Origin of the sequence: Haloarchaeobius pelagicus (assembly GCF_051207375.1) — an archaeon.
In the GTDB taxonomy this organism is placed as follows: domain Archaea; phylum Halobacteriota; class Halobacteria; order Halobacteriales; family Natrialbaceae; genus Haloarchaeobius.
In genome coordinates this window covers 1,379,900-1,815,652 of the sequence record NZ_JBPJZD010000001.1, presented here as the reverse complement: position 1 = coordinate 1,815,652, position 435,753 = coordinate 1,379,900, and the positions used below count along the sequence as shown (strand labels likewise).

At 65.7% G+C, this 435,753-nt stretch carries 462 protein-coding genes, 8 tRNA genes and 3 pseudogenes (2 of these 473 only partly in view); 219 read left to right on the top strand and 254 right to left on the bottom strand.

Annotated features, from left to right (window positions below; all coding sequences use genetic code 11):
• The 3 genes in view from ACSC1S_RS09600 to glpA are tightly spaced (each overlapping or abutting the next) and all read right to left on the bottom strand, a layout consistent with a single transcriptional unit that may run on beyond the window.
• Positions 1–1,101: the 5' portion of an anaerobic glycerol-3-phosphate dehydrogenase subunit C gene (locus ACSC1S_RS09600; protein ID WP_435364112.1), read on the bottom strand. 207 nt of this gene lie to the left of the window's left edge; 1,101 of the gene's 1,308 nt are visible here — the first part of the coding sequence; its start codon is at positions 1,099–1,101; its stop codon lies off the left edge, out of view.
• Complete coding sequence (glpB, locus tag ACSC1S_RS09595) at positions 1,098–2,351, bottom strand: glycerol-3-phosphate dehydrogenase subunit GlpB (RefSeq protein WP_435364111.1); 1,254 nt, start codon at positions 2,349–2,351, stop codon at positions 1,098–1,100. Before glpB ends, ACSC1S_RS09600 begins: the two co-directional genes overlap by 4 nt.
• Positions 2,348–4,015 carry an anaerobic glycerol-3-phosphate dehydrogenase subunit GlpA gene (glpA, locus tag ACSC1S_RS09590; protein WP_435364110.1) on the bottom strand — a complete coding sequence of 556 codons (1,668 nt, stop codon included), beginning with the start codon at positions 4,013–4,015 and terminating at the stop codon, positions 2,348–2,350. Before glpA ends, glpB begins: the two co-directional genes overlap by 4 nt.
• Positions 4,016–4,251: 236 nt before the next feature.
• Here glpA and glpK point away from each other — a divergent pair, with 236 nt between their 5' ends.
• From glpK to ACSC1S_RS09570, 4 genes are all read left to right on the top strand, one after another.
• Positions 4,252–5,793, top strand: a complete 1,542-nt coding sequence (glpK, locus tag ACSC1S_RS09585) for a glycerol kinase GlpK (protein WP_435364109.1) — start codon at positions 4,252–4,254, stop codon at positions 5,791–5,793.
• A 2-nt stretch (positions 5,794–5,795) separates the two neighbouring features.
• Complete coding sequence (locus tag ACSC1S_RS09580) at positions 5,796–6,878, top strand: DUF7973 family transport facilitator (protein ID WP_435364108.1); 1,083 nt, start codon at positions 5,796–5,798, stop codon at positions 6,876–6,878.
• Between the two features lie 80 nt (positions 6,879–6,958).
• Positions 6,959–8,137 (top strand): Cdc6/Cdc18 family protein, encoded by a 1,179-nt coding sequence (locus ACSC1S_RS09575; protein WP_435364107.1) that lies wholly within the window; start codon positions 6,959–6,961, stop codon positions 8,135–8,137.
• A gap of 69 nt (positions 8,138–8,206) precedes the next feature.
• Positions 8,207–8,884 carry a phosphoglycolate phosphatase gene (locus ACSC1S_RS09570; protein WP_435364106.1) on the top strand — a complete coding sequence of 226 codons (678 nt, stop codon included), beginning with the start codon at positions 8,207–8,209 and terminating at the stop codon, positions 8,882–8,884.
• 70 nt (positions 8,885–8,954) lie between these two features.
• On the opposite strand, the gene ACSC1S_RS09565 is transcribed toward ACSC1S_RS09570, so the two are convergent.
• Positions 8,955–9,155: a VNG_1110C family protein gene (locus ACSC1S_RS09565; RefSeq protein WP_435318638.1), complete on the bottom strand. Its 201-nt coding sequence runs from the start codon at positions 9,153–9,155 to the stop codon at positions 8,955–8,957.
• 137 nt (positions 9,156–9,292) lie between these two features.
• Here ACSC1S_RS09565 and ACSC1S_RS09560 point away from each other — a divergent pair, with 137 nt between their 5' ends.
• From ACSC1S_RS09560 to ACSC1S_RS09535, 6 genes are all read left to right on the top strand, one after another.
• Entirely contained in the window at positions 9,293–10,405 is a 1,113-nt protein-coding gene (locus ACSC1S_RS09560) for an OBG GTPase family GTP-binding protein (protein WP_261651609.1), read from the top strand.
• A 2-nt stretch (positions 10,406–10,407) separates the two neighbouring features.
• Positions 10,408–10,872 carry a TIGR04206 family protein gene (locus ACSC1S_RS09555; protein ID WP_435364105.1) on the top strand — a complete coding sequence of 155 codons (465 nt, stop codon included), beginning with the start codon at positions 10,408–10,410 and terminating at the stop codon, positions 10,870–10,872.
• A 102-nt stretch (positions 10,873–10,974) separates the two neighbouring features.
• On the top strand, positions 10,975–11,733 hold the full coding sequence (locus ACSC1S_RS09550; RefSeq protein WP_435364104.1) for a VOC family protein: 759 nt from the start codon (positions 10,975–10,977) through the stop codon (positions 11,731–11,733).
• Positions 11,734–12,064: 331 nt separating this feature from the next.
• Positions 12,065–14,368, top strand: coding sequence for a DUF7827 domain-containing protein (locus ACSC1S_RS09545; RefSeq protein WP_435364103.1), 2,304 nt, complete (start codon positions 12,065–12,067; stop codon positions 14,366–14,368).
• Positions 14,369–14,691: 323 nt separating this feature from the next.
• Positions 14,692–17,049 (top strand): BGTF surface domain-containing protein, encoded by a 2,358-nt coding sequence (locus tag ACSC1S_RS09540; protein WP_435364102.1) that lies wholly within the window; start codon positions 14,692–14,694, stop codon positions 17,047–17,049.
• A 198-nt stretch (positions 17,050–17,247) separates the two neighbouring features.
• The gene (locus ACSC1S_RS09535; protein ID WP_435364101.1) at positions 17,248–17,973 is read left to right on the top strand and encodes a class I SAM-dependent methyltransferase; all 726 of its coding nucleotides are present in this window, start codon (positions 17,248–17,250) and stop codon (positions 17,971–17,973) included.
• Positions 17,974–17,981: 8 nt separating this feature from the next.
• Here ACSC1S_RS09535 and dph5 read toward each other — a convergent pair whose 3' ends face one another.
• Positions 17,982–18,782 (bottom strand): diphthine synthase, encoded by an 801-nt coding sequence (gene dph5 / locus ACSC1S_RS09530; protein WP_435364100.1) that lies wholly within the window; start codon positions 18,780–18,782, stop codon positions 17,982–17,984.
• 105 nt (positions 18,783–18,887) lie between these two features.
• Between dph5 and ACSC1S_RS09525 the strand changes: the two genes are divergently transcribed.
• The 4 genes from ACSC1S_RS09525 (at position 18,888) to ACSC1S_RS09510 (ending at position 22,635) form a co-directional block, all read left to right on the top strand.
• Entirely contained in the window at positions 18,888–19,871 is a 984-nt protein-coding gene (locus ACSC1S_RS09525) for a class I SAM-dependent methyltransferase (RefSeq protein WP_261651603.1), read from the top strand.
• 95 nt (positions 19,872–19,966) lie between these two features.
• Positions 19,967–20,041, top strand: a tRNA-Thr gene (locus tag ACSC1S_RS09520).
• Between the two features lie 272 nt (positions 20,042–20,313).
• Positions 20,314–21,474, top strand: a complete 1,161-nt coding sequence (locus ACSC1S_RS09515; protein ID WP_435364099.1) for a hypothetical protein — start codon at positions 20,314–20,316, stop codon at positions 21,472–21,474.
• Between the two features lie 312 nt (positions 21,475–21,786).
• Positions 21,787–22,635 (top strand): CBS domain-containing protein, encoded by an 849-nt coding sequence (locus tag ACSC1S_RS09510; RefSeq protein WP_435364098.1) that lies wholly within the window; start codon positions 21,787–21,789, stop codon positions 22,633–22,635.
• A gap of 36 nt (positions 22,636–22,671) precedes the next feature.
• Here the strand turns inward: ACSC1S_RS09510 and ACSC1S_RS09505 are convergent, their stop codons facing one another.
• Complete coding sequence (locus ACSC1S_RS09505; RefSeq protein WP_435364097.1) at positions 22,672–23,097, bottom strand: universal stress protein; 426 nt, start codon at positions 23,095–23,097, stop codon at positions 22,672–22,674.
• A gap of 81 nt (positions 23,098–23,178) precedes the next feature.
• Between ACSC1S_RS09505 and ACSC1S_RS09500 the strand changes: the two genes are divergently transcribed.
• Positions 23,179–23,712, top strand: coding sequence for a VIT1/CCC1 transporter family protein (locus tag ACSC1S_RS09500; protein ID WP_435364096.1), 534 nt, complete (start codon positions 23,179–23,181; stop codon positions 23,710–23,712).
• Positions 23,713–23,788: 76 nt separating this feature from the next.
• Here ACSC1S_RS09500 and ACSC1S_RS09495 read toward each other — a convergent pair whose 3' ends face one another.
• Both ACSC1S_RS09495 and udk read right to left on the bottom strand, forming a co-directional pair.
• A complete protein-coding gene (locus tag ACSC1S_RS09495; protein WP_435318625.1) occupies positions 23,789–24,073 on the bottom strand; it encodes a hypothetical protein in 285 nt (94 codons plus the stop codon).
• Positions 24,074–24,123: 50 nt separating this feature from the next.
• The gene (gene udk, locus ACSC1S_RS09490) at positions 24,124–24,855 is read right to left on the bottom strand and encodes a uridine kinase (protein WP_435364095.1); all 732 of its coding nucleotides are present in this window, start codon (positions 24,853–24,855) and stop codon (positions 24,124–24,126) included.
• A 213-nt stretch (positions 24,856–25,068) separates the two neighbouring features.
• Between udk and ACSC1S_RS09485 the strand changes: the two genes are divergently transcribed.
• From ACSC1S_RS09485 to ACSC1S_RS09475, 3 genes are all read left to right on the top strand, one after another.
• Positions 25,069–26,436, top strand: a complete 1,368-nt coding sequence (locus tag ACSC1S_RS09485; protein ID WP_435364094.1) for a hypothetical protein — start codon at positions 25,069–25,071, stop codon at positions 26,434–26,436.
• Positions 26,437–26,571: 135 nt separating this feature from the next.
• A complete protein-coding gene (locus ACSC1S_RS09480) occupies positions 26,572–27,483 on the top strand; it encodes a hypothetical protein (protein ID WP_435364093.1) in 912 nt (303 codons plus the stop codon).
• An 80-nt stretch (positions 27,484–27,563) separates the two neighbouring features.
• On the top strand, positions 27,564–28,202 hold the full coding sequence (locus tag ACSC1S_RS09475; protein WP_435364092.1) for a DUF6663 family protein: 639 nt from the start codon (positions 27,564–27,566) through the stop codon (positions 28,200–28,202).
• Positions 28,203–28,214: 12 nt separating this feature from the next.
• On the opposite strand, the gene ACSC1S_RS09470 is transcribed toward ACSC1S_RS09475, so the two are convergent.
• Both ACSC1S_RS09470 and ACSC1S_RS09465 read right to left on the bottom strand, forming a co-directional pair.
• Positions 28,215–29,192, bottom strand: coding sequence for a hypothetical protein (locus tag ACSC1S_RS09470; RefSeq protein WP_435364091.1), 978 nt, complete (start codon positions 29,190–29,192; stop codon positions 28,215–28,217).
• A gap of 63 nt (positions 29,193–29,255) precedes the next feature.
• Complete coding sequence (locus ACSC1S_RS09465) at positions 29,256–30,482, bottom strand: outer membrane protein assembly factor BamB family protein (protein ID WP_435364090.1); 1,227 nt, start codon at positions 30,480–30,482, stop codon at positions 29,256–29,258.
• Between the two features lie 104 nt (positions 30,483–30,586).
• Here ACSC1S_RS09465 and ACSC1S_RS09460 point away from each other — a divergent pair, with 104 nt between their 5' ends.
• The 3 genes from ACSC1S_RS09460 (at position 30,587) to ACSC1S_RS09450 (ending at position 34,163) form a co-directional block, all read left to right on the top strand.
• Complete coding sequence (locus ACSC1S_RS09460; protein ID WP_435364089.1) at positions 30,587–31,966, top strand: hypothetical protein; 1,380 nt, start codon at positions 30,587–30,589, stop codon at positions 31,964–31,966.
• A gap of 90 nt (positions 31,967–32,056) precedes the next feature.
• Positions 32,057–33,139 carry a DUF7350 domain-containing protein gene (locus tag ACSC1S_RS09455; RefSeq protein ID WP_435364088.1) on the top strand — a complete coding sequence of 361 codons (1,083 nt, stop codon included), beginning with the start codon at positions 32,057–32,059 and terminating at the stop codon, positions 33,137–33,139.
• 37 nt (positions 33,140–33,176) lie between these two features.
• Entirely contained in the window at positions 33,177–34,163 is a 987-nt protein-coding gene (locus tag ACSC1S_RS09450; protein ID WP_435364087.1) for a DUF7282 domain-containing protein, read from the top strand.
• Positions 34,164–34,201: 38 nt separating this feature from the next.
• Here the strand turns inward: ACSC1S_RS09450 and ACSC1S_RS09445 are convergent, their stop codons facing one another.
• A complete protein-coding gene (locus ACSC1S_RS09445; protein ID WP_435364086.1) occupies positions 34,202–34,381 on the bottom strand; it encodes a hypothetical protein in 180 nt (59 codons plus the stop codon).
• A 194-nt stretch (positions 34,382–34,575) separates the two neighbouring features.
• Here ACSC1S_RS09445 and ACSC1S_RS09440 point away from each other — a divergent pair, with 194 nt between their 5' ends.
• Positions 34,576–34,704: a hypothetical protein gene (locus ACSC1S_RS09440; protein ID WP_261651583.1), complete on the top strand. Its 129-nt coding sequence runs from the start codon at positions 34,576–34,578 to the stop codon at positions 34,702–34,704.
• Between the two features lie 114 nt (positions 34,705–34,818).
• Positions 34,819–36,258, top strand: coding sequence for an FAD-binding oxidoreductase (locus ACSC1S_RS09435; RefSeq protein WP_435364085.1), 1,440 nt, complete (start codon positions 34,819–34,821; stop codon positions 36,256–36,258).
• 93 nt (positions 36,259–36,351) lie between these two features.
• On the opposite strand, the gene fer is transcribed toward ACSC1S_RS09435, so the two are convergent.
• Entirely contained in the window at positions 36,352–36,999 is a 648-nt protein-coding gene (gene fer, locus ACSC1S_RS09430; RefSeq protein WP_435364084.1) for a ferredoxin Fer, read from the bottom strand.
• Between the two features lie 135 nt (positions 37,000–37,134).
• Here fer and ACSC1S_RS09425 point away from each other — a divergent pair, with 135 nt between their 5' ends.
• From ACSC1S_RS09425 to ACSC1S_RS09415, 3 genes are all read left to right on the top strand, one after another.
• A complete protein-coding gene (locus tag ACSC1S_RS09425; RefSeq protein WP_435364083.1) occupies positions 37,135–37,815 on the top strand; it encodes a carbonic anhydrase in 681 nt (226 codons plus the stop codon).
• An 84-nt stretch (positions 37,816–37,899) separates the two neighbouring features.
• Entirely contained in the window at positions 37,900–38,544 is a 645-nt protein-coding gene (gene hisH, locus ACSC1S_RS09420; RefSeq protein WP_435364082.1) for an imidazole glycerol phosphate synthase subunit HisH, read from the top strand.
• Positions 38,545–38,567: 23 nt separating this feature from the next.
• Positions 38,568–39,203 carry a GNAT family N-acetyltransferase gene (locus ACSC1S_RS09415; RefSeq protein ID WP_435364601.1) on the top strand — a complete coding sequence of 212 codons (636 nt, stop codon included), beginning with the start codon at positions 38,568–38,570 and terminating at the stop codon, positions 39,201–39,203.
• A gap of 3 nt (positions 39,204–39,206) precedes the next feature.
• On the opposite strand, the gene ACSC1S_RS09410 is transcribed toward ACSC1S_RS09415, so the two are convergent.
• Together ACSC1S_RS09410 and ACSC1S_RS09405 are read right to left on the bottom strand one after the other, a co-directional pair.
• Positions 39,207–40,073 carry an alpha/beta fold hydrolase gene (locus tag ACSC1S_RS09410; RefSeq protein ID WP_435364081.1) on the bottom strand — a complete coding sequence of 289 codons (867 nt, stop codon included), beginning with the start codon at positions 40,071–40,073 and terminating at the stop codon, positions 39,207–39,209.
• A gap of 62 nt (positions 40,074–40,135) precedes the next feature.
• The gene (locus ACSC1S_RS09405) at positions 40,136–40,603 is read right to left on the bottom strand and encodes a GNAT family N-acetyltransferase (RefSeq protein ID WP_435364080.1); all 468 of its coding nucleotides are present in this window, start codon (positions 40,601–40,603) and stop codon (positions 40,136–40,138) included.
• A 239-nt stretch (positions 40,604–40,842) separates the two neighbouring features.
• On the opposite strand from ACSC1S_RS09405, the gene ACSC1S_RS09400 reads away from it, so the two are divergent.
• Entirely contained in the window at positions 40,843–41,829 is a 987-nt protein-coding gene (locus ACSC1S_RS09400) for a calcium/sodium antiporter (RefSeq protein ID WP_435364079.1), read from the top strand.
• 180 nt (positions 41,830–42,009) lie between these two features.
• Here the strand turns inward: ACSC1S_RS09400 and ACSC1S_RS09395 are convergent, their stop codons facing one another.
• The 5 genes from ACSC1S_RS09395 to ACSC1S_RS09375 form a co-directional block, all read right to left on the bottom strand.
• On the bottom strand, positions 42,010–42,990 hold the full coding sequence (locus ACSC1S_RS09395) for a hypothetical protein (protein WP_435364078.1): 981 nt from the start codon (positions 42,988–42,990) through the stop codon (positions 42,010–42,012).
• A gap of 831 nt (positions 42,991–43,821) precedes the next feature.
• On the bottom strand, positions 43,822–44,136 hold the full coding sequence (locus ACSC1S_RS09390) for a chorismate mutase (protein ID WP_435364077.1): 315 nt from the start codon (positions 44,134–44,136) through the stop codon (positions 43,822–43,824).
• Complete coding sequence (locus ACSC1S_RS09385; RefSeq protein WP_435364076.1) at positions 44,094–44,954, bottom strand: shikimate kinase; 861 nt, start codon at positions 44,952–44,954, stop codon at positions 44,094–44,096. The genes ACSC1S_RS09390 and ACSC1S_RS09385 overlap by 43 nt, the downstream gene beginning before the upstream one ends.
• A 76-nt stretch (positions 44,955–45,030) precedes the next feature.
• A complete protein-coding gene (locus tag ACSC1S_RS09380) occupies positions 45,031–46,011 on the bottom strand; it encodes an NAD-dependent epimerase/dehydratase family protein (protein WP_435364075.1) in 981 nt (326 codons plus the stop codon).
• 48 nt (positions 46,012–46,059) lie between these two features.
• Entirely contained in the window at positions 46,060–46,995 is a 936-nt protein-coding gene (locus tag ACSC1S_RS09375) for a DNA-3-methyladenine glycosylase family protein (protein ID WP_435364074.1), read from the bottom strand.
• A 132-nt stretch (positions 46,996–47,127) separates the two neighbouring features.
• Here ACSC1S_RS09375 and ACSC1S_RS09370 point away from each other — a divergent pair, with 132 nt between their 5' ends.
• The gene (locus ACSC1S_RS09370) at positions 47,128–47,622 is read left to right on the top strand and encodes a DUF555 domain-containing protein (RefSeq protein ID WP_435364073.1); all 495 of its coding nucleotides are present in this window, start codon (positions 47,128–47,130) and stop codon (positions 47,620–47,622) included.
• An 83-nt stretch (positions 47,623–47,705) separates the two neighbouring features.
• Here the strand turns inward: ACSC1S_RS09370 and ACSC1S_RS09365 are convergent, their stop codons facing one another.
• The gene (locus tag ACSC1S_RS09365; protein ID WP_261651549.1) at positions 47,706–47,945 is read right to left on the bottom strand and encodes a UPF0058 family protein; all 240 of its coding nucleotides are present in this window, start codon (positions 47,943–47,945) and stop codon (positions 47,706–47,708) included.
• Between the two features lie 201 nt (positions 47,946–48,146).
• On the opposite strand from ACSC1S_RS09365, the gene ACSC1S_RS09360 reads away from it, so the two are divergent.
• On the top strand, positions 48,147–48,554 hold the full coding sequence (locus tag ACSC1S_RS09360) for a translation initiation factor IF-2 subunit beta (protein ID WP_435364072.1): 408 nt from the start codon (positions 48,147–48,149) through the stop codon (positions 48,552–48,554).
• A 4-nt stretch (positions 48,555–48,558) separates the two neighbouring features.
• On the opposite strand, the gene ACSC1S_RS09355 is transcribed toward ACSC1S_RS09360, so the two are convergent.
• The 6 genes from ACSC1S_RS09355 to ACSC1S_RS09330 all read right to left on the bottom strand — a co-directional run bounded on the left by ACSC1S_RS09355 (position 48,559) and on the right by ACSC1S_RS09330 (position 53,264).
• Positions 48,559–48,738 carry a DUF7836 family putative zinc-binding protein gene (locus tag ACSC1S_RS09355; RefSeq protein ID WP_435364071.1) on the bottom strand — a complete coding sequence of 60 codons (180 nt, stop codon included), beginning with the start codon at positions 48,736–48,738 and terminating at the stop codon, positions 48,559–48,561.
• Between the two features lie 87 nt (positions 48,739–48,825).
• The gene (locus ACSC1S_RS09350) at positions 48,826–49,791 is read right to left on the bottom strand and encodes a transcription initiation factor IIB (RefSeq protein WP_435318600.1); all 966 of its coding nucleotides are present in this window, start codon (positions 49,789–49,791) and stop codon (positions 48,826–48,828) included.
• Positions 49,792–50,023: 232 nt separating this feature from the next.
• Positions 50,024–52,042 carry a DUF7282 domain-containing protein gene (locus tag ACSC1S_RS09345; RefSeq protein WP_435364070.1) on the bottom strand — a complete coding sequence of 673 codons (2,019 nt, stop codon included), beginning with the start codon at positions 52,040–52,042 and terminating at the stop codon, positions 50,024–50,026.
• A 196-nt stretch (positions 52,043–52,238) separates the two neighbouring features.
• Positions 52,239–52,550, bottom strand: a complete 312-nt coding sequence (locus ACSC1S_RS09340) for a DUF8036 family membrane protein (RefSeq protein WP_435318598.1) — start codon at positions 52,548–52,550, stop codon at positions 52,239–52,241.
• A 55-nt stretch (positions 52,551–52,605) separates the two neighbouring features.
• Positions 52,606–52,881 carry an ArsR/SmtB family transcription factor gene (locus ACSC1S_RS09335; RefSeq protein WP_261651543.1) on the bottom strand — a complete coding sequence of 92 codons (276 nt, stop codon included), beginning with the start codon at positions 52,879–52,881 and terminating at the stop codon, positions 52,606–52,608.
• Between the two features lie 98 nt (positions 52,882–52,979).
• Complete coding sequence (locus ACSC1S_RS09330; protein ID WP_435318597.1) at positions 52,980–53,264, bottom strand: DUF357 domain-containing protein; 285 nt, start codon at positions 53,262–53,264, stop codon at positions 52,980–52,982.
• Positions 53,265–53,414: 150 nt separating this feature from the next.
• Between ACSC1S_RS09330 and ACSC1S_RS09325 the strand changes: the two genes are divergently transcribed.
• The 4 genes from ACSC1S_RS09325 to ACSC1S_RS09310 all read left to right on the top strand — a co-directional run bounded on the left by ACSC1S_RS09325 (position 53,415) and on the right by ACSC1S_RS09310 (position 57,608).
• Positions 53,415–54,737, top strand: a complete 1,323-nt coding sequence (locus tag ACSC1S_RS09325) for an FAD-dependent oxidoreductase (protein WP_435364069.1) — start codon at positions 53,415–53,417, stop codon at positions 54,735–54,737.
• A gap of 110 nt (positions 54,738–54,847) precedes the next feature.
• Positions 54,848–56,287 (top strand): sensor histidine kinase, encoded by a 1,440-nt coding sequence (locus tag ACSC1S_RS09320; protein WP_435364068.1) that lies wholly within the window; start codon positions 54,848–54,850, stop codon positions 56,285–56,287.
• A gap of 74 nt (positions 56,288–56,361) precedes the next feature.
• Entirely contained in the window at positions 56,362–56,649 is a 288-nt protein-coding gene (locus ACSC1S_RS09315; protein WP_261651538.1) for a DUF7545 family protein, read from the top strand.
• A gap of 62 nt (positions 56,650–56,711) precedes the next feature.
• The gene (locus ACSC1S_RS09310; RefSeq protein ID WP_435364067.1) at positions 56,712–57,608 is read left to right on the top strand and encodes a nucleotidyltransferase domain-containing protein; all 897 of its coding nucleotides are present in this window, start codon (positions 56,712–56,714) and stop codon (positions 57,606–57,608) included.
• Positions 57,609–57,625: 17 nt separating this feature from the next.
• Here ACSC1S_RS09310 and ACSC1S_RS09305 read toward each other — a convergent pair whose 3' ends face one another.
• Complete coding sequence (locus ACSC1S_RS09305) at positions 57,626–57,832, bottom strand: hypothetical protein (protein WP_435364066.1); 207 nt, start codon at positions 57,830–57,832, stop codon at positions 57,626–57,628.
• A gap of 99 nt (positions 57,833–57,931) precedes the next feature.
• On the bottom strand, positions 57,932–58,594 hold the full coding sequence (locus ACSC1S_RS09300; RefSeq protein ID WP_435364065.1) for a 2,5-diamino-6-(ribosylamino)-4(3H)-pyrimidinone 5'-phosphate reductase: 663 nt from the start codon (positions 58,592–58,594) through the stop codon (positions 57,932–57,934).
• 415 nt (positions 58,595–59,009) lie between these two features.
• Between ACSC1S_RS09300 and ACSC1S_RS09295 the strand changes: the two genes are divergently transcribed.
• Genes ACSC1S_RS09295 through ACSC1S_RS09285 form a run of 3 tightly spaced genes read left to right on the top strand, consistent with a single transcriptional unit; the run spans position 59,010 to position 62,772 of the window.
• On the top strand, positions 59,010–60,284 hold the full coding sequence (locus tag ACSC1S_RS09295; RefSeq protein WP_435364064.1) for a Single-stranded DNA binding protein: 1,275 nt from the start codon (positions 59,010–59,012) through the stop codon (positions 60,282–60,284).
• Complete coding sequence (locus ACSC1S_RS09290; protein WP_435364063.1) at positions 60,281–62,029, top strand: RPA family protein; 1,749 nt, start codon at positions 60,281–60,283, stop codon at positions 62,027–62,029. The genes ACSC1S_RS09295 and ACSC1S_RS09290 overlap by 4 nt, the downstream gene beginning before the upstream one ends.
• The gene (locus ACSC1S_RS09285) at positions 62,029–62,772 is read left to right on the top strand and encodes a metallophosphoesterase (RefSeq protein ID WP_435364062.1); all 744 of its coding nucleotides are present in this window, start codon (positions 62,029–62,031) and stop codon (positions 62,770–62,772) included. Before ACSC1S_RS09290 ends, ACSC1S_RS09285 begins: the two co-directional genes overlap by 1 nt.
• Here ACSC1S_RS09285 and ACSC1S_RS09280 read toward each other — a convergent pair.
• Positions 62,760–64,373: a hypothetical protein gene (locus tag ACSC1S_RS09280; protein ID WP_435364061.1), complete on the bottom strand. Its 1,614-nt coding sequence runs from the start codon at positions 64,371–64,373 to the stop codon at positions 62,760–62,762. The genes ACSC1S_RS09285 and ACSC1S_RS09280 overlap by 13 nt on opposite strands.
• A gap of 127 nt (positions 64,374–64,500) precedes the next feature.
• Between ACSC1S_RS09280 and ACSC1S_RS09275 the strand changes: the two genes are divergently transcribed.
• The 4 genes from ACSC1S_RS09275 (at position 64,501) to ACSC1S_RS09260 (ending at position 70,474) form a co-directional block, all read left to right on the top strand.
• A complete protein-coding gene (locus ACSC1S_RS09275; RefSeq protein WP_435364060.1) occupies positions 64,501–67,317 on the top strand; it encodes a DEAD/DEAH box helicase in 2,817 nt (938 codons plus the stop codon).
• A 337-nt stretch (positions 67,318–67,654) separates the two neighbouring features.
• The gene (locus tag ACSC1S_RS09270) at positions 67,655–68,260 is read left to right on the top strand and encodes a protein sorting system archaetidylserine decarboxylase (protein WP_435364059.1); all 606 of its coding nucleotides are present in this window, start codon (positions 67,655–67,657) and stop codon (positions 68,258–68,260) included.
• Between the two features lie 36 nt (positions 68,261–68,296).
• A complete protein-coding gene (locus ACSC1S_RS09265) occupies positions 68,297–69,442 on the top strand; it encodes a hypothetical protein (protein WP_435364058.1) in 1,146 nt (381 codons plus the stop codon).
• 66 nt (positions 69,443–69,508) lie between these two features.
• Positions 69,509–70,474 (top strand): metal-dependent hydrolase, encoded by a 966-nt coding sequence (locus ACSC1S_RS09260; RefSeq protein ID WP_435364057.1) that lies wholly within the window; start codon positions 69,509–69,511, stop codon positions 70,472–70,474.
• A gap of 12 nt (positions 70,475–70,486) precedes the next feature.
• Here ACSC1S_RS09260 and ACSC1S_RS09255 read toward each other — a convergent pair whose 3' ends face one another.
• On the bottom strand, positions 70,487–71,383 hold the full coding sequence (locus tag ACSC1S_RS09255) for a winged helix-turn-helix domain-containing protein (RefSeq protein ID WP_435364056.1): 897 nt from the start codon (positions 71,381–71,383) through the stop codon (positions 70,487–70,489).
• A gap of 53 nt (positions 71,384–71,436) precedes the next feature.
• Positions 71,437–73,620: an AAA family ATPase gene (locus tag ACSC1S_RS09250; protein ID WP_435364055.1), complete on the bottom strand. Its 2,184-nt coding sequence runs from the start codon at positions 73,618–73,620 to the stop codon at positions 71,437–71,439.
• Between the two features lie 117 nt (positions 73,621–73,737).
• Between ACSC1S_RS09250 and ACSC1S_RS09245 the strand changes: the two genes are divergently transcribed.
• The 3 genes from ACSC1S_RS09245 (at position 73,738) to ACSC1S_RS09235 (ending at position 75,969) form a co-directional block, all read left to right on the top strand.
• Positions 73,738–73,872: a DUF7128 family protein gene (locus ACSC1S_RS09245; RefSeq protein WP_435364054.1), complete on the top strand. Its 135-nt coding sequence runs from the start codon at positions 73,738–73,740 to the stop codon at positions 73,870–73,872.
• A 244-nt stretch (positions 73,873–74,116) separates the two neighbouring features.
• A complete protein-coding gene (locus ACSC1S_RS09240) occupies positions 74,117–75,730 on the top strand; it encodes a sugar-transfer associated ATP-grasp domain-containing protein (protein ID WP_435364053.1) in 1,614 nt (537 codons plus the stop codon).
• The gene (locus ACSC1S_RS09235; protein WP_435364052.1) at positions 75,727–75,969 is read left to right on the top strand and encodes a hypothetical protein; all 243 of its coding nucleotides are present in this window, start codon (positions 75,727–75,729) and stop codon (positions 75,967–75,969) included. The genes ACSC1S_RS09240 and ACSC1S_RS09235 overlap by 4 nt, the downstream gene beginning before the upstream one ends.
• A 115-nt stretch (positions 75,970–76,084) precedes the next feature.
• On the opposite strand, the gene ACSC1S_RS09230 is transcribed toward ACSC1S_RS09235, so the two are convergent.
• Complete coding sequence (locus ACSC1S_RS09230) at positions 76,085–76,327, bottom strand: DUF7508 domain-containing protein (protein WP_435364051.1); 243 nt, start codon at positions 76,325–76,327, stop codon at positions 76,085–76,087.
• A complete protein-coding gene (locus ACSC1S_RS09225) occupies positions 76,327–76,749 on the bottom strand; it encodes a DUF5796 family protein (protein ID WP_435318574.1) in 423 nt (140 codons plus the stop codon). Before ACSC1S_RS09225 ends, ACSC1S_RS09230 begins: the two co-directional genes overlap by 1 nt.
• Before the next feature lie 75 nt (positions 76,750–76,824).
• Between ACSC1S_RS09225 and ACSC1S_RS09220 the strand changes: the two genes are divergently transcribed.
• Both ACSC1S_RS09220 and ACSC1S_RS09215 read left to right on the top strand, forming a co-directional pair.
• Positions 76,825–77,286 carry a hypothetical protein gene (locus tag ACSC1S_RS09220; RefSeq protein ID WP_435364050.1) on the top strand — a complete coding sequence of 154 codons (462 nt, stop codon included), beginning with the start codon at positions 76,825–76,827 and terminating at the stop codon, positions 77,284–77,286.
• Positions 77,287–77,322: 36 nt separating this feature from the next.
• A complete protein-coding gene (locus tag ACSC1S_RS09215) occupies positions 77,323–77,607 on the top strand; it encodes an acylphosphatase (RefSeq protein WP_435364049.1) in 285 nt (94 codons plus the stop codon).
• Between the two features lie 9 nt (positions 77,608–77,616).
• Here the strand turns inward: ACSC1S_RS09215 and ACSC1S_RS09210 are convergent, their stop codons facing one another.
• The gene (locus ACSC1S_RS09210; RefSeq protein WP_435364048.1) at positions 77,617–78,381 is read right to left on the bottom strand and encodes an aldo/keto reductase; all 765 of its coding nucleotides are present in this window, start codon (positions 78,379–78,381) and stop codon (positions 77,617–77,619) included.
• 389 nt (positions 78,382–78,770) lie between these two features.
• On the opposite strand from ACSC1S_RS09210, the gene ACSC1S_RS09205 reads away from it, so the two are divergent.
• The 3 genes from ACSC1S_RS09205 to ACSC1S_RS09195 all read left to right on the top strand — a co-directional run bounded on the left by ACSC1S_RS09205 (position 78,771) and on the right by ACSC1S_RS09195 (position 81,192).
• Complete coding sequence (locus ACSC1S_RS09205; RefSeq protein WP_435364047.1) at positions 78,771–80,213, top strand: NAD(P)H-hydrate dehydratase; 1,443 nt, start codon at positions 78,771–78,773, stop codon at positions 80,211–80,213.
• Positions 80,206–80,682, top strand: a complete 477-nt coding sequence (gene moaC / locus ACSC1S_RS09200; RefSeq protein WP_435318569.1) for a cyclic pyranopterin monophosphate synthase MoaC — start codon at positions 80,206–80,208, stop codon at positions 80,680–80,682. The genes ACSC1S_RS09205 and moaC overlap by 8 nt, the downstream gene beginning before the upstream one ends.
• Positions 80,683–80,754: 72 nt before the next feature.
• Positions 80,755–81,192: a hypothetical protein gene (locus tag ACSC1S_RS09195; RefSeq protein WP_435364046.1), complete on the top strand. Its 438-nt coding sequence runs from the start codon at positions 80,755–80,757 to the stop codon at positions 81,190–81,192.
• 19 nt (positions 81,193–81,211) lie between these two features.
• Here the strand turns inward: ACSC1S_RS09195 and ACSC1S_RS09190 are convergent, their stop codons facing one another.
• On the bottom strand, positions 81,212–81,955 hold the full coding sequence (locus tag ACSC1S_RS09190; protein ID WP_435364045.1) for an Lrp/AsnC family transcriptional regulator: 744 nt from the start codon (positions 81,953–81,955) through the stop codon (positions 81,212–81,214).
• A 175-nt stretch (positions 81,956–82,130) separates the two neighbouring features.
• Between ACSC1S_RS09190 and ACSC1S_RS09185 the strand changes: the two genes are divergently transcribed.
• The gene (locus ACSC1S_RS09185) at positions 82,131–82,907 is read left to right on the top strand and encodes a universal stress protein (protein WP_435364044.1); all 777 of its coding nucleotides are present in this window, start codon (positions 82,131–82,133) and stop codon (positions 82,905–82,907) included.
• On the top strand, positions 82,907–83,605 hold the full coding sequence (locus ACSC1S_RS09180; RefSeq protein ID WP_435364043.1) for a potassium channel family protein: 699 nt from the start codon (positions 82,907–82,909) through the stop codon (positions 83,603–83,605). The genes ACSC1S_RS09185 and ACSC1S_RS09180 overlap by 1 nt, the downstream gene beginning before the upstream one ends.
• Here the strand turns inward: ACSC1S_RS09180 and hflX are convergent.
• Complete coding sequence (gene hflX, locus ACSC1S_RS09175) at positions 83,597–84,889, bottom strand: GTPase HflX (protein ID WP_435364042.1); 1,293 nt, start codon at positions 84,887–84,889, stop codon at positions 83,597–83,599. The genes ACSC1S_RS09180 and hflX overlap by 9 nt on opposite strands.
• 285 nt (positions 84,890–85,174) lie before the next feature.
• Between hflX and ACSC1S_RS09170 the strand changes: the two genes are divergently transcribed.
• Entirely contained in the window at positions 85,175–85,495 is a 321-nt protein-coding gene (locus ACSC1S_RS09170) for an FUN14 domain-containing protein (RefSeq protein WP_435318567.1), read from the top strand.
• 55 nt (positions 85,496–85,550) lie between these two features.
• Here ACSC1S_RS09170 and ACSC1S_RS09165 read toward each other — a convergent pair whose 3' ends face one another.
• The 8 genes from ACSC1S_RS09165 to ACSC1S_RS09130 form a co-directional block, all read right to left on the bottom strand.
• Complete coding sequence (locus ACSC1S_RS09165) at positions 85,551–86,276, bottom strand: ribosome assembly factor SBDS (RefSeq protein ID WP_435364041.1); 726 nt, start codon at positions 86,274–86,276, stop codon at positions 85,551–85,553.
• A 60-nt stretch (positions 86,277–86,336) separates the two neighbouring features.
• Positions 86,337–87,137, bottom strand: a complete 801-nt coding sequence (psmA, locus tag ACSC1S_RS09160; RefSeq protein WP_435364040.1) for an archaeal proteasome endopeptidase complex subunit alpha — start codon at positions 87,135–87,137, stop codon at positions 86,337–86,339.
• Between the two features lie 6 nt (positions 87,138–87,143).
• Entirely contained in the window at positions 87,144–87,623 is a 480-nt protein-coding gene (locus ACSC1S_RS09155) for an Rpp14/Pop5 family protein (protein WP_435364039.1), read from the bottom strand.
• Positions 87,624–87,636: 13 nt separating this feature from the next.
• Positions 87,637–88,263 carry a class I SAM-dependent methyltransferase gene (locus ACSC1S_RS09150; protein WP_435364038.1) on the bottom strand — a complete coding sequence of 209 codons (627 nt, stop codon included), beginning with the start codon at positions 88,261–88,263 and terminating at the stop codon, positions 87,637–87,639.
• Positions 88,247–88,951, bottom strand: a complete 705-nt coding sequence (locus ACSC1S_RS09145) for an RNase P subunit p30 family protein (protein WP_435364037.1) — start codon at positions 88,949–88,951, stop codon at positions 88,247–88,249. The genes ACSC1S_RS09150 and ACSC1S_RS09145 overlap by 17 nt, the downstream gene beginning before the upstream one ends.
• Before the next feature lie 82 nt (positions 88,952–89,033).
• Entirely contained in the window at positions 89,034–89,468 is a 435-nt protein-coding gene (locus tag ACSC1S_RS09140) for an RNA-binding protein (protein ID WP_435364036.1), read from the bottom strand.
• A 12-nt stretch (positions 89,469–89,480) separates the two neighbouring features.
• Entirely contained in the window at positions 89,481–89,684 is a 204-nt protein-coding gene (locus ACSC1S_RS09135) for a DUF1918 domain-containing protein (protein WP_261651507.1), read from the bottom strand.
• Positions 89,685–89,756: 72 nt separating this feature from the next.
• The gene (locus ACSC1S_RS09130) at positions 89,757–90,449 is read right to left on the bottom strand and encodes a type 1 glutamine amidotransferase domain-containing protein (protein WP_435364035.1); all 693 of its coding nucleotides are present in this window, start codon (positions 90,447–90,449) and stop codon (positions 89,757–89,759) included.
• 190 nt (positions 90,450–90,639) lie between these two features.
• Here ACSC1S_RS09130 and ACSC1S_RS09125 point away from each other — a divergent pair, with 190 nt between their 5' ends.
• Positions 90,640–91,197 carry an NUDIX hydrolase gene (locus tag ACSC1S_RS09125; protein WP_435364034.1) on the top strand — a complete coding sequence of 186 codons (558 nt, stop codon included), beginning with the start codon at positions 90,640–90,642 and terminating at the stop codon, positions 91,195–91,197.
• 33 nt (positions 91,198–91,230) lie between these two features.
• Here the strand turns inward: ACSC1S_RS09125 and ACSC1S_RS09120 are convergent, their stop codons facing one another.
• On the bottom strand, positions 91,231–92,280 hold the full coding sequence (locus tag ACSC1S_RS09120; RefSeq protein WP_435364033.1) for a hypothetical protein: 1,050 nt from the start codon (positions 92,278–92,280) through the stop codon (positions 91,231–91,233).
• A 256-nt stretch (positions 92,281–92,536) separates the two neighbouring features.
• Here ACSC1S_RS09120 and ACSC1S_RS09115 point away from each other — a divergent pair, with 256 nt between their 5' ends.
• Positions 92,537–93,004, top strand: coding sequence for a GNAT family N-acetyltransferase (locus tag ACSC1S_RS09115; protein ID WP_435364032.1), 468 nt, complete (start codon positions 92,537–92,539; stop codon positions 93,002–93,004).
• A gap of 15 nt (positions 93,005–93,019) precedes the next feature.
• Here the strand turns inward: ACSC1S_RS09115 and ACSC1S_RS09110 are convergent, their stop codons facing one another.
• The 3 genes from ACSC1S_RS09110 to pyrB form a co-directional block, all read right to left on the bottom strand.
• Positions 93,020–93,850 carry a hypothetical protein gene (locus tag ACSC1S_RS09110; protein ID WP_435318556.1) on the bottom strand — a complete coding sequence of 277 codons (831 nt, stop codon included), beginning with the start codon at positions 93,848–93,850 and terminating at the stop codon, positions 93,020–93,022.
• Between the two features lie 280 nt (positions 93,851–94,130).
• Positions 94,131–94,598 carry an aspartate carbamoyltransferase regulatory subunit gene (pyrI, locus tag ACSC1S_RS09105; RefSeq protein WP_435318555.1) on the bottom strand — a complete coding sequence of 156 codons (468 nt, stop codon included), beginning with the start codon at positions 94,596–94,598 and terminating at the stop codon, positions 94,131–94,133.
• Positions 94,595–95,512, bottom strand: coding sequence for an aspartate carbamoyltransferase (gene pyrB / locus ACSC1S_RS09100; protein ID WP_435318554.1), 918 nt, complete (start codon positions 95,510–95,512; stop codon positions 94,595–94,597). The genes pyrI and pyrB overlap by 4 nt, the downstream gene beginning before the upstream one ends.
• A gap of 113 nt (positions 95,513–95,625) precedes the next feature.
• Between pyrB and ACSC1S_RS09095 the strand changes: the two genes are divergently transcribed.
• The 3 genes from ACSC1S_RS09095 to ACSC1S_RS09085 all read left to right on the top strand — a co-directional run bounded on the left by ACSC1S_RS09095 (position 95,626) and on the right by ACSC1S_RS09085 (position 98,342).
• Positions 95,626–96,267: a MinD/ParA family ATP-binding protein gene (locus ACSC1S_RS09095; protein WP_435364031.1), complete on the top strand. Its 642-nt coding sequence runs from the start codon at positions 95,626–95,628 to the stop codon at positions 96,265–96,267.
• A gap of 25 nt (positions 96,268–96,292) precedes the next feature.
• Positions 96,293–96,919 (top strand): RAD55 family ATPase, encoded by a 627-nt coding sequence (locus ACSC1S_RS09090; RefSeq protein WP_261651498.1) that lies wholly within the window; start codon positions 96,293–96,295, stop codon positions 96,917–96,919.
• A gap of 190 nt (positions 96,920–97,109) precedes the next feature.
• Entirely contained in the window at positions 97,110–98,342 is a 1,233-nt protein-coding gene (locus ACSC1S_RS09085) for a digeranylgeranylglycerophospholipid reductase (protein ID WP_435364030.1), read from the top strand.
• Between the two features lie 184 nt (positions 98,343–98,526).
• On the opposite strand, the gene ACSC1S_RS09080 is transcribed toward ACSC1S_RS09085, so the two are convergent.
• On the bottom strand, positions 98,527–99,495 hold the full coding sequence (locus tag ACSC1S_RS09080) for an FKBP-type peptidyl-prolyl cis-trans isomerase (RefSeq protein WP_435364029.1): 969 nt from the start codon (positions 99,493–99,495) through the stop codon (positions 98,527–98,529).
• An 87-nt stretch (positions 99,496–99,582) separates the two neighbouring features.
• On the opposite strand from ACSC1S_RS09080, the gene cyaB reads away from it, so the two are divergent.
• Entirely contained in the window at positions 99,583–100,185 is a 603-nt protein-coding gene (cyaB, locus tag ACSC1S_RS09075; protein WP_435364028.1) for a class IV adenylate cyclase, read from the top strand.
• A 161-nt stretch (positions 100,186–100,346) separates the two neighbouring features.
• The gene (locus tag ACSC1S_RS09070; protein WP_435364027.1) at positions 100,347–101,567 is read left to right on the top strand and encodes a methionine adenosyltransferase; all 1,221 of its coding nucleotides are present in this window, start codon (positions 100,347–100,349) and stop codon (positions 101,565–101,567) included.
• 12 nt (positions 101,568–101,579) lie between these two features.
• On the opposite strand, the gene ACSC1S_RS09065 is transcribed toward ACSC1S_RS09070, so the two are convergent.
• The gene (locus tag ACSC1S_RS09065) at positions 101,580–102,737 is read right to left on the bottom strand and encodes a PAS domain-containing response regulator (RefSeq protein ID WP_435364026.1); all 1,158 of its coding nucleotides are present in this window, start codon (positions 102,735–102,737) and stop codon (positions 101,580–101,582) included.
• A gap of 131 nt (positions 102,738–102,868) precedes the next feature.
• On the opposite strand from ACSC1S_RS09065, the gene ACSC1S_RS09060 reads away from it, so the two are divergent.
• Genes ACSC1S_RS09060 through ACSC1S_RS09050 form a run of 3 tightly spaced genes read left to right on the top strand, consistent with a single transcriptional unit; the run spans position 102,869 to position 105,422 of the window.
• A complete protein-coding gene (locus ACSC1S_RS09060) occupies positions 102,869–104,047 on the top strand; it encodes a tRNA sulfurtransferase (protein ID WP_435364025.1) in 1,179 nt (392 codons plus the stop codon).
• Positions 104,048–104,085: 38 nt separating this feature from the next.
• Positions 104,086–104,556 carry a DUF5804 family protein gene (locus ACSC1S_RS09055; RefSeq protein WP_261651492.1) on the top strand — a complete coding sequence of 157 codons (471 nt, stop codon included), beginning with the start codon at positions 104,086–104,088 and terminating at the stop codon, positions 104,554–104,556.
• Complete coding sequence (locus ACSC1S_RS09050; protein ID WP_435364024.1) at positions 104,553–105,422, top strand: alpha/beta fold hydrolase; 870 nt, start codon at positions 104,553–104,555, stop codon at positions 105,420–105,422. The genes ACSC1S_RS09055 and ACSC1S_RS09050 overlap by 4 nt, the downstream gene beginning before the upstream one ends.
• Positions 105,423–105,433: 11 nt before the next feature.
• Here ACSC1S_RS09050 and ACSC1S_RS09045 read toward each other — a convergent pair whose 3' ends face one another.
• A complete protein-coding gene (locus ACSC1S_RS09045) occupies positions 105,434–106,414 on the bottom strand; it encodes a PLP-dependent cysteine synthase family protein (protein ID WP_435364023.1) in 981 nt (326 codons plus the stop codon).
• Between the two features lie 68 nt (positions 106,415–106,482).
• Positions 106,483–107,307, bottom strand: coding sequence for an ATP-grasp domain-containing protein (locus tag ACSC1S_RS09040; protein ID WP_435364022.1), 825 nt, complete (start codon positions 107,305–107,307; stop codon positions 106,483–106,485).
• 82 nt (positions 107,308–107,389) lie between these two features.
• On the opposite strand from ACSC1S_RS09040, the gene ACSC1S_RS09035 reads away from it, so the two are divergent.
• Complete coding sequence (locus ACSC1S_RS09035; protein WP_435364021.1) at positions 107,390–108,502, top strand: metallophosphoesterase family protein; 1,113 nt, start codon at positions 107,390–107,392, stop codon at positions 108,500–108,502.
• A 37-nt stretch (positions 108,503–108,539) separates the two neighbouring features.
• Positions 108,540–108,920 carry a TlpA family protein disulfide reductase gene (locus tag ACSC1S_RS09030; protein ID WP_435364020.1) on the top strand — a complete coding sequence of 127 codons (381 nt, stop codon included), beginning with the start codon at positions 108,540–108,542 and terminating at the stop codon, positions 108,918–108,920.
• 24 nt (positions 108,921–108,944) lie between these two features.
• Here ACSC1S_RS09030 and ACSC1S_RS09025 read toward each other — a convergent pair whose 3' ends face one another.
• Positions 108,945–111,074: a thioredoxin domain-containing protein gene (locus ACSC1S_RS09025; protein WP_435364019.1), complete on the bottom strand. Its 2,130-nt coding sequence runs from the start codon at positions 111,072–111,074 to the stop codon at positions 108,945–108,947.
• Between the two features lie 166 nt (positions 111,075–111,240).
• On the opposite strand from ACSC1S_RS09025, the gene ACSC1S_RS09020 reads away from it, so the two are divergent.
• Positions 111,241–111,636: an Ig-like domain-containing protein gene (locus ACSC1S_RS09020; protein ID WP_435364018.1), complete on the top strand. Its 396-nt coding sequence runs from the start codon at positions 111,241–111,243 to the stop codon at positions 111,634–111,636.
• 112 nt (positions 111,637–111,748) lie between these two features.
• A complete protein-coding gene (purD, locus tag ACSC1S_RS09015) occupies positions 111,749–113,053 on the top strand; it encodes a phosphoribosylamine--glycine ligase (protein WP_435364017.1) in 1,305 nt (434 codons plus the stop codon).
• A 5-nt stretch (positions 113,054–113,058) separates the two neighbouring features.
• Here the strand turns inward: purD and ACSC1S_RS09010 are convergent, their stop codons facing one another.
• Positions 113,059–113,511, bottom strand: coding sequence for a luciferase domain-containing protein (locus ACSC1S_RS09010; protein ID WP_435364016.1), 453 nt, complete (start codon positions 113,509–113,511; stop codon positions 113,059–113,061).
• 86 nt (positions 113,512–113,597) lie between these two features.
• Here ACSC1S_RS09010 and ACSC1S_RS09005 point away from each other — a divergent pair, with 86 nt between their 5' ends.
• Entirely contained in the window at positions 113,598–114,155 is a 558-nt protein-coding gene (locus ACSC1S_RS09005) for an acyltransferase (RefSeq protein WP_435364015.1), read from the top strand.
• 1 nt (position 114,156) lies between these two features.
• Here the strand turns inward: ACSC1S_RS09005 and ACSC1S_RS09000 are convergent, their stop codons facing one another.
• The 5 genes from ACSC1S_RS09000 to ACSC1S_RS08980 all read right to left on the bottom strand — a co-directional run bounded on the left by ACSC1S_RS09000 (position 114,157) and on the right by ACSC1S_RS08980 (position 117,245).
• Entirely contained in the window at positions 114,157–114,921 is a 765-nt protein-coding gene (locus tag ACSC1S_RS09000) for a mechanosensitive ion channel domain-containing protein (protein ID WP_435364600.1), read from the bottom strand.
• Between the two features lie 83 nt (positions 114,922–115,004).
• Positions 115,005–115,817, bottom strand: a complete 813-nt coding sequence (gene dacZ, locus ACSC1S_RS08995) for a diadenylate cyclase DacZ (protein ID WP_261651480.1) — start codon at positions 115,815–115,817, stop codon at positions 115,005–115,007.
• A gap of 63 nt (positions 115,818–115,880) precedes the next feature.
• The gene (locus tag ACSC1S_RS08990) at positions 115,881–116,399 is read right to left on the bottom strand and encodes a type IV pilin N-terminal domain-containing protein (protein WP_435364014.1); all 519 of its coding nucleotides are present in this window, start codon (positions 116,397–116,399) and stop codon (positions 115,881–115,883) included.
• 147 nt (positions 116,400–116,546) lie between these two features.
• Positions 116,547–116,795 (bottom strand): hypothetical protein, encoded by a 249-nt coding sequence (locus ACSC1S_RS08985; RefSeq protein ID WP_435364013.1) that lies wholly within the window; start codon positions 116,793–116,795, stop codon positions 116,547–116,549.
• Between the two features lie 366 nt (positions 116,796–117,161).
• Positions 117,162–117,245 (bottom strand) — tRNA-Leu (locus ACSC1S_RS08980).
• A gap of 95 nt (positions 117,246–117,340) precedes the next feature.
• Between ACSC1S_RS08980 and ACSC1S_RS08975 the strand changes: the two genes are divergently transcribed.
• Complete coding sequence (locus ACSC1S_RS08975) at positions 117,341–117,649, top strand: transcription initiation factor IIB family protein (protein WP_261651477.1); 309 nt, start codon at positions 117,341–117,343, stop codon at positions 117,647–117,649.
• A 9-nt stretch (positions 117,650–117,658) separates the two neighbouring features.
• On the opposite strand, the gene ACSC1S_RS08970 is transcribed toward ACSC1S_RS08975, so the two are convergent.
• From ACSC1S_RS08970 to ACSC1S_RS08945, 6 genes are all read right to left on the bottom strand, one after another.
• Positions 117,659–118,147, bottom strand: a complete 489-nt coding sequence (locus ACSC1S_RS08970) for a phosphopantetheine adenylyltransferase (protein ID WP_435318532.1) — start codon at positions 118,145–118,147, stop codon at positions 117,659–117,661.
• Between the two features lie 48 nt (positions 118,148–118,195).
• On the bottom strand, positions 118,196–118,786 hold the full coding sequence (locus ACSC1S_RS08965; protein ID WP_435364012.1) for a helix-turn-helix domain-containing protein: 591 nt from the start codon (positions 118,784–118,786) through the stop codon (positions 118,196–118,198).
• A 91-nt stretch (positions 118,787–118,877) separates the two neighbouring features.
• Positions 118,878–119,957 carry a glutamate--cysteine ligase gene (locus tag ACSC1S_RS08960; RefSeq protein WP_435364011.1) on the bottom strand — a complete coding sequence of 360 codons (1,080 nt, stop codon included), beginning with the start codon at positions 119,955–119,957 and terminating at the stop codon, positions 118,878–118,880.
• 51 nt (positions 119,958–120,008) lie between these two features.
• Positions 120,009–120,638 carry a fibrillarin-like rRNA/tRNA 2'-O-methyltransferase gene (locus ACSC1S_RS08955; protein WP_435364010.1) on the bottom strand — a complete coding sequence of 210 codons (630 nt, stop codon included), beginning with the start codon at positions 120,636–120,638 and terminating at the stop codon, positions 120,009–120,011.
• On the bottom strand, positions 120,635–121,513 hold the full coding sequence (locus ACSC1S_RS08950; RefSeq protein WP_435364009.1) for an NOP5/NOP56 family protein: 879 nt from the start codon (positions 121,511–121,513) through the stop codon (positions 120,635–120,637). The genes ACSC1S_RS08955 and ACSC1S_RS08950 overlap by 4 nt, the downstream gene beginning before the upstream one ends.
• Before the next feature lie 90 nt (positions 121,514–121,603).
• The gene (locus ACSC1S_RS08945; protein WP_435364008.1) at positions 121,604–122,032 is read right to left on the bottom strand and encodes a hypothetical protein; all 429 of its coding nucleotides are present in this window, start codon (positions 122,030–122,032) and stop codon (positions 121,604–121,606) included.
• 625 nt (positions 122,033–122,657) lie between these two features.
• Here ACSC1S_RS08945 and ACSC1S_RS08940 point away from each other — a divergent pair.
• The gene (locus tag ACSC1S_RS08940) at positions 122,658–122,819 is read left to right on the top strand and encodes a hypothetical protein (RefSeq protein ID WP_261651470.1); all 162 of its coding nucleotides are present in this window, start codon (positions 122,658–122,660) and stop codon (positions 122,817–122,819) included.
• 13 nt (positions 122,820–122,832) lie between these two features.
• On the opposite strand, the gene ACSC1S_RS08935 is transcribed toward ACSC1S_RS08940, so the two are convergent.
• Genes ACSC1S_RS08935 through paaA form a run of 6 tightly spaced genes read right to left on the bottom strand, consistent with a single transcriptional unit; the run spans position 122,833 to position 126,492 of the window.
• The gene (locus tag ACSC1S_RS08935) at positions 122,833–123,660 is read right to left on the bottom strand and encodes a hypothetical protein (protein ID WP_435364007.1); all 828 of its coding nucleotides are present in this window, start codon (positions 123,658–123,660) and stop codon (positions 122,833–122,835) included.
• 47 nt (positions 123,661–123,707) lie between these two features.
• On the bottom strand, positions 123,708–123,875 hold the full coding sequence (paaE, locus tag ACSC1S_RS08930; RefSeq protein ID WP_261651468.1) for a 1,2-phenylacetyl-CoA epoxidase subunit PaaE: 168 nt from the start codon (positions 123,873–123,875) through the stop codon (positions 123,708–123,710).
• A complete protein-coding gene (gene paaD / locus ACSC1S_RS08925) occupies positions 123,872–124,342 on the bottom strand; it encodes a 1,2-phenylacetyl-CoA epoxidase subunit PaaD (protein WP_435364006.1) in 471 nt (156 codons plus the stop codon). The genes paaE and paaD overlap by 4 nt, the downstream gene beginning before the upstream one ends.
• Entirely contained in the window at positions 124,335–125,207 is an 873-nt protein-coding gene (gene paaC / locus ACSC1S_RS08920; RefSeq protein ID WP_435364005.1) for a 1,2-phenylacetyl-CoA epoxidase subunit PaaC, read from the bottom strand. The genes paaD and paaC overlap by 8 nt, the downstream gene beginning before the upstream one ends.
• Positions 125,207–125,542: a 1,2-phenylacetyl-CoA epoxidase subunit PaaB gene (gene paaB / locus ACSC1S_RS08915; protein ID WP_261651465.1), complete on the bottom strand. Its 336-nt coding sequence runs from the start codon at positions 125,540–125,542 to the stop codon at positions 125,207–125,209. Before paaB ends, paaC begins: the two co-directional genes overlap by 1 nt.
• A 5-nt stretch (positions 125,543–125,547) precedes the next feature.
• A complete protein-coding gene (paaA, locus tag ACSC1S_RS08910) occupies positions 125,548–126,492 on the bottom strand; it encodes a 1,2-phenylacetyl-CoA epoxidase subunit PaaA (protein WP_261651464.1) in 945 nt (314 codons plus the stop codon).
• A 91-nt stretch (positions 126,493–126,583) separates the two neighbouring features.
• Between paaA and ACSC1S_RS08905 the strand changes: the two genes are divergently transcribed.
• A complete protein-coding gene (locus ACSC1S_RS08905; protein ID WP_435364004.1) occupies positions 126,584–127,222 on the top strand; it encodes a helix-turn-helix domain-containing protein in 639 nt (212 codons plus the stop codon).
• 1 nt (position 127,223) lies between these two features.
• Here ACSC1S_RS08905 and ACSC1S_RS08900 read toward each other — a convergent pair whose 3' ends face one another.
• Together ACSC1S_RS08900 and ACSC1S_RS08895 are read right to left on the bottom strand one after the other, a co-directional pair.
• The gene (locus tag ACSC1S_RS08900; protein WP_435364003.1) at positions 127,224–127,733 is read right to left on the bottom strand and encodes a hypothetical protein; all 510 of its coding nucleotides are present in this window, start codon (positions 127,731–127,733) and stop codon (positions 127,224–127,226) included.
• A gap of 5 nt (positions 127,734–127,738) precedes the next feature.
• Positions 127,739–128,125: a PaaI family thioesterase gene (locus ACSC1S_RS08895; protein WP_267639693.1), complete on the bottom strand. Its 387-nt coding sequence runs from the start codon at positions 128,123–128,125 to the stop codon at positions 127,739–127,741.
• A 417-nt stretch (positions 128,126–128,542) separates the two neighbouring features.
• On the opposite strand from ACSC1S_RS08895, the gene ACSC1S_RS08890 reads away from it, so the two are divergent.
• Positions 128,543–129,307, top strand: coding sequence for an enoyl-CoA hydratase/isomerase family protein (locus ACSC1S_RS08890; RefSeq protein WP_435364002.1), 765 nt, complete (start codon positions 128,543–128,545; stop codon positions 129,305–129,307).
• Between the two features lie 13 nt (positions 129,308–129,320).
• Here ACSC1S_RS08890 and ACSC1S_RS08885 read toward each other — a convergent pair whose 3' ends face one another.
• Genes ACSC1S_RS08885 through ACSC1S_RS08870 form a run of 4 tightly spaced genes read right to left on the bottom strand, consistent with a single transcriptional unit; the run spans position 129,321 to position 132,470 of the window.
• On the bottom strand, positions 129,321–129,803 hold the full coding sequence (locus ACSC1S_RS08885; protein ID WP_435364001.1) for an RDD family protein: 483 nt from the start codon (positions 129,801–129,803) through the stop codon (positions 129,321–129,323).
• A gap of 45 nt (positions 129,804–129,848) precedes the next feature.
• Positions 129,849–130,658, bottom strand: a complete 810-nt coding sequence (locus ACSC1S_RS08880; RefSeq protein WP_435364000.1) for an alpha/beta fold hydrolase — start codon at positions 130,656–130,658, stop codon at positions 129,849–129,851.
• Between the two features lie 46 nt (positions 130,659–130,704).
• Positions 130,705–131,535, bottom strand: a complete 831-nt coding sequence (locus ACSC1S_RS08875) for a VOC family protein (protein ID WP_435363999.1) — start codon at positions 131,533–131,535, stop codon at positions 130,705–130,707.
• Positions 131,536–131,591: 56 nt separating this feature from the next.
• Entirely contained in the window at positions 131,592–132,470 is an 879-nt protein-coding gene (locus ACSC1S_RS08870; RefSeq protein ID WP_435318519.1) for an amidohydrolase family protein, read from the bottom strand.
• A gap of 148 nt (positions 132,471–132,618) precedes the next feature.
• Here ACSC1S_RS08870 and ACSC1S_RS08865 point away from each other — a divergent pair, with 148 nt between their 5' ends.
• Positions 132,619–133,206, top strand: a complete 588-nt coding sequence (locus ACSC1S_RS08865; RefSeq protein ID WP_435363998.1) for an HdeD family acid-resistance protein — start codon at positions 132,619–132,621, stop codon at positions 133,204–133,206.
• The gene (locus ACSC1S_RS08860) at positions 133,203–134,888 is read left to right on the top strand and encodes an MFS transporter (RefSeq protein ID WP_435363997.1); all 1,686 of its coding nucleotides are present in this window, start codon (positions 133,203–133,205) and stop codon (positions 134,886–134,888) included. Before ACSC1S_RS08865 ends, ACSC1S_RS08860 begins: the two co-directional genes overlap by 4 nt.
• Here the strand turns inward: ACSC1S_RS08860 and ACSC1S_RS08855 are convergent.
• The gene (locus ACSC1S_RS08855; RefSeq protein ID WP_435363996.1) at positions 134,848–136,206 is read right to left on the bottom strand and encodes a metallophosphoesterase; all 1,359 of its coding nucleotides are present in this window, start codon (positions 136,204–136,206) and stop codon (positions 134,848–134,850) included. The two genes, ACSC1S_RS08860 and ACSC1S_RS08855, sit on opposite strands and share 41 nt — an antisense overlap.
• 253 nt (positions 136,207–136,459) lie before the next feature.
• Between ACSC1S_RS08855 and ACSC1S_RS08850 the strand changes: the two genes are divergently transcribed.
• Positions 136,460–137,179 carry an HdeD family acid-resistance protein gene (locus tag ACSC1S_RS08850; protein WP_435363995.1) on the top strand — a complete coding sequence of 240 codons (720 nt, stop codon included), beginning with the start codon at positions 136,460–136,462 and terminating at the stop codon, positions 137,177–137,179.
• 28 nt (positions 137,180–137,207) lie between these two features.
• Positions 137,208–137,822, top strand: a complete 615-nt coding sequence (locus tag ACSC1S_RS08845; RefSeq protein WP_435363994.1) for an HdeD family acid-resistance protein — start codon at positions 137,208–137,210, stop codon at positions 137,820–137,822.
• A 19-nt stretch (positions 137,823–137,841) separates the two neighbouring features.
• Here the strand turns inward: ACSC1S_RS08845 and ACSC1S_RS08840 are convergent, their stop codons facing one another.
• Both ACSC1S_RS08840 and ACSC1S_RS08835 read right to left on the bottom strand, forming a co-directional pair.
• Positions 137,842–138,330, bottom strand: coding sequence for a MaoC/PaaZ C-terminal domain-containing protein (locus ACSC1S_RS08840; RefSeq protein WP_435363993.1), 489 nt, complete (start codon positions 138,328–138,330; stop codon positions 137,842–137,844).
• A gap of 75 nt (positions 138,331–138,405) precedes the next feature.
• Positions 138,406–138,864: a DUF5518 domain-containing protein gene (locus ACSC1S_RS08835; RefSeq protein ID WP_435318512.1), complete on the bottom strand. Its 459-nt coding sequence runs from the start codon at positions 138,862–138,864 to the stop codon at positions 138,406–138,408.
• Between the two features lie 122 nt (positions 138,865–138,986).
• Between ACSC1S_RS08835 and ACSC1S_RS08830 the strand changes: the two genes are divergently transcribed.
• Positions 138,987–140,186 (top strand): thiolase domain-containing protein, encoded by a 1,200-nt coding sequence (locus tag ACSC1S_RS08830; RefSeq protein WP_435363992.1) that lies wholly within the window; start codon positions 138,987–138,989, stop codon positions 140,184–140,186.
• Complete coding sequence (locus ACSC1S_RS08825) at positions 140,186–141,607, top strand: zinc ribbon domain-containing protein (protein ID WP_435363991.1); 1,422 nt, start codon at positions 140,186–140,188, stop codon at positions 141,605–141,607. Before ACSC1S_RS08830 ends, ACSC1S_RS08825 begins: the two co-directional genes overlap by 1 nt.
• Positions 141,608–141,714: 107 nt before the next feature.
• Here the strand turns inward: ACSC1S_RS08825 and ACSC1S_RS08820 are convergent, their stop codons facing one another.
• The gene (locus tag ACSC1S_RS08820; RefSeq protein WP_435363990.1) at positions 141,715–142,170 is read right to left on the bottom strand and encodes a DUF6069 family protein; all 456 of its coding nucleotides are present in this window, start codon (positions 142,168–142,170) and stop codon (positions 141,715–141,717) included.
• A 163-nt stretch (positions 142,171–142,333) separates the two neighbouring features.
• On the opposite strand from ACSC1S_RS08820, the gene ACSC1S_RS08815 reads away from it, so the two are divergent.
• From ACSC1S_RS08815 to ACSC1S_RS08790, 6 genes are all read left to right on the top strand, one after another.
• The gene (locus ACSC1S_RS08815) at positions 142,334–143,929 is read left to right on the top strand and encodes an alkaline phosphatase PhoX (RefSeq protein ID WP_435363989.1); all 1,596 of its coding nucleotides are present in this window, start codon (positions 142,334–142,336) and stop codon (positions 143,927–143,929) included.
• A gap of 75 nt (positions 143,930–144,004) precedes the next feature.
• Positions 144,005–144,889, top strand: coding sequence for a 3-hydroxyacyl-CoA dehydrogenase family protein (locus ACSC1S_RS08810; protein WP_435363988.1), 885 nt, complete (start codon positions 144,005–144,007; stop codon positions 144,887–144,889).
• The gene (locus ACSC1S_RS08805; protein WP_435363987.1) at positions 144,889–145,731 is read left to right on the top strand and encodes an enoyl-CoA hydratase/isomerase family protein; all 843 of its coding nucleotides are present in this window, start codon (positions 144,889–144,891) and stop codon (positions 145,729–145,731) included. Before ACSC1S_RS08810 ends, ACSC1S_RS08805 begins: the two co-directional genes overlap by 1 nt.
• Positions 145,732–145,952: 221 nt before the next feature.
• Positions 145,953–147,620, top strand: a complete 1,668-nt coding sequence (locus ACSC1S_RS08800) for a DUF7289 family protein (protein WP_435363986.1) — start codon at positions 145,953–145,955, stop codon at positions 147,618–147,620.
• 369 nt (positions 147,621–147,989) lie between these two features.
• Entirely contained in the window at positions 147,990–149,648 is a 1,659-nt protein-coding gene (locus ACSC1S_RS08795) for a DUF7289 family protein (RefSeq protein ID WP_435363985.1), read from the top strand.
• Between the two features lie 357 nt (positions 149,649–150,005).
• On the top strand, positions 150,006–151,667 hold the full coding sequence (locus tag ACSC1S_RS08790) for a DUF7289 family protein (RefSeq protein WP_435363984.1): 1,662 nt from the start codon (positions 150,006–150,008) through the stop codon (positions 151,665–151,667).
• A gap of 39 nt (positions 151,668–151,706) precedes the next feature.
• Here ACSC1S_RS08790 and ACSC1S_RS08785 read toward each other — a convergent pair whose 3' ends face one another.
• From ACSC1S_RS08785 to ACSC1S_RS08750, 8 genes are all read right to left on the bottom strand, one after another.
• Positions 151,707–152,354 (bottom strand): DUF6517 family protein, encoded by a 648-nt coding sequence (locus ACSC1S_RS08785; protein ID WP_435363983.1) that lies wholly within the window; start codon positions 152,352–152,354, stop codon positions 151,707–151,709.
• A gap of 83 nt (positions 152,355–152,437) precedes the next feature.
• Positions 152,438–153,925 (bottom strand): cysteine--tRNA ligase, encoded by a 1,488-nt coding sequence (cysS, locus tag ACSC1S_RS08780; RefSeq protein WP_435363982.1) that lies wholly within the window; start codon positions 153,923–153,925, stop codon positions 152,438–152,440.
• Positions 153,926–153,971: 46 nt separating this feature from the next.
• A complete protein-coding gene (locus ACSC1S_RS08775; RefSeq protein ID WP_435363981.1) occupies positions 153,972–154,484 on the bottom strand; it encodes a DUF7523 family protein in 513 nt (170 codons plus the stop codon).
• Positions 154,485–154,544: 60 nt separating this feature from the next.
• The gene (locus tag ACSC1S_RS08770; protein ID WP_435363980.1) at positions 154,545–155,366 is read right to left on the bottom strand and encodes an extracellular solute-binding protein; all 822 of its coding nucleotides are present in this window, start codon (positions 155,364–155,366) and stop codon (positions 154,545–154,547) included.
• A 150-nt stretch (positions 155,367–155,516) separates the two neighbouring features.
• Complete coding sequence (locus ACSC1S_RS08765; protein WP_435363979.1) at positions 155,517–156,077, bottom strand: hypothetical protein; 561 nt, start codon at positions 156,075–156,077, stop codon at positions 155,517–155,519.
• Between the two features lie 134 nt (positions 156,078–156,211).
• Positions 156,212–156,391 (bottom strand) — tRNA-Trp (locus tag ACSC1S_RS08760).
• Positions 156,392–156,455: 64 nt separating this feature from the next.
• On the bottom strand, positions 156,456–156,683 hold the full coding sequence (locus ACSC1S_RS08755) for a DUF5795 family protein (protein ID WP_435363978.1): 228 nt from the start codon (positions 156,681–156,683) through the stop codon (positions 156,456–156,458).
• Positions 156,684–156,737: 54 nt separating this feature from the next.
• Positions 156,738–157,517 (bottom strand): DUF5794 domain-containing protein, encoded by a 780-nt coding sequence (locus tag ACSC1S_RS08750; protein WP_435363977.1) that lies wholly within the window; start codon positions 157,515–157,517, stop codon positions 156,738–156,740.
• 414 nt (positions 157,518–157,931) lie between these two features.
• Here ACSC1S_RS08750 and guaB point away from each other — a divergent pair, with 414 nt between their 5' ends.
• On the top strand, positions 157,932–159,419 hold the full coding sequence (gene guaB / locus ACSC1S_RS08745; RefSeq protein WP_435363976.1) for an IMP dehydrogenase: 1,488 nt from the start codon (positions 157,932–157,934) through the stop codon (positions 159,417–159,419).
• A 186-nt stretch (positions 159,420–159,605) separates the two neighbouring features.
• Here the strand turns inward: guaB and ACSC1S_RS08740 are convergent, their stop codons facing one another.
• Complete coding sequence (locus ACSC1S_RS08740) at positions 159,606–159,935, bottom strand: hypothetical protein (protein ID WP_435363975.1); 330 nt, start codon at positions 159,933–159,935, stop codon at positions 159,606–159,608.
• A 118-nt stretch (positions 159,936–160,053) separates the two neighbouring features.
• Entirely contained in the window at positions 160,054–160,998 is a 945-nt protein-coding gene (locus ACSC1S_RS08735; RefSeq protein WP_435363974.1) for an ArsR/SmtB family transcription factor, read from the bottom strand.
• A gap of 96 nt (positions 160,999–161,094) precedes the next feature.
• On the opposite strand from ACSC1S_RS08735, the gene ACSC1S_RS08730 reads away from it, so the two are divergent.
• Entirely contained in the window at positions 161,095–161,256 is a 162-nt protein-coding gene (locus ACSC1S_RS08730) for a hypothetical protein (RefSeq protein ID WP_435363973.1), read from the top strand.
• A gap of 412 nt (positions 161,257–161,668) precedes the next feature.
• Here the strand turns inward: ACSC1S_RS08730 and ACSC1S_RS08725 are convergent, their stop codons facing one another.
• Together ACSC1S_RS08725 and ACSC1S_RS08720 are read right to left on the bottom strand one after the other, a co-directional pair.
• Entirely contained in the window at positions 161,669–162,823 is a 1,155-nt protein-coding gene (locus ACSC1S_RS08725) for a hypothetical protein (protein ID WP_435363972.1), read from the bottom strand.
• A 396-nt stretch (positions 162,824–163,219) separates the two neighbouring features.
• Positions 163,220–163,293 (bottom strand) — tRNA-Lys (locus ACSC1S_RS08720).
• Between the two features lie 229 nt (positions 163,294–163,522).
• Between ACSC1S_RS08720 and ACSC1S_RS08715 the strand changes: the two genes are divergently transcribed.
• Positions 163,523–164,974 (top strand): DHH family phosphoesterase, encoded by a 1,452-nt coding sequence (locus ACSC1S_RS08715; protein WP_435318453.1) that lies wholly within the window; start codon positions 163,523–163,525, stop codon positions 164,972–164,974.
• On the opposite strand, the gene ACSC1S_RS08710 is transcribed toward ACSC1S_RS08715, so the two are convergent.
• Entirely contained in the window at positions 164,971–165,261 is a 291-nt protein-coding gene (locus ACSC1S_RS08710) for a PRC-barrel domain-containing protein (RefSeq protein ID WP_261651424.1), read from the bottom strand. The genes ACSC1S_RS08715 and ACSC1S_RS08710 overlap by 4 nt on opposite strands.
• 44 nt (positions 165,262–165,305) lie before the next feature.
• The gene (locus tag ACSC1S_RS08705; protein WP_435363971.1) at positions 165,306–166,415 is read right to left on the bottom strand and encodes a pyridoxal phosphate-dependent aminotransferase; all 1,110 of its coding nucleotides are present in this window, start codon (positions 166,413–166,415) and stop codon (positions 165,306–165,308) included.
• A 362-nt stretch (positions 166,416–166,777) separates the two neighbouring features.
• Here ACSC1S_RS08705 and ACSC1S_RS08700 point away from each other — a divergent pair, with 362 nt between their 5' ends.
• Complete coding sequence (locus tag ACSC1S_RS08700; RefSeq protein ID WP_435363970.1) at positions 166,778–167,854, top strand: CNNM domain-containing protein; 1,077 nt, start codon at positions 166,778–166,780, stop codon at positions 167,852–167,854.
• Between the two features lie 15 nt (positions 167,855–167,869).
• Here the strand turns inward: ACSC1S_RS08700 and ACSC1S_RS08695 are convergent, their stop codons facing one another.
• The 8 genes from ACSC1S_RS08695 to ACSC1S_RS08660 form a co-directional block, all read right to left on the bottom strand.
• Complete coding sequence (locus ACSC1S_RS08695) at positions 167,870–168,409, bottom strand: DUF7504 family protein (protein ID WP_435363969.1); 540 nt, start codon at positions 168,407–168,409, stop codon at positions 167,870–167,872.
• Entirely contained in the window at positions 168,393–168,785 is a 393-nt protein-coding gene (locus ACSC1S_RS08690) for a hypothetical protein (RefSeq protein WP_435363968.1), read from the bottom strand. The genes ACSC1S_RS08695 and ACSC1S_RS08690 overlap by 17 nt, the downstream gene beginning before the upstream one ends.
• A complete protein-coding gene (locus tag ACSC1S_RS08685) occupies positions 168,785–169,102 on the bottom strand; it encodes a hypothetical protein (RefSeq protein WP_435318449.1) in 318 nt (105 codons plus the stop codon). Before ACSC1S_RS08685 ends, ACSC1S_RS08690 begins: the two co-directional genes overlap by 1 nt.
• 115 nt (positions 169,103–169,217) lie before the next feature.
• Positions 169,218–169,346 (bottom strand): hypothetical protein, encoded by a 129-nt coding sequence (locus tag ACSC1S_RS08680; protein WP_435363967.1) that lies wholly within the window; start codon positions 169,344–169,346, stop codon positions 169,218–169,220.
• A 97-nt stretch (positions 169,347–169,443) separates the two neighbouring features.
• On the bottom strand, positions 169,444–170,496 hold the full coding sequence (locus ACSC1S_RS08675; RefSeq protein ID WP_435363966.1) for a phosphotransacetylase family protein: 1,053 nt from the start codon (positions 170,494–170,496) through the stop codon (positions 169,444–169,446).
• Positions 170,493–172,589 (bottom strand): acetate--CoA ligase alpha subunit, encoded by a 2,097-nt coding sequence (gene acs / locus ACSC1S_RS08670; protein ID WP_435363965.1) that lies wholly within the window; start codon positions 172,587–172,589, stop codon positions 170,493–170,495. Before acs ends, ACSC1S_RS08675 begins: the two co-directional genes overlap by 4 nt.
• Positions 172,590–172,735: 146 nt before the next feature.
• Positions 172,736–173,206, bottom strand: coding sequence for a YbaK/EbsC family protein (locus ACSC1S_RS08665; RefSeq protein WP_435363964.1), 471 nt, complete (start codon positions 173,204–173,206; stop codon positions 172,736–172,738).
• Positions 173,207–173,261: 55 nt separating this feature from the next.
• Positions 173,262–173,696 carry a DUF7988 family protein gene (locus ACSC1S_RS08660; RefSeq protein ID WP_435363963.1) on the bottom strand — a complete coding sequence of 145 codons (435 nt, stop codon included), beginning with the start codon at positions 173,694–173,696 and terminating at the stop codon, positions 173,262–173,264.
• Positions 173,697–173,807: 111 nt separating this feature from the next.
• Between ACSC1S_RS08660 and ACSC1S_RS08655 the strand changes: the two genes are divergently transcribed.
• Both ACSC1S_RS08655 and ACSC1S_RS08650 read left to right on the top strand, forming a co-directional pair.
• Positions 173,808–174,986 carry a hypothetical protein gene (locus ACSC1S_RS08655; RefSeq protein WP_435363962.1) on the top strand — a complete coding sequence of 393 codons (1,179 nt, stop codon included), beginning with the start codon at positions 173,808–173,810 and terminating at the stop codon, positions 174,984–174,986.
• A gap of 103 nt (positions 174,987–175,089) precedes the next feature.
• Positions 175,090–176,382 carry a type IV pilin N-terminal domain-containing protein gene (locus ACSC1S_RS08650; RefSeq protein WP_435363961.1) on the top strand — a complete coding sequence of 431 codons (1,293 nt, stop codon included), beginning with the start codon at positions 175,090–175,092 and terminating at the stop codon, positions 176,380–176,382.
• A gap of 75 nt (positions 176,383–176,457) precedes the next feature.
• Here the strand turns inward: ACSC1S_RS08650 and ACSC1S_RS08645 are convergent, their stop codons facing one another.
• Entirely contained in the window at positions 176,458–177,885 is a 1,428-nt protein-coding gene (locus ACSC1S_RS08645; RefSeq protein ID WP_435318441.1) for an aldehyde dehydrogenase family protein, read from the bottom strand.
• Between the two features lie 204 nt (positions 177,886–178,089).
• On the opposite strand from ACSC1S_RS08645, the gene dpsA reads away from it, so the two are divergent.
• The gene (gene dpsA, locus ACSC1S_RS08640; RefSeq protein ID WP_435363960.1) at positions 178,090–178,620 is read left to right on the top strand and encodes a DNA starvation/stationary phase protection protein DpsA; all 531 of its coding nucleotides are present in this window, start codon (positions 178,090–178,092) and stop codon (positions 178,618–178,620) included.
• Between the two features lie 27 nt (positions 178,621–178,647).
• Here the strand turns inward: dpsA and ACSC1S_RS08635 are convergent, their stop codons facing one another.
• Positions 178,648–178,791 (bottom strand): hypothetical protein, encoded by a 144-nt coding sequence (locus tag ACSC1S_RS08635; protein ID WP_435318439.1) that lies wholly within the window; start codon positions 178,789–178,791, stop codon positions 178,648–178,650.
• Positions 178,792–178,910: 119 nt separating this feature from the next.
• Here ACSC1S_RS08635 and ACSC1S_RS08630 point away from each other — a divergent pair, with 119 nt between their 5' ends.
• Together ACSC1S_RS08630 and ACSC1S_RS08625 are read left to right on the top strand one after the other, a co-directional pair.
• Positions 178,911–179,414 carry a macro domain-containing protein gene (locus tag ACSC1S_RS08630; RefSeq protein WP_435363959.1) on the top strand — a complete coding sequence of 168 codons (504 nt, stop codon included), beginning with the start codon at positions 178,911–178,913 and terminating at the stop codon, positions 179,412–179,414.
• A gap of 38 nt (positions 179,415–179,452) precedes the next feature.
• On the top strand, positions 179,453–179,650 hold the full coding sequence (locus ACSC1S_RS08625; RefSeq protein ID WP_435363958.1) for a DUF8145 family protein: 198 nt from the start codon (positions 179,453–179,455) through the stop codon (positions 179,648–179,650).
• Positions 179,651–179,662: 12 nt separating this feature from the next.
• Here ACSC1S_RS08625 and ACSC1S_RS08620 read toward each other — a convergent pair whose 3' ends face one another.
• Positions 179,663–180,637, bottom strand: coding sequence for an aldo/keto reductase (locus ACSC1S_RS08620; protein ID WP_435363957.1), 975 nt, complete (start codon positions 180,635–180,637; stop codon positions 179,663–179,665).
• Positions 180,638–180,710: 73 nt separating this feature from the next.
• On the opposite strand from ACSC1S_RS08620, the gene ACSC1S_RS08615 reads away from it, so the two are divergent.
• On the top strand, positions 180,711–181,187 hold the full coding sequence (locus ACSC1S_RS08615) for a PKD domain-containing protein (protein WP_435363956.1): 477 nt from the start codon (positions 180,711–180,713) through the stop codon (positions 181,185–181,187).
• Here ACSC1S_RS08615 and ACSC1S_RS08610 read toward each other — a convergent pair whose 3' ends face one another.
• From ACSC1S_RS08610 to ACSC1S_RS08595, 4 genes are all read right to left on the bottom strand, one after another.
• Entirely contained in the window at positions 181,188–181,589 is a 402-nt protein-coding gene (locus ACSC1S_RS08610; protein ID WP_435363955.1) for a VOC family protein, read from the bottom strand.
• 38 nt (positions 181,590–181,627) lie between these two features.
• Positions 181,628–182,659 carry an ABC transporter permease gene (locus ACSC1S_RS08605; protein ID WP_435364599.1) on the bottom strand — a complete coding sequence of 344 codons (1,032 nt, stop codon included), beginning with the start codon at positions 182,657–182,659 and terminating at the stop codon, positions 181,628–181,630.
• A gap of 85 nt (positions 182,660–182,744) precedes the next feature.
• The gene (locus ACSC1S_RS08600) at positions 182,745–184,559 is read right to left on the bottom strand and encodes an ABC transporter permease (RefSeq protein WP_435363954.1); all 1,815 of its coding nucleotides are present in this window, start codon (positions 184,557–184,559) and stop codon (positions 182,745–182,747) included.
• A complete protein-coding gene (locus tag ACSC1S_RS08595) occupies positions 184,556–185,479 on the bottom strand; it encodes an ABC transporter ATP-binding protein (RefSeq protein ID WP_435363953.1) in 924 nt (307 codons plus the stop codon). Before ACSC1S_RS08595 ends, ACSC1S_RS08600 begins: the two co-directional genes overlap by 4 nt.
• A gap of 116 nt (positions 185,480–185,595) precedes the next feature.
• Here ACSC1S_RS08595 and ACSC1S_RS08590 point away from each other — a divergent pair, with 116 nt between their 5' ends.
• Positions 185,596–186,018, top strand: a complete 423-nt coding sequence (locus ACSC1S_RS08590) for an SRPBCC family protein (RefSeq protein WP_435363952.1) — start codon at positions 185,596–185,598, stop codon at positions 186,016–186,018.
• A gap of 18 nt (positions 186,019–186,036) precedes the next feature.
• Here ACSC1S_RS08590 and ACSC1S_RS08585 read toward each other — a convergent pair whose 3' ends face one another.
• Positions 186,037–186,624: a flavin reductase family protein gene (locus ACSC1S_RS08585; RefSeq protein WP_435318430.1), complete on the bottom strand. Its 588-nt coding sequence runs from the start codon at positions 186,622–186,624 to the stop codon at positions 186,037–186,039.
• Position 186,625: 1 nt separating this feature from the next.
• Positions 186,626–187,048 carry a DoxX family protein gene (locus ACSC1S_RS08580; RefSeq protein WP_435363951.1) on the bottom strand — a complete coding sequence of 141 codons (423 nt, stop codon included), beginning with the start codon at positions 187,046–187,048 and terminating at the stop codon, positions 186,626–186,628.
• A gap of 274 nt (positions 187,049–187,322) precedes the next feature.
• Here ACSC1S_RS08580 and ACSC1S_RS08575 point away from each other — a divergent pair, with 274 nt between their 5' ends.
• The 3 genes from ACSC1S_RS08575 (at position 187,323) to ACSC1S_RS08565 (ending at position 189,679) form a co-directional block, all read left to right on the top strand.
• Positions 187,323–187,523: a YMGG-like glycine zipper-containing protein gene (locus ACSC1S_RS08575; RefSeq protein WP_435318428.1), complete on the top strand. Its 201-nt coding sequence runs from the start codon at positions 187,323–187,325 to the stop codon at positions 187,521–187,523.
• Between the two features lie 75 nt (positions 187,524–187,598).
• A complete protein-coding gene (locus tag ACSC1S_RS08570; protein ID WP_435363950.1) occupies positions 187,599–188,597 on the top strand; it encodes a tyrosine--tRNA ligase in 999 nt (332 codons plus the stop codon).
• Between the two features lie 92 nt (positions 188,598–188,689).
• Positions 188,690–189,679: a biotin--[acetyl-CoA-carboxylase] ligase gene (locus tag ACSC1S_RS08565; protein ID WP_435363949.1), complete on the top strand. Its 990-nt coding sequence runs from the start codon at positions 188,690–188,692 to the stop codon at positions 189,677–189,679.
• A gap of 29 nt (positions 189,680–189,708) precedes the next feature.
• Here the strand turns inward: ACSC1S_RS08565 and ACSC1S_RS08560 are convergent, their stop codons facing one another.
• The 8 genes from ACSC1S_RS08560 to ACSC1S_RS08525 form a co-directional block, all read right to left on the bottom strand.
• The gene (locus tag ACSC1S_RS08560; RefSeq protein ID WP_435363948.1) at positions 189,709–189,849 is read right to left on the bottom strand and encodes a hypothetical protein; all 141 of its coding nucleotides are present in this window, start codon (positions 189,847–189,849) and stop codon (positions 189,709–189,711) included.
• Between the two features lie 63 nt (positions 189,850–189,912).
• Positions 189,913–190,353, bottom strand: coding sequence for a universal stress protein (locus ACSC1S_RS08555; RefSeq protein ID WP_435363947.1), 441 nt, complete (start codon positions 190,351–190,353; stop codon positions 189,913–189,915).
• 62 nt (positions 190,354–190,415) lie between these two features.
• Positions 190,416–191,435, bottom strand: coding sequence for an amidohydrolase family protein (locus tag ACSC1S_RS08550; protein WP_435363946.1), 1,020 nt, complete (start codon positions 191,433–191,435; stop codon positions 190,416–190,418).
• The gene (locus ACSC1S_RS08545) at positions 191,432–192,661 is read right to left on the bottom strand and encodes an HD domain-containing protein (RefSeq protein WP_435363945.1); all 1,230 of its coding nucleotides are present in this window, start codon (positions 192,659–192,661) and stop codon (positions 191,432–191,434) included. The genes ACSC1S_RS08550 and ACSC1S_RS08545 overlap by 4 nt, the downstream gene beginning before the upstream one ends.
• 113 nt (positions 192,662–192,774) lie before the next feature.
• Positions 192,775–194,484, bottom strand: coding sequence for a hypothetical protein (locus ACSC1S_RS08540; protein WP_435363944.1), 1,710 nt, complete (start codon positions 194,482–194,484; stop codon positions 192,775–192,777).
• A gap of 467 nt (positions 194,485–194,951) precedes the next feature.
• A complete protein-coding gene (locus tag ACSC1S_RS08535; RefSeq protein ID WP_435363943.1) occupies positions 194,952–197,393 on the bottom strand; it encodes a laminin B domain-containing protein in 2,442 nt (813 codons plus the stop codon).
• Between the two features lie 281 nt (positions 197,394–197,674).
• Complete coding sequence (gene psmB, locus ACSC1S_RS08530; RefSeq protein WP_435363942.1) at positions 197,675–198,403, bottom strand: archaeal proteasome endopeptidase complex subunit beta; 729 nt, start codon at positions 198,401–198,403, stop codon at positions 197,675–197,677.
• A 91-nt stretch (positions 198,404–198,494) separates the two neighbouring features.
• Positions 198,495–198,668 carry a hypothetical protein gene (locus tag ACSC1S_RS08525; RefSeq protein ID WP_435318419.1) on the bottom strand — a complete coding sequence of 58 codons (174 nt, stop codon included), beginning with the start codon at positions 198,666–198,668 and terminating at the stop codon, positions 198,495–198,497.
• A gap of 314 nt (positions 198,669–198,982) precedes the next feature.
• Between ACSC1S_RS08525 and ACSC1S_RS08520 the strand changes: the two genes are divergently transcribed.
• From ACSC1S_RS08520 to ACSC1S_RS08505, 4 genes are all read left to right on the top strand, one after another.
• Entirely contained in the window at positions 198,983–199,345 is a 363-nt protein-coding gene (locus tag ACSC1S_RS08520) for a DUF555 domain-containing protein (protein ID WP_261651384.1), read from the top strand.
• 54 nt (positions 199,346–199,399) lie between these two features.
• Positions 199,400–199,948 carry a CBS domain-containing protein gene (locus tag ACSC1S_RS08515; protein WP_435363941.1) on the top strand — a complete coding sequence of 183 codons (549 nt, stop codon included), beginning with the start codon at positions 199,400–199,402 and terminating at the stop codon, positions 199,946–199,948.
• 111 nt (positions 199,949–200,059) lie between these two features.
• A complete protein-coding gene (locus ACSC1S_RS08510) occupies positions 200,060–200,254 on the top strand; it encodes a hypothetical protein (RefSeq protein WP_435318418.1) in 195 nt (64 codons plus the stop codon).
• Positions 200,255–200,609: 355 nt separating this feature from the next.
• A complete protein-coding gene (locus ACSC1S_RS08505; protein WP_261651381.1) occupies positions 200,610–200,825 on the top strand; it encodes a hypothetical protein in 216 nt (71 codons plus the stop codon).
• Here ACSC1S_RS08505 and purM read toward each other — a convergent pair.
• On the bottom strand, positions 200,822–201,802 hold the full coding sequence (gene purM / locus ACSC1S_RS08500) for a phosphoribosylformylglycinamidine cyclo-ligase (RefSeq protein ID WP_435363940.1): 981 nt from the start codon (positions 201,800–201,802) through the stop codon (positions 200,822–200,824). The two genes, ACSC1S_RS08505 and purM, sit on opposite strands and share 4 nt — an antisense overlap.
• A 123-nt stretch (positions 201,803–201,925) precedes the next feature.
• Here purM and ACSC1S_RS08495 point away from each other — a divergent pair, with 123 nt between their 5' ends.
• From ACSC1S_RS08495 to ACSC1S_RS08485, 3 genes are all read left to right on the top strand, one after another.
• Positions 201,926–203,431, top strand: coding sequence for a molybdopterin-dependent oxidoreductase (locus tag ACSC1S_RS08495; RefSeq protein WP_435363939.1), 1,506 nt, complete (start codon positions 201,926–201,928; stop codon positions 203,429–203,431).
• A 100-nt stretch (positions 203,432–203,531) separates the two neighbouring features.
• Positions 203,532–203,807, top strand: coding sequence for a winged helix-turn-helix domain-containing protein (locus tag ACSC1S_RS08490; RefSeq protein WP_435363938.1), 276 nt, complete (start codon positions 203,532–203,534; stop codon positions 203,805–203,807).
• Between the two features lie 2 nt (positions 203,808–203,809).
• Entirely contained in the window at positions 203,810–204,106 is a 297-nt protein-coding gene (locus ACSC1S_RS08485) for a DUF8036 family membrane protein (protein ID WP_261651377.1), read from the top strand.
• Positions 204,107–204,112: 6 nt separating this feature from the next.
• Here ACSC1S_RS08485 and ACSC1S_RS08480 read toward each other — a convergent pair whose 3' ends face one another.
• The 3 genes from ACSC1S_RS08480 to ACSC1S_RS08470 all read right to left on the bottom strand — a co-directional run bounded on the left by ACSC1S_RS08480 (position 204,113) and on the right by ACSC1S_RS08470 (position 207,879).
• Complete coding sequence (locus tag ACSC1S_RS08480) at positions 204,113–205,453, bottom strand: hypothetical protein (protein WP_435363937.1); 1,341 nt, start codon at positions 205,451–205,453, stop codon at positions 204,113–204,115.
• Between the two features lie 102 nt (positions 205,454–205,555).
• Positions 205,556–206,167 (bottom strand): zinc metalloprotease, encoded by a 612-nt coding sequence (locus tag ACSC1S_RS08475; RefSeq protein WP_435363936.1) that lies wholly within the window; start codon positions 206,165–206,167, stop codon positions 205,556–205,558.
• Positions 206,167–207,879, bottom strand: coding sequence for a TraB/GumN family protein (locus tag ACSC1S_RS08470; protein ID WP_435363935.1), 1,713 nt, complete (start codon positions 207,877–207,879; stop codon positions 206,167–206,169). The genes ACSC1S_RS08475 and ACSC1S_RS08470 overlap by 1 nt, the downstream gene beginning before the upstream one ends.
• 100 nt (positions 207,880–207,979) lie before the next feature.
• Here ACSC1S_RS08470 and ACSC1S_RS08465 point away from each other — a divergent pair, with 100 nt between their 5' ends.
• On the top strand, positions 207,980–208,420 hold the full coding sequence (locus ACSC1S_RS08465; RefSeq protein ID WP_435363934.1) for an acyl-CoA thioesterase: 441 nt from the start codon (positions 207,980–207,982) through the stop codon (positions 208,418–208,420).
• On the opposite strand, the gene ACSC1S_RS08460 is transcribed toward ACSC1S_RS08465, so the two are convergent.
• From ACSC1S_RS08460 to ACSC1S_RS08445, 4 genes are all read right to left on the bottom strand, one after another.
• Positions 208,417–208,662 (bottom strand): hypothetical protein, encoded by a 246-nt coding sequence (locus ACSC1S_RS08460; protein WP_435363933.1) that lies wholly within the window; start codon positions 208,660–208,662, stop codon positions 208,417–208,419. The genes ACSC1S_RS08465 and ACSC1S_RS08460 overlap by 4 nt on opposite strands.
• Positions 208,663–208,741: 79 nt before the next feature.
• Complete coding sequence (locus ACSC1S_RS08455) at positions 208,742–209,800, bottom strand: S66 family peptidase (RefSeq protein ID WP_435363932.1); 1,059 nt, start codon at positions 209,798–209,800, stop codon at positions 208,742–208,744.
• Between the two features lie 75 nt (positions 209,801–209,875).
• A complete protein-coding gene (locus ACSC1S_RS08450) occupies positions 209,876–210,718 on the bottom strand; it encodes an ABC transporter permease (RefSeq protein ID WP_435363931.1) in 843 nt (280 codons plus the stop codon).
• A gap of 55 nt (positions 210,719–210,773) precedes the next feature.
• On the bottom strand, positions 210,774–211,739 hold the full coding sequence (locus ACSC1S_RS08445) for an ABC transporter ATP-binding protein (RefSeq protein WP_435363930.1): 966 nt from the start codon (positions 211,737–211,739) through the stop codon (positions 210,774–210,776).
• Positions 211,740–211,914: 175 nt separating this feature from the next.
• On the opposite strand from ACSC1S_RS08445, the gene ACSC1S_RS08440 reads away from it, so the two are divergent.
• On the top strand, positions 211,915–213,420 hold the full coding sequence (locus tag ACSC1S_RS08440) for a cryptochrome/photolyase family protein (RefSeq protein ID WP_435363929.1): 1,506 nt from the start codon (positions 211,915–211,917) through the stop codon (positions 213,418–213,420).
• A gap of 46 nt (positions 213,421–213,466) precedes the next feature.
• On the top strand, positions 213,467–213,922 hold the full coding sequence (locus tag ACSC1S_RS08435; protein WP_435363928.1) for a DUF7992 family protein: 456 nt from the start codon (positions 213,467–213,469) through the stop codon (positions 213,920–213,922).
• Between the two features lie 84 nt (positions 213,923–214,006).
• Here ACSC1S_RS08435 and ACSC1S_RS08430 read toward each other — a convergent pair whose 3' ends face one another.
• Both ACSC1S_RS08430 and ACSC1S_RS08425 read right to left on the bottom strand, forming a co-directional pair.
• Entirely contained in the window at positions 214,007–214,150 is a 144-nt protein-coding gene (locus ACSC1S_RS08430) for a rubrerythrin-like domain-containing protein (RefSeq protein WP_261651367.1), read from the bottom strand.
• Between the two features lie 160 nt (positions 214,151–214,310).
• Positions 214,311–214,868 (bottom strand): class I SAM-dependent methyltransferase, encoded by a 558-nt coding sequence (locus ACSC1S_RS08425; RefSeq protein ID WP_435363927.1) that lies wholly within the window; start codon positions 214,866–214,868, stop codon positions 214,311–214,313.
• Between the two features lie 153 nt (positions 214,869–215,021).
• Between ACSC1S_RS08425 and ACSC1S_RS08420 the strand changes: the two genes are divergently transcribed.
• Entirely contained in the window at positions 215,022–215,558 is a 537-nt protein-coding gene (locus ACSC1S_RS08420; RefSeq protein ID WP_435318400.1) for a GNAT family N-acetyltransferase, read from the top strand.
• 10 nt (positions 215,559–215,568) lie between these two features.
• On the opposite strand, the gene ACSC1S_RS08415 is transcribed toward ACSC1S_RS08420, so the two are convergent.
• On the bottom strand, positions 215,569–216,576 hold the full coding sequence (locus tag ACSC1S_RS08415) for an LLM class flavin-dependent oxidoreductase (protein ID WP_435363926.1): 1,008 nt from the start codon (positions 216,574–216,576) through the stop codon (positions 215,569–215,571).
• Positions 216,577–216,644: 68 nt separating this feature from the next.
• Positions 216,645–217,001, bottom strand: coding sequence for a hypothetical protein (locus tag ACSC1S_RS08410; RefSeq protein WP_435363925.1), 357 nt, complete (start codon positions 216,999–217,001; stop codon positions 216,645–216,647).
• A 177-nt stretch (positions 217,002–217,178) separates the two neighbouring features.
• Between ACSC1S_RS08410 and ACSC1S_RS08405 the strand changes: the two genes are divergently transcribed.
• Positions 217,179–218,288, top strand: a complete 1,110-nt coding sequence (locus ACSC1S_RS08405; RefSeq protein ID WP_435363924.1) for a M24 family metallopeptidase — start codon at positions 217,179–217,181, stop codon at positions 218,286–218,288.
• A 111-nt stretch (positions 218,289–218,399) separates the two neighbouring features.
• Positions 218,400–219,146: a helix-turn-helix domain-containing protein gene (locus ACSC1S_RS08400; protein ID WP_435363923.1), complete on the top strand. Its 747-nt coding sequence runs from the start codon at positions 218,400–218,402 to the stop codon at positions 219,144–219,146.
• Positions 219,147–219,175: 29 nt separating this feature from the next.
• Here ACSC1S_RS08400 and ACSC1S_RS08395 read toward each other — a convergent pair whose 3' ends face one another.
• Positions 219,176–220,015, bottom strand: coding sequence for a proline dehydrogenase family protein (locus ACSC1S_RS08395; protein ID WP_435363922.1), 840 nt, complete (start codon positions 220,013–220,015; stop codon positions 219,176–219,178).
• 165 nt (positions 220,016–220,180) lie between these two features.
• On the opposite strand from ACSC1S_RS08395, the gene ACSC1S_RS08390 reads away from it, so the two are divergent.
• From ACSC1S_RS08390 to ACSC1S_RS08355, 8 genes are all read left to right on the top strand, one after another.
• Positions 220,181–221,488 (top strand): ABC transporter substrate-binding protein, encoded by a 1,308-nt coding sequence (locus ACSC1S_RS08390; protein ID WP_435364598.1) that lies wholly within the window; start codon positions 220,181–220,183, stop codon positions 221,486–221,488.
• A gap of 54 nt (positions 221,489–221,542) precedes the next feature.
• Positions 221,543–222,499 carry a branched-chain amino acid ABC transporter permease gene (locus ACSC1S_RS08385; RefSeq protein WP_435363921.1) on the top strand — a complete coding sequence of 319 codons (957 nt, stop codon included), beginning with the start codon at positions 221,543–221,545 and terminating at the stop codon, positions 222,497–222,499.
• A gap of 13 nt (positions 222,500–222,512) precedes the next feature.
• Positions 222,513–223,619 carry a branched-chain amino acid ABC transporter permease gene (locus ACSC1S_RS08380; RefSeq protein WP_435363920.1) on the top strand — a complete coding sequence of 369 codons (1,107 nt, stop codon included), beginning with the start codon at positions 222,513–222,515 and terminating at the stop codon, positions 223,617–223,619.
• 53 nt (positions 223,620–223,672) lie between these two features.
• Entirely contained in the window at positions 223,673–224,425 is a 753-nt protein-coding gene (locus ACSC1S_RS08375) for an ABC transporter ATP-binding protein (protein WP_435364597.1), read from the top strand.
• On the top strand, positions 224,422–225,132 hold the full coding sequence (locus ACSC1S_RS08370) for an ABC transporter ATP-binding protein (RefSeq protein WP_435363919.1): 711 nt from the start codon (positions 224,422–224,424) through the stop codon (positions 225,130–225,132). Before ACSC1S_RS08375 ends, ACSC1S_RS08370 begins: the two co-directional genes overlap by 4 nt.
• On the top strand, positions 225,133–226,020 hold the full coding sequence (locus tag ACSC1S_RS08365) for a DMT family transporter (protein WP_435363918.1): 888 nt from the start codon (positions 225,133–225,135) through the stop codon (positions 226,018–226,020).
• A gap of 55 nt (positions 226,021–226,075) precedes the next feature.
• On the top strand, positions 226,076–226,606 hold the full coding sequence (locus ACSC1S_RS08360; protein WP_435363917.1) for a hypothetical protein: 531 nt from the start codon (positions 226,076–226,078) through the stop codon (positions 226,604–226,606).
• Positions 226,607–226,670: 64 nt separating this feature from the next.
• Positions 226,671–227,156 (top strand): GNAT family N-acetyltransferase, encoded by a 486-nt coding sequence (locus ACSC1S_RS08355; protein WP_435363916.1) that lies wholly within the window; start codon positions 226,671–226,673, stop codon positions 227,154–227,156.
• Here ACSC1S_RS08355 and ACSC1S_RS08350 read toward each other — a convergent pair.
• Positions 227,138–227,338, bottom strand: coding sequence for a hypothetical protein (locus tag ACSC1S_RS08350; protein ID WP_435318388.1), 201 nt, complete (start codon positions 227,336–227,338; stop codon positions 227,138–227,140). The genes ACSC1S_RS08355 and ACSC1S_RS08350 overlap by 19 nt on opposite strands.
• Before the next feature lie 159 nt (positions 227,339–227,497).
• Between ACSC1S_RS08350 and ACSC1S_RS08345 the strand changes: the two genes are divergently transcribed.
• Positions 227,498–228,481, top strand: coding sequence for a twin-arginine translocation signal domain-containing protein (locus ACSC1S_RS08345; protein WP_435363915.1), 984 nt, complete (start codon positions 227,498–227,500; stop codon positions 228,479–228,481).
• A gap of 17 nt (positions 228,482–228,498) precedes the next feature.
• Here ACSC1S_RS08345 and ACSC1S_RS08340 read toward each other — a convergent pair whose 3' ends face one another.
• The 3 genes from ACSC1S_RS08340 to ACSC1S_RS08330 are packed head-to-tail and all read right to left on the bottom strand — an operon-like array spanning position 228,499 to position 230,728.
• The gene (locus tag ACSC1S_RS08340; protein ID WP_435363914.1) at positions 228,499–228,873 is read right to left on the bottom strand and encodes a CBS domain-containing protein; all 375 of its coding nucleotides are present in this window, start codon (positions 228,871–228,873) and stop codon (positions 228,499–228,501) included.
• 57 nt (positions 228,874–228,930) lie between these two features.
• Positions 228,931–230,019 carry a phosphotransferase family protein gene (locus ACSC1S_RS08335; protein WP_435363913.1) on the bottom strand — a complete coding sequence of 363 codons (1,089 nt, stop codon included), beginning with the start codon at positions 230,017–230,019 and terminating at the stop codon, positions 228,931–228,933.
• A gap of 19 nt (positions 230,020–230,038) precedes the next feature.
• Positions 230,039–230,728, bottom strand: a complete 690-nt coding sequence (locus tag ACSC1S_RS08330) for a class I SAM-dependent methyltransferase (protein WP_435363912.1) — start codon at positions 230,726–230,728, stop codon at positions 230,039–230,041.
• A 153-nt stretch (positions 230,729–230,881) separates the two neighbouring features.
• Here ACSC1S_RS08330 and ACSC1S_RS08325 point away from each other — a divergent pair, with 153 nt between their 5' ends.
• Positions 230,882–232,195, top strand: a complete 1,314-nt coding sequence (locus ACSC1S_RS08325) for an MFS transporter (protein ID WP_435363911.1) — start codon at positions 230,882–230,884, stop codon at positions 232,193–232,195.
• A 14-nt stretch (positions 232,196–232,209) separates the two neighbouring features.
• Here the strand turns inward: ACSC1S_RS08325 and ACSC1S_RS08320 are convergent, their stop codons facing one another.
• Positions 232,210–233,478, bottom strand: a complete 1,269-nt coding sequence (locus ACSC1S_RS08320; RefSeq protein WP_435363910.1) for a M24 family metallopeptidase — start codon at positions 233,476–233,478, stop codon at positions 232,210–232,212.
• Positions 233,479–233,595: 117 nt separating this feature from the next.
• On the opposite strand from ACSC1S_RS08320, the gene ACSC1S_RS08315 reads away from it, so the two are divergent.
• The 4 genes from ACSC1S_RS08315 (at position 233,596) to paaI (ending at position 236,083) form a co-directional block, all read left to right on the top strand.
• Complete coding sequence (locus ACSC1S_RS08315) at positions 233,596–234,324, top strand: sporulation protein (RefSeq protein WP_435363909.1); 729 nt, start codon at positions 233,596–233,598, stop codon at positions 234,322–234,324.
• 77 nt (positions 234,325–234,401) lie between these two features.
• A complete protein-coding gene (locus ACSC1S_RS08310) occupies positions 234,402–235,127 on the top strand; it encodes a sporulation protein (protein WP_435363908.1) in 726 nt (241 codons plus the stop codon).
• 75 nt (positions 235,128–235,202) lie between these two features.
• Positions 235,203–235,685 (top strand): VOC family protein, encoded by a 483-nt coding sequence (locus tag ACSC1S_RS08305; protein WP_435318380.1) that lies wholly within the window; start codon positions 235,203–235,205, stop codon positions 235,683–235,685.
• Positions 235,682–236,083 carry a hydroxyphenylacetyl-CoA thioesterase PaaI gene (gene paaI / locus ACSC1S_RS08300; protein ID WP_435363907.1) on the top strand — a complete coding sequence of 134 codons (402 nt, stop codon included), beginning with the start codon at positions 235,682–235,684 and terminating at the stop codon, positions 236,081–236,083. Before ACSC1S_RS08305 ends, paaI begins: the two co-directional genes overlap by 4 nt.
• Before the next feature lie 10 nt (positions 236,084–236,093).
• On the opposite strand, the gene ACSC1S_RS08295 is transcribed toward paaI, so the two are convergent.
• From ACSC1S_RS08295 to ACSC1S_RS08270, 6 genes are all read right to left on the bottom strand, one after another.
• Entirely contained in the window at positions 236,094–236,753 is a 660-nt protein-coding gene (locus ACSC1S_RS08295; RefSeq protein ID WP_435363906.1) for a DUF1028 domain-containing protein, read from the bottom strand.
• Positions 236,754–236,937: 184 nt separating this feature from the next.
• Positions 236,938–238,230, bottom strand: a complete 1,293-nt coding sequence (gene paaK / locus ACSC1S_RS08290; protein ID WP_435363905.1) for a phenylacetate--CoA ligase PaaK — start codon at positions 238,228–238,230, stop codon at positions 236,938–236,940.
• A gap of 57 nt (positions 238,231–238,287) precedes the next feature.
• Entirely contained in the window at positions 238,288–239,007 is a 720-nt protein-coding gene (locus ACSC1S_RS08285) for an ABC transporter ATP-binding protein (RefSeq protein WP_435363904.1), read from the bottom strand.
• A complete protein-coding gene (locus ACSC1S_RS08280; RefSeq protein ID WP_435363903.1) occupies positions 239,004–239,801 on the bottom strand; it encodes an ABC transporter ATP-binding protein in 798 nt (265 codons plus the stop codon). Before ACSC1S_RS08280 ends, ACSC1S_RS08285 begins: the two co-directional genes overlap by 4 nt.
• Positions 239,801–241,840, bottom strand: coding sequence for an ABC transporter permease (locus tag ACSC1S_RS08275; protein ID WP_435363902.1), 2,040 nt, complete (start codon positions 241,838–241,840; stop codon positions 239,801–239,803). Before ACSC1S_RS08275 ends, ACSC1S_RS08280 begins: the two co-directional genes overlap by 1 nt.
• Position 241,841: 1 nt before the next feature.
• Positions 241,842–243,098: an ABC transporter substrate-binding protein gene (locus ACSC1S_RS08270; protein ID WP_435364596.1), complete on the bottom strand. Its 1,257-nt coding sequence runs from the start codon at positions 243,096–243,098 to the stop codon at positions 241,842–241,844.
• A 290-nt stretch (positions 243,099–243,388) separates the two neighbouring features.
• Here ACSC1S_RS08270 and ACSC1S_RS08265 point away from each other — a divergent pair, with 290 nt between their 5' ends.
• The 3 genes from ACSC1S_RS08265 to ACSC1S_RS08255 all read left to right on the top strand — a co-directional run bounded on the left by ACSC1S_RS08265 (position 243,389) and on the right by ACSC1S_RS08255 (position 244,952).
• Positions 243,389–244,123, top strand: a complete 735-nt coding sequence (locus ACSC1S_RS08265; RefSeq protein WP_435363901.1) for an EthD domain-containing protein — start codon at positions 243,389–243,391, stop codon at positions 244,121–244,123.
• On the top strand, positions 244,124–244,723 hold the full coding sequence (locus tag ACSC1S_RS08260; protein ID WP_435363900.1) for an HD domain-containing protein: 600 nt from the start codon (positions 244,124–244,126) through the stop codon (positions 244,721–244,723).
• Positions 244,724–244,832: 109 nt separating this feature from the next.
• Positions 244,833–244,952, top strand: a complete 120-nt coding sequence (locus ACSC1S_RS08255; RefSeq protein ID WP_435363899.1) for a rubrerythrin-like domain-containing protein — start codon at positions 244,833–244,835, stop codon at positions 244,950–244,952.
• Positions 244,953–244,967: 15 nt separating this feature from the next.
• On the opposite strand, the gene ACSC1S_RS08250 is transcribed toward ACSC1S_RS08255, so the two are convergent.
• Together ACSC1S_RS08250 and ACSC1S_RS08245 are read right to left on the bottom strand one after the other, a co-directional pair.
• Complete coding sequence (locus tag ACSC1S_RS08250) at positions 244,968–248,480, bottom strand: disk-shape morphogenesis protein volactin (RefSeq protein WP_435363898.1); 3,513 nt, start codon at positions 248,478–248,480, stop codon at positions 244,968–244,970.
• Positions 248,481–248,745: 265 nt separating this feature from the next.
• On the bottom strand, positions 248,746–249,717 hold the full coding sequence (locus ACSC1S_RS08245; protein WP_435363897.1) for an NAD-dependent epimerase/dehydratase family protein: 972 nt from the start codon (positions 249,715–249,717) through the stop codon (positions 248,746–248,748).
• A gap of 108 nt (positions 249,718–249,825) precedes the next feature.
• Between ACSC1S_RS08245 and ACSC1S_RS08240 the strand changes: the two genes are divergently transcribed.
• Together ACSC1S_RS08240 and ACSC1S_RS08235 are read left to right on the top strand one after the other, a co-directional pair.
• On the top strand, positions 249,826–250,101 hold the full coding sequence (locus ACSC1S_RS08240; protein ID WP_435363896.1) for a hypothetical protein: 276 nt from the start codon (positions 249,826–249,828) through the stop codon (positions 250,099–250,101).
• Positions 250,102–250,477: 376 nt separating this feature from the next.
• Positions 250,478–253,066: a cation-translocating P-type ATPase gene (locus tag ACSC1S_RS08235; RefSeq protein ID WP_435363895.1), complete on the top strand. Its 2,589-nt coding sequence runs from the start codon at positions 250,478–250,480 to the stop codon at positions 253,064–253,066.
• Between the two features lie 17 nt (positions 253,067–253,083).
• On the opposite strand, the gene ACSC1S_RS08230 is transcribed toward ACSC1S_RS08235, so the two are convergent.
• From ACSC1S_RS08230 to ACSC1S_RS08210, 5 genes are all read right to left on the bottom strand, one after another.
• Positions 253,084–255,702: a penicillin acylase family protein gene (locus ACSC1S_RS08230; RefSeq protein ID WP_435363894.1), complete on the bottom strand. Its 2,619-nt coding sequence runs from the start codon at positions 255,700–255,702 to the stop codon at positions 253,084–253,086.
• Positions 255,703–255,843: 141 nt separating this feature from the next.
• Positions 255,844–256,089, bottom strand: a complete 246-nt coding sequence (locus tag ACSC1S_RS08225; protein WP_435363893.1) for a hypothetical protein — start codon at positions 256,087–256,089, stop codon at positions 255,844–255,846.
• 47 nt (positions 256,090–256,136) lie between these two features.
• The gene (locus ACSC1S_RS08220) at positions 256,137–257,822 is read right to left on the bottom strand and encodes a thiamine pyrophosphate-binding protein (RefSeq protein WP_435363892.1); all 1,686 of its coding nucleotides are present in this window, start codon (positions 257,820–257,822) and stop codon (positions 256,137–256,139) included.
• Positions 257,819–258,142, bottom strand: a complete 324-nt coding sequence (locus ACSC1S_RS08215) for an EthD family reductase (RefSeq protein ID WP_435363891.1) — start codon at positions 258,140–258,142, stop codon at positions 257,819–257,821. Before ACSC1S_RS08215 ends, ACSC1S_RS08220 begins: the two co-directional genes overlap by 4 nt.
• An 86-nt stretch (positions 258,143–258,228) precedes the next feature.
• Complete coding sequence (locus tag ACSC1S_RS08210) at positions 258,229–258,720, bottom strand: YbhB/YbcL family Raf kinase inhibitor-like protein (protein WP_435363890.1); 492 nt, start codon at positions 258,718–258,720, stop codon at positions 258,229–258,231.
• Between the two features lie 205 nt (positions 258,721–258,925).
• On the opposite strand from ACSC1S_RS08210, the gene ACSC1S_RS08205 reads away from it, so the two are divergent.
• Both ACSC1S_RS08205 and cutA read left to right on the top strand, forming a co-directional pair.
• Positions 258,926–259,093, top strand: a complete 168-nt coding sequence (locus ACSC1S_RS08205; protein WP_435318360.1) for an HEWD family protein — start codon at positions 258,926–258,928, stop codon at positions 259,091–259,093.
• Positions 259,094–259,298: 205 nt separating this feature from the next.
• Complete coding sequence (gene cutA / locus ACSC1S_RS08200) at positions 259,299–259,607, top strand: divalent-cation tolerance protein CutA (protein ID WP_435318359.1); 309 nt, start codon at positions 259,299–259,301, stop codon at positions 259,605–259,607.
• Positions 259,608–259,609: 2 nt separating this feature from the next.
• On the opposite strand, the gene ACSC1S_RS08195 is transcribed toward cutA, so the two are convergent.
• Positions 259,610–260,197 (bottom strand): hypothetical protein, encoded by a 588-nt coding sequence (locus tag ACSC1S_RS08195; RefSeq protein ID WP_435363889.1) that lies wholly within the window; start codon positions 260,195–260,197, stop codon positions 259,610–259,612.
• A 158-nt stretch (positions 260,198–260,355) separates the two neighbouring features.
• Here ACSC1S_RS08195 and ACSC1S_RS08190 point away from each other — a divergent pair, with 158 nt between their 5' ends.
• Complete coding sequence (locus tag ACSC1S_RS08190) at positions 260,356–260,835, top strand: 50S ribosomal protein L11 (protein ID WP_435363888.1); 480 nt, start codon at positions 260,356–260,358, stop codon at positions 260,833–260,835.
• 66 nt (positions 260,836–260,901) lie between these two features.
• On the opposite strand, the gene ACSC1S_RS08185 is transcribed toward ACSC1S_RS08190, so the two are convergent.
• Complete coding sequence (locus ACSC1S_RS08185; RefSeq protein ID WP_435363887.1) at positions 260,902–261,381, bottom strand: hypothetical protein; 480 nt, start codon at positions 261,379–261,381, stop codon at positions 260,902–260,904.
• 321 nt (positions 261,382–261,702) lie between these two features.
• On the opposite strand from ACSC1S_RS08185, the gene ACSC1S_RS08180 reads away from it, so the two are divergent.
• From ACSC1S_RS08180 to ACSC1S_RS08150, 7 genes are all read left to right on the top strand, one after another.
• Positions 261,703–262,449 (top strand): bacteriorhodopsin, encoded by a 747-nt coding sequence (locus ACSC1S_RS08180; RefSeq protein WP_435363886.1) that lies wholly within the window; start codon positions 261,703–261,705, stop codon positions 262,447–262,449.
• Between the two features lie 221 nt (positions 262,450–262,670).
• Positions 262,671–263,312 (top strand): 50S ribosomal protein L1, encoded by a 642-nt coding sequence (locus ACSC1S_RS08175; protein ID WP_435318354.1) that lies wholly within the window; start codon positions 262,671–262,673, stop codon positions 263,310–263,312.
• The gene (locus ACSC1S_RS08170; RefSeq protein WP_435363885.1) at positions 263,312–264,364 is read left to right on the top strand and encodes a 50S ribosomal protein L10; all 1,053 of its coding nucleotides are present in this window, start codon (positions 263,312–263,314) and stop codon (positions 264,362–264,364) included. Before ACSC1S_RS08175 ends, ACSC1S_RS08170 begins: the two co-directional genes overlap by 1 nt.
• 5 nt (positions 264,365–264,369) lie before the next feature.
• On the top strand, positions 264,370–264,717 hold the full coding sequence (gene rpl12p / locus ACSC1S_RS08165; protein ID WP_435363884.1) for a 50S ribosomal protein P1: 348 nt from the start codon (positions 264,370–264,372) through the stop codon (positions 264,715–264,717).
• Positions 264,718–264,845: 128 nt separating this feature from the next.
• Entirely contained in the window at positions 264,846–266,054 is a 1,209-nt protein-coding gene (locus ACSC1S_RS08160) for a tripartite tricarboxylate transporter permease (protein ID WP_435363883.1), read from the top strand.
• Between the two features lie 44 nt (positions 266,055–266,098).
• Positions 266,099–266,278, top strand: coding sequence for an HVO_2753 family zinc finger protein (locus tag ACSC1S_RS08155; protein WP_261651309.1), 180 nt, complete (start codon positions 266,099–266,101; stop codon positions 266,276–266,278).
• A 2-nt stretch (positions 266,279–266,280) separates the two neighbouring features.
• Positions 266,281–266,547: an elongation factor 1-beta gene (locus ACSC1S_RS08150; protein WP_261651308.1), complete on the top strand. Its 267-nt coding sequence runs from the start codon at positions 266,281–266,283 to the stop codon at positions 266,545–266,547.
• Positions 266,548–266,580: 33 nt separating this feature from the next.
• Here the strand turns inward: ACSC1S_RS08150 and ACSC1S_RS08145 are convergent, their stop codons facing one another.
• From ACSC1S_RS08145 to ACSC1S_RS08130, 4 genes are all read right to left on the bottom strand, one after another.
• A complete protein-coding gene (locus ACSC1S_RS08145; RefSeq protein WP_435363882.1) occupies positions 266,581–267,264 on the bottom strand; it encodes an MBL fold metallo-hydrolase in 684 nt (227 codons plus the stop codon).
• Positions 267,265–267,318: 54 nt separating this feature from the next.
• Positions 267,319–268,482, bottom strand: a complete 1,164-nt coding sequence (locus ACSC1S_RS08140; RefSeq protein ID WP_435363881.1) for a cystathionine gamma-synthase — start codon at positions 268,480–268,482, stop codon at positions 267,319–267,321.
• A 63-nt stretch (positions 268,483–268,545) separates the two neighbouring features.
• A complete protein-coding gene (locus ACSC1S_RS08135) occupies positions 268,546–269,319 on the bottom strand; it encodes a potassium channel family protein (RefSeq protein WP_435363880.1) in 774 nt (257 codons plus the stop codon).
• Positions 269,320–269,337: 18 nt separating this feature from the next.
• Positions 269,338–269,853 (bottom strand): GNAT family N-acetyltransferase, encoded by a 516-nt coding sequence (locus ACSC1S_RS08130; protein ID WP_435363879.1) that lies wholly within the window; start codon positions 269,851–269,853, stop codon positions 269,338–269,340.
• 305 nt (positions 269,854–270,158) lie between these two features.
• Between ACSC1S_RS08130 and ACSC1S_RS08125 the strand changes: the two genes are divergently transcribed.
• From ACSC1S_RS08125 to ACSC1S_RS08090, 8 genes are all read left to right on the top strand, one after another.
• Positions 270,159–270,449 (top strand): 50S ribosomal protein L21e, encoded by a 291-nt coding sequence (locus ACSC1S_RS08125; protein ID WP_261651303.1) that lies wholly within the window; start codon positions 270,159–270,161, stop codon positions 270,447–270,449.
• A gap of 5 nt (positions 270,450–270,454) precedes the next feature.
• Positions 270,455–270,811, top strand: a complete 357-nt coding sequence (locus ACSC1S_RS08120; protein WP_261651302.1) for an RNA polymerase Rpb4 family protein — start codon at positions 270,455–270,457, stop codon at positions 270,809–270,811.
• Positions 270,812–270,958: 147 nt separating this feature from the next.
• Positions 270,959–271,537, top strand: coding sequence for a DUF655 domain-containing protein (locus ACSC1S_RS08115; RefSeq protein WP_435363878.1), 579 nt, complete (start codon positions 270,959–270,961; stop codon positions 271,535–271,537).
• A 40-nt stretch (positions 271,538–271,577) separates the two neighbouring features.
• Positions 271,578–272,417: a 16S ribosomal RNA methyltransferase A gene (locus tag ACSC1S_RS08110; RefSeq protein ID WP_435318345.1), complete on the top strand. Its 840-nt coding sequence runs from the start codon at positions 271,578–271,580 to the stop codon at positions 272,415–272,417.
• Complete coding sequence (locus ACSC1S_RS08105) at positions 272,410–273,588, top strand: mechanosensitive ion channel family protein (RefSeq protein WP_435363877.1); 1,179 nt, start codon at positions 272,410–272,412, stop codon at positions 273,586–273,588. The genes ACSC1S_RS08110 and ACSC1S_RS08105 overlap by 8 nt, the downstream gene beginning before the upstream one ends.
• Positions 273,589–274,173 (top strand): HemK2/MTQ2 family protein methyltransferase, encoded by a 585-nt coding sequence (locus tag ACSC1S_RS08100; RefSeq protein WP_435363876.1) that lies wholly within the window; start codon positions 273,589–273,591, stop codon positions 274,171–274,173. It abuts the gene before it with no gap.
• Between the two features lie 62 nt (positions 274,174–274,235).
• The gene (locus ACSC1S_RS08095; protein WP_435318342.1) at positions 274,236–275,240 is read left to right on the top strand and encodes a 5-methyltetrahydropteroyltriglutamate--homocysteine methyltransferase; all 1,005 of its coding nucleotides are present in this window, start codon (positions 274,236–274,238) and stop codon (positions 275,238–275,240) included.
• The gene (locus tag ACSC1S_RS08090; RefSeq protein WP_435363875.1) at positions 275,237–276,316 is read left to right on the top strand and encodes a methionine synthase; all 1,080 of its coding nucleotides are present in this window, start codon (positions 275,237–275,239) and stop codon (positions 276,314–276,316) included. The genes ACSC1S_RS08095 and ACSC1S_RS08090 overlap by 4 nt, the downstream gene beginning before the upstream one ends.
• A 12-nt stretch (positions 276,317–276,328) precedes the next feature.
• Here the strand turns inward: ACSC1S_RS08090 and ACSC1S_RS08085 are convergent, their stop codons facing one another.
• The 9 genes from ACSC1S_RS08085 to ACSC1S_RS08045 form a co-directional block, all read right to left on the bottom strand.
• On the bottom strand, positions 276,329–277,138 hold the full coding sequence (locus tag ACSC1S_RS08085; protein ID WP_435363874.1) for a class I SAM-dependent methyltransferase: 810 nt from the start codon (positions 277,136–277,138) through the stop codon (positions 276,329–276,331).
• Between the two features lie 57 nt (positions 277,139–277,195).
• On the bottom strand, positions 277,196–278,875 hold the full coding sequence (locus ACSC1S_RS08080) for a histidine kinase N-terminal 7TM domain-containing protein (RefSeq protein ID WP_435363873.1): 1,680 nt from the start codon (positions 278,873–278,875) through the stop codon (positions 277,196–277,198).
• A gap of 75 nt (positions 278,876–278,950) precedes the next feature.
• On the bottom strand, positions 278,951–279,289 hold the full coding sequence (locus ACSC1S_RS08075; RefSeq protein WP_435363872.1) for a hypothetical protein: 339 nt from the start codon (positions 279,287–279,289) through the stop codon (positions 278,951–278,953).
• Complete coding sequence (locus ACSC1S_RS08070; protein ID WP_435363871.1) at positions 279,286–281,694, bottom strand: penicillin acylase family protein; 2,409 nt, start codon at positions 281,692–281,694, stop codon at positions 279,286–279,288. Before ACSC1S_RS08070 ends, ACSC1S_RS08075 begins: the two co-directional genes overlap by 4 nt.
• A 106-nt stretch (positions 281,695–281,800) precedes the next feature.
• On the bottom strand, positions 281,801–282,268 hold the full coding sequence (gene ndk, locus ACSC1S_RS08065; RefSeq protein WP_261651291.1) for a nucleoside-diphosphate kinase: 468 nt from the start codon (positions 282,266–282,268) through the stop codon (positions 281,801–281,803).
• Positions 282,265–282,474, bottom strand: a complete 210-nt coding sequence (locus ACSC1S_RS08060; RefSeq protein WP_261651290.1) for a 50S ribosomal protein L24e — start codon at positions 282,472–282,474, stop codon at positions 282,265–282,267. Before ACSC1S_RS08060 ends, ndk begins: the two co-directional genes overlap by 4 nt.
• Complete coding sequence (locus ACSC1S_RS08055) at positions 282,474–282,698, bottom strand: 30S ribosomal protein S28e (protein WP_261651289.1); 225 nt, start codon at positions 282,696–282,698, stop codon at positions 282,474–282,476. Before ACSC1S_RS08055 ends, ACSC1S_RS08060 begins: the two co-directional genes overlap by 1 nt.
• 9 nt (positions 282,699–282,707) lie before the next feature.
• The gene (gene rpl7ae / locus ACSC1S_RS08050; protein WP_261651288.1) at positions 282,708–283,067 is read right to left on the bottom strand and encodes a 50S ribosomal protein L7Ae; all 360 of its coding nucleotides are present in this window, start codon (positions 283,065–283,067) and stop codon (positions 282,708–282,710) included.
• A 296-nt stretch (positions 283,068–283,363) separates the two neighbouring features.
• Positions 283,364–283,837: an ester cyclase gene (locus ACSC1S_RS08045; RefSeq protein WP_435363870.1), complete on the bottom strand. Its 474-nt coding sequence runs from the start codon at positions 283,835–283,837 to the stop codon at positions 283,364–283,366.
• 115 nt (positions 283,838–283,952) lie between these two features.
• Between ACSC1S_RS08045 and tmcA the strand changes: the two genes are divergently transcribed.
• The 4 genes from tmcA to ACSC1S_RS08025 all read left to right on the top strand — a co-directional run bounded on the left by tmcA (position 283,953) and on the right by ACSC1S_RS08025 (position 289,554).
• A complete protein-coding gene (tmcA, locus tag ACSC1S_RS08040) occupies positions 283,953–286,196 on the top strand; it encodes a tRNA(Met) cytidine acetyltransferase TmcA (RefSeq protein WP_435363869.1) in 2,244 nt (747 codons plus the stop codon).
• 149 nt (positions 286,197–286,345) lie between these two features.
• Positions 286,346–287,281: an ABC transporter substrate-binding protein gene (locus ACSC1S_RS08035; RefSeq protein ID WP_435363868.1), complete on the top strand. Its 936-nt coding sequence runs from the start codon at positions 286,346–286,348 to the stop codon at positions 287,279–287,281.
• Complete coding sequence (locus ACSC1S_RS08030; protein WP_435363867.1) at positions 287,278–289,362, top strand: cache domain-containing protein; 2,085 nt, start codon at positions 287,278–287,280, stop codon at positions 289,360–289,362. Before ACSC1S_RS08035 ends, ACSC1S_RS08030 begins: the two co-directional genes overlap by 4 nt.
• Positions 289,363–289,392: 30 nt before the next feature.
• Entirely contained in the window at positions 289,393–289,554 is a 162-nt protein-coding gene (locus ACSC1S_RS08025) for a DUF8014 family protein (protein WP_435363866.1), read from the top strand.
• A gap of 13 nt (positions 289,555–289,567) precedes the next feature.
• Here ACSC1S_RS08025 and ACSC1S_RS08020 read toward each other — a convergent pair whose 3' ends face one another.
• The 8 genes from ACSC1S_RS08020 to ACSC1S_RS07985 all read right to left on the bottom strand — a co-directional run bounded on the left by ACSC1S_RS08020 (position 289,568) and on the right by ACSC1S_RS07985 (position 296,468).
• Positions 289,568–290,302 (bottom strand): GNAT family N-acetyltransferase, encoded by a 735-nt coding sequence (locus tag ACSC1S_RS08020; protein ID WP_435363865.1) that lies wholly within the window; start codon positions 290,300–290,302, stop codon positions 289,568–289,570.
• Between the two features lie 321 nt (positions 290,303–290,623).
• Positions 290,624–291,019 carry a hypothetical protein gene (locus ACSC1S_RS08015; RefSeq protein ID WP_435363864.1) on the bottom strand — a complete coding sequence of 132 codons (396 nt, stop codon included), beginning with the start codon at positions 291,017–291,019 and terminating at the stop codon, positions 290,624–290,626.
• A gap of 62 nt (positions 291,020–291,081) precedes the next feature.
• The gene (locus ACSC1S_RS08010; protein ID WP_435363863.1) at positions 291,082–291,495 is read right to left on the bottom strand and encodes a hypothetical protein; all 414 of its coding nucleotides are present in this window, start codon (positions 291,493–291,495) and stop codon (positions 291,082–291,084) included.
• A 66-nt stretch (positions 291,496–291,561) separates the two neighbouring features.
• Positions 291,562–291,930, bottom strand: coding sequence for a DUF8055 family protein (locus ACSC1S_RS08005; RefSeq protein WP_435363862.1), 369 nt, complete (start codon positions 291,928–291,930; stop codon positions 291,562–291,564).
• Positions 291,927–293,594, bottom strand: a complete 1,668-nt coding sequence (locus tag ACSC1S_RS08000; protein WP_435363861.1) for an FAD-dependent monooxygenase — start codon at positions 293,592–293,594, stop codon at positions 291,927–291,929. Before ACSC1S_RS08000 ends, ACSC1S_RS08005 begins: the two co-directional genes overlap by 4 nt.
• A complete protein-coding gene (locus tag ACSC1S_RS07995) occupies positions 293,587–295,269 on the bottom strand; it encodes an electron transfer flavoprotein subunit alpha/FixB family protein (RefSeq protein ID WP_435363860.1) in 1,683 nt (560 codons plus the stop codon). The genes ACSC1S_RS08000 and ACSC1S_RS07995 overlap by 8 nt, the downstream gene beginning before the upstream one ends.
• A 2-nt stretch (positions 295,270–295,271) precedes the next feature.
• Entirely contained in the window at positions 295,272–296,111 is an 840-nt protein-coding gene (locus ACSC1S_RS07990) for an electron transfer flavoprotein subunit beta/FixA family protein (RefSeq protein WP_435364595.1), read from the bottom strand.
• A gap of 27 nt (positions 296,112–296,138) precedes the next feature.
• Entirely contained in the window at positions 296,139–296,468 is a 330-nt protein-coding gene (locus ACSC1S_RS07985; protein WP_261651277.1) for a 4Fe-4S dicluster domain-containing protein, read from the bottom strand.
• Positions 296,469–296,695: 227 nt separating this feature from the next.
• Between ACSC1S_RS07985 and ACSC1S_RS07980 the strand changes: the two genes are divergently transcribed.
• From ACSC1S_RS07980 to ACSC1S_RS07970, 3 genes are all read left to right on the top strand, one after another.
• Positions 296,696–297,196, top strand: a complete 501-nt coding sequence (locus tag ACSC1S_RS07980) for a DUF456 family protein (protein ID WP_435363859.1) — start codon at positions 296,696–296,698, stop codon at positions 297,194–297,196.
• 87 nt (positions 297,197–297,283) lie between these two features.
• Entirely contained in the window at positions 297,284–299,239 is a 1,956-nt protein-coding gene (locus ACSC1S_RS07975) for a hypothetical protein (protein ID WP_435363858.1), read from the top strand.
• Between the two features lie 127 nt (positions 299,240–299,366).
• Positions 299,367–301,868: a PAS domain S-box protein gene (locus ACSC1S_RS07970; RefSeq protein WP_435363857.1), complete on the top strand. Its 2,502-nt coding sequence runs from the start codon at positions 299,367–299,369 to the stop codon at positions 301,866–301,868.
• Positions 301,869–301,874: 6 nt separating this feature from the next.
• On the opposite strand, the gene ACSC1S_RS07965 is transcribed toward ACSC1S_RS07970, so the two are convergent.
• The 4 genes from ACSC1S_RS07965 to ACSC1S_RS07950 form a co-directional block, all read right to left on the bottom strand.
• Positions 301,875–303,593 (bottom strand): glutamate--tRNA ligase, encoded by a 1,719-nt coding sequence (locus ACSC1S_RS07965; RefSeq protein WP_435363856.1) that lies wholly within the window; start codon positions 303,591–303,593, stop codon positions 301,875–301,877.
• A gap of 185 nt (positions 303,594–303,778) precedes the next feature.
• On the bottom strand, positions 303,779–304,267 hold the full coding sequence (locus ACSC1S_RS07960) for a DUF8159 domain-containing protein (protein ID WP_261651272.1): 489 nt from the start codon (positions 304,265–304,267) through the stop codon (positions 303,779–303,781).
• A 114-nt stretch (positions 304,268–304,381) separates the two neighbouring features.
• On the bottom strand, positions 304,382–305,431 hold the full coding sequence (idsA3, locus tag ACSC1S_RS07955; RefSeq protein ID WP_435320241.1) for a geranylfarnesyl diphosphate synthase: 1,050 nt from the start codon (positions 305,429–305,431) through the stop codon (positions 304,382–304,384).
• Positions 305,431–306,783 (bottom strand): RNase J family beta-CASP ribonuclease, encoded by a 1,353-nt coding sequence (locus tag ACSC1S_RS07950; protein ID WP_435363855.1) that lies wholly within the window; start codon positions 306,781–306,783, stop codon positions 305,431–305,433. Before ACSC1S_RS07950 ends, idsA3 begins: the two co-directional genes overlap by 1 nt.
• 339 nt (positions 306,784–307,122) lie before the next feature.
• On the opposite strand from ACSC1S_RS07950, the gene ACSC1S_RS07945 reads away from it, so the two are divergent.
• On the top strand, positions 307,123–307,386 hold the full coding sequence (locus tag ACSC1S_RS07945) for an AN1-type zinc finger domain-containing protein (RefSeq protein WP_435363854.1): 264 nt from the start codon (positions 307,123–307,125) through the stop codon (positions 307,384–307,386).
• Between the two features lie 53 nt (positions 307,387–307,439).
• A complete protein-coding gene (locus ACSC1S_RS07940) occupies positions 307,440–308,090 on the top strand; it encodes a CAP domain-containing protein (RefSeq protein WP_435363853.1) in 651 nt (216 codons plus the stop codon).
• Here ACSC1S_RS07940 and ACSC1S_RS07935 read toward each other — a convergent pair whose 3' ends face one another.
• The 18 genes from ACSC1S_RS07935 to ACSC1S_RS07850 all read right to left on the bottom strand — a co-directional run bounded on the left by ACSC1S_RS07935 (position 308,091) and on the right by ACSC1S_RS07850 (position 320,399).
• A complete protein-coding gene (locus ACSC1S_RS07935; protein WP_435363852.1) occupies positions 308,091–308,825 on the bottom strand; it encodes an isopentenyl phosphate kinase in 735 nt (244 codons plus the stop codon). It abuts the gene before it with no gap.
• Positions 308,822–309,823, bottom strand: coding sequence for a mevalonate kinase (gene mvk, locus ACSC1S_RS07930; RefSeq protein ID WP_435363851.1), 1,002 nt, complete (start codon positions 309,821–309,823; stop codon positions 308,822–308,824). Before mvk ends, ACSC1S_RS07935 begins: the two co-directional genes overlap by 4 nt.
• 65 nt (positions 309,824–309,888) lie before the next feature.
• The gene (locus tag ACSC1S_RS07925) at positions 309,889–310,740 is read right to left on the bottom strand and encodes a hypothetical protein (protein ID WP_435363850.1); all 852 of its coding nucleotides are present in this window, start codon (positions 310,738–310,740) and stop codon (positions 309,889–309,891) included.
• Positions 310,741–310,878: 138 nt separating this feature from the next.
• Positions 310,879–311,655 carry a 30S ribosomal protein S2 gene (gene rpsB, locus ACSC1S_RS07920; protein ID WP_435363849.1) on the bottom strand — a complete coding sequence of 259 codons (777 nt, stop codon included), beginning with the start codon at positions 311,653–311,655 and terminating at the stop codon, positions 310,879–310,881.
• Positions 311,652–312,857 (bottom strand): phosphopyruvate hydratase, encoded by a 1,206-nt coding sequence (gene eno / locus ACSC1S_RS07915; protein WP_435363848.1) that lies wholly within the window; start codon positions 312,855–312,857, stop codon positions 311,652–311,654. Before eno ends, rpsB begins: the two co-directional genes overlap by 4 nt.
• Entirely contained in the window at positions 312,854–313,039 is a 186-nt protein-coding gene (locus tag ACSC1S_RS07910; RefSeq protein WP_261651262.1) for a DNA-directed RNA polymerase subunit K, read from the bottom strand. Before ACSC1S_RS07910 ends, eno begins: the two co-directional genes overlap by 4 nt.
• Entirely contained in the window at positions 313,039–313,233 is a 195-nt protein-coding gene (locus tag ACSC1S_RS07905) for a DNA-directed RNA polymerase subunit N (protein ID WP_261651261.1), read from the bottom strand. The genes ACSC1S_RS07910 and ACSC1S_RS07905 overlap by 1 nt, the downstream gene beginning before the upstream one ends.
• 12 nt (positions 313,234–313,245) lie before the next feature.
• Positions 313,246–313,641: a 30S ribosomal protein S9 gene (locus ACSC1S_RS07900; protein WP_435318311.1), complete on the bottom strand. Its 396-nt coding sequence runs from the start codon at positions 313,639–313,641 to the stop codon at positions 313,246–313,248.
• Positions 313,635–314,075 (bottom strand): 50S ribosomal protein L13, encoded by a 441-nt coding sequence (locus ACSC1S_RS07895; RefSeq protein WP_435318310.1) that lies wholly within the window; start codon positions 314,073–314,075, stop codon positions 313,635–313,637. The genes ACSC1S_RS07900 and ACSC1S_RS07895 overlap by 7 nt, the downstream gene beginning before the upstream one ends.
• Positions 314,072–314,437, bottom strand: coding sequence for a 50S ribosomal protein L18e (locus ACSC1S_RS07890; protein ID WP_369684440.1), 366 nt, complete (start codon positions 314,435–314,437; stop codon positions 314,072–314,074). The genes ACSC1S_RS07895 and ACSC1S_RS07890 overlap by 4 nt, the downstream gene beginning before the upstream one ends.
• A 17-nt stretch (positions 314,438–314,454) precedes the next feature.
• A tRNA-Leu gene (locus ACSC1S_RS07885) sits at positions 314,455–314,539 on the bottom strand.
• A 173-nt stretch (positions 314,540–314,712) separates the two neighbouring features.
• The gene (locus tag ACSC1S_RS07880; RefSeq protein WP_435363847.1) at positions 314,713–315,459 is read right to left on the bottom strand and encodes a DNA-directed RNA polymerase subunit D; all 747 of its coding nucleotides are present in this window, start codon (positions 315,457–315,459) and stop codon (positions 314,713–314,715) included.
• A gap of 3 nt (positions 315,460–315,462) precedes the next feature.
• Positions 315,463–315,855: a 30S ribosomal protein S11 gene (locus ACSC1S_RS07875; RefSeq protein WP_435318308.1), complete on the bottom strand. Its 393-nt coding sequence runs from the start codon at positions 315,853–315,855 to the stop codon at positions 315,463–315,465.
• Complete coding sequence (locus ACSC1S_RS07870; protein WP_435363846.1) at positions 315,856–316,377, bottom strand: 30S ribosomal protein S4; 522 nt, start codon at positions 316,375–316,377, stop codon at positions 315,856–315,858.
• Complete coding sequence (locus ACSC1S_RS07865; RefSeq protein WP_435363845.1) at positions 316,377–316,892, bottom strand: 30S ribosomal protein S13; 516 nt, start codon at positions 316,890–316,892, stop codon at positions 316,377–316,379. The genes ACSC1S_RS07870 and ACSC1S_RS07865 overlap by 1 nt, the downstream gene beginning before the upstream one ends.
• An 87-nt stretch (positions 316,893–316,979) precedes the next feature.
• Positions 316,980–317,064: transfer RNA gene (locus ACSC1S_RS07860), tRNA-Ser, on the bottom strand.
• A 354-nt stretch (positions 317,065–317,418) separates the two neighbouring features.
• A complete protein-coding gene (gene moaA, locus ACSC1S_RS07855; protein ID WP_435318305.1) occupies positions 317,419–318,417 on the bottom strand; it encodes a GTP 3',8-cyclase MoaA in 999 nt (332 codons plus the stop codon).
• Between the two features lie 95 nt (positions 318,418–318,512).
• Positions 318,513–320,399 carry an ABC transporter ATP-binding protein gene (locus ACSC1S_RS07850; RefSeq protein ID WP_435363844.1) on the bottom strand — a complete coding sequence of 629 codons (1,887 nt, stop codon included), beginning with the start codon at positions 320,397–320,399 and terminating at the stop codon, positions 318,513–318,515.
• Between the two features lie 338 nt (positions 320,400–320,737).
• Between ACSC1S_RS07850 and ACSC1S_RS07845 the strand changes: the two genes are divergently transcribed.
• Complete coding sequence (locus ACSC1S_RS07845) at positions 320,738–321,781, top strand: Mrp/NBP35 family ATP-binding protein (RefSeq protein WP_435363843.1); 1,044 nt, start codon at positions 320,738–320,740, stop codon at positions 321,779–321,781.
• Entirely contained in the window at positions 321,778–322,029 is a 252-nt protein-coding gene (locus tag ACSC1S_RS07840; protein WP_435363842.1) for a DUF7976 family protein, read from the top strand. The genes ACSC1S_RS07845 and ACSC1S_RS07840 overlap by 4 nt, the downstream gene beginning before the upstream one ends.
• A 10-nt stretch (positions 322,030–322,039) precedes the next feature.
• Here the strand turns inward: ACSC1S_RS07840 and ACSC1S_RS07835 are convergent, their stop codons facing one another.
• Positions 322,040–323,035: a M48 family metalloprotease gene (locus ACSC1S_RS07835; protein WP_435363841.1), complete on the bottom strand. Its 996-nt coding sequence runs from the start codon at positions 323,033–323,035 to the stop codon at positions 322,040–322,042.
• Between the two features lie 191 nt (positions 323,036–323,226).
• Here ACSC1S_RS07835 and ACSC1S_RS07830 point away from each other — a divergent pair, with 191 nt between their 5' ends.
• Positions 323,227–323,847 carry a uracil-DNA glycosylase gene (locus ACSC1S_RS07830; RefSeq protein WP_435363840.1) on the top strand — a complete coding sequence of 207 codons (621 nt, stop codon included), beginning with the start codon at positions 323,227–323,229 and terminating at the stop codon, positions 323,845–323,847.
• 24 nt (positions 323,848–323,871) lie between these two features.
• Here the strand turns inward: ACSC1S_RS07830 and ACSC1S_RS07825 are convergent, their stop codons facing one another.
• The gene (locus tag ACSC1S_RS07825; RefSeq protein WP_435318296.1) at positions 323,872–324,090 is read right to left on the bottom strand and encodes a hypothetical protein; all 219 of its coding nucleotides are present in this window, start codon (positions 324,088–324,090) and stop codon (positions 323,872–323,874) included.
• Positions 324,091–324,203: 113 nt separating this feature from the next.
• Here ACSC1S_RS07825 and ACSC1S_RS07820 point away from each other — a divergent pair, with 113 nt between their 5' ends.
• The 4 genes from ACSC1S_RS07820 (at position 324,204) to ACSC1S_RS07805 (ending at position 328,301) form a co-directional block, all read left to right on the top strand.
• Complete coding sequence (locus ACSC1S_RS07820; protein WP_435363839.1) at positions 324,204–324,962, top strand: hypothetical protein; 759 nt, start codon at positions 324,204–324,206, stop codon at positions 324,960–324,962.
• 41 nt (positions 324,963–325,003) lie between these two features.
• Positions 325,004–325,086, top strand: a tRNA-Ser gene (locus ACSC1S_RS07815).
• Positions 325,087–325,642: 556 nt separating this feature from the next.
• A complete protein-coding gene (locus ACSC1S_RS07810; RefSeq protein ID WP_435363838.1) occupies positions 325,643–327,895 on the top strand; it encodes a PAS domain S-box protein in 2,253 nt (750 codons plus the stop codon).
• Positions 327,896–327,956: 61 nt separating this feature from the next.
• A complete protein-coding gene (locus ACSC1S_RS07805) occupies positions 327,957–328,301 on the top strand; it encodes a DUF4112 domain-containing protein (RefSeq protein WP_435318291.1) in 345 nt (114 codons plus the stop codon).
• A 13-nt stretch (positions 328,302–328,314) separates the two neighbouring features.
• On the opposite strand, the pseudogene ACSC1S_RS07800 reads toward ACSC1S_RS07805, so the two are convergent.
• A pseudogene (locus ACSC1S_RS07800) lies at positions 328,315–328,590 on the bottom strand (L-malyl-CoA/beta-methylmalyl-CoA lyase); the annotation flags it as partial.
• A gap of 145 nt (positions 328,591–328,735) precedes the next feature.
• Between ACSC1S_RS07800 and ACSC1S_RS07795 the strand changes: the two are divergent.
• Positions 328,736–329,143 carry a hypothetical protein gene (locus ACSC1S_RS07795; RefSeq protein WP_435363837.1) on the top strand — a complete coding sequence of 136 codons (408 nt, stop codon included), beginning with the start codon at positions 328,736–328,738 and terminating at the stop codon, positions 329,141–329,143.
• A gap of 393 nt (positions 329,144–329,536) precedes the next feature.
• Positions 329,537–329,815, top strand: coding sequence for a hypothetical protein (locus tag ACSC1S_RS07790; RefSeq protein WP_435363836.1), 279 nt, complete (start codon positions 329,537–329,539; stop codon positions 329,813–329,815).
• A 56-nt stretch (positions 329,816–329,871) separates the two neighbouring features.
• Here the strand turns inward: ACSC1S_RS07790 and ACSC1S_RS07785 are convergent, their stop codons facing one another.
• The gene (locus ACSC1S_RS07785) at positions 329,872–330,798 is read right to left on the bottom strand and encodes an alpha/beta fold hydrolase (RefSeq protein WP_435363835.1); all 927 of its coding nucleotides are present in this window, start codon (positions 330,796–330,798) and stop codon (positions 329,872–329,874) included.
• 1 nt (position 330,799) lies between these two features.
• Positions 330,800–331,231, bottom strand: a complete 432-nt coding sequence (locus ACSC1S_RS07780; protein WP_435363834.1) for a hypothetical protein — start codon at positions 331,229–331,231, stop codon at positions 330,800–330,802.
• 231 nt (positions 331,232–331,462) lie between these two features.
• On the opposite strand from ACSC1S_RS07780, the gene ACSC1S_RS07775 reads away from it, so the two are divergent.
• Positions 331,463–332,347: an IS1595 family transposase gene (locus ACSC1S_RS07775; RefSeq protein WP_435363833.1), complete on the top strand. Its 885-nt coding sequence runs from the start codon at positions 331,463–331,465 to the stop codon at positions 332,345–332,347.
• A gap of 388 nt (positions 332,348–332,735) precedes the next feature.
• Here the strand turns inward: ACSC1S_RS07775 and citE are convergent, their stop codons facing one another.
• Genes citE through glmS form a run of 5 tightly spaced genes read right to left on the bottom strand, consistent with a single transcriptional unit; the run spans position 332,736 to position 338,061 of the window.
• On the bottom strand, positions 332,736–333,776 hold the full coding sequence (citE, locus tag ACSC1S_RS07770) for an L-malyl-CoA/beta-methylmalyl-CoA lyase (RefSeq protein WP_435363832.1): 1,041 nt from the start codon (positions 333,774–333,776) through the stop codon (positions 332,736–332,738).
• A gap of 2 nt (positions 333,777–333,778) precedes the next feature.
• A complete protein-coding gene (mch, locus tag ACSC1S_RS07765) occupies positions 333,779–334,846 on the bottom strand; it encodes a 2-methylfumaryl-CoA hydratase (protein ID WP_435363831.1) in 1,068 nt (355 codons plus the stop codon).
• A 32-nt stretch (positions 334,847–334,878) separates the two neighbouring features.
• Complete coding sequence (locus ACSC1S_RS07760) at positions 334,879–336,147, bottom strand: methylaspartate ammonia-lyase (protein WP_435363830.1); 1,269 nt, start codon at positions 336,145–336,147, stop codon at positions 334,879–334,881.
• Complete coding sequence (locus tag ACSC1S_RS07755; protein WP_435363829.1) at positions 336,137–337,615, bottom strand: methylaspartate mutase subunit E; 1,479 nt, start codon at positions 337,613–337,615, stop codon at positions 336,137–336,139. The genes ACSC1S_RS07760 and ACSC1S_RS07755 overlap by 11 nt, the downstream gene beginning before the upstream one ends.
• A 5-nt stretch (positions 337,616–337,620) precedes the next feature.
• Positions 337,621–338,061 carry a methylaspartate mutase subunit S gene (glmS, locus tag ACSC1S_RS07750; RefSeq protein WP_435320240.1) on the bottom strand — a complete coding sequence of 147 codons (441 nt, stop codon included), beginning with the start codon at positions 338,059–338,061 and terminating at the stop codon, positions 337,621–337,623.
• A 152-nt stretch (positions 338,062–338,213) separates the two neighbouring features.
• On the opposite strand from glmS, the gene mct reads away from it, so the two are divergent.
• From mct to ACSC1S_RS07725, 5 genes are all read left to right on the top strand, one after another.
• Positions 338,214–339,386: a succinyl-CoA:mesaconate CoA-transferase gene (gene mct, locus ACSC1S_RS07745; RefSeq protein ID WP_435363828.1), complete on the top strand. Its 1,173-nt coding sequence runs from the start codon at positions 338,214–338,216 to the stop codon at positions 339,384–339,386.
• A 44-nt stretch (positions 339,387–339,430) separates the two neighbouring features.
• Positions 339,431–339,757 (top strand): DUF5785 family protein, encoded by a 327-nt coding sequence (locus ACSC1S_RS07740; RefSeq protein ID WP_435363827.1) that lies wholly within the window; start codon positions 339,431–339,433, stop codon positions 339,755–339,757.
• Between the two features lie 83 nt (positions 339,758–339,840).
• Positions 339,841–340,599: a GTP cyclohydrolase III gene (locus ACSC1S_RS07735; RefSeq protein ID WP_435363826.1), complete on the top strand. Its 759-nt coding sequence runs from the start codon at positions 339,841–339,843 to the stop codon at positions 340,597–340,599.
• Between the two features lie 75 nt (positions 340,600–340,674).
• The gene (locus ACSC1S_RS07730) at positions 340,675–341,238 is read left to right on the top strand and encodes a CBS domain-containing protein (protein WP_435318279.1); all 564 of its coding nucleotides are present in this window, start codon (positions 340,675–340,677) and stop codon (positions 341,236–341,238) included.
• An 89-nt stretch (positions 341,239–341,327) separates the two neighbouring features.
• Positions 341,328–342,584, top strand: coding sequence for an ABC transporter substrate-binding protein (locus ACSC1S_RS07725; RefSeq protein WP_435363825.1), 1,257 nt, complete (start codon positions 341,328–341,330; stop codon positions 342,582–342,584).
• A 189-nt stretch (positions 342,585–342,773) separates the two neighbouring features.
• On the opposite strand, the gene ACSC1S_RS07720 is transcribed toward ACSC1S_RS07725, so the two are convergent.
• From ACSC1S_RS07720 to ACSC1S_RS07705, 4 genes are read right to left on the bottom strand one after another with little or no spacing between them, the layout of a single operon-like run.
• Entirely contained in the window at positions 342,774–343,481 is a 708-nt protein-coding gene (locus ACSC1S_RS07720) for an ABC transporter ATP-binding protein (protein ID WP_435363824.1), read from the bottom strand.
• Positions 343,481–344,314 carry an ABC transporter ATP-binding protein gene (locus tag ACSC1S_RS07715; RefSeq protein WP_435363823.1) on the bottom strand — a complete coding sequence of 278 codons (834 nt, stop codon included), beginning with the start codon at positions 344,312–344,314 and terminating at the stop codon, positions 343,481–343,483. Before ACSC1S_RS07715 ends, ACSC1S_RS07720 begins: the two co-directional genes overlap by 1 nt.
• Positions 344,307–345,713 carry a branched-chain amino acid ABC transporter permease gene (locus ACSC1S_RS07710; protein ID WP_435363822.1) on the bottom strand — a complete coding sequence of 469 codons (1,407 nt, stop codon included), beginning with the start codon at positions 345,711–345,713 and terminating at the stop codon, positions 344,307–344,309. Before ACSC1S_RS07710 ends, ACSC1S_RS07715 begins: the two co-directional genes overlap by 8 nt.
• The gene (locus ACSC1S_RS07705; protein WP_435318274.1) at positions 345,710–346,834 is read right to left on the bottom strand and encodes a branched-chain amino acid ABC transporter permease; all 1,125 of its coding nucleotides are present in this window, start codon (positions 346,832–346,834) and stop codon (positions 345,710–345,712) included. Before ACSC1S_RS07705 ends, ACSC1S_RS07710 begins: the two co-directional genes overlap by 4 nt.
• Positions 346,835–347,054: 220 nt before the next feature.
• On the opposite strand from ACSC1S_RS07705, the gene ACSC1S_RS07700 reads away from it, so the two are divergent.
• The 7 genes and pseudogenes from ACSC1S_RS07700 to ACSC1S_RS07670 all read left to right on the top strand — a co-directional run bounded on the left by ACSC1S_RS07700 (position 347,055) and on the right by ACSC1S_RS07670 (position 351,725).
• Complete coding sequence (locus ACSC1S_RS07700) at positions 347,055–348,266, top strand: phosphoglycerate kinase (protein WP_435363821.1); 1,212 nt, start codon at positions 347,055–347,057, stop codon at positions 348,264–348,266.
• On the top strand, positions 348,256–348,744 hold the full coding sequence (locus ACSC1S_RS07695) for a GNAT family N-acetyltransferase (protein WP_435363820.1): 489 nt from the start codon (positions 348,256–348,258) through the stop codon (positions 348,742–348,744). The genes ACSC1S_RS07700 and ACSC1S_RS07695 overlap by 11 nt, the downstream gene beginning before the upstream one ends.
• Before the next feature lie 14 nt (positions 348,745–348,758).
• Positions 348,759–348,832: transfer RNA gene (locus ACSC1S_RS07690), tRNA-Thr, on the top strand.
• A 206-nt stretch (positions 348,833–349,038) separates the two neighbouring features.
• Entirely contained in the window at positions 349,039–350,043 is a 1,005-nt protein-coding gene (locus tag ACSC1S_RS07685; protein ID WP_435363819.1) for a PrsW family intramembrane metalloprotease, read from the top strand.
• A gap of 68 nt (positions 350,044–350,111) precedes the next feature.
• Positions 350,112–350,852: pseudogene (locus ACSC1S_RS07680) on the top strand (outer membrane protein assembly factor BamB family protein); the annotation flags it as partial.
• A gap of 39 nt (positions 350,853–350,891) precedes the next feature.
• Positions 350,892–351,425 carry a PQQ-binding-like beta-propeller repeat protein gene (locus ACSC1S_RS07675; RefSeq protein WP_435320239.1) on the top strand — a complete coding sequence of 178 codons (534 nt, stop codon included), beginning with the start codon at positions 350,892–350,894 and terminating at the stop codon, positions 351,423–351,425.
• A 72-nt stretch (positions 351,426–351,497) separates the two neighbouring features.
• Complete coding sequence (locus ACSC1S_RS07670) at positions 351,498–351,725, top strand: hypothetical protein (protein WP_435363818.1); 228 nt, start codon at positions 351,498–351,500, stop codon at positions 351,723–351,725.
• A gap of 29 nt (positions 351,726–351,754) precedes the next feature.
• Here ACSC1S_RS07670 and ACSC1S_RS07665 read toward each other — a convergent pair whose 3' ends face one another.
• Entirely contained in the window at positions 351,755–353,008 is a 1,254-nt protein-coding gene (locus ACSC1S_RS07665; protein WP_435363817.1) for a M20 family metallopeptidase, read from the bottom strand.
• A 189-nt stretch (positions 353,009–353,197) separates the two neighbouring features.
• Here ACSC1S_RS07665 and ACSC1S_RS07660 point away from each other — a divergent pair, with 189 nt between their 5' ends.
• Positions 353,198–353,596 (top strand): thioredoxin family protein, encoded by a 399-nt coding sequence (locus tag ACSC1S_RS07660; protein WP_435318268.1) that lies wholly within the window; start codon positions 353,198–353,200, stop codon positions 353,594–353,596.
• A gap of 80 nt (positions 353,597–353,676) precedes the next feature.
• On the opposite strand, the gene ACSC1S_RS07655 is transcribed toward ACSC1S_RS07660, so the two are convergent.
• The gene (locus tag ACSC1S_RS07655) at positions 353,677–354,576 is read right to left on the bottom strand and encodes a DUF7847 domain-containing protein (protein WP_435363816.1); all 900 of its coding nucleotides are present in this window, start codon (positions 354,574–354,576) and stop codon (positions 353,677–353,679) included.
• 324 nt (positions 354,577–354,900) lie between these two features.
• Here ACSC1S_RS07655 and ACSC1S_RS07650 point away from each other — a divergent pair, with 324 nt between their 5' ends.
• Entirely contained in the window at positions 354,901–355,353 is a 453-nt protein-coding gene (locus ACSC1S_RS07650) for a winged helix-turn-helix transcriptional regulator (protein ID WP_435363815.1), read from the top strand.
• A gap of 32 nt (positions 355,354–355,385) precedes the next feature.
• The gene (locus tag ACSC1S_RS07645; protein WP_435363814.1) at positions 355,386–355,826 is read left to right on the top strand and encodes a TIGR00725 family protein; all 441 of its coding nucleotides are present in this window, start codon (positions 355,386–355,388) and stop codon (positions 355,824–355,826) included.
• Between the two features lie 10 nt (positions 355,827–355,836).
• Here the strand turns inward: ACSC1S_RS07645 and ACSC1S_RS07640 are convergent, their stop codons facing one another.
• The 3 genes from ACSC1S_RS07640 to ACSC1S_RS07630 all read right to left on the bottom strand — a co-directional run bounded on the left by ACSC1S_RS07640 (position 355,837) and on the right by ACSC1S_RS07630 (position 359,178).
• On the bottom strand, positions 355,837–356,580 hold the full coding sequence (locus tag ACSC1S_RS07640) for a ribonuclease H-like domain-containing protein (protein ID WP_435363813.1): 744 nt from the start codon (positions 356,578–356,580) through the stop codon (positions 355,837–355,839).
• 71 nt (positions 356,581–356,651) lie between these two features.
• Positions 356,652–357,050: an acyl-CoA thioesterase gene (locus tag ACSC1S_RS07635; RefSeq protein WP_435363812.1), complete on the bottom strand. Its 399-nt coding sequence runs from the start codon at positions 357,048–357,050 to the stop codon at positions 356,652–356,654.
• Positions 357,051–357,111: 61 nt separating this feature from the next.
• A complete protein-coding gene (locus tag ACSC1S_RS07630; protein ID WP_435363811.1) occupies positions 357,112–359,178 on the bottom strand; it encodes a hypothetical protein in 2,067 nt (688 codons plus the stop codon).
• A 153-nt stretch (positions 359,179–359,331) separates the two neighbouring features.
• On the opposite strand from ACSC1S_RS07630, the gene trxA reads away from it, so the two are divergent.
• Positions 359,332–359,718, top strand: coding sequence for a thioredoxin (gene trxA, locus ACSC1S_RS07625; RefSeq protein ID WP_435363810.1), 387 nt, complete (start codon positions 359,332–359,334; stop codon positions 359,716–359,718).
• Positions 359,719–359,751: 33 nt separating this feature from the next.
• On the opposite strand, the gene ACSC1S_RS07620 is transcribed toward trxA, so the two are convergent.
• Complete coding sequence (locus tag ACSC1S_RS07620; RefSeq protein ID WP_435363809.1) at positions 359,752–360,432, bottom strand: DUF7504 family protein; 681 nt, start codon at positions 360,430–360,432, stop codon at positions 359,752–359,754.
• 252 nt (positions 360,433–360,684) lie between these two features.
• Between ACSC1S_RS07620 and ACSC1S_RS07615 the strand changes: the two genes are divergently transcribed.
• Positions 360,685–361,569 carry a DUF7547 family protein gene (locus ACSC1S_RS07615; protein ID WP_435363808.1) on the top strand — a complete coding sequence of 295 codons (885 nt, stop codon included), beginning with the start codon at positions 360,685–360,687 and terminating at the stop codon, positions 361,567–361,569.
• Between the two features lie 288 nt (positions 361,570–361,857).
• The gene (locus ACSC1S_RS07610; RefSeq protein ID WP_435363807.1) at positions 361,858–362,580 is read left to right on the top strand and encodes an SDR family oxidoreductase; all 723 of its coding nucleotides are present in this window, start codon (positions 361,858–361,860) and stop codon (positions 362,578–362,580) included.
• A gap of 89 nt (positions 362,581–362,669) precedes the next feature.
• On the opposite strand, the gene ACSC1S_RS07605 is transcribed toward ACSC1S_RS07610, so the two are convergent.
• Together ACSC1S_RS07605 and ACSC1S_RS07600 are read right to left on the bottom strand one after the other, a co-directional pair.
• Entirely contained in the window at positions 362,670–363,029 is a 360-nt protein-coding gene (locus ACSC1S_RS07605; protein ID WP_435318256.1) for a PhlB family protein, read from the bottom strand.
• A complete protein-coding gene (locus ACSC1S_RS07600) occupies positions 363,026–364,183 on the bottom strand; it encodes a thiolase family protein (RefSeq protein ID WP_435363806.1) in 1,158 nt (385 codons plus the stop codon). The genes ACSC1S_RS07605 and ACSC1S_RS07600 overlap by 4 nt, the downstream gene beginning before the upstream one ends.
• A gap of 1,299 nt (positions 364,184–365,482) precedes the next feature.
• Here ACSC1S_RS07600 and ACSC1S_RS07595 point away from each other — a divergent pair.
• Both ACSC1S_RS07595 and ACSC1S_RS07590 read left to right on the top strand, forming a co-directional pair.
• Positions 365,483–366,709, top strand: coding sequence for an orc1/cdc6 family replication initiation protein (locus tag ACSC1S_RS07595; RefSeq protein ID WP_261651208.1), 1,227 nt, complete (start codon positions 365,483–365,485; stop codon positions 366,707–366,709).
• 160 nt (positions 366,710–366,869) lie between these two features.
• Positions 366,870–368,033, top strand: coding sequence for a hypothetical protein (locus tag ACSC1S_RS07590; RefSeq protein WP_435363805.1), 1,164 nt, complete (start codon positions 366,870–366,872; stop codon positions 368,031–368,033).
• A gap of 66 nt (positions 368,034–368,099) precedes the next feature.
• Here the strand turns inward: ACSC1S_RS07590 and fabG are convergent, their stop codons facing one another.
• The 5 genes from fabG to ACSC1S_RS07565 form a co-directional block, all read right to left on the bottom strand.
• The gene (gene fabG / locus ACSC1S_RS07585) at positions 368,100–368,843 is read right to left on the bottom strand and encodes a 3-oxoacyl-ACP reductase FabG (RefSeq protein ID WP_435363804.1); all 744 of its coding nucleotides are present in this window, start codon (positions 368,841–368,843) and stop codon (positions 368,100–368,102) included.
• 229 nt (positions 368,844–369,072) lie between these two features.
• Positions 369,073–370,455, bottom strand: a complete 1,383-nt coding sequence (gene phaC / locus ACSC1S_RS07580) for a class III poly(R)-hydroxyalkanoic acid synthase subunit PhaC (protein WP_435363803.1) — start codon at positions 370,453–370,455, stop codon at positions 369,073–369,075.
• Position 370,456: 1 nt separating this feature from the next.
• The gene (locus ACSC1S_RS07575; protein ID WP_435363802.1) at positions 370,457–371,011 is read right to left on the bottom strand and encodes a poly(R)-hydroxyalkanoic acid synthase subunit; all 555 of its coding nucleotides are present in this window, start codon (positions 371,009–371,011) and stop codon (positions 370,457–370,459) included.
• A 44-nt stretch (positions 371,012–371,055) separates the two neighbouring features.
• The gene (locus tag ACSC1S_RS07570) at positions 371,056–371,526 is read right to left on the bottom strand and encodes a hypothetical protein (protein ID WP_435363801.1); all 471 of its coding nucleotides are present in this window, start codon (positions 371,524–371,526) and stop codon (positions 371,056–371,058) included.
• On the bottom strand, positions 371,519–371,845 hold the full coding sequence (locus ACSC1S_RS07565; protein WP_261651202.1) for an AbrB/MazE/SpoVT family DNA-binding domain-containing protein: 327 nt from the start codon (positions 371,843–371,845) through the stop codon (positions 371,519–371,521). The genes ACSC1S_RS07570 and ACSC1S_RS07565 overlap by 8 nt, the downstream gene beginning before the upstream one ends.
• Positions 371,846–372,036: 191 nt before the next feature.
• Between ACSC1S_RS07565 and ACSC1S_RS07560 the strand changes: the two genes are divergently transcribed.
• The 8 genes from ACSC1S_RS07560 to ACSC1S_RS07525 all read left to right on the top strand — a co-directional run bounded on the left by ACSC1S_RS07560 (position 372,037) and on the right by ACSC1S_RS07525 (position 381,336).
• Positions 372,037–372,687 carry a MaoC family dehydratase gene (locus tag ACSC1S_RS07560; RefSeq protein ID WP_435318249.1) on the top strand — a complete coding sequence of 217 codons (651 nt, stop codon included), beginning with the start codon at positions 372,037–372,039 and terminating at the stop codon, positions 372,685–372,687.
• Positions 372,688–372,831: 144 nt separating this feature from the next.
• Complete coding sequence (locus ACSC1S_RS07555) at positions 372,832–373,719, top strand: DUF726 domain-containing protein (protein ID WP_435363800.1); 888 nt, start codon at positions 372,832–372,834, stop codon at positions 373,717–373,719.
• Positions 373,720–373,860: 141 nt separating this feature from the next.
• Positions 373,861–375,021: an alpha-1 4-glucan-protein synthase gene (locus ACSC1S_RS07550; RefSeq protein ID WP_435363799.1), complete on the top strand. Its 1,161-nt coding sequence runs from the start codon at positions 373,861–373,863 to the stop codon at positions 375,019–375,021.
• A gap of 69 nt (positions 375,022–375,090) precedes the next feature.
• A complete protein-coding gene (locus tag ACSC1S_RS07545; RefSeq protein WP_435363798.1) occupies positions 375,091–376,278 on the top strand; it encodes an extracellular solute-binding protein in 1,188 nt (395 codons plus the stop codon).
• A gap of 14 nt (positions 376,279–376,292) precedes the next feature.
• On the top strand, positions 376,293–377,903 hold the full coding sequence (locus ACSC1S_RS07540; RefSeq protein ID WP_435363797.1) for an ABC transporter permease: 1,611 nt from the start codon (positions 376,293–376,295) through the stop codon (positions 377,901–377,903).
• Positions 377,893–379,053 (top strand): ABC transporter ATP-binding protein, encoded by a 1,161-nt coding sequence (locus ACSC1S_RS07535; protein WP_435363796.1) that lies wholly within the window; start codon positions 377,893–377,895, stop codon positions 379,051–379,053. Before ACSC1S_RS07540 ends, ACSC1S_RS07535 begins: the two co-directional genes overlap by 11 nt.
• A gap of 4 nt (positions 379,054–379,057) precedes the next feature.
• A complete protein-coding gene (locus ACSC1S_RS07530) occupies positions 379,058–381,211 on the top strand; it encodes an ArnT family glycosyltransferase (protein WP_435363795.1) in 2,154 nt (717 codons plus the stop codon).
• The gene (locus ACSC1S_RS07525) at positions 381,169–381,336 is read left to right on the top strand and encodes a hypothetical protein (RefSeq protein ID WP_435363794.1); all 168 of its coding nucleotides are present in this window, start codon (positions 381,169–381,171) and stop codon (positions 381,334–381,336) included. The genes ACSC1S_RS07530 and ACSC1S_RS07525 overlap by 43 nt, the downstream gene beginning before the upstream one ends.
• Positions 381,337–381,354: 18 nt before the next feature.
• On the opposite strand, the gene ACSC1S_RS07520 is transcribed toward ACSC1S_RS07525, so the two are convergent.
• On the bottom strand, positions 381,355–382,071 hold the full coding sequence (locus tag ACSC1S_RS07520) for a dolichyl-phosphate hexose transferase (RefSeq protein ID WP_435363793.1): 717 nt from the start codon (positions 382,069–382,071) through the stop codon (positions 381,355–381,357).
• Between the two features lie 265 nt (positions 382,072–382,336).
• On the opposite strand from ACSC1S_RS07520, the gene ACSC1S_RS07515 reads away from it, so the two are divergent.
• Positions 382,337–383,794 (top strand): sensor histidine kinase, encoded by a 1,458-nt coding sequence (locus ACSC1S_RS07515; protein WP_435363792.1) that lies wholly within the window; start codon positions 382,337–382,339, stop codon positions 383,792–383,794.
• A 9-nt stretch (positions 383,795–383,803) separates the two neighbouring features.
• On the opposite strand, the gene ACSC1S_RS07510 is transcribed toward ACSC1S_RS07515, so the two are convergent.
• Entirely contained in the window at positions 383,804–384,154 is a 351-nt protein-coding gene (locus tag ACSC1S_RS07510; protein WP_435318240.1) for a VOC family protein, read from the bottom strand.
• A gap of 90 nt (positions 384,155–384,244) precedes the next feature.
• Between ACSC1S_RS07510 and ACSC1S_RS07505 the strand changes: the two genes are divergently transcribed.
• Positions 384,245–384,937 carry a DUF998 domain-containing protein gene (locus ACSC1S_RS07505; RefSeq protein WP_435363791.1) on the top strand — a complete coding sequence of 231 codons (693 nt, stop codon included), beginning with the start codon at positions 384,245–384,247 and terminating at the stop codon, positions 384,935–384,937.
• 7 nt (positions 384,938–384,944) lie between these two features.
• Here ACSC1S_RS07505 and ACSC1S_RS07500 read toward each other — a convergent pair whose 3' ends face one another.
• Both ACSC1S_RS07500 and ACSC1S_RS07495 read right to left on the bottom strand, forming a co-directional pair.
• Positions 384,945–386,618, bottom strand: a complete 1,674-nt coding sequence (locus ACSC1S_RS07500) for a potassium channel family protein (protein ID WP_435363790.1) — start codon at positions 386,616–386,618, stop codon at positions 384,945–384,947.
• Positions 386,619–386,698: 80 nt separating this feature from the next.
• A complete protein-coding gene (locus ACSC1S_RS07495) occupies positions 386,699–387,586 on the bottom strand; it encodes a hypothetical protein (protein WP_435363789.1) in 888 nt (295 codons plus the stop codon).
• 148 nt (positions 387,587–387,734) lie between these two features.
• On the opposite strand from ACSC1S_RS07495, the gene ACSC1S_RS07490 reads away from it, so the two are divergent.
• Positions 387,735–388,013: a UPF0058 family protein gene (locus tag ACSC1S_RS07490; protein ID WP_261651187.1), complete on the top strand. Its 279-nt coding sequence runs from the start codon at positions 387,735–387,737 to the stop codon at positions 388,011–388,013.
• 77 nt (positions 388,014–388,090) lie between these two features.
• Complete coding sequence (locus tag ACSC1S_RS07485) at positions 388,091–390,412, top strand: DUF7527 domain-containing protein (RefSeq protein WP_435363788.1); 2,322 nt, start codon at positions 388,091–388,093, stop codon at positions 390,410–390,412.
• Here ACSC1S_RS07485 and ACSC1S_RS07480 read toward each other — a convergent pair.
• Positions 390,409–390,714: a hypothetical protein gene (locus ACSC1S_RS07480; protein ID WP_435318235.1), complete on the bottom strand. Its 306-nt coding sequence runs from the start codon at positions 390,712–390,714 to the stop codon at positions 390,409–390,411. The two genes, ACSC1S_RS07485 and ACSC1S_RS07480, sit on opposite strands and share 4 nt — an antisense overlap.
• A gap of 209 nt (positions 390,715–390,923) precedes the next feature.
• On the opposite strand from ACSC1S_RS07480, the gene ACSC1S_RS07475 reads away from it, so the two are divergent.
• The 3 genes from ACSC1S_RS07475 to ACSC1S_RS07465 all read left to right on the top strand — a co-directional run bounded on the left by ACSC1S_RS07475 (position 390,924) and on the right by ACSC1S_RS07465 (position 393,461).
• On the top strand, positions 390,924–392,282 hold the full coding sequence (locus tag ACSC1S_RS07475) for an adenylosuccinate synthase (RefSeq protein WP_435363787.1): 1,359 nt from the start codon (positions 390,924–390,926) through the stop codon (positions 392,280–392,282).
• A 387-nt stretch (positions 392,283–392,669) separates the two neighbouring features.
• Positions 392,670–392,867, top strand: a complete 198-nt coding sequence (locus ACSC1S_RS07470) for a methytransferase partner Trm112 (RefSeq protein ID WP_435318233.1) — start codon at positions 392,670–392,672, stop codon at positions 392,865–392,867.
• A 39-nt stretch (positions 392,868–392,906) separates the two neighbouring features.
• Positions 392,907–393,461, top strand: coding sequence for a DUF7524 family protein (locus ACSC1S_RS07465; protein WP_435363786.1), 555 nt, complete (start codon positions 392,907–392,909; stop codon positions 393,459–393,461).
• Between the two features lie 41 nt (positions 393,462–393,502).
• On the opposite strand, the gene ACSC1S_RS07460 is transcribed toward ACSC1S_RS07465, so the two are convergent.
• The 5 genes from ACSC1S_RS07460 to ACSC1S_RS21825 form a co-directional block, all read right to left on the bottom strand.
• The gene (locus ACSC1S_RS07460; protein ID WP_435363785.1) at positions 393,503–394,636 is read right to left on the bottom strand and encodes a DR2241 family protein; all 1,134 of its coding nucleotides are present in this window, start codon (positions 394,634–394,636) and stop codon (positions 393,503–393,505) included.
• 2 nt (positions 394,637–394,638) lie between these two features.
• Positions 394,639–395,514: a CbiX/SirB N-terminal domain-containing protein gene (locus ACSC1S_RS07455; protein ID WP_435318230.1), complete on the bottom strand. Its 876-nt coding sequence runs from the start codon at positions 395,512–395,514 to the stop codon at positions 394,639–394,641.
• Positions 395,515–395,636: 122 nt separating this feature from the next.
• Positions 395,637–395,843, bottom strand: a complete 207-nt coding sequence (locus ACSC1S_RS07450) for a hypothetical protein (protein WP_435363784.1) — start codon at positions 395,841–395,843, stop codon at positions 395,637–395,639.
• A 2-nt stretch (positions 395,844–395,845) separates the two neighbouring features.
• Positions 395,846–396,352, bottom strand: a complete 507-nt coding sequence (locus ACSC1S_RS07445) for an HTH domain-containing protein (protein ID WP_435318228.1) — start codon at positions 396,350–396,352, stop codon at positions 395,846–395,848.
• Between the two features lie 136 nt (positions 396,353–396,488).
• Positions 396,489–396,746 (bottom strand): DUF7989 family protein, encoded by a 258-nt coding sequence (locus ACSC1S_RS21825; RefSeq protein WP_492766632.1) that lies wholly within the window; start codon positions 396,744–396,746, stop codon positions 396,489–396,491.
• Positions 396,747–396,794: 48 nt separating this feature from the next.
• On the opposite strand from ACSC1S_RS21825, the gene ACSC1S_RS07440 reads away from it, so the two are divergent.
• The gene (locus ACSC1S_RS07440; protein WP_435363783.1) at positions 396,795–397,613 is read left to right on the top strand and encodes an aldo/keto reductase; all 819 of its coding nucleotides are present in this window, start codon (positions 396,795–396,797) and stop codon (positions 397,611–397,613) included.
• A gap of 3 nt (positions 397,614–397,616) precedes the next feature.
• On the opposite strand, the gene ACSC1S_RS07435 is transcribed toward ACSC1S_RS07440, so the two are convergent.
• Positions 397,617–398,048, bottom strand: a complete 432-nt coding sequence (locus tag ACSC1S_RS07435) for a hypothetical protein (RefSeq protein ID WP_435363782.1) — start codon at positions 398,046–398,048, stop codon at positions 397,617–397,619.
• 123 nt (positions 398,049–398,171) lie between these two features.
• Between ACSC1S_RS07435 and dinB the strand changes: the two genes are divergently transcribed.
• Together dinB and ACSC1S_RS07425 are read left to right on the top strand one after the other, a co-directional pair.
• A complete protein-coding gene (dinB, locus tag ACSC1S_RS07430) occupies positions 398,172–399,503 on the top strand; it encodes a DNA polymerase IV (protein ID WP_435363781.1) in 1,332 nt (443 codons plus the stop codon).
• Positions 399,504–399,576: 73 nt separating this feature from the next.
• Positions 399,577–399,768 (top strand): annotated as a pseudogene (locus ACSC1S_RS07425) (DnaJ domain-containing protein); the annotation flags it as partial.
• Positions 399,769–399,797: 29 nt separating this feature from the next.
• Here ACSC1S_RS07425 and ACSC1S_RS07420 read toward each other — a convergent pair.
• On the bottom strand, positions 399,798–400,241 hold the full coding sequence (locus tag ACSC1S_RS07420; protein WP_435364614.1) for a hypothetical protein: 444 nt from the start codon (positions 400,239–400,241) through the stop codon (positions 399,798–399,800).
• 88 nt (positions 400,242–400,329) lie between these two features.
• Here ACSC1S_RS07420 and ACSC1S_RS07415 point away from each other — a divergent pair, with 88 nt between their 5' ends.
• On the top strand, positions 400,330–400,965 hold the full coding sequence (locus tag ACSC1S_RS07415; RefSeq protein ID WP_435364613.1) for a hypothetical protein: 636 nt from the start codon (positions 400,330–400,332) through the stop codon (positions 400,963–400,965).
• Between the two features lie 4 nt (positions 400,966–400,969).
• Here the strand turns inward: ACSC1S_RS07415 and ACSC1S_RS07410 are convergent, their stop codons facing one another.
• Together ACSC1S_RS07410 and ACSC1S_RS07405 are read right to left on the bottom strand one after the other, a co-directional pair.
• Positions 400,970–401,614 (bottom strand): uracil-DNA glycosylase family protein, encoded by a 645-nt coding sequence (locus tag ACSC1S_RS07410; protein WP_435363780.1) that lies wholly within the window; start codon positions 401,612–401,614, stop codon positions 400,970–400,972.
• A gap of 37 nt (positions 401,615–401,651) precedes the next feature.
• Positions 401,652–402,134 (bottom strand): plastocyanin/azurin family copper-binding protein, encoded by a 483-nt coding sequence (locus tag ACSC1S_RS07405; protein ID WP_435363779.1) that lies wholly within the window; start codon positions 402,132–402,134, stop codon positions 401,652–401,654.
• Positions 402,135–402,221: 87 nt separating this feature from the next.
• Between ACSC1S_RS07405 and ACSC1S_RS07400 the strand changes: the two genes are divergently transcribed.
• The 4 genes from ACSC1S_RS07400 to ACSC1S_RS07385 all read left to right on the top strand — a co-directional run bounded on the left by ACSC1S_RS07400 (position 402,222) and on the right by ACSC1S_RS07385 (position 404,242).
• A complete protein-coding gene (locus ACSC1S_RS07400) occupies positions 402,222–402,794 on the top strand; it encodes a peroxidase-related enzyme (RefSeq protein ID WP_435363778.1) in 573 nt (190 codons plus the stop codon).
• A gap of 222 nt (positions 402,795–403,016) precedes the next feature.
• Entirely contained in the window at positions 403,017–403,502 is a 486-nt protein-coding gene (locus ACSC1S_RS07395) for an Lrp/AsnC family transcriptional regulator (protein WP_435363777.1), read from the top strand.
• 52 nt (positions 403,503–403,554) lie between these two features.
• Entirely contained in the window at positions 403,555–403,758 is a 204-nt protein-coding gene (locus ACSC1S_RS07390; protein ID WP_435363776.1) for a heavy-metal-associated domain-containing protein, read from the top strand.
• Positions 403,759–403,828: 70 nt separating this feature from the next.
• Positions 403,829–404,242: a plastocyanin/azurin family copper-binding protein gene (locus ACSC1S_RS07385; RefSeq protein ID WP_435363775.1), complete on the top strand. Its 414-nt coding sequence runs from the start codon at positions 403,829–403,831 to the stop codon at positions 404,240–404,242.
• Here the strand turns inward: ACSC1S_RS07385 and ACSC1S_RS07380 are convergent, their stop codons facing one another.
• Together ACSC1S_RS07380 and ACSC1S_RS07375 are read right to left on the bottom strand one after the other, a co-directional pair.
• Entirely contained in the window at positions 404,243–404,365 is a 123-nt protein-coding gene (locus ACSC1S_RS07380; RefSeq protein ID WP_261651166.1) for a hypothetical protein, read from the bottom strand. It abuts the gene before it with no gap.
• Positions 404,366–404,396: 31 nt separating this feature from the next.
• Entirely contained in the window at positions 404,397–405,557 is a 1,161-nt protein-coding gene (locus ACSC1S_RS07375) for a mechanosensitive ion channel family protein (RefSeq protein WP_435320238.1), read from the bottom strand.
• 110 nt (positions 405,558–405,667) lie between these two features.
• Between ACSC1S_RS07375 and ACSC1S_RS07370 the strand changes: the two genes are divergently transcribed.
• The 3 genes from ACSC1S_RS07370 to ACSC1S_RS07360 all read left to right on the top strand — a co-directional run bounded on the left by ACSC1S_RS07370 (position 405,668) and on the right by ACSC1S_RS07360 (position 408,735).
• On the top strand, positions 405,668–406,156 hold the full coding sequence (locus ACSC1S_RS07370; RefSeq protein ID WP_435363774.1) for a metal-dependent hydrolase: 489 nt from the start codon (positions 405,668–405,670) through the stop codon (positions 406,154–406,156).
• Between the two features lie 87 nt (positions 406,157–406,243).
• A complete protein-coding gene (locus ACSC1S_RS07365; protein ID WP_435363773.1) occupies positions 406,244–408,001 on the top strand; it encodes an acyl-CoA dehydrogenase family protein in 1,758 nt (585 codons plus the stop codon).
• A gap of 116 nt (positions 408,002–408,117) precedes the next feature.
• Entirely contained in the window at positions 408,118–408,735 is a 618-nt protein-coding gene (locus tag ACSC1S_RS07360) for a class I SAM-dependent methyltransferase (RefSeq protein ID WP_435363772.1), read from the top strand.
• Positions 408,736–408,744: 9 nt separating this feature from the next.
• Here ACSC1S_RS07360 and ACSC1S_RS07355 read toward each other — a convergent pair whose 3' ends face one another.
• Complete coding sequence (locus ACSC1S_RS07355) at positions 408,745–408,918, bottom strand: hypothetical protein (RefSeq protein WP_435363771.1); 174 nt, start codon at positions 408,916–408,918, stop codon at positions 408,745–408,747.
• Positions 408,919–409,044: 126 nt separating this feature from the next.
• Between ACSC1S_RS07355 and ACSC1S_RS07350 the strand changes: the two genes are divergently transcribed.
• A complete protein-coding gene (locus tag ACSC1S_RS07350; protein ID WP_435363770.1) occupies positions 409,045–409,770 on the top strand; it encodes a preprotein translocase subunit SecD family protein in 726 nt (241 codons plus the stop codon).
• On the opposite strand, the gene rbcL is transcribed toward ACSC1S_RS07350, so the two are convergent.
• The 3 genes from rbcL to ACSC1S_RS07335 form a co-directional block, all read right to left on the bottom strand.
• Complete coding sequence (gene rbcL / locus ACSC1S_RS07345; protein ID WP_435363769.1) at positions 409,771–411,030, bottom strand: type III ribulose-bisphosphate carboxylase; 1,260 nt, start codon at positions 411,028–411,030, stop codon at positions 409,771–409,773.
• 107 nt (positions 411,031–411,137) lie between these two features.
• Positions 411,138–411,920, bottom strand: coding sequence for an HAD-IIA family hydrolase (locus ACSC1S_RS07340; RefSeq protein WP_435363768.1), 783 nt, complete (start codon positions 411,918–411,920; stop codon positions 411,138–411,140).
• 32 nt (positions 411,921–411,952) lie between these two features.
• Positions 411,953–412,927, bottom strand: coding sequence for a Gfo/Idh/MocA family protein (locus ACSC1S_RS07335; RefSeq protein WP_435363767.1), 975 nt, complete (start codon positions 412,925–412,927; stop codon positions 411,953–411,955).
• 131 nt (positions 412,928–413,058) lie between these two features.
• Between ACSC1S_RS07335 and ACSC1S_RS07330 the strand changes: the two genes are divergently transcribed.
• Entirely contained in the window at positions 413,059–413,874 is an 816-nt protein-coding gene (locus ACSC1S_RS07330; RefSeq protein WP_435363766.1) for a putative sodium/potassium/calcium exchanger, read from the top strand.
• Positions 413,875–413,995: 121 nt separating this feature from the next.
• The gene (locus ACSC1S_RS07325; protein WP_435363765.1) at positions 413,996–415,885 is read left to right on the top strand and encodes a hypothetical protein; all 1,890 of its coding nucleotides are present in this window, start codon (positions 413,996–413,998) and stop codon (positions 415,883–415,885) included.
• Here the strand turns inward: ACSC1S_RS07325 and ACSC1S_RS07320 are convergent.
• Positions 415,882–416,118 carry a CDGSH iron-sulfur domain-containing protein gene (locus tag ACSC1S_RS07320; protein ID WP_435318208.1) on the bottom strand — a complete coding sequence of 79 codons (237 nt, stop codon included), beginning with the start codon at positions 416,116–416,118 and terminating at the stop codon, positions 415,882–415,884. The genes ACSC1S_RS07325 and ACSC1S_RS07320 overlap by 4 nt on opposite strands.
• A gap of 108 nt (positions 416,119–416,226) precedes the next feature.
• Here ACSC1S_RS07320 and ACSC1S_RS07315 point away from each other — a divergent pair, with 108 nt between their 5' ends.
• The gene (locus ACSC1S_RS07315) at positions 416,227–417,849 is read left to right on the top strand and encodes a hypothetical protein (protein ID WP_435363764.1); all 1,623 of its coding nucleotides are present in this window, start codon (positions 416,227–416,229) and stop codon (positions 417,847–417,849) included.
• A 55-nt stretch (positions 417,850–417,904) separates the two neighbouring features.
• Here the strand turns inward: ACSC1S_RS07315 and sucD are convergent, their stop codons facing one another.
• Together sucD and sucC are read right to left on the bottom strand one after the other, a co-directional pair.
• Entirely contained in the window at positions 417,905–418,774 is an 870-nt protein-coding gene (gene sucD, locus ACSC1S_RS07310) for a succinate--CoA ligase subunit alpha (RefSeq protein ID WP_435318206.1), read from the bottom strand.
• The gene (sucC, locus tag ACSC1S_RS07305; protein ID WP_435363763.1) at positions 418,774–419,925 is read right to left on the bottom strand and encodes an ADP-forming succinate--CoA ligase subunit beta; all 1,152 of its coding nucleotides are present in this window, start codon (positions 419,923–419,925) and stop codon (positions 418,774–418,776) included. The genes sucD and sucC overlap by 1 nt, the downstream gene beginning before the upstream one ends.
• Positions 419,926–420,090: 165 nt before the next feature.
• On the opposite strand from sucC, the gene ACSC1S_RS07300 reads away from it, so the two are divergent.
• Positions 420,091–422,208, top strand: a complete 2,118-nt coding sequence (locus ACSC1S_RS07300; protein WP_435363762.1) for a histidine kinase N-terminal 7TM domain-containing protein — start codon at positions 420,091–420,093, stop codon at positions 422,206–422,208.
• 218 nt (positions 422,209–422,426) lie between these two features.
• On the opposite strand, the gene ACSC1S_RS07295 is transcribed toward ACSC1S_RS07300, so the two are convergent.
• The 5 genes from ACSC1S_RS07295 to ACSC1S_RS07275 form a co-directional block, all read right to left on the bottom strand.
• Entirely contained in the window at positions 422,427–423,551 is a 1,125-nt protein-coding gene (locus tag ACSC1S_RS07295; RefSeq protein ID WP_435363761.1) for a hypothetical protein, read from the bottom strand.
• Entirely contained in the window at positions 423,544–424,569 is a 1,026-nt protein-coding gene (locus ACSC1S_RS07290) for a signal peptidase I (RefSeq protein WP_435363760.1), read from the bottom strand. The genes ACSC1S_RS07295 and ACSC1S_RS07290 overlap by 8 nt, the downstream gene beginning before the upstream one ends.
• Before the next feature lie 141 nt (positions 424,570–424,710).
• A complete protein-coding gene (locus tag ACSC1S_RS07285; protein WP_435363759.1) occupies positions 424,711–425,940 on the bottom strand; it encodes a hypothetical protein in 1,230 nt (409 codons plus the stop codon).
• A 672-nt stretch (positions 425,941–426,612) separates the two neighbouring features.
• Complete coding sequence (locus ACSC1S_RS07280; RefSeq protein WP_435318200.1) at positions 426,613–427,878, bottom strand: hypothetical protein; 1,266 nt, start codon at positions 427,876–427,878, stop codon at positions 426,613–426,615.
• 176 nt (positions 427,879–428,054) lie between these two features.
• Positions 428,055–429,692, bottom strand: coding sequence for a hypothetical protein (locus tag ACSC1S_RS07275; protein WP_435363758.1), 1,638 nt, complete (start codon positions 429,690–429,692; stop codon positions 428,055–428,057).
• A 478-nt stretch (positions 429,693–430,170) separates the two neighbouring features.
• On the opposite strand from ACSC1S_RS07275, the gene ACSC1S_RS07270 reads away from it, so the two are divergent.
• The gene (locus ACSC1S_RS07270; protein WP_435318198.1) at positions 430,171–430,707 is read left to right on the top strand and encodes a DUF7344 domain-containing protein; all 537 of its coding nucleotides are present in this window, start codon (positions 430,171–430,173) and stop codon (positions 430,705–430,707) included.
• Positions 430,708–431,425: 718 nt separating this feature from the next.
• Here ACSC1S_RS07270 and ACSC1S_RS07265 read toward each other — a convergent pair.
• On the bottom strand, positions 431,426–432,268 hold the full coding sequence (locus tag ACSC1S_RS07265) for a DUF8054 domain-containing protein (RefSeq protein WP_435363757.1): 843 nt from the start codon (positions 432,266–432,268) through the stop codon (positions 431,426–431,428).
• Between the two features lie 246 nt (positions 432,269–432,514).
• On the opposite strand from ACSC1S_RS07265, the gene ACSC1S_RS07260 reads away from it, so the two are divergent.
• The gene (locus tag ACSC1S_RS07260; RefSeq protein WP_435363756.1) at positions 432,515–433,159 is read left to right on the top strand and encodes a DUF7344 domain-containing protein; all 645 of its coding nucleotides are present in this window, start codon (positions 432,515–432,517) and stop codon (positions 433,157–433,159) included.
• On the opposite strand, the gene ACSC1S_RS07255 is transcribed toward ACSC1S_RS07260, so the two are convergent.
• Positions 433,149–433,679 (bottom strand): 50S ribosomal protein L16, encoded by a 531-nt coding sequence (locus tag ACSC1S_RS07255; RefSeq protein ID WP_435316885.1) that lies wholly within the window; start codon positions 433,677–433,679, stop codon positions 433,149–433,151. The two genes, ACSC1S_RS07260 and ACSC1S_RS07255, sit on opposite strands and share 11 nt — an antisense overlap.
• Positions 433,680–433,773: 94 nt before the next feature.
• A complete protein-coding gene (locus tag ACSC1S_RS07250) occupies positions 433,774–435,303 on the bottom strand; it encodes a uracil-xanthine permease family protein (protein ID WP_435363755.1) in 1,530 nt (509 codons plus the stop codon).
• A gap of 149 nt (positions 435,304–435,452) precedes the next feature.
• Here ACSC1S_RS07250 and ACSC1S_RS07245 point away from each other — a divergent pair, with 149 nt between their 5' ends.
• Positions 435,453–435,753 carry the 5' portion of a hypothetical protein gene (locus ACSC1S_RS07245; protein WP_435363754.1) on the top strand. Its footprint extends 101 nt past the window's final position, so 301 of the gene's 402 nt are visible here — the first part of the coding sequence; its start codon is at positions 435,453–435,455; its stop codon lies off the right edge, out of view.

Below are 435,753 nucleotides of genomic sequence, written 5' to 3'. Positions count from 1 at the left end.
GGAGCAGGACTCGCCGACGTCGTGGGCGTCGACGCCGTCGACGTTCCCGAGGACTTCGACGGCCTGCCCGTCGAGGCCCTGGTTGCGGGCGTGACAGGGGGCGTGGTAGGCCAGCTCGTCGAACTCGCCGTCGTAGTCCTCGCTGGTGGCGAGTTCGCCTTCGAGGTCTTCGAAGGTGCGCAGGTACTCGACGGCGTCGTAGGTATGGGAAGCGACGCGCTCGGTGTCCTCGAAGTCGAAGAGCTCGGGGTACTCCTGGCGGAGTGCCATCGAGCAGGAGGTGCACGAGCAGATGACGTCGTAGCCCTCGTCGACGAGGTCGGCGAAGGTCTCGACGTTGAACTTGGCGGCGCGGTGGGCGTCGTCGAGCATCCCGTTGGCGAACATCGGAGTGCCGGAGCAACGTTGCTCGGGAACGGCGACCTCGTAGCCGAAGTGTTCGAAGGTCTCGACCAGGGCCTTCCCGACCTCGGGCGTGTTGTAGTTCGCGTAGTCGCCGTGGAAGTACGCGATGCGCTTCTCCTCGCTCTGGACCTGTGCGCCACCGCGCTTTTCGAACCACTCGCGGAAGGTCTCGGTCGCGAACTCGGGGAAGTCGCGCTCGGCGGTGATGCCGAGTACCTTCTCGTTCACCTTCTGGACCAGCGAGTTCCCCATCACGAAGTTGGTGAGACGCGGGAACATCGAGCCGAGCTTGCCGAGGCGGCCGTAGTTCGCGAGGATCTTGTTTCGGACGTACTCCCGCGAGAAGGTGTCCAAGTGTTCGTCGACGTACTCGGCGCGGGCCGTGTTGTGCATCTGGCTGAGGGGCACGTCGGCCGGGCAGGCACCGTCACAGCGCATGCAGTTCGAGCACTTCATCACCGACTTGTCGATGTCGGTGTCCTCCTTCTGCTTGAGCCGCCACTGCTCGGGGCCCTGGAACTTCGGGCCGGGGAACTCGTCGTCCACCTCGGCGACCGGGCACGAGGTGTCGCAGGTCGAGCATTTGTAGCAGCTGTCCGCGCCGGGGCGGAGGTCGGCCTCGCCTTCGGGGAACACCTGTATCGGTTCGAACTCGTCGTCGCTGTTGGTCGTGGTAGTCGTCTCGTCAGTACTCATAGATTGTCTCCTGCTCGCGTGCCGGCGAGCCAGCCGGTCGCGAGCGAGATGCCGCTGCCGGAGAGTTCCGTCGCGAAGTCCGCCCCGCCGACGACGCTGCCGGCTGCGCGGAGGTTCTCGTAGGCCGCCGTCCCAGATTCGTCGAGCGGGCGGCCGTCGTCGTCGATTCGCACGCCGAACCGCGCGAACGCGTGGTCGCCGAAGGCGGCCTCGGCTGACCAGTCGTACCGGTCCTCGGGGTGGGGAACGTGCAGGTCGAACAGGGGTTCGCGCACCGACTCGCGGTCGGTGTCGATACCGCCGCCGACCAGGCCGCCGGTGGCGAGGACCACCTGGTCCGGGTAGTGGGGGATGGTCGCCCCGTTGCGGTCCATCTCCAGCACGTCGATGCTGCCATCCTCGGCCTCGAAGTCGACCATCGGGCAGCCGGTCGTGACGGCCACGCCCGCGTCGAGCAGGGCGGACCGCATCCGGTCGCGCAGGCGCATCCCCGGCAGACTCGGCGGCCCGGTCGGCACCTCGAACACCGGAACGCCGAGGGCCCTCGAGAGGGAGTCGATGACCGGCCCGGGTTTCTCGCCGAGGACGGCCGGGAAGCCGACCCGCTCGGCCTCTGCGTCCGCCAGATGCGGCTCCACGGCGCGTGCGAGGTCGCCCCGGACACCGCCGTCCTCCTGCAGGAGCTTGGCGATTCTGGTGGGTTTCACGTCGTCGCGGAGGTCGACCGGGAACGAGAGTTCGACCCCAGTCACGTCACCGGGAACCGTCTCGTCCAGCTGGTTTGCGGCGAGTGGGGCGTCGAAGTCCGGGTCCGATTCGAAGCTCACGAGGAGGGTCGCGCGACCATCGCCCGCGAGGCCGGCTTCCATGCTCTTCGGGTACCGGAACGTGGGTTTGACCGTGCCCTGCGTGGTCGGCACGAGGACGTTCCGGTCGTCTTCTCCCGCAGCTTCCGCGTAGGCGTCACCCGTCACCTCGTCGAAGAGCGCGAATCCCTCGCGGATGGCCTCCTCACCGGTGATTCGGTAGGGATGGTTCTCGGGCAGGTCGTCGATGGCGGAGAAGGGGTCGGCCAGCAGGTCGCCATCCGGACCGACGTATCCGAGACAGTCTGCGAGCCCGGACGCCTGGCGCATCGTGCTCTCTTTCGCGGAGACGAGCCGCACGTCCGCCCCGGTCTTGGCGGCGGCGAGGGCAGCGGTCGAGCCGGCGAGTCCACCACCGACGACGAGCACGTCGTCTTCTATCATCGGTCGGCACCTCCGAACTCGCTCCAGTCGATGTCGTCGGACGCGTGTTCGTGCCCGCGGTTCCAGGTGGTCGCGTGCATCGCGTGGTTGAGCATCGCCTGTTCGAGCTGCTCGCCCCAGAGCGCGTGGCGCTCGCCCTTCCAGCGCTCCTGCCAGAGTTCGTCGAGGGAATCTCCCGCCTTTTCGGAATCGTACTCGGGGTGGAGTTCGTTCGCGAGCCGGTGACAGCACATCCCGCCCTGGCAGTTGCCCATCGAGGCGCGAGTCCGGATTCGGACCGCGTTGAGGTCCGTGCCGGACTGGTCGATGGCGTCCTGCACCTCGGCGCGGGTGACGGCCTCGCACTCGCACAGCACCGGGTTCGGGCTGGTCGAGGAGAGCACGTCGTCGGCCCGGGAGCCGAGGCGCTCCTTGCTCCGGCGGGCGACCGGGGAGCGCAGGCCGTAGGCGTTCATCCCCTTGTCGAGGCGTTCGGGGTTCTCGCTGCCGGGGAGGGGGACGTCGGCAGTCTGGCACGAGGCGGTGACGCCGAGGACGTCGCAGACGTGGTCGGCCACGTCCTCCGCCATCATGCGGTAGGTGGTGAACTTCCCGCCGACGACGCTGGTGAGGCCATCGAGACCGTCGCGCTCCTCGTGGTCGAGCAGGAAGAAGTCCCGCGTGATGTCGGTCGGGTCCGTCGTGCCGGTGTCCGGCGGTTCGTACAGCGGGCGGACGCCCCAGAACGACCGGACCGTTCTCGCGTCCTGCAGGATGGGGACGAGCTGGGACAGCTCGTCTATCATCCTGTCGACCTCCCAGCCCTCCTCGGGGTAGTTCTCGGGGTCTGAAACCTCCTCGTCGGTCGTGCCGAGGATGGCCGTCGTCTCGTGCGGGACCACGATGTCGGCGTCCCCCTTGGGCTTGCAGCGGTTGATGACCGTGTCGACCTGCCTGACGTTCATCACGACCATGACGCCCTTGGAGGGGCGGACCTCCACGTCCACGCCGGCCATCTCGCCGATACGGCCGGCCCACGCTCCCGTGGCGTTGACGACGTAGTCGGCGTGGATGTCCTCCTCCTGTCCGGGCAGCCCGTGCTCACGCTTGCCCGGCCCGGATTCGTGTTTCACGCGTGCGCCCGTCACGCGGTCGCCGTCGGTCAACAGGTCGATGACCTTCGCGTGGGTCTCGACGCGCCCGCCGTGCTGCTCGGCGGAGATGGCGTTCGCGACGCAGAGCCGGAACGGGTCGACCGCGCCGTCGGGGACCTTGATTGCCTTGTCGACGTCTTTCGCGAGGTAGGGTTCGACCTCGCGGGCTTCCTCCCGCGAGAGGACCTCGGCGGGGATGCCACAGTCGGCACAGCCCTGCAGCTTCTCCTCGAAGTATTCCTCGGTGTCCTCGGGTCGTTTCACGAACAGGCCACCGGTCATCTCGACGCAGTGACTCGCGATGTCCCGGAGGACGCGGTTCTCCTCGATGCACTCCGTCGCACTCGCCTGGTCGGAGACGGCGTACCGGCCGCCGCTGTGGAGCAGGCCGTGCATCCGGCCCGTCGTCCCGTGGGTCAGGTTGCCCTGCTCGACGAGTGTCACGTCGAGTCCACGCATCGCGAGGTCGCGGGCGATACCGGTACCCGTCGAGCCCCCGCCGATGACCAGGACGTCTGTTCTCGATGCCATCCAGTCATCTCAACTCCGTGGCGTAGCTACTTTATTTTTTATCCTGTGGGGGGAGACCCCCAGTAACTTCTGCGGTCGCTCCTGTATTACTCGGTACCCCTCGCCGATTCCGGGCGGAATCTGGGGTATATTGTCGGTTTTTTGATTGGATTCACAGGGTTTTATCATGATGGACCATACACTTTACCCTCAGTGGCCGGCCCTCGGTAAAGTAAGGTCGGCCGCCCGGACTAACCATGGCACGAAACAGCTACGTCGGTGCGATCGACCAGGGAACGACAGGGACACGGTTCATGGTGTTCGACCACAGCGGACAGGTGGTCGCCAACGCCTACGAGAAGCATGAACAGATCTACCCGGAGCCGGGCTGGGTCGAGCACGACCCCATGGAGATCTGGGAGAACACGAAGGAGGTGGTGACGCGAGCGCTGGCCGAGGCCGGTGTCGAGGCCGAGCAGCTCGAGGCGCTCGGGATCACGAACCAGCGCGAGACGACGCTCATCTGGGACCCTGAAACGGGCAAGCCCATCCACAACGCGCTGGTCTGGCAGGACCGCCGGACGACCGACCGCGTCGAGGTTCTCCAGGAGGAGGACAAGGTCGAATGGATCCGCGAGAAGACCGGCCTCGAGGCCGACGCGTACTTCTCGGCGACGAAGGCTGAATGGCTGCTCGACAACGCAGACCCCATCAAGATGGAACGGTCGCGTCCACAGGACATCCGCGACCGTGCAGAGGAGGGAGAACTCCGCATGGGGACCATCGACTCGTGGCTCATCTACAAGCTCACGGGCAACCACATCACGGACGTCACGAACGCCTCCCGGACCATGCTCTACAACATCCGGGAGATGGAGTGGGACGACGAACTCCTCGAGGAGTTCAACGTGCCCGAGAGTCTGCTCCCCGAGGTTCGACCGTCGAGCGACGAGAGTACCTACGGGACGACCGACGCCGAGGGCTTCCTGGGCGCGGAGGTCCCCGTCGCCGGCGCATTGGGTGACCAGCAGGCCGCCCTGTTCGGGCAGACCTGCTTCGACGAGGGTGACGCCAAGAACACCTACGGGACGGGGTCGTTCTTCCTGATGAACACCGGCGAGGAGGCCGTCACGTCCGACCACGGCCTGCTCACGACCATCGGCTTCCAGCGCTCTGGCGAGCCCGTCCAGTACGCGCTCGAGGGCTCCATCTTCATCACTGGCGCGGCAATCGAGTGGTTGGAAGACGTCGACCTCATCGACGACCCGGCCGAGACCGCAGAGCTCGCCCGCAGCGTCGAGTCGACCGATGGCGTCTACGTCGTCCCGGCGTTCACCGGGCTCGGTGCCCCGCACTGGGACGGCCGCGCCCGCGGGACCATCGTCGGCATGACGCGGGGTACCCGCCGCGAGCACATCGTGCGGGCGACCCTCGAATCCATCGCCTACCAGACCCGCGACGTCGCGGAGGCGATGGAAGCCGACTCCGGTATCGAGATGAACCGCCTGCGCGTCGACGGCGGGGCCGTCAAGAACAACTTCCTCTGCCAGCTCCAGTCCGACATCATCGACACGGAGATCGCCCGGCCGGAGGTCGACGAGACGACCGCCCTCGGCTCGGCGTACGCGGCTGGCCTCGCCGTGGGCTACTGGGACACCATCGACGAGCTGCGCGACAACTGGAAGGTCGACCGCCAGTTCAGCCCGGACGCCGACGAGGCGGAGATGGACCGCAAGTTCGGTCGCTGGCACGATGCCGTCGAGCGCTCCCTCGACTGGGCCCAGGACGGAGGTGAATGAAGATGGGAGTCCAGGCTGTCATCGATGCGCTGGCCCAGCCTGAACTCTGGATTGCCGCGTTCGCTGGCGGCGCGTTCGGGGCCGCCCTCGGGGCGCTCCCGGCGTTCATCTTCACCGGGTTCATGGTGCTGATCGGTGAGTCCGCCAACATCCTCAAGGCGGAACTCGCCGGTGCCGGGGTCATCGGGTCGGACGCGTTCACCGTCGGTATCACGGGGAGCATCGCGTTCGGGCCGGTGTTCGGCCCGCACATCTCCTTCGCCGGCGGGGCCGCCGCGGCCGCCTACGCCGCGCGGAAGGGGTACATGGACACCGGGTTCGACTACCACGAAGCGAAGAACATCGCCCACGCGCTCGGCACCAAGCCGGACGTCCTCGTCGTCGGGGGCCTGTTCGGCATGCTGGGCATGATCATCCGACAGGTCTCGTTCGGCTTCGCGATGCCGTGGGACCCCATCGCCATGGGTGTCGTGCTCTCTGCGGTCTTCCACCGGCTCATCCTGGGGTACTCCATCATCGGGACGGTCCGCGGAAGGAGTATCTTCGACATGGACCCGTTCGAGACCGAGGAGATGCGCCAGACCGCCGAGGGCGGTGAGGTCGTCGCCGACGGTGGCGTCGTCCAGAAGGAACGGCTCAAGGTCGAACCGTGGCTCCCCCACCAGTACAAGTGGAGTGGCGTCGCGATGATCGGCCTCACGGTCGGCATCCTCGCGGCCTACGTCGCCGTCACCACGGGGAGCTACTTCCTCGCGTTCGGTATCAGCGCGACGAGTCTGCTGTTCCTGAACTGTGGGGTCGAACAGATTCCGGTCACCCACCACATCTCTCTCCCTTCCAGCACGGCCGCACTCGCGATCGTGCCTGCAGCAGAGGCGGTGCCGATGGTCCCTGCACTCCTCATCGGTGCCGCCTTCGGCATCAGCGGAGCGCTGACTGGCGAGGTCATCCAGCGCATCTTCTACGCGCATTCGGACACGCACTTCGACCCGCCCGCGGCCGCCATCGTGGTCAACACGTTCTTCATCGCCGTGCTCGCGATGGCGGGTGTCCTGCCCCAGGCCGGGTGGGTCCCGCTGCCGTGATCGCCTACTGCCAGCAGGCTTTTATTTAACGCCGCCATACGACCGTCCCGATTTCGATACAGCCGCCCGCGACACCCACTATGGACCTCAAGACACGAATACGCCGCCGCCAGCGAAACGGTGCAGACGCGCCGATAATCCTTGAGTACGACGCCATCAGCCCGGTCGTCCACGTCGAGGAGCCCACCGGCCGCGGGCCGGTGCTCGAACGGTTGCTCGACTACCTCGACCCGGTGTTCGACCAGCGTCTGCCCCCGAACGCCTACGTCTGGGGGCCGCCGGGGGCGGGCAAGTCGGCGGTGCTGACCACCCTCTGTTCGCACCTCGACAGACTGCTCTCTCACGGCGGGTCTGCCATCCACACGACCACCCGTGCACAGACCGGCACCGCGCCGGTGTTCGTCTACATCGACGCCCGGCGTGCGAACAACGAGCTCGGCCTCTATCATGCGGTCCTCGACGGGCTGCTCGATGAATCGGTCCCGAAGCAGGGTGTCGGCAGTGACGACCTCCGCGACCGGCTTGTCGCACACCTCGACACGCCGGCCGGCGATGCGGTCGTCACCGTCGACCACGTCGAAGAGGCGGACACGGTCTCGCTGGAACTCCTCACCGAGTGCTTCGACCCCGTCTCCGACTCACTCTCGTGGGTCGCCGTCGGACGCGAGGACCCGGACAGCTTCGACGACGCGGTCCGGCCGCCGGAACGCATCGAGGTTCCAGCCTACGAACGACACACCCTCGTCGACGTGCTGACGGCCCGTGCCTCGGACGGGTTGGCCAGACAGGCCATCGAACACGAGCAGGTTCGCCGCCTCGCCGACTGGGCGCAGGGTGACGCCCACGACGCACTCGCCGGCCTCTTCGGCGCGGCCGACGTCGCTAGCGATGCCGGCCACGACCGCATCCGGGAACGGGACCTCGAAGCCGGGATGGGTGCAGTGCCACGCCCGTCGGTATCGCTGGGGCGTGTGCTGACGCTCCCGGCGAACCGCCAGCACGTCCTGCGAAAGTTGGTCGACCTCGACGAGGACGCCGCCGAATCCGTCGGCTCGGCGACCGAGGCCATCGCCGCCTCGCCCGACGTGGACCTCTCCGCAGCGACCGTCAAACGCTTCCTCTACGAACTCGCCGAGGCGGGTATCACCGAGCGCGTGACCAGCGAACATGCTGGAGGCGCTGGTCGGCCACCGAGCCGGCTGGAACCGCGATTTCCGACCCTCGTCTTCCGGCGGCTGTACGACCTGCGGGCGGACTGATTCTGACCGGCCGAAACTCGTCGCACCGGAGAGCGTGACCGATTTACTTCACCCGCCCCGAGGACAGGTATGACCGACCTCCCCCCGCTCGTCCTCGACATCGACGGGACGCTCACGCGCCCCGACCACGGCGTCGACCCGCGCGTGTTCGACCCCATCCGCGACTGGCCCGAACCGGTCGTCATCGCCACCGGGAAAGCGTTCCCCTACCCGGTAGCGCTCTGCCAGTTCATCGGCATCGAAGAGCGCGTCATCGCGGAGAACGGCGGTATCGGCTTCGTCGACGACGAGGTGCTGGTCCACGGTGACGGCGAATCCGCGACCGCTGCGGTCCGGGCGTTCACCGAGAACGGCGGCGACCTCGGCTGGGGGCGCTCCGACCTCGTGAACCGCTGGCGTGAGACCGAGGTCGCGCTCCGGCGCGACGCCGACGAGGAACTCCTCCGGCGCATCGCGACCGAGCACGGCGTCGAGGTCGTCGACACCGGGTACGCCTACCACGTCAAACAGGGCGACATGTCGAAGGGCCGCCTGCTGGAGGAGGTCGCACCGCGCCTCGGCTACGAACCGGGCGACTTCGTCGCGATCGGGGACTCGGAGAACGACGTGTCCACCTTCGAACGCGTCGGCCGAAGTTACGCGACCGCGAACGCGGACGACGCCGCGAAAGCAGCTGCTGACGTGGTCCTCGACGGTGCACACGCGACGGGAACGCTCGCTGCGCTCGCCGAGCTTCGAGAGTCGTAGCGACCTCGCGGCCGTCGTGACAGTATCGCTCGAAAAACGGGGAGTAGTAGAGAGGCGATACGAACCGGGTTCAGGGCATCGAAACGCCGCGGCGGGCGAGGTACTTGCTCGCCCGTTTTATCTCGACTGGACTGCCGACGAGGCGGTAGTACCCACCCTCCTCGAGGATGGTGAGCATGAACTCCTCGTCCAGGTCCTGTCGCACCTCTGTCAGGGCGTCGTCGGGAACCACGATCTGGGTGCTATCTCGGAGCTGCGCCGGGTCTGGCATTCCTCGTATCGGCCGTCACGGCCGTTAGATATTAATGCACCGAAGTATCTTACCGCTGGCAAAGGGGAGGCCACGGGCGGGTGGGCGACGAAGCGAGTGGACAGGTTTTTCGGTACCGACGGCGGACCTAGCACCAAATGGGGCTGAAAGAGGAGATCGAGGCGATCGAGGAGGAGATATCCAACACGCCCTACAACAAGTCGACGGAGGCCCACATCGGCCGGCTGAAGTCGAAGCTCGCACAGAAGAAAGAGAAGCTGGAGAAACAGCAGTCGGGCAGCGGCGGCGGCCAGGGCTACGCCGTCGAGAAGCACGGTGACGCCTCGGTCGCGCTCGTCGGGTTCCCGAGTGTGGGGAAGTCGACGCTCATCAACGCGATGACCAACGCCGACTCCGAGACCGGCGAGTACGAGTTCACCACGCTCACGGTGAACCCCGGGATGGCCGACATCAAGGGTGCGAATATCCAGCTTCTGGACGTGCCAGGGCTCATCGAAGGTGCCGCCGAAGGTCGTGGTGGCGGGAAAGAGGTGCTCTCTGTCGTCCGGAGCGCCGACCTCCTCGTGTTCGTCCTCTCCGTATTCGAGATAGAGCAGTACGACCGCCTGCGCGAGGAGCTGTACAAGAACAAGGTCCGTATCGACCAGACCCCACCCCGGGTGACCATCCGCAAGAAGATCAAAGACGGCATCAAGGTCACCTCCACGGTCGACCAGCCGATGGACGACGACACGATCAAACAGGTCCTGCGCGAACACGGCTACGTCAACGCGGACATCAATCTCGGCGAGGAACTCGACATCGACCGGCTCATCGACGGCATCATGGACAACCGCGTGTACACACCCTCCATCGTCGCCGTCAACAAGGCCGACCTCATCGACCCCGAGTACAAGGAACACGTCGACGAGGAACTCCGAAAGCGCGACCTCAACCCGGACAAGGCGACGTTCATCTCCGCACAGGAGGAGAAGGGCCTCGATGCCCTCAAAGAGCGTATCTGGGACCACCTCGGCCTCATCCGCGTCTACATGGATAAACCCGGCCGCGGCATCGACTGGGAGGAACCCCTGGTCGTCCCCGAAGGGTCGACCATCGGCGAATCCCTGCCCAAGCTCGGCGGCGACATCGAGAAGCGATTCCGCTTCGCCCGCATCCGCGGTCCGAGTGCGAAACACGACGGGCAGCAGGTCGGTGAAGACCACGTCCTCCAGGACGAGGACATCCTGAAGCTCATCCTCCGCAAGTGAGCGTGGGAGCCACTGCAGACAGCCGCGCGGCTCTGCGCCGAATCGGTGCCATCCTCCTCGTCGTCCTCACCCCGTGGACTGCAGTCCTCGCGAGCGGCGAGTTCACGCTGGTGTTCCCCTGGGCGCTGGTCGATCCGGAACCACTCCATGTGACGTTCCTCCACGACTACCTCTTTCGTTTCACCGGCGGGTTCGCCAGTCTGCCACCGTTCCTGCAGGCCTGGCCGCTGGCCACGCTCGCCCTCGGTGCGGCGCTCGCGGCAGCACTGGTCGCGGCGGCGACCGGTCACGAGGACCCGCGCCTGACCGGTGGCCTGCTCGCGCTCTCTGGCATCACGAGCTTCAGGCTCGCCTTCGGGTTCCTTGCGCGCCCGAACCAGACCGCGATTCCGGTCGGCGGACTGGTTGCCATCGTCCTCGCGTGGTGGGTGTACTGGCCGCTGGTTCGACGCGAAGCCGATAAATAACTCATCGCGCACGCGTGGAATCCAGAAGCCAGTCCTCGTCTTCCACCCACGCAGACTTCCCGTTCCGGTATCCCTATCAGGCTTCTCGGCATATCGCCGCCCATGTCAGCGACGCTCGACCACACGATGCTGCGAGTCGAAGACCTGGAGGCCTCGCTCGAATGGTACCAGACACACTTGGACTACGAGGAGAAGGGTCGCTGGGAGGCCGACACCTTCACCAACGTCTACCTCGGACCCGAGGACATGCACGACGAGGGCGCGATGCTCGAACTCACCTACAACCACGACGACCGCACGTACGAGATGGGCGACGCGTGGGGCCACATCGCGGTCCGCGTCGAGGACGTGTACGACGCCTACGACGAACTCATGACCCAGGGCGTCGAGGACTACCGCGACCCTGACTCCTGTGGCGGCTCCTACGCCTTCGTGAAGGACCCCGACGGCCACGAGGTCGAGATCGTCGAGCGCGACCACGGCGCGAAGTGGAGCCTCGACCACACCATGGTCCGCGTCGAGGACGCCGACGCTGCCATCGGCTGGTGGACCCGCAAGCTCGACTACGATCTCGTCCGGCGCTCCGAACTCGACACGTTCGCGCTCTACTTCATGAAGCCCGAGGACGCCCCCGAGGAAGCGATGTCGATGGAGCTGACCTACAACTACGACGGTCGCTCCTACGACCAGGGCGACTCCTGGGGCCACGTCTGCGTGCGCGTCGACGACCTGGACGACGCCTGGGACGACCTCGTCTTGCGCGACGCCGAGGACTACCGCGACCCCGCGAGCTGTGACGACATGTACGCGTTCACCCGGACCAACGACGGCCACGAGGTCGAACTCCTCGAACGCGAGTGATAACTCGACACTGAGTCAATCGGCCGATAACGGCCGTATACTGCCGTTCTCTCCGGCATCTGTGAGGCCGAACCCCGGATTACTTTAAGTACTTTCTGCTGGCGGCTACGATTTCATCGCGGCACCGGAAAACCTCCAGAATACGGGGTAGTGGGGGTGTGAGACGTGTTCGCACCACGGGTGCTTCACCACAAAGCATTTATAACAATGGTCCGTGCGTTTCTGTTGTACCCCTACCCATGGTGACAGTACCGAGTACACCTGGTCGCCCCCCACAGGCATCAGGCGTGAAAGGTGATGTCGCCGCCGAAACGAACCTACAATACAACCTATGACAGGAAACAAAGACAAGGCACGCGGCATTCTGCTGGCGGCGCTGATGGTCACGTCCGTATTCGCGGGCGTCATCGCGTTCTCCGGCAGCGCGGCTGCGAGTCCCCTCAATGATGGCGACCGCTTCTGGGCGGGCCAGACCATCGAGGCGGACAACACGGCATTCGCGGCGGATAGTACGATCGAACTGCAGGAAGCTGACGGCACATTCGTGAGTGAAGTTGTCACGAACAGCACGTCCGGCTTCACCATCGACACGACGGACCTGTCGACCGGTGACTACCGCGTCACGGACGGCTCGACCACGATTAACTTCAGCGTCTCCGAGCAGAGCTTCTCTGCCTCGGCCGCTTCCAGCTCCGTCAAGACTGGCAACAACCTGAACTTCACCGTCGAGTCCAACCGTGCGAACTACAACTACACGGTCAGTGCGGACGGCCTGAGCGACTCCGAGGTTTCCAACATCTTCAACGGAACCGAGCTCAAAGGCTCCACTTCCTCGACCGTGACGGCTAACTTCAGCAACGTCGACGCTGGTAACTACACGTTCGACTTCGAAGTCGTCGACACCGGCGAGACGGCTTCCGTCGACGTGACGGTCAACCCCGAGGAGACCGGCCAGGCTGACCTCCCGAACACCATCATCTCCGATGAGCTCGGCGACGTCGCCTCCATCACCATCGACCTGACCGCAACCAGCTCCGCCGCAGTCTCCGTCGGTTCGTCCGACGCTGGCTACACGGCGAACGGTACGGTCACCGACGGTGACGGTGACGGCGAAGTCACGCTCCTCATCAACACCTACCAGATGGGTAACGCTACGGTCGACGCGTACGACGTCGCCGGCAGCGAGGACAGCATCACCTGGAACAACGAGACCAACCTCGAGGGTAACCTCATCGACGAGGGCCAGTACGAGGTCACCGTCGCAGCAGGTTCCAGCACCAGCGCTGACGCGCAGGACGTCGCAACGCTCAGCATCACCGAGCGTAGCACGAACGACCTGAGCACCTGGACGGCCCCGAAGGGCACCAGCGTGTCCAGCGTCTCTGACATCCTCGCCGGCGTCGAGTCCGGTGCAGTCACGCAGGACTCCCGGATCGCCGCAGAGGACGTGCTCGTTCACGAGCTCGACGCCTCCGGTCTGGAAGGTTACATCGCGAACCAGAGTGGCGCAGACACCACCGCGAAGTTCTTCAACGCGCTCGGTAGCAAGGTCACTCTGAAGGTCGAGCAGACCAACCCGTCGCAGAACCGCCAGGCGAAGGTTCTCGGAATCAACGCCTCGAACACGGACGTCATCGCTGACGCCGACAACGACACCTACTACCTCGTCACCGACACCGCGAACGTCGCGGGTCAGCGCGGTGGCTCCGGCGACTACGTCGCAGCCAGCGCTGGTGACAAGTACAAGGCTACGTTCACGGTCGACGCTGACGCGACCCCCAAGGCGCTCGCCTCGAGCGACGAGAGTGTCAATGCGAACTGGGAGCTCTCCCAGCGCACGGTCACCATCGACGCTGACGCGAACGGCGACGTCACTGTCGAGTCCGCCGAGAACAGTAGCATCTCCGGTACGAGCACGCTCGCACCGGGCTCCAAGCTCAACGTCCGCGTCAACAGCGAGGACACCGCCACGCCGTTCCTGAAGACCGGCTCCGCAACGGTCATGGAGGACGGCACGTGGTCCACGTCCCTCGACTTCAGTGACGTCCCGCAGGGCACGAACTTCTCCGTGTCCGTCCGCGACGTCCAGGACGGTAGCGCGCAGATCGCCTCCGCAGACGGCCAGGTCACTGGCGCTGCTTCCCTGAGCATCGCGTCCCTCGACGCGCCGAGCTCGGTCGAGCAGGGCGAGACTGTCACCGTCACCGCGGAGATCTCGAACTCCGGTGGCGCATCCGGCACGGCGACCGTCGAATTCCGCTTCGACGGTGACACCGTGGCCTCCGAAGAGGTCACCGTCGCTGCTGGCGCAACCGAGTCCGTTGAGTTCAGCCTCCCGGCTGACGTCGAACCCGGCACGTACACGCACGGCGTGTACGTCGGTGACATGAACTCCACCGCGGAGCTCGAGGTCACTGCCCCGGCAACGGACACCGCAACCGCAACGGCGACGGCAACCGCGACCGCGACGGCAACCCCGACCGCGACCGCGACGGCCACCGCCACCCCGACGGAAACTGACGCACCCGACACCACGGCTGAGCCTGACAGTGACGGCCAGCCCGGCTTCGGCATCGGCGTCGCGCTCGTCGCGCTCGTCGCTGCGGCACTGCTCGCAGTCCGCCGTCAGAACTAAACGCTAACTAACCGGACTTCGTCCGGTCCTTGACTTCGCTTTCTTTCGGACGCTACGAGACACAGTGGCTACGCCGGGTCCCGTGCTGATTCTGTCCCGCCAGGCATCGTACAGCTGCGTTTACTCGTTGGTCCGCTCCCCGGTCGAGGCAACGGGATGGCTGTTGAGGACTAACAAACTAAATATCAAATTTTAGTTACCACAAGAAGTTTATTATACACGTCCGATAGTTTTCGCTGTGCCCCTACCCATGGTGGCAGCGCCGAGTAGGCCCTCCAGCTGACGTGCCCAAAAGGAGTTGCCGCCGCCCTACTCCACCAAGTATGACAGGAAACATAGACAAGGTTCGCAGCATCCTGCTGGCGACGCTGCTGGTCACGTCCGTCTTCGCGGGTGTCGTCGCGTTCTCCGGCAGTGCTGTGGCCGCCGATGACCTCGAGGACGGCCAGCGATACTGGGCCGGCCAGGTCCTCGTCAACGATACGGTCTTCGCATCGTCGGACACCGTCGAGTTGCATCGCCAGACGGACAACGGCTGGAAATTCGAGACCCAGATCGTGACGGACGCGGACGGAAGCATCTCCGTCGACACGTCGGGACTCCAGACCGACACCTACCGCGTCGTCGCGGTCGGGGACTACTCGAAGAACATCACGTTCGAGATATCGAACCAGACGTACAGCGCGGAATCTGACGCGGTGACCGTCGAGAACGACGGTGACGCCGCCCAGACGTCGTTCACCCTCGACTCGAACCGCGTCGGCTACGACTACACGGTCTCTGCGTCCGGCCTCACCGCGTCGCAGGTCCAGAGCGTCCTCGGAGGCACGGGGACGCTCGTCGACACGGACGACGACCCCGAGAACGACGCCGTGAAGTTCACCAACGGTACCACGGAGAACGTGCTCGCGGCGGACTTCGACGGTATCGACCCCGGGAACTACACGTTCACGTTCACCGTCGTGGACACCGGCGACACGGCCTCCGTAGACGTGAGCGTCGTCCAGGCTGCCGCGGGGAACGTGCAGGTCGTCGACACCGTCATCATCGAACAGCGCGGTGACGTGGCAGCGGTCGAGCTCGACGTCGTCGGAACGAGCCAGGGAATCGTGCAGGTCGGCAGCCCGGACGCGGGCTACACGGCCAACGTCAGCGTCACCGACGGTGACGACGACGGCACCGTGACGCTCCTCGTGAACACGTACGCGATGGGGAACGCCACTGGCCACGGCGACGCGGCCTACAGCGCGCTGGACAGCGAGGACTCGGCTTCCATCGTCGCCGGGGAGAACCAGACCCAGCTCCCGTCGCTCATCGACACCGGCGATTACACCATCACCTCGCACGCCGGGACCGACCCGGCAGGCAACGCCCAGGACGTCGGGACGCTCACCATCCGACAGCGCGATACGAACGCCCTGAACGTCTGGACCGCGCCGCAGGGGACCACCCTGCAGTCGGCGTCGGACGTCCGGGACGCGGTCGCCGAGGGCACGCTGACCCGTGACGATACCATCGCCTCGGGTGACGTGCTGGTCCACGAGCTCGACGCCGAGGGTCTCGATGGTGCCATCGCGGTCCAGAACGGTGGCTCCGTCACCGAGCGGTTCTTCGCCCTCACCGGTGGCGAACTATCGCTCACGGTCACCCAGACGAACCCGGACAAGAACCGCATGCGCAAGCAGATCGACCTCGGTCCGGACAACACGACGGTCGTCGCCGACGGGGCGAACGACACGTACTACCTCGTCACGCCCACGGAGAGCCTCGAGGCGAACCGGTCGGGCAACTGGGTCGCGACCGAGGCCGGTGACCGCTTCGAGGCCAACGTCACGGTCCTCGAAAGCGGGACCCTGGCGTCCGCGGACCAGTCGGTCACCGCGGAGTTCGAGCTCGCGAACCGCGAGGTCAGCTTCGACACCGATGCGAACCGCGAACTCAGTGTGGCCGCTGCCGCGAACCAGACCATCTCCGGGACGAGCACGCTCGCACCCGGGTCCACGGTGCAGGTCCGCGTGAACAGCGACGACCCGCTCGAGCCGTTCCTGGAGACGGGGAAGGCGACCGTCGGCCCCAACGGGACGTGGTCCCTTGACCTCGACTTCAGCGACGTGCCCGCGGGCACCAACTTCACCGCGACAGCCCACAACAGCGCGAAACAGCTCGACAGCGTCGAGGGCCAGACCGTTGGCGTCGCCGACATTGGCGTCTCGTCGTTCGACGCACCGAGCACGGTCACACAGGGTGAGAACCTCACCGTCGCCGCGACCGTCTCGAACACCGGTGGCACCGAAGGCACCGCGACCGTCGAGTTCCGCTTCGACGGTGACGTGGTCGAATCCAGGCAGGTGACCGTCGCGGCCGGCGACACGCAGACCGTCGAGTTCGAGGTCACCGCGGATGCCGAGCCCGGCACCTACACGCACGGCGTGTACGTCGGTGACTCGAACGCGACCGGCGAGCTGGAGATCATCGAACCGGATACGACGACTACGACGACGCCACCGACCACGACGCAGCCGCCCACCACCACGACCACGCCGCCGACCACGACGCAGCCGCCCACCACCACGACGGCCGAGCCGGACTCGCCCCAGAGCGGACAGCCCGGCTTCGGCATCGGCGTCGCGCTGGTCGCGCTCGTCGCTGCGGCACTGCTCGCGGTCCGCCGCCAGAACTGAACGCTACCTACCCGGACTTCGTCCGGTCCCTGACTTCGCTTTCTTTCGGACGCGACACCACCCAGCGACAGCGCTGTGACTCACAGCTCGTATCGAGAACTGAGTCCAGCCGAGCAACTATCGTCCGAGTCGGTGTACCGTGGTTCGTGTTCCGATGTCCATTCGAAAATTTGATTCCAGTACGAGGTCGGTTCGTCGATGAGTAGTAGTGCCGTGCCCATCGACGTGGGTGAGCGCATTCGGAACCCAACGCAAACGATGGGCCTCCTGTGGAAGTGGTGTCGAAGCCATTACGACCGGGCGCAGTCCGAGGATTATACCGATTATTACCTGCGCCACACGAAGCGAGGGCGAGACCCACGGTCGCTGGTCGGGCCACTCGAAACGTGGGAGCAAACACTCGAATGGCAGACCACGCAACTGTTCGACCGAATCGGTGTGCAGCCCGAAGACACCGTGCTGGACGTCGGATGTGGTGTCTTCCGGGCAGGACTTCCACTGTTGGAGTATCTCGAGCCCGGAAACTACTACGGTTGCGACATCTCTGAACGGGCATTGAACGCAGGGCGGGCGCGGCTCGAACAGAACGGTATCGACCCGGAACGCGCAGGTCGTATCTGGCGGAACGACGGCCTCAGCTTCCGGGATACCAGCGAGGTAGACCTCCTCTGGAGTCAGAGCGTGCTGACGCACCTGCCACGGGAACAGGCGAAGGAGTTCCTCGGCAGTCTCGACCGGGTGCTCGCCTCGGATGGCGAAGCCTGGATCACGTACTACCGGGGAACCAATTACAAGCCGAAGTTCCAGACCGTGAATTTCCGATACACGGTCGATGAACTTGACGAGATGGCTGGACCACGAACGGTCGAAGACGTCGACCCGGCGGGTCACCCAAACGGGCTGGATCTGCTGGTCGTCCGATAAGGCCGTCTCTACGCTGTCTCGAGTAACTCTTCTGGAGCACCCGCGAGGTCGCGCAACGCGTCGGCTTCGATGAGGTGCAGGTCGCCGGGAATCACGAGGAGGTGGAGTGGGTCGCCGAACTCGCGGTCGGCCAGCGCGGAGAGGCTGTCCGCGGCGACGAGTGGCTCGGGGCTGCCGGCGCGGGCGACGACCACGCCGAGGGTGTCGGGGTAGTACTCGGCGAGGAGGTTCGCGGCGTAGTCGGCGGTCATGTACTCCTCGTGGTCGGGGTCGTCGCCGTCGGGGCCGCGGCCGACCTTGATGTCGAGGTAGACCACGGTGTGCAGGCCCTGCTCGCGGTTGGTGTCGATGGTGCGGCGGACGCTCTCGGGCACGTCGTCGCCGCCGTGGGCGTACTCGAAGGGGAGCGTGGTCGCCTTCCCGAAACGGTAGTTCTGCAGGCCGGTGAGCGAGCTGGTGGCGGTCTGGGCGGTCGTTCCGTGGATGATTCGGGTGTCGATGCCGCGCTCCTGGGCGCGCAGCCGGAGGTCGACGTGGGTCGTGGATATCATCGTGTCCCCGGCGGTCAGGAACGCCACGTCTCCGGACTCGGCGGCATCGAGGATGTCGTCGGGGTGCTGTTCGACGCCCGGGCGGTCTCGAACCTCGATGTCGATATCGTGGTAGGCTTCGAGGTCTTCGACTTCCGCGCCGATGAGATTGCTCGTGTAGAACTCCGCGAAGGCACGGTCGGCGGCCTGGAGCCGCTCGGCTCCCTCGACAGTGATGGAGCGCTCGTCGTACAGGCCGAGGCCGATGAAGGTGAGCATACCGTCCGTAGCGCCATCACGGGCTATAACGTTTCGACCTCGCGCGCGAGGCGAGAACCGGTCCGAAGCGTCAGCGTTAGGACGCCTGCACGGTTCGCACACGATATGAACGTCCCCTGCGTGCGAGTGGAGCGATCCGCCGGCGAGGAGACGCGCCAGGCACTCGCCGAGGCGGGCCTCCTCTCGGAGGAGTACGAGATATCGGCGGGCGACGACTGGGTGTACATTCCGGTGGTGGACCGGGAGTCGGTCCCGCCGGAGTACGACGTCGTCGACCACGACACCTCGACTCGGCGGACGCCGACGACCCCTGCGGACATCCTCGGTTTCGACCCGAGTCTCGAACGGCTCGGCGACATCGCCATCATCGACGAGGACGACCCCGAGCGAGCGATGGAGATCGCAGACGCAATCGTCGCGTCGGACCTTCCGCTCTCGACGGTGGTGAACCGCGCCTCCGAGATCAAGGGCGAGCTGCGGGTGCGAGACTGGGACGTGCTCGTCGGCGACGACACGGAGACCGTCCACCGCGAGTACGGCTGTGGCTTCGCGCTGGACATCGCCGACGTGTACTTCTCGCCCCGGCTGGCCACCGAGCGCCACCGCGTCGTCGAGCAGGTCCAGCCCGGCGAGCACGTCTTCGACATGTTCGCGGGCGTCGGCCCGTTCGCCATCCCGGCCGCCAAGCGCGGGGCCGATGTGGTCGCGGTCGACCTGAACGAGCGCGCCGTCGAGTACCTGCGCGAGAACGCCGAGCGAAACGGCGTCACGGACCGCGTCACTGCGGTCCACGGGGACGTGCGCGACGTGGCTGCGGACTACGAGGGCTGGGCCGACCGCGTCCTGATGAACCTCCCCCACAGCGCGAACGAGTTCGTCGACACCGCGGTCGCGCTCGCCGGCGACGACTGCGTCCTCCACTTCTACGACATCCAGCACGAGGATGACCGCTTCGGGCCGGGCGAGCGCGCCATCCGCGAGGCCGCAGAGCCCGAGTACGAGGTCACCGTCGAGACCCGCCAGACCGTCCGGTCGTATGCGCCACACGAGGACAACGTCTGTCTGGACGTTCGCCTGACGCGGGCCTGATTGTCGAACCGATTCGCAACCCTTATTGGTATCATCGCAGTACGTGAAGATGCGTTCGAGCGCCGGAGGACGGTGCCGGACGAGTGCAAGCCTGCGCCGGTGTAGCTCAGACTGGCTAGAGCGATTCCTTCGTAAGGAATAGGTCGAGGGTTCAAATCCCTCCACCGGCTCTTTCTGTCGAACGAAGTGAGACTGAAGAGCCTCGCGAGGGATTTGAATCAGGGAACGAAGTGACCGTGGTTCACACTCCCTCCACCGGCTTACTTTTCCCGCGAACTATCCCGCCGAGCACCTTGTGTGCTCGGCACTCGTGAGCGGGTAAATCACTGACTGGGCGCTCTGAATCTGTTTCCGACGGCTGTCTCGCGACGTCTGCAGGTCGGTTGCGCGCCCATCCAGTCGGCGAAATGATTTATTAGAGACCGACCGGTTGGTCGACACGATGAAACGCAGAGGTGTGATCTCCCTGCTTGGCGGCTCTCTATTTTCGGTCTCTGGCTGTCTTCGGCTGAGCGAAGGCGGTGGGACGGGAACCGGACAGCAGACCGCCACCGGCGGGGCGACGACAACGGCGACAGGAAGCGAGACGGCGACCGAGACGCAAGCGGAGTCCACGACGGCCGACTCAGCGCAGGCGGCCTATCCGATGGGGCTCTCCGAGGACGGCGCGACACCGCTGCTGTTCTCCGGGCACGTCCGGACCCTCCTGCAATCGAGTTTCCGGGCGGCGTGGACCAAGTTCGATGTCACGAACACCGAGGTCATGTGGCAAAAGGAGTACGACGTGGACAGTGGGTCGGCCCTCGGCCGGTGGACCCGGCGCGGGGGCAGCGGTGAGGTGACCATCTACCGCGACGGCTCCGAGGCGTTCTGGCGCGAGGACATGGACGACCGGGTGACCTACGGCGAGGACGCCGAGGGCTTCGACATCGCCAACGTCACCTGGGCGGTCGAGGTGAAGGCGCTCCTCGAGGTGTTCTCGTGGGGCGCGCCCGAACTCGTCGCCGACTCGCCGGCTGTGTGGCGGGTAGCGGCGACCGGCTTCGAGGAGGGTGCGACCTCGCCCGGGCACCTCGACGGGGAGCTCCTCGGACTCGATTCGGCCTGGCTGGAGGTCACCGAGGACGGCGTGATACGGGCGCTGGAGGCGACCTACCAGGCGAGCGAGCCGACCGGCGACGAACTGCGCGTCACGAGCGAGTACACCGTGGAGGGGGTCGGCGAGACCTCCGTCCCGGACCCGTCCTGGCTGGCGGACGCGAGGGAGAACGCGCCGGTCGTCTCCGCGTCGTTGACCGACGACAGGCGCTTTTGCCGGCTGGAGATCGAGTCCGGGAACCGCATCGAGGCGGCGTCGCGTCTCAAACTCACGAACGTGGACACACACGACCGGACCGTCGTCCCGCTCGAACGGCCTGTCGAGCCGGGCACGCCGGTCTACATCTACAAGGACCGGGAGGAGTTCGACGGCTTCTACATGGGCGGCATCTCGCGCGGCAGTGTGCCAGCAGACGTCTCCCCCGAACCGTTCGACGGTTCGTACGAGGTCTCCGCGGTCCGGAAGACGACGACGTACAACCAGAACCGCGTTCAGATACCGTAACGCCTCGGCTGGCACAGGCTCCCTGATGGGCGTCGAAAGAATGTGTGCTTGGGCGCGTGACGAGCACGTCTGGCGTCGAGGCGGGGTGCGACCGGTGGTGCCATAGCGAGTGAAGGCAGCCTGATTTCGGGGGCTGCCCGTTGCACGGTATCCTGACAGGATGTCGCTAGTGGGGCGACCCGCCTCTGTTCGAACGTTTCGAGTCGGCCATCATCGTTGGTAACCATGAGTGGTAATGGGTGGCCTGGACGGGCTAGGTCCGGTGGTTATCCGGTCGGCAGAACTATCATCTTACCGAGAGTAAACTCGCGTATGCGTATCAAGACCCTGGTCAGGGACGTGATGCAACAGACCGTCGAGTCCATCTCGTCGGAGGCGACCGTGCGGGCATGTGCGGCGCGACTCAGGGACGCTGGCGTTGGTTCGCTGGTGGTGACGAGCGGGGGCGACCCGGTTGGCATCGTCACGAAGAGCGACGTGGTTGCCCTCGTCGCGTCGGACACGGACACCACGACGAAGACCGCGGCGGACATCATGTCGTCGCCGGTGGTCACGGTCCCCGCATCGCGGTCGGTCGAGTACGCCGCGGACCTGCTTCGTGAGGAAGGCATCGACCAGCTGGTCGTCACGGAGGGCGAAGCGCTCGTGGGCGTGCTCTCCGTGACGGAGCTATCGTACTACCTGCCGCGCTTCCAGTACGAACCGGTCGTCGAGGTGGAGGAGGACTGGTCGACGAGCTATGAGGACCGGGACGACCAGGGCCTGAGCGTCGGCGACGTGGTGCGGTTCTCCCAGATCCTGACCGAGACGGAGGTCGAGGAGTTCGCCGCGCTGAGTGGCGATACGAACCCACTGCATCTGGACGACGAGTACGCGGCCAGGACCCGCTTCGGTGGTCGAATCGTCCACGGCGCGCTCGCCTCGAGCGTCATCAGTGCGGCCCTCGCGCGCCTGCCCGGGCTGGTCATCTACCTGAGCCAGAACCTGACGTTCCGCGGGCCGGTCGAACTCGGCGACCGCGTGACCGCGGTGTGTGAGGTCATCGACCGGGTGGGCGAGGACCGCTATCGCCTCCGGACGGACGTGTTCGACACCGACGAGGAGCTTGTCATCACGGGTGAAGCAGTCGTCCTCGTGGACGACGCCCCGAGCACGGACTGAGTACACCGGGCCACGACCGGGCGCGGCACTCCAGCCTCAACGGACGACCGTCACGGGGACCGGCGACCGTCTCAGCACCGTCTCCGCGACGCTTCCCAGGAACACTCGCGAGAGACCGGAGCGGCCGTGACTGCCCATGACGATCGCGTCCACGTCGTTGGCCTCGACGGAGCGCAGTATCTCGCGCGCGGGGTTCCCGGTTTCGAGCGCGATGGTCACCTCGATGCCCCGGTCTGCCGCGAGCGCGCGGGCCCTGGCACACAGTTCTTCACCGTGTTCCCTGGCGGCCTGGACGTACGAGCGACCCTCACTGGGACCTTTCGCCTCGGCGACGTACACCGCCTCGACGGGGTCGACCACGTGGAGGACCGTGATGGCCACGTCGGGGTAGCGGTCGAGCGCGTATTCGAGCGCACGGTCTGCCAACGGCGACCCGTCGATGGCGACGAGAACGGATTCCATGCTCGAACAGAGGTGCGCATCTGCGATAGCAGAGTCGCCAGCTGCTGCATCTTATGGTCACCGCAGGAGTAGTAGCCGAGGATGCTTCGGGAACTGCTGGGGGACGAGGTCGAAGATTCAGGCCAGTACATCGCTGAGGTCATCTACGGGGCCAACGACGGTATCGTGACGACGTTCGCAGTCGTCTCTGGCGTCGCAGGCGCTGCCCTCGACCCCGGTATCGTTCTCATCCTCGGGATGGCGAACCTGTTCGCCGACGGGTTCTCGATGGGCATGAGCAACTTCCTGAGTCGGCGCTCGGAACTCGACTACGCGGAGGCGTCCGGGACGGAGCACGTCGAGGACGGGAAGACCCCGGGCCGGACCGCGCTGACGACGTTCCTCGCGTTCGTCGTCGCCGGGTGGACCCCACTCCTTCCCTACATCCTCGACACAGGGCTGCTGTTCGAGCTCTCCATCCTCGTGACGGCGGTTGCGTTCTTCGTCGTCGGGGCAAGTCGGAGTCTCGTCACCAACCGGTCCTGGCTGGTCAACGGCTCGGAGATGCTGGTGGTCGGGATGCTCGCCGCCTCGGTCGCGTACGGTGTCGGGAACCTGCTGGCTGGGCTGGCGTGACGAGACGCGTGGTCGCGAGCGACGGTCGTCGCGACGCTGGAATGGGAATCGGAGAAATCAGGGCGGTTGCGTGGCGTTACTGTTCGGTGACGTACCGGTACGCACTGATAATCAGCACGATGACGGCGGCGGTGAGTGCCAGGACGAACAGGGACAGGATCATCCCGAAGATCGCCTGACTGAAGCCGCCTCGCATCCACGAGAACATGTCGTTCGCGATGTCGAGCAGGAGCAGCATGACCAGGAATATCACTTCGACGAGGGCGAAGGGCTTGAGCCACGAGTTCCGGGCGAGGAAGCCGTCTTCGACCTCCTCGGGACGCCGAAGTTCGGTGGCGTCAGCTTCGTTTCCAGTGCTCATGTGAACAATGTACGGCCCCCCACGCGTATAAAAATTGCCTGTTTCTCCCGTCAACGCGTCGACCGGGAATCGGCGTCCTCGACCGGCTGTTCCGTCGGTTCGACGGTGGTACGGTCGTCGTGGACTGCCCGTTCCCACGACCGACCGTTTTCGGGGTCGGCGGCAGCCGTATCGGTCTCGGCTTCGACCTTCTCGGTCAGCAGGTCGACGGCCATCTGGTTCGCGCCCTCGGGGATGATGACGTCCGCATTCTTCTTGGTCGGCTCGACGAACTGCTCGTGCATCGGTTTGACCGTCGAGAGGTACTGGTCGATGACGCCGGCGAGTTCGCGCTCGCGCTCGATGACGTCGCGACGGATGCGCCGGAGGATGCGCACGTCGGCGTCGGTTTCGACGTACACCCGAAGGTCGCACATGTCGGTGATGGCGTCGTCGTAGAGCGCGAAGATTCCCTCGACGACGATGACGGTGGATGGCTCGACGGTCACCGTCTCGTCCTTGCGGTTGTGGATCGAGAAATCGTACTGGGGCATCTCGATGGGTTGGCCCATCAACAGCGAGTCGAGCTGTTCGATGAGCAGTTCCCACTCGAACGCGTCGGGATGGTCGTAGTTGAGCGCCTCTCGCTCGGCCATCTCGAGGTCGGAGTTGTCCTGGTAGTAGTTGTCGAGTGGGATTCGTGTCACGGCCTCGCCTACCGTGTCGGCGACTTCGCGGGCGACAGTCGTCTTGCCTGCCCCCGTCCCGCCCGCGATGCCGATTACGAACGTCGGGATGGTCATCGTCGAAACAACGGTGGAACAGGTTTTCAAAGAACCGATTCCGTCGGAGTGGCCCTGACGCACCGGTTACTCCCTGCGCGTAAGTGTCGGGGAGTCTATATTATAACCGATGCTGGCCTAGACGCACTCGACCCTGAAACAGCCCCGCGAGACGTGTAGTCAACTCGATACGATGGCGGCGTGGGGGCGCGGGGAGACTGGGACGACGATACCATGAGAAGACAGCATCTGACACGGCGACAACTGCTCCGGCTGGTGGGTGGTGGCCTCGCAGTCGGCACACTGGGTGGCACCGGCCAGGCGGCTCCTGTCGCCCACGACGGCGAAGCACCGGGGACCAACCTCATCGCGGGGCTCGAAGCACCCGAGGAGGAAGATAGCGGGGAGTTCCGGTTGCTCGTCGCCTGGGAGGAGCGGTTCAACGGCCGCGTCGTCGACGCCTATCCAGCCGACCGGACGGGAAAGCAGGCTCCCCTGTGGTCTCGGGCACAGTACCGTGACCGGTTCCCGATGTTCTCTGCACGAACCCTGGACACCGCCTTCCGTGAGCAGTTCCTCGACATCGACGCGCTCTACGGTGCCAGCGGGAACCAGCCCCTGATGGACCTGACGGGTATCCAGCCCGGGGACGAGGGCCAGCTGGACCTGTTCGTCCAGCCGGTCCGGAGAGACGGCATCGTCGGCGTGACCGGCAGGCTCCTCTCGGACGGCGCGCAACAGCCCCAGGCGACTGCTGGGAACGAAACGGGGGAACCCACACCCACGGCGACGCCGGCAGCGACCACGGCGATGGCCGACGCCGTCACCGCGATGCTGGTCCAGACCGGCCACACCGGCGTCGGAGAGATGACGACGGTCGTCCTCGCCGAGGGCACGCTCCGCGAGGTGCTGGCCGCGGTCGGGGACCGACCGGTTCCCCTCGATGGTGACCTCTCGACGGACACGCTGGACTGCACGAACGACGCCGCGGTCCCACACGTCCGGCTCACGTGGCGACTGCCCGAGACCGCCTCGGTGGCGGCCGGCGATGGGGTGCGCTTCGACCTCCGGTTCACGGCCGTCCCCTGCCCCACCGCGACCAGACCGGCGCTCTCGGTGACGACGCGCTCGTACATGATGAGCTCGAACCGGCTGGTCTACATCGTCCGCGTCCGGAACGACGGGCCCGCGACGGCACGGAACGTCCGGGTCGTCCCGAAACGCGAGGTCGGACCGGCGAGCCAGCGGACCACCATCGCCGGCTACGGGAACTGCCTGCTCGACCCCTACGACTGGCTCGACGTGGAGGCGATCCGCGTTCGGAAAGGGCCCACGACGTCGATGCTCAACGACTTCTCGAAGGGCGATGCCGGCGGCGGCCTGACCTACGACCAGACGTACGACCCCCGGACCGGTATCTGGCACCTCGGGACCGTCGAACCGAAGCAGACCTGGGAGCTGCTGGTGACCCTGAACACCAGTCCCTGTGCGGCGGGCCAGACCTTCCGCAACACCGTCGAGGTCCGCACCGACGACTGGTGGACGAACCGACTCCACGACCCGGCGGCGTGGACCGCGACCACCGAAACGGCACTCGACTGAGCCGCGACCCGTGCTGACGGGTCGGCAGCTCACGATTTCGTGTTAGACCCTCGTATCGTCCCGGTGAGGGACATGGCCCTCTGCTAAGAGCGAGCATGGCGTATGTCAGCATGTCCTGGGGAGAGGGGACAGATCATGACCACGTACCAACGACGGCGACGGCAGGTACTCGGGCTCCTCGGTGCCGGCATCGGCATCGGAGTGGCGAGCGGTTCTGCCAGCGCCAGCGCGCAACCGGGGGAGTACAGTCGAGCACCGACGGTGCACGCCGCGGAGCCATCGCTTCGAATCGCCTGGCAGGCGACCTACAACGGGGTCGGGGTCGACGCCCACCCCGGCAGCGCTGAGCACGGACAGCAGGGGGACATCCTGACCCGCGAGGAGCTCGACGCGGCGACGCCGGGCCTCGGCGCGACCGCGGTCGAGACGTGTTTCGAGGCACAGTTCGCACCCGCGAGCGAGGCGTTCGGCTGTGGGGGTGCCGGCCCGGTCGTCGACCTGACCGACGCCGCGCCAGGCGACGAGGGGTCGGTGGCGTTCGACCTGTTGCTCACCGGCGAACCCGGACTGGCGGTCATGCGAGGCCGACCGTGCGGGCAGTCGACGCTCGATGCCGAGAGCGAGGGCGTGGCGGTCCCAATCGACATCTCGGTCGTCCCGCTCCAGACCGACTTCGGCATCGCCCGCCCGCCGCCGGGCCAGTTCCCGCTGGCTGGGCGGGGCGACCCCGACGGAGCCGAGACGACTGCGATGCTCGACGCTGCCCAGGCGGCGGTCGTTCACACCGGGGCGCTCGACGCCGACGGCCCGACCGAGACCGTCCTGGTCGAGGGGACGCTCGGTGAGGTCCTGACCGCCGTCGCCGCGGGCACGGTCCGCGTCGGCGGCGACCCGGCCGTGGAAGGGTCGTGCATGGCAGCTGACAGCGTCCAGACCGTCCGCTTCGACTGGTCGGTTCCCGACTCGGCGACGGTCGACGCCGACGAGGACTCGCCGACTGCAGTGGCACTGGGGTTCGAGGCGGTAGCCTGCGACGCCGAGGAGTGACCGGTCACCAGCACCGACCTCTGCATCTTCGCCGCACTCGAACGCGACGCTTACCCGTCGTGACACACAACGAATCGCGTATGTCCACCACACGCGGCCGCTTCCGGGTGCTCGCCAACCCGCGGGACGAGGACGTCTGGACCTTCGTCTCGCTCCCCGACGACCCGGCCGAGCCGACCGAGGAGGCGTACGAACTTGTCGACGTGGCCCACACCGGCCACGGCGACCTCGACGAGACCGTCTCGGGGCTGCGCCCTGGCTACGTCGTCGAAGCCGAGCTTTCGTGGGCCACCGAGGACCCCACCGTGGAATCACTCGCCGTCGAGAAGCGCACGCTCTACGCCAGTGCTGACGGCGTGACGAACCTGTTCGAGGCCGCCCAGGACGCCTGGGAGAACGCCCGGGCACAGGGCGAGGCGATGGCCTCGCAGGTCACCCGCGACACCGACGGCGCGGTCAACGGCGTGCTCTACGTGTTCGGCGAGCCACAGGGTGCGGGCGACCTGTACGACGAGTTCGTCTCGGGCCGGCGGCCAATCGAGCCCCTCGTAGAGCGGGTGAACGAGAACGAGGAACCGGGCGACCGTGAGGTCTTCGTCCTGCGGCCTGCCGGCGGCGAGTTCGTGGTCATCTACATCGCGCTGGCGAAAGACGGACTGCTCGCGGAGACGGTTCGGGACACCTACGACCTCCCGCGGCCCGACGAACCACTGGCCTGAGCAGCGCTGCGTTCACTCACTCGTCGAGTCACTCGCCGCCTCGAGTGCGTCGGGTGCAATTCCGAGCCTCGTCCAGTAGACCGTGCCATCGTACCTGACGAGGTAGTCCCCGTTCAGGCCGTCCTCGGGCGTCTCGTCGAGTGCGCGGACCTGTTCACGACCACGGAACTCGTCTGTGAGTTCACGGAACGCCGACGGGAGTTCGTCGTCTGGCTCTACGAGGTACGCTCCATCTTCGATAGCCGTCTCCACGATATCGCGCTGGCCCGCCGGCAGCTCGCCGAGTTCGAACGCGAACCGGTCCCGGAGCTTGCTGGCGTACGCATCCACCGTGTCGACGTGTTCGGCGGTGTATCGATAGGTGTAGATGGTCGTGTCACTCGCGCGGTCGACCACCCACTCGGCCTCGTTGCCGTTCTCCCAGACGATGTACGAATACGCCGGGTCGGGGACCAGGACCGACTCCTCGCGCTCGGCGTGTGTATAGAGGAACCCGGTTCCAATGCCGACGGTTTCACCGTTTGCCAGTCCGTGCTGACGGAACATATCGCGGTCAACCGCCGGAAGCTCCGCGAATCGAATCGCCTCGTTCTCGGTCACCGACCCCTGGACGATGTCGACCTTCACGGAGAACCGGGTGGCGGGTGTCTCTTCGACGACCTCGTGGGAGAGAACGTACACGTCGTCATCGTACAGGATGTGCCGGTCTTCCCGTAGTGGTGGTCCTATAGCTCGCGTCTGCGCGCCCCCGTCGAGAATCCGGTCGAACAGCTGGGCTTCCTCGTTGGAGTCCCCGGCCGATTCTACCCAGGGAAGGGTTCGCCGGACCATCCGGACCTCGTCCAGTGCCGTCATCGTGAGTTCGGCCGTCGGCATCTCTGACGGCTCGAAGGCCAGGGAACCCGAGCTCCCGCCGGAAAGTTCGGTACAGCCGGCCAGTGTCGCGGGAACGAGCGCGGCAGTCGCTGTGAGGAGGGCTCGTCGTCGCATACCCGAACGTATCAGTACTATTGTAAACCGTTTGTGGTGTGCCTACCCCATCCCCGGGATGGCTTACGACTCGAAATCCAGTCGCTGCACCCGCCCGTCGGTGTAGATGACGTATATCTCCGCACTCCCGTCCCCGTCGGTATCCGACAGTACCGGGTGTGCGAGCACGTCCACGTCGCGCTCGTGGGTCGCCAGCACTTCGCCTGTATCGGGGGCGACAACCGAGACGGTGCCGTCGTTGCTCGCAATCACGAGCTCGTCCTCGCCATCGCCGTCCACGTCGCCGAGCACCGGCGGCGGCATCATCTGGACCGCCTCCGTGGTTATGGCGCTCTCCCAGCGGACCGAGCCGTCCCGGCCGTCGAGGGCGACCGTCGAGCCGTCGCCGGCAGTAGCGAACACGGTCGGGACGCCATCGACCGTGCCGACGGCTTCGACCGCCGAGAGGAGTTTCGTGTCGTGTTGCCACTCGTATTCGCCGGTTCGGCCGTCGAAGGCCGCCACGGGGCCCTCCTGCGTGCCAACGACGAGTTCGACCGCCGGGTCCGAGTCGAGCTGCCCGGTCGTCATCCAGGTGACCGCGTAGCCCGCCTTCGTTTCCCACTCGGCGGAGCCGTCGGCACCGTAGGCGGCCAGGATGCCATCACGACCGGCGATGGCGACCTCGGTCTGGCCGTCGCCGTCGAGGTCGGCGACGGCGGGGGTCGCCCAGACGTAGGTCGAGCGGTTCACGGACCACACCGGTTCGCCCGCCTGCGAGAGCGCCTGGACGTAGCCGCGCACGTCGGCGACGAGCGTCTCCGTGGCAGGCCCACCGGTGACGTTCGCAACGATGGGCTTCGAGTAGCCGTAGGCCGACAGCGGGTAGCGGTCCTCGACCGCGCCGGTGTGGGGGTCGAAGGCCACCACCTCGCGCTCGGTCGTCGTCGCGAGCACCGACCGAGAGCCGTCACCGTCGTGGTCGGCGACGCTCGGGTCCGCGACCGAGTGGGTCGTGCAGTTCGCGCGGGGCACCTCGTAGCGCCACTGCTCGTCGCCGGAGTCTGCATCGAGCGCGACGAGTGCACAGTTCCCGAACTGCTTCGTCGAACTGACCGGGGCGAACACCATGGGGTCGCCGTCGACGACCGCAACGGCCGGTTCATGGTGGTTGCTGCCCCCCTCGACCGCGGTGTCGCTCGTCCACGCGACCGTGAGCTCGCCGCCCTGGCCATCGGAGAGGCCGACGTAGGCGACGCCGACCAGTCCGGCGACGATGACGAGCAGGGCGACGAGCGTCCGGGGGCGCATCGCGTGATGCTTGGAGAGTCGGAGGAAAAACGTTGCCCGTCCCCGCGCGAGTTTCGACGGGTGAACCAACGGTTCTTTGAGGGGAGCGAGACGAGTCGCTGCCAATGAGTCGGCTCTCGCGCCTGCTGACGGCCGTGTTGCTCGCGCCGGTGGTACTGGCAACCCCCGCCAGCGCCCACGGGAACACGTCGGCCGCGCCCCCGATTCCGGCCTGGTTGCTGTTCCTCGGGGCCGGTGGCGCGGTCGCCGTGACGGCGGTCGTCGTGTCCCAGATCGACGCAGCACCGACCGCGGTCGACGACGTGCTGTTCCGGGTGCCGGCCCGGGCTGGCGACGCGGTCCGGTGGGTGGCTCGCACCGTCTTCCTCGTGGGCTTCCTCGCGGCCATCTACACCGGACTGACCGGCCCACAGACCCCGGAGGAGTTCGCGACGGTGTTCGTCTGGCCCGTCTGGTTCAAGGGGCTGCTCGTGGTCTCCGCCGTGGTCGGCAGCCCGTGGCGTTCGCTCTCGCCCTGGGAGACGCTGTACGACCTGCTCGCACGGCTTGAAGGCGAGGACCCCTCGCTCTGGTCGTATCCCGGGGAGCTCGGCACCTGGCCCGCGGCCTTCGGCTTCCTCGTGCTCATCGGGTTCGCCGAGAACCTGAGCACGGTGCCAACCAGTCCGCGGCTGACCGCGGTGACCATCGCCCTGTACGCGACCGTGATGCTCGTTGGCGGGGTCGTCTGGGGCCGCGACTGGTTCGCCAACGCGGACCCGCTCGCAGCGTTCTACCGCCTCGTGGGGCGGGTCGCGCCACTCTCGATTCGGCGTGGTGAGGGAGGCGAAGGAACCGACGGCGGCGACTTCCAGATCGTCCAGACCTCGCCGTGGAAAGCCTGCAGCGAGGCACTCCCGGACCGGGGTGCGGCCGCACTCGCCGTGGCCGCGGTCTACACCGTCAGTTTCGACGGGCTCGAGGCGACCCCCGAGTACCAGAACCTCCATGTCTGGGCCGTGGAGTCGGTCGGACTCGGGGTCTACGCGAAACTCCTGCTCTACGTCGCGGGCTTCCTCGCCTTCCTGGCGGTCTTCTGGCTCGTGGTTCGCCTCGCGGCCGCGCTCGGCGAGGGTGACGCTCACCGGGCAACCCTGGCGTTCGGTGCGACCCTGCTCCCCATCGCGGTCGGCTACGACCTCGCACACAACTACCCCTACGTCCTCCGGAGCCTGCTCGCGTTCGTCGAGGTGACGACCCAGCAGCCGGTCGTGGCGACGCCGCTGGCCATCGTCCCGCCGCAGGCTATCTGGGGGACCGAGGTGCTGCTCGTCGTCGTCGGCCACGTCGCGGCCGTCCTCGCGGCCCACACCGTCTCGCTCCGGGTGTTCGGGTCGCTCGACCTGGCCCGCCGCGGCCACGCACCGATGGTCGTCCTCATGCTCGGCTACACCGTGCTCTCGCTGTGGGTGTTCTCCCGGCCGGTCGTGTCGACGGTCGGCTGAACCGGACGATATCGACCGTCTCCACGCGGCTCACGGCGGTTCGACGCCCGAACCACAACGGTTTTTTACAGCATCTCACTAGACGACACCATGCGACGACGCCGCCTCCTCCGCGCCCTCCCCGCGGCCGCCATCCCCGCAGTGGCCGGCTGTCTCGGTGGCGGTAGCGACGGAACCGCCACACCCCCGCCCGAACCGACCAGTCAATCGACCCCGCCGACCACGTCCGAACCTGCTGGTCCCACGGGCGTGTACGTCCAGTCCTACCGCGAGGGGATGGCCATGTTCGGCCCCGTGACGAGCGGCGACTACACCTTCGGGCTCATGCTCGCGGTCCCGCACGACTTCTGGACCATCACCGGCACCGAGCGCGAAGCCAAGAAGAAGACGGACCAGCACGCGGTCCACCTGATGGCGCAGGTGTGGCACGAGGAGAGCGGGCAGGTCCTCGCGGACACCAGCCTCTCCGTCGAGATTCTGCAGGACGGCGAGCTGGTCAGCGAGGAGGTCATCTACCCGATGCTGTCCCAGCGCATGGGCTTTCACTACGGCGGCAACTTCACGCTCGCGGGCGACGGCAGCTACACGGCGAAACTCTCGGTGGCGGGCCTCCAGATCGGTCGCATGGGGTCCTTCGCGGACAAGTTCGGCGAGCCCACGACCGCCGAGGTCGACTTCGAGTTCACCCAGCAGGTCCGGGACAAGCTCACCATCCAGGAACTCGATGCCGCGGGCCAGAAGGGAGCCATCCGGCCGATGCAGATGGGTGACATGCCCGTCGGCCTCGCGCCGAAGCCGGAGGCGCTCCCCGGGACGACCATCGGGACCGAGCGCGTCGACGACGCCGACCTGGTCGCGAAGTACGTCGACGGCGGCCGATTCGCGGGTTCGGGGGAGTCCTACCTGTACGTCTCCGCGCGGACCCCCTACAACGACCTGCTGTTGCCGATGATGGGCCTCGACGCGCTCGTGCGTGACGGCCAGACCAAGTTCGACGGCCAGCTCTCCCGGGCCGTCGACCCCGACCTCAGTTACCACTACGGGGCGACGGTGCCGTCGCTCCAGTCGGGCGACGAGGTCGAGATAGGAGTGGTCGTTCCCCCGCAGGTCGCCCGCCACGAGGGGTACGAGCGGGCATTCCTCCAGATGGATGGCGCGACGTACGTCATCTAGCGACAGGCCTTTTTTCGTCCGGTCCACACGTGGTATCATGCGCCGCCCCCTCCCCCTCCTCGTCGGCGTCCTCGTGGTCGCCGCGGCGGTCGTCGTGGTGACACCGGCCACGGCCCACGGGAACCACCTGAGCGTCGATGCGCAGGTCTCCAGCGACGGCACCATCGTCGTCGAATCCATGTTCATGACCAACCCCGGCCACCTCGTCGTCCACCAGAACCAGGGTGGCGAGATCGGCCCGCCGCTTGGCAACGCGTACGTCCAGCAGGGCTTTCACAGCGACTTCGCGGTCGCCATCGGCGACCAGTACTGGGCCGACCAGGACGGCACGCGTTCGTACTGGCTGGTCCTGCACCGCGACGACGGTGACGGCGAGTTCGAACCCGGCACCGACACGCCGATCCAGGGTATCGCCGGGAACTACGCCGGCCAGCAGGTCACGGTCGGGAAGAGTGCCGACGGCGCGGTCAGGGTCGTCACCGGCGGGTTCACCACCCAGCGCGTCGACGCCGGTGCCGTGACCGTCCGAAGGGTCGACCTCGACCGCCCGGGCTACGTCGTCCTCCGGAACGTCACCGACGACGGAAGCACCGGCGAGATAGTCGGGACGACGGCACTCGATGCCGGCTCGCACGGGAACGTGACCGTCCCGCTGTCGGAGTCCTTCTTCGACTCGCTCTCGGTGAACAAGTCGACGGAACTCGAAGCCGTGTTGTACGCCGGCGACGGCGACGGGAGTTTCGCTGCGGACTCGGACGACCCCATCCAGGTCGGGGACGAGACCGTCAGCTCGCGCTTCGACATCCGCAAGGTCGAGAACGCGCAGGCGACCACACAGCCGCTCATCAACACGCCAGAACCGACGACGACGGCTGCAGCCACCGAGACGGACTCTGCGACGGTTCCCGGGACACAGTCCGGGAGCGAGTCCGGCGACCAGCAGAGCGCAGTGCCGGGCTTCACCGGGGCCACTGGAGTACTCGCGCTCGTGGCTGGCCTCGCGCTCTTGCTGCGACGAGCGTAAGGAGAGTGGGAGCCTGCCGGGCCTGCCTGCTCGTGCGGTCAGAGTTCCTGCGTCGCGGAGAACAGCCGGTCACGAGCCACAGCTTCGTCCAGGTCGTCGACTCCTGTGAGACAGCCAACCGAACAGAATCGCTCGATGGCGTCGGTGTCTGGGGCTCGCCGTTCGTACCGGACGTCCGCTGTCTCGATGTCGTCGCCGCAGTTCGTACAGTGATGCATCGGTCTTCGGAGATATGATACACATCGATGCTAATAAAACCATCTGCTGTTCGAGCTGAACTCATCTTACGCAGGGGCCCGGTGGTGGGGCCCTGGAGTGACTGTTGCCTGGCACTCCGACAATAATACTCATTAATATTGTTCGAGTCCAGTAATAGGAAGGTTTACCTACCTTCTCCGACTCCGACCCGATAATGGCTGTCCGGAACCCACCAAGTGAACCAGTGTTCGACTGTCCCGCCTGCGCGGGCAGCGTCAGTACCGTCGACAACTACCTGAAGTGCGAATCCTGCGGCTACGCGCCCCGCCACGCCGCGGATTGATCGCGCCATCGGGCCGCCTGCTTTTGCCGCCCCCGTCTTCGAGACTGCTTTCTGTCCTTTCGGGAGACGAGATAAGGGCAGACCCTGATTCGCCGTCGCATCCTAGCGAGTAGCATGCCCGTCCAACGACGCACACCCGAACCCGACACGGAGCCGACCGTCTCCCTCGCGGAACCCCTGGAGTCGCTCCAGGCGACGTTCCGCGGGACGGTACTGACCCCCACCGACGAGGGATACGACGAGGCGCGCCAGCTCTGGAACGGGATGATAGACAGACACCCTGCGGTCATCGCCCGGTGCTCGGGCGTCGCCGACGTGGTGCAGGCCGTGACCTTCGCCCGCGACCAGGGGCTGTCACTGGCGGTCCGCGGCGGCGGCCACAACGTCGCCGGCACCGCCGTCTGTGACGATGGGCTCGTCGTCGACCTCTCGGAGATGAACGGTGTCCACGTCGACCGCGCGGCGATGACGGTCCGTGCCGAAGGGGGCGCGACCCTCGGCGACGTCGACCGCGAGACCCAGCTGTTCGGGCTGGCGACGCCCCTCGGCGTCGTCAGCAAGACGGGAATCGCCGGCCTGACGCTCAACGGCGGGGTCGGCCACCTGCGCCGGAAGTACGGCCTCGCGTGTGACAACCTCCGCTCGGTCGAACTCGTCACCGCCGCCGGCGAGGTGGTGACCGCCAGCGCGGACGAGCACCCGGACCTCTTCTGGGCGGTCCAGGGCGGTGGCGGCAACTTCGGCGTCGTCACCTCGTTCGAGTACACGCTCTACGAGGTCGGTCCAGAAGTGTTCGGCATGTTCGTCGTCCACGACAGTGCGCACGCGGCCGAGGCGCTCCGGCTGACCCGCGAGTTCGCCGCCGACGCACCTCGGGAGGCGAGCGTCCTGCCCATCCTCGGGTTCGTCCCCGAGATGGCGGAGTTCCCGACCGAGCGGTGGGGCGACCCGATGGTCGCGATTCTCGGGTGCCACCTCGACCCGACCGAGGCGGGCGAGGCGACGCTCGCACCGTTCCGCGAACTCGGGACGCCCATCGGTGACTTCAGCGGCCCGATGCCCTTCACCGACCTGCAGTGTCTGCTCGACGAGGAGTTCCCCGACGGGCTCAACTACTACTGGAAAGCGACGTACCTCACCGACCTCGACGACGACCTCGTCGACGTACTAATCCGGCGCTGGGAGGCGTGTCCGTCGAAACTCTCGACGGTGGACGTGTGGCAACTCGGCGGGGCCATCGCGGACCGGCCACAGGACGCGAGCGCGTTCTGGCACCGCGACAAGGCGTACATGCTCACCTTCGAGGCGAACTGGGAGGACCCGGCCGACACCGACGCGAACGTCGCGTGGGTGCGCGAGAGCATCGACGAGGTCCGGGAACTGCCCGGCGTCGTCGGCGGCTACGGGAACTTCCCCGGGTTCCACGAGGACCCGTCGCAGGCGCTCTTCGGCGAGAATATCGACAAGCTGGTCGCGGTCAAGACGAAGTACGACCCGGAGAACCTGTTCCGGCTGAACCAGAACGTCGAACCGCGCGTGACCGAGGAAGCCTGAGGTGGGGGGTCAGGTGGCCTGCGGTGGGGAGTCAGGTGGCCTGCGGTGGGGAGCCAGAATGCTTGAGGACGAGATTGGGTCGTCCAGGCCGCCCTAGTTCGGCCGCGGCGGCAACCAGAGGTCCTCCAGCTCGGGCAGGTGTTTGACGTTGCAGACGACCTTCATCGTCTCGGTGGTCGGGGTACCGATACAGGAGAGCACGATACCTTTCTCGGACAGCTCGGGTGGGATGACGTGGTCGACGAACACCTCCATCTCGCCTTCGACCACGGCGACGGCGCAGTTCGCACACGCCCCACCGCGACAGGAGAAGGGCCACGACTGCCCGGCGTCCTCGGCGGCTTCGAGGAGGGAGTCGTCCCCCGTGACGACGAAGTGACCGTGGTCGGCCTCGTCGAGGCCGGCACGTCGAGCCTTCTCGAACAGGTCGTCGTCGTCGAGCGACCAGCCGTAGTCGTCGAGCACCTGGTACTCGAGGTACTCGACCTCGGTCTGGAACGCCTCGGGTTCGGCCGGCTCGGGCTCGGGCCGCGGCCGGGGGCGTGGCCCACCGCGGCGCTCCTCCCACTCGTCGAGTTCATCCTCAGATATCGTCTCGTAGGCCGCTTTCACCCGCTGGAACTCCCGCTTCGACCCGCCCTGGTCGGGGTGCGTCTCCTTCGCTCGGCGGCGGTACGCCTGACGTACCTCGTCCTCGTCGGCGTCCGGGCTCACACCGAGAATCTCGAACGGAGACTCCACAGCATCAGTAACGACAACAGCCTCTTAAATCGCTCTCACTCGGAACCTCTTGCAGGATGACGTCCCGGGGTCCACGGCTGGCCACGCATTACGCCAAAGAGAGAGAATAAACCAGATGCCTGTGTTGACACAAATATGAACCCTGCGTTCGTCCAGCTTCTGAAGAACAACCTCGAACACGCCAGCGAGTTCGAGCGGCGCTTCGACGAGGTCCAGGACGCCCAGCATCCTGACGTCGTCACCGTCTGCTGTTCGGACTCGCGGGTCCTCCAGGACCACATCTGGGGCAACGACCAGCCCGGTCGCATCTTCACCTGTGGCAACATCGGGAACCGCGTGATGCAACAGACCGACGCCGGCGAGGTCGTCTCCGGCGACGTGCTCTACCCGGTCGAACACACCGGCACCGACACCATCGTCGTCGTGGGACACACCGGGTGTGGGGCCGTCACGGCGACGTACGACTTCCTGACCGTCGGCGGCTCCGAGCCAGCCGGTATCGAACACTGCATCGACCTGCTGAAGCCCCACCTCGAAGGTGGCGTCGACGCACTTCCCCCGGACCTCGACCGGGCCGCGGCCGTCAACCGGCTCGTCGAGTACAACGTCGACCAGCAGGTCGAGTTCCTTCGCGGCAGCGAGGAGATTCCGGCGGCGGCCGACGTCATCGGCGTCGTCTACGACTTCCAGGACGTCTACGGCGGCAAGCGCGGCGAGGTCCACGTCATCAACGTGAACGGTGAGCGAACCGTCGCGGCGCTCCGCGAGGCCGAGCCGGACATCGACGCGCGCATCGACCGGCTCTGGGAGTACTGACGCACCTGTGCCCGGCCGCCCCATCCTCTCGGCGACATTCGGTGGGACACCAATCGATAAGCCGCGGGCTCGCGAACGGACGGTGTGCAAGTCACCATCATCGACTACGGTGTCGGGAACCTCCGGAGCCTCCAGCGCGGCCTGGAACGCGCGGACGCGACGGTGACCATCTCCGACGACCCCGACGAGATCGCCGCCGCGGACGCGCTCGTGCTCCCGGGTGTGGGCGCGTTCGGCGAATGCGTACGGAACTCGAAGCCCTTCCACGACGTGCTCGTCGAGGCCGCCGAAGACACGCCTATTCTCGGTATCTGTGTGGGCCTGCAACTCCTGTTCACCGAGAGTACCGAGGGTGCACCCGAGGGCGAGACCATCGACGGGCTGGACCTGATTCCGGGTCGAGTCGAGCGCCTCCCGAGCGACGACGTGAAGGTCCCGCACATGGGCTGGAACCAGCTCACCATCGAGCGCGAGCACCCACTGGTGGCCGAAATCGACGAGGGCGATTTCGCGTACTTCGTCCACTCCTACGGTTCGGCAGTCGCCGACCACACCGTCGCCTCCTGCGACTACGGGTTCGACTTCGCCGCCGTGGCCGCCAACGAGGCGGGCAACGTGATGGGGACGCAGTTCCACCCGGAGAAGAGCGGCGAGACGGGGTTGAAGATTCTCCAGAACTTCGTCGAGTTCGCCCGGGCCTACACCGAGGAGACGGTCGCGGCGGAGTGACGGACTGACTGCGTTTGCAACCGATGTTCCCCGAGACCATCTCGACCGACCGGCTTCGATTCGAACGCCTCTGTCACGAGACAGTCGACGCTATCGAGTACCATCAGGTCTGCTCGCGCCACGAGCCCGGCATCGACGAGGTCACACGCTATCTCCCCTGGGACACCCACGAGACGGTCGCCGAGACGGCCGAGTACCTCGACTCACTGGAGGCGCAGTGGGCTGACCGGACCAGAGCCGAGTACCTCATCCGGCCGAAGTCGGGCGAAGCTGGGAGCGAAGAGGAGGGAGCGGGTGACATCGCCGGCTCGGGCGGGCTCATCGTCGACTGGGAGACACGGACTGGAAAACCGGCAATCTGGCTTCGCAAACGTTTCTGGGGCCGTGGGTACTCCGCAGAGCGCGCACTGGCGATGCTCGCGCTGGCGTTCGACCGGCTCGACCTCGACCTCGTCGCGATTCCGGTGCAGGACGGCAACGACCGGTCGCGGCGGGCCGTGGAGAAATACGTCGAACGCTTTGGTGGCCAGTACGACGGGCGGATTCGGAACTCGACGGTACGCCCGGATGGGACCGTCATCGATCATCACCGGTACACGATTACAGCAGAACAGTACCGGGCGAACGTCGACGACCCGCTGGTCACGTTCGAAGAGTAGGCCTCACTTCGTGGTGGTCTCGCCGTCCCTCTCTGCTGTGGTCTCGCCCATCTCAGGGAAGACACGGTTCGCGAACCCCCGGACAGCAGCCGAGAAGTACTCGGGGTTATCGAGATTCGAAGCGTGCCCGCCACCGGGAACCTCGTCCATCCCACAGTCCGGGAGCGTCTCGGACAGCTCTCTCGCGTGGTGTTTGATGAACCCCATCTCGTTCTCGCCGTAGACGACGAGCGTCGGGACCGCGATGCTGGCGAGGTCCAGCGGGTGCTCGTGGGCCCGCGTCATCGACCGGATGACCTTCGTGAACTCGGGCGTCGTAATCGTCGGGCCGTCCTCGCGGAGTTTCTCGACTTCGGAATACTCGCCACTTGCGCCCCTGGAGACCCGCTCGGAAACCCAGACGTTCAGTCGTTCCAGGCGCTCGATCCCCAGCACTCGGACCAGCGGGACGAAGGCGTTCATCGCGACCCGCCGCAGGAACCACTCACCGCGAGTGAGAATGGGCGGGGTGAAGGTGTCCGCGAGTATCAGCCCAGACAGCTGGTCCGGGTACGCGACGGCGTAGGCCTGCGCCACGAGCCCGCCCATCGAGTGCCCGCAGATGACCGGTCGGTCGAGGTCGAGCAACGTGAGGAGTTCGTGGAGGTCCTCGGCGTACAGGGCCATGTCGTACTTGTCCCGGCTCGACCCGCCGGTCCGGCCGTGCCCGCGCACGTCGTAGACCACGGTGGTGAACTCCTCGGAGAGCGCGTCGACCTGTGCCTCCCACATCCCTGAATCGACGATGGACCCGTGGACGAAGACGATGGCAGGGCCGTCCCCGCGTCGGTCGTAGTAGGTCGCGATGTCGTTCGTCCGTACTGTCGGCATGATAGATAGAGAGGCGGTCTGGGCGTATCAACGTGTGCGAGTTTCTCACACGGGGAGAACGACTAGTCGAGGTCCTGCACGAACGTCACCTGCTTCTCCTCGAAACCGGTGTCGCGATAGAAGCGTCGCGCGCCCTGATTGTGCCATTCACAGGAGACCTTGAGGTGGTCACACCCTGCCTCGCGGGCGAGTTCTTTCACCCGCGAGACGACCGCGGCCCCGTACCCCTCGTTCCGGTACGCCTCCCTGATGAGCAGGTTGACGATTTTGGTGTAGCTCGTGTACTCCCGTGACGGGTGCTCGCCCTCCTGGAGCGTCACCCAGCCGATCGTCTCGCCGTCTTCCTCGACCAGATAGTTGCTCACGTTTTCGCTTTCGAGGAGGCGTCTGAACCCGTCCTCGGGGACCTCGCCGGCGCTCTCGTAGACGAGTTCGTTGAATTCGGAGTAGTCCGCCATCCCCGACGCGAGGGTGTACCACGAGTCGATGAGCGTGTCGATGTCCTCTGCAGTTGCTTCGATGAGTTGCATGGCGACTGATGCTCGTGCGGAGAGAGTCACGCCTGTGCTACTTATCAGTCCCCGTCACTTGCGCAGTGGTGACAGATGACAGCTCTTCCAGGACGCGATGTCGGCAACCGCTTGCTACAGTGTTCGACCGTGTTCAGGTAGCTGGAACGGCCGAGACGGACCGGTCGAGAGAACTTTCGCCACCGATGGAGAGAATTCGTGCCCAACATTGATTGACCGACCGACAGTAGGCACGGACGATGGTACAAGGCGGCCCGATCGTCCAGATTGGTGTGATTCTGCTCTCCATACTGGGACTGTGGATTGGGGCACAGCTCCTGGTCGACGCAGTCGTGCGGCTGGCTCGCCGGTTCGGCCTCTCGGACCTCACCATCGGGCTGACGATCGTCGCGATGGGGACGTCGACACCTGAACTGGCAGTTTCGGTCGACGCTGCCCTCAAAGGGACCGGTGATATCGCGGTCGCCAACGTCCTCGGCTCGAACATCTACAACCTGGCGTTCGTCCTGGGCGTGATGTCGCTGTTGAAGGTGATACCCATCGCAGAATCACTCGTCCATCGTAACGGCGCTGCGCTCCTGGGGAGTACGCTCGTCGGTGGAATCGTCATTTCCGACCTCACGATTACGCGGCTGGAAGGGACACTCCTGGCAGGCGTCTTCGTCGCCTATACGGTCTATCTGCTCCGCGCCACCCAGACGGACTCGGCGACACCCACCGGTCAGGTATCCGGAGACGGCGGCGTGGTCAGCGCAGCGACCGAACGTGTGACATTCCGCGGGCGCGATGTCGGACTCCTGCTTGGTGGACTGGCGCTGGTGCTGGTGAGTGGTGATTACATGGTGGTCGCCGCTTCGGAGCTGGCCCGCGGCGTCGGTATCTCCGAGTGGGTCATCGGCGGGACCATCGTCGCAGCAGGGACGTCAACACCCGAGTTCGCCGTCTCGCTGATCGCAATCCAGCGGGGGAGCCTCGGCGTCTCGGTCGGAAACGTGCTCGGCAGCAATATCTACAATCTCACGGGGATCCTGGGCGTTGCGGCGGTCGTTCGTCCACTCGCCGTGAGCGGCCTGGCACTGGAAACGTTCGCATGGTTGGCTGGAATCTCTCTCCTTATCGTCGCTGCCCTCTGGACGGATCGAGTCCTGTCCCGGTTGGAAGGTGCCCTGTTGGCTACCTCTGAGATCGTTCGGTGGGCTCTCGGTATGCTTGGAATTGTCGGATAGAACTCCCGGGACCCCCGATTTCGGCTACCTGTTCTGTCGCTGTTCGACCTTGTTCAAGTTGGAGAATTGTACGGTAGTACGACAATATAGTAGGGTATATTACGGAGGGTTTTTGATTGAGTTGGGAACAGTCGAATTTACTTAGCTACGAATCACTGATGCCAGTCCATCTCTTGGACTCTAATTCCGCTCATCATAACATATCTCGTGAATAACTAGCATCGCCTCGATGATTGTAGAGAAACAGTCTTTCATATCCTGAACGCTAATCTTAGCCGCTCTATCCTTCGGGTCTACGTGGACGATTCGATCGTTACGCTCCTCCCGGTAATCGTCAATTTTTGTATATGTGCTGTTGTCGTAATCCTCAAATCGGTACCCTGTCACATCATCAAGGGCATCATTAAAACGACCATACATATTCGTATGCTTATCTTCGAGATAATTTTCAATGTATTGCTGCGACTTTCCTTGTGAATGGAGCGTTCGTGCTAATTCTCTACCAAGAAAGTTTTCAAATGCAGAGAAAACTAATGGATATTCAGCAATTCCTCGCCCCCGATAGAAGACAGCGGCGGCCTCTTCTAAGAGTTCCGCCCAGGGTGGTTGTTCTACACCAGAATACCGGGACTGGATATTGTACGCAATTGTAACTGTGTTCTGGTTGGTCTGAGTTCGTTGTGAAGTAATAAACCCAACCTCTGAATCGCTTATTGATACTGAGTCTACAACAACTGCGTCATCAATCAGGAGATGGCCGTCATGCCACTTGATTTTCGCACCGTCTAAATCATCAATACCTAACCCTGGCTGCTTGTCTGTCTCTCCTTGCAGAGCTAAACTGACTTTGAAGTCAGAGTTAGTTTCAATGTTCTCTTCAGTTGTCTCTCCAATTGGAAGTTCTATTGTGCCAATATTGGTACAGCCACCTACAGTCAAAGGATGTCCAATAACCTGATTGGACGAAACCTTATCGAAATATTCTAGTGTTCCATCTTCAGGATGAAAATCACTGGAGCAACTAGGACAAGAGATAGTTTGGGTAAGATTGGCGAAGGAAGACGGGTTGGCGGACACCAACTCACTTTTTTCAAACTGCAATCCACATTTTGGGCAGATAATATTCGGATGTTCCATCCCAGGCGGATTGAAAACTGGCATGAGAAACAAATACAACTCATTGTACTTATTTGATTTCAAACCTCTGTGAGAAAGAGAACTTCCAAGATTGGTAAACAGACTTCCCCAACTCGTTTAGGATTCGCCAATAGCTCACGAGTCGGAAGATTCTGGAGTATCTAGACGAGGACCCTGGTGCTGACTTGCACGATGTCGTCCGACGAATTGAGAGTACAATAGCGTCCCGAGTCGCGAATCTACTTGCTGAGATGGCTGGCGAAGAAGTCGTCATTGACGACTGGCGGTATTACCGACGAGACCAATGATGCAGGCAGATTACGACCCCACGACCGAGTACCACTGTGGGCCACCCGTCGTACAAGATGCACTCGCCAACCTCGTGTCTTCAGGACCATCGAAGATGTGCCATACCGGTACCGACTTCAGAACTTTGAGGAAGCCTTCGATTCCGAGACTCTCTGGGAATTGTTCGTGGAAGAACACGGCACTGATTGGAGCGAACACTCACGAAGGTACGTCTACGGAAAGGCGTGGCAAGAGTGGACCCGATTCTGTGAGGAACACGGGGTCAACCCTGCTTTACCCTATCCGTCAGACATATAACAGCACATTGCAATCCAATGTGGAAAAAGTCAACACTGAACCGGTGATTTGGACACTGAGTCTGTCAGCTCATCCGACTACTCGGAGGCGGAAGCCAAAGGGTTGAGAGTTGAACCAGCCTCGGTGCACAGCCCTCAATTACTTACAACTGGTTGTAAGACGGTAAGGCAGCGTCCGGAAGTGAAACTTCACACGCGATAATAAACCCTATTTAAACGGTAGTCTGGCTAAAGCGCCAAGTCCACGCCATCACTCGAATTCCCTATTATGTCTTTGCTCCACCTTGTTCAACTCGATGAGCAGCCGGAAGATGGCCTTCACGAGGTTCGCCTCGACCTCGAAGCGCTCGGCGTTCTCCCCCGCCCTGTCCATCACCGCCTGCTCCTGGGCTTCGTCGGTGGTCGGCAGGCCCTGTTCTTCCTTGACCTGCGCGATGGTGTCGGCGACGTACGTCCGTCTCGCGATGAGTTCGACGATGTCGCGGTCTATCTCCTCGATCTCCTCGCGGAGTTCGTCAAGGTTCATGTCGTCTGGCAGCCGTTGGGTCGTGTCGTCGTGAGCCATGTCTCTCCGTGTCGTTGGTTCCAGGTGTCTGCGAGCGATTCGAGCGTGTCGCGGTCGCCCACCGCGACGTAGCTGGGGCCGGTGCCCGACAGGGAGACGCCGTCCACGTCGGGCAGGGCCTCGAGCATCGGGTCGGTCGGGAAACCGAGCGCGCCACAGAAGGCGAAGCCGTTGACCGTCATCGCCTCGCCGTAGCGCCCGTTGAGGGCGAGTTCGGCGACGAGGTCGGCCATCGGGGCGACGCGCTTGCAGCGGTCGACGTCGGCGTCGGCGCTGAAGGCCTGCTGGTCGGGCCACCAGACCAGCACGTCCCAGTCGACCTCCTCGCGGGCGAGCAGTTCGTCCTGCGTGTTGTCGGTGACGGTGACGCCGCCGAGCATGCTGGCGCTGGCGTCGTCGAACGCGCCGGTGACCGTGACGCCGGTGTCGCGGGCGGCCTGCACGCCAACGCGACAGGCGTCGGTCGGGTCCGGTTCCACGCCGAGCGCGTCGCAGGTGGCAACGACGGTGGCGTTGGCGGCGGCACTCGAGGATTTGAGGCCGGCAGCCATCGGCACCTCGCTCTCCGTGGTGACCTGTGCGCCGGTCGTCTCGGCGTCGTCGCCCCAGCGCTCCACCGCGAGTTCGGCGCAGCGCTCGATGAGGCGGGTGTCCGCGTCGGCGGCCTCGGCGACCTCGCCGCGGAAGGTACCGGAATCGTCGAGCGTCACCTCGGCGGTCGTCTCGAGGTCTATCGCGAAGGCGCAGCCTCGTCCGTTCGCGAGCGCGTTGAGCACCGTGCCCGCGGCGGGGGCAGTGGCGCGACCGTGACCGTCCATGTCACACCGGACTACGGTCGAGAACTTGGGGGTTGCGGTGGGAGCGAATTCGGCCAGTGCCTGCGGCGGGCCAGTCTCACTCCAGCCCGAGCTGTGCCTGTTCGTGTTCCAGGACCTCCCTGAGGCCGTCCTGGAAGGGTCGGTGCTGCAGCCCGAGTTCGCGCTTGGCCTTCGCGTTGTCACCCAGGTACGTCGTGCCGCCGAGTACGCGCAGGGCTTCGGAACTGTAGGTCTCGGGGAGCGAGACGAACCGTTCCGCGACGCCCACCAGCATCGCCATCCCCCGGAACCAGCGCGGCGAGATGGGCCGCGGCGTCTCCTTGCCGACGATGTTGCTCGCGATCGCCATGGCCTCGACCAGCGTGTAGGGCTCGCCCGCGATGATGTAGTCCTCGCCCGGCTCCCCCTGTTCCATCGCGGCGACGTGGGCGTCGACGACGTCGTCGACGTGCGACCAGCAGTAGGCGGTCTCGCGGGGGATGACGGGAAGGTCGTCCTGCAGCCAGTCGACCCAGAGGCCGCGCAGTTGGCTGGTGTCGCCGGGACCGTAGATGACGCCGGGCATCACGGTCACGATGGGGACGCCGTCCTCGGCCATCGGGTCCGCGACCTCGTAGTGCGCGCGCCACTTCGTCTCGTCGTAGATGGAGAGGTGCTCGCCGTCGAAGCGGTAGTCCTCGTCGACGCGCGCGCCGTGGGTGTCGGAGTTGACGGCGAGCGTGCTGGTGTACACCGCCTTCGGGATGTCGAGTTTGTCGACGAGTTCGAGGACGTTCCGGGTGCCCTCGACGTTGACCTGCTCGGCCAGCGCCGGGTCGTCGACGCCGAGACGGTACCACGCGGCGAGGTGGAACACGCCGTCGGTGCCCGCCATCGCCTCGCGCATGCTCGACCCGTCGGTGATGTCACCGGCGACGAGTTCGACGCCGTACTCCTCGAGGTCGGTCGCCTTCCCGGGCGACCGGACGAGCGCCGTCACCTCGTGGCCGTCGTCGACCAGCCGTCGGGCGAGTCTGCCCCCGACGAACCCGGTCGCGCCGGTGAGAAAATAGTGCATACCGGGTCGTCTGCTGCCTGCCACATCAAGCTTTCACTCGTCGCGTGCTCAGTCCTCGCGCGTTCTGAGCAGGTGGAACACGTACGTCTGGACGTAGCCCGCGTACTCGCCGCCGAAGGTCTCGCGAAGCGCGCGGGAGGTCTCGGCGTAGTTGCCGCGGTCGCACTCGGGGTAGTAGTCCGAGACGACGGTCTGCATCCATGTGTCGAGTGGGATGGCTTCGAGGTAGCCCAGCGAGAACAGCAGGATGCAGTCGGCCACCTTGTCGCCGACGCCGACGAACGTCGTCATGGCGTCGCGAGCGTCCTCGTACGCCATGTCGAAGAAGTCGGCGGGGTGGGCCTCACCCGAGGCGACCATCTCGGCGGTCCGCTGGACGTAGGGCGCGCGATAGCCCAGGCCGAGGTCGCGCAGGTCCTGCTCGGTGGTCGCGGCGAGCTGTTCCGGGCGGGGGAACGCGTGGTAGGTACGCCCGTCGAATTGGACCTCGTCACCGTAGGCGCGCGCGAGCGAGGAGACCATCTCGTGGATGCGCTCGACGCGCATCTGGGCCGAACAGATGAACGAAACGAGACAGCCGAAAGGCGGGTCGCGCACGAGCCGGAGCCCGCGATGGGCGTCGTAGGCCTCGTGCACGAGGTCGCGGTCGGGCGCGTCGGCGATGATGCGGTCGAGGTCGTCGTCGAGGCGCAGGAGGTGTGTCACGAGGTCGGTCGCGTCGCAGGAGGCCTCCCACTCGACGGCCTCGTCGGTCACGCGGACGCGGACCACGGTCGGTTCCGCTTCGTCAGCGGGAACCGGTGTCACCTCGTGGTCCTTCTCGTCCAGGTCGAGGACCGTGTAGTACCAGGGCGAGCCCTCGTCAGCACCCTCGTACATCCGGCCGTCCTCGCGTCGCCAGAGGTAGGACTGGCCGCTTTCGAGTGTCACGTGTGCGTCGAAGCCGCCGGAGAGCGTAGACAGCGGTATCGTCCCGGATTCCATCACCGGGTCGTTGGCGTGTGGACGTTTCTGGGTTTCGGGTCGCCCTCGTCGAGATGCGGCCGGCGGCGATGACCGCTGGCGCCGTGTCAGGGCCAACCTTGATACTACTCGGCTGGGAATGAAAGAACGATTATGAACTGCAGAGTGGTCGTCGAGGCTGCAGTGCCGGTTTACGACGTGGAAACAGAGGACGAGGCGATTCGCATCGCCATCTCGAAGACGGGAGAGATGCTGAATCCCGACCTCAACTACGTCGAGATCAACATGGGCTCTCGCACCTCACCGGGGGGTGAGGAGCTCCAGCCCGCCTTCATCGCGGCCGACGAAGCACTCGTGGCACTCGAACTGGAGATGACCGTGTTCAACGTCGAGCGCGAGGAACACGCCTCCCGCATCGCGCGCAAGGAGATCGGCCAGCGACTGACGAACATCCCGCTGGAGGTTCTGGAAGTCGAGGTCATCGAAGAAGACGACGACGAGGATGAGGACGAGGAAGAGGCCGAAGCCGAGTCAGCGGAGCTCGAGAGCGAAGCAGAGGTGAGCAGCACGGATGGCGGCGAGGTCGCCGAGCAGGAACCGGACGAGGACGACGACGTGCTCCCCGAGTTCGAGGACCTCATCGAATAAGCTGGCGCGCGCGAACGAGTCCGGTCGGTATCGACGGTTCTTTCCGGGATGGTAATTGGCTGCGTAGAACTGAGTCTGCCGTTTCAGTCTGCGGAGACGGCGACGGTCTCTTCGGTCTGCTCCTCGTGCATGTCCGAAGTGATTCCGGTCGCCAGCGCAAAGACTGCTGCTTTGTGATCGGTTTTCGACTTGTGGATAGAAGTCGGGCGAATCCCCAGGGATTCGTATTCATCCAGAGAGAGGTCGTCCTCTGTCCGTGTGTCGTAGTGATTGCTTACCTCTGCGAGCAGGCCGTGAAGGTGAATGAGCTCCTGCTTCTTCATAACCAAAGTTGTCTACCGGCTCAAGGGTTATATTATTATCCTGAGTCGCGTTAACACGGCGCGTCAGTAGATTGACGCTCTCAATGGGTAGAGAACCGGAAGAATACATGTTTTTCGTTGAATTAAGCAATATCTCCGCAGACAGAATCCAGATGACTGGAGTATCAAGATATTTTACTCGGTCAGGCCGAACTGACTCGTATGGGCTACGAAGACCACCTGGATCGTGCAATCGAGGAGTCCTCGGACGTCGAGTCCACAGGTGACCGCTTCGAGGTCCCCGACCCGACGGTCCGTCAGGAGGGGAAGATGAGCGTCTACGAGAACTTCGCAGACACCGTCGACGTGCTCAATCGCGATGCCGGCCACGTCATGAAGTTCCTCCAGAACGAGCTGGGAACCAGCGGCCACATCGACGAGAGCGGACGCGCCCGGCTCACGGGCTCGTTCAAGGAGTCCCGGGTCGCCGACGCCCTGGACGCGTACGTCGCCGGGTACGTCACGTGCGGCGAGTGCGGCTCACCCGACACGCATCTGCAGGAACGGCAAGGGACGACCGTGCTGAAATGCGACGCCTGCGGGGCACTGTCGTCGGTCAACCAGGGCTGAACTGTTACTGGAGCTGTTTGAGCGCGTCGAGGTCGTGTTCTGTCCGCATGAACTCGGCCGTGCGCCGCGTCGCGTGGCAGTTCGGACAACTGAAGTTCTTCCGCGGTCCGGGCAACGAGCCGGGTGCTGACTCCCAGTCTTTCCGGCATTCCGGACACAGGAGGCGGACGTAGGTTTCCACCATGAGGAGAAGTAACACAGGAGAGTGTGAAAAACTTTGTCGCGGTATCCAGTACCGTTGGTCAGTCGGCCATCATCGACGAAAGACCGTTCAGAGGGTCGTGAGCGACGCGTCCGAGGCGTCCAGCAGCTCCTTGTAGCGGTTCCGGATGGTAACCTCGGAGATGTTCGCCACGTCCGAGACCTGGTTCTGCGTGACCTTCTCGTTCGTCAGCAGGGCGGCCGCGTACACGGCGGCGGCTGCGAGACCGACCGGCGACTTCCCGGAGTGGATGCCAGCCTGGCGCGCGTTCTCCAGCAGGAGGCGCGCACGGCGCTCGGACTCGTCCGAGAGGCCGAGTTCGCTCGCGAACCGGGGCACGTAGTTCTCGGGGTCGGCGGGCTTGATCTCGAGTTTGAGTTCGCGGACGATGTAGCGGTACGTCCGGGTCAGCTCCATCTTGTCGACGCGGCTGACCATCGCCATCTCGTCGAGCGACCGGGGCGTGCCGGCCTGGCGCGCAGACGCGTACAGGGCGGCGGTAGCGACGCCCTCGATGGAGCGGCCCGGGAGCAGGTCCTCGTTGAGCGCGCGGCGGTAGATGACCGAGGCGGTCTCGCGGACGTTGGCCGGGAGGCCGAGCGAGGACGCCATCCGGTCGATCTCGCCGAGTGCCTGCTTCAGGTTGCGCTCTTTCGAGTCGCGGGTGCGGAAGCGCTCGTTCCAGGTGCGGAGGCGCTGCATCTTCTGGCGCTGGCGTGCGGTCAGGGCCCGTCCGTAGGCGTCCTTGTCCTGCCAGCCGATGTTGGTCGAGAGGCCGTCGTCGTGCATCATCTTCGTCGTCGGGGCACCGACGCGGGATTTCTCGTCCTTCTCTTTCGAGTCGAACGCACGCCATTCGGGCCCGTGGTCGATGTTCACCTCCTCGACCACGAGACCACATTCGCCACAGACGATCTCACCGTGTTCGCTGTCCTGCACCAGTGCACCACTGCACTCGGGGCAGATAGTCCGCTCTTCCTGCTGCAGTCGCTTCTCTGTCTCGCCAGTGTTGGTCCGGGTTGTTGTATCGCTCATGATATGTATCCCTCGTGATGGCCGCGGATAGGAGCCTGAATGGGTGGAAAAAATTCACGCCCAGACGGGAACCCGTCCTCACTCTAAGTAAGACCGCAAAGTACTTAAGTCTATTGGTGAGTTTAAATACTCTTGAGTTCAAAGCTTATCATGCCATCGGTAATCGAAAAAAGGTTGATATCAATTTCGACTACGCAAAGAATATAACCCTAACGGCTGCTGGGGAATACCGTCAGTTCGTGCGGCGGAGCCCCAGTGCCAACGTGCCGACCAGTGCCAGTGCGACCGCGACGATGCCGAAGCCGGGCGAACCGCCACTGCTGGCCTCACCGGAGTCGGAGTCGTCGTCCATCATCGTCGTGGACTCGTCCATCGCGGTCGTGGTCGTCGTCGCCGTCATCGACTCGCCCGTGAAGGTCACGGACGCCCCGGAGACGACCGCACCATTCGCGACGTACGGCCCGTCGTTCGCCCCGTCACTCTCGACGAAGGAGTACAGCTGGTCGCCGTTCGAGTCCGTGTGCGGCATCGCGATGAGCGTCGAGTCCTCCTGGACCGGCGCGTCGAGCGTGATCTCGACGTTCTCGTGCGTGCCGGGTGCGAGGTATTCCGACGTGCCACGGACGCTGTCGAAGACAGCACCCTCGCTCAGGCTCCCGTCGTGGATGGTGACGAAGCCACCGTTGGAGAGGGTGACGGAGTCGACGACGACCGTCTCACCCATCGTCTCCTGGGCCTGGAACGTCACGGTCGCGCCGACCTGGGCGCGGGCCGTGTCGACCACGGCACCGCCGTCGTAGACGTAGGGGCCGTCAGCGCCGCCCTCGTCCTCCACGAAGGAGTACGTCTGGTCGTCGTTGCTGTCCATGTGGGCCATCGGGACGAGCGTCTGCGTGGAGCGCAGCGTGCTGTCGAGCGTGATGGTGACGTTCTCGTGGTGACCCGCTTCGAGGAATTGGGACGTGCCGACGACGCTGTCGAGGGTCGCTCCCGCGAACAGCGAGCTGTCGTGGATCGTCACGAAGCCGCCCTCGGCGAGGTCGACGTCCTGCACGACGACCGTGTGGCCATCGGAGGGCTGATCGGCCATCGAGACGCTCGCGGAGATGGTGACGTTCCCGGCGTCGACCACGGCGCCGCCGTCAGCGGTGTACGGGCCGTCGTCGCCGCCCTCGCTGTCGACGAAGTCGTACGTCATGTCACCGTCGCTGTCCATGTGCGGCATCGCGACGAGCGACCCGTCCTCGGTCATCGGCTGCTCGAGGACGACCTCGACGTTCTCGTGGTAGCCCGGGGCCAGGTACGCCGACGTCCCACGGACGCTGTCGAACACGTCGCCCTCACTCAGGCTGCTGTCGTGCATCGTCACGAAGCCGCCCTCGGGGAGGAAGACGGAGTCGACCACGACGCGGTGGCCGCCGGAGGCCTGGGCGTCGAAGGTCGCGGTCGCCTCGTCGGCGAGCGTCACGGCGGCCGTGTCGACGACCGCGCTGCCGTCAGCGGTGTAGGGACCGTCGTTCTCACCCTCGGACGTGTCGAAGGTGTAGCTCTGGTCATCGTCGGTGTCCATGTGGGCCATCGGGACCAGCGTCGTGTTCTCGGTCAGGGGGTCCTCGAGCGTGATGCGCACGTTTTCGTGCACGCCGGCACTGAGGTACTGGGAGGTACCGCGGATGCTCTCGAAGACGGCACCCTCGGTGACGGTCGCGTCGTGGACCGTCACGAAGCCGCCCTGGGAGAGCTCGACGCGGTCGACGACGACCGTGTCGTCAGCGACCGGGCCGTCGGCCATCGAGACCGTCGCGGAGACCGTCACGTCGGCGGACTGCATCACGATGTCACCGCCGGCCGTGTACGGACCATCCGTCGAGCCACCGTCGGCGACGAAGGAGTAGATCCGGTCACCGTCGGTGTCCTGGTGTGCCATCGCGAACAGCGTGGCGTCCGCCGAGAGCGTGTCGTCGAGGTGGATGGTGACGTCCTCGTGCGTGCCCGCTTCGAGGTACTCGGAGGTGCCCCGGACGCTCTCCAGCGTCTTGCCGTCACCCAGTGTCGCATCGTGGATGGTGACGAAGCCACCCTCGGGCAGGGTCACCTCGTCGACCACGACCGTGGAACCGCCGGAAGTCTGTCCAGTGAACTGTACTGCTGCGTCCGCCGCATTCGTGCCTTGGCCAGCAGCCGCCACGCCCGCCAGCCCGGAGCTGACGAGTATCGCGACGACCACCAGCGTGGTGATGCGTTTCCGCATACTCCGACCGTCGAACAGGGTATTAAAACCGATTTGCCGAACTGCGACCCCAAGCTCACCCAATTCTCACCACAGTGTGGCCGCTATATTGCGGTTTCGGGGCGTCGAATAGGTATGACGAGAATTGGAGAGGATAGCAGAGATGGTATAAAAGTCCGGGTCGGGGAAAACGGCGGCAGACCGGGGCTGGGCCGTCTCAGTCCCAGCTGACCCAGGCCAGAAAGCCGAGGCCGAACGTCTGCATCACGTGAAGCAGCATCTGGGCCTGCCACACCGGGCTGGGAACCATGCTGTCGTTGTGCCACCACGCCGACAGCGTCGGGTCGAGCAGGTAGTAGTACAGCACCAGCAGGTTCTCCGCCAGCAGGAACGCCGCGAAGATCAGCAGGCCCATCGTGTGCTTCGACCGGAACGTCAGGAAGTTCCGGCCCCACACGTACCCGAGGGCGAGCAACAGCGCGACGTTGGCCACGGTCGCGGCCTTCGCCAGGTCGACCCAGATGCTCATCTATTCCTCCGTTTGCCGCAACAGTGGTTATACTCTTTCCCAATTTCGGCCATACTCACTCCACCTTTGCCATGATGTCCTCGACGGTGTCCCAGTGGTGGCGGGCCTGGTCGGTCGGCAGGTAGATGGCCCCGTAGTCGTCACCGCTGTCTTTCACGATGTCGTTGTCGCTGAGCACGTCGAGGTGATGTCGAACCGTCTTGTAGTCGAGGTCCAGGTCCTCGGCGAGCTGGTTGGCGTTCCGTGGTCGTTCGTCGAGGGCACGCAGGATTCGGACACGGTTCTCACCACCGCGCGTCCCGGTCAACACGTACCACAGGACCGCCTCCATCGTCTACCTCCCACTCACCCCCCTTACGTAATACCATCGCCAACGGGCGGCGAGATTCGCGGAGAGCGGTGCCGAAACTGCGGATTCTCGCGACCGGTTCACACGGTGAACAGGTGGCCCTCTCGCGGCACGTCGAACAGCCCGATTCTCGCGCCGGCGTCCAGCCACGCGTGCCCGTAGGAGAACGCCGCCAGCGCGTTCACCCAGTCGTCGTGCTCGCGGAAGTGCTCGCCGTCGTCGAGGTAGGACTGCGCCATCTCCAGGCACTCCAGGGCGGCCTGGCCCATCGGCGTGTCCGTCTGCGGCGCGACCTCTGCCACGTCGAGGGCCTCTTCGAGGAGGTCGTGGTACCGGTTCGTCTTCTCGTGCAGGTCCGCGGCCATGGCGGGTCGTGCGGGCGCGAGGGGCCTGAGTGTGTCGTCTCGGGATGGCCGGAAAGCCGGCCCAGTCTTGCCATGCTAACACAAGACAGGTTGGCGCAATCCATGCAGAACAACGCAACTATAAAAGCCGTACAGGCGGTAGGAACAGGCATGACAGACTCGCCGCACGTGGAGATATACACGAAGGAGAACTGCCCGTACTGCGACAAGGCGAAGGACCTCTTCGACGAGAAAGGCGTCGAGTACGTCACGTACAACGTGACCGGTGACGACGAGCTGTTCGAGGAGATGGTCGAGCGCGCAGACGGGCGAAAAACCGCCCCCGAGGTGTTCATCGACGACGAACTCATCGGTGGCTGGGACGACACCAGCGCCCTCAACGAGACCGGCGAACTCGACGAGAAGCTCGGTCTGGCCCGTCCCGACGGCGGCGACGTGGCCGAACACCGCAAGATGATCATCGCGGGAACCGGCATCGCCGGCCTGACGGCGGCCATCTACGCGGCTCGCTCGAACAACGAGCCGCTCGTTATCGAGGGCGACGAGCCCGGTGGCCAGCTCACCCTGACGACGGACGTGGAGAACTACCCGGGCTTCCCCGAGGGCATCTCCGGGCCGGAGCTCATCAACAACATGAAAGCGCAGGCCAAGAAGTTCGGTGCCGACACGAAAAACGGCATCATCACGGACGTCGACGCCTCCTCGCGCCCGTTCCGCGTCGAGCTCAAGGACGGCTCCGTCTACACCGCGGACTCGTTCATCGCGGCGTCCGGTGCGTCCGCCCGCACGCTCGACATCCCCGGGCAGGACGAGCTGATGGGCTACGGGCTCTCCACGTGTGCGACCTGTGACGGCGCGTTCTTCCGCGACGAGGACATGCTCGTCGTCGGTGGCGGGGACGCCGCGATGGAGGAGGCCTCCTTCCTCACCAAGTTCGCGAACAAGGTGTACATCGCCCACCGTCGCGACGAGTTCCGTGCCGAGGACGTCTGGATCGACCGTGTGATGGACAAGGTCGACGCCGGCGAGATAGAGGTCCTCTGGAACACCGAAGCCACCGAACTCCACGGCTCCCAGGAGGAGGGCGTCGACCACGTGACGCTGGTCGAACACCCCGAGGGCCACCCGACGGCCAAGCTCGACGACCCCGAGACCGAGGAGTACGACCTGGACGTCGGCGCGGTGTTCTACGCCATCGGCCACACGCCGAACACGGAGTACCTCGAAGGCACGGGCGTCGAGATGGACGAGGATGGCTACCTGAAGACGAAGGGCGGCTTCGGTGGCGGCCAGACCGAGACCCACGTCGAGGGCATCTTCGGCGCTGGCGACGTCGTCGACTACCACTACCAGCAGGCGGTCACCGCGGCCGGCATGGGTTGTAAGGCCGCAATCGACGCGGACGAGTACCTCGAGAGCCAGGCGGCGGCCGCCGCGAAGGGAGCCGAATCCGCGGCGGAAGCCGACGACTAGCCTGAATACTCCACTAGCTGTTTTTTACCGGTTCCTGTGGTTTGTCCCTCTATAGCATGGGTGTCGCTGACGCGAGAACGCGTCCGAGGGTAGACGAATGCGCCGTTGGGGTGGCGGCGCTCGACCCGGAGGGCCGGTTCGTCTTCGCCAACGGGACCTACGGCGGGATGTACGGCTACGACGACCCGGTAGCGCTGCTCGACGAGCACTGGACGGACTGCCTCCCGACCATCGAGCACGGGGTCGTCCGAGAGGGAATCGAGGCGGTCGGCCGGACGGGACGCTGGTTCGGACGGACGCGCGTGCAGTCGGGAGACGACACTGGCAGGAGCGACGGGGACATCGACGAGCCGACCGGCAGACGACTGACCATCGTGCGCGCGTCGAGCGGCGAGACCATCCTCGTCGTTCGCAGTGGCAGGGGCCCACTCGCCTACGAGGACCAGCTCGCCGCGCTGTCCGAGGCGACGCGCGACCTGTTCGCGGTCGAGGACCCCCACGTCATCGCCAAGACGACGGTGAACGTGGCACAGAACGTGTTCGACCAGTCGTTCGTGGCGGTCTGGCACCAGGAGGGTGACAGCGGGCCGCTGCGACCGCTCGCCGGGAGCGACGCCGTGCGGGTCCTCACCGGCCACGAATCGCTGACACTGCCGGAGATCCAGGACGGGACGTTCGAGATGGCCGTCTTCGAGCGCAACGAACGCGTCCTCGTCGAGGAGTTCGAGTCGACGCCGGACCGGGCCCATCCGGACCTGCCGCTCTCGGTGGTCTTGCTGGTGCCACTCGGTGACCAGGGCTTGCTCTTGGCGGGGATACCCCACGCCGGCCAGTTCGGCGACCCGACCGTCGAGTTACTCACCATCCTCGGGCGGAACGCCGGTGCCGCCTTCGAACAGGCGGCACAGCGCCGGGAACTCCGGGAGCGGAACGAACGCCTCGACGAGTTCACCAGCATCGTGAGCCACGACCTGCGGAGCCCGCTGTCGGTCATCATGGCGAACGCCGACCTCGCCCGGGAGACCGGTGACCTGTCGTACCTCGACGACGTCACGGCGGCCGCGACCCGGATGGACCGGCTCATCGACGAATTGCTGACGCTCTCCAGGCAGGGGCGGGACATCGGCTCGGCCGAACCGGTGTCGCTTGGGACCGTTGCTCACCTCGCATGGAGTTCGATCCCTGCCCCCGACGCGACCGTCTCTGTCACCGCAACCTGCACGGTGGAGGCGGACCCCGAGCGCCTGCAGACCGTCTTCGAGAACCTGTTCCGGAACGCCATCGACCACGGTCGCGAGGACGTGACAATCACGGTCGGCGTCGAGGGTGACTGCTTCTTCGTGGCCGACGATGGTCCCGGGATCCCGCCGGACCGGCGAGACACCATCTTCGAGCGCGGGTACACGACAGACGGCGACGGGACGGGGTTCGGCCTCGCCATCGTCGAACGAATCGCCGAGGCCCACGGCTGGCGCATCGACGTCACCGAGAGCGACTCGGGTGGGGTGCGGTTCGAGTTCCACGGTGCCTGCGACGACGAGACCGACTGACGGCGGGCACGCTCGTGCGTCGGGCAGGCACGGAACCCACAGAGGCTTTACGTCCCAGGGACGACTGCTGCGGTATGGCAGACGACATCGAGACGGTCACGTTCAGCATCGAGTCCGAGGACGACAGCGACGAGGTCACACTCCCGAAGGACCTGCTCTCGCTACTCGCCGAGGGCGACCAGAGCCCCGCCGAGGTCGTCGGCGACATCGCGATGCTCTCGTTCGCCTCCCGCGCCCACCACATCGCCCACCACGGCGAGGAGGATAGCGAGGAGCTCGACGCCGTCGAGCAGTCCGCGATGGACCTCTTCGAGGAGCGCTTCGGCGTCAGCTTCGGTGAGGCGACCGGCCACCAGCACTAGCCGACAGGACTGCGAACACGACTCACACAGACCCAGATACCGGGTCCACACAGATTCTTCGTATGCCGACCGACCCGCCCAGTCTCGCGACCGCCCTCGACGCCCTGGAAGCGAGCCACGACTGTACCGTCCTCGCGGCCCGCGACGTGGGGAGCCGCGCCTGGGGACTCGACAGCGAGCGAAGCGACTACGACGTGGCGGTCCTCTTCCGGCAGCCTCTCGTGAGATACGCGACGCTCGACGAGTACGTCCCGAGCATCGAAACCGAACACGGTCCCGACCTCGAGCTGACCGGCTGGAACGTCAGACGGTTCGCCGAGCTGCTCGTCGATTCGAACCCGTCGGTCCTCGAATTCCTGCACTCGCCCCTGCGGTACCGCGAGCACGACGCGCTTGCCAGTCTGGAAGCCGACGTGGCCGGCGACTTCGAGCCGATCCGGCTGTACCACCACTACCGGTCGCTCGCCGAGCACCAGTACCGCAAGTACCTCGAACGCCGGGTGCTGGAGAACGGCGAGCCAGCGCTCGTCGTCACCGACGAGACCGAGACGCAGTGGGTCGGTGAGCCGGTCGAGCCCCAGAACCCGTCGAGACTGCCCAAGACAGACGACCGCTACACCGAGGGGGCGTGTGACCAGACGGTCGCGCGGAACCTGTACGTCATCCGGGCGGTCCTCTCCGCCCGGCACGTCCGTGACACCCACACGTTCCCGAACCTGCACTTCCCGTCGTTCCTCGACGAGTGCGAGGCGTCCGGGCGGGTCGACGCCTCGCTGCTCGACCGGGTACGCGACCTCGTGGCGCGCAAACAGGCAGGCGAGGGCGATGCGGTCGTCGGGCAGGTGTTCACACCCGAGGAGGTCGCCCTCCCAGAACAGATCTCGCCGGAAGAACACGCCGTGGGTGGGATAGCCACGGCTCGCGTCAATCGGTTCGTCGAAGAAACGTTCGGGATGTGAGTGTCGGCAACCGGTGGTCAGTCGTCGTCGGCTCGAACCTCTGCTTCGGTTTCGAGTTCGACGTCGATGTCGATGACCTCCTCCTCCTCTTCCGCTTCGATGCGCGGCGGTTCTTCCGTGACTTCGCCCGTCTGCACCTTCTTGGCGTACTCCAGGTCCTCTTCGATGATCTGGGTTTCCTTGCCGAGGTGCTTACGTTCTCGTCCGCGCTTCGTGTCTCCCATGACAATCGGTACCTAGGACCACTGTCGTCTTAACTGGTTCGGCGGTTCCTCGCCAGTTTCTGATAGACGGACCTGACAGAGAGAAGGGGTGGCCCGGGGTCAGGCGACCTGCCACTCGAGCAACACGCCGTCGTCGACGCGCTCGACCCCGGTCAGATCCAGTTCGGGAAAATCGGCCGTGAAGCCGTCACCGTCGGCCAGTGTCGGCGATTCGCGCCCACCGACGACCATCGAACCGACGTACACCGTCAGTTCGTCCACGAGCGCGTCCGCGAAGAGCGAGTAGATGAGTTCGCCGCCCCCCTCGACCATCAGGCGCTCGACCCCTCGCGATTCGAGCGCGTCGAGGGCCGCCCCGAGGTCGACCCGGTCCTCGCCCGCGACGACGATTTCCGCACCCGCGTCTTCCAGTTCGATGACCCGGTCGTCCGGCGCGGCCTCGCTCACGCAGAGGTACGTCGTCGCGGTGTCGTCGAGGATTCTCGCGTCGGTCGGAGTGCGTGCCTTCGAGTCGGCCACGACCCGCACCGGGTGCGGACTGCGCCCCGTGGATTCGCGCTTTGCGATGCGTTCTGCGTCGTCCAGCGTCAGCGACGGGTCGTCGGCCAGCACCGTCCCGACGCCGACCATCACGCCGTCGTTCTGCGCCCGAACGTGGTCGACGCGCTCGAAGTCCTGCGGGCCGCTGATGCGTAACTGCTCGCGTGTACGCGAGGCGAGCTTGCCGTCGGCGCTCATCGCCGCGTTGACGTGGACGTACATAGTCGGGAGTTCGGTGGAGATGTGAAACGGGTTTCGGTGCTGGGAGTTCGGATTGGTTGTGTCGGGGGTGTCGAGAGAGGTCCTGGTTCAGGAGTTGTCGGCCGTCTTGGTGACGACGAGCAGCTCGCTCGCGCCGATGGAAATGGAAACCGCCACTGGACCGCCCCGCAGCCACACCCTCCCCAGCCGACTCCCGCCGTTCCGCAGGCTCCACTCCGGTCGTCCCTCGCGCGCTTCCGGCTCGCGGCTTCACTGGCTCACGGGTCGTTCCTCCCCGTTCGCCTCGCGGTTCTCGCGTTGCTTCGAACCGCGCTATTCAGCACCCTCACCAGCGCGCGCCAGAGTGATCTCCGAGCCTCGCGTCGCGCCCGCACGCCCACGAATCCTTTTAAACGATGCCGCCGAACGAACTGCCATGAGTCTCGACGACCGCGCCGAGGAGCTCGCCTCCGACCTCGGTGTTGACAAAGAGGAGGTCAAATCCGACCTTGAGAACCTGGTGTCGTACAGTGTCCCGATGGACGAGGCCGTCCAGAGTCTTCGCCGGAAGTACGGCGATGACTCGGGCGGCGGCAGTTCCGCGCCATCCGAGAAGACCATCGGGGACGTAACACCCGAGGATAGCAGCGTGAGCGTCACGGCCCGCGTCCTGACGGTGGGCAAGCGCTCCATCCAGACGCAGGGCGAACAGCAGGTCATCTTCGAGGGCGAACTCGCCGACGAGACGGGCAAGCTCTCCTACACCGCCTGGACCGACTTCGGCCTCTCGGCCGGAGACACCATCCAGGTCGGCAACGCCGGGGTGCGCGAGTGGGACGGCCGCCCGGAACTCAACCTCGGCGAGAGCACGTCGCTCTCGTTCCTCGACGAGGGACTGGAGGTCCCCTACGACATCGGCGGGGAGGCCAGCCTCCGCGACCTCAAATCGGGCGACCGCGGCGTCACCGTCGAGGTCGCCGTCGAGGAGGTCGAACGCCGGACCATCGACGGCCGGAACGGCGAGACCGACATCCTCAGCGGCGTGTTCGGCGACGAATCCGGTCGCCTCCCCTTCACGTGCTGGGAGCCGGACCCGGCCATCGAGAACGGCGGGACGGTCCGCATCGAGAACGCCTACGTCCGCGAGTACCGCGGCGTCCCGGAGGTGAACGTCTCCGAGTTCTCGACCGTGACGGGCCTCGACCACGACGTGGAGGTCGGCTCCGCGGCCAGCGAGATGTCCATCGCCGAGGCGGTCGCGTCCGGCGGCATCTACGACGTCGCGCTGGTTGGCAACATCATCGCCGTCAGGGAAGGCTCCGGCCTCATCGAGCGCTGCCCCGAGTGCAACCGCGTCGTCCAGAACGGCCAGTGTCGCGCCCACGGGAACGTCGACGGCGACGACGACCTGCGCGTGAAGGCCATCCTCGACGACGGGACCGGGACCGCGACGGTGGTCCTCGACCGCGACATCACCGAGGTGGTGTACGACGGGACCCTCGAGGACGCCAAAGCGCAGGCCCGCGAGGCCATGGACAAGGAGGTCGTCGCGGACAGCATCCGTGACGCCATCGTCGGGCCCGAGTTCCGGGTCCGCGGCCACTTCTCGGTCGACGACTACGGGGCGAACCTCGACGCGACCGAGTTCGGTCGCACGGAGGACGACCCGGCCGAGCGTGCGAAGGCCCTGCTGAGCGAGGTGGACGCATGAGCGGCATCCAGCGCCGGGAGGTGGCCTACCGCCTCTTCGCGAGCGAGTTCGACGACGCGACCCTCTCGCATCAGGAATCGGACGAGGAGCGCGCCCCGAACTACGTCATCACGCCCTCGGGTGCCCGCGTCAACCGGCTGTTCGTGGTGGGCGTCCTGACCGAGGTCGAATCCGTCAACGAGGAGGTCCTGCGGGGCCGCATCGTCGACCCGACGGGGGCGTTCGTCGTCTACGCCGGGCAGTACCAGCCCGACGAGATGGCCGCGCTCGAACAGGCCCAGCCGCCGCAGTTCGTCGCCGTGACGGGCAAGGCGCGAACCTTCTCGCCGGACGACTCCGACCGCATCTACACCTCCATCCGGCCGGAGAGCATCAACGTGGTCGACGCAGAGACCCGAGACCGCTGGGTCGTCGGCACCGTCGAACAGACCCTCCAGCGCGTCGCGACCTACGCCGAGGCTGCCGCGATGGACGAACACGGCGAGGCGCTGACGGCCGCGCTCGAAGCCGAGGGCGTCCCGGCCGGGCTCGCCAACGGCATCCCGCTCGCGATGCAGCACTACGAGACCACGCCAGCGTACCTCGATGGGCTCCGGCAGACCGCCATCGAGGCTGCCCGTGTCGTCTCGGGCGACCAGGACGAGGTCTCCGGGAACGCCCTGTCGCCCGGCGACGCCGGCGACGGAACCGTCACCTGGGGCGACCTGCGTGACACCGAGCGTGCCGCCTTCGGCATGATGCCGGGTTCGCCCGGCTCGACCGTGGAACAGCCCGAGGTGGCCGAATCCGACACCGGGTCGGAAGCAGCCGAGACGACCGAGGCTGCCGCCGAGGACGAGTCGGAGCCGGCCAGCACCGACTCCGAGACGGCGACCGAAGCCGCAGTCGAGTCGACGCCCGACGCGTCGGCAACGAGCGAGGCCGACCCCGAGCCCGCCGCGACCGACGAGTCCGCGGCGGTGGCCGACACCGGTGAAGAGGCCGAGGCCGCATCCGAAACGGCCGTCGACGGTGATGCCGGCGCAGAGTCGGAACCGGAAGCCACGGACGAACCCGAACCGGAACCGGCAGCCACGGACGAACCCGAACCGGCTACCAGCGACGAGCCCGACCCCGAGCCGTCCACCGACCTCGACGAGTCGGACGACGACATCGGAGACTTCGAGCCCGGCAATCTCGGTGGCGAAGCAGACGCGGCCGACGAGCCGGAACCGGAACCGGAACCGGCCACCGAGGAGACCGCGGCTGCGAGTGCCACGCCGGAGGGCATGTACCAGATGGACGACGAGGAACGCGAGGAGATCGAAGAGGAGTTCGGCGCGGAGTTCAGTTCCGGCACCGACGTGCCGGAACCGGGAGAATCCGACATCGAGACCCCGGAACCGGAGCCGGAGGCGGAGGCTGGAGCCGAGGCGGACGAACCTGCCCCAGCAGGGGAGGACGAACCCGCTGAATCGCCCGACGAACCGGTCGAGACGGACGTCGATGCCGACGAGCCTGCCCCGGATGCTGCCGACGACGACGACGACGACGACGAACCCGCCGAGGACGTCGACCTCGACGACTACGTCATGGAGGTCATGAAGGAGCTCGACGACGGCGATGGTGCGGACCGCGCCGAACTCGTCTCGCAGGTCGTCGCGGACACCCAGTCCGCCGAGGCCGACGTCGAAGACGCCATCCAGAACGCCCTCATCGGGGGGCAGTGCTACGAGCCCGACGACGACACGCTCAAGCCGATCTGATGGCCGCGGTCGAACCGATACCGAACAGCCCGGCCGCCGTGGTCGAGACGGGCGAGGAACGGCTCCTCGTCCTCGCGGACCTCCACGCCGGCATCGAAGACGCGCTCCGTTTCGAGCGCGGTGTTCACGTCCGGAGCCACGCGTCCGACCGCCGCGAGCAGGTACTGGACCTCGCGGCCCGGACCGACCCCGACCGGTTCGTCGTCCTGGGCGACATCATGCACTCCATCGGGGGGCCCGGCGGCGCAGAACGGGGCGAGATAGAGGTCTTGCTGGAGGAACTCGGCCTCCCGACGACCGTGGTCAAGGGGAATCACGACGGCGACATCGAGTCGTGGATCGACTCGACCGTCACCGACGGGAGCGGCGTCCGACTCGGCGACGTGGGGTTCACCCACGGCCACACCTGGCCCTCGGCCGAGGTCCTCGGCGCTGACGTGGTCTGCATGGGGCACGAACACCCCTGCGTCCGGTTGACCGACGAGGTCGGTGGGCGACGAATCGAACGGGTGTGGCTTCGCGGTGGTCTCGCCCGGGAGCCGTTCGAGAATCGAGAAGAGGCGCTCGTCACCGACTGGCGGGACCCAGAGCTCGTCGTGTTCCCGGCGTTCAACGACCTCTGTGGTGGCACGTGGGTCAACACGAAGAACGACTTTCTCTCCCCGTTCCTCCCGGCGGGCCTCCGGAACGGGCAGGCGTACCTGCTCGATGGAACTCGACTGGGCGCGTATCAGCGCGTCTGACGACCGGTCTCTGGTGTCTGGCCCGCCCGCGCTGCTTCCAGTTCCGCCTCCAGTTCCGCGATTCGGTCGGTGAGCCGCGATATCTCCTCCTGGAGTACCTCGATGTCCTCGGCCGGTTCGTCGGGGTGGCCAGGGGGAGTCTCTCCGTTCAGGTCCTCGGTGAATGGTTCGAACGTGGACCCCCACGCAGGCGGCCCTTCGGTCGGTTCGGAGTTGGGCTGGGCTGGCTCGCTGGCGTCGACCGACCCGCCATCGCCGGGTTCGGCCGTGCTCTCGTCGACCCAGACCATCCCATCGGCCTCGTTCGTCGGAGCCGTGGCTCCATCTGCCGCGGCAGCCGCCACTGTCGCGTCGGCGTCGGTCGCGCCCGCGGATTCACCAGCGGCGGCCGCTTCCACGGCGGTGTCGTCCTCGTGACCGACGACCGCCCCGGCCTCTGGGACCACCGGTTCGTCTCTCTGCTCGTCGTCCGTCACTTGCTCGTCGTCGGACTCGACGGACGCGACCAGGTCGTCGATGCTCATCTGGTCGTCCCCCTCACCCAGCCCGGGGAAGGAGATGGCGTCGAGCTCCGCTTCGAGTTCTGCGGCGTCGACGGGGTCGAACTCGGACTGCATCGCCTCGAACTCGGCCGTGGTGTCCGGTTCGGCCGATTCGTGCCCGTCAGGGGCCGGGAGCGGCTGGGGTGCGTCCGACTCGAACAGTGGCGACACCAGCACGTCGGAGACCTGCGGTCGGTCGGCGAGCGCGGAGACGATTCGGTCGGTCGGATGATCGGTCCTGACCACGGCCTCGACGATGTCGACGTTGCCCTCGCCGGCGAGCCGGCGGCCGCGGATGTCGAACGCGTTCGCCAGTTCCTGGACGACCACGACGGCTCCACCGCCGTGGTACGTGTCGGTCGTCTCGACGCGGACGAGGTGGTCACCCGGCCCGCCCGACCCGTCGGCGAGGTCCTCGATGTCGTCGGTCGTCGGCAGGTCCAGTTCGCCCGCGCCGGTACGGTGGACCGGGTGGGGCCACTCGGTGGTCCCGTGGTCGACCTGTACCTCGATTCCGGACGACGACTCGTCGGTCCCTGACTTCGGCTGTGCTGGGCTCACGGGTGTTGCCAGCGACGCCTCCACGTCGTCGAGGACGCTGGTGAACCGGTCGGCGCGGGTGAACCCGGCGTCGACGCTGCGGACGTCGGTCTCGACGCCAACCGGGCGCAGCGACGGTGCGTTCGGGTCCGACGTGACCCGGAGGTACGGTTCCGTGAGGAACCGGTACACGTGTTCGGGTCGCTGCAGCCACACCATGTAGAGCGTGACCATGGTCTCGCCGGGTGGGACCGACCCGGTGTAGACCAGCCGTCCGTCCTCGAAGGCGGTCCAGTTCACGCCGTCGTGGTCGGTGTGGACGGCGACGTGGTCGAAGGACACGCCTTCCGGGAGTTGTTCGGTCAACCGGACGCCCACGGGTGCCTCACGCGCCGACTCGAAGACGAACTTGATGGCCGGCAGCGGTAACGTTTCCAGATCGAGCCCCTTTCGCACCGTTACGCCGTCCCTGGCGGCGTCGATGGTGTATCCCCCATACCATCCACCGGATACACTCATTTCGTATTTGAGAGAGCGAGACACGAGGAGATAGTCGCTTTGCTCAACTCGCTAACTGGAAGGTATGAAATAAAGGTACCGGCCGTCGTCCGAGAGGATTAACCCCCTCGCCTGACTAGTGCTGCCGATGACAGCGGACGCAGCCGCGTTCACGGTCCTCGGTGACGCGGTCCGGGGGGCGCTCTCCGAGCGGGGATTCAAGACCCCGACCGAGACGCAGGCGCGGGCAATCCCGGCCATCGCCGAGGGCAGACACACCCTCGTGGTCGCACCCACCGGGACGGGCAAGACCGAGACGGCGATGTTGCCCGTGTTCGACGCGCTCGTCCGCGAGGAGCGCTTCGGCATCGGCGCGCTGTACGTGACCCCGCTGCGGGCGCTGAATCGCGACATGCGCGAGCGGCTGGACTGGTGGGGCGAGGAGTTAGGGCTCGATATCGACGTGCGTCATGGCGACACCACCGACTACCAGCGCAGCAAGCAGGCGAACGACCCGCCGGACGTGCTGGTGACGACGCCCGAGACGGTACAGGCGATGCTGACGGGCTCGAAACTCCGGGTGGCGCTGGAGGACGTCGAGCACATCGTTATCGACGAGGTGCACGAACTCGCCGCCTCGAAGCGCGGCGCGCAGTTGACCATCGCGATGGAGCGCCTGCGCGAACTCGCGGGGGACTTCCAGCGCATCGGGCTCTCCGCGACGGTGGGTGACCCCCAAGAGGTCGGCGCGTTCCTCACGGGCGGGGAGGACTGTGCCATCCGGCAGGTCGACGTCGGGAGCAACCTCGACCTGCGTGTGCTGAACCCCGAGGTGACCGACGAGGACGGGACCCTCGCCAGCGAGTTGATGACGGACGCCTCCGTCGCGAGTCACGTCCGCACCATCCGGGACATCGTCGCGGCGAACGAGTCCACCCTCATCTTCGTGAACACCCGCCAGACCGCCGAGGCACTGGGTTCCCGGTTCAAGGAACTCGACCTGCCCATCGGCGTCCACCACGGGTCCCTGTCGAAGGCGGCCCGCATCGAGGTCGAGGACGCGTTCAAGGCGGGCGACATCGACGCCCTGCTGTGTACCTCCTCGATGGAACTCGGTATCGACGTGGGTCGTATCGACCACGTCGTCCAGTACCAGAGCCCGCGGCAGGTCGCACGACTGCTCCAGCGCGTCGGGAGAGCGGGTCACCGCCGGGACGAGGTCTCGGCCGGGACCATCGTCACGACTCGCGCCGACGATACCTTCGAGGCGATGGCCATCACCCGGCAGGCCAGGGAAGGCGAGGTCGAACCGGCCGGCATCCACGAGGGGAGCCTGGACGTGGTCGCGAACCAGATTCCCGGGCTGGCGATGGACTTCGGCGAGATATCTGGCCGGAAGGCGTACGACCTCGTCACCCGCGCCTACCCGTTTAGAAACCTGTCCGAGGAGGACTTCCGGAACGTGGTCCGGGAACTCCACGGGAATCGTGTGGTCTGGCTCGACGAGGCCGAAGACACCATCGAGAAGACCGGCGGCACCTGGCAGTACGTCTACGCGAACCTCTCGATGATACCCGACGAGGAGACGTACGAGGTGTACGACATGGCCGCCGGCCAGCAGGTCGGGACGCTGGACGAGCGCTTCGTCACCACCTTCGCCGACCCGGGCGAGGTGTTCATCCAGCGCGGCGAGATGTGGCGCATCGTCGAGGTCGACGACGAGAAATCGAAGGTGAAGGTGTCGCCCATCGAGGACCCCGCGGGCGAAGTCCCGACGTGGATCGGCCAGGAGATTCCAGTGCCGGAATCCGTGGCCAGGGAGGTCGGCGAGATGCGGGCCGTGGCGGAACCGCAGTTCCAGCGCGGTGCGCCCCGGACCGCGGTCGCACGGGAGTTCTGTTCCCGATATCCGACCGACGAGAGGACAGCGAGTTCTGCGCTGGAACAGTTCGAGCGCCAGGTCGAGGCCGAGGCTCCGATGCCGTCGGCGGACCGCATCGTCGTGGAGGGTCGCGCGAACACCTTCGTCGTGAACGCGCCGTTCGGCCACACGGTGAACGCGACGCTGGGACGCCTGCTCTCTGCGCTGTTGGGCCAGCGAACCGGCTCGACTGTCGGGCTGGATTCGGACCCCTATCGGATAGAGCTGGAGGTTCCCTCGGGCGTCTCCCTCGGCGAGGTCGAGGAGGTTCTGAAAACGACCGACCCCGACCACGTCGAACCGCTCATCGAGCTCAGCCTGAAGAACTCGGACTCGCTCAAGTTCCGGCTGTCACAGGTCGCCGCGAAGTTCGGCGCGCTCAAACGCTGGGAGGGCTCGGGCATCTCCGGCGACCGACTCCTGGCGGCCCTGCAGGACACGCCGATATACGACGAAGCAGTCAGAGAGGTGTTCCACGAGGATTTAGCGGTCGATGCCACCAGTTCGGTCCTTCGGGCGATCCAGGACGGCGACATCGAGGTGGCCCTGCACGGCGACCTGAGCCCAATCGGGACCGATGGTCACTCCGCTGGCAAGGAGTTGCTCGCGCCCGAGAACGCCGACGCAAGCGTCATCGAGACGGTCAAGGAGCGCATCCAGAACGACCGCGTCATCCTGTTCTGCCTCCACTGCCAGGAGTACGAACGGAAGAAGAAGGTCAGCCGGGTCCGCGACCAGCCCGAATGCCCCAAATGCGGCTCGACCCAGATAGCGGCCCTGAACCCGTGGGCCGACGAGGTCGTGACGGCGGTCCGTGCGACCGAGAAGGACGAGGAACAGGAGAAACAGACCCAGCGCGCCTACCAGGCGGCGAGTCTCGTCCAGAGTCACGGGAAACAGGCCGTCATCGCGCTCGCGGCCCGGGGCGTCGGCCCGCACAACGCGGCCCGAATCATCAACAAGCTCCGTGAGGACGAGCTGGACTTCTACCGGGATATTCTCTCACAGGAGCGGCAGTACGCCCGGACGCAGAGCTTCTGGTAGCGCAGTCGGTCACGTAAAATCGAGGTCGATGCCCCGTCGAATGGGGAGTTGGGGAGTTCGAGTCGACGGGGCGGGGGAGTATGCAGACTCAGAACGCCCGGTCACAGGTCGGACAGTAGAAATCCGATGCTGGCCCCGAGAGGGGAGTCGATTGGGTGTTCATCGTGCCACAGTAGGGGCAGTTGGGGGAGTACTGCATACCAGTAGTATCACCGTTCCATGAGATAACCGTACGCTCTAATCTGTATGTGTCGCCCCGGTGGAGACTCTTACCAATTAGAGGAATCGCGCCCCGAAACGCACAAAGCCATCGCCATCGGCTACTGAAACGACACCAATGCGCTTCGTTCCACAGGGCCGTCGGTTCGCTGCCGTGCCGTTCGCGCTCGCCCCCGTCGCCAGCGTCGTGGGAACGCCCATCGCTGGCCTCATCTGCGTGCTGCTCGGGGCGGCGACGTTACACTTCTTCCGTGACCCACCGCGTTCTCCACCCGCCTCTGGCGTGGTCTCCCCGGCCGACGGGCGCGTCTCGGTCGTCCGCGAGGAAGACGACGGCCGACTCCGGGTCGGCGTGTTCATGAACGTCACCGACGTGCACGTGAACCGGGCACCCGTCGCCGGCACCGTCGAGTCGGTCGAACACTCACCGGGGCTGCACCGTCCGGCGTTCTCGAAGGATTCGGACCGGAACGAGAAGGTCCACATCCGTCTGGACACCGACGACGGCCCGACCGAGGTCACCCTCATCGCGGGGGCGTTCGCCCGCCGCATCCACCCCTGGGTCGACGGTGGGGAGCACCTGGAGCGCGGGGAACGCCTCGGGCACATCGCGTTCGGAAGCCGGGCGGACGTGCTGTTCCCGCCCGAGGTGGAAGCTGACGACCTGCAGGTCGCGAAAGGCGACACCGTCCGGGCCGGCGAGACCGTGCTCGTCGACCGGTGACACAAGGTTTACCCTCGCGGCCGTGAAGCGTTTTCTGTGAACTGGGAGGCGGTCCGCCGACGGTTGCCGACGCCCAGCGACGCCAGTGACGACCGCACGGAGTCGGCGGGCGACGCGGCCGCGGACGACGATACCGACCCGTCTCCGGCTCTCTCCCGCCGCCGTCTGCTGGCTGGGGTGGGCGGCCTCGGAGCCCTCGGCGCGGGCAAGGCCGTCGACAACATCTTCCTGGGGTACGGCATCCTCATGGGCACCAACCTGCTGACGCAGGACACCGCCCGTCTCGCGGGTGAGCGCCTCGGGCCGACTCCGTTCGAGACCACGGTCGCCGACCACATCCTCGCCGTCGACCGCGGCCAGGTGCACGTCGGTGGCGCTGACGCCAGTGCAGACCCGGAACCCGTCATCTCGCTCGCGGGGTCACCCACCGACGCCGCCGAGGTCGATGACGAGTACGGGCTCCCCGGAGTCACGACGGAACTCGTCCGGGACGACCCGCCGCTGGCAGCGGCGCTCGGCGACGTGAACGCGACCGAGGTCGACGGCCTGCGGTTCGAGTTCCACCAGTACGAGGCGTTCTTCGAGCGGGTGCAGGAGGCGGATTCGCGCCCCTTCAGTGTGATGCGGCTCCGTGGCGACCGGTACCGCCCCATCGGGACCGAGACGATTCGCGCCTTCACCGATGCCGACCCGTCCGACCCGAAGGCCGTCATCGAGGGACTCGTCGGTGGCTTCCGCGAGTACTCCGGCTACGATCTCCCGCGGTACGCAGCCGGCTCGCTGGAGGACAACGTCCTCATGGGCCACGGGGACCTCCGCGACCACTTCGAGTCGCCGACCACCTACGACGCCCTGCTCTCGGGCCGCAACACCGGCCTGTTCTGCTACGAGTTCGTCCACCGGTCCATCGAGGCCCTGCACGCGGTCCCCGCCCACGAGCAGACCGCGCCCGTGTTCGCCGGGGTCGTCACCGACGAGCGCCACAAGCACGCCTACACCGCGGTCGGGAGCGTCATCCGGGAGGACGGCGAGCTGGTGGTTCCGGTGACGTTCGTCGACTACACGCACTCGACGCTGTACGACGACCTGCTGGCCACCGGCGTGCTCGGGCGTGGCCTGCGGGCCTACGACGACCGGCACCGGGCGAGCGACATCTACTGGAACGCCTACGCCCGGGTCTGAGAACCTATCAGCGCGATTTTCCGGAAATCCATCGGCTTTTTGGTGGGGCCCTCCCGATAGTTGGCCGTGTACATCGGGCACGGGCTGCTCGCATTCGCGCTCGGCGGCGCACTCGGGATGCGACTCGACACGAGTCGGTCACGAGCCCTGGCGCTGGCGTTCGTCGCGGGTGCCTTCGGGATGGTCCCGGACGTGGACCTCGCCTACACCGTCTACGTCGTGCTCAAGGCCGGCCCCCAGAACGTCTTCCCGACGACCGAGTTCGTCTGGGCTGAAGCCGGCTCGTGGGCCGTGCATCGCAAGCTGACCCACTCGCTCGTCGTCGGCGTCCTCGGCGTGGGCGTCGTCGCCTCCCTGGCGGCCGCGCTCCGTGACGACTGGCATCCGGGAGTGGCCTTCGGCGGCCTCGGCGCGACGCTCGCGGCGCTGTTCGCCATCGTCCTCTCCTCGCACGAACTCATCGGGCTGATGACGCTCTCGCTGTACGTACTCGCCGCGGCCGGGCTCACCTTCGCGGCCGTCCGGCGTGGGCTCCCGACCCGACTGGTCGCCGCGGCGGCCGCCATCGGCCTGCTCTCGCACCCCTTCGGCGACGTGTTCATGGGCAGTCCGCCGGCGTTCCTCTACCCGCTCGCCGCGGTCGGCCCCACGGAGAAACTCGCCCTCTCGCCGGACCCGACGGTCAACCTCGTCACACTGTTCGCACTGGAGGTCGGGCTCGCGTGGGCGGCCATCTGGACGGCCATGCAGCTCACTGAGCGTCGGCTCCGGAGCTACGTCACTGCTCGCGCGGTCCTCGGGGCCAGCTTCGCGATGGCGGCACTCGTCATCCAGCCGCCGACGCTCGACATCGCCTACCACTTCGCGCTGGGGACCATCGGGCTCGGGGTCGCGGTCGGCGCGATGCCGTCGCTCGTCGTCGCGCGGGGCTACGACCGCGAGACGGTGCTGCAGGGCCTCGGGACGAGTCTCGCGACGGTGACGTTCGCCATCACGGGTTACCTTCTCGCGTACGTCGCGCTGACGCCGTAATCGGCGGGTAGCTCAGACCGGTTCGCGTCGCTCCTCGACCACAGTCAGCTCCCGGTCCAGCAGGAGCACGAGTCGCTCGTCGTCCAGTGTGAACGAGAGTTCGACCCGGAGCGGGTCCTCCTGCTCGATGCTCGCCGTTTTCACCGCCAGCCAGTCGTAGTCCCACAGGGGCCGCTCCCGGACGTCGATATCGTGGTCGTGGAGGAAGGAGACGATGGCTGGATGGGCAAGCAGCCCCGCGCCGAGGTCACTGTGCGTCCGTTTCCCACAGCGTCCGCACTCGTTGCGGACCGCGACCGCCCAGTCGTCACTGTCGACCAGCCACTCGGGTGCGTCGGGGTCCGTCCTGGCGAGGACCTGCCGCGAGAGCGGCCCGTCACAGGTCGCACAGAAGCCGAACTCGCTGATGTGGATGTGGCGTTTGAGCCAGCGGTCGACGACCGCCGGTGCCTCCCCGCGCGACCGCCCGTCCATCACGCCTGCCGGGACCTCGATGTTGGTGAACTGCTCACCACAGTCGGGGCAGTCGATACGGATGCGGTCGACCTCGAAGGCGAGTTGCATCGGCTCGCCACAGAACAGGCACTCGCCGTCGACCGGGACCGGCTCCGCGTCCATGGTCTTCGTCAGGCCACCGGAGAGCACCCCGCCGACGACCCGTGTCCCGGCTGGCGTCAACTGGTAGCGCCCATCGCCGTCTTCGACCTTCCGGACGAACCGGTCGGTCAGCTTGCCGAGGTGGTAGTTGAACTGGCCGGTGTCGCGCGTCCCGACGCGCTCGCGGAGCCGGGCGAAGGGGAGGGGTTCGTCGGCCTCGTTGAGGGCTTCGAGGATGCGAAATCGCGTCTCGTGGGAGACCAGTGCAAACGCTTCGTCAGGGGGCAGTTGGTCGACGACGACGTCGCTCATGCGCGAGGTGTTCACCGGCAGAACCCAAGGGATTTCGGGTGCTGTCAGACGACCTACAGTCGCTTCTTCGCGGCCTCGAAGTGGCGTGCCTCGATGATGAGTTCGTCCGTCTTCGCGTTCGCTTCTTCGGGCGAGAGCCCGTCGGCGAGTTCGCGGATGGCACGCATCGAGGCGTCTCTGACGAGCGCCTCCACGTCGGCGCCGGTGTAGCCCGCCGTCTCGCTGGCGAGTTCGTCGAGGTCCACGTCCTCCCCGAGGGGCTTGCCCTCGGTCTTGACCTCGAGTATCTTCCGGCGACCCGCCTCGTCCGGTTCGGGCACCTCGATGTGGGTGTCGAGACGGCCGGGACGGAGCAGGGCGCGGTCGATGAACTCGCGGCGGTTCGTCGCCGCCAGGACGACGAGGTTCGGGTTCTCCGCGAGCCCGTCGAGTTCGGTCAGGAGCTGGGAGACGACGCGCTCGGTCACCTCGTTGCTGTCCTCGTCGCGCTCGCCCGCGATGGCGTCGAGTTCGTCGAGGAAGATGATGGAGGGGGCGGACTGGCGGGCGCGCTCGAACACCTTTCTGACGGCTTTCTCGGACTCCCCGACGTAGCGGTCGAGCAGTTCGGGGCCGTCGACCCGGATGAAGTTCACGCCAGATTCCCCGGCGAGAGCCCGCGCGAGCAGCGTCTTCCCGGTACCGGGCGGCCCGTAGAGGAGGACGCCGGAGGGCGGGCTGGTGTTCGCCGCCTCGAACAGCGGCCCGTAGCTCAGCGGCCACTCGATAGCCTCGCGAAGCGTCTGCTTCGCGTCGTCGAGGCCACCCACGTCGGAGAAGTCGACGTTGGGCTGCTCGGCGATGTACTCCCGCATCGCGGAGGGTTCGACCGACGCGAGTGCCGCCTCGAAGTCGCTTCTGGAGACCGACGGGTTCTGGTTCCACGCCGCGCGTTCTTCGTCCTCGGCGGGGCGGTTACGGATGGCGACCATCGCCGCCTCGCTCACCACGCTGTCGAGGTCGGCCCCGACGAACCCGTGGGTTCGGCTGGCGATCTTGTCGAGGTTCACGTCGTCCGCGAGTGGCATCCCGCGGGTGTGGACGTCGAGGATCTCCCGGCGGCCTCCCTCGTCGGGGACGCCGATCTCGATCTCGCGGTCGAACCGCCCGCCACGGCGGAGTGCCGGGTCCAGCGAGTCCACGCGGTTGGTCGCGCCGATGACGACCACGTCGCCGCGGGATTCGAGGCCGTCCATCAGCGAGAGCAGCTGGGCGACGACGCGGTTCTCCACGTCGCTCTCGTCGTCGCGCTTGCCCGCGATGGAGTCTATCTCGTCGAAGAAGACGATGGCGGGGGATTCCTTGCGGGCGCGCTCGAACGTCTCGCGTATCTTCTCCTCGGATTCGCCCTTGTACTTCGACATCACCTCCGGGCCGGAGATGTTGATGAACGAGGCGTTGACCTCGTTCGCGACCGCTTTCGCGATGAGCGTCTTCCCGGTGCCCGGCGGGCCGTAGAGGAGAACCCCGCGGGGCGGGTCGATGTTGAGCTTCTGGAACAGCTCGGGTTCGGAGAGCGGGAGTTCGACCATCTCCCGGACGAGCTCCAGTTCGTTGTCGAGGCCGCCGATGTCCTCGTAGCTGACGCCGCTCGGTTTCTCCGGCGGGGGCGACTGCGGCCCTGAGCCGGAACCGGAGCTCCCCGTCTGCTGGCCGTCGGTGCCTGCTGGGGCCCGGGTCGCTGGGTCGTAGGACTCGCCCTCGACGACGATCTCGGTGTCGCTCGTGATGCGGACGGGGGAGTCAGGGGTGGTCGAGACGATACGGAACGGGGTGGAGGAGATGCGTTCGAGCCTGATGCGCTCGTTGACGCTGACGGGGCGGCCGTCGAGGTCTCTGGTGATGGCGCGCTGGATGATACCAGTCGGGACGCGCTTGAGCGTCTCCGGTGGGGCGAGGTGGATGACCTCGGCGTCTTCGACCTCGCGGGCGGAGACGGTGACGCTCTCGCCGACCTTCGCGCCGGCGTTCGCCCGTGTATCGGCGTCGATCTGGACCACGCCATCCGGAACGTCCGGGCCGGCAGGCCAGACCTTCGCGACGCTCCGACGCGACCCCTCGATGACGACGGTGTCGCCGCTCAGCACCCCGAGAGCCTTGCGGGCCGATTCGGGGATGCGTGCGACGCCGCGACCGGCGTCGCGCTTCTCGGCGGCTCGAACCGTCATGACCAGGTCGGTCCCTGCCTGGGAACTCATACCCGATTATTTTCATCGAGCTGACTTGAGAATTGCCCTCTGGCGCTGGGTCGACGGTCGGGGCTGCCTCGAAACTCCGGGTGAGATTCAAAGGGACTGGGCGGGTATCACTCGCACATGGTCGCGAAACGAGAGCGCGACGGGGAGACGTGGTACGAGTGCGAGGACTGCGGCCTCATGTTCGACGACCGGACCGACGCGAAAGCGCACGAATCGGCCTGCACGGGGGAGGAACCGGCGTACCTGCAGTAGCGGGCGGAATCGGAGTCGTCTCGCCGTCACGGTCACGGCTCACGTACTCGGGGTAACTCCGAGCAGCCGGACGTGGCGAGACAAAGGTACGGCTATCTCATCAGTCTACCAAAGAGTATTTCCGCTTTACTACACGCAGTTACGTATGATTAATCGGGAGAATTTTACAGATAGGGGTCGGTACGGCCCTTCAGTACTGTTAATTGCCGGACTATTCGGTGTTGCTCTGTATCTTCGAACCAATATGGAAGCAGTCGTTCCGATTGCTGAATCGCTCACATTCGCGTTTCAATTGATGCTCGCGGGGACTGTGATCGCCATCTTACGAAACGAAGCCGGAGTCTCTACGTTCGGCGTATTCGGGCCAGTCATACTCGCGTTCGCCTGGTTAGAGGTGGGGGCAGGGTGGGGGTTCCTCCTTCTCGCATACGTATTTATCGTCACTGCGACCGCTCGTTCGGCGTTGAGCGGATTAGATATCGGCACGCCACATCGCGTCGCCTCACTACTGGTTATCGCGAGCGTTGCAGTGTTCGTCCTGCAGACGGTCGGGCAGCTACAGAGCATCCCGCCGTTTCACACCGTGCTTCTGTTCCCAATCATCCTCAGCACCTGGTATGCCGAACGGTTTATCGGGAGCGTCGCTGAGACCGGGTGGGCACCGGCAACCCGACGGCTCTCGTTCACCTTGCTGGCGATCGTCGTCGCGTTTCTCGTCGCGGGATACGATCCGCTCGTTCAGGCCGTTGTTCGAACGCCAGAAGCGTGGGCCGGACTGGTCGCAGTGAACGTCTTCCTTGGTGCCGGGACGGATATTCGAGTAGGCGAGTACGTCCGGTTTCGCGTCCTCAGAGACACCCTCGCTGAAAAGCGTGGAGACGTCCTCACGATGCGCGTCCGGAATCGAGATTTTATCAGCCGGTACAATCCCGGTGCGCTCATGGACTCCTACGACAAGGCACGCATGAAGCAATTCCTCCATGGGCTCGACATTCCGACACCGGAGACGTTCCTCATCGTGGATGGGCCGTCGACGGTAGCGGACCTGCGGGACCTGCTCGAAGAACAATCTCACTTCGTCATCAAACCGATCGACGGGAGCGGTGGGAAGAACGTGCTGGTCGTTCGAGGACGGAACGAAACCGACGGCCGATTCGTCACGAACCGTGGCTCGTTGACGGCGGACGAGATCGTTTCGCATGCACGGGCCATCTGTAACGGAGGCACGGCGGACTATGGCGCAAAAAGTAAGGCGCTCGTCGAAGCGCTCGTCACGCCTGAAGGGCTGTTAGGTGACCGTGTGAACAGTGGGGTCCCCGATCTGCGAGTAATCACACTCCACGGCTATCCGGTAATGGCGATGGTTCGACTTCCGACCGAAGAGTCGAAGGGAACAGCGAATATCCACACCGGCGCAGTTGCTGTCGCCGTTCACATCGCATCCGGTGAGGCCTCCGGCGGGTACCAGCAGACGCGGGATACGTTCGTCACCGAGCATCCGGATACGGGGGCATCACTCTCGTTTTCGATCCCCGAGTGGGAACGCGTCCTCACGACCGCTTCGCGGGCAGCGATCGCATCTGGCTTCGGGTACACCGGCGTGGACATCGTCTTCGATGCCGCCAACGGCCCGATGGTTCTGGAAGTGAACCGTCGGCCTGGTCTCGGTATCCAGAACGCGAACATGGCTGGACTGGTCGGCCGCCTCCGGTTCGTCGAGGCACAGGGCGAGATATCCCAGTTCACCAGTGCAAGTGAGCGGGTACGGAATGCGATTACCTGGTCGAAGAACGGGTGGGAGTCGGGGGCGGTCTCGGCACCACCGCTTGCCCAGCCCCCGATGGAGGTGCAGCAATGAGAGTCACTCGCTGGCAGGGCCGCATGATCGAAGCAGTGGTGACGGTGGTGCTCCTGTTCGTTCCCCTCGTGCTGGCACTGTACCCGCACTTCGCGCGGAATGGCTTCCCTGGACCCTTCACTCGGACGGACGCTATCTTGCTCTTTTTCGTTGCAGTACCGGTCCTGTTTACGGGACTGGCGACGTACCGTGTCGCGCAGTATTACGGTGTGGTCGGTGGCGAGGAAGACCGACTGTAACCGAACAACACCGCCACACTCTCACTGTGCTTTTCACACCCCGTCGAGACGGGAGTCTGTCCGGGAGTACCCCACGCCACAGTGCGGAAAAACAGGAACGCGACTGACGAGTGGCTCAGAGACGGTCGCGGTGCGTCACCGCCAGCTCGGCCGCCTGTTCGCGGGTCTGGGCGACTTCCCAGCGGACCTTGGCCGCATCGCGGTACGAGAGTGCAGACTTCAGTTCGTCGCGCAGGACGCCGTGGCCGACCTCGACCACGGTCCCGTCCTCGTCGCCGAGTTCGTACATCCCGAGACGGTCCGGAACCGTTCCAAGAACCGACCGGTCGAAGTCGTGCCAGCGCTTGGCCAGTGGCATCAGACGATCTCGTAGGAGTGCTCGCTGATCTCGTCCTCGGCGAAGACGAAGACACGCCCGCGGGCTTCCTCGGGGTCGGCCTCGACGGTCACGCGGACGCCGCCGCGCTTGACGACCACGCCAGGGAACAGCTCCTCTTCCTCGCCGGTGTCCAGCAGGAGGCGGCCGACGCCGGTCGATTCGAGGATGTCGTCGTCGGTCTTGCGGTCGTTGACGTAGACGAGCACTCCTTCGGTCTCGGTCGGGTCCGTGACGAGCACCTGGACGTGCTTCCCCGGCGGGCACTCGACGCTCCCCTCCTTCTTGTCGGGGACGCCGTAGTAGAACACCGACCGGCCGTCCGTGTACTCGACCGACACGCCACCGTCCTGTAACTCGACGCCCAGGGTGCTGGGCGCGATGTTGCTGCGGTGCTGGGACATGGGCAGGGGTTGGGTGTCGGGTGGGAAAAGCGCGCCGAAGAAAGCTTATGCCGAAAGTTTCCAACCTCCGACATGATGTCCCGCCCTGTCCTCCTCCTCGGGCTCGCGGTCTGTCTCGTGTCCACCGGTTGTCTGGGTCCTGCACTCGGGTCCGACACGACGACGGGACCAACGGGCGAACCGACTACCGTGACGACTTCGCAGGCAACCACGACACCTGGTGAGGCGAACAGCGATGGCGAGACCACGACGCCCTGCATGTGCGTCGAGGACCCGCTGAAACTCTCGAATCGCTACGATGGAACGGTCACGGTCGTGGCCACGAATCCCGACGGTGGCAGCGGCTTCGAAGAACGACTCACCGAGGTCGGGACGTACGGGTTCGACGACCGATTCGAACCCACGGCCGACTATCGCGTCGAGATTCGTGTCGACGGTGAGGTCGCATGGACGAAGACTGTCGAGGACTACGAGTACTACCATCTTCGTGTGAACAGCAGTGGCGGCGTCGAGGTCGTCTCCTCCCACGTCGTCTGACCGGGATTTTTCATCGCCGAGACCGAATCTCGACCCATGTCAGCAGCCGACCGAACCCGCGCACACGTCTTCGTCTCGGGCCGCGTCCAGGGCGTCTACTTCCGGGCGAACACCCGCGATACGGCACAGGAGAAGGGAATCGACGGCTGGGTCCAGAACCTCCGTGACGGCCGCGTCGAGGCGGTCTTCGAAGGGCCAGAGGACGCAGTCGAGTCGATGGTCGAGTGGTGCTACAAGGGCAGTCCGGCCGCGAACGTCGAGTCTGTCGAGGTCGAGTACGAAGAGCCAGAGGGCGAAGACGGGTTCCGGATTCGGCGGTAGCGCCGATTCTTATTCCGGGAACAGCTCCTCGCCGCGGTCGAGGTCGTCGATACGGGCGCACTCCTCGTCTGTGAGGCCGATGTCGGCAGCCGCCAGGTTCCCCTCCTGATGTTCGCGGCTTCCTGCTTTGGGAATCGTCACGACGCCTTCCTTCTGGCAGAGCCACGCGATGGCGACGTCTGCGGGGGTCGCGTCGTGGGCCTCGGCGATATCCTGGAGAACTGGGTCGTCGAACACCTTCCCCTGCGCCAGTGGCGAGTACGCGACCACGGTCTCGTCGTGGTCGCGGTTGTCGGCCAGCAGGTCCGGCGTCTGGAAGAACGGGTGGTACTCTATCTGGTGGGCGAAGATGGGCGCGTCGAGGTGCTCGCGGGCGGTGGCGAGTTCCTCTTGCGTGAAGTTCGAGACGCCGACGTGTTTCGTGAGTCCGTCCTCGACCAGTTCGTCGAAGGCTGCGAGGGTGGTCTCCGGGTCGTACGCCTCGATGGGGCGGTGGACGTAGAGCAGGTCCACGGAATCGACGCCGAGGCGGTCGAGGCTCGCCTCGGTGCTCTCGCGGACGTCCTCCGGCGCGAGGTTCGTGGCCCAGACCTTCGTCGCGAGGAAGACCTCGTCCCGGGGCACGTCGCTCTTCGCGAGTCCCTCGCCGACGACGGCTTCGTTCTCGTAGATCTGTGCGGTGTCGAGGTGGCGATAGCCCGCATCCAGGGCGCTGGCGATAGCGTCCGGGTCGTCGATGCCCATGGTGCCGAGGCCGACTTCGGGGAGTGTCATAGATGAGAACTCGGCTCCGAGTACGAAATTCTTCTGTGTACTGGGTCGGCTATCAGTGACGGGAATACTCGGTGCAGGTGTCGGTGCCACCAGTGTTGCAGGTATCAGTGCTGCCGGTGTCTCCGAGAACCAGTTCACGACTGCGGATGGCGATGGAGACCGCCACCGCCCCGAACCGCCCCGCACCGCAACCACTGCCTCCCCAGCCGACTCCCTTCGTTCCACTCCACTGCGTTCCGTTCCACTCCGGTCGTCCCTCGCACGATATCGACTCGCGGCTTCCAGCACGCGAGTCAGCGTGCGCCGCCCGGCTGTCCCGATAGCAAGAACACCACCCAAACCACCCAGCCGACGCCAGTCTTTACCTGTCACCGCCCGAACGTCCGCCCATGATTACGAGCGACCGGATGGCGCAGGTCGACCGGAACGCCGAGGCCCTCGGCGTCCCCCGGAAGCAGCTCATGGAGTCGAGCGGGAACGCGGTCGCCCGGGTGGTCCGCGAGCACGCCGAGCCTGGCGACGAGGTCGTCATCGTCGCGGGGCGCGGGAACAACGGCGGCGACGCCTTCGTCGCGGCCCGGTTCCTCGACGAGTTCGCGGTCGAGACCATCCTGCTCGGGCGGGCCGAGACCATCACCACGGACATCGCCCGGGAGAACTGGGATGCCCTCCAGCAGGGCGCGTACGAGACACGCGAGGTCCGCGACTCGGCTGACTTCTCGCTCCCCGACTGCGACCTCGTGGTGGACGCGATGCTCGGGACTGGCGTGACCGGGGCGCTCCGCGAGCCGGAGGCGACAGCGGCCGAGGCAATCAACCAGTCGTCGGCCTACGTCGTCTCGGTCGACGTGCCCTCGGGGGTCGACGCGGACACTGGCGAGTCCCATGGAACCGCGGTCAAGGCCGACCACGTCGTCACCTTCCATGACGACAAGCCCGGGCTGGAGGCGGTCGACGCGCCCATCATCACGGTCGCGGACATCGGTATCCCGGCAGCCGCAGAGCTGTTCGTCGAACAGGGTGACCTGCTCGCTCTCTCCAGAGACCCCCACGCCCACAAGGGCGATTTCGGTGAGGTCCTGGTGGTGGGCGGCGGGCCCTACACCGGCGCGCCAGCACTCGCCGGGCAGGCCGCGATGCGGGCCGGAGCCGACCTCGTCCACATCGCCTGCCCCGAGACCGTCGCCCGCGATGTCCAGGGCTTCGAGGAGGGACTCATCGTCCACGAACTCTCCGGTGGCCTGCTCCAGCCCAAGCACGTCGACGAGTTGCTCGACCGCGCCCTCGACGCGAACTGCGTGATTCTCGGACCGGGATTGGGTCGGGCCAGCGGGACGCTCGACGCGGTCCGTGAGTTCCTCGAAGCCTACGACGGCCGAGCCGTGGTCGATGCCGACGCGCTCCGGGCGGTGCCAGACACCGAGACGGATGCCGACCTGCTGTGTACGCCCCACCAGGGCGAACTCGTCGCGATGGGTGGGGAGACAGCCGAAGACTGGCAGGAGCGAACAGCAGTCGTGGAATCGTTCGCTGCAGACCTCGGCCACACACTCCTCGTGAAGGGGGCCTACGACGTGATCTCGGACGGCGAGACGACACGGGTCAACAGGACAGGAAACCCGGGCATGACCGTCGGCGGGACCGGTGACGTGCTCGCGGGCATCTGCGGCGCGCTCGCGAGCACCCACGACCCGGTCGAAGCGGGCGGAATCGCGGCCTACGTGAACGGAACCGCAGGTGATTCCGTGGTCGACGAACAAGGCTACGGCATGTTTGCGTCCGACCTGCTGCCCGAGATTCCCCACGCCATGTGGGGTGGTCGCGATGAGTGACGAGTTGACCCACACCGACGATGCAGGTGAAGCCCAGATGGTCGACGTGGGCGACAAACCCGATACGTCCCGGAGAGCTGTCGCCGAGGGGACCATCCACCTCCAGCCCTCGACCATCGAGGCGATTCGGGGCAACGAGGTGAAGAAAGGTGACGTGCTGGCGACCGCCCGAATCGGCGCGATTCAGGCCGTCAAGCACACCTGGGAGACCATCCCGATGTGCCACCAGATTCCCGTGACGAACGTCGACACCGACTTCGACGTCGCGGACGACCACGTCACCCTGCAGGTCGGCGTCGAGACGACGGGCAAGACCGGCTGCGAGATGGAGGCGCTGGAAGGCGTGACGACCGGGCTGAACGTCGTCTGGGACATGGTGAAGGCCGCCGAGAAGGATTCGGATGGCCAGTACCCCGACACGCGAATCGAGGGCGTGCGGGTGGTGTCGAAGGAGAAGCGGGAGCTGTAGGGGACCGACTCGCCGGTCGCTGAGCCAGCGCCCACCCGTGGAACTACCTGTTTTCAGACAGAACTTGTGACCATGCGAAGACGTGCCCTCCTCTGCAGCCTTGGCGCGACGGCCACAGCCGCCCTCGCTGGCTGTTCGACGTCTGACAGTGACGCCGCCGCGACTCTGGACCGAATCCTCCTGCGGTCGGACACCGGACAGGCCGAACAGGTGTCCCTGACCCTCGTGTACGCGCCGCGGGACGGCTCCACCGAGCGCCCCATCTGGGGGACGTTCGAGGCACCGGCAGCCGGGGACCCCCGACCCATCGACGACTTCGAGGGTGCCCCTGGCTTCTACAGCCTGACCGCCACGTCGGAGAGACATCACAATCAGGCGGTCGTCTCGTTCAACTCCCACGGCGGGGCCGTCGGTACCGGCCCGCTTCAGTTCGAGGTGGTCGTCCAGGAGAGCGGGGACGGGTGGGCGAACCTGAACGAGGCGGGTGAGGACATCTCGATACCGGGATAGAAACGGGCGCGATGGCCACTCACTCCCCGGTGAACGTCTCCAGCACCGCCTGTGAGGCACCCGACCGGGAGAACACCGTCACCAGGTCGCCCGGTTCGACCGTCACGTCGCCCTTCGGCGTGATGACCGCGCCGTCGCGCTCGATAGCCACCACCAGCACGTCATCTCCGATGTGGCCCTCGTCGGCCGCCTCGGTCAGCGTGAGACCGGCGAGCGGGGCGTCGTCCGAGACCGAGACCTCCACGACCTCCGCGCCCCCAGCGAGTTGCATCATGTCCGCGAGGGCGCTCCGTCTCGCGTCCTCCTCGGGTCCGAACGGTTCGTACGGTCGCGTCCGCTCCTTCTGGACGAGCTGTTCGTCCTCGATGTCGACGCCGAGCGCGGCGAGAGCGCGCGCGATGCGGGTCACGTCGGCCATGTCGCGCCCGACCGCGACGACGTGGAGGTTGGCTCCCCCGGTCATCAGCTGCCGGATGTTGACGACGCCCGGAATCTGGAGCGCCTTCTCGGCGATAGCCTCCCGCTCTGGGACCGGAGCACGACAGATGAAGAGGTTCGTCAGCGGCGCGCCCGTGCGCTCGAAGTCGACGCTGGCGTGGTAGCCCTGGATGACCCCGCGTTCTTCGAGCTGGGCGATACGGTTCCGGATGGTGCCCGCGGAGACGTTCATCTCCTCGGCGATCATCGGTGCCGAGACGTTCCGGGCATCCCCCATGAGGCGGTAGATGATCCGACGGTCTATCTCGTCGATACGGTCGCTCATACCCTCCCTGGTGGGCGCGACGACCTACAATCTTCCTGCCTGCAGTTGAATTACTGCTCCAGCAATTTCAGCACCTCTTTTTTACTGATTGAGAAATTGAGTCGGTGCGTTTATGTTCGTGGGCCGGTTCGGTCACGGATAGTACCACCGAACCATCGCGTTCGGGAGTGAGTCGATGTCGCACGAACACCACGCACTGGTCGTCAGAACGGACGGGAAGATCGCCGACGGAATCGTCGAACTGGCAGTCGAACTCTCCGGGCACGGGCTTCCGGACGGGTTCGCGCCGACCATCGAGGTCGTCGCGAGCGCCAGACAGGAGACGTTCCCCGGCGAGGCGGCCCGACACACGGCCTCGACGGCACTCCACGTCCGGGAACTCGTCGAGGGGTCGGTGACAGTCGAGTGGCACACCGTCGACGCCGAGACACCGGGCGAGGCGCTCGAGACCGCCGCGACCGACGAGGAGCCGGGCATCGTCGTCGCCTCCGACGACCTCGACCCGGCGGTGGCGGAACGGGTGTTCGACGCGACCGGTGCGACCGTCGTGCTCGCGCCGAACGACTGGCGTCTCGACGGCGTCGAAACCGTCGTGGGTGCGGTTGGGACCGGGCCGTACACCGGTCGCGTCGCCGACACCGTCGGCGCACTCGCCCGCGCCTCGAACGCCAGCGCGACGCTCGTCCACGTCGGCGACGACCGGGCCGTCCTCGACGCCGCCGCCGGGCGGGTCGAGGACGTACCAGTCGAGACGGAGTTGCTGTCCGGCGACGTCCACGAAGTCCTCCCCGACGTGGCCGCCGATTCGGACGCCCTCGTCATCGGCGGCCCGAGCCACAGTCGGCTACGGCAGCTCGCCTTCGGGTCGACCAGCCAGCGCCTGCGCGAGGAGACGGACACGCTCACGCTGACCGTCTGGACCGACGACGACCCGCTCGGGGGTGACCACTGATGTACGTCATCGTCGTCGGTGCGGGCGACATCGGCTGGCCCCTCGTCGATATGGTGACCGAGAGCGGGCACGAAGTCGTGGTCGTCGATTCGGACGAGGACACCGCCGAGGCGGTCTCGCGCTCGTTCGACTGTCTGGCGATTCACGCCGACGCGACCGAGGCCGAAACGCTCGAAGACGCCGGCGCGGGCCGTGCCGACGCCATCATCTCGACGGCGGAGTCCGACGCGACCAACGTCATGGTGATGCTCCTCGCCGAGGAGTTCGAGATCCCCTCACGGGTGTCCGTCGTCCACAACCCCGAGCACATGTCGCTGTTCCGTCGCTCCGGCGCGAACGTCGTGGAGAACCCACAGAAGCTCATCTCCGAGCACCTCTTCCGGGCCGTCCAGCGCCCGTCGGTCGTCGACTGGATGCACCTCGCCGACGACGCGGAGGTGTTCGAGGTGACGGTCGACGGTGATGCCCCCATCGCCGGCCGTCAGCTCTCGCAGGCCGACGAGTCCGGGTTGCTCGCAGAGGACGTCTTGGTCGTGGCCATCGAACGCGACGGCTCGGTCATCACGCCCAGGGGTGACACCGCCGTCGAACCCGGCGACTACGTGGCCGTGTTCTCGGAACGTGGCTTCGCCTCCGACGTGCTGGAGACGTTCGGCGCAGAAGAGGGTCCCGCCACCGGTTCGCCCGGGCTACTGTAGCGGCGTGGAGAGCTCGGCTGCCCGCGACCGCGCCTTCTCGACGACGGCGGGCCGTGCCTCGAAATCGACGAGTACGTCCTCGTCGCCGTAATTCACCTCCTCGACGTTCGCGTTGTCGTGGATCCACGAGACCACACTCATCGTGTCGTCGGTCATCGGGAGGACCAGTCGCTCGCGCTCCCAGTCCGGGAGTTCGGTGACGATGCGCTCTCTGAGTTCGTCGATGTTGAGGGCCTCCTGCCCGGACACCGCGACCGGGTTCGGGGCGAGCGCGGAGAGTGCCTCGCGCTTCTCCGCGAGTTCCGCCTCGTCGACCTTGTCTATCTTGTTCAGCACCGTGACAATCGGGGCCTCGTTTCGCTCGTACAGCGTATCGTGGCTCGTCACGAGTTTCTCGCGGATCTCGTCGATGGGTTCGGAGACGTCCACGACGAGGAGGACGAGGTCGGCGCGGTAGACGGAGTCAAGGGTGGACTTGAACGACTCGACCAGCCAGTGCGGCAGGTTCGAGATGAACCCGACGGTGTCGGTCAGCAACACGTCGCGGGTGTCGAGGTCCATCCGGCGCGTGGTCGTCCCGAGCGTGGTGAACAGCCGGTCCTCGGACTCGGCGGTCGCGTCGAGGTCCGGGTGGAGGTCCTCGTTCTCGTCCACGTCGAGGTCCGCCGCCATCTGGCGCATCAGCGTGGACTTCCCGGCGTTGGTGTAGCCCGCCAGTGCGACGAGGTCGAAGCCCGCCTCGTGGCGGCGCTCGCGGCGCTTCTCCTCGGTCTGCTCGATGCGCTTGAGCTCGTCCCGGATGCGGCTTATCTGGTCCTTGATGTCCTGCTCGCGGCTCTCGTCGTACTCTCCCAGCCCCATGAAGCCGGGGTGTTCGTCGCGCTTGGCGAGGCTGGTCTTGGCCTCGGCGCGCGGGAGTTCGTACCTGAGTTCCGCGAGTTCGACCTGGAGCTGTGCCTTCCGGGTCTGGGCACGCTGGCCGAAGATCTCCAGGATGAGCGTGAAGCGGTCCATGACCTCACACCCCTCGGGGAGCTTCTGGCCGAGATTGTACGTCTGGTACGGGCCCAGCCGGTTGTCGAAGATGACGACCGCGGCGTCCTTTCGATGGGCCAGTGCCGCCAGTTCGTCCGCCTTCCCCTCACCGAACTGGAGACCGGGGTCGGCCTTCCGTGACTGGGTCAGTTCACCGACGACCTCGTAGCCGGCGGCGCGTGCGAGCTCTCGTATCTCGCTGACGTCTGCGATTCCTGAATCGACGCGTTTGGCGATGAGTGCCTTCATGAGAAATATCCGGCGTTGTAACTGCTGTCCCTCCGGCTTCCGGTCGCTCCGACCGGGACGACGCCCGGTCGGCGGGCGATGTCAACCCCGCCGGTCCTGCACCTCTGTCAGTCGGTTCGTTAGCATACTCCCCTATACCCGCCCGGCCCTCTTGAATCTCTTGCCACGCGTTCTAGCTTTTCGAGGGTACTTCCCGCGTGTCGCTGGCAAAACCCCCTGCAGTGACGGGGAATCGAGGAATTTATCGCCAAAAGACTTATCCGAAAGTAGACTGGCCTTACGTGTATGCTACCCCTGGAGTTGAATCCGCAGCAACTCGGCCTCGAGTTCGGGTCGGGTGCCGTCATCGGTGCGCTCATCGGATTCGCTGCGAAGAAGATCGCGAAGATCATCGCCATTCTGGTCGGGATCGAGATGGCGCTGTTCAAATTCCTCGAATCGAAGGGCTACATCACGGTCAAGTGGGACGAACTGTCCGGCGGGATTCTCAGTGCAGCGCAGGACACCCAGGAGATCCAGGCCGGCTGGATCGAACCGATCCTCTCGACCCTGTCGGTCGGTGCGGGCTTCACCGGCGGCTTCCTCGTCGGTTTCAAGAAAGGATAATTCGGCTATTCCCACTGTTTCTGTTCCGACCTCGACCGGCCAGTGAGGACGCCAGCTACCGCGTGCTGATGTCGTCCTCGTCCTTGATGATGCGCGTCTCTGCCTCCCCGCTGGTCATGTCGTTGACCATGTCGTAGAAGTCGTTCTGCATCCCGGCCGGGAAGGTGACGACGCCGACCCACGAGCCGTCGTTCTGCCACTCCTCGCGCTCGAGGTCGCCGTAGTTGCGGACCTTGGCCTGGGTGCTACCGGCATAGTCGGCGGGGACGTGGACCGCGATGGTCACCTCGTCGAACCGGATGGGGATGACCGGGCGCAGGGCGTCCAGCGCGTCGTCGACCTGGCTCTCTACCGGCTCCATGGGGTCGACCTGGAAGCCCGCCTGCTCCAGCGCCGACTCGATTCGGTCCGGCGGATGGGGCGCGTTGTCCATCTGCGGGTTGACCGCGTTGCGGGCGATCTTCTGGACCAGCTGTTTGCGCTTCTGTTCTTGCATCTCGCGGCGCTGCTCGGCCGTGATCTGGATCTCCCCACGCTTGATGACCTCGGGGATGATGGCCATCGGGTCTGTGGTCCCGAACACCTTCTCCAGGTCGCTCTCGGCGGGGCGGTCGCCGCGCGAGGCGTCCTCGAACACGTCCTCGGCCGCGATGACGTCCGCAAGCTCACCCTCGAACTCGTCACGCTTGATGGCCAGCGCGGCGTCAGGGTCCACGAGGACCTCGAAGCGCGCACCGTGGCTCTCGAGTCGCGCCGTCACCGCTTCGTCAAGTGAAATCATACGCGAAACTTACGCGGTGTGGTTAAAAAGGTGTTTCCCGAACAGGGAGCCTTGCGACGACTATTCCTCGGTCGTCTCGTCGGCGTCTTCGGCGGCGTCGTCGTCGGCGTCTTCGGCCTCGTCTTCCTCGGGCGCGAGGAGCTCGAGGTCGGTGAGGTACTCCTCGACCTCGTCGTCGGTGAGCGAGACGAACGTCTCGGATTCGACGTCGACCGTCGCCATCCCGATGCTCTCGGGGCGCAGCCCGTCCTCGTTCACCTCGCCGAGCGCGCGCAGGGCGAGTTCGATGCCGCCGCCGAGGTCGGCGTCGTCGTCGTAGTTCGTTTCGAGGTACTCCTGGATATCGCCGCGGTCCGCGCCGACGGCGAGGGCCTTCCACTCGTAGGGCGTCCCGGAGGGGTCGGTCTCGAACAGGCGCGGTTCGCCGTTCTGGATGCCGCCGATGATGAGGGCGACACCGAACGGGCGGGCACCACCGACCTGGGTGTACTGCTGGATGTGGTCCGTGACGTCCTTCGTCAGCGTCTCGACGCCGATTGGCTCGCCGTATCGCAGCTGGTTGACCTGCGAATCACGGCGCGCGAAGTCGATGAGCTGGCGGGCGTCGGCGACGTGGCCGGCGCTCGCGATACCCACGTGGTCGTCGGCCTTGTGGATCTTCTCGACGCTGCTGCGCTCCATCAGCGGCGAGCGGATGCGCTTGTCCACGCAGAGGACGACCCCCTCGTTCGTTCGAACCCCGATACTGGCGGTGCCTCGCTTGACGGCCTCGCGGGCGTACTCGACCTGGTAGAGGCGACCGTCCGGGGAGAAGATGGTGATACCCCGGTCGTACGCCTGCTGTGACGCTTGTCCCTGCATTGTAGATCACTGGAAATCGAGGTTCGTCGCGCCGATGTACTCGCCGTTGACGCGCACATCGAGAACGGAATCTCGCTCGATAGCGGCCCGGTCGTCGTGCTCGAACGCGACGGTTCTCTGTCTCGGACCTTCCGACGGGCGTCCTAAATACTTTTCTTCACAGCCGCGTATCGTGCCAGAGATTCCACGGACGTGAAGGCCACAGTCCGCGCCGTTGATGCTCGCGATACAGGCGAGTGACGCCCGCGCCGTCTCGGTGTGACCGTGGCGGGCCCGGACGATGGCCTCGCCGGTCCCGTCCTCGAAGTGGAACTGGATGACGGTGAGGTCGGCGTCGGCGCTCCCCACGTCACCGACGAGGTTCTGGGCGGCGTACCACAGCTCGCGCTGGAAGTCGCCACGACCGAACGAGGCCTCCGGGGTAGATTCGATGCCGACGGCGAGGTACCGGCGCTTCGGTCTGAGGGCCTTCGGAAGGTGTTTCATCGGTCCTCGAACCTCACCGGTCCACGTCGACTCGCTCGCCCACGAGGACGCCGACCTGGTCGTGGACCGGTTCGACCGCGGTCAGCACGAACCCGGCGTCGGTGAAGACGTCGGCGAGGTGACCGACCGTCGAGGGGTCGTCGACCTCGGGGGAGTAGAACGGCTCGTCGGGGTTGGGTTCGCCGAAGAACATCACGTCCCCGAGGACGAACTTGCGCGGGCCGAGGTCGGCGATGACCTGGATGGCCTCGCGCTTCTCCTCGTCGGAGAGGTGGTGCATGGCGAAGTTCGAGACCACGACGTCGACCTGTCCGTCGTAGTTCGGTTCGCGGAAGGTCCCCTGGCCGAACTCGACGTTCTCCAGTCCAGCTTCGTCGGCCTTCTCGCGAGCCTGCTCGAGCATCCCCTCGCTGATGTCGCGGCCGACGACGGTCTTCGCGTACTCGGCGAGCGAGAGGCCGATGGCCCCCGTGCCACAGCCCAGGTCGAGCACGGTGTCCTCGGTCGTCAGGTCCTCTTTCGCGTGGTCGAGGACGAACGAGACGCAGGCCTTGTACTCGTCTGTCTGGTTGACTTCGTCGTCGTACCGGCCGGCCATCTCGTCGAAGCGGGCGGCGTGGTCCTCAATCGGTCTCTTCATACCGGCCTCTACGCACCCCGGGTTCGATGAAAGCGTCGGACTCGCGCTCGCGGTTCCGGGTCGCGAGTCGCCCCCACTCGCACAGCCCGTCGGCCAGTTGCTCCCGGTCGAAGCCGATCGCCTCGCCGAGCGCGACGAGTTCCCGGGCGGCCCGCAGCTCCAGGTGCGAGCGGGGGTCACCACTCACGACGTAGGGGGCGTCGTACTTCTCGACCAGTTCCCGCAGTTTCCGCAGCGACTGGAGGCTCTGGACGCGCTGGCCGCCGGTCTTCCTGAGCACGTCGCGGAGGTTGAACTCGACGCGAACCCCGTTCTCGGCAGCGGCCTTGGCGAGGACGTGGTTGAAGTCGCCCCGGTCGCGCATCGGGTGACAGAGCACGTCGATGCGGTCCTGTTCGACGGCGAACCGGTTCAGGGGCTTCGACCCGCCGTGCATGAGCAAGAGCGTGTACTGGCGGCGGTAGTTCCCGATGTAGCCCGACGCCTGGTTCTGGTCGTCGGCACGGATCTCGAGGCCGGGGACCACGTCGATGTCGTACGCCTCGGCGATGCGCTCGGCATCGTAGTCGGCGCGAGCGTCACCGTGGTTGCGGACGACGATGCCGTCGTACCCGTACTCGGCGGCGGTGTGGGCGAACCGGGCGACTGTCGTCTCACCGTCTGGGTGGGCGTGGACGGCCTCGTACATGGAAAATCCTCCCGCCAGCAGGCACCTTACGCTTCCGATTCGGGCAGCGGGTCCGACTCGGGTAGCGACCCCGGGACGGCGATCACTGCTCGCGCAGCGACGCCAGCGTCTCGCGGGCGTTCTTCACGGCTGCTTCCTTCTTTGCGGGGTAGGCCTCGACCTTCGCCCGGAAGGTGATACCCCCACCGAGGTCGGTCTCGCCGGAGAAGGCGGCCTGCTTGTCGAGTCGCAAGAACAGCTCGCAGTTGTCGGTCACGCGGTCGTCGAGTTCACCGATGACCGACTCGATGTCGTCCAGTTCCGCCACTCGCGCGAGGACGTGACGGACGTCGTCGGCGTTCTCGACCCGCGCGGAGAGCACGACGATGCGGTCGCCGTGGTGTCCTTCGTTGACCATGCGCTCGACCTCGAACTCCTCCGGGAGGTAGTAGCGCAGGGCGTCCTCGACGCGCTTCTCGTCTTCGGTGGCGTAACAGAACGCACGCAGGTCGACGTAGTGGAACGGAACCTTCGGCATCTGAAAATCCGCTTATTCTTCGTCGTCTTCGTCGTCGTCCGCGGCGGCCTCGAGCTGGTCCTCCGGGATGCCCTGCTCCTGGCCGTCCTCGAACGCGATGGTGTACGTGGCGTCACCGAACATGGTCTCCATGACCTGGGTGATCTTGCCGGTCTGGCCGTCGTACTCGCTGTGCTTGTCGTGCAGGACGACGCGGTCGTCTTCCTCGAAGCTCATACCTCGGCGTACCCACGGACCGATTAAAAAGGGACTGATTCGTGTCCGGTCGGGCGACCGGCAGCTTCGACCTCAGGCCGGCGTCTCGATACTGAGCTCTTCGAGCAGCGTCCGTGCCGCCTCCGACGAGGACCCGGGACCGCGAGCCGTCACGAGGTCGCCGTCGACCGTGACGCTCGTCTCGCTCTCGAGTTCGGCGTCCCAGTTCCCACCGGCGGCGACGACCTCGTCCTCCACCCAGTACGGGAGCTTGCGGCCGTCGTGCAGGCGGTCGTACTCGTCGACGATGTCCTGTTCCCAGGCGTTCGGGAAGCCGGTCACGTCGCGGCCCGCCACGAGGAACTCGCCCGACTCCTCACGGGTGAACGCGAGCAGCCCGACTGCGTGACAGACCACGAGGGCGACCCCGTCCGCATCGGCCACCGCGTCACGGAGGAGCCGCCGCGCGTCACTGTCCTGGTTCACGTCCCACACGGTGCCGTGGCCGCCGGGGAAGACGACCGCGTCGTAGTCCGGGGCGTCCTCGCCCGCGACCGGGACCGGGTCGTTCAGGCGCTCGTCGGTCTCGTCTATCTCTCGATAGCGTTCGACCTGCTCCTCGCCCACGTCGTCGGGGTCGAGCGAAACCTCGTCGACGACCGGCGGCTCGCCGGTCGGTGTCGCGACCGTCACGTCGACGCCCGCCTCGTCGAGCGTCGTGAGCGGTTCGATGCATTCCTCGGCCCAGTAGCCTTCCTCGCTGACGACGAACAGTGCAGAAGTCATTACACCCGCTGGTAGCACCGTCCCGCGGGTAAACCCCGTGGCGGGAGTCGGCTGTGCCGCGTCCGAAGGGTTCTCCCGTGTCGAAGCGATTTTGCTCCTCGATACGATACATCATCGCAATGATTCACGTCGCTATCCAGTCTCTCTCTCGTATCGTCACCGACCGACCGCCCTCGACTGGGTCGGCGTGATGCCCGTCGACGACCTCTGGTATCTGGCCCACGAAGCCGACCAACACGGCCAACAGATGTACCACGAGCTCCGCGAGCGCCACGACGACCCGATGGAAGTCACTCGAACGCGGTACGTCTCCCGGCGGCGGTTCCGCACCCTGGCCGAGCGAACCAACGAGACCGGCGCGCCATACGGGGCTCACACCATCGTCTACCGCCCCGACGGGGCCATCCTGCTGGTCCGGCACGAAGGCGTCGACCTCTGGGTCCTGCCCGGCGGCGGCGTCGACGACGCTGAGAACTACCGCGAGGCGGCCGAACGCGAACTCACCGAGGAGGCCGGTGTCGAGGCCAGCTACGAGGGGCTCGCCATCCTCACCCGGCTCCGACTCGTCTCCGGCGAGCAGTCGATGTGTGCCGTCCTGCCGGTGTACGCCGCCCAGGCCGAGACGACGGAGACAGAAATCGCGGACCCCGACGACGAGATATCGAAAGCCAGGTGGTTCCACCACCTGCCCGAGGACACCCGCGACCGCGGGGACCTCCTGACGTGGCGGAGACAGCAGTTCTCCTGACGACGACGGGCCGGCCTGGTGACCCGCCGACTGTCACTCGACCGCCTCGCGCACACTGATTATGTAGAGGTCGCCCTGGTAGCGGACGTAAACAGCCCCACCTCGCGGCGGCTGTTCACGAATCCAGAGGGCCGCAGCATACAGTCCGTTCGGCACTGCCTCCCTGTTGACGTCGACGTGTACGTATCCGTCCTCGATGACCGAGAAGAGGAACTCCCGGGTTTCGGGCGCGGTCGGTGTGCTGTCGTTCAGTGGCACCACGAGGTGGTCGAGGTGGTCGTCGGCGAACGCCTCGTGCGAGTCGGCGACCGGCACGAGGTCGTAGCGGACGTCGAAGACGCTGACGCGGAGCGCTTCCTCCTGGCGGACCAGATAGAGGTCACCGTCGTAGCGGACGTAGTTGACGGACCCGTCGACGAGTTGCGACTGCTCGGAGGCGTTCGACCGTGGTGCACGCCATGTGCCCACCCCAATCGAGGTGCCATGCCGCCGTCTTCGTTCGTCGGGGAGGACCTGCACGAAGAGGGTCTGGTCGTACGACGACAGGTTGGCGAAGTCGATGGCCTCCTCAGTCGCCGTCTCGTACTGTTCGTCGTCGCTGTCGTTCTGCAGCGGGCCCTCGGTGTACATCCGGTACCCGTCCGTCTCCTGCTCCGCGGTCGTCGTCCGGTCGATACGGTAGTACGTGCCATTCTCGCGGATGTACGTCCCATCGTCGAGGGTTCTGTCCCGGGCACCGTCGTCGACGGTGGAACCTGCGGGGACGACGGTCACGGTGCTGGCGTTCCCGTCGGCGAACAGCTCGTCCACCAGTTGCGTCTCGTAGCCGGGGATGTCTCTACTCGGGACGTGTTCACGGGCGAGGGCCCCACTGTCGACCGTCTCGGCGGTGAACTGGAAGCCGTGGTAGTAGCCATCGTCGGTCGTTCGGCTCGCGGTATCGGTCGTCGCCGTCGAGTCGGTGGGTCCGTCCGTCGTCTCGACAGCCAGCGGGTCACGCGTCGACTGGACGTCGGCGAAGCCGCTACATCCCGAGAGGAGCAGGATGAACACGACGAGCAACGACCGAAACCGGAGGGACATGGTCGAGAAAGACATTCCGCGGTGCTGGTAAATGCTTTCTCCCGGACCGGTTCCCCGGGCACGATGCAGCCGAATCGATGGGAGTCGCTCACAAACTGGAGATACGCTTTTGTATTCATCCACCAGATATGACGACAGGATGACCCTCTTCTGAGCGAGTGACCGGGCACCACATCCCCCGTCACTCTGTCGTCTCGCACCACTCGCCAGCCACGTCGCTGTCGACCTCGACAGCGCCTGCCGACCACGACCACAGATGCAACTCCGACAGGCAACACCAGCCGACCAGCCACGAATCGCCCGCGACCTCCTCGTTCCGGCCTACGAAGCCGCCGAGGACCGAGAACCGGCGTACAGCAATCTCACCGAACAGGCCCGGACCGACCCCGACATCAGCTACTGGCTCGACGACGAGGACCGGGTCCTGTTCGTCGCCGAGACCGACGACGGGGACCTCGTCGGGAACGTCTCCGGTGCGGTCTCCCCGACACCACCCATCTACGACCGGCCGCCCGTGGTCTACTGCGACGGACTCTACGTGAAACCCGAGTACCGACGCGATGGCGTCGCCACCGCCCTGCTCGATCGACTCGTCGACTGGGGCCGCGACCGCGACTGCGCGTTCTTCTCGCTCTCGGTCCACGTCGACAACGAGGGAGCCCGGCAGTTCTTCGAGGACTACGGGATGCGCCAGCAGTACCACTCGATGCGGATGCCGGTCTGAAAGAGAAAGAAGGCGCTACTCGAAGTCGCCGAACGACTTCCCATCCTGCGAATCCGCCTTCATCCGGCGGATGGCCGCGCTCGCCTGGCTCGCGTCGTAGCCGAAGTACACGTCCTCGGCGTAGGCGTCGGCGACCTCGGTCGCGTGGATGAGGTTGTCGAGGTCCACATCGACAGCATAGAGTTCGATGGAGAACGGCTTCGAGAGGGCGTCCTGGAACCCCGACGCGATGACCTCCAGCCAGTACGTGGTCGAGTACGCCATGTCGTAGAGGGGAACGACGAACTCGTCGACGTACTCGGCGAGCGCATCGAGGTCCAGCCCGGCGCGCTCGTACAGGTGGCCCGGGTACGGGTCGGGGTAGAGCGTGAAGTAGGTTTTGCCCGGGATGCGCTCCGTGGCCTCGGCGACGAACTCGGTGATGACGCTCGCGCGCCAGTCGAAGCGGTCCTCGTACTCGCTTTCGCTGAAGGCCTCGTTGCAGTGCTCGCAGTAGCAGTACTCCTGTCGCGGGAACCCCACGTCGTCGAGACGCACGTCCCCGTTGACCGCGGCGCAGTCTTCGATCATCTCCAGCAAGCCCTCCCGGTAGCGCTCGCGAGAGGGGCAGATGTAGCCCCAGTCGAAGTACGTCTGCTCTCGCGTTGCTTTCTCACCCTCGTCGCTCACCGGGACGAGGTCGGGTTTGGCCTCGCCGGCGGCGGTGTCGCCGAAACAGGAGACCATGTTCACGGCCTCGGCGACCGGTTCGACCGCGCGCCCGGTCACGTCCTTCACCTCGTAGAATGCCCGGTCGAACTCCGACCAGTCGAGCTCCGGTTCGTTCCGCGTGACGACGCCGTACATACCAGTCGCTGGGGAACGGGCAGGGGTACGTGTTTCGAAAAACGGAGGGGCTGTTCGAGTGGCTACTCTTCGACGTCGTAGTCGACTTCGACGGCGGTGCCGGACCCACCGGCGACCATCTTGTAGACGAGGACAGCTGCGACCAGGGCGAGTACGAGTTTGAACTTCTTCGACATGGTAATTAGTTCGTCCGGTGACTATTTAGTCCTTTCTGGCGAGCGTTGCTTTCGTGGCATAGTTTGCCGTACCGAAAGGGGCCCAGAAGTCCTGCCGAACCGTGTCAGTTGGTGTGGATGTGCGAGGCGATATCTTCGCGGACGATGGTCTCGCAGTAGTCACAGCGAACGCCGTCGCGCAGCACCTCGAATTCGGTGTCGACCGGCTCCTTCGCGTTCGTGATGCAGTTGTGGTTCGGACACGAGAGCACGCCCGAGACGGACTCGGGGCGCGAGACGCGGTGCTTCTCGACGACCTCGTAGTCCCGGACGATGTTGATGGTCGCGTCGGGCGCGATGAGCGAGAGCACGTCCACCTCGTCCTGGCTGAGCTCGCGGCCTTCGACCTTCACGACGTCCTTCGTCGCCAGCGTCCCCGAGGGGACGTTCATCCCGATGGAGACCTGCTCGCCACTGGTCCCCTTGATACCGAGGATGGCCAGCACGTTGAGTGCCTGGCCGCCGCGGACGTGATCGATGACGGTACCGTTGCGGATCTTCGAGACGCGGAGTTCTTTCTCGGTGTCGCTCATCGGTCTTCCTCCTCCAGCAGCAGGTCGAGCAGTGCCATGCGGACGGGCACCCCGTTGTGAGCCTGTTCGAAGTAGTTCGCATAGCGCGTGCCGTCGATGTCCGGCGCGATCTCGTCGACGCGGGGCAGCGGGTGCATCACGGAGAGGTCGTCCGACGCCGCCTCCAGCGTCTCGGCGTCGATCTGGTACTCCCCGGCCACCTTGTGGTACTCGTTCTCGTCGGGGAAGCGCTCGCGCTGGATGCGCGTGACGTAGAGCACGTCGAGTTCGGGGAGGATGGCGTCGAGTTCCGTGTGTTCGCGGACGTTCGCACCCGCCTCGTGCAGGTCGAAGCGGACCGAGCGCGGCAACTTGAGGGATTCGGGCGCGATGAAGTGCTGGTTCGCGTCGAAGCTCGTCAGCGCGTTCGCCAGCGAGTGGACGGTGCGTCCGTACTTCAGGTCGCCCATGATGCCGATGGTCAGGTCGTCAAGCCCGGCGTTCTCGCGGATGGTGTAGAGGTCAAGCAGTGTCTGTGTCGGGTGGTGGCCCGCGCCGTCGCCCGCGTTCACCAGCGGGACGTCGACGAACTCGCTCGCCATCTTCGCCGCCCCCATCAGCGGGTGTCGGAGCACGAGCGCGTCGGCGTACCCCTCGACCACGCGCATCGTGTCCGCCAGCGACTCCCCTTTCTTGACCGACGACGACTCGACGGGGCCCATGTCGACCACGTCGCCGCCGAGTCGTTTCATCGCCGCCTCGAAGCTCATCTTCGTCCGGGTGCTCGGCTCGAAGAAGCACAACCCGAGGAGCTTCCCGGTGTGACGCTCGCCGTACGCGGCCGGGTTCTCGTCGACCTCGGCTGCGTGGTCGAGCACCGTCTCGATGTCCTCCCGCGTGAGCTGTTTCGCGGTGAGCAGGTGGTCGTGACGCATTAGATTGATGACCTCGGCCACGCACCTTGAACCTCACTGTTCGTCGTCGGTTGTGGCGACACTGGTCGCCCGACGACCGACGGTTCAAGTACGAGACCGCGGCCAGACACTGCATGCTCGCAATCGCTGGCGGCAAGGGCGGCGTCGGGAAGACCACGACGACGCTCGCGTTAGCCGCCACCCTGGGGACCGAACGCCGGCCGGTCCGCGTCGTCGACGTGGACTGTGACATGCCCGACCTGCATACACTGGCCGGCTGCGACCGGGAACCGACGCTGGCCGCGGTCCGCGATGATGGCCCACCGCCGGACCAGGCGGTCCAGTCCTATCCGGGTGTCCGGGTCGTTGGCGCACCACCACCGGCCGTGGTTCGCGGGAGCCGCGACATCGTCGCCGCCCTCCGAACCCTCGACGACGGCGACCGGCTCACCACGCTCGTCGACACCCCCGGCGGTGCCGGTCCACCCGCCGTCGACCCACTCCGGGCAGCCGAAGCGACGGTCCTGGTCAGCGACAGCACTCAGCAGTCACTGCTCGACGCCGCCAAGACCGCGGCGATGGCACGCCAACTCGACACGAGCGTCGTTGGTGTGGTCCTCACCCGGACCCAGGACGCACCGTCTGGCGTGGCCGACCTCCTCGACACACCGGTGCTGACGACCGTCCCGTCGGCCCGCTCTCCCCTGAACTCGACGGCCGTCTGGTCAGCCTACGACACAGCGGCTCAGCGCCTGAGCACGCAAACAATTATTTAGGTGGCGGCTGCTAACCGAGGTGTAGATGGCCGGACGGCTTGAGACTGGTATCGACGTGCTCGACCGGAAGCTCAACGGCGGGTTACCTCCGGGGGCTATCGTGGCGTTCACCGTGGATCCTGCGAGCCAATCCGAGCTACTGCTGTACGAGCTTACGGCCGCCCGCGGCACGCTGTACCTGACCACCGAGCGCTCGGACCAGGCGGTCCGGGACGCCATCGAGAACACCAACGCGCCCGTCGGAAGCCCGACGGTGCGCGACATCTCGGGGTCGGAGCCGCTCGACCAGGCCAACCGCCTCATCCGGGCGCTCCCGGAGGGGGCGAACCTCATCATCGACACGGCCGACGTGCTCGAACGCGGGGACCGGAACCGCTACCGGAGCTTCATGACCGAACTCCAGACCCACATGGTCAACACCGGCTCCATCGCGTTCCTGCACTGCCTGAACGGCCACCACATCCCGACGAACCGGGACACGACGAAACACATGGCCGACGTGGTGTTCGACCTCACCACACAGGTTCGCGGGACCGAACTGGAGAACCGCCTCTCCGTGCCGAAGTTCCGCGGCGGCCAGGCGCTCACCGAGACGGTCAAACTCGAACTCGCGGACCAGGTCGCCATCGACACCTCGCGCGACATCGCGTGAGCTGTCGACAGCCTCGCTCGAACCCGTCTTCTACGCGCGGTTTCCCGCCTTCCATCCGGTGAACGACGGTGACATTCCTGCAGGAGGGCCTCCCAGAAACACCAGTAGTCCAAATCAGAACAAATTACATGGTTGATTCAGAAAGGGTGGGTAACGCGCAATCGTCCCTCGCGATGATGCCTACTCTACCATGACTGAAACATACGATGTGGTTATCGCCGGTGCGGGCCCTGCTGGAGGGCAGGCGGCACGAGACCTCGCCTCCCGAGGATACGACGTAGTCGTACTCGAGACGGAGGAGGAGGACGAGTTCCCGAGCAGAAGCAACAAATCGACCGCCGGGACCTTCCCGTCCACCATGGCCTCGTTCGGCATCCCCGACGATGTCGTGATGAACTTCACCGACGACGTGGTTCTGGAATCGCCGAGCCACCACTACCGCCGGCACCAGCCCGGTGCCGTCCTCGAGTTCGCCGACTTCAAGAACTGGCTGGTCGACGAGGCCGAAGGCGACGGGGCCGAGTACTGGTTCGACGCACGCGTCTCCAAACCCATCACCGAGGGCGGCGAGATCGTCGGCGTCCAGTACAACGGCGACGAGAAGGTGTACGGTGACATCATCATCGACGCGACCGGGCCGAGCGCCCCGCTCGCGAAGGCGCTCGACGTCTGCAACCTCAGGCGCGGGAAGCAGGCCATCGGTATCGAGTTCGAGTACGAGGGCATGAACATCGACGCCGACGGCTACGCCGACCTGACGGACGCGATGATGCTCCGCCTCGACCACGACATCGCCCCCGGCGGCTACTCGTGGATATTCCACACCGGCGAGGACACCGCGAAGGTCGGCGTCTGTTACCTCCAGAACGAGAGCCACCGCCAGAACTCGAAGTCCGGGTACACCATCGACGACTACCTCCAGTACTGGGTCGATATGGACCCGCGATTCGAGAACGCGACCCGCAAGGAGGGTATCCAGCACCGGGGCTCCGCGCACATCCAGCTCCCCGACCGCATGAGTACGGACAACTTCATGGCCATCGGCGACACCGTCCCGACCGTCGACCCGCTCTGGGGCGAGGGCATCGACAAGTGCATGCGCTCGGGTCGCGCCGCCGCGGCGACGGCCGACCGGGTGCTCACCCACAGCGAGCGCGACACGTCCGCGTCCGCACTCGCCGTCTACGACCAGCTCTGGCACGAACGCGTCGCGCCGAAGGTGAAGACCCGGCTGTTCATGACCGAGATGCTGTACCGCGTCTCCAACGACCGCTACGACGAACTGATGCGGGACATTCTCGCCCTGTCCGAGGACCGACTGGAGTCGGTGAACAAGGGTGACCTGGGGGCGATAATCCGTATGATGAAGCTCGAAGACGTCACCACCCTCGCACGGACCGCGAAGGACTGGTTCCGGAACTGAGCGACCGGCCCGCACGGTCCCCAGTGTCGCTCTCTCTCTCCTGCTGCCGTACTGTCTGCATCATGGAGCGGTTAGCGACCCGAACGGTCGTCGTCACGGGGGCGAATCGACGGAAAGGCAGCCCCGGTACCGCGGAAGACACCTGCGGCTCTCGGGCGTAAAAAATCGAAGAACTGTCGCCAGCTTACTCTTCGTCGAGGTCGGCTTCGATGTCCTCGGCGTCGATGTCGGCTTCCTCGAGGGCTGCCTCGATGTCGGCTGCGTCGGCACCGCCTGCGCCGCCTGCGCCGCCCATCATGCCACCCATGCCGCCCATCATACCGCCCATGCCACCGTCGATGGTCTCCTGGACGATGACGCGGTCGATGTCGAGGTGCTGCATGAGCTGCTGTGCGACCTGCTGCTTGCCGAACATCCACTGCTGGTTCATCTGCAGCTGCGGGTCGGACTCGATGTAGAGCGTCTCCTTCTCGACCGTCTCGGTCTCGAACTCGGGCTCTGCGTCCTCGTCGTCGGACTCGACGGGGACCTCTTCTTCGACCTCGTCGGTCTCGAACCACATGTCGAGGTCGACGTCGAAGAACATGTGCATCAGGCCCTGGGCCTTCTCGACGCGGTCATCGACGACCTCGGCGATCTCGTAGTCGTACTCGAGGTCCTCGCCAGCGAGCGGGTGGTTGAAGTCGACGCGGGCGCGGCCACCGATGATGGTGTTGATGTAGCCCTGCTCGCCGTCGACCTGGACCTGTGCGCCGGGGCGGCGGGAGTCCTCGGGGATCTTCTCCGCGCTGACGGTGCGGACCTGGGAGTCGTCGTACTCGCCGAAGGCTTCTGCGGCGGGGATGGTGACGTGACCGGAGTCACCGACCTCCTTGCCGCGAATCTCGTCCTCGACGGCCGCGAACATGTGGCCCTCGCCGAGCACGATGACGCGGGGCTCGAAGGGACGACCCTCGTCGTCGACACCCTCTTCCTCGGCGACTTCCGGGTCGGTCGTGTCGACCAGCTGGTCGCTCTCGGCGGTTCGGGCGGTGTAGTTGAGCTTGACGAAGTCTCCGTCCTGGAGTCCTGTCGCCTCTTCTTCCTCTGTCGCTTCTTCCTCACTCACTTCTTCCTCAGCGTCGGCCAGTTCGGCCTCTTGATCATCGGTCATACGTTATCCGTCTCACGGTCAGCATTTAAGAACCACGTTTCTGACCCAACGGCCACGCTTTTGTCCACCCTGATTCTCGGTACGGCCATGTACGAGGTGGAAGTGAAGGTTCGGGCCGACCACGGTCCGGTCCGGGAGCGACTGGCCGAGCACGAGGCCGTCCCGGTCGATGCGGTCGTCCAGGAGGACGTGTACTACGACGCGCCGCATCGCGACTTCGCGGCGACCGACGAGGCCCTTCGCATCCGGCGCGAGGCGAGCATCGACCCCGACGCGACAGAATCGGTCGCGGCCGCCGTCGACAGCGTTGCGTCGGCCGAGTTCGACGCCCACGTGACCTACAAGGGCCCGCTCGTCGAGGCAGAGTCGAAGACCAGAGAGGAGTTCGAGACGCTGGTCGCGGCGGGCGAGACGATGGACGAGATACTCTCACGGCTCGGCTTCGAGCCGGCTGCGACCGTCCGCAAGCGCCGCGAACGCTTCGCCCTCGAAGGGTACACCGTCACGCTGGACGCGGTCGAGGGCCTCGGCGAGTACGTCGAGTGCGAGGTCGAGACCGACGAGGATTCGGTCGAGGACGCCCGTGAGGGCGCGTTCGACGTACTCCGGTCGCTCGGGCTGGACCCCGACGACCAGATTCGGACGTCGTATCTGGGCCTGTTGCTCGCTGGCGAGGCGACGTCGGAGTGAGTCTCGTGGAAACGAAAGGATTCGGGGCGTCGAGTCGTGGAGATTGTGTGTCGACGCGCCGGTGAGTGTCGAAAACACAACCAGAGATATTACTTCGAGACATATTTTGTCGGGTGCCTGTTTTCGCAAGTTATAGAACCCGTCATGGTCAACTCCGGGTAATGACAGAGCGCAATATTCGCGTCGAGCCCATCGAGAGGCTCGCGGTCGAAGACCAGGAGGTCGAGATCGTCGAGCGAAAAGGCATCGGCCACCCCGACTCTATCTGTGACGGTATCGCGGAAGCGGTCTCGCAGTCACTCGCCCAGATATACCTCGACCGCGTCGGCCGGGTCCTCCACTACAACACCGACGAGACGCAACTCGTCGCCGGCACCGCCGCACCCGCCTTCGGCGGCGGCGAAGTCATCGAGCCGATCTATCTCCTCATCGTCGGTCGCGCCACCAAGCACTACGTGGACGAAGAGGGCACCGAGTACAACATCCCGGCCGAGACCGTCGCCCTCAAAGCGGCTCGCCGGTACCTCAACGAGCACTTCCCGGAACTGGAGTTCGGCACCGACATCGTCGTCGACGTGAAGCTCGGCGAGGGCTCGGGCGACCTCCAGACCGTCTTCGGCGAGGACGGCGCGGCCGTCCCGATGGCCAACGACACCTCCTTCGGCGTCGGCCACGCCCCGAACACGGAGACCGAGCAGATCGTCCTCGACGCCGAGCACCGCCTCAACGGCGAGTACCACGACGAGAACCCCGCCATCGGGCAGGACGTGAAGATCATGGGCAAGCGCGAGGGCGACCACATCGACATCACGGTCGCCGCCGCGATGGTCGACAAGTACGTCGAGGACCTCGACGACTACATCGACCAGGTCGAGTCCATCCGTGACTACGTCACCGAGGTCGCCGCCGAACACACCGACCGCGAGGTCGACGTGCACGTCAACACCGCCGACAACTACGACGAGGGTGCCATCTACCTCACGACGACCGGCACCTCCGCGGAGCAGGGTGACGACGGGTCGGTCGGCCGCGGCAACCGCGCGAACGGTCTCATCACGCCGAACCGGTCCATGTCCATGGAGGCGACCTCCGGCAAGAACCCGGTCAACCACATCGGGAAGATCTACAACCTCCTCAGCACGGAGATCGCCGAGAGCGTCGTGAGCGAGGTCGACGGCATCCGCGACCTGCGCATCCGCCTGCTCTCCCAGATCGGCCGCCCCATCGACCAGCCCCACGTCGCCGACGCCCACGTCGTCACCGAGGACGGCGTCGAACTCGGCGACATCGAGGACGAGGTGACGGCCATCATCGACCGCGAACTCGCCAACGTGACCGACATCACCCGTCGCGTCATCGACGGCGAACTGACGACGTTCTGAAAACGAAACGACCTACGCGCGGTACGCGAGTACCGCGACGATATCCTTCTCAGGCTCGACTACTTCGACGCGACACTCGACCGCCGTAGTCGTCCCCGATTCGGCCCTGAGCGTCACGGCCCCGTTCTGGGTGTGACCGGTCTCTCGGGCTCGGTCCACGAGGGCGACGAGTTCGTCGCCGAGCGCCGAGAGCGGGAGGGAAAGCAGCGTCTCCCGCGAGTGCCGGACGAGCATCAGGAACTCGTTGTTCGCACCGGTTATCGCATCGCCCTCGGCGAGCATCGCGCCCATCCCGTGGGCCTGGAGGACCCGCTCGGCGACGGTCTCCTCGCTGACGGTGACGTAGTCGGTCATGTCACTGATGACGCAGACGTGGCCGCCGCCGGCCATGTGGGCCATCGAGAGGTCTTTCGGGAAGCGAGAGCCGTCGCGGCGGATGCCGGTCACGCTCCCGCGCCAGTCGCCGGATTCCGCGAGCTGGGGCATGATCTCGGTGGTGAACACCTCGACCTCCTCGTCGGTCGAGAGCACCTCCCACGTCTCCCCGATGAGGTCGGGCACGTCGTATCCGTGCATGACGGCGTACGCCTCGTTCATGTAGATGTACCTGCCGTCGTCGTCGAGGACCGCGATGCCCTCGCGGGCGGCCTCGATGGCCTGGACACGGAGCTGGAGCGCCGCCTCCGTCTGTCGCTTGTCGACTAGGGTCTGGACGCGGGTAGCCAGCAGCGCGAACTGGTCGGGACCGCCCTTCTGGAGGTAGTCACTCACGCCCTCTGAGATGGCCGTGCTGGCGATCTCCTCGCTGCCTTTCCCCGTGAACAGGACGAAGGGCAGCGAGTCGTCCCGCTGGCGGACGGCTGCCAGGAACCTGAGGCCGTCCATCTCCGGCATGTCGAAGTCGCTCACGATGCAGTGGACCTCGCGGCTATCGACGACGGCGAGGCCGTCGCTCGCGCTCGTGGCTGTGACAGTCACGATCTCGTCGGCCTCCTTCTCGAGGAAGGCCGCCGTCGCGTCGACCAGCTCCGGGTCGTCGTCGACGATGAGGACAGTCGCTGGGCCGGCGTCGTCACCAGGGATGACTGTCGACCTCACATCGAGTCCCGGGGTGTGGCCTCCCTCCCGGTCGGTCCTGGAGACCTCTTCGACGGGGTCCTGCGGGGACATCTGTCACTGTTCCCTTAGCACCCATGGGGCATGACCTTTGTCGAGACGTGACAGCAAGGTTTCCGGTCGGGGCCGAATGGCACGACCGACGCTCCGACGCGCGTTTAAACCTCGATGTGGTAGTCGCGCCCATGCATCCACCCGGGGCCGGGACGGTCGTCGTGCGCCACGGCGACATCAACGTGAAGAGCACGGGCGTCCAGCGCCGCATGGAGCGCCGGCTCGTCGCGAACGTCGAAGCCTTGCTCGCCGACGCAGGCGTCGACGGGACCGTCGAGCAGCCGTGGTCGCGCATCCTCATCCGGACCGACGAGGAGGACATCGAGGCGGCGACCGCGGCCGCCGCGAGGGCCTTCGGCGTCGTCTCCGCGAGTCCGGCCCTGTCGGTCCCCTCCGAACGCGACGCCATCACCGAGGCTCTCGCCGAGACCGCCCGTGAACACTACACGGGCGGGGCGTTCGCGGTGAACGCCCGGCGGGCCGAGAAGTCGCTCCCGTTCGACAGCGAGGACGCCCAGCGATGGGGTGGCCAGGCCATCTGGGAGGCCGTCGAGGACGAGTTCGAGCCCGAGGTCGACCTCGACGACCCCGACCTCACCTTCCACGTCGAGATTCGCCGTGAGGAGACGTTCATCTTCCTCGAACACGTCGACGGCCCCGGTGGCCTCCCGCTCGGAACGCAGGAACCGATGGTCGCACTCGTCAGCGGCGGTATCGACTCACCCGTCGCAGCCTACGAACTCATGCGCCGGGGCAGTCCCGTGATTCCGGTGTACGTCGACCTGGGCGATTATGGTGGCCCTGACCACGAGGCCCGGGCCATCGAGACGGTCCGGCGGCTCACCGACTACGCGCCGAACTTCGACCTCACCGTGTGGAAGATACCGGCAGGCGACGTGGTCTCCGACCTCGTTCGCAGTGTCGACACCGGCCGCATGCTCGTGTTCCGGCGGTTCCTCTACATGGTCGGCGAAGTGGTCGCCGGAGAAGCCGGGGCCGCCGGTGTGGTGACGGGCGAGGCCCTCGGGCAGAAGTCCAGCCAGACCGGCCAGAACTTCGCCGTCACCTCCCAGGCCATCGACCTCCCGGTTCACCGACCCCTCCTGACGTGGGACAAGGCGGATATCGTCGAACGCGCCCGTGAAATCGGGACGTTCCACGATTCGACGATTCCGGCGGGCTGCAACCGCATGGTCCCGAACCAGCCAGAAACGCGCGGCTCGCTTCCCTCGGTCGAGGCGGCCGAACCCGACGACCTGCGCCAGCGCGCCCGCGAGGTCGTCGAACGGGCCGACCGCATCGGCATCTGAGCGAAATCCACAAACCCCCCGCCCTCCAATGCCCGGCAGTGACCGACGTCTGTCTCATCGGCTCGGACGATTCCGTCCTCCGGTACGAGTTGCTCTCGCGTGAGACGGCCCGCGAGGCCCTCTCGACGTACGACCTCTGGGAACCGTTCGAGAACGCCATCGCCTGCCGGACGGTGAGCGTCGGGGCAGCCGTCTCCCTCTGTAACGACCTCAACTGGTACCTCGTCCGGTTCGTCGACGACGTGCTCGTCCGGGAGCCCTCCATCGTCGAGGACGAGTGGCTCTCGCGGGACCTGGCGACCCAGGTCCGAAACGATGCAGTCAAGCCCGCCGAGACCGGGCAGTACTGCAAGATGTACGGTGTCCTCGAGAACGACGACGGCCCTCCATCGCTCGTCGAACCGCTGTTCGTGCAACGCACCGACGACGGGCTCCCGGCGTACGACCTGCACCCGGACGTAGACGAGACGGTGGTCGTCCGTGTCAGTGCGGAGGAGTTCGGCGCATGACCGGGGGCCACGGGGTCGCCCGGCTGGACGGGCGACGCATCCACTACCGACGTGCGGGCGTCGATGGCCCGCCCGTGGTCCTGCTCCACGGTGGCGGCGTCGACGACGCGGAACTCTCCTGGAAGCTCACCATCGAGGAACTCGCCGACGCGGGCTACCAGGTGTACGCACCGGACTGGCCGGGCTACGGCGAGAGCGACCCGCACCCCGAGCCCTCCATCGCGACCTACGTGGAGATCCTCGACGAGTTCCTCGACGCGCTCGCCCTCGACACCGTGTCGCTCGTCGGTATCTCGATGGGTGGGGCGGCCGCTCTCGGCTACACGCTCGACCACTCGGAGCGAGTGGAGAAGCTCACGCTCGTGGACAGTTACGGGCTCGGCTCGACCGTCCCTGCCGGGTCGCTCTGGTACACCCTCGCACACATCCCGGGGGCCAACGCGGCCGGCTGGTCGATGATGGGCACCTCGAGAGAAGCGACCGCCCTCGGCCTCGGGAACGTCGTCCACGACCCCAACGCGGTCCCGGGGACGTTCGTCTCGGACGTTCGCGAACGTGCGAGCGAGACGGGCGCTGGCCGGGCGTTCACCCGGTTCCAGCGCAACGAGATCGGTCCCGGCGGGCGGGTGAAGACCAACTACGCGTCTCGCCTGGACGAACTCGACATTCCAGTCCTCCTCGTCCACGGCGAGGGTGACCCCCTGTTCCCGGTTCACTGGGCCCGCCGTGCCCACGAGGTCATCGCGGACTCGGCGCTGGTGGTCTTCGAGCACTGCGGGCACTGGTCACCCAGAGAGAAACCACTCCGGTTCAACACGAACCTTGTCGAGTTCCTGCGGATGGGCACCGAGTTCGACCCGAACTGAGGCGACTTTTCTCAGTCGAACAGGCCGAGCGACATGTAGCGCTCGCCGGAGTCCCAGAACACCGTGACGACGAGCGGGCAGTCGTCGTAGTCGCCGCCGTCGGTCTCGACGGCCTCCTCTCCGACCTCGCGGAGTTCGGCCGGACCGGGCGGACACTCCGCGGTCGGCTCCGCGATGCGGTCTGCGACCCGGTTCGCGACGACGCTCATCGCCCCGGATGACTGCCCGACGAGGATACCCTCCTCGCGGGCGAGCCGACGACACTCGTTCTCGGCCTCCTCGAGTTCGACCGTCTCTATCTCGTCGATGAGCGACGTGTCGAGGTTGTCGCTGACGAAGCCGGGCCCCATCCCCTGGAAGTCGTCCTGACCGGCTTCACCGGTCGAGAGGACCGCGTTGGTCGCAGGTTCGACCGCGACCGCGGTCATCTCCGGGAACTCCTCTTTCAGGCGCTTCACGTTGCCCGAGAAGGTGCCGCCCGTGCCGACGCCGGCGACGAAGGCGTCGATCTCGCGGTCGCCGATCTGTTCGAGAATCTCCTCGGCGGTGGTCCGGTAGTGCGCCCGCGGGTTCGCCGGGTTCTCGAACTGTCGAAGCTGGACTGCGCCTTCTTCCTCCTCTATCTCGTCGGCACGTTCCCGCGCCGTCGTCATATCGCCCGTGACGAGTTCGATGTCGGCCCCGTACGCCTCCATTATCTCGCGGCGCTCTTTCGACATGTCGTCGGGCATCACGATGGTGATGTCGTAGCCCTTCGCGGCGGCGACCATGCAGAGGCCGATACCGGTGTTCCCGCTCGTCGGTTCGACGAGTCGGTCACCCGGCGAGAGGTCGCCAGCCTGCTCGGCAGCCCGGACCATCTCGCGGGCCGGCCGGTCCTTGGCCGACCCGCCCGGGTTGAAGGATTCGACCTTCGCGGCGATTGTCGCGCCCGCTGGCGAGGAGACCTGGACGAGTGGAGAGCCGATGGCGTCCAGAATACTCTGATACATGCACGATTATTGTACAGCCACGAATAAACCACCCCCGGACACCGGCAGGACGTGCCCCAGCCGTCAGGTCACGTCCCCGGGGACTCGGGCGGAACCTCGATGCCGACGAGCCCGCCCAGGAACGTCTGGTACACCGAGACGGCGTCGGGGACGCCCGCGAGGCTGACGACCGGGTTCACGTCCACGACGACCCACTCCGCCGTCGACTCGCCAGTCCAGCTCAGCACGGTCTCGTCCGGGCCGTCTTCGGAACCGATGTGGACCGCATCGACCTCGAACACCCGGAGGCCGAACAGGTGTCGGACCCGGCGGACGATGGGTTCGAGCGAGGGGTCGAGCGGAACCGGCTCCAACCCGGTTGGCGACTCGTGGACAGCCCGAACAGTGTCGCCGAGGACGTGGACCTTCACGCTGGTCGCGTGCGGGACGTACGCCTCGACCAGTCGGTCCCCGTCGTAGTCGAGGTCGCCCGACGCGACGAACCCGTGGTCGTGGCTCCGCAGGACGCCTTCTTCGCGGCACTTCACGAGAACCGGTGGTGTGAGCGAGACTGCGGTCGCGGCTCCGAACTCGGCCATCGGAACCGGCACCCCGGCGTGGACGAGCGCCTGGTGGCGGGCGACGCGGTCGCTCGTCACCTGGACCGCGGCCGGTGGGTTGACCGTCTGGACACCGGCGGCCGCCACGCGGTCCAGGTCCGCGAGCGATTCCGGCCGTCGCTTGGCCGCGTGGAACAGGTCGAGGCCGAGCGCGTCGAGGTCGTGGTGGCTGCGCTCCGGGTCCAGCCAGACCACCTCGACGTGGTCGCTGAGCGATTCGAAGGCCTGGCGCTTCCGCGGGTTGCCACGGTCGCGCCAGTACGAGATGCCGATGCGAGGGCGAGCGGACTGCAAAACTACCGGAAAGAGGGGCCGAACCGTGATAAGCAGTCTCGCGGTATCGTTATACTTCCTCAGACCTAGCAACACTCGACTGATGGACGCCGACGATGGAACGGCGACGGGAGCCGGCCGGAACCCCGGGTTCAGGGCCGCCGCGGCGACCGACTGGCTCGCGGGTGACGGGGGCGGCCCGACTGGCTTCGCCACCGGACCAGATTTCGAGGACGTACCGCTCCGTGCGGACGGCGCGTCGTTGCTCGCTCGCTTTACCGAACCCAGCACGACCGAGCCAGCGAGCATCGCCGTCGTCTCCGACGTACACCTCTCGACCCGCGAGGTCGGCGGGTGGAAGGTGTTCCACCGGACCGAGGCGTTGCTCCGCCGGGCTGTCGCCGACCTGAACGACCACGACCTCGACCTCGTGGTGTTCTCCGGCGACCTCACCGAGAACGGGGCGTTGTGCGACTTCGAGCTCGTGAGCGACATCCTCGCCGGTCTCGACCACGAGTTCGTCGCGGTTCCCGGCAACCACGACGTGCCGAAGACGTTCGACGAGCACGAGGTGCCGCCCCTCTCGCGGTTCGAGCGGGAGTACACCCCCGGCGGCTTCCCCTTCCACGTCGACGCTGGCGGCGTCTCCGTGCTCGGACTCAACACCGCCCACGCGCCCGACGGCTCGCTGGACGACACGCACGAGGGGACCGTCTCACCAGACCAGCGCGAGTGGCTGGCAGACGAGCTGCCCAGACACGACGCGCCACTCGTCGTCGGCCACCACAACCTCCCGGGACTGCTCGGCGCGACCGGCGGCAACTCCTGGCGCGGGTCGTTCCCGATGCGCGACCCCGACCCCTTCGCGGACGTGCTCGCCGCGGGTGACGCACCGCTGTACCTCTCCGGGCACCTCCACGTCCCCGCTGTGGCCGAGACCGCGGGCGTCCGCGAACTCGTCGCCCCGGCTATCTGCTCGTTCCCCCAGGCGTACCTCGTCCTCGACATCGGCCCCGCGGGAACCAGCGTCTGGCACGTCCCCGTCGCGACCGACGAGGACGCCACCGAGGCGCTGGATCTCGCCCACGAGTACAGCGAGCGCAGCCGGATGGTCGCCGGCATCGTCCGCCGCCAGACCGGCGCGTACCCCCTCGTGGACGAGTTACCGCCCGAGGACCAGCCCGCCTCCCCGGCGGCCACGTCGGAATGTGACTAACGTCTATTTTTTACTGCTCGATAGCGAATCGAGGCGCATGGAACTCGAGACGATGCGCCCGACCCCGACGTGGGACGGCGCAGGCTACGAGGACAGCCTCGACGTATGGAGCGCACTCGCCGACGACATCGTCGTGAAGGTGTGGGGCGGCGACTGGTGCAAGGACTGCCGCAGCCAGCTTCCGGACTTCGGCGCGGCGCTCGAACAGGCCGAGGTCGACGACGTCGAACACTACCCGGTCGAGAAGGAGGACGACGGCTCGAAGGTCGGTCCCGGCGTCGAGGAGTACGGCATCGAGTACATCCCGACGGTCGTCGTCGAGGACGCCGAGACGGGCGAGGAACTCGCTCGCTTCGTCGAGGAGGAGGACCGGCCCATCGCGGTGTGGCTGGCCGACCAGCTGGAACAGTACGTCTGAACGCGGTCCAGGTCGTCTTCTCTCTCAGTTGCCCGTTTCGTCCCCCAGCCAGTCCAGCGCCTCGGCGATGTCGTGGGTCGGTGGCGAACACGAGAAGTCCCGGCAGGCGTAGACCGTGGGCTCACCGTCGGTCGCGTCGCGGTCGGCCCAGATGGGCGGTGCGGTGTCGAAATCGAGGTCGCCGAGCCACGCGTCCAGCCCGTCGGCGGTCGGCGGCCGCAGGGCGAGCACCCGCGCCGGGAGGTAGGTGTCCCCGATGGCCGCGCGCCAGTCCTCCGGTAACTCGTCGGCCGCGACGGTCAGTTCGCGGTCACCCGTGTTCCAGCGGTCAGCAGCCAAGACCAGCGACGGGTACTCAAGCGGGCTGGACTCGATTCGGCCGCCGTGGGTCGCCAGGACGGACTCGACGACCGTCTCGAACTCGTCGTCCGGGCTGAAGTGCGACAGCGAGAGGAACACGTCGAGGGTGACGCCGAGCGAGGACGGCGTGGACTGGTCGCGCAGCTCCTGCGGGCGGGCGACGAGGTCCTCGCCACCTGCGGGCGTGAAGAAGACGGTCTCTTCCTCGCTGTCCCAGAACTCGTTCTCGATGGTCCGCGCGAGGTCGAGCGCGAATTGCAGGGATTCGTGGTCGCCGGTCGCCTGGTACAGGTCGAACGCGCCGCGGGCGAGGAAGGCGTAGTCTTCCAGGTAGCCCTCTCCCTTCACGTCGCCGTCGGCGAACCGCCGGGTGAGTCGCCCTGCATCCGCGTCCCAGAGGTGCTCGCGGACGAAGTCGAGTGCTTCCTCGGCAGGTGCTGCGTAGCCTTCATCGAGGACGATGGCAGCCTCGGCGAACGCGGAGATCATGAGGCCGTTCCACCCCGCGAGGACCTTGTCGTCGCGACGGGGGCGCGGGCGCTCCTCGCGAGCCTCGAAGACGGACTGCTTCGCGTCTGCGAGCCGCGCCTCGACCTCGGCCTCGGCCAGGTCGTGCTCCTCGGCGAGGTCCGCGATGCTCGCCGAGATGGTCAGCACGGTCTGGCCGTTCTCGAAGTTGCCCTTGCTCGTGACGCCGTAGCGCTCACAGAACAGCTCCGAATCCTCGTCGTCCAGCACTGCCTGAACCTGCTCCGGCGTCCAGACGTAGAACGCGCCCTCTTCCTGCTCGCCCTCCTCGTTTGCGGACTGGGCGTCCAGCGTCGAGAAGAACCCGCCGCCGTCGTGCTGGAGTTCCCGGGTGACGAAGTCGAGGGTCTCCTCGACCCGGTCTCTGTACGTCTCCTCGCCCGTGGCCTGGTAGCCCGCGAGGAAGATCCGGGACAACTCGGCGTTGTCGTACAGCATCTTCTCGAAGTGGGGCACCGTCCAGTCGCGGTCGGTGCAGTAGCGGTGGAAGCCGCCGCCGACGTGGTCGTAGAGGCCGCCGTCGCCCATCGCGTCGAGGTTCTGGGCGACTGCCTCGCGGAAGCCGTCTCGGCCGGAGCGGTCGTAGGAACGCAGGAGGACGTGCAGACGGGCCTCCTGCGGGAACTTCGGGCCGGAGTTGCCGAAGCCGCCGTACTCGCGGTCGACGCTGCGCATCAGCGAGGTGGCGGCGTCCGAGAGCACGTCCTCACCGGGGGCCTCCTCGCCCGGTGATTCCACGTCTTCGAGCTGGTCTTTGGCCACCCGCGTCCACTGGTCGGCCCGGTTCGCCATCTCTTTGCGCTGCTCGGGGTCCTGCCAGGACTCGGCGACGTTCTCCAGCAGGCTCAGGAAGCCGGGCATGTTGCGCCGCGGCTCGCGCGGGAAGTACGTCCCCACGTAGAAGGGCTTGCCCTCGGGTGTGAGCCACACCGAGAGGGGCCAGCCGCCGCGGCCGCTGACGGCCTGACAGACGGTCTGGTAGATGGAGTCGAGGTCCGGGCGCTCCTCGCGGTCGACCTTGATGGGCACGAAGTGCTCGTTCAGCACCTCGGCCACGTCGTCGTCCTCGAAGCTCTCGTCCTCCATGACGTGACACCAGTGACAGGCCGAGTAGCCCACCGAGAGGAAGATGGGCTTGTCCTCCTCGCGGGCCGCAGAGAGGGCTGCGTCGTCCCACGGCTGCCAGTTGACGGGGTTGTCCGCGTGCTGTCGGAGGTACGGCGATGCCTCCTCGTCGAGCCGGTTTCGCGCGGTGGGGTCGCTCATGGCTGTCCCTTGGACCGAGGGCGGGTAAAAGCGTCCGACTCCGGCGGCCGATGCGGCTTCTCGGTCACGACGCCGTCTCAGGGCGGGCCCGGCAGTCCACTCTGCAAACTGAAAGAACCGTATTACCATTCAGAAAATATATTCAGGCCGTTGGCATACTGCCCTCATGCACAGACGAGCGTTCCTCGGGGCCACGACAGCGGTCGGTGCGGCCCTCCTGTCGGGCTGTGCGGCCACGGATTCGTCGACCAACGAAGCGGACCCCGACCATTCGGTCGAGGTCGACAACAACCACGCCGACACCCACACACTCTCGGTAACCGTCACGCGGGAGTCCGGGGAGGTCGTCCACGACGAGACCCACGAGGTCGAACCGGGCGCGACCAGAGAGATATACAACCTGCAGGACGCGGCTCCCGACGGCATCGAATCGTTCACCATCGAGGCGACGATGGACGACCAGCAGACGTCGGTCACCATCAAATCCAGTGCCTGCTACGGGGGAGCGATCATCTACATCACCGAGGACGGAGCGCTCGAGTCGACGTACGCCATCTGCTGACGAACTCGTCGGTGGCGCCAGTCAGTGGAAGCCTGCCTGGTGGCCATGTTCGTGTATACTTCCACCTGCGGGAAGGGCAACCTTTACACTCTCGTGCGTACCGCTATCGCGTATGTCCGATACCCTCTTGCTCGTCGGTGGCGGCGGGCGCGAGCACGCCATCGCCCGGGCGCTCGACGAGTCACCCGACCGAGACGAGTTCGAGCTGTACGCCTGCGCAGGGAACCGAAACCCCGGCATCGCCCGCATCGCCGCGGGCTTCGAGACACTGGATACGGCTGACCCCGAGGCCGTGGTCGCCTACGCCGAGGAAGTCGACGCGACGCTGGCCGTCATCGGGCCGGAGAAACCCCTCGCAGAGGGCGTCGTCGACGCGCTCGAAGACGCCGGTGTGTACGCCTTCGGGCCGAAGCAGGCCGACGCCCGCATCGAGGTCGACAAGTCGTTCCAGCGCGAGTTCATGGCCGAGAACGACGTGCCGGGCTGCCCGGACTACGCCGTCTTCACCGACATGGACGCTGCCTGCGAGTACATCGACGAGTACGACGGCGACCTCGCCGTCAAGCCCGCCGGCCTGACCGGCGGCAAGGGCGTCCGCGTCACCGGCGACCAGATCACCAAGGAGGAGGCCAAGGAGTACCTGCAGGAGTCCGACTACGAGAAGGTCGTCCTCGAAGAGCGCCTCGTCGGCGAGGAGTTCACCATCCAGGCTATCGTCGCCGGCGACGACGTGCTCATCACCCCCGCCGTGCAGGACCACAAGCGCGCCTACGAGGGCGACGAGGGGCCGAACACGGGCGGTATGGGCAGCTACACCGATTCGAGCTTCCAGCTCCCGTTCATGACCGAGGCCGACAGCGTCGAGGCGCTCCAGATCATGCGCACGACAGTCGAGAACCTCGACGACTACCGCGGCATCCTCTACGGCCAGTTCATGCTCACCGCCGAGGGCGTCAAGGTCGTGGAGTTCAACGCCCGGTTCGGCGACCCCGAGGCGATGAACACCCTGCCGGTCCTCGAGACCGACTTCTACGAGATTCTCACGAAGGCCCGCGACGGCGAACCCCTCCCCGAGCTCGACTTCGCCGGGAAGGCGACCGTCTGCAAGTACGCCACCCCTGCCGGCTACCCGACGAACCCCGAGGCTGGGACGAAGATCGAAGTCGACGAGGACAGCGCTGGCGACGCCTTGCTGTACTACGCCTCCGTCGACGAGCGCGACGACGGTATCTACACGACGACCTCCCGCGCCTTCGCGGTCGTCGGCGTCGCCGACACCATCGCCGAGGCCGAAGAACAGGCCGAAGCCGCGTTCGCAGTCGCCGGCGAGGATGGCCTTCACATCCGCCACGACATCGGTAAGGCCGACCTCGTCCAGCGCCGTATCGACCACGTCACCGAACTCCGCGGCGAATAGGGAACTCAGGCCGCTTTTCTGCTGTCCCGCCGCTCGAACGCCGCCCGGATCTCCTCGCTCACGTCCAGCCCCGCCAGCTCCGCGTCGACGTCCACGTCGTCGAACTCGCGCTCGCCGCGCTGCTGGAGCACCCGGACGTGGTACAGGTACGAGAGCCGCATGAGCCAGCGCGCGTGCTCGAAGTCGTCCGACGACTCGATGTCGTACGTGGTCCACCCCGAGTTCGTGAGCAGGTGGTGTTCCCCCGTCTCGCCCGCCTCGACGAGCCGGTTCCGAAGCGCCTTCAGGTACGGGATGTCGAGCATTCCCGACGCATGGACGTGGCCGATTTCCTGCGAGCCGACGAGGAACGCGGTCCCGCCGTAGCGGTGTTCCTCCTGCCGGACGTGGGGCCAGTCGCTCACGGTCTCGACGAGCGCCTCGACGACCTCCCCGACGAGTCTGGACGAGTCTGCCATGCGAGAGGTAGGCCCCGTGGTGGAATCAACGTCTCGCTGGCCTTGGCCGAACGCGGCCCGAACCCGACAACTGGACCGTGGTGTTCATGCCCACGGCCCCCGAAGCCGACGCCGTGAGCGACGACGAGTCCCGTCACGACCGCGTGACCGCGTATTCGACGCCCGGCCCGTTGAACTCCCTGCAGCACTGGCCCGACGCCAAGTCACCACTCAAAGTGGCGTTCAACTACGTCGTCGTCTGGCTCATCCGCACCTCGCCCTCGCTTCGCCTGAAGAACTGGCTCCTCGGCCTCCTCGGTGTCACCGTCGGTGAGGGCGTCTCCTGGGGCCTCGAAGCGACGCCCGACGTGTTCTGGCCCGAGCACATCACGCTGGGCGACCACGTCATCATCGGCTACGACTCCACCCTCCTCTGCCACGAGTTCCTGCAGGACGAGTACCGCGTCGGTGACGTGGTCGTCGGCGACCGTGCGATGATCGGTGCCGGTGCCATCGTCCTCCCCGGCGTCGAGATCGGCGAGGGCGCACAGGTCGCGGCGAACTCGCTCGTGACCGAGGACGTGCCGGCAGGAGAGACGGTCGCCGGGGTCCCGGCCCGGCCGATGAGCGAGTGGGCGATGCGGGACTCCGACGGCGACGACTGACCTACTCCCTGATTCTGACGACACCGTTCTCGAACACGCGGTTGTTCGGCACGATGTACTCTGCCCCGTCCGCCTCTATCTGCGTGACGAACAGGTCCACCTCCTGGACGACGCCCTGCTTGTCGTCGACCTCCACCTGGTCACCGATACCGTAGGGCTGGCGCAAGAGCAGGTACATCCCGGCCGCACTGGCCCGCAGGAAATCACGGAACGCCAGGCCACCGAGGAAGATGAGCGCGAAGAGATACGCGGCGAGCAGGACGACCAGTGCGAGCATGTTCACGCCGACCTGACTCAGCGCGACGAGGAAGGCGATGTAGATGACGCTGTACTTCACGAGCCGCGGGAGGAGATTCACCTCCGGCAGCTTGACGCCGCGCAGGCGTTCGCTCGTGAGCAACTCGGCCTTGTCGGCCGCGACGAACCCGACGATGAGGACGAAGATGGCGATGAACAGGTCGGGGACGAACCAGACGATACTGAGCCAGAACTGGTCCGTCCGGATGATGTTCGCGACGTGGACCGCCGCGAGCACCGCGATGCCGTAGATGAACCACGAACTCAGCCGGGCGACGATGTCGACCGTCGACGTGCCGAGGCTGCGCGCGCTCGACTCGAACGGCGTCCCCTCGACCATGTCGGGCAGCCCGGCCGCCTCCATCAGGCGCTTGTTCAGCTTCCCGACCAGCAACCCGATGACGACACCGGCCACGATGACGCCGAAGGCCAGAACCAGCGGCTCCTGCAACAGCGCACTCACGTCGATGTTCCCGCCGTCGCCCTGGAGGGGGAGGCGATTCCGCCCCAGCACGTCCGCTCGAAGCTGCTGTGCCAGCCACGCGGCCATCGTCAGTAGTCCTCCGGGTCGATCTCCAGCAGCAACTCACCGTTCTTGAACGCGCGGACCAGCCCGTCACTCTCCGAGAGGACGATGGCGGTTGCGTTCGTGTCGCGCGTCACCGCACCGGCTGCCATGTGGCGCGCGCCAAGCCCCTTCGGGATGTCGACGCCCTCCGCCGACGGCTCGAGGTACCGGTACGCGCTGACGATCTTCCCCGAATCGGAGATGACGAACGCGCCGTCGAGCCGCGAGAACTCCTTCAGCATCACGTTCACGATGGGGTCACCCACGTGCACGTGGCTCTTCTCGAACGGGTTGTACGACAGCGGTCGCGACTTGTTCATCACCTTCCCGGCGTCGCCGACCACGAACAGCGCGCCGACCGGCTTGCCCTTCTGGCCCTTCTTTCCGAGTTCGACGGCCAGTTCGAGCACGTTCTTGATGACGTTCGGTTCCGCGCGCGAGTTCGCGAACAGGTCGTACACGCCGGACTGCTTCGACGCGTCCGCGCGCACCCGAGAAATCGTATCGATACCACTGTCGAAGACGCTCGTCGCACAGAGCAACACGTCACCGTCGTCGAGCAGCCCCGCATCCAGGGCACCCTCGAGGCCGAAGCGGACCCGCTCCGCGACGTTCTCGAACTCCAGCGGGAGCTCGACGAACGATTCGGCGTCCACCGTGTTCTCCGTCCCGATGACGACCACCTCCGGCTCTTCTAGCTCCGAGAAGCGCTCGAAATACGAGCCACTCGGTGAGAAGAGCACTATCGCGTCCACGTCCGCGAGTATTTCGCCGAATAGCTCGCCCAAATTCGCCATTGGGCGTAAGAACTAACCCGGAGTGAAAAAGGTTTGTGGGGTCGGCACGGGATTCCCGTTTCTTCAGACGGTCGCGTTCGTGCTCTCCTGCCAGATGACACTGTTCGTCGGGACGTGGACGACCAGTATCGTCACCCGGTCGCCCTGATTCAGGTTCGGCAGGTCGACTGCGATGTGCTCCCCGGCCGCCCAGATGCCGTCGGTCGTCGATGGGCCAGCGATGAACTCGCCGGTGGGACTCGTCTCGTTCACCATGCTCTCGGTCCCCTCCAGATTGCTCGACGCGAACGACGACCCCGACGCCTGCAGGTCAACGATCCTGACCTGACTGTCGTTGTTCTGGTTCCGAATCACCACTTCCAGGTTCTTCATCTCGAGCTTCTCGCCTCCGTTCGCCGTCACCATCACCTCCCCGTCGCCGGCCGACACCATCTCCAGGTTCGCGTGCATCTGTGGCGACGGCTCTCGCTTCTCCTCCGTGAAGTTCAGCGCATAGACGCTCACGGTCACCGCCATTATCATCACGAGCCCCACGATGAGTACGGTGCTCACCACCGACGACACACCCCTCCTCGATTTCATGGTCGAAGACTCGTCGTTTCGGTATTTGTTTCTGATGGCCGTTCTGCGTGTTAGAAGCTGTCTAGGGGCCTCTAATCGGATTCTACCGGACTTATATTGATTAACTAATTGCTGATGTCGGTGATATAGTGTTCGAGAACCTGTAGTTCAGCGGTGTTGGCCTCGGACAACCAGCCAACCCAAAGCACTCAACAATAGGCTACTGCCACCAATGAACCAGTCCAGATTTTTGACTACAAAGGAAATTTGCCCCCTTTGTGCCCCGTAGAACTTTTCCCCAGGCTCTAATGCCAGTGATGAATTTACCATGTTTGAAAATATGGCCACCGCAACAAACGCGATACCTGTGACGGCGACGAGTACGATTATCGCGTTGATGAACTTTAGACCCTCCATCTCACCACCTACTTTCAGATAGAATATCCCAAGCAACACGTCCTGGTCCGATGACGATTCCCGCGATAGCGAAGGCGACCACAGCTTTAATTGGCAACCTCAACTCCGAAAATGGACCAATAGATGGCATCATCGGCCAAATTGCGGTGAGAATGAGAATAGTACAGAAAGCGATGATGACGCTTTCGCCCAACTCTTGTCAACTCACCATTACCATCCCTAAACGGTAGGTAAAGTTAAATTCTCTGCCAATAGTTTGGACGAGATTCCGGGACCGGATTTGAACCTCACTCGCTCACTCCGTTCGCTCGCTGGTTCAGAATCCGGACCGTCCGCTGTTCGTCCTCACTTCGTTCGGACAGAACATGCGTGGGACCGGATTTGAACCGGCGGACCTCTATAGGACAGCGTCCTAAGCGCTGCGCCGTTTCCTGGCTTGGCTACCCACGCGCGCTTCCGACTTTTTCCGAGACCAGTAAGAACCTGTCGGGTTCGGTCGACGCGCCGCCCGGTGGTTTAAGTCTCCGAAGGCAGTACGGCGGTGTATGTACAGTGCACGGGACCGGGTGGACAACGAGGAGTGGCTGGCCGAACTCCAGACCGCTGCCGACCGGCTCGACCTGGACGCTGATGCGCGGTCGTATGCGGTGGACCTGTTTCTCTCGTCGGTTCCGGAATCAGAGCGGTCGAAGAAGCCGGCGATGGCGGCGAGTCTGTATGCGGGCGCACTCATCGCGAGCGACGGGCGGTCACAGACCGAGGTCGCCGACGCTGCGGGCGTCTCGCGCTTGTCGATTCAGCAACGCTGGAAGGACGTGCTCGAATCGGCGGGCCTGGAACCACCGTCGTGGTAAGGAAAACGGTCAGCGAGTCGCTTCACGCCCCGTCCGCTTGGGGGTCAGGTTACCGTGTTCGTCGATCTCGCCGTTGACGATTCTGGTACTGGAGATGATGTCGCCATCCTCGGCGAGGACGTGGTCGACGACCTCGATTTCGAGTGGCTCGTGGCCGCGTTCCTCGCGGATTTCGTTGACCCGCTCTGCGCCGTCGATGGTCTCGGGTGAGACGACCAGATAGTCGAACTGGGGCTCGGTCGCGATACCCGTCGGCTCGGTGAGTTCGCGGACCTCGAACTCCTTGCCCGTCCCGTCTGCGAGGGCGGCGAGGTCTGCTTCCAGGTCGCGCTTTCGCTCGTCGAACGACCGGACGTACCGGTCGACGTTCCGTGTCTTGGGGGCGAGGGTATCACTCGTCAGGCCGACGGTCACGTCTCCGAGTTCGAACGCTCGTTCGAACAGCGCACGGTGGCCGTCGTGCACGGGGTCGAACGTCCCGCCCAGCGCAACCTTCATGGACGGAGCAATGCCTGCCCTCGCAATAAAAGAGTCGGAAACCGCAGTTCACTTGGTCGTCGTGGAGCCGTCGTCACCGGTTTCCGGGTCGTCGGCGTCCGCGTCGGCCGCCCCGGAATCCTCGTCGCCGTCGTCGACTTCTTCGACGGTGATGGTGACGGGTTCGCTGGTCTCCCCGTCGTCACCCGCCTCGCGGTCGAGCATCTTGTCGAGGTTGAAGACCGTGTTGAGCTCGTTCTGGACCTGTCCGACGATGCCACTGACGAGTTCGCTCGGCGGGATGGCCGTGTACTCGTAGGGGTTGTTCCCCGCACCCTTGCTCTCGCGTTTCTCGCGGTGGACGACCTCCTCCTCGTGGAGGGCGGCGAGTGCCTCGCGGACCGTGCTCGGGTAGAGCCCGGTGCCCTGTGCGATCTCCTCGCTGGTGCTCCCGGGGCGCTTCTGGAGGAAGACGTAGATCTTCGCGCGCGTCTCGGTGTCGAGCACCCACGAGAGCAGGTCGACGAGGCCCTGGTCGAACCCTTCGACGGCGCGGTCGCGACCCTCCTCGATTCGCTCGCGGGGCGTTCGCTCGTCTCCCGGTTCTCCGTCGGTGTCTGTCCCCTCGTCGTCGGGTTGGGTGGTATCGTCCGCAGACATGTCCTCTCAAGAAGGACAAAAGGAACCTGGCAGTAAAAACCCATTGCTCGGGCGGTCGGCACGACAACGGCAGGCAGGTGAGAGTCCTCGTTCAGAGGACGAGAGACTCACAGACGGCGTCGAGTCCCTCCTCCTCGTGGAGACGCCGTTGGCGGCTCGCCCCGCTTTCGGCGTCGTAGATGTCCCGGATGCCCGAGACCCCGAGACGCTCGCACTCGCTGTCGACGACCTCGCCGAGGGAGACGGTTCCGGAGGCGTCGGGTGCGACGAACGAGGCGTCGTGGCCGTGGCGAATCGCGCGCCACTTGTTCTCGTCCAGCACCTCGCGGCGGAGGCCATCCGCGCTTCCACTCTCGCCGTCCTCGTAGCGCGCCGAGAGGTCCTCGACCAGCGCCTGGGTGTACTCGACGAACGCGAGGACGACGTCGGGGTCGGCGTTCCCGTCGGGCGCGCGGACCTCGACGGTCCCATGGGCCGAGTGCGGGCGAACGTCGTACCACAGTTCGCCCCGGTCGTTTATCGAGTCCGTGTCGATGAGGAGGTTCTCGAACCGCTGGTACGACTCGAAGTCCTCGAAGGCGGTTGGCATCCCCGTGTTGGGGAGGTTCTCGAATATCTTCGCGCGCGCCGACGAGAGCCCGGTGTCGAAGCCGTTCCAGTACGGCGAATTCGCCGACAGTGCGAGCATCACCGGCAGGTACCAGCGAAGCTCGTTCGAGACCCACACCGCCTTGTCGGCGTCGTCGACGCCGACGTGGACGTGCAGCCCTGCCGTGGTGTTCCGGTGCTGCGGGTACTGGATGCGGTCGAGCTGGGCTCGATAGCGCGGTTTCTGGGCGTGTTCGAGTTCGCGCCACTTCGCGGCCGGGTGCAGTCCCGCCGCCGCGATGCGGTAGCCGTGCTCGGCCGCGTACTCGGTCAGGGCGTCCCGGACCGCGTGCAGCTGCTCGGTCGCGTCGGCGAGCGACTCGCACTTCGGGGTCTGTGTCTCGATGACCGTCTTGAACAACTCGTGGTCGAGGCGACCGTCGAGAATCTCGGGTGGGTCGCCCTCGTAGACCAGCGCGTCGCTTCCCGAGACCGGGCGGCCACGCTCGTCGACGACGAAGAACTCCTCCTCGATTCCGAGTGTTCCCTGCTCGGCGAACACATCAGGCGACCCTCGCTCCATCGGACCGTGGTTCGCGGCCACGGCTAAAAAGCCGTTTGGAGTCGGGCGTTCCTACCGCGGTTGCGCCACGACGCCGAGATGGTCGTCGTGCAGGGGGTCGAGGCGCTCGGTGGCCAGAATCTCGTATTCCTCCTCGATATCGGCCAGGACGGCGTCGAACACGTCACTGGGGTCACCGGTCACGTCCTCGCTGCGGGCCTTGATGGCGGCCACGAGCCGCCCGTCGTCGGCCAGGAACTGCCGGTTGCGACACGCGACCTCGCCCTGGCCGCGGGTCGCGACGTCCTGGATGATGGCGTCACACTCGCGCTCGACCACGTGGGCGTAGGTGTCCGGCTTCCGGGCGTCCTTGAGCAGCGGGAACAGGTTCGGCCGGTCCTCGGCGACTCCGACGAGCTGCCGGGTCGGGCGCGCCGCGAACTCGACGGCGTAGGTCGGCCCCGAGAAGTCGGCGACGTGGCTCACCGTCGTCCCGCTCGCCGCACCGAGATAGAGCACGGTGTCCCCGCCCGAGAGGCCGGTGTCGACCTCACGGGCGAACAGCGCGCCGAGCTTCGAGCGCCCGGGGTCCCACGCGCGCCACTCGCCGTCCGTCGGCTCGCCGTAGACAGGGGACCCTTTCGTCGCGAGTCGCTCGTCACCGGCGATGGTCCGGTGTTCCACCCCTTCAGGAAGCGTCATTCGCCGTCACCTCCGCTCTCGCCGCCGTTCCCGTCTTCGGCACGCGCCTGTATCGTCGCGATGCGCGCGTCCAGTTCCTCGTCGAGTTCGGGCTTCCGGTCGCCGGAGTAGTGGTCGACACGGGCCGCGATACTCAGCTTCCCGGCGAGCGCACGGGCGGCCGAGCCGCGGTCCTGCGGGCGCGTCCCGCGGACGTACTCGTGCGTGAAGATGACGCCGTGCTTCGGCGAGGAAGCGTGGCCGCGCAGGTGCGCGAACAGCGCATCCTCGGCCCCCAGCACCTGGACGGTCCCGCTTGGCTTCTTCGCGAGCGACTCCAGCCCGCCCGCGAGCGAGATGAGCCGCGCCGCGAGCACCGGCCCGGCCATCGCCGCGAGGTTCGGGGCTATCTCCGGCGCGCGCGTCTCGACGTATTCCTCCAGCTCGTCGGCCTCGTCGGCGAGGTCGGCGACGCGCCCGGCGAGGGAGACGACCTGTACCTCGTCGGGGTGGTCTGGTTCCCGGTCGGCCAGGTCACGAGCATATGGGATGCCCGCGCGGTCGTCGTCGAACAGCGCGTTCGCCCACTCGCTGACGCGCTCTGCCAGTTCGTTGGCCGTCCGGAGACAGTCGTCCATCGCGCGAACCGCGTGGACGAGTTGCTGGTCGCCGGCGCGTTCGCGTTCGGTCGCGGCGGCGCGCGCAGCGGCGACCGTCGCCTCGTGAAGTACCGCGTAGTACTCGTCCTCGTCCTCCGCGAACCCGGAATCGACGGCCATCGCTGGCCAGTCGGCCGGCTCCGGTGCCGACCCCGTCCGGATCGCCGTGACGGCGGCGGCTGTGTCGTCGCGGTCGAGGGTAGCGAACCAGCCCGACCCCGTAGCGTCCTCGCTCATGTCCCGGCGTATACGCCCGGTCTGTAAATGCGTCCCGATACCGCGGGTCGGTTGGGTGTGAGGGACTCGAGCCAACATGTGACGAACTCGCTACAGGTACGTCCAGATGGCACCGATGGCGACGATGGGGACCGCGACACGGAACCCGTGTTTGAGCAGTCGTCTCCACAGGTGCCGTCTGAGTCCGTCGAAGCCCTGGTCCGAGAGGACGAACGGCAGTCCATCACCCCCGCGCACGACGCGTTCGCCGTCTTCGACGCCGAGTCGTCCGAACACCGCTATCGTGTCGCCGTCTCGTACGGGGACCGAATCGAGTTCGTGGTCCTCGAGTCCTTCGGTATCGACGTTCTCGAACAGACCAACCAACTGATCGAGCGTTCGTGTCGTCTCGTCGGCGGTCATGTGGACCACGGGAGCGTTCCAGAGGCAGTGCCTGAACCGTATCCAGACGTTCTTGCCCGACTGGATCGCTGCAAGCCGGCTCGTGTCGTACTGTTCCTGGAGCCACGACGGATCCACGCGGACTCGGTCTGTCCCGGTACGGATACTGAAACGCCCGTGTTCCAGTCCACTATCTCGGGTACTCCGTGCCGCCCGGACGGTCCACGAGTCGAAATCGATCGTGTTCCCGTCTCTGGACGGCGAAGTGGTGCGCCAGAGGTAAGCCCCAACGGGACGGCCCGCCTGCCCGACGACACGCCTGGCTTCCACGCGGGCTCGTCGACGACGACCGTTCCCTCGACCGCCACCGGCTCGCCCTCGGTCGCGGTTCCGGGGTCGGCGGGCGTCCGGACGGACACTGCCCAGACAACGATAGCAGTGTCGAGGAGACGGCCGGCGCTGTTGAGCAGATGCGGGACGAAGAAGGCTGACAGGACGAGCGGGAACAGATCGATCATGGGTCGAGGTATCTGTGGTGCTGTAGGTAGTGGCTACGAACCCTGGCTGGTTTCTAGTCGTCGCTTATCGACAGCACCGACAGGAGGTTCGTGGCTGGCGAACAGAAACACCGTCAGCACTCACCATCCGAACCTATATCGAGATAATATTCTCTATATCGGCCCCTTCAGTCACCCCGGAAGGCTTATTATTTTGCGGTCAACGGTATCAAATAGCACAGTCGCGGGGAACCGCGCAACAAACCATGAACAGCACGAACAGCGATTCCGAACCGAGCCCGCCCGACATCAACAACCGCTACAGAGCACGTGACACCGGCGACGGACACGTAGAGATCTACGACTCGAAGAAAGAGGACGCGTGGATCCGCTCCGACTACACACTCGATCTCGCGCGACCCAACTGAGGCGGGCCGCTTTCTACCAGACCTTCGGCAACACGACGTAGCGAAGCGTGTACGCCGGGCGTTCCTGGACGACGACCAGCGGTTCGGCCGGCCCGGTCTGGACCGTCAGCTCGCCCGAGACCGCGTCGAACAGCGCCGCGAACGCTTCCCCGTACTCGTTCTCCACGTCCGGTCCCTCGACCGTCGCGTCGAGCGTCCCCGTCGCCCGCGTGTACTGCCTGTTGCGCAGGACGACCCTGAGCTGGCCGTCCTCGACGACGAACGGATACGTCGACAGGTTCGGGTCGAGATCGATTCCGTTGGCGATTCGCCTGACCGTCTCGGCTGTCGTCTCGACGACCGTCGGGGCGAGCGACCCGTCTTCCAGGCGGAAGCGCTCCTCGTCGGTGAAGCGGTCCGGAAGCTCCATGGTTATCTGCTCGAACAGTTCGGGGTCGCGGTAACAGTCGATGCGGGCCGTGATGTCCGGGGTCGATACGCGCAGGTCCGAGGCGATACCCGAGTCCGGGTCGCCGATGAACTCGACGGTCAGTTCCTCGCTCGGGGCCGTGGCGACCCAGGCGAACCACCGCAGGGTCTCCTGGATGTCGAAGATGGCGGTGACCGGCTGGCCGCAGTCGATGGTGACGTCCGAGAGCACGTCCGTCGAGACCGTCCCGTACGTCGCCAGCGAGGACCCGATACTGCCTGCGGGCGTCTCGATACGGTCCTCGTGGATCTGGACGAACATCTCGTCGTAGTACGATTCGGCGTCCTGGTTCGGCTGCACGCCCGCCATCGCGACCATCCGACGGAGTACCTCGTGTGGGGCCTGCAGCCGCGCCAGCGTCCGCTGCTCCATGTTCGTCGACCACGCACCCCCACTACAAAAGGTCTGCCAGGGGGCGGCTACTCCATCTTCTCGAACGGCTGGTCGCAGGCGTTGCAGTAGTGCATCGACCGGCAGAGCGACGGGCCCTTCGGATGGTCACGGACGGTGTTCTCCGAGCCACAGTACGGGCACTCGGCACCCTCGCTCTCGCCGCTGGTCGTGACGGATGGGTCGGGTCGTCTCATATGCTCAGTCCGAACTCACGGAGGTCTTCTTTGCCCTGTTCGGTCACCATCTCCAGGTTCCACTCGGGCGACCAGACGAGCCGGAGGTCGACGTCGGAGACGCCCTCCACGCCTGCCACGGCCTCACGCATCTGGTCCTGCAGCATCGTCCGGGCGGGACAGCCGGAGTACGTCAGGGTCATGTCGACGGTGACCTCGCCAGTGTCTTCGTCTGCCACAACGCCGTAGATGAGTCCGAGGTCCACGATGGAGATGGGCATCTCTGGGTCCTCGATCTCGTACAGTACGTCCCAGACGGCGCGTTCGAGGCCCTCGCTGCCCTCGCGGGTCGCGGGTACCTCGTCGCTGGCTTCGCCCTGGACGTACTCCGTGTACGCGCAGGCACTGCTGCCGACGGGGTCGACGCAGTCGTCGTCTTCGGGGTCGACCGAGTTCGGCACGTCGTCCGGGTCGTACACGTCACTCATCGTCTGGGTCCTTCATGATGCGGTTGGCGCTCTCGCGGCCCAACTCGCTGTAGGTGTGGGTGAAGTCGTCGTACAGGTCGAACCAGTCGTCGGTGTGGCTCTGGTCGCGGCCGACCTCGGCCGGGAGGTCGAACGCGGAGTGGTGCAGGTCGTACTGCTCGGGCAGCTCGGCGTCGTCGACGCTGAGGTCGAGCGATTCGAGGTATGGGACGACCTCGTCGAGCCACTCCTCGCGCATGGTCACGAGGGGCTCCGAGCGGATACCGAGCTCGACGATGCGGTCGTCGACCTCCTCGTCGGTCGGGGAGAACAGCGTCAGCGCGTACGGGAACAGGCGGTCGAGGGCGTCCTGCACGCGGGCACGGCTGTCGTCCTCCTCGCAGAGCCGTTCGAGCCAGTTCTGGGCGTGCTCGCGGTGGTAGTCCTCCTCGCCGAGGATCTTACCGACGCGGTCGCGGATGCGCGGGTACGAGGAGTCCGCAAGCGCCTGCAGGCGGATGTCCTCGGCCACGTCGTAGAGGTACGAGCGGACGATGGCGTCGGCCCAGTCACCCTCGGCGAACTCGAGTTCGCAGAGGCTGGAGTGCCGCCACTCGTCGGCTGGCCGCTCCCAGATGAGGTCGGACTCGGTCGCGCCCCAGTCCTGGAGCAGGTCGTACCAGAGACGGGCGTGCCCGTACTCGTCCTGGGCGATGTTCGCCAGGGCGAGGTCGGACTCGAGCGTCGGGGCACGGACCTGCCACTCGGTGTAGCGCTCGGCGATGACGAACTCGTCGTCGGCCAGCCGATAGAGCTGGTGTTCGATCGCCTCGCGTTCCTCGTCGGACAGTTCCTGCGGTTCGGGGAGTGTCTCTGCTGCTGCCATCAGTTACCACCTGCCTTCTCGACCTGTGCGCGGCGTTCGCGCTCGGCCGTCTCCTGTTCGCTCGTGGACTCTTCGACCTCCGAGGCGGCGGCCTCGAAGTTGTACGTCATGGCCCAGCGGTAGGCCTTGTCGGTCGTGCCGCCGAACTTCGCGTCCTCGGTGTCGACCTCGCCGATCTCCTTCTGGGGGACGACCCAGAGGCTGTTCGTCGGCTTGCGTCGTGCGTGCTGTACCTCGGCGAACATGAGCGCCATCTCGCGGTCCGGCGCGTGCACGTTGCCACAGTGGGTGTGGTACCCACCCGATTTCTCCTGTCGGAAGACTTCCCAGATCATGGTTCTTAGTCGGCCGCCTGCGGTTGCGAGCCACCGTAGACGCGGCTCTCGTGCTTGTCCATCGATTCACGGACCCATTCGACGGCCTCCTGGGCCTTCTGGCGGCCGTTGATCTGCTCGTGGCTGCCGTCGTAGTCGTTCTTCGCGATGGTGAAGAACTCGTCCCAGTCGAGGTCCTCCTCGACGACCTCGTAGCTGCCGTCGTCGAGCTTGTTGATGCGCGGCTCGTCCGGAATCTCGAGGCCGTACTTCTCGGCCTTCGGGATGTACGCGTTGAGGAACGCGGTCCGGAGCTCGTCGTTGGACATCTGCTTCAGGCCGACCTCGCTCGCGAACCCGTGGTGGGTCGACTTGTCGTTGGTGGGGCCGAAGAACTGGATGATGCGGGGCCACCACAGCTCGAAGGCCTCCTGGGTCAGCTCCTGTTCCTTCTTCGAGCCGGTCATCAGCTCGTAGAGGATGGCCTCACCGTGCTTGACGTGGAAGCCCTCCTCGAAGCAGACCTTGTCCATCGCGTGGGCGTAGGGCTCCCACGAGGTGGACTTCAGGGTTGCCTGGCGGCGCATGGCGGCACCGTCGACGAAGAACGCGATCATCGGCGTCTCGACCCACGACTCCATCGGGTAGTGGAAGCAGTTCAGGAACTTCCCCTTGCCCTCTGCGAGTTCGTCGAGCATCTCGTCGCGCGTCTTGATGCCGAGGGACTCGGCAGCGCGGTAGAGCAGCTGGCCGTGACCGATCTCGTCTTGCACCTTCGCGCTGCAGGCGAGCTTGCGGTCCAGGCTCGGTGCCTGGCGGATGAACGGGCGCTCCAGGTAGGCACCCATGATCTCCGAGTTCGCGTGGAACTGGATCATCCGTGTGGCAGCTTTCCGATACTCCTCTGGCATGTCGTCCTTGGGGCTGAACTCCCGGGGTCCGGCCCGTGCTTTGACCTCCTCGATGTCCATGGTCGTTCATCCAGAATTAACGACCCCAGTAACAAACCGGTTCACCCGCCCATACACGGGACTTAAGTATTGGTGGGCCCATCTGATACGTGTGATAGACGAGTGTCTCGTCGTCGAGTTCAGGGTCACCGGCGACGACTGTCCCCTGGCTGACGCCACCCGTGAGACCGGGTGCGTCGTCGACGCGCGGCCCCCACAGCGCCGCAGCGACGGGAACGCCCTGTTGCGGTTCTCGGCGGGTGACGACCCAGCCCTCGCCGAGGCGCTCGATGCAGACGATCGAATCCGCTACCTGCACGCCTCGCACACCGAGGACCGGGTGAACCTGCGGTGTCTCTCGAAACACCCGTGCGTGGTCCACACACTCTGTGACGCCGGGTTCATGGCCGAATCGCTGCGATACCGGGACGGGGTCGAGACCTACACCGGTGCCGTCGTCGGGTACGACGTCCTCGAAGGGGTGCTGGAAGCCGCCGGTGAGACCGTCGGTGTCACCCTCGAACGCATCTACCCGCTCGGGAGCGAGGACGACGAGGTGGTCGCCCGGCGCTGGGGGTTCACCCCCGCACAGGAGGAGGCGCTCCGGGCCGCCAACGAGATGGGCTATTTCGAGGTCCCTCGCGATGTGACCGCCAGCGAGGTCGCCGACGCGATCGGTATCAGCAAGTCCGCGTTCCTCGAACGCCTGCGCCGGGGACAGTCGGCGCTGTTCGCGCAGGTGTTCGAGTAACTCACTGCCCCGGCCGGAGCCAGTCGGCAGTCGCGCGTTGCGCGATTCGCACCAGTATACCCAGTCCCGCGGCAACTGCACAGATGACCGAGGCGTACAGGATGAGGGTCGAGAGCCCACTCACGTACAGCGCGGTCCACTGCTCGGCGAACGTCCTGACGATCGGAACCCCGTCGAGTCCCGGGTCTCGAATCGCCATGGCGAGTCCCATCGTGACGAGGACGTTCCCCACCAGAATTGCCACCGGGAACACGAACACCCACTGGACCGAGTTACGGAGGAACTGGCCGATTGACGCCTCGGGTGCGACGATCGCATCGAGCCGGTAGGTCATCCGGAACGAGACGACCAGTCCGTACACCCAGGGGACGAGGGCGAGGCGGTCGACGGTGAACTCACCAGCGACCACGGCAGTCCAGAAGAGCACCACGTAGGCCGTCGAGTGGAATCCGACCACAAGCAGCTGGCGGGCGACGTCACTCGTGTCGATGTGGTCCCACCAGCGAACCATCCCACTCAGCCCGTCTTGTACACGCCTCTCGCGTCAGCGATCAGCGTGTCGTCGTCCGCGGCGTACACGTCCACGTCGACGGTCCCGACGTTCTTGCCGCACCGGACCACGTCGGCCTCGGCGTAGAGGTCGCCCGTCCCGGCCGCGAGGTAGTCGATACGCATGTCGATGGTCGGGACCGGCTGGTCGACCAGCGAGACCAGTGCGGCACCGCCGACGGTGTCCGCGAGTGTGAACGTCACGCCGCCGTGGGCCATCAGCTGGTCGGCGTTCCACGACAGGTCCTCGCGCATCTCCAGGCGTCCCTCCGCGTGTCCGTCCTCGGCCTCGGTCACATCGACGCCGAGCAGGTCGGCGAACGGCATCGTCTCGAAGAACTCCTCGATATCCATGTCCGGGTCTGCTCGGGGCATCCCCTTAACCGTTCGTGACCCATGCAACGCGCGCCGCTGACCTTGTGCCCTCAGGGCATGGCACCGAATCCCACGATTTTGACTCTAATATATTAGAGTGTGGTTCTCGGAGGTACATACAGATTAGAATCAACGGTTACACCCTTTCCCGACATACGATTAGATGGCGATTTCACAGCGAACCGCTGTCGCCACCCCCATACTCCCCCCAACCCCCTTCCTGACGCACCAACACCCACGAGGTGTGGCTGTGTGTCCCGACCGTTCTATTCCCGCGGAGACGGCACTCTACAGCGTCGCGGCCGACCACCGAGCTGGTGGGCCGTAGACTTCACCAGTCACGGCCACAGCCCGGCTATGACCAACAATTAAGCACCCCGGGAAAGTTCAACAACTATGCGCATCGAGGACGAGGACGGCGTACGTACCATCACCTTCGACCGACCGAACGTCATGAACGCGATGAACCTGGAGGTCGCCCAGGAACTCGCGGAGGCCGTCGCCGAGGCCGACCCCGTCGAACACGACGCGGTGGTCATCACGGGCGACGACCCGGCCTTCTCCGCGGGTGGGGACATCATGGCGATGAAAGAGCGTGAGGAGGGCCCGCGCGAGGCCTACGAGCGCGTCGCGGAGACGTTCAACCGCGCGGCCGCGGAGATGCTGAACTGCGACGTCCCCATCGTCGCGAAGGTCAACGGCGACTGCGTGGGCGCGGGCCTGGCCCTCGTCGCGGCCGCGGACTTCGCGTACACGGTCCCCGACGCGACGTTCTCCTGTGCGTTCATCCGCGTCGGCCTCATTCCGGACACGGCCGCGACGTTCACCCTGCCGCGACTGGTGGGTCTGCGAACCGCGAAGCGACTGACATTCACCGGCGAGTTCTTCGACGGTGAGGAAGCAGCAGAGATGGACCTCGTGAACGAGGCCGTCCCCGAGGAGGACCTCGACGAGGCCGTCGACGAGATGGTCGGCAAGCTCTCGCGCCGGCCCACCCGGACCATCGGGATGACCAAGCAGGCGATGCACGAGAACCTCGACAACGACTGGCGGAAGGCGCTGGACTACGAGAACATGATGCAGGTGCAGGCGTACATGTCGGACGAACACGAGGAGGGCGTCGACGCGTTCCTCGAAGGCCGGGACGCGGAGTGGGACTGAGCCGGAAACCGGGTCACTCCTCTGGAATCACGTACTCGACGCCCTCGGGTTCCTCGGCCGGGATCGAGATGACGATGGTGTTCGAGATGCGGTTCGTGAGTCGAAGTTTCTGCCCCTCCATCGCCAGCCAGCCGACGAGACAGTCGATGGGCAGGAAGAACGCCTTCCCGAACGCCTGGACCGCGGCCGCGAGGAAGTCCGGGTGGTTCCCACGCCGGTCGGTCACCCTGAGGTTCAACACCGTCTTCCCGGCGGACTGCCCCCAGATGCCCTCCGAGAGCGTCCAGTAGACGAACAGGGCCAAGCCGTTGGTACCGGCGAACATGCCGAAGCTGCCGATGGTTCCGAACTCGACGGAGAGGAGCGACGGGAAGCCGACGAGGAACTCGTCGAACACGCTCAAGACGACGCTCACGAGGACCACGTCGATGAGCCACGCGCCCAGTCTCGTCTCCCACTTCGCGAGGTGCAGCGTCTTCTCGATAGTTTCAGTCATTCCTGTTGATACGATAAGTGAGATAATAAATTCGACTGGTGGGTTTCAGGCCGAGAGAAATCGCCTGATGCTCCCGTCGAACTCGCCCGGATGCTCGATGACCGACTCGTGGCCCGCCCCACGGAGCATCACCAGCGTTCCGTCGGGGAGCGCCGCAGCCGTCTCGCGGTAGTCTTCGGCGGTAAAGAACACATCCTCGTCGCCTCCGACGACCAGGGTCGGGCAGTCCATCTGGGCGAGGGAGGCAGTCCCATCGAAGTCGAGGCAGGCATCGGCGGAGACGAGGAAGTCAGCCGGATTCTCGGGGTCGAACAGCAGGTCGTACCCCGCGGAGCCGGCCTGCAGGCACCGGGCGAGCAGTCCATCCGCGACGATGGCGTACGCCTCGCGGTAGATGGGGCCCCACTGCCCACGCTCGCCCCATGCCCGCCACCGCTGGACGATGTCGCGGCCGTTCTCGCTCAACGTCGCCGCCGAGAGCCCGAGCACCGCCCGGTCGACCCGGTCGTCTGCGGCGGCGAGTGCCTGCACGAGGAAGCCGCCCATCGACAGGCCCAGAACGTCCACGGGGGTCGACTCGGCGTCGAGTTCGTCGAGGACGGCTTCGTACCCGCGAGCCATCGACGCCACCGTCGCATCCGCCGGAATGCCGTGCGGGCGACTGACCATGTAGACGGTGTGGGTATCGGCGTATCTCTGAAGATAGAGCGCCATCAGTCGCGGGAACCACCACGAGTCGCCGACCGTGTGCAGCGGGTCATTGAGCCCGGGAATCACGAGGAGTATGCGGGGACCGTCACCAGTGCTGACGGCGGGGTGGTTCGCGAGGGTTCCTGTCTCGACCGGGGGAAACACGGGTTGGCCTTGGAACCGGGTCGCGAAAAACGGTCGGACTCCGGACTCAGTGTGCGTATTCGACGACGCCCAGCCGTCGCTCCAGTCGCGGATGGTCGAACCACGCAACCCGGTCGTCACCCCACCGGACCGGATCTGCGAGCGAGAACGCGTCCTGGGCGTGGTCGAGGTCGTCCGTCTCGACGAGGACGGCACATGGAGCCGGACCGAAGTCGCCGAGCCGCCCGCCGAGGCGGTTCCCCTCGGGTTCTGCGAGTGCGACCGCCGCGCCGGGGAACCGGTGAAGGGTCGCCCCGAAGCCGTCGGCGTCGACGGTCTCGGGCTGGGCCAGTCGGAACGCCCGGTCGAAGTCCTGCGCCAGTGCCGCGGCATCCTTCGTCAGGACGACGACCTCCGAGATCCCCAGGAGCGGGCCATCAGCGAGTTCCGGGTCCGGCGTGATGCGGTACCGGCGTGGCGTCCGGTCCTCGATGAGGAATGGGAGCGTGTGCCCGAGCGTGTCCCCGAGTATCGCGGTCTCCCACTCGACATGGAGCCCATCGGGACGTCCGCGACCGTCTCGGTCCGGCCCAGCGACGCGTAACCCCGCATCCAGCGACCGGCGCAGCGACTCGCGGATGTCGTCGGTCTCGATACACCACGCACAGGGACCGGCGTCGCCCGCGATGAACTCGGGCCAGCGGCTCGGCGTCGCCTCGCCGGTGTTCGTGATGAGTTCGAGATAGCTCCCGTCGGGGAAGCCGACGATACTCATGTCGGTCGTGCCATCGGCGTGTTCGCCGCCGTACGTGGTCGGGAGGCCGACGGCTCGACAGGCAGCTTCACCCTCGTCGCGGTCGGTCCACGCGGTCGCGACGTGGTCGATTCGCATGTCCATGGGCTATGCGAGTGCCCCAGCGAGAAAAGCGATTGGTGCGGTTAGGAGGCAGCGACTCAGTTCAGGTCGAGGAACTCCTCCGCGTTCTCCCAGAGGATTTTGCGCTGGACCTCCTCGGGGAAGTCGAGTTCGGCGAACTGGTGAAGCCACTTCTGGGGGTCGAGCATCGGGTAGTCGGTCCCGAACATGACCTTGTCCTTGAGCAGGGTCTTCGCGTAGTGCAGCACCTGGTCGTCGATGTACGCCGGCATCCAGCCCGAGAGGTCCATGTACACGTTGCCCTTCTGCTGGCAGATGGCGAGTTGCTCCTTCTCCCACGGGAACGCGGGGTGGGCGATGAGAATCTGGAGGTCGGGGTGCTCGGCCGCCACGTCGTCGATGAGCATCGGGTCGCCGTACTTGATCTTCAGGCCGCGCCCACCGGGGGCGCAGGCACCCAACGTGGAGTTCCCGCCGTGGAAGACGACGGGGACGCCGAGGTCCTCGATGGTGTCCCAGAGTTCGTCGTGCTCGGGGTCGCTCGGGTCGAAGCCCTGTGCGATCTGCTGGAACTTGAAGCCGACGAGGTCCAGGTCCTCCACACAGCGCCGGGCCTCCTCGACGCAGTCGTCCTTCAGCGGGTCGACGCTACCGAAGCCGACGAAGAAGTCGTCGTACTCGTCGCGGACCTCCGCGACGTACTCGTTCGGGACCGGCGGGTTCCCGGTGTTGGTCTCGGCGTCCCAGCCCAGCAGGACGGCCTTGCCGATGCCGACCTCGTGGTACGCCTCGATCATCTCCTCGTAGGAGTTCGGTACCATCTCCTTGCCGAAGCGCTTCGCGGCGTCCTGCATCATCTCGCCCCCGGCGGTGAAGAGGAACTCCTCTGTCGGCTGGTGGGCGTGCGTGTCGATGATTCGCGGGTCGTCGGTGTCGACGACGCTCGGGAGACTCATGGCAAAACCTGCGACCGGGAGCGTGAAAAACGTCCCTGTTGTGCCCCCGGTGCTCGCGCGGGCTGGCTCGCCCCAGCAGCGTGAGTTATCGGAAAACCCTGCAAACGCCCCTATTGGCGTCTGGTGCGTATCTCTGGCGGAGAATACTATGGCTCTCACTACTGCAGCTGCACCGGAGCCGGCGTCGGAGACGAGCGAGGACCGCCGGCTCCGACTCGCGTTCGGCATCATCGTCGTCGGTCTCGGCGTGTTCGTGGCGACGATGCCGACGCTCGCGGGCGGACTCATCCGCCTCTGGCTCGGCGTGGTGCTCGTCGCCGCCGGCATCGCCCTGGTCGCCGACGCGAAGGTCGCGGACTCGCTCCGTACCGGGCTCACCACGCTCGGTGAGGCAATCGGCTACATGCTCGTGGGCATCGCGCTCTTGCTGGTGCCCCTCGGCCAGACTCGGCTCGCGACCATGTTCGCCATCCTGTACGCGGCGACCGGGCTCCTCCGCGTCGCGGGTGCAGTGTCGAAACCGGCGGCGGCCCGTCGCGAGTCCCTGCTGACCGGGTTCCTGTTACTGTTCGTCGCGACGCTGCTGGTCGTCGAGTGGCCGAGTGGAGCGGTCTGGGCGCTCGGGTTGCTGTACGGGGCCGGTATCACGGTCGTCGGCCTGTCGATGGTCGTCTCCGCACTGCGCGAGACGCCGACCCGGGAACCGGGCGAGATACCGAGTGAGAAGCACGCATGACGGGCGAAGAACCGACCGGGACCCGCCGTGAGCGCATCGAACACTGGACACCACTCGCGGTCGTCTGCTCGGCGATGATAATCACGGTCATCGACACGACGATGATGACCGTCGCCATCTCGGCCATCGTCGCCGACCTCGACACCAGCGTCACGGCGGTCCAGGGAGCCATCTCGCTGTACGCGCTCGTCATGGCCGCGTTCATGATGCTCGGCGCGAAGCTGGGGAACGTCTACGGCGTCCGCCGGATGTTCCGAATCGGACTGGTCATCTACGGCGTGGGCACGGTTCTCGCTGCAGTGAGCTGGAACATCTACGCCCTCCTGTTCGGGTGGTCAGTGCTGGAGGGGTTGGGCGCAGCCATCCTGCTCCCGCTCGCGTACGCGATGTTGCCCATCCTCTACACCGACCCGAAAGAGCGCGCCCTCGCGTTCGGCGTTCTCACGGGGGTGCTGGCCGGGGCAGCCGCGGTTGGCCCGATTCTCGGGGGCACGCTCACGACCTACTTCACCTGGCGGCTCGGGTTCGCGCTGGAGGCCGTTATCGCCGTGCCGACGTTCTTCTTCGCGGCGCGACTCGCCGAGTACCGGCCCGAGGAAGGGGCAGAAATCGACGTCGTCGGGACTGCACTGTCGGTCCTCGGTCTCGGCACGCTCGTCGTCGGCGTCCTCTTCAGCGGCCGCTACGGCTGGTGGGCCGCGCTTCGCCCGGTCTCGGTCGCTGGCGTGGAACTGGGCCTGCTCGGACTCTCGCCGACCCCGATACTCGTCGCGGCGGGACTCTCGCTGCTGGTCGGGTTCCTCCACTGGCAGCGCGCCCGCGAGCGGCGCGGTGAGACTCCACTCGTCAAGACGAGCATCTTCGAGAACGGGGGATACCTCGCCGGACTCTCGACGTACTTCGTCTCGTGGATCGCCCTCGGCGGCATCCTGTTCGTCCTCCCGGTGTTCCTCCAGGGGGCCCTCGGGTACACCGCCTTCGACACGGGGGTCGCGCTCCTCCCGTTCTCGCTCGCCGTGTTCGTCGTGTCCATCGGCACGGCGAAGTTCACCCAGTCCGTCGGCGGGAAGCGGTTGATTCAACTCGGCGTGGGGGTCCTCGCGCTTGGCCTGGCCGCGCTGTTCGTGGTGACCAGCATGGCGATGACCACCGTGGAACTGGTCGTCCCGTTGCTCCTGGTCGGTGTGGGTATCGGGCTGGTGCTCGCCAACATCGTCAATCTCACCCTCTCGACGGTCGAGGCCGAGGAGACGATGGAGGCCTCGGGCGTCAGCATGGCGGTGAACTGGCTGGGGACCTCGGTCGGCACGGCCGTCGTCGGGTCGTTCCTCCTCACCGCGACGTATGGCAGCGTCGTCGAACAGATTCTCTCCAGCGCCGGGCTCGGCGTCGGGACGGCCCGTCGCCGAGAATTCGTGGTCCTGCTGCAGGATGCGACCGAGTTCCTGACCGAGGCAGAGCGACAGGCCCTCCTCGCACAACTCCCGATCGAGGTGCAGCAGGCACTGGACGGTATCGTCGAGCAGGCCATGGTACAGGGGTTCCGGAACACCGTCCTGCTCGTCGGCGTGTTCGTCATCCTGCTCGGGCTGACCTCCACGTTCCTGCCCACCGGAAAATCGCAGGTGCAACCGGCCGAGCCTACGCCTCCGGACGTCGTCCCGGACCGGGCTGACGACTGACCGGGGGTGTCTCTTCTGCGAGCGTCCGGGGTTCCTCCGGTTCGAGGACGGTCCGCGGGGGAACCGCTCGCTCGGGGTGTTTCCACCGGACGAGGAACCGCTGGAGCGGCGTGAGTTCGCTCGGGGCTTCCTTCTCGATGACGTCGTAGTCGACGACGATTCGATTCTCGTCCGCGGTGATGCGGAAGTAGTTCAGGCAGTACGACGGCCGGTACACCGGTGGCAGAACGCCGAACCGGGTCGAGATGCGCGTGAACTGCTTCAGCCATGTCCCCGTGTTGATGACGGCCCGATTCCCCAGCCGCTTCAACGACGGCCGGTGGGTGTGCCCGTAGATGAACGCCACGACGTCGGGGTTCGACGCGAACACGTCGAGAGCCGCGTCGCGGTAGTGCTCGTCTTCCTCCCTGGCCGCTCGCTCGGTGCTGAGGAGGCCGAACCGCCGGAGCGTCTGCTTGACGTCACGTCCCAGGAAGAACGCCGGGATGGCGAGCGCGATGAGCAGGCCCATGACGACGAGGTTGATGAGGACGACGACGTAGAACACGTCGCCGACGATACCGAACTCCCGGAACACGTCGAGGTTGGTGAAGACGTTCGTGTTCAGGATACCGACGCGCTCCAGCGTGGCACCGGCCAGCCAGAGCAGTGTGACGTTGAACAGCAACAGGAACGGCACCGAGGCGTACCGGAGGAACGGGCTCATCTCGCGGTAGTAGTAGTTCGATATCATCCAGTACGGGATGTCGGCCATCGGCGTCACCGACTGGATGTCCCGGAGCCAGTTGTACCGGCCGCGCCGGGAGAGCTGCCCCGCCTTCCCCGTGATGTGCCGGTTGACGAAGTACCCCAGCGGGTTCGCGAACGGGTTCCCGAACTGTGGGAGCCGGTTGTTCGGGTCCTCCTGCATGCCGTGTTCGATCCAGAGCTTCTTCGAGCCCACTGGCCGGACCAGGCGCAACTCGTTCTGGAGGTCGATGTTGTACTCGGCGAGGCGCTCGACGTACTCGGGGTAGCCCGCGAGTTCGGCGTCGTGGTTGCCCGGGATGAGCGTGATAGGAACGTGCTCCCCCGTCCGTCGGAACTGCTCGAAGAGGTCCCCGTGATGGGCCTCCAGCGAATCGAGCTTGGCCATCCCCTGGAGCTCGGTGAACTCCCACAGCCCGAACAGGTCCCCGTTGATGATGAGTTCGGCGTCCTCGTCTGTGGCTTCGAGTGTCTGGAGGAACTCGATGAGTTCGGGCTCGAACGCACACTCCTGCAGTTCCTCGTCGCCCCCGATGTGGAGGTCGCTGATGAAGTAATACACCTCGGCCATCGTGCGAAAGGTACGGGGCCCGTAGACATAGCGAATACTGGATGTCTTCCCGACTATCTGCTCGGCCGAGGAGACTAACGAGACACAGGACCCGCGAGTCTCCGATGAACGGGGCACTCGGGATGGACGCCGTCACCACCTGTCGAGCGGCCTCGCTCACTACTCTTGCACGACCTGCCAGCGAACGTGACCACTTCGGCGAATCCGAAGATTAGCTAAACGACCCGATGCCGTAACGAGAGGCGACTAAATCATGAGTGCAGACGATATTCCCGAAGACCGTCCGGACGAGGAGACGACGTCCGAGGCCGAGACCCCCGAGATGGCGACGGAGTCGGCACCGATGGAATCTGACCCGGCAGCGATGGACTTCGACCAGTCCGAGCAGCTGACGCCGGAAGCGGCCGGTATCGCGTCCTCCTACTCGACCATGATAGCCGTCGGTGCCGTGCTGGCGATACTGGGGTTCCTCGCTATCGTGTTCCCGATCTTCACGAGCCTCTCCCTCTCGGTGGTGTTCGGTGCGGCGCTCGTCGTCGGTGCGTTCGTCCAGATCGCCCACGCCTTCTCCGCGAAGAAGTGGACGGGCTTCCTGTGGCAGACCATCCTCGCGCTGGTCTACGGGGTCGCCGGAATCATGGTCCTCGCGAACCCGGTCCTCGGCCTCGCCTCGCTCACCTTCCTGCTCATCGGGTACTTCTTCGCGAGCGGCGTGGTCCAGCTCGTGATGGGCCTGCAGACCCGCGGACAGCCGAACTGGGGCTGGCTACTGTTCAGTGGGGGCCTCGGCATCCTCGTCGGGGTCATGCTGTTCCTCGGCCTGCCCTCGACCGCCGCGTGGGCCGTGGGACTCCTCTTCGGAGCCAACCTCCTGGCCTCTGGCCTCTCGATGATAATGCTCGCTGTCGGGGCGAAGGAGGCGGCCGAGGCTGGGGAAGTCACGCCGCCCACCGCGAAGCCGGGTGGCGTCTGAGCGAGCAAACCGGCACCACCAGCCACCCATGTCGACTGCTGCACCAACCGAGCCCGCCACGGACGCCGACCACCCCGAGCTGGCCGAGAGCCGGCGGACGCTGTGGCTCGTCGGGAGCCTGCTCGTCCTGTTCGGGCTGGTCGCCATCGTCTTCCCCCACGTGAGCAGCGTGTCGCTCGCACTCCTGCTGGGGACCATCCTCGTCGCCGGGGGCGTCCTCCAGGTCGCCCACGCGTTCTCGGCGACGAACTGGCGGGGCTTCGTCTGGCAGGGCCTCGTCGCGGTCCTGTTCACCGGACTCGGTATCCTCGTCCTCGTGAACCCGACCATCAGGTTCCTGTCGCTGTGGCTCCTGCTCGTCGGCCTGTTCCTCGCCGTCGGGCTGGCGCAACTCGTCCTCGGCCTCGCCATCCGCGGCGACCCGAACTGGCAGTGGCCCATCCTCGCCGGATGCGTCTCCATACTCGCGGCGGTCCTGTTGTGGCTGGGGCTCCCGGCGACCGAACCCTGGGCCATCGGCCTCGTCTTCGGTATCGCCCTCTCCGTAACCGGGCTCTCGCTGGTCATGCTAGCGCTCGGCGCGAGGCCCCCGGCGGGCTTCCAGGAGGAGACGGCAGCGGCTGCTCGGCCGGGTGAGAGATAAGAATCGAAATCGGTCCTGCTCAGGGGTGACCGGGCTTGTCGCCGTAGAAGTCCCGGCGCTTGAACATGAACTTCATGTCGCCCTGCAGCAGTATCTCGCCGTCCTGGTTCGTCGTCTCGGCATCGATGACGACGAGACCGGCGTCGTCGCGGGACTCGAACTCCTTGGTCTCGGTGACCTCGAACTCGGCCTGGATGGTGTCGTCGATGAACATCGGGTTGGGGACGTCCATGTAGTTCATGCCGAGGAACGCGATGACGGTGCGCTCGACGAAGCCACAGCGCTGGACCATCCCGGTCGTCAGGATGAACGTCATGGGGCCGTGGCCGATGCGCTCGCCGAAGGGGCCGTCCTCGGAGTACTCCGCGTTGGTGTGGAGTTCGGTCCAGTCGTCGGCGAACATCGAGTGGAAGACGAAGTCGGACTCTGTGACGGTCCGGCCGGCGCTCTTGAACGTCATTCCCTCTTCCATGTCCTCGAAGTAATGCGGTTCGTAACTGTAGACCATGACCGACTGGTTCACCCGGTGCCCGTATAAATGGTACCCCGTCTACACGCGGGCGTTCTGTGCGCTACCGCCAGTTCAGTGCTGGGTCTCGTAGGCCATGTCGTCGTAGCCGGCCTGGCTGCCGCGGCCGCGAGCGCGCTCGAAGTCGTCCTCCCAGAGGACGTGGGCGAGGAAGCCGCCGGCAGCGCCGAGACCGATGGTGTAGAGTGCGCCGATGACGGCGAAGATGGCGACGATGAACAGCATGAATACGACGCCCATCGCCGCATCGGCCCCGCCGAGGGCACCGAGGAAGCCGAACCCGACGAAGAACACGCCGAGGAACAGCATCGGGATGAGCGAGATGACCCCGGCCGCGGCCCCGATCTTGATGTTTCCGCCGCGTTGGGTGTCCTTCTCGAGGTAGCCGGAGATGAGACCACCCAGGACCGGCGAGAAGGGAACGAACGACAGTACGATAGCGGCGATTCCCCCGATTGCCGCGTTGATCCAGAACCCGTTCTCCGAACTGCGCTCGTCGAAATTGAGAGCCATATCGTTCATATCTCCCCCTCGAAATATAAAGATACGTACTAGTCACATGTTGGCACAGAGGGTGAGCACCCCCGCGTGTAGACGGGGGTGGCTATTTTACGTGGGCGGGTGAACGCAACCGTATGCGAGATGCGTACGTCGTCGGGGCGGGCCAGTCAGAGTACGGTTCGTTTCCCGACGAGAGCTACCGGTCGCTGTTCGAGACCGCCTTCGAGGCGGCGGTCGAGAGCGTCGACCACGGTATCAACGCGGACGACTTCGACGAGGCGGTCGTCGGGACACTGGGCGTCGGCGGCCGCCAGCTCGGCCTCGCCGGGCCGGCGGTCACCGAACACGTCGGGCTCCACGGCGTGCCCACGACGCGGGTCGAGAACGCCTGCGCGGCCTCGGGCTACGCGGTCCGGCAGGCGGTCCAGGCCGTCAAGTCCGGGATGGCCGACGTGGTGCTGGCGAGCGGCGTCGAGATAATGACCGACATGTCCGGCGACGCCACGAAGTACTGGCTGGGTGTGTCGGGCGAGACCGAGTGGGAACGCCTCTCGGGGACGACCTTCGCGGGCGTGTACGCCCAGATGGCCAGCGCACACATGGCAGAACACGGGACGACGAAGGAGCAGCTCTCCCACGTCGCGGTGAAGAACCACAGCCACGGCGCGATGAACCCGCACGCCCAGCTCGGCTTCGAGTGTTCGCTGGAGGACGCGATGAACGCGCCGACCATCGCGGACCCGCTGAACCTGTACCACTGCTGTCCGACGACCGACGGGGCGGCCTGTGCCATCGTCGTCAGCGAGGACGTCGTCGACCAGTTCACCGACGAGCGCGTCCGGGTCGCGGGTGTCGGCGCGGCCTCCGACCGCGTCGGGCTGTTCCAGCGCGACACCTACACCAGCGTCCCGGCGTCGAAGATGGCGGCCGAGACCGCCTACGAGATGGCCGGGATGGGACCGGAGGACATGGATTTCGCGGAGGTCCACGACTGCTTCGCCATCGCGGAGCTGATGGCCTACGAGGACCTCGGCTTCTGCGAACCCGGCGAGTCCGGCAAGCTCGTCGCCTCCGGCGCGACCGATTACGGCGGCGACGTGGTCGTCAACACCTCCGGCGGTCTCAAGTCCAAGGGTCACCCCATCGGGGCGACCGGCGCAGGACAGGTCGTCGAGGCGTTCAAGCAACTCACCAACCGCGCCGGCGACCGGCAGGTCGAGGGCGCGACCCGCGGCCTGACCCACAACGTCGGCGGGAGCGGCGGGGCCGCCGTCGTCCACCTGTTCGAGCGCGAGACCCCTGACGCCGCCGCGGGCGAGGAGGTGAGCGCGTGATGGCGAACGGAATTCGTGCGGTCGCGGGCTACGCACCTCGCTTCCGCATCACGGCCGACGAGTTCGCCGAGGCGTGGGGTCGCTTCGAGGCTGGCGGCATCGAGGAGAAGGCCGTCGCGGGCGCGGACGAGGACGCGCTCACGATGGCCGCCGAGGTCGCCCGCGACGCCCTGCACGCCGACGGCACCCACGGTGAGGCGGTCTCGTATCTCGCGTTCGCGAGTTCGACGCCCCCGCTCGCCGAGGAGGACCTGACCGCCCGGCTGGGTGCGATGCTCGGCGTCTCCGAGACCGCAGCGAGGCGCTCCTACTCGGGGAGCACCCGCGCCGGTACACAGGCACTCCTCGACGCCATCGACTCGGACGTCGGCGACGGTATCGGTCTCGTCGTCGTCGCGGACTGCCCGCGCGGGCACCTGGACGGCGCGGTCGACCACGCCGCCGGGGCCGGGGCGGCGGCGTTCGTCGTGGTCGACGAGGGCCTGGCGCATGTCACCGACCGCGCCGAGTACGCGACGCCCTACCCGGGCACCCGGTTCCGGGAGACCGGCAGCGACCGCATCGAGGGGCTGGACGTGACGAACTACGACCGGAAGGCGTTCCGCGAGGTCGTCACCGGCGCGGCCGACCAGCTCGGGCAGGTCGCCCCGGATGCTGCAGCTGTCCAGTCACCCGACGGCCGGCTCCCGTACCGCGTCGCGGGTGGCCTCGGCGTCGACACCGACACCATCGCGGCCTGTGCCACGGTCCACGACCTCGGCGACACCGGCGCAGCCAGCGTCCCGCTCGGCATCGTGAAGGCGCTCGCGGCCGACGACCAGCAGACGATTCTGGGCGTCAGCTTCGGCAGCGGTGCCGGCTCGGACGCCTTCGTCGTCGAGTGCGAGTCCGGCCTGCCGAGTTCGCTCCGGCTCGACGGCGACCAGCCCATCAGCTACGCCGAGTACCTGCGTCAGCGCGGCGAGGTCACCTCGGGCCCGCCCTCGGGCGGCGGTGCCTACGTCTCGGTCCCAACCTGGAAGCGCTCCATCCCGCAGCGCTACCGCCTCGAGGCCGGGCGCTGCCCCGAGTGCGGGGCGCTCAACTTCCCGCCGGAGGGAGCCTGCAACGCCTGCAACACCCGGACCGACTACGACCCGGTCGAACTGGCCGGGACGGGGACGGTCGAGGCCCTGACGACCATCTCGCAGGGCGGTGCCCCCCCGGAGTTCGCGGAGCAGCAGGGGAAAGCCGGTGACTTCGGGGTCGCCGTCGTCGCACTCGATGGGCCCAAGGACGGGTCGGTGAGTGCCCCTGCGCAGGTGACCGACGCGGCTCCCGACGCGCTCTCTGTGGGGGACACCATCGAGACGGTGATTCGGCGCATCTACACGCAGGAGGGCGTGACGAGGTACGGATTCAAAATCAGACCACAGGGATGATTTTGAATCGCGGTTCACCTCGTGAACCGCAGTTTCAAGATTAGACCGCAGAAAGACTGACTCGGACCGCGTTCCGTTCCGTTCTGTTCCTCTTGCGTCCTTCTCGCTTACTCGGCAGCCGCCTCAGCCTCGGGCTCGACCACTACCTGCTGGGCCGGGAACAGTGCCACACAGGCCACCGCGACGACCACGTGCATCGCCATCAGGACGACGACGCCAGCAGGGGTCGCGTTGGGGTCCTCGATGAGCAGGGCGAAGTCGGGGATGAACGACAGCGCGAGGACGGCGACGACGATGCGGGTGAACGTTCGCTCGGGGTCCTCGACGCGCCGGGTGAGCCCCCAGTAGACCACGGCGGCCCCTGCGCCACCGACCGCGGTCAGGAACAGGACCGGCGGGTACGCCAGTGGCTGGAAGCCGGGGGCGACCGATAGCGACTGGGCGATGGCGAGCAGGATGGCGTTGCCGACCATCGCCAACACGAGGACGAGGGCGACGCGGACCGGGAACCCGTAGACGGCGACTGACCGGCGGACGGCGGTAAGTGCGAAGTCGAGGCGCATACGACACATACGCGGGCTGGCGAGATAACGTGACGTCTCAGGGGAGCCGCGAACTCCGTGGATACTCCCTTCCCCGAAGTTTCCCGGTAGGCAGCACGTTCCCGGGTGGTCACGGGGTCGCCGAGAGGTAATCACCCCTGCGTGCCTACGTCACTCAGAGACTATGGGCCGCGAACTCACGCGCCGACAGAGCCTCGGCCTGTTCGGGGCGAGTGCGGTCGCCCTCGGCATCGGCGGTGGTGTGCTCGGCGACAGCCTGACGCGCCGAGACTGTGCTACCGGGTCGGTGACGCGAGTGGCGACGACGGTCATCGGCGCGGAGTTCACCGGCCTGTTCGCCACCGGGGACGGGACCCTCTTTTGCAACGTCGCCCATCCCGATTCGACGAACGAGAAACCGTACGACTGCGGTGGGGTCGGCGTGTTCGAGGGCGTCGACGTGACGGCGCTCCCCGACGAGGTCGACGCGCTCACCTACCCCTGGACCCGGCACGGGAAGCGGACGTTCCGGTCCTGCCTCGGAACCCATCGCGTACTGGTCAACGGGGGAGACAAGACCGCGTCAGGGGAGGGCCTCGGCATCACGTACGCGACGGACGGCACGAAATTGACCGACGCGAGCCAGCCCGATTTCAACGGGTTCGTGCCGTTCCCCGGGGACCGGAACCAGGGCTACCTCTACACCGCGTGGGAGCAGATTCCGGCGGCAGTCAGTCGACTACATCTCCAGAACACCGCCGAGGGGTGGACGGTCCGCGGCGGCGAGAACCTCGACCTCCGCCCGGTCGAGGGCCTGTGGAACACCTGTTTCGGGACCGTCTCGCCGTGGGGCACCCCGCTGCTCTCGGAGGAGTACGAACCGCCGGCTGCGAACTGGTACGCGGGCGCGACCTGGCGCGACGCCCACGAGTCGGTCGAGCGCTACCTCGGCCGGCCCGGGAACCCGTACCGGTACGGCTGGATCGTCGAGGTGACGGACCCGCTCGCCCGGACGCCTGGTATCGAGAAGCGCTTCGCTCTCGGCCGGTTCTCCCACGAGAACGCGGTCGTCATGCCCGACCAGCGCACCGTCTACCTGAGCGACGACGCGGCCGGCGGCGTGCTGTTCAAGTTCGTCGCCGATAGCCCGGGGGACCTCTCCGCCGGAACCCTGTTCGCCGCCCGGCTCACGCAGGACTCGGGCAGCGACCCCGGGCAGGTGGGCTTCGACATCGAGTGGCTGCGGCTGGCCCACGGGACCGAGGCCGAGATCGCGTCGTGGGTCGCCGAGTACGACGGGCAGGGGCCCGGCGGCCGGTACATCACCCGCAAGGACGTCCAGGAATGGGCAGCAGGCAACCGCCGCGACGACCGCGCGGCGTTCCTCGAATCCCGCCGCGCAGCCGTCGCGAAGGGGGCGACCGCCGAGTGGAACAAGATGGAGGGCATCAACGTCCGGCCGGCTGCGATACCCGGTGACTTCCTCTACATCGCCGTGTCGTCGGTACAGGGTACGATGCTGTCGAACGAAGTGAGTGAGGCGAACGCGCGCCCTCGCGACGAGATCTCCCTGAACCGGCTCCCCTACGGCGTGCTGTACTGTGCACAGCTCGACGGCGACTTCGACATCTCGCGAGTCGAGCCGGCGGCGGTCGGCTCGCGGACGACCTTCTGGGGGCCGGACAACATCGTCGTCCTCCCCGATGGCCGGGTCCTCATCGGTGAAGACGGCCCCCACGCGCCGAACCAGCTCTGGCTGTTCGACCCAGACAATAGTTAGCACGCACCACACCGATACACACGCTGTGCTGCCGAAGCGGCAACGCTTACGACGCTCGACCGAGCGGTATCAGTCATGAACGTCTGTGTACTCGGCGCAGGGACGATGGGACATGGAATCACACAGGTCTGTGCCATGGCCGGGCACGAGGTCACGATGCGCGACATCGAAGAAGAGTACGTCGAGAACGGCCTCGACGGCATCCGGGGGAACCTCCAGGGTGGCGTCGACCGCGGGAAGGTCACCGAGGCCGAGATGGCGGAGACACTCGACCGCATCGACACCGCGGTCGACCTGGCGGACGCGGTCCCCGGGGCCGACATCGTCATCGAGGCGGTCCCGGAGCGGATGGACCTGAAGAAACAGACCTTCGAGGACGTCGAGGCCCTCGCGGGCGACGATACCGTCATCGCTTCGAACACGTCCTCGCTCTCGATTACCGAGATAGCCAGTGCGCTCGAGCGCGACGAGCGCGCCGTCGGACTCCACTTCTTCAACCCGGTCCACATCATGCAACTGGTCGAGATCGTGGTGCCGGAGCAGGCCAGCGAGGAGACGGTCGCGTTCGCCGAGTCGTTCGTCGACGGCATCGACCGCGAGCCAGTGACGGTGCGGGACTCCGCGGGCTTTGCGTCCTCGCGTCTCGGCGTCTCCCTCGGGGTGGAGGCCATCCGGATGCTGGAGGAGGGCGTCGCCTCGCCCCAGGACATCGACGCCGCGATGGAACTCGGCTACAACCACCCGATGGGCCCCATCGAACTCGGTGACGTGGTCGGGCTCGACGTGCGCCTGGACATCCTCGAGTACCTGCGCGAGGAACTCGGCGAGCGCTTCCGGCCGCCACAACTGCTCAAGCAGAAGGTCCGCGCCGGCAAGCTCGGCAAGAAGACCGGCGAGGGCTTCTACGTCTGGGAAGACGGCGAGATAGTGGGCACGAGCGGCAACTGGGGTGACGACTGATGGGTGAGGAGTCGACCGACACAGGGACCGACGACGTACTCGCCGCGGCCGAGGACTGTGAACTCGTGTCCGTCACGGTCGGCGACCACGCCGAAGGCGTCGCGACCATCGTTCTCGACCGACCCGATTCCCGCAACGCCCTGAACGCCCAGCTCCGCCGGGAACTCAAGGCGGTCCTCGACGCGGTCGAATCCGACGCCGCGGTCCGGGTCGTGGTCCTCACCGGCTCGGACGAGTCGAGTTCGTTCGTCGCGGGCGCGGACGTGACGGAACTGCGCGAGCGCGACGCCATCGAGCAGCGCGACGCCTCGAAACGCCCCCGCGTGTACGAGTACGTCGACGACCTGGAGAAGCCGGTCATCGCCCGTATCAACGGCCATTGCCTCGGCGGCGGGTCGGAGCTCGCACTCGGCTGTGACGTGCGCATCGCCCAGGAGGGGTCGAAGCTCGGCCAGCCCGAGATCAACCTCGGCATCATGCCCGGCGGCGGTGCGACCCAGCGTCTGCCCCGGCTCGTGGGCGAGGGGCAGGCGATGCGACTCATCCTCTCGGGTGAACTCATCGACGCCACGGAGGCGAAAGACATCGGCCTCGTCGACGAGGTGTACCCCGAGGACGACCTCGACGAGCGCGTGTACGATCTTGCGGGCAAGATGGCGTCGAAGTCCCCGCTCGCCCTGGAGATCGCCAAGAAGGCAGTGAAGGCGGGTTCCCGGATGGGGCTGGAGGAGGGCATCGAGTACGAGGCCGAGCTGTTCGCGTTGCTGTTCGCTAACGAGGACAAGAACGAAGGTATCGACGCGTTCTTCGAAGACCGCGAGCCCGAGTGGCAGCCACGCTGACGTCGGAAGCGGAACACCACGTTATCTGGTACCTCATCACACGATTCGTGTGAGCCAGTTGAATCGTTCAGTGCTGCTCGAGACCGTTCAAAAGCGATTCTAAACATTCCTTTCTGCGCACGTCGCGTGAAAGCACGGGTGCGCCCACGCCCACGTGAACGGCGAAAACGGTCCATAACCGTAATCCCCCTATATGTTAACGGACTGCAATGCAGTGAACGATGAGAGGAGCTTCCCTGACAGACGGTCTCCCTGCTGGGGCCAGGAGACTCGATGGCAGCCGTGGTGCGACTCACCGGGCAGAGCGAGGGCAGTCGGCCGTCATGGCCGTCATCCTCCTCGTCGGCATCGTGGCCATCGGGACGGTCTCGATCGTCGTCCTCGGCGGCGTGGCACTCCAGGAATCGCAAGACGACGCCGAAGACCAGCGCATCGAGCAGGTCTTCGTCCAGCTCGACGAAGGCGTCGACACCGTCGCCCTGGGCGGTGGGTCGACCCGCGAGATCGACTTCGACATCAGAACGAAGGAAGGCGCCGTGTTCCGCAAGAACACCGGTCGCATCACCGTCTTCGCCAACGGGAGCGAGATAGCCAACGAGTCCTTCGGTTCCATCGAGTACCGGCGTGACGACAGCACCTACGCCTACCAGGCCGGTGGCGTCTGGCGTGGCACCGGTGCCGACGCGACGATGGTCGCGGCCCCACAGTTCCACTACCGCGACGGGACGCTCAACCTCCCCATCCCGACGGTGACCGGCGAGGAGGAACTCTCCTCCGGCGTCGTCGAGATATCGAAGAACCAGACGAAGGCCCCGGTGAACAACGTCGGCTACGTCGAAGGGAAGCTCGTCACGGTCGAGATCGAGAGCAAGTACTACAACGGCTGGGCCCAGTACCTCCGTGACCGGACCAACGACGTGGCGGTGAAGGTCGACGAAGCGAACGAGACGGTCATCGTCAAGCTGGGCCGACCGGTCGCCGACACCAACTTCAGCTCGGGAGTGTACGCCACCGGCGGTGGTGGCGGGACCGTGGCCGCCAACCACTCGAACGCACAGATCGACGGTCCGGTCCGGGCAGAGGGCGACATCTCGAACGGGTCGGACATCACCGGTGCCACCGAGGAGAACGTCGACTCGGGTCTCACTGCTATCGACACCGTGATCTACACCAAAGTCAGGACGGCCCGGAACGACACGTCCATCCAGACGGTCAACCCCCTGAACACGACGCTCGACGGCGGCGAGACCTACTACGTCGATTCTGATATCACGACTGGTGGCTCGGATGTAGACGTGGACCTCAGCGGTGGCAACGTCACCCTCATCCTGAACGGTAGTCTGTACATGGAGGGCGACGAACTCGATATCGACAATCCGTCCGGAAACGCCTCGTTCAAGGTTTACATGACGGGTCACTACGGTCAATCGGGTGGCTCGGTCGGGTACGAAAACGAGTCCAGGCGACTCCAGCTCTACGGGACGTCGGACAGTACGGTCTACATCACTGGTGGGAACGGAACTGAATTCTTCGGCACCTTCTACGCCCCACGTGACGATTCCGCGGTCAACTCTAGCGAACCGAACACTGCCTACGACCACTTCAAGAACGGGAACACCTGCGACGGCTGGGACGTCTGCCTCAGCTCGGGGCACGCAGATATCGTCGGGGCGATCGTCGGTGGCTCCACCAAGCTCAACACGAACACGGAGATGACCTACGACACGAGTCTCTCCACGCTCGATCCCGACCTGCAGCTTCAGGACGGCGTGTTCCCCCCGCCGATCACGTTCCTCCACGTCTCCGTCCACGAGGTCGAACTCGACGACGGTGAGGACGACGAACGTATCCTCATTGCCGACAGTGCAGTGGTCTCGGCAACGAGCTGAGCCTCTACGAGCGCCCTCACTGACGAACCCCGTCTCTTTTCGAACGGCCTGAACCACTTCGTTCCGACAGGCGTGACGCAGTCCGTCGGACGAAATGTTATCGCGCTGAGTAGTTGAAATCGTGAGGACGAGCACCGACGAACTGTTCGGACGTCAGTCACGAACGACGTCGTGAGACAAAAGTACCTTGTGGCCGAACGAGGGCCTTCGGAGGAATCCCTCCAGATGGGTCTATCGCCACGAGAGGTGCTGTAGCGCATTTATACTACAAGATTCGGAATCAATTAATAACATTTCAAGGTGTTCTTGCGTTCGAGTAGGGTAAAAAAATCGATTTCTATTTACGTGTCGGGTGCATTTCCTGTTACGATGATACGTCCCACCACGTCGGGGGGGAAACCACGAGGGGGACGTCGAACCGGTTCATCGCCACACACGGACCGCAGCCAGACGGCCGTGGTAGCGATGGTGCTTTTGATCGGGCTCGTCACCATCGGTGTCGTGTCCATCCTGGTGGTCGGTGGGCTCACACTCGAGCAACAGCAATCCGAGACCGAGACGAAACGAATCGAGTACGCGTTCCTGGAGCTCGGCCGGACGGTCGACTCGGTGGCGTTGAGCGACGACGGCTCCGGTCAGGTCGACTTCGCCCTGCGGACCAAAGAGGGAGCTGTCCACCGCAAGAACACCGGGCGAATCACCGTGACCGCCAACGGCACCGAGATCGCGAACCAGACCTTCGGGTCTATCGAGTACCGCAAGGACGAGACGGTGTACGCCTATCAGGCGGGCGGCGTCTGGCGGGGTACCGGTGACGAGGCGATGATGGTCGCTGCCCCACAGTTCCACTACCGCGACGGCACACTCAACCTCCCGATTCCGACCGTCTCCGGCGATGACCGCCTCGCTGGTGGGAAGATCACGCTCCGGAAGAACGGGACGCGCTCGCCGATCAACCGCGTCGGCTACGTCGAAGGCAAGCTCGTCACGGTCGAGATACAGAGCGAGTACTACGCCGGCTGGGCACAGTACCTCCGGGAGCGGACGAACGATGTGGCCGTCTCGGTCGACGAGGCAAACCAGACGGTCGTCGTCAAACTGGGTCGACCGCTCATCGACGGCGACTTCGCCCAGGGCGTGTACGCCACCGGTGGTGCCGACGGTGACGTGAAGGTCGACGCCAACGGGAACGCGGGGGGAATCACGGGCCCGGTGAAGGCCGAAGGAGACATCGACAAGAAGAAGAACAACTCGATAAACGGCTCGGAGGAGTCGAACGTGAACGCAGATCTGACGGAGATCGACCCCGCGATCGACCGGATGGTCGAGAGCGCGAAGCAGAACGGGTCGAAGCCGCGGCCCAACCCACTGACCGAGGAACTGGACGAGGGCAAAACCTACTACGTCGATTCCGACATCGTCTCGAGCGGTAACGACATCGAGGTCGACCTCGCGGACGGGAACGTGACCCTCATCGTCAACGGGAGCATCGCCCTCGAGGACGGCGGCATCGAGATACACAACGCGAGCCCGGGGACCGCCTTCCGCGTGTACAGTACCGGCCACTTCGGCCTGAAGAACGGTCAGGCCGGTCTCACCGGGCAGGCGCAGTACCTCCAGATATACGGCACCTCGGACATGCAGGTCGGCTTCACCGGCGGGAGCACCGCGTTCTACGGGACCATCTACGCACCGCGGGACGATCCGGCGCTCGACCCGGGCGAGACCAACGTCGCGACCATCGACACGAAGAGCAAGTGCGACGGCTGGGACGTCTGCATCGCAACGGGGAACAGCGCCATCGAGGGTGCCATCGTCGCCGGGCCGACGTACGTGGGGTCGAGTACCGGGTTGACCCACGACCCGAGCCTCGTGAGCACGGAACCCTCCCTCCAGCTCGAAGACGGCCTGTTCCCGCCGCCGATCACGTTCCTCCACGTCTCCGTCCACGACGTCAAACTGGACGACGACGACGACGAGCGCATCGTGCTCGCACCGGCGGCACATCGCCCGCCACTGCAGCGATAGGCTACCCGAGTTGGGGACCGGGTTCGAGCTGTTCTCCGGACGCCATTCGGACCACTACTTCACCGGCTGGGCCTTTCCCGAAGACTACTGCGATGAGTGTCCATTGACCGCATAGTGGCCACAACGTTCATACGCGAACTGGATAGCGAGATATGATTATACTATTGAAACTTACGGCCGATTAAGCATCACCCATCACCAATGGTCTCTGAGGCTTTAAAACATCTCTACACGATTCTGAGCTATTGTTTCTTAAAAAAATACACCTATGTTATATTTTCAAGAGCATAGTTTTACTCCACACCTAAGGCAGACCTTACAATTCTTATTTATATTCTGGTGACTACTCGAAACTGTATGAGACGTCTCTCCGCGAGGGGGGGAGACGACACGTCGTCCGGGGGGACACACGAACCGAACGAACGAGGGCAGAGCGCACTGTTAGCGGTGGTGTTGCTCATCGGACTGGTGAGCATCGGTGCAGTGTCTATCATCGTCATCGGTGGGCTCACGCTCGAAGAAACCAAAGAGGACACCGAATCACAGCGTATCGAGCAGGTGTTCATCGAACTCAAGAAGAACGTCGGGTCGGTCGCGCTCGGCGAGGGCGCGAACGAGGTGACCGACTTCGACATCCGGACGCGCGAAGGCGCGATCCACCGGAAGGACACTGGGCGTATCGAGGTGTACACCCAGAACATCGACATCGCGAACGAATCCTTCGGGTCCATCGAATACCGCCGCGGCGACACCGTCTATGCCTACCAGGCGGGCGGCGTCTGGCGCGGTACCGGTGCCGACGCGAGGATGGTCTCCTCACCGTCGTTCTACTACCGCGATGGCACGCTCAACCTCCCGATTCCGATCGTCTCGGGCGAGAAACGCATCAGCTCCGGCGTGGTCGAGATCCGGAAGAACCGGACGATGTCGCCGATCAACCGCGTCGGCTACGTCGAGGGTGAAATGGTCACCGTCAAGATCCACAGCGAGTACTATGCCGGCTGGGCGGAGTACCTCCGTGACCACACAAGCGAACGGGCCGTGACCGTGTACCACTCGAACCAGACGGTGACCGTGGAACTCGGGCGGCCGATCCTCAACGGAGACTTCGGACAGGGCGTCTACGCCACCGGCGGCGACGAAGGTGACGTCATGGTCCAGAACGGGGACGCGACCATCCAGGGGCCCGTGCGCGCGGAAGGTGACATCAACGTGAACGGGGCCGGTGAGATCATCGGGTCGACGATGCCCAACATCGAATCCGGGCTCTACGAGCTCGACCCGGCCATCGAACTCAAGATCGAGGGGGCACGGAACAACAGTTCGGTCATCACCCCCAACAATCCCGGTAACAACATCACGATGGAAGGTGGCAACACGTACTACCTGGACGGGGATATCGACCTCTCCAGCAACGACGTCCGGGCCGACCTCGAGGACGGTGACATCAGTCTCGTTATCAACGGGAGTATCTCCCTCGACAGCGCCGACCTCGAACTCGAGAACCCGACGGACGACCACGTTCTGCGGATATACATGAACGGGGACTTCGGACTTCGAAACGGCCAGGCAGGAATCGCGAACGAGTCCGAGCGGCTGCAGATCTACGGCACCTCCGATATGCAGGTCGCGATCACCGGTGGTGGCGGCTCTTCGACGCAGTTCTACGGAACTATCTACGCACCCCGTGACGCACCCGCGGTGAACGAAACCGAGACGAACGCAGCCGCGCTCTCCAGCGAGACCAAGTGTGAGGGGTGGGACGTGTGTATCGTCGGTGGGAGCGCCCACGTCGAAGGAGCCATCATCGGCGGGCCGACCAACATCGAACAGGACGCAGACCTGATCTACGACCCGGATCTCAAGGACGTCGAACCCTCACTCCAGATCGAGGACCAGCTGTTCCCGCCGCCGATCACGTTCCTCCACGTCTCGCTCCACGAGGTCGAACTCGACGACGGTGAAGACGACGAGCGTATCGTGCTCGCACCCTCGTCGGTCCACGCCGCTGACGCCTGATCGGGTATCGCGGTAGTCGAATCGAACGGAGAAACGCGCTTATTCTGCCGCGGGATGCACGAGATTCCGCATGAGCTTCGTGACGTTGGCCTGTTCGTCGATCTCCTGCGGGTAGATGCCCATCGGGACGACGAAGTCGGACTCGTGGCCGACCGCGCCCGTGAGGAGGAGGTACACGTCGACCTCGTTCCCGCTGAGGGTCGCGGTCCCCTCGAACTTCGTCACGGTCTTCGCGGAGCCGAGTATCTGGACGGCGAACTCGTCGACCTGCTGGCCCACCGAGAAGCCCTCGTACTGCGACTGGATCTGCTTCGCCAGCTTCCGCTCGTCCCAGTCCTTGATGGGGTTGAACGACTGCCCGGCGACTTCGACCTTCGGTGAGGAGATGAGCGCGAACACGCCCGCCTTCTGGCTCGACGCGATGGGCAGGTCGAGCGTCTTGTAGTACTGGGTGACCCAGTTCGTCACCTTCACCGTCTTCTCCTGGCCCGCCGCGGAGAACGTCTTCTCGATGGTCTGTTCTTTCGGCTCCTGCTTGACGTAGTTCGTGTCGCTGGCGACCTGCTCGTCGACGGCGGCCTGGTCGGCCGCGAACTCGCTCGTTCCAGAGAGGATGCCGAGACATCCGGCTGTCGCCGCGATTCCTGCACTGGCACTGCCCAGCAACGTCCGTCGGGTCAGCTTCATACCCGTCGGTCACTCTGCAGGGGATAAAAGTCTGTCCGCCTATCATGCTCGGGGTCGACCCTCGGCGACCCCTCGCGCTGCCCTCAGTAGTGGAACGAAGTGCCGTCGTCGGTGTCTTCGACAGTGACACCCATCGCTTCGAGTTCGTCCCGGAGCTCGTCGGCACGGTCGTAGTTGCCAGCTTCGCGCTCGGCCTCGCGCACGTCGAGGACCAGCTGGATGACCTCGTCGGCAACACTCGCCTCGCCGCCGGTCTCGGCACCGAACTGGAAGCCGAGAACGCCCCCACCGAGTTCCTCGAACGTGTCGATGGCATCGTGCAGGGCGCGGTAGTCGTACTCGTCGCGGTCGGCGAGGTGCCTGTTCACCGCGGTTGCGAGTTCGAGCAGGGCCGTCGTCGCCTCGCGAGTGTTGAAGTCGTCGTTCATCCCCTCCGCGAACTCGCGGCGGGTGCGCTCGACCGCGGACTTCAGGTCGCGGTCGTCGACCTTCGTCCGGGCCGCGGTGGAATCGCAGGCCTCGACCGCGGCGCGGTAGCCGCGTTCGAGCCGTTCCCAGCGTTCTCTGGCCTCGGTGAGCGTCTCGTCGCTGAAGACCGCCTTGTTGTGGTACGCCGTCGAGACGAGGAGCATCCGGACCACGTTCGGTCCCTCCTCGCGCAGCAGGTCGGCGACGGTGGTGAAGTTACCCAGGCTGGAGGACATCTTCTCGGCCTTCGTCTCCAGCAGGCGGACGTGCAGCCAGTAGTTCGAGAACTGCTGGCCGGTCGCGGCCTCGCTCTGGGCGACCTCGTTCTCGTGGTGGGGGAAGACGAGGTCCATCCCGCCGACGTGGATGTCGATGGTCGAGTCGAGGTGGGTCATCGACATCGCCGAGCACTCGATGTGCCAGCCGGGCCGGCCCTCACCCCACGGCGAGTCCCACGTCTGGCCGCTCGGGCACTCGTCCTCGCCCAGCGGATGGCCTTCCTTGCGGTGCTCGCGGACCGCCTCGGGCTTGACGCCGTCGGCCTTCCACAGTGCGAAGTCCGCGGGGTGGCGCTTCTCGGCAAGTTCGTCGGGGTCGCCCTGCTCCTCTATCTCCTCGACCTTCTGCCCGGAGAGTTTGCCGTAGTCCTCGAAGGTGGTGACGTCGAAGTACACCGACCCGTTGGACTCGTACGCGTGTTCCTGGTCGATGAGCGTCTGGATGAGGTTGATGATCTCCGGGATGTGCTCGGTGACGCGGGGGTACACCTCGGCGCGCTTGAGGTTCAGCCCGCGCATGTCGTCGAGCACGTCCTGGATGTAGTGCTCTGCGACCTCGGCTTCGTCTTCGCCGAGTTCGGGGTCGCCCGCGCGGGCGACAATCTTCTCGTTCACGTCGGTGAAGTTCTCGACGTGCTGGACGCCGTAGCCCAGGTGCTCCAGCCAGCGGTGCATCACGTCCACGTGTACCCAGCCGCGGGCGTGGCCGAGATGGGCGGGGTCGGAGACGGTGAGGCCACAGTAGTAGAGCAGCACATCCTCGGGGTCCTGTGGCTCGAACGCCTCCTTCTCGCCCGTCAACGTGTTCGACACGTACAGGGTCATTACCCTGTTTTTCCCCGGCAGTCCTTTTAATGCATACGGTGACTGGTCACGGCGTGTCACTCGCTGGCTCCCGGACGGCCTCGGCAGCCGCCTCGACGGCCCGGAGCGCGTTGGCGGCCTCCCGCCGGCCGACGAGTACGACGAGTGCGCCCCCGTCGAACCCGAGCGCGGCGACGCCCACGTCGTCGGTCTCCAGCTGCCCGAGCGCCTGCTGGCAGAACGCCGCGTCGACCGCTCCCGTCGCCAGGATGGCGGTGGACTCACCACCGGCTGTCTTCCCGTACCCCTGCTCGCTCACCCGAAGCAACGGCTCGGCATCGGCCTCCTCCGGGACCGGGCCGATACCGCTCTGCATGGTGACACGGACGTCCCGGCTGCCGGTCTCGAACGCTGGCAGGGCATCTGCGTAGCGTCGCAGTGCCGTCGCCACCGCCTCTGCCTCCCCGTCGACCGACAGAAACCGGGCGGCCGCAGAATAGTTCACCACACCCGCTCGCAGGGCTGAAAGCAGGAACGGATGTTCGTCGGCCGCGTCGCGTGTCTCCCTCGCCAGCGTCATACCCCACAACGAGACTGCGGGCGGGATAAACGACGCGGTCGCCGGGCCGCAGTCGTTCGGTTACGGCCGTCCCAGCTTGGGATAGCTCCGCGGAATCGTGAACCCGGCCCGTTCGAGGCGGCGCTCTTCGCCGACGAGGGTCTGGACCCACGACTCGCCGGCCGGCGTGAGCGCCGCGACCCCGTACCGGATGGGTGCGCCCTGCACGGTCTGTTCCGACAGCTCGTAACTGACGCTCGCGTAGGTCTCGCGCCGCATCGGGTCAGAGAAGTCGATGCGGTCGGGGAGGCCGACGTATGGGAGGCCGCGCTCGACCGCCATGTTCCGGTAGGTGAACGCCGCGTCGATGCCACCGGCTTCGAGCGCGTTCAGGAGGCCGGTCTCCGCGAAGATGCGGGACTCGTCGAGCACCGTGTCGGTGTCGAGTCCCTCGGCGAGTTGCAGCGCCATCACGGTCCGGTAGCCCAGCGGGTCGAGTTTCGGGTCGGTCCGCCCGAGTTTGATTTCGGGATTACGAACTGCCTCGCGCCAGTCCTCCTGGACCGACTCTGCGTGGTCGGATTTCGGGTCGTAGGTCAGCACCAGCGCGTTCGTCGCGAACAGCGTGAACTCCCTGGTGATTCCCCGGAAGAGCGCCGGGTCTGCGAGTGCGATTGCGTCCGGGTGTCGGAGGTCGTCGCGGACGAGCTGGGCGACGGTGGCCGAGCCGTGGGCCTCGATGCTCGCGCCGGGGGTGTTGGAAGCGACCGTGAGGAGGGAGCCCGCGACCAGGGCTGTGGGTGCGTCGTCGGAGGCCGAGAGCTGGCTGTAGGCTGCGCTTCCGAGGATACCCGTGGCCCCGGCCGCGGCGAGTGCCTGGAGGGTCCTGCGACGCGTCGGCATGTAACTGTCTATGCGAACCTTCCGGTGGTAGCGTAATGAATACTGGTTTCTATTCTCGGAAGATTGGAATCGGCTGCATGAGTCGACACTGGTCCGATAACAGTACAGGCTACCGGCCGTCTCGCCGGAGAATCGGGTGGTGTTCTGCCTTCAGCGGCGTCCCGTTTCCGCCCCTGCCGCTCCTGAGTCCTTTGGGACGACCTCGTACCGACTCTGGAACGGGAAGTTGACGCTTCGCTCGCCCTGCTCGTACTGGATGTCCCGGATGGGGTCGTAGTACGCGTCGGTGTAGACGACGTCCCAGGTCACCTCGAAGCGCTCGCCCACCCCCTTCGGCGTATCGGTGTGCGTGAACAGGAACAGGTCCTCGGTCCCCTCGACCGCGTACTCCTCCCACTCCTCGTAACTGTCGAGGACGAAGCGCTGTCCGTCGAACCTGAACGTCTGTCGGGTCTTCTCGAAGAACTCGCGGATCTTCTCGTCGGAGAGGTCGAAGAACACCCACCCGTTCTCCAGCCGCAGGAACTGACCGGCCTCGACCGTTCGCTCCCCCGATGGGAACGCGGACACCTGTTGCACGGGTGCGTTCTCGTTCGGCAGCGTCCCCCCGACGGGTTGCTTTCCACCCTCGTTAGCTGCCCCTGCCGATGCGACGAGTGGTATGCTCGCGAGCGATGCCCCCACGGATTGCAGGACCGTTCGTCTCTGCATATCCACGACCAGTCGTTGAAAACCAATTAATATCTGGGACTGTTTACTCAGTTTATACTATCGGATGCGCCTGCCGGCTCCGAGTTCGGGGCAGCAGCAGCAGCCGTCGCTGACTCGGTGTTGATTCGAGAAAATGGGGACGGAGGGATTTGAACCCCCGATCGACTGATATCTCCGGTGTGTGCGCCTCGGAACTCCAGAGGGTCGTCGTCGCGAACCGATGATCAGTCGGCCGCTCGGTATATCAGCTGGAGTTTCGTCCCGGGCGCGTGGCCTCTGGAGTCAGTCGCCATGCCTGGCTTGGCCACGTCCCCTTCGCTCTCTCGTTTGGCGGTTCGCACTAAAGGGGTTTCGATTCAAACTGATTCGAACGACTGCTCAGTCGCGGTCGTCGTCGGCCCACGAACACTCCTGGCACTTGTAGCCGGTGACGAGTTCGGTGACGCTCGGCATGTAGACGACCGAGAGCACGTCGCCGCCGCAGTCGGGACACTCCCGGTCGGCGTCTTCGATGTTCTCGGCTTCCATGACGGACTCTCCCTCGACGAGTTCGGCGAGGCTCTTGGGGGTGACCATGCGACCCTCCACGACGCGGTTGCCTGTCATGGTGGAAACGGAACGCCGGAAAGCCGTAAGCCCTCCGGTCAGTCAGCGGAGCGCTCAGTCGGCCGCGTCGGCGTGCTCGGTGGGGGTGTCGACCGGCTGCCCGTCGCCGGCGCTGGGGTCCAGCGCGAGGATGGCCGAGACGGCCATGACGGCGAGCGGGGCGGAGTTCACCTCGATGATGCCGACGATGGAGAGCGCCAGCAGGCCGAGGGCGACCGCGCTCCCGAAGCGGAAGCGGTCGACGTCCATGCGCTGGCGGAGCTGCGGGCCCGCGATGGCGACCAGCAGGGCGAAGATCGCGCCGACGCCGGCCGCGGCGGCGGCCCTGGCGACGAGGGACAGGTCGGTCGCCAGCGCGAGCTGGGGGTTCGAGAGGTCGAGGCTGACCAGCAGGCCGATGCCGACGACCACTGCGGGCCGGGGGAGGTACTCGCCCACGCGGGCGGACGCGGTCTTTGCGGCGACGGCGGCGATGACGATTGCAGCGGCGCGCTCGAACCTGTGCGGGTTGAGGATGCTCTCGATGGTGGGGGCGATGGCGGCCTCGATGGCGGCGAGGACGACCACGCCGACGCCGACGAGGGCGACGCTGGCGATTATCTGGCGGTGGGTGCCGTCCATCTCGGCGAGGATGACCGCGACGGTGGCGCTGCCGCCGAAGACGAGCAGGCCGACCTGGACGATTCCGATAGTGGTATCGAGCGCCCCTGCGAGGACGAGTGCGGGGAAGATACCGTCGACGAGCGAGAGGCCCATGACGGTCGCGAGGAGTCGCGTCTTTCCGCCGACGATACCCTCCAGTTGAAGCGCGACGGGATGGCGTGACGTACTCATCGATCAGCTGGTGGTTGGGCCTGACCCGTGGCCCCGGGGTGGGAACGGTGGCGACGCGATGCGGGGGCGTCGGCGAACCGTTTGGTGGGCCGAAGGAGTGTAAATGTCTCCGCCAGGGAACGTGCGGTGTCGTCTCGAACCTGAGCGAACGTTCGCGTGGTGAAATCCGTGGCGGAGTTCATACTCACATCACAGACCCCTGAATTGATAAGGATTGTGTGAGACGAGTGGCCAAACGCCAACGATATACTGGGACCTTTTTAAACCCGCGCTACGCTCCGTAGCCGATGTGCATATTTACCCGAGAGAGCCTATCTTTGTCCACTGCTCTTGTCGGGGTCTAGAGGTGTGAAAGGGAACGGCACGGAGCGACTGTCTCGGAACGCTTTAGTGGCACTCGTGCGGACCACTTATATGGCGAAGGACGCTCACGAGGACGGCAGATTCTCCGAGAAACTCCGCGTACCAGAGGCATTGACCTTCGACGATGTGCTACTCCGACCGAAAGAGAGCCGCGTCGAACCCGACGAAGCCGACCTGACATCTCGCGTGTCGAAGAACGTCGAGCTTCCAGTTCCCGTTCTCTCGGCCGCGATGGACACCGTCACCGAGGCAGACATGGGCATCGCGATGGCTCGTAACGGCGGGCTCGGCGTCATCCACCGCAATCTCGACGTCGACGAGATGACGGCCCACATCGAGCGCGTCAAGCGCGCCGACGAACTCATCATCCGCGACGTCGTCACGGCGAACCCCGACCAGACGGTCGAGGAGGTCGACGCGATGATGGCACGCGAAGGCGTCAACGGTGCCCCCGTCGTCGACGATGACGACAGGGTTCTCGGCATCATCTCCGGGACGGACATCCGTCCGTACCTCGAGGTCGGTGAGCAAGACCGCGTCAGCGAGGCCATGACCGAGGAGGTCATCACTGGTCCGAAGGGGCTGAACGCACGCGAAGGTCTCGAACTGATGTACGAGCACAAGATCGAGCGCGTCCCCATCGTCGACGAGGACAATCGACTCATCGGGCTCGTCACGATGCAGGGTATCCTCCAGCGCCGCGAGTACGACAACGCGGCCCGCGACGACGACGGGCGTCTCATCGCCGGTGCGGCCGTCGGCCCGTTCGAGGTCGACCGTGCAATCGCGGCCGACGAGGCCGGCGCGGACGTCCTGTTCATCGACTGCGCGCACGCGCACAACCTCAACGTCATCGACAGCGCTCGCGAGATCAAGGAGAACGTCGAGGCCGACGTGGTCGTCGGGAACATCGGGACCCGGGAGGCCGCCGAGGACCTCATCGACTTCGCGGACGGGCTCAAGGTCGGCATCGGCCCGGGCTCCATCTGTACGACCCGCATCGTCTCCGGCTCTGGCATGCCCCAGATCACCGCCGTCTCCGAGGTCGCGGACGTGGCGACCCGCCACGACGTGCCCGTCATCGCAGACGGTGGTATCCGGTACTCCGGTGACGCCATCAAGGCCATCGCGGCCGGGGCGGACGCCGTGATGCTCGGTTCGTACTTCGCGGGGACCGACGAGGCCCCCGGCAGGGTCGTCAAGATGCAGGGCAAGAAGTACAAGCAGTACCGCGGCATGGGCAGCGTCGGCGCGATGCAGTCCGGTGACGGCCAGCGCTATCTCAAGGACGACGATGAGGACGAGGACTACGTCCCCGAGGGCGTCGAGGCCGCGACCCCGTACAAGGGGCCGCTGAGCAAGGAACTCCACCAGCTCGTCGGTGGGATGCAGTCCGGCATGGGCTACGTCGGTGCCGAAACCATCCCCGAATTCAAAGAGCGCTCGGAGTTCGTTCGCGTCTCCGCGGCAGGCCAGACCGAGAGCCACGCCCACGACGTGATGATCACCGACGAAGCACCGAACTACCAGCCCGACTGAAACCAGTCTTCACAAACCAGTCTTCGCGGTCCTTCCCGCCCGCCTCACAGGGGGCGAACACTACTCTGTTTCTGCGGCGGTCGCACCCGTTTCTGCCTCGAATCAATGGGACGCGTTGCACAGGTGATGGCGTCGAAATCGGCCACAGTGGTCTGACAGCCAGCCAGAAACAACGAGAAAAACGGCCTACAGACTGTCGCCAGCGATACGAACCGCGACGTAGGGGACGACCAGCAGCAGCGAGACGACGAACCCGAACGCCACCACGATTCCCAGCGCGGGCGTGACGAACCACGCCAGCCAGAGGAACTCGAGGGCGAGCAGCATGGCCAGGACGACACGGCCGACGGAGAGGCTGTCGACGAGTGCCGCGAGGTCGGTCTGCCACGACGGTTCCTGGATGTCCGGGACGGCGGACGGCGTTGGCTCCGGGGCGGGTTCTGGGTCGGCGATCGGGTCGAGTTCGACGACGGGATCGGCCTCGGCCGGCAGGATATCGAGGGTCTCGTTGCTCACGTGTGTTCACCACTACCACGTACCACACCTGCGGCAAAAAGTGTATTCTGAAGAACATTTCAGACAGAACGGCAACTGAAATTCTCTTCACAGCCGATGTATCAGCCCGGGACCTGACTCAGGCCGCCCGGGTCCGCTCCGCCTCAACCACCGAGAGCGATTCGTCCACCGTCACGTAGAGGGTCTCTTCGCCGAGAGTCACGGCGACGCCGAACTCGTAGGGGTCGCTCGACAGGGTCGTCACCGCGTCGCGGTCGACGCAGAACGCCAGCTCCCAGGACGGAACTGCGCTCACGTCGACGCCGTGGTCGTAGTAGAACGCCACGACCGGGGCTTTGCCGAGCAGCGTCTCGCCCACGCTCGTGCGGAGTTCGCCGGAACAGCGGTCACAGCGGTAGTGGACGAGGTTGTCGCAGTGTGGGACCGCCTTCGGTCGTGCCGGGGTGTCGTCCGACTGCGTCGTGTCCTCCTCCACGTGTTCCTCGGTCCAGTCCCGCTCGACGAATTCGTGGCCCATCTCGCCACCACAGTACGGGCAGATGCCCGAGACGGCCGAGGTGATCATCGACCGGGTCTGGTGGTCGAAGGTCTGCAACAGGCCAGCGTCGGACTTTCCCTCCGCCCCGCCCGGGAGGAACGGGACGTGGTGGACGAAGTGCCGACAGTCCGGGCAGGAGATGGTGAGCATGTCGTCGCAGTAGTGCGCCTCCAGCAAGCCATCACAGGCCGGGCAGGGGCTCTCGGTCTCGATGGTCCACGGCTCGTTCTCTCCCAGCGCCGTCCCCGCGAGCAGCGCCTGGTAGAGCGCGACCGCGGAGTACCGGAGCCGATACCCGTCGTCGGTCTGCGTGACGAACTGTCCCTGCAACTGGCGGAGGTGGTAGCTGAACTGGCCACTGTCCTTGATGCCCGATGCCCGCTGGAGGTCCGAGTACGACAGCGTCTTGCCGGGTGACCCGATGAGCGCCCTGACGATACGCAGGCGAACGTCGCTCGCGAGCGGTCGGAGCACGTCCTCCACCCTGGTCGTCTCCCCCTCGAACGCGTTCCGCTGTTCGACCATGCTCCACTGGACGTCGGTGCGCAGCAAAGGCGTATCGCAGCCCATGTGGAGCGGTAACAGTTATCATGGATGGCTGCGAATTCGAACCGGACCTGCATGAGTGTCATCGATTCGCTAAAGAACGCGTTCCGAACCGACAGCCCCGAGCCGACGCCCGAATTCCGGTGCCAGTTCTGTGAGAACGAGTACGAGACGGCGTACAGTATCTGCCCCAGGTGCGGCAGCGAACGGATCGAACCCATCGGCCAGGACGACTGAAACCCACCCATCTTTCCGCGACCCAGAACCAGTGAGCCATCGGGCCGCCGTGCCAATCCACTGTGGCAGAAAACTCATTACGATGGCCCGGCGACTTCGAATTGCAATGCATCCCCGCATTGCGCGTCGGCCGGCCCTCCGTCAGTCGTCGCCCCCCACGGCCGCCGACGTTACCGGGTCGCGCGTCCTGCCCACCGCGTGACCCGTCCCCTCATCGCCATCCCATCTTCGTGGGCCGAACCGGGTTCCCAACCCCACCCGGGTCGGCCCCGCTTTTCGACCAGACGAGTACTGACTCGTGGGTATCCAGCCACCCCACGGCGAAGTGACAGTTGCAACACTCACACCGGGAGTGCAGCCGATGGACGACCGTCGACCACGAGGCCAGGCTGTGAGGGTGAATCGAGGGCAGTCACCGCAGCCCGTTGATTCGGTGGAAGTAGAAGTTCCCGTGGCGTCGTGCGTAGAAGGAGTAGGAGTGTTCGAGGAGTGCCGGATTCGCGTCCGTCGGTCGAGACCCGTGTGAGAGACGCCCGACCGCACCCGACGCTGGTTCGTCCGATGGTCTGTACAGATACACGGGGGTGTTCGGTTCGATTGGTGCGTCGAGACGCAGGTGAAAGCCGGGGTCTCCGTTCTCGACGTCGACGACCATCCTGGTGCCGGGTTCGAGCCGGTTCCCGGATTCGAGTTCGAACCGAATGAATCGCGTATCGTCGGTGAGCGTGGCTGTAACCGCCGGTACCTCCTCCTTGGCCGTCGCAAACCACGATGGCTCCTGTACCGAAACCGCTCCGACTCTGTCGATGGTGTACAGCGAATCGTATTCGAACTCACCGCTTCCTTCGTCCAGAATGCGGTAGCTCGCCTCCAGCTTTCGAATCACGCCCCGTTCGTCGACGTGCATCTCCGCGGACGGAATCGACAGTACCTCGCCCGGTTGCCCGTGGCTCCTGCCCGGGAGCACGGATTCGTCCCCCACCGTCTCCGTCGTGACTTTCCAGATGGCTGGTCGCGTCTCGTTGACACGGGTCGGGGAACTCCAGTCACCGGCGGTAATCAACGGCTGCACCTCCTCTCCCCAGAGAGCCGGGTCACTGTCCTCCATATCGTTGCCGAACGTCACCCTGTCTCCGAGGTCCTCCCGCCAGTAGTTACCCTGCTCGGTCCGGTACATCTGGACCGGGTTGCCGTCGTGGTTTTGCCAGGTTCCGAGCGACTCTCCGTGGTCGCCCAGGTACTGCTTCTGCCATTTCACCGTCGAATTGCGACGGTCGCGTTTTATCCACTGAGCCTCGTAGCTGGTCTGATACAGCGCCTGTCGGTGCGTCGGATACAGGAAAGCGGAGACACCGTCCTCGGAGAGACCGGTCGGGAAGGTGGGTTCAGCAGGTTCCTGTGTGGTCGTCTCCTCGGCCGTAGACGCTGGCTCGCGGGTGGTCGTCGTGGTACTGTCGGTCTGCGTGGCTGTCCCGGTGCGTTCGCCGGTCGCACCACCGTCCTGCAAACGCAAACAACCAGCCGTCGAGGCCACACCAACTCCCATGAGGAATGTCCGGCGGCGCATCGCACTGAGAGTGCGCCCCAAATGACATAATTCTAACGCAATCCGTGAGCACAGCCCACACCCTCCTGCACACCAGAACCGCAGTGCGTACTGGGGCAGAACACGGTGTGTGGGCAACTCACCACCCGAAAACACTGTAATCGACTCTCGATTCGAGTGCAAGTACTCGTGGACGCGTGCCAGAAGACACGCAACGCTCGAACGTGTTTCGAGTGTTGAAGAAGCGGGCCGGGCGCGATTTGAACACTCACTCGCAGCAAGCTGCTCACGGCTCCGCCGTTCGCATCGCGGTTCTCGTATCCTCGAACCGCGCACTGCTCGCTGCGTTCAAATCTCTAGTCTCCCGTTTCGGGATGCTGAACGCTCGCTTCGCTCGCGTTGTTGTATCCTGAAAAGCGGGCCGGGCGCGATTTGAACACGCGACCGTCTGATTAAGAGTCAGACGCTCTGCCTAACTGAGCTACCGGCCCAACTGCATTCCATGCTTGCTGGTGGTAGTTAAAAAGGGTTATCATTCGACCCTGCTTCGTGAGTGTGTTCCATCCACATGCAGGCGGCGGGACGCCAGGCACGAGCCGAGGTGGTTCCGCGGGGCAGGTGGGGCTGTTTCGGCCTCGCACCCCGCCACAGTCCCCGGAATCGCGGTCAGCCGGTGGGTTCGGGAGCGTTAAGTGCCCCGGGCGAAAGGTGTTGGACAACATGAGTACCGGGGTCAGCATCTCCTCGATGTCGAAGTACGCCATCCTCGGGTGTGGGAGCGTCGGCCACGCCGTCGCCGAGGAACTGGTCGAGCAGGGAAAGGACGTGCTGATTGTCGACCGAGACGAGGGGCGCGTCGAGGCGCTACGCGACCAGGACCTCAACGCACAGACGGCGGACATCCGTGACGAGGCTGTCGCCGAGGACATCGCTGACTGCGACGTGGTCCTCATCATGGCCTCCGACGTCGAGTCGAACAAGGCGGCGGTCCAGAACATCCGGGAGCAAGGCGGCGAACAGTTCGTCGTCGTGCGCGCGTCGGACCCGGTCTCCGGGGACGAACTCACCGAGATGGGCGCGGACGTGGTCATCAACCCGTCGTCGGTCATCGCCGACGCGGCGATGCGCTCGCTCGAATCCGGCGAACTGGAGTACAAGGCGAACCAGCTCGCGGAGGTCCTCACCGACACCAAAGAGCGCGTCGCCATCCTCACCCACGACAGCCCCGACCCCGACTCCATCGCCTCTGCAGCCGCACTCCAGGCCATCGCCGAGCATCTCGGCGTGGAGGCCGACATCTGCTATCTCGGCGATATCGGACACCAGGAGAACCGAGCGTTCGTCAACCTGCTCGGTATCGAGTTGTTGAACTGGGCCGACGTCGAGGAGAAGGGGGTGTACGACACGATGGCGCTCGTCGACCACGCCAAGAGCGGCGATTCGGTCGACGTGGACGTCGACGTCATCATCGACCACTACGAGCCTGACGAGGACCTCGACGCGGCGTTCCTCGACGTGCGCCCGAACATGTCCTCGACGTCGACCATCATGACGAAGTACATCCAGGAGTTCGACATGAAGGTCGACGAGGCCGTCGCGACGGCGCTGCTCTACGGTATCCGGGAGGAGACGCTGGACTTCAAGCGCGACACCACGCCGGCGGACCTCACCGCCGCGGCGTACCTCTACCCCTTCGCGAACCACGACCTGCTCGAACAGGTCGAGTCGCCGTCGATGAGCCCCGAGACGCTGGACGTGCTCGCCGAGGCCATCCAGAATCGCGAGGTACAGGGCAGCCATCTCGTCTCGAACGCGGGGTTCATCCGCGACCGCGAGGCACTCGCACAGGCGGCCCAGCACCTCCTCAATCTGGAGGGTATCACCACGACCGCGGTGTTCGGCATCGCCGACGACACCATCTTCCTCGCGGCGCGCTCGAAGGACATCCGGATGAACATCGGCAAGGTGCTCGCCGACGCCTACGGCGATATCGGCGAGGCCGCCGGGCACTCCACCCAGGCGAGCGCGGAGATCTCACTCGGTATCTTCACGGGTATCGAGACGAACGACGAGAATCGCGATACGCTGTTGCAGCTCACCGAAGAGGCGGTGAAGCGAAAACTGTTCCAGGCGATGGGCGTCGAGAGCGGCGAGTCAGGAAACGGCAGTTAGACCGCGACTTCGTCCTCCTGTTCGGGTTTCTTGAGCCGTTCGATGACGTCGTTGATGAGTACCACGTCCCCGACCGCGCGCACCCACCGATAGGGGATGAGGACGCCTCGCTCACCGCTGAGGCGACCGTTGAACAGTTCCGGGTTGAGTTCGGTCAGTGCGAGACCGGTGACGACCCTGTTCTGGATGTTGAGACGGACGTCCTCGACTTCACCCACGAAGACGCCGTTGTTCGAATAGACCTCGCGGCCGACGAGGTTCGTTATCTCTTGCGGTGTCCCGTCCATACCCACCCTGAGGGAGAGACGGGTCTTAATTCTTGGTCAGACTCTCACGACAGCGTGTCGAGCAGTTCGGCGAGGACGGCGAGTGCGTCCTCACAGTGGGCAGTGGCGCGACCGAGGCTCAGGCGGACCGCACCCGGGCGGTCGAAGAAGCGGCCCGGCACGACCAGCAGGTCGTACTCCTCCCACGCTCTGGCGGCGATCTCGTCGCCATCGACGGACTCGTGCTCGACGAAGCCGTACAGCGAGCCCGGTGGAATCGCCCCCGTGAGGTCCTCGCGCTCGTCGACGAACGAGGCGAGTAGCTCGTGGTTCGCGCGCAACAGGTCACGCTGGACCGGGATGAGCTCGGCCCGGTGTTCGAGTGCCCGACCGGCGAGGGCGACGCTGGGTTCGGCCAGCGCGGGGAGGTGCCAGGCGACGGACTGGGCCTGTGAGATGAACTCCTCATCGGCGACGAGCCAGCCGACCCGAAGCCCGCCCAGCCCCATGAACTTGGTCAGTGACCCCGTGACGACGGTGTTCTCGATGCCAGCCGCGGTCGGCGCGCCGAAGGCTCCCTCCGACGTGGGCTCGGTGACGTAGGGCGCGTACACCTCGTCGACGAGGAGCCGGGCCCCTTCGTCCCCGGCGAGCTGTGCCGTCTCGGCGAGCGTCTCGATGGGAGTGAACGTCCCGGAGGGATTGTGCCGGTTGGTCGTGATGACGAGGTTCGCGTCCTCGGTCAGTGCGGCCTCGACCCGGTGCGGGTCGAGCGGGTACCCGTCTTCTGGCGGTCGGAGGAAGCGGTCGACCCGGCCGCCGAGCCCCTGCGGGGTCGCACGAAGCGGTTCGTACCCGGGTTTCTCGACGAGTACCTGGGGCCGTGGCTCCTCAGCCGCCGGCCCGGTGTGTTGGAGGGCGGTGGCGATCGCGACGAAGTTCGCGGTGGTCGCTCCCGCGGTCACGAGGACGTTCGCTTCGTCCACCTCGTAGAGGTCGGCGAGTTGCGTCTCGACCCCCCGGTCCGGCGGTGGGTCCTCCAGCCCGGCCAGCCGGCCAGGGACCGGCCCGCGCTGGTGCTGGAAGGTCCCACGGAGGTCGCTCGACCCGAGGTCGTGGGTCGCGGCGTCGGGTCTCCCCGCGATCCACTCGAGGTACTCGATGGTGGGGAACATATCAGCGGGTCACACGGCCGAGTAGTTGAGTGTTCGGCTCCGGCGCGGTCGGCAGTATATAAATACACAAAACTTTTTTATACTAGTATTCGACACTCGGCCATCTCCCGAGTGCATGAGGATAAATCTGTCACTCCATTTTGTGTGAGTGCCGGGGTGCCTCTGACAATCCGGCCCTCGACGACCGGCCCTGCCCGAGTCGGTCGTTGATTGGGGGGTTCTCCCCCACCGTTTTTGACCCACCGAGTGTCCACGCCGCCGACCGAGGAGCCACAGGAATCGACTGATTCCGGGGTTCGACCGTTCCAGCCTAGCGAGAATAGACCCCATACCTAAGTGACCGGAACCACCACGGTCTGGCGATGAGCGAGTTGCTTACTGCCGCCAGACTCCTCGGTGGTTTCGCCCTCCTGCTCGCGAACGGGTTCTTCGTCGCGACCGAGTTCGCGATGACGCGCATCAGGCAGTTCCCCCGGTCCGAGTTCACCGGTCACCGGGGACTCGAACGGGCGTGGGAGATGACCGAAGAGCTCGAGATCTATCTCTCGGGCTGCCAGGTCGGTATCACCGTCTGTTCGATCGGTCTCGGTGTCGTCGCCGAACCCGCGCTGTCGGCCGCCATCAACCCGCTGTTCGTCCTGGTCGGTCTCGCCCAGCCGGGGTCGCACACCGCCATCGCGGCCATCACCGCGTTCGGCCTGATGAACTTCATGCACGTCGTCATCGGCGAACAGGCCCCGACCTACTTCGGTGTCGAGCGCACCAAGACGGCCGCGAAGTACGGCTCCCGGCCGCTCTCGCTCTGGACGAAGCTCATGTCCCCGTTCATCCGCCTCGCGGACCGCATCGCGAAGGCCATCCTCGGCCTGTTCGGTGTCGAGATGACCCGGTCGTGGGCGGAAGAAGAACTGGAGGAGGGCGAGGAGACCCTCTCCTCCCGTGCCGAGCTGCGGACCCGGATGGGCGACGTGCTTGGCAAGTCCGACCTGCCCCAGGAACGCCGACAGGAGGTCCTGGCCGCGTTCGAGATCGACGAGAAACCCATCGAGGACATCATGGTCCCCATCGACGAGGCGGTGACCCTGCACGTCGGCGACGACGTGGAGACGAACCTCGACCGGATGCGCGACAACCCGCACACCCGGTTCCCGCTGGTGGGTGACACCCTCGACGACTACCGCGGTGCGGTGTACGCCCCGGCAGTCCTCCGGGACTTCGAGGGGCTCCGCTCGGGCGAGACTGACCTGACCGACTGTGCCGGCTCGCCGATGACGCTCCCGGCGGAGACCTCGGTGTCGGACGCCATCGACGAGTTCCAGGCCGCTGGCGAGGAGCTCGCACTCGTCGAACGCGGTGGCGAGGTCGTCGGACTGCTCACCCCGACCGACGCCTGGGAGGTCATCACCGGCGAGCAGACCGACCCGCTCGACGCGTCGTAGAACCAGTACTCCTTCTCACGGCTCGCGCTGGTCGAGTTCGGTGTCGAACAGCCCCCTGAACCGCTCGTAGGTGGAGTCGGCGACCGCGTCGCGGACCAGTGCGAACGCGCCGCTGGCCCGCCGGTCCCGGGTCTGGGTGGCGACGGACTCGACGAGCTGGTAGACGCCCGACGGCTCCGCGTACATCAGCAGGACGTTCACGTTGTCGAAGACCACCCAGCCCTCGCCGGGCTTGACGTAGTTCATCCCGGTCGAGAACTGCTGGTGGATGCCGCTCAGGTCGTTCGGATGGACGACCGACCCGGTCCACATCGGCCCGTCGTAGTCCACGGGCGACCCGGAGACCGGGACGACACCGACCTTGTTCGGGTCGCCGCCGCGGTCCCGGACGAGCTGTTCTATCTTCGTCGGCGAGCGCGTGGTCGACACCACGAGCAGGTTCTCGAAGGCGGATTCGGGAATCAGCGAGAGCGGCGACCGGAGCGACGAGATGAGCACGAGCGCCTGCGTGCCCGCGTCGACCGCCACCGGGTCTCGTTCAATCGTCGTCCGCATCTTCGAACCCTCCGGTGGTGTCTGTGTGCGTCTCGGCCTCGAACGACGACTGGCCGGTGTCGATGAACTGTCTCGCGAAGTAGTAGATACCGATGGTGGCGCAGGTCGAGGCCCCGAGGTTCAGGATGCTCGTGACCAGGAAGGAGCTGTAGAGGTCGGGCAGGATGATGTCGTACTCGATGAGCAACCCGAGGACGTTCGCGACGGTCACGAGGAACAGGCCGACCGAGAGCCCGACGATACCCTCGGTGTAGGCGACGTTCTGGGCGTACGCGATGGCGGGGTAGAGCAACAACAGCGAGGCCGCGAGGAACAGGGCGATGTGTATCGCCGTGACGACCTGGAACGGGTTCTCCAGGAGCAGGTCGAGCACCATCAGAGGTCCCTCCGTTCGGTCAGGAGGTAGACCGCCTGCAGGGCGGCGACCACCGCGGCGAGGACGGCCACCGTGAACACGATGCTGAACAGCACCCGGTAGTAGGGGAGTTCGAAGAGGTAGAACGCGGCGACCGGCGCGTTCGTGAGGATGAACGCCCCGAAGACGACCGGCATCGGCTTCAGCATCCGGTTGATGGGTGCCCCGCTGAACCCACGGACCGCGATGAGCGACAGCACGAAGCCGATGCTCAGCACGACGATGTTGGCGACCGTCACGGCCTGGACGAGGAGCCAGTAGGTCTCCTCGGATATCACTCGCGACCACCACGGTCGCCGAGGCCGTTCGTCTGCATCACTTTCTGCTCATCTGTGACCGGTGCTAAAAAAGGCTTTGGCAGCGGGTTCGGCCGGACCGGTCGGGCGAGCCGGTTCAGATGCCGAAGCCGTACCGAAGCACCGCGCCGACGAGTGCAGTCAGGACACCGAGCACGGACGTGACCGGCTCGGGAATGACGAACATGATCGCGCCAGCGACGACGAACCACGATGAGAGTTCCATATCCGACGCGAGCAGCGCCGGATGGAAATGAGTCGGGCCTAATCGGGGTCCCGGTCCACTCCCATCGGGACCAGCCACCGGTTCGGTCGGCCCGTCCTCAGAGCAGGGCGTCGATGTCCGCGTGGTTGCGGAGCAACTCGACCATCGTCTCGACGGTCTGTTCGTCGCGGGTGCGGCCCACGCGAACCACGTCCTCGGCGCGTTCGACGGTCGTGATGGTGTTGGCCTGGACGACCATGATGGGCACGCCCTTCTCGGCGGCCTTGCCCAGCACGGCACCCGATGGCCGGTGGCCACCGGTGAGGATGAGACACTTCACGCCCGGGGCTTCGAGCGCGGCCGACTGGATGTCGGCGCGGTCCCCACCCGTGATGACGGCGGCGTCTTTCGTCCGGCGGAACCCGCGCAGGGCCGCGTCGGCACCCATCGCGCCGACGCTGAAGCGTTCGACGAACCCGTCCATGGCCACGTCCGTGAGGACATCGGCACCGAGTTCGTCGGCGAGTTCCTGCACCGTCACGCCCGCGAGGTGCTTATCACGCGGGACGATTCCCACGATCGGGACGCCGCGCTTCTCGAGGAACGGCACCACGTCGTCGTCGAGTTCCTCGTACACGCCGTCGGGGACGCGGTTGAACACGACGCCGCGGAGCCGGTCGCGTCCGATGTCGTCGACGGCCGCGAGCACCTCGTCCACGTCGTTGATGCGGTCGTACGAGCAGACCAGTAGCACCTCTGCATCGACGAGTTCGGCGATGTCGCCGTCGGCGATGTCGATGATGTTCCCCGTGCTGAGGCCGCCGCCTTCGAGGAACATCTGGTCATGGTCGGCCGCGAGCGAGTCGAACGCCTCGGAGATCCGCTTGCGAACCTCGTCGGCGTCCTCTCGCCCACGAACCACCTGCTGGATGAACGTCGGCGAGTAGACGACGGGTTCGAGTTCGTGCATCTCGGCGTCGAGACCGAGCAGTTCCTTCGCCAGCATCGGGTCCTCGTCGAGCGTCTTTCCGACGTTCGACTGCAGGCGCGTGCCCTTCGGTTTCATGTAGCCCACGCTGCCGTTTCGCTCCTGTGCGATGCTGGCGAGGGCGAGGGTGATGGCTGTCTTGCCGGTGCTTTCTGCGTTCGCGGTGACGAGTAACGATTTCATAGGTCCTCCGTGTCCACGGTGAGTCTGATGTCGACCGCCTGAACCCCGTCGGGGCCGGCGACCAGTGGGTTGATGTCCAGTTCCAGTATCTGCGGGAAGTCGGTCACGAGCTGTGAGAGCCGCTGGATGGTCTCGACGATGCTATCCACGTCGGCCGGGGTTCGGCCGCGGGCTCCGCGCAGCAGCGGGGCCGCCTGGATGTCGTCGATCATGTCCCGGGCCTCCGGTTCGGAGACGGGTGCGACCCGCAGGGTCGTGTCCTCCAGCACCTCGACGAAGATGCCGCCCAGTCCAAAGAGGACGAGTGGGCCGAACTGCGGGTCGCGGTTGACGCCGACGATGGTCTCGGTCCCCTCCTCGAGGTCGACCATCTCCTGGACCTGCACGCCCAGGATGTTCGCGTCGGGCTGGTAGTTCCGGGCCCGGGTGATGAGGTCCTCGAAGGCGTCGTACACGTCGTCGGTCTCGACGCCGACCTTCACCCCGCCGATGTCGGACTTGTGCAGGATGTCCGGGCTGACGATCTTCATCACGACCGGGCCCTCGATGTCGGCCGCGGTCTGGACCGCCTCGCCCGGCGAGTCGACGACCTCGCCGTCGGGCGTCGGGATACCGTAGGCGTCGAGCAGGCCCATCGCCTCCACGCCGAGGCGGTTGTCGTCCCTGACCTTCGCCTGTTCCAGCACCTCGCGGGCAGCCTCGCGGTCCACGTCGAACTCGGTCGCGGGCTGGTAGTCGGTGTCCCGGATGCGGCGGTACCGGGCCAGCGCGTCGATGCTGTCGACGGCGCGGGCCGGGTCGAAGTAGTTCGGGATGCCGGCCTCACGCAGGGTCTCGGCGGCCGGGCCGGTGCGCTCTCCGCCCATCAGGCAGGTGAGCGTCGGTTTCTCGTACGCGGCCTGTTTCTCGACGACCACCTCGGCGAGGTCGGCGTAGTCGAGCACCGCGGTCGGGGCGCTCACGACGACCGCGGCCGCGACGTTCGGGTCGTCGAGCACGATGTCGATGGCCGTCTCGAACCGGTCGATGTCGGCGTCCCCGATGGCGTCCACCGGGTTGTAGACGTTCGCCTCGTCGGGCATCTCTTCCTTGAGTCGGTCGAGGGTGTCCTCGGTGAAGGAGGCCAGCGAGAGCGAACTGTCCCCGATGGCGTCGGTCGCCATCACGCCGGGGCCGCCCGCGTTCGTGATGACCGCGACCTCGTCGGTCTCGGGCAAGGGCTGCCCGGAGAGCGCGCGGGCCGAGTCGAACAGCTCCTGGACCGACTCCGCCCGGAGCACGCCAGCCTGTTCGAGACCGGCCTCGTAGGCGGCCTCGCTGCCGGCGATGGCCCCGGTGTGGCTCGATGCGGCCTTCGCCCCGGCGTCGGTGCGCCCGGACTTGACCGCGACGACCGGCGTGTCCGACGTGGTGTCGCGCGCCGCCTCGATGAACTCGCGGCCGTCCTGGATGGATTCGAGGTACCCGAGCACCACGTCGGTGTCGGGGTCGTCCCCCCAGGCGCGGACGAAGTCGGTCTCGTCGAGGACGGCCTTGTTGCCGAGCGAGACCACGTCCTTGAAGCCGATGTTCTGGTCGTTCGCCCAGTCCAGCACCGCCGTGATGAACGCGCCGGACTGGCTCATGAAGGAGATGTTTCCCGGCAGGGCCATCTCCGGGCCGAACGTCGCGTTCATGTTGACCCCGGTGTTCATCACGCCGAGGCAGTTCGGGCCGACGAGGTTCAGGTCGTACTCCTCGGCGGCCGCCTTCAATTCCTGTTCCCGGCTCGCGCCCTCCCCGCCGGTCTCACCGAAGCCGGCGGTGATGACGACGACGTTCTGGACGCCGGCCTCGCCAGCGTCGCGGACGACGTCGACGGCGAATCTCACCGGGACGACGACCACCGCGAGGTCGACGGGGTCGGGGACGCCCTGTAAGTCGTCGTAACACGCCTGCCCGAGCACTTCGTCCCGGCTCGGGTTGACGGCCACGACGTCCCCGTCGAAGCTGCGGAGGTTCTCCAGTATCGCACGCCCGACCGAGCCCTCACGGTCGGTCGCCCCGACCACGGCGACCCGCTCTGGCGCGAACAAGCCTGTCAACGTTCCCATCAACTAGAACGTCTCGCCGACCCGGGATAAAGGTGCGCGACGGTTACCATTTCGCGGGTATCGTCCCGACGCCGTGCGCCAGAGTTTCACTCGCAATGGTGGTGTGCTTCGGGGGGAGACTGCAGCGTCGTGCCCCCGCCGACCCACTACTCCGCCACGTCGGCCACCGTCGCCCCCGAGTACTCGAGCAACTCATCGGGCGCGATGGGGAAGACGGTCGTCGGCGTCCCCGCAGCGACCCACACCGTCTCGAACGCCGTCAGCGTCTCGTCGAGGTACACCGGCAGGTCGGTCGCGTGACAAAAGGGCGGGACCCCGCCGATGCTCCACCCGGTCGCTTCCTTCACCTCGTCGGCGTTCGCCATCCGGGCTGATTCGGCACCCACCAGCCCGGCCAGCTTGTCGGTGTCGACCCGGTTCGCGCCGGAGGTGACGCTCACGACGACCTCACCGTCGGCGACGAGGACGATGCTGCTGCCGATCTGGGCCACGTCACAGCCGATGGCGTCGGCCGCGTCGGCGGCGGTCTTCGTCCCCTCGGGGAACTCCATCACGTCCGGGTCGAACCCGTAGCGGTCGCTGGCTTCGGCGACGAACTCGGCGGCGCTCTCGTGCATGGTCGGCGTGATACCGCCGGAGAACAAAAAGCTACGTTCGCCGGTACGGCTTGCGCTACCGCGACTGGACGAAGGTCACAGACAGTGCGTCTTCGGGTGCCCCGTCGCGCCTGACGTACCGGGGCTTCCCACCGGCCTCGTCGGGAACCAGCTCGAAGCACTCGACCCGGACCACGAGCCGGCCGTCGGCAACCGTCGCCCGCAGAACCGGCCCGGTACTCGTGACGACGACGTACGGCGGTGCCGGGACCGGGTCTGCCCGGAGGTCGTAGCCTGCTGCGTCGACTGCCGTCGCGAGCACCTCGGGGAGCTGCGCGAGGATGCCGCGCTGGCGGAACAGGGCGGTCAGCGGGTCGACCACCTGCCGGCGGTCGGTCGCCGGGCCGTCCCAGGCCGCAGCGACCTCGTCGGCACAGTCGGCGACCGCGACGAGGAGGTCGCTGTGGGTATCGAGTAGCGCGGCGCGGGCGGCAGCATCGGGGTCGGTCACGGCGACGGGTTCGCGTGCGGGGGTGAAAAAGCCGCCGTCGGCACCGGGAATGCAGAACAGCCCCGCCGGACGTGACGGTGGATTTATATAAAATGGCGAGAGGTGTCAGCCATGCACGATAGACGGACCATCCTCTCCGGTCTCGGCTCGACGCTCGCACTCGGTTCTCTCGCTGGCTGTCTCGACTCTGTCCCCGGGATGGGTGGCAGTGGTGGTGCTTCGCGCTCTGCACTCACGAACTACCTGCCTGCGTCCGCCTACGGCGACGATGGCAGCCGGCGAATCAACGTCCTCTATACCGACGCCCCGCGGCTGGAGACGATGGTCGACGACCTCTCGGCTGACGTTGGGAGTCAACTCGCGTCGGCGTACGACCCCGGCGAGATACACCTCCCGTTCCCGGCCTCCTCGGTCGATGCGACGGTCCAGGCCAGCGCGATAAGTGTCGTCGCCCTCTCCAGCGGCGACGCCGACTCGAAACTGGCCGAAGGTGACTACACCGAATCGGGGTCACACCGCGACGCGACCCTCTACAAGGGGCACGAACAGATCGTCGCCGTCGACGGAAAGACCCTCGTGGTCGGCACCAACGACGATGACATTCGGAGCGCTCTCGACGCGAGCGCCGGGGAGGCGGAACGCCTGAAAGCCGTGTCTGACCCGTACACCGACCTCGCCGAGGTGGTCTCCGGCGGTTCGCTGGAGCTGTTCAGCGGGTCGGAAACGCCGGGCGACAGCGGAACGACTGTGACCGCCTTCTCGTGGACTTTCGGGGAGGAGACGGCTGAACTCACGCTCGCCATCGCCTTCGCGGACGCAGACAGCACCGACCAGAGCACCCTCTCGGACATGACCTCGATGACCAGGGGCATGGAGGACTACGAGTGGGGCGAGCCGTCGACCGACGGCCGGGTGGTCTCACAGGTTGGTACCCAGCCCCTGGCGGACTTCGACCTGTTGCAGGAGGGTACGCCCGGCGAGGGCGGCTCCGGGACGACCACACGGTCCGCCCCGAACGCGGCGTTCTCGTTCTCCTGCGAGGCGGGCTCGGGAGAAGTGACGGTGACCGTCGAAGAGGGTGAGCCAGTACACGTGGAACACCTCGTACCGAGGGTCAACGGGGAGACGAGGGCGATAGCCGCGCCCAGCGAGACGCTGGAAGCGGGTGATTCGGCCACGGTCGACGTGAGCGACGTGACGGCGGAGACGATTCAGCTGGAACTGTACTGGGACTACGGTGACGGAAGCGAGTCGCTCATCGCGGAAGCGACGCTCCAGAACTGCAACTGACCCAGGTGTCCCCGGCCAGCGGTGGCGATTCGGCCCCTGCGACCCAGTGTCACGCCTCGAACCAGACACAGCAGTTATCTATCCGATTTCAGTACAGTCGGGTATGCCTTCGCCCTCCCGCCGTCGATTGTTACAGGTCGGACTCACGAGTACAGCGTCACTGGTCGGTCTCGCCGGCTGTCTCGACGAGTCGACCGGTGGCGGCGACACGACCACGTCGTCACAGCCCGATACCGGGACCGAGACCGGAAGCGAGACCGGGACGCCGACCGAGACCTCGACCGGGTCGGAATCCACGGAATTGCTCTCGTGGGTTCCCGCCCCCGATGCCTTCCCGGGCGCCGACCGCGATTTCGAACTCGTCACTGCCGACGCCGCCGCCATTTACGAGCTCCGCGACGCCTTCGGCGGCGAGACCAACGCCTACCCGACCTTCCGGAAGACCGTCCTCGGCCCCGTCTCGCTACTGGAGCCCGAACCAGGGACCGTCGAGTCCGTCGTCCATGCCCAGTCCGGTCAGCTCATCCTCGCGGCGACGAGCAAGGCCGACACCGACCTGGAGACCGCGTTCACGGATGCGGGCCTCACGGCGGACGGGACGGTGTCGGGACAGACGACGTACACTGGCTCTGTGGAGGGCACGCAACTGGCCTGCGTGGCGGTCGACGGGACCATCGTGCTCACGCGAAACAGCGAGTCCCCAACAGAAATCATCGCGGCCGCGCTGGGCGCGAAGAACGGGGAAGAACCGCGCTACGTCGAGACCAGCGACGACCTCACGACCATCCGGAATGCACTCCCGGCCGGCCACTTCGGTGTCGTGACGGCGCGGGACGTGAACGGGAGCGGGGTCGTCGGGTCAGGGACCGGCTCCGGCTACGCCTGGACATTCGGCGCCCAGGAGACGACGGTCGCGGTCGCGGTCGCCTACCCCGAGGGAGAGGTTCCGGCCGAGAGCGACCTCTCGTCCTACCTCGCGGACCGGCGCGGCTTCCGGGACTACGGCGAGTTCACCGCCGAGACGCAGGGGCGCGTCCTGCTCGCGACGGGGACCATCCCGACCGAGAAGTTCGACCTGCTCTCCGACGGCGACCCCGGCGAGCGGACGACCCGTCCGGCCCGGCCACCCCAGATAAACTTCGGCTTCGAGTACGACGCCGAGGCGGGCGAGGTCCGCCTCAGACACGAGGGCGGCGACACCGCCACGGCCGAGAACCTCACCGTCACCCTCGACGGCGAGGAGACCGCCGCACAGTGGGCTCAGAACTACGAGTCTGTCCAAGCTGGTGACGCCCTCACTGTCGACGTGAGCGAGGCCGAATCTGGTGCAGCGATTCAGATTACGTGGACAAAGGACGGTGTTAGCTCTGTGCTTGCGCGGTTCACGCTGCCCTGAACGGTCCCTGAAACGGAGACGAGAACGAAGAGAGAAAAGTCGAAGACGGAATCGAGGATTCAGCGCCGTCCCGGCTTACAGGACGATGCTCTTCTTGCGGAGGAAGGCGTGGATGGAGGCGTCGAGGCCCTCACGCCCGATACCGGAGTCCTTGTTGCCGCCGAACGGGATGTCGCCGAGCCCGTGGCTCGGGGCGCCGTTGATGCGGACCGCACCGGCGTCGATGACGTTCGCGAGCTTCATCGCGCGGTCGTAGTCCGCGGTGAAGACGGCGGCGTCGAGCGCGAGGTCGCCCTCGTTCGCCAGCGCGACGGCCTCGTCTTCGTCGGCGACCTTCGTGACGGCACAGACCGGGCCGAACTGCTCCTCGTGGACGATGCGGGCGTCGTGGGGGACGTCCGCGAGCAGGGTCGGCTCGAAGTCGCGGCCGTCGCGTTCGCCACCGGTGACGAGCGTCGCGCCCTTGTCGAGAGCGTCCTCGACGAGTCCTTCGACCCATTCCGCCTGGTCCTCGGAGATGAGGGGGCCGAGGTCGGTGTCCTCGTCGAAGAGGTCGCCCTTGATCCAGTCGCCCATCTTCTCCTCGATGGTCTCGACCAGTTCGTCGTGGATGTCCTCGTGTGCGAGGACGCGGGAGACGGCGGAACAGCGCTGGCCGGCGTACTTGAGCGAGCCCTTCGCGGCGGCCGCGGCGGCCTCGTCGAGGTCGGCGTCCGGGAAGACGACGGCCGGGGCGTTCCCGCCGAGTTCCATGTGGAGGTTGACCATGCCGGACTCCTTGGCGACGTGCTTGCCCGCGCCCGAGGAGCCGGTCATCGCGACCGCGTTGATGCGGTCGTCGCCGGCGAGGATGTCACCGATCTCGGACCCTTTGCCGGTGACGAAGTTGAGCGTCCCGTCGGGGACGACCTCGTTCACGACCTCCGCGAGGATGGCCCCACTGACGGGCGTCTTCGTCGCGGGCTTGAGGACGACGCTGTTCCCGGCAGCGAGCGCGGGAGCGACCTGGAGCGCCGTGGTCGCGAGGGGGTAGTTGTACGGGGTGATGCAGAGCACGGTCCCGACGGGCTCGTGCTTCACGATGGCTTCCCAGCCCTCGTGGCCCGCGGTGGTGCCCTCGCGGAACTGGCCCTTGATGTGGCGGATCTCCTCGGCGGCGCGCCGGAAGCGCTCGGCCGCGCTGCCGACCTCGCCACGGGCCGAGGAGATGGGCTTGCCCGCCTCGCGGACGATGACCTCCGCGAGTTCCTCCTCGCGTGCCTCGAGCTTGTCTGCGATCTCGAGCATCCACTCGGCGCGCTCGACGAGCGTCGTCTCTCGCAGGGTCTCCTTCATCGCGTGTGCCGATGCGAGCGCGTCTTCTGCCTGTTCCGGGGAGGCAGCCACGACCTCCGCGAAGTGCCCACCGTCGGCCAGGTCGGTTACCGGGAGCGTCGATTCGCTGTCGACCCACTCGCCGCCGACGAGTAGCCGCTCTTTCCGCTGTGCCGTCTTCGTAGCCATACCAGTACGTAGGAGCGCCAGAACTAAAAATTTACTCATGAGCGAATTAACGGACGGCGGTTGATTTCCGGCAAAACACACGAGAACAATCATTATCGCACAGGGTAGGGGTTCGTGGCGGTACCTGAAGGCTGCACGAGAGACGCAGACCAGACAATAGCACGCAGACATACGCTTAAGCTGTCAGTCAACGTATGTAGGACGATGAGTACCCAGAAGTCGGTCCGCCAGCAGGCCAACACAGTCAAATCGAACCCGCTCCGTCTCGACGAGAAGAAGGCCAAGCAGGTCATCGACGCGCTCAACACAGACCTCGCGGCGACGTACACACTGTACCACCAGGTTCGCAAGCACCACTGGAACGTCGAGGGGGCCGAGTTCCGCGATATCCACCTCTTCCTCGGTGAGTTCGCGCACGAACTCGAGGAGGCCGCCGACGCGCAGGCAGAGCGCCTCCAGGCGCTCGGTGGGGCACCGCACGGCAGCATGCAGGCCCTTGCCGACGCCTCGCCCGTTGCGCCCGAGGACGAGCACGTCTACGACATCCGCACCTCGCTGCACAACGACATGGAGATGGGCGGCGACATCATCGAGACCATGCGCGAGCACATCGAGGTCGCCACGAACCTCGGCGACCACGCCACCGCCCACATGCTCCGCGAGCAGCTCCTCGAACTGGAGGAGTTCATCCACTCCATCCACCACTACCTCGAGGACGACACGCTCGTCCAGTAAGAGATCGGTCGGGCTGTTTTCCGGTTTTTATGGGTCGGCGTCGACAGTGAGGTCCGTCGCGATCCAGCCGTCGGAGTTGTCGTGTTCGCAGAAGACGACGCGGCCGGGGCTGGTCTCGTTCGCACGGACCGGCGGCAGCGACTCCAGTTCGTCCATCCGTCCGTCGCTCATAGCAGCCCTTTAGGCAAACCTAAATCTAAGTGTTGCGGTTCGACAGCCCCCGCCGAAACCGTGACACACTGTACCACTACGGCCCCAGTTTTATCCCCGTCTCGCGAGCACGGTCGGCCATGCAGTTCACCGTCGTCCAGGGGGACATCGCACGACAGTCCGCAGACGCACTGGTGAACGCGGCCGGGACTAGCCTCCGGATGGGGAGCGGGGTCGCGGGCGCGCTCCGCCGCGGTGCGGGCGAGGGACTCAACGAGGCCGCGATGGCCAAGGGACCCGTCGACCTCGGCGCGGTCGCGGTGACCGACGCCTTCGACCTCGACGCCGAGTACGTCATCCACGCCGCGGCGATGCCCCACTACGGCGACGGGAAGGCCACGGTCCAGAGCATCCGCGACGCGACCCGGAACGCGCTGGCTGCAGCCGACGAACGCGGCTGCGAGTCGCTCGTGATACCGGCGCTCGGGTGTGGCGTCGCCGGCTTCGACACGAGCGAGGGGGCGCGACTCATCTGCGAGGAGATTTCGACCTACGAACCCACGACGCTCACCGACGTTCGGTTCATCGCCTACTCGGACGAGGAGTTCGAGACGATTCGCGAGATCGCGAGCGAGTTCCAGTAGGCGAGCGGGCTTTCTCGGTCCGGTCCTGAGCAGGGAGCATGGACGTCCCTGCGGACGCCCCCGAGGCGTGCCCGGTCTGTGCGCAAGCGTACGACTCCGTCTCGGACCACGAGCGCGGGCTCATGATAAACCTGCTCGACAACGAGCGCTACCGCCGGGTCTGTGTCGAGCCGATCGATGGGCCACGAATCAGGTTCTATCACCACACCCACGCGCAGGCAGCGGTCGAAGAATGAAGAGCGGACGGCTCAGTCGTGCCCAGACACGCGAACCGGCTCGTACGGTTCTTCGAGCCACTCCACGTCGGACTCGGAGAGGTCGATATCCAGTGCTTCGACCGCGGCTTCGAGGTGTTCGATGCTCGTCGTGCCCACGATAGGCGCGTCGACGGTATCCTTCGAGAACAGCCACGCGAGGCCGATCTGGGCCATCGAGACGCCTTCCTGCTCGGCGAGTTCCTGCACCCGTTCGTTCACCTCGCGGCCGCCGCCCTCGAAGTACGGGTGGGACCTCGCGTAGTCGTCGCTTTTCCCGCGGATGGTCGCGTCGAACTCCTCGTGCGGGCGGGCGAGGTACCCACGGGCAAGTGGCGACCACGGGATGACGCCGACCCCTTCTTTCTCACAGAGGGACAGCATCTCGCGTTCCTCCTCGCGGTAGAGGAGGTTGTAGTGGTTCTGCATCGTCATGAAGCGGTCGAGCCCGAGGCGGTCGCTGCTGTGCAGCGCCTCGGCGAACTGGTGGGCCCACATCGAGGACGCGCCGAGGTACCGGACCTTCCCGCGGCGGACCGCATCGTCGAGCGCGCGCATGGTCTGCTGGATGGGTGTGTCGTAATCCCAGCGGTGAATCTGGTAGAGGTCGATGGTGTCCATGCCCAACCGGTCCAGCGACCCCTCCAGCGCCTGTTCGATGGCCTTCCGGGAGAGTCCACCCGAGTTCGGGTCGTCCTCGTCCATCTGGAAGTAGCACTTGGTGGCGACGACGGCCTCGTCGCGCTGACCCTCCAGGGCCTTCCCGAGGACGCGCTCGGACTCGCCGTCCGAGTACATGTTCGCGGTGTCGAAGAAGTTGATACCGAGGTCGAGTGCCCGGTTCACGAGTTCGATGCCCTCCTCCTCGTCGAGGACCCAGTCGCGCCAGTCCGAGGTCCCGAAGCTCATGCACCCGAGACAGATTCGGCTGACCTCCATACCGGTGTCACCCAGTGTCGTGTACTCCATGGACGGGGCGACGGCCCCCGGGGTGAAAAACATCGCCAGATTGATTAAGTATCCGACGTGATTTGGGTGAAATATGCGTGCCCTCCACCTCGCAGTCGCGGTCGTCGCCCTGGTCTGCCTCCTGTTCGCCGCCCCCGCGGCGGCCGAATCTGGGTCGGTCAGTCTCCAGGAGAACGAGTCCGGGTCGCCCGACGTCGTCGTCCACGGCCCCGAGACGGCCGTCTACAACTACAGCGAGAACTTCAGCGTGAGTGTCGCCGGTGCCGATATCGAGTCGGTCACATGGCAGTTCCCCGATGGGTCCACCGCCACCGGAACCGAGGCCAACTACCGGTTCATGCAGGAGGGGAACCGGACCATCACGGTCGTCGTCGAGACGACCGATGGCGAGACCCTCCGCGAGAGCGTGACCTACGACGTGTTCCGGTACCACGACGATGGGTGGGATCCGCTCCCGTCGTTACAGTTCTGGGGACTGTACGCGTTCTACGCCCTGGTCATCATCGGGATGGGGACGCTGGGCGTCCCGCTAGTGATGCGGTCGCTGTAGTCACATCCCATCGAGTACCGGTGACGCCACCTCCCAGAGGTGCCCATCCAGGTCGGCGAAGTATCCCGAGTACCCACCCCAGAACGTGTCCTGTGCGGGTTTGACGAGGTCCGCACCGGCCGCCACCGCCTCGCTCAGTACCGCGTCGACCTCGGCAGAGTCTGGAACGTTGTGGGCGAGGGTCACGCCCGAGAACCCGTCCCCCTCAGCCGGGACCGTCGCGTCCTCGGCCAGCGCGTCCCACGGGTACAGCGCGAGCCAGGTTCCGTCGAGCGTGAAGAAGGCGATGTCGTCGTCCGGGTTCCGGTCTCGAATCGGGAAACCGAGGCCGTCACGATAGAACTCGATGGCGGCGTCGAGGTCGTCGACCCCGAGCGTCACGATGGTCATGCGTGGGTCCATGGCTGCAGCACGCTGCGTCGCAGCAAGAATCCACCCGGTCAGACCGACTCGGCGTTCACGTACCGCATCCCGACGCGCATCCCGAGATAGGTCACCACCCCGAGCAGGACGTACCCCACCGCGAAGCCCCAGGTGAACGGCCCAGCACTGCCGATGGCGAGCCTGGCGATGGTGTTCGCCGGGTGTTCCGGCAACAGGCCGGTGACCGTGATCGCCCCCAGCACCCCCGTCGAGTAGAGGAACTGGGCCTGCCGGCGGTCGGAGGAAAGCAGTGCGATGGTCAGCCCGACCGTGACGACGGTGAACGACAGCCCGGCGACCATCGCCACCAGCATCGGCCAGTTCGCGATGTTCGTCCCATTGACCCACAGCAACAAGAGCCAGACCGCGGCCTGCAGGGGTGCGAGCACCGCGGTCGCGAGCAGTTTGGCATCGACGATGTCGGCCAGCGAGACGGGTGCCACGCGGAGGAGTTCGAGGGTCCCGCGTTGCATCTCCTCGGTCAGCGAGTCGACCGCGATGGAGCCGCTGATGAACACGGGGAGGAACATCAGCAGGGGTACCAGCACGGTGTAGGTGAACCCGAAGTACGGACTGGAGCCGCGTTTCTGGGGCACTTCGAGCACGGTGTGTTCGAGCGACCCGCGGTAGTCCCGCCGGAGGTTCTCCTCCATCGACTCCAGCGTGTCCCGGACCTGGACGACGATGATGGTCGTCCGCAGGTTCTCCTTCGGGACGCTGGTCGTGACGTACACCGTCCCGTCCTCACCCTGTGTGGCGACCATCACCGCGTCGACCCGCCGGTCCTGGAAATCCGCCCGGGCGTCCGCGGCCGTGGCGTATCTGGTCGGGGAGATACCGCTCTGCTGGCGGACCGCCTGCATGACCTCGTCGGAGGCGTTGCCGGTCACGGCCATGTCGAGTTCGTACCCCTCGACCGACCCGGGGTCGTACAGCGACACCAGCCCGACGACGAGGAACGAGGAGAACGTCGCCACGAACAGCTGGATGAGCAACGCGAGGACGATGGTCTTCTCGCTCCGGAGCGAGCCGATCTCCCGGCGCGCGATGGTGAGTCGGGCGCGCCACGAGGCACCGCTCCGGGACTCACTCTCGCGCTCGGCCGCCGAGGTCCCGTGTTCGGGACGGGGTGGCTCACGGGACAAGCTGGGTCACCCCCATGTTGTACGCCACGTGGACCACGACCGCCAGCAGGAAGGCGGCCGCGTACGTGCGCTTCGAGCGCTGCGCGCCGAGCGCGGAGATGGTCGCGGTGACGGTGTGGAGCCCCAGCGGGAGCAAGAGCAGGCCGAGGACGACGACGGGGTCGGTCGCCGCGGCCTCTGGGTACGCCCGCTGGCCGAGCGTAAGCTCTTGTAACTGGACCAGCTGGACCAGCAGGGTGAGCTTCTCCGCGACGAAGAAGGCAGCCCCGCTCACCAGCCCGAGCACGACCGCGGTCTTCGGCGAGCGCTCGAAGCGCGCGTACTCGAACCCGGCGTAGACGTGGATGCTCTTCGCGGTCTCCTCGATGAGGGCGATGGCGGCGAACAGCACCGGCACCGAGAGGGCCTCCGGGACGATGAACAGCACCGCGATGGCGAGCAACTCGGCGACGAAGACGAACGGGAGGAACAGCGCGGTGACGAGCGCGACCGTCCGCTTGTTCCGGACCCGGGTCGCGATGGCGTCGAGCGCCTTCTGGTGGACCGGGCGCTGGCTGAACATGTCCTCTTCGCGGTAGGTGCCCGCACCGAAGGTGAACAGGGCGAGCGCGGTCAGGTAGAACGGGAGCGTCGAGAAGGCGTACTCTCCGAGCGTCACCGCCTCGTTCTGCAGGTCCATCACGACCAGCGTCAGCGGCGAGATGAGCGCGATGGGCGTCACGTCCGTGAAGATGGCCGGCACGAACACGTACGAGGTCATGAACACGGAGACGCTGATGGTGACGAAGGTGAGTTCCTTGAACGACCGCGCGAACATCCCGCCGACGAACGTCGCCGACAGGAACAGGAGCGCGATGGGCAGGACAGCTGCCACCGACACCGCGGTCCCGCCGATGAGGATGGCGATGGCGACCGTGATGACGAGCAGCGCCGCGAGGTAGGGCAGGGTCTTGCCCGCGATGATGTCCCGGCGCGAGACCGGGGAGACCAGCATCAACTCGCCGCGACGGTTGATGCGCTCGTTGATGATGGTGCTGCCGTACGCCTGGATGATGAAGTTCATCGGGACGATGAACAGGAACGCGAGCACCAGCGAGGCGAACGGAAACGGCGGGCTGATGTTGCTCGGCGAGCCCGAGGTCGAGCCACTGACGATGGCCGAGCCGCCGAGCTGCGGAGCTCGGACCTGCCCGTCGTCGCCGCCCGCTGCCTGGCCGCCGTCGCTTCCGCCACCTGCTGCACTCCCGGTGCCGCCGTCGCCACCGGTTCCGCCGCCATCGCCCGTTCTGTCACCGCCCCCGGTACCGCCGGTGAGGGCGCTGCCGGCGCGGCTCTCGTACTGGAGCGAGACGTCGACCGGGAACGCGGCGCTCTGGTTCGACTCGGTGCCCATCAGCCGGTCGTTGTACTCCTGGACCGCCGTCCGGAACTCCGCATAGGCGGCCTGGCCCTTCCGGGTCGGTCTGGGGATGGGCTCACCCCGTTCGGGAATCAGGATGTCTATCTCGCCCGATTTCAGGGCGGCCGCGCTGGCGTCGTCCGGTCTGGCCACGAACTGGCTGGTGTTCGTGACCACGTCGTGGTAGGGCGAGTCCTCCTCGACGCCGACCCGGTAGATACCGTCGTCGAGGCCCGGGCCCTGTGCGACGACGGTCGGCCCGACGATTGCGCCGACGGCCACCAGAACGAGCGCGAGCGCGACCGTCTGGCGGTCGAGGCTGCCGGCGCTACGGGCGACCTCCCAGCGAGCGATGCGCAGGGTCTTGCGGAGCGAGAGGACGCGGTCGAGGCCGCGCCTGCTCACGTCTCGGCCTCCCCGAGGGTCCGGTCCTGCTCCGCCTCACGGGCCTCCTCGGGCGTCTCGCCGGCGATGTCGAGGAAGATGTCCTCCAGGCTCGGGTTCTTCGTCTGTAAGTCGACGATGGAGCCACCCCGGCTCGTCGCCTGCGATCGGAGCCGTTCGACGGCGTCCATGTCCGAGACGACCGTCTCGAACCGGCCGTCACCGACGCGCTCGCCGTCGCCGACACGAACGTCGGTGAACACGTGGTACGCGGTCCGGCCGTGCTCCTGGCGGATCTCTTCGAGGCTGCCGCGGGCGATGATGTCGCCGTGGTTCATCACGATGACGCGGTCGCAGATGCTCTCGACGTGGTAGAGGTTGTGCGCGGAGAAGACGATGGTCTTGCCCTGGGCGGCGAGCTGTTCGGTGAACTCGATGATGTAGTTCGTCGTGAGGGGGTCGAGTCCCGATGCGGGCTCGTCGTAGATGAGCACGTCCGGGTCGTTGACGAGGGACCGGGCGATGGCGACCTTGCGCTTCATCCCCTTGGACATGTCGCCGATGCGCCGGTCGCGGTGTTCGAGGTCGAGGCGGTCCAGCGCGGTCGTGATGCGCTCTGTTGCCACGTCGCTGGGGACGTCGTAGAGGTCGGCGAAGAACTCGAGATAGGAGTGTGCCGTCATCTCCTCGTAGAGCGGCGACTCTTCGGGGAGGAAGCCGAGATTCCGACGCATGTCGGTGTCGCCGGCGGGGTGGCCGGCGATCGAGATGTGGCCGCTCGTCGGCTCGATGAGGCCGGCGAGCATCTTCAACGTCGTCGTCTTTCCCGCACCGTTCGGCCCGACGACGCCGAAGACCTCGCCCCGGTCGATGGTGAAGGAACTGCCGTCGACGGCCACGAACCCGTCGTACGATTTGCGGAGGTCCTCGACGGTTATCATTCGTTGTCCTGAGCCAAGAACGCGGCCTAGTTGAATATACCGGCCCCGTACGTCAACCGGGTGACGCGAAATCACCCGACGGTAGCCTTAATCCGAAGTGTGACAAATATTGTCACATGCAGTCACAGCCACAGGTCCGACTCGCCCAGACCCCGGACGGTCGGCGGCTGGAGGTCGGCCGGGACCTGCCGGTGGACCGGATGCTCGCGTGGGAACTGCTCACGGATACGTGGCGCTGGCCCGACTGGGGGCCGACCGTCACCGACGTCGAGGCACCGGACCGGTTCATCGGGGCCGGCGACGAGGGGAAGGTGCGAATCGTCGGCAGCTTCTGGGTCCCCTTCGAGGTGACCTTCTCCGACGGCGAGCGCTGGACCTGGGACGTGGCGGGCATCCCGGCGACCGGCCACCGGGTGGAGTACCTGGGGGAGGAGCGCTGTCGGGTCGTCTTCGAGGTGCCACTGCTGGCGGCGGGGTACGTGCCTGTCTGCCAGCGAGCGCTCTCGAACATCCAGGACATCCTGCTCGGGCCGGAGTGAGGGTTCGAAAACAGGGAACTACGGCGGTCGCTCCAGCGAGAACCGGTCGTCGGTGCTCGCGTACCACGAGCCCGCCATGCGACCTACGGCGTCCAGCTTCTCCACGTCGACCTTCCCGTCGGTCGTCACCGCGTCGGCGACGTGGACGTAGACGACCTCCGCGAGTATCAGGCTCGAACTCCCCACGTCCTGCAGGTCGTACAGTTCGCACTCGAACGCGATGGGTGACTCCGCCACTCGCGGGGGCGAGACGCGCGTCGATTCGGCACGGGTCGCGCCCGACTGGTCGAACTCGCTCTCGTCGGCGGGCAGGGTCGCGGCCGTCTGGTTCATCGCCTCGACGGTGTCGTCGGTCACGATGTTGACCACGAGTTCCCCGGTGTCGCGGACGTTCCGCGGGGTGTCCTTCAGGCCGTCGGGCCCGTCGACCGGCGCGAACACCAGGATGGGCGGGTCGATAGCCGCGACCGTGAAGAAGGAGAACGGCGCGAGGTTGTCGACGCCGTCCTCACTGGTCGTGCTGACCCAGGCGATGGGCCGGGGGACCACGGACCCGGAGAGTGTCCGGTAGAGCGAGCCATCCACCTCGGCGGGGTCGATCTCCATCTTACAGGCCCACCCCGACGGCGTACGGCCACTGGGTCCCGGCGAGCACCAGGAACGCGAGGACCGCGCCCAGCAGGCCGACGTTCTTCAGGAAGTTGATCATCTCGCTCTGTTGCTGTTCGGGGTCGTCCATCGTCCAGAAGTCGTGCATCATCGGCGTCGTCACCAGCAGGAACAGCGCCAGTGCGCCCGCCCCGATGGCGGCGTACGCGCCGAGGACGATGCTCAGGCCGCCGAAGACGAGCATCCCGCCCGATACCGTGACCGCGAGCGTCGGTGCTGGCACGCCCTTCATCTGTGCATACCCGGCCATGTCTTCGGTTTGCATGAAGTGGTTGAGCCCCATAAAGGCGAGCACGCCACCCACGAGGACGCGGGCGGCGAGCAGGGCGAGACCTGCCGAGCCGGTGAGTTCGAGCGCCATCTCAGGCCACCTCCCGGTGGACGCGGTCGGTTGCTGCATCGGTCGAGCCGTCGGTCGAAACCGTTCTGAGTTTCATCACGTAACCTAGTACGATGCCGAACCGACTTATAATTCAGCGGACATGAATGCAACCAGATGGCATCGATTACAACCTGCTAACACCGATGTAACTCGGCGGGGTGACACGACGCCGGTGAGCACTCGACGAGAGACCCAGCGGGACCGGGGCGGGTTCGGATTTTTATGAGTGGCCGTCCTACCGCGAGATGACACGATGAATCCACTCAAGCCTCCCTGCATGCGCAAGAACACGCACGCCAAAGAGGGCGCGAAGAAGGGTGCAGAGATCGGTGCGACCATCGGAAGCCCGCTCGGCCCGGTGGGGTCCGGCATCGGCGCGGGGTTCGGCGCGGCGAGCGGTCACATCGCCGGGTCGGTCCGTGACTCGGTCGAGAACGTCTTCAAACCGTTCTGAGTCGGTTACCACCCCGTTCTGAAGCGGTGACACAGGTAGAAAACCTTCAAAGCCTCCGGGCGAAATTCTCTCCGTATGGACACCTACGAGTTGATCACTCGGAACACCGAGGAGGTCATCACGGAGGAGGAGGTTCGCGAACTGGCCGAGGACCCCACAGACAAGCGGGTCTACGTCGGCTACGAACCCTCCGGCGTGCTCCACGTCGGGCACCTCCTCACCGCGAACAAGCTCATCGACCTCCAGGACGCCGGATTCGAGGTCGTCATCCTGCTCGCGGACGTGCACGCCTACCTCAACGGGAAGGGCACCTTCGAGGAGATTCGTGACACCGCCGAGCAAATGCGCGCGCAGTTCCTCGCGTACGGCCTCGACGAGGAACAGACCGAGTTCGTCTACGGCAGCGAGTTCCAGCTCGACGAGGACTACGTGCTGGACCTCCACGAGCTCGAGCTCAGCACGAGCCTGAACCGCGCCCAGCGTGCGATGGCCGAACTGCAGTCGGGCGAGACCGCGAAGGTCAGCCACGTCGTCTACCCGCTGATGCAGGCGCTCGACATCGAGTACCTCGACCTCGACCTCGCCGTCGGCGGGCTGGACCAGCGCAAGGTCCACATGCTCCACCGCGAGGAGATGCCGAATCTCGTGTACGACACCCGCCCGTGCCTGCACACGCCCATCCTCGCCGACCTCGAGACTGGCGTCGGCAAGATGTCCTCCTCGAAGGGCGTCACCATCTCCATGGAGGACTCCTCCGAGGACCTCAAGGACAAGGTCAACTCCGCGTACTGCCCGCCGACCGCGGAGCCCGAACCGGACGACGACGGGAACGAGCGCTACAACCCGGTGCTCGAACTGTTCCGGTACCACGTCTTCCCGCGCTTCGAGTCCGTCACGGTCGAGCGCCCCGAGAAGTACGGCGGCGACCTCGTCTACGACGACTACGACTCCCTCGAAGCCGATCTCGAATCGGGCGAGTTGCACCCGGCGGACGCCAAGAACACGCTCGCGGAGTACCTCGACGAACTCATCGCGGACGGCCGTGAGAAGCTCCGCGAGATCCGCGGGAACTGACCCGGTCTTCGTTTTTCACTGACGGCGACACTCGACAGCGCTCGGAATCGCCTTCGAACGGTTTCAAGACGGCGGCCGGCCTACCACCGGGCATGAACGAGACGAGACGTGCGGTGCTCGACGCGCTCGCGGACGGCCCTATCTCCGGGCCGGCGCTCGCGGAAGAACTCGGTGTCTCCCGCGCGGCGGTCTGGAAGCACGTCGAAGCCCTCCGCGAGGCCGGGTTCGACGTCGAGAGTGGTGACGGCGGGTACGCCCTCACCGGGGTGCCGGAGTACGGCGGGCTGGCCATCGAGTACGGCCTCGACGCCCCCTACGAGATAGAGTACCACGACAGCATCGACTCGACAAACCGGCGCGCCCGCGAACTCGCCGGTGAGGGCGAGTCCAACGTCGTGGTCGTCGCCGACGAGCAGACCGGCGGGCGCGGCCGACTCGACCGGGAGTGGAGCGCCCCCAGCGGCGGCGTCTGGGCGTCGGTCGTCCTCCGCCCGGAGATTCCCCCGGCGCAGGTCCCGATTCTCACGCTCGCCGCCGCGGTCGCAGTCACCCGTGCTGCACGTGAAGCCGGCGTCGATGCGGGCATCAAGTGGCCGAACGACGTCCTCGTGAGCGTAGCGAACGAGGGCTCGTCGGACTCGTCCGACGGTGTGCTCGCGAACGTCGAAGCGAACGGTACCCAGAAGAAACTCTCGGGTATCCTCACCGAGATGGAGGGCGAGGCCGACCGCGTCTCCTGGGTCGTCGTCGGTATCGGCGTCAACGTCAACGTCGCCGCGGCGGACCTCCCCGAGACCGCGACGACGGTTCGCGACCTCGTCGGTGACGTGGACCGACGCAACTTCCTCCAGCGCGTGCTCGAATCGTTCCACGACCTCGTGGGCGACACCGACGCTATCCTGCCGGCGTGGCGCGATGCCTCGCTGACGCTCGGTCAGCGGGTGCGAGTCGAGACCCCGGGTGGCGAGGTAATCGGCGACGCGGTCGACGTGGCGTTCCCGGGGACGCTCCTCGTCGACACCGGCGACGACATCACTCGCGTCAGTGCGGGCGACTGTGAACACCTGCGACCGGCCGAATAGACTGGTCGACCGAGCGCACCCACTCGTCCCTACCGGAAGATGATGGCCGCCACTAGCGGGAGCGAGACGATGGCCGCGAACATGGCCATCCACGGGATGACCAGTGCGAACATCGCGTTGATGAAAGCGATGGCGGCCAGTGCGACCACCTTGTCGCCGATGTCCATCATTGCACTACCCTCGCGGTGTGCGAGTATGGGCCTTGCGGCGTCGGCACGAACGGGACATGCGAGTCACTCCTGTTCGCCGACCTGTACCGTCAGCACCGGCACGGCCGACGACCGGACGACGCGCTCGGCGACGCTCCCCAGGAGCAATCGGTCGATTCCCCCGCGGCCGTGGGTGCCCATCACGACGAGGTCGCAGTCGTTCTCCTCGGCGTAGCGGACCACCTCCTTGCTCGGGGAGCCTTCGAGGATGGTCCCGACGACGGGTATCTCCGCGGGTTCGGCGAGGGTTCGCACCCGCTCGATGGCGTGCTCGCCCTCCTGCTGGAGCATGTCGTGCAGGCCCTCCCACGATGTCTCGATGGGGACCCCGCCGTAGCTCGCGGAGTTCAGGACGTACACAGCGTGGAGTGTCGAACCGTGGGCGGCCGCGAGGTCTATCGCGTGCCGGATGGCACGCTCGACCCCCTGTGAGCCGTCGGTCGGGACGAGGATACGGTCGTACATGCGGTATGCTACCACGTAGGCTGGGCGGGGGCTTTAGTTGTACCCCCCAGAACGGGTACTGTTCAGAGCACGACCCGGGCCACGTCGCTGGTCTCTGCACGCCGGACGACCGCCCGGACGGGGTCGCGAACACCTGCCAGGTTGTCGGAGTCGCCGTCGAGGACGAGCAGCTTCGCCTCCCGCCCGGGCTCGATGCAGCCGTAGTTCAGCCCGGCCAGTTCGGCCCCCGAGAGCGTGGCCATCCGCAGTACCTCCGTCGCGGTCACGTCGCACAGCTTCGCGGTGAACTCCATCTCGCGGAACATCGACGGCGAGTTGAGCATCACGTTGTCGGTGCCGAGCGCAACTGTGGTGCGGTCGAGCCACTCCCTGATGGGCGGGAGCCCCACATCGGTGACGAGGTTCGAGCGCGGGCAGACCGCGATGGGCGTGCCCGCCTCGGCGACGCGGTCGAGGTGGCGCGGCTCTGGATGGCACATGTGAACGAGGAAGTCCGGGTCGAGGTCCATCGCCGGGTCGATGTCGGAGGGGTCGGCCTCGCCGGCGTGGATACCGAACAGCTTGCCTTCCTCGGCCGTCGCCGCCCGTTCCTCGCCGAACTCGGCGTCGTTCGCGCCCGAGGCCCCGAAGCCATCGGCGTCGTCGAGTCGCATCGCATCGATGGTCTCCCGCCCGAGCACGACCGGGTCGATGTCGAGCCCATCCGCAGCCTCGCGGATGGCCCGGACGCCCTCGACGCCGCCCTCGCGGAACTCCACGCAGGTCGCGGTTCCACCCGACTGCATGAACTGGAGCGACCGGCGCATCGCCGCGACCTTCTCCTCGTAGCTCGTCTGTCTGAGGAGCCGGTGTTTGAGCCCGTCCGGTGGCGCGACGAGTTCTTCGAGCGAGAGACCGCCGCCGGCCTCCTTCGCGATGGAGTCCCCGATGTGAGTGTGGGCGTTGACGAACGCCGGAAGGACGATATCGTCGCTCTCGACCGGCGCTTCTTCGACGGCCTGTACCTCGCCGTCTTCGACGACGACGCGGCCCTCGACCGGCTCGAACTCGTCCCCCGCGAGGATGGTCCCTTCCAGAATCATGGTTCCTCCGCGAACTGGTCGAGCGTCGCGTGCAGTCCCGCCCCGACCTCCGAGACGAGCGCGCTCTCTTCGATATCGAGCGTCCTGACGACCGCACTTCGGACCTGGTCGGTCGCCTCCTCTGGCGCGTACACACCGAGTCGCCACTGGGCCTTCTGGGCGGACTGGAGCGCCTGCACCAGGGGTGACTGCTCGTCGAGCCGCCGGGCCTCGCCGTTGACGAGGACCCTGGTCGAAGACTCCGTCATCGAGGGCTCACCGGGCACGTCGAGGATGACCTGTCCCGCCGGGAGGCCGGCCCTGTCCGCGAGTTCGAGTTCCCAGCCCCGGATGTCCTCGTGGGTGGCCGCGAGCAGCGACTCCGGCACGTCCTCGTACTCGGCCCACACCGCGCGCTTGAACAGGTCGCGGTGGTCGAACCGCCGGGCGAGTTCGGCGGTACTCTCCGTGTTACGCAGCGTGTAGAGCAGGTCGTGGTCGTCCATGCGTCGAAGTTCCTCGGCAGTCGTCTCCGTGGTCTCCAGCAGTCGCTCGCCCGCTTGCCGGAGCATCGCCTTCGAGATACGCGCGACGTGGTGGCCGTACACCGTCGGCGTCATCAGGGCCCGCGCGACGAGCAGGCTCTCGGCGGTCTGGACGTTCCCCTCGTCGAGCACCAGCTCGCCGTCGGCGAAGGTGAGTTCGCGCAGCAGGCGTGCGTGGTCGATGGTCCCGTAGGGAACACCCGTGTGATGAGCATCACGCACCAGGTAGTCCATCCGGTCCACGTCGAGTTCGCCGGAGACGATCTGCCCGTACTTCCCGTCACCGGCGACGAGGTCGGCGATTTCGTGGGGGGCGATGTCGTGCTCGCGAAGGACCTCCCCGACGGCCCCGCGTTCGAACAGCTCGTGGACGTCGTCGTGGTACTTCCCGGTCCGGCGCTGGGTCAGCGGCTCCAGGTTGTGGGAGAACGGGCCGTGGCCCACGTCGTGGAGGATTGCGGCCGCACGGATCTTCTCCGCGTTCTCCCCCTCGATACCGAGGTGGTCCAGCGCCTCGCAGGCGTTGTGGTACACCCCCAGCGAGTGCTCGAAGCGTGTGTGGTTCGCCGACGGGTAGACCAGCGAGGCGGTGCCGAGCTGCGTGATGTGCCGGAGTCGCTGCATCTCCGGCGTATCGAGCAGCGCCCGCGCCACACCGTCCACCTCGATGTGGTCGTGGACGCTGTCCTTGATGGTCTTCATTGCCGTGGATTTCGGCGGGTTCGTATAAAAAAGGGCGGACAGAACAGCGAGGTGGACGGCGTGTCCACCCGACTACCGGTCCAGGGTGAGGGACGTCTCGACGCGAAACGTGCTCACTCGATGTCGATCGGTTCGACCGGGACCTCTTCTTCGTCGACGGGCCGCGTGTTGTGGCGGCACTGGACCGCTTCGAACTCGATGGTGAAGTGGCACGAGTCGGTCTGCGTGACGTTCACGTCGATGGTCGCGTCGCCGTCGACGAAGCCGCGCTGGCGCAGTTCGTCGTTGAAGCTCAGGCGGCTCTCGCCGGCCTGGCCGTCGGTGTCCATGTCCTGCTCTTCGATGGGGTTACCGTCCTGGTCGATGGCGTTGTACACCGGCAGGTCGGTGAAGCCCAGCCGGTCCGGGTCGTTCTCCTTGCACGGGAGGTACCACTCCATCGCGTAGCAGTGCGCGCCCGGGACGAAGCAGTCGCCGGGGTCGGGTTCGCCCTCCGGGTCCGGGTCGAACTCGTCTTCGAAGCACTCGAAGAACGTGGCGTTGCTGATTTCACCGAACTGGTTCGGATTCAGCTCAGGGTCGACCAGACAGATCTCGGTCGTACCCTCGTCCACCTCCGCGAGGTAGCAGCCGATGCCGGCCTTGAGCACGACGTGGGTCGTTCCCTCGGGTATCTCGCCGTCGTAACAGAACCCGCTGAGTCCGGAGACCAATCCGGTGAGCTCTGCGTCCTCACAGTCCTCGGGGAGGTGGCTGATACACTGGTTGAGCTGGCCGCCCGGCCCGCCGGTGAAGTCACCCTGGTAGATGGCCTCGACGGTGGAGCCGTTCGCCGGCTGGATGACCGGAGTGACCATGCCTGGTTGCATGCCGTTGGTGCCCACGCCACCTGCGCCCGAGGGCGGGAGTTCGTAGCCCGCCTCGAGGAGTTGCTTCCAGCCCGCGAGCGAGCCGGCGTAGAGGATGTTCTCGTCGACGATGTCGAAGTCGGGGTCGAGACTGATGCCGTTCTCGAAGTTCAGGTCGTCCTCGTCGGGTGCCCCGAAGATGGTGTTCGCGGTCAGGTTGTCACAGTCGGAGTCGGTCGAGACGACGACGTACAGGTAGTCGCCGAGTTCGCCGCCGTTCCAGATGGCTTCCTCGTCCTCGGAGCGGTCACCGGCCGCGGGTTCACCGGCTTCGAGCTCGGGCTCGATGGGGTTCTCCGTCCCATCTTCGTCCTCGAGGTCGAGCATATCGGCCAGCGAGGCGGTGATGTACGACGGGTTGCCACAGAGGTGGAGACTGAACGTCGTCTCGCCCTCGTCGTAGGGCTTGATGTCGTCGAGCATGACGAACATGCCCGTCGGGCCATCGACGTAGCCCGGATAGTACACGCCCGGTTCTTCGAGGGTGCCGCTGTTCTCGGTCTCGAAGCCCTCCGGGAGGTACTGCGAGATGTCCCGTGCGTCGTCCGGGACACAGGCGGCTGGAACGTCGGTCTGTCCCGAGACGAGTCTCCCCCACTGCTCGTGGGTGGGTGCCTCGCCCGTGTCGACGTTACGGATCGCCGGTGCGGCGGCTATCTCGTACGCCATACCGTCGGTACCCGCGACGATGGGTGGGCGCGCTTCGAGCGGCACGTTGTGCAGGTCGTAGCGCTCCCACGGCTTGTACGTGGAGCGGTAGTCGAGTCTGAGGTCGACCCGGCCGGCCTCGAGCCAGCCTTCGAGTGCTTCTCTGTCGCTGTAGAATGCGGTCGTGCCGAGTCCGGCACCTGCGCTCGCGACGCCGATCGTTCCGAGCCCTGCCAGCACCTGCCGGCGGGAAAGGTTAGTTTTCATGATGTCAGGTGACCCCCATACCCCACGGGGTGTCTGGATTTCTATTGGCCGTATGAGGGGTTACCTAAGCGTAGCCCCGACAGCACAGAAGTGAATCTTAATCGATATCGGGTGAAAGAAAACCCTCGTTAGCTGACGGGAGAGGGGACGGCAGGTGAGGGTGGCTCCGCCCGCTCATTTTCGGGGCTTGTCGAACGTTAGGAACCCAGAGTTGTCAGGGTGAACGATATATACTGATGTCCCAGCATCGCGCACTCTGTCCCGGCCGCTCACAAGGGCAGCCTGTCTTTTACACTCTCCAGAACAGCATTCGAAAAAGGTGGTCGTGGTCGTTCGACCCCGCGCTTCGACCGAGCGGGGTGTCGGTTCCTGTGCGACGGGTAGCCGGGACGATTCCAGCTCACCCAACAGGCCGAAATCCGGTCAGGGTCGGCCGTCGTCGCGTGCTGATAGACGCCGCCAGCACCTCACCCGTTGGTGGGGAGGTTCAGGCAGACGTTGTCCAGGCAGCACTTCGGGACAGACGGCGTCTGGATGCTGACCTCTTCGTTCTCCTTCATGTGGAGCAACTCGAAGACCGAGCAGAGCCGGATGTTCAGTGCCGTCACGTCGCTGAGCACGTCGACGAATTGCTGCATGGTCGCTGGGGACCCGGTCGTCAGCGCGTGGGGTCCAGCCGGGTGGAACGACCAGTTCTCGGGGATCAGGTCCACCGTGTGGGTGGTCCACTCGGTGGGTAACGTGAACCCGCTGTAGAACAGGCTTCCTGCACTGCCCTCGATGATGACGTCGTACTCCTGGACCTCGTTGTTCGCGGTGAATCCGGGTTCCATGCCGTTGAAGTCGGTCCGCTGGAGGTCGTACGCCAGCGTCCCGCCGACGAACGCGCTCTTGTCGCCGAGGAAGCACGACTCTGGGTCGTTCTGGACGGCCCAGATAGCGCCGTCGATGGGGGCGAGGTTCTCGGTCTGTATCGGTACCTCGTCACCCCAGACGAGGCAGTCGAACGGGTTCACGAAGACGTAGCCGCCGGGGTTCCCGCCGGTCTCGATGTGGTGGAGCAACCCGTTGGAGTTGAACGACGCTTTCGCGTCGTGGTCATCGAACGGACACGATGCGGTCCAGTCGTCCGCGTCGGTCTCGAAGTCGCTCTTGCACTCGCCTTCGATGTCGATGTCGGTGTCCGTGTTGTGGCGGCACTGTTCCGCCTCGAACACGATGGTGAAGTGGCACGAGTCGGTCTGCGTGACGTTCACATCGATGGTGTTGCCGTTCTGGACGAAGCCGCGCTGGCGCAGTTCGTCGTTGAAGCTCAGACGGCTCTCGTCGTCCTGCCCGTCGGTGTCGCCGTCCTGTTCCATGATGGGACCGCCGTCCTGGTCGATGGCGTTGTACACCGGCAGGTCGGTGAAGCCCAGCCGGTCCGGGTCGTTCTCCTTGCACGGGAGGTACCACTCCATCACGTAGCAGTGTGCCCCGGGCTTGGGGCACTCTCCGCCGGGTCCACCCGCTGGCGGCGGTGCGGGACCATTCCCGTCTTCACACTTGAAGAACGTGGCGTTGCTGATCTCCCCGAATTCGTTGGGTTCGTGCATATCGGGTTCGACGAGACAGATTTCGGTCGTGGTCTCGTCGACCTCTGCGAGGTAGCAGCCGATACCCGCCTTCAACACGACGTGGGTGGTCCCCTCGGGGATGGGTCCGTCGTAGCAGAATCCAGAGAGCCCGTCCAACAGCGGGGACAGAACCTCGAGATCTTCTTCATCACACTCTTCGAGCACGAACTCGATACACTGGTTGACCTGACCGCCAGCTTGACCGGTGAAGTTCCCCTTGTAGATGGCGTCTGCCGTGGTACCATTGCTGGTAGGCGTGATCAAGGTGCTGTTGGTTCCGTTCACTTCCTCGGAGCCAACGCCGCCGGGGCCTGATGGCGGGAGTTCGAACCCGTCCTCGAGGAGGTCCTTCCAACCCGCGAGCGACCCTGCGTAGAGGACGTTCTCGTTGATGACCGCGAAGTCTTCGTCGACGCTGAGGCCGTTCTGCGCGTCGTCCACGTCGGGATCAGACAGGATACTGTTCGCGGTCCGGTTGTCGCAGTCGTTGTCAACAGAGACGATGACGTACAGGTAGTCGGCCAGTTCGCCACCGTTCCAGATGCTGTCGTCCGGTCGGCCCGCTGCGACGGGTTCGCCTGCTTCGAGTTCCGGTTCGATGGGGTTCTCCGTCCCGTCTTCGTCCTCGAGGTCAAGCATATCGCCAAGGCGTGCCGAGAGGAACGACGGGTTGCCACAAAGGTGGAGACTGAACGTGGTCTCACCCTCGTCGTAGGGTTTGATGTCGTCGAGGTCGATGAACATCACCGGCTCGTTATCACCGTTGTCCTGCCCGTCAACGTAGCCGGGCATGTCGGGGTCCACGAAGACAGTGTCCTGACCTTCGCTCTGGATTACCGCGAATTCCTCGATGATCTCTTTCATGTCCGTCGCATCCTCGACCTTGCACGGATCGACGGTGAAGTCGGTCTCTTCGAACGTAAAGTCGGCCCAGCGACCCTTCTGGGTGACCAGTGCTGCCCAGTCGTCGTGCGTGAGAGACTCACCGTCCTCGTCGTACCGGACCGACGGACAGGCGGAGAGCTCGTAGGTCATTCCATCAGTGTCACGCACGATGGGCGGTCGCTCGTCCTGGGGAACCATGTGGAGGTCGTAGCGCTCCCACGGCTTGTACGTGGAGCGGTAATCCAGGATAAGATCGACACGGCCGGCCTCGAGCCAGCCTTCGAGTGATTCGCGGTCGCTGTAGAACGCGGTCGTACCGAGACCCGCGCCTGCGCTTGCGACACCGATTGTTCCGAGTCCCGCAAGCACCTGCCGGCGGGTAAATCGTGGTTTGTTTTGTTGCGTCATACGTACCCCACCCCCTTCTGAGGGTGATGCTCAATTGTAAGTTGGAAGAGGGGTTACCTATGGGCAACTTCAACGTGTCAGAAACATCGATTACTCGAGAACGGTTTCGTGGAAGTTACCGACATACTTCCAGGAATCGGCGGTTACACAGCGGTAGGGAGGCCGTACAATACCGGTAGGGACACCGGAATCACCCGGTAGTGGGTATCGAACCTGACCTCGTGGACGATTACGAACGGTTCCTCTGGGGCGTGAACCGTGAAAGTGACAGCTAGCTGCCGTCAGCAGACCTCGTCGAAGTCCTTGTGTCCACGAATGTCGACGCCCTCACCGGTCACCTCGGCGAGGAACACGCCGTTGCCGGAGCCGGTGTCGCGTTCGGCGGCCGACCGGACCGCACGCGCCGCGACGGTTTTGGCCTCCTCGTTCGACAGCCCGGACTCGTACTCCTGTTCGAGCAGCCCGTGGGCGACCATCATCCCGGAGCCGGTGACGGTGTACTCGTCACGCATGACGCCGCCGGCCGGGTCGATGGAGTAGACGTGGTGGCCGTCGTCGTCGACCCCACCGAGGATGGGGTTGATGGCGAAGAACGGGCCGCCGCGGGCGAAGTTCCCGGCGAGCGTCGAGAGCGCCTGCATCGACATCTCCTCGCCGCGGCGGGCCTCGTAGAGGTTCACCTCGGCGCGAAGCGACCGGATGAACGACTGGGCACCGCCGACGCTGCCGACCAGGGTGAGCGCGGCCGTCGGGTGGATCTGCTCGACCTTCTGGACGTCCTTGTTCGCGACGAACATCCCGCCAAGGGAGGCACGCATGTCGGTCGCGATGACGACGCCCTCGTCGGTGGTGAGGCCGACGGTGGTCGTCCCGGTCTTGGTGACGTTCTCCATCTGCTCCGTGCTGTACTCGCTCTGGGGGAGCGACCCGACCTGTGGTGCGTAGGGGTCTACCGGTTCGAGGGAGAGTGCGTCCGGAATCTGGGGGTCGTCGGCGCGTGGGGTTCGCATTGGTCGGCACTAACACGCGCCCCGGTATAAAATGGCGGCGTTGCCGACGGCTAGCGCTCGGCGAGTGGGGGGCACGAGAAGTGGTGTTCGTCTATCTGCTCCCGATCTGTTCGTACGCGCCGCCGAACGTCTCGACGACCCTGTGCACTGGCAGCGACACGCCGAACCGGCGCATCGCGAGGGCGAGCGGCATCAGGAGGATGCCGACCGCGATACTCAGTTGGTACAGTGCGAACAGGGCGGCTTGGGTGGCCCGGTTGATCATCTGACTTCGGTTGAGTCCAGCGCGCAGGTGGTATATAAGTATTACTCCCCAGCGGGGGCGTGCTATCCGGAGACACCCCGATGCAGTCTTGCGATTCAACTCGACTTTGTTTCTATCCAACTGGAAGTGGGAATCTCGGCTGGATTTCGGTCTCTCATCGCTCAGGCACGCCCGGGATTCTCGTAACTTATACGAATAATACGCCGGGGGGTGTTGGCCGGTCCGCGCCTGTCCGGGCCGCTCATCGCCCGGGGTCACCAGCGACTGTAGGACAAACCACAAAGCAAGCCTTGCTGGGACCCATGGTTCGGGGTATGAGCAATTATCTGGTTGCGATGGAAGCAGCCTGGTTGGTACGCGACGTGAGCAATATCGACGACGCAATCGGTGTCGCGGTGAGCGAGGCCGGCAAGCGCCTCAACAGCGAGGGGAAGGACTACGTCGAGGTCAACGTCGGCCTCACCGGTTGTCCCGCCTGTGGCGAGGGCTTCGACTCCGCCTACATCGCAGCTGATACGGCGCTCGTCGGGCTCGTCCTGGAGATGGAGGTGTTCAACGCCGACAGCGAGGAACACGCAAAGCGCATCGCAAAGAGCGAGGTCGGCGGCGCGCTTCGGGACGTCCCCCTGAAGGTCGTCGACACCATCAAGCGCGACGAAGAAGACGAAGACGAGTAACGCGAGCAGCGACGCCCCGAAAGCTTATTTTATAACCCGGGGTTATCGGGTTGTATGGAACTTCCCACCCCGACTGACCTCCGTGAACGACGGAAAGGGCTGGACCTCACGCAGAGCGAACTCGCCGACGCGGCGGACGTCTCACAGCCGCTCATCGCCCGAATCGAGGGTGGCGACGTCGACCCCCGGCTCTCGACGTTGCGACGCATCGTCGAGGCGCTGAACGAGGCCGAGGGCGAGATCAAGCGCGCCGAGGACGTGATGCACGAGGAACTGGAGTTCGTCCGCATGGACGACAGCGTCGGGCGCGCCATCGACATCATGGGCGAGCAGGGCTACTCCCAGCTCCCCGTCGTCGACGAGCGCGGCACCCCCGTCGGTCTCATCTCGAACAGCGACATCCGGCTCCACCGCGAGGACCGCGACATCGAGGAACTCCCCGTCGCCGAGGTCATGAACGAGAGCTACAGTACGGTCGGGCGGGACGCGACCCTCGACAGCATCGACAACCTGCTCGAACTCCACGACGCCGTCATCGTCAAGGAGGAGGGCGAGATGGTCGGCATCATCACCGAGGCCGACATCGCGACGCATCTGGGCTGACAGCGAGGCCCCCCTGATACTGAAAGTACTCCGCGCTGTCCGCTGGTTTCCGGGCGCTTCGGGGTTCGTTTCCGCTGAGAAGTTTTTATTCGTGGCGTGCTAACGTCCTGCATGAGTCATTATTGCCCGGACTGCGACGTGGGACTCGTGGAGACCGAGTACGGGACCAGCGAAGGTGCAGAGGACATCCGCGTCGAGGCCGGCGGCGGCCTGATGGGCGCGTTGAGCATGGAGGGCAACCCGGTCGTCGCGCACGTCTGCCCGGAGTGTCGGCTGGTGCGATTCTACGCCGAATCCGTGATGTAGGGGGTCGTTTCTGGGTCTGGACCGGATTTCGTCGTCGGAGATTCGGCTGACGGAACGGGCCGAGTGGACGGTGAGAGCGGCTTTCGAGGCGACTGCTCGTGAGACAGCACGACTTCTCGCACGATGGAACTGGGACCGCAACCGCACCGCTCGACAACCTCACCCTCCCCAGCCGATTCCGTTCCTCGCTACGCTTCGCTCCGGTACTCATCCCTCGCGCGAGCGTCTCGCTGGCCTGCCTCACTGCCGTTCGGATGCCAGCGGAGCCGCACGCCAGGAGGAACAGACAGTCCACCATCGCTCCCGGCCCCGTCCCGTCACCAAACCCTTTGTATTTCCAATGGTTATTCGGAATATGGTCTCAGAGAACCGCATCCGCGACGCGGCCGGCATCACCATCATCGGGGGCGCGTTCGTCCTGCTCTACGCCCTGGCTGCCATGGGTGACCTGACGCCGACGCTGGTCGGCGCGGTCCTGCCACTGTTCGGGCTCGGAGCCGCACTGGTCGTCGGGGGTGGGGCCGTCATGGCCTACCTGAAGCGGGCCTTCCCCGGCGATTCGAAGAACTAGTCCAGCGAGAGGCCGCGGATCTCGACGCTCGCACCTTCGGTGACCTCGCCGATGACCTTTCCGTCCTCGGTCGCGTCCGCCAGCGCCTCGGCCTCGTCTGCGGGAACCGCCGCCACGAACCCGGTGCCCATGTTGAAGGTCCGGTACATCTCCTCGGGCGAGACGTTGCCGAGGTCCTGCACGAGCCCGAAGATGGCCTGCGCGCCGAAGGGGTCCTCGATATCGTACTCGAACTCGCCCATGCGCAGGAGATTCGTCCAGCCGCCGCCGGTGACGTGGGCGGCCGCGTGGACGCCGTGTTCGTGCATCGGCTCCAGCAGGTCCGTGTAGATGCGGGTCGGCTCCAGCAGCTCCTCGCCGATGGTGCGGTCCTCGTTTGCGGGGAACGGGTCCTCGTAGTCGTACTCGCGCTGGACCGCCTTGCGCGCGAGGGTGAGCCCGTTCGAGTGAATCCCCGAGGAGGGCCACGCGACGAGCTTGTCGCCGGCCTGTGCCTCGCCGTCGAAGACGGCACCCTTCTTCGCCAGTCCCGCGCAGGTGCCCGCGAGGTCGAGCCCGGAGACGACTTCGGGCATGACTGCGGTCTCGCCACCAAGCAGGGCAACGCCGGCGCGCTCTGCGGCCTCGGCGAGGCCCTCACCGACCTGTTCGGCGAACTCTTCGGTGGGTTCGTCGACCGCGAGGTAGTCAACGAACGCGACCGGCTTGACGCCCGCGGCGACGAGGTCGTTCGCGTTCATCGCCATGCAGTCGATTCCCACGGTGGAGTAGTCGCCCAGCGCTTCGGCGACGAGCAGCTTCGTCCCGACCCCGTCGGTCGCCAGCCCCAGGTACTGGTCGCCGATGTCCAGCAGGCCCGCGTACTCGGTGTCGACGACGTTGCCGACCGCGTTCAGTAGCGCGGCCGTCGCCGCCTCGCTCTCCTCGATGTCCACGCCGGCGTCGGCGTAGGTGAGTTCGTCCTCGTCCTCGGTCATACGAGTTCGCGCCACGGGGAAGCGCAAAAGCCCACCGGTGTCCGTCCGGGACGAATTCTAGAAGGATTCTGGTGACAGTTCGAAAAACCCCTTTCTACACCTGTTGCCTCCCATCAGGTGGAGATGCGAGACCGAACATCGAAGCCGAGTCGAACCGACCTGGCCCTCGCGGCGCTGGCCGGCGTGGCCGCCGTCGTGGGGTCCTACGCCCTCGCGGGCTGGTCGCGACAGTCGTTCATCGTCGCCCCGATAGACGCCGCGGTCGTGAACGCGACCCCGGACATCGTCGTCAGGTACGCCATCCTGTGGCTCGGCTCGGCCGGGCACGTCCTGCACATCGCGCTGGCTATCGCCATCGCAGTCGCCGGCCTCGCAGTTCCGTCCCTGCTGGCGCTCGCCCTCGCACGCCGATTCGACAGCCCCCTGCTGGCACCGGCCCTCACGTCGGTCCTCGTCGCGGCACTCCTCCTCGCGACGACCGGCGCGCCTGGCCCATCGACGGCCGGCGCGCTCTCCGCCGCCGCCGTAATCGGTGCGGGCACCCTCGGCCTCCCCGCCTCCTCTGGCGACTCCACGCACCCCGACGCGCGGGCCGACCCGGCGCGCCGACGACTGGTCGGCGTGTTCCTCGGCACCACCGCCTACGCCGCCGTCGGCTCGGTACTCGGCGGCAGCGCCCCGCGGACGGGCGAGGCGACCGAGGAACTGGCCTCGAAGGTCGAGACGGACACGTTGCTGAACGACGCCGAGGCACAGTCACTCCCGGTGGCCAACCTCGGCGGCCTCGTCACGCCCATCGGCGAGTTCTACGAGACGGACATCAACTCGTTCGATCCCTCGCCGGACCCCGAGCGCTGGACGCTCTCGGTGACCGGTGCGGTCGACCAGGAGGTAACGCTCGACTACGACGAACTGACCGGGCGCGAGCCCGAACATCGGTTCGTCACGTTGCGCTGCGTCGGCGAGAGCCTGAACGGACACAAGATGGACAACGCGCTCTGGACGGGCATCCCCATCGCCGACCTCATCGAGGAAGCAGGGGTTTCGAGCGACTGCGGCTGTGTGATGGCTCGCGCGGCCGACGGCTACTTCGTCCAGTTCCCCTACGCAGCCCTCCAGAAGGGCTTCCTCGCCTACGGGATGAACGGGATGGGGCTGCCGAGACAGCACGGCCGGCCCGTCCGGTTGCTCGTCCCCGGGCACTGGGGCGAGGTGAACGTGAAGTGGATCACCGAACTGGAGTTCCTCGACGAGGCGGTCGACGGCTACTGGGAGAAGCGGGGCTGGCACGGGACCGGCCCCGTGAACACGGTCGCGAAGCTCCACGCCACCAACGAACTCGACGACGGCTCCATCGAGGTCGCGGGGCACGCCTACGCGGGCACCCGCGGCGTCGACCGCGTCGAGGTGTCGACCGACGGCGGCGACACCTGGACCGACGCGGAGCTGTCGGCCCCGCTCCCCGGCGAGGACGTCTGGCGCATGTGGCGCTACGCGTTCACGCCCGATGGCGAGACCGAGGTCGTCGTCCGGGCGGTCGACGGGACCGGCGCGGTCCAATCGAAGGAATACTCACAATCGTACCCCAGCGGCGCGAGCGGCTGGGTCAGAAAGCGCGTCGGGGGATGACCGACGAGCAAGACGGTCGGGTGGTGAGTCGACGGCTGCACCGAGGGCGCGTAACGGTGTCACTAAGTACGCTGGTGTTGCAGGCAACAGACAGGAATAGATGGAGAAGGCGCTGTGGTACCTGCTGGTTGGCACGCGCGGCGGCACGAACCGCGTCCGTATCATCCGGGCGCTCTCGGAGCGGCCGCGAAACGCCAACCAGCTCTCCGAGCACCTCGAGGTGGACTACAACACGATTCGACACCACCTCGACATGCTGCTCGACCACAGCGTCGTGGAGAAAGGCGGCGACAACTACGGCGCGCTGTACTTCCTCACGGACCAGTTCGAACACCACCGTGAGGCGTTCGAGGAGATAATCCAACACATGGACTAACTATGGCAATGGGACAGACACTCGCAATCGCGAGCGCGTTCGCGGGCATCAACGTGGTACTACTGGCAGTGCTGACGGCGGTCTGGGTGAAGAACTACCGGACGTTCAAGACCTCGCTGACGCTCGGGCTCATCGCGTTCGCCGTCGTACTGCTGCTGGAGAACGCCACCGCACTGTACTTCTTCTTCAGTATGGAGATGTTCTACGGTGAATCGGCCGCCGTCCAGCAGTCCGTCGCGGTCCTGCGCGGCCTGCAGTTCGTCGCACTGGTGTTCCTGACCTGGGTCACGCTGAAGTAGGAGTACTCAGGCCCTCTCGCTCTCCGCCGCCGCTTCTTCCTCGTCGTCGTCCGTCGGGTCGTACTGTCCGATGATGATGGGGACGTTCCCGCCGTACCAGATGACCTGGAGCGGTTCGTCGAAGCTGACCCCGTTCTTCGTGGTGTACTTGTCGCCGACGACCACGTCGCCCTTCTTCTTCTTCCAGTCCTCGGTCACCCGCTCGCCGAAGCTGGTGTAGACGACCTTCACGTCCTGGAAGGCGTCACCCGCCTCGTGGGTGATGGTTACCCTTGCGTCGTCGCGGTACCGGTACGAGAACCCGACGTTGGGCGCCGCGGAGGTGTCGATGTCGGTCAGGTCCGTCGCGAGACCGAGGAACGGCCCGACCACCAGCGACCAGAGCGACTCCGTCTCGGTCCCGAAGGTGACCGCGACCGCCGAGTCGCTGTTCGTGACCTTGGTGTTCCAGGCCCCGACGAGTGGTGCCGGGAGGTTCGGGTCGTCACTGGCCATCCGGGTGAACAGCGCGTCGACCGCGCTGAGCCCCGCCGCCACGTCGTTCGGTGTGTCGTAGAGGAAGAGAGTTTCCACGTTCGTGCCGCCGCCGTTCACGTAGAAGGCGAAGCCGGCCGCACGCGCCCCCCGGAACAGGTCCCTGACGCCCGCGTCGAGCGACGGGAACATGTCGTCGACGGCCTTGTCGTCGAGTTCGACGACGAAGTAGCCCGTCGGCGGCGTCTCCCGCGAGGTGTACCGGTTGACGAGCGCCCGCGCACCCGAACTCTCGTCCAGCCGGCGGGTTGCCTTCCCACTGCCGGCGTCGATCATGGTCGTCACGGCGTCGACCGCCGGGACGGCCGGGGAGCCGACCCCGTAGACGATGGCGTTGCCCGCGACCGCGGTCGCGATGTCGATGCCGCCCGTCACGTCCGCCCGGTAGATGTCGTATCCGGCGTGGCCACCCGCATCACGGAGCCCCTTGCGGACGAGGTCGGTTGCCACTGCGCCCGAGTCGACCGACCCGCGGGCCATCAGGGTCCCGCCGGCCTGCTGTTTCGAGCCGGTCTTCACGTAGCCGACCGCGAGGAGTTCGTCGACCGACCCGACCGCGTCGACCGAGTCCTCGATCTTCTCCTCTGTCTCCTGTGGGACACGAGTCGTGCCCAGCGCCGAGCCGTCGAGCTGCATGAAAAAGGACAGGTTCCCCTCCAGCAGGTCGCCGTGGTCGTACACGAAGTTGGTCGTCGGTCCAGAAACGGTGGGACTGCCGCCGCCCCCGAAAGCGAACCCTTCGAGGCAGCCGGCCAGCGAGAGCACCGTCGCGATGCCACCCCCTCGTAGCACGGTACGTCTACTGACACTCATGGGAGAATAGAAGGGGCTGAGAGTAGAAATACTGACTACTCACCCGACAGAAACCTCACTACGGAGGGGGTACGACTCCTGTCAGAATTAAAAATAAACGGGTCAGAACGGCGTCGGGAGCAGCCCGAAGAAGGCCGCGAACCCGAGGCCACCACAGAGCAGGAACGTCAGGGCGAACGCCGGCTTGCTCCAGTTGAGCACCTTCCGTCCGTCGAGGGGGCCATAGGGGATCATGTTGAACCCGGCGAGGAAGGCGTTGATGAAGACGCCGAACGCGCCGACCCGTCCCAGCGTGCCCCCGAACGCCAGCAGTGGGAAGAACACGAGCACGAGTGCGACGTTCGTGAGCGGGCCGGCGACGGCGATGAGACCACTCTCCTTCTTGCTCGTCCGCGGGTGGTACACCGCGCCGGGTGCCGCGAAGAGGAAGCCGACCATCGCGCTGAACACGGCGAGCAGCAACATGTTGTAGTCGGCGCGGAACTCGGCGGGGTAGCCGAAGTGCATCGCGGTGAACTTGTGTGCGAGTTCGTGGAGCAGGAAGCCGATACCGGCGGTGAACGCGGCGAACCCGAGCAGCCGGAACGCAGCAGTCGGGTCGATTCGGGTGATGGCGCTCGGGCCGATGATGAGGATGCCGAACGCGACCGACAGCGCCACCCACGCGATGCCGAGGTCTTTCAACTCGCCGTCTGCGAAGCGGAACTGGACCATCAGAGCACCCCCGTGATGATGTCAACGCTGTTCTGTGCCCCGCGCAGGAGCAGGTCCATCAGCTGTTCGACGTTCTCGATGCGCCCCTGGGCGAGCCAGGGCAACACCGCCACCGGGAACAGCACGCTGGCGATGGTGCTGCCGATGTTCGTCGCCGCGACGACCATGATGAGTCGGAACAGCGGCACGTCGAACATCCGGCGGACCACGTCCAGCAGCGGGCTCTCCTCGTCCGAAAGTATCTGGTTGAGCGTGTTGATGTCGCCGACGTTGACCGGGTCGTGGCGCAACTCCATGTAGCCCGCGAACCATCCGGGCGCCAGCAGCGGGTTGAGGCTGGTGAGCCACGCGATGGCGCCGCCGACGGCCGCCGACGACCAGCGCGCCCCGACGAGCTTCGCCAGTGTGAACGCGATGACGCCGTTGAACAGGAACCACGCGGCGAACAGCTTCAGCAGGAACAGGTTCCCGACGCCGGCCATCACGAGCAGGAAGAAGAACGCGATGTAGCCGATGGCGAGCAGGTACGCGAACGCCTTCAGGACGGAGAATCGGCGCGACCGGTCGGTGCCGGAGATGGAGTCGAGTGAGGGGAGTTCGGACGGGTTCTCCAGGTAGTTCTCGATGCCGGCACGGTGGCCCGCACCGACGACCGCCACCACGGAATAGCCCTGTTCGCGCAGCGCGAGCAGCTTGTGGGCGATGTAGGCGTCACGCTCGTCGATGAGTGCCTGTGCGCCACCGGGGGAGAACTGGCGGAACTCCTCCATCATCGCCGTCACCACGTCGGCGTCGGTCATGCGCTCGATATCGAACTCCTCGTAGTCCTCCTCGGGCGCGGCGTCGTAGCCGAGCGCGAGCATGAAGACGCCCAGAACGCCACCGAAGCCGATGCCGGCGACGACACCGCCGACGAGGCCACCGACGAGCGAGAGCCCGAGGCCGGTGCCGAGGAGGCGTCCGACGAACGGGTTCGCGATGCCCGAGATGGCGACCGCACCACCGATGGCGACCGCACCACCAGCGCCGAGTGCGATGGCCTGGTCGTCCGTGAGACTCCGAAGGCCGAACTCCCAGAGCAGGTAGCCCGCGAGGAGTCCGATGACCCCACCGCCGGCGATGCCCTGCATCGTGGCCGCCTCGACGCCGAAGAGGGGGCCCGAGGCGAGCCCGAACAGTGGCCCGAGGAAGAACCCGGCCATGAGACCGATGGTGACGCCGACGACCAGCGCGTCGGCGACCCCGAAGATGAGGCCGGCCATCATCTGTATCTTCTCTTTGCTGGACATCCGCCGCCAGAAGCGCTGGATGGTCACCTGGATGTCGCGGTCGACCAGTGCGACGCCCAGTTCGTGCTCCTCGGCGGCCTCGATGGCCGCGAGCATGTCCGCACCCGGCTGGATGTCGAACTGCTCGCCGAGGCGCGTCTGGACGTACGACAGCATCCAGTACGCGATGAACTGGAAGACGGTGTTGCCCTTCAGCAGGTCGCGGGGCTCGATGTCCTCCGGCGTCTCCCCGCGCAGCTGGTTGTACCGTCCCTCGTCGAGTTCGACCGCAACGACGTCCGGCTGCTCGGCCGCGATGGTCTCACGTACGTCCTCGACGGACTGTTCCGAGACGTGGGCCGTCCCGAGCACGGTGACGGACCCGTCGCCGTCGCCCGGCGGTCCCAGTGGGTCCGGTGCCGGCGGGTCGGCAGATTCGCTCATTGCACGTCGCTTCTTTCTCACACCGTAAACGGTTGTCGGAGGAAAGTGGCAGTCAGGCGAACCCGGTAGGCTATTCCGCTTCCGCCGGGAACTCGCCTGCATGCCGAGCCTGATGGACACCTACATCGAGAACCGGTCCCTCGTCAACCCGAACGACGCGAACATCCTCGGGTCGGCCCACGGTGGCAACGTGATGAAGTGGATGGACGAGGTGGGTGCGATGTCCGCGATGCGCTTCGCCGGCGAGACCTGCGTCACGGCCCGGATGGACCAGACCAACTTCCGCCGGCCGATTCCCCAGGGCGACGCAGCCCTCGTCCGTGCCTACGTGTACGACTCGGGGCGGACCAGCGTGAAGGTCCGCGTTCGGGTGTACCGTGAGGACATCCGGTCGAACGAGACGCAGCTCACGACGGAGTCGTACATGGTGTTCGTCGCCATCGACGAGAACCGCGATCCGGTCGAGGTGCCGGAGCTGACCATCGAGTCCGACCGCGGACACGAGCTGTACGACGCGGCCGTCAACGCGAAAGAGGACTAGGAGCCACCACCGTTCGGGCCGAGCGGCGGTTCGGCCGGCTCGCCCCGGTCGACGAAGTACTGCCCGTAGAGCAACAGCAGCCCGACGGCGAGCAGTCCCATGACCGCGAACGCGACGACGACACCGACGTAGCCGCCGAGACCAATTTCCGTGACGAGGGTGAGGGCGACCAGCCCCGTCAGGCAGAACGTCGCATAGACGGTGATTTTGCTCTGGAGGGGTGCCGTCCCACCGGGTGTCATGGGGGAGTGAACGCGCCGAGACCACAAAAATCGATTCGCAGAACCGAGAGATGACAGCTGACGAACTGTTCTGGCCGGGTCACCGCAGTGCTATCGTCTCGCTCCCGGGGTCGAGTTCAGCCACGCCGCCGATGGGGAGTGGGCAGGTCGGGTAGGTGTGTCCGAACTCACAGTCCAGGACGATCGGCGCGTCGGGGTTGTACCGCGGAATCACGGTCTCGAACGCCTCACGCTGTTGCTCGCGGTACGCCTCGCGCTCGTGGGCGGGGTTGTCGCCCGCCTCGGTGTGGTTCCGGGCGCAGGCCCGCCCGACGAGGAAGCCGTCGAAGACCTCGAGGTAGCCGGCTTCACCCAGTCCCCGCAGCCAGCCGGTGACGAGGCCAGGGTCGGGGACCTCCTCGCTGGTCTCGAGGGCGAGGATGGTGCCCTCGAGTTCCGCGGGTGCGGGCAGCCACTCGTCGTGGATGAACCACTGGTCGAGTATCTCGAAGCAGCCGCCCCAGATGCGACCCTCGGCGGCCTTCTCGCCGCCGACCCAGGTCCGGCCGTCCGCGGGTTCGATGTCCCGGTGGTACTGCAGCGAGCGCGGCTCCCCCCAGTCGCCGGGCTGGTCGGTGAAACAGTCGGCTTCCTCCCACTCGCCGATGTGCTCGTCGAACAGCGCCCGACCGAGGTACTCGACGGTGTACTCGAACATCTCGGCGTCCATCGCGTACTCGGTGAGCGTCGAGCCGCCGTAGTACGAGACGATGCCCTGGTTCCAGAGGAACAGGGCCAGGTTCGTGTTGTCTGACCAGCCGTAGAACCGGGTCGGGTTCTCTCGCAACACGTCGGGGTCGAGGTGCTTCAGGATGCGGAGCTGGTCGTTGCCGCCGATGGTGGCGATGACTGCGGAGATATCGGGGTCCTCGAAGGCGTCCATCACGTCCTGGGCGCGGGCCTCGGGGTTCTCCAGCAACCAGTCGGGGTCCGCGGTCGCGGTGGGGTACTCGACGGGGTCGAGGTCGAACACCTCGCGCATCCGGGAGAGGCCCAGGTCGTAGACGTGGGAGAACTCTTCGGCGACGTTGGAGGCCGGTGCGACGACGGCGACCGAATCACCGCGTTCGACCGGCGGGGGCGTGACGAAGTCGGGCATGTACGAACCGACTCGTGTCAGGTACTTAATGCTCTTGCCGGTGTGTGACTGCGACCCAAAAAAGCGAGACCGGCCCTACCCGAGGTCGGCGCGCTCGAACCGCCAGTAGCCAAGCGCGAGGGGGACGACGGCCCAGAGCGCGAGGATGACGAGCATGAACCAGGGCTCGAGGAACCAGTCGGTGAAATGCGGACGGTCAACCATCCCCTTCCCGGTCGCCGGGTTCACCTGGAAGACCATGTCGAGCGCGACGAAGTAGGCGTACGACGGGCTGAGCGCGGTGATGAAATGCAGGACCGAATCGGAGATGTCGAGGCCGAGCTTGTCCGCGACGAAGTTGATGATATCGCTGGGCGTGACCGGGAAGGAGTTCCAGAAGACGTTGAGGACGAACCACGTCCCGATGGCGGAACCCATGGCGCGCGACCGGGAACTGGTCGCCGCGGAGATACCGACCGCGATGCTCACGTAGACGAGCGCGAACAGCAGCGTCAGACCCACGAAGCCGAAGTACGTGCCGAGGTCGACGCTGTCGAAGTAGTAGAAGCCGAGCCCGAGGCCGACGACGAACGCGAACAGGACGGACGCGCCGACGACCGCCGACCGGGCGATGAGCTTGCCGAGGACCACGTCGAGCCGGTTGTTCGGGTACGAGAGCAGGAACTTCAGGCTGCCCGATTCGCGTTCGCCCGCGACCGAGAGGTAGGCCGCAACGAGCGCGACGAGCGGGATGACGAGCACGGCGATTCCGGCCATCGAGAACAGCTGGCTGGAGAGTTCGCCGGCACTCTCGCTGGTCGACCCGGTCCCGTAGAAGAACAGGACGGTAAAGAGCGTGTACAGGAGGCCGACGCCCCAGATGAGCTTGGCGCGGCGGACGTCCAGGATGTCCTTCTTGACGACGCCCTGGAGACTCATGCCGGTGCCTCCGTACCTGCGGTCCGGCGTACTCGCAGGAGCGAACCGCGTTCGCTCATGCGACCACCTCCATCTTCTCGGCAGTCTCACCGCGCTCCTCCACGCGGCCGTCGCGGCCACCGCCGGTGTACTGGTTGAACAGTTCCTCCAGGGAGGTTTCGGTGGCGACCACGTCGGTGACGGTCGCAGCGTCGTCGACCGCCCGGATGGCAGCCATCTTCGCCGTTCCGGAGTTGCAGTAGGCCGTGACCTCGTCGTCCTCGATGCGGACGTTCGTGACGCCCTCGAGCCGTTCGAGTTCCCCGCGGAGGCCCTCGGGGACGACCTCGACGGTGAGTTCGACCTCGCCCGAATCGCCCGATTGCGAGCGCAGGTTGTCGATGGTGTCGACCGTGACGAGTTCGCCCTCGGACATGATGCCGACGCGGTCACACACCGCCTCGACCTCCGAGAGGATGTGACTGGAGAAGAAGACGGTCGTCCCGTTCGCAGCCTCCTCGCGGAGGATCTCGCGCATATGCTGGATGCCGTTCGGGTCCAGCCCGGAGGAGGGCTCGTCGAGGATGACGAGTTGGGGGTCGCCGACGAGGGCCATCCCGAGCGCGAGGCGCTGTTGCATCCCCTTCGAGAAGCCGCCGACCTTGCGGTCTTTGGCGTCGTCGAGGCCGACGCGGTGGAGGACCTCGTCGGGGTCGTCGTCCGCGTTCTTCATGTCGACACAGAGGTTCAGGTGCTCTCTGGCGGTGAGCCGGTCGTACAGTTCCAGCCCCTCGGCGAGGACGCCGACGCGCCGGCGGATCTCGTCGATCTCGTCCTGTGCATCGAAGCCGAGGACGCGGGCCGACCCGGAGGTTGGTCGGTGGAAGTCGAGGAGCATGTTGATGGTCGTCGACTTCCCGGCACCGTTGGGGCCGAGGAAGCCGAATATCTCCCCCTCCTCCACGCGGAGGTCGAGGGAGTCGACGGCGACGACGTCGTCGCCGAAGCGTTTCGTCAGGGCGGACGTTTCGATGGCGGGCATGTCCGTTTGGGCCGTCAATTCGACACATAATAAAATTAGTGTGATAGGTTCTGGGGTAGAAAATTATCTCGCCGATGGTGAATCGAACGGGCGCGGACCGGTTCGTGAGTCCTCCCGGGTCTCCGACTGCCTCGTTCGGCCCCGTGTTTTTGCCCATGCCGACCCCATCTCCGGTATGACCATCTGGGTGCTCGGCGACCAGCTCACCACCGCGGTCGGGCCGCTCGCGACGACAGACCCGGGCGAGGACTCCGTGCTCATGATAGAGGCACACGGGTTCGCCCGGCGCATGCCCTATCACGCGCAGAAGCTGACGCTGGTGTTCAGCGCGATGCGGCACTTCCGCGACCGGCTCCGAGCGCAGGGATACGAGGTCGACTACCGGCAGGTGGAGACGTTCGGCGAGGGCCTGGCCGAACACTTCGAAGAGTACCCCGACGACGACCTCGTCCTGCTGGAGCCCGCGAGCCACGGCGCGGCCGACCGCTTCAGAGAACTCGTCGCCGAGGCTGGCGGCGACCTCGAAATCGTCGAGAACGAGCTGTTCCTCTGTTCGAAAGCCCGGTTCGACGACTGGGCGGGCGACCGCGAGTCGTTCAAACACGAGGATTTCTACCGGCTGCTGCGCCGCGAGACCGGGTACCTCATGGACGGCGACGACCCCGAGGGCGGCGAGTGGAACTACGACGACGAGAACCGCGAGTTCCCCCGGCCCGAGGTCCGGTTCCCGGACCCGCCCAAGTTCGACCTCGACGAGACCACCCGCGAGGTGCAGGCGTGGGTCGCCGACGAGTTCGAGACGTGGGGTGACGGCGAGGGGTTCGCGTGGCCGGTCACGAGAGCGCAGGCGCTCGATGCCCGCGACGACTTCATCGAGAACCGCCTCCCGCAGTTCGGCCCGTACCAGGACGCGATGCTCCGGCGGTCGTGGTCGCTGAATCACGCGCTGCTCGCGCCCGCCCTCAACCTCGGGCTGCTCACGCCCCGGGAACTGGTCGAGCCTGCCATCGAGGCGTACGAGGCTGACGAGGCACCCCTCCCGAGTGTCGAAGGCTTCGTTCGGCAGGTCATCGGCTGGCGCGAGTTCGTCCGGCACGTCTATCGCAGAACGATGCCCGACCTCGCCGCGGCCAACCAGCTCGGCCACGAGCACGACCTGCCCGAGGCGTACTACACGGGCGAGACCGACATGCGCTGTCTCTCGGCGTGCGTCGGCCACGTCTGGGACCACGCCTACGCCCACCACATCGAGCGCCTGATGGTGCTCTCGAACTTCGCGACCCTGTACGGTGCCGACCCGCACGAACTCAACCGCTGGTTCCACTTCGGCTTCGCCGACGCCTACCACTGGGTGACGACGCCCAACGTCGTCGGGATGGGCAGCTTCGCGACCGACGTGCTCTCGACCAAACCGTACGTCTCCTCGGCGAACTACGTCGACAAGATGTCGGACTACTGTGCGGACTGTCCCTACGACGAGGACGCTACAACGGGAGAAGATGCCTGTCCCTTCAACTCCCTCTACTGGGAGTTCCTCGACCGTCACGAGGACACGCTCCGGTCGAACCACCGGATGGGCCTGCAGTACTCCCACGTCGACCGCAAGTCCGCGGACGAACTCGCGGCCATCCGCGAACGCGCCGCCGAGGTCCGCGAGATGGGTGCCGACGGGACCCTCTAGCTCGCAGTCGTGTACCCTTATCCTCGCCCGGTTCGTATCAAGTGGTATGGGATTATCAGTCGAGACACCGGCCCCGCCGGAGCTGGAGTTCGTCGACCCGAACGAGTACGAGGACGCGACGGTCGCCGCCGACGCGGACTACCGCCGGGAGGAGCTGGAAGCGTTCCTCCGCGAGGGCGCGTGGGAGCGGTCCTGGAACGAGTGGGCCGAGCACACCGACCTCACCGAGCAGGAGTTCGAGATCGCGGCCGACCTGAACCTCTTCGAGCGCTTCGACTTCTTCTGGGACGATTTCGCCGACCGGGTCGGCTACCACGCCCCCGGCATCCCCGAGGACTGGAAGGAACGGAACTACCACCCGGACCTGCAGTCCTGGGGGACCGTCTCGGGTATCAACGCCGCCCTGACCGAACTCGGGCAGGTCGTCTGTGACGTGCTCAAGAACGAGTACATCGACTGGGAGGCGGAGTACGAGCCACCGGAGGACCTGCCTGACTTCTAGCGACGAGGGCGCGGAAAACGGATAGAATCGAGGTGTGCGACCCGACTGGAGTCGCGTGGTGGGTTCTGTTTCGCCGGTCGGTCGTTACTCCCGCGAGACGGCGACGTTTCGCAGTTCGCCGTCACAGAGCGGGTGATTGCACGTTGCGCTCGGGGACTCGACGCGCGAGCCACAGCGGACGCACTCGTACTCGGATCGGGTCGGTGTGTAAGGGTCGGTTCGTACCATCGTACTCGATTGTGAACCGTTCGCACCATTAAGGATTATCCTGTAACAAGGGTATACTGATAGAACCCATCATAGGTCATTATACACATACTAACACGAGAAGTGGACGATTGGTCACACCGCTCGAAACCCGGGGCGGGCGGTTAGTCGTGGCAGGCGGTCAGTCGAGGCGGGCAGCCAGCAGGAACGTCTCGGGTCGCTCGCTGGCCACGTCGACGCTGAACCCGGCTGCCTCGTGGTGCGCGACGGCCTCCTCCAGCGTGAAGCGCTCGTCCGTCGGCGGCCCGGTCTCGCCGTCACCGTTGCCCGACCAGTCGACCGTCACGAGGCGTCCACCGGAACCGAGGACGCGGGCGAGCTCGGCGAGGGCAGCATCGTCGGCGTACTCGTGGTACGTCATCGTCGAGAAGGCGGCGTCGAGTTCGCCGTCACCGAACGGGAGGTCACCGATGCTCGCCGTGACGAGTTCGACACGCTCCGGAAGCCCCTTCTCGCGGTAGATGTCGTGCATCTCGCTCTGGACGTCGACGGCGTAGGTCTTGCCCGCGAAGGGGGCCACGTCGTCGGTGTAGAACCCGGTGCCACTCCCGAGGTCGGCCACCGTCTCCGCCCCCGAGAGCGAGAGCGCGGCGACGAGCTCCTCGCGGGAACAGTAGCGATACCGCGATTCGTCTTCCAGTTTCTCGGCGCGGTCGACCGGGAACGTGTGGAATCCCATGGCGGGAGTTCGCGGGGCGGCGGAAAGAACCTCCCGGTCGTCGTGGGGCGACCCACCGGGCACCCACCACCGTCGCAAGTGAAGCTGACAGCCCGGTCGCAGGGACGAGATGGACTCCGACGCCTCTTTCTCGCCAGCACGCCATCACTACCCATGACCGAACACGCCTTCCTCTCCGACGGGCGGGTGTCGCTCCGTCCCATCGAGACCGAGGACCTGCCAGCGCTCCGGGCCGCCTGGAACGACCCCGACGTCTGGCGGATGCTCGATACGGTCGAACCCCAGCCGGAAGGCCCGTTCGAGGAGCTGGTCCAGGGGTGGCACGACGACGACCGACACGTCCCGTTCGCCATCGACGCCGACGGGCTGGTCGGCCTCTTGCAGGTCAAGCGGATCCACTGGCAATCCCGCATCTGTGACTTCTCGTACTTCGTGCTCCCCGGCGAGGGTGGCAACGGCTACGCCACGGCGGCGGTCGAACTCGGGCTCGAGTACGCCTTCGACTCGCTGGGACTGCACCGCGTGCAGGCGAAGACGGTCGGCCAGAACGCGGCGTCACAGCAGGTCCTTGAAAAGGCGGGCTTCGAGCACGAAGGGACCGCCCGGAAGACCGCGTTCGTCGATGGGCGCTATCACGACCTCCTGAGCTGGGGGCTGCTGGAGGCGGAGTGGCGCGAGAAGACCGAGTGAGACGCCTGTCCTACCGCAGTTCCGGGGCGACCTCGCTCCCGAGGCGCTCGATGCACTCTTTCATCGTCTCCGTCCCGATACCGGGGTGGTAGGTGCGGAAGATGACGTGGACGTCGTCGCCCAGCGCGTCCCGGTACTTCTCCAGACGGTCGACGACCTGCTCGGGCGTCCCGTAGATGGCCTGTTTCTTCAGCTCTTCCTTGCGTTCCTCGGGGAGTTCGTCGACTGCGTCGCCGGAGAACAGTTCGGCGTAGCGACGCTGGATGTAGAAGTAGCCCGGCTTCATCGCTTCCCACGCCTCCTCCTTCGAGTCGGCGACGAACCCGTGCTTGATGATGTAGACCTCGAAGTCGCCGTCGACGTCCTCCTCGTCGCGGACGTTCCGGATGTCCTCGACGCGCTTCTTCAGGCCGCCGATGGAGAGCTTCGAGGGCGCACACCACGCGTCGGCCTCCCGTGCCGCCCGGCGAACCGCGGGCTTCGCCGCCCCGCCGAGCATGATGGGCACGTCGTTGTCGACCGGTTTCGGCGTGACGGTCACGGAGGGGTCGATGTCGTGGAACTCGGAATCGTAGTCGAGCGGTCCCTCGGACCACGCCGCCCGCAGGAGCTTCACCTGGTCGGCCAGCCGGTCGGCGCGCTCCTCGATGGGGACGCCGAACGCCTCGAACTCGCTCGGGTTCGAGCCGATGGCCAGCCCGAGGGTCAACCGGTCGTGCGAGACGTGGTCGACCGTCGCCGCGTCCTCGGCGAGGCGAACCCCGTCGTACAGGGGTGCGAGCGCGATGCAGGTCCCCAGCTCGACGTTCTCGGTCTGAGCGGCGAGCGCCGACAGCGAGGGCATCGTCCCCGGGAGGTACTCGTCCTCGGTGAAGTGGTGCTCGGACACCCACATGCTGTCGAGGCCAGCCTCGTCGATAGTCCGGCCGAGTTCGAGCATCTCGTCGTAGATCTCCGTCGTGGTCCGGTCGTCGTCCGGACGTCGCTGGCAGGTGAACAGTCCCGTACCGAGTTTCATACTCGTGAAATTTGCCGGGATACCTGAAAGTCGTTCCCCCATCGGCAGAGAGGCGTACGTTTCGGTGGTCAGTCTTCGCGGTCGCTCGGGCCGTCCGAGCCCTTCGAGTCGGGCGGGTCGACGAGGTCCTGTATGCGGCCCATCCAGTGTCCTTCGATTCGGCCAGTCTCCTCGTTGTAGTGAGTGTTGAAGCGCGCGAAGGTTCCGTACCGGAACCCGACGACGACAGAGAGGAGACAGAGTGCGATTCCGCCGAAGAACAGGACGCCTTTGACCTTCGGTGGGATCAGCCCCTGCCCGCCCCGTCTCCGTGGTGCGCCCGCTGCGAACGTGAACACACCGACGAAGAACCCGATAGCGGCGAACTGGCCTACTATCTCCGCTCTCGGTAGCTTCTCGCTGGGGTCTCTCGAACGGCGTCGCATCGACTGGATGATGCAGGTTCAGTTACATCAAACCGAGGGGAGTCGAGGAGTGCACTGCGTTCTCGTCGCACATCACAGATTCGTGGACACCCGGGCCACCGACCCCACACCACGACATCACATCGGAGAAACCGGTACACGGGAACTACTTCACGTTGCCGGACCAACTAGACCGACATGAACGATTTCGAGCGACGGGCCCGCGCCTGTCAAGAGCGACTCGAAGCCGTCGACGCGGACGCCGTGGTGCTGTTCCCCAGTCCGAACCTGTACTACGCGAGTGGCTTCCACGAGGAGCCAGCCGAGCGCCACCTGTTCCTGTTCGTGCCCGACACCGGCGAGCCGGTCTTCCTCGTCCCGAAACTGTACGCCTCCCAGATTCGCGACGAGTCGTGGGTCACGGACGTCCGGACGTGGGCCGACGGCGACGACCCCGTCGAGGCTGTGAAGACCATCGCGGGCGACCTCGACCTCGCCGGGGGCCACCTCCTCGTCGACGACACGATGTGGGCCAGGTTCACGCAGGACCTCGAAGCCGCGCTCCCCGACGCGACCTTCGGGCTCGCCAGCGAGGTGTTCGACGACCTGCGACTGCGCAAGGACGAGACCGAACTCGATGCACTCCGGCGGGCGGCCGAGGTGACCGACCAGGCCAGCGAAGAGGTCCGCAAGCTGGGCGGCGCGGCGGTCGGCCTGACCGAGCGCGAACTCGCGGAGGAGATCGAGTCCACCCTGGCGGGCGCGGGCGGCGACGGCCTGGCCTTCGACGTCATCGTCGGTTCGGGCCCCAACGGGGCGAAACCGCACCACAGCCACGGCGACAGGGAGATTGGACGTGGCGACCCCGTGGTCCTCGACTTCGGGGCGTTCGTTGACCATTATCCCGGTGACCAGACCCGGACCGTGGTGTTCGCAGGGGACCCGCCCGAAGGGTTCGAGGAGGTCCACCGGGTCGTCCTGGAGGCGCTGGAAGCCGGCGTCGCTGCCGTCGAGCCCGGGGTCGAGGCACAGGCAGTCGACCGGGCCGCCCGGCAGGTCATCGAGGACGCTGGCTACGGCGACGAGTTCATCCACCGGACCGGCCACGGTGTGGGCCTCGACGTCCACGAGCCACCGTACATCGTCGAGGGGAACGACCAGGTGCTCGAACCCGGGATGGTGTTCTCGGTCGAACCCGGCATCTACCTCGACGGCCGGTTCGGCGTCCGTATCGAGGACCTCGTGGTCGTCACCGACGACGGCTGCGAGCGCCTGAACCACTCGCCGCGGACCTGGGAATCGCTCTGAGGCGGCGCAAGCGGCGGCGAACGTACCGAACAGAGTTCTTGTCAGTCCATTTATTAAAGTATGGGAATTGTTGGCACTAGCTTCATATAGCTTGACGCAAGTTACTCCCCCATGACAGGCGCATCGCAGACGAACGAGGGTGGGCGGTTTATGGGAACGCGGCTGACGCTCGACCTGTGGCACCCGAACTGCTGGGCATGTGAATCGACGGACGATGTGGACGGAGGCGTCATCGCACACGCCATCTACGACGGCCCGAATGGGTCGGTCGACCAGACCGTCCGCGGACTGTTCACGGCGTATGGGGAGACGACAGACGAAGTTGAGGACCTGCTCGCGATCATCCAGGACTCCAGACTGACAGGGGAGGTCAAGGAGTTACAGGAACGCTTCGACTACGCCGGGCAGTCGACGACACCGGGGAACGTCGCCCGTGAGTTCTTCCTGGACTACGACCCGGGTGATATGGTGTGTCCCACACTGCTCTCGCACGGGTTCGTCCACAACGCCCCGTGTCGCATCGAGGGCGGGCGAGAGTCCTGGCAGGTGGTGTTCTCGGGAACCCGCGACCAGGTCGAACCCGAACTCGACGCCGTCCGTGAGGAGGCGGGCGCGGACATCGAGGTGGCGAGCATCACCTCCTTCGACACGCCGCTGAACGACAAGCGGTGGCGGATGGACTCGCTGACAGACACCCAGCGTGAAGTGTTCGAGCACGCCCGCGAGCGCGGCTACTACCAGTGGCCCCGCGGCGTCTCGACCCGCGAACTCGCCTCGGAGCTCGAGGTCTCGAAGACCACGCTGCTCGAACACCTGCGGAAGGCAGAATCGAAACTGCTGGACCCCGAATCGAACTGATTTTCTCCCCGATTCGGCGCTGAATCGCGCTATCCGGTCAGCACGGCGCGCAGCGCGAACAGCGCGTTCGACTTGCGCTCGCGGACCCGCCGGTAGAAGTACTGGAACCACTTGTCGCCGTAGGGGACGTACTGCCAGACCTCCACGTCCTCGCTGGCGAGGTCGAACTGCGCGCTCTCGCGCACGCCCATGAGCATCTGTATCTCGTATGGCGTCCCGTACTCCGCGTGCAGGTCGCGGGCGTGGGCGATCATCTCGGGGTCGTGGCTGCCGACCGCGATGCCGTCGTCGAACTCCTGGAACATGTATTCGAGCAGCTGGCGGTACTGCTCGTCGACGCGGGCCTTCTTCTTGTAGGCGACCTCCTTCGGTTCGTCGTAGGCTCCCTTGACGAGGCGGACCTTCCCCGGGACCGCTGCGAGCCGTTCGAGGTCGTCGGGGGTCCGTTTGAGGTTCGCCTGCACGCAGACGCCGACGTTCCCGTCGGTCGCGCGTCCCAGTTCTTCGACCGCGTCGAGCGTCGCGTCCGTGGTCGTGTGGTCCTCCATGTCCACCCAGACGAACACGTCGTGCTCGGTGGCGGCGGTCACGATGCGTTCGAGGTTCTCCGCGAACACGTCGTCGCCGAGGTCGAGCCCGATCTGGGAGGGCTTGACCGAGATGCACGCCGTTGCGGGGCTGTCGGCGATGGCCTCGACGACCTCGATGTACTCGTCCGCGTCCGCATCCGCGGGCGGGCGCTCCTCGTAGTGTTCGCCGAGAAGGTTCAGGATGCAGCCGACGTCCCGTGTCGAAGTCTGTTCGGCGTGTTCGATCGCGGCCGCAGGTGACTCACCCGCGACGAAGTTGGACGCGATAGGCGGTATCATAGCACGATACTCGGGTTAGTACCCCCCTAAATCACCACCCGACCATACGTTACAGGCACTGTGTCATGAATGAAAATGACTCCCGACCATGGTCGGCGGCGACCTTAACCACCGTCTCGTGGTAGCGTGGTACAGTTCGTCATGCAATCAGATAGAAACCGGAAATTGTCGCGGAGAAAGATTCTGGCGGGAACGGGCGTCTCAATCGCAACTCTCAGCGCTGGCTGTTTCGAAAGCAGCGGCGGTGACACCGAAGGCGGCTCCGGCGGCGGCGGCGGAGGCGGCGGCGGCGGCGGCGACAGCGATGACAGCGACGGCGGGTCCGGCGGCGACGGTGGGATGAGCACGTACACCATCGGGATGGTGGACTCGCTCACCGGCTCGCTGGCACCGTACGGCAAGCGTAACAAGCGCGGAAAGGAACTCGCACTCTCGAAGATCAACGACGCCGGCGTCGGCCCGAACGGTGAGGGCACCCTCGAGATCACGGTCGAAGACGACGAGAGTACCAACCAGGCGGGCCTGAACGCGGCGTCCAAGCTCGTCAACCAGGACGGCGTCCCGCTGCTCCTCGGCTCCGTCGGCAGTGGTGTGTCCATCGCCATCTTCGACAGCGTCGTCCAGGGGACCGACGTGGTCCAGATCAGCCAGAACTCCACGAGCCCAGAGCTCACGACCCGCGCGGGCCTCAACCGGATGAGCCCGAGTGGCGCTGCCAAGGGGAAGGCGCTCGCGCAGTTCGTCGCCGACGAGGGGCACGACTCGGTCGCGATCACATGGATCAACAACGACTACGGGCAGGGCCTGCAGGGCGTCTTCTCCGAGGCGTTCCCCGGAGAGGTCGCGTACAACAAGCCCCACGACCAGGGCCAGTCGTCCTACAGCAGCCTGCTGACGGAGATGGCCGGCACGGACGCGAGCGCGTGGCTGTTCCTCACCTACGCGAACGAGTTCACGGTCATGGCCAACAACGCGTTCGACCAGGGCTACAACGAGCAGGTCGACTACTTCGGTGCGGAGTCGACCGTCGCCGAGGAGATCCTCGGGAACACCCCCGAGGGCAGCCTCGACGGCATGAAGGGTATCACCGAGAGCGCCCCGGCCGACCAGGAGAACTACAAGAACTTCGTTTCGGAGTTCGAGAGCGAGTACGACACGACGCCGACGGTCTGGTCCGCATACGCGTACGACGCGGTCACCGTCGCGGCAATCGCGGTCACCGCAGCGGACGAGTTCACCGGGCCGGCCATCGAGGAGGTCGTCCGCGACGTGACCCGTCCCGAGGGCCAGGAAGCGTTCACCTACGAGGAGGCAGCCGCCATCCTCCAGGACGGTGGCAGCCCGAGCGACGTGAACTACCAGGGAGTCAGTGGCCCTGTCGACCTCGACGAGAACGGCGACCCGCCGGGCTTCTACCAGGTCTACAGCGTCGCAGACCACGAGTACGACTACGGCGACTACATCACCAGCTAAGATGGTGACGGACACGGCTTCGGTGTCGGCTACACTGCAACGGGGGTCGGTAGCGTGAGCCTCGTCCTGCAGGTGAGTGTCAACCCGTTCCAGTACGTCGTTAACGGCGTGGTGTACAGCAGCATCATCGTGCTGGGGGCGATCGGTCTCTCGCTCGTGTACAGCATCGCCGACTTCGCGAACTTCGCACACGGTGACCTGATGACCGTGGGCGCGTTCGGCGCGCTCGGGACCGCCGGCGTCCTCCAGCCGATGCTGGGCAGCGCGGGTGTCTTCGGGCTTCCGGTGTGGTTCTTCGCCGCGCTGCTCGTCGGGATGGTCCTCTCCGCCGTCGTCGCGATCGTGACCGACCGTCTCGTCTACGAACCACTGAAGAACACCGACGCTGGCTCAATCGAGTTGCTCATCACGAGTATCGGGGTCGCGCTCTCTTACCGGGCGCTGGTGTACCTGAGTCCGCTGGAGACGGGCGGTGCCCGCTTCGGCGTGACCCGGACCGGGCCGATTCCGGCCCTGCAGGACACGCTCGGTATCGCGATCACCCCGCGGAAGATATCCATCGTGGTCATCGCGATGCTGCTCGTCGGTGCGCTACACCTCCTCCTCCAGTACACGACGCTGGGGCGGAAGATGCGTGCGACCGCCGACAACCCCTCGCTGGCTCGGGTGAGCGGTATCCGGACCCGTGAGGTCACCATCGCGATGTGGGTCATCGGGGCCGCCCTCGCGGCGGCCGGCGGCGTCTTCCTCGGACTGGAAGCGCTCGTCCGCCCGCGCATGGGCTTCGACCTCCTGTTGCTCGTCTTCGCGGCTGTCATCCTGGGCGGCATCGGGAGCGTCTACGGCGCGATGCTCGGTGGGTTCGTCATCGGGATGGTCCACGAGATGGTCCCGTTGTTCGCCCAGTACGGCCTGCCGGTCAGCTACGACTACGCGCCGGCGGTGGCGTTCCTGCTGATGGTCGCCATCCTCCTGACCAGACCGAGCGGCATCATGGGTGATGCGACGTGACGGGTGATCTGACATGAGCGTCGTCGATTCGATGAAGGAGTCCGTCGCGGACGACAGCGTGGCCGTCGCCGGTATCGCGGTCGCAGCTGGCGCGGTGCTCCTGTTGCTCGCTCTCGGCGTGCTCAAGCTCCCGTACGTGCTTCGCACGCTCGCGTTCGGCGGTGCGTGGGTCCTGCTGACGATGGGCCTGAACGTGCAGTGGGGCTACACCGGCCTCATCAACTTCAGCGTCGCCGCCTTCTGGGGCGTCGGTGCCTACTCGGTAGCGTTGCTGACGTCGCCGAACTCGCCGCTGGGGCTCGAACTCCACCCGGTCTTCGGATTCCTCACCGCCATCGCGGTGAGCGCGTTCATCGCGGTCCTCATCGGCATCCCCACGCTCAAGCTGCGCGAGGACTACCTCGCCATCGCGAGCCTGGGGCTGGCGGAGGTCATCCGGCTCGTCATCCGGAACGAGGACCAGTGGACGGCGGGCAGCTCCGGTATCAGCCGCATCCCGCGGCTGTTCGAGGGGCTCCCGCTGACCCAGGAGGCGACCAATCTGGCCGTCGTCGCGGTGCTCATCGGTGCCGTCTACCTGCTGCTGCGGCGGATGCAGCGTTCGCCGTGGGGGCGGGTCCTCCGGACCATCCGGTCCGACGAGGACCTCGCGAAGGCACTGGGCAAGAACACGTTCAACCTGAAGATGCAGGCGTTCGTCCTCGGGAGCGTCATCATGGCGATCGCCGGGGCGTTCTACGTCCACCTGAACCTGTACATCGACCCGACGGACCTGGTCCCACTGACCACGTTCTACATCTGGGTCGCCGTCATCCTGGGCGGGACAGCGAGCAACCGTGGTTCCATCCTGGGTGGCATGACCATCATCGCCATCCTGGAGGGGACGCGGTTCTTCCCGTCCGTCGTCGAGTGGATGTCCGACACCCTGGGGCTTCCCGTGCTGTTGGACCTGTTCCAGGGCCTCGACGTCGCGTCGCTGCGCCTGCTGCTCGTGGGCCTGCTCATCATCATGGTCGTCCGCTACAAGCCGGCCGGCCTGCTTCCCCCGCGGTCGGAGCTCATCTGGCCCGGGGCGCAGCGTAGCGGGGCACGCCCGTCGAACGAGGGTGATTCCCAGTGAGCCTGGACGAACTCGACTACTCCGGTGCCGAGTTGAACAAGGACGACCCGGTCATGCGGACTGAGGGTCTGAAGAAGTCCTTCGGTGGCCTCACGGCGACCGACGACGTGACCCTGGAGGTCGAACGCGGCTCCATCACGGGTCTCATCGGCCCGAACGGGGCCGGGAAGTCGACCCTGTTCAACCTCGTGTCGGGGTTCTACGACCTCGACGACGGACAGGTGTTCGTCAACGACCAGGAGGTCACCGACGCGGCACCCTACGAGGTGTCGCGGGCGGGCCTCGTCCGGACGTTCCAGACCCCGAGACGGCTCGAAGGCATGACCGTGCGAGAAGCGATGCTGGTCGGACCACGCCCGCAGGTGGGCGAGTCCGTCATGTCGCTGTTCACCTCGCCGAACAAGGTCACCGAGGAGGAGTCGGCCAACATCGACCAGGCCATCGAACTGCTCGAACGGTTCGAGATCGACCACCTCATCGACCAGCCCTCGACGGAACTCTCGGGCGGCCAGCTGAAGCTGGTCGAGCTGGCGCGTGCCATCACGACCGACCCGGACGTGCTGTTGCTCGACGAGCCGGTCGCCGGCGTCAACCCGACGCTGGCGAACGACATCAAGCGGTTCGTCAAGGAGCTCAACGAGGAGGGCCAGACGTTCTGTATCATCGAGCACGACATGCCGTTCATCATGGACCTCGCGGACCCCATCATCGTCCTCGACCAGGGCCGTGTCCTCATGGAGGGCACACCTGACGAGGTCCGGAACGACCCGCGTGTCATCGAGGCGTACCTCGGAGGTGGCGAATGACGCAGCGCGCACTCGACGTCCAGGACGTCGACTCCGGGTACGGCGAGGCACAGGTCCTCTACGACCTGTCCTTGCACGTCAACGAGGACGAGATCGTCTGTATCATCGGCCCGAACGGGGCCGGGAAGTCGACCGTGCTGAAGACCGTCTTCGGCCTGCTCGACCCGTGGAAGGGCCAGGTCATGGTCGGCGACCGGGACATCACCCACACCGCCCCCGAGGACCTCGTCCGCGAGGGCGTCGGCTACGTCCCGCAGGTCGAGAACGTGTTCGGCTCGCTCACCATCGACGAGAACCTGCGCATGGGTGGCGTCGCGAAAGAGAGCGGGCTGGAGTCGACCATCGACAGCCTGTACGAGCGCTTCCCCATCCTCGACGAGAAGCGACAGGCGAAGGCACGGACGCTCTCGGGCGGCCAGCGACAGGTGCTGGCGCTCGCCCGGGCACTCGTGATGGAGCCAGAGGTGTTGCTCATCGACGAGCCGAGCGCCGGGCTCGCACCGAACATCGTGCAGGACGTCTTCCAGAACGTCAAGAAGGTCAACGAACTCGGGACCTCGATCCTGATGGTCGAGCAGAACGCCAAGGAAGGACTCGGTATCTCCGACCGCGGCTACGTCCTCGACCAGGGGTCGGTCGAGTTCGAGGACCGCGCCGGCGACCTGCTCGACAATCCCGAAGTGTCGCGACTCTATCTCGGTGGGTGAATGCGGTCGGGGCTGCGCGGACTCGCGTTCGCGCTCGCCCCGCTCACCGCCGCCGCCCTCTGGGGCGGCATGTTCGTCGTCAGCGAGTGGAGTTTCGACAGTCTCCCACCGCTGACGCTCGCATTCTTTCGGGTCGCACTCGGTGCGGCCGTGTTGCTTCCGGTGGTCAGGTTCCGTGGCGAGCGACTGCCACGCTCGGAGTGGCGCACCGTCGCCGGCCTCGCCGGCTGGGTGTCCCTCACGATGGCGGCGCAGTTCGTCGGGACCGACCTGACCAACGCGAGCCAGGGCTCGCTGGTCACCATCCTGACGCCGGTCGCGACCGTCGCACTCGGTGCACTCGTCCTCGGCGAGACCGTCTCGCGCCGACGAACCACCGGCGTCGCCATCGCGGTGGTTGGAACGGTCGTCGTCCTCGCCGGGCAGTACGACCTGTCGTCGCTCGCGGGCGGGAGCCTCCTCGGTATCGTGGGACTGGTCGTGGCGAGCGTCGCCTGGGCGGCCTACACCGTCTACGGGACGCCACTGGTCCGCGAGTACTCGGCGCTGGCGACGACCGCCTACTCGGTGGCCGCGTCGGTCCCCATGATGGCGGTGCTCGCCGCCGGTGAACTCGCCGTGGTCGGTCTTCCGGCGCTTCCGGGCCTCGGCGTCCTCGCGGCCGTCGGCTACCTCGGTATCGCGGCCACGGCGGCCGCGTGGTACCTGTGGTACCGCGGCATCGAGACGGTGGACGCCGGCACCGTCGCGGTGTTCTTCTTCGCCCAGCCGGTCGTGGGGACCGTGCTGGGCGTGCTCTTGCTCGACGAGTCGGTCGGCCCGGAGTTCCTCGCGGGTGGGACCGTGATGGCCGTGGGTATCTGGGTCGTCAGCACGGAATCCGACTGAAACGCGATTTTCACCCTCGACAAAGCACTTACCGGTCAGACAGTACTCTGACAGTATGGCCCGAACCCGACGTGCCCTCCTCACCGGCCTCGCCGGAGCAAGCACCGCCGCCCTGGCTGGTTGTCTCGACGGCTCGCTCGGCAGTCGCACCGACACGACCGTCGCGACGACGACCGGCACAGAGACCACCACTTCGTCCGCGACCCGGACCAGCTATCCCGACACCGAGGTCGAGTTCCCCGAGGGGCCCAGATCCCGGCCCGAGCGCCCCGACGAGTGGACCCGCGAGACGGCCCGCGAGTTCGTCCACGAGCACGAGCACGACCTGGCGTACAACCAGCTCTGGTACAGCGAGTACTCCGAGGTGGAACTCTCCTGTGAGGTCCACTCGGTCGAGCAGGTCGGCGAGGGGTACGAGGTCCTCGTCAGCTGTACCGGCTACTCGAACACCGGGGGCGAGACCAACGGCACCCAGACCGCGACCGAGGTCCACGCCGACTGGTTCACCCAGTGGTTCGTCTACTACGTGGACGACGACACCATCATCCGCCGGCGCGCGACGGAGGACGAGAGAGACGGCGCGTAGGTGTGCGGCTCGTGGGCGACGCCCAGAGTAACAGTCATCCGGCACGCGCACGTTATCCACTAGCATGGACTACCGGCACGCCACCGTCGACGACATCGAGTCGATACAGCGAGTCGCCGAACGCTCGTGGGAACAGGACTATCCGGACATCATCAGCCGGGAGAGCATCCTCGACGGCGTCCACGAGTGGTACGGTGACGACCGCCTGCGGGAGGACATCGCGGCCGCCGATACGATGGTGCTCGTCGCGCTCGCAGAGGGGGACCTCGCCGGGTTCGCACACGGGGTCCTCGCCGACGACACGGGGACGCTGATGCGCGTGTACGTCGACCCCGACCACCGCGGTGACGGCATCGGGCGCGCGCTCGTCGAGTTCGCGACGGACGACTTCGCCACCAGAGGGGCCGACCGCGTCGAGGCGATGGTGCTCACCGACAACGAACCGGGGAACGAGTTCTACCGGAGCCTCGGCTTCGAGCAGGTCCAGCGGGCGACCACGACCATCGGCGGCGAGAGCTACGAGGAGAACATCTACCTGAAACTGGTGTAGTTCAGCGCGACGGCGACGGCGATGCCGACAGCAGCAGCCGCCACGACCGACTCGACCGTTCCAAGCGACTGCGACGCGACGAGGTAGGTGACCGCCGCCAGCAGCCCGACGGCCAGGTCCGCCCACCCCCGACTCTCCGCCTCGTCCGTGCTCTCCTCACCGGTGTTCGGTTCACCAGACATACCTGCCGTTGGGGGTGAACCAGCATATCTCTGAGCCTTCGTTCCGCCGAGCCATCAATTCGCTAAACCTTCACTACGAGCGTCGTGACAGTTGATTTCGGTGAAATAGCTCTCTGAGCTAGCCGAAAGGCTTCATATACAGGTGTCGTCGCACCAGGTATGCGAACGAACCGCCGAAACTTCCTCCGTGCCCTCGGTACCGCCGCCATCGCGGGTGCCGCGGGCTGCCTGACAGAAGCGACGACCGTCCCCGACGACTCTCCCGGCGGGTCCGACCCCCAGGACCTCTCGTTCGAGACCCACAGCTACCGGGCGAACGACCTCGTCGTCGTGGACGGCATCGGGCCGGACTCGGTCGGCGAGCGCTACGCGACCGTGCTGACCGACGAGACCGCCGCCAAGGAGTTCGTCTCGGGTGCACTCGACGACGCGACCCGTGCCTTCATCGACGGGACGGACCTCGCCTCCGAGGACCTGCTCGTCGTCCAGACGTACCTCGACAGCATCTCGACCGAGTTCACCCTGGATTCGGTCCAGCGGGCGGGGACGGAACTGCGCGTAAGCGCGACCGTCGACGAGGCCGAGATGGGCGCACAGGCGATCACCTACGAGACGGTGCTGGCCCGCGTCGAATCCGGGTCGTCGACCCCCGAACAGGTCTCGCTCAGCGTCGGCGGTGGCTCGCCGGCGACCTTCGCGGTCGAGTCACCCGAGCCGGTCGAACACGGCTCGATGCACCTCCATCACACCGACGCACTCTACCAGGACGGCCTGACCGTCTCCGACGGGTCGGGGCCGCAGTTCCGCGTGCGGACGCTGACCTCGGCGGACGCCTTCACGCTCGACGGGCAGGCCGAGGACGCCGCGTTCGTCGAGAACACCGACTTCTCGACGCAGGCCATCCTCGCGCTGGAGAAGCAGGTCCCGAGCCCCTGTGAGTCGCTGGCTGCAGAGGGCGTCGAACAGGGTCGCCGGCTCCGGCTCCGGGCTGCCGTCGAGGAGACGGACGCGATGTGCACCCAGCAGGTGCAACTGTCGACGCTGCTGGTTCGCGTGCCGGCCGAGGCCACGACGGGCCGGAAGGTCGCCGCCGTCGTCACCGGGACCGACGGGAGCGAGCGGGCCGTGCTGGCCGGGCAGTAAGCTGTTTCTCGGGGGAGTTACGACATGTGCGCGGTCACGTCGGTCGAGGAGATCATCCCGACGTAGTCGTCGTCGACGACCGGCAGGTGCTTGATGCCGTAGGTGGTCATCATCGCGGCGACCTCCTCCATGTAGAGGTCGGGAGAGGCGGTCTCGACGTCTCGCGTCATCACATCAGACACCTTCAATTCCGTCACGTCCTGGCCGTTTGCGACGGCGTCGAGGATGTCCGTGCTGCTGATGATGGCCCGCGGGTTGGTCTGGACGACGAGCGCGCTGATGTCCAGCTCGCGCATCCGCTGGGTGGCTTCCATCACGGTCGCGTCCTTCGATATCGTCTCCAGCGGCGTGGACATCACGTCTTCGACGGTCGGTCTATCGGTTGAGCTCATGGAGAGACAATCGGACGCACTACCCAAGGCAGTTTCCCCGCCAGCAGCATTCGCGAGCTACAGGTCGAGCGAGCCATCGACCACCTGCTCGGCGAGCAGGGCCATGTGCTCGATGTGGGGCTCCCAGGCGGAGTTGACGCCGGCTTCGACGCGGTGGCGATGGAGGTCCTCCCACACCGTCACCAGCATGAACGGGGCGAGAGCTCGGTAGAACCGCTGGTTCTCGAACGCGTGCCCAGTCCGGTCTTCGTACCGGGCGACCAGGTCCCGCCGGGTCGGACTGCCCGGCTTCGCGGTGAATGGACTGAGCCCGTTCTCGGTCACGTCCCGCAGGTGCGCTATCGCGTCGTGGTCGGGGTAGCGTGCTTCGATGCCGTCGAGCGACGGGGTCGGGTCGCCCGCGTCCCGCCAGCGCAGCAGGAGGTAGCCGAGTTCGACCAGTGGGTCCCCGAGCATCGCGGTCTCCCAGTCGAGGACGCCGGTGATGCTTGGCTCGTCGGTGCCCGAGAAGAGGACGTTCCGGGGTCTGAAGTCGCCGTGAACCAGTGTCGTCTCGCCAGTGTCGGGGGCGTGGTCGTGGAGCCACGCCGCCACGTCCCAGATGCCCGGAATCTCGTGGCCAGTCGCCGCCGTCGCCGCTTCGAGGTGGCGGATGCAGCGGTCGACCTGCTCGCGTGGGCGCAGGTGGGCACACACGCCCTCGAAGGGGGCCGTGTCGACCGCGTGAATCTCGGCGAGCGTGTCTATCAGGACCTCACCGACGCGGCCGCGTGCCGAGGGGTGCTGGAATCGCCCCGGCAGGTCCGCCCCCAACGGGACCGGGTCGCCGTCAAGCGCCGTCAGCACGAGGAACGAGTCGCCGAGTATCGCGTCGTCCTCACAGAACAGGACCGGGCCCGGGGCGGGAATCGGCGTGTCGCGAAGTCGTTCCATGACCTCGTACTCCGTCCGAACGTCGTTCATGTAGTCTGTCTCGCGCAACTTGTTCGGCCGGCGGACGATGTATCGGTCTCGCCCGGTCTCGACTGCGATGACGAGGTTGAGCCCGTCGGCGAGGACCTCGGTACTGGTGACGGTGGTGTCGAGTTCGCCCGCGAGGAACGTTTCGAGTGCCGTCGTGTCGAGGGAGGTGGTGGAGTCGGTCATAGCGGTACCTCTCGGGGACTCACTGACTCCCGAGCCGGGCCGCGAAGAACGTCCACGGGGAGTCGTCGTCTGCGTCGTCTGGTTCGTCCTCCACGTCTGGACCCTCGTCGTCGCTGTGGGTTCGCCGGTCCCATTCGAGTGCAGTCGGCGCGCCCCACACCGCCTCGACGTCGAACCCGGCGGCCACGAGCTGGCGACGTGTCGTCGCCGCGCCGGCCATGTTCCACTGCATCTCGACGCCCTCGTCGAGCCAGTCCGGGTTCCGCCCGTTCCACGCCTCGGCCGCCTCACAGACGAGCGCCCGACCGCCGGGCCGGAGCACCCGGGCGAACTCGTCGAGGACGGCCTGGTGGTCGTCCTCGGGAACGTGGATGAGCGACCAGAACGCGACCACGGCTTCGAAGCTGTCGTCCGGGAACGGGAGGGTCGTCATGTCGCCCTGCAGCAGTCCTGCGCCGGGCGCGTTCTCCCGGGCGAGTCGTAACTGCCCGCCGGAGATGTCGAGTCCCACCGCGTCCGATGCCTCGGTGAGCCGACGGAGAACCGGCCGGCCACTCCCGCAACCGGCGTCGAGGACGCGAGCGGGGTCCTCGACCGAGTCGAGGAACGATTCGAGGATGGCCATCCCACGACCGGCGTCGTCTCGCTCCTCGTCGTGGACCACAGCGACCTCGTCGTACCCCTGCCGGACGGCGTCCTTCTTAACCATTGAGATGACGTTCCGACGGGTGGTGGTTCAAAGTTTGGGGAGTATGAGACCGACTGACAGGGTTCTCGACCCCCGACCCGGTGGCCGACACGGACGCTATCTTACCTTCGTCCCACAGTTCTTTCTCGTCTCGGCGAGACGGTCGAGATAGTCATGTCCCTCTGGCGCGACCCCACCAGGCGACGGTGGCTGGCTTGGTTCACACTCGCCGCAGCCTTCATGCTCGTCAACTTCCACCGGGTCTCGACGGGCGTGCTCGCCGACGACCTGACCCAGGTGTTCGACACCAGCGCCGCGGAACTGGGGCTGCTCCACGCCTCGTTCTTCTACATCTACGCGCCGATGCAACTCGTGGCCGGGATGCTCGCCGACCAGACCGGGACCCGGCGCGTGGCGACCATCGGCTCGCTCGTCATGGCCCTCGGCGTGTTCGGGTTCGCGGTGAGCGACACCTACCTGGCCGGGTTCGCCAGCCGGGCGCTCATCGGTGTCGGGGCCAGCGTCATCTACATCGCCACCCTGCGGTTCTGCGCGAACTGGTTCGAGACGGGCGAGTTCGCGACGGTGGCCGGGATGACGCTCTCGGCCTCCGCGGTCGGGGGCATCATCGCGACCACCCCATTGGCCCTGTTCGTCGCGGAGTACGGCTGGCGCTCGGCGTTCCTCACCGTCGGTGCGGTCGGGCTCGTCGGGACCCTTGCAATCTACGTCGCGGTCCGTGACGACCCCGTGGACGCCGGGATGGACCCCATCGAGGGCGCGGCCGACCCACCCGACATCACGCCCCGTGAGACCGTCCAGAACGCGAAACTCGTCCTCTCCGAGCGCGAGACGTGGGTCCTCGGTGGGATGCTCTTCTTCGTCATCGGGACGAACTTCACCGTCATGGGCCTCTGGGGGATTCCCTACCTCGTCCAGGCCTACGGCCTCTCGGTCTCGGAGGCGTCCGTGTTCACCCTGCTCGGGAACACCGGGCTCGTGGTCGGGTCGCCCGTGATGGGCTGGCTCTCGGACTGGCTCGGCCGCCGGACCGAGCTCATCGTCGTCGCCGCGGTCGTCTACACCCTCGCCTACGGGGTCATCGCGGCTCTCGGGACGCCCCCGCTCGTGGTCGTCGGCGCTGCGTTCTTCATCATGATGTTCCTCCTCGGGGGCTTCACGCTCGCCTACACCGTCGTCCGGGAGCGGTTCGACGGCGCAGTCAGCGGGACCGCAACGGGCGCGGTCAACGCCCTCGGATTCTTCGGGGGCGCGGTGTTCCCGGCCATCCTCGGTGCGGCGCTCGACGCCTTCTGGACCGGCGAGCTAGTCGCTGGCTCCCGGGTCTACTCGCTGTTCGGCTACCGCGTCGCGTTCGGTATCGCGACGCTGAACGGGCTCATCGCGCTGGCCTGTGCGGTGTGGCTCCACCAGCGGGAATCCACTGAGCCGGAGAAAAGCGAGGCGGTCGCGGCCGGGTCGCAGTAGCTGTTTTTGGCGACTCAGTAGTCGATGCGGGTGATCTCGTCGACGGGCCACTGGCTCAGCACTTCGACGCCGTTCTCGCGGACGACGACCATCTCCTCGACGCGGACGCCCTGGCGGTCGGCGGGTTCCATCGTCTCGACGGCCATGGTCATACCCTCCTCGATCTCGATGGGGTGGTCGGGCGAGAGACCGCGCCAGATGAGCGGGACCTCGTAGAGCTGGAGACCCAGCCCGTGCGCCCAGTGGTTGGTGGTCATCTGCCAGTGGTCGGTCGCGCCGTACCAGTCGGCGTGCTCGCCCTCCATGTCCGGGAAGCCCTTGCAGATCTCGTCGGTGGTCGCGCCCGGCTCGATGCGGTCGAGCACGTCGTAGAGGTTGTCGCGGGCGATCTCGTAGGCGTCCTTCTGGGCCTGCGTCGGTTCGCCCATGGAGAAGGTCCGGTAGTAGCACGAACGGTAGCCGAGGTAGCCGATGTTGTACATGTCGGCGTAGACGATGTCGCCGGGGCGGATCATCCGGTCCGTGGTGTTGGCCTGGTGCTTCGGCCACGTGTTCGGGCCGGAAGTCAGGTAGCCACCGCCGACGAACGCGCCGTGACGCCAGAGTTCCTTCGTCACATCGCCCCAGACCTCGGACTCGCGCTTGCCCGGTCGGGCGTTCTCGACGACCTGCTGGAAGCCTGCCTCACAGATGGCAGCGACCTGCCGCAGGCACTCGATCTCGTCCTTGGTCTTGACCTTCCGGGCGTCGTGCATCAGGTCGACGCACTCCTTGGTCTTGACCTCCACGTCGTTGTTCTCGAACGCGGAGATGAGACCTTGATTCCCGACGTCGAGTCCCATCGGCTCCTTGTGGACGCCGTACTCCTCCATCGCCTCGTAGACGAGGTCGGCCATCTTCTGCTTCAGGAAGCTCCGGGCAGAGTCCGAGCCGGACGCCCGCGGGACGTTCCCGAGACCCGGACACGCATACCGGATGTCGTGGAGCCACGGACAGTTGAACCGCTGGTTGCTCGCGTGGTCGGCCGTGTCCCAGTGGACGATGTCACCCTCCTCCGTGAGCAGGGTGTAGTGGTCCGCGCCGGAGCCGCCGGTCATGGCGAGTCCAGTCACGTACCGGATGTTCGGGTCCGAGACCAGCAGCATCGAGCCGAGGTCGGAGTCTTCCAGGCGGGCGAGCGCCTTCGCGTACCGTTCTTCACGCAGTCGCTTCACGTCGATGCGCTCTTCCCAGTCGACCGCCTGGGTGCCCCGCGTCCCTTCCATGAAGGTTCGGTCGTACATACACAGGACTACCCGGGTAATCCATATCAAACTACGGTGACAGACCCCCACACGGCGACGAGGTGTATGAACACTCACCAAAGATTTATGATACGTTTGGGAGTATTCTGGCCCGAGATGAAACGAGTGCTCTCCAGCGTGGGAATCGGTTCCGCCAACGTCGACACCATCTTCCCGAAGACCTCCCTCACACCGGGGGAGACCGTCGAAGCCACCGTCGAGGTCGAGGGTGGGTCGGCCGAGCAGGAGATCGAGAACATGTACTTCGCGCTGATGACGCGCTACCGGACCGAGGACGGGTACTCACAGGCCGTCATCGACAAGTTCCAGGTCGGCCAGAACTTCACCATCGGCGAGGGCGAACGCCGCGAGGAGACCGTCGACATCACGGTCCCCTACGGCACCCCACTGACGATGGGCAACGTCAAGGTGTGGCTGAAGACCGGCCTCGACATCGACTGGGCGGTCGACCCCAAGGACACCGACCACATCGAGGTCCGCCCCGACGAGCGCATGCAGGCGCTGTTCGACGCGGTCGAGGCGCTCGGGTTCAGCTTCTACAGCGCGGAGGTCGAGAAGGCCCCGTTCGGTCGCACACAGCCCTACGCCCAGGAGTTCGAGTTCAAACCCCAGAGCGGCGAGTTCCGCGGTAAGCTCGACGAGCTGGAGGTCATCTGTGTGCCCGGCCAGGACTCGGTGACGGTCATGCTCGAGATCGACCGACGCGGCGGGGTGCTCTCGGAGTGGGCCGATACCGACGAGTCGAAGGCGAGGTTCACGTTCAGCGAGCCCGACCGCGACAGTATCCGCGACCAGCTGGAGACCATCGTCCGCCAGCACGCCTGAACGGACGACCACTCACCGGAACCCGTTTCTTCCAGACGACAGAACGGTTAACTTCCCGCCAGTATATTTTCCGCCCAATGCGACGCGTACTCTCTAGCGTGGGCATCGGTGCAGCCACGGTCGATACGGTCCTCCCGCGGAACGAACTGACACCGGGGGAGGCACTCACTGTCGACGTGGAGATCGAGGGCGGCGACGCCGACCAGCAGGTAGACGGCATCTACTTCGCGTTCGTCACGCAGTACTGGTCCGGGACCAGCCACGACACCGCGGTCATCGACTCGGTCACGGTCGCCGAGGACTTCACCATCGAGGCGGGCTCGCGCCGGACAATCGAGGTCGACGTGACCGTCCCGCAGGCGACGCCGGTGACCGTCGGGAGCACGAACGTCTGGCTGAAGACCGGCCTCGACATCGACTGGGCCATCGACCCGACCGACAGGGACACCATCAGGGTCGAACCGGACGCACTGCGCCAGGCCTTCTTCGACGCCGCCGAGTCGCTCGGCTACGTCTTCGACGAGGCCGACTGCAAGGCGACCCACGCTGTCGACCCCGCCCGCCCGTTCGTCCAGGAGTTCGACTTCGTTTCCGAGTGGGGACCGTACGTGGAGTCGGGCGACCTCGAAGCCGTGTTCGTCCCGACGGCCGACGGCCTCACGGCGGTCGTGCAGGTCGAACCCGAGGGTGGCGTCGACGACTTCGAGGAGTTCGCCGACCAGTCGAGCGAGTTCACCATCACCGACCCCGACGCGCCCAGCGTCGAGGACACCCTCGACGACGTGCTCTCCGACCACACCTGACCGCATCGCTACCGATACCGGCCGGCACTGTACGCACCTGAAGGGATAAGGGGCGTCCGGCCGTGGTGTGTCCCGATGACACACGACACGCCGATTCGAGTGGACCACGTCGGCCTCGCCGTCGAGTCCGTCGCCGACGCCGAACCCGTCTTGCTCGCACTCGGCTGCGAGAAGCTCTCCGACGAGACCGTCGAGGACCGCTTTCGCTGGGTGTACTACCGGCTGGGCGACGCCTCCCGCATCGAACTCATCGAACCCATCGAGGAGAACTCGTTTCTGACCGACTTCCTGGAGTCGAACGGCCCCGGCCTCCACCACGTTACGCTCGAGGTCGCGGACATCGACGCCGTCATCGAGGCGCTCGAAGCCGCCGATGCCGACCTGCGGGTGGTCGACCGCGCCGAGTTCGACACCTGGACCGAGGCGTTCGTCTCCCCGCGGAACCCGACCGGGACGCTCTTCCAGCTCATGGAGTACCACGACGACTACGCGGAGAACCGGCTGCCCCCCGAGGAACTGTTCGTGAACGGTGGGCGCGTCGAGGAGGTGCAGGCATGAGCGAGATACCGGACGAGACCCGCGAGCGCATCGAATCGGACCCGTACTGTGCCATGCTCGGCATCGAACTCGTCGACCTCGGCGAGGGGACGGCGACGATGGAACTCACCGTGACCGAGGACATGGTGAACTTCCACGGGACGCCCCACGGCGGCGCTATCTACTCGCTGGCGGACGCCACCTTCGCCGCCGCCTCAAACTCCCACGGGACGACGGCTGTCGCCCTGGAGACGAACATGTCCTATCTCGACGCGGTCGAGGTGGGAACCACGCTCCGCGCCGAGGCCGAGGAGAGCCACATGGCCGGGCGGACCGCCGAGTACCAGATAGATATCACGGCCGACGGCGAGGACCGCGTCGCGACCTTCCGCGGTCGCGTCTACCGGTTCATCGACTGAGTTCGTCCGTTCAGTCCCAGCCGTAGCGGCTGGCGACGATTTCCCGCCCTCGCAGGCCGAGTTCGTATCGTTCCCGCAGGTCCGCGAGGGGCGTCCACGTCGCATTGGTGCGGAGGTCGTTGTAGTACGAATCCCCGAGCGGTGCCTCCGGGTCGAACACGCGGAGTGCGGCCGACTGGATGTCGAGGTCACGGTGGTCGCCGCCGGCGTCCTCGCCCGCTTCCAGCGCGTCGATCAGTCGCTTCGCGAGTCGTTCGCTGCGGTCGCTGTGCTCGTAGGAGTCGGCCATCGCGTCGAGGACCGCCCCCGATTCGAGCAGGTTCCCCGCGACGGAGTAGGTCTCGCCGACCCGGTGCCCGCTCCAGTCGTTACACGCTTCGCCAGTGTAGGTCGTCGGGCCGTTCCGGTCTACCCCGTGAATCTGGCGGTTCTCGGGGTCTACCTCGGGACTGAGGACGGTCCGGATCACGTCGTCGAGATGGTAGTCCTCCGCGAGCAGTTCGATGATTCGCGGACCGAGCGCGCCAGTGACGTGGCCCTGTATCGCGACAGCCCCGTCCTGGGAGACGAACGGCGAGAGGTCGCCGATGCCGGGCATCCGCGTCGTGACCGCAACGCCGAAGCGGTCGTGGTCGCCGCAGGACTCTCTGACGCAGATGCTGAAGGTCACGTAAGAGACCCTTCGCTACGCGGTGAAGTAGATGGAGCATGCCAGGGCATGCTGCCGGGAAAAACGGGCTCGCGAGGAGTTTACTCCTCGCGGTGTCCTCGTGAACGCAGTGAACGAGGGCTCGTGAGGACGTCAGTCCTCACGGTGTCCGCACGAACGCAGTGAGTGCGGGCTTGGGAAGAAGTTATTCTTCCCTGTGGTCGAAGACGCGCTTGACCTTGCCGACCTCGGTGCGCTCGATGACGCCCGGGCCGACGACCTCGATCTCGTCGGGCTTCACGTCGAGGACGTCCTTGAGCTTGCTCTCGATGTCCGCTTCGAGCTCCTCGTGCGTGCCATTGTAGTCCTCGTGGTACTCGACGGTGAGCTCCAGGGTGTCGAGGTTGCCCTTGCGGTAGAGGTCGATGCGGTAGTACGGCGCGACGTCCTCCATGTCGAGCATGACCTCCTCGATCTGGCTCGGGTAGACGTTGACGCCACGGATGATGAGCAGGTCGTCCGAGCGACCGGTGATGTTGTCCATCCGGACCATCGTCCGGCCACAGTCGCAGGTGTCGTAGTTCAGCCGGGTCATGTCGCCGGTGCGGTAGCGAATCATGGGCAGGGCCTGCTTCGTGAGCGAGGTGATGACCAGTTCACCCTCCTCGCCTTCCTCGACTGGTTCGCCCGTCTCGGGGTCGAGGACTTCGGGGTAGAAGTGGTCCTCCCAGAGGTGCAGGCCGTCCTGGGCCTCGGCGCACTCGATGGAGACGCCCGGGCCGATGATCTCGGAGAGGCCGTACACGTCGACCGCGGTCACGCCGAGGGCTTCCTCGATCTCCTCGCGCATGGGGTCGGTGAACGGTTCGGCCCCGATGACGACCCGCGAGAGGGGCAGGTCGCGGAGGTCCATCCCGCGTTCCTCGGCCTGCTCGGCGAGGTAGAGGCAGTACGACGGCGTGCAACAGAGCACGTCCGACTCGAGGTCCTGCAGCATGTCGAGCTGCCGGGCCGTGTTGCCACCGCCGGTCGGGATGACCGAGGCACCGAGTTCCTGGATACCGTCGTGGAAGCCGAGACCGCCCGTGAACAGCCCGTAGCCGTAGGCGTTCTGGACCATCATGCCCGGGTCGACGCCGCCCGCCTTCAGCGAGCGCGCCATGACCTCGCGCCAGACGCCGAGGTCGTCCTCGGTGTAGCCGACGATCTTCGGCTTGCCCGTGGTGCCCGAGGAGGCGTGGATGCGTCGCAGCTCGCTCCGGTCGACCGCGAACAGGTCGGTCGGGTAGTTGTCGCGGATGTCCTCCTTCGTGGTGAAGGGGAGCTTCGTGATGTCCTCGAGCGTCTCGATGTCCTCGGGCGTGATGCCCGCCTCCTCGAACTGCTCGCGGTACCACGGCACGTTCTCGTAGACGTGCTCGACGGTCTCGCGAAGGCGTTCGTTCTGCACTGCTGTGACTTCCTCTCGTGATGCGGTTTCGATGTCGTTGTAGACCATGTTTTAAATCAGTGTTTCGTGTCTGTAAATCACTTCAGGTGCCGACAGGCGGCCCCCTCAGATGCTCACCCCGAGGTGCCTGTCGCGCACGGATTCGTTCTCGTCCAGTTCCGCCGGGGTGCCCTCGTAGACGATCTCGCCCTTGTCGAGGATGAACACCCGGTCGGCGAGCTTGCTCGCCACCGCGACGTTCTGCTCGACGAGCAGGACCGAGATGCCTTCCTCGTTGAGTTCGGTCACGAGGTCGGCGACGCGCTCGACGATGATGGGGGCAAGCCCCTCGGTCGGTTCGTCGAGCAGCAGCAGGTCCGCGCCGGCGACCATCGCCCGGGCGATGGAGAGCATCTGTTGCTCCCCGCCGGAGAGGTCGGCACCGCGGCTGTTCTTGCGTTCGCGGAGGTTCTCGAAGGCGTCGAGCTCCCAGATGTCCTCGACGGAGCGACGGTGTGAGGTGTCGCTGCCGCCGAAGTTGCCCATCCGGAGGTTCTCCGTGACGGTCAGTCCCGGGAACACGCGACGCTCCTCCGGAACGAATCCGATGCCTTTCCGGGCCACGTCCTCCGAGGAGGCACCCGTGATGTCCTCACCCTGGTAGTGGATGGACCCCTTGACCGGGTCGACGACGCCGACGACGCTTCGCAGTGTCGTCGTCTTGCCGACGCCGTTGCGACCGACCAGCGAGACGACCTCGCCCTCTTCGACGTCAAGCGTGACGCCGGAGAGGACCTCCGTCTCACCGTAGCCACCGTGGACGTTCTCGAGTTCGAGGAGGCTCACAGCACACCACCACCGAGGTAGGCCTGCTGGACCTCGTCGTTCGCGGCGACCGCCTCCGGCACGCCGGTCGCGAGTTCCGAGCCGCGGTTGAGGACGGTGATTCGGTCCGATGCGTTCATGACGAGTTCGATGTCGTGTTCGATGAGCAACACGGTTCTGTCGGCGAGGACGTCGCTGATGAGTTCCATCGTCGCGCGGGTCTCCTCGGCGCTCATGCCCGCGGTTGGCTCGTCGAGCATGACGAGGTCGGGGTCGGTCGCCAGCACGAGACCGATCTCCAGTCGGCGACGGTCACCGTACGCGAGCGTCGACGCGCGCTCGTCGCCACGGCCATCGAGGCCGATGCGACCGAGCACGTCGTCGGTCCGCTCGTTCAGGTCGCCGAAGGAGTCCTTGTTGCCGAAGAAGTTCTCCACGACCGAGCGTTCGCGGAGGGTGGCCTGTGCGGCCAGGCGGACGTTCTCTCGCACCGTGAGTCCGCCGAAGACGTTCGTTATCTGGAACGACCGCCCGATTCCCTTGCGGACGCGCTGGTTCGGCGGGAGCTGGGAGACGTCCTCGCCCTGGAACAGTATCGACCCCTCACTCGGGAGCAGTGCGCCCGAGATGAGGTTGAACAGGGTGGTCTTCCCGGCCCCGTTCGGGCCGATGATGCTCCGGAACTCGCCCGCCTGGACCTCCAGCGTGAGGTCGTCGGTCGCGACGAGTTCGCCGAACCGGCGGGTCAGGTTCTTCGTCTCGAGCACAGGGGCGCCCGAGTCGAACGATTTCGTCTCCTGTTCGCTGGTCGCCATCAGTCACTCACCTCCGTGGATTCCGCGTCGGGAGAACCGCCTTCACCGCCCGAGGACATCGCCTGCTGCCGTTGCTTGAGCAGCGACGGCACCGAGACGAGTCCGCGCGGGACGAAGACGACGAACAGGACGAACACGACGCCGAGGACGCCCTGCCAGTAGTCGATTCCCTGTTCGAGCAGCAGTTCCTCCAGCGAGATGAACCCGGCAGCCCCGATCATCGGGCCGTAGAGGGTCCCCATCCCGCCCAGCAGGGTCATGACGATGACCTCGCCGGAGAGGAGCCAGTCGAGGAAGCCGGGGGACGCCCGACCCAGGGTCTGGACCGCACGCAGTCCACCGGCGAGGCCGCCGAGCGCGCCACTGACGACGAACGCCCGGCGCTTGTACGCGGTCGTGTCGTAGCCGAGGAACGACGCACGCTGTTCGGACTCGCGGATGGCCTGCAGGACGCTCCCGAAGGGGGCGTCGATGAGCCGCCGCGCGACGAAGTACGAACCGACGACCAGCGCGAGGATGACGTAGTAGTTCAGGGTGATCTCACCGAGCAGTGAGACGCCACCGAACTCCGGGCCGGAGGTCAGGCCGTAGTACAGCGCCTCGGCCCCGATACCGTCCTCCCCGTTGGTCAGGGGCGGGACGGTCGGGAGGCCGATGGACGCGAGGAACGGGTTGAACTCCGCGCGCAGGCCCGGCATCTTCACGGCGAGACTGGCGAACAGTTCCGCGAACGCCAGCGTAATCATCGAGAAGTACACGCCGGAGACCCGGATGGACAGGTACCCGACCAGCCAGGCGATGAGCCCCGCGACCACGATGCCGGCCAGCAGCGCCAGCCAGAACGACGGGATCAGGTACAGCGCGAACAGGACCGTCGCGTACGCGCCGACCCCGTAGAACAGCACGTGGCCGAGCGACACCAGTCCGGTGTAGCCCATGACGAGGTCGAGACTGAGCGCGAACAGCGCCCAGATGAGGATATCCACGAGGAAGGTGTTCACGAAGAACGACCCCCACACGACGCCGATACCGAGTGGTGCGAGCGCGAGCAAGCCCACGAGTCCGAAGCCGAGGTACTTGCGTTGCTCTGGTGTCAGCACGCCACCGCCGGCACCGGTGAGGAGTTCACCCCCGGATTCGCTGGGGTCGTGCCATTCCGGGCTGCCGAACAGTCCCTGCGGACGGACCAGCAAGACGCCGATCATCAGCAGGAAGACGACCAGCCCCTCGAGGAACGGTAGCTGCCAGCGCACCAGCGTCTGGACGACGCCGACGAGCAGGCCACCCGCGACCGCGCCGCGGAAGCTACCGAGTCCACCGAGCACGACGACGATGAACGCCGGGATGATGACCGAACCACCCATCCCGGGACCGACCGGCTGCCGGCCGGCGAGGACGACCCCGCCGACGGCGGCCAGGAAGGCACCGAACGCGAACACGAGCGTGTAGTAGCGGTCGATGTCGATGCCGAGGTGACGGACCATGCCGCGGTCCATCGACCCGGCACGGACGACGAGCCCGAACCGCGTCTTCTCGAGGATGAGCCACGTGCCGGCCGCGACGAGCGTGCCGGCGGCGATGACGAAGTAGCTGTAGAGCGTGTTCGTCGCACCGAGTATCGTCACGGGACCCGCCAGCGAGCCGGTGTCGAGCGGACTCAGTGGCTGTGGCCCCCAGATGAACTCGATGGCATCGACGAAGATGAGCACCAGTCCGAACGTCAACAGGATGTGGTACAGCGGGTTCCGGCCGTACAGCGGGCGGATGGTCAGCCGCTCCATCGCCCCACCCAGGACGGCGACCGCGAGCGGTGCGACGAGCAACGCGACCCAGAAGTTGCCGATACCGGCCGTCGAGAGGGCGACTGCGAGGTACGCGCCCAGGGCTAACAGCTCCCCGTGCGCGAAGTTGATGACGTCCATCACGCCGAAGATGATCGACAGGCCGGCGGCGAGGAGGACGTACACCATCCCGACGGTCAGCCCGTTGACGAGCTGTTCGAGGATGGCTGCACCTGAGACCAGTGGTAGTGCGGACATCTTAGAGCGAGCAGTCGGTTTCGTCGCAGGGTATCATCGCGTCGGGACCCTCGACCTTCTTCAGCAGTTCGACGTCAGCCATCTCGCCCGACTCCGGTTTGACACACTTGCCCATCCAGGTCGGGTTGAGTGCCTGGTGGTCACACGCCCGGAACTGGTTCGGGCCGAGGATGCTGTCCATCTCCAGCCCGGCGAGCGCGTCGATGACGTCGTCGACGTTGGTCGACCCGGCCTCTTTGACGCCTTCGGCGGTCATCATGATGGACTGGTAGCCGACGCGGGCGAAGTTGTCCGGCATCGCGTCGTACTCGCTCTGGTAGGCCTCGACGAAGGAGTTGTTCTGCGGGTTGTCGATGCCCGGGATGTAGCGCACACCACCGTAGAGCCCGTACGCCTTGGAGCCGAGCGCGCCGCGCACGACCTGGAAGGTCATCGTCGGTGCCATGATGTCGACCTCCTCGGTGAGACCGCTGTCGACGGCCTGGCTCACGAACGTGATGAGGTCGCCACCGGTCATACCGACGACGACGACCTCCGCGTCGGAGTTGCTTATCTGGCTGATGTAGGAGTCGAAGTTGCTCGCCCCGAGTTCGGACGCCGAGGTGCCGACCACGTTGAGGTTCGCGTCGGCCTCCTCCATCCGCATCCGGACGCGGTTCTGGACGGAGGTCCCGTACGCGTAGTCCGCGATGTGGAACCAGACGTTCGTCCCGAGGTTCTTCACCGTGTAATCGGAGACGGCCTCGGCGATCTGCGCCGTGTTCGTCTCCGCACGGAAGACGTACTTGTTACACCCACTGCCAGTGACGGGCACCGCGGCCCCACCCGGGTTGTAGATTACCTGTTCTTCAGCGGCGAGTTCGTTCAGCGCGAGTGCGACAGAACTGGAGATAGCACCCATGAGGAAGTTCGCACCGTCCTGCTCGACGGCGCGGCGGGCCTCCTGCACGGAGGCCGTGTCTTCGGTCTTCCCGTCCTTGTAGACACCCTCTATCTCGAAGTCGAAGTCGTCCGACTCCTGGAGTGTCTTGATGGCGAGCTTCGCGCCGTTTCGCTGCCCGGGCGCGAGCCCGCTGTACGGCCCGGACATCGGGCTCACGACACCGTAGGTCAGTGTATCACTGGTGCCCCCCGATCCGCCGATGTTCCCGAGACACCCTGCCACACTCAGTGCGCTTCCACCCGCTGCGAGCTTCAGGAAAGCCCGCCGAGAACCGATAGAATTAGCTTTGTTTCCGGACGAACCGTCGCGGTCAATGTTTCCCCGTGCCATGGATGATTCATTATTAAAAATAGGGTAAAGCAGTTCGCCCACGCATAGACTGGGTTTATCAGTACGTGGCGTTTCGCATCAATTCCCTGCAACGCTTGCGTCTTGCGAAAACACCTAATAGAAGGCTTGCAGTTTCCGTTCGACAGACCGAGACGTCGGCGGGCGCGCGCTTCGATCCAGGTGGTCTCAGTGGCACGGTCGTTCCCGGGTTCCACCGACGTGCCAGCGGGTGACGCATCGGGTTTTATGCCCGGACGAGGCGACGTTCTTCACGTATGTTCAAACACATCGCGCTGCTGGTCAGACAGGACGAGATGACCCACGAGGAGTTCGTCGACTACTGGCAGAACAACCACACGCCCATCGCGAGAGACATCGAGGGCGTGGTTCGCTACCAGACAGTACTCCCCACAGACCCGGAGAACGCCGAGTTCGACGGACTGGCCGAACTCTACTTCGAGACGCTGGACGACCTCCACGAGGCGCTCGGCAGCGAGGGCTCGCGGGACTACGACCCGACCCGAGAGGTCGCCGCGAAGGCTCGCGAGGACGTCAACAACTTCCTCGACATCGAGCGCCGTCCGCGATTTATCGGCGAGGAGAAGGTCTGGAAGGACGAGGTAGACGGCGACACAGACGGCCTCTACAAGCACTCCGCCTTCCTCGTCCGCAAGGACGGCATGACCCACGAGGAGTTCCGCGACTACTGGGAGAACAACCACTCGCCCCTCGCCAAGGACATCGAAGGCGTCGTCCGCTACCAGACGGTGTACCCGACGGACCCGGAGAACGCCGAGTTCGATGGCGTCGCCGAGCTCTACTTCGAGACGCTGGACGACCTCCACGAGGCACTCGGGAGCGAGGGGTCCAGAGACTACGACCCCACCCGTGAGGTCGCCGCGAAGGCCCGCGCGGACGTCGACAACTTCCTCGCCGTCGAGAAGCGCCCGCGGTTCATCGGCCAGGAACGACTCGTCAAGAACGACCTCGGCGACGTCGAGGGGTACTAGATGGCCGACCCGGACTACGCCGCCCAGGTCCGGGAGGCGTACCCCGAACTCGACCGTATCGATGACGATGACCTACGAGAGCAGGTCGTCGAGGCCTGGGTTCTCGGGCTGGACCGCGGCGGCTGGCAGGACATCGAAGACATCCCGTACGCCTGGAACATCCACGAGGTGACGAACGTCGAGCACGTTCGCGGGGTGACGAAGATCGCCATCGAGTCCGCCGAGATCCAGCGCGACTTCCACGGCGCTGACCCCGACCTCGACACGATTGTGGCGGCGTGCCTGCTCCACGACGTGGGAAAGTGCTACGAGTACGTCGACTTCGTGGACGCCGAACTGCTGGACGAGCCGGACCGCGAGCACTACGCCAGCGAAGAGATTCCCCACTCTATCTCGGGGTACGCCCTCGCCCACGAGGTCGGCGTCCCGCTCTCGGTCCAGCGGGCCATCCCGCACTTCCTCGGCGAGGTGCCCAAACGGACGCTCGAGGCAGAACTCGTCAAGAGCGCGAACTCGGCCTCCTCGAACGCCATCACCCAGTCCGCGATGGGCATCACGCTCAAGGAGTGGGTCGCACAGTACAGCCAGACGCAGGAGTAGCGCCGCTGCGCTGCGTTCTTCGCCCGTGAGAACCGACGTTCGTCCCAGTTACTCTGTTACTCGGTAACGCGGTAATCCTTATCATACCGAATCCCCTACAGAGGGTATCATGACAAGTTCGGCAGAGTACGAGTGTCTGAGCTGCGGCCTCCGGACCGAGGACGCCGACGAGAACGAATGCCCGAAGTGCGGTGGTGAACTCCGGAACGTTTCGCTTCCCCGCGAGTAACGACAGTCCGATCGCTTACTCTTTTGCTGGCATGCTCCCGTCGGTGTCCCGGTAGACGAGGCCGACGAGGGCGAGGCCGAGGACGAGGGCACCCGCACCGACAGCCAACGCTATCGCGTCACCGGTGACCGAGTTCGCGATGGTGAGAATACCCGCGATGACAGCGCCGCCGCCCAAGCCGACGCCGAAGCGGTCGAAGAAGCTGGTGGTGCCACCCGACTGGACCGCGGACTCGGCCGACTGGTCACGCGAGGACTCACGCAGTTCCTCTATCGACCGCCGGAGGGCCGCGAGGTCGTCCGCCGTCGCGACCGACGACCGGAACTCGTCGAATTCGTCGGCCGTCACGACGTCCGAATCCCTGGAATCCAGCGCGTCCTGCGTGACCATCTTCGCTTCGAGGCTGTCGAGATCCTCCGCCGTCACGACCGACGATTCGAGTGCAGAGAGTTCGTCCTGAAGGTCTGCGACCGTCGCTTCGAGGTCGGCCCGGCCCGTCACCTCGTCTTCGAGGTCGTCGAGGCGTTCCGAGAGTGCCGAGCGGGAATCCGACAGCTCTTCGACCTCGGCAGCGAGCGCATCGTCGCTCGTCGCGTCTTCGAGCCGGGTCGCCAGCGCGGCCACCTCCTCGGTGCTTGCGGGCTCCTCGTCCGTCGAGTCCACCGCCGCTTCGAGGTCCTCGACGGTCGACCGGAGTGTCGAGAGGTCCGCCGTCAGCGAGGACAGGTCGGCAGCGAGGTCGTCGAGGTCGTCGGAAGACGGGCCGGATTCCGCCTGCGTGTCGAGTCGGTCACGAACCGATTCGAGTTCGGCTTCGAGGTCGCTCGCGGTGGAACGGGTCTCGCGTACGGTCGCCTCGAGTTCGTCGACGGTCTCGGCGTCGGCAGCCGCGCTCTCTACTGCGGTTATCTCCGACGCCATCTCTGAGACCCGCGTGTCGACCGCCGCGACCTCATCGTCCACCGTGGCCACCGCCGAGTCGAGGTCGGCCAGCCGGGTATCGAGTTCCGAGACGTCCGAGTCCAGGTCGGTGACGGCCGAGTCGACGTCCGAAACCGCCGCGTCCACGGTCGACAGCTCCGACTCGAGTGCCTCGATAGACGCCTCGATACCCGAAACACGGTTCTCGAGGGCGTCGACCGTCGCCGCGTCTGCACCGTCGGTCTCCAGACTGGAGACCGTCTCCTGCAGGTCTGCCAGGGCCATGTCGGCCTCCAGCACGTCGGACCGGAGCGCCTGCAGGTCGTCGTCGGTCGCGCCGTCGGCAGCGAGCGCCTCGACTCGCTCGGCGAGTGCCGCGAGGTCCTGCGAGACAGAGGCGACCTCGTCCGTGGTTGCCGCCGTGTCGTCGAGCTGGTCGAGGCGGCCTTCGGCCTCGTCGAGGGCCGCGGAGACGGTATCGACGTCCGCCCGAACTGCAGCCACGTCGTCGTCGAGCGACCCGAGGTCACCCGACAGGGTGTCGACCGTGTCCTCCACGGAGTCGAGACCGGTGGTCAGCGTCTCGATGTCGCCAGACAGCGTCTCGATGTCGGTGGCGTTCGACGCACGCTCGGTTTCTCCCTCGTCGACTCGGGCGGTCAGGTCCTCGGTTGCAGAATCGAGTGCGGCCAGGTCGTCGGCCACCTCGTCGACCGCCGTGCTCACCTCCTCCAGGTCGTCCGCGACCGTCGAGAGGGCTGACGCGCTGGCGGTGCGTTCGTCGAGTGCCGCCAGGTCGGCCGAGAGGTCGTCGACCGTCGCGTCGAGCGCGGCCAGGTCGTCCACGGTGGCACTCGCCTCGTCGACCGCGGCCAGGTCGTCGCGGAGGGCCGCGACCTCGGCGTCCAGCGTCTCGACGGTCTCGTCGAGAGTCGACACCGTCTCGTCCAGTCCCTCGACCGTCTCGGCGTCGGCCGCCCGGTCCGAGAGCGCGGAGAGGCTCTCGGAGAGGTCGTCAAGCGCGGTCTCGAGGGTGGAGACCGTGTCGTCCAGCGAGTCGACCGACTCCCGTGTCGCGGCGGTCTCCTGCAGCGATTCGAGGTCGTCCTCGACGGTCGCCAGCGTGTCTTCGGCTGCGGAAAGGTCGGCGTCGGTCGCCGCTTCCTCGGCCAGTTCACCGAGGTCATCACGGAGTGTGGACAGGTCGTCCGCCAGCGCGTCGAGGTCGGTCGCCGCCGCGGCCCGGCTATCGAGGTCGCCGAGCGCGTCGTCCAGTTCGTCGAGCGCCCCGTCGAGGTCTTCGACCGTCGCCGAGAGGGATTCGAGGTCGTCCTCGCGTGCGGCCGACTCCGACAGTGCGTCGAGGTCCGCTGCGGCCGCGTCGAGGTCTTCGCGGATGCTCGCTATCTCGTCCTCGCGGTTCCCGAGGCGCTCGAACATCTGCTCGATGGCGCGGTTCGAGGAGTCATCGTCGGGGTCGTCGCGGCGAGGAGGGCTGGCACTGCTGGAGCGCTGGGTGCCAGCACCGGCACTTCCGGCCGTCGCGGCCGCCCCCGACAGCGTCTGCTGTGCGAGCCCCTCGTCGTCGCCACCGCCATCGTCGTCGGACTCGTCCTCCTCGCTCGCGGCGATGCCCTCGTAGCCGTCGATGCCGGACTCGGCGGCCGCGAGCGCGCCGAGTGCTGCGCTGTTCGCCGGGTCGGCTGCCATCCTGACGTCGCCGACCGAGAACGGGAGGGGAGCGGCGTCGAGTTGCGCGCCGAGCAGCATCTCCATGCCCGGGACGCTCCCGCTGCCGGCGACGACGACCGTCGCGGCGATGCCCGACTGCAGGTCGCTCTCGTCGGCCTCGCGCTGGACCGCCTCCGCCACGTCCCCGAGGAGCTGGTTGTAGGCGTCGGCAAGCGCCCCGTCGACGCCCTCGGAACTCGTGTCCAACCCGAGCGTGAAGTCGTCGCGTGCCTCGGCGACGGTTTCGACCGATTCACCGGTGGCGTCGGCCGCCTGCGCGACCAGCCAGTCGCGGCCCTTCGCCAGCGAGAATCCGAGGACGGGGACACCGTAGAAAGCGAGACAGACGGTGGTGACCGCCGGGCGCACGGCCACGCCGAGGCCGGTGTAGTTCCCGTCCGAGAGCGCGTCGTAGAGGACCGCGAGGCCGGTGTTGAGGGGGGTGGGCTCGTAGCCTTCTCCGGAGAGGCCCTCCGCGACCGCCTCGCGGTGGTCGGTCGTCGGCTCCTCCGCATCGAGGAACCGCCCCGGCGTCGTGAAACAGATAGATTCCCCGTCGTCGCCCGCGAGTACCTCGTCCGCGAGCGCGCCCACCAGTGCCGCGTCGTCCTCACGCGGAATCACCACGTCGTTGGAGAAAAGCGGTTCAGGGTCGGTGTCGGTTGCCTCGGCGACCCTGATCGCGTCGTCGCCGAGTATCAATACGGTGTCGCCGCGGTCGAGACAGCAGAGGTCGGCCGGGTCGAACCCGGCATCCGTGAGTGTCCCGTGGGGGACCTCGACGACCGATGCCACACTCGTGGCAAGTGTCGCGTCCCCGCCCTCGCCTCGTGCCGCCGTCAGTGTCTCCGTCCCGATGTCGAGTCCAGCCACCATGTCAGAGTAATCGTACGCCGGTTGTCGGGCATCTGTCTTGGTGTTTGTGTCAGTGAGAAAACCGCTTTCGGGGCTGTGCGGGATTCGAGCGTGGAATCAGGGAGGGTGTGAAGCTGGGTCACTGGCGATGGGCAGCGAACTCGCGCCGATGGCGATGGAGACCGCCCCGTCCCCGTCCCGCCTCCGCACCGCCACGGCACGGTCACAAGAAGAGACGCTTACAAGAGGAGAATAGACGCGCCCGAGAAGCAGGGTCGCGCGAGCCTCAGACCGGGTCCATGCCCGCTTCCTCCCGCAGCACCTTGATGTACTTGCGGAAGCCGGATTCGAGGTCGTACTGCACCTCGTAGCCGGTATCCTCCTGGAACGCGGTCATGTCCAGACGCTGGGTCCAGGGCAGTTCGCCCTCGTCGCTCACTTCGATGTCGGCGTCGGGCATGATCTTCTCGACGGTCTCTGCGGCCTGGCGAATCGAAGCGAGTTCGCCGCGGACGTTGTAGACGCGCTGGCTGAGGTCCTCGTCCGGGGTGAAGGCGGCGAGTCGGAACGCCTGCGCGATGTCCTCGACGTGCTGCCAGTCGATCTCCTGGTCGCCGTACTCCACCGAGAAGGACTCGCCCAGCGCGGGCTTCTCAATGATGTTCGCGAGGAAGGCGGAGCCGCCCGTTTCGCGGTACGGGCCGTAGGCGACCGTCGGCCGGATAGCGACGTGGGAGACGTCGTGGTCCTCGTAGTAGACGCGGGCCTGGTGCTCGTTGTACTCCTTGGTCGCGCCGTAGAGCGTGTCCGGGTAGACGAGGTCGTCCTCGGAGACCCACCAGTCGCCGCCGTCGTCGTAGTTGTGCGGCGGGGCGTACACCGCGGCGGAAGAGGCCCAGGCGACGCGCTCGACCTGGTCGTCGAGGGTGCGCGCGGCCTCGAAGATGTTGTTCGTCCCCTCGATGTTGACCTGCATCGCGGCGCGGGGGTTGTCACGCGCCGTGTTGGTCAGCAGGGCCGCCAGGTGGACGATGTGGGTCGTGCCGGTCTCCTTGACCGCGCGAATCACGTCGGTGGAGTCGCTCACGTCGCCGCGGCGGACCTCGACTTCGTCGGCGATACCGAGCTTCTCGAGGATTCGCGGGTCTGTCGAGAGGTCGTAGGCGACCACGTCGTGGCCGTGGTCGATCAGGTCCTTCGCGACGTACGACCCGATGAATCCGGTGCCACCAGTAACGAGTACCGTGCTGTCTGCCATGTTCGCAAGTTCTGCCACGGTCTGCAAAAAGGTTCTCGTCGGCCCGTGCCGGGTGCCCGGCTCGCACGGCACCCGAAGATTGAGGCCATGGCACCGCGAGTGAGGACCATGGTCGCAGTTGCCGAGCACTACCGCCCGCCGCCCGAGTCCGACCTCGAAGTGGGCGTGTATCGAGTCGTCGGGCAGGACGACGAGCGGGTCACGTTACTGCGGGTCGGTGACGCGGCCGAACGTCGCGCCGTGACCGGTGAGGTCGTCTCCGTCTCGCACGAGGCGCTGGCCGGGTTCGACCGGGTCCGCGAACCGAGCAGCGGGCTCGCGGGCTTCGTCGAGAACGTCGTGCAGGGACTCGTCTGGACGGTCAAGGGCGTGTTCCATCGCTAGGGGCCAGACAGCGGGGAGAATCGCCGGTGTCACCGGTCGGCACGGGTGACGCTGACACCGGGTGGCGGCCACGCCCGAGTCGTCGAGGGTGGGGTACCACGGGTGGAGACACCGACGTCGGATCGGGGTCTCGGGGGGTGGGTATCGACGAGTCGGTCGGGGCCGGCCGGTCGACACCGGCTGGGGTGGGGGAGACAATGTGCCGGTATCGCCTGCCGAACCCCGCACGGGCCGCCACGTTCCACGGAACACACCACCGAAATAAATAAATTTCTATTACTTCCGCCAGGAAATAACCGCCTGCGACCGGGAGGAGAGGGCTGAACCTGAACCCGCAGCACGAATTATCAAGAGGGTGACCGTCGAACCTCCACCCGTGGCTGAACACGACGTCGATCTCGCGACGGTGCTCGCGGACCTCGACGCCGACGAGTCGGGGCTGTCGAGCGAGGAGGCTGCCCGCCGACTCGAGGAACACGGCCGGAACGAGTTCGTCGAGGGTGAACGGCGTCGCATCGTCGATATCTTCGTCGCCCAGTTCCAGAGCGCGCTCATCTGGGTGTTGATAGCCGCGGCTGTCGTCGCCGCGGCGGTGGGCGATCCCGTCGATGCCGCCCTCATCATGGGTATCGTGATTCTGAACGGCGTCTTCGGATTCTTTCAGGACTACCGCGCCGAGGAGAGCCTGCGTGCCCTGCGGGAACTCGCCGCGCCGACCGCGTCCGTCCTTCGCGACGGTGAGCAAGTCGAGATTCCCGCCCCCGAGGTCGTCCCCGGCGACGTGCTCGTCCTGACCGCGGGCGACGCGGTTCCGGCCGATGCACGGCTCCTCAAGGCGACCGACCTCGCAGCCGACGAAGCCGCGCTCACCGGGGAGAGCCTGCCCCAGTCGAAAGAGGCGGCGGTCCTCCCGACTGACACCGCCGTCGCGGACCGTGACAACCTCGTATACAAGCAGACGACGGTGGTCCGCGGGTCGGGGCGGGCGGTGGTGTACGCGACCGGGATGGACACCCAGGTCGGGGCCATCGCGGCCGAACTCGGGAGCGTCGAGGAGCGGGAGACGCCCCTCCAGCGCGACCTCGACACGTTCGGTCGGCGGGTCGGCCTGGGCGTGCTCGTCCTCGCCGCCATCATCGGAGGTGTACTCGTCACTGGAGGTGCCAGCCTCATCCGGGCCGGCCTGACGGCCATCTCGCTGGCGGTCGCGGCGGTCCCCGAGGGCCTCCCGGCCGTCGTCACGCTCACGCTCGCACTCGGGGTGCGCCGGATGGCCGACCAGAACGCGCTGGTCCGGGAGCTCCCCGCGGTCGAATCCCTCGGGTCGGTCGACGTCGTCGCCACCGACAAGACGGGCACCGTCACCGAGGGCCAGATGACCGTCACGAAAGCGTGGGTCCACGAGAACGAGTTCACGCCCGGTGAGGCCGACCTCGACGACGAACGCCAGCGACTGCTGTTCGAGATCGGCGCGGTCTGCAACGACGCCACCGGCGAGAACGGCGACCCCACCGAGGTCGCACTTGTGGAGTCCGCGAGCGCGGTCGGGCTGGACACCAAAGCCCTCCGCGAGGACCGCCCCCGCACCGACGAGGTGCCGTTCTCTTCGGAGCGCCGCCGGATGGCGACCGTCCACGACGAACGCAGTTTCGTGAAGGGCGCGCCCGAGACCGTCCTCGAACAGTCCACGCAGGTCCTCACCGCGGATGGACCGGTCGCCCTCGACGACGAGACCCGCGAGCACATCCAGGCGACGGCGGACGGGTTCGCCGACCAGGCGCTCCGGGTCCTCGGATTCGCCTACGGCGACCCCGCGGCTCCGGAATCCGACCTCGTGTTCGTCGGCCTCCAGGGCATGCAGGACCCGCCCCGGCCGGAGGTCCGCGAGGCTATCGCACAGACGAGGGACGCCGGTATCGCGGTGAAGCTCATCACGGGCGACAACCGCCGGACCGCGGCCGTCATCGGCGAGCAGGTCGGTCTCTCCGGCGACGTCATCACCGGCAACGACATCGACGCGATGGACGAAGGCGAACTGGAAGACGCGGTCGAGACGCACGACGTGTTCGCCCGCGTCCTCCCCGAGCACAAGGTCGCTATCTGTCGCGCCCTGCAGGCCAACGGGCACACGGTCGCGATGACCGGCGACGGCGTCAACGACGCTCCCGCGCTGAAACACGCCGACGTGGGCATCTCGATGGGCGAGCGCGGGACCGAGGTCGCCAAGCAGGCCTCCGACCTCGTGCTGCTCGACGACAACTACGCGACCATCGCGACCGCGATTCGGAACGGGCGGACCATCTTCGACAACATCTGGAAGTTCGTCGCCTACCTGCTGTCGGCGAACTTCACCGAGGTGATGCTGGTGTTCATCGCCTCGCTGTTCGGCCTGCTCGTCCTGCCGCCGGCGCAACTGCTGTGGATCAACCTCCTCACCGACGGCCTCCCGGCAGTCGCCCTCGGCGTCGACCCCGAGAGCGGCGACGTGATGGACCGGCCCCCGCGGGACCGGAGCCTCGGCATCCTCGACCCGCAGATGCTGCGGACCATCGGCGGTCTCGGGGCCTCCTCGACCGTCGTCATGCTCGGACTCGTCTACTGGCTCGTGACCAGCAACGGCGGCTCGACCGAGTACGTCGTCACGATGGTGTTCACCACCTTCGTCGTCGTCGAGTTCGCGAAGCTCTACGTCGTCCGGTGGATTCCGGGCCGGCCCGAGCCGAACCGCTGGCTGGCCATCGCCGTCGTCGCGTCGCTCCTGTTGCAGCTCGTCGTGCTGTATTTCGGCCCGCTGCAAGAGGCGTTCGAGGTCGTCCCGCTCACGCTTGCCGACTGGGCCATCGTCGGATTGGCAACTGTCCTGACGACGATTCCGATGGTCGGTGTGGTGTGGTTGCTCAGGAAGCGCGCGCCGGAAGTCACGACGACGCCGGTCGGCGAGTCGCTCCCACAACAGGGCGATTGAGCCCCGCAGTCAGCGCCTTACTGCGGCCCCCTGTCGTCGGGGCGGTCGTCGCCTCGCGCGCCCGTCTGGAGGACCGTCGAGGTCGACGTCTCCCGGTGGACGGCACGGTGCTCGAACAGCAACTGCTTGTACTCGAAGTCGACGAACATGTCCAGCTGGTCGTCGTAGTGGTCGCTCTCGGTCCCGTCCGGCGCGACGTAGCCGGAGTTTCCCGGTGGCAGGACGTTCTCCGCGACCGGCTCGTCGCCGAGGCGGACGAAGTGGTTCTCTGTCCCGCGGTTGAGCCAGGGCATGTCGCCGGCATCGCCGACCCCGATGGGCATGCCGAACAGCGCGAGGTTGTCGAGTTCGTCGATTCGGGCCGCCGTGCGCCACGACTCGACGTCGTCTCCGTACTCCGCTTCGAGGTCAGCACAGGCCGCGCGGAACGCGTCGACGAAGGCCTGGTTCGCGTCATCGCCCGCGTAGTCGGCTGCGAGGTCCATCTCGGTGTCGGCGGGGTCGAGGACCCGCATCAACGTCCCGCGACCGTACCGGTAGGTGAGGAAGAACGAGGCGGGACCGTACGCCGGCCCGAACGCATCGGCGAAGACGTTCTCGAGCACCTTCGGGAACGTGGCGTTCCAGACGGTGTAGCCGACCGGATACTCGCCCGTGAAGTCATCACCCGTCCCCTGTCGGTAGTGGTCCCAGTCGGCGACGGCGTCGCGGGCAGCCCGTTCCGTTTCTGTGAGGTCCGCGTCCGCGAGGGCGTCGAGCAGTGCGTCGCGGTACCGGATGCTCCGGAGGTCGACGAACGAGATGTCGTAGACGACGTCCTTGAGGTCGTCGTAGCCGACCGAACCGGCGGTGTCGAGTTCGTGCTCGACGAGGTTGATGATGCGCTGGACTCGGTGGTCGGTGCCCCACGAGTAGCTGAGGTCGCCGTTGTTCCAGCCCGGCGCGGGCTTGTTGTTCCACTGGGCCGAGTAGCCACGTGGCGGGTTGATGCTGTATGGGACCTCCCCGTCGGCCGCCCGCAGGTAGTCGTCCTCGGTGAGTTCGTACTGCGTGCCGTCCGCGGGCAGGCGCGTGTCCCAGGGCACCGACTCGGCGTCGGGGTAGCGACCGAGGTGGAAGTAGCCGATGTCGCCGTCCTCGCCGGCCCACATGAAGTTCAGCGCGTAGTCGCACTGGCGGGCCGCCTCGCCGTACTCCTCGGCAGTCTCGGCGAACTGCGATTCGAAGAACGCGGCCCAGGAGTTCATGTCTCGACCGGCGTAGGACTTCGTCTGGGCGATAGCCTCACCCGCGTCGGGATTCCACTGGGTGACGACGCCGTGGTGAGTCCGCCGGAGTGTCACCGTCTGGTCCTCGCCGCCCGCGACAGGAATCGTCTGCTCCTCGGCATACACCTCGCGCTCCTCGCCGCGGAACTCGTAGGTGTCGGGGCCGTCCTCGCTGGTCTCGATGGACTCGACGAACGTCTGGATGCAGTTGTCGATGCCCGCGGTCGAGGTGAACGCCCCGTTGCGGTTCCGGCCGAACATGATGAAGGGATACCCGGCGACCGTGATGCCGGCGACGTCGAAGTCCGGGCCGTGAAGTCCGGCCTCGTACATCACCGAGGGCGTCGAGAAGCCCATCTGCGGGCCGCCCATGAGTATCGCGTCCCCGCTGTCGGTCACGTCGCCCTGGACGGCGAGCGCGTTGCTGCCGTATTTGATGGGTAGACCGAGGTCGTCGAGGCCCCTGGCGAGTGTCCGGACCCGGTCCATCTCTGCCTCGTGGACGCCTCGCGCGTCGGCCGGGACGCGAGCGTCCCCGCCTGTCACCCGGTTGGTCGGCTGGTTCTGTTCCCCCGTCACGCCGCGCTCGGTCCCTTCTGCGGCTGTCGCGCCAGCACTGGCGTCGTCGCCTGCCGGGGTGTACGGCGGCACGTAGACGTCCTCGGGCTGGACGCTGGAGGTCGGCGACCCGGGGTCGTTCCCCCAGTTGAGGTCGTGGAACAGTTCCATCGCTCGCTCCTCGCCGACCTGCCCCTCGAGGATGTCGACGACCAGCGCGCCGAGGGTCTCCAGCTGGAAGCCGCTGAAGAAGGCCATGCTGGCGACGTACATCCCGGCGACGTCCTCCTCGGTGAACGGCTCGGGCTCGAACCCGTTCTCGACGAACCCCTGGTGGAACTCTCGGTCCCCCTCGCGGACCGACTCGATGTAGCGGTTGATGCCCGACGCGAACGCCTGGAGGATGGCCCGGTTCGCCGGGTCCATGTCCGCCAGTTGCTCGGGCAGCGTCGTCTCCGTGAAGGTGTTCTCGCGGGCGGCGACGTCGAAGTCGACCCACTCCTCACCGAACACCTCGGCGACCGTCCCGTGGTAGTACCGCCGGTAGAGTTCGAGCTGGAACAGGCGGTCCGTGGCGACCGCGTACCCGAACCCGAAGAAGACGGGTGTCCGGTCGTCGGCGTTCCGGGCGTAGATGTGTGGAACCCCGTAGTCGTCGCGCCGGATGGTGACGGTCGTCGGGTCGCTCGACTCCCCACCGTAGGCCAGCGTCGTCTTGCTGGCGACAGCGGCCGCGGCCAGGCCGGTTCCGGTTCGCAGCAGGTCTCGTCGTAGCACGCTCCCCCGACCATGGCTGGTGTTGTCTGCCATATTCCCATTGAATTACCATTGGCCTGTATAATCAACCCCTGTTGTGTGAGTGTTTTTTACGTCCGACGTGACCAATGGTGTTGTTCTATTGACCTTTTGGGGCACGGCTACACTCGACTAACTCGGAGCCGGGAACGCGCCTCATATCCGGTTCGCCGTCGACTCTATCCAGCCCGTCACGAACAGGACACCGCCGATAGCGACCGGACCGAACCCGAGCAGGGCGACGGTTCCCGGGAGCGAGGTCCCGAAGCCGTCGAAGACCACGGACCCGGCGACGATCCGGAGTACTGGCTGGGAGGGCTCCGGCGGCGCGACGGCCCAGAGCAGGACCCAGCCGGTGCCGGCGAGGGCAAGGAGCACGCCGAAGACTGCCCGACCGTTCATACCCGTTCGTCGACGAGCCGCGAAAAGAAGCTACTGCCCGTTTCTGCCTACTCGTGCAGACCGCCGACCTCGGCGTAGAACGACGACTGCAGCGTCTCGGCCATGTCCTCCTCGCGGTCGATGCGCACGTCGATGACGGTCGGCACATCCGCGGCCTTCGCGTCCTCAAGTGCGGGCACGAGGTCGTCGGGGTCGGTGACGTGTTGGCCCTGGCCGCCGAGGGCTTCGGCGACCTTGACGAAGTTCGTGTCGTGGAACTCGACGCCAGGAATCGAGTCGTCCATCTGGCGGACCATCCCCAGACTCGTGTCGTTGAGCACGACGAACGTCGGGGCCACGTCGTGGTCGACCGCGGTCTCGACGGCGGTCATCGTCATCGTGAAGCCGCCGTCGCCGGCGACGCAGATGGCGTCCTTGCCGAGGAGGGCTGCGGTGACCGCGGCAGGGGCCGCCCAGCCCATCCCGCCGACGCCGCCGGAGCCGAAGTAGGTCTCGGTGTCCGGGGTCTGCAGGTAGTTCAACAGCCAGAAGCGGTTGTTCCCTGAATCTGCGGTGACGACGGTATCCGAGTCGACGACCTGCTGGATAGCCTTGCAGGCGCGCTGGGGCTTGATGGGCGTCGAGTCGTCCTCGCACTCGGGCACCGAGAAGTCCTCGCGGGCTTCAGCGGCGCGGTCGAGCGCCCACCCGTTCTCTGCCCCACCCTCGGTCACGAGCGCGGCAAGCGACTGTGCCGCATCGCCGATGAGACCGACGTCTGCCGGGTACACCCAGCCCGCGTTGCGGGTGTCGATGTCGGCGTGGATGATGGTCTGCTCGTCGGGCCTGATGAACGACTCTGCCTGCCAGTTGGTGTCCATCGGGTTCATCCGGCAGCCGACCACGAGCAGTGTGTCGGCCTCGGAGACGACCTGGTTCGCGCCCTCGTGGCCGAAGGAGCCGATGACGCCGGCGGCGCGCTCGTGCGTCTCCGGGATCGTGGACTTCCCCAGGTAGGAGGTGGCGACGACCGCGTCGTACGCCTCGGCGCAGGCGACGAGTTCGTCGTAGGCGTTGGCCGCGTGGACACCGTTCCCGGCGAGGATGACGGGTCGGTCGGCCTTCTGCAGTGCCTTGACCGCGTCGGCAACGTCGCGGTCGGTGGGCTGTGATTCCCAGTTCCTCACCTGTTGGTCCTCGTCCCAGACCGATGGAATCGAATCCTCTGGGAACTCGTCGGAGACGGCGTCCCCGTCGAGGATGACCGCGGTGGGGCCGGGCCGCCCGGCGGTCGCGTGCTTGAACGCCAGCTGGAGCGACCGGACCGTCTCCGTGGGCGTGCGCGGGAACCACCATTCCTTGGTGACGCCGTCGAGGATCTTCGGGAGCGAAAGCCCACCGTAGTCGCCGCGGGACTGTTGGTAGGGCGCGAGCGTGGAGTAGTCGCCGCGCTCGGAGGCCTCGGTGATGGCGACCATCGGCGAGGAGGCGAGCCGAGCCTCCATCTGGCCGATGTTTCCTAAACTCCCGATCCATGGCCCCTGTCCGGCGAGCACGCCCGGCTTGCCGGTCATGCGGCCGTAGGACTCGGCCATGACGCTCGCTTCGCGCTCGTCGCGCGGGCGAACAACCTGTATCTCGGGGTGCTCGGCCAGCTCCTCGAACACCTCGATGACCCGGCCGCCGGGGTAGCCGAAGACGAACTCCGTGTCGAGGTTCGCGAGTCCCTCGACCACGCGCGCTGCCGTCTTCATGCGTCCTCGTCGAACTGGACTGTCTCTTCGACGTACATCGTCGGCCCCTCGTCGGGCTTGGCGAACGTCTCGAGGTCGGCCATGACCGCCTTCCCCACGTCGGAGTCGAACGCCGCCTTCAGGTCGCCCATGTCCTCGAAGTACAGTTCGACGATACCGTCGTACTCGCTGTGTTCCGGGCTGTTGGGGACGCTCGTGACGTACTTCTTCGCGTGCGGGAGGTCCTTCGCGAGCGGGACGTGCTCCTCGTACCAGTACTCGGCGAACTCCTCGTGGGTCAGGTCGTCCGCGCGTACCAGCAGGTTCACCAATTTAATCATGACAGTAAAACCGAGGGGCGGCCGTCTCTTGGTTGTACCGGTGCGACCGGGTTCCCCGTCGCGATTCCAGTGGATGCGACCCGGGGTCAGTCCCGCGCGTAGGTCCCGGTGAGATGGGCCTGTGCGACCTGTGCGTCCTTGATGGCGCTCCGGAGCTGTCCCGACTTCGCGCCGTTCGGCACGTCCAGCTCCCGGTCGCAGGCGTGCAGGGTGAACCGGTAGGTGTGTGCCCCGTGGCCTTTCGGCGGGCACGGGCCGCGGTAGCCGACCGTCTCGAACCCGTTGGTCCCCTGGCGAGCCCCACCGAGGTTCGGGACGCTACCGCCCTGCTTGACGCCCTCCGGGAGTTTGATCGTGTCTGCAGGGACGTTCCACAACAGCCAGTGGTCGAAGGTGCCGCCCGGGGCGTCCGGGTCGTCGACGATCAACGCGAGCGTCTCGGCTTCTGGTGGGGCCCCACCGATTCGCAGTTCGGGCGAGACGTCTGCCCCCTCGCAGGTGAACTTCGTCGGAATCGTCTCCCCGTCGGAGAATGCTCTGGCTTCGATGGCGAACTCGCTGGTGGCTTTTGATGACATGTGGGTACCTGTCGTAGTGGGCGTTCTGTCGGCTGTCCGCCGTGTCGGCGTCCGTGTCCCGGCTCCATCGCCGAGACACCCTGCGACGGCGGCCACCCCGACACCGACCGCGTGGGGCGTCGCACGCCTCGTCGCCATACCAGAGATACGGTAGGTGTCGCCATGAGCGTAGGGGCTTATATATCTCACACCGTATCTACAGGATATGACGAAGCTTCGCAAACCCACCGCCCGGAGCTGCGAACGATGCGGGCGAAAGGAGGCGTGGAACGACGACGTGGAATCGTGGCGGATCGTCGACGACGAGATAGGGAATCCCCAGTGTATCCACGAGTGGGACATCGACGGGACGTTCAACCCCATCGAGGAGTAGAGAGATTCGGAGCGACCGGAGGGAGCGAGAATCTCCAATCGCGAGCGGGGAACGTAGTGACCCGCGAGCAGTAGCGAGGAAGCCGACCCGCGGGAGGTTTTCTCGGACACCGAGCGGGGAACGTAGTGACCCGCGAGCAGTAGCGAGGAAGCCGACCGACGGGAGCGACTCCACCTTTTTCATCGTCGGCCCCGAACCGCCGGTCATGCCGACCGTCTACATCACGGCCCCACCTGACGAGGCGGGCCACATCGCGACGACGCTGGTCGAGGAGCGACTCGCCGCCTGTGTCAACCGCGTTCGCTGTCGCTCGACCTACCGCTGGGAGGACGAGGTGCATCGCGACGACGAGGAGATACTGCTGGCGAAGACCACCGACGAGGGCTACGACGCACTGGTCGAGCGTGTCGAAGCGATACACCCCTACGACGTGCCCTGCATCGAGCGGTTCGACGAGGACGACGTGACAGATGCGTTCGGGGAGTGGCTCACCGACTCGGTCGAGTCGCCGTAAAATCAGGGCAGCGAGGCGGCCGTCTCACCGATGAGCGCCGCGGCGCGCTCCGTGAACAGTGCCGGAACGTTCTCGCGCGCGTCGCGCCGGAGGTCGTACCCGAGGTCGGGGCGCTCGCCTTCCCAGTCCTGTGACGGGATGAGTTCGGGGAGCTCGTAGCGCTGGAGTCGGTCGTCGGCGTGTTTGACCGCCTTCCACGCGGTCTCCGATGGGTCGGGCAGGTCGAAGGCCTCCCAGACGGCGGCCTGGACGCCCTGCTCTGCACGGCGGTAGTTCGGGAGGTGTGGCTTCAGCGGCCCCGGCACGTCCGCCATGTACGCCTCGGAGGCGTCGTGGAGCAGTCCGTACAGTTGGACCTGTGGGGATTCACCCAGCGACGCCAGCTCCTGGCTCACGTACACCGAGTGGAGGGCGACACTGTAGAAGAACCGGGACTGCCCGGCCGCGCGACAGACGTTCGCGGTCCCGTGGGCGATGTCAGCGAGCCGGACCTGATCGGGTGCCGGGTCGAACGGCCTGAACGACCCGCCGGACTGTGTGCTGATGGCTGCGTCTCGTTTCCTCGCGTCTCTGTCGGTTGCTAAATCCATCGAGAATCACCTTTCCACTCCCTCAACAGTTGGTCCAACAAAAGACTTTCCACTCAGGAAACACCCTGTGGCGTGCGAGACCTGCACATCACCCGTGTGGACTCCATAGTCTCCGTCGAAAAGTAAGGGTTAAAAACGCCGCGAGGCACCTGTCACATATGGCTGGAACTATCGAAGCGCTCGTCCCGGGTGGCCAGGCCAACCCTGGCCCGCCGCTCGGCCCCGAGCTCGGTCCGACACCTGTCGACGTGCAGGAAGTCGTCAGCGAGATCAACGAACAGACCGCCGCGTTCGACGGCATGGAGGTCCCGGTTACCGTCGAATACGACGACGACGGCAGCTTCACCATCGAGGTCGGTGTCCCGCCGACGGCCGCACTCATCAAGGACGAGGCCGGATTCGAGACGGGCAGCGGTGAACCCCAGGAGAACTTCGTCGCCAACATGACCGTCGACCAGGTCAAGAAGGTCGCCAAGCAGAAGCAGACGGACCTGCTCTCGTACGACCTCAAGAACGCCGCGAAGGAGGTCGTCGGGACCTGCACCTCGCTGGGTGTCACCATCGAAGGTGAGAACCCGCGCGAGTTCAAGAAGCGTCTCGACAGCGGCGAGTACGACGACCAGTTCACGGACGAATAAGCGACGTTCTCTCCCCTTTCTCCGAGCAAACAGCGGCAGCGCTCGCTCGGCGTCGAAGCGACCCGCTCAGTCCAGACGCCCGGCGAGCGCACGGCCCGTGAGTATGAGCGCTCCCGCGACGAGGAGCGCCAGCAGGGCGAGCGTCGTCACCGTGAGACCCGTCCCGGACGCGGCGAACGCGCCGCCACCGTGTGCCGGTTCGAGCGACGGGAGAACCTCCGGAGCCAGGGTCGCCACGCCGAAGTAGCTCACCGTCACGAGTATCGCGATGCCGCCGGTCCCGAGCCCGAGCATCGATGCCACGTCTTCGACGTTGAGGAGCCGATGTGCGGCCCGCTCGTCGATGCTGTCGCGTCGCATCCGGACGAGCGCGACGGCGACCAGCCCTGTTCCAGCCAGTACCTCGACGCCCAGCCCGAACAGCCCGAGCAACACGACCTTCGGCGATGCTACCGACGGGTGGGGAAACGCCAGTTCCGGCGGGACCGCGAGGGCCAACGGCAGGATAGCTACCAACAGGGCGGTAATCACGCCCTGGTGAGTCAACTTGCGTGGGAGGGGTCCCGAGAAGAAGCTGTATCGACTGGCGCGAAGCCGTTCGTAGGTGGTCCCATGTACTATCGAATGTGTTATATAATCGTCTACAGCGTCGTTATTGTCTTCCATCTGTCCGTTCTTACCCGGTGTTCTCACCCTCGTGGGGATTGTAGTCAGGAGACCGTCCATGGACAAAAATTCACTGGTCAGTCGTGTGATTCCTCGCTGACGAGTTCCTGTCGAGTCCTCTACCCATCCCCCGAGATAGTCACGTTTCGTATCAGTTAGCGGACTGTTAGCTATCACTGTACGTTCCATAGAGAAGGTGTAATGGCTCAAGTCGGAGCGGAATCACTCTGGTTGCTGATCGGTACCATCGGGATGACCATCGGGACACTCTACTTCGTCGGCAGAGGGCGGGGTGTCACCGACAAGAAGATGCAGGAGTTCTACATCGTCACCATATTCATCACGACCATCGCCGCGGCGATGTACTTCCTGATGTATACGGGATTCGGGGTAACCACGGTTACCGCGGGCGGGGAGGAACTCACCATCTACTGGGCACGCTACGCCGACTGGCTGTTCACCACGCCGCTGTTGCTGCTCGACCTCGCGCTCCTCGCGGGTGCGAGCCGTAACACCATCTTCACGCTCGTCGGCCTCGACGTGTTCATGATCGGGACCGGCCTCATCGCGGCACTCGAGACCACGCCCGCGTACCGCATCGTGTGGTGGGGCGTCAGCTCCGGTGCGCTGCTCGTGTTGCTGTACTTCCTCGTCGGCACGCTCTCGAAGCAGGCCAAGTCGAAATCGACGCAGGTCCAGACCCTGTTCAGCCAGCTGCGCAACATCGTCATGGGTCTCTGGCTGCTGTACCCCGTCGTCTGGCTCATCGGGACCGAGGGGACCCTCGGTATCCTCCCGCTGTACTGGGAGACGGCCGCGTTCATGGTCCTCGACCTCAGCGCGAAGGTCGGCTTCGGGATGGTGCTGCTGGGAAGCCGGTCCATCCTCGAGGACGCCACCGGTGCGGCCCCGACCGAACCCGAGCACGACGCCGAAGTCGCGGCCTGAGAGACGGGACGGACCATCCGAACGCACGACTTCTTTCGCGTCGCCCACGACACGTAGTACCACGTCTCAGCCGTCAGGTGAGCGGTAGCCGCCGGTTTCCGGGCTGTGCATGCGTCCGCTTCGACGGCTTTAAGTTTCCACTGGGCCACCGTCCGGACGAGACAGGCTTTTGCCTGTTTCACTGACCCGTAGAAGCACTACGCGTACTACGGAGGTGAACGATGGCAGACCAGGACATAGTAGACGCAGTCTCTCGAGCTCTCGAGGATGCACCCGAGCGGAACTTCCGCGAAACGGTGGACCTCGCGATCAACCTGAGAGACCTCGACCTTAACGATCCGTCACAGCGTGTCGATGAGTCCGTCGTCCTGCCGTCCGGAACCGGCCAGGAGACCCAAATTGTGGTCTTTGCCGAAGGCGAAACCGGCCTTCGAGCAGAAGACGTCGCTGACGAGGTTTTCAGCGGCGACGAACTGGCCGATCTGGGCGACGACGACGACCACGCGAAGGACCTTGCCGACGAGACAGACTTCTTCATCGCAGAGGAGGACATGATGCAAGACGTCGCTCGTCATCTCGGTACGATTCTCGGTCCTCGTGGTAAGATGCCGACCCCGCTCGGCCTTGACGAAGACGTTGTTGAGACGGTGAATCGCATGAAGAACACAGTGCAGCTCCGGAGTCGAGACCGGCGCACGTTCCACACCCGTGTCGGTGCAGAAGACATGAGTGCGGACGACATCGCCGACAACATCGACGTCATCATCCGTCGCCTGCACGCAAACCTCGAGAAGGGCCCGCTCAACGTGGACTCCATCTACGTGAAGACCACGATGGGCCCCTCGGTGGAGGTGAACGCCTGATGAGCGCAGAAGCCGAACGCAAGACCGAGAACCTTCCGCAGTGGAAGAAGGACGAGGTCGCCGAACTCGTAGAGATAATCGAGTCCTACGAGTCCGTCGGCATCGTCAACGTGGCTGGCATTCCGAGCCGCCAGCTGCAGGCCATGCGTGCGGACCTCTACCCTGACACGCAGCTGCGAATGAGTCGGAACACGCTGCTGACGCGTGCACTCGACGACGTCGACGACGGCATCGAGGTGCTCACCGAGCACATCGAGGGCCAGGTCGGCCTCATCGGGACCGACGACAACCCGTTCGCACTGTACAAGATCCTGGAGGAGTCGAAGACGCCCGCACCCATCAACGCCGGGGAGGTCGCCCCGAATGACATCATCATTCCGGAAGGCGACACCGGTGTCGACCCGGGTCCGTTCGTCGGCGAGCTCCAGCAAGTCGGTGCAGCAGCTCGCATCATGGATGGCTCCATCCACGTCACCGAGGACTCCAACGTTCTCAGCGCCGGCGAGGAGGTCTCTGACCAGCTCGCAGGCGTCCTGAGCGAACTCGGCATCGAGCCGAAGGAAGTGGGTCTCGACCTCCGCTCCGTCTATTCCGACGGCGTGGTGTTCGACCCCGCAGACCTCGACATCGACGTGGACGCCTACCGCAGCGACGTCCAGACCGCGGCCGCTCGTGCACGGAACCTGTCCGTGAACGCGGTGTACCCGACGGCTCAGACGGCATCCACCCTCATCGCGAAGGCGACGGGCGAAGCCAAGAGCCTCGGCCTGTACGCGGCGATCGAGAGCCCGGACCTCGCGGACGACCTTATCCGCAAGGCGGACGGGCAGCTTCGCGCGCTCGCGGCTAACATCGACGACGAGGAGGCACTCCCGGAGGAGCTCCAGGGCGTTTCCGCCCCGGCAGCCCCCGCCGAGGAGGCCGACGAAGACGAATCGACTGACGACCAAGACACGACCGAGACGGACACCGAAGCCGACGCCGCCGACGACGAAGACGACGACGACGGCGACGACGACGGTGCAGCCGGTCTCGGCAACATGTTCGGATAACAACAATGGAGTACGTTTACGCAGCACTCATCCTGAACGAATCGGGCGAGGAGATCAACGAAGACAACCTGACCGCCGTGCTCGACGCCGCTGGCGTCGACGTGGAGGAGTCCCGTGTGAAGGCGCTTGTCGCCGCACTCGAGGACGTCGACATCGAGGAGGCCGTCGCAGAGGCCGCCGCCGTCCCCGCGGGCGGCGCGGCCGCTGGCGGCGCTTCCAGTGCCGACGAGGGTGGCGACGACGAGAGCGAGGAAGAGGAAGTCTCCGACGTGCCGGACACGACGGACGACGACGACGACGACGACGAGGAAGAGGAAGCCTCGGGCGAGGGCCTGGGCAACCTCTTCGGCTGAACTCGCTCACGCACGTCACACGACAGACCGCATTTTCTTTCGAACCAGTCGCGGAGTAGCGACACCGTCCCGAGTGGCATCGCTACCGACGCAGTAGTTTATATACGAGCCCGCGGCCAGAGTCGGCGATGGTCCCCCTCGAGTCCGACCTGGTCCTGCTGGCGTCGGTACTCGCGGGTATCGCCCTGGGGACGGCGAGTGGGCTCACACCGGGGCTCCACGCGAACAACTTCGCGCTGTTGCTCGCCGCGATGGCACCCGCCGTCCCGGCTCCGCCGTCGGTCGTGGTCGGCGCGATGCTCGCGGCAGGTGTCACGCACACCTTCCTCGACGCGGTGCCAGCGCTGGCGCTCGGGGTTCCCGATGCGGCGATGGCGGCCTCGGCACTGCCGGGACACAAACTGGTGCTCGCTGGCAGGGGGCGTGAGGCCCTCCGGTTGTCGGTGCTGGGGAGTGCCGGCGCGCTGGTCGTGTCGGTGCCCGTCGCGGTTCCGGCGACGGCTGCGATGACGGCCGCCTATCCGACGATTCGGGCACACCTCTCGCTCGTCCTGGTGGCGGTGGTGGCACTCACACTGGCGACCGAGGCGACCTGGCGCGCGCGAGCAGGTGGGCTGGTCGTCCTCGCCCTGGCGGGCGGACTCGGCGTCGTGACACTCCCGCTTGAACCCGCTGCCCCGCTCCCGACGAGTATCCTGACGCCCCTGTTCGCGGGGCTGTTCGGCGCGCCGGTGCTGCTCGATGCACTGGAGGGCGGCGGCGTGCCACCACAGGACGGGACCGGACTGTTGCTTGCGCCCCGCTCCGTGGCGCTGGCGACCGGTGCCGGTGCGCTCGCCGGCGGCGCGGTCGGCTACCTGCCCGGGGTGTCCAGTGCCATCGCGGCCACCGCGGCCCTCGCAGTCCTTCCCGGGGACGCGGGTGACCGCGGGTACGTGGTCGCCACCAGTGGCGTGAACACTGCGAACTCGGTCTTTGCGCTCTTCGCGCTCGTCGCCCTCGGGACGCCCCGGACCGGGGTACTCGTCGCGGTCGACAGCGTCGGTGGGGTTCCCGCCCTCGCCACCGCACTGCTGGTCGTCGTGCTCGCGGGCGCGGTCGCGACCGGGCTCGTCCTGACCGTCGGTGACCGCTACCTCGATGTGGTGGGCCGACTCGACCCGCGGCGGCTCTCGGTGGCCGCGCTCGGGCTTCTCTCAGGGCTCTCGTGGCTGTTCGCGGGCACCGTCGGCCTGCTCGTATTCGTCGTCGCGACCGCGATCGGCTGTGTCCCGCCTCGGCTCGGGACCCGGCGGGTGTACTGCATGGGGGTGTTGCTCGTGCCCCTCGCTGCGTGACCCGAAAGACAATCGTTAAAACCGCCCGGACGGAAACCCACGGTATGAGCGAATCCGAACAGCGTACCCGACGCAAGTGCGTCTCCTGTGGGATCAACATCTCCGGGACGAATGCGGCTGCGTTCAAGTGCCCCGACTGTGGCACACAGATCTACCGATGCGCGAAGTGCCGCAAGCAGAGCAACCTGTACAACTGCCCGAAGTGCACGTTCGAGGGGCCGTAACGATGGGGAAAGTCGCCGCCAAGATGAAGGTAATGCCGAACAGCCCCGACATCGACCTCGACGCGCTCCAGGAGCGTCTGGAGAGCTCGCTCCCCGAGGGTGCGAAGATCAACGGCGTCGAGCGTGACGACGTCGCCTTCGGTCTCGTCGCCCTGTACCCGACCGTCATCGTGCCCGACGATGCGGGTGGCACGGAAGCCGTCGAAGAGGCCTTCGCGGACGTCGAAGGCGTCGAGTCCGTCGCCGTCGAGAACGTCGGCCGCATCTGAGCTGGCCGAACCACTCCTGCGTTTTTCACCCCGTTACTGGCGAGACTCCGATAACGACTCGTACAGCTCCGCGATAGCGGCGGTGCCGGCGTCAGCGGTCCCGCCGTGGTGGCAGTGCGTCGTGTCGACCGCGAGTTCGGCGAGCCGACCCACCGACTCGATTGCCGTCTCCATGTCCGGTGTGTACTGCGGTTTCGGGCCGGTGAACCCGTCGTCGTTGTTCAGGGCGTCGCCTGCGAGCAGGAACCGCTGGTCGGGGAAGTACAGCGAGCTGTGCCCGGGCGTGTGTCCGGGCGTCGCGACGACCTGCATCGGCCCGGCGGCGGTCCGGAACGTCTCACCGCCGACGAGTTCGAGGTCGACCGGGACCGGCGGGTAGCGGTCGCCGTCTTCGGGGGTCTTGAGAGGCCATTCGCGGCCGTCGATGAATGCAGCCTCGTCCTCGTGGGCGACGACGATGAGGTCTGTCTCGGCTTCCAGTTCTGCGAGGCCCCCCGCGTGGTCGCCGTCGTGGTGGGTGAGCAGGACCATGGACACGTCGTCGAGGGCGACCCCGACCTCGTCGAGTTGGGCGCGAATCTGGTCTGTCGCGCCGGGGAGCCCCACGTCGACGAGCAGGACGCCGTGGTCGGTCTCGACCGCGGTCGGGTGAATCGTGAGGTCGCGCCCGCCGAAACTGAACTCCAGTGCGAGCGGGTGGATGCCGGCTGGTGTCATGCCACAAGGTGTGGCTCCCGGGAGAAAAACGATTGCGGCGTCAGTGGGGGTGGGCTACAGCCCGGCCGCGTCGAACGCCTGGTCCAGGTCGGCCGTGAGGTCGTCGACGTGCTCGATGCCCACGGAGACACGGATGAGCCCGTCGGTGAGGCCTGCTTCGAGGCGCTCCTCGCGCGGGATGGCGGCGTGGGTCATCGCGGCCGGCTGCTCGATGAGGCTCTCGACGCCACCGAGGGACTCCGCGAGGGTGAACACCTGCGTCTCGGAGACGACGGTGCTGGCCTGTTCGAGCGTGCCGTCGACCTCGAAGCTGAGCATCCCCCCGAAGTCGTCCATCTGCTCGGCGGCGATGTCGTGGCCGGGGTGGTCCTCGAGTCCCGGGTAGAACACCGTCGAGACCGCGGGGTGGTCGTCGAGCCACGCGGCGATGTCGCGGGCGTTGTCACAGTGCCGGTCCATCCGGACGGGGAGCGTCTTGGTCCCGCGAAGGACGAGGAAGCAGTCGTGCGGGCCGGGCGTCGCGCCCACCGAGTTCTGGTAGAAGCCGATTCGCTCGTCGAGGGCCTCGTCGTCGGTGATGAGTGCGCCGCCGACCACGTCGGAGTGGCCGCCGAGGTACTTGGTCAGCGAGTGGCTCACGATGTCGGCCCCGAGTTCGAGGGGGCGCTGGAGGTACGGTGTCGCGAACGTGTTGTCGATGGCACAGAGGGCGTCGTGGTCGTGGGCGACCTCGGCCGCGGCCTCGATGTCGACGATGGACATGAGCGGGTTCGTGGGGGTCTCCAGCCAGAGGAGTTCCGTGTTCTCCTGCATGGCGTCCGCGATGGCGTCGAGGTCGGTCATATCCACGAACGAGAACTCCAGGTCGTACTGCTCGTACACCTGGGTGAAGATGCGGTGGGTCCCGCCGTAGACGTCCTCGCCGGTGACGACGTGGTCCCCGGCTTCGAGCAGGTTGAGGACCGTGTTGATGGCACCCATGCCGGAGGAGAAACAGCGGCCGTACTCGCCGGATTCGAGGCTGGCGAGGTTGGCTTCGAGGTCGGTCCGCGTCGGGTTCCCGGTGCGGGAGTACTCGTACCCGCGGTGCTCGCCCGGACCGTCCTGCTTGTAGGTGGAGTTCGCGTAGATGGGCGTCATGAGTGCGCCCGTCTCCTCGTCGGGTTCCTGGCCAGCGTGAATCGAGCGCGTCTCGATACGGAAGTCCTCGTCTGTCATGGTCGGGACGACGACCGCCACTGGGGTTACTCTTGCGTTGCAGGGCCAGGACGACGCTGTCGGTCAGTCGGCGTCGGAACCCGCGAGCAGGACCCCGACCTGCTTCCCGCTGAGGACCTCGGGGATGATGACCTCGTCTGCACCCGCCCGCCGGGCGAGCGGTTCGTCCATCCGGTCGCCGACCCGGACCACCAGGTCGACCGACGGGGCGAGGTCGCTCGCCGTGATGACGATCTGGACGTTGACGTGCGAGTCGTCGACCGCCCCGATGGCGCTTTCAGCTCGCTCGATACCGGCGTCGCGGAGTGTCGCCTCGTGCCGGGCGTCGCCCTCGACCGTGAGGAAGCCGTCGTCTCTCGCCAGTCTGGCTTGCTCGTCTTGCGATTCGACCACGACCACCTCGCGCTCGCCCTCGGCCAGACTGGACGCGATCGTCTTCCCGAACGTCCCGTACCCGCAGACGATGACGTGGTCCGCGAGTGCGTCGATGCTACGTTCCATCTGTAACTGCTGGAGTTCGTCCCGCATCTGCCCGCCGAACGCGGCCGAGAGGAACGTCTCGCCGATCCAGAGCCCGACGACGACGAGCGCGGAGAGCACCACGATGGCGTACAGTTTGACGGCCTGTGCCGGCCCGTCGTGTTCCATGAAGTAGAGTTCGATGCTCGACGGGTCGAGGAGCCAGAACAGCGCGTCGACGACGCCGACGCCACCCAGTGTACCGAACCCGGTAACCCCGAGGAAGACGACCGCGACGAAGGCGGCGACCGGCCGAAGCATCCGGCGCAAGAGCGGCCGACGAAGGACTGCAGCGAAGGGAAGTGGTGGCCGTCGCATTCACTGAACCGTCGCTTCTCACGGGCTGGAACCGCTCGAACCGAGCGGGTCGGTCGACTCACCATCGAGTGCGAGCCGCATCTCCAACTCGCCCGGGCCGGACGGCTCGGCCTCGAAACCGAACGACCGGTAGAGCCCGATGGCGGCATCGTTCGAGCGTTCGACGTAGAGCCGGACCGTCGGCACGTCACGACGCCTCGCCATCTTGAGCACCTCGGTGAGGACCGTGGTGCCGATGCCCGCCTTCCGGTAGTCCTGGTGGACGAAGATGGCGAGTTCGTGTGCCGACTCCTCGGTCGGGACGAGGACGGCGTGGCCCACGATGCGACCACGGTAGCGGGCGACGGCGTGGAAGCCGGCAGAGAGGACGTCGAGCCAGTCGCGAATCCGCGACTCCCCCACCGGTGGAAGGCCGTGTGCGATCCCCGGCGGGTCGAACTCGTCGTACATCTCGACGAGGTCGTCGACGATGGGCACAGACAGGGTCGCACACCGCTCGAGCGTGATGGTCCGGCCGAAGCTGTCACGGACCACCGAGTCGCGACCGGACTTCTCGTCGGTCCAACCGGGAGTTGCCGTGACAGACTTTTCCGCATCTCTGGGAGAAGATTCGGTTTTTTGGCTACGAATATCCATGTATTGTCTCTAATAGCAACTGACTGTCCACTGTATAAAGAACTTGCTAGTTGGAAATACTATTCCGTAATAGGTGTACCCGGGACATTGGAGACTGCCGAGTGACCCACTCCTGTCGTGACTGACGGGCAGACAGCCACCTGTGGGGGCGACCGAACAACGTGCGTTTTATAATGGCGACGGGACAAGAGGGGCGTACGACTATGCCGAACTCGCACGGACCCCTCAAGAAGACACGGAACAAACTGAAGAACCACCCCCGAGAGCGCGGCACCTCGCCGCCGCAGCGTGCAATTCAGGACTTCGAGGAGGGCCAGAAGGTCCACCTCAAGATCGACCCCTCGGTCGCGAAGGGTCGTTTCCACCCGCGCTTCTCCGGCCAGACCGGTGAGGTCGTCGGGAAACAGGGCTCGGCGTTCCTCGTCGAGATCACGGACGGCGGCAAGAAGAAGAAGCTCATCTCCGCCCCGGCGCACCTGAAGGCCCAGAAGTAACCCCCATGACGATATTCAAGGAGAAGCTCGACGAGGAGTATCTCACCGTCTCCGAGACGAAGGAACTCCTCGCCGATATCGAAGCCGACCGGGCGCTCGACGAGGACCGCGAGATGCGCTACGAGCTGGCGCGTGCTATCGAACACGTCAACCGCTTCACCGTGCTGAGCGTCGAGGACTCCCAGGCGCTCGTCGAGGACCTCCAGGAACTCGAGAAGGTCGACGAGGCGACCGCCTACAAGATCACCAACCTGCTCCCCCAGGACCGCACCGAGCTCCGGTCCCTGTACGCACAGGAGCGGTACTCGCTCTCCGGCGACGAGCTCGACGAGATTCTGAACGTCGTCGCGCAGTACGTCTGAGCGAGTCGCGTCGGACCCAGTTCATCTCTCCTGTGAAATCGCGGCCCGTCACCACTCGGAGAGGGTGCGCTCCGCCCGGCGACGATTCGCATCGTGCTGCCCGACGCCCATCTTTTAAATACGCGGTCCCCCTATCATAGAACTAGAATGAGCGATTCCGAACGCGACGAGGAGCCGCCGGTCCAAGCCGTCGTTCTGGACATCTATCCGAACGGCCGGTCGAGTGGTGGGCGAGGAGGATACGGTAACGACCCCCTTGCGTACGCCCTCGGAACGCGTGATTTCCGCCTGTTCGAGATGACCTTCGAGTCCACCCCGGACGTCAGCATCGACGACTACGTCGACGTGGACCCACCGGCTGAGAACATCAAGCGGATACGAAACGTCGAGTACGACGACATCTCGAGCGGCGCGAAGTCCGAGCTGGAGTACGTCGTCGCCGAGGTCGTCGACGAGAACGAAGAGCGCTTCGTGAACTTCTACAACGACGCCCAACCCATCACGCTTCGTCTCCATCAGCTGAACCTGCTACCGGGCATCGGGAAGAAACTGCGCAACTCCATCCTGGACCAGCGCAAACGACAGCCGTTCCAGAGCTTCGAGGACCTCGAAGACCGCGTGGCTGGCCTCCACAACCCGAAGGAGGTGCTGGTCGAGCGTATCATCGAGGAACTCCGGGACGACGACCTGAAGTACAAGACGTTCGTCGGGCGGAGAGACGAGTAGGCAGTTTTACCCTGTTCGGACTCGTAGCCGGCGCTAATCGATGAGAGACCCCGACGGACTGCTGTCGCGCGCCGGCGTGCGAGGCGACCCGAACCGCGACCAGCACTTTCTCGTAGACGACCGCGTCCTCGACCGGCTCCCCTCGTACCTCCCCGAGGACGTGGACGCGAGCCACCTGCTGGAGATCGGTGCCGGGAACGGCGCGCTGACGGACCGCTTGCTCGAGCGCGGCGAGCACGTGACCGCCATCGAGCGCGACCACCACCTGGTGGAGTTCCTCGAGGGCGAGTTCGCCGACGAGATCGCCGAGGGCCGCCTCGACGTGGTCGACGGCGACGCCCTACAGGTCGACCTGCCCGACTTCACGGCCTGCGTCTCGAACCTGCCCTACGGGGTGTCCAGCCAGATAACCTTCCGGCTGCTCCCGCTCGGCAAACCGCTCGTGTTGATGTTCCAGAAGGAGTTCGCCGAGCGAATGGTCGCCGAGGCCGGCAGTGACGACTACGGGCGGCTCTCGGTCTCGACCCAGCACTACGCCGACGTCGAGATCGTCGAGACCATCCCGAAGGAGGCGTTCTCGCCGCCGCCAGCGGTCGAGAGCGCGGTCGTCCGCTGTCTGCCACGGGACCCGGACTACGAGGTCGAGGACGAGCAGTTCTTCCTCGACTTCGTCAAGGCGGTGTTCACGCAGCGCCGGAAGACGATGCGCAACGCCATCCGCAACACGGCCCACATCTCGGGGCTGGACGACGCGGACGCAGTGGTCGACGCTGCCGACGAGGAGCTCATGAGCAAGCGCGCCGGGAACCTCGACCCGGCGACGTTCGCGGCGCTCGCAACACTGGCGGCCGACGTCGGCCGTGATGTGACCGATGGCTGAGCCGGGCTTCTGGGACGCAGCGGCGAAGCAGGTGAATTCGCTGTCCGGCATGGTCGACAGTACGCTCCTGAAGCTGCTGGTGACCGTCGCCGCGGTCGGCCTGATGGCAGGCATCGGGTACGTCACGAACCGGGTACAGGACCGCCTCCGGGACGATTTCGGCGACGCGGTCGCGGACGTGCTGACGGTGCTCGTCATCACGGTGACGTTCGGCGGGGCCGCGACCGTCGTCGTGGGGCTGTGGGGGTCGGCGGACGAAGTGATCGTTGCGATGCGTGGCCTTCCCATCAACCAGAGCGACGGCCCGCGCATCGCCATCACCGTCGTCGTCGCCCTGACCCTCCACATCCTCTCACGGGTGCTGAAACGAGTGCTCCAGGACTTCCTCGGCTCGACCAGGGCCCTGTCGGACCACCAGCGTCGGATGACCTACCGGGTGGCCCAGGTCGTCCTCTGGACGGTCGGGTTCATCGTCATCCTCGGCGTCTGGAACGTCGAGTTGACCGGGCTACTCGTCGGGGCCGGGTTCGCCGGTATCGTGGTCGGGATGGCGGCTCGCCAGACCCTCGGTGCGGTGCTCGCCGGCTTCGTGTTGATGCTGGCCCGCCCGTTCGAGATCGGGGACTGGGTCCAGATCGGGGACAGCGAGGGAATCGTCACCGACATCTCCATCTTCAACACGCGCATCCAGACGTTCGACGGCGAATACGTGATGATACCCAACGACATCGTCAGCGGCGAGCGCGTGGTGAACCGGTCCCGGAAGGGTCGGCTCCGCCTCGAAGTCGAGGTGGGCGTCGATTACGACAGCGACGTCGAGCACGCCGTCGAGGTGGCGAAGGAGTCGCTCCGCGACGAGGACGAGATCCTGTCGGTCCCGACGCCACAGGTCGTCGTGAAGCGGTTCGCCGACTCCGCGGTGATTCTCGGTGCCCGGTTCTGGATCGACAAGCCGAGCGCCCGCCGGAAGTGGCGTGCGCGGACCGCGGTGGTCACCGGCCTCAAGCGCGCGTTCGAGGCCGAAGAGATCAAGATCCCCTTCCCGCAGCGCGAACTCTCCGGGCGGGCAGAGGCCGGTGGCTTCCAGGTCACCGGCCAGACGACGGAGGTCAGGGACCCCGAAGCAGCCGCGACCGATGACGGGAACGGCTCCGAGGGAGGTGACTCGTAGATGCCGAAGGACCTCGCGGAGCGCCGTGGTGTCGAAACCGAGGTGTACCAGCCCGCAGAGGACTCGCACCTGCTGGCGGAGACGGCCTGTGCAGATATCGAGGGCGGGCGTGTGCTGGAGGTCGGCACGGGTTCTGGCTACGTCGCCGAGCGCATCGCGGCCGAGACCGGGGCCGACGTGGTGGCCTCGGACCTGAACCCGCACGCGTGCGAGCAGGCGCGCGAGCGGTCCGAACACGGCGTCTCCGTCGTGCAGGCCGACCTCGTCTCCCCCTTCCGTGACGGGGCCTTCGATGCGGTGGTGTTCAACCCGCCGTATCTCCCCGAAGACGCGGCGGCCGCCCGCGACGACTGGATGGAGGTCGCGCTGACCGGGGGTAAGGACGGGCGTGCGATCATCGACCCGTTCCTCGATTCTGTCGGGCGGGTGCTCGCACCCGACGGCGCGGTGTACCTGCTCGTCTCGAGTTTGACGGGTGTTGACGCCGTGGTCGACCGGGCCGCGGACAACGGGTTCAGCGCCGTCGCCCTGCGCGACGAGTCGTTCCCGTTCGAGACGCTGACCGTATTGAAACTCGTTCTATAACCACTGCGCATTTGCGGAGTTCGAAAATATTAAAGCACCGCATTTCCAAGCAGCAGGTACGAATGACAGAACTCGTCTCTACGACACTGGGACTGTTCCCGCTCCCAGACTGGGCGAAAGCGGACCTATCCGACCTCAAGGGCCATCAGAAGCACGACCTCATCTCCGGCGACGAAGGCGCAGAGATCCAGGGCGTGTACGAGACCGCGCGCGAGGAGGTCGTCTCCGCGCAGGTCGACGCCGGCCTCGACCTCGTCGGCGAGGGCCAGCTCCGCTGGGACGACATGCTCGCGCACCCGCTGACGGTACACGACAGCGTCGAGACGCGCGGCATCGTCCGCTACTACGACAACAACAACTTCTACCGCGAGCCGGTCGTCCAGGACGAACTCACGTTCGACGGCGACGTGGCCGCCGAACTCGAAGCAACGTCCGACCTCGTCGACGACGACCTGCAGGCCGTCCTCCCCGGCCCGTACTCGCTCGCCGACCTCGCGACCGACGAGTACTACAACGACGAGACGGAGTTCCTCCACGCCGTTGCGGACTTCCTCGCCGGTGAGGCCGACGCCTTCCCGGACGTCGAGACGCTGTTCCTGCTCGAACCCTCGCTCGTCGAGAACGCCCCCGGTGAGGGCCTCGACGCGGAGGTCCCCGACGCCGTGACGACCGTCGCGAACGCGGTCGACGCCGACGTCGTCGTCCAGCCCTACTGGGGCGCACTGGAGGAGAAGGTCCACGCGCACCTGCTGGACGCCGAGGTCGACGCCATCGGCTACGACTTCGTCAGCGACCAGGAGCAGAACATCTACAACCTGCAGGAGTACGGCACGAAATCGGACATCTCGCTCGGCCTGCTCGACGGCCAGAACACGCTCGTCGAAGAGCCGGAGGCCGTCACCGAGCGCGTCGACTGGGTGTACGACAACCTGCCGGTCGCCGAGTTCGACACCACCTACGTGACGCCGAACACCGAACTGTTCTACCTGCCCTACGCGAAGTACGAAGACAAACTCGACGCCGTCGCCGAGGCCGTTTCCCTCGCCGACGTGGAGGTGACAGCATGAGTCAGAACCCCAACCGCGACCAGTTCCGCCCGGAGAACCACCCGAACGACCACTTCATCCTGACGACCGTCGTCGGCTCCTACGCCAAGCCCAAGTGGCTCAACCGCGCGAAAGAGCAGTACGAGGACCCCGACTCGAAGTTCGACGAGGACGACTGGCAGGAGGCCAAGGACGACGCCTCCCGCCTCATCACCGACGAGCACGAGCGCGCCGGCCTCGACGTCGTCGTCGACGGCGAGATGCGCCGCACCGAGATGGTCGAGTTCTTCGCCCACCGCATCGAGGGCTACGAGTTCAACGGCCCCGTCAAGGTGTGGGGCCACAACTACTTCGACAAGCCCTCGGTCGTCTCCGAGGTCGAGTACGACGAGTCCTGGCTGGTCGACGAGTACGAGTTCACCGCCGAGGTCTCGGACGCGCCGGTCAAGGTGCCCATCACCGGCCCGTACACCCTCGCGAACTGGTCGTTCAACGAGGCCTACGACGACGACGAGGCGCTCGCGTACGATCTCGCCGACCTCGTGAACGAGGAGATCGAGAAGCTGGTCGACGCCGGCGCGCGCTACATCCAGATCGACGAGCCCGCGCTCGCGACCACGCCGGACGACCACGCCATCGTCGGCGAGTGTCTCGAACGCATCGCCGACAACATCCCGGACGACGTCCGCATCGGGCTGCACGTCTGCTACGGTGACTACTCGCGCATCTACCCCGAGATTCTGGACTACCCCGTCGAGGAGTTCGACCTCGAACTCTGCAACGGCGACTACGACCAGCTCGACGTCTTCACCGACGACGAGTTCACGAAGGACCTCGCCCTCGGCGTGGTCGACGCCCACGTCGCCGAGGTCGAGTCCGTCGCGGAGATCAAGCGCAACATCCGCAAGGGCCTCGAGGTCGTGCCCCCGGAGCGCCTCATCGTCTCGCCCGACTGCGGGCTGAAGCTGCTGCCCCGCGAGGTCGCCTACGAGAAGATGGTCAACCTCGTGAAAGCGACCCGTGAGATCGAAGCCGAACTCGACGCCGGCGAAATCGACGTTCCCGCGGCGGAGCCGACCGCCCAGGCCGACGACTGAGCGGAAGTCTCCTTACTCCTTCGTCGCCTTCAGCGAGAACTGGAGCGGTAGCTCCACCGCCGCGTCCTCCGGGAGCCACCACCGACCCGCTTCGTCCTGCTCCATCTCCTCGTACCGCCGCCAGGTCGTCCACGGGTGCTCGTGGAGGAACTCGATTCGGAGGCCGCGGCTCGCCAGCGCGGTGACCACCTCGCCGAGGGGGTGTGCCCACTCGTACTGCTCGGTGTGCTCGAACTCGGCGTCGCTCGCGTAGCTCCCCTGCACGTCGAAGTGGACCGCCTCGCCCGGGAAGTACGGGAACGCGAGCTCGGCCGTGTCGCCGGAGACGTTCTCCAGCATGCCGGCGACCGGGTGGCCGTCGGCGATGTAGAAGGTGCCCCCAGGGGCGAGGTGACGCTCGATGGTATCTGCCCACGCGTCGAGGTCGTCAAGCCAGCAGAGCACGCCGTAGGACGTGAACACCACGTCGAACTCGCGCTCGAGGTCGAGGGCCAGCACGTTGGCCTGCACGAACTCGGCGCGGTCGGCCAGCCCGGCCTCGTCGGCGAGTTCACGGGCCGTCTCCACCGCTTGCGTCGAGAAGTCCACGCCGACAACCTCCGCTCCCTCGCGGGCCCACGAGAGCGTGTCCATGCCGAAGTGACACTGGAGATGGAGCAACGAGGTGCCGTCGCCGACGTCCTCGCCGAGTTCCTCGCGCTCGAGCGACCAGAGCGAGGACTCGCCCGCGAGGAAGCCATCGACGTCGTAGTACTCGGTCTCGGGATGGACTGCGGCGCGTTCGTCCCAGTTGCGTCGGTTCGCCTCCTGGTAGTCGTCCATATTGGAATCCCATGCGCCGCGGGCAAAGGTCTTGTCACGGGAGCGGGCGGGGTGGCCTCAGGTCGCCCGCGGGAGGGTGATACGAACCTCGGTCCCCCGCGGGTCGTTCTCCGCGAACTCGATGTCGCCGCCGGCGGAGCGAATCGTCCAGTTGACCAGCCAGAGCCCGAGCCCAGAGCCGTGTTCCAGCGGCGTCTCCTTCCCGCTCTCGAGGACGCGGAGTTCAGCGGGCGGGATACCGGGGCCGGTGTCCGTAACCGTGATCGTCACCGACTGGCTGGCAGATTCGACACCCACCGTGACCCACGGATACGGGTCGTCGTGGTGTTCGACCGCGTTCTCGACGAGTTCGAACAGTGCCCACTCGAGCGTCGTGTGCGCGAGGACCGCCTCGGTCGTGCTCGTCGGGGTGGTGACGGACGCGTCGGGATAGCGCTCCTGGACGCGTTCGACCGCACGCCCGATGGTCGTGCCGACGTCGATGTCGCAGCGTTCGACCTCCACGTCGTCGAGGGCGCGCTCGACGTACCGTGCCCGGTCGGACCAGTCGACGAGGCGGTCTGCCGCGTCGAGCAACGCGGTGAGATGGGGGATGCCCGCGTCGGCGACGGCCGGTTCGAGGAGGTCACCGTGGCCGATGATGAGGTTCGTCTCGTGGCGGACGTTGTGCCGGAGCACCCGGTTGAGCACGTTGAGCCGCTGTTCGCGCAGCACCCGCTCGGTCACGTCGTGGAGGGTAAGCAGCCGGCCGACGAGCAGGTCGTCAGCGCGGTACATCGGCTCGGATTCGACGGTGAAGTAGCGCTCGCGCCCGCCATCGTCCTCCAGGAGGAGTTTCCGTGTCTCGTCGGCCTCGGCGACCGTCGCCAGTTCCGCGTCGATGGCCGCCAGCCGACTGCCGACCGGGTCGGCGATATCGAGCACCTCGTCTGCGGCCTGGTTGGTCTCGGTGATCCGCCCCTCGGAATCGAGGACGATGACACCGGCGGCCATGCGCTCGACGACTGCGTCGGCCGCGACCGTCGGCGAGACGGGCAGGACGGCGAACAGTCTGTGGCCGAACAGGGCCGTGCTGAACGCGACCATCGAGACGGCGAACGCGAGGGGCCCGGTGTTCAGGCCGTCGACCAGACGGACGTCGAACAACGTCGAGACCGTTCCGAGCCAGGGCACGGCCACCCCGACGAGCACGGCACTGGTTCGGCCCCGGTAGAGCTGTGGGACGCCGACCGCGAGTCGAAGGAGGATGACCGAACCGAGGAGCACCACCAGGTAGACGTAGCCAACCGTCGCCCAGTAGGCGGGCCCGTGGGCGAGTTCCCACGTCGCCAGCCCGGGGCCCGCCGGCTGGAACGACTCGACGGTCCGGAACCAGCCGTGGGCGTCGTTGGTGAAGATGAGGAAGAGCGTGGCGAGGGACTGGACCGCGAGCAGGCCGACCAGTCGACTGGAGAGACGGTCGTGTCGCCCCGTGTACCCGAGGGTGAACAGCAACCACGCTGGCGTGACGAGCAGGATTCCGACCCACTCGACGTTCGCCAGCAGGACGTAGGTGTCCAGGTCGGTCGTCGCGATTCGGAGCCCGTGGATGCCCGTCCAGCAGGCGATTCCAAGCGTCATCCCGGCGAACGGGAGCGCCCCGGGGACCGCCCGCTCTCGGAGGGCGTACGCCGCGAGCGTGACCATCACGGTGGCGATGGCGAGCAACATCGCCGTGAATGGATTTGCGAGGAACATCGAAGATGGACGGACAGGCCCGAGAGCTGTCGTTGTGAGGATATTTCAGCACGGCTACTTGGCTCTATTTGCCGCTCAGATGATAGCTCTCGCGAGCGCGCCGAACACGGGCAGGGCGATGCCGACTGCGACCGGTAGCAGGGCGAGTGGGCCGAGCCCTGCGAAGCTGTCGAGCGCCTGGTCGAGCGCCAGCTCCGCGAGGAACCCGAGGACGACCAGGCCCGCGAAGGCGACGCTGACCCCGACACCCCGACGGGTCGAGCGCTGTGGAAGCGCCACGAGCGCCCCGGCGACGAGCAGCCCGAGCCAGTGGAACCAGGTGAGACTCACCCCGACGACGACGGCCGCCACCGTGGCGAGTCGCCGCCGACGGTCGTCCTCGCGCAAGGCGGTGAGCGAGTCTCGGCGGCTCATCGCGATCCCTCCTCGAATCGCAGGTCGGTGCCATCGGGAAGCCCTCTGTCCATCGGTTTGTACTCGCCGTCGGCCCACAGCCGCAGCTGGTCGGCGTAGCTGTCCGAGAAGTAGTCGCCAGAGTTCCCGCCGGGCAGGACTGCCCGGGACTCGCCGTCGAAGGTGGCTAGCATCCGCCAGCTCGCGCCCGTGGACTCCTCGCTGTGGAAGTTGCGGACCGTGCCCGGCGAGCCTGCCGTCCGCAGGTTCGGGTAGTTGAGGAAGTCCTGGTCGAACGGGTGGGTGAACCGGACCTGGTTCCAGTCGCCGTAGTCGTCCCAGCCCTCGTCGATAATCTCCTCGGTCGCCCGTCGCATCGCGAACGCGGCGGCGACCTGCAATCCGTCGTCTCCGTCGAACCACCGGCCGTCCGAATCGTTCAGTGAGAGCGTGCCGAGTACCCAGTCGTTCGGCTCCGGGAAGTCCTCGGGGAGCCCGGCGTCGGCCAAGTGTTTCTCACCGAAGCGTCTCCGAAAGACGCGCAGCCAGCGCTCGAACACCAGCGCACCGACCGAATCCGGTTTCATCTCGCCGTCCCAGTCCGCCAACACCTGGTAGGGGTCGTAGCCGAGGCGCGTGTAGTCTTTCCCGTCCTTGCGCTTGCCAGCCTCGATGATTGGCCTGAACAGGTCCCACCGCGGGTCGTACGTGTCCAGTTGCACCTCGCGCAGGAACTCGGCGTCCATCGGCTGGTCGCTCTCGGCCCGCGCGTCCAGCAGGTCGTAGATGCGCCCACCGCGGAACGGCGGGGCGTACCCCTCCGAGAGGTAGTGTTCGGGGTCGTTCGTGAGGCGCTGGTTCGCCGTCGCCAGGTAGTCCGGGTTCTCGACGCCGGGTTTCTCCTCGAAGGGGACGAACCCCTCCCACGAAGACGTTCCAAACGGCGTGTAGCCGTCGCCCCACTCGCCCTCCCTCGCGGAGCCGTCGAAGATCCGTGTCCCTTCGACCACCTCGCCGTCGCTGGTTCGGATGGGAATCTGTCCCGTGACCCAGTAGTAGGTGTTCCCGTCGCGGTCGGCGTAGACGAAGTTCTGCGTCGGTTCGTCGAACACCCGGATGGCGTCTTTCGCATCGGCCATGCCGTCGGCGAAGTTCAATCGTCGGACCGCCTCGACGGTTCGGGTGGCCGAGAGCCCGGTCCACGCGACGCCGAGTTCGTCGGCGACGGCCAGGTCGTCGCCGTCGGGGAACTGCGAGAGGACCGCGCCGTGGACCGACCGCTTCACCGTCACCTCGCGGTCCTTCCCGTCGGCGACCTCGACGGTCTCGGTCCGCGAGTCGAACTCGCGCGTCTCGTCGCCGTAGCGGTAGCCGCCGTCTTGGGTCGTCTCGTAGCTGTAGAAGTCGATGACGTCCGCGCCGGTGTTCGTAAAGCCCCACGCCCCGGCGTGGTTCTGGCCGATGATGACGAACGGGACGCCCGGGAAGCACACCCCGCGAACGTCGAGCGGGTCCGGCCCGACGACGTGCTGTTCGTACCACACCGGCGGCACGGTCAGGTTCAGGTGTGGGTCGTTGGCGAGTATCGGGTCGCCCGAGGCGGTGTGCTCGCCGGAGACCACCCACGAGTTCGAGCCGATGCCCGGTCGCGTCTCGAACTCGGCCAGCCACGACACCATGCCCGCCTCGGGAACCGCGGTATCCGTGTGCTGGGTGGATTCCGGTGTGTCCCCACCCCGGATGATGGGGTCGTCGTGTGCCATGAGCCGCGGGTACAGCTCCTCGGTCGGCTCGGCACCGAGGCTCTCCCGCGCCAGAGCCGTCCGCAGCGTCCGGAAGGTCCCCGTAAGCCCCCAGGAGATCTGCTTCGAGATGAGCAGCGACGCCTGCGGGGTCCACTCGTCGGGTTCGTACTCCAGCAGCCGGTACTCCAGCGGTTTCGACTCCTGCTCGCGCGCCGCGTTCACGCCGTCCACGTACGCCTGGACCACCTCGCCCGTCTCCGTCTCTCTCGTCCGTTCCCACGTCGCGTCCGCCGCCGCCGCGAAGTCCATCTGGCGGTGGAAGACGTCCGAGTCGACCGCCCGGTCGCCGAACACCGCCGAGAGCCGACCCTCCATCAGTCTGCGATAGAGGTCCAGCTGGAACAGCCGGTCCGCGCCGTGGCAGTAGCCGACCGCGAAGTACGCCGCCCGCTCGGTGTCGGCCTCGACGTGGGGGACGTGGTCGTCGTCGTAGGTGACTTCCGCAGGGCCGTACGAGCTCTCGACGGTCCCGTCGATGTCCGAATCGGCCGCCCCCCACACCGACCCCGACCCCGGTGCGAACCGGTCGAGGTAGCTCCGGGCCTCCGTGAGCGTCATGCCGCCGACGCCCGCCCCGAGGACCGCGGTCAGGAGGGCACGGCGGGTCGTCTCCGTGTTCACTAGCCACACACAAACGAGCCGGTTATTTATAGTTTGTTTCCGCGCTGTCACGACGACCCGAGTCCCGCTGCTACTCGGGTGGAGAAAACGGAAGAACCGCAACGCGTTATTCGTAGAGCCAGGTCGCGTCGACCTGCTCGTACTCGACGAGTTCCGCTTCGTCGAAGAAGAGGTCGATCTCGCGCTCGTTAGAGCCCGGGTCCTCGTGGTCGGAGCCGTGGATGACGTTCCGACCGAGGTCGAGACCGAAGTCACCGCGGATGGTGCCCGGCGCGGAGTCGGCCGGGTCGGTCTCGCCCATCATGCCGCGGACCTGGCGGATGGCGTCCTGGCCCTCCCAGACCATCGCCATCACGGGACCGGACGTGATGAAGTCGACGAGGCCGTCGAAGAACGGCTTGTCAGCGTGCTCGCCGTAGTGTTCCTCGGCGAGCTCCTGGTCGATCTGCATGAACTTCGCGCCGACCAGCTTCAGACCGCGGTCCTCGAAGCGAGAGATGATCTCGCCGATGAGGCCGCGCTGGACGCCGTCGGGCTTGACCATGACGAACGTCCGCTCGTGGTCGTCGCTCATTCTTCAGATTCCTCCTCGACTGTTTCCTGGGGGGCACCGCCTTCTTTCGTCCACTCCAGGTCGCGGGGCTCGCGACCGAGGTCCGCGTTCTTCTCGCACTTCGCGGAACAGTAGTGGACGGTCGTACCGTCCACGTGGACGAACATCGTGCCCGTGCCAGGGACGATATCGTCACCGCAGTACTCGCAGTCACGTGTTCGAACCATTATTGTCCTCCGATGGAGTCGGCCTCGCGGGCGGTCTCGCGCAGCTGCAAGACGTCGCCCTCACGGACGGGGCCGAGGCAGTTTCGCGTGATGATGCGACCCTGGTTTTCCCCCTCGCGGATGCGGCACTTGACCTGCATGGCTTCGCCGTGCATGCCGGTCTTACCGACGATCTCGATGACTTCCGCGGAGGTGGAGCCGTCTGTAGACTCTTCGGCACTCATGGATTACCTCTACAGGTCCTCGACCTTGGTGGCGATATCCTCGACGTCGCTCGAGGCGTCACCAGCGTCGACGATGGCCGCGGCGGCGCTCCCGACTTCGAGGCCGGCGGCGTGCCCGACGTCGTCCTGGGTCTCGATGAAGACGACCGGGATGCCCTTCTCGTTGGCGAGTTCGGGGAGGTGCATGACGATCTCCTCGGGGGAGACGTCCTCTGCGACGTAGACGACGGAGGCGTTGCCGCGCTCGACGGCCTTCGTGGTCTCGTTGGTTCCTTTCTTTACGCTACCTGTGTCTCGTGCGACCTCGAGGGCCTCGAGGGCGTCCTCTTGGAGGTCGGCTGGGATTTCTTTGTTGACGTAGACTGGCATGGTTGTTCACCTACTCCCACGCGTGGGCTCGCGCTCCCCTGCCTTCGTGAGGGAGAACCCTCACTGACCGCCGGCTGGGAAGTCGGCGGCCGGATTCCTGTGTGGCTAGGAGCATCATCAACCCCGCGTAGGGCGTATCTCGTTTGTACTGGGCCACCCCTTATAAGGGTGTTCAAACGTCCGCAGGCGTGCGAAAACGCCGCATACGGACTGGGCGCATCTATCGGTCGATAGCAGGTGCTCACCGGGGGTGGTCGTCCCCGGTTGCATGCGAGAGATACCGGAGAAGAAGACGGTCAGCGTGCGAACGAGAACGGGTCCGGGATGATTCCCATCGCGAACCACAGGTCGTTGTGGCCGTAACCGTCGATCTCCACTATCTGGTCGTCGTCGAACCGGGCGGTGTAGACGAGTTCGCAGCGGAACTGTTCGCCGGTCGGTTCGAACACGAGTTCCTCCCCGTCGATGGACAGCCGCCATTCGTTCTCGAACGTGCCAGTCCGGGTCGTCCGGACGACGACGACGTCGCCGTCGACGTGGATGCTATCGACCGCCTCGCAGACGTCCGGAACCGCGTCGTGGAACCGGAGGATGCGGTCGGCGAGCTCGCCCGGCCCGAACGGTCTGGTCGGGTCGGACATGAGGACGCAGTCCTTCGAGAAGTGCTCGTAGAACACGGTCGGGTCTCCACGGTCGTGCCCGTCCTCGACGAGACAGCGGGCGATACGTTCGTATTCGGTACTGGTCAGATGTTCTTGCCCCCCAGGCATGGGTGAGAGTAGTCGCGCGTAGACTTATAGTTGACCGCATGATGTGTCGTCGAAGCAATACTCGTGGCGGCGGGGAACGACAACGCACTTCCTGTCTCCTCACCAACGACGTTGCATGGATGCAGTCGAGGTGGCGACCGCGCTCCGAGCGGAAGCCCGGTCGGTGAACGAGCGACGAGTTCTCGTCCTGACAGGTGCCCGCGACCGGTGTGAGACCGTCGTCGGCCAGGTGCTCGACGACCTCTCGATTCCCATCACCGCGACGGCGCTCGTGAGCGACCGCGACTTCCTTCGCTGTCGCCAGGTCGAACCGCGCCAGGCGGGAGCCATCCTCGGCACCACACACGAGTGCATCGTGGTCGACGCCCACGACCAGTTGCGCCCGAACACGCTCGGGCAGGTCGTCGGCGCGGTCGACGGCGGGGGCCTCCTCGTCCTCCTCGCACCGCCACTCGACGAGTGGCCGGCCCAGCGGGACGACTTCGACGCGGGAATGGCCGTGCTCCCGTTCAGCCGGGCGGACGTGACCGGGCACTTCCGCGAGCGTTTCGTCGAGACGCTCCGGGCGCACCGCGGCATCGCCATCTACGACGTGGATTCGGCCACCGTGGAAGACGACGGGCTGACCCATCCGGCCCCGCACCGACCCGACCCACCGTTCGGTGCGCCCGCCGAGTTCGACTTTCCTGCGGTGGCCTACGAGTCGTGCCGGACCGCCGACCAGGTCGAGGCGGTCCACGACTTCGAGTTCTTGAAACACGCGAACCGGGCGCTGGTCCTCGAAGCCGACCGCGGCCGGGGGAAGTCGAGCGCTGCCGGCCTCGCCGCAGGGGCGTTCGCCGCCGACGGACAGGACGTGCTCGTCACCGCCCCGAGCTACCAGAACGCGGCCGAGGCGTTCGACCGGGCGCGGGAACTGTTCGACGCCCTCGACATCGCCGGTGACCACCCGGACCCCACCACGCATCTCGCCACCACGACCGGCGGCGAAGTCCGCTACGAGCCCCCACCAGCGGCCGCCGAGACCGCCTCGGAACCGGACCTGCTCGTCGTCGACGAGGCCGCGGCCATCTCGGTCCGACTGCTGGATGCGACCCTGGCGGCCGACCGCGTCGCCTACGCCTCGACGATCCACGGCTACGAGGGTGCGGGCCGCGGGTTCTCGGTCCGTTTCAGGGAGCATCTCGACGACAGCGACCACGAAGTCCGCGAGGCCCGGCTCTCGACGCCGATTCGTTACGCAGCCGGCGACCCGGTCGAGGTCTGGTCGTTCAACGCCCTCGGCCTCGACGCCCGTCCGCCGGTCGACCAGCTCGTCGCGGGCGCGACGCCGGACTCGGTCGAGTACGGGCAACCCGACCCCGAAGCCCTGCTCGCGGACCCCACGCTCCTCCGGGAGACCTTCGGTCTGCTCGTCCTCGCGCACTACCAGACCCAGCCCGACGACCTCGCCCGCCTGCTCGACGCGCCGAACCTCACGGTCCGGACCCTGACCCACGAGGGCCACGTCGTCAGCGTCGCACTGCTCGCGCGCGAGGGCGGCCTGGACGAGGAGACGCGAGCCCGCATCTACGAGGGCGGGCGCATCAACGGGAACATGATCCCCGACGTGCTCACGAGCCAGTTGCGCGACGAAGCCGCCGCCGGCCCGGTCGGCCAGCGCGTGGTTCGAATCGCGACCCACCACGCCGCCCGCGGCAGGGGACTCGGCTCCGAGCTCCTTTCGCAGGTCCGCAGGGAGTTCGCAGACGAGGTGGACTGGCTCGGCGTCGGCTACGGCGCGACCCCCGACCTCCTGCGGTTCTGGGGCGACAACGACTACCACACGGTCCACCTCTCGACCACCCGGAACGACGTCTCGGGCGAGTACTCCGCCGTGATGCTCTCGCCGTGTTCGCCCGCCGGTGAAGCACTCCACGACCGCCACGCGGGCTGGTTCGCCCGGCGCATCGACGGCGTGCTCACCGACGCCCTGCGGGACATGGACCCTGACGAGGTCCGGGCCGCGCTCTCGACGTGTGCCGCCGACGTGGGTCTCGACCTCGACGAACTGGCCTGGCGCGCCATCGCCGGAACCGCCTACGGTTCCGGTCTCTACGACGTCGCCCCGGGGCCGTTTCGCGAGCTCGTCGTCAAGCATCTCGTCGACCCGGAGCCGGGTGCGCCCACCATCGACGCCGAGCACGAGCGCGTGCTCGTCGCCCGACTCCTGCAGGCCCACGACGCCGATACCGTCGCCGACGCCCTGGGGTATCACTCGGGCCGGATGGCGATGCGGGCCGTCGGCGAGGGCCTCCGGCCACTCGTCGACCACTACGGCGACGAGGCTGCCCTGGCGGAGCGGGACCGACATCGGTGACCTGGCGGGGCGGGACCGACATCGGTGACCTGGCGGGGCGGGACCGACCGGACCGGACAACCGTTTTACAGCTCTCAGGAGGCTCTTACGTCCTCGAATCGTAGGGTTTGGGGATGGAGGGGGGTTCCAGACGGCGGTTTCTGGCCCGTGTGGGGACGGGACTCAGCGCCGCGACGCTCGCGAGTGGGTGTCTGAGCCGCCGCACCGGGCCCTCTCCCGCCCTCGACCAGCGTATCAGCGTCGGCTCGAAGCACTTCACCGAGAACCGCATCCTCGGCTTCCTCACCTTCGAGGCGGTCAACCAGGTCCTCGGCGTCCAGCCCGTCCACGAGATCGGCTACGGCCGCACCAGCACCATCTGGTCGGCACTCGTCGAGGGAGCCGTCGACACCTACTGGGAGTACACCGGCACCCTCTGGTACGTCCACCTTCCCCCCGACGTCACGCAGGAACGCATCGCGGACCCCCTGAAACTGTTCCAGCGCGTCCGGACCGGACTGCGTGAGACGTACGACCTGGAGTGCTTCTCGCCCGCGCCGTTCGACAACCCGTACGTCCTCTGTACGCGCCCAGAATGGGTCGATGAGACGGGTATCACGACCCACTCCGGCCTGTTCGAGTACGCGGCCGCCGGAAACAGCGTCCCGATCGCGGTCGGCCCGGAGTTCTACCACCGGACCGACGGCTGGCCCGGGCTGCTCGATCACTACGAGGTCGACGCAGACACCAGGGCGGCGTGGGCCCCGAACGTCGAAGTGGTCAACCTCTTCCTCGCCTACGAGTTCCTCCTCCGCGAGCGCATCGACGTCGGCATGGGGTTCGGGACAGACCCACACATCGCCATCAACGACCTCGTGGTGCTCGAAGACGACCGTGACTTCTTCCCACCGTACAACCCCTGCCCGGTCGTCCGGACCGAGGTACTCGACCGCATCGACGGTCTCGGGCCGTTGCTCGACCAGCTCGGCCCACTCATCCAGTCCGCCGAACAGATGCGGGAACTCAACGCCCGGGTCGTGGTCGACGGTGAACAGCCCCAGCAGGTCGCGCTCTCGGTGCTCCGGGAGGGAGGTATCGTCCCGTGACACTCCTCCGCCGGGTCAGGGAGTCGTTCTCGCTGCAACTGGGGGTCGCCCTGCTCGTGGTCGTCCTGTTGCTGGCGGTCATCGGGGCCGGAACGTGGCTCGTCACCGCGGACGCGGTCCGCGAGGACGTCCAGGTCAAACTCGTCTCGCAGTCCGAGGCCGAGGCGGACGGTCTCACCGAGTGGTTCGACAGCAACCGGCTGTTCGTCCGCCTCCTCTCCGACGACGACGTGTTCCAGCGGGGGTCCGACCCCGAGATTCGGGACTACCTCCAGCGGCAGGTGACCAGCGAGGACTTCGAAGTGCTCGCCCTGCACTACGTGGACATGCGCGAGAACCGTGTCCTCGTCTCGACCGTCGCCGCCGCCGAGAACGAGAGCATCGCGGACCGCCCGTGGACCTCACGGCTCCGGTTCCAGGACTTCCAGGACGTGTACGTCTCGGAACCGTACACCACCCCGCGGGGTGAGGCGGTCGTCGCCTTCGTCAGCCCGACCGGAGACGTGAACGGGGCGCTCGTCGCCGTCGTCGACGTGAGCGAGATCGGGGAGTCCTTCCGCTCGCCCATCGCCGGCACCGTCACCCGGGTCATCGACTCCCGCGGCATCGTCGTCTTCTCGGAGGACCCCGACGAACGCCTCCAGCCGTACCTGGCCGACGAGAGCGCCATTCCCGAGGCACTGGTGCGGGCTGTCGACGGCGAATCGGGTTTCCAGCAGGACTCGCTGAAAGAACGCGAACTCGACCACGACGTCGTCACGGCGTACGCGCCCGTCGCGGGCACGGACTGGGTCGTCATCATGCAGGCCCCGACCGCGTCCGCCTACGCGGTGCTCGACCGCATCGTCGTGGGTATCGTCGCGTTCGTCGGCCTCGCGCTGGCCGGCGTGCTCGCCGTTGCACTGACGTTCGGGCGCACCACGACGCGAGCCGTCAGCGACCTCACCGAGACCGCCCAGGCGTACGCCTCCGGGGACTACGACGCGGAGCCGTCACTCGACCGGGCGGACGAACTGGGCACCCTCGCGGCCCAGATGCGCCAGATGCGTGACGCCCTCCAGTCCCGCATCGCGGCGCTCGAGACCGCCCGCGGCCACGCCGAGCAACGCAAACTCCAGTTACAGCGCCTGCTCGCCAACCTCCCCGTCGTGCTGTTCGTCGTGGCCCCCGACGGCCGGTTCGAGGACGTGCAGGGCCGGACGCCGGAGGGGACGTTCGCCCTCGTCGACGCCATCGGTGACCGCGTCGAGGACCGGTTCGGCGCGTATCCCGAACTGGTTGAGACGTGTCACGACGCCCTGGGTGGGACCCCGAGTTCAGTCACTGTCGACGTGGAGGGTGGCATCTACCACGTGCAGGTCCATCCGGTCACGGAGAACGGCACGGTCCAGCAGGCTATCGCGGTCGCGAGTGACGTGACCGAAGAACACAACCGCGAACAGCAGATTCAGGTGCTGAACCGGGTCCTCAGGCACGACCTCCGGAATCGTCTCAGCGTCATCGTGACCTACGCCCGTCACGTCGCCGACAGCGTCGACGACCCGGAGCTCACCGACGCCCTCGACCACATCGTGGCACAGAGCGAGGAACTCGTCGAGACCAGTGAGAAGGCACGGAACGTCCAGCACGCGCTCGAAGGCGCGGGCAAGACCGTCGACGTGGCGGCACTCGCCGACCGAACGCTCGATGCGTTCGATACCGCACATCCCACGGTCGACGTCGAGCGCTCGCTCCCTGCCACGGCCCCTGCCAGGGCGACCATCCACCTCGGGCTCGCGCTGGAGGAACTGCTCTCGAACGCGGTCGAACACGCCGACAGCGACGCGCCGACCGTGCGCGTCAGCGTGGAGAACCGGCTTTCACAGGTCACCCTCGTCGTCGAAGACGACGGGCCGGGCATGCCAGACGCCGAGCAGCAGGCCATCATCTCCGGCGAAGAGAAGCCGCTCGCGCACTCCAGCGGTCTCGGCCTCTGGTTCGTCTACTGGCTGGTCACCGCGGCCGGTGGCCAGTTCGAGTTCGCCGAGAGCAGCCTCGGCGGCCTGGCAATCCGGCTGTCGTTCCCCCGCGCCGAGGGATAGTTTCGTGAGGGGTGGTCTCGAAGACCAGGTATGGACTGCGCCGAGACGGGCTGTGACCGCGAGGCGGCGGTGCGACTGCACATCCCTTGGGCAGCGGACCGCGACGTCTGCGTGGCCCACGCTCGCGGCTTCGGACAGCAAGATGGGGTCGTCACCGAACCTCTCGACGGAAAAGAGAGCGAGTGGCCCTGAGTCGGCGGCCTGCTCAGAGCGACACTGCCATCATCACTTCGTCGACGTAGTCGTCGTCGATCTTGTAGTGAGCCTCGCGCACCGCCTCGGTCTCCCAGCCGTGCTTCTCGAGGAACTTGATGGCACCCTCGTTCGTCGCTGGAACGCTGTTGTAGAGCTTCTCGTACCCGTTCTGTTTGGCCCAGTTGACGCCACGTTCGAGCAGATGGCTCCCGACATCGTGGTCGCGGTACTCCGCGAGCACCCCGACGGTCAACTCGGCGGTGTGGTGGAGTTTCTCCAGCTCCGGGACCCGGATGTGGACCCAGCCGACCACGTCCTCGTCGACGGTCGCGACGAAGAACATGCGTGATTCGAGCTCGTTGTGCCGGAGCAACACCTCCTCGTGGTCGAGGATGTCGGCGACCTCTTCGGCCTCGATGTAGGTGCCCTCGTCGGCGACGTGGCGGATGGCCCCGATGAGCCCGGAGAGGTCGGACTGGTGGGCCTGTCGGATGACGAACTCGACCTCGTCACTGACGTGCTCCTCGGCAGCGCCCTCGTCCTCGAAAGCGACCTTCAGTACGCCGTCGTCGTCGGTCAGATAGCCGTCTCGCTTGAGGATGGCGACGTGATGTCGTACCGCCCGGGGGTCCATCTTGAGGGCCTGTTCGACCTCCTTTCGCTTCACCGTCCCGTGGCTCTCGACGTACTCGTAGAGGTCACGACGGTCCTCGTGGTCGAAGCTCAGCTTGTCAGTGAGTTTCATGGGTACTGATACCACCCCCCGATACTTAATGGTTGTTTGGGTGGTTCACTCGTTCGCCCGGTTCACCGAGTAGTCTCAGAACTCAGCGTCGGTTTGGACCCCAAAAGAACGGGTTACCGTCTTACTTCAAGTCGTAGTAGATTGATTTCCCACAGTTCTTGCAGGCAGACTTGTAGCTCCTGCTCCCGGAACTGTTACTTATTCGCTTGATGTTGTCGTCCTGAGAATTCACGGTGACGTATGCGACTTCACCACAGCTCGGACAGGCAGCCTTCGTCACTGGCATTGTTGTACGGGCGTTCTGTTGGACGTGTCAAAAGTCTATTCCTGGTACCCGGACTCGTACCCCTCGCTGTAGCCGTCGATGTAGTCGTCCGAGTCCGAACTACCCCGGGCCTCCGAGGACGTCGAAGCTGAGGTGCCTCCAGCAGACCCCGTAGGCGCTTCGAACTGGACCGACTCAATGGGTGGATCGTCCATGGGCACGGCCCGGCGCTGCTGCAGTTCACTTGTCACTCGGTCGTAAGCTGGACTTCCGAGCAACTGGTCTTTCAGCTGCTCCAGTTCCATGTCACTGTAGTACGACAGGTTCGCCATCCCCGTGATAACGTCGTCTTCCAAGTCCTCGACATAATCGTACGTTTGGATTCCCCCCGTAACTGGCACGGTTAGCGGTGTTTTCCAGTGGTCCGGGTCCATCGGCGGCTCCCCGTTCATAGGTGACGGTAGCATGTCTGTGATAGTTAATTTTCGGGTGTCCAGAATACTGTGAGGCGATCTCACGCCTCGGTGACGGCCCGGATCGCCTTCCGCCGCAGCCAGAAGTACATCGTCCCAAGCGACAGCACCAGCGCCCCGCCGAACACCCAGAAGCCGTGGAAGGTGACCTGCATGAGGACGACGGTGTAGCCGAGGAAGAGCACGACCAGCCAGACCAGCGTCAGCCCCGACTCGAACGCCTCCTCGACGTACTGGAGGCTCTCCTGTGCCGTCATCGATCGCGCCAGCTCGGGATGCTTGCTGACCCGGCGGCGCTCCCACAGGGAGACGGCGAGGAACGAGAGCCCGATGCTCCCGGGCACGGCCAGCCAGCCGTCCCCCACTATCAGCGAGAGGAGGAAGCCGAAGCTCACCACGGCGAGCAATAGCAGGAAAAACACCCGAAGTCGGTCCACGGCCTCGACGACGGTCATTACCGCCTAGACGGGACCAGCACGAATCAACAGAGCCCTGATGTCTCAGCAGAAGACTGTGACGAGTCAGTGCCGGTCCGGCACCGTCGTCAGCAGCTGTGCCACGTCGACCGCGTTGTGCGTCTCGATGAGGATCTCGGCGGCCGTCCGCAGCGCGAACGTGGAGTTCAGGTCGACCCCGTAACACCGGCCGTAGAGGTCGAGCCAGCGGTTCAGTATGGATTCGAGCCGGCTGCACTGCGCGGCCGGCAGGTCAGGCCCGCCGGTCCGGCAGTCAACGTACAGCACCACCACCGGGCCGACGCCCTCGCGGCAGTACCGCTTCGCCCTGGCCTCGGGGTCCTCGGGCTGCTCGAACGCCCGCTCGGCGCGGGCGACCTCTGCTTCGAGTTCGTCGATGCGTGCCGCGACGCCTCGGGCCACGGTGGTACTCATCCCTGCCGGTACTCGACGCCCTTCCCGCCGTTCGGGTGCTCCCACGTCGTGTCCGCGACTACGGCACAGGTGCCGCACTCGACGCAGGGCTGGGTGTCCAGGCTGACGAGTTCCTCCTCCGAACCGTTCGTCTTCACCGTCTCGGTCCGGTAGCAGCCGCCACCGAAGCCCTCGGCGGAGACCGGGCAGGCTGTGACCGCGGTGCCGCTGGCCTCGACCGACTCGTCGTTCAGGACGATGTGCGGGTTCCCGATGTCGGTGTCGTAGGTCAACTCGCCGATGCGCTCCTCCAGCGTCGGCGGCTCGACCCGGTTCTCACCCTCGACCGGCACGCCCTGGGTCTTCGCGAGCAGGGTCGGGATGGTGACGTACGCCGGCCGGATGTCGGGCAGCATCGACATCATCCGGGGCGAGTTGAACGCCCGCTTGACGACCGACTCGGTGACGCCGAGGCCCAGCGCGGCCTTGCCGACGGGCGACTTCACGACCGTCTCCATGACGCTCGCCATCGCCCCGTTCTCGGTGACCGGGCGGGTCCACTTGTACGCCTTCGGGCGGAGCTTGTCCATCACGCCCTCGCGTTCGAGCATCTGGGTGTAGCGCTGCCCGGCCGTGACGCCCGAGCGCCCCTTCGCGGTGACGAAGGCGTCGGCGGCGAGCGCCCCGCCGGTGACGGCGTGGTTCATCCCCTTGATGATGGGCCCCTGGGCCTGCATCTGGCCGGCCGCGTCGCCGACGACCAGCAGGCGGTCCCGGTGCGGGTTCTTCAGCGCCGCCTTCTTCGAGTCCGGCACGAGCTTCGCGGAGTACTCCAGCTCGACGTACTCCTCTGGCAGCCACTGCCCGAGATGCGGGTGCGTGAGCAGGGCGTCGAGCAGATCCTGGGGTTCGGCGCGCTCGGCCGCGATGCTGTCGAGGTGGAACACGGTCCCGATGGAGAGCGTGTCCTCGTTGGTATACATGAACCCGCCACCCCGGACGCCCTGGAACAGGTCGCCGGAGAACAGGCGGGCGACGCCCTCCTCCTCGCCGATGTCGAAGGTGTCCTCGATGTGGCCCTCGGGCAGGTCGACGACCGCCTTCACGCCCTGGAAGTACTCGTCGGGGTCCTCCCAGTCCATCAGGCCGGCCTCGCGGGCGAGTTCGGAGTTCACCCCGTCGGCCGCGATGACGATGTCCGCCTCGATGTCGTCGAGTTCCTCGCATTCCACGCCGATTATCTCACCGTTCTCGCGGAGCAACCCGTTGACCTTCACCTCGGTCAGCAGGCCGCCGCCGGTCTCGCGGCACTTCTCGTGGACCTGTTCGGCGAGCCAGGAGTCCATCTTCCTGCGGAGAACTGCGTCACACCACAGCGTGTCGTTCTCGTGCAGCGACGTCAGGTCGACCGTTTTGACCTTCCCGTCCGCGAGGTTGTCCATGTAGTAGTCGGTTATCTCGCGCTCGGCGGCCTCCTCCCGGAAGCCCGGGAACAGGTCGTCGATGGTGTACGGCGCGGAACGCTCGGCGTAGATGAGGCCGCCGGAGACGTTCTTCGAGCCGGCGTCGACGCCGCGTTCCAGTACCAGGGTCTCGACCCCGTGGTCGGCCAGTCTGGCAGCGGCGGCGGCCCCGCCGGGACCGGCCCCGACCACGACCGCCTCGTAGTGCTCTCGCTCAGTCATCGTCGTCACCTCCGGCACCGGCGACAGCAGTGTTTGCGACTGCGGCACTCAGCTCCCCGGTCTTGGCGGCTTCGATGAGTCTCGGTAGCACTTCGAAGAGGTCTCCTTCGATGAAGTAGTCAGAGAAGTCCCGGATTCTGGCGTCCGGGTCCGTGTTGATTGCGATGATGGTGTCCGATTCGTCCATGCCGACCTTGTGCTGGACCGCCCCGGAGATGCCGGCGGCGATGTACAGCTTCGGCTCGACTATCTGGCCGGTCTCGCCGATCTGGCGCTCCTCGTGGGTGTACTGCTCGATGTGGCCGTCGAACTGGTACGAGCCGGTGACGATACCACGGGTGACGCCCACGTCGGCGTCGTCGAAGCAGTCGGCGAGTTCGACGCCCAGCTCCATCCCATTGGTCGGGTCGTCGCCGATACCGCGTCCCATGGCCACGATGACATCGCGGCCGGTGAGGTCGACACCGCTGTCGAGTACGTCCGCGTCCTGCACGTCGACGCGGAACCAGTCGTCGGAGAGGTCGGTGTCGCGGTGGACGACCTCGCCCTCGCGGCTCTCGTCGGCCTCGGGTATCTCGAAGCTCCCCGGGATGACCGACCCGCCCTGCGGGTGGAAGTCCCGGTGCGGGTTGTCGATACAGAGGATGGTCGAGTACTCGAAGCCGGAGAAGTCCGGGCGCTTCATGTGCAGGATGCGCTCGAACGTCTTTGTCGTCCCGGGTTTCCCAGTTTTCACCGGGTTCGAAATCTCGGCGCTCTCGATGTAGAGGCCGGAACAGTCCGAGGCAAGCCCGGAGTCGAGCTCGCCCTGCACCAGCGCGGAGAGGTCGCGACCGTTGTTCGTCGCCGGGAAGAGGACGTACCGGGGCTCGTCGTAGTCCCGCCAGTCACTCTCTTCCGGATTGCCCACGCCGGGGTCGCCGCCCCAGCGAGCCATGTCGCAGAATATCTCGGTGAACGCCTTGTGCCGGAACCGGTGCAGACGCTCGTCTTCCTTGTAGACGACCACGTCCGCCCCGAGCGCGATGCACTCGTCGGCGAGGCGCTCGACGTCGTCACCGATGAGGACCGCGACGACGCGTTCCTCCTCGTCGTAGTCGTCGTTGTAGTCGTCCATCAGCTGCCGGGCCTTCCCGAGCATCTCCCGGGAGACGTCCAGCAGTTCGCCACGCTGGGTCTCGCAGTACACCCACATGTCGCGGTAGGTGCCGTCCTCGATGGCCCGGACGTGGCGCTTGTCCGCGGTCGGATGGTCCAGTTCGGGGTACTTCTCCTCGGGCGGCAGGTCGGCTTCGACCTCGCCCTCGTCTTCCTCGTCGCTCTTGGAGAGGTCGTCGATGCGCTTCTGGATGAGCTTCTTCGCGCTGGAGCGGTCGTCGCCGGCCTCCTCGCGTTCGAGCAAGGACTCGAGCTGGTCGACGTCGTCGATATCTCGCACCGCGTTCCCGATGTCGGCGACCGTCATGCCGGTCGGGTCGAGCGCGTCCGCATCGACCTCCTCGCCGTCGTCCTCGAACTTCTCGATGCGGCTCTCGATGAGCTTCTTCGCACCGACGCGGTCCTCGCCCGCCTCCTCGGCGGCGAGAATCTCGCGCAGTTCGTCGACGTCCTCGATGTCTTTCAGTGCGGGGCCGAGTTCGGAGATGTCGTAATCGTTGGGGTCCAGTTCTGGCATCGTCAATCACCCGCCACGAACGGCGTCAGCTCTTCCATCACCGATTCCATTCCCTCCTCGTCTTCCGGTGTCACCATCGTGGCCTCGCGTTCCGCGGGGGCCTTCGGGATGGGGTCGACCGAGGAGACGATGGTCGGCGAACCGTCCAGCCCGACGAAGTCGGGGTCGAGGTTCAGGTCCTCGTGGTTCCACATCGTCAGATGGTCCTTGAAGTTCTCCGCGCGTTTCGTCGTCTCCTCGCGCAGGTCCTTCAGCCGCAGCCGGTGGTCGGCACGGCGGTAACTCGGCTCGAAGTCCGGGTCGGTCACGACGAAACACGGCATCGGGGCCTCGACGGTCTCTATCTCGTCGACGTCGCCCTGGACGAGTCGCTTCGCCCGGAGCGTGCCTTCCTCCTCGTCGATGTCGAGCGAGACCACGTGGGTCACGATGGGCCAGTCCAGACACCAGCAGGTCTGCGGGCCGGTGTGGCCCGTCTCCCCGTCCGCGGTCTTGAAGCCCGCGAACACGATGTCCGGCATCTCGTCCATGTGCTCCATGGCGGTCCCGAGCGTGATGGAGGTCGCCCAGGTGTCGGCGGCCGCGAACTCGCGGTCGGACACCAGGACGAGGTCGTCGGCGTACACGTCGCGCATCCCCTCCTCGAGGATGCCCTCGTAGCCTGGCGGCCCCATCGACAGCAGTGTCACGTTCCCGCGGTGGCGGACCTTCGTCTGCAGCGCGGCCCGGAGCGCGAACTTGTCGTTCGGGTTCATCACCGTGGGTGTTTTCCCCCGTTCGAGGTGGCCGTCCTCGTCGAACGACACTTGCCCCTCACGGAAGTCCGGCACCCCCTTCGTCATCACAGCGATGTTCAGCGTCATGTTGGATTATGCGCGCCCCTGGCGTCCGGCGTCCACGTCGATGGCGTCGACCGGGCAGACGTCCACACACAGCATGCAGTCGATGCACTGGGCCTCGTTCGCCGGGTCGGCCTTGATCTCTGACTCCGGATGCCCCGGCGTGTCCACCCATTCGAACACGTCGACCGGGCAGTCTTCCAGGCATGCACCGTCGGCGAGACAGATGTCGAAGTCGACGGCGACGTGGGTCCCGTGGATTCCCAGGGTTTCCGGCTCGTCAACGGGTCCCCACACGTCGTGTCCGCTGTGTTCGTCGACTACCTCGCGGTTGTCCTCGAAGTTTGGGTCAATGGCCATTGTCAGCTAGTGCCATAGGACGGTGTTGTCTTAAATCTACGTTCGTGCAATTCACCGCCACCCTGCATTTTCCACCCTGTTGGGGAGTGTAGTATTCTCTCTCTGGACGACCTGCACCGGGTACTGTCCGACCCCATGACAACTCATGGTCGCTCGCTATTTCGGCTTCCAAGGACACCCGGCGCACTGGAGGAAAGAACCATGGGACGGAACCGAGTAGGGTTGGTATGGTTATCGCCTCCACGGTGGGGAGCGTCGACGTCGCCCTGCTCGCCGCCATCGTCCTCCTCGTCGTCGGCGTCATCGGTAGCGCCGTCCCCTCCCTACCCGGCCCGCTGGTCTCGGTCGCCGCCGTCGCCGGCTACTGGTACTTCGGCGACGGCCTGGGGACGTTCGCGGCCATCGCGCTCGTCCTCGTGGGCCTGTTCGCGGTCGCCGCGGACCAGCTCGCCGACGTGGTCTCGACCCGGGCCAGTGGCGCCTCCTGGACGACCACTGCCCTCGCGGGCATCGTCGGCTTCGTGCTCCTGTTCGTCGTCGGTCCCATCGGCATCATCCTCGGCGTCGCGGGGACCGTCTTCGCGGTCGAACTCTACCAGAAGGGCGACCGCAACCACGCGGCACGCGCCGCCGCCTACACGACGGTCGGCATCCTCGCCAGCATCGTCGTCCAGGTGTTCCTGACGGCCTCGATGCTCGTCGGATTCCTCCTCGCCGTGTTGCTCTGACTGGTCGGCCGGCTCCCAGGTCCGAAACCCGGACAGTCAGGCGATTCCCCGACTTTGCTCTTGCCCACTGGCGTGTTATCTTCTAGCATGGATAGTTCCGACTCACCACGAGGCCATCTCACTCGACGTGCCCTCCTGCGTGCTGGGTCGGCGACGGTGTTACTGCCGTTGCTGGCCGCCGCGCCGGCCGCGTCGAGCCACGAATCGACCGCGGGACGGGCCATGCTCGACCTGCTCCCGACCGAGTTCCCCGGGTTCGGCGAGCCCGCCGAGATTCCGGTTCCGGCAGGCACGCAGCTCCTGCCACGGTCCCCGCCGGTCGGGGCCGCCGCGTTGCACGTCTGGGGGACGGACGAACGCGTCGCACTCGCCGGCGTCGTCCTCCCGCGAACCGACCGCGACCTCGTCGCGTTCCTGACCGAACTGGGCGGCGAGGCCGCCGACCTCGGGGTGACGCTCCTCGAACTCGGAGACGGTGGAATGGCCGTCAGTGACAGCGCAACCGGGTCGACCCCGGCTGACGCCCACATGGTGGTCTGGCGGCAGGGCACGCTGGTCGGGCTGGTCGGCGCGATGGGACGTCGCCGCCGTGGCCGTCCCGTCACCCGACGGACGGTACTCCGCGTCGCCCGCGAAATGGAGGCGCAGTTCCGCGAGACCGACCTCGACTTCGTCCGCCGGGCCGTCGACCGGACTCCCCGGGGAGCGCGCCGGCCCCGGCGGGGACGCTCCATGGCGGTCTCGCCCAGAAGCGGGTCTTCCGTCCCTGCCCTGTCCGTCCCTGCCGGCCTCGGTGCCGGGCTCACTGCCTTCTCCCTCCCGGCGTCGATGGCCGTGAATCCGTCCACCCGCCGGTACGGGTCGTCCAGTCCGGCCCTCCGACCGGACGTGACCCGTGACGTCCGCCGGCCACTCGTGTTCCAGGGCTCCGAAATCGGCGACGTGGACCTCCGCATCGAGTTGACCGACCTCGGCCCGTGCCCGGCCGAGGCCGAGACCACCTGCGTCGTCGAGTCCCCGAGAACCCCCGACGAGTTCGAGGGACCCGACGAACCGTCCGAGCCCGGTGGACCGCGGTTCGGGGACGGCATCCGGGGCCGTCGCCCCCCGTCTCGGGGACGACCCCCGCGCCGTCGGCCACCCCACAGACCCGAGTGGACCGACTACCCCGAGAGCGACCCGGGCGTGTTCGAACCGCCGGAGTACGGCCCCGGTGGCCGGTACGGGCGCGTCCCGCGGACGCCGCGCACCCCGCAGGAGGGGCCACGCTGGCGTCCCGCGGACGATTCCGGCCTCGGGCCGTCACCCCGCTACCCGAGCGGCGCCCCCGGCCAGGGCGTCGCGTACGGTGTCGGTGCAGGCCCCGCCGCGTTCACCGACAGGACCCGGCAGTTCGTCCCCGGCGAGCAGGTCACCCCCGGGGAGCGTGTCCCCTGTCGGAAGACCAACGTCAAGGTGTGGCTCGCGCGTCTCAGCATCCACGCGGATGCGACCCGCCCCGACAACTACGACCCCGACGGCGACGAGAGCGGCTGGGGCGACATGCTCGCCGCGAGTCGCGTGGCCATCACGATGACCTGTGGAGCCGCGAAGACCACCGAACGCTGGTGGATAAGCCACGAAGAACTCGGTGACATGATGCGCGGGACGGAGCTGAAACCGGACGTCCTCATCGCCGAGGAGGACGGTGCCTGTCGGTGCCCCGCCCCCGACCGTCGCAAGGTCGTCATCGACTACGAGGTTGCCCTCTACGACAACGACGCCGGTGCCATCGGACAGGTCCTGTTAGCCATCCTCGAGGCCATCCTGGGGCTTGGCGAATCGGTCCCGACCGATGCGGCGACCAAGAAGAAGGTCGAAGCAGCCAAGAAGGCCGTCGAGAAGCTCGAAGACCTCTGGACCGACGACCCGAAGGAGGTCCTCGACGTGCTCGACAAACTCGATTCCAGACGTCGGCCGACGGTGGAACAGGTGTTCGCCACCACGCACCAGAACGCGGAGCTCCTCGGGAAGGCACACGACACCGTCGTCATCGACGAGTAGCGGCGACCGGGCCATCGCCGTCTCACTCGGTCCAGTGCCACCGGACATCACCGTCGATTCCGTTCCAACCGGCCAGTATTTCTATTACAGTCGATACACACTCTGTCATAACGACACCTTGTGCGTCATGCAGTCGGTGCCCGGTGCACCGGTCGACGCCACCTGGGGGGGTGGGCGGGTGTCCGCCAGACAGCAGATGCGCTTCGAACTGACGCCGTACACGATTCCGCTGTTCGTTTCCGCTGGGGTGGCGGCCATAGCGGCGGTGCTGGCGTGGTGGAAGCGGTCGGAACCTGGTTCGAGGGCACTCACACTGTACCTCGTCGCAGTCGGCGTCGGCTGCATCACCTACGCCCTCGACATCTCGTTCGTCACACCAGGTGCCAAGTTCTTCTGGACGCGACTCGCGATGGTCGCGATGGCGGTCACCGGCTCCGCCTGGGTGTACTTCGCGCTGCAGTACACCGGGCGCGAACAGTGGGCCAACAGGCAGACCAGGTTGGTGCTCGCGGTCGAACCGGTCGTCCTCACCGTCGCCATGTTCGTCCCACGGTTCCAGCCGTTGGTCTTCACCGCCCCGACCGAACACGGCGTCGGCCCGTTGAGTTCGGCCAGCGTCGAGATCGGTCCCCTGTTCATCGGCCACTTCGTCTACATCACGGTCACGATGTTCGCCGCGACGTTGCTGTTCGTCCAGCTGTTCCTCCAGGCGCGACATCTCTACCGCGCACAGGCGACCGCCATCCTCATCGCCGCGCTCGTGCCCTGGGGTGGCGTCGTCATCCGGATGCTCGGGTTCGCCGGCGACGTCGACGTGAGCCTGTTCGGCTGGGTGTTCTCCGGCAGCGCGATGGCGCTCTCGCTCTACCGGTTCCGGCTCATCGACCCCGTCCCGACCGCCCACACGGCCATCGTCGAGGACATGGGCGATGGGATACTGATGCTCGACCGCGACGGCCGCATCGGCGACGCGAATCCGACGGCCAGGCGACTCCTCGCCACTGGAGATGACTCCCTGACCGGGACGCCGATTCAGGACCTGTTCGCGGAGTGGGACCGTATCGAGCAGACCGGCGAGGACGAGTGGTACGAACACGCTGTCACCGTCGACGGCGACCGGCGGTTCCTCGAACTGCAGACGTCCGCTTTCTCCGACCACCACGGCCGCGCTATCGGCGAACTCGTGGTCGTCCGGGACGTGACCGACCGGACCCGCCGCGAGCACCAGCTCACCCGGTACAAGACCGTCTTCGAGTCGGTTCGGGACCGTGTGTACGTCCTCGACAGCGACGACCGGTTCACGATGGTGAACGAACCGCTGGCGTCGCTGCTGGGGTACGAGCCAGCCGACCTCGTCGGCGAACCGTTCGAGACAGTGCTCCCCGAGGGCGAATCGCCCCTCTCGAGTGATTCCACCGCGGCGACCGACGGCGGCGTCGTCGAACTCACCGTCGAGACCCGTGATGGCGAAGCGCTCCCCTGCGAGACCCGAATCGCCCCGATCTCGCTCGACCGCGGCGAGTCCGGCGCGGTCGGCGTTATCCGGGACATCTCCGAGCGCAAAGCGGTCGAACAGAGCCTCGCCGAGACCACCGACCGGCTCCAGACACTCGTCGAGGCGTCCCCGCTCGCCATCGTCGGGACGTCCCGCGATGGCACGGTCGAGGTGTGGAACGAGGCCGCCGAGGAGACGTTCGGCTGGTCGGCCGACGAGGTCACCGGCGACACCTTACCCATCGTCCCTGCCTCTGAACGGGAGCAGGTTCTCGCCGACCGCGAGCGCGTCCTCGACGGTGAGGCGCTCACGGGCATCGAACTCCAGCTCCAGCGCGCCGACGGTTCGCACATCGACGCCAGCGTCTCGGTAGCGCCCGTCTCGGACACTGCGGGCGAGATACACGGCGTGGTCGCCGTCGTCGCCGACGTGACCGAGCGCAAGGAGCGCGAACGGAAGCTCCGGCGGCAGAACGAACGCCTCGACAAGTTCGCCGGCATCGTGAGCCACGACCTGCGCAACCCCCTGATGGTCGCGTCCGGCCACCTGGACCTCGTCGAGGAGACCGGCTCCCAGGAGAGCATCGACCACATCCGGACGGCCCACCGGCGCATCGAGCAGATAATCGACGACGTGCTCACGCTCGCCCGCGAGGGTCGAGACATCGACGACCCGCAACCGGTGTACCTGCCGACGGTCGTCGACCGCGCCTGGGCCACGACCGACACGCGGAACGCGACCCTCACCGTCGGCGACGACCTCGGGACCGTCGACAGCGACCCCTCGCGGCTGCTCGAACTGTTCGAGAACCTGTTTCGAAACAGCGTCGAGCACGGCTCGACGAGCAATCGGACGGCATCGAAGTCCGATGACAGCGTAGAACAGGGGGGCGACTCCGTCGCCGTCAGCGTCGGGTCGCTGGATGGGCAGGCGGGCTTCTACGTCGCCGACGACGGCCCCGGAATCCCCGAATCCGACCGGGAGGGCGTGTTCGATACCGGGTTCACCACCGCACACGACGGGACCGGCTTCGGCCTCTCCATCGTCCAGACGGTCGCCGAAGCCCACGGCTGGTCGGTGTCGGTCACGGAAAGCGAGTCCGGCGGGGCGCGATTCGAGTTCCGCGAGAGTTGAGCAGCGCTACTTGTGCGCGAAGTACGCGACGGAGCCGTCTTCCTCGTGGGCGTCGACACGGGCGAAGCCGACGCGCTCGAACTGCACCATCGCGTCGACCGGCTGGTCGGCGAAACCGGGTTCTGCGTGGCCGGAGACGACGCCGTCCATGGTCCACAGCTCGACCGGGACGTTCTCCTCGACGGGGACCCAGTGGATGACGTCGACGCCCTCCTCGCGGACTGCCTCGATGTCGTCGCCGGTGTACTGCAGCGCGTCACGCGTGAAGCGGAAGCAACCCAGGCCCTTCAGCCAGATGCGCTCCTCGCGCTCGGGCAGGTCGTCGGGCTCGACGAGGACGGCCGACCCGACCGGGATGTCGCGGTCACCGCGGTCCTCGTGGTCCGGGTGGACCGGCGGGTGGCCGGCCTCGGGTGCGCCGCCGACGATGGCGAGTTCGGTCCCCTCACGCACAAGGAACTGGCGGTCCGCCGTGTCGTCGATGTGGTCGCGGTTCTTCGAGTAGACCGTCGACATCGCGAGGTCCACGTCGCTCGTGGACGTGCCGAGTTCGAGCATCGACTCGACGATGGCGTCGCCGCGGATGCCCCGGCGGCGCAGGCTCTTGATGGTCGGGGCACGCGGGTCGTCCCAGCCGTCGAGCTTGCCCTCGTCGATGTACTGCTTGATGGTCGACGTGGACATCTTGATGTCGTAGGCGTCGACCTGCACGTGGCCCCAGTGGACGACCTCGGGGTACTCCCAGCCGAAGTAGTCGTAGAGGAAACGCTGGCGCTTCGCGGAATCCTGGAGGTCGATACCGCGGATGATGTGGGTGATACCGACCAGATGGTCGTCGACGCCGGACTGGAAGTCGAGCATCGGCCAGCAGCGGTAGTCCTCGGCCGCCTCGCGCGGGTGTGGCGTGTCTATCATCCGGAAGGCGACCCAGTCACGCAGGGCCGGGTTCTTGTGCTCGATGTCGGTCTTCACGCGCAGGACCATCTCGCCCGAGGAGTACTCGCCCGCCACCATGTCCTCGAACTCGGCCATGGTGGTCTCGCCGTCCTTGTCGCGGTGCGGGCACGGCTTTCCATTGTTCTTCAGCTCGGAGAAGTCCTCGCCGGAACAGGAGCAGGTGTACGCCCCACCCATCTCGATGAGCTCGCGGGCGTGCTCGTAGTAGGTCTCGACGCGGTCGCTCGCCTTGAACACCTCGTCGGGTTCGAATCCGAGGTACGCCACGTCCTCGAGGATACCCTCGTAGGCGTCGAGGTCGGGCCGTTTCGTCTCCGGGTCCGTGTCGTCGAAGCGGACGCAGAACCACCCATCATAGAGGTCCTTGTACGTCCCGATGACGGCGGGCATCCGGGCGTGCCCGAGGTGCCACGGGCCGTTCGGGTTCGGCGCACAGCGCATGCGGACCTGATCGTACGCCTCGACGTTCGGGAGGTCCCCGAGCACGCGGTCGTCCTCCTCGTCCTCGCTATCGAGTTCCTCGAGCATCTCGGGCGCGAGCTCGCCAAGTCGCTCTCGCTTGCCTGCGAGGTCGAGGCCGTTCACTCGGCCACAGACCTGCCCGACGATACCGGGAATCTGGTCGCCGTGCTGGCGGAACTCGGGGTTGTCGCCCATCAGGGGACCCATGACCGCCCCGACGTTCGCCTCGCTCTCGTGCTTGATGGCGTTGAACAGGGCGTGTTTCTCTGCCTCCTCTTCGACCTGCTCACGGAGTGCATCGTCCATTACCCCCACGTACTCCGAGGGGCGTCAAAACAGTCGTGATGTTTCGCCGCGTCGCCGCCGAACCGCGTTCCACTATCGTCGCCGCCGTCGTTGCCTGTCGACCATCTCGGGATACGCCATGGTACGACACTCGTTGCGCCAGCGCCAACTGGCGTTCGCCACGGACACACCGGTCCTCGCTCGTTCTACTGGGTCGCGGACTCCGGGAAAGTCCGCGTGTTGAACACCCGCTGTGCCACCAGCGAGTCCGACATGTCGCCGTTTCGCCACCGCTTCACCCACGACGCCTGGATCTGGTAGGAGGTCGCCTGCTCGGCGAACCGGTCACCGATGGTCGCCCGCAGCGTCTCCGAGGGGCCGTCGTGTGCCACGATGAGGCCGTACGCCGAGATGACCGCCCCGATCTCCTCGCGGGACTCCGCGCGGGAGGTCGCCTGTGAACTGTACTCCAGGTCGACCCGGCCCTCACTGAACGTCATGCTCGTCACCTGCATCGCGTACTGCTCTTCGAGTATCCACCGCAACTCGCCGAGACTGCCCTCGCCGTCGTCGTTCGGGCGTTCCGGTTCGATCTGGGAATCGCCGCCGAGACAGCCTGCCAGACCGAACGAGACGGCCGCCGCGCCACCGGCGAGCAGCCGTCGCCGCGTCGTGCTGGTGTGGTCCTGTGGCATACCTACCGGTAGCGAGGGAGACCCACTAAAACCGCGCACGGTTTCGAGCGCCGATTCAGCGCTCGACTCAGCATCTGAGTCGTGCCGGAAAGTCGGAGACGGAACCCAGACGAGTCAGTAGCCGCGCTCGATGAGGTAGTCCGCGATGTCACACAGCAGGTCGCGCGCCTCGTTGTCCGGGAGGCATTCGAGGCGGTCCTTGCCGCGCTCGACGAGTTCGCGCGCCTTGTCGTTGGCGTACGCGATACTGCCCGAGTCTTCGAGTGCCTGGACGGCCTCGTCTATCTCGGCCTCGGTCACGTCCTCGACGCTGTCGGTGTCGACGAGTCCGTCGACGTCGATACCCTGCTCGCGGGCGTGGACCGTGATGAGGGTCTGCTTGTTCTCGACGAGGTCGGAGCCCCGTTGCTTGCCGAGTTGCTCGGACGGGACGGTGAGGTCGAGCACGTCGTCCTGTATCTGGAAGGCGCGCCCGATGTCGAGCCCGTAGCCGTAGAGGGCGTCGACGGTCTCGTCGTCCGCCGAGAGCAGTTCGGCGGCGATGGCCGCCGAGGCAGCGTACAGGACCGCGGTCTTCTGCTCGACCATCTCCAGGTACTCCTCGGGGAGCACCTCGGAGCGCTCCTCGAAGGCTACGTCGAGGCTCTGGCCCTCGCAGATCTTCGTACAGGTCGATGCGAGCGTGTCCATCGCCGCGACGACCTGCGAACTCGGCGCGTTCGCGTTGAGCATTATCTCGAACGCCGAGGAGTACAGCGTGTCACCGGCCAGGATGGCGGTGTCGAGGTCGAACTCCTTGTGGACCGCCGGCACGCCGCGCCGGAGGTCGTCGTCGTCCATGATGTCGTCGTGGATGAGCGTGAACGTCTGGATGACCTCCACGCTCACAGCGGCGGCCATGAGGTCGACCGGCTGGTCCGCCAGCGAGGGGAACTCGCGGTAATCCGTCGACAGCGGCTCGACGTCCATCAGCGCCTCACCGACGACCAGCAACACGGTCGGTCGGAGCCGTTTGCCACCCGCGTCGAGCAGGTAGCGCGAGGCTTCCCAGAGGCGTTCCGGGCGCTTTATGGGCATCTCGTCTTTGATGCCCTGGTTGACGAGGTCGCGTCGCTCGCCAACCGCGTCGAGCACGGTCTGTTCTCGCGTCTCGGGGTCTGTCATCATTCGGTCAGCTGTATCATGTTCCCGTTCCGGGTCACGTGAAGGTCACGGCCCACCTTGTACCCCTCGCTCTCTGCGAGGTTGACGTAGCCGGAGAAGCCCTTCATGTCCTGGTGTGCCGGGATGATGTGCTGGGGCTGGAGTGCGTCGAGCATCTCGTAGTGGCCCTCGCTGTTCAGGTGACCGGAGACGTGGATGTCGTCGTAGATACGAGCGCCCTGCATCCCCAGGAGCTTCTCGGCCTGGTAGCGCTGGCCCTCGTTGGTCGGCTCCGGAATGACGCGGGCGGAGAAGACGACCTTGTCACCGTTTTCGAGCTGGTACGGCGTCTCGCCGCGGGCCATCCGGGTGAGCATCGCGCGCGGCTCGCCCTGGTGGCCCGTCACGATGGGCAGGAAGTTGCCCTTGCCCTCCTTCATGACCCGCTTGAACGTGCGGTCGACGGACTTGCGGTGGCCGAACATCCCGAGGTCGCCCGGGAAGTCGACGAAGCCGAGTCGTTCCGCCGTGCCGGAGTACTTCTCCATCGAGCGCCCGAGCAGCACCGGCTGGCGGCCGATGTCGCGGGCGAACTCGACGAGGGACTTGACACGCGCGATGTGGCTGGAGAACGTCGTCGCGACGATACCGCCCGAGTAGTCCTCCATGGAGTACAGCACGTCCTTGAGGTGGCGTCGTGCGACGGCCTCGGAGGGCGTGCGGCCCTTCTTGTTCGCGTTGGTACAGTCCTCGATGTAACAGAGGACACCGTCGCCCTCGCGACCGATCTCGCGGAAGCGGTCCATGTCGATGGGGTCGCCGATGACCGGCGTGTGGTCCATACGCTTGTCCAGCCCGTAGACGACCGCGCCCTCGGGCGTGTGGAGGACCGGGTTGATGGCGTCGATGATGGAGTGTGTGACGTTGACGAACTCGAGTTCGACCTGGCCGGAGTCCCCGATGGACATCGTCTCGCCGGCGTCCATCTTGATGAGGTCGTTCTCGACGCCGAACTTCTGTTCACCCTCGATCTGCTGTTTGACGAGCTCGATGGTGAACGGGGTCGCGACGACCGGCGCGTTGTAGCGGTGCGCCAGCTTCGAGATTGCCCCGATGTGGTCGAGGTGGCCGTGTGTGGGGACGATGGCCTGTACGTCGCCCTCCAGTTCGCTCATGACCCGGTCGTCCGGGATGGCCCCCATGTCGATGAGGTCCAGGCTGTGCATCTTTTCTGTCTCGACGTTGTCGTGGATGAGGACCTGGGACAGGTTGAGTCCCATGTCGAACACCACGACGTCGTCGCCCGCGCGGACGGCAGTCATCTGCCGACCGACTTCTTCGTAGCCGCCGATGGTTGCGATTTCGACTTCCATTGTTGGTAGCACCGAAATGCCGCGTCTCGGTATGTAAAGACCCGCGACTGGTCGGGACACTCGCCCCGGCGTCTTGCAGCACGTCGGCGTGAATCCCGCTATGTGGTGGAGATACGCGGTCAGGAAAGGACCGACGGCGTGAGCCGTGACCCCCACCACACTTACCCGCGGGGTCTGTTGTTCGCTCTTTCAAGCCCTGGGCTTAAAAGCGCGTGGGTTGTGTCTCGCCCGGGGGCGGAATCGGCGGCGACTGCCGGGTCGTGCCCCACCGGAACGTGCGACCTCTCCTCACACCACGGGCGTGCACAGACTTAATGTTCGGTAGGACTAGACACGGCCATGGGAGAGTGTGCGTACTGCGGGACAGAGCCCGAGGGCTTCCCGTACCGGTGCAACGAGTGCGAGGAACTGCACTGTGGCACACACCGACTACCGGAACGACACGACTGCCAGGGCCTCGCGCGCGTCGCCGACCGCAAGTCCGACCAAAAGGTCTTCATCGGGCAGTCGTACAACCAGTCCGAACGGTCCCACGGCGACGGGAACGTCATCATGAGCGCCCTCGACTCCCTGCTCGGCCCGTTTCGACGCTTCCGGCGCTGAGAGACCGTGTAGGTGGACGCTTTTTCCCCTCAGGGGAACTATACGAAATGACGATGAGACGGACCACACGTTCTCTGCTGACGATTCTCTTCCTCTCGCTGGTCCTCCTGCAGGTCGGTGGCGTGGTGGACTTCGGAGCCGAGGCGAGTGCGATCCGTGACGACTTCTTCGACCTCGACCGCCAGGCCGCAGCAGACGACCCACAGACGACCCCCGATGTGGGAACGTCCCAGCCAGATGCCGAGGTGAGAGCGGTCTCCCCGTCCGTACTCGAGCGGCTCGTCCACGAGGCGGTCAACGAGGAGCGCCAGGCGCAGGGGCTCTCACGGGTCGATTTCGACCCGGAACTCGCGGCAATCGCCCGGTACCACAGCCGCGACATGGCCCGCGAGGACTACTTCGCACACGTCTCGCCCGAGGGCGAGACGCTCAGCGACCGCTACGGGCTGTTCGGCTACGACTGCTACATCAGCACCGGGGCACTGACGTACACGAAAGGCGGTGAGAACATCTACTACACCAGCTTCGTCGGCACCAGCTACACCGAGACCGAGATCGCAGAGCGAACCGTCACCGGCTGGATGGAGTCGCCGAGCCACCGCGAGAACCTCCTCCGGTCGTACTGGGAACAGGAGGGAATCGGTGTGTGGGTCCAGGAGGAGGACGGGCGGACCCACGTGTACGTCACGCAGAACTTCTGCTGACTACGCGATGGTCGTCCCGGGCGACTCGCCCGCGAGGAAGTCAGAGAGCGCGTCGAGCCCGAAGATAGAGGCGGGCATCCCGAGCGCGAGCAGGGTCTGGACCTTCCCGGCCATCCCGCCCGACACGTCGGTCGTCTCTGCACCGCCCAGCACGTCGGCCACGTCGTCGTAGGCCTCGATGCGCGGAATCACGGCGTCATCGGCGTCCAGCACACCGGGCACGGTCGAGCAGAGCCCGACCCGCGAGGCGTCCAGGGATTCCGCAAGGGACGTGACGATCTCGTCCCCCGACAGGACCGTCACACCTTCGCCGGCGTGGGCGACGACGTCGCCGTGGAGCACCGGGATGAAGCCCTCGTCGAGCATGGTCTGGACCTGCTGGGCAGGAAGCGTCAACTCGCCGGATTCGTCCCGGCTGGCGGCCGAGAAGGGGTGAACCGGTACTGCTGGGACGTCCCGCTCGTGGAGCCGCCGGAGGACCAGCCCGTTCAGGGCCTTCATCGCGTTGTGGATGTCAAGGACGCCCTCGACCTCGTGGGTCCCGTCGGTGGTGCTCACGCCGTACTCCTTCGCGTTGTGGTGGCCGAAGGAGCCGCCGCCGTGGACCAACACGATGTCGTCGTGGCCCGCGACCGCGTCGGCCGCCCGGTCCAGCGCCCGCCCGTCGACCGTCTCGGCGCGGTCCTTGTCCGTGATGACCGACCCGCCCAGCTTCAGAATCGTCGGGGCGCTCATTCGACACGCACCCCCTCGTGGGCGAGTTCGGCCCGGAACACATCCTCACAGGCTGCCTCGTACGAGAGCGCCGTCTCCGTGCCATCGGAGCGGTCCAGTGCGACGATGCACCCGCCACCACCTGCCCCGGTGAGTTTCGCCCCGTGTGCCCCGGCCTCGCGGGCGGTCCACACCATGTCGTCGAGCGAGCGAGAGGAGACGCCCAGGGCTTCGAGCAGGCCGTGGTCGAAGTTCATCAGTCCGCCCAGCTCGGCGAGCACCTCGTCGTCCTCGGCCGCCCCGGCCTCGCTCTCCGCGAGCAACTGCTCGCCCTCGCGGACCACGTCCCCGATGGCGGTCACCGTGTCCGCGGCGAAGCCGTACTGGTCCCGGAGCTCGCGGACGCCCGCGACCAGCTTCCCGGTGTCACCGCTCCCGCCGTCGTAGCCGATGACGAACGGGAGGTCCGGCGCGTCGAGTGTGCGACAGTCGTCGCCCTCGACCCGGACCGCCCCGCCCATCGCCGAGCAGAACGTGTCCGCCCGGGAAGCCTGTCCGTCCTGGACGTCGAGTTCGACCTGGTACGCTCGCTCGGCAATCTCGCGAGTATCGAGGTCGACCCCAAGTTCGCGCGTCGCCGCCGCGATGCCCGCGACGACCACCGCCGCCGACGAGCCCAGGCCCGCACCAAGGGGAATATCGCTCTCGACGGTCACGTCGAAGCCCGCGTTCGGCCGGTCGGCCGCGTCCCGTGCCTGTTCGACCGCGCCGTCGACGTACTCCGTCGCGGCCTCCAGTATCGCCTGGGGAGCGTCGACGGCCGGCCCCGTCTCGCCGTACTCGACGGTGAACCCCTCGATGTGCAGGTCCTGTGCGTCGACCCGGAGTCGCCCGTCCGACCGTTCCTCCACCGTCACCGTCGCCCGACGTTCCACGGCGCAGGGAATCGCCGGTTCGCCGTAGACGACGGCGTGCTCCCCGAACAGGTACACCTTGCCGGGAGCGCTTGCCGTGTGCATACCCGTTCTCGCCCGGCCGAGACAAAGAGTGTTGTCGAATCGACGTGGGACCGGTCGACGAGGTGTCAGCGCTGCCGGCGGTGGAGCGCCAACGTCACGAGCAACACGGCGAGTCCCCCGACCTCGAGGCCGAGCCCGGGTGTCCCCTCGATGCCCTCGCTGTCCGGCAGCGTCCCGCCACCGCCGTCCCCGTCACCTGCATCGGTTGTCGGCACCGCCGTCGTGCCCTCCGGGGTCGTTTCGGCCGTCGTCGTGGTCGGGGCTGTCGTCGTGGTGGCCGAGGTCTGCGTCGAGGTGGCCGTGGTCTGCGTCGTCGCACTGGTTCGCTGCGTCGTCGTGGTCTGTGTCGTCGTAGCCGTGGTGGTCGTCGTCGAACTGCCGCCGGTGTCTCGCACCAGCACGGACCCGATTCGACTCGGCGGGACGTTGCTCGCACCGCTGTCGATGACCGACCCGAGCACGAGCGCGTCACTGTCGCCCTGTACGTCCGGCCAGCGAACCAGCGTCGTCAGGTTCACCGCCACGTCGACGCTCCCCTGGCCGTCCGGGCTCACCGCGAACCGAATCGTGTCCCGGACACCGTCGCCGTCGGTCCCGTCGACGACGGTCGGACTGGAGGACACTGCGACCGTCTCACCCGTCGCCCGGTTCACGACCTGGACGTTCTCCGGCGCGAGCGCCACGCCGTCCGGGAACCGCACGTAGAACACGTCGGTGTCGCCGTCCGCGCTCAGGTCGTCCACCCGGTACGACACCTCGTGGCGGGCCGTCGTGTCGTCGTCGACGGTCCCGGGGGCTATCTGCCCGCCGTGGAGGTTCGATGCGGTCGCCGCCGCACCACCCGTCGGCACGACCGCGAGGACCAGAAGTACGACCGAGAACACCGTGACTGCCCGCGAGAGACTGCCGGTTGGCATACTACCCATCCAGAAGAGCGCCACGCGTATCGACCCCTGACCTAACCTGCATAGGGCTGGGCCAGCACCGGCCGGACAGCGTCGCCACTCCGGGGAGAAGGAGTCGGTGAAAACGAAACGCGAACCTCGAAAAGCCGTTTAAATCCCGCTCTCGAAGTCGTCGAGCGAGTAGCTCGGCTCGGCACCGCGGCGGTCGAGCGTCTCGTTGGCCAGCAGCCAGTAGACGACCGACAGGGCCTTGCGACCCTTGTTGTTCGTCGGGATGACGAGGTCGACGTTGCTGGTCTGGTTGTTCGAGTCACACATCGCGATGACCGGGATGCCAACCGTGATGGCCTCCTTGACGGCCTGGCTGTCACCGATGGGGTCGGTGACGACCACGACGTCCGGCTCGATGTAGCCGTCGTACTTCGGGTTCGTCAGCGTACCCGGGATGAACCGGCCGGTGCGGGCGCGTGCCCCGATGGCGTCGGCGAACTTCTTCGCCGGGAAGCGACCGTACTGGCGCGAGCTCGTCACGAGGATCTGCTCGGGCGCGTAGTTCGCGAGGAAGTCCGCGGCCGTGCGGATTCGCGAGTCCGTCTTGCCCACGTCCAGCACGTAGAGACCGTCGGTCCGGACGCGGTGGATGAACCGCTCCATGTCCTTGGTCTTCTGCTGGGTACCGATGTGGACACCAGCGCCGAGGTAGTCCTCGACCGGGATGAGGAGGTCGGCCTCCTCGTCGGACATGACGTCCTCGTCGAGTGTCGGCTCTGCTTCTTCAGCCTCGGCCGCGGCGGCCTCGGCGTCCTCTGCGTCGACGGGCTCTGCGTCCTCTACCTCGGCCGCGGGACCGGCACCCTCGGCGGGTTCGGGGTCCACGTCGACGTCGGAGGCGTCGAGCCCTTCCTGTTCTTGCTCTTGCTCTGTCATAGTGCGTCGTCTGCGATTCGGATGAGTTCGTTGAGCTTTGCGGTTCGCTCGCCACCGACCGCGCCCGTCTTGATGAACGGGGCGTCGGTCGCCACGGCGAGGTGTGCGATGGTCGTGTCCTCGGTCTCGCCCGACCGATGGGAGATGACCGAGTCGTACCCGTTACGGGTGGCGAGTTCGACGGCGTCGAACGCGTCCGTCAGCGTCCCGATCTGGTTCGGCTTGATGAGGATGCTGTTGCCCGCACCCTCGTCGATGCCATCCTGGAGACGCGCCGTGTTCGTCACGAACAGGTCGTCCCCGCAGATGAGCGTCTGGTCACCGACGCGGTCGGTCAGCTCGGCGAACGCCTCGTAGTCGTTCTCGTCGAGTGGGTCCTCGACGTAGACGAGGTCGTACTCCTCGACGAGTTCTGCGACGTAGTCGATCTGCTCGGCCGTCGTCTTCTCGTCGTCACCGTAGCGGTAGACCTCCTCGTCGGCGTCGTACAGCTCGGCACCGGCCATGTCGAGGCCGAAGCCGATCTCGAAACCGAACTGGTCGGCGACCTCGTCGGTCGCCTGCTCGACGATCTCGAACGCTTCGGCATCGTCGATGGACGGTGCCCAGGCGCCCTCGTCGCCCTTGCCGCAGGGCTCGTCGCGCTCGTCGAGGATGTCTGCAACCGTGCCGTGGACGGCCGCGTTGGCGAACACCGCGTCGGACACGCTCGGCGCGCCGACGGGCGCGGAGAGGAACTCCTGGATGTGCGTCGCGTCGGCGGCGTGCTCGCCACCACCCACGACGTTCCCGAGCGGAACCGGGAAGTTCTCGCCACGGAACGCGCCGCCGAGATGCTGGTACAGCGGTGCACCGAGCATGTCAGCGCCGGCCTTCGCGGCTGCCATCGAGATGGCGACCGCGCTGTTCGCACCGATCTCCGAGAAATCGTCAGTGCCGTCTGCGGCGTGCAGTGCCGCGTCGACCTCGCGCTGGTTCCCAGCGTACGCCGAGTTGACGAGACGTGGAACCGCGTGTTCACGGGCCTTCGCGATGGCTTCGCCCGGCGGGAGCTCGATGGCCTCGTACTCGCCGGTGCTGGCACCCGAGGGTGCAGCAGCACGGCCGAACCCACCACTCTCCGTCAGTACGTCCGCTTCGACGGTCGGGTTACCGCGCGAATCCAGTACGCGTCGGAGCCGGATATCTGTGATGAGTGTCATGTGTCGTCATCACCGCGCTTGACCGTAAAGGGTAGCACGTTCGCGTCGTACTCCTCGGCAGCGATGAGGATCGGTTCCGTCTGGTCGGTATCGATGAGGACTGGTGCCCCGTACGACACCTGCAGCGCTCGAGCGCCGAGGATGCGAGCCTTCTCGTACCGATTGTAACGTTGTCGTGGCATCACTGGTAGGGGGAGACGATGTCGACCAGGTCCTTGTGCGAGACGAGCATGCGCCGGCAGCAGTACCGGTCCACGCCCAGCTCGTCGAGCACCTCTTTCGGGTCTTCTTCGCCTTCGCGCGTTCGCGCTTTGAACTCCTCCCAGTGCTCACCGACGACGTTGCCGCACGTGAAACACCGGACTGGTACCATCATGGTTTGATCACCTTAGCGGTAGGACTTCTGGTAGCGGGCACGAGCGCCGGGGCCGCCCCACTTCTTGGGTTCGGACTGGCGCACGTCGTTGACGAGCAGCGAACGGTCGAACTCCATGTACGCGTCGCGGAGTTCGGCGTCGCCAGTGTGCTGGACGATGCCACGCGCGATGGCGGTGCGGACGGCGTCTGCCTGTCCGCTGATGCCACCACCGGAGACGCGAACGTCGACGTCCAGGTCGTCACGGACGTCGTCGACGATGCGGAACGGCTCCAGCATCTTCAGTCGCGAGATCTCCGGGTCGACGAGTTCGACCGGCTTGGAGTTGATTCGAACGCGACCCTTGCCGTCCTTGACGGTCGCGCGGGCGATTGCCGTCTTCTTCTTTCCGGACGTGTTGGTTACCATGTGACGTTAGCACCCAGTTTCTCCGAGATTTCGCCCAGCTGGACGAACTTGATGTTCGAAAGTCGGTCCAGCGACGTACCGTCGAGGATCTCTGCGTCCTGGTCCTCGTACGGGTTGCCGACGTACACGCGGACGCCTTCGAACGCCTCGCGGCCGTAGGACTGCTTGTACGGGATCATCCCGCGGATGGACCGCTTGAAGATGCGGTCCGGCCGCTTGGGGTAGTACGGTCCCTGGTCGGAGCCGACCTCCACCCGCTTCTCGTAGACGGACATGATGTCGTCCTTCGAGCCGGTGATGACGGCCTGTTCCGCGTTGACGACGGCGATCGTCTCGCCGTCGAGTGCGCGCTCTGCGACCTGGGACGCGACGCGACCCATGATGCAGTCGCGGGCGTCCACGACGACGTCTGCGTCGAATTCTGCGAGACTCATCGGATCACCCGGACGTTCGAACCCTCGGGGTTCTGTTCGATTGCCTGTTCTAAATCGAGCGTTTCGCCGACCTGTTCGATTTTGGTCTTCGCGGACGAGGAGAAGTCGACGGCCGCAACCGTCACGGACTTCTGTAGGGCACCGGACCCGAGGACCTTCCCCGGGACGATGACCGTCTCGTCTTCGCGTGCGTAGCGCTCGATTCGACCAAGATTGACCTCGGCGTGTGTCCGCCGTGGTTTCTCGAGTCGATCTGCGACGTCGCTCCAGACGTCAGCGTCTTCTGTACGAGACACCGACTTCAGCTCGGCGATGAGACTGCCGAGCCTCGGATTCGTCTTACTCATTGCTTTCCTCCTGATAGTTGTGAGAGAAGTGATGCAGGGAGCAGGATTTGAACCTGCGGACCCCTATGGGACAGCGCCCTGAACGCTGCGCCGTTGGCCAGACTTGGCTATCCCTGCTCGCACCCTTGCGGGTACTACCTTGTTCCGTGCCCCCCTTCAAACCACTTTCGATTATCGACCGCGTTCGCCCGACGCGAGCGACTTCGCTCGCCACTCCTCGCTGGCCGGAGCCAGCGCTGAATGCGGGGTCTGCGTCCGTCAGGGTGTGGTTGGAAAGGGTCACGTGTTTATTATATCGTTACCGCGTCCTGCAGTTCCGTCGCCCGTGCCTCGATCGAGTCGGTGGCGCGGGCCACGAGTTCCTCGACCGTCATGGACCCGTCCGTCTCGACGTGGAAGACGAATGCCTTCTCGACGTCGGTGACTTCCAGCTCCTTGCCGGGGAACTTCTTGGTGAGGTCGTTGTCGAACTCTGCGGTGTTGACGAGCTCGCCGTCGATCTCGACGACACCGCGGATGATGTTCGGCTCTTCCTCCTCGAACTCGGCCGCGTCGCCGACGACCTCCACATGCTGGAGGTGTCGGTAGCCGACCGAGACGCCGCCCTGGTGTTTGGCGTGTTCCTTACCCGTGTCGAGGACCGCGTCGGCTTCGAGTTCCAGCCGCTGGTCGTCCTTCAGGTCGATGATGGGGACGTTCTGGTCCGCCGGTTGGACCATCCCGTCTGCGCTGACCAGGTCGCCCGAGTACGCCGTCGCCGGGCCCTCAACGTCGATGGAGAGGGTGATGACGTCGTCCTCGTCGAACTCGCCTTCCGGCGTGGTCAGCGGAATCAGTCCGAGCCGGTGTGCGATCTGTTCGTCGAACATCACCGAGGAGTTCTCGATGACACGGACCTCGTCTATCGACAGCGTCGGTACGTCCGCGATCATCGCGCGACGGATACCGTTGGCGAACGCGGGCGTAACGCCACGCACTAGGAACAGTGCCTCGCGTTCTCCGCGTTCGACGAACTCGACCTCGTAGTCCTCGTTCATGGCTTAGAACCCGCCTTTTCCTTTGGGTGCTCGGGAGCCGTCGTGCGGGATCGGCGTGACGTCCTCGATACGGCCGATCTCGAAGTCCTCGCGAGCGAGTGCGCGAATCGCTGCCTGCGCACCCGGTCCGGGGGACTTCTGCAGGTTGCCACCGGGGCCACGCACGCGGACGTGCAGGCCTTCGATGCCAGCCGCGCGGATCTCGTCCGCGATGGACTCGACCATCTGCATCGCCGCATAGGGCGACGCCTCGTCCCGGTTCTGCTTGACAGCAGTCCCGCCGGAGGACTTCGCGATGGTTTCCGCACCCGTGAGGTCTGTCACGGTCATGACGGTGTTGTTGAACGATGCGTGGACGTGGGCGACTCCCCACTTGTCTTTCGCTTCTTCTGCCATTTATTGACCCTCCGCACGTTCGGGGTGAAGTTCGTCTGCAAACGGACTGTTCTCGTCGAAGGCGATGGAATCCTCCTCGGACACTTCGACCGTGTACGAGGGGACGCTCACGCGAGCGCCCTCGACGGTGATGTGCCCGTGGACGATGAACTGTCGCGCCTGCTGGGTCGTGTTCGCGAGACCCTTGCGGTAGGCGACAGTCTGGAGCCGGCGCTCGAGGATGTCCGAGATCTCGAGTGCGAGGACGGCGTCCAGCTGGTCCTCCTCGCTGAGGATGCCGATGCGCTTGAGGCGGTTGAGGAAGTCGACTGCGTTCTCCTCTGCCTCCTCGAGCGACTGGGACTGTCCGAGCAGCGACCGCGCCTCGCGGCGGTAGTCGCGCAGTTCGGACTGTGCTCGCCAGAGCTCCTCCTTGTTCTTCAGGCCGTAGCGGTCGACGAGGCTGTGTTCCTCGCTGATACGCTCGCCCTGGAAGGGGTGGTTCGGCGTCTCGTAGAGCTTGGTGTTGCTACCGAGCGCCATTATTCTTCACCTGCCTCCTCTTCGGCGGCCTGTTCTTCGCGGATCTCTTCGACGTTGACGCCGATGGTCCCTTCAGTACGTCCGGTGGACTTCGTGCGCTGACCGCGCACCTTCTGTCCCTTCTTGTGGCGGACGCCCTTGTAGGAGTCAATCATCTTCATCCGGTTGATGTCGTGACGACGGGCCATGTTGAGGTCGTTGCCGACCTCGTGGTTCGTCTCGCCGCTGTAGAACTCCTTCTGGCGGTTGGTGAGCCATTCGGGAACCTCGTCGGCGTAGTTCTCGACGGTTTCGACGACGGCGTCGATCTCGTCCTCGTCGAGGAGTCCGAACGTGGCCTTGCGGTCCACGCCGGCCTCCTCGGCGACGATTCGTGCCGTCCGTCGGCCGATGCCGTTCATCTCGATGAGCGAACGTTCGACCGACTTCGTCCCATCGAGGTCTGTCTGCCCGATGCGGACGAAGTACCGAAGGTCCTCGTCCTCTTGTTCGCCCTGTGGTTCTTCTGCACTCATGTGTGATATGTGGAGGAAGTGCTCGATGCACTTCCGATCTTGTTGGAAGACTCACACCGTGCCCAATTGCCGGTGTGAAATGTCCGACGTTGTGGCGGGGATTCGAACCCCGGAGGCTTGACGCCACAGAGTTAGCAACCCTGCGCCTTGGGCCAGGCTTGGCTACCACAACTCGATTGTCTATCTTCGCCCTCTCGGACTCGGGACCCAGCGCCCCTGCAGCGTATTGCGTTCACACGTATTCCCGTACAGTACTTAAGGGCAACGGAACGCAGTTCGAGTGCCACGGTGTAACAGTATCGGGGATGGCGTGGGGAAGATGGGGCCCTCGGCGGCCGGTTTCGGAGTGTCAGGTGCCGGGGACCGTGTGTGGCGACAGCTCATATGCAGTTCACCGCTCGCTCTCGCTCGCGCACGCGCGAACTGGACCAATAAGCAGGCCAGAATCAAGCAGTCCAGACAGCCACCGCCGACCGAACAGAACGAATCAGTCTTCAGTCCCCAGAGACGCGGCCTGCAGCGCCACTCAGTCGCCGGTCTGCGGGGGTGCGTCGATGTATTTGTCGTTCACTTCCCACTCGCCGTCACCGTTGCGGACCATGTACTCGCCGTAGTACGGGACGCGCTCGGCGACGGTCATCCGGAACGCCTCGCGTATCTCGGGTTTCGTCATCTCACCCATCGGCTTGAGGTCGTCGTTGCGGTTCAGACAGCCCTTGAGGTGGCCGTCGTGAGTGACCCGAACGCGGTGGCAGTTCGCACAGAACGTCGGGTTCTCGACCGGGTCGACGATCTCGACCATGCCGCCTTCACCCGAGGCCTTGGTGCCGCCGATCCAGTACCGTCGTCGGTCGTGCATCTCGCGGTGCTCTATCTCCGTGGCCTGCTCGGCCAGCCAGTCGTGGACGCGCTGGATGTCGATGGCCCACTCGGGGTTGCCGGTGAGCTCGGGCATGTACTCGATGAGCTGGAGCTGGAGCCCGCGGTTCTCGGAGACGTGGTCGACCATCTGTGGGACGTAGCCGGCGGTTCGCTCGAACACGACCATGTTGAGCTTCACCGGGTCGAGGCCGGCGTCGAGGGCTGCCTCGACGCCCTCCATGACGCGGTCGTAGGCACCGGACTTGGTCACCTCGGCGAACGCCTCGGGCTCCATCGCGTCCTGCGAGACGTTGACGCGTTCGAGGCCGGCGTCGACGAGGTCCTCGGCACGGCCGGGGAGGAACGTCCCGTTGGTCGTCATCGAGACCTCCATCGAGTCGGGTGTTCGCCGGATGATCTCCTCCAGGTCCTGGCGGAGCATCGGCTCGCCACCGGTGAACTTCACGCTGTCTACCCCGAACTCCGCGACCACCTCCAGGAACCGGACCACGTCGTCCGCGCTCATCTCGCCGTCCTGCGGGTCCATCGGCCCCCGCGTGTCACCCAACCCCTCGTTGTGACAATAGACGCAATCGAAGTTGCACCGGTCGGTGAGGGAGACCCGGACCCCGGTGACCTCGCGACCGAACTCGTCTGTCAGCATGTACCAACCCTTGTGAGTCTATGTTATTAAGTTCGGTGTCCAGGCAAGGGAGAATGTAACCGAATTTGATTACCCGATGGGCGCGGCGTGGCCGGTTACGCCATGCCCGGAATCGTCTCCAGTTCGCCGGCCTGCACACCCCAGAGGTCGGCGTAGGTGCCATCCGTCTCGAGCAGTTCCTCGTGGGTGCCACGCTCTTCGACGGCACCGTCTTCCAGCACGAGTATCTGGTCGGCGTCCTTCACCGTCGAGAGCCGGTGCGCGATGGCGATGACGGTGCGGTCGGCCACCAGGTTCTCGATGCTCTCCTGGATGCGGAGTTCGGTCTCGGTGTCCACGTCGGAGGTCGCCTCGTCGAGCAGGAGGATATCGGGGTCGCGCAGCAGCACCCGGGCGATACCGATGCGCTGGCGCTGCCCGCCCGACAGTTTCACGCCGCGTTCACCGACCTCGGTGTCGTAGCCGTCCTCGAAGTCGCTGATGAACTCGTGGGCGTCGGCCGCCCTGGCAGCAGCCTCGATCTCCTCGTCGGTCGCGTCGAACTTGCCGTACGCGATGTTGTCGCGGACACTCCCGTAGAACAGGTAGGTGTCCTGGCTGACGTAGCCGACGGAATCGCGGAGGCTCTCGGGCGAGACGTCACGGATGTCCTGACCGTCGATGCTGATGGTGCCGTCGTTCACGTCGTAAAGACGGAGCAGCAGCTTCAGGACGGTGGACTTGCCGGCCCCGGTCGGGCCGACCAGTGCGAGCATCTCACCGCCCGAAACATCGAACGAGACGTCCTCGAGGACGGTCTCGTCGTCGTCGTAGCCGAAGGTGACGTGGTCGTACGCGACCGTGCCGTCCTCGACGGTGAGCTCGGGGAGGTCCTCGCCGCCGCCGAGCGTACTGGGTTCGTCCATCAGGCCGAAGATGCGCTCGGCCGAGGCGCGGGCGTTCTGGTAGAGGTTCACCAGTTCGCCGAACTGGCTCATCGGCCAGATGAAGCGCTGGCCGAGGTAGACGAACGCCACGAAGGTACCAACGCGAAGCGTCCCGCTCATCAGCGGCGGGGCCTGGTTCGTCAGGACCCAGTGCCCGCCGACGGCGAACGTCAGCACGAAGCCGATACCGGCGGTGAATCGGAGGCCAGGGAAGAACTTCACGCGGGTCGTGATGGCGTTCCAGTTCTTGTCGTAGTACTCCTGGGAGGCGTCGGTGACGCGGTCGGCCTCGAAGTCCTCGGTCGTGCTCGCCTTGATGACCTCGATGCCGCCGAGGTTGTTCTCCAGGCGGGAGTTGAGCTGGCCGACCGTCGAGCGGACCTCGGAGTACATCGGCTGGATGGTCTGGACGAACTTGTAGGTGAACAGGCCGATGACCGGGACCGTGACCATCGTCAACAGGGCGAGTTGCCACTGCAAGTACGCGAGCAGTACCGCGGTCACGCCGACGTTGACCAGCAGCATCGTCGCGATGAAGAGACCGCCGTTGAGGAACTGCTCGAGGCGGTTCACGTCGTTGTTCAGGACGCTCATGAGCTCGCCGGTCTGCTTGTCGGCGAAGAACTCGTAGTCGAGTCGCTGCATGGCGTCGTAGCTATCGGCCCGGACGTTGTGCTGGACCGACTGGGCGAAGGAGTTCAGCCCCAGGCCCATCAGCCAGGTGAACACGGTCGAACTCAGGTAGGTCAACCCCACGAGGCCGACCGAGAACCAGAACTGGCCGGTCCGGCTCGCCGGGACGAGCCACTGCGGGACCAGCGGGAGCGAGTACTGTGGCTTCGTCTGCATGAAGACCGCGTCGATGGTCTCGGCGAGGACGTACGTCGGCAGGAGCGCCATCGTGTGGGCGGCGATTCCCATGAGGATGCCGCCGACGATAGCGACCCAGTGTTCGCGGCCGTACTCGCGGAACAGGCGGACCATCGGGCGGTCGACGCGGGCGCGTTGTTCGTCGAATGTGTCGTCGTCTTCGTCTCCGTATGTCGAATCTGTCATCGTCGTGTTTCGTATCCTGTGGTGTGGTACAGGGTGGAGGTCTGCAGTCGATGCGACCGGCTCGTCGGTGTGAACGGGCAGTCGGGTGGTGGCTTGGCTGAGATAGCCGCGGTGCTGCGGCTATGGCCACGGTGGACGCGACCCGTGCCGCCCGGACTGGGCGGCCGAGAGAATCAGGCGAGTGCGAAGTGGAGGGTACGCATCTTTCTGCCTCTATCCGTATCGTATCAGTGCACTCACATCAAACTAACTGAACCCTGCCAACACACCACACGATGGTGGGCACGGGGAGTCCGTGTAACACAATCCTTTTCGCTCGCTCGCCCCGACACCCGGCCATGGACGCAGACACGATTCTCGACCGGCTCCGGCAGGTCGAGGACCCGGCTTTGGGCGACGACATCGTCTCGCTCGGACTGGTGAACGAGGTGGAGGTCGACGGCGAGGAGGTTCACATCTCGCTCGCCCTCGGCGCACCGTACTCGCCCGTAGAGACTAACCTGGCCAACGAGGTCCGCGAGGTCCTCGCAGACACCGGCCTCGAGATCAACCTCTCGGCGAAGACTGACACCGGCCTCTCCGGCGACGAGCAGGTGTTCCCGAACGTGGAGAACGTCATCGCGGTCGCCTCCGGGAAGGGTGGCGTCGGCAAGTCGACGATGGCAGTGAACATCGCGGCCGGCCTCTCGGACATGGGTGCGCGCGTCGGCCTGTTCGACGCCGACGTGTACGGCCCGAACGTCCCGCGGATGGTCGACGCAGACGAGCCGCCGGGTGCGACCAAGGACGAGAAGCTCGTTCCCCCCGAGAAGTACGGGATGAAGCTCATGTCGATGGCGTTCCTCGTCGGGGAGGACGACCCCGTCATCTGGCGCGGCCCGATGGTCCACAAGGTCCTCACCCAGCTCTGGGAGGACGTTGAGTGGGGCCACCTCGACTACATGGTCATCGACCTGCCACCGGGCACCGGCGACACCCAGTTGACGCTGCTCCAGACCGTCCCCGTCACCGGGTCTGTTATCGTCACGACCCCGCAGGAGGTCGCCCTCGACGACGCCCGGAAGGGCCTGGAGATGTTCGGCAAGCACGACACCGTCGTGCTGGGCATCGCCGAGAACATGGGCTCGTTCAAGTGCCCCGACTGCGGCGGCGAGCACGCCATCTTCGGCGAGGGCGGCGGCCAGAAGTTCGCCGACGCCCACGACATGCCGTTCCTCGGGTCGGTCCCGCTCGACCCCGCCGTCAGGACCGGCGGCGACGAGGGCAAACCCGTGGTCCTTGACCACGACAACGAGACGGGGCAGGCGTTCCGTGACATCACGGAGGCAGTCGCTGACAACGTCGGGTTCGTCAAGCGCCAGCAGCACGTCAACAGCCGATGAGCGACGAGCCGTCCGAGTCAGAAGGGGCCACGAATCGCGAGTTCGAGCCCGACCCGGAGAAGGTCCGGTTCCTCCGCGAGATCGCGGACGAGATTCGGGCCGAGAGCACCGAGTCCGACCAGCTCGCGAACATCCTCTACCGGACCAGCGACCTCTACGACGAGACCGAGGACACTTCACCGGAAGAGATTCTGCGGAACGTGAAGTTCATCCTCGACGTCATCGAACGCGGCGGCCTCGGCCGATAGCACCAGAAAATCAGACCAGCTCGCGCAAGCGTTCGATTCGCTTCTCCGTCGGCGGGTGCGACGACGGGAACACCTTCGGACTGACCAGCGACTTCTCGTCGACCATCTCAGCAGAGAGCGGCACGATGTACAGGGCACTCTCACCGCCGTCGAGTTCCCGGAGGTCGCGCTCCGGGGCCCGCTCCATCCCGTCTTCGATGGTCGTGAGGGCGCTCACGAGCGCGGCCGGGTTCCCGGTCGCCTCGGCCGCGGCCCGGTCGGCGGCATATTCCCGGTAGCGCGAGAGCAGCCGATAGCTCAGGAAGCCGGCAGCCCAGAAGACGACCGCGAGCACGCCCATGAGCAGGAGCGAGAGGATGATCGCGGCGATGGCGACGAGGACGCCGCCGGAGTCGTCGTCGCCGGGAAGTATCCAGACGTGGCCGAGCCCGTTGAACACGGCGCTCACGAGTTTCGCGACGAAGAACGCGACCGTCGGGACGAGGAACGCGACGCTCATCAGCGCGGCGTCGCGGTTCCGGACGTGGGCGAGTTCGTGGGCGACCGCGGCGTCGAGTTCCTCGTCGTCGAGGGTGTCGAGCAGGCCGTCGGTGACGGCGATGGAGGCGTTCGAGGGGGTCCGACCGACCGCGAAGGCGTTCGGGGCACGGGAGTCGACGACCCGGACCGCTGGCTTCGGGATGTCGAGTTGCTGGGCGATGCGCCCCACCGAGGCGTGGAGTCGCGGATAGTCCTCCTCGTCGGCGGGTCGCGCGTGGCCGAGGCGCAACGCCAGCGACGGTCCGACGAGGTACTGTCCCACCAGGGCGGCCGCGGCGACGCCGGCCACGACAAGTGGGGAGATGGCCGGGACGACCGCGCCCTGATGCCGACCAAGCAACGACAGGACTGCGAACGGGACCGTCAGCAGCCCATAGAGGAACACCACGGGGAGGGCTGCGACCACTGCCAGCGTCAGCACCATCCGAACCACGAGGCCGCGGTCGGTGGCCGTCGCTGTGCTCATCGGACGGTCACCTCCGACGGTGTCTTGCCGCCGACGTGTGCGAAGTCAGCGGCGAAGCAGATTGCTGTACGAGGGAGGGATAGCATCGCTCTGGCAGGAGTTGGCAGCAACCCGACATAAACCTTCCGTGGTCGGGGGACGCACTCCCGCGCTCCGAAGCGCTTACCCACCCACCTGCCCTCGCTCCCGACGTGGACGCTAATCAGGACGACCTCGCCAACCCCTTCGGGATGGACGAGGAGTGCGAGAACTGCGACCTCTGCGGGCCCCGCGAGCGCGTCGTCCACGGCTACGGCGACGTGGGCGCGGACTTCGTCTTCGTGGGAGAGCGACCGTCGGCCGAGGCCGAACGCGCCGGTGTTCCCTTCGCCCGCGACGAGACCTTCCTCTCCATCCTCCGGCGGCTCATGCTCTGCCGGGCCGACAGCGACCCCGACGAACCCGAACTCGCGAACGCGTTCGTCACCTACCTCACCCGCTGTCGGGACCCCGAGCGCCCCGCGACCGACGAGGAGATCGCGACGTGTGAACCCTACCTCAACGCGGAGATTCGGATGATAAACCCGGAGGTCATCGTTCCGGTGGGCGAGCGAGCCCTGGCCGAGGTCGCGACCGAATACACGACTACGGCGGCGGAGAAGTTCGACGTGTACGACGACCACGGGGAGCGCTTCCGGGGTCGTGGCTTCGAACTGGTCCCCATGATCGCCCCCGACGAACAGGACGAAGACGAGACCCAGACGTTCGTCGAGGCGTTCGCCGAACTGATGGCCTCCGATTACCGCCAGACCAAGGGTCGCAGAAGTCGGTAGTCGCGCCGTTCTTTCGCTGCTCGCTTACCAGTACGTGTTCGCGCGCCACTCCTTCGAGCCAGCGCCGACGACGGACACCGCACCCATGACGGCGACGACGATGATGAAGCCGGCCGCGACGGCCGGAAGCGGCAGCACGTCGGTCAGGGTTTCGAGATTCGTGCCGAGTGTCGCGAGCGCGCCGAGGCCCGCCACGAGGATTCCCAGGGGCACCAGCACGCCGAGAACTTTCAACCAGTTCATGCGACATCCGACGGGCTGGTCCCACATAAGTCCGCACGGTCGGGCTCGTCTCCGCCGTGTGTCCCTCGCCCCGAAGCGGCGGGTTCAAGGCTCCCGCGACGGCAGATGGTGGTATGACACTCGTGGTCGTCCTCGCCGACCCCCCACGCGAGGGCCTCGTGCTGCCCCGACTCGCCGAGGAGACGCCCCTGTCGGCCGCAGACGCCGCAGACTGCTACCGGGCCATGCTCGCCGACACGCTATTCGCCGCCGCCGAGAGCGGTGGTGAACTCCTGGTGAACTACCGCGACGAGGACCTCCTCCCGGACGAGTTCTCGAAAGCGGACGGTGAGGCCGAAGCTGAGGTTCGCGCCGTCGCCGCGGACGCCCTCGGTAGCGCCGACGAGACGCGCTTCGAGGTGCAGGTCGGCTCGACCTACGACAGCCGCGTCGGCAACACCGTCACGCACCTCCTCGACCGCGAGGACCACGCCTCCGTCCTCGTTCTCGACGGGACTGCCCCGCTGGCCGGCCGGAAGGACATCGACAACGCCTCGATGAAGCTCCGACGCTCCGACGTGGTGCTCGGCCCCGCCAGCGACGGCCGGGTCTGGGGGAGCGCCTTCTGCGAACCCATCGACTTCGACGGCGCGTTCGCCTCGCCCGTGGTCGAGACGCTCACCGCCCGCGCCCGCGACGCCGACCTCGAGGTTGACTTCCTCCCGAACTACGAGACACTCGAGACCGGCGACGACCTCTGTTCGGTCGTCTCCATCCTCCGCGCCCGGCGGCGCGCGGGCCGAATCGTCCCACCCCACACCACCGAGTTCATCCAGGACCGTGGTCTGACGGTGGTCGCGGACGACGGCGAACTGGAACTCGTCCGCGAATAGACCGACAGGTCTTAGACGGTTCCGCAGATACTCCCGACCGTGGTGGGATGGCGGAGTGGACTAACGCGCCTGCCTTGAAAGCAGGTGGCCTTCGGCCTCCTGGGTTCGAATCCCAGTCCCACCGCATTTCTGAGGAACGGACGTGACGAAGAATGCGGGAATATTGAGATTCGAGCAGCGAGCAGTGCGCGGTTCGAAGTGAAACGAGAACCGCGGAGCGAACGGCGCAGCCGTGAGCAACTGCTGCGAGTGAGTTCGAATCCCAGTCCCACCGCATTCTGCGACGAACGGACGTGAGGAGCGAAGCGGAGACACTGGTGATTCGAAGCAGCGAGCGAAGCGAACGAAGTGAGCGGAGAGAGTGAGTTCGAATCCCAGTCCCACCGCATTCTCACGAAGATTCACGAGGAGCAATGCGTAGATTCTGGCGGCTCCCAGTCCAGTCCGGCTCCCCCGGGCAGCGGTCCAGCTTTCAGGTGCCGGAACCCGGGACTGGTGCCCACATCCAGACGTGACCGAGACCACCCGAAAACCGGGGGGCCAAAACAGTCTGATAGAGAGCAAATCGAGTAGTCTACAGGCAGGCAAACGTTTTGATTCTGTAGATAGCAACGCGCTACCGGGCTTATTCTCCCTGCACGCAGTTTATGCTCTCTTGTCTACAATATTACCGTAGAGTAATGAGTTGGGCCCGGGAGGATGAACTGATCTTACAGCACACGACCGACATCGTCACCGTCATCGACTCGAGGGGTACCGTCAAGTACCAGAGTCCGTCGGTCGAGCGGATACTCGGCTACGACAGGGAGGAGCTGATCGGGAAGAACGCCCTGATGTTCGTGCACCCGGACGACCGGGACCGTGTCAGTGAGGCGTTGCAGGGGGCGCTGAAGGAACCCGAATCGGTAGACTCGGTCGAGTACCGATTCCGGCATCGCGACGGGTCGTGGCGCTGGCTCGAATCCGTCCGGACCGAACGTCCCGCCGACAGGTCGACGGACGAACTGATAGTCAGCACACGGGACGTGACGAACCGGAAGCGGCAGGAGCAACGGCTGGACGCCATCGTCTCGAACGCGCTCGAAGCGATCTACGTCAAGGACGTCGACGGGAAGTACCGCTTCATCAACGAGCACGGCGCGGACTACTTCGACATGGCTGCCGATGAGATAATCGGGAAGACCGACTTCGACCTCTTCGACGCCGAGAGTGCACGACAGATCCGGATGATGGACGAACGGGTGCTGGCGGGTGAGGAGAATCGCATCAGCGAGTCGACCCAGTACATCGACGGTGAGGAGCACGTCTTCCTCGACAACAAGTTCCCGTACTTCGACGAGAACGGCGATGTGCAGGGGTTGGTCGGTCTCAGCACGGACATCACCGACCGCAAGCGACAGCAGCGCGAGCTGGAGGAGCTCAAAGAGGAGTTCGAGACGGTGTTCAGGAACGCACAGGCAGGTCTGGCACTCATCGACAGTGATGGGGGATGGGCCTTCCGGTTTCAGCAGCTCAACCCGGTCGTCGAGGCGATGTTCGGCGTGACCAGTGAGGCCGCCTGTGGAAGGACGCCCCGGGACGTGCTGGGCCCCGTGACTGGGGCGACCCTCGAAGCGAACTACCGGGAGTGCTACAAGCGCCAGGAGCCCCTGACGTTCAGGGAGACCCTGGAACTTCCCGGCGGCAGCCGGACCTACCAGACGAAACTCGCGCCGGTCCTCGTCGATGGCAAGGTCAGCCACATCGTCGCATCGAAACTGGACGTGACCGAGCGTGAGCGACGGGCCGAACAGGTCGAATCCCTGCACGGGGCGACCCAGCGCCTGCTCGAGGCGGAGACGGAGCAGGAGATCGCGAATATCGCCGTCGATGCCGCGGAGCGGCTGCTGGGCTATCCGATGCCGACGGTCTGGTTCGTGAACGACGACGCGACCGGCCTCGAGCTGGTCGCCCAGACCGACGAACACCGGGAGCTGCTGGAGAAGGCGGAGACCGAACAGCCGATGCATCCCCGTGGGGAATGGCTCTGGGATGTGTTCGAGAAGGGCGAAACGGAGGTCTTCGAGTGTCTCAACCGGAAGCGACTGGCCGCGGACATCCCCGTCGATTCGACCGTCATCGTTCCGCTGGCACGTTTCGGCGTGCTGTCCTGTGGCGCAGCCAAGGAGCGCACCTTCGACGACGCCGACGTCACGCTCGTCACCATCCTCGGGCAGAGCGTCGCCACGGCCCTCCGCGAACTCGCCAGCCAGCGGGAGCTGGAACGGAAGAACGAGCACCTCGAGGAGTTCGCGAGCGTGGTCAGCCACGACCTCCGGGGGCCCCTGACCGTCGCCGCCCTGCATACGGAACTCGCGAGCGACGACTGCGACACCGAGCACCTGGCCGCCATCGGCCGGGCCCACGACCGCATGGAGTCGCTCATCGAGGACCTCCTCAGCCTCGCCAGGCAGGGACAGAGCATCGACGAGACCGACGACGTCGACCTGGGCGCGCTCGCCCGGAGGTGCTGGCAGAACATCAGCGCGAGCACGAACGAGGCCATCCTGGAGGTCGAGACCGACCAGACGATACGGGCCGACGAGGGGCGATTAGGCCAGCTCATCGAGAACCTGTACCGGAACGCGCTCGAACACGCCATCGAGGTCGAGAGTGACGGCGACGACTGCGACGAGGACGCCGATGACGAGGTTCCCGTCGTCAGGGTCGGCCCGCTGGAGGGTGGGTTCTTCATCGAGGACGACGGCCCGGGTATCCCACCCGACCTCCGAGACAAGGTGTTCGAGTCAGGGTACTCGACCGCCAACGAAGGCACTGGATTCGGGCTCACCATCGTCGAGAACGTCGCGGAGGCCCACGGCTGGGACGTGTCCATCACTGGGAGCCCCGATGGCGGCGCACGCTTCGAGTTCACGGGCGTGGAGATGGCCTGAGCAGCCCCCGATAGGCCCGGCCAGCCACAGAGATATATCGACTGGTGACGACTAGTACAGCATGACAGACACGTCTTCGTCTCACCCGGCGGTCAGACGGACCGAACTGGTCGCGGACCTGCTCGACGACGCCTTCAGGGTGCCTGGCACGAACATCCGGATCGGGCTCGACCCGCTGGTCGGGCTGGTTCCCGGTGTCGGGGACGCGGCCAGCGCCGCCGTGTCGCTCTACATCGTCGCCGAAGCGTACCGGGCCGGCGTGCCGAAGCTGACGCTGGTGCGGATGCTCGGAAACGTGGGTGTCGACGCGGGCGTGGGTGCGATTCCGGTCGTGGGTGATGCCTTCGACGCGATGTGGAAGGGGAACAAGCGGAACGTCGAACTGCTTCGAAAATCGCTGGAGTAAGCCGACCCTGCTGTTATTCCCAAGACGTATCGACCGTCAGCGCCCGCTCTAACAGCGCTCCGTCGTACATCTCCTGGGTCTGGTCGGGGTGTGCTTCGTCGATTTCGTGGACGGTCTCGACCGTGTTCACGAAGTTCTTGAACGTCGCCTCGTCGACCATCTGGCCGTCGACCGTGACCGCGCCGGTTCCGCCAGCTTTCGCCTCCTGGAACTGCTCTATCTTGTGGACGTTCCGTTCGAGTTCTTCCGTGGTCGGCATGTGGATGCGGTTGGCCTGGGCCGTCTGTTTTGTTCAATCCCTATATTAAATTTTAGTAGAATTTACTCAGTACCATCAAAATTGACGGTTAAATTATATGGATTTCGTTGTAGTGTGGTTTCAGATACAGATAACGAATATTAAAACTTATTCGCCATGACAAAAAAATTGCAGTATGCGCCAACGGACCCGTAGGTGGATCATTCAGGTCTGTGCTGGTGGAATTTCAGCCATTGCTGGTTGTTCTTCCTCGAATAGGAGCGAGGGTCGAGTTCGAGTTCCTGTGAAAGTAATTATAAATAATAGAACAGAACACTATTATCGTGGTGATTTAGTCGTCTTAGACAAACATGGGAGTGAAATATTTGGCAGAGATGGTGTTGGCTGGGAATCAGGTGAATCCTACTACTATAATTCAAAAGCAGAACAACAGAGAGTCCAAGTTATACTGTTGAAGATATTCTTAGACACTGGTGAAACTACAATTAAATACGAAAACGAGTATGTAGTAGATGAACCAAACCAGGATATCCAGCTCCAAGCTGATATCCAACCAGGTCCCAAAGTAAAATCCTCAGGTTGATAATTCATACTCCAATCGCCGTTGTATTCACTTCCTCAGTTGCGACCCGCGTCATCCCAATAGTCTTGAATCGCTATTAGGACATTGATTTACTCCCTGAGGATTATCTTGAAACAGCTGCTTTACCCCAATTAACCCAAGAACCGCTTCTGTTTCTCTAGGTGAGGTGCCTACTGAATGGAGATGGACGGTGAATGCCCAGGCGAACTGCGCCATCGTTTGTTCTTCTAGGACCCTTGAAATCTGGATTATCATATTCCAATGGATAGGTTTGCAAACATCCAACCAATTCATACCAATACCAACCCATCTCATGATTTTTTAATTATGTCCAATCATATCAAATGGGAAATATTAGACACTACTGCAAAATAGTTGATACTGGAGTGATCAATGGCAGAAGAAAATCGTAAAGTCAGTACAAGCCGTAGAAAATTCCTTGCCTCTGTTGGGACAACAGCACTGACCATTCCGGGAATAGTGGGTGCATCTAATAACCTTGACTCCACAACAAGTAGTCGGCCAGTTGTGATTTTGAAGGGGACTATCGATGACCCCGTTTCTGTAGAGGAGATCTCTGAGGCACAAAGGAAAGTAGAAGAGATGTACGTTCAGAAATATGGAACGCTCTTGGGAAGTAGATTGTTGCTCGGAGAAAGTAGTCGCTGTTGAAGCGTAGCGGGTGAGGGTGACGCGTTCGCGTCACCCAAAATAATGTTTCCTTGAGTTCAGATGTCTACGCCGACAGCATCAGCGGTAAGCACGTCGGGAAGCTGGTCTTCTCGTTCCCCCTCGATATCTGCCAGAATTTCTTTGAGATAGGCATTGAACAGCTCGGGATGTTCACTCATCGGGAAGTGACCAATGTCAGCCATCTCGACGGCAACAGCACCTTCACCGACACCGTCCGCTACTTCTTGTCCCATATCCGGATCAGTGAGATAATCGTATTCTCCATTCACCACATAGAGTGGACATTCACTGGCATTGACTTCCTCAAGTTTGTCTCGGTAGTCGTGATCAACGGAGTAATAATACAGGTCTCCTTTGAACACGCCAGTTGCGCCCTGCTCGTACAGATACATCGTCTCACGACGAGTGGCCTCAGGACTCTGTTTGGCCATTAGTCCCCAGCACGAGTAGGCGTTTACTTCGGTCGTATTGATCTGGGCATGGTCAAGCCAGTCGATATAGAAACCGGGACTGTGTGCGCCGGTTTCCAATCCAATAAGTGCACGGAAACGTTCTGGATACCAGTCTCCCAGTTCTAGGGTGATATTTCCACCCATACTCGATCCCATAAAGATGGGGTTGTCGAGATCGAGTGCTTCGACGATGCTTACAATAGTCTCCGCGAACTGCTCGGCGGTTAGCGTGTAATCCTCAGTCCACCAATCCTGACTCTTCGGTGGGACTGACTTTCCATGAAACGGGAGATCGTAGGCGATTACCCGATAGTCCTCGGTTATTTCGTCGTCGGTGAGTACATGGCGCCATTCTTGGTTGTTACAGCCAGCAGTGTGTTGTAACAGGATTGGTTGGCCGTCTTCGGGGCCGTTTTGTTCGTAGTACACCCGATGATCGACGCCATCGATTTCAACGTGAACGTACTGTCCCGTAATTTCTTCAATATCCCCGTGATTGTGGTCAGTCATATCAGAGGTCACCTCCGTTATTCTGGGTTTTGCGCATTAGATCGAGAGCGCGTTGGAATGCTCGAAAGTTCTGGAATATTTGCTTATTGTTTCCCGTTAGCTGAAGATGTCCCGGTTCGTTCTTCACTGCACTCCGATAGTGTGAGGCGATGATCTCGTGATTGAATGCTGGTGGTACCTCTTGAACGAATTCTTCCCATGCCTCACGGTCGCCTTCAACTCCGAATGACCAGGCGTGATTCATGCCCGGTTCAGGTACGATTTCTTCGATTTGTCCGCTATCCATTTCGATCAAGAAGCGTTCATCGCCGATCTCGACATAGAAGTTCTCATCAAACTTATCGTGGCCACGTACTTGCATTTCGTCATCTTGATTGACTAGTTGCTTGTAATGCTCCCACCATTCGTGAGACGCTAGTTTTGCATCAGTCATGATTTCACATCTTGGAGGAGTCCATCCTCTGCCTAGATATGATAATGATAGAAAATAAAAATTTTCCATTATATATGTATGCTGATGATACTCGATACAGTCTTGCGATTAGCATTCACGGAGACAGGGGATTTATGTGCAACATTTTCGTTGCGAAGTAGATTACTACTCGGGGAGAGCAGTCGCTGCTGAAGCGTAGCGGGCAAGGGTGGGACGAACCTGTCTCCTGATATGTTCCCATTTGAACTGTTAGACTCAGAGGCGAGTGCCGCGAGCCTGCTTCAGCAGGTTCGCTGGCGCGATGGGCTCTATTGCCCGCGCTGCCGGTCTGAATCGGTGATCAAACACAGCAGCTATCGAGCGTATCAACGGTATCTCTGTAAGGATTGCGACCGTACGTTCAACGACAAGACCGGTACGATCTTCGCGCACGCGAAGATCGGCCTCGATAAGCTCTTGTTCGCGTTGTACTCGTTCCTTCGGTTCAACACGAGTATCCACCAGTTGGACGCTGAACTCAACATCTCGTACAGGTCGCTTCGGCGGCGTGTCGAGCAGTTCGCCAGAATGCTCGAGGCGCCAGCCATCGATCTCGTTGGGCCGGTCGAAATCGACGAGGTCTACGTGACTGCGGGGCTGAAAGGCCGCGAGCGTGACCAAGAGTCGCGCTCACGTGGTCTCTCGAAACGTGGTCGTGGAACTTACACTGAGGACAAGCCACCGGTGTTCACACTCGTTGATCGCGGTAGCGGTCAGCGATACATCGTCCCGGCGAAATCCGCCGACGAATCGACCGTCCGACTCCTTCTCGGCGACCGCGAGGAGGAGTCGCTGACCGTCTACACTGACGGGTTTCGAGCGTACGATCCACTCGAAGACGGTGAGAGCTACCAGCGGGAAGCGGTCATTCATGCAGAGGGCGAATATGTCGATGGAGACGCGCACGTCAACACGTGCGAGAGCCACGCGTCGCTGGTGCGACGGTGGCTCTCGCCACACCGAGGTGTTTCCAAAGACAAGCTGACGCCGTATCTCAGAGCGTTCCAACTCCGCCGACGAATCCTACGGAAACCCGGTACCGAAGCTCTCAAAGAAATCGTCCAATCCGTGGTTTGACTCACCAACAACGTGCTTCACATGAGTGAATATGGAAAGTCTTTGAAATCAGGTTTTCCTAAATTAGAACAACCCAGTAGTCCTATTGTAGCACACGTTGTTTCCCTCAGTAAGTCTGGCAGTATCCATCACTACACAGGAACAGCAACTTCCGAAAAAACGCAGAAACAGATTTGGAAGAAAGCGATGACTCGGCTTAAAGAGTACAGATCAGGGAACTATAAACGAGACTATGATGGGAACATTGAGGTTGATTGGACATGGTACCTAAACACCATTAATTATTGATACAATTTCGGTAGGATTTTACACCAGCACTTTTTGGTAATGTTTGGGTAGGTCTACAATCGTCCAAACCAGGTAGTCTGGTCGGCAGGACCTCCCGCCGTCACTCCCAGGACGTATCGACCGTGAGTGCCCGCTCCAGCAGTGACTCCTCGTACATCTCTCTCGTCTGGTCCGGGTGGGCCTCGTCGATCTCGCGGACGGTCTCGACCGTGTTCACGAAGTTCTTGAACGTCGCCTCGTCGACCATCTGGCCGTCGACGGTGACCGCGCCGGTTCCGCCAGCTTTCGCCTCCTGGAACTGCTCTATCTTGTGGACGTTCCGTTCGAGTTCCTCCGTGGTCGGCATGTGGATACGGTTCGCCTGCGCCGTCTGCTTGGGGTAGAGCGACCACGAGCCGTCGAGGCCGAGCTGGGCCTCGTGTTCGACCTGGTCGGCGTAGCCGTCGGCGTTGTAGAACGTGATGCCAGCGCGCTCCTTGAACAGGTGGTCGAAGGGGCCGCCGATGGCGACGAGGTCGTTCGCGCTGGCTTCGTTCGACATGGCTTCGAGCAGGCCGTCCCAGCGCGGGCGGCCGGAGCCGATGTCGCGCCCGCCCAGCTCGGCGGTGTAGTCGACCGGCCCGAACACGAGCCCGGTGAGCCGTGAGTCAGTACCAAAGAGGGAGATCTCCCGCAGGTCCGAGCGCGCCTGGGCTGTCTCGATGATGACCGAGAGTCCGATTGCGCCGTCCTCGAACCCGAACTCGCGCTCGGCCTCGGCGACGACACCCGCCGCGTCTTTGACGTCCTCGAGGCGGCCGACCTTCGGGACAACCACGCCGTCGATGTACTCCCCGACTTCGCTGACGAGCCGGCGAATCTCCTCGCGTCCCTGTTCGCGGGCGGCCTCGGAGTCGTAGGCCCACTGGACGCGGGGCCATATCTCACCGGGGAACGAATCTGCGTGCTCGGGGAGGCGGTCGATGACGTTCTCCAGTGCCTCGGCCTTCATGTCCGGGGCGGTGCCGTCTTCGAGGTCGGGCACGAGCCAGTCGGGGGCTTCGAAGCCCTCTGCGCCGAGTGCGGAGTCGAGATACTTCGCCGTGTTGTCGCGGGGGACGGCGGCCGGTGCGGTCTGGAAGGTGCGTGCGAGTCCTGGCATGGTTAGTTCCTCGTCTGGATGCGGGCGCGGCGGGTGCCCGAGTAGACGGGCTCGTCGCGCTGGTTGAAAGCGATGTGTTCGAACGTGACGGTGCCGGCAGTCGCGTCGGATTCGCCCGTGTCGAGCACGCGGGTGAAGCCGTAGACAGTGTCGCCGGGCGTGACGAACGTGTGGAAGCGCTCGTCGTCACAGCCGATCTCGCGGTAGGTGGCCTCGTCCGAGCGGGCGTGCCCGAGCGCGACCGACCGCGTCACGTCCCCGTAGGCGACGATGTCGCCAGAGGGTGAGTCGGCCATCACGTCGACGTTGTGGTGCTGCTTCGCCGTGTTGAGCGTCATCAGCGGGAGCGTGGCGACCATCACGTCGTCCATGGTGCGGCCGCGCTCGTGGCGGTAGGCGACCGCGGCGTCGCGGTCGTCGGCCTCGTCGAGGGCCGCCTGGAAGTCCTCGAAGTAGGGACCCTCGGGCGTGATGAACTCGCTGGGCGTGTCATCGTCGCCGTTCTCCGGCTCTTCCGTGACGGTCCCGCCGTCGGTCGCCGTGCCACCGTCGGTTGCCATCGGCTCCCGGCGCGGAATCATGTTCGTCCGCTCGTAGGTGAGCAGGGTCTCGCCGGTCTCGGCGTCGGTGCCCTCGGTCTCCCACGTCACGATGCCGTACTCGGGCCGGGACGAGGAGCTCTTCTTGCCCTGCACCGTCGAGGTGACCCGGAGTTCGGTTCCCGGGGCAACGTCCTGCTCGTGGTACCGCAGGTTCGTCCGCCCGAGGAAGTAGCCGCCCTTCTCCGAGAGGTCCTCGACGGTGGGGCCCATCACGGCCGCCACGAGGTAGTCCGGGTGGACCGGTGGTTCCTCGAAGCCGACCGCCTGTGCGGCGTCGGTCCGCCAGTAGATTGGGTCGTGGTTGAGCGTCTGGCTCGCCCACAGCTCGTTCGCGTAGTTCGAGAGGGTGAGGCCGGGGGCGTGTTCGATGGTCTGCCCCTCGGTGAAGTCCTCGAAGCAGTTGCCCTTCTCTCGTGTCTCCGTCTGTTCGAGTATCGTCTGGAACGTCTCTGTGTCCGTGTAATCCATTGTCGTCTGCGTCTGCTGCAATTTCGAAGTCCTCAGTCGTCTGCCGGTGCCTCGGGTGCGGGCTGCATCCGGGCGAGCGCCCGGCGCATCTCGTTGGTCACGACCATGAAGCCCTCGTCGAAGCCCATCCCGGGCTTGGCGAGGGTCTGGGCCGCGTCGGTGGCGAGGGCGACGTGGGCGCAGGCGCGCGCCGAGGTCACCGTCTCGTTGCAGGTGCCGCCGAGGTACGCCCGGGTGTCGGTGCCCTCGCAGTACCGGACTGCCTGCCCGGAGCGCTGGACGCCGCCTAAATCGGGTGTCTTCACCTGGACGAGGTCGGCCGCGCCCGAATCGACGAACGCGCGCACATCCTCGAAGGTGTTGCACCACTCGTCGGCGACGATGTCGACGCCGACTCCGGCATCGCGGAGGCCATCGCGAAGTTCGGCCATCGCGTGAACCTGTGCCTCGCGGCTCCCTTCGTCCATCGGCCCCTCGATCTGTAAATCGAAGGGGCCGGCTGCGGCGTCGAGGGAGGCGAAGTAGTCGGTCAGTTCGGCGCGGTCGAAGGGTGCCTCGAACACCTCGCCGATGATGCCGTACACGTCGATGTGGATGGTCGGGTCGTAGTCGTCGGGGCCGAGTTCCGGCGCGCGGGTCGCGAGCCACTCGATGTACTCCCGCAGGTTCTCGCCCGATTCCCCGAGCTTCTCGACCGAGTTGAACAGCCCGTGGGGCAGGACGGGAACGCCCTTTATCATCATCTTCTCGGCGTTCACCCGGCGGTCGTCGCCCGACTGCCCGAAGACCGGAATCGGCTCGGTCGCGGGCGTGGTCCCAAGGGAGTCGGCCATGACCTCGGTCATGGTCTCCCCGCGGGCGCGAGCCGCCGCGTCGAGCAGGGCCTGCGAGACGCCGTACCTGACTGCCGTGTGGAGCTGGTCGCCGTCGGATTCGGCCCCCGGCAGCGCCTCGATGGCGGCCGCGTTGGTGCCGAACTCGCCCGGGTCACGGCCCCGCAACTCGCGGGCGACGCGTCCCTCGACGACCTCCCTGTACCTGTCTGCCCGGAACAGCGGGTCGCGCCCGCCGGCCCCGGAGTACTGGACCGCACAGCAGTCGCCGGTGGCGACGGTGCCATCGGAGAGTTCGAGTTCGACGACGAGCGCCTCGCCAGCTTCCCTGACCTCGTCGAAGCCGGGCGTCACGGGGTCGCCGGTGTAGGCGAAGCCGTCGTGTTCGGCGCCCTGCTTGATGGCGCGCTGGTCGTCGAAGAAGAACCCCGAGACCGCCGGAATCGCGCGAACCCGTTCAATCCGCACGGCTCTCACCTCCGTTCGGCCCGCCGCCGTTACGACGCTTCCCGCCCGTCGGCCGCCCGATGAGCTTCCCGTCGCTGATGGCGTCGACGTCGTCGGCGACCATCCGGAACGACTGCTGTCTGCCCTCGGTCTCGGCTCTCGTGTCGAGCCGGGCCGCGTGGATCTCCTTGATGTCGTCCTCGATGGCGAGGTTGCCCCACTCGAAGATTCTGACTCGGCCGTCGTCGTCGCGGGCCGGAAGGACCGCGCTGTGGGCCGCGTCGCTGGGGGCGAAGGGAACGTCCAGCGCGCCCGTCGAGAACGCCTCGACAGTGCCCTGGGCGACGTCGCCGTCGCCGTGTTCTTCGATTGATTCGATGAGCGACCAGGTCTCGCGCTCGATGAGGTCCTGTTCCTCGTCGACCCCGTCGAGGACGAGGTCCTGCTCGACGACCATGTCGATGAGCTGGCGAGTGGTCCGAAGGCCGGCCGCGTTGGCCTCCTTGGTCGGGACGCCCTGGAACTCCTGGGGCGACTTCGTGATGACCTTGTCCGGCTGCGCGATGGCGGCCGTGGTCCCGCCGAGGCCGATGACGCCGTTCGCCCGGGCCTCGTCCGGCGGGAAGCCGCCCATCCACTCGTGGAAGACGGTCGTGACCGTCACGTCGTCGGGCAGGTACTCGTTCCCGAGCTTGCGCAGGGCGCGCAGTGCGGCCACGTCCTGGACGACGTTGCCGACCTGCCCGTAGCCCAATGTGAGGCTCTTGACGCCCTGGGTCGCCGCGAGCTTGCCCTCGACCAGTCCGATGGCGATGGCGATGCTCGGCGGGACGAGTGTCCCGGTCAGGGGCCCGAACGGTTCACGGTTGATGGTGACCCCGCGTTCGGTGTACGCGCCCGCCAGTCGGTCGACGTACTGCCAGTGCTCGATGGTCTCGGCGAGGCCGGCCTCCTTGGTGTAGGGGATGTTGTACGAGATGGGGCCGCCCTCGAAGCTCTGGAAGCCGCCGGCGAAGGTGACGGCGGCCAGAAGCCGGGCGTCGGGTGTCCCGTGACGGACCTCGATGGGCGCGTCGACGCGCTCGATGAGCTCGCGACAGCCCTCGACCCCGTGGTTGACCGCCGGGAACCCGTTGAGGGTGTCCTCGTCGGTCTCGCGGGCCTTCTCCAGGCCCTCCTCCGCCTTCCCGTACTGGTTGTCACGGGTGTAGGAGTCGATGGTCGTCGGGAGCAGGTCGGCGGCCCCGTCCTCGTGGAGGTGGCGGAGCAGGTGGACCTGGTCGTCGATCCGGGGGACGCCGGCGCGTGGCTGGAGCAGCGGGCGGTCCGCGGACTCCAGCACGTCGGCGAAGCGCTTGTGCGCGGGCAGGGACTCGTGGTAGGCGATGGCCTCCTCGAAGTCGACGGCCTGGCCGGTGGGCCAGTCGTCCCGGATGCGGTCGTCGATTCGTCGCAACTCGTCGGATGGAATGCGTTCGTCGCGTAACATCTAACTCAAGCCTGGACCGTGTCGGCCTCCCGGTCGCGTGTCGTGAATGTGAGGTCTCGTTCGAGCGCGCGGATGGCCTCTTCCGGCGTCGTCTCCGAGTCGAAGACGCGGTCGAAGCCGAGTGCGCGGAACGTCTCGCGTGTCTGCGAGAACTCGTCCTGCCCGACGGCGAGGTTGCCACCGATGTACGTGGTGGCGTCGACGCCCTCGCGGGCGAGCAGCTCGTGGAAGCCCTGGCAGTCCTGCTCGGCGTGCCCGTAGAGCGAGGAGACGAGTACAGCATCGGCGTCGTGAGTTTTCGCGGCTGCGGCGAAGTCCTCCTGGGAGGTCTGGACGCCGAGGTTCTCGACCTCGAACCCTGCTGCGGAGAGGGCCTGATCGAGGATGGTGATACCGACGACGTGTGCGTCGGAGCCGATGACACCGAGTATGACTGTCGGGGGCATGTGGTATTCAGTGAGTTGCATGAACGATAGTTAAAGATAATGGTTTTTCATGATAATATTCCCTAAACACCTTATACAGACATGTAGACACTAACCACACCTTCATGATTTATCCGGAAGGTTTTAGCCCCACAGGCGAGGACGTGAGGGCCATGAGTGCGCTTTCGGACCTCAGGATAATCGATTGCACACAGGTCCTCGCCGGGCCGTACTGTACCATGCTCCTCGCCGATATGGGCGCGGACGTGGTGAAGATCGAACGACCCGGCGGCGACCTCATCCGGTCGAACCCACCGTTCTGTGAGGACCCGAACGAGGAGGCCTACGGTGGCTACTTCCAGTCCGTCAACCGCGGCAAGCGCTCGCTCGAACTCGACTTCGGCGACGAGCACGACCGGCAGGACTTCCTCTCGCTCGTCGAGGAAGCCGACGTGGTCGTCGAGAACTACCGTGCGGGCACGATGGAGAAGTACGGCCTGGGGTACGAGACGCTGAAGGAACGCAATCCTGAGCTCGTCTACTCCTCCATCCGGGGCTTCGGCGACCCTCGTACCGGAGAAACCGACCGTCAGGGCCAGCCGAGCTTCGACCTCATCGCGCAGGCGCTCGGCGGCGTGATGGAGATAACCGGGCAGGAGGACGGACCACCGACGAAGGTCGGACCCGGCATCGGCGACCTCTTCACCGCCGTCCTCAACGCCGTGGGCATCCTCGGCGCGATTCACCACCGCGAGCGCACGGGCGAGGGCCAGTACGTCGACACCGCGATGTACGACGCGATGGTGTCGATGTGCGAGCGCACCGCCTACTACTACTCCTACACCGACGAGGTCCTGACCAGACAGGGGAACTCCCACCCGACGCTGTTCCCCTACAACTCGTTCGAGGCGGCCGACGGGCACGTCGTGATTGCGGCGTTCTCGGACGGCCACTGGCGCGCCCTGTGTGACGCGATGGACCGCCCCGACCTCGTCGCGGACTACCCCGACGCGGGCTCGCGCCTGCGCAACCGCGACAGCCTGCGCGGCGAAATCGCGGCCTGGACCCGCGCACTCACCGAGGACGACATCGTCGACGCGCTCGAGGGCCGTGTCCCGGTCGCGCCCGTGCAGGACACCGCCGACATCTTCGCGGACCCGCACATCCACGCCCGCGAGATGCTCGCCGACGTGGAACAGCCCGGCGCAGACCGCGACGTGACGGTCGCTGGCTGCCCCATCAAGTTCTCGGAGACGCCGACAGGCCCGCAGGGGCGCGCACCCCTGCTGGACGAGCACCGCGACGAACTGCTCGGCCCCCAGCGCGAGACGCCCGCCGACGACTGACCGCATCAGTAATCCTTTTGCAGGTTCCGTCTACAGGTTCGGGTATGAGCAACCAGTGGCCCCACGACCCCGACGGCGAAGAGGGGAGCGAAGGCGGGCGCAAGTACGGTATGGCCATCCTCGCGAAGAAGCTCGACGAAGAGGAGGACTTCCCGCTGCAGACCGCCGACTACGTGTCCGAGTACGGCGACGAGCCCGTTCGGCTGAACTACAAGCGCGTCGTCAGCGTCGCGGACATCTTCGAGCACGTCACCGAAGACGAGTTCGACGACATGATCTCGTTCCACAAGGGCGTCGGCAAGGCGATGCGCTCGGGCGGTTTCTGGGAGTACCACCCGAAGGCCGGCGAATCGAACATCAAGCACGCCTAATCGGAGCGCCGGGAGCAACCACGAACCGCACTCGTCCGGTTCAGATTCACTTATACGCTCGCGCTCGCTAGAACCGTCCAACAGTGACGAACACGCAGGTCAGTCTCATCCAGATCGACAACTACGGGCCGTGGACGGTCACCCCGGAGCCCCGACGCGAGGTCGACCTCCAGACGCTGCAGTCGCGCCTGTACGCCGACCTCTCCCAGCTCGTCGGTAACCGCGATGGCTACGTCTTCTTCACCCGCTTCGACAACATGGTCGCGGTCACGAACGGCCTCGACATGGACGACCACGCGCTCATCCAGGAATCGGTGAGTAACCGCTACCCCGTGAGCATCAGCTTCGCCGTGGCGACCGGGACGAACCCGGCCCAGGCGCTCGCGGACGCGACCGAACTCCTGCAGGACGCCGGCAGCGCCCAGGACAAGTCCCGCCGCGAGATCCTGAAGGGCCGCGTCATCGAAGAGGAGTTCCGCACCCCCGACGACGTCCAGATCGCCCACTTCGACGTCATCGACGCCACCGGAAAGTACACCGACGAACACCACGCGTTCGACTCGTTCATCCACATCGAGCAGGCGTACGCCTCGCTGATGCGCTACATGCGCCAGGCACACGATTCGCTCTCGTTCTTCGTCGGCGGGGACAACATCATCGCGACCTGCCCCGACCTCGGGGAAGCCGAGTACCGGGACGCCATCGACCACGTGCTCGAAGAGACCGGTGTCGACCTCCAGGTCGGAGTGGGAACCGGTCGGCACGCTCACGATGCCGGCTTCGCCGCCAAGCACGCCCTCGAAGAGTGTCGCGCACACGGCACGAACGTCGAGTTCGACTGACTGGAGACGTTCGCTCGGCGGAGGGATAAGGTTGGCGGGGGTAGATTTTATACGCACAGTGCTAACTATTACCACATGGAACGAGACGTGTCGATTCGCGACGTAACGACGCGCGAATACGTCGGCGTCAGCGAGTCCGACACCGTCCTGAGTACGGTTCGGCTCATGCGCGACGAAGGAGTAGGCAGCGTGCTCGTGATGCGGGGGAGCGACCCCGTCGGCATCATGACCGAACGTGACGTGCTGTGGATGGTCGCAGAGAACCTCGACCCGGAGACGACGACGGTCGACCACCTGATGTCGGAACCGGTGGTGTCCATCGGCGCGGACGAATCGCTCGCGGCGGCCGCAGACCGCATGTCGCGCGAGGAGATCCGCAACCTGCTGGTCACCGATTCGGACGACATCGTCGGCGTCCTGAGCGAACGAGACGTCATCGACGCCACCGGCCCCTTGCGGGAGACCCGCTCGCTCGACGACGTGACGGGCACGACCGCAACCGAGGCGACCGTCGCGGCGAACGGCGGAGACACGGACGAGTACGGCTCACAGGGCGTCTGTGAACTGTGTGGGTCGCTCGCGGATTCGCTTCACGACGCGAACGGGCAGCTCGTCTGCCAGAACTGTCGACAGGTGTAATCGTTCGCACATCGGTGTCTTCTCTCGGAGTTAGCACAGCCGCCGGCGGGCAGGTATATTTATAACACAGTAGTAAGTACACCGCTACCATGGCACGGAATATCCAACGACGGGATGTACTGAAGGGTGCCGGTCTCGCTGGTATTGCTGGACTCGCCGGATGTGTCGGTGGTCTCGGCGGTGGCGGCGGCGGCAGCCGTGAAATCAAGTACGGCGTGCTGATGCCGGTTACGGGTGACCTCTCCTCGGTCGGGCAACCGATTCGTGACGGGGCGACCCTCCCGGGCAAGCAGCTCAACAACAACGACGACTTCGGGACGACCATCGACTTCCAGGTCGAGGACACCGCAACGTCCCCGCAGACGGGTATCAACGCGGCGAACACACTCGTCAACGCCGGCTACCCCGGCGTGTGTGGTCCGGCGTCGTCCGGTGTGAACATCCAGGTGTCGAACCAGGTGTTCATCCCGAACGAGGTCGTCGGCTGCTCGCCCTCGTCCACCTCGCCGAGCGTCACCACGCTCGAGGACGACGGCTACATCTTCCGCACCGCGCCGAGTGACGCGCTGCAGGGCCAGGTCATGGCGCAGGTCGGCACCAGCTCGATCGGTGCCTCCTCGGCCGCGACGCTGTACGTCAACAACGACTACGGGCAGCTGCTCTCGCAGTCCTTCGCCGACGCCTTCAAGAAAGAGGGCGGCTCGGTCCAGAAGCAGGTCGCCTTCGAGAAGGAGCAGTCCTCCTACAGCTCGAAGCTCCGGCAGGCTCTCACCAACAGCCCGGACCTCCTGGTCGTCATCGGCTACCCGGCATCCGGTGTCCAGCTGTTCAAGGACTACTACGCCGACTTCGCCGGCGACGGTTCCGAGGAGCAGATCCTCGTGACGGACGGTCTCCAGGACCCCGCCATGCAGCAGAAGATCGGGAACCCGATGGAGAACGTCACCGGGACGGCACCGCAGCCGTCCGGCCCGGCAGCTGACGCGTTCGCCAACCTCTACAAAGATGAGTACGGCCGCGCACCCGGCATCTTCAACGCGCACGCCTACGACGCGTCCGCGACGCTCATCCTCGCGAACGCCGCCGGTGGCGAGAACAGCGGCTCGGTCGTCCGCGACAACATGCAGGCAATCGCCAACCCCGGCGGCATGGAAGTCACCGCGAGCAACCTCGCGGAGGGTGTCCAGGCCGCGATGGACGGCGACGACGTGAACTACGCCGGCGCATCCAGCGCCGTCGACTACGACGACAACGGCGACATGAAGGCTGTGACCTACTCCGTCTGGAAGTTCAAGCCCGGTTCGGACTCGGTCGAGGTCACGGACACGATCAACTTCAGCGCCTGAGCAAACGTTCCACGATTTTTTCGCGACGCTACTCCCGCCCAGAGGCATCTCCCGAGTCGCCGAGGCCGGCCGGTAGTTCGGAAGCAGTTCGGAAGCAGTCCGAAGTGACTACCGACTCCCGATGACGCGAGCGACCCGCTCAGCGGACGAGCGACCGTGAAAAAGAACGCCGTCGAATCCGGGAGCCGACTACCCGCCGAGGAACTGCTGGCGGACGTCGTCGTCGTTCAGCAGCACGTCACCCTCGTCCATGTAGCGGTTCTGGCCCTGCACCAGAACGTAGCCGCGGTCACACCGGCGGAGCGCCTCCTTGGCGTTCTGCTCGACCATGAGGATGGCCGTGCCGGCGTCGTTGATGTCGTCGATGCGGTCGAACATGTCGTCGACGAGGTCGGGCGCGAGCCCGGCCGAGGGTTCGTCGAGCATGAGCAGGTCGGGTTCGAGCATGAGCGCACGACCCATCGCCAGCATCTGCTGCTGGCCGCCGGACATCGTCCCGGCCTTCTGGTCCTTGCGCTCCTCGAGGATGGGGAAGCGGTCGTACACCGCCCGCATCGCCTCCTGTGGCACCTCGTCGAGGATGTACGCCCCCATCTCGAGGTTCTCCTCGACGGTGAGGTTCGCGAACACGTTGTCGTTCTGGGGGACGTAGCCGAGTCCGTGGTGGATGATCTCTTCGGGGTTCAGCCCGGAGATGTCATCACCGGCGAAGTCGATGTCACCGCCCATGTACGTGGTGAGCCCGAAGACGGACTTCATCACGGTGGACTTCCCGGCCCCGTTCGGGCCGACGATGGTGACGTACTCGCCGTCCTCGACGAACAGGTCCACGTCCGTGAGGATCTGGAGGTCGCCGTACCCCGCGTCGAGGTTGGCGACGTTCAGCAGCTTCGACATCAGACGTCACCTCCGAGGTAGGCCTCGATGACCTGCTCGTTCGAGCGAATCTCGTCGGGCGTCCCGTCGGCGAGCACGCGCCCCTGGTGGAGCACGATGACCCGCCGGCAGTTCTCCATGATGAGGTCCATGTCGTGTTCGACGAGCAGGAACGTGTAGCCCTGTTCGCGCAGCTCGTGGATGTGTGTCAACAGCCGGTTCTCGAGGGAGGGGTTGACACCGGCGAACGGCTCGTCGAGCAGGAGCATGTCCGGGTCGGTCATCAGGGCACGCGCCATCTCGAGCAGCTTGCGCTGGCCACCGGAGAGGTTGCCCGCGTACTCGTTGGCGAGGTGCTCGATCTCGAAGAAGTCGAGCATCTCCCACGCGCGCTCGAGGACCGCCTCCTCGTGTTGCATGGTCTCGCCGCGCCGGAAGACGGACCGCCACATCTCCTCACCGTACTGGTGTTTCGGTCCGAGCATCATGTTTTCGAGGACGGTCATGTCCGCAAGCTCGCGGGCGATCTGGAAGGTCCGGACCAGCCCGCGGTCCGCGAGTTCGTGGGGCGCGACGCCCGTGACGTCCTCGCCGTTGAACGTGACCGTTCCGGCGTCGGGTTCGATGAACCCCGTGATGAGGTTGAACGTGGTCGACTTCCCGGCACCGTTCGGGCCGATGAGACCGGTCAGGGTGCCTTTCTCCACGTCGAACGTTGCGCCGTTGACGGCGTTGATACCGCCGAAGGACTTCTGTAGCCCGTCGATGCGAAGCGGCAGGTCGGCGAAGTCGTCGCCGATGTCCTTGTCGAGGCCGAGACTCTTCTGGTCGGCCGGTGGTTCGGTCTCACTCATTGTCTTCACCTCCTTCGACGCCACCGTCCGTGGCGGCGGCCTTGCTCGGCGGCCGGGTGACGGTCCGCGGGTCCAGCGACGTCGCCAGCTCCTTGCGGTCACCCAGTAAGCCGTCCGGCTTGTTCTGCATGAACCAGATGAGGACGGCCCCCATCAGTACCAGCCGGAGTGGTTCGATGTTCGCCATGACGTACTCGAACAGGGGCATTATCTGTCCCTGCAGGACGAGTGCGAAGGCGTCGACGATGGTTCCAGGACCACTGCCCTGAATCTGCAGCGCCTCCTTCACGATACCGACGAAGGTGATGGGGCCCTGGTAGAGCGTCCCGATGAACAGGACGCCGCCCATGACCGAGCCAGTCGTCGATCCGGAGCCCCCGATGATGAGCGCGATCCAGATGAAGAACGTCGTCTTCGGCTTGAACGGCTCCGTGTTGATGAAGCCGGCGTTTGCCCACCAGAGGACGCCGACGAGTCCCATGAGGGCGCAACCGACGACGAACGCCTTGATCTTGAAGTTGGCCGTGTCCTTGCCGAGCGCGTTCGCGACGTCCTCGTCCTCACGGATGGCCTTCAGGACCCGACCGAACGGCGAGAAGCCGATGCGGACGAGCAGCCAGTAGAAGCCGAACGCGACGACGATGAGCAGTCCCGTGTACAGCATCGAGACCATCACGGAGCGGTTGACACCGATGGACGTCCCGATGGAGATGAACGCGTCCACCAGGGCGCTTATGCCTGGAATCGCACCGATGCCGTCGGTGATGAGAACGCGGGACGGTGGCTTGTCGACACTGATGCCACCGGCACCACCGGTCCCCATCTCGACTCCGAGGATGCTGAACTTCGAGAGCGCCTTGGACTTGAGCCCGAAGCGAATGATCTCGGAGAGTGCGATGGTCACGATGGCGAGGTAGTCGGCGCGGAGTCGCAGCGCCGGGAGCGCGGCGATGAATCCGATGAGTCCCGACACGGCGAGTGCCAGGATGATGCCGACGAAGAACGGCAGGCCGAGGCCGGGGATGTCGGACGCGTTCGCCGGCGTCGGCGATGCCGTGGCGATGGCGAACGTGTACGCGCCGACGGCCATGAAGCCCGCGATACCGATGTTGAACAGGCCAGTGTAGCCCCAGTGCAGGTTCAGTGCCAGCGAGAGCATGACGTACACCGTGATGAGGAACGTCAGCTGCTGGAGCGCGTTGAACTGCCCGTTGATGTCGTTGCCGAGCAGGATGCCGAAGAAGATGAAGACGGCGTACAGTGCGACGACCGTCGACACGACCATCGTCAGGTCGGAGTCGAAGTACTTGTCGAAGATGTTGCCGGCTTCGCGGTTCTCTTCGGCCTCTGCGGCCTGCTCGGTCGTCTTGGCGTCCGGATGCGGATTGTCGTCGCTCATGCGGTCGACCTCCCGGAGAACAGCCCCTGCGGCCGGTACAGCAGGATGAGGATCATCAGGACGAACGCGGCCGCCCGAGACATGTCACTCAGCTCTGCACCCAGCCAGATGAGCGACATCTTCTCGGTCAGGCCGATGATGAGGCCGCCGAAGATGGCCCCGTACGTCGAACCGATACCACCGAGGATGACGGCGGCGAAGATGAACAGGAGCAGCGTCCACCCGCGCGTGTAGACCAGCGTGGTCGACTCCAGCGTGAGGAGGAAGCCGGCCATCCCTGCCAGCGCCGCGCCGATTATCCACGTGAACTTGACGACCCGCTCGGTCGGGATACCGGTGACGCGGGCGAGGTCCTCGTTGTCGGACATCGCACGCATCGCCTTCCCGAGCTTCGTGCTCTGGAGCAGGTAGTGGACCGTCAGCATGAGGATGACGGCTGCCACCACGAGGACGATCTCGTGGTAGTTCGCGTTGATGGTGCCGCCGGGGACCGCGACTGCGATCTTGCCCGGCGTGTTGCTCGCGACGGAGAGGTTGGCCTCACCGAAGACGAACAGGAGCAGGTTGCGCAGCGCGAACGCCACACCGACGCTCGCGATGAGCAGGGCGATTCCCTCCTGGCCACGCATCGGCCTGTAGACGATGCGGTCGATGACCAGCGCCAGCGCCACCGTCAGCAGGCCCGCGAACACCAGCCCGATGAGGATGGCGAGCGGGGTCTGGACGATGTCGATACCGATCTGCGTCCCGGGAATCCGGTTCGCGCCCACGAGGACGAGGTCGCCGAAGGCGTGGCTGCCGAGGCCTGCGACGACGAACGTCGCGGCCCATCCACCGAACGCGCCACTCGTGATATAATCGCCGTGTGCGAAGTTGGCGAAGTTCAAGATACTGTACGTCATGGAGAGGCCGATGCCGGCGAGGCCGTACACCAACCCAATCACGATGCCCTGCCACACGAACGTCAGAAACAGCGCGATTGTTACGTTATCACCCGTAGTGACGAGCTTCATCAGGAGGTCGACGAACAGAAGGACCCCCACCAGCAGCGCAATCATGGCTGCTGGACGGTCAGCGATGAAGCGCCATCCACGGGTAACATTTGAGTTAGACTCGGTCATTGATACCCCTCAACACGCTAAAGAGGCTCTCCCAGTAGCTATTAAACCTTTCACCTTCGCCCACCCGTTCATCCGCGTACATGATGACCGCAGGAGTCACCGTTGTCGGTCGATATTGGGTGTTCCTGTACGTGTGGCAAATGTTAGTACGAATCACAAGGGGCGACGTGATTCAGCCGACAAAGAAAACTCTTTCACCGGCCCCCGCACATCCCGACACATGCCGGTAGGGACCCTCGATGACCTCACGGTCGCCGACCGTCGGGTCGGGGTACGGGTCGATATCAATAGTCCGTTGTCCGACGGTGGCCTGGCCGACGACGCGCGGCTCCAGGCCCACGAAGAGACGCTGTCGGAGCTCCTCGAGCGCGGCGCTCGTCTCGCCATCCTCGCCCACCAGGGTCGCCCCGGTGGGGACGACTTCGAGACGCTCGCGGCGCACGCCGAGCGCCTGGACGAGATGCTCGACCACCCCGTCTCGTACGTCGACGCCACCTTCTCGTCGGCGGCTCGCGACGCCGTCACCGCCCTCGATTCGGGCGAGGCCGTGGTCCTCGAGAACACCCGTTTCTACGCCGAGGAGTACATGGAGTTCGACCCCGCGAAAGCGAGCCAGACCCACCTCGTCGAGGGGCTGGTCCCGGTCCTCGACGCCTACGTCAACGACGCGTTCGCGGCCGCACACCGCTCGCAGCCGTCGCTCGTCGGCTTCCCGGAACGTCTCCCGAGTTACGCCGGGCGCGTGATGGAGCGCGAACTCGACGTGCTCGGTGATATCGAATCGACTGCACGCCCACGCGTGTACGTGCTGGGGGGCGCGAAGGTCCCCGACTCCATCGACGTGGCCTGGTCGGTCCTGGAGAACGACCTCGCAGACACCGTGCTGACCGCCGGTGTCGTCGGTAACGTCTTCCTCGCGGCCGACGGTGTCGACCTCGGCGACACCAGCATGGAGTTCATCATGGACCAGGGCTACTGGGACGAGATCGACCGCGCCGCCGACCTGCTCGACGCCCACGGCGACCGCATCCGGTTCCCACAGGACGTGGCCGTCGAGCGGGCCGGAGAGCGCCGCGAGATAGGCATGAACGCGCTCCCCGGCAACCCCGGTGAAGCGGCCATGGACATCGGCGAGGGGACGCTCAAGGTGTACCGTTCCATCCTCGAAGACGCGGGAACGGTCATCCTCAACGGGCCTGCGGGCGTGTTCGAGGAACCCCTGTTCGAGTACGGGACCCGTGAGCTGTACGCGGCCGCCGGGGGCGTGCCGGACAGTATCGTCGGCGGTGGCGACACCGCAGCCGCCATCCGCAAGTTCGGCCTCGAGGAACGCTTCGGCCACTTCTCGACCGGTGGCGGTGCGTGTCTCCGGATGCTCACGGACGGGGAACTCCCGGCTGTCGAGGCGCTCCGGCGTTCGCATGACGATTGAGCCCGCGACGCTCACCGACCTCGAAACCCTCACCGACCAGTGGGTCGCGCTGGCCCACGAGCAACGGCCCCACGGGAGCGCCATCCTCCCGGACGAGAACCGCGACCTCCTCTCCCAGCACTTCGCCCACCACATCGTCGACGGCGACGTTCTGGTCGACCGGGTCGACGACCGCATCGTCGGTTTCGTGATGTTCGAGCGCACCACCAGCGACCTCGAGGTCGACGTAACTCGCGGGGTCATCCACAACCTCTACGTCGTCCCCGAGTACCGCGGGGCAGGACGTGGGTCGGCGTTGCTCGACGCCGCCGAAGAAGAACTCCGCACGCGAGGCGCGGACGTCCTCCAACTCGAGGTGATGGCGAAGAACACCGAGGCCCGCGAATTCTACGAGCGGGCGGGCTATCACGACCACCGCCTCGTCCTCGAAAAGCGAGTCGGAGTCGAAAGTGATACTAACCCGAAGGGCCACGACTGACGTACGGAACGCCTGCCAGGAGAGCATGGGCGGTTCATGCACTCGACTTGTAATCGAGACTTCGTGGGTTCGAATCCCACTCCTGGCTCTTCTGTTCGAACGCCAGTGAGAACGAAGAGCTGACGGTGGGATTCGAAGCAGCGAGCGGAGCGTCAGCGGAGTGAGTGAGGTTCGAATCCCACTCCTGGCCCATCTCTCCGAACGCCAGTGAGAACGAAGAGCCGACGGTCACACCATCCGGCGAATGTGGAGACGTTACACAGTATTATACGACCGCTCGCAGAATCCGTTGGTATGACTGAGGGACAGGACCCCATCGAACGGGTCATGGGGCGCAGTCGCGACCTCTACGACATCGCGACCTGGGACGAACGAACACTCCTCGATACGGTCTCGGTTCGGCTCACCGGCCTGTTGAAGACGAGTTCGCGGCTCTTGCTCGTGTTCACGGCGGTGCTCATCATCGTCGCACAGCTCGCACTCACCGGGTTCGCCGTCGTCAGGAACCCCCTGCTGGGCGGGTTGACGCTCCTGTCGGTCGTGCCGGCCGCATTGCTCGTCGGATACATCTGGTACGACGACCCGACACTCAGACAATCGCTGGGCTCGCTGGTGATGACGTTCGTCCTCGGGGTGTTGTTCGCCGGGTTCGCCGCCATCGTCAACACGGCCCTGAGCGGGCTGTTCGGGCTGATTCCGGTCGTCGGGCTCGCGCTCTACTTCTTCCTCGTGGTCGGCCCGGTCGAGGAGCTCGTGAAGTGGCTCGCGGTCCGGCTGTACGCCTTCCGGAGCGTCGAGTTCCACGCGGTCATCGATGGTGCAGTGTACGGTGCGGTCGCCGGCCTCGGGTTCGCGACCATCGAGAACGCCATCTACATCACGCGTGTGTACCTGGAGGTGGCGTCGGTCGGGGTGAACGTCGTCCCGTCGACCATCAACATCGCGAGCGTCCGCCTGCTCGCCGGGCCGGGCCACGTCATCTACTCGGCGTTCGCCGGGTACTACCTCGGGCTGGCGAAGTTCAACCCGGAGAACCGCGGTCCGATCGTGGTGAAGGGACTACTCATCGCGGCGCTGGTCCACGGCCTCTACAACACGCTGGTGTCGTACCTCCCGCGGGTCATCCCGTTCGGCCTGCCGGTGTTCGTCGCGTTCATCCTGGTGTACGACGGCGTCCTGCTGACGGTGCTGTTCCGGAAGCTCTCGCGGTACCAGGACGCGTACCACGAGGCGCTGCGAATCGGGGACGAGACGGGAGGCGAGGCCGAGGGTGAGACCGAACGCCCGAGCAGTGCCTGATTCGGTGGCACGACGACACCGTTCCGCCCCCAGTAGTTTATTGTATCTGTTTCAATAGTATTGACATAATGCGAAGGAGACGGTTCTTGACCGTGGGTGCGATGGGGCTTTCGACAGGGTGTCTTCGACTTCGATCCGATGAGTCCGAAACCACGACCAGCAGGACAGCGACCGAGTCAACGCAGCCAATCTCTGAGACGACAACCAAGAGTGCGACAGCCACCGAGTCGAAGGAGACCGACAGTCCCGAGTCCGGTGCCTCCGATACGTCGACGAAGACGTACCAGTCGCTCTCCATCGACGGAGAATGGTCACAGTTCCAGTACAACAACGGGAACGACGGCTACCACCAGTCCACGACTGGTCCGACAGCTGGTGTGAAACCAGCCTGGCGGTTCTCGACGGCGGAGAGCGAGAAACAGGAGTGGGCGAATTTCAACCCAGTCGTTGCTGGTGGGATGGTCTATTGTTCCAGTCAGGACGGTCGTGTTTACGGATTGGACGCCAGTACTGGCAATGAGCAGTGGCGGTTCTCTGATGACGGCGCAACCGCGACAGTGTCAGATCCCCGGCGAAAGTGCACCCCGACGGTGGCTGACGGGACGGTTTTTGCTGAGGGTTCAGGTGGGTTTCTGTACGCGCTGGACGCGGAGACCGGCGAAGAAGAATGGGTATTCAAGCAGGATAGCGGAAATATCCATACGACACCAGTAGTCGACGAAGACACGGTGTATCTCGGACGTGGGACGGTATTCGCCGTCAACCGGACGGACGGTTCCGTCAGCTGGTCTCGAAAGGTTGCGGCTCCTGCACTCGCAGCCGATGAGAATACCCTGTTCGCTGGCAGTATGATGGACGCCAGGATCGTCGCGCTCGACAAGGTGACCGGCGGGACGAAGTGGACGTTCGATGGTCCCACTGGCCACCCATCGTATGCGGATGGGACAGTCTATGCGATGTCCGGTCTGGCAGGTGGTAGCGGTGACCCGACGCTCTACGCCATCAACGCAGCCGATGGGACACAGCAATGGCGACGGAGCCTTCCGGGCCGGGTCAGCGGCACCCAGGCACCCGTTGTCGCCGATGGCAGTGTCTACGTCGCCCCCAGAGAGACGCAAGCAATCCACGCACTGTCGACCGCCGACGGCAGCGAGCAGTGGCGATACGAGACGGCAGGGTGGGTCGTTTCTCCCCCGACAGTCGCCGATGGCTCCGTGTATCTGGGTGGGCGAAGCAGTAAGGTCCACTGCATCCGTGCCAGCGATGGAAAACAGCGCTGGACACAGGTCTTCTCGTCCTGGACGAACACACCGACCGTGGTCGACGGGACGGTGCTTGTCGGGACACGAGACGGTGATATCTGGGCGCTCACAGGAAAATGAGGCTGTCAGGTGCCAACGGGGGCCACGACCTGGAGGCAAAACATTGACACGCTAGTGTCCGAAACTCGACCTGTGCAAACCGACGCCCTCCTCTACTCGATTCGACGGTGGCTCATCGCCATCACGTTCCTGCTATCGCTGCTCGTCCTCGGCGTGACGGCGGGCGGCCCCTGGACGTACCTCCTCCAGACGGTCGGATTCGTCTTCGCTATCGTCTCGGGGCTGTTCCTCTGGGAAGCTGTGCGCGGCGACAGCGATCAGGCCATCGGCACCGACGCCGAAGGCGAGAGCCAGCGCTAGACCCGTTCAGCGGCGACACTCGTTCCGCGCTACAGCCGTTCGGCGAACGCGTACGCCGCCCGAACGTAGATCTCTGCGTTCGCCCGCAACGCCGCGACGGTCGTGAACTCGTCGACGCCGTGGACCGTGTCGGTTCCGAGCGCGAACTCCAGCGAGGGAATCCCCGCGTTGCGGAGCTTCTTCGCGTCACCGCCCCCGGTCGCGGAGCGTCGGAACACGCGGTTTTGGGTCACGGCTTCGGCGGTTTCGGCGACCGCGGGAACCAGCGGGTCCGAGGTTGGCGTGAAGCTCCCGACGCTCCAGTCGCAGTCGGCGACGACGACGCCCTCGTGGTCGTCCAGCCGGTCCCGTATGGTCTCGATGACGGCCGCTGTGTCGACACCGGGTGAGAGTCGCACGTCGAGTTCTGCACGGGCGTTTTCAGGGACCGTGTTGATGGCTTCGCCGCCCTCGATGGTGCCGAGGTTGCAGGTCGGGTGGGCGAACAGGTTCGCGGCGGTATCGGCACCGAGGCTCGGCGTGTAGTACTCGACCGACTCCTCGACCACGTCTGCGACGGCCGGGTCGGTCTCGAAGGTGACCGTGCAGAGGTAGCGTCGCAGGTCGGTGATGGCGCTGTAGAGCCGGTCGATGGCGTTGGTGCCGAACATCGGGCGCGAGCCGTGGGCCGCGTCGCCGGAGGCCTCGAGCGTGAGCCAGATGCTCCCCTTGTCGGCGACCGTGACGGAGTGCCGACCGTTCTCGCAGGTTGTCTCGCCGATGATGCAGCCGTCGGCCGCGATGGCGTCACGTTCGACCATGGCGCGAACCCCGGCATGGCCCCCGGTCTCCTCGTCGCTGACCACGGCGAACAGGAGTGTGACGGGTGGTTCTGCCTCGGCCTCGGCGAAGGCCCGGGCCGTCTCCAGCATGGCCGCGAGCGGCCCCTTCATGTCGGTCGCACCGCGGCCGTAGATGCGCTCTTCCACGTCGTCGTACTCGCCCAGCGGGTCGCGGGTCCACTCGCCGGGGTCGAACGGGACGGTGTCGACGTGGCCCATGTAGCAGAGCGTCGTGTCGCTCGCGCCGGGCAGGGTCGCGAGCAGGTTCGGCTTCGCGGGGTCGGCGACGACCTGTGTCGTCCGGTAGCCAAGGTCTGCAAAGAACTCCTCGAGGTGGTCGACCAGCGCGACGGTCTCACCGGGCGGGTTCTGCGTCTCGAACGCCAGCAGGTCGAGCGCACGGTCGACCAGCCGGTCGGTATCGGTGGCCGCTGCGACCACCGCGTCGGTGGCTGCCGTCATTCCGGACCACCAGTGTGTCGTCTACCCATACGTGACTGTACGCCCGAGAGCACCAAAAGTATTGCTTAGAATGGGCACAACCACTCTGCTTTTCACACTCATTATCGTTTCTTAAGGCCTCTCCGAAGACTAGTCTTGTTCTAAATTCCCAAAACCGTTTTGTACCCTCGGGTCGTACTCCAGTCTGTAATGACGTCCACCGACGAACGCGATGAGATTCGCGAATCGAAACGAGAACAGCTCATCTCCGAGCAGGACGGCGCGGAGTCCCCCGACGAACCGGTGCAGGTCGACGGCCCCGACCACTTCCAGGAACTCGTCGACACGTACGACGTGGCCCTCGTGGACTTCTACGCCGACTGGTGTGGCCCGTGTATCGCGCTCGGCGAGTACATCGGCGAGGTCGCCACGGAGACCGACGCCGCGGTGCTCAAAGTGAACGTCGACCAGCAGCAACAGCTCGCCGGACAGTTCGGCGTCCAGAGCATCCCCAACATGCTCGTGTTCAAAGACGGCGAACCGGTCCAGCGCCTCGTCGGCCTGAAGGACAAGAGCGAACTCGTCGCCGCGGTCGAAGCCGCGGCCTGAAGACAGTGACCGCTGCTCAGTAGCCGGACGGCAGGTCGTATTCTTCCTCGTACCCGCGGCCTGAAGACAGTGACCGCTGCTCAGTAGCCGGACGGCAGGTCGTATTCTTCCTCGTACCCGCGAACACCACGCTGTTCGCTGTCGGTCTGTTCGACGTAGAAGGTCACCAGATACGTCTGTGTGAACGCACTGAGCAGGACGGTCGAGGCGATACCCAACAGCACGAGGGCCACGAACGTCGCGACCGAGAGCCCACCGTAGAGCGACCCCGTGCCCATCGCCGCGCCCGTCGTGGCAGGGGCACTGGCGAACCCCTCGCCGGTCAGCTGTTCGTAGTAACGGGTGAGCACCAGCGCGACGGCCGCGCCCCCTGCGAACAGGGCGGGAAGCACCTTGATGACGGAGAACCCGACGACACTGGCGAGGTTGTCCGTCGCGAACCGATAGCTTCGTGTGAACGATTCGCCGATATCGGCGTCGTCGACGACGATCGCCGGCGCGTAGAACTGCAGCACCATCGAGATGGCGATGATGGCGAGGGCGATGACGGCGACGAACACGACGAAGAGACCCAGCCCGACGAGCCCTGCACTCCCAGCTGCGGCACTCACTCCGAATGCGAACACGCCGACGAACAGCGCGAGGAACATGGCCGCGATGCCGACCGCGACGAAGATGGCCGAATACAGCACCGTCGAGAGAAACAGCGTGAGATAGTGCTCCCTGACACCATCGACGAACGTCCCAAGCGAGGTGCTGTCGTTCATCCCCTCGTACGCCATCGAGAGGATGCCGGCGGTGAACAGGGGTGTGATCGCAAGCGTCGCGAAGCTATACAGCGACCCGGCGATGGTGAGCCCACTGTACTGGAGGACCTGCTGGGGGACCTGGACGAGCGCGAGACCGAGCGTCGCCACGAAGATGACCGGATTCCGTATCAACGACTGTCCGGCGTGTTTCGCAGCTGCGATAGCTCCCATACCGATACGGTTTGAAAGAAAACAGATAAAGACAACGATGCTTTGGTCAGTCGGTACTGCGACAACAGCAGGCAGCGGCGTCGTCAGGCCGACAGCACCCCGCTGGAATCACCACGATGGTCGGGGAACAGCCGTCGTCGGCCGATGCCGAACAGCAGTTCGACACTGTCTCGCAACAGCAGTTACAGTTGGGTCGTACCATGCGATTCGACGATGGCCCCGAATCGGTGTAAACAGGCCTGCAGACTCCCGGAACGGGTCCGAACTATCGCCGCCGAAAGTCGGCACCACCCATTTTGTGTGCACGGACCGAACACGGGCGACATGGACGACAGAGACGGCGAACCGGCGGTGGCTCGGGACGAGTCGCCGCCGACCGGTCTCGACTGGGAGACACGCTGGCACGCCATCCGACAGCTGCTCGGGCGGAAGTGGTCGTTCCACGTGGTCCGCCTGCTGAACGACGGCCCGCGCGGGTTCTCCGAGCTCGAATCCGAACTCGAGGGGATGACCGCGACCATGCTCTCCCGGCGGCTCGACGAACTGCAGTGCTCGGGGCTGGTGGAACGTCGCGTTCGGGCGACCTCGCCACCCTCGACGTCGTATCGACTCACCGCGGGCGGGGAACACGTGGCAACCGCGCTCCGGAGCCTGGAAGCCGCGACTGAGCAGGTCGAGTGTCCCACGGATGTGTGCCAGCCGGAAAGCGCGGGTGAATCGACGACTGCCGACCCGGTCTGTGACCCAGAATCGGTCGACTGCGCCTGTCTTTCGTAACAGTCGTAGTACTCCACCGCACCGTCTCGGATATGCGAGTCAGCGTCATCGGTGGGAGTTCTGTCGCGGACGAATCGTACGACCTCGCCGAGGAGGTCGGCTACCTCCTCGGCCAGCGGGGCCACACGGTCATCTGTGGGGGGCTGACCGGTGTGATGCGCGCCGTCGCCGAGGGGGCGAACAACGGCGGCGGCACGACCATCGGCATCCTGCCCGGCGAGAACTACGACGGCGCGAACGCTTACATCGACATCCCCATCGCGACCGGGATGGGCCACGCCCGGAACTCGATGGTCGCGATGAACGGTGACGCCGTCATCGCCATCGACGGGTCGTGGGGGACCCTCTCGGAGATCGCCCTCTCGAAGGTGTACGACCGTCCGGTCGTCGGCCTGAACACACACGACGTCCCGGGCCTCGACGAGGTCGAGACGGCCGAAGAAGCGGTCGAGTACGTCGAATCGAACCGGTAATCGCTCTCTCCTACTGCTCCGCCTCGAACACGTCGGCGTGGAGCGAGTCCGCGACGATGTCCATCAGCGTCTGGAGGTTACGGGTGTCGTCGCGGTTGTACTCGACGAGCGTGTCGAGCGCCTCCTGGCTCCCGCGCTCGTATTCGTTCCAGAGCCGGACCGCATCACGTCCCGAGATGTCCGGGCCGTCACGGGCGATGCCCACGTCCTTCTCGATGGTCTTCAGCCCGCCATCGAGCCCGATGCGCTTGCACGGGTACATGAGGTCGATGTGAGGCAGGTCGAGGTCCACGTCGAAGGAGGTCTCGAGGAACGGCACGTCGAAGCGCGCGCCGTTGAACGTCGCCATCAGCGCGGCGTCTTCGAACTGTTCACTGAGGGTCTCGGCGGTCAGGTCGTCGCCCTGGACCAGCGTTGTGGTCTCGTCGCCCTGGTGGAACGAGACGGTCGTCACACGGTCGCGTTCCTTCGACAGTCCGGTGGTCTCGATGTCGAAGAAGCAGGTCCGGTCACGGAAGTTCTCGTAGAGCCGCCAGCTCTCCTGGGTGGGGAACGCCTCGCCGAAGAACCTGGTGTCCTCGCGCGCAAGCCGGTCCCTCGCCTCGTCGATGAACGCCTCGATGCGGTCCGCCGTCGTCGGCCCGACGACCGACCCGTCGAAGTCGTCCCAGTGGGTCACCCCCGACCGCCACAGCTTTCGCTCCGTCTGCTCGCCCACACCCCGAACCGGGATGAAACTGTTCTCGATTCGCACAGGCGAACCTCGGCTGGGTTCGCCGAAAACCTGTCGTTCCGTGTGGCAGCCGACCCACCCTGTGCCCCTGCTCAGAGTCCCTCGAACTCGCGGACGCGCTGCTTCCACGCCTCGGGGAGTTCGCGCGATTCCCCGGCCTCAGCGTCGTAGGCGACCTGCACCGTGGTCGCGGTCGCCGCGACCTCGCCCGACGCGCGCACCTCGTACTCGAAGTGCAGCGTCGAGTTGCCGACCTCGGTGATGGCGATGGCGACCGAGACGTCGTCCTCCAGCGTGATGGGCCGGTGGTAGTCGATCTCCAGGTTGGCGATGACGCCGTCGAGCGCGTCGGTGTCGCCCAGTACTTCGGGGAGGTACTCCACCCGTGCCTCCTCGAGGTAGCTCACGTACACCGCGTTGTTCACGTGGCCCAGCAGGTCCACGTCGTTGTACCGTATATCGATATCGACGATGAAAGGGTCCTCGCGCATACCGGCCCTCCGCCGTCAGGGTACCTCGGCCTTTCGGAACCGGACGACCGCGACACGCCGTTCAGTCGTCGCTGCCGGTCAGGTACAGCGTCCGGTCGACGATCTGTATCATCGCGTCGACCCAGCTATCCAGCGATTCCGGGGTCGCACCGGGTATCTCGAGCACCAGGTCGCCGTCGTCCACGAGCACCTCCGCATGCCGGGTGTCCGCATCGTCGAGGTAGTTCCGGAGCTGGTACCGCAGGAGTCGCTCTCGCGCGCCCCCGAGGTCCAGGTCGTCGCCGGGCGTGAACCGGAGGGTCACGACCTCTCGCTCGGCCGTGGCGGTGACCTCGAACGCCTGCCCCGAGAGCGGGAAAGCGTAGCTGGTGTCGTCGAGTTCTTCCGTCGCCTGCTGGAGGGGCATCTCGCTCACGTCCGGTGAGATGCTGGTCCCTCCGACCTCCTGGGTCAACGAGTTCAACTCCTGGTTGACGAGGTCTGCGATGCCCCGGTCACCCGCGTCGTCGGCCTCTTCCTCGGATTCCGAATCGGGGGCCGAATCGGTCTCGGTGGGCACGTCAGGCTCGTCGTGCTCGCCGGTGTCGACCTCCGTCAGTGCCGTCGCTGCGGCGGCCTCGACCGATTCGACACCGTCGCTTGCTGCAACGGTCCCGCCGTCGGACGACGCGTGCGTCGTCCCGGAATCGTCGGCTGCGCCCACCGACTCGGATGGTTCGGTTTCGCCATCGTGCTCCGTGCGGGCTTCCTCGTCCGTGTCAGCCGTCCCTGGCTTGGTCAGCGGGGTCCGGTACCACGGCTCTTCGGCGTCGGTTTCGAAGCGGCCGACGTTGGAATCCCCGTCGGACGGAGTGGCCGACGCCTCCGGCGAGTCGAGTTGGGTGTCCACGTCGTCGGTTGGGTCCTCATCAGCAGGCTGCGCGTCGGTCTCTGCGGATTCGACTCCGTCTGGCGCGTCCTGTTTGCCGGTCTGGACAGCCTGCCCGCCGGTCGAGTCTCGACCGAAGCGCCGGTTCGTCCGTGCATCTCGGCCGAAATTCTGGACTGCTCTGGCGGCCGAGCGGTCGGGCCGGATCTCCTCGGCGGAATCGTCGTCGGTGTCGGTCGCGGTATCGCCATCGCCTTCCTCGGTGTCGGTGGCCCCGTCGTTCGCGACCGCAGTCTCGTCGCTGTCTTCTCCTGCTTCGGCTGCACCGCTGTCCACTTCGAGCCCGCCGACCGCTCCCTCGGCTCGGTCGGTCACGTCGGCCCCGGGGGACTCACTGGCTTCACCGTCGGAGACCTCCGCAGGGTCCTCGATTGCGGAGTCATTCGCGGCAGCTTCGTCGTCGGAATCACCAGCCACAGCCCCATCCTCGACAGGACCGTCATCCTCACCAGGCCTATCCTCGCCAGTCCTATCCTCGGTCGAGGCCGAATCGTCGCCCTGCTCGCCCTCGGTGTCGGCTTCGGTGGCTGCGTCGTCTGCGTCCTTCGCTCCGTCTGCGTCCTCCGCATCGTCAGCGTCCTTCGCTCCGTCTGCATCTTCCGCGTCGTCCTCGGCTTCGTCTGCGTCCTCCGCGCTCACGTCGCCGACCGTCGACGCGTCGAGACCGTGAGAGTCCGCCTCCTTCCGCGTCATGGTTCGGTCGGCTATCTGGAAGCTGCCGATGGGGCCGTCCGGTGACCACTGTGACTTCCCGGTCCGACCCACTGAGGCACCGACCGACCGTCGGCTGGGGGCTCCGACCCCGATTGAGTTGTGGGTTCTGCCCGGGTCAGAAGCCCGAGTGCTCGACCGAGCTCCGAACGGAGACTGCGCGTTCATCGCCTGTCCGTGGGGCGCGTTCTGCCGGCCCGCGACACCGCCGAAATCGCCCTGCGGGTACTCCGACTGGGCACTCCGCGCACCCTCGAACTGCTTCTGCTGGGCGGCGGCAACCTCGCTCATCCGGTCGTGGATGCGAGTGAGAGTCCCGTCCACCTTTCCGAGGTCTTCGTCAACGTCGTCTTCCAGCGAATCGATCTTCTCTGCGACGTCACGCAGGGCCAGGGCGATGTCCCAGGCCACCACGACGCCGAGGAAGATCAGCATGAGGAGGACGGTGACGGCGATACTCGCCAACAGTTCCACCGAGGCTTCGACCATAGGTACTTCTTATCACGCGTACGAGGAGTCTCGACATAGTGGTTCGCTCGATATCGAGCACTGTAACGTACATAAAGGACGCTCGCGAACGGTCGTGCGACCCCACCGACACCGCGAGAAACGGTTATACCACGACTCTGCTTAGCACGTGGTATGAGCGAATCTGATGGCCGCGAGGACGTTCACGCTGGAGACAACGAGGAGTCGGGTGACGTGGAGTCGCCGTCGGAACCGGTTCACGTCGAGAGCGAGAGTCACCTGCAAGAGCTGGTCGCCGAGCACGACGTGGTCCTCGTGGACTTCTACGCCGACTGGTGTGGCCCGTGCAAGATGCTGGAGCCGGTCGTCGCCGAGATCGCCGAGGAGACCGCCGGTGTGGTCGCCAAGGTCGACATCGACGAACTCCAGTCGCTCGCCCAGGGAGAGGGTATCCGCGGTGTTCCGACGCTGTTCCTCTACGCTGACGGCGAACTCGTCGAGCGACTCGTCGGCGTGCAGGAGAAGTCGACGCTCGTCGACCTCATCGAAGCGAACGCGTAAGGAGCAGCCGGTCCCCCATGCACCTCCGCCGGCCTAGAGCGGAATCCAGCCGCTGTCGGCGTCGCGGTCCCGGAGGTGCCAGCGTTGTTCGAGCGTCTCGGTCTCCTCGTCACGGCGAACCTCGACGACGGCATCGAACAGGGGTTCGAGTAGCCTGACGTAGTCGCTGTCACGGTCGAGTGGCAAGTGGAAGTGGCCCATCCCTTGCTCCTGCCTGATGCGGGACGTGACCATGTGGAGAAGGCGGAAGACGTTCTGTGATTTGTGTTCGCGAAGGAGCGGTGTGACCGAGTCGAAACAGAGTCGCAACTCCCCCGGTGTGGGGTCGTCCTCGGCGAGGTCGTCGATGGCGTCGATGACCTCGGTGCCGAGCGTGCTCAGGAGCTCCGGGCGGACGATGGTCTCGTCCACGTCCGGGCCGACTGCTGGGCTGGACGAGGTCCCGTCCTCGGTCACCTGGCTGACGAGTTTCGTGCTGCCGACGGTGGCGGCATCCGGGCCGTGGCCGCAGCTCTCGTTGTCGAGGGTATACACGTAGAGGCGCTGGCGTGGCTCGTCGCCGTCGTCACCCATGAGTCGGCGGCAGGCACCCTTGTGTGCCTGCGAACTCGTGCGACCGACCAGGAGGATGCTGCTCCCATCCTCCTTGAGCGCCGACAGTGTCTGGGCGAACGCCGTGGACTCCGGGACGCCCCCGCCGTGCTCGGTCCTCATTCTTTCACAAAAGACGAAATAGTATATAATAAATATTGTGGCTGGCGGTTTAGGATAATAACCCGTCATCGTCCGAACCTCCGCGTTTCTAGATGGTGTGCGTACTTCCGGCAATGTTGGACCAGTGTCATCTTCCGCGATGAATCGGCCCGTTCGACCTGTCTCGCCGATGGCACTGCACGAAACCCGGCAGTCCGTGGGCCGGGGTCGCCTGTCGTGCAGTTTTTGTCGCATACGCGAGAACGAGACAGTATGAGCGATTCCCCGGACGACCGCGAGCTGGCAGACGACGCTGCAGCGCTCGCCCGAGAACTCCGCGAGTTACGTGCCGAACTCGACCGCCGTGGCCCCCGTCCTCCCCGTGGCCCGCTCGGTATCCCTCGGCCCCCCACACCGCGGGAGTTCATGGAGTTCGCGGACGAGGTCGCCATCCCTGCCACCATCGCCATCCTCGAGACCAACATCAAGCTCCTCGAGGCGCTCCAGCGGGCCATCCGGCTCGCAGAGGGCGGTCGCCGGGCCAGCGAGCGCGGCCGGAAAGCCGGTGACTCTGCACGCTCCCGCGCGGAATCCGTCAGCCGCGAGACCCTGAGCCGGGTCAGCGACGCCCTGACCGAGCTCCAGTCCGTCCTCGAAGGCACCGAACTCCCCGAGAACGAGACGGCCGCGGGCATCCTCGAAGAAGCCCGGTCGCTGCGCGAGGAGATACAGCGCGAGATTAGCGGGGCTCGACGCGAGGACCACTCGCTCGACGAGTACGACTCGCGCAGGGACGACGGTGACTCCACGGACGCAGCCGACGTCCACGACGGGACGGAATCCGCCGGTGCAGACGGGACACAGGACCCGGACGCAGACGAGACGGACGAACCTATCGAGATAGACGTCGACGCCGAACTCGAGACGCTGAAAGAACGGTACGGGAACGACGACGACGAAGCGACCGCCGATGGGGAGGACACCGGGGGCGACAGTCCCTCCCACACAGACGAAGCAGTCCACCCCGACGACGCAGCCCACCCCGACGACGCAGACCTCCCCGACGCCGCCGGCGACGCCTCAGACGGGGCCGACAGCAACGATACCGAGGACTCACCCGACGGCGGGAGCCCCGGCGAGGGTGACGAGAAGCGCTGAGACTCACGCTGGCACTGCTGTAGACCGCCCTGGAGGCCGAGTTCGGGCGACTGCTCCTCAAGGCAGAATCCGGGCGACTACTCCCCGGCGATATCGGGATTCCGGCGGTCGTCTCCGAGCAGGCAGGCATCGCAGACGTGCCGGCCCTGCCGGAGTACGTCACCGCAGAGTACGTCACCGGGCAGGTCTCGGCCTGACCTGCACCGGCCGCGACCGGTGGCGTGTGCGACCTGCGACCCGTACTGTGCGCGCACAAACCAGATACCCCAGGAGACCGTCTATAATGGTATGAACCCAGCAGAGCTGACTGTCCTCGTCGCCGGTGCGAGCGGCGGAACCGGCCGCGAACTCCTCGACGTGCTCCTCGATGCGGGCATCAGAGTCCGCGCGCTCACCCGTTCACCACAGACGGTCGAGACCCTACGAATCCAGGGCGCAGACGAAGTCGTGGTCGGCGACCTGCTGTACCCCGACGACGCCGCGATGGCCGTCGAGGGGGTCGATGCGGTCATCTGTGCCGTCGGGACCGCACCGGGGCCGAAGCTGTTCCTCGGCGGCGACCTCGTCGACGGCGAGGGCGTCATCAACCTCGTCGATGCGGCCGCCGAGGCGGGTGTCGAGCGGTTCGTCTACGAGTCGTCCATCGGTGTCGGCACCTCGGAGCCGAAGATGCCGTTCCCGTTCAGACTGCTCCTCGGTCGGGTACTGGACGCAAAGGACCGATCCGAGCGCCACCTGTGCCAGTCCGGACTGGCGTACACCATCCTGCGACCCGGCGGGCTGACTAACGCGCCTGCGCGAGGTGACGTCCTCGTCGGTGAGGGCGGCGACACCGTCTCTGGGACCATCCCTCGCAGGGACGTGGCCGAGATAATGGCCGCCGCGCTGTTCACGCCGGAGACCGAGAACCGCACCTTCGAGATCGTGAGCCGTCGGGGGGCTCGCGGAACGCCGCGGCGGCTCGTCGATATCGACTGGCAGGTCCCGAAACCGACGTTCGTACAGAAGTAGTCGTGCTCTCGGGTGGTGTCCAGGATGCCGCGACGCAGACTCGATTCCTGGACTCGACCACCCCGGGTTGACCGACCGGACTCGACCGGTCAGACCGGGTCGAACCGGTACCCGTCCCAGTCCTGGCTGGCGGGCTCGCGGATGCCCGCTTCCGGGTCGCGGAGTTCGTCCACGTACACCGGCTCGACCGTGTCACCGGTCTCGACCTCGTCGGTCGTGAGCTGGCCGATGGCGCGGACCGACTGGCCGTCGACGTCGAACTCGACGATGGCGAGCGGGTTCGGGGCGCGGACGCCCGGCGGCGTGGCCGCGCTGACCGTCCACGTGATTATCTCCGCGGTGTACTCGCTCAGGTCGACCGTGCCGACCGGTTCCTGATCGCCCGGGCCGATCGGGTGGCCGGGGTACTGAATCGTTCCGTCCTCGTACTGGTAGGCGTCCATCGTCATTGTGCTGCCTCCATGATGGTGGTGATGACGCAGTTCCCGAAGCCACCGACGTTACACGCCAGCGCGACCTCGGCGTCGTCGATCTGTCGCTCGTCGGCGTCGCCGACGACCTGTTTGTATATCTCGTAACCCTGTGCGACCCCGCTGGCCCCGAGGGGGTGGCCCTTCGATTTGAGGCCGCCGGAGGTGTTGATCGGCAACTCCCCGTCCATCTCGGTGTAGCCCTCCTCGACGAGTTCCCACGCCTCACCCTGCCCGGCGAAGCCGAGGCCTTCCATCTGGAGGAATTCGAGGATGGTGAACATGTCGTGGAGTTCGGCCACGTCGACGTCGTCGGGGGTGAGCCCGGCCATCTTGAAGGCCTGCTTCCCGCTCTCGACGACGCCGCCCATGACCGTCGGGTCCTCGCGCTGGTGGACCACGTGGGTGTCCGTCGCGCCTGCGACGCCGGAGACGATGGCGTATTCGTCGGTGTACTCGCGGGCGACCGACTCCGGACAGAACATCAGGGCCGCGCTCCCGTCCGTGATGGGACAGAAGTCGTAGAGCCGGAGCGGGTCGGCGACGATGGGCGATTCCATGACCGTCTCGACGTCGACCTCCTTGCGGAACTGGGCGTGTGGGTTGGCCAGTCCGTTCTTGTGGTTCTTCACGGCGACCTTCGCGAGCGACTCGCGGGGTGCGTCGAACTTCTCCAGGTAGTGTCGCGCGGTCAACCCGGCGAAGCTCGGCAGCGTGAGCCCGTGTTTGTACTCGGTCGGGTGGGTGATGGAGGCGATGACGTCCGTCGCTTCCTCGGTCGTCTTGTGTGTCATCTTCTCCCCGCCGACGAGCAGCGTCATGTCCGACGCCCCCGAGGCGACCGACTGCCACGCGGCGTACATGCCGGCACCGCCAGACGACGAGGTCTGGTCGACGCGCTGGGTGTACGCCGGGAGCAGGTCGAGGTCCTGCGCGAGAGCGTTCATGATGCCCGTTACACCCTCGAACTCCCCGCTGGCCATGTTCGAGACGAGGAGGTGGTCGACGTCGTCGGGGTCGACCCCCGCGTCGTCGAGACACTCCTCGCCCGCCTGCGAGAGCAACTCCTGTATCCACGCGTCACGCTTCCCGAACTGGGTCATCGACGCGCCGATGACTGCTACGCGTTCCATACTCGTCGTGTCTCAGTGCAACGATTTAGTGCTTTGCCACCTCGGGATTTCTGCCCGTGTCAGCGATGGTTTCTCACGGGAACAGATGCTTGAGTGATAATGGTGGCCGGAGCAGACTTCGCCACGATTCGCTGAATGGATGGTCGCGACTGGACGGCACAAATCGAGGTTCACCAACACCCACACACCACTATTGCAAGTGAACGGCCAGTGCGCTGCGTGCAGTTCGTTCACTCTGCGGACGCGGTGCAGTGGACGAATCCTCGTCGACTCGAAAGATGCGATGGAGTGGACGATTCGAGCGGGACGGTGGCATCGACAGGCCAGCTTGCCTTACCACGTCTGCACGCTCCGAACGGCGGGGCCGACCGAGACCCCTGTTGCGGAGAGCCACCCGCTCACTCGGGTCAACCGCGTTGGCCTACTGTGTTCGATCACGTGGCTCACTGAGTTCGACCCCATGGCTCATTGAGTTCGATTACGTGGCTGACTATCGAGTACCCATCCGTTTCGCCACCCTCGGCTCGCCGGACCCCCACCACCGATGCACGTGAACCGGTGGAACCCATGACCGCGCTACACACCTCCTACCAGCCACACACACCACTATTGCAAGTGAACCGGTCCATCGAGACAGGGTCCCCCCACCACCGTTGCAAGTGACTGTGCCGGCACGCGAGGTTCGGTCGATGGGGAGAGAGACACCACTGTTGCAAGTGAATGGCGGTGTGGGGGAGGGGGGTGCCGGGAGAGAGACACCATCGTTGCAAGTGAACTATTCCCGACACGGTTCGAGTGGTGAGTGACACACAGACACCACTGTTGCACGTGAAGCGGTGAAGAAGGGTGGGTGGGGAGGGGTACTGAGGTGGGCGAGTGTGGGTTGCTACCATACGCTCTCGATTATTCCTCCTTGCTTTGAGAGACGAAGTTGGGAATAGACGCATTCAGAAGCGCTCGTGTTGCCATCTTCACTTGCAATAGTGGTGTGTGTTCGGGCCGGAGAAACACGAGAATACTGATTCAGTAGGCCAGACAGGTCAGGAACTCGGACGACTATGACGCATCAGCTGTCCTCCACCGGTACCACTACCCGAACATGTCGTCGCTTCACGAGAAACGGTGGTGTGTTGTTCTACTACTAGACTCTCTCACTCTAGTTTCACATGAAAAAGTGGTGTCTGTGTGTCTGTGTTTTGTGCTAGCACACTGCGCAGTGACGACCGTGTAAATTCACATGAAACACTTGAATCACTTGCAATGGAGGTTCTTTTATACCCGGAGTGACACCCGGTTGGTATGCGCCGGTTCGAGCGCAAGCGCGCCATCTTCGCGAACAAAGACGCCCTGCGGGAGAGCTACCAGCCCGACCGCATCGAAGAGCGTGACGAAGAGATCGAGGCGTACATGGACGCGCTCCAACCGGTTATCGACGGATGGGAACCGAACAACATCTTCCTCTACGGGAACACAGGAGTCGGCAAGACCGCGGTCACCGAGTACCTGATGAACCTGCTGCAGGAGGACGCGGACGACTACGAGGACATCGACCTCTCGGTCATCAACCTCAACTGCAAGCCCCTGTCCTCCTCGTACCAGGTCGCGGTCGAACTCGTCAACGAACTCCGCCCGGACGGCGCGGAGATATCCACGACGGGTTACCCCCAGCAGACCGTGTTCAACAAGCTCTACGACGAACTCGACGAGCTGGGCGGGACCATCCTCCTCATCTTCGACGAGATAGACTCCATCGGCGAGCGAGACGAACTCCTCTACGAGCTTCCACGCGCTCGCTCGAAGGGCGACCTCACCGAGGCGAAGGTCGGAATCATCGGCATCTCGAACGACTTCAAGTTCCGCGACCAGCTCGACCCCCGCGTGCAGGACACGCTCTGTGAGCGCGAACTGCAGTTCCCGCCGTACAACGCCCAGGAGCTGAACAACATCCTCTCCTCGCGCGCGGACATCGCATTGCGCGACGGGACCTACGACGATGCGGTCATCCGACTGTGTGCCGCGCTCGCCGCCAAGGACCGCGGGTCGGCACGACAGGCGCTCGACCTGCTCCTCCTCGCCGCCGAGCAGGCCGAGAACGCCGACGACGACACGGTCACCGAGACCCACGTCGAGGAGGCCCGCCACGTCCTCGAACGCGAGCGTGTCGAGGAGGGAATCCGGCAACTGACCCAGCACGGGCATCTCACCCTGCTCGCGGTCGTCTCCATCGCCGCCGAGGGCGACACCCCCGAGCGTTCCCGGGCCATCTACAACCGGTACCTCGACATCTGCGACGGGTACGGCGTCGACAGTCTCGCCCAGCGGTCGGTCCACAACCACCTCTCCGACCTCCGGATGCTCGGCATCCTCACCGCGCGCGAGAACCGCTCCGGGTCGCGCGGGAACTTCTACTCGTACGAACTCGACGTCCCCCTGGAGTCCGCGCTCACCGCACTGGAGGACGAACTCGACATGCAAGAGCGGTTCTCGGACCTCCGGACGGTCGCGAACCTGAACGGCATCCGGTGACCGCCCAGCAGCCCATCAGGTCGATGACCGACCAGCAGCCCGTCAGGTCGATGACCGACCAGCAGCCCGTCAGGTCGATGACCGACCAGCAGCCCATCAGGTAGCCGTCCTCCACACCATACCCCATCGAAGCTATGCTCTCGCTACCCGTGAGTGAGCCATGAATCGACGCCGGTTCCTCGCGCTGGCTGCCGCGACGAGCGTCGCGGGGTGCAGCCAGGGTGGGCCCAGCACCGACGCCCAGACGACCGACAGACCGACTGCCACCGGCACCGAGACGGCGGTGCAGACGGCCACGCCAGGGACTACCGACGCGACCCCGGATGAGGCGACGCCCGAGGACGAACCGGTCTCGCGGTCCCTCCGGCAGGACCAGACGAACTACGGCGTCGCTCTCTCCCCACGAAGCTACTCGGGCGAGGACTTCACCGAGTTCTTCGACCGGGCGAGCGAGGCCGGGACCCTGGTTCGCTCGGGCGGGCCGTGGGCAGAACTCGGAACCCCCGAGAGTGGCGGGACCGCGGTCGCACAACTCGCCGGAGAGTTCGGCTACACCCCGGTCGTGGAGGTGAACGTCTTCGCCGGTTCGTCGGGCGAACTGAACCGGCCATTGACCGAGGAGACCATCGAGGAGAACGTCGAACTCGCCCGCGCCTTCGCCATCGAGCACCGCCCTGCCTTCCTCGGCCTCGGCGTCGAGGTGGATACCTTCTACCGAGAGAACCCCGACGCCTTCCAGCGCTACGTGACGCTCGTCGAGGTCGCCGCGCAAGCGGTGAAGGACGCTGTCCCGGAGACCACGGTCGGTATCGGCTTCCAGCTGGAACGCCTTCGGGGACTCCGCGGCGGTATCTTCGGCGGCGAGAACGACCCGGACGACGCGAACTGGGAACTCCTCGACTTCTTCCCCAGCGTGGACGTGCTCACGTTCACGACGTTCCCCGGAATGATCTACACGGACCCCGCCGACATCCCGGACGACTACTACACGAGTGTCTTCGACCGTGCTGACCGGCCGGTCGGCATCACCGAAACGGGGTGGACGGCCGAGACCGTCGTCTCGGGCTGGGAGAGTTCGGAGGCGAAACAGGCCAGGTACGTCGAGCGACTGTTCGAGTTGACAGCCGACGTGGACCTCGCGCTCGCCATCTGGTCGTTCGTGTACGACCAGCCCGGCACCCCGACGGCGTTCGAGACGATGAGCCTTCGGCGGCCGGACGGCTCCCCTCGTCCAGCGTGGGACGCCTGGGTCGACGGTGTCGCGTCGGCCGGGAACCGAGTTGGCACTCTCGAAGAGACCGGCTCGTCGATGATACGCGACTGAAAAGACGTGCGACGTTCGCCGTCGGATGACGGCAGCGACCGGACGAGTGGTGCGTCCCTGTGTGGCCTAGAGGTCCATCCCACCGTTCACGTCGATGACCTCACCCGTGATGTACGACGAGTTCGTGCTGGCGATGTAGCCCACGAGATGGGCGATGTCCTCGATCTCCGCGAACCGGCCCAGCGGGATCTGGGAGACGATGCGGTCTTTGACGTTGTCCGGGACCTCTTCGAGCATATCCGTCCGGGTGAACCCGGGAGCGACACAGTTCGCGGTCGACCCGCCGGAGGCGAGCTCGATGGCGATGGTCCGGGTGAACCCGAACATGCCGGCCTTCGCGGCGGCGTAGTTCGCCTGGCCGAAGTTCCCCTGTTTCCCCACGATGGACGAGATGTTGATGAGACGCCCCTCGGAAGCCTCCCAGATGTCGTCGTAGAAGGTCTTCGTGCAGTTGAACATCCCACCGAGATTGACGTCCATCACCTGGTCCCACTCCTCGCGGGACATGTTCACGAAGCGTGTGTCCTTCGTGATTCCGGCGTTGTTGATGAGCACGTCGATGGGACCGAAGGCCTCGTGTGCCTGTTCGCGCATGGCCTCGACCTCGTCGAGACTGGTCACGTCGGCCTGCGACGTGATGGCCTGGCCACCGAGGCTTTCGATGTGGTCGACGACCTCGTCCGCGCCGCCGCCCGACGAGCGATAGTTCACGACGACGTTCGCACCCTGACTTCCGAGATGCTCTGCGATTCCAGCTCCAATACCGCGTCCTGCGCCTGTTACGACGCACGTGCGTCCGTCCATTGACATATATGAGTACCTCGCGGAGACGGCGACAGGTGACATCTGGGCTTGTGTATGCAAGCTCGAGACCTGAGCCGTCCGTCCGTGGGAGAACTGTCGTAGAAAAGCACCTTAAGTATTCCTCAGTAATTAATGGTACCAACCGTCACCCCCGGCGGCGGTCAGTGATGGATCAGACCGCCAACCGGAGTGGCCCCGGTCGGGGGAGCCCCGGTATCCCGGTCGACCCGCTGTATCACTCAGCGAGGTCTGTCGCCTGGGCGATCCAGTCCTGGACGCGCTCCGGGTTGACGTCGGTCTCGGCCGCGAGCTCGTCGGCGTCAGCGGCCGCGAGCGCTGCGATGGACTCGATACCTGCCTTGCGGAGGCGCTCGGCGTACGACGGGCCGATGCCGTCGATGACCTCGAGGTCGGGTTCGTCGGTCCCCTCGACCTCGATTTCGACGGACTCGTCCTCGGTGGACTCGGCTTCGGTGGCCTCCTCTTCGGCCAGTTCGTCGGCGATGGCTTCCGCGTCGGCCTCGGCGGTGTCCTCGACCATGCGCTCCTCGAACCACTCGCAGACGTCCGGCCACAGTTCGGCGTGGCTCCGCGAGGAGACGGACATACCGATGTGTCCGGTCGGGAACTCGAGGATTGTCTTGTCGTCGCTCGGTACCGCGTCGTTGAACGGCTTGGACGCTGTCGGCGGGATGAGGTGGTCGTACTCCGCGACGATCTGGAGCACCGGCATCGTGATGTTGTCGATGTCGACGTGCTCGCCACCGAGGTAGAGCTCGTTCTCGTAGAGCTTGTTGTCCTGGTAGACGTCGCTGATGAACTGGTTGTACGTCTCCCCGGCCACGTCGATACCGTCACCGAGCCACTCCTCCATACGGGCGAAGTTCTCGATGAAGTCCTGGTCCTCGACGTTCTCGTAGAGGCGGACGTACTTGGTCACGTAGTTCTGGACCGGGTCCATCAGTGCGAACCCGATGTCGAGGAACTCCGCGGGCACGTTGCCGAAGGTGTCTGTGACCTTCTCCGGGTCGTAGTAGTCCTCGCCACCCCACAGTTCGAGCACGCCGGCATCGCCGGCGAAGCAGAGCCCCGCGGCCATGAGCGCGAGCGTGTGGACCTTCTCGGGGTGGAGCGCGGTGTACATGGTCGACATCGTACCGCCCATGCAGTAGCCGAGGATGTTGATCGAGTCCTGGCCGGAGCGCTCGCGGACCTCGTCGACGCAGTTGTCGATGTAGCGGTTGACGTAGTCGTCGAGGGTGAGCGAGCGGTCGAGGTTCGACGGCTCGCCCCAGTCGATCATGTACACGTCGAAGCCGTTGTCGAGCAGGGTCCGGATGACCGACCGGTCGGGCTGGAGGTCCAGGATGTACGGCCGGTTGATGAGCGCGTACACGATGAGGATGGGCACGTCGTGCTGTTCCTCGGTGCGGGACTCGTAGTGGAGCAGCTTCAGCTTGTTCTCCTCGTAGACGACCTCGCTGGGCGTCTGGCCGACCTCGACCTCCTGGAAGGTCTCGGCGCTTTCGGGGGCGTTCTTGGCCTTGTCGGCGAGTTCGGCGGCGTTCTCCCACGCCTTCCGCTGGATGTCGAGTGTCGCTGCGAACGGGTTCTGCATCTTACTCCTCCAGGTGCTCCAGGACGCGGTCGAGCTTCTGTTCGACGGCGTGCTGGCGGCGTTCGAGTTCGACGAGACGGTCGCCGATCTCCTCGACGTCGCCTTCGGTCGCGAAGCCGAGCGTGTGGAGGGTGTCTTCAGCAGCCTCGTCGGCCTGCTGTTGCATCTCGAGCATCTGACCGACCGAGGAACCGGTCCAGGCGGCGAAGGCGGTCGTATCCATGACCTCCTTGAACGCCTTGTTGGCGGTGTTGAGCCAGATGTCACGGAACTCCTCGAACTCGACGTCCTCGCCCTCCATGGAGTCGTTCGCGCGCTCGACCATCTGGTCGGCGGCTTCCATCCACGCCTCGTAGGCGCGCTTGTAGCCCTCGACGCCGTCGCCGAAGTCCATCTCACCCATCCCCTCGCCGTCGACAGTCTGTGACCACTGCTCGACGAACTCGGCCTGGGCTTCCATGTTCTTCTCCATCGCATCGAAGAACTGCTCGTTCATTCGCGCGACGAAGTCGTTCCAGTCTGTCGGTACCGCGGCTTCGGGGTATGAATCTGTCATTGTCGGAAAGATTGGGTTGGTTGGTTATAAAAGGAACCGTCGATTCAGGCGGTGACGTCCTCGGCGACGTCCTCGAGGTTGCCCTCCATGCGCTCGTGGGCGTCGAGGAAGTTGTCGAACGAGGTGTCGACGGCGTCGGCGTAGCTGTCAGCGTAGTCGTCGAACGCCTTGGTTCCTTCCTTCATCGCGTCGAGGGTAGCGTCCATCATCTGGACCTGGCTCTCGGAGAGCGCGTCGTACTGGTCGTCGAGGGCGGCCTCGAACTCCTCGAAGTCGACGCTGCCTTCCGGCATCATCGACTCGACGGCGTCGAAGTAGGCGTGGACGGCCTTCTTCGAGAGGTCGGTGTTCTGCTCGGAGAGCTTCTGGAAGTTCTCCATCGAGTCGGCCACCTGGTGGACGGCCTCTTTCTGGGCCTCGATGGCGTCGTGTGTTGCTTTCTGGCTCTGCTCGAGCATGGCGCGCTGCATCTGGAATACGGGCTTCATCGGGTTCTGGAATTGGGTTTCACTCATTGGAATCACGTTCTTGGCGTTTGACCGGGATGACGATTGTCTGGACGATATCGCCTTCCCCGATGTCGAGCGCTTCACGCTCTGCGTCGGGGATGCTGATGCGCCCACCGCTCTGGACACGCGTTTTGAACATCGCGGTACCGCGGCTCATCGCCGTCAGGTCGGACATCGTGTCCGACGCGCCAGCGTCCGCCGTGAAGAACTGCTTCCACAGCTCCTGCGGCGAGCCCATCATCTGCTCTCCTGCCTCCTGCATCTGCTCTTGCATCTGCTGCATGAAGAAGGGCGACCAGGGCATCTTCGGCGATTCGTCCGTCATCAACAGAACATATTACGGCGGAGCACTTAAGGTTTCCGCTGAGAACCATTCAATACCAACGAGAACCAATCAATGGTAGAGATGACAGCGTATTCCCCAACAGGGCTATACCACAAAATGACCGAAAATGGACGGCTCAGCGACCGGAGAGGCAAAGGAGTCATAATTACCTGCGTACTACGGAGGCTAGAATGAGCGAACGAACTAGCGACGCCACATCCCCCCTCACTGCGATGGCGAGCGCGTGGACACAATTCGCGGAAAGCGCGTTCAAGGGTGCCACCGCAGCCAATCGAGCTGCGTTCGCGGCGTTCAACCCCGCAACCGCCACGCGGACGCGGGCCAGGCATGACGACACGGAGATACTCGAGAGCACCATCCCCTCCCTCGGCTACGAGGAGGCGGGCTGGACCTTCGAACGGACCGTCGACAACCCGGCGGACCTGACCGTCGGCGACCACGTGCAGTTCTCGAAGGTCATCGACGAAGACGACGTCCGGGAGTTCGCCAACGCGAGCGGCGACACGAACCGACTCCACCTCGACGAGGAGTTCGCCAAGGGAAGCCGGTTCAAGGGACGGATCGTCCACGGCACGCTCGCGGCCGGGCTCATCAGCGCGGCCCTCGCGCGCCTGCCGGGCATGACCATCTATCTGTCCCAGGACGTGGAGTTCCAGGCACCGGTCCGCATCGGTGACCGCCTCACCGCGACCGTCGAAGTGCTCGAAGTGCTGGGTAACGGCCAGTACCGGCTCTCGACCATCGTCGAGGACGTGAGCACGGACACGATCATCATCGATGGGGAAGCGGTCGTCCTCATCGACGAGATGCCGTCCGAGTGACGGCCGCTCTCGCCCGTTCGTAGTCCTCCCTGACCCACACTCTCCCCGGATACTGTCAGTGGAACGTTTACTCGAAACGTCGTTAAATTTTATAAAATAGCACTGTCGGTAGATTTAAAATTATTCTCTGTGCAGTGAGTGTTAATGTCGCACGGGCATGACAAACGAGGACATGACGCACAGCGTTCGACCAGACGGCGATTCCTGCGCGCCGCCGGGGCCACAGCGCTCGGTGCCGGGCTCACCACGGCCGCATCGGGCACCGCGGCCGCGGCCACGTTCCCGCACGTCTCCACGCGCGGGCATTACGACATCACCTGGTACGGCTCGGTCTACCTCACCGGCGGGCACACCGAGTGGGACTACGACATCCGCGGCTCGATTCCCGGCTGGGACACGGCCGCGCCCGAGGAACTGCTCGTCCACGTCCACGGCTGGCGGAACGACTCGGACAGCGCCGTCCAGGGGTTCCGCGAGTCGAAGACATCGCTCCGGAACAACGGGTATCCACACCCGGTCATCGGGTTCTCGTGGGACTCCGACTCCAGCGTCTTCGGCTGGTGGGATTCGACGGAGATCGCCGAGGAGAACGGGAAGAAGCTCGCCAACTTCATCTACCAGTACCGGAACCGCAACCCGGACACGCGTGTCCGACTCATCGCGCACTCGCTGGGCGCGCGGGTCGCCCTGCGCTGTATCGAGGTGCTGAACGCCTCAGGCGTCACGGACTACATCGACTCGCTCTCACTGCTCGGCGGTGCCGCCGACAACGACGCGGTCTCGACCGGCGGGCGCTACGGGCCGGACATCGCGAGCGCGGTCGGGCAGGTTGACAACTTCTGGAAGGACGAGGACGACGTGCTGAACTGGGCGTACACGACAGCGGAGTGGGACTCTGCCGTGGGTGAAGAGGGCTGTGAGGGCACCGAACCGGGCAACTACGACGACCACAACGTCGACTACGTCCCCAGCCACTTCGACTACTACAAGCCGGACGTCGGCTGCATCCCGGACGTGGTCGCGCAGTGGTGAGGTCGGTCTGAACCGTCGCGGATTCCCCTTCCTGCTGGCGATTTCTTCCCACGAGCAACCGCATGTCGAGCGGCCGCACACCCGCTATCGACCGGGATAGACAAGCTTTTAGGCTGCCCTAAACACAGCCACTAACAACGAATGACTGAGGATTGTTGCGTCATCGTCCCCACCATCAGGGAGTACGAGTGCATGCGTGCGTACATCGAGAACGCACACGACCACGGCTTCGACACCGACCGACTCCACGTCGTCCTCGTGACCGAGGACTTCTGTGACACCGACGAGATGCAGGCGATGCTCGACGACCTCGACGTCTCCGGCCGCGTCTTCGACGAGTCCGACCGCGAGGAGTGGTACGCCGAACAGGGCATCTCCGAGTACAGTCACCTCGTCCCCGCGGCGAGTCACGCCCAGACCTCGTTCGGATTGCTCTACCTGTGGGCGAACGACTTCGAGTTCGGCGTCTTCATCGACGACGACACGCTCCCCCACGACGACCAGGACTTCTTCGGACAGCACCTCGCGAACCTCCAGTACGAGGGCGAGGTCGAGTCCGTCAGCTCCGACGAGCAGTGGGTCAACGTCCTCTACCAGAGCGACCACGACCTCTACCCGCGGGGGTACCCCTACGCGGCGATGCACGAGGATATCGAGACCGGTACCGAAGAGGTCTCGAACGTCGTCGCCTCGCAGGGCCTCTGGACGAACGTCCCGGACCTCGACGCGGTCCGCATCCTGATGGACGGCGACCTGCAGGGGCAGGCCCAGACCCGGACCGTGACCGAGGATTTCGACCGTAACTTCGTCGCGGCCCGCCGCAACTACCTCACCGTCTGCTCCATGAACCTCGCCTTCCGCCGCGAGGTCGTCCCGGCGTTCTACCAGACGCCGATGGACGACAACCCGTGGGAGGTCGGCCGCTTCGACGACATCTGGTCGGGCGTCTTCCTCAAGCGTGCCTGCGACGTGCTCGGCGGCCGCATCCTCAACGGGTTCCCGCTGTGCGAGCACAACAAGGCCCCGCGTTCGACGTTCGACGACCTGCACAACGAGGTCGCCGGCCTCGAACTGAACGAGCACTTCTGGGAGGTCGTCGACCCCGTCGGCGACGACGCCGACACCTACGCCGAGGTCATGGACGCGATGGCGACCGCCCTCGCGGAGGGTGACTTCGACGCGTACCAGAACGGCGACTTCCTCAACCACGTCGGCGAGTACTGCCTCGACTGGCTCGACTGCCTCGACGAACTCGCCGCGGTCCCGGGCCACGAACCTGCTGCGGTCCCTGCAGACGACTGATTCTCATGGCACGAAAACACGACACCGAATCGGCAGCTATAAATGGTTTAGGGCGGCCTAAAACTAAGTATGAGAGATTTCGACGATAGCGAACCGTCCCGGTCCAGCGTGAACCGTCGGCGGTTCCTCGCGGCCGCAGCGGCGACCGGCGTCACGACGGTCGCGGGATGTCTCAATTCGGGAAGCGACTCGAACGAGACGACGGAACCGACCGACGCCGCGAACGGCGGCGGTGAGCTCGGGTCCGTCGGTTCCGGCATGGAAGGTCGTCCCGCACCGGGCGGGACACCGATGTCGGAGATGCCCGACCTCTCGGGCACCCTCACGCTCTACTCCGGCCGTGGGAAGCCCCTCGTCAACACCCTCATCGAGTACATCGAGGGCCTCTACAGCGACTTCACCATCAACACCCGCTACGACTCTTCGAACGCGCTGGCGAACAAGATAACGACGGCCGGCGCGGCGACCGAAGCAGACGTGCTGTTCTCGGTCAACGCGGGGGCCCTCGGCCTGCTCGCGAACGAGAACCGAACCGTCGCCCTCCCGCAGGACGTCCAGGACATGGTCCCGACGCAGTACCGAAACAACGACGGCGAGTGGATCGGCACCTCCGGCCGCGCCCGCACCATCCCGTACAACACGAACGCGTACTCGGAGTCCGAGATTCCGGACGACATCTTCGCGTTCCCCGACTTCGAGGGGTCGATGGGCTGGGCCCCGGGCTACGGCTCCTTCCAGGCGTTCGTCACCGCGATGCGTGTGATGAACGGCCGCGAGGAGACCAAGCAGTGGCTCCAGGGCATGCTCGACGCGGGTGTCGAGCGCTACCCCGACGAGTTCATCGTCTCCCGCGCGGTCGCGAACGGCGACCTCGACGCCGGCTTCGCGAACCACTACTACATCCAGCGTGTCCTCGACGGAAACGAGGACGCCCCCATCGCGACGGCGTTCACGAACAACGACGCAGGGGCGATCTTCAACGTGGCCGGCGCGGCCGTCGTCGACACCTCCGAGAACGGCGACCAGACGGCCGAAGACCGACAGACTGCGGTCAACTTTGTCCGCCACCTGCTCTCCTCGGAGGCACAGGAGTATTTCGCAACTCGTACATTCGAGTACCCCGTCATCCCCGAAGTGAACCCCGTCGGCGACCTGCCCCCCGTCGACGAACTCAACACGCCCGACTTCGACCTCGCGAAGCTCTCGGACATCGGGCCCACCATCGACCTCATGCGTGAGGTCGGCATCCAGGTGTAGGGGCCTCCCCCACTATGACAGTCGAAGAGACCGACGCGACCGCGACGAACGAGGGCGGACAGAGCGGTTCGTACCCACTCGGGCTGACGTTGGCGAGCGCGGCGGTCGCCGCGGCTGTCGTCGCCCCCCTGCTCTGGCTGTTCGTCGCAGTCGGCGAGGTCTCTTCTGGCACAGCCCTGGAACTGATTCTCGCCGACACCACCGTCTCGGTGTTCGTCAACTCCGCCGTGATGATCGCCGGTGTGACCGGCTTCTCCGTGGTCATCGGCGTCCCCCTCGCGTACCTCACCGTCCGGACGAACCTCCCCGGACGACGACTCTGGACCATCCTCGTGACCCTGCCGCTCGTCATCCCGAGCTACATCGGTGCGTTCGTGTTCACCGCGGCGTTCGGCAGCCACGGCGAACTCCAGGGCGTCCTCGCGCCCCTCGGCGTCGAGTCGCTCCCGGCCATCAAGGGCCTCGAAGGCGCGGTGCTGGTGCTGACGCTCTACACGTACCCGTACGTCTACATCACCACCCGCGCCAGCCTGAAGACGGTCGACACCTCGCTCGTCGACGCGGCCCGCACCCTCCAGCACACGCGACTGGAGGCGGTCCGCCGGGTCGTCCTCCCACAGCTCAGGCCAGCCATCGCGGCCGGATCCTTGCTGACCGCCCTCTACGCCCTGTCGGACTTCGGGACCCCGGCCATCATGCGCTACCCCGTGTTCACGACCGTCATCAAGTCCGAAACCGACACCGGGAGCATGGGACTTGCCGCGTTGCTCTCCATCCAGTTGCTCGTCGTCACCGTGTTCATCCTCGGCGTCGAGAGCCGACTGCGCAGCAACGAGAAGTTCACCAGTGGCCGCCAGGGCGGGCGTGCCTCGAAGGCGCGTCTCGGCCGCTGGAAGTGGCCCGCGCTCGCCTTCTGTGGGTCCATCGTCACCGTCGCGCTCGTGGTCCCGGTCGTCATCCTCGTCGGCTGGCTGCTCCGCGGGCCGACCTCGAACTGGCGGCTCCCGTTCGAGTTCTCGTACCTGACGAACTCCATCTCGCTCTCCATCGGCGCGGCGATCGTGGCGACGCTCGCCGGGCTCCCCATCGCCTACCTCTCGGCGCGCCACGACACCAGAGCGGGCGCGATAATGGAGCGCCTGAGCTACGTCGGCTACGCGGCACCCGGCGTGGTCATCGGCTTCGCGCTGGTGTTCATCACCACCCGCTCGTTCACCGACCTGTACCACACGCTCCCCATCCTCGTGTTCGCCTACGTCGTCCGGTTCCTGCCCCAGTCGGTGGGGTCGACCCGGGCGTCGTTCCTGCAGGTCAATCCGTCGCTGCCCGAGGCCGCTCGAACGTTAGGTCGGTCCTCGGTCGGTGCGTTCCGGGCCATCACGCTCCCGCTCGCGGCCCCGGGGCTGCTCGGGGGCGCGGCGCTGGTGTTCCTGACGACGATGAAGGAACTGCCCGCGACGCTGATGCTCCGGCCGACCGGCTACGAGACCGTGGTCACGCACATCTGGCAGGCCCACCGCAACCAGGCGTTCTACGACGCCGCGGTGCCCGCGCTCATCCTGCTCGCCGTGTCCGCCGTCTCCATCTTCGTGATACTCTCCCAGGAGGGATACGATGTCAAGTAACGCGACCATCACTGCAGACGTCGAGACCGTGTACGACCGCCCCTCGGTAGAGGATTCGGAGACCGTCCTGGAACTGGACAGCGTCTCCAAATCCTACGGTTCCGAGGACGTTATCAGCGACCTCTCGCTGTCGGTCCGCGAGGGCGAGATCCTCACCATGCTCGGGCCGTCGGGCTGTGGGAAGACCACGACGCTCCGGCTCGTCGCGGGCCTCGAACGCCCCGATGGCGGTACCGTGAACCTGAACGGCGCACCCGTCTCGGGCAACGGCTCGTTCGTCAGCCCCGAGAAGCGCGGCGTCGGCGTCGTGTTCCAGGAGTTCGCGCTGTTCCCGCACATGACCGCTCGCGAGAACGTCGGCTTCGGACTGAAGGATATGGACGAGGCACAGAAGCAGGAACGGGTCGACGAGATGCTCGACCTCGTCGGCCTGCACTCGCACGCCGACGCCTACCCGGACGAGCTCTCGGGCGGCCAGCAACAGCGCATCGCCCTGGCGCGCTCGCTCGCCCCGGAACCGCGCATCCTGCTGCTCGACGAGCCGTTCTCGAACCTCGACGTGGACCTTCGCGTCGAGATGCGCGAGGAGGTCCGCCGCATCCTCAAGGAGGCCGGTGTCACCGCCATCTCGGTCACCCACGATCAGGAAGAGGCGATGAGCATCTCCGACCGCGTGGCCGTGATGAACGACGGCGACCTCGAACAGGTCGGTCGCCCCGAACAGGTGTTCCAGCACCCCGAGTCCCGCTTCGTCGCGGGCTTCCTGGGCCACGCGTCGTTCCTCTCGGGCTTCCTCCGCGGCGACCACGTCGAGACCGGCATCGGTACCGTCGACCGCGAGATCATGCACGGGCTCGCCCAGGAGTACGATGGGACGACGCTCGACGTGCTCGTGCGGCCCGACGACATCAGTGCGACCCCCTGTGACGAGGCCGAATCGAACGGGCGCGTCATCTACCGGCGCTATCTCGGCCCGACCATCCTCTACCGGGTCGAACTCGACAACGGCGACGTGCTCGAATGCATGCACAACCACACCGACCAGGTCGACCTCGACCAGCCGGTCCGGGTCGAGCTGACCGCCGACCACGAACTCGCGTGGTTCCCGAAGGTTGACGAGTCCGGGAACTACGCCGAAGCGGACGACTGAATCGATGGCACGGGTCGACAGGCTCCGGACGGCTCTCGCGACCCGGTACGCCCCGACCCTCCTGCTCTCCCTCCTGACTGGGACCGTCGTCTTCCTCATCGCGAGCGAGCTCTTTCCGTACCACTCCCTGAACCACGACGAGGGGGTCTACCTCCAGCAGGCCGCCCTCCTGCTCGACGGCCAGTTCCAGCACTACCCACCCGCGGGACTGGCCGACGAGTTCCGACCGTGGTTCTTCGTCGTCGACGAGGGCGCGATGTACCCGAAGTACGCACCCGTCCCGGCCGGGATGTTCGCGCTCGGGCTTGCCGTCGGGCTGCCGAGACTCGCTCTCGCCGCGATCGCGGCCGGGAACGTCGGGCTGGTGGTCACCCTCGGGACCGAGGCGTTCGACCGCCGGGTCGGCGTCCTCGCGGGCATCCTGCTCGTGCTCTCGCCGATGTTCCTGCTCGCGTCAAGTCTCTTCCTCCCGTACGCCCCGACGACGTTCCTGAACCTGTTGTTCGCGCTCGGCTACGTCCGGGCGGTCCGGGCAGACGAGGCCACTGCGAGCAGACGATGGGCCGCCCTCGCCGGCGTCGCCATCGCGCTCTCGTTCTTCGGGCGACCCTACACCGCGGTCCTGTTCGCACTCCCGTTCATCGGGCACGCCTGCTGGACGCTCTGGACGGGCTACCGCCACGACGCCGCACGACTGCGTCCACAGCTCACCCGGAACCTCGTCATCGCGATGCTCGGAATCTCGGGTGTGGTCGCCGCCCTGGGGTACAACTGGCTGTTGACCGGTGACCCCCTGCTGTTCCCGTTCGAGGCGTTCGCGCCGCTGGACGGTCTCGGGTTCGGGCAGCGCCGCATCGTCGACCACGCCCTCGTCTGGACGCCCGCGCTCTCGGTCCGGGCCACGACCACCCTGCTGGTGCTGTTCGCGCAGTCGTGGACCGCCGCCGGGTGGGCCGGCACCGTCGTCTTCGTCGTGGGACTGCTCGCCTGGGCCGGTCACCTGCGGGCGCGTGAGAGCACGCCCAGCATCGACCGGCCGCACCTCTCGGATGACGCCCTGCGACTCCTGCTCCTCGGCATCTTCGTCAGCGTGATCGTCGGGAACCTGTACTTCTGGGGGACCTACAACGTCCAGGGCGGCCTGGAGGACCCAAACGACGGGCTACTCGCAATTCACGGACCCATCTACCACTTCGACATGCTCGTCCCGCTGTCGGTGTTCGGAGCTTTCGGGGTCGTCGGTGTGGGCGAGCGCCTCCGCGAAACCGTTGCGGCCACCTACTCGCCCCGCACCGCCCGGGTCGTCCTCGCGGCCGTCCTCGTGCTCACGGTCCCGGCCATCGGCGTCGCAGAACAGGCGGCACTGTCGGGCCCGGTCGAGGACAGCGCGGACTACACCGCCAAGTACGAGTCGGCCTACGAACCGCTCGAGTCGACCGACTTCGAGAACGCACTCGTCATGGTGCCGACCCCATACGGCCACTGGTCGAACCACCCGTTCCAGTCGCTCCGGAACGACCCCGGTTTCGACGGTGACGTGGTGTACGCCCAGCACCAGGACGCCCCGAGCACCTTCGAGGTCATCGACGCGTATCCCGACCGGGAGCTGTACCGATGGACCTACCACGGCGAGTGGACACCGGCACCGGACGAGAACGTCATCGGCAAGCTGGTTCCCCTCGGCGTCCGCGAGGGCGAACGTCTGGAGGGCACCACCCGCGTCGGCGTCCCCTCGGGGGCCCAGAGCGCCATCATCCGAATCGAGAACGGCAGCGACGTCCGGGAACTCTACCTCGACCAGGCGGTCGGCGAACAGGTCTCGGTGAACTGGTCGGTCGGCCCCGACGGGCTCCGGGTCACCGACGACGACGTCCGCCCGCTCGGCGAGAGCGGGGCACTCGCGGTGAACGGCAGCCAGGAGCTCGCTGTCGCGGTCATCCTGAACTACGACGGCGGGTCGACGCTGACCTACCGCCAGGAGTTCGACACCCGGGTCCGGGACGGTCGCGTGCAGGTGGTCTGGCCTGCCGAGACCTCGGTCTGCTCGCTGACCATCGACTGCGGCACGCGGGGGACCTACCTGCCGGACCACCCCGACCAGCACCTCGATGGGGTGTGGGTGAACGGGACGTTGACCGCCTCGTCTCGCTCGTCCTGACGACGGGGGGCCGACGCGGGCGGGTCGGTCGCGGAGACGCCGACCGGGTCGACGCTCACGGCAGCGCCCGCGCCGAACCGAACATCCCGGTCGGTGCCGGTGGCATCGTCATCGAGGGGAACTGACGGGCACGCCCGTCGTCGCTAGAAGAGCCGCTTGACCCGTTCTTCGAGGCAGACCTTCACGATGGACTTCCCGATGGCCGCCCCGCCTTCGAGCGGGTCGAGTTTCGTCTCGCCCTTTCGTTCCGCGTACCGGATGGGCGTCTCGATGACACGGTAGCCACGCATCGCGGGGCGGATGAGGAGTTCCGCCGACAGGCCGGTGTTCTCGGTCCACGTGATGTCCTGGACCACGTCGCGGCGGTACGCCCGCATCCCGGTCGTCGTGTCGTGGACGCGCTCGCCCATCAGGCTGGAGGCCAGCAGAGCGAACATGTGGTTCCCGAAGCGGTTGAACGCGGGCATCGCCGCTGCGCCGTAGTGGAGTCGGTCACCGGAGACCACGTCGTACCCCTCGTTGACGAGTTCGAGGAAGCGCGGGAGCGCCTCCATCGGGTAGGTGTCGTCGCAGTCGGTCGTGACGATGACCTCTCTCTCGGGCGTGAGGATGGCCTCGCGGACCGCCACACCGTAGCCCTGGGGTTCCTGCTCGATGACGGTCGCCCCGTGTTCGCGGGCGACCTCGGGCGTCTCGTCGTCCGACCCGTCCACGCAGACGACCTCGGCTCGCCCGTCGGTGACCTCCTCGATGTCCGTGAGAACGTGTTCGATAGCCTCCGCCTCGTTGTAGGTGCCCATGACGACCGCGAGGTCGTCGAACGTGAGCTGGTCCTCGGTCTCCGTCGACTCCTTGCTCATTGGTTCTCCCTCTCCGACGCGGATACTTTAGGCTTACCAAAAAGTCTCGTTTTCACCGCGGAAACCCCAGCGCAACGTTCCGTTCGGGTGAACCTCGTACGACAGAGTAAATCCCGTGGCGTCCATACCTCTCGTATGAAAGGTCTCCCCGTCAGGGAGACTGGAGGGCTATCTGGCGGGCCACCCGGTGGCCGAAGACCCGACGACGACCATCGGGTGGCGAACGCTCCCTCGTCTTCAGCGTGGATGGGACGGGTGAGTACCGATGCCTGACATCGACCTCGGGCTGCGAAAAACCGGTTGCCTGCCCCAGAAGACGATACACGTCCTCCATGTCGACCCAGATACGACGCTCTCGACCACGCTCCGCGAGCGATTCGATACGGAGTACTCCGATTTCACGGTCGAGACGGCAACCTCCATCGAGGAAGCCACCGCCCATCTGGGCCAGCACGAGCACTTCGACTGCGTCGTCAGCGAAAACGAACTGCCCGACGGGGACTGGAAGGACCTGCTGCGCGAGGTCCAGTCCTGGTCGCCAACCGTCCCGTTCGTGCTGTTCAGCAAGAACGCACGCGAAGAGCTCATTCTGGACGCTATCTCTGCAGGTGTGACGGAGTACGTCCACAAACACGATGGCAACGTCCAGTTCGATATCCTCGCGAACCGGATTCGCAACGTGGTCGCCCAGTACCGGGCCATGGTCGAACTGGAGCGGGTGACCGGCCGGACCGAGACGCAGTTCCAGTTGCTCGTCGACAGTGTCGAGGACTACGCCATCTTCCTCCTCGACGAGAATGGATTCATCCAGACGTGGAACCAGGGCGCGACACAGATCAAGGGCTACTCGGCGGCCGAGGCCATCGGGGAGCACTTCTCGATGCTCTACACGAGCGCCGATATCGAAGCCGGCGTCCCCGCGAGGAACCTCCAGAAAGCACGAGAGAACGGACGACTCGACACCGAGGGGTGGCGCGTCCGGAAGGACGGGAGCGAGTTCTGGGCGGACGTCGTTCTGACGGCACTGGAGGAGGACGGCGAACTGGTGGGCTTCGCGAAGGTCACCCGGGACATGACCGACCAGATCAAGAAGGAGGAACTGGTCCGCCAGAACGAGTTCCTCCAGGAGTTCGCCGGAACCCTCGCACACGACCTGTTGAACCCGCTGATGGTCGCCCAGGCGAACCTTCACCTCTGCATGGCGACCGGCGACACGGAGAGCCTCGAGACCGTCGACACCGCGCTCGACCGGACCCGCCAGCTCATCGACGACCTGCTCGAACTCGCTCGCAAGGGTGAACACATCCGGAAGCCGGAACCGGTCGACCTCCGCGAGGTCGCCACCGCCGCCTGGGAGACCGCGAACGCCCCCGACGCGACGCTGGAGGTCGAAGGCGACCTCGTGTTGGCTGCAGACGAGGGACGCCTCCGCCAGCTGTTCGAGAACATGTTCCGCAACGCGGTCAAGCACTGCCAGCCGGACGTGACGGTTCGAATCGGCCCCATGGAGGGCGGGTTCTACGTCAAAGACGACGGCGATGGCATCTCCGACGAGACGAAAGAGCACGTCTTCGAGGCGAGTTTCACGACGAGCGACGACGGCTCCGGGTTCGGGCTGGCCATCGTCAAACAGATAGCGACTGCCCACGGCTGGAAGGTGACCCTCACCGACAGCGAGGCAGGCGGTTCCCGATTCGAGTTCACCGGCATCCACCCCCTCTGACCGGCCGATTCAGACCGGGTCGGTCTCGTGCAGGAACGTCTGGAACTCCATCGTCCGGCCGTCGGGGTCCTCGGCGAAGAAGTTGTAGATGTCGAACGCCTCGTTGACCGACGGTTCGTCGCGCGCTCGGTCGGCGAAGCGCTCGTAGAACTCGTCGACCCCGGCGCGGTCCTCGGTGACGAACGTGAGCACGCCCTCGGTCTCGGTCTCGTCGGCGTCGCAGAACCCGAACAGCAGGTTGTCGTACTTGCAGATGGTGCAGGCCGACTGCTCCAGCCACACCGTTGCCCCCACCTCGTCGCGGTAGAACTCCGCGATAGCTTCGTACTCTGCGCTCCGGAAGAAGACGATTCCCGACATGTGCGTCACTGCGTCGGCGGGCAAGAAAACGATTCGCCCGTTCTCCGCCGGCGGATAGTTATTTGGGTCAGCGTTACATACTGAATGAAAATGCCGGACACACGCCGCACACTCGACTACCTCGGTCTCGTCGCTCCCGCGCTGGCGCTCGGGACGCTCTTCCTCGCGACCATCATCGACCCCAGATTCAACTGGGCGTCCCGGTCGCTGTCCAGCATGGGTGAAGCGACCCCACATTCGTTGTTCGCCCTGGGGTCGGCCGACCAGCTCGCGTTCGTCCTGTTCAACGGCGGCCTGTTGCTCGGGTCGGTGCTCGGGCTCCCGTTCAGTGTGCGACTCTGGCAGCTGGCCTCGAACCACGCCGAGCGAATCGGCGTCGGCTTCCTCGTGGTCGCACTGGTCGCCATGGGTGGTGTCGGCATCGCCTATCTGGATGGTCCCGTCGCCGGCCTGCACTTCCTCGCCGCGGTCTCGTTCTTCCTGTTCGGGACGTTCGCCTTGCTTGCCTACGGGACCGGCACCGTGCTCGCCGGAGAAGCCAGACGCGGCCTGGCCATCCTCTGGGCCGGCATCGGCCACCTGCTGGTCTGGGTGTTCTGGGTCGTCCTCGAGACGATGGCGTTCACGACCGACGGCGACACCTGGACCTACTTCGCGGTCCCGGAAGCGGTCGGCGCGGTCGTCTTCGGCGTCTTCGTGTTCGTCACGGCGAGAAGAGACCTCCGGGAACTGACGGCGTCGTCACCAGCCGAGAGCGAGTCGGACACCGAACAGGTCGCCTAACCCACCCCTAATCGGTTTCTGCCGCGCTCGCCGTCGGGTCGGCCCACGCCTGGAACTCGTTGATGTCCTCGTCGGTCCCGGCGACGATGGCCATGTCGCCCTGCCGTATCTCGAAGTCCGGTTCGATGTCGGTCAGTACCTCCTCGCCGCGTTCGATAGCCACGACCGTGACACCCGTCTTCGCCCGGACGTCCAGTTCCGCCAGCGTCCGCCTGGCGAGCGCGGGAACCGGGGTTCGGACCAGGCCGATCTGCGTGTCAAGCGAGATGACGTCCTCGCCGAGGACGATGGAGGCCAGCATCCGGCCGGAGACGGTCGTCAGCGCGAGGACGTAGTCCGCGCCAGCGCGGTACATCTTCGGGATGCTGTCGGTCGTCGAAGCCCGTACGACGAGTTCGACCTCGGGGTTGAGCTCTCTGATGACCAGCAACGCGAACACGGCCGTGGTGTCGTCGGGGAGCGTGACGATGGCGGTCCGGGCGGACTCCAGCCCGGCCGACTGCAGCGTCCACTCGTCGAGCGCGTCACCGACCACGTCCACGCCGGGTTTGTCGTCGATGTCGACGAGGGTCGTCGGGATGTCCCGAGTGGTCAACACGTCGGTGACGGTCGAACCGACTTCGCCGGCACCGACGACCACGACCTCGCCGTGGCTGTGGTGGCGCTTCGCCGACCGGGTCATCTCGGCCAGCTTCATCAGCTGTGCTTCGGTACCCGCTGCGAGCAGGACCGTCCCTTCGTCCAGCGTGGTGTCTGGCGAGGGCGGCGACGTGAACTCGCCGCGGTCCCAGACACCGATGAGGTTCGCACCGGTCTGCTCACGGATGCGGCTCTCGGCGAGCGGCCGGTTACACACCTCGCTGTTGCGCTGGACGGACAGCTCGGCGATCTCGAAGTCACGGTCCGAGGGCAGTGCGGACTGGACCGAGTCGTCGCCGAACTCCGCGGTCACCCGCTGGGTCACCTTGTCGGCGAGGCTTTGGCCGAGGATATGCTCCGGCGAGATGACCCGGTCGGCCCCGGCGTAGCGGTGGTACTGCTCGTTCTCAGGTCGCTCCAGCAGGCTCACGACCGGGACGTCGCCGGCGCACTCGCGCGCCGAGAGGATGATGCTCGCGTTCTCCTCGTCGGTCTGGTCGGCGACGATAGCCCGCGCGTTCGCGGCGTGGGCCGCCGCCAGCGTCTCCGTCTGTTCCGGGTCGCCGTGGAGCACGGACCGCCCGTCGGCGTAGAGGTCCGTCGCGAGCTCCTCGTTCTTCTCGATGATGACGTAGTCCACGTCGCGCTGTTCGAGCTCCTCGATGAGGGTTGCGCCGTGTTCGGTGTAGCCCGCGAGCACCACGTGCTCTGTGAGTTCCTCGATGGTCGTCGGGGCCTGCTGGGTCAGCCGCGCCTCGAACAGTGGCACGACGAACAGCGGGAGCGCTGCGAACACCGCCAGGACCCCCGTGAACTGCATGACGATGACGAACAGGATGGTCACCGGGTGCGACCAGATACTGGAGTCCTCACCGAAGCCGGACAGGGTCATCGACTCGACGACCACGTTGAGCGCCTCCCAGAACGTCCGCGGGCTCCCCTCGAACTGGCCCATCACGACCATGTACACGCTGGTGTAGACGAGGATGATAGCCCCGAGTGTGAGCAGGAAGGACAGGAGTCGGCGGCGCTGGTCGTCCATCTAGTTGTCCGAGCAAAGGAAGGTGGAGCGTAAGAAGAATTCGGTCAGGGCGAGGCTCCCGGGTATCGGGGTCACCCCACTCAGCCCGAGTCGACGATGCGCTTCGGCCCCCGGCCCTTCAGCGTCCCCGACTCGTTGGATATCTCGGTGCGGCGGAACCGCCAGACGCGCCGGCCGTCGCCGCCCTCGACCACGTCGACCTGTTTCAGGCCGGTCTTGATGCACTCCCACCAGCCGGCCTCGGAGCCGTAGCCGGCCGAGAACTCCTCGTACAGTTCGTCCACGAAGTCCGAGCGCCGAGCAGACCCCACGTCCTTGAGGTACGCGAGGGCCGCACCGACCGCCTCGCGCCGTGGCTCGGTCTTCTCGGTGGAGCGTCCGGGCACCTCGATGTCGCCGAGGTCCGCGATGTCCGCCCCGAGGGACACGTCGCTCGTGGTGGTGCTGATGGTGGTGTTCGAGCTGTAGCTGAGTCCCGTCGTCGGGTCCCGCCCGAGTCGCTCCCTGGTCTGTGCGACCGCCCGCCGAGCGAACTCGTCGAGGCGCTCCCCTTCGACACCGCTGAGGACCCCGGCGTGTGCGTCGAGGTCCTCGTCGGTGAAGCGCTCGACCCGCTCCGGCCGGAAGTTCCCGCCGAGCTGGCGGTGGTCGGTGTCGGCCGCGCTCGTCCCCGAGACGATCATCTCGCCGGTGCCCCGCTGCACGCGTCCCCCGTCCGCTTCGGCCGTGTCGTCGCCGCCCTGCGGGGCCGCAGCCGAGTGCGACGTGTCTATCTGTGCTTCCAGCTCCTCGACGCGGGCCGCGTACTCGGTGAGTAACTGGTCGCGTTCGGTCCCCTGTTCGATGGCTGCCCGGTTCCCGATTATCCACGACAGATACTCCTGCACGTCGTCGAATCCGAGCAGGTCTGTCTCCATATCGAGTTTGCGGACTGTTTCCTCGGGAACGTCGAGGCGGAGGGTCGGCATTCATGACCGAGTAGGAACGAGGATTACAAAAATGATTGTACGCCAGGCGTCTGACGCGACCCCTGAGACGGGCGCTCAGTTCCACGACGACGCCTAACACCGGGGACCCACAACAACGCTTAAATCTGGAACTGTCCAAAGACCATGCATGCACAAGGACGAGCTTCTCGAACTCCACGAGCAGATGGTGCTCATCATGGAGTATTTCGAGGAACAGAACGACATCCCCGACGAGATCTTCGAGCAGTACCACGGCCTCGACGTCGACCCCTCCGACGTCCACAAGTCCAAGAGCGAGCACAAACACGCCGTGTTCGTGCTCGGGAACGCGCTGGCCAGCGCGATGAGCGAGGACGAGTTCTCCAGTGCGGGGCGCATCCAGAAGCGGATGGAGGAACTCGCCGACGACGCCGAGTCGAAGATTTAAATTTCTAACACGATTGGCTGGCTGAACCGCAGAAATCCCCGGAAACTATTTGTTCCGCATCCGGTTTTAGCCAGTATATGGACTCGCGCACGGTAGAGCGCGTCGAGGGCTGGGACTCTCGGCCGTACGCCGGCGGTTTCGACGAACTTCGTGGCCTCGCGGACGTGGAGTTCAGTGGAGCCGTCACGGCCGGGACGACGTGGTTGTTCATGCTGAACGGCCGCGTCGTCGGCGTCTTCGACGGGACTATCGACGATTATGACGATGCATCGGGGACGGCCTACGAGGCCCCGCACCCGTCGCTACCACTCCTGTTCGCCATGCGGGAGCACGGTGGCGAAGAGCGTGCGAACTACTACACCAACGACACGCCCATCTCTGAGGCCGACTCGACACTCACCTCGGGGAAGTTCACGGGATACATCGAACTCTCCGAGAACGTTCTGAGTGGCGACTACTACGTCGTCTACTACGGCGGGCGCTCGATGAGCTGTGCCTTCATCGGGAACCAGGAACGCCTCGTGACGGGCGACGATGCGTTCGACCGCGCCGACGACGAGGTCGGCATCTACACCGTCTGGGACGTCGACATCGATGTCGTCGAGATCCCCGGCGGCACCGAGCCGGAACCGGAGCCCGAACCGGCCGACGACCCGGCCACGGGAGCCGTCTCCAACGGCGGGACCACGACGGCCGATGCGGGTGCCACGGCCGACCCCGCGTCGGGCCGCCGAGAGCCGGTCGAGGACGCGGAACCGATGCCGGGCGCCGGGGCGACCGACGAGCCAGAGCCCGTCGCGGAAGCCGAACCGACTCACCAGGAGCCGGAACCGGAACCAGCGACGAGCGCGGAACCGGTCGCAGAGGCCGAACCGGACCCCGAGCCGGACGAGGCAGTGCCGGACCGGACCAGGCGGACGGACTCGGCCGTCGACCCGACCACGGGGGCCGACGCCGCGCCAGCTGATGCCGCGGCGACGCCCGAACCGACGCCGGACCAGCGGACGGACGACGACGAACGCTGGGAGGAGGTCTCCGACGAGGTCGACGCCGAGCCAGTCGAACTCCCCGACGAGGTCCTCGAGGCGGTCGAGGCCGAGAGCGAGGAGGACACCGACCCCGTGTTCCAGGAGGAGGCACAGTGGCGCGAGACCCGGTCGATTCCCTCCATCAACCCCGAGAAGTCGACCGAGTCCGAGACCACCACGGGAACGGCCGGTTCGCCACAGCCCGACTCGCGCCAGTCTCGCACGCAGCGTCGGAACCCCTCGAAGACACAGCCACCCCGCGAGATGGGTGGCAGTGACACGAAGCGCACTGATTCGACCGGAACGACGAGTGAAGCGAACGACCGGAGCAGTGCCCCCGCCAGGGACAGGGCAGCGGCCGGGTCCGCCACTCCGTCTCCCTCTCGGTCGGGGACCGACGAGCCGCTCGAGCGCGAGATGCTGGAACGCGAGGACAAGATCGACCGGCTCCAGCAACGGCTCTCGAACGCCGAGGAGGCCCACGCTGCGCTCCAATCCGAGCGCGACGAACTCGCCGCCGAGAACGACGAACTCCAGCAGACGGTCGACCGGCTGGAGAACGAGGTCGCCGACCTCGAGGCGGAGATCGCCGACCTCGAGGCCGAACTGGCCAACACCCGCGGCGCAGCGGCGACCGCGAGCGTCCAGTTGACCCCACGGGAGGCACTCGAAGGCACCAACCTGTTCGTCCGCTACAACTCCAAGGGCGACGCCACGCTGGAGACCGCCCACGGGGGGAACGCATCCCCAGAGGAGGTCCACGGTAACCTCCGCCTCGAACACCACACGCAGTTCGAGGCCGGTGATGCCGCGGTCGACGGGCAGGCGTACGAGGACTTCCTCGTCAACAGTATCGAGTACCAGTTCGTCGAGTGGTTCGTCTTCGACCTGCTGTACGAAATCCGCGACACGGGTAACGCCGGGGCGATGTCGGACCTCTACGACGCGATTCCGGAGGCCGACCGTGCCGAGCTCAACGGCTCCGTGTCGCTCCGGTTCGACGAGAACGGCGAGGAGCACCGCGAACAGACGACGTTCGACGTGGTCGTCCGGGACCGGATGGGCAACCCGCTCGTCGTGGCGAACCTGAACGACTCGCGTGACCCGGCGACCGAGGACATGATGGTCGACCTCGAACAGCGCGCCTCGCGTGTGAAACAGACAAGCGAACAGCTCTCCGGTGCGTTCCTCGTCACTGCGAGTTTCTTCGACCCTGGTGCGCTAGAAACGGCCGCAGAGGCGACCAGTGGGAGTTTCCTCAGCCGGGATTCGAAGAAGAGTTTCGTGAAGCTGTCACGAAAATCCGGCTATCATCTCTGTTTGGTGGAGACTCGCGGCGGAGAGTTCCACATCAACGTCCCGGAGCTCTAGCTCTCGAGTTCTGCTGCGCCTTCTATCTTCATTCCGTCCATCTTCTCGACGATCTCGTCGATCTTGCCGTCGAGTTCGTCGACGAACTCGGAGGTACGCTCGGTCGTGATGGCACCCTGGCTGGAGGGCTCGATGAGGTTCTCCTCCTCGAGGACGCGCAGGGAGTACCGGACCTTGTGGTGGGGGTACCCCGTCTCGTTGGACATCTTTACGATGCCGATAGGTTCGTTCTCGATGACCATCTTCAGAACCTGCAGATGGCGTTCCAGCATATCGACTTCCTTCTCCAGTCGGTCTATCATGGCATTTGTTAACTTGTCTTTGGAGGTTTTAAACCTTGCTGTCGCAATGGCATACGAGAAGGGGGAATCGGATGGTTAGCGTATGGTGACTATATGTCTTTTGTTCACTGGGAACGTCTCACATCGACCATGTAGAACTCCGGCAATACTTCACAACGCTCGACGGACCGAAATCGGTTTACCGGGAGCCTCGGAATCCGTGTCTGTAAATGACCGTAACCATAGTCGGGTCGCAGCTGGGCGACGAGGGCAAAGGTCGCGTCGTCGACCTGTACGGTGACGGTGCCGACGTTATCGTCCGCTATCAGGGCGGCGACAACGCCGGCCACACCGTCGTCGAAGGCGGCACGGAGTACAAGCTCTCGCTTATCCCGAGCGGCGTCATCCGCGGTAAGATCGGCGTCCTCGGTAACGGCTGCGTCGTGAACCCGGCAACGCTGTTCGACGAGATAGACGAACTGAAAGAGCGGGGCCTCGACCCCGACGTTCGCGTCTCCGAGCGCGCACACGTCATCCTCCCGTATCACCGTGTTCTCGACGGTATCGAGGAGGACGCCAAAGAGGAGGACGACCTCTCGGCAGGGACGACCGGGCGCGGCATCGGCCCGACCTACGAGGACAAGGCCGGCCGTCGTGGCGTCCGCATCGGCGACCTGCTCGACCCGGAGGTCCTGCGTGCCCGTCTCGAGTACGTCGTTCCCCAGAAGCGGGCCCTCGCAGAGGACGTCTTCGGCATCGAAACGGGTGAGGAGTTCGACATCGAGGCACTGTACGAGCAGTACCGCGAGTACGGCCGCCGCATCGAGGAGGAGAACATGGCCGTCAACGGCGGGTCGTTCCTCGCCGACCGCATCGCAGACGGCGACGAGATCATGATGGAGGGGGCACAGGGGACCAGCCTGGACATCGACCACGGCAGCTACCCCTACGTGACGTCCTCGAACCCGACGACCGGCGGTGCCTGCACGGGAACCGGTCTCCCGCCGACCGCGGTCGGCCAGGGCGAGGTCATCGGTATCGTGAAGGCGTACCTCTCTCGCGTGGGCACCGGCCCGATGCCGACCGAACTCGGTGGCGTCGAGGGCCAGACCGCCGGCTACACCGGGGGTGACCCCGACAGCGACGAGGAGCAGATGGCGACGTACATCCGCGACGAAGGTGGCGAGTACGGTACCGTCACCGGCCGCCCGCGACGCGTCGGCTGGCTCGACATCCCGATGCTCCGCCACGCCGCCCGCGTGAACGGCTTCACCGGGCTGGCCGTCAACCACGTCGACGTGCTGGCTGGCCTCGACGAGGTCACGGTCGGCCACTCCTACACGCTCGACGGTGAGGAACTTCTGACGATGCCGGCGACGACCGAGAAGTGGGGCGAGTGCGAGGCCAACTTCCGCACGTTCGACGGCTGGGACCCCGTCGACTGGAGCGCGGTCGAGGCGTGGGAGGACCTCCCCGAGAACTGCCGGACCTACCTCGAGTACATCTCCGAGGAACTCGGCGCCGACATCTACTGCGTCGGGATGGGCCCGGACCGCGAGGACACGCTGGTCCTCGACAGCCCGTACTGAATCGGTTTCAGACTACCGCGTTTCCCTATCTGCGGTTTCCTAACAGCACGTTCGACAGCCCCTGCTGTGGCGTGCGCTGGCGAGCGTGTCGAGTGAAACGAGGCCGCGAGGTGAAAGCGCGCGAGGGATGACCGGAACGAAGTGGAGGGAATCGGCTGGGGAGGGTGTGGTGCTGTGCGGGGCGGTTGCGGGTTCCATTGCACCAGCGCGAGTGGCGTGCCCGTCGTCTCTGCGGTTCCGAAAGCGCGGGAGTCGGTCACCCACAACGTGTGAAAACCAGCCGGTACCATGAGCCAAAACGGATTGCTCTGAACCGACCACCGCCCCGCACCGCTCTGGCCACCGACTTCCCGAAACCTTTTGCTCTCCGTCACCAACTGGCCCGGTATGAAGGAATCCCTGATGGACATCCTCTGCTGTCCGATGGACAAGGGCGAACTCGAGCTGGAGATCGACGAGCAGAACGACGACGACGAGATTCTCGCAGGGAAACTCGTCTGTGGCGACTGCGGGGAGTCCTACCCCATCGAGGACGGCATCCCGAACCTCCTGCCGCCGGACATGCGCGACGACGTCCCGGCCTGATACACACGGAACTCTCCCGTACACACTCTCTTTCCTCGTATGGCACGTGTCCCGCTCCCAATCGACATCAGCAAGGACGGCCTGCATAGCATCGAGTCGGCCGTCGACTCGTTCGAGAGCACGGGGCCGTTCACCGTCTCCCTCCGGAACCACGGGCGCGCGGTCCACGTCCACTGCAACCTCGACGACGACCTCGCCCGGGTTGCGAGTCTCCCGGAGACGAACCACTTCGTCGAGACGGACTCGGAGCTCACCTTCCCGGTCGACGTCCAGACCGGGCAGCGACCGGTGTCGGGCCGACTGAAGATCGTGACGGGCTACGGGGCCGAAGAGCAGTACATCCCGGTCACCATCACGGAGCCGAAACCGGTCGGGCCGCCCTCGGAGCGCAAGACCGCCGGGGAGTCCGGCAGCGAAGAGTCGTCTCTCGACTCGCTGCCGCTCGACGGGTCGCTCCCGGTGCTGGTGCTCGCCGGAATCGCCCTCGTCGTCGCACTCGGCGCGGCGGCGACGATCGGCAGTCTCGAAGTCCTGTTCGGCGTCGGCGTCGTGGTGGTCGGCGTGGCCGTCGCACTCTGGATACTGTTCGCGTAGGTCGCCGAAGAACCAGCGGCCCGCGGGCGAGACCTGGGGGCTTACTCCTCGTCGGTCTCGACGCCACAGAGGTTCCCATGGTCGTCGAAGCGCTTCGCGTGGAGGTAGCGCGCCCGGTAGCGGTTCGCGCCCTTGTAGACGTCCGCCTCGCGAATCTCGTCGACGCGCCCCTCGGCGACGGCTTCGATGATGTCCTCGACCTGCTCCTTCTCGCTCGGGGTCAGGTCGAACTCGTAGGTGTGTTCGTGTTCTTCCTCGAGCTTCGTCCACTTCCGCGAGGCCGCGACGACCAGCGAACACGGCTCGCGGCAGGGGAACTGGCCGTCGCCGCCCGGCGCGTCGAGCTGGTCGTCCTCGTCGTACTGCCACTCCCGGCGTTTGAGACACTGCGAGTCGTCACAGCAGGACTCGGCGACCCAGTCGACGGCCTCTCGGGGGAGTTCCGAGACGATGCCGTAGATACCGGTCTGGCGCTCGGTCGTCTCGTGCCAGTGGCTCACGTCGAGCTTCCCCTGCTGCTCGCGGTGCCAGTTGGCGACGGTCGCGGGGTAGAGCGCGTCGATGACTGTCATGAGCTCCGTGCTCGTCAGGTCGGGGAAGACGAACCCGCCGGGGAGCGACGGGGCGGTCTTCAGGGGGCGGTAGCGCCCCTTCGAATCGTACTTCGCGAGGTCGCGGGCAGCCCGCGGCTCGTCGTGGACGTCCAGTTCCTCGCGGGCCACGCCGGCGTCGTCCGCGTGGCGGACCTCGTAGCGCCGGTAGCCGACCTCGCCGAGGTCGACCGTGATGTGGACCTGGCCCCACTCGGTGACCAGCTCGGGCTCGGTGTCGGAGTCCGCGTCCCCGTCGCCGTGCATGACGTCGTACCGCTCCGGAACGCTGTGTGCCTCGGCGGCCTCCAGTTTCCGGAGGAAGGCGCGGCGGGCCGTGCCGTGACCGCCGACGACCGTCTCCCAGAAATGCCAGTTGGTCACCCACTCGGCGTTGGCCGCACAGACCTGGTCGAGTTCGCCCTCCGAGAGGTGCTTGCGGGTGAGGTCGGGGACCTCGAACACGTAGCCGTCGTCCTCGTAGCGGACCTGCAGGCCGTCGAAGTCGATGGGGCCCTCGCGGACCGCGTCGAGGAGCGCGTCGAACTGGTCGGTCTCGACCGTCTCCCGCTCTGTTGCGGCCATCGTCAGTCACCCATCGCCGGGACGCCCCCGGTCGCTTCGCGCACCTTCTCGAGTGCGGACTCCACGTCGGCACCGGCCTCCTGGGCCCGTTCGAGGACCACGTCGGCCATCAGCGCCTCGGTGCCGACCGCGCCGGCGTACCAGATGCGGTGCCCGTCGACCTCGGCGGGGGTGTCCCAGCCCTTGCGGTAGTCGTCGGTCAGGCCCATGTCCTCGGGGATGTCCTCCTGCGTGTGGTAGCCGTCGGCGATGAACAGCGGGACAACGACGATGTCCTCGGACTCGAAGTAGTCCGTCACGTCGTCGACTTCGGGCTCCTCGTCCATGTAGAGCGCCTGCACCTCGTCGAACCGGCCCATGTCGCGGATTCGGTCGGCGTGGTACTCGATGGCCTTCGCGGAGTTCTCGTTGCGTTCGGTCCCGTGGCCGACCACGGCGAGGCCGAATCCGTCGCCGACTGTCGTGTCGCCGGTGACCGTCTCGGCGCGCTTGACGATGACGTCGGACATGGCGTCGTGCGTCCCGACGGGGCCGCAGTAGTGGATGGTCTTGTCGACGTCTTCGGCGTGCAGCGTCGCCTGGGACGCGCTCGTCCCGTCGGAGTCCCACTTTGCGGGGTCCCAGCCGTCGAGCCGGAGCTCGCGGGGGATGACCTGCTCGGTGAAGTAGCCTTCCGAGATGAACATCGGGACCACGAACACCTCGTCCGATTCGACGGTCCGCAACGCTTCGCGGAAGCTCGGTTCCTCCTTCCAGAACGCCTCGCGCACCTCGTCGAAGCCACCCGCGTCGCGGATGGTGTCGGCGTGTGCGTACGTGGGCGTGCTGGACTCGGGGTTCAGGTGTGACCCGTGTGCCACGATGACCAGCGCTTGCATACCCGACCCTGAGGAACTGGAAGCCTTAGGGGCTTCGTCTCCCGGAAAAGCGTGGCCATCGCTCGGAGGGTGTGGAAAAAGACCCCGCGAGAACACCCGTCACCACTCGGGTCACCCGTCAGTCAGTGCGCCGGTTCGGTCTCGAACGTGGATTCGAAGTCGGCGGTGTCGGTCGGGACCAGCAGGAGCATGTCGCCCCGGCTGGTCTCGATCAGTTCGCGACCGGTGTCTTCCTCCCACAGACAGGGCGTCCACCGGCCGTTCTCGATGTACTCGACGACCTCGGAGGCGGTGTAGTAGCGACCGTTCGACGCTACGTAGACAGCCATTCCTACTGGACACCCGCAGGTGCCAGTTCGCGCTGGGCGATCTCGCCCTCCGCCTCGGCTTCGATGGTCGAAACCCGGTCTTCGACCGTCTGGAGAGTTCCGTCGACGATGCAGGGCGTCACGTGGACGACCTCCCCGTCTTCGTACTCTGCGAGCGCGAGCGTCGGCAGCTCCTGGACCAGGTAGGACTCGTCAACCAGGTGCGAGTCCATCATCCGCTCCGGGAAGAACTGCTCCACCGTCGCGTCGTTTCGTTCGGCCCACGTCCGGAAGTCGGTGACGCGGTCGAGAATCTCGGTACCCTCTTCGGTGCGTGCAGCCATCGTCGACAGACCGACGCGCTTCCCCCACAGGCGTGCGGTCACGTCCTCGAAGTAGCCGGCTTCCTCTAGGGTTTCGAGGGAGTCGAGCACCGTTGCGCGTTCTGGTGCGGCACCGAACGGCGAATGGGACCGGACCCACAGTTCGGCAGTGCGTGTTTCGGTCGGGTGCGAATCTGTTGGAGCCACGCCCCTAGATGCAACGTGAACTACCTAAAACGTTCCTGTGATTGGTAAATTATAGCACTATTGTCTATTTAGCCGACAACATATATAGCCCAACCTGAATGGTCAGGTCAGTCAGAATCGCCCCTCCGCTATCGGTCTATTCTTGCGCTGCTCGCTCGTTTCCTCGCTCCCAGACGTTGGTGACGCTCTCGCCGTTCGGTGGCGTGTGGCTGACATCTTTCATGGTTCGCTTGTCGGCTTTCATGTGATGTTTCATAGCATGGCTCATCCTCATAAACCTTTCTCGCCAATCATTATAAGTATCAATAGCATATATATGGCCTAATATCTCGTTGCGTTCGCGGCTCGTCCCACCCGTTTGAGAAGCCGACGGTCCCCGCGAAAGACCACCCAACCATCCGAGGTGTCAATACATATCCCTTCTCGGGTCGTACTGCCTGCCATGGAATTCACGACCGTCCAGGGAGAACGGGTCCCCCGACTCGGCCTCGGCACGTGGCAACTCTCCGGCCAGGACTGCTACGGTGCGGTGAAGACAGCGCTCTCCGTCGGCTACCGGCACATCGACACTGCGCAGGCGTACGACAACGAGCAGTACGTCGGTAACGCGCTCCACGACGCCGACGTCGACCGCGAGGACGTGTTCCTCACCACCAAGGTCCGTCCGGACCGCTTCGCCCCGGACAAGCTCACGAAGTCGGTGGACGACAGCCTCCGCAAGCTCGACACCGACTACGTCGACCTGCTCTTGCTCCACTGGCCCAACCCCATCGTCGACCTCCGCGACACCATGCAGGCCATGGCCGACCTCGTCGAGGAGGGGTCGGTCCGTCACGTCGGCGTCTCGAACTTCTCGAAGAAGCGCCTGATGAAGGCCCAGCGCGTCTCGCCCGAACCCATCTTCACCAACCAGGTGAAGTTCCACCCGTACAAGCCCCAGCGCGAACTGCTCCGGTACTGCCAGGACTCGGACATCCTGCTCACCGCGTACTCGCCCCTGGGAACCGGCGGCATCCTCGACGACGACGTACTCCGCGTCATCGGCCAGCAGTACGACAAGACACCCGCCCAGGTCGCCCTGCGGTGGGCGACCCAGCACAAGAACGTCGCCACCATCCCGAAGGCGACCAGCCGCGAGCACATCGAGCAGAACATCGACATCTTCGACTTCAAGCTCACCCGCGACGAGCTGGACCGCATCGCCCGGCCCGACCCCGTGAAGAACGGAGTGGCGTTCGCGAAGGCGACGCTGGGTATCTGAACCCTACCGGTCTTCCACCCTCTTTCTGTGTCGTACACGCGCTCCGACACCGAGAGCGTAGCCCACGAGCCCGACCGGAATCCCGACGCCGAGCCCCCCGACCACAGGACCAACGACGTACTGCTCCCAGGCTGTCGGGTCACCGTGGAACCCAGCGAAACTTCCGCTCGCGACCGCGGCAGCACCCAGGACCCAGACAGCGAAGACACTGGTGAGGAGACCGCCACCCTTGAATCCGGCGAGAGCGGCCAGAAGCAGGCAGCCACCGAAGAACCAGTACGAGAATGGAGCCATCGAGAGGTCGATCACAAACACGAACGAGTCCACCAGCAGGGTCGCTATCGCGACGGCTACCGCGAGCACGGCGAACCGCCATCGTTCGTCCCGGCTCCGTCCGAGGAGATGGGTGGTCATCGATTTCGACGGGGAGACCATGCCAGTGCTGTCTCGTGCAGCCGACATAAGCCGTCGGCCTGACCCCCTCGATTCGGGCCCCATGCCACGACATCGGACGGAACACTCAACCACCTCCTGTTCCTACCCCGAAGCGAACACGCGATGGCCGACCCGGACGACCCGACACCGACCGGCGAACGCCTCCCCGGCGTCGCGCCGGAACCGGAGGACGCCGACCGCATCGTCCTCCACGTCGACATGGACTGCTTCTACGCGGCCTGCGAGCGCCTGCGCGAGCCCGAGATCCGCGGCGAGCCGGTCGTGGTCGGGATGGGCTACGAGGCGGGGGACGACGGCGGGGCGGTCGCGACCGCGAGCTACGAGGCCCGCGAGTACGGTGTCGAGAGCGCCCAGGCCATCACCACGGCCCTCGAGCGTCTCCCTCGCCGGGCGACCGCCGACGACCCCGCGGACACCGGCTACTACCGCCCGGTCGACCTGGACTACTACTCGGAGGTCGCGAGCGAGGTGAAGGACATCCTCCACGACTGCGCGGACGTGGTCCGCGAGGTGAGCATCGACGAGGCCTACCTGGACGTCACCGAGCGCACCGCCTGGCCGGTCGCGGAGGGGTTCGCCAGACACGTCAAGCAGCGAATCGAGCGCGAGGTCGGGGTCGTGGCGAGCGTCGGGGTCGCACCGAACATGTCCGCCGCGAAGGTCGCCAGCGACCACGACAAACCGGACGGTCTCGTCGTCGTCGAACCGGACGACCTCCGCGACTTCCTCGACCCGCTCTCCATCGAGGAGATACACGGCATCGGCCCGGTGACGGCCCGGAAACTCAGGAACACCGGTATCGAGACGGCGGGCGACCTCGCCGCGGCCGACCGCGCCGAGCTGGGCGATCGGTTCGGCGAGCGCGGCCGGGAACTCCACGACCGGGCGCGGGGTATCGACGACCGGCCGGTGACGCCCCGCGGCCTCCCCAAGAGTTTCTCGCGGGAGTCCGCCTTCGGCAGCCCGGTGACCGACCCGGAGCGCAAGCGAGAACAGGTCCGAACCCTGGCGGAGGCGGTGGCCGACCGGGCCCGGCGCGAAGGCGCGCTCTACCGGACCATCGGCATCAAGGCGGTCGAACCACCGTTCGAGGTGAACACCCGCGAGTGGTCGCTTCCGGGGCCAGTCGAAGACGAGTCGCTGCTGGTCGACACCGCGCTCGACCTGCTCACCGAGTTCGAGGACGACGAAATTCGCAAGGTGGGAGTCCGCGTCTCGAACCTCGAATTCACGGAGCGCCAGCAGGCGAGTCTCGACTCCTGGCCCGGCGGCGGAAGCAGGGCCGACCGGGGCGACCCGTCCGGTAGCGCCGACGGGCCGGCAGCGCACGCCGACGATGAGCCAGGGACCACCGCCGACGGGAACAGCCACGAGCGGGCCACTGAGGACGCCGTCGATACCCCCCGCGGTCAGACCTCCCTCTCCGACTTCTAGGCGGATGGACTGATGCCATTGCAACTATAACCCCCCGCCTCGTTTTCGGTGACTGACGAGAGTCCCCTAACTCATGCCTGACGACGAGATGGACTTCTACGACCTCCTCGAACTGGACGAGAACGCGTCCCAGGAGGAGGTCAAGAAAGCGTTCCGGACGAAGGTGCGCGAGTACCATCCGGACCTCAACGACGACCCGAACGCCCCTGCGCAGTTCAACGCCCTGAAGAAGGCCTACGAGACGCTGAACGACTCCTCCGAGCGAAACGCGTACGACCGACTCGGACACAAGGACTACGTCGCAAAACGCAAGGTCAGCTTCCCCTCCGCCGATATCTGGAACCGGGGCAAGAGCAGTCGCAGCAGCGGGCGCTCCGGTTCGTCGCGTTCCTCCCGGTCCACCCGAACCGGGTCGGGTTCCTCCACGAGTTCGCGGTCGTCTTCCAGCAGCAGCCGGTCGAGCTCCAGCCGGTCGCGCTCCGGCAGCAGCCGGTCGCGCTCGCGTAGCAGCAGCGGCTCCACGGGGTCGCGCTCCAGTCGCTCCGGGTCGAGTTCGAGCCGGCAGTCGTCGAGCTCTGCCACCTCCACCTCCTCGGGGTCGTCGGCGACCTCCTCGACGACGTCGCGGACACGCAGCCGGTCGAGTTCGTCCAGCACGGGCTCCAGCCGGAGTCGGCGCGGCGGGTCGTCCGGGTCGAGCGGCTCCTCCCGCACGAGCAGCGCCACCGACAGCGACATCGGCACGGCGTCCGGCACAGGCTCCGGGTCCTGGACGGACAACGCGCTGTTCAACTGGTGGAACAACCTCAGCCTCGGCTGGCCATTGATGCTCCTCTCGACGCTCCTGTACGTCGGTGGACTCGCCCAGTTCGGGCTGGCCTACGCCGGCGGCATGCGCCGGTTCTACGGCCGCCTCGCCGCGGCCGGGACCGACCCCGAGGCGCTCCGGGCCGCAGTCGCCACGACCAGATACGACATCGCCCAACCCGTCGCGTTCATCCTCGGCGATGCGGCACTGGTCCCGGACCCGCCGCTCCCGACCCAGCAGTGGTACGGCGCACTGGCCGCGCTGGTCGTGGTTCCGATCATCGCGTTCGGTATCAACCGCGCGTGGCGGGCTTCGCGTCCCTACAAGTGGGTCAGCATCAACGAACTCGTCGGTATCTCGCTCGCGGTGACCATCGCGGCGGCCGCCGTCGGCGGCGTGTTGCTGGCCGGCGTGCTGGTGATGCCGTTCGTGTTCCTGGTCATCATCAAGCACACGCACAAGGCCAAGAACTTCCGCCCGTCGTACCTCTACGTTCTGGGCGTCTCGACGCCGCTGGTCGGGCTGGCGCTGGACTACGCCGGCACCGCCCCGGCCCTGTACGTCGACCTGCTCACGCTGGTGTTCCCGGTCCTGACGGTCCTCGTGTTGTTGCTGTCGGCGTTCGTCCGACCGCGCGTGAAAGCGCTGTTCTGACTGGCTACCCGACGAGGGTCGCGACGCCTTTCGTCTGCCGGTAATCCGAATCGAGGATGGCCAGCAGTCGCTCCCGGAGCGCCGCCTCCTCCTCGTCCTCCCACTCGGCGGGGTCCTTGATGGGCACGACCATGAAGCCGCGACCGCGGATCTCCATTGCGTGCATCGCGTCCACGTCGAGCGAGTCGGGGAACCGGTGTCGAAGGGTGGTGTACTCCCGGACGACGTGGTCGATGGCGGTCTCGCCGACGGGGAGCAGGATGTGGGCGTTGATGGCCCGAAGCTCCGAGTCGAAGTAGCGCTCCAGTTCCCAGTAATCCTCCTCGGTCGGTGTCGCTCCCGTGGGAAGCCGCGGGAAGAACAGGTAGTTCAGGTAGAGGTTGTCCGGGACCGGCGCGTCCGCGTACTCGTCTTTCAGGAAGCCTGCATCGTGCAGGACTCGCTGGAGGCGTTGCCCCGCGAGCGACGTCGTGAACGGGACACCCGTGGACTGTCCGCCGTGGACGCCCGCGTGGTCGCCGATGACGTGGAAGTCCGCGTTCGCGTCGCCGTACCCCGGGACCGACTCCGGGCCGCCGTCCGCGAGCAGGAAGCGTGCTGGCGGCTTGAAGTCGAACGGGTTTGAAACCCTATCGGTAACGTTCTCCACGGAAGTAGTATCGACAGGTCGGTTTTTAACCTTCTCGCTAGTCGACAACGATTGCCCCCGTCATCCCGAGGCTCTGGTGTGGCTTGCAGAGGTACTCGTAGGTCCCGGCCACCTCGAAGGTGTGCTCGTGCACGTAGCCGGCGTCCTTCGTGTCGTCCACTCCTGCCCAGTCGGCGCTATCGGGCTGGCTGGTCGGACTGACGGTGTGCCCCGGGGAGCCCCACTCGAACCGGACCGTGGTCCCCGGCGAGACCGTCAGGCGTTCCGGCGTGAACACGAACTCGCCGGCGGGGCCGACCGCGACGACCTCGGTCGCTCCCGACCCCGTCGAACCTGTCGTGGTGGTCGTCGAGGGCTGCGTGGTGTCCGGGGGCTGTGTCGTCGGTTCGGCGGTCGCCGTCGTGGTCGTCATCTCGTCGCCTCCCGGGGTCTCCTCGCCGCCGAGACAGCCGGCGAGGCCCAGCGTGAACACAGAACTGGTCGCCGTCGTCAGCAAGTCACGTCGCGTGGGTCGGGTCATACCAATCGCTGGCGCGAGTGCCACCCTAAGCGTTCGCCCAATTTCGACCCCACACGATTCATACTTCGGGCGGCCGTCGTCGACGATATGAGCGACGACGTGCCAGCAATGACCCGATTCCCCGTGCCGGACGTGGACGACCTTCCGGAGGACCTCCAGGCGCGCATCGACGAGGAGGCAGCGCGAGCGGGCTTCATCCCGAACGTCTTCCTCGCATACGCCTACCGCCCCTCGCACTTCCGGGCGTTCTTCCAGTACTACGACGCGCTGGTCGAGAACACGGAACTCGAACGCGAGGAGATAGAGATGATAATCGTCGCCGTCAGCGGCGTGAACGACTGCTACTACTGTAACGTGGCCCACGGTGCACTGGTGCGCATCTACGCCGACGACCCGCTGCTGGCCGACCAGCTGGTCGCGAACCACCGGACCGCCGACCTGAACGACGCCCACCTCGCGATGCTCGACTTCGCGGTCGAACTCACCGAGTCCCCCGGAGAGCTCGACGAGGACGACTTCGAGGCACTCGAAGCCCACGGGTTCTCCCGGCGTGCCATCTGGGACATCGGGAGCGTCGCCTCGTTCTTCAATCTCTCGAACCGCATGGCCCACCTCGCCGATATGCGACCCAACGCCGAGTTCCACACGATGGGACGGTAGACAGCCGCCGACCAGTTACCCGGGGTGAATGTTCCTCGGCGTGATTCGTACGCTGCCGGCGCTGCACACGCCGGAGACCATCTGGTGGTATCGGCTGGTTGTTCCTGAAGGAAAAACCGAGAGCCTGCACCAACCGACAACAGTAAACTCGGTTAAATCAGCCCTTTTTCTCTTTCAAACAATGTCGAAAAATGTATAGCCGTGAATATACCAACGTCTGACATGCGAGACCTGGACGACACCGACCTGAACATCCTCCGCCTCCTCCTCGAAGACGCCAGCAGGACGTACAGCGATATCGCGGACGTCGTCGGCGTGTCCCCGCCGACCGTGTCCGACCGCATCGACCGCCTCCGCTCGATGGGCATCATCCGGCGGTTCACCATCGACATCGACATGGACACGCTCAGTGACGGCGTCGCCGTCCTCGCCGAGGTCGACCTCTGCCCCACCATCGACGACGACGTGCTCGACCGCTTCGCCGACCTCCCCGCCGTCGACCACGCCTACCTGACCGCAGACTCCCGCGTCGTCCTCAAGGCGAACGTCGCCCGTGGCGAGGTCCGCGAACTGCTCGCCGGTGCCGTCGACCTCGACCGTGTCGAGAACTACGAGGTGAGCCTCCTCTCGGCCGACCGCTGGGAGCCACAGGTCACCGACGCCGACGCCGACGTCCCCGAGGGGACCGAGCAGCAAATCGTCAGGTGAGCTGACCGGTCCGACCAAAACTGTTCTATAGGTACGGTACGCAGTGACAGGCATGACGACGCGCATCCGCGTCACCGACATGACCTACCACACGCACGAGGATATCGTCCAGACGGCCATCGAGCTGGCCGACGGGGTCGAGTCCGTCGATATCGACAGCGAGGAGCAGGTCGCCACCATCGAAGGCGACGTCTCCCCGGACGAGGTCCTCGAGAAGGTAGAGATGGCAGGGTACGAGGCCGAGACGGTCGAGTGACCGTCGGCCGGCAGCCCACCAGCTGATTCGATAGACGCCTATTTGTTGGTCGCGCAGCTAGTCCTGCGTGATGACAGGCATGCACACCTCTCGCCGTGGCTTGCTCCGCGCTGGTGTCGCTTCTCTCCCGATTGCGCTCGCCGGGTGTCTCGGTGGCGGGGACGACGGTGGCGGCGGAACCGCGACCATGGAACCCGGCACCGTCGCCGTCGGCCCCGACGGGAACTTCGTCTTCGCCCCGGAGGAGATCACGGTCTCGACCGGCGACACCATCACCTGGGAGTGGGGCTCGGACAACCACAACATCGTCGTCGAGAGCCAGCCCGAGGGAGCCGACTGGCCCGGCACCGAGGGCGGCGAGACGAAGGTGTACGACGACGGCTACACCTACGAGTACACGTTCGAGGTGCCCGGCACGTACGAGTACTACTGCTCCCCTCACCGGAACGTGGGGATGGTCGGCACCGTCGTCGTCGAGGAGTAGTCAGAGTCGAATCTGGTTCAGGTACACCATGATCGCGTAGAAGAGGACCCCCAGCGCGAACAGGGTGGCCGGGATGAGAAACGGCCCGAACACCTCGTAGACGTCACCGAGTACCGAGAGCATACCTCGTCCGTCGTAGTGGTGATACTTCGGTCTATTCGTCGCCGCCGTCGTCTGCCGCGACCGGCGTGAACTCGCTTACCTCGACCTCCTGTTCGACCGCGTCGGCGACTTCCCCCAGCGAGCCGCTCTCGTCCTGGGAGTCTGCGACCGTAACCGTCACGTCTCGCTTCGGGAACGGAATCTCGATACCGACCTCGTTCAACGCCGCGTAGAGTTCGCGGTTGAGGTGGTGGCGGGTCCGCTGCTCGCGGTTCGGGCTGGCGACCCAGCAGAGCAGTTCGTACTCCAGCGCGGAGTCACCGAACCGGCGAAAGCGCATGCGTGGCTTTGGTGAGTCGAGCGTCATCTTCTCGTCCTGGGCGATCTCGACCGCGAGTTCCTCGAAGGCGTCGAGGTCCGTCCCGTAGGCGACCCCGATGGGGATGCGGATGCGCTTGCGGCGCTGTGGTGCGGACTCGTTGATGATGCGGGCGGAGTTGAGGACCGAGTTCGGCACCGTCACCATCACCTCGTCGCGGGTCAAGAGCGTGGTCGACCGGATGCCGACCCGGACGACGGTTCCCGCATCGCCGGTGTCGAGGACGATGTAGTCGCCGATCTTGTACGTATCGTCGAAATAGAGCGCGAGGCCGCCGAAGAAGTTCGCGACGGTGTCCTTCGCGGCGAAACCGACCGCGATGCCGGCGATACCGGCGGCCCCCAACAGGGGAGTGATGTCTATCCGGAAGATGGCGAGAATCGCCCCGGCCGCCCCGACCAGCATGACGAGCGTCCAGACGTTCGAGAACACCGGCGCGAAGTCGTACCGGCCACCGTGGTCTTTGACCTCGTCGACGGCTCGATTGACGATGTTGTTCAGGGCGCGCGCCCAGACGAGGACGATGATGGCCAGCGCCGGTTGGGCGAAGAAGAACTCCAGTTGGTCCTCGGTGAACACGACCGAGGTATCGCCGTAATCACCGGTCGTCAGCACCCAGACCCCCGCGAGCGCCGCGGAGATGACCAGTGGCCACCGGAGTTCCTCCAGCACGATGTTGTCCAGGGCCGTCTCGGTCCGTTTGACGAGCCGCTTCGCCAGCCTGAGGAGACCGACCTCCAGCACGAGGGCCGCCAGCAGAGAGAGTCCGAGCACCAGCGCCGTCCGTTCCACGGACGAGAACTGCTTGAGGAACTCGGTGAGTTCGGCGAACATGGTACCCATACACCCCGCGTTCGCTTAAGTACCGGTGCGTCTCAGCGTGTCTCGGTGCCCCCATCGCAAAGGCCGGGGTTTCATTTCGGAGGCTTCCCTCCTCTCGGGTGATGTACCGCACCGGCCACTACGGTGTCTCGCTCCTCGCCTATGCGCCCGTCGGCGCGGCCATGCTGCTCGCCGGCCGCCCGGCGTTCGCGCTCGTCGGCGGCGCGATCGTGCTCGGCCTCGCACGCCTCCCCGACTACGACCACCAGGTCCCGTTCATCCAGCATCGCGGGCCCACCCACACCCTGGTGTTCGCGTTGCTCGTCGGTGCCGTCGTGGGTGCAGTCGGCTTCTACGGCGCGCCGAGCCTCGGCCTCGACCCCCAGCAACTCGGTGCGTTCGGACTCGCGATGGGGACCTACGGTATCGTGGCGCACCTGCTGGGCGACGTGCTCACCCCGGCGGGCGTCCCGCTGTTCTGGCCGCTCTCGTCGCGGACGTACTCCTTCTACGTCACCCGGGCGGATAACACGGTGGCGAACTGGGCGTTGCTCGGCCTCGGCGTGTTCGTGACCATCGTCACTGCGGTCGTGGTCGCGCGGGTCGCCTGACCTTCGAACCGCGGGAACCCCCCTCGCGAGTTCAGGTCAGTTTATGTATAACCTGGTTTTTCATCCTCTCGGCGACACGGAGACGGTATGGACCCCATCGACTACGGCCGGTTCGAGGACGGCCGACACGTCAACTACTACGACCTGGACCACACCGTCCGGCGTGAGGTCGCCCGCGTCACACCGCGAACCGACTACGGCTGGGCAGACGAGCAGTTGCGGTCGTTCGGGCAGGTCGTCGGGGACACCATCGCGGACAACGCGGACCGGATCGACGAACACGGTCCCATCCTCCACACCTACGACAGGAACGGGGAGGTCCGGAACTTCGTGGAGTACCACCCGAAACAGCTCGAGAACGAGCGTCTCGCCTACGGGGCGGGCATCGTCAGCGACTCGTTCGAGGCCCCACCGGGCCGGGACGACCCGCTTCCCCTGACCCACCACCTCGCGATGGAGTACCTCCTCTCCTACGCCGACCCCGGGTTCACCTGTCCGGTGTCGATGACGGCGGGAACCGCCCTCGTCCTGGATAAGTACGGCGAGGGCGAGGTTCTCCAGGGGTACTACGAGCGACTCGTCGCCCGCGACGGCGACGAGAACATCGAGGGCGCGATGTTCCTCACCGAGAAGCAGGGCGGCAGCGACGTGGGCGCGAATGAGACCATCGCAGAACACGTCGAAGGCGACCGCTACGAACTCACGGGCGAGAAGTGGTTCTGTTCGAACATCGATGCGGAGGGGACGCTGGCACTCGCCCGGACCCCGGACGCCCCCGAAGGCACGAAGGGCCTCTCGCTCTTTCTGGTCCCGCACACCGTCGACGGCGAACTCAACGACCAGCTCTACCGACGCCTGAAGGACAAGCTCGGGACCATCTCGGTCCCCACCGGGGAGGTCGAACTGCAGGGCGCGACGGGCTACCTCGTCGGCGAGGAGCAGCGTGGATTCAAGTACATGACCGACATGCTGAACCTCGAACGCCTCTCGAACGCGAGCGCCTCGGTCGCCATCATGGGCCGCTGTTTGCTGGAGGCGAAGATACACGCCGCGAACCGCGAGGCGTTCGGCTCTCCCATCCAGGAGTACCCGCTGATGAAGCGCGACCTCGTGGACATGGCGGTCGACCACGAGGCCGCGGTCGCGTACACCTTCGAGGCCGGCCGCGTGCTGAGCCAGCGCGAGCGTGATGGCGACGAGGACGCCTACCGGCTCATGCGCGTGCTCGTCCCGATCGCGAAATCGAGAACGGCGCGGATGTCGGTGGACACGGCCAGCTACGCCATGGAGATTCTGGGTGGGAACGGCTACGTCAAGGACTTCGTGACCCACCGGCTGCTCCGGGACGCACAGGTGCTGCCCATCTGGGAGGGCACCTCGAACATCCTCGCGCTGGACGTGCTCCGGGCGCTCGACCGCGAGGACGCCCACGAGCCGCTGCTCGAAGCCATCCAGGCGAACCTCGACTCGGCCGAGCATCCTGTTCTGGCATACACGAAGGAGTCGATACAGGCCGCCTACGCCGACCTCGGGACCGCGCTGGCGTCGCTCGCGACCGAGGACGGGGAGTACGCCCAGCTCCAGGCCAAGGAGCTCGCGGACTACATCTTCGACGTGTTCACCGGGTCGCTCCTGCTCGCGGAGGCACAGACCGAAATCGACGAGGCAGACGACGCGAGGCTCGCCCTGGTCGCCGAACGCTTCGTGGACCGCCACCTCGCCCAACACGAGTCCCGGGGCATCACGGGCGGCGACCGGTTCGCCCTGGAGCACTTCGACGCGGTGGTCCGGTACGAATCGGTCGACCCCGAGACGCTGGTGGAGTCGGCACCGGCCGACGACTGACCACGAGAACCAGATTGACCGCGAGAACCCGGTCGAGTTCGGCCCTCGGACTGCCAGTGAACGCCGGTGAGCAGGGTCGGCAGCACCGTGATACTGCTCGCGCTCCCAGATTCGGTATGGAACGAAACGCAGTCCGCCGCGCCTGGGACCGGGTCGGCGACGCCTACGGCGACTTCCGGAACGCGGATGGCCCCGAAACCGCCCTGTTCACCGAGTTCTCGGAGCCACTCGGGCCGGGCAGTCGCATCCTCGACGTGGGCTGTGGCGACGGCCGCCGGACTGCGGCACACCTCGTCGACGAGTTCGAGGTCCTCGGCCTCGACCTCTCGCGGGGACAACTCGACCGCCTCCGCGAGTCGGTTCCTGCTGCGAGGCCGGTGCAGGGCGACATGACCCGGCTCCCACTCGCCGACGCGAGCGTCGACGGCATCGTCGCCTACTACTCCGTCTTCCACGTCCCGCGGACCCAGCACCAGTCCGTGTACGACGAGTTCGCGCGGGTCTGTCGCCCGGGTGGGCGACTCATCCTGACCGTCTCGCGGCAGGCCCACGAGGGCACCCGCCGGGGCTGGCTCCGCCCCGACGTGGAGATGTTCTGGAGTACGCCAGGACGGGAAGCGACCATGGCCGAACTCGACGAAGCTGGCTTCGAGACGGTCTGGGCCCGGGACGTGGTGGATGGGCTGGGCGAGACGGTCCACGTGGCGCTGTGCGAACGCCGGAACGCGACCTGACGAACGCGGTCACTCGACCCCGAGGACGTTCTTGCAGCCCGAACAGACGTACACGTCGGTCGTCTCAGGACCGACCTCGTACGTTTCCGGGTCGAGTTGGGGCACGTCGCTGATGGTCTCGATGTCGTCGTGGCGTACCTCGCCACAGTTCTCGCACACCAGTGGGTCGAACTTGATTCGCATATCCGACAGGAGACGCGCGGGGGTAATAGGCACACCCCGGTCGTGCGACCAGTTCGCACGTGGTGGGCCGGCTGCGACGACCCGAGGTGTCGGAAAATATTTGTAACTCATCTCGGTTGTTCCGCCATGGTCAAACGCGACCAGTCCCTGCTGCTTGCATCGTCTCTGGCCGTCCTGGTGTGTGCCGTGGCCCTCGTCGGCGCTCCGGTGGGCGCGGAGACGACACCGGGTGAGAACTCGACCGTCACCGTCGTCGCACACTATCCGACCGACGACGGCTACCAGAACGAGACGCTGGTCACCAAGACGGACGTCGCGGCTGTCGGCACCGTCGAAGAGCAGAACGGGATGTATCGAATCCCGGTCACGCTCACCGAGGAGGCCGGTGCGTCGTTCGCCTCGGCACTCGTCGAGCGCGGGTTCACCGGCGAGGGTGTCTCGAACTGCCGCTGGGAGCGGAATCGGGACGACGCCGGCTACTGTCTCCTGACGGTCGTCGACGGAGACGTGACGTTCGCAGCGTCGCTGGCACCGGGACTCGCCTCAGCGATGGAGTCGGGCAACTTCGAGGAAGACCCGCGGTTCGTCCTCGCTGCACAGTCGAAGGAGAAGGCCGAACGCATCGCGGAGCAGCTTCGTGATGGCGAAGCGACCACGGGTGGTTCCGGCGACAGTGGCGCGACGACCGCCGACGCGACCGCGGCCGGTGGCGATGACGGTGGTGCCGGCGATGCCGACGATGGCAGTGACGGCGAAGACGCAGCTGCCAATTCCTCTGGGTCGACGCCCGGGTTCACCGCCGGTGGCGTCGCCCTCGCCCTCCTGTCGGTCGCACTGCTCGCCCGTCGCTGACTACCGGGGCGTCTCGCTCCCCCACTTGTCGAGGGCGGTCTGGAGTTCCGGATGCCCGTCGACCGCGTAGTCCGCCAGGCTCACGTCTTGCATGCTGGCTTCGACGGACTGCCGGAGCGCCCGCGCGCCCGCCTCGGTCCCGTCTGGGTGGCCGTGGATGCCGCCACCGGCCTGGATGCAGATGTCGGTGCCGAGCGCGTCCAACAGCGCGTCGATGACGCCGGGGTGCAGGCCGCCGGAGGAGACCGGCAACACGTCGTTCATGCCGTAGAGGTCAGATTTGAGCCAGGCGTTGATGCCGGGCGTGTCCTCGTTCGCGAGCTTGCCGAGCCCCGCGGTTCCGGTGTGGATGTGGTCGACGCCGCAGAGCCGGGCGACCTGTGCGATGACCCGCATCGAGACGCCGTGGTGTTCCATGCGGTCGAAGGCGGCGTGCATCGCCCGGTGGGCGTGGATGGCGAGGTCGAGGTCCTCGCAGTGCTCGCGCACCGTCTGGACCGACGCCCAGCCCGCGGTGACCACGTCGACCATCACGAAGCCGCCACCCTGCTGCTCGACGAACTCGGCGCGCCGAATCATCTCGTCCGTCTCGGCCGTGATGTTCACGAGGTAGTCCTTCTTCTCGCCGGTCTCCTCGGTCAGCTCGCGGGCCGTCGCGAGGGACTGCTCGACGCGCTCCTCGAAGGGGTTGAACGCCTGGTCGGTGAGGTTCTCGTCGTCCTTGAGGAGGTCGACCCCGCCGCGCCAGGCCTGTTCGGCGATATCCACGTGGGCCTTCGTTGAGAGGCCGACCTTCGGCTTCGGGACGGTGGCGAGCACCGGTCGGTCACCGGCGTCGAGTTTCTCGGTGGCCACCGAACTCCCGTACTGGGGCCCGCGGAAGCCCGAGACGGTCTGTTCGGGCCACTCACAGTCGTCGAGGCGGATGGAGTCGACCGCCTTCATACCCATGATGTTGCCCGCGATGCACGAGAGGATCTGGGGCATCGAGCCCTGCTCGAACAGGTCGGCGGGGTAGGCGACCATGATGGTCCCCTCGTCCTCCGCGATGTCGTAGGCGACCGCGGAGAGGTCGGTCAGTTCCGCCTCGTCCACGTGGAGGGCGGCCCACGTCCCGTTCGAGGATTCGCTGGCGACGCGGGAGGCGGCGGCCTCCCACGACATCCCCTCGGCGGGGGCGATGGTGAACTCGCACAGGAGGTCGGTGTCGGTCGGCGTGTAGTCGAGGTCGAGGAAGTCGTCGTATTCGATTCCGGTCATGGTAGATTCGTAATATTTGCCTGCAAGCTACTTGGTCGTTGCCCCGGCTGGCGATTCCGTCCCCCAAGCAAGTCCAGGCTCACGCCTGTCAGCTATCAGATAACGCCTCAGAAGAGGCCGACAACGTCGGCGACCGAGTCGACCACGTAATCCGGGCTGTACTCGCTCTCCGCGACCTGCTCACGGGTCGTCACGCCCGAGAGAACCAGCACGGTCGTCATCCCCGCATCGTCCCCCAGCGCGATGTCGGTGTCCAGCCGGTCACCGACGACGAGACAGCGCTCGGGGGCGACACCGAGCCGAGCAAGTGCCGCCTCCCGTGCTTCGGCATGTGGTTTCCCGAGGACGGCTTCCGGTTCGCGGCCGGCCACGTCGGCGACCGCGTTGATGATGGCTCCGGAGCCGGGAACGAGGTGGTCCGCCGCGGGCACCACCCGGTCGGGGTCGGTCCCGACGAAGCCGACCGAGTCGTCCGAGAGCGCCCAGAGCGCGACCGTCAGGTCGTCGTAGGTGAACTCCCGGTCGATAGAGGCCACGACGGTGTCTGCGGCGCTGTAGTCCTCGGTGAGCTCCAGGTCGAGGTCGCGCAGCTGGTCGCACAACCCCGCCTCGCCGATGACGAAGAACGTCTCGTGGGGGTGGTGGCGCGAGAGGTACTCCGCGGTGACGGTCCCTGCGGTCAGCACCTCCTCGGTGGCCGCGTCGACGCCTGCCTCGCGGAGTCGCTTCGCGTACGCTGCCGGGAACTTCGTCGGGTTGTTCGAGAAGAAGACCAGCGAAAGCCCGGCGTCGCGAAGCGCCTGCACGCCGTCGACCGCGCCCGGGAGCGCACCGGGGCCTCGCAACACCGTCCCATCCACGTCGAGAATCGCGCCGTCGAACTGGTCCATTGCCAGACAGTGGGCGCTGGACGGTAATGAGTTCAGTCCAGGCGGACCGTCTCGCCGGTGTCCGCGCTCTCGTACAGCGCGTCGATGACGCGCATGTTCGCGGTGGCCTCGGCCGCGTCGGTGCGGGGCTGTTCCCCCGACTCGACGCAGTCTGCGAAGTGCTCGACCTGCAGGCGGTACTGGTCGGTCGCGTCGAACGACTCCGTCACCTGCCGACCGTCGACCGCGTACTCGAGTGTGACCTCCTCGGGGTTCGACGGATTGAACGCGTCCTCGACCTCCAGCCAGCCGTTCTCGGCCTCGATGCGGTAGCGCTGGACCAGCTGCGTATCGAAGCTACACGACAGCTGGGCGGTCGCGCCCGGATAGTCGAATCGCCCGGTGAGGTGGGTGTCGACCCCGCAGTCGCGGGTGTCGAGGCGACGGGCCGAGACCGCATCCGGTTCTCCCAGCAGGGTCCTGAGGACGCTCACCGCGTAACAGCCCACGTCCATCAGGCTCCCACCGGCGAGTTCCGGGTTCAGCCGGATGTCGTCCGGACGGTCCCGGAGCGGGAACTGGAACGTGGCGAACCCGCCGCGGACCTGCTCGAGTTCCTCGGCGACGATCTCGGCGGCGCGCTCGGTCCGCGGGTGGTACCGGTACATGAACGCGGACATCAGTGTCACACCGGCGTCCTCGCAGTACTCGCCGAGGTCGCGTGCCTCTGTGGCGTCGACCGCCAGCGGCTTCTCACAGAGCACGTTCAGCCCGGCGTCGGCCGCCTTCCGGACCCACTCCGCGTGGAGCGAGTTCGGGAGCGGGACGTACACCGCATCGATGGCCGCCTCGTCGAGCAGGTCCTGGTAGGACCCGTACGACTCCGGGATGTCGTGGGACTGGGCGACTGCAGTGGCGCGGTCACCGTCGCGAGACGCGATAGCCGCGACCTCGTGTTCGGAGGCCTGTATGGCGGGGACGACCGCTTTCAGTCCGATGTTCGCCGTCGAGAGGATACCGAATCGCATGCTACCCCGCTCACACCCGATGCCTAAAGTTCCAATGCCAGTCGCACTTGGTTGCTAGAGACCAACAAATTAGGTCGAAAAATAGTAAAAATTTAACTGGGTGTGGTACGAGTTTACGTACAACTCCCTCGATGACCAACAGTACGCTGGAAACCGGTTCGTCGCTCGATATTGACGAGCTCTTCGCCGACACCGACGCCGAACCAGCAGACGAGAGCGAACCACGGGCCGACCCTCGGAACGCACCGGAACAGGACGAGACAGAGGACATAGAGGACGTGACCGCAGGTGAGCTGTTCCAGCAGCTCAGCACCGACCACGCCCCCACCGTCGAGTCGCCCGACGGCTACGCGGAACTGTCCGACGAATCTCCCGAGGAGATAATCGCCAGTGCCGACGAAGCGGTCGAACCGATGGACGAGGTCGACGAGGCCATCGCTGCCGACGACGACCTCCTCGACGACCTGTTGCTCTCGGGCCGAACGAAAGCGGACGGGTTCCTCTGGGTCGAGACGGACGCCGACGAGGACTCCGATGCGTCGGGCGACGACGCCGACGCCGAGCAGGTCTCCGGGGACGAGGCCGAATCAGAACCCGAACCCGAACCAGAGCCCACAGCCGACATGGACGAGACCTCGTCCGCCCCGACGCTCGACGACGGTTCCTCGCTCGATGCCACGTTCGAAGACGGTGACGCTCCGGGTGTCGCCACTGACTCCGTGGACGAGGACGGCGAAGCCGGCGAGGCGACCGACGACGACGTCGAGGCAGCAGGTGACGACGTCGAGGCAGCAGGTGACGACGTCGAGGCAGCAGGTGACGACGAGGACGAAGCCGAGGCAGCAGGTGACGACGAGGACGAAGCCGAGGCAGCGGGTGACGACGAGGACGACGAGAGCGAGTCCGGCGGTCTCGCCAGCAAGATCCGGTCCATCCTCTCTTCCTGAGGCCGGGTCCCCCGCTACCTGTTGGTCGAGTATCACTATTTTGCACCCTGTCTGGTCGATGGCATAGACAGCGGTCGAAACGGCCGATACGCCTAAGGGTAGGAGACTGGTGAAATTGCGTATGGTTACTTCCCAGGATCTCATCTCCCACCACGTCACGGTCCTGAAACGGTGCGGTCTCTCCGACGCGGAGATCTGTGAGGTCTACGGGCTCAGCGACCCACCCGATGACATCTCCGTCGAAGCTGTCGTCGAGAAAGGGTACGACGACGAGTTCACACCGCGCAACCTGTACGACCAGACACACCGTGTCCTGGCGGCCTCGAGCAGGGGTATCGACGCCCCGCGCCAGTACCCGAATCGCGTCGTCCCACAGCAACTCGAGACGGTGTTCAGCGCCTACGGCTTCCACATCCACTTCCTCGACGATGAGGGCAACCCGATAGACACCGGCGTCGAGCCGACACAGCCCTTCAGAATCGCGCTCGAAGACCCGAACGGGAACCGCCGCGCGACCTCGTTCTCGTACCCGGACACCTCGCTCGGGGAGCACAACTACCCGGCGCTCATCGCCGCCGTCGAGGAAGGGTTGCTCGATGGCGTGCCACTCACGTTCGCGATGCTGTCGAACTGGGCCGACGACCGCTGGCGGTTCGTCCTGTTCGAGGGCAAGCGCCTCGATGCCCTCGAATCACACTACGGCGATGGTATCGAAGCGTTCGGTGAACCGCTCCTGCACGACCAGCGACCCGCCGAATTCGTCTCCGAACTCGCCACCCGTGCCGCGTCGGCCGCTCCCAGTGCGGACAAACAGGCCGCATCGACGAGCACGAGCGGTTCGGGGACGACGGGCTCGAGCGACGGCGACATCGGCGTCGACGAGTCGACGGAGGGCTGGCTCGGTGACGGGATGGCCGACCTGAGCGAGGTCGACCTCGAAAGCGAAGACGACGAGCCCACCAAGGAGACAGCAGAGACGGAGACAGCGGACGATTCGGCGCTCGATTCCATCTTCTCCGAGATGGAGGCCGCGGCCGACCCCAGCGGCGAGACCGGTGTGGAGGTCCAGTCGACCGGGAAGAGCGTCCGGGACCTCTTCACCCACTCGGACGACAGGGGGAGCGAGTCGACGCCGGACGAGGTCGAAGAACCGGCATCGCCCGGCGAGAAGCCGCCGGCACCCGAGTCCGAACCGGAACCGGAACCAGAACCGGAACCAGTGGCCACGGAGACACCAGCAGCCGAGACCGAACCGGCGCAAGAGCCAGAGCCCATCGAGGTGTCGGACGAGAGCGAACCAGTCGCGGCCGCCGAGGCCCCGGCGGAAGCGGAGGCCACCGAGGCCGAACGACAGCCCACTGCGGTCGACTCCGAACCCGCGGGGGACGGGGACGACGGTGGGTTCGTGATGGCCGACCCCGAGCCCGTCGAGGACGACCCGGACCTGACGCCGAACTCGCCCGACCCGGGCGAACCGGCGCAGGAAGCGTCGAGCCAGCCGGAGGTCGACGAGGAGCCGGAGCCCGCAGCGGCCGCGACTCCTGTGGAGCCAGTCACGGATTCGGAGCCGGAGCCGGCCGACGAAGCTGCGAGCGACCCCGAACCAGAACCGGAACCGGTTGCAGCTCCAGCGCCCGAACAGACCCGGGACCCCGAGCCTGACGCAGCACCGGCGGACGAGGCGGCTTCGGCACCGGAACCCGAGCCGATGCAGGCAGCCGCCCCCGAGTCGGTCCAGGAATCCGAGCCCGTCGAAGAGACCGAGCCTGCCGACGAATCCGAACCGGCAACGGAGCCTGAATCGGAGCCTGAACCGGAGCCCGAACCGGCACCCAGGCCAAGCTCGAAACCGTCGCAGGGACCCGACCCCGTCACCTTCGGTGGAGCCAGCGACGACGAATCGAAGGCCGACGACGAGCCCGCCGAGAAACCGTCTTCGAAGGCGTCGGAGTCGGCCGAGTCGCCCGGCATCATCGGCAGGCTTGTCGGCGCGCTCAAGGGCCTGTTCTAGTCGCGAAAGACGATCTCTTCTATCGCTCGACGCTCGCCCTCGTCGTCGTCGTTCTCGTACTTGTAGCGAACGCCGTCCTCCTCGTCGTGGGTCGCCCTGTGCGAGCCGTCGCAGAACGGCCGAGTCGCGGAGAGCCCGCACTGACAGATGGCCACGTCGCCTTTCTCGTCGTGGATGTCCTCCGGCGTGAGCTTGTACGGGCGGTCCTCGGTGTGGGTCACTTCGCGGCTCATACCACCACGGCCGCCGCCGAGCGTGATAGTCGTTGTCCCGCCGGTGCCGTCGCTGACTTTCCGCCTGCCAACAGTTAATATCCGCCCCCCGTGATAGCTAACCAATCGATGACCGACCGCGACCGGAGTGACCGACTGCGTGAGTACGTCGACGTGCTCCGTGGATTCGGCCTCGATGACGCCGACATCTGCACACGTCACGGGCTCGACGACGACACCGCGGCCGAGGAGCTCACCGACCGCCTCGACGAGACCCTGGACGACGCGTCAGAACAGGCCCTGTACCAGCACACCCACGACGCGCTCGCCGCGTCCCGCCGGGGAATCGACGCCGACCGGGAGACAGACGACCACCGCACCTCGCTCACGGCGGTGCTGGAGCGCGCCGACTGGAACCTCTCCGTCGAGGACGCCGACCCGCTCGAACTCACGGTGACCGACCCCGAGGGCGACTCGCGGTCCAGCACGTTCAGCTACCCCGACCATCCGCTCGTGACGCGGAACTACCCGGCGCTGGTCGACGCGGTCGAGTCACTGCTCGACGGCCTGTCGTTCGTGCTGTTGACCGAGAAGGACGGCCGCTGGCGCTTCGTGCTCCTGCTGGACGACGACCTGGCGGCCCTGCGCGAGCGCTACGGCGACCGAATCCGGGTGTTCCGCCGGCCGCTCCTCGCCGCCGACCAGCCCGCGGACTTCGCGGAGCCGGTGGCCGAAGGGGACCGCGAGGGCGAACTCGCCGGCCTCGCGGGCGACGCCTTCGCGGAATCGTTCGGGACCGGTCCACGCGTCCACCGCTCCGCTCGGCCGCTGGACGAGGAGTCGGATTCGGCAGCCGAGCCGACCACCGCCGTCGGCGAGAGCGTCGACGACGTGTTCGAGGCCATCGAAGACGATGGGACGGCAGAGCCGTCTTCCCACACCCTCAGTACGAACGACGGGAGCGAGGCCGGTAGCACGGGCGGCATGGACGGTTCGGGCGACCGGCTCGTCGGCGGGACGCCCCGGACGACCGTGGTGTCCGGCAGCGTCGACGAGGTGTTCGACGAGGAAGCGGAGGAAGAAGCAGACGACGAAATCGACGGCGCGTCGGCCACAGCGGCCGACGACGGCTCGCCCTCGGCCGAGGAATCAGCGAGCAAGACGGGCCCTGACCCGGACACCGAGAAACGCGTCGCCGACCTGGCCGCGGCCGCGGCCTCGGTCGGCCCGACGAAGAAACCGGATGAGGACGACGATGCTGGCGAGACTGACGAGGTCGCGGCGGCGGACGTCGTCGAGGACGAACCAGCGGAATCCGAGGCAGTCGAGGTGTCTGAAGGAGCCAAGGCGACCGAGTCCAGCAACGCTCCCGAATCCGGCGACAGCACCGATGCTCCCGCCAGTGCACCGGCTGCGAATCGCGCCGAGACTGCTGCCGTCGACGCTGTCACCGACACGCCGGGCGACCCCGAGGGAACACCCGACCCGGATTCCGAGCCGGCGGACAGCCCGTCCATCTCGGACGTGGACCTCGACATCGGCGACTTCGAGGAACCGGACCTCGGCGGCGAGACCAACACCGACGGCCCCCTCGCGGGGAGCCTCGGCGGGCCGGCGATGGAGCCGGAGGGCACGGGGGCGGGCGACCCGCCCTCGGGCCTGAGCGACGCGGAACCAGGCGACGAGGGGACGAACGAGTCGAGCCCGGGTCTCCTCGGTCGGTTCTCGGCGTGGCTCCGCGGCCTCTTCTGAGCCACGGCTCCTCGAGTTCTGCGACGCGAAGAAATGAACGGAAAGAGCGGCGAGCTTACAGGAAGCTCTCGATGTGGTCCGCGACCTCCTCGGGGGTGTCGCCGACCGGGACGCCCGCGTCGTTGAGGGCGTCGATCTTGGACTGGGCGGTCCCCGTCCCGGAGCCGGAGACGATGGCACCAGCGTGGCCCATGCGCTTGCCCGGCGGGGCGGTGCGGCCCGCGATGAAGCCGGCGACCGGCGTATCGACGTGTTCGTCGATGTAGGCCGCGGCCTCCTCCTCGTCCTCGCCACCGATCTCACCGCACATGACGATGGCCTCGGTGTCGGGGTCGTTCTCGAACAGTTCGAGGGCGTCGATGAAGTCCGTCCCGATGATGGGGTCGCCGCCGATACCGATGGCGGTGGTCTGGCCGATACCGCGCTCGGTCAGGTTGGAGACGACCTGGTAGGTGAGGGTCCCGGAGCGAGAGACGAGCCCGACGTTGCCGGCCTCGAAGATGTTGCCCGGGAGGATGCCCAGCTTGGCCTCGCCCGGCGTGATGAGGCCGGGACAGTTCGGGCCGACGAGTCGCGTGTCGACCTCGGAGAGGCGCTTGTTGACCTTCGCCATGTCCTGGGTCGGGATGCCTTCCGTGATAGCGACCGCGAGGTCGATGGGCGCGTCGAGCGCCTCGAAGATGGCGTCCGCGGCGAACGCCGGCGGCACGAAGATGACGGACGTGTCGGCGTCGTGCTCCTCGGCTGCCTTCTGGACGGTGTCGTAGACGGGGACGCCGTTGACCTCTTCGCCACCCTTGCCGGGGACGGCACCGGCGACCACGTTCGTCCCGTAGTCCATCATCTGCTCGGTGTGGAACTTGCCTTCCCCACCGGTGATGCCCTGTACGATAACCCTGCTGTCGTCGTCGACGAGTACACTCATTATTCGTTCACCTCTTCTGCGAACTGGACCGTACGCTGGACCGCGTCCTCCAGCGTCGCTTCGACGGTCACGAGTTCCTTGTTCAGAATCTCCATGCCCTCCTTGGCGTTCGTCCCCGCGAGGCGAACGACGACCGGCTTCGGAATCTCGTCGAACTGCTCCAGCGCCTCGTTGATACCCTTGGCGACCTCGTCACCACGGGTGATACCACCGAAGATGTTGAACACGACGGCGTCGACGTTCTCGTCGGAGAACACCATGTCGAGTGCGTGCGTCACGCGCTCGGCCTTCGCGCCACCACCGATGTCCAGGAAGTTGGCGGGCTTGCCGCCGTAGTAGTCGACGAGGTCGAGCGTCGTCATGACGAGGCCGGCACCGTTCCCGATGATGCCGACGTTGCCGTCGAGACGGACGTAGTCGAAGCCGTACTCGTCGGCTTTGCGCTCGAGTTCGTCGCCGCCCGCGGCGGCCTCCTCTTCCATCTTGGAGAGTTCAGGCTGGCGGAACAGCGCGTCCTCGTCGATGTTCATGACGGCGTCGGCCGCGATGACCTCGCGGTCGGACGTGATCATGAGCGGGTTGATCTCGGCGTCAGCGCCGTCCTTGTCGTCCCAGAGCGTGTACAGTGTGCGGAGCACGGACGCCACGTCCATGGCGACGTCGCGTTCGACACCCGCGTCGTAGACGGCCTTGCGGGCCTGGTACGGGTGCATCCCGAAGGAGGGGTCGACGTGTTCGCGAACGATGGCGTCGGGGTCCTCCTCGGCCACCTGCTCGATGTCGACGCCACCTTTCGTCGAGACCATGGCGACCGGCTTGCCCTCGCCGCGGTCCATCGTGACACCGACGTACAGTTCGTTGACGAAGTCGACGGCCTCCTCGACCAGGACGCTGTCGACGTGGAAGCCCTTGAGGTCCATCCCGAGGATGGACTCCGCGGCTTCGCGTGCTTCGTCTTCGTCCTCGGCGAGCTTGATGCCGCCCGCCTTACCTCGACCTCCCACCTGTACCTGCGCCTTGATAGCGACCGGATAACCGATCTCCTCGGCCGCCTCGACGACGTCCTCGACGCTGTCTGCGAGCGTCGAATCCGGCGTCGGAATACCGGCGTCGGCGAAGACCTGCTTCGCCTGGTACTCGTGAAGTTTCATGCGTTCGGAACCCCGCCCTGTGGCCGCTTAAATCCCGCCGATTCGGTCGTTCTTTTGCCGCCCCGGGGGTGTACGGGTTGGCCGCGGGAGTTAAGCCCATCCCTCACGACCCTTCTGACGACAGTGCCTCTTTCCGGTGAGACGAGCCGTCAGGCTGTGCAGGCGATGCCCCCGGAGCAGCTTGCGTACGTAAGTTTGCTCGTCATCGCGACGGCCGTCCTCGTGACGCTCTCGCTTTACGGCGGGCTGGTGGCGAAGGAGCGCGCCGACCACCGACGGACCCTCTTGCTGTTCGCCGTCTTCATGGCGTGTGCCGCGGTCTGGGCCGGCACCTACGCGCTCCAGCTCTCATCGACGACCGAGGGTGCGAAGCTGTTCTGGCTGACGGCCGCGAACTACGGGGCCGCCGTCGTACCGAGCCTCTGGTTGCTGTTCGCACTCTCGTACACTGGCAAGGATCGCTGGTTCCGACCGCGGGTGTACCTCGTACTCGCAGTCGAACCGCTGCTCGTGCTCGCCACGGTCTCGACCAGGGTGACCAACCACCTCCTCTGGTACGACACCGGTGTGACTACCGACCCGTTCCCGCTTCTCACCCGCGAACTCGGGCCGCTGTTCTACCTCCACGCGTTCTACTCCTACGCCATCATTCTGGTCGGCTCGGCACTCCTGATCGACTGGGCCCGTCGTAAACAGGGGGTCTACCGCGGGCAGGCCGCGTTGCTGGCGGTCGGCTCGGTCGTCCCCATCGTCTCGAACGTCGCGTTCGTCGTCGGTGTGGGTCCGGAGAACGTGAACCTCACGTCCGCCCTGTTCGCGGTCTCGGGGGTCGCCTTCTGGATGGCCATCGCCCGCTACCGGCTGCTCGACGTCGTCCCGGTCGCCCGCGAGTCCGTCATCGAGAACATGCGCGACGGCTACCTCGTCGTCGACGACCAGGGCCGCATCGTCGATACGAACCCCGCGGCGACCCGACTACTGCGCGATTCGTCCCTGGTCGGTGACCGAATCGACTCGGTCCTCCCGGCGGCAGCCGGGCTCCTCGCGGACCTCCGCGACGGTGGCACCGACGCCGGCGACGACAGGACCGAACTCGTCATCGGCGACGACCACGACCGCCGATACGTCGACATGTCGGTTTCGCCACTCGGTGCGGAGACCGGGAGTTCGCTGGTGGTGCTGCGCGACATCACCGACCGTCGCAGTACCGAGCGACGGTTCAAGACGCTCATCGAGAACTCCTCGGACCTCGTGACCGTGGTGAACGAAGACGGGGTCATCGAGTACCAGAGCCCCTCGACTGAACAGCTCCTCGGCTACGACCCCGATTCGATGACGGGCGCGGACGCACTCTCCTACGTGCATCCGGCGGACCGCGAGGAACTCGCGGCGGTCTTCGAGGCGGGCCTCAACGAGGACGAGTACACCGCCAGAACCGAGTACCGGGTGCGCCACACCGACGGCGAGTGGCGTACCTACGAGGCCCTCAGCCGGAACTTGCTGGACGACCCTGCGGTCGAAGGTGTCGTCATCAACTCCCGGGACATCACGGAGCGAAAGCGCCGAGAACGGGAGCTCGCGGAGACGAACGAACGACTCGACCAGTTCGCCTCGGTCGTGAGCCACGACCTTCGCAACCCGCTCAACGTCGCCCAGGGCTACGTCGAACTGCTCGACGAGCTCGTCGACGGCGAAGCCGACCAGTACGTCGACGAGGTGGCGGAGAGCCACGACCGGATGGAACGCATAATCGATGACGTGCTCGCGCTGGCCCGCGACGGAACCGAGATCGACGAGCGCCAGCCGGTCGAACTAGCTCACGTTGCTCGCGACGCCTGGAGCAACGTCGACACGGCGGACGCGTCGCTGGTGACCCGGACCGACAGCACCGTTCCCGCAGACCGGAGTTTGCTGGTGCGGGTCTTCGAGAACCTGTTCCGCAACTCTATCGAACACAGTGACGAAGGGAACCTGACAGTCGTGGTCGAGGACCTGCCGGACGAGGCTGGCTTCGCCGTCGCCGACGATGGCCCCGGAATCGACACCGCGGTCCGAGACGAGCTGTTCGAGCCGGGCGTGACGGGGTCACAGTCCGGGACCGGCCTCGGCCTCGCCATCGTCAAGCGCATCGTCGAAGGTCACGACTGGGAGATCCGTCTCGCGGATGCATCGAACGGGAGTAACGCACGACCCGAGAGCACCGACGGTGGTACCGACGGAGATGACGTCGATGTCGAACTGGTCCCCTCGGGAGCCCGGTTCGAAGTTCTTACAGGAGACTGAGGAGCAGGCCAACGAGGTACAGGCCGACTACCAGATAGACCAGCAAGAGCAACGCGTTTCGCTTCGGGGCGTTCGCTCTGAGCCCGAGGAGTCGCCGGAGACGACGCCTCGGCGCTCCGGTCCCACCCCTCGACATCGAACCTGGCACCGCCAGCAGCAGGGAGAGTAGGGCTGGCGTCCACGACCGACTGCGACGAGGGTCGCCGGGATCGCGACGTTCAGGTGGGCGCTCCATCGCTCGTCGGCTCCTCACTCAGGACGCTCTTGGTTCCTGACGACACCTCGGCTATCGCGCTGTCTGTGTTCACCGACGTTGTCGTGTCGGTTCCAGTGCCGTCGGACGACTCCGTGTCGTCCACCGACCCCTCTCCGGTACTCGTACTGGTCGTACTGGTCGTTTCGTTCTTGCTGGTGGTGTTGTCATCGCTGCCGGAGTCGACCACGGTGCTGTTGTCGCCGGTGGTCGAGTTATCGCCGACGGTGCTGTTGTCACCGGTGGTCGAGTTATCGCCGACGGTACTGTTGTCGCCGGTGGTCGAGTTGTCGCCGGTGGTCGAGTTGTCACCGACGGTGCTGTTGTCGCCGGTGGTCGAGTTGTCACCGACGGTGCTGTTGTCGCCGGTGGTCGAGTTGTCGCCGGTGGTCGAGTTGTCACCGACGGTCGAGTTGTCACCGACGGTCGAGTTGTCGCCGACGGTCGAGTTATCCTCGACAGTGCCGTTGTCGCCGACGGTCGAGTTATCCTCGACAGTGCCGTTGTCGCCGACGGTCACATTGTCACCATCGGTCACGTTGTCACCGGTCTCCGCCGCGGGCTCCGCCGCGGTTATCTCGACCGTTCTGGTCGAGAACGAACCGATGACGAACGTGAGGTACTCGCCGCTGTCGCCCGACTTCTTTGCCTGGCTGGTGGTCTTCGCCTCGTAGACGGAGCTCTCGATGCGTGCCCCATCGAGGGTCACGTCGGCATCGGTGAGGGTGGCGACCGAGACGCCGAGCACGTCGGCGAGACGCGAGGCCTCGATGTATATGCGGGCCGGGTCGGGCTTCTCGCGGGTGAACGTCATCGTCACGGTCCCGTCCGCGGCGCGAACGATCTCGGCGTAGATGACGTCGCTCCCGTAGTCGGCGGCGTACACGTGGCCGCGCAGGGTCTCGGCCTGGAAGCCGGTTACCTCGACCGTGGTCGCCTCGACGTCCGAGACGGTCTGTGCACCGAATATCGACAGGTCCGCCCCTTCGGTATCGCTGTAGAACGCGGCAGCGCCGCCGCTCCCACCGATGGTGGCGCCGAGCAGACCGAGGGCGACCAGGACGACCAACGTCCGCTTCAGGTCAGTCATCGCTGTCTCCGCCGACGGAGGAGGAGTCCTCGGGCGACTTGACCGGTGCAGTCACGACGGCCCGTCTCTCGTCCGCCATCGTCACACCGCCGTCGGTGACCGAGCGTGCTTCCTCCGTCGCCTCGGGCCACTGTCGCCAGAAGTTCCCGAGCAGCACGAGCAGCCCGATGGACGCGACGAAGCCCATCATGGTGACCGTGAGGAACAGCTGGAAGCCGAGTGCCCGGCTGTACACCAGCCAGAGGATGAGGCCGGAGTACAACACGAGGAGTGCAGTGACACCGAGCGCGATGCGAAGCTCGTCACGGGTGAACGTGAAGCTGTCTTCCTCCGCGCCGGCGGATGCTGTGGCAGTCGATACGACACCTTCACCGACCGTCTCGTGGTCAGTGCCAGCACTCGCGTCCGTTTCGGTCTCTGCCGCTGCGACGGCACTCGCCTCGGTTGCGTCCTTCCCGCTCTGGGAGCCCGTCTTGAGGATACCGCCGCTGATCAGCGACCAGAGCTCGCTCAGGATGAGCAGCCCGAACGGGATCAACACAAGCGCGAGGAACCCGGTCTTCGAGTTGACGAACTGGATGACGTAGCCGACCTTCGGGAGGGTCAGTGATATCTTTCCGATGATGGTTTCCGTCGTCACTAGCCCGCTGTCCGGGTCCTCGTTGGCGTCACCTTTCGTGACGAACGCGAGGTCGCCGGTCTCCGTGGTGGTCCGCTCGACGACCCGGTGGGTCGTCGGGACGTTCATGTTCGCCCGTTCGTAGATGATGACGTCGCCGACCTCGATGGTGGTCGGGTCGACGCGCGTCACGACGACGACGTCGCCGGTGTTGATTGCAGGCTCCATGCTCCCCGTCAGTACCACGTAGCTCTGGTCGCCCCCGGCGACCTGCGGAACGGCGTAGATGATAAACGGGATGACTACTACCAGGAGTAGCAGTATCGCGACGACGTTAATCGCCGTCCGTAGCGACCCCCCTATGAGCCATCGCCGGTCGGTTGAATCCTTTCGTGTCATGTGAACTCCCTTCCCCCAGGCGTCGACTGACGCCCTGGAATACTCTCCCCGAAGGGACGCCCGCGGGCGGTCTCGAACCGCCCTGATGGCCTCGTACCACGCGGGTCCGTGTCGGTTGCGGTCGGTCGGCTGTTCGTCCGTTCAGCTGTCCTGGGTCTCGGAGAACTCCCAGTCGTCCGGGACACAGGGGTCGTTCGGGCTGTCGAACCCCGGCTCGTAGTCGTACTTGATGCCGGTGTCACCGTCCTTGCACGGGCTCTGGGGCAGCTGGTCCTCCGTCCCGGGGTACCCGTCGTGGATGGTCGCGTAGCCCTCGGTCCCTCCCGGGAAGTTCTCGATGGCGAAGTCGGTGGGCATCGGTCCGTTCCCGGTCTTGAGGACCGTGTAGTCGACACCGTCGACACCCCGGTCCTGTGCCTCGTCCGTGAGATGCCAGGCAATCCTGGTCGGCTCGCCCTCGGTGTTCGTCCCGGTGACGCCGAAACAGACGTCGCCGTCCCGGAGCGGTTCACCGTCTTCGACGCAGAACGAGACGAAGCTGATGCCCTTGCCCTGAACGCACTCCTGGCACACCTCGTCACAGTTGACGGTGCACTCGTCGTCCCACGGCGATTCCATGGCCATGTTGTGCCGTGCCTGTTCACCGTAGAACTCAAGGCTGAACTGGGCGTTCGAACCGCCCTCGGTGCAGATGTCGCCGGTGAGTTCCCACTCGAAACCGATGCAGACCTCCTGTCCGGGCGAGAAGTACTCGACCTCGTCCGCGCCGGTCGTGCTCCAGCTGCTGTCGAGCAGCACGCCTTTGTGGAGCTCGGACAGGACCTCACAGAGGGTCCCCTCGTAGATCGTCCTGGTCTCCCCCGCAGCTGCGCGCCCGTTCTGGTCGACGTCGTAGAACACTCGCACGTGGAGCTCGCGGTACAGGTTAGCAAGCGAGTAGTCACCGACGTCGGTACACGGTCTCTCCGGACAGCTCGTCCGGAACCAGAGCCAGGCCGGATTGTTCTTCCTAGTGTCCGGCAGGCGGACACAGGCACTGCCTGACCCGGTCCGATTCTCGGCGTCGAGATCGGGAAGGTCGATGTCGATGACCGTCCCGTTCACGAACCCGGGACAGATGCCCGGCGTGGCGGCCTGGCCGGTTACGCTGTCGGTCGACTCCGTCGAGTCGGTCGGCTCGACTGATTGGACGGGGCCGTCCCGCCAGCAGATGTCGAGGTCGAGCCCACCGGTAGTGAGCCAGCCACCGAGTCCCTCTCCATCGAGGAGGCGAGCGGTCGTTCCACTCGCACCTGCGGCCGCAGTGATGGCACCGACGCCACCTAGCGTGTACAGCAGCTGTCGGCGGCTGACGTGCCGTCGACCAGTCACGCGGTCACCTCTCGAGTCATCGTCCGTCTCACGTCGTGCATCGGACGCGGCCAGGACATGGTGGTCCCGCGTGTGTGCGCGGTCCTTACGTGAGACGACCCGGCGGATACGCCGACGTCGTCACGTGTTGCCCGGTTACGTCCGTCCCCTATTCGAGTCATGTCTGATTCCCCCAGTGGTGTGGCGATGTGCCATCAGTCGGTGCCCGGCGTCGCTCGCCGGAAAGTCACGCGACTCCTCTGACACTCGACCATATGTTTCTTGATACATTAGGTATGCTGAAGCTACTGTGCGGTAACCCGGTTACGACCACTGGGAATCGGCCGATTGGAGTGGACAATTCGAACCGAATCGGTCGTTAATCCCGGCCAAGGGGGCCGTCCCCCGGGGTTTCAGCAGAACTATCAAAAACATAGATTGAAACGGTCAGCAACCACGATAGACCCTCGAGCGGGGGGGCAACGAGGTTGCCTCACCTCCTGGGTTCTACTAATTGGCAAACTAATAACAAGAAACTGCACCCCGAAGACGGAGTCGAATCTCGGTGTCTCACGAAAACACGTCGCAGAAAACGTCACCAGCAGCGTTCATCGCTGACACACACTAACATCGATAGCCGCGTCGGCCGCATCTAGGTACCGGTTGCCGTCATCGAACGAGGGGTCCGACCGGTCACAGGTTGGCCCGGCACTGCTCCAGCGTGAACTGGAAGCCGACACGAACCTCGTCGGTCTGGGTGACGTTCACGTCGACGGTGACGCCGGTGTTGATGTCGCCAGCCTGGTAGAAACCACGCTGTCGGAGCTCGTCGTTGAGCGTCAACTCCCCGTCAGCGTCGTTATCGTCGATGTCGACCGTCCCGTCCTCGATCTGGAAGACCCCCTCGGTGAAGCGGTTCACCAGCAGGAGGTCCTCGAACCCGAGGCTTTCCGGGTCGGTCTCGGCACACGCGAGGAACCAACTCAGCTGGTAGCTGTGGACCCCGAGGTTGAAGCAAAGCTCCTCGGTGGTGACGGCACCCCCTGAGGGTTCCAGCTGGACGCCTGCGCCGTTCACCAGCGTCTCGACCAGCCCTGTCAGCGACCCGGCGTACAGTACGTCGTCGTCCATCCCGTCGGCGGCAGCGACGACCTTGTCGAACACCACGTCGAAGGACTGGTAGAGCCCGTCCGTCTTCAACAGGACGACGTACAGGTACGGGCCGAGTTCACCGGCGAGTTCCTCGTTGGTGAGGATGTCGAAGCCAGCGGTCTCGAAGTTCGCATCGAGCGTCTCACCGGCCTCTTCCTCCGATTCGAGGACGCCGTTCTCGACGTTCTCGTCGACGGCCTGTTGCGTGAACTCGTCGACCGCGAGTGAGAGGAACGCGAGCGACGGGTTCCCACAGACGTGAATGTCAAACTGAAGTGCGCCGAGGTCTTTCGGCTTTACGTCGGTGAGTTCGAGGAAGATACCAGTCTCCCCGTTGACCAGCCCTGGCAGGTACAGGTCGTCCGGTTCGAGGTCGACACCGAATGCGTTCAGCACGTCGAAGCCTCCGCCCGCGAGACTGATGCCGAGGTCGGTCGGGTCCGACAGGTCACAGGCCTCGATGGTTCGAACGTCGTCACGCCAGAAGGCTGATGAAAGCGGTTCGCCGGCCGCATCGACGAAGGCCGGTGCCTCTGCCAGAAGGAACTGCATGTCGTTCCCTCCGGGGATGATCGGTGGTCGTTCCGCCAGGGGGACGTCGTGCAGGTCGTACCGTTCCCAGGCCTCGTAGATGGAGCGGAAGCTCAGGACGTTGTCGACACGTCCGGCCTCGAACCAGCCCTCGAGTGATTCCCTGTCGCTGTAGAATGCCGTGGTTCCGAGTCCAGCTCCTGCACTCGCCACCCCGATGGTCCCAAGCCCGGCCAGGACCTTCCGACGTGTGAGTTGTGAGCGTCGTGATTGCATGATATGTGTCGTAGATGCCTCTCACTGAGGCGAGGACCCACCGGTGGAATCGAACCACCGTGTGACCGGCCGTTCCAGCCACGGGTTTCCTTCGTGGGTCGGTTTAGATGGGCGGGACAGACGGACCGAACTGGACCCACAGTTGGGTCAGGTTCGTCCGGCGACGCTGTTCTCGATCAGGCCGTTTCTTCCGCTACGGCAGGCTCAGTGGTGCCGTTTTCGTCATCTTCCGGAACGGTGTTGTGGCGGCACTGTTCGGCGGTGAACTCGAGACCGAAGTGGACCGTGTCGGTCTGGGTGATGTTGATGAGTCCGTCGAGCTCTTCCGGTCCTGCCAGTTCGAACCGGTCGATGAGGAACTCGGCCATGTTGTCGAACTCTTCGCCGCAGACACCAAGGTCCACGTAGCCGGGATCGCGTTCGGTGCTCTCTGCCTTGCACGGGAGGTACCACTCGAGGGCGAAACAGTGCACGCCCTCCTTCCAGCAGTTACCCGCGGTGTTGGTTGCCTCACCGAGCGTGCATTCGGCCTCCTCACCGGTTCCGGGCGGGAGGATGACTGCATCGTCGTCGATGATGTCGAGGAAGCCCGAGAGCGGGCCCTCGTACAGGCAGACCTCTTCACCGGCGACGACCTGGGCAGCGAGGATCTGCTGGACGATGTCCAGCCAGGCGTCTGCCATGTCCTCGGGCGTGAGAACCTCGAAAACCTGACCATCGAAGTCCTCGAACTCGGTCAGGGTCGCGTCACCGGGCTGGATGAGCACCATGATGACCTCGTCGACACCGTCGCGGCCGAGTGCTTCGTCAGCGGCATCGCGCGCGCCTTCGATGTTCTCGATACCGTTCGAGACGGCGACGACGACGTTGTAGTCAGCACAGTCCTCGACGCGGTCAGCGGCGTCGGTGATACCTGCTGCAACGGTGCCATCGGCGTCGGCCTGGTCACCGTTGTAGTCCTCATTGATCAGTTCCCGGAGCGCGGCTGCGTCCATCGTGGGGTCGATGCTGTCCGGGTTGATGACGGGATTCTCCTCTCCGTCACCGTTGAACAGCGTGACACCGACTTGCTTCGGGTCGAGGTCCTCGTCGTCCGGGTCGACCTCGTCCTCGAGTGCGTCGATGAGTGCGAGTGCACCGTCCTTCGTGGTGGCGAGCTTGGTCGGGTCGGCTTCTCCACCCGGGACGTACTCCTGGTCCATCGAGTCACTGTTGTCCAGTGCGAGTTGGACACAGACCGTCTGGGGCTCCTGGTCCCGAACGTTGTTACAGTTGGGGTCGTACCAGAAGCAGACGTGCATGAAGTCCTGCAGTTCACCCATGGCGTCGTCGACGATGTCACCGAACTCGAGTTCGGGTTCGGTGGGGGTGTCGACGCCCTCGCGGAAGTCCTCCTCGAAGCGCGGCCCCTCGGACTCATCGCGTGAGTCACCGGTTGCGCGGATCTTCAGGTAGGACGGGTTGCCACAGAGGTGCAGCGAGAACGTGGTCTCACCACGGTCGAGCGGCTTGATGTCGTCGAGGTCGACGAACATCCCAACCTCGGGACCGTCGATGAGCTGTGCAGCGAGTTCGCCCTTCGGTGTTGCACAGGCGTCGATCTGTCGGACTGCCTCGCCCCATTCGTCGTGGGTCAGTACCTCACCGAAGTCCGGGACGGACTCCAGTTGGTACACCATTCCATCGGTCCCGGGGACCACTGGCGGGCGCTCGTCCTCCGGAATCATCTGGAGGTCGTAGCGCTCCCACGGCATGTACGTGGTGCGGTAGTCGAGGAGCAGGTCCACGCGACCGGCTTCGAACCATCCTTCCACGGATTCACGGTCACTGTAGAATGCAGTGGTGCCGAGGCCTGCGCCCGCGGACGCGACCCCGATCGTTCCGAGCCCGGCAAGTACTTGGCGCCGGGACAGTTTCATCGATTGTTTTTCTGTCATGGTTGTTGGTTGTTGGTATCGCTGTTGCGTGTGCCCGCCTCCCCCCGGAGGTCCGGTTCGGAATCGGGTCGAGCTAATCTTGGGATGGTACCAACTTACTTATGATTGGCTTCATGGACATCGAAGCAACCAATCGTGTTTGCGAGTACGGGGTTACCTCAGGGATATCACCGGTTAGAATGCCGTAGTACCAACCTACAGTTGGCTCCTTCTCTCGATTTTTAGCCTCAAAACCCCGAATGTATCACTTAGATGTGGTATCAAATCCATATCTAAGTATATAACAGACACTATACTCAGATAGCGCACTTGCTAGCCGGGACCATGGGGCCCGGAAGCGCTCAGTGGGGGAAGTATGTTTCCAGTTACGACACGACGAAATCGACTACAGGAGTGCGATATCCACCAGATCCTCAGCAACTCGCGCCGGCGCGAGACGCTTCGGGTCCTGAACCGCTCGACGGGCTCTATCACGTTACGAGACCTCTCAGAGCTCATCGCCGCTATCGAATCGGGTGAGACGCCCGCACCACGGAATATCCGCGAGACGGTCTACATCTCGCTCCATCAGACGCACCTGCCGAAACTCGACGAGCTGGGCGTCCTCGAATACGACTGCAACCGCAAGCTCATTACGCTCGACGAGGGTGCACGCGAGGTCGCCCAGTACATGGACGTGACCACCGGTCACGGCATCACCTGGGGTGAGTACTACCGCGGTCTCGGCGTCGTCGGCCTCTGTGCCGTCGTCGCCTCGCTGAGTGGTGTTCCCGTCGTCGAACAGCTCCACCCGAGCCTGGTCGCCAGCGGGTTCCTCGCGATGTTCGCGGCCTCGACCGCGGTCCAGCTGTGGAAGTTCCGGGGTTCGCTCCGGCGACAGTTCTTCGGCTGACTCCTGTACCAGCGCGTTCTGCTTCTATCACGTCGAATCGAGTCCTCCCGAGAGGAACGGCTCGAGCATACCACCCTCGAACGCCCGGTTGGGCGGGCTCAAGCTCCCCGAGAAGTGGCCCTCTGGTTCTCGTTCATATCTGTCCGACCGAGGCTCCTCCGATGCCCGTTCGACCCTTCCTGCGCAGATCGTCTCGAGAGTAGCCACTCCCTGCACAGGTGCTCTCCGCAGTGGCCATCTCGGAGGCAAGTGGCCATGTCGGAGTGGTTCGGGTCGCGCCAGCACGGCGGGCCCTGACAACGCTCCACTGCTGGGTGAGACAGGAGATGCTCGCACGCGCTGCCGCGCGCCCACCCCATGCCAGCGCAGGCAACACGAGCCTCTCGCTGGGGCGCGACGGCTGGCCTGGGCGGCTGGCCTGGGACCCACTCCCGGAGCGAATCCTCCCGACGAGCCTGTGCAGCGGACTGCCCTCCTAGTGTCGGAACCCGACTCAACAACACAAGCTACTGCCTGCCGAGGGAGCAGTCGACGCCAACACACCAGCGCGTCGGGAGTCCAGACACAGCAAGCCTCCCCCGTCACCCAGATCGCCGGGAAGCGGTGCAGCGGGCAGGGACGACCCAACCGCTCGCATCGCTCGGTGGGCTGTCGTCACATCGGTCACGGACCGAACAGAAAAGAAGGACGGCCGACAGTCGCCCGGGAAGGTCCTCGCCTACGCCTGGTCCGGTTCGAGCGCGTCCACGTCGAACTCGGTCTCGAACAGGCGGGCCCCGCACTCCTGGCACGATGCGGCGATGACGTCGTAGGACCGGCAACACGACTGGACGACCTGCTGACCGAAGTCGACGGGGCCACCACAGGTCGGGCACTCTTCGACGAACAGCCGGAGGCCACCGAGGAGTTCCGAGCGGAGCATCATCGGCAGGTCGTGCCAGCTCTCGTATCGCGCCTCCAGTTCCTTCGCGGCGGCCATGTCGGCGATGAACGCGGCACGGGACTCCCACTGTGCGAGCCAGTCGCCGTCGACCCAGGCGATGAAGGAGTCGCGACCGTGTTCGGTGATGGCGAGGCGATCCTCCTCGACGCCCAGCAGGGCCGCTAACTCGTGGATATCGGCGTCGCGGGCCGCGACCAGGGACATCCGCTCGCCCCACGCGGCGGCGAACGTTGGCGTCAGCTCGACGTCGACACCGTCGGGCGTCTCGACGAGGACGCCAGCCTCCATGAGCGACGATTCGATGTCGAACGTGCCACCGTCGAACTGCGGCTTCGCCTCCTTGTCGAACACCCGGAGCAGCCAGTCCGGGAAGTAGCGTTTCGTCAACTCCGGCGTCCCGGGGACCAGGTATCCACGGAAGTAGATCATCGCGAGTGAGACGGCCGCGACACCGAGGGCAGCCGGTGCCCAGAGTACGAACGCCCCGGCAGTCAGTACTGCGGCTATCGCCAGATTGGTCGCGGTACACGGAATGCAGCGATTCTCCCCGGTGTACTCCGGCTTGCGTAGCCTGTTCAGTATCGTCCCCCCTGCTGTAGATGCGCCTGATTGTTGCATGCTGTCTCCCCGGTGGCCACGAAACGGACCACTCTCTCGATAATTACACTCCAACAGAGTATAGGTATGACACCATTACCCGCATTCACGTCCCACCTCGTTGGAGAGCAGTGTGTGTTTTCCACCAGTTTAGATACACTTAGTTCGGAAAACCGAACGAGAGCGAACTATATGATTCTCGCCACCAGAGTCCCTCAAGCGAAAGATTAAGACTACTCACGGCGTTGTTAACTACTAGTGAAACACATGTCTCCATCGACGGAACTGGTCGTCGCGGAGCCGGGGGACGGGGGTCCATCTACAGCGGTGGCGCAGTCCGCAGATGACGGGAACACCGGTGTCCAGCTCACCCGGGACACCGTATTCCACACGCTGAGCAATCAGCGCCGTCGGCTGGTCCTCCAGGCGCTCGACGAACGCGAGCAACTCACGGTCCGTGAACTCACCAGTTACGTCGCCGCCAAGGAATGTGGTATCGACGAGTCCGAACTGGACTACAAACAGCGAAAACGGGTGTACACGTCGCTGGTCCAGACCCACCTGCCGATGATGCAGAAACACGAGATCATCTCGTACGACAAATCACGCGGCACGGTCGAGCCCTCGGCCGACCTCTCCGCGTTCGACGTCTACCTCGAGGTCGTGCCCGAGGACGAACTCCACTGGAGCGAGTTCTACCTCGGGCTCGCTGCAGTGTTCGGTTTCCTGGCCGGCCTCGCGTGGGTCGGTATCGCTCCGTTCGCCAGCCTGCCTGGCCTGGCGTACGCTGGGCTGTTCACTCTCGTTCTTGCGAGCACGGCTGTCATCCACCTGTGGTCGTCGCGCAAAAAGCGTCTCGACGCCCGTGAACGGCGGCCGTTCGTCAACGACGACGACGAATTTACGCGATGAGCTTCTCTTCACCGCGCTCGACGACGACGCGGCACGGCGGCGAGATCTTGTTGTAGGCACGGCGGAACGCGTCCTTGACGACGGGTGCCTGCTCGACCGTACACCAGCACGTAAAGAGACGCTCGCCACGCGGGATGCGGGCGGCGGTCCCGACGACCTTCCCGAACGCCTGGCGCATCCCGTCGGAAACACGGTCTGCCCCTGCGCCGGTCGCCTGCTTGTTCTCGCGCAGGACGTGGTGCGGGAACTTCCGCAGGATCATGTAGTAGTTGCCCTCGCCGAGTTCCTTGATGAGGTGGCGGTTCGCCGACAGGCGCGATGCCTCCATCGAGCCGTGGCGGATCTGGCACTCCTCCTCGAGGACGAGGCTGATCTGGACCGGCCAGTCGTCGGGCTCGGACGCCGTGTCGCCCATCTTGTGCTGTGCGATCTTCGAGCCAGGGATTCCCGTGATGTACTCGCGTCGGGTGTACGCGGGCTTGGAAATCTCCCGGTACATCGAGGCAGGTTTGTCCGACATGGTCAGTACGGAAAACTCACTGTCACGGCGCGAATAAACCTGTTCATTCGAAGTCGGCACGTGGGGGGCATCGAACGGGAGGAACTGGCCGAGTTCAGTCGTCGGCGCTGGACCAGATCGGCGAGAAGTCGCTCTCGTCCTCGGTGATGTCCTCCCAGGCCTCGACACCGCGTTCCTTGGCGGTGCCGGGAATCGTGTTGTCCAGCACCAGCGCGATGAGCCCACCGACGGCCATCCCGGTGCCGCCGATGACGAACAGGGTGTTCGCGACGGGGTCGCTACCCAGGACCGGGCCGAGGACGGCGATGCCGGCGAGCCCCTCCTTCAGCACCGACACACCGCCGACGTTGCCCATGTAGCTCGGAATCGACAGCCCGCTGAACAGGGCGATGCCGATGACGAACACGTTGCGCGAGGAGTCGAGGTCGACGTACTTCAGGTTCGAGATGCCGACCGCGACGATCTGCCCGAACATCGCGAGGAACAGCCCGCCCACGATGGGGTTCGGGATGGTCGCGACGAGCTGGCCGAACGGCCCGAAGAACCCGACGACGAGCATCACGGCGGCTCCGACCTGGACGACGCGGCGGGAGGCCACGCCGGTGAGTCCGATGGCTCCGATGTTCTCGGAGTAGGAGGTCGACCCGCCCGCACCCATGATGCCTGCGAAGACGTTCATCAGGCCCTCCATCCCGATGCCGTGGTTGATGCGGGACTCGCTCGGTGCGCCGGTCCCCGTCAGCCGGGCGACGGCGTGGTAGTCACCGAAGCTCTCGATGATAGATGCCAGCACGCCCGCGAACATCCCGATGGCGAACGCGGCCTCGAACTGCGGCATCCCCCACTGGAGCGGGTAGATGGCGAAGACCAGCGACACGTCGGTCACCGCGGCGAGGTCGACGTACCCCGGCGTCCCCGACGTGTACACGCCCGCGACGCTGAGTGCGGCCGCGACGACCCACGCGATGACGATGGCGAGCAGCACCGGGAACAGCTGGAACACCCGGTGCCCGTCACTGAGGTACTGCGAGAACAGGACGACCAGCCCGACGGTCAGCCCGAGCAGCCACCAGTTCTGGGTCGCCGAGGTTATCTGCGGGACGCTGAACAGCGACAGCCCGATGAGCGCGATGGTCGGCGCGACGACCACCGGCGACAGCAGCCGGCGAAGCCGCCCCACGATGCCCAGGTACCCGATGAACACCTCGGTCGTCGCCGCCGCGATAATCGCGCCCTGCAGGAACAGCAACTTGCTCTCCCACGGCGCGCTGCCCGGTAAGGCAGGTGCGGTCGCCACGATGGCCAGCGCCGGCGCGAGCATCGAGAACGGTGCTCCCTGCACGATGGGGTACCGGTTCCCGAACGTCGTCTGCGCCATCGTCGCGATGCCGGAGACCACGAAGAACGTCCCCACGAACTTCGCCGTCACGTCCGCGGGCATCCCCATCGCCCCTGCGAGAATCAGCGGGACCGCGATGTTCGCGCCGACCATCGTCAGGTAGTGCTGGACCCCCAGCAGTACCGACGTGGACAGCGGCGGTTCGTCCTCGATACCGTACTCGACGAAACTGCTCCCACCATCGGTCTCGGCGGTTTCAGCGTCGTCTGCGCCCTGACTTGTCATGGTTGGCCCTCGTGCATCGCTCCATATCGGCCAGCATAATTGTGCTGATTCGCCCCCGCAGGACTGGCCCCCATCCCTCTCAGACCACCCTTCTCGCACAGAGAGAATCATCAGCCTGGTTGACGTTCTCGGAACGCGTCTAGTCCAGCATGAAGCTACAGTCCTCCAGACCCGTCCCTTCCGCCGGTGCCGGTATCGGGCTCGGCGTCGGATTCGGTGCCTTCGTCGGCATCCTCATCACCAGCCTGGCGAACGCGGAGGTGTCGACCGGGATGAGCTTCGGTGCCGGCGGCGGTGCCCTCATCGGCATCATCACGGGAGCGCTCCTCGACGCGTACCGTCGCGAAGACTGGTCCGTGAACAGTGTCGTCGTCGGTGTCGCCGTCGGCCTCGGCATCGGTGCAATCACCGGTCTCCTCACCGCCTGGTCGCTCTCCAGTGACATGGCAC

What these genes read in the sequence shown, in the direction of transcription:
- glpB (WP_435364111.1), bottom strand. Translation starts at nt 2,351, where the DNA reads ATGATAGAAGACGACGTGCTCGTCGTCGGTGGTGGACTCGCCGGCTCG.
- glpA (WP_435364110.1), bottom strand. Translation starts at nt 4,015, where the DNA reads ATGGCATCGAGAACAGACGTCCTGGTCATCGGCGGGGGCTCGACGGGT.
- glpK (WP_435364109.1), top strand. Translation starts at nt 4,252, where the DNA reads ATGGCACGAAACAGCTACGTCGGTGCGATCGACCAGGGAACGACAGGG.
- ACSC1S_RS09580 (WP_435364108.1), top strand. Translation starts at nt 5,796, where the DNA reads ATGGGAGTCCAGGCTGTCATCGATGCGCTGGCCCAGCCTGAACTCTGG.
- ACSC1S_RS09575 (WP_435364107.1), top strand. Translation starts at nt 6,959, where the DNA reads ATGGACCTCAAGACACGAATACGCCGCCGCCAGCGAAACGGTGCAGAC.
- ACSC1S_RS09570 (WP_435364106.1), top strand. Translation starts at nt 8,207, where the DNA reads ATGACCGACCTCCCCCCGCTCGTCCTCGACATCGACGGGACGCTCACG.
- ACSC1S_RS09565 (WP_435318638.1), bottom strand. Translation starts at nt 9,155, where the DNA reads ATGCCAGACCCGGCGCAGCTCCGAGATAGCACCCAGATCGTGGTTCCC.
- ACSC1S_RS09560 (WP_261651609.1), top strand. Translation starts at nt 9,293, where the DNA reads ATGGGGCTGAAAGAGGAGATCGAGGCGATCGAGGAGGAGATATCCAAC.
- ACSC1S_RS09550 (WP_435364104.1), top strand. Translation starts at nt 10,975, where the DNA reads ATGTCAGCGACGCTCGACCACACGATGCTGCGAGTCGAAGACCTGGAG.
- ACSC1S_RS09545 (WP_435364103.1), top strand. Translation starts at nt 12,065, where the DNA reads ATGACAGGAAACAAAGACAAGGCACGCGGCATTCTGCTGGCGGCGCTG.
- ACSC1S_RS09540 (WP_435364102.1), top strand. Translation starts at nt 14,692, where the DNA reads ATGACAGGAAACATAGACAAGGTTCGCAGCATCCTGCTGGCGACGCTG.
- ACSC1S_RS09535 (WP_435364101.1), top strand. Translation starts at nt 17,248, where the DNA reads ATGAGTAGTAGTGCCGTGCCCATCGACGTGGGTGAGCGCATTCGGAAC.
- dph5 (WP_435364100.1), bottom strand. Translation starts at nt 18,782, where the DNA reads ATGCTCACCTTCATCGGCCTCGGCCTGTACGACGAGCGCTCCATCACT.
- ACSC1S_RS09525 (WP_261651603.1), top strand. Translation starts at nt 18,888, where the DNA reads ATGAACGTCCCCTGCGTGCGAGTGGAGCGATCCGCCGGCGAGGAGACG.
- ACSC1S_RS09515 (WP_435364099.1), top strand. Translation starts at nt 20,314, where the DNA reads ATGAAACGCAGAGGTGTGATCTCCCTGCTTGGCGGCTCTCTATTTTCG.
- ACSC1S_RS09510 (WP_435364098.1), top strand. Translation starts at nt 21,787, where the DNA reads ATGCGTATCAAGACCCTGGTCAGGGACGTGATGCAACAGACCGTCGAG.
- ACSC1S_RS09505 (WP_435364097.1), bottom strand. Translation starts at nt 23,097, where the DNA reads ATGGAATCCGTTCTCGTCGCCATCGACGGGTCGCCGTTGGCAGACCGT.
- ACSC1S_RS09500 (WP_435364096.1), top strand. Translation starts at nt 23,179, where the DNA reads ATGCTTCGGGAACTGCTGGGGGACGAGGTCGAAGATTCAGGCCAGTAC.
- ACSC1S_RS09495 (WP_435318625.1), bottom strand. Translation starts at nt 24,073, where the DNA reads ATGAGCACTGGAAACGAAGCTGACGCCACCGAACTTCGGCGTCCCGAG.
- udk (WP_435364095.1), bottom strand. Translation starts at nt 24,855, where the DNA reads ATGACCATCCCGACGTTCGTAATCGGCATCGCGGGCGGGACGGGGGCA.
- ACSC1S_RS09485 (WP_435364094.1), top strand. Translation starts at nt 25,069, where the DNA reads ATGAGAAGACAGCATCTGACACGGCGACAACTGCTCCGGCTGGTGGGT.
- ACSC1S_RS09480 (WP_435364093.1), top strand. Translation starts at nt 26,572, where the DNA reads ATGACCACGTACCAACGACGGCGACGGCAGGTACTCGGGCTCCTCGGT.
- ACSC1S_RS09475 (WP_435364092.1), top strand. Translation starts at nt 27,564, where the DNA reads ATGTCCACCACACGCGGCCGCTTCCGGGTGCTCGCCAACCCGCGGGAC.
- ACSC1S_RS09470 (WP_435364091.1), bottom strand. Translation starts at nt 29,192, where the DNA reads ATGCGACGACGAGCCCTCCTCACAGCGACTGCCGCGCTCGTTCCCGCG.
- ACSC1S_RS09465 (WP_435364090.1), bottom strand. Translation starts at nt 30,482, where the DNA reads ATGCGCCCCCGGACGCTCGTCGCCCTGCTCGTCATCGTCGCCGGACTG.
- ACSC1S_RS09460 (WP_435364089.1), top strand. Translation starts at nt 30,587, where the DNA reads ATGAGTCGGCTCTCGCGCCTGCTGACGGCCGTGTTGCTCGCGCCGGTG.
- ACSC1S_RS09455 (WP_435364088.1), top strand. Translation starts at nt 32,057, where the DNA reads ATGCGACGACGCCGCCTCCTCCGCGCCCTCCCCGCGGCCGCCATCCCC.
- ACSC1S_RS09450 (WP_435364087.1), top strand. Translation starts at nt 33,177, where the DNA reads ATGCGCCGCCCCCTCCCCCTCCTCGTCGGCGTCCTCGTGGTCGCCGCG.
- ACSC1S_RS09445 (WP_435364086.1), bottom strand. Translation starts at nt 34,381, where the DNA reads ATGCATCACTGTACGAACTGCGGCGACGACATCGAGACAGCGGACGTC.
- ACSC1S_RS09440 (WP_261651583.1), top strand. Translation starts at nt 34,576, where the DNA reads ATGGCTGTCCGGAACCCACCAAGTGAACCAGTGTTCGACTGTCCCGCC.
- ACSC1S_RS09435 (WP_435364085.1), top strand. Translation starts at nt 34,819, where the DNA reads ATGCCCGTCCAACGACGCACACCCGAACCCGACACGGAGCCGACCGTC.
- ACSC1S_RS09425 (WP_435364083.1), top strand. Translation starts at nt 37,135, where the DNA reads ATGAACCCTGCGTTCGTCCAGCTTCTGAAGAACAACCTCGAACACGCC.
- ACSC1S_RS09415 (WP_435364601.1), top strand. Translation starts at nt 38,568, where the DNA reads ATGTTCCCCGAGACCATCTCGACCGACCGGCTTCGATTCGAACGCCTC.
- ACSC1S_RS09410 (WP_435364081.1), bottom strand. Translation starts at nt 40,073, where the DNA reads ATGCCGACAGTACGGACGAACGACATCGCGACCTACTACGACCGACGC.
- ACSC1S_RS09405 (WP_435364080.1), bottom strand. Translation starts at nt 40,603, where the DNA reads ATGCAACTCATCGAAGCAACTGCAGAGGACATCGACACGCTCATCGAC.
- ACSC1S_RS09400 (WP_435364079.1), top strand. Translation starts at nt 40,843, where the DNA reads ATGGTACAAGGCGGCCCGATCGTCCAGATTGGTGTGATTCTGCTCTCC.
- ACSC1S_RS09395 (WP_435364078.1), bottom strand. Translation starts at nt 42,990, where the DNA reads ATGCCAGTTTTCAATCCGCCTGGGATGGAACATCCGAATATTATCTGC.
- ACSC1S_RS09390 (WP_435364077.1), bottom strand. Translation starts at nt 44,136, where the DNA reads ATGGCTCACGACGACACGACCCAACGGCTGCCAGACGACATGAACCTT.
- ACSC1S_RS09385 (WP_435364076.1), bottom strand. Translation starts at nt 44,954, where the DNA reads ATGGACGGTCACGGTCGCGCCACTGCCCCCGCCGCGGGCACGGTGCTC.
- ACSC1S_RS09380 (WP_435364075.1), bottom strand. Translation starts at nt 46,011, where the DNA reads ATGCACTATTTTCTCACCGGCGCGACCGGGTTCGTCGGGGGCAGACTC.
- ACSC1S_RS09375 (WP_435364074.1), bottom strand. Translation starts at nt 46,995, where the DNA reads ATGGAATCCGGGACGATACCGCTGTCTACGCTCTCCGGCGGCTTCGAC.
- ACSC1S_RS09370 (WP_435364073.1), top strand. Translation starts at nt 47,128, where the DNA reads ATGAACTGCAGAGTGGTCGTCGAGGCTGCAGTGCCGGTTTACGACGTG.
- ACSC1S_RS09365 (WP_261651549.1), bottom strand. Translation starts at nt 47,945, where the DNA reads ATGAAGAAGCAGGAGCTCATTCACCTTCACGGCCTGCTCGCAGAGGTA.
- ACSC1S_RS09360 (WP_435364072.1), top strand. Translation starts at nt 48,147, where the DNA reads ATGGGCTACGAAGACCACCTGGATCGTGCAATCGAGGAGTCCTCGGAC.
- ACSC1S_RS09355 (WP_435364071.1), bottom strand. Translation starts at nt 48,738, where the DNA reads ATGGTGGAAACCTACGTCCGCCTCCTGTGTCCGGAATGCCGGAAAGAC.
- ACSC1S_RS09350 (WP_435318600.1), bottom strand. Translation starts at nt 49,791, where the DNA reads ATGAGCGATACAACAACCCGGACCAACACTGGCGAGACAGAGAAGCGA.
- ACSC1S_RS09345 (WP_435364070.1), bottom strand. Translation starts at nt 52,042, where the DNA reads ATGCGGAAACGCATCACCACGCTGGTGGTCGTCGCGATACTCGTCAGC.
- ACSC1S_RS09340 (WP_435318598.1), bottom strand. Translation starts at nt 52,550, where the DNA reads ATGAGCATCTGGGTCGACCTGGCGAAGGCCGCGACCGTGGCCAACGTC.
- ACSC1S_RS09335 (WP_261651543.1), bottom strand. Translation starts at nt 52,881, where the DNA reads ATGGAGGCGGTCCTGTGGTACGTGTTGACCGGGACGCGCGGTGGTGAG.
- ACSC1S_RS09330 (WP_435318597.1), bottom strand. Translation starts at nt 53,264, where the DNA reads ATGGCCGCGGACCTGCACGAGAAGACGAACCGGTACCACGACCTCCTC.
- ACSC1S_RS09325 (WP_435364069.1), top strand. Translation starts at nt 53,415, where the DNA reads ATGACAGACTCGCCGCACGTGGAGATATACACGAAGGAGAACTGCCCG.
- ACSC1S_RS09315 (WP_261651538.1), top strand. Translation starts at nt 56,362, where the DNA reads ATGGCAGACGACATCGAGACGGTCACGTTCAGCATCGAGTCCGAGGAC.
- ACSC1S_RS09310 (WP_435364067.1), top strand. Translation starts at nt 56,712, where the DNA reads ATGCCGACCGACCCGCCCAGTCTCGCGACCGCCCTCGACGCCCTGGAA.
- ACSC1S_RS09305 (WP_435364066.1), bottom strand. Translation starts at nt 57,832, where the DNA reads ATGGGAGACACGAAGCGCGGACGAGAACGTAAGCACCTCGGCAAGGAA.
- ACSC1S_RS09300 (WP_435364065.1), bottom strand. Translation starts at nt 58,594, where the DNA reads ATGTACGTCCACGTCAACGCGGCGATGAGCGCCGACGGCAAGCTCGCC.
- ACSC1S_RS09295 (WP_435364064.1), top strand. Translation starts at nt 59,010, where the DNA reads ATGAGTCTCGACGACCGCGCCGAGGAGCTCGCCTCCGACCTCGGTGTT.
- ACSC1S_RS09290 (WP_435364063.1), top strand. Translation starts at nt 60,281, where the DNA reads ATGAGCGGCATCCAGCGCCGGGAGGTGGCCTACCGCCTCTTCGCGAGC.
- ACSC1S_RS09285 (WP_435364062.1), top strand. Translation starts at nt 62,029, where the DNA reads ATGGCCGCGGTCGAACCGATACCGAACAGCCCGGCCGCCGTGGTCGAG.
- ACSC1S_RS09280 (WP_435364061.1), bottom strand. Translation starts at nt 64,373, where the DNA reads ATGAGTGTATCCGGTGGATGGTATGGGGGATACACCATCGACGCCGCC.
- ACSC1S_RS09275 (WP_435364060.1), top strand. Translation starts at nt 64,501, where the DNA reads ATGACAGCGGACGCAGCCGCGTTCACGGTCCTCGGTGACGCGGTCCGG.
- ACSC1S_RS09270 (WP_435364059.1), top strand. Translation starts at nt 67,655, where the DNA reads ATGCGCTTCGTTCCACAGGGCCGTCGGTTCGCTGCCGTGCCGTTCGCG.
- ACSC1S_RS09255 (WP_435364056.1), bottom strand. Translation starts at nt 71,383, where the DNA reads ATGAGCGACGTCGTCGTCGACCAACTGCCCCCTGACGAAGCGTTTGCA.
- ACSC1S_RS09250 (WP_435364055.1), bottom strand. Translation starts at nt 73,620, where the DNA reads ATGAGTTCCCAGGCAGGGACCGACCTGGTCATGACGGTTCGAGCCGCC.
- ACSC1S_RS09245 (WP_435364054.1), top strand. Translation starts at nt 73,738, where the DNA reads ATGGTCGCGAAACGAGAGCGCGACGGGGAGACGTGGTACGAGTGCGAG.
- ACSC1S_RS09240 (WP_435364053.1), top strand. Translation starts at nt 74,117, where the DNA reads ATGGAAGCAGTCGTTCCGATTGCTGAATCGCTCACATTCGCGTTTCAA.
- ACSC1S_RS09235 (WP_435364052.1), top strand. Translation starts at nt 75,727, where the DNA reads ATGAGAGTCACTCGCTGGCAGGGCCGCATGATCGAAGCAGTGGTGACG.
- ACSC1S_RS09230 (WP_435364051.1), bottom strand. Translation starts at nt 76,327, where the DNA reads ATGCCACTGGCCAAGCGCTGGCACGACTTCGACCGGTCGGTTCTTGGA.
- ACSC1S_RS09225 (WP_435318574.1), bottom strand. Translation starts at nt 76,749, where the DNA reads ATGTCCCAGCACCGCAGCAACATCGCGCCCAGCACCCTGGGCGTCGAG.
- ACSC1S_RS09220 (WP_435364050.1), top strand. Translation starts at nt 76,825, where the DNA reads ATGTCCCGCCCTGTCCTCCTCCTCGGGCTCGCGGTCTGTCTCGTGTCC.
- ACSC1S_RS09215 (WP_435364049.1), top strand. Translation starts at nt 77,323, where the DNA reads ATGTCAGCAGCCGACCGAACCCGCGCACACGTCTTCGTCTCGGGCCGC.
- ACSC1S_RS09210 (WP_435364048.1), bottom strand. Translation starts at nt 78,381, where the DNA reads ATGACACTCCCCGAAGTCGGCCTCGGCACCATGGGCATCGACGACCCG.
- ACSC1S_RS09205 (WP_435364047.1), top strand. Translation starts at nt 78,771, where the DNA reads ATGATTACGAGCGACCGGATGGCGCAGGTCGACCGGAACGCCGAGGCC.
- moaC (WP_435318569.1), top strand. Translation starts at nt 80,206, where the DNA reads ATGAGTGACGAGTTGACCCACACCGACGATGCAGGTGAAGCCCAGATG.
- ACSC1S_RS09195 (WP_435364046.1), top strand. Translation starts at nt 80,755, where the DNA reads ATGCGAAGACGTGCCCTCCTCTGCAGCCTTGGCGCGACGGCCACAGCC.
- ACSC1S_RS09190 (WP_435364045.1), bottom strand. Translation starts at nt 81,955, where the DNA reads ATGAGCGACCGTATCGACGAGATAGACCGTCGGATCATCTACCGCCTC.
- ACSC1S_RS09185 (WP_435364044.1), top strand. Translation starts at nt 82,131, where the DNA reads ATGTCGCACGAACACCACGCACTGGTCGTCAGAACGGACGGGAAGATC.
- ACSC1S_RS09180 (WP_435364043.1), top strand. Translation starts at nt 82,907, where the DNA reads ATGTACGTCATCGTCGTCGGTGCGGGCGACATCGGCTGGCCCCTCGTC.
- hflX (WP_435364042.1), bottom strand. Translation starts at nt 84,889, where the DNA reads ATGAAGGCACTCATCGCCAAACGCGTCGATTCAGGAATCGCAGACGTC.
- ACSC1S_RS09170 (WP_435318567.1), top strand. Translation starts at nt 85,175, where the DNA reads ATGCTACCCCTGGAGTTGAATCCGCAGCAACTCGGCCTCGAGTTCGGG.
- ACSC1S_RS09165 (WP_435364041.1), bottom strand. Translation starts at nt 86,276, where the DNA reads ATGATTTCACTTGACGAAGCGGTGACGGCGCGACTCGAGAGCCACGGT.
- psmA (WP_435364040.1), bottom strand. Translation starts at nt 87,137, where the DNA reads ATGCAGGGACAAGCGTCACAGCAGGCGTACGACCGGGGTATCACCATC.
- ACSC1S_RS09155 (WP_435364039.1), bottom strand. Translation starts at nt 87,623, where the DNA reads ATGAAACACCTTCCGAAGGCCCTCAGACCGAAGCGCCGGTACCTCGCC.
- ACSC1S_RS09150 (WP_435364038.1), bottom strand. Translation starts at nt 88,263, where the DNA reads ATGAAGAGACCGATTGAGGACCACGCCGCCCGCTTCGACGAGATGGCC.
- ACSC1S_RS09145 (WP_435364037.1), bottom strand. Translation starts at nt 88,951, where the DNA reads ATGTACGAGGCCGTCCACGCCCACCCAGACGGTGAGACGACAGTCGCC.
- ACSC1S_RS09140 (WP_435364036.1), bottom strand. Translation starts at nt 89,468, where the DNA reads ATGCCGAAGGTTCCGTTCCACTACGTCGACCTGCGTGCGTTCTGTTAC.
- ACSC1S_RS09135 (WP_261651507.1), bottom strand. Translation starts at nt 89,684, where the DNA reads ATGAGCTTCGAGGAAGACGACCGCGTCGTCCTGCACGACAAGCACAGC.
- ACSC1S_RS09130 (WP_435364035.1), bottom strand. Translation starts at nt 90,449, where the DNA reads ATGACTTCTGCACTGTTCGTCGTCAGCGAGGAAGGCTACTGGGCCGAG.
- ACSC1S_RS09125 (WP_435364034.1), top strand. Translation starts at nt 90,640, where the DNA reads ATGCCCGTCGACGACCTCTGGTATCTGGCCCACGAAGCCGACCAACAC.
- ACSC1S_RS09120 (WP_435364033.1), bottom strand. Translation starts at nt 92,280, where the DNA reads ATGTCCCTCCGGTTTCGGTCGTTGCTCGTCGTGTTCATCCTGCTCCTC.
- ACSC1S_RS09115 (WP_435364032.1), top strand. Translation starts at nt 92,537, where the DNA reads ATGCAACTCCGACAGGCAACACCAGCCGACCAGCCACGAATCGCCCGC.
- ACSC1S_RS09110 (WP_435318556.1), bottom strand. Translation starts at nt 93,850, where the DNA reads ATGTACGGCGTCGTCACGCGGAACGAACCGGAGCTCGACTGGTCGGAG.
- pyrI (WP_435318555.1), bottom strand. Translation starts at nt 94,598, where the DNA reads ATGAGCGACACCGAGAAAGAACTCCGCGTCTCGAAGATCCGCAACGGT.
- pyrB (WP_435318554.1), bottom strand. Translation starts at nt 95,512, where the DNA reads ATGCGTCACGACCACCTGCTCACCGCGAAACAGCTCACGCGGGAGGAC.
- ACSC1S_RS09095 (WP_435364031.1), top strand. Translation starts at nt 95,626, where the DNA reads ATGCTCGCAATCGCTGGCGGCAAGGGCGGCGTCGGGAAGACCACGACG.
- ACSC1S_RS09090 (WP_261651498.1), top strand. Translation starts at nt 96,293, where the DNA reads ATGGCCGGACGGCTTGAGACTGGTATCGACGTGCTCGACCGGAAGCTC.
- ACSC1S_RS09085 (WP_435364030.1), top strand. Translation starts at nt 97,110, where the DNA reads ATGACTGAAACATACGATGTGGTTATCGCCGGTGCGGGCCCTGCTGGA.
- ACSC1S_RS09080 (WP_435364029.1), bottom strand. Translation starts at nt 99,495, where the DNA reads ATGACCGATGATCAAGAGGCCGAACTGGCCGACGCTGAGGAAGAAGTG.
- cyaB (WP_435364028.1), top strand. Translation starts at nt 99,583, where the DNA reads ATGTACGAGGTGGAAGTGAAGGTTCGGGCCGACCACGGTCCGGTCCGG.
- ACSC1S_RS09070 (WP_435364027.1), top strand. Translation starts at nt 100,347, where the DNA reads ATGACAGAGCGCAATATTCGCGTCGAGCCCATCGAGAGGCTCGCGGTC.
- ACSC1S_RS09065 (WP_435364026.1), bottom strand. Translation starts at nt 102,737, where the DNA reads ATGTCCCCGCAGGACCCCGTCGAAGAGGTCTCCAGGACCGACCGGGAG.
- ACSC1S_RS09060 (WP_435364025.1), top strand. Translation starts at nt 102,869, where the DNA reads ATGCATCCACCCGGGGCCGGGACGGTCGTCGTGCGCCACGGCGACATC.
- ACSC1S_RS09050 (WP_435364024.1), top strand. Translation starts at nt 104,553, where the DNA reads ATGACCGGGGGCCACGGGGTCGCCCGGCTGGACGGGCGACGCATCCAC.
- ACSC1S_RS09045 (WP_435364023.1), bottom strand. Translation starts at nt 106,414, where the DNA reads ATGTATCAGAGTATTCTGGACGCCATCGGCTCTCCACTCGTCCAGGTC.
- ACSC1S_RS09035 (WP_435364021.1), top strand. Translation starts at nt 107,390, where the DNA reads ATGGACGCCGACGATGGAACGGCGACGGGAGCCGGCCGGAACCCCGGG.
- ACSC1S_RS09030 (WP_435364020.1), top strand. Translation starts at nt 108,540, where the DNA reads ATGGAACTCGAGACGATGCGCCCGACCCCGACGTGGGACGGCGCAGGC.
- ACSC1S_RS09025 (WP_435364019.1), bottom strand. Translation starts at nt 111,074, where the DNA reads ATGAGCGACCCCACCGCGCGAAACCGGCTCGACGAGGAGGCATCGCCG.
- ACSC1S_RS09020 (WP_435364018.1), top strand. Translation starts at nt 111,241, where the DNA reads ATGCACAGACGAGCGTTCCTCGGGGCCACGACAGCGGTCGGTGCGGCC.
- purD (WP_435364017.1), top strand. Translation starts at nt 111,749, where the DNA reads ATGTCCGATACCCTCTTGCTCGTCGGTGGCGGCGGGCGCGAGCACGCC.
- ACSC1S_RS09010 (WP_435364016.1), bottom strand. Translation starts at nt 113,511, where the DNA reads ATGGCAGACTCGTCCAGACTCGTCGGGGAGGTCGTCGAGGCGCTCGTC.
- ACSC1S_RS09005 (WP_435364015.1), top strand. Translation starts at nt 113,598, where the DNA reads ATGCCCACGGCCCCCGAAGCCGACGCCGTGAGCGACGACGAGTCCCGT.
- dacZ (WP_261651480.1), bottom strand. Translation starts at nt 115,817, where the DNA reads ATGGCGAATTTGGGCGAGCTATTCGGCGAAATACTCGCGGACGTGGAC.
- ACSC1S_RS08990 (WP_435364014.1), bottom strand. Translation starts at nt 116,399, where the DNA reads ATGAAATCGAGGAGGGGTGTGTCGTCGGTGGTGAGCACCGTACTCATC.
- ACSC1S_RS08985 (WP_435364013.1), bottom strand. Translation starts at nt 116,795, where the DNA reads ATGGAGGGTCTAAAGTTCATCAACGCGATAATCGTACTCGTCGCCGTC.
- ACSC1S_RS08975 (WP_261651477.1), top strand. Translation starts at nt 117,341, where the DNA reads ATGTACAGTGCACGGGACCGGGTGGACAACGAGGAGTGGCTGGCCGAA.
- ACSC1S_RS08970 (WP_435318532.1), bottom strand. Translation starts at nt 118,147, where the DNA reads ATGAAGGTTGCGCTGGGCGGGACGTTCGACCCCGTGCACGACGGCCAC.
- ACSC1S_RS08965 (WP_435364012.1), bottom strand. Translation starts at nt 118,786, where the DNA reads ATGTCTGCGGACGATACCACCCAACCCGACGACGAGGGGACAGACACC.
- ACSC1S_RS08960 (WP_435364011.1), bottom strand. Translation starts at nt 119,957, where the DNA reads ATGGAGCGAGGGTCGCCTGATGTGTTCGCCGAGCAGGGAACACTCGGA.
- ACSC1S_RS08955 (WP_435364010.1), bottom strand. Translation starts at nt 120,638, where the DNA reads ATGACGCTTCCTGAAGGGGTGGAACACCGGACCATCGCCGGTGACGAG.
- ACSC1S_RS08950 (WP_435364009.1), bottom strand. Translation starts at nt 121,513, where the DNA reads ATGAGCGAGGACGCTACGGGGTCGGGCTGGTTCGCTACCCTCGACCGC.
- ACSC1S_RS08940 (WP_261651470.1), top strand. Translation starts at nt 122,658, where the DNA reads ATGAACAGCACGAACAGCGATTCCGAACCGAGCCCGCCCGACATCAAC.
- ACSC1S_RS08935 (WP_435364007.1), bottom strand. Translation starts at nt 123,660, where the DNA reads ATGGAGCAGCGGACGCTGGCGCGGCTGCAGGCCCCACACGAGGTACTC.
- paaE (WP_261651468.1), bottom strand. Translation starts at nt 123,875, where the DNA reads ATGAGACGACCCGACCCATCCGTCACGACCAGCGGCGAGAGCGAGGGT.
- paaD (WP_435364006.1), bottom strand. Translation starts at nt 124,342, where the DNA reads ATGAGTGACGTGTACGACCCGGACGACGTGCCGAACTCGGTCGACCCC.
- paaC (WP_435364005.1), bottom strand. Translation starts at nt 125,207, where the DNA reads ATGGCAGCAGCAGAGACACTCCCCGAACCGCAGGAACTGTCCGACGAG.
- paaB (WP_261651465.1), bottom strand. Translation starts at nt 125,542, where the DNA reads ATGATCTGGGAAGTCTTCCGACAGGAGAAATCGGGTGGGTACCACACC.
- paaA (WP_261651464.1), bottom strand. Translation starts at nt 126,492, where the DNA reads ATGGACATCGAGGAGGTCAAAGCACGGGCCGGACCCCGGGAGTTCAGC.
- ACSC1S_RS08900 (WP_435364003.1), bottom strand. Translation starts at nt 127,733, where the DNA reads ATGGTTCGCTGGTGGGACCACATCGACACGAGTGACGTCGCCCGCCAG.
- ACSC1S_RS08895 (WP_267639693.1), bottom strand. Translation starts at nt 128,125, where the DNA reads ATGGATATCGAGGAGTTCTTCGAGACGATGCCGTTCGCCGACCTGCTC.
- ACSC1S_RS08890 (WP_435364002.1), top strand. Translation starts at nt 128,543, where the DNA reads ATGCGCATCGAGGACGAGGACGGCGTACGTACCATCACCTTCGACCGA.
- ACSC1S_RS08885 (WP_435364001.1), bottom strand. Translation starts at nt 129,803, where the DNA reads ATGACTGAAACTATCGAGAAGACGCTGCACCTCGCGAAGTGGGAGACG.
- ACSC1S_RS08875 (WP_435363999.1), bottom strand. Translation starts at nt 131,535, where the DNA reads ATGGACATGCGAATCGACCACGTCGCGACCGCGTGGACCGACCGCGAC.
- ACSC1S_RS08870 (WP_435318519.1), bottom strand. Translation starts at nt 132,470, where the DNA reads ATGAGTCTCCCGAGCGTCGTCGACACCGACGACCCGCGAATCATCGAC.
- ACSC1S_RS08865 (WP_435363998.1), top strand. Translation starts at nt 132,619, where the DNA reads ATGGCTCTCACTACTGCAGCTGCACCGGAGCCGGCGTCGGAGACGAGC.
- ACSC1S_RS08860 (WP_435363997.1), top strand. Translation starts at nt 133,203, where the DNA reads ATGACGGGCGAAGAACCGACCGGGACCCGCCGTGAGCGCATCGAACAC.
- ACSC1S_RS08855 (WP_435363996.1), bottom strand. Translation starts at nt 136,206, where the DNA reads ATGGCCGAGGTGTATTACTTCATCAGCGACCTCCACATCGGGGGCGAC.
- ACSC1S_RS08850 (WP_435363995.1), top strand. Translation starts at nt 136,460, where the DNA reads ATGAGTGCAGACGATATTCCCGAAGACCGTCCGGACGAGGAGACGACG.
- ACSC1S_RS08845 (WP_435363994.1), top strand. Translation starts at nt 137,208, where the DNA reads ATGTCGACTGCTGCACCAACCGAGCCCGCCACGGACGCCGACCACCCC.
- ACSC1S_RS08840 (WP_435363993.1), bottom strand. Translation starts at nt 138,330, where the DNA reads ATGGTCTACAGTTACGAACCGCATTACTTCGAGGACATGGAAGAGGGA.
- ACSC1S_RS08835 (WP_435318512.1), bottom strand. Translation starts at nt 138,864, where the DNA reads ATGGCTCTCAATTTCGACGAGCGCAGTTCGGAGAACGGGTTCTGGATC.
- ACSC1S_RS08830 (WP_435363992.1), top strand. Translation starts at nt 138,987, where the DNA reads ATGCGAGATGCGTACGTCGTCGGGGCGGGCCAGTCAGAGTACGGTTCG.
- ACSC1S_RS08825 (WP_435363991.1), top strand. Translation starts at nt 140,186, where the DNA reads ATGGCGAACGGAATTCGTGCGGTCGCGGGCTACGCACCTCGCTTCCGC.
- ACSC1S_RS08820 (WP_435363990.1), bottom strand. Translation starts at nt 142,170, where the DNA reads ATGCGCCTCGACTTCGCACTTACCGCCGTCCGCCGGTCAGTCGCCGTC.
- ACSC1S_RS08815 (WP_435363989.1), top strand. Translation starts at nt 142,334, where the DNA reads ATGGGCCGCGAACTCACGCGCCGACAGAGCCTCGGCCTGTTCGGGGCG.
- ACSC1S_RS08810 (WP_435363988.1), top strand. Translation starts at nt 144,005, where the DNA reads ATGAACGTCTGTGTACTCGGCGCAGGGACGATGGGACATGGAATCACA.
- ACSC1S_RS08805 (WP_435363987.1), top strand. Translation starts at nt 144,889, where the DNA reads ATGGGTGAGGAGTCGACCGACACAGGGACCGACGACGTACTCGCCGCG.
- ACSC1S_RS08800 (WP_435363986.1), top strand. Translation starts at nt 145,953, where the DNA reads ATGAGAGGAGCTTCCCTGACAGACGGTCTCCCTGCTGGGGCCAGGAGA.
- ACSC1S_RS08795 (WP_435363985.1), top strand. Translation starts at nt 147,990, where the DNA reads ATGATACGTCCCACCACGTCGGGGGGGAAACCACGAGGGGGACGTCGA.
- ACSC1S_RS08790 (WP_435363984.1), top strand. Translation starts at nt 150,006, where the DNA reads ATGAGACGTCTCTCCGCGAGGGGGGGAGACGACACGTCGTCCGGGGGG.
- ACSC1S_RS08785 (WP_435363983.1), bottom strand. Translation starts at nt 152,354, where the DNA reads ATGAAGCTGACCCGACGGACGTTGCTGGGCAGTGCCAGTGCAGGAATC.
- cysS (WP_435363982.1), bottom strand. Translation starts at nt 153,925, where the DNA reads ATGACCCTGTACGTGTCGAACACGTTGACGGGCGAGAAGGAGGCGTTC.
- ACSC1S_RS08775 (WP_435363981.1), bottom strand. Translation starts at nt 154,484, where the DNA reads ATGACGCTGGCGAGGGAGACACGCGACGCGGCCGACGAACATCCGTTC.
- ACSC1S_RS08770 (WP_435363980.1), bottom strand. Translation starts at nt 155,366, where the DNA reads ATGCCGACGCGTCGCAGGACCCTCCAGGCACTCGCCGCGGCCGGGGCC.
- ACSC1S_RS08765 (WP_435363979.1), bottom strand. Translation starts at nt 156,077, where the DNA reads ATGCAGAGACGAACGGTCCTGCAATCCGTGGGGGCATCGCTCGCGAGC.
- ACSC1S_RS08755 (WP_435363978.1), bottom strand. Translation starts at nt 156,683, where the DNA reads ATGACAGGCAACCGCGTCGTGGAGGGTCGCATGGTCACCCCCAAGAGC.
- ACSC1S_RS08750 (WP_435363977.1), bottom strand. Translation starts at nt 157,517, where the DNA reads ATGAGTACGTCACGCCATCCCGTCGCGCTTCAACTGGAGGGTATCGTC.
- guaB (WP_435363976.1), top strand. Translation starts at nt 157,932, where the DNA reads ATGGCGAAGGACGCTCACGAGGACGGCAGATTCTCCGAGAAACTCCGC.
- ACSC1S_RS08735 (WP_435363974.1), bottom strand. Translation starts at nt 160,998, where the DNA reads ATGGTCGAACAGCGGAACGCGTTCGAGGGGGAGACGACCAGGGTGGAG.
- ACSC1S_RS08730 (WP_435363973.1), top strand. Translation starts at nt 161,095, where the DNA reads ATGAGTGTCATCGATTCGCTAAAGAACGCGTTCCGAACCGACAGCCCC.
- ACSC1S_RS08725 (WP_435363972.1), bottom strand. Translation starts at nt 162,823, where the DNA reads ATGCGCCGCCGGACATTCCTCATGGGAGTTGGTGTGGCCTCGACGGCT.
- ACSC1S_RS08715 (WP_435318453.1), top strand. Translation starts at nt 163,523, where the DNA reads ATGAGTACCGGGGTCAGCATCTCCTCGATGTCGAAGTACGCCATCCTC.
- ACSC1S_RS08710 (WP_261651424.1), bottom strand. Translation starts at nt 165,261, where the DNA reads ATGGACGGGACACCGCAAGAGATAACGAACCTCGTCGGCCGCGAGGTC.
- ACSC1S_RS08705 (WP_435363971.1), bottom strand. Translation starts at nt 166,415, where the DNA reads ATGTTCCCCACCATCGAGTACCTCGAGTGGATCGCGGGGAGACCCGAC.
- ACSC1S_RS08700 (WP_435363970.1), top strand. Translation starts at nt 166,778, where the DNA reads ATGAGCGAGTTGCTTACTGCCGCCAGACTCCTCGGTGGTTTCGCCCTC.
- ACSC1S_RS08695 (WP_435363969.1), bottom strand. Translation starts at nt 168,409, where the DNA reads ATGCGGACGACGATTGAACGAGACCCGGTGGCGGTCGACGCGGGCACG.
- ACSC1S_RS08690 (WP_435363968.1), bottom strand. Translation starts at nt 168,785, where the DNA reads ATGGTGCTCGACCTGCTCCTGGAGAACCCGTTCCAGGTCGTCACGGCG.
- ACSC1S_RS08680 (WP_435363967.1), bottom strand. Translation starts at nt 169,346, where the DNA reads ATGGAACTCTCATCGTGGTTCGTCGTCGCTGGCGCGATCATGTTCGTC.
- ACSC1S_RS08675 (WP_435363966.1), bottom strand. Translation starts at nt 170,496, where the DNA reads ATGAAATCGTTACTCGTCACCGCGAACGCAGAAAGCACCGGCAAGACA.
- acs (WP_435363965.1), bottom strand. Translation starts at nt 172,589, where the DNA reads ATGGGAACGTTGACAGGCTTGTTCGCGCCAGAGCGGGTCGCCGTGGTC.
- ACSC1S_RS08665 (WP_435363964.1), bottom strand. Translation starts at nt 173,206, where the DNA reads ATGCACGAGAGCGCCGCCGAGTTCGTCGCCGAAGCCAGCGACCGCTAC.
- ACSC1S_RS08655 (WP_435363962.1), top strand. Translation starts at nt 173,808, where the DNA reads ATGCACGATAGACGGACCATCCTCTCCGGTCTCGGCTCGACGCTCGCA.
- ACSC1S_RS08650 (WP_435363961.1), top strand. Translation starts at nt 175,090, where the DNA reads ATGCCTTCGCCCTCCCGCCGTCGATTGTTACAGGTCGGACTCACGAGT.
- ACSC1S_RS08645 (WP_435318441.1), bottom strand. Translation starts at nt 177,885, where the DNA reads ATGGCTACGAAGACGGCACAGCGGAAAGAGCGGCTACTCGTCGGCGGC.
- dpsA (WP_435363960.1), top strand. Translation starts at nt 178,090, where the DNA reads ATGAGTACCCAGAAGTCGGTCCGCCAGCAGGCCAACACAGTCAAATCG.
- ACSC1S_RS08635 (WP_435318439.1), bottom strand. Translation starts at nt 178,791, where the DNA reads ATGAGCGACGGACGGATGGACGAACTGGAGTCGCTGCCGCCGGTCCGT.
- ACSC1S_RS08630 (WP_435363959.1), top strand. Translation starts at nt 178,911, where the DNA reads ATGCAGTTCACCGTCGTCCAGGGGGACATCGCACGACAGTCCGCAGAC.
- ACSC1S_RS08625 (WP_435363958.1), top strand. Translation starts at nt 179,453, where the DNA reads ATGGACGTCCCTGCGGACGCCCCCGAGGCGTGCCCGGTCTGTGCGCAA.
- ACSC1S_RS08620 (WP_435363957.1), bottom strand. Translation starts at nt 180,637, where the DNA reads ATGGAGTACACGACACTGGGTGACACCGGTATGGAGGTCAGCCGAATC.
- ACSC1S_RS08615 (WP_435363956.1), top strand. Translation starts at nt 180,711, where the DNA reads ATGCGTGCCCTCCACCTCGCAGTCGCGGTCGTCGCCCTGGTCTGCCTC.
- ACSC1S_RS08610 (WP_435363955.1), bottom strand. Translation starts at nt 181,589, where the DNA reads ATGGACCCACGCATGACCATCGTGACGCTCGGGGTCGACGACCTCGAC.
- ACSC1S_RS08595 (WP_435363953.1), bottom strand. Translation starts at nt 185,479, where the DNA reads ATGATAACCGTCGAGGACCTCCGCAAATCGTACGACGGGTTCGTGGCC.
- ACSC1S_RS08590 (WP_435363952.1), top strand. Translation starts at nt 185,596, where the DNA reads ATGCAGTCACAGCCACAGGTCCGACTCGCCCAGACCCCGGACGGTCGG.
- ACSC1S_RS08585 (WP_435318430.1), bottom strand. Translation starts at nt 186,624, where the DNA reads ATGGAGATCGACCCCGCCGAGGTGGATGGCTCGCTCTACCGGACACTC.
- ACSC1S_RS08580 (WP_435363951.1), bottom strand. Translation starts at nt 187,048, where the DNA reads ATGGCGCTCGAACTCACCGGCTCGGCAGGTCTCGCCCTGCTCGCCGCC.
- ACSC1S_RS08575 (WP_435318428.1), top strand. Translation starts at nt 187,323, where the DNA reads ATGAATCCACTCAAGCCTCCCTGCATGCGCAAGAACACGCACGCCAAA.
- ACSC1S_RS08570 (WP_435363950.1), top strand. Translation starts at nt 187,599, where the DNA reads ATGGACACCTACGAGTTGATCACTCGGAACACCGAGGAGGTCATCACG.
- ACSC1S_RS08565 (WP_435363949.1), top strand. Translation starts at nt 188,690, where the DNA reads ATGAACGAGACGAGACGTGCGGTGCTCGACGCGCTCGCGGACGGCCCT.
- ACSC1S_RS08560 (WP_435363948.1), bottom strand. Translation starts at nt 189,849, where the DNA reads ATGATGGACATCGGCGACAAGGTGGTCGCACTGGCCGCCATCGCTTTC.
- ACSC1S_RS08555 (WP_435363947.1), bottom strand. Translation starts at nt 190,353, where the DNA reads ATGTACGACCGTATCCTCGTCCCGACCGACGGCTCACAGGGGGTCGAG.
- ACSC1S_RS08550 (WP_435363946.1), bottom strand. Translation starts at nt 191,435, where the DNA reads ATGATTCTGGAAGGGACCATCCTCGCGGGGGACGAGTTCGAGCCGGTC.
- ACSC1S_RS08545 (WP_435363945.1), bottom strand. Translation starts at nt 192,661, where the DNA reads ATGAAGACCATCAAGGACAGCGTCCACGACCACATCGAGGTGGACGGT.
- ACSC1S_RS08540 (WP_435363944.1), bottom strand. Translation starts at nt 194,484, where the DNA reads ATGAAAACTAACCTTTCCCGCCGGCAGGTGCTGGCAGGGCTCGGAACG.
- ACSC1S_RS08535 (WP_435363943.1), bottom strand. Translation starts at nt 197,393, where the DNA reads ATGACGCAACAAAACAAACCACGATTTACCCGCCGGCAGGTGCTTGCG.
- psmB (WP_435363942.1), bottom strand. Translation starts at nt 198,403, where the DNA reads ATGCGAACCCCACGCGCCGACGACCCCCAGATTCCGGACGCACTCTCC.
- ACSC1S_RS08525 (WP_435318419.1), bottom strand. Translation starts at nt 198,668, where the DNA reads ATGATCAACCGGGCCACCCAAGCCGCCCTGTTCGCACTGTACCAACTG.
- ACSC1S_RS08520 (WP_261651384.1), top strand. Translation starts at nt 198,983, where the DNA reads ATGAGCAATTATCTGGTTGCGATGGAAGCAGCCTGGTTGGTACGCGAC.
- ACSC1S_RS08515 (WP_435363941.1), top strand. Translation starts at nt 199,400, where the DNA reads ATGGAACTTCCCACCCCGACTGACCTCCGTGAACGACGGAAAGGGCTG.
- ACSC1S_RS08510 (WP_435318418.1), top strand. Translation starts at nt 200,060, where the DNA reads ATGAGTCATTATTGCCCGGACTGCGACGTGGGACTCGTGGAGACCGAG.
- ACSC1S_RS08505 (WP_261651381.1), top strand. Translation starts at nt 200,610, where the DNA reads ATGGTCTCAGAGAACCGCATCCGCGACGCGGCCGGCATCACCATCATC.
- purM (WP_435363940.1), bottom strand. Translation starts at nt 201,802, where the DNA reads ATGACCGAGGACGAGGACGAACTCACCTACGCCGACGCCGGCGTGGAC.
- ACSC1S_RS08495 (WP_435363939.1), top strand. Translation starts at nt 201,926, where the DNA reads ATGCGAGACCGAACATCGAAGCCGAGTCGAACCGACCTGGCCCTCGCG.
- ACSC1S_RS08490 (WP_435363938.1), top strand. Translation starts at nt 203,532, where the DNA reads ATGGAGAAGGCGCTGTGGTACCTGCTGGTTGGCACGCGCGGCGGCACG.
- ACSC1S_RS08485 (WP_261651377.1), top strand. Translation starts at nt 203,810, where the DNA reads ATGGCAATGGGACAGACACTCGCAATCGCGAGCGCGTTCGCGGGCATC.
- ACSC1S_RS08480 (WP_435363937.1), bottom strand. Translation starts at nt 205,453, where the DNA reads ATGAGTGTCAGTAGACGTACCGTGCTACGAGGGGGTGGCATCGCGACG.
- ACSC1S_RS08475 (WP_435363936.1), bottom strand. Translation starts at nt 206,167, where the DNA reads ATGGTCCAGTTCCGCTTCGCAGACGGCGAGTTGAAAGACCTCGGCATC.
- ACSC1S_RS08470 (WP_435363935.1), bottom strand. Translation starts at nt 207,879, where the DNA reads ATGAGCGAATCTGCCGACCCGCCGGCACCGGACCCACTGGGACCGCCG.
- ACSC1S_RS08465 (WP_435363934.1), top strand. Translation starts at nt 207,980, where the DNA reads ATGCCGAGCCTGATGGACACCTACATCGAGAACCGGTCCCTCGTCAAC.
- ACSC1S_RS08460 (WP_435363933.1), bottom strand. Translation starts at nt 208,662, where the DNA reads ATGACACCCGGTGGGACGGCACCCCTCCAGAGCAAAATCACCGTCTAT.
- ACSC1S_RS08455 (WP_435363932.1), bottom strand. Translation starts at nt 209,800, where the DNA reads ATGCCCGACTTCGTCACGCCCCCGCCGGTCGAACGCGGTGATTCGGTC.
- ACSC1S_RS08450 (WP_435363931.1), bottom strand. Translation starts at nt 210,718, where the DNA reads ATGAGTCTCCAGGGCGTCGTCAAGAAGGACATCCTGGACGTCCGCCGC.
- ACSC1S_RS08445 (WP_435363930.1), bottom strand. Translation starts at nt 211,739, where the DNA reads ATGCCCGCCATCGAAACGTCCGCCCTGACGAAACGCTTCGGCGACGAC.
- ACSC1S_RS08440 (WP_435363929.1), top strand. Translation starts at nt 211,915, where the DNA reads ATGACCATCTGGGTGCTCGGCGACCAGCTCACCACCGCGGTCGGGCCG.
- ACSC1S_RS08435 (WP_435363928.1), top strand. Translation starts at nt 213,467, where the DNA reads ATGGGATTATCAGTCGAGACACCGGCCCCGCCGGAGCTGGAGTTCGTC.
- ACSC1S_RS08430 (WP_261651367.1), bottom strand. Translation starts at nt 214,150, where the DNA reads ATGGTACGAACCGACCCTTACACACCGACCCGATCCGAGTACGAGTGC.
- ACSC1S_RS08425 (WP_435363927.1), bottom strand. Translation starts at nt 214,868, where the DNA reads ATGGGATTCCACACGTTCCCGGTCGACCGCGCCGAGAAACTGGAAGAC.
- ACSC1S_RS08420 (WP_435318400.1), top strand. Translation starts at nt 215,022, where the DNA reads ATGACCGAACACGCCTTCCTCTCCGACGGGCGGGTGTCGCTCCGTCCC.
- ACSC1S_RS08415 (WP_435363926.1), bottom strand. Translation starts at nt 216,576, where the DNA reads ATGAAACTCGGTACGGGACTGTTCACCTGCCAGCGACGTCCGGACGAC.
- ACSC1S_RS08410 (WP_435363925.1), bottom strand. Translation starts at nt 217,001, where the DNA reads ATGCGACGCCGTTCGAGAGACCCCAGCGAGAAGCTACCGAGAGCGGAG.
- ACSC1S_RS08405 (WP_435363924.1), top strand. Translation starts at nt 217,179, where the DNA reads ATGAACGATTTCGAGCGACGGGCCCGCGCCTGTCAAGAGCGACTCGAA.
- ACSC1S_RS08400 (WP_435363923.1), top strand. Translation starts at nt 218,400, where the DNA reads ATGACAGGCGCATCGCAGACGAACGAGGGTGGGCGGTTTATGGGAACG.
- ACSC1S_RS08395 (WP_435363922.1), bottom strand. Translation starts at nt 220,015, where the DNA reads ATGATACCGCCTATCGCGTCCAACTTCGTCGCGGGTGAGTCACCTGCG.
- ACSC1S_RS08380 (WP_435363920.1), top strand. Translation starts at nt 222,513, where the DNA reads ATGAGCGTCGTCGATTCGATGAAGGAGTCCGTCGCGGACGACAGCGTG.
- ACSC1S_RS08375 (WP_435364597.1), top strand. Translation starts at nt 223,673, where the DNA reads ATGCGGACTGAGGGTCTGAAGAAGTCCTTCGGTGGCCTCACGGCGACC.
- ACSC1S_RS08370 (WP_435363919.1), top strand. Translation starts at nt 224,422, where the DNA reads ATGACGCAGCGCGCACTCGACGTCCAGGACGTCGACTCCGGGTACGGC.
- ACSC1S_RS08365 (WP_435363918.1), top strand. Translation starts at nt 225,133, where the DNA reads ATGCGGTCGGGGCTGCGCGGACTCGCGTTCGCGCTCGCCCCGCTCACC.
- ACSC1S_RS08360 (WP_435363917.1), top strand. Translation starts at nt 226,076, where the DNA reads ATGGCCCGAACCCGACGTGCCCTCCTCACCGGCCTCGCCGGAGCAAGC.
- ACSC1S_RS08355 (WP_435363916.1), top strand. Translation starts at nt 226,671, where the DNA reads ATGGACTACCGGCACGCCACCGTCGACGACATCGAGTCGATACAGCGA.
- ACSC1S_RS08350 (WP_435318388.1), bottom strand. Translation starts at nt 227,338, where the DNA reads ATGTCTGGTGAACCGAACACCGGTGAGGAGAGCACGGACGAGGCGGAG.
- ACSC1S_RS08345 (WP_435363915.1), top strand. Translation starts at nt 227,498, where the DNA reads ATGCGAACGAACCGCCGAAACTTCCTCCGTGCCCTCGGTACCGCCGCC.
- ACSC1S_RS08340 (WP_435363914.1), bottom strand. Translation starts at nt 228,873, where the DNA reads ATGAGCTCAACCGATAGACCGACCGTCGAAGACGTGATGTCCACGCCG.
- ACSC1S_RS08335 (WP_435363913.1), bottom strand. Translation starts at nt 230,019, where the DNA reads ATGACCGACTCCACCACCTCCCTCGACACGACGGCACTCGAAACGTTC.
- ACSC1S_RS08330 (WP_435363912.1), bottom strand. Translation starts at nt 230,728, where the DNA reads ATGGTTAAGAAGGACGCCGTCCGGCAGGGGTACGACGAGGTCGCTGTG.
- ACSC1S_RS08325 (WP_435363911.1), top strand. Translation starts at nt 230,882, where the DNA reads ATGTCCCTCTGGCGCGACCCCACCAGGCGACGGTGGCTGGCTTGGTTC.
- ACSC1S_RS08320 (WP_435363910.1), bottom strand. Translation starts at nt 233,478, where the DNA reads ATGTACGACCGAACCTTCATGGAAGGGACGCGGGGCACCCAGGCGGTC.
- ACSC1S_RS08315 (WP_435363909.1), top strand. Translation starts at nt 233,596, where the DNA reads ATGAAACGAGTGCTCTCCAGCGTGGGAATCGGTTCCGCCAACGTCGAC.
- ACSC1S_RS08310 (WP_435363908.1), top strand. Translation starts at nt 234,402, where the DNA reads ATGCGACGCGTACTCTCTAGCGTGGGCATCGGTGCAGCCACGGTCGAT.
- ACSC1S_RS08305 (WP_435318380.1), top strand. Translation starts at nt 235,203, where the DNA reads ATGACACACGACACGCCGATTCGAGTGGACCACGTCGGCCTCGCCGTC.
- paaI (WP_435363907.1), top strand. Translation starts at nt 235,682, where the DNA reads ATGAGCGAGATACCGGACGAGACCCGCGAGCGCATCGAATCGGACCCG.
- paaK (WP_435363905.1), bottom strand. Translation starts at nt 238,230, where the DNA reads ATGGTCTACAACGACATCGAAACCGCATCACGAGAGGAAGTCACAGCA.
- ACSC1S_RS08280 (WP_435363903.1), bottom strand. Translation starts at nt 239,801, where the DNA reads ATGGCGACCAGCGAACAGGAGACGAAATCGTTCGACTCGGGCGCCCCT.
- ACSC1S_RS08275 (WP_435363902.1), bottom strand. Translation starts at nt 241,840, where the DNA reads ATGTCCGCACTACCACTGGTCTCAGGTGCAGCCATCCTCGAACAGCTC.
- ACSC1S_RS08265 (WP_435363901.1), top strand. Translation starts at nt 243,389, where the DNA reads ATGTTCAAACACATCGCGCTGCTGGTCAGACAGGACGAGATGACCCAC.
- ACSC1S_RS08260 (WP_435363900.1), top strand. Translation starts at nt 244,124, where the DNA reads ATGGCCGACCCGGACTACGCCGCCCAGGTCCGGGAGGCGTACCCCGAA.
- ACSC1S_RS08255 (WP_435363899.1), top strand. Translation starts at nt 244,833, where the DNA reads ATGACAAGTTCGGCAGAGTACGAGTGTCTGAGCTGCGGCCTCCGGACC.
- ACSC1S_RS08250 (WP_435363898.1), bottom strand. Translation starts at nt 248,480, where the DNA reads ATGGTGGCTGGACTCGACATCGGGACGGAGACACTGACGGCGGCACGA.
- ACSC1S_RS08245 (WP_435363897.1), bottom strand. Translation starts at nt 249,717, where the DNA reads ATGGCAGACAGCACGGTACTCGTTACTGGTGGCACCGGATTCATCGGG.
- ACSC1S_RS08240 (WP_435363896.1), top strand. Translation starts at nt 249,826, where the DNA reads ATGGTCGCAGTTGCCGAGCACTACCGCCCGCCGCCCGAGTCCGACCTC.
- ACSC1S_RS08230 (WP_435363894.1), bottom strand. Translation starts at nt 255,702, where the DNA reads ATGGCAGACAACACCAGCCATGGTCGGGGGAGCGTGCTACGACGAGAC.
- ACSC1S_RS08225 (WP_435363893.1), bottom strand. Translation starts at nt 256,089, where the DNA reads ATGAACGGTCGGGCAGTCTTCGGCGTGCTCCTTGCCCTCGCCGGCACC.
- ACSC1S_RS08220 (WP_435363892.1), bottom strand. Translation starts at nt 257,822, where the DNA reads ATGAAGACGGCAGCGCGCGTGGTCGAGGGACTCGCGAACCTCGACACG.
- ACSC1S_RS08215 (WP_435363891.1), bottom strand. Translation starts at nt 258,142, where the DNA reads ATGATTAAATTGGTGAACCTGCTGGTACGCGCGGACGACCTGACCCAC.
- ACSC1S_RS08210 (WP_435363890.1), bottom strand. Translation starts at nt 258,720, where the DNA reads ATGTCATCAAAAGCCACCAGCGAGTTCGCCATCGAAGCCAGAGCATTC.
- ACSC1S_RS08205 (WP_435318360.1), top strand. Translation starts at nt 258,926, where the DNA reads ATGACGAAGCTTCGCAAACCCACCGCCCGGAGCTGCGAACGATGCGGG.
- cutA (WP_435318359.1), top strand. Translation starts at nt 259,299, where the DNA reads ATGCCGACCGTCTACATCACGGCCCCACCTGACGAGGCGGGCCACATC.
- ACSC1S_RS08195 (WP_435363889.1), bottom strand. Translation starts at nt 260,197, where the DNA reads ATGGATTTAGCAACCGACAGAGACGCGAGGAAACGAGACGCAGCCATC.
- ACSC1S_RS08190 (WP_435363888.1), top strand. Translation starts at nt 260,356, where the DNA reads ATGGCTGGAACTATCGAAGCGCTCGTCCCGGGTGGCCAGGCCAACCCT.
- ACSC1S_RS08180 (WP_435363886.1), top strand. Translation starts at nt 261,703, where the DNA reads ATGGCTCAAGTCGGAGCGGAATCACTCTGGTTGCTGATCGGTACCATC.
- ACSC1S_RS08175 (WP_435318354.1), top strand. Translation starts at nt 262,671, where the DNA reads ATGGCAGACCAGGACATAGTAGACGCAGTCTCTCGAGCTCTCGAGGAT.
- ACSC1S_RS08170 (WP_435363885.1), top strand. Translation starts at nt 263,312, where the DNA reads ATGAGCGCAGAAGCCGAACGCAAGACCGAGAACCTTCCGCAGTGGAAG.
- rpl12p (WP_435363884.1), top strand. Translation starts at nt 264,370, where the DNA reads ATGGAGTACGTTTACGCAGCACTCATCCTGAACGAATCGGGCGAGGAG.
- ACSC1S_RS08160 (WP_435363883.1), top strand. Translation starts at nt 264,846, where the DNA reads ATGGTCCCCCTCGAGTCCGACCTGGTCCTGCTGGCGTCGGTACTCGCG.
- ACSC1S_RS08155 (WP_261651309.1), top strand. Translation starts at nt 266,099, where the DNA reads ATGAGCGAATCCGAACAGCGTACCCGACGCAAGTGCGTCTCCTGTGGG.
- ACSC1S_RS08150 (WP_261651308.1), top strand. Translation starts at nt 266,281, where the DNA reads ATGGGGAAAGTCGCCGCCAAGATGAAGGTAATGCCGAACAGCCCCGAC.
- ACSC1S_RS08145 (WP_435363882.1), bottom strand. Translation starts at nt 267,264, where the DNA reads ATGACACCAGCCGGCATCCACCCGCTCGCACTGGAGTTCAGTTTCGGC.
- ACSC1S_RS08140 (WP_435363881.1), bottom strand. Translation starts at nt 268,482, where the DNA reads ATGACAGACGAGGACTTCCGTATCGAGACGCGCTCGATTCACGCTGGC.
- ACSC1S_RS08135 (WP_435363880.1), bottom strand. Translation starts at nt 269,319, where the DNA reads ATGCGACGGCCACCACTTCCCTTCGCTGCAGTCCTTCGTCGGCCGCTC.
- ACSC1S_RS08125 (WP_261651303.1), top strand. Translation starts at nt 270,159, where the DNA reads ATGCCGAACTCGCACGGACCCCTCAAGAAGACACGGAACAAACTGAAG.
- ACSC1S_RS08120 (WP_261651302.1), top strand. Translation starts at nt 270,455, where the DNA reads ATGACGATATTCAAGGAGAAGCTCGACGAGGAGTATCTCACCGTCTCC.
- ACSC1S_RS08115 (WP_435363878.1), top strand. Translation starts at nt 270,959, where the DNA reads ATGAGCGATTCCGAACGCGACGAGGAGCCGCCGGTCCAAGCCGTCGTT.
- ACSC1S_RS08110 (WP_435318345.1), top strand. Translation starts at nt 271,578, where the DNA reads ATGAGAGACCCCGACGGACTGCTGTCGCGCGCCGGCGTGCGAGGCGAC.
- ACSC1S_RS08105 (WP_435363877.1), top strand. Translation starts at nt 272,410, where the DNA reads ATGGCTGAGCCGGGCTTCTGGGACGCAGCGGCGAAGCAGGTGAATTCG.
- ACSC1S_RS08100 (WP_435363876.1), top strand. Translation starts at nt 273,589, where the DNA reads ATGCCGAAGGACCTCGCGGAGCGCCGTGGTGTCGAAACCGAGGTGTAC.
- ACSC1S_RS08095 (WP_435318342.1), top strand. Translation starts at nt 274,236, where the DNA reads ATGACAGAACTCGTCTCTACGACACTGGGACTGTTCCCGCTCCCAGAC.
- ACSC1S_RS08090 (WP_435363875.1), top strand. Translation starts at nt 275,237, where the DNA reads ATGAGTCAGAACCCCAACCGCGACCAGTTCCGCCCGGAGAACCACCCG.
- ACSC1S_RS08085 (WP_435363874.1), bottom strand. Translation starts at nt 277,138, where the DNA reads ATGGACGACTACCAGGAGGCGAACCGACGCAACTGGGACGAACGCGCC.
- ACSC1S_RS08080 (WP_435363873.1), bottom strand. Translation starts at nt 278,875, where the DNA reads ATGTTCCTCGCAAATCCATTCACGGCGATGTTGCTCGCCATCGCCACC.
- ACSC1S_RS08075 (WP_435363872.1), bottom strand. Translation starts at nt 279,289, where the DNA reads ATGAGCCGCCGAGACTCGCTCACCGCCTTGCGCGAGGACGACCGTCGG.
- ndk (WP_261651291.1), bottom strand. Translation starts at nt 282,268, where the DNA reads ATGAGCGACGACCACGAGCGGACGTTCGTCATGGTCAAGCCCGACGGC.
- ACSC1S_RS08060 (WP_261651290.1), bottom strand. Translation starts at nt 282,474, where the DNA reads ATGGTTCGAACACGTGACTGCGAGTACTGCGGTGACGATATCGTCCCT.
- ACSC1S_RS08055 (WP_261651289.1), bottom strand. Translation starts at nt 282,698, where the DNA reads ATGAGTGCCGAAGAGTCTACAGACGGCTCCACCTCCGCGGAAGTCATC.
- rpl7ae (WP_261651288.1), bottom strand. Translation starts at nt 283,067, where the DNA reads ATGCCAGTCTACGTCAACAAAGAAATCCCAGCCGACCTCCAAGAGGAC.
- ACSC1S_RS08045 (WP_435363870.1), bottom strand. Translation starts at nt 283,837, where the DNA reads ATGCCTGGGGGGCAAGAACATCTGACCAGTACCGAATACGAACGTATC.
- tmcA (WP_435363869.1), top strand. Translation starts at nt 283,953, where the DNA reads ATGGATGCAGTCGAGGTGGCGACCGCGCTCCGAGCGGAAGCCCGGTCG.
- ACSC1S_RS08025 (WP_435363866.1), top strand. Translation starts at nt 289,393, where the DNA reads ATGGACTGCGCCGAGACGGGCTGTGACCGCGAGGCGGCGGTGCGACTG.
- ACSC1S_RS08020 (WP_435363865.1), bottom strand. Translation starts at nt 290,302, where the DNA reads ATGAAACTCACTGACAAGCTGAGCTTCGACCACGAGGACCGTCGTGAC.
- ACSC1S_RS08015 (WP_435363864.1), bottom strand. Translation starts at nt 291,019, where the DNA reads ATGAACGGGGAGCCGCCGATGGACCCGGACCACTGGAAAACACCGCTA.
- ACSC1S_RS08010 (WP_435363863.1), bottom strand. Translation starts at nt 291,495, where the DNA reads ATGACCGTCGTCGAGGCCGTGGACCGACTTCGGGTGTTTTTCCTGCTA.
- ACSC1S_RS08005 (WP_435363862.1), bottom strand. Translation starts at nt 291,930, where the DNA reads ATGAGTACCACCGTGGCCCGAGGCGTCGCGGCACGCATCGACGAACTC.
- ACSC1S_RS08000 (WP_435363861.1), bottom strand. Translation starts at nt 293,594, where the DNA reads ATGACTGAGCGAGAGCACTACGAGGCGGTCGTGGTCGGGGCCGGTCCC.
- ACSC1S_RS07995 (WP_435363860.1), bottom strand. Translation starts at nt 295,269, where the DNA reads ATGCCAGAACTGGACCCCAACGATTACGACATCTCCGAACTCGGCCCC.
- ACSC1S_RS07990 (WP_435364595.1), bottom strand. Translation starts at nt 296,111, where the DNA reads ATGACGAAGGGGGTGCCGGACTTCCGTGAGGGGCAAGTGTCGTTCGAC.
- ACSC1S_RS07985 (WP_261651277.1), bottom strand. Translation starts at nt 296,468, where the DNA reads ATGGCCATTGACCCAAACTTCGAGGACAACCGCGAGGTAGTCGACGAA.
- ACSC1S_RS07980 (WP_435363859.1), top strand. Translation starts at nt 296,696, where the DNA reads ATGGTTATCGCCTCCACGGTGGGGAGCGTCGACGTCGCCCTGCTCGCC.
- ACSC1S_RS07975 (WP_435363858.1), top strand. Translation starts at nt 297,284, where the DNA reads ATGGATAGTTCCGACTCACCACGAGGCCATCTCACTCGACGTGCCCTC.
- ACSC1S_RS07970 (WP_435363857.1), top strand. Translation starts at nt 299,367, where the DNA reads ATGCAGTCGGTGCCCGGTGCACCGGTCGACGCCACCTGGGGGGGTGGG.
- ACSC1S_RS07965 (WP_435363856.1), bottom strand. Translation starts at nt 303,593, where the DNA reads ATGGACGATGCACTCCGTGAGCAGGTCGAAGAGGAGGCAGAGAAACAC.
- ACSC1S_RS07960 (WP_261651272.1), bottom strand. Translation starts at nt 304,267, where the DNA reads ATGCCACAGGACCACACCAGCACGACGCGGCGACGGCTGCTCGCCGGT.
- idsA3 (WP_435320241.1), bottom strand. Translation starts at nt 305,431, where the DNA reads ATGACAGACCCCGAGACGCGAGAACAGACCGTGCTCGACGCGGTTGGC.
- ACSC1S_RS07950 (WP_435363855.1), bottom strand. Translation starts at nt 306,783, where the DNA reads ATGGAAGTCGAAATCGCAACCATCGGCGGCTACGAAGAAGTCGGTCGG.
- ACSC1S_RS07945 (WP_435363854.1), top strand. Translation starts at nt 307,123, where the DNA reads ATGGGAGAGTGTGCGTACTGCGGGACAGAGCCCGAGGGCTTCCCGTAC.
- ACSC1S_RS07940 (WP_435363853.1), top strand. Translation starts at nt 307,440, where the DNA reads ATGAGACGGACCACACGTTCTCTGCTGACGATTCTCTTCCTCTCGCTG.
- ACSC1S_RS07935 (WP_435363852.1), bottom strand. Translation starts at nt 308,825, where the DNA reads ATGAGCGCCCCGACGATTCTGAAGCTGGGCGGGTCGGTCATCACGGAC.
- mvk (WP_435363851.1), bottom strand. Translation starts at nt 309,823, where the DNA reads ATGCACACGGCAAGCGCTCCCGGCAAGGTGTACCTGTTCGGGGAGCAC.
- ACSC1S_RS07925 (WP_435363850.1), bottom strand. Translation starts at nt 310,740, where the DNA reads ATGCCAACCGGCAGTCTCTCGCGGGCAGTCACGGTGTTCTCGGTCGTA.
- rpsB (WP_435363849.1), bottom strand. Translation starts at nt 311,655, where the DNA reads ATGACAGAGCAAGAGCAAGAACAGGAAGGGCTCGACGCCTCCGACGTC.
- eno (WP_435363848.1), bottom strand. Translation starts at nt 312,857, where the DNA reads ATGACACTCATCACAGATATCCGGCTCCGACGCGTACTGGATTCGCGC.
- ACSC1S_RS07910 (WP_261651262.1), bottom strand. Translation starts at nt 313,039, where the DNA reads ATGCCACGACAACGTTACAATCGGTACGAGAAGGCTCGCATCCTCGGC.
- ACSC1S_RS07905 (WP_261651261.1), bottom strand. Translation starts at nt 313,233, where the DNA reads ATGATGGTACCAGTCCGGTGTTTCACGTGCGGCAACGTCGTCGGTGAG.
- ACSC1S_RS07900 (WP_435318311.1), bottom strand. Translation starts at nt 313,641, where the DNA reads ATGGTAACCAACACGTCCGGAAAGAAGAAGACGGCAATCGCCCGCGCG.
- ACSC1S_RS07895 (WP_435318310.1), bottom strand. Translation starts at nt 314,075, where the DNA reads ATGAGTCTCGCAGAATTCGACGCAGACGTCGTCGTGGACGCCCGCGAC.
- ACSC1S_RS07880 (WP_435363847.1), bottom strand. Translation starts at nt 315,459, where the DNA reads ATGAACGAGGACTACGAGGTCGAGTTCGTCGAACGCGGAGAACGCGAG.
- ACSC1S_RS07875 (WP_435318308.1), bottom strand. Translation starts at nt 315,855, where the DNA reads ATGGCAGAAGAAGCGAAAGACAAGTGGGGAGTCGCCCACGTCCACGCA.
- ACSC1S_RS07870 (WP_435363846.1), bottom strand. Translation starts at nt 316,377, where the DNA reads ATGGCGCTCGGTAGCAACACCAAGCTCTACGAGACGCCGAACCACCCC.
- ACSC1S_RS07865 (WP_435363845.1), bottom strand. Translation starts at nt 316,892, where the DNA reads ATGAGTGCAGAAGAACCACAGGGCGAACAAGAGGACGAGGACCTTCGG.
- moaA (WP_435318305.1), bottom strand. Translation starts at nt 318,417, where the DNA reads ATGCTGACAGACGAGTTCGGTCGCGAGGTCACCGGGGTCCGGGTCTCC.
- ACSC1S_RS07850 (WP_435363844.1), bottom strand. Translation starts at nt 320,399, where the DNA reads ATGACAGATTCGACATACGGAGACGAAGACGACGACACATTCGACGAA.
- ACSC1S_RS07845 (WP_435363843.1), top strand. Translation starts at nt 320,738, where the DNA reads ATGGACGCAGACACGATTCTCGACCGGCTCCGGCAGGTCGAGGACCCG.
- ACSC1S_RS07840 (WP_435363842.1), top strand. Translation starts at nt 321,778, where the DNA reads ATGAGCGACGAGCCGTCCGAGTCAGAAGGGGCCACGAATCGCGAGTTC.
- ACSC1S_RS07835 (WP_435363841.1), bottom strand. Translation starts at nt 323,035, where the DNA reads ATGAGCACAGCGACGGCCACCGACCGCGGCCTCGTGGTTCGGATGGTG.
- ACSC1S_RS07825 (WP_435318296.1), bottom strand. Translation starts at nt 324,090, where the DNA reads ATGAACTGGTTGAAAGTTCTCGGCGTGCTGGTGCCCCTGGGAATCCTC.
- ACSC1S_RS07820 (WP_435363839.1), top strand. Translation starts at nt 324,204, where the DNA reads ATGACACTCGTGGTCGTCCTCGCCGACCCCCCACGCGAGGGCCTCGTG.
- ACSC1S_RS07810 (WP_435363838.1), top strand. Translation starts at nt 325,643, where the DNA reads ATGAGTTGGGCCCGGGAGGATGAACTGATCTTACAGCACACGACCGAC.
- ACSC1S_RS07805 (WP_435318291.1), top strand. Translation starts at nt 327,957, where the DNA reads ATGACAGACACGTCTTCGTCTCACCCGGCGGTCAGACGGACCGAACTG.
- ACSC1S_RS07795 (WP_435363837.1), top strand. Translation starts at nt 328,736, where the DNA reads ATGCGCCAACGGACCCGTAGGTGGATCATTCAGGTCTGTGCTGGTGGA.
- ACSC1S_RS07790 (WP_435363836.1), top strand. Translation starts at nt 329,537, where the DNA reads ATGGCAGAAGAAAATCGTAAAGTCAGTACAAGCCGTAGAAAATTCCTT.
- ACSC1S_RS07785 (WP_435363835.1), bottom strand. Translation starts at nt 330,798, where the DNA reads ATGACTGACCACAATCACGGGGATATTGAAGAAATTACGGGACAGTAC.
- ACSC1S_RS07780 (WP_435363834.1), bottom strand. Translation starts at nt 331,231, where the DNA reads ATGACTGATGCAAAACTAGCGTCTCACGAATGGTGGGAGCATTACAAG.
- ACSC1S_RS07775 (WP_435363833.1), top strand. Translation starts at nt 331,463, where the DNA reads ATGTTCCCATTTGAACTGTTAGACTCAGAGGCGAGTGCCGCGAGCCTG.
- citE (WP_435363832.1), bottom strand. Translation starts at nt 333,776, where the DNA reads ATGCCAGGACTCGCACGCACCTTCCAGACCGCACCGGCCGCCGTCCCC.
- mch (WP_435363831.1), bottom strand. Translation starts at nt 334,846, where the DNA reads ATGGATTACACGGACACAGAGACGTTCCAGACGATACTCGAACAGACG.
- ACSC1S_RS07755 (WP_435363829.1), bottom strand. Translation starts at nt 337,615, where the DNA reads ATGTTACGCGACGAACGCATTCCATCCGACGAGTTGCGACGAATCGAC.
- glmS (WP_435320240.1), bottom strand. Translation starts at nt 338,061, where the DNA reads ATGCCCCCGACAGTCATACTCGGTGTCATCGGCTCCGACGCACACGTC.
- mct (WP_435363828.1), top strand. Translation starts at nt 338,214, where the DNA reads ATGAGTGCGCTTTCGGACCTCAGGATAATCGATTGCACACAGGTCCTC.
- ACSC1S_RS07740 (WP_435363827.1), top strand. Translation starts at nt 339,431, where the DNA reads ATGAGCAACCAGTGGCCCCACGACCCCGACGGCGAAGAGGGGAGCGAA.
- ACSC1S_RS07730 (WP_435318279.1), top strand. Translation starts at nt 340,675, where the DNA reads ATGGAACGAGACGTGTCGATTCGCGACGTAACGACGCGCGAATACGTC.
- ACSC1S_RS07725 (WP_435363825.1), top strand. Translation starts at nt 341,328, where the DNA reads ATGGCACGGAATATCCAACGACGGGATGTACTGAAGGGTGCCGGTCTC.
- ACSC1S_RS07720 (WP_435363824.1), bottom strand. Translation starts at nt 343,481, where the DNA reads ATGTCGAAGCTGCTGAACGTCGCCAACCTCGACGCGGGGTACGGCGAC.
- ACSC1S_RS07715 (WP_435363823.1), bottom strand. Translation starts at nt 344,314, where the DNA reads ATGAGTGAGACCGAACCACCGGCCGACCAGAAGAGTCTCGGCCTCGAC.
- ACSC1S_RS07710 (WP_435363822.1), bottom strand. Translation starts at nt 345,713, where the DNA reads ATGAGCGACGACAATCCGCATCCGGACGCCAAGACGACCGAGCAGGCC.
- ACSC1S_RS07705 (WP_435318274.1), bottom strand. Translation starts at nt 346,834, where the DNA reads ATGACCGAGTCTAACTCAAATGTTACCCGTGGATGGCGCTTCATCGCT.
- ACSC1S_RS07700 (WP_435363821.1), top strand. Translation starts at nt 347,055, where the DNA reads ATGCCGGTAGGGACCCTCGATGACCTCACGGTCGCCGACCGTCGGGTC.
- ACSC1S_RS07695 (WP_435363820.1), top strand. Translation starts at nt 348,256, where the DNA reads ATGACGATTGAGCCCGCGACGCTCACCGACCTCGAAACCCTCACCGAC.
- ACSC1S_RS07685 (WP_435363819.1), top strand. Translation starts at nt 349,039, where the DNA reads ATGACTGAGGGACAGGACCCCATCGAACGGGTCATGGGGCGCAGTCGC.
- ACSC1S_RS07675 (WP_435320239.1), top strand. Translation starts at nt 350,892, where the DNA reads ATGATGGACGCCAGGATCGTCGCGCTCGACAAGGTGACCGGCGGGACG.
- ACSC1S_RS07665 (WP_435363817.1), bottom strand. Translation starts at nt 353,008, where the DNA reads ATGACGGCAGCCACCGACGCGGTGGTCGCAGCGGCCACCGATACCGAC.
- ACSC1S_RS07660 (WP_435318268.1), top strand. Translation starts at nt 353,198, where the DNA reads ATGACGTCCACCGACGAACGCGATGAGATTCGCGAATCGAAACGAGAA.
- ACSC1S_RS07655 (WP_435363816.1), bottom strand. Translation starts at nt 354,576, where the DNA reads ATGGGAGCTATCGCAGCTGCGAAACACGCCGGACAGTCGTTGATACGG.
- ACSC1S_RS07650 (WP_435363815.1), top strand. Translation starts at nt 354,901, where the DNA reads ATGGACGACAGAGACGGCGAACCGGCGGTGGCTCGGGACGAGTCGCCG.
- ACSC1S_RS07645 (WP_435363814.1), top strand. Translation starts at nt 355,386, where the DNA reads ATGCGAGTCAGCGTCATCGGTGGGAGTTCTGTCGCGGACGAATCGTAC.
- ACSC1S_RS07635 (WP_435363812.1), bottom strand. Translation starts at nt 357,050, where the DNA reads ATGCGCGAGGACCCTTTCATCGTCGATATCGATATACGGTACAACGAC.
- ACSC1S_RS07630 (WP_435363811.1), bottom strand. Translation starts at nt 359,178, where the DNA reads ATGGTCGAAGCCTCGGTGGAACTGTTGGCGAGTATCGCCGTCACCGTC.
- trxA (WP_435363810.1), top strand. Translation starts at nt 359,332, where the DNA reads ATGAGCGAATCTGATGGCCGCGAGGACGTTCACGCTGGAGACAACGAG.
- ACSC1S_RS07620 (WP_435363809.1), bottom strand. Translation starts at nt 360,432, where the DNA reads ATGAGGACCGAGCACGGCGGGGGCGTCCCGGAGTCCACGGCGTTCGCC.
- ACSC1S_RS07615 (WP_435363808.1), top strand. Translation starts at nt 360,685, where the DNA reads ATGAGCGATTCCCCGGACGACCGCGAGCTGGCAGACGACGCTGCAGCG.
- ACSC1S_RS07610 (WP_435363807.1), top strand. Translation starts at nt 361,858, where the DNA reads ATGAACCCAGCAGAGCTGACTGTCCTCGTCGCCGGTGCGAGCGGCGGA.
- ACSC1S_RS07605 (WP_435318256.1), bottom strand. Translation starts at nt 363,029, where the DNA reads ATGACGATGGACGCCTACCAGTACGAGGACGGAACGATTCAGTACCCC.
- ACSC1S_RS07600 (WP_435363806.1), bottom strand. Translation starts at nt 364,183, where the DNA reads ATGGAACGCGTAGCAGTCATCGGCGCGTCGATGACCCAGTTCGGGAAG.
- ACSC1S_RS07595 (WP_261651208.1), top strand. Translation starts at nt 365,483, where the DNA reads ATGCGCCGGTTCGAGCGCAAGCGCGCCATCTTCGCGAACAAAGACGCC.
- ACSC1S_RS07590 (WP_435363805.1), top strand. Translation starts at nt 366,870, where the DNA reads ATGAATCGACGCCGGTTCCTCGCGCTGGCTGCCGCGACGAGCGTCGCG.
- fabG (WP_435363804.1), bottom strand. Translation starts at nt 368,843, where the DNA reads ATGTCAATGGACGGACGCACGTGCGTCGTAACAGGCGCAGGACGCGGT.
- phaC (WP_435363803.1), bottom strand. Translation starts at nt 370,455, where the DNA reads ATGCAGAACCCGTTCGCAGCGACACTCGACATCCAGCGGAAGGCGTGG.
- ACSC1S_RS07575 (WP_435363802.1), bottom strand. Translation starts at nt 371,011, where the DNA reads ATGACAGATTCATACCCCGAAGCCGCGGTACCGACAGACTGGAACGAC.
- ACSC1S_RS07570 (WP_435363801.1), bottom strand. Translation starts at nt 371,526, where the DNA reads ATGAGTGAAACCCAATTCCAGAACCCGATGAAGCCCGTATTCCAGATG.
- ACSC1S_RS07565 (WP_261651202.1), bottom strand. Translation starts at nt 371,845, where the DNA reads ATGACGGACGAATCGCCGAAGATGCCCTGGTCGCCCTTCTTCATGCAG.
- ACSC1S_RS07560 (WP_435318249.1), top strand. Translation starts at nt 372,037, where the DNA reads ATGAGCGAACGAACTAGCGACGCCACATCCCCCCTCACTGCGATGGCG.
- ACSC1S_RS07555 (WP_435363800.1), top strand. Translation starts at nt 372,832, where the DNA reads ATGTCGCACGGGCATGACAAACGAGGACATGACGCACAGCGTTCGACC.
- ACSC1S_RS07550 (WP_435363799.1), top strand. Translation starts at nt 373,861, where the DNA reads ATGACTGAGGATTGTTGCGTCATCGTCCCCACCATCAGGGAGTACGAG.
- ACSC1S_RS07545 (WP_435363798.1), top strand. Translation starts at nt 375,091, where the DNA reads ATGAGAGATTTCGACGATAGCGAACCGTCCCGGTCCAGCGTGAACCGT.
- ACSC1S_RS07540 (WP_435363797.1), top strand. Translation starts at nt 376,293, where the DNA reads ATGACAGTCGAAGAGACCGACGCGACCGCGACGAACGAGGGCGGACAG.
- ACSC1S_RS07535 (WP_435363796.1), top strand. Translation starts at nt 377,893, where the DNA reads ATGTCAAGTAACGCGACCATCACTGCAGACGTCGAGACCGTGTACGAC.
- ACSC1S_RS07530 (WP_435363795.1), top strand. Translation starts at nt 379,058, where the DNA reads ATGGCACGGGTCGACAGGCTCCGGACGGCTCTCGCGACCCGGTACGCC.
- ACSC1S_RS07520 (WP_435363793.1), bottom strand. Translation starts at nt 382,071, where the DNA reads ATGAGCAAGGAGTCGACGGAGACCGAGGACCAGCTCACGTTCGACGAC.
- ACSC1S_RS07515 (WP_435363792.1), top strand. Translation starts at nt 382,337, where the DNA reads ATGCCTGACATCGACCTCGGGCTGCGAAAAACCGGTTGCCTGCCCCAG.
- ACSC1S_RS07510 (WP_435318240.1), bottom strand. Translation starts at nt 384,154, where the DNA reads ATGTCGGGAATCGTCTTCTTCCGGAGCGCAGAGTACGAAGCTATCGCG.
- ACSC1S_RS07505 (WP_435363791.1), top strand. Translation starts at nt 384,245, where the DNA reads ATGCCGGACACACGCCGCACACTCGACTACCTCGGTCTCGTCGCTCCC.
- ACSC1S_RS07500 (WP_435363790.1), bottom strand. Translation starts at nt 386,618, where the DNA reads ATGGACGACCAGCGCCGCCGACTCCTGTCCTTCCTGCTCACACTCGGG.
- ACSC1S_RS07495 (WP_435363789.1), bottom strand. Translation starts at nt 387,586, where the DNA reads ATGCCGACCCTCCGCCTCGACGTTCCCGAGGAAACAGTCCGCAAACTC.
- ACSC1S_RS07490 (WP_261651187.1), top strand. Translation starts at nt 387,735, where the DNA reads ATGCACAAGGACGAGCTTCTCGAACTCCACGAGCAGATGGTGCTCATC.
- ACSC1S_RS07485 (WP_435363788.1), top strand. Translation starts at nt 388,091, where the DNA reads ATGGACTCGCGCACGGTAGAGCGCGTCGAGGGCTGGGACTCTCGGCCG.
- ACSC1S_RS07480 (WP_435318235.1), bottom strand. Translation starts at nt 390,714, where the DNA reads ATGATAGACCGACTGGAGAAGGAAGTCGATATGCTGGAACGCCATCTG.
- ACSC1S_RS07475 (WP_435363787.1), top strand. Translation starts at nt 390,924, where the DNA reads ATGACCGTAACCATAGTCGGGTCGCAGCTGGGCGACGAGGGCAAAGGT.
- ACSC1S_RS07470 (WP_435318233.1), top strand. Translation starts at nt 392,670, where the DNA reads ATGAAGGAATCCCTGATGGACATCCTCTGCTGTCCGATGGACAAGGGC.
- ACSC1S_RS07465 (WP_435363786.1), top strand. Translation starts at nt 392,907, where the DNA reads ATGGCACGTGTCCCGCTCCCAATCGACATCAGCAAGGACGGCCTGCAT.
- ACSC1S_RS07460 (WP_435363785.1), bottom strand. Translation starts at nt 394,636, where the DNA reads ATGGCCGCAACAGAGCGGGAGACGGTCGAGACCGACCAGTTCGACGCG.
- ACSC1S_RS07455 (WP_435318230.1), bottom strand. Translation starts at nt 395,514, where the DNA reads ATGCAAGCGCTGGTCATCGTGGCACACGGGTCACACCTGAACCCCGAG.
- ACSC1S_RS07450 (WP_435363784.1), bottom strand. Translation starts at nt 395,843, where the DNA reads ATGGCTGTCTACGTAGCGTCGAACGGTCGCTACTACACCGCCTCCGAG.
- ACSC1S_RS07440 (WP_435363783.1), top strand. Translation starts at nt 396,795, where the DNA reads ATGGAATTCACGACCGTCCAGGGAGAACGGGTCCCCCGACTCGGCCTC.
- ACSC1S_RS07435 (WP_435363782.1), bottom strand. Translation starts at nt 398,048, where the DNA reads ATGGTCTCCCCGTCGAAATCGATGACCACCCATCTCCTCGGACGGAGC.
- dinB (WP_435363781.1), top strand. Translation starts at nt 398,172, where the DNA reads ATGGCCGACCCGGACGACCCGACACCGACCGGCGAACGCCTCCCCGGC.
- ACSC1S_RS07420 (WP_435364614.1), bottom strand. Translation starts at nt 400,241, where the DNA reads ATGTCGCTGTCGGTGGCGCTGCTCGTGCGGGAGGAGCCGCTCGACCCG.
- ACSC1S_RS07415 (WP_435364613.1), top strand. Translation starts at nt 400,330, where the DNA reads ATGCTCCTCTCGACGCTCCTGTACGTCGGTGGACTCGCCCAGTTCGGG.
- ACSC1S_RS07405 (WP_435363779.1), bottom strand. Translation starts at nt 402,134, where the DNA reads ATGACCCGACCCACGCGACGTGACTTGCTGACGACGGCGACCAGTTCT.
- ACSC1S_RS07400 (WP_435363778.1), top strand. Translation starts at nt 402,222, where the DNA reads ATGAGCGACGACGTGCCAGCAATGACCCGATTCCCCGTGCCGGACGTG.
- ACSC1S_RS07395 (WP_435363777.1), top strand. Translation starts at nt 403,017, where the DNA reads ATGCGAGACCTGGACGACACCGACCTGAACATCCTCCGCCTCCTCCTC.
- ACSC1S_RS07390 (WP_435363776.1), top strand. Translation starts at nt 403,555, where the DNA reads ATGACGACGCGCATCCGCGTCACCGACATGACCTACCACACGCACGAG.
- ACSC1S_RS07385 (WP_435363775.1), top strand. Translation starts at nt 403,829, where the DNA reads ATGACAGGCATGCACACCTCTCGCCGTGGCTTGCTCCGCGCTGGTGTC.
- ACSC1S_RS07380 (WP_261651166.1), bottom strand. Translation starts at nt 404,365, where the DNA reads ATGCTCTCGGTACTCGGTGACGTCTACGAGGTGTTCGGGCCGTTTCTC.
- ACSC1S_RS07375 (WP_435320238.1), bottom strand. Translation starts at nt 405,557, where the DNA reads ATGTTCGCCGAACTCACCGAGTTCCTCAAGCAGTTCTCGTCCGTGGAA.
- ACSC1S_RS07370 (WP_435363774.1), top strand. Translation starts at nt 405,668, where the DNA reads ATGTACCGCACCGGCCACTACGGTGTCTCGCTCCTCGCCTATGCGCCC.
- ACSC1S_RS07365 (WP_435363773.1), top strand. Translation starts at nt 406,244, where the DNA reads ATGGACCCCATCGACTACGGCCGGTTCGAGGACGGCCGACACGTCAAC.
- ACSC1S_RS07360 (WP_435363772.1), top strand. Translation starts at nt 408,118, where the DNA reads ATGGAACGAAACGCAGTCCGCCGCGCCTGGGACCGGGTCGGCGACGCC.
- ACSC1S_RS07355 (WP_435363771.1), bottom strand. Translation starts at nt 408,918, where the DNA reads ATGCGAATCAAGTTCGACCCACTGGTGTGCGAGAACTGTGGCGAGGTA.
- ACSC1S_RS07350 (WP_435363770.1), top strand. Translation starts at nt 409,045, where the DNA reads ATGGTCAAACGCGACCAGTCCCTGCTGCTTGCATCGTCTCTGGCCGTC.
- rbcL (WP_435363769.1), bottom strand. Translation starts at nt 411,030, where the DNA reads ATGACCGGAATCGAATACGACGACTTCCTCGACCTCGACTACACGCCG.
- ACSC1S_RS07340 (WP_435363768.1), bottom strand. Translation starts at nt 411,920, where the DNA reads ATGGACCAGTTCGACGGCGCGATTCTCGACGTGGATGGGACGGTGTTG.
- ACSC1S_RS07335 (WP_435363767.1), bottom strand. Translation starts at nt 412,927, where the DNA reads ATGCGATTCGGTATCCTCTCGACGGCGAACATCGGACTGAAAGCGGTC.
- ACSC1S_RS07330 (WP_435363766.1), top strand. Translation starts at nt 413,059, where the DNA reads ATGACCAACAGTACGCTGGAAACCGGTTCGTCGCTCGATATTGACGAG.
- ACSC1S_RS07325 (WP_435363765.1), top strand. Translation starts at nt 413,996, where the DNA reads ATGGTTACTTCCCAGGATCTCATCTCCCACCACGTCACGGTCCTGAAA.
- ACSC1S_RS07320 (WP_435318208.1), bottom strand. Translation starts at nt 416,118, where the DNA reads ATGAGCCGCGAAGTGACCCACACCGAGGACCGCCCGTACAAGCTCACG.
- ACSC1S_RS07315 (WP_435363764.1), top strand. Translation starts at nt 416,227, where the DNA reads ATGACCGACCGCGACCGGAGTGACCGACTGCGTGAGTACGTCGACGTG.
- sucD (WP_435318206.1), bottom strand. Translation starts at nt 418,774, where the DNA reads ATGAGTGTACTCGTCGACGACGACAGCAGGGTTATCGTACAGGGCATC.
- sucC (WP_435363763.1), bottom strand. Translation starts at nt 419,925, where the DNA reads ATGAAACTTCACGAGTACCAGGCGAAGCAGGTCTTCGCCGACGCCGGT.
- ACSC1S_RS07300 (WP_435363762.1), top strand. Translation starts at nt 420,091, where the DNA reads ATGCCCCCGGAGCAGCTTGCGTACGTAAGTTTGCTCGTCATCGCGACG.
- ACSC1S_RS07295 (WP_435363761.1), bottom strand. Translation starts at nt 423,551, where the DNA reads ATGACTGACCTGAAGCGGACGTTGGTCGTCCTGGTCGCCCTCGGTCTG.
- ACSC1S_RS07290 (WP_435363760.1), bottom strand. Translation starts at nt 424,569, where the DNA reads ATGACACGAAAGGATTCAACCGACCGGCGATGGCTCATAGGGGGGTCG.
- ACSC1S_RS07280 (WP_435318200.1), bottom strand. Translation starts at nt 427,878, where the DNA reads ATGCAATCACGACGCTCACAACTCACACGTCGGAAGGTCCTGGCCGGG.
- ACSC1S_RS07270 (WP_435318198.1), top strand. Translation starts at nt 430,171, where the DNA reads ATGTTTCCAGTTACGACACGACGAAATCGACTACAGGAGTGCGATATC.
- ACSC1S_RS07265 (WP_435363757.1), bottom strand. Translation starts at nt 432,268, where the DNA reads ATGCAACAATCAGGCGCATCTACAGCAGGGGGGACGATACTGAACAGG.
- ACSC1S_RS07260 (WP_435363756.1), top strand. Translation starts at nt 432,515, where the DNA reads ATGTCTCCATCGACGGAACTGGTCGTCGCGGAGCCGGGGGACGGGGGT.
- ACSC1S_RS07255 (WP_435316885.1), bottom strand. Translation starts at nt 433,679, where the DNA reads ATGTCGGACAAACCTGCCTCGATGTACCGGGAGATTTCCAAGCCCGCG.
- ACSC1S_RS07250 (WP_435363755.1), bottom strand. Translation starts at nt 435,303, where the DNA reads ATGACAAGTCAGGGCGCAGACGACGCTGAAACCGCCGAGACCGATGGT.